Genomic DNA, 455,057 nt, shown 5'->3' on the forward strand with positions numbered 1-455,057 from the left:
CGGCCGCATCTCCCTGATGACTGCCGAGCCGATCGCCGCCGACGACTACCAGGTGAATCGCGAGTCGGGCAGCTTCCTGATCATCGACCCGCAGGGCGGCAACACGCTCGGTGCGGGCCTGATCGGCGACGCACTCGCCCCGCTGCATCTGTCGCAGGCCGCGGCGGTCTGATGACGACGCCGATGTGTGACGGGGACGGCACTGTTGTACTCGTCGCGCACGGCAGTCGTGACGTTCGCTTCGCAGACACCGCTCGACGGGTGCGCGACGCAGTGGCGGCCGCACTGCCCGGGAGTCGGGTGGAGTTGTCGTTCCTCGATCTGAACGCACCGCTCGTCGACGACGTCCTGACGGGACTGTCCGGCGACGTGACCGTGGTGCCACTGTTGTTCGGCGACGGCTATCACTCCAAGATCGATCTGCCCGCGACGATCAACGCCGCCCGCCGCACGCACCCGGGATTGCGGGCCGTCCAGACTCCGGTGATCGGATCCCACTCCCCAGTCCCGGCCCTCTGCGACCGCCTCCGCGAGGCGGGTGTCCGACGCGGCTCGGGCGTTCTGCTCTACGCCGTCGGCTCCAGCGACGCCGGATCCGACGAATCCATCCGTGCCCGCGGCAGTGAACTGTCGTCTGCATTGCGGATGCCTGTCGAAACCGTGTTCGCGACGCGGCTCGGACCCGACGGCCGGCCAGTCGCCGACGCCGTGCAGGCACTCCGAGCTGCGGGCGCCACGTCGATCGCCGCGTCTCCGCTGTTCCTGTCTGCCGGTCTGCTGACCGAGCGTGTTGAACGATGGCTCGACGTGTACGCCCCCGGATCCGTGGTGGCCGGGCCGATCGGCGCCCATCCGGCGATCGTCGACGCCGTCACCGCGCTTCACGGCGCAGCCCTCGTCGGCGTCTGATCGATCCTTTCCGTCAGTCGGTGAACACTCCGTCGAGGAATTCTCCGATGTCGTTGATCGCAGTGGTCCCGAGACCCGTGACAGCAGCCAGATTGGCGACGAACCCGTGGATCTGGCCGTCGTACCGTCGTGCTTGAACGTCGACGCCCGCGTCGGCGAGCCGGTGTGCGTACACCTCCCCCTGATCACGCAACGGGTCGAACTCGGCGGTGACGACAAACGCCGGGGGCAGTCCGGACAGGTCTTCGACAAGCATCGGTGATGCCCGCCAATCAAGCGGATCCGCCTTGTAGCCCTCCCCGAACCACCGCAGCACGTCGACGGTGATGAAGAAGCCGCGACCGTTCTCACGGAGTGACGGGTAGGGCTTGGAGACGTCCGTCGCCGGGTAGATCAGGACTTGAGCCGACAGCGCCGGGCCACCGTTGTCGCGGGCGTCGATCGCTACGACAGTGGCGAGATTTCCACCCGCACTGTCGCCGGCCACCGCGATGCGAGACGAGTCACCTCCGAGTTCGGCGGCATGATCCCCGACCCACCGGGTCACCGCGATCGCGTCGTCGACGGCAGCGGGGAACGGGTCCTCCGGCCCCTTGCGGTAGTCGACGGACACGACGACCGCGCCGACCTGCTTGCAGAGCACCGACACCGGTCCGTGCACGGTCGACGGATTGCCGACGACGAACCCTCCCCCGGGGAAGAAGATCACGACGGGGAACGGTCCCTCGCCTTCCGGCGTGTAGACACGGACCGCGATGTCGCCTGCCTGCCCCGGGATCATGCGCTCGGCGACGTCGGCGACCTCGTCGGGTGCGATCCCCGATCGGACGCTGAGCTTGTCGAACGCCGCCCTGGCCTGATCCAGCGGCATCTCATGCAGCCCACGGCCGTTCTGGGTCGCGGTCAGGAATGCTTGCGTCTTCGGGTCCACTGGCACTGAGGGTCTCCGCTCGTCTCGACGTATCGTCTGATGACGTCAGTCTGCCCCATTGATGTCAGCAGCGATCGAGCCGTCTCAGTTCCGAGTTCGACATCACCGGGGTCGTCGATCCGGCCTTGCGTTCGGCGACACGCTGTCGATCAGACGACCGACGCCTTCTCGACTTTCTGAGAAGAGTCTGAGTATTCTTCCAGCTATGAAACTTCGCCAGTTGCTCGCAGCGTTCGCAATCGTCGGAACGCTCGCGACCTCCGCCACCTTCGTTCCGGGCACCACCCCGGAGGCCGATGCAGCCCGCAGTGGCTACTGGGGAGCAATCTCCTGGGCCTACAACGGGGCGACCGGCTACGCGGTCAACTACCCGACGCAGAAGTCTGCGATCCGAGCCGCCAAGGGCCGATGCGGTTCACGATGCGGGTATTTCACCTTCTACCGCTCGTGCGGCGCCGTCGCGTACAAGTTCACGTCCTACCGCACCTATGTCGGCACCGCCCGCGGCTACCGCACGCGCGCAGGCGCGGAGCGCGCCGCACGGAGCCAGGCCGGGTACGGCTCGCACGTCCGCGGCTGGGCCTGCACCTCGGGCCGCTGACCCCTCGAACAGACGAACCTGGCGTTCGGTGTCATCTGATGACACCGAACGCCAGGTTTGTTTTGTCAGTCGTTCGAGAGCTGCGGAACCTTCGTCGCACGCGCGAAGATCGACTCGCCCGATTGGAGGTTCAAAGCATTCTGGTCACCACGCGTGATCTGTGCGATGAACTCCTCGCCGGTCGTGGCGGCCTTGAGCTCCACGCGAGTCTCGAAGCCGAGGTTGACGACACGTTCGACCGACGCCTTCACCACTCCGGTGTCCAGCGACGAATCTGGTCCGGGGAACACCATCTCCGGGGTACGTCCGAGGCGGATGTCGTGCGGACGGACGAGTTCACCGTTGAGGCGTGACACCGAACCGAGGAACGACGCGACGAACACGTTGTCCGGACGGTCGTAGAGATCGTCCGGGGCCCCGACCTGCTCGATACGTCCCTTGTTGAGCACGGCGATCCGGTCGGAGACGTCTAGTGCCTCCTGCTGATCGTGCGTCACCAGGACGGTCGTCACGTTGACCTCGTCGTGAAGCTTGCGAAGCCACTTGCGCAGATCCTCGCGGACCTTCGCGTCGAGTGCACCGAACGGCTCGTCGAGCAGCAGCACCTGCGGGTCCACCGCGAGCGCCCGAGCCAGCGCCATGCGCTGACGCTGGCCGCCCGACAACTGCGCAGGGTAACGCTTCTGGAAGACGGTGAGCCCGACGATGTCGAGCAGTTCGTCGACCTTCTTCTTGATCTCGTCCTTGGGACGTTTCCGGATCTTGAGGCCGAACGCGATGTTCTCACGCACCGTGAGGTGCTTGAACGCGGCGTAGTGCTGGAAGACGAATCCGATGTCGCGCTGCTGCGGCGACGCGGAGGACACATCGCGCCCGTTGATCTTGACCGTTCCCGAGTCGAGCCGGTCGAGTCCCGCGATGGCGCGGAGCAGAGTGGACTTGCCCGACCCCGACGGTCCGAGAAGGGACGTGAGCGACCCCTCCGGGATGTCGATCGACACGTCGTCGAGGGCAGCGAATTCGCCGTAGCGCTTGTTCGCGCCGATCACCGAGATGGACATGTCAGATCTTCTCCTGCGCTGTTGTGGAGGGGACGGAACCGCTGGTTGGGGAATCGACGACCGAGGCACTGGCGTCGGCGACACGTCCTTGGACACGTCGCTCGATCACGGTCATGAAGACGAGGACAACAATCGCGACCAGCATCAGCAGCGTCGCGGCGGCATAAGCGCCGTACTCGTTGTAGTCGTCGGTGTACCTCGAGTGGACAAGGAGGGTCAGTGTCTGCGAGACGCCGGGGAAGTTCGACGAGACCATGGTGACCGCACCGTACTCGCCCAGTGCCCGGGCGACAGTCAGCACCACCCCGTACGTGAGGCCCCAGCGTATGGCCGGGAGGGTGATCCGCCAGAACGTCTGCCAGCCGGTGGCGCCCAGTGTAGACGCCGCCTCTTCCTGTTCGGTGCCGATCTCACGGAGCACCGGTTCCACTTCGCGGACGACAAACGGCAGGGTGACGAAGATGGTCGCCAGCACCATGCCGGGCAGTCCGAAGATGATGCGGAAACCGAGTGATTCGACTCCGCCGAACCAGCCGTCGACGCCCCAGAGAGCGATCAGAGCAACACCGACGACGACCGGCGACACAGCGAACGGCAGGTCGACGATCGCCTGCAGAACGCCCTTCCCGCGGAACCGTCCGCGAGCGAGGGCGATCGCCATGACGATGCCGAACACGACGTTCAGCGGGACCACGATCACCACGATCAGCAATGACAGTTGCAGGGCGGAGATGGCGGCGGGGGTGGTGATCCAGTCCCAGAACTGGCCGAAGCCGTGCTCGAACGACCGCCAGAAGATCAGGCCGACGGGCACCAGGAGCAGGACGAACAGGTAGACGAGGGCGACGCTGCGCAGACTCAGGCGCGTCCATTTCGACACGATCATGCTTCCGAGCCCTCCCGTGAGGTCTGGATGCGCGAGATGACGCGCAGGATGAACAGGACGAGGAATGCGATGACAAGCAGGGCGACCGAGACTGCTGCCGCGTTGACGGGTTCGTCGACCTCGATCTGCTGCTGGATGTACTGCGATGCGACCTGTGTCTCGCCGGGGATGTTGCCACCGATGAGGACGACCGATCCGAATTCGCCGATCGCGCGGGTGAAGGCCAGGCCGGCGCCGGTGAGGATCGACGGCAGCAGCGCGGGCAGCACGATCTTGACCCAGATGGTCCGGTTGCTGGCTCCCAGGACCGCGGCGGCCTCCTCAACACTCGTGTCGAGTTCCATGAGGACCGGCTGCACCTGACGGACCACAAACGGCAGTGTCACGAACGTCAGCGCGATGATCACGGCGGGTTGGGTGGCCGACAGGTGCACGCCGATCGGGCTGTTGGGCCCGTACAGCGAAAGCAGGACCAGGCTGGCGACGATGGTGGGGAGTGCAAACGGCAGATCGATGATCGCGTTGACGAACGCCTTGCCCGGGAAGTCGTCGCGGACGAGGACCCACGCGATGATCGTCCCGAAGACCACGTTCACCAGTGCGACCACCAGCGACACGACAACAGTGATGCCCAGCGTGTCGAGGGCAGCCGGATCGGTGATGCCGTCCCAGAAGCCGCTCGGGCCGTCGTCGAACGACTGCGCCGCGATCGCGGCGAGCGGAAGCAGGACGATGATGCTCAGCCACAGGCCGGCGACGCCGACGGTGATGCCGGTGGTCGATCTGCGGCCCACGCTCGCCGGCGGGTCCTGCAGGTCGGTAGCGGTGTCGGTGCTCAACTGCCCGCCTCCTTCTTGTAGATCGCGGTGATCTCACCGTCGGATCCGAACAGTTTCTTGTCGGTGGCCTTCCAGCCCCCGAGATCGTCTATCGTCCACAGCCGCGAGATGTCGCCGGGGAACAGGTGAGCGGTCTCCGCCTTCACCGCCGCGTCGACGGGACGGAAGCCCGCGCTGGCCCAGAGACGCTGGGCCTCCGGGGTGAACAGATACGCCACGAAGTCGCGGGCGGCGGCGATGTCGTCACCGGTGTCGACCACTGCGACCGGGTTGTCGATGCGGAATGTCTCCGACGGCACGACATAGTCGATCCGCTCGGACTGCGACACGTCCGGGTTCTTCCGCTTGAGCATGATCGCCTCGTTCTCGTAGCTGATCAGGACGTCGCCCTGCCCCTTCTCGAACGCGGTGGTCGCCTCACGACCCGACTTGGGAAGCACCTTGACGTGATCGCGGACCAGTTCGCTGACGTACGCCAGACCGGATTCCGGGTCCTTCCCGCCGGAGCTCTTGGCCGCGTACGGCGCGAGCAGGTTCCACTTGGCCGAGCCGGAGCTTCCGGGATTCGGAGTCACGACTTCGATGCCGGGTCGAAGCAGGTCGTCCCACGACCGGATGTTCTTGGGGTTCCCCTGACGGACGACGAGCGCGACGACCGAGCCGAAGGGCACCGACTTGTTCGGCGCCTGCTTCTCCCAATCCTCGGCGACGAGACCGGCTTTGACCAGGCGAGTCACGTCCGGCGCTACGGAGAAGTTGACGACGTCGGTCGGCAGTCCACGCGCGACCTTGCGCGACTGGTCACCCGACGCTCCGTACGACTGCGAGAATCCGATGTCGCTTCCGACACTCGTGGCGCGGAAGGCCGGAATCACCTTGTCGAACCCGGTCTTGGGCGTCGCATAGGCGACAAGATTGATGTGGCGAGATCCCGACGAGATGTCGACGCCGCCTGGCTTGTCCGTGGATCCGCCGCCGCACGCGGCGACCGATACGACGAGTGCTGCGGTCATCATGAGGCAGCCGATGATCCGGCGCGGACGCCGCACGCGCCGATAGGTCTTCTCCGAGTTCACGCGATGACACTAACGAGGGATCGGTGTTGTCCTCAACGCTTGCGATCGACCTGGGCAGAAGATCGTGACCAGCGGCGATCGGTGTGCTTACCGCGCCAGTTGGACGTGAACTGCGGTTATCGCGGCGGCGCGTCCCGTCGCGAAGCGTTCATGGTTTTTGATTCACGCTGATTGAAAGTCGTGCCGTCGGCGCCGACGCTGCATCAACGGGTGAGGAACCAGGCCAGGATCACCAGAAGAATGAGTGCGACCAGTGCGAGCGTCACCTTGGAACGGAACATTACTCAGATACCCAATCCGTGATCGTCACCGACGTCTCGCCTGCTGAGCAGCATGACGAGTCGTCTGACGAGGAAGTTGACTGCGAGTGCGATGACCGTCGCGAGCGGGATGACGACGATGAGAGTCACCACCAGCTGCGGGACGAACGGCAGTCCGGTGAGCCACTCCTCCACCGAGTCCCACCACGACAACACACTGTCCACGCGCCGGTCACCTCGTCTCACCGCTGCTGAATCGTCCCCGTCACCGCAGGAGCACAGCAACGCCTCGGAGCGTTGAAGACGCTCTACTGGTGAACTCTACTCGTCGACCCCGGCCAGACCTCGGCGAGTCAGGAGCGGTGTGATCTGCGCTGCACGTCCGAGCATCGTGGCGTGCGCCCGGACGGGATCCTCGCTGTCGCCCTTCGACAACACGGCGTCGGCGAACCGCTGACCGAGTTCGCGGTCCAGTCCCCCACCCTTGAGGAACCACTGCTCGGTCTCGGCGTCGAGCACCTCCGACCAGATGTACGAGTAGTACGCCGACGAGTAGCCTCCGCCGAACACGTGGTTGAAGTATGCGGTCCGGTAGCGCGGCGGTATCAACTCCGATGACAGGCCGGCCTCGGCGAGAGCCCGCGATTCGAAGGCGAGCACGTCGATTGGCACGTCGTCCGGTCCGAGCCGGTGCCAGGCGAGGTCGAGTGCGGCGGCCGCAAGGTACTCGACGGTCGAGTGCGCGGTCTCGGTGGCCGTCGAGGCCCGGACCGCGTCGAGCAGTGCTGCCGGTGCGGGTTCACCCGTGCGGTGGTGCCTCGCGTAGCCGACGACCACATCGGGATGCAGCGCCCACATCTCGTTGACCTGCGACGGGAACTCGACGAAGTCCCGCGGCACCGACGTGCCCGACTGCGAGACGTAGTCGACGTCGGAGAGCAGTCCGTGAATCGCATGGCCGAACTCGTGGAACACGGTGATCAGCTGGTCGAACGTCAGCAGGCACTTCTCGCCCGCTTCCGGCTTGGTCAGATTGGAGACGTTGACGATGATCGGCGACGTCCCGAGTGTCCGCGACTGATCGACGATGTTGTTCATCCACGCGCCGCCTCGTTTGGACGGACGTGCGAAGAAGTCCCCGAGGAACAGACCGATCCCGCGGTCGTCGCGTGAGACCTCCCATACTCGGACGTCGGGGTGGTATCCCCGCAGGTCGGAGCGCTCGGTGAGAGTCAGCCCGTACAGCGCGCGCGCTGCCGCGAACACACCGTCTGTGAGCACTGCCTCGAGTTCGCAGTACTGCTCGAACTCGTCGACACCGGGTGCGTCGTCGACGCCGCCGTTCTGGGCGAGCGCGAACGTGACGTCGGCGGGGCCGAACGGCCCGTCGAACCGCTCTCGAAGTCCGGCCAGTTCGCTCTCCGCCGCTGCCATGGCGGCGGTGCCGAGGCTCGAGAGCAGGTCGGCGACGGTCTGCGAGTCGGGCGCGGTCTCCTCGGCGATCACATATTCGGCGTGTGTCGCGTAGCCGAGCAGACGGGCACGACGAGCACGCAGGTCGACGATCTCGCGGACCATGTCGCGGGTGTCGTGGGCACCGCCGCGTGAGCAACGGTTGACCGAGGCGTCGTACACACGCCGACGAGACTCCGGCGCGGTCAGCTTCGCGACACTCCCCTGGCTGGTCGGAAGTTCAAGGGTCACCAGCCAGCCTGCGTCGTGCCCGGCGTCCGCGGCGGCCCGCCGTGCCGCCGCGATCTCCCCGTCGGACAGCCCGTCGAGTTCGGCGACACTCTCGAACAGGACGGCGGAGGCGTTCGTGTCGTCGAGGAGACGCTGACCGAAGTCTGTGGTCAGAGCCGCCAGCCGCGACGACCATTCGCGCATCCGGGCCTGCCCGGCGTCGTCGAGTGCCGCACCCGCCCGCACAACGGCGCGGTACCGCTGCTCGGTCAGCCTGCGCTGCGGGCCGGTGAGCCCGGACGTCTCCCTCGCACTGTGGACCGCGTCGATCCGCGCGAACAGCGCCGAGTTCATCGCGATGGTGTTGCTGTGTTCGGTGAGCCGCACCGCGAGAGTCTGTGCGATCTGCGCTCGCTGCGGATTGCTGTCCGGGCCTTCGAGATTGAAGAAGATCCCGTTGGCCCGGGCCAACGCGCGGCCCGAGTTCTCCAGCGCCTCGATCGTGTTCGCGAAACTCGCCGGTTCCGGGTTCGACGCGATCGCGTCCACCTCGGCGAGGTGTTCGGCGAGGGCGATGTCATACGCCGGCAGGAAGTCGTCGTCCGAGATGGCGGCGAAGTCGGGCAACCCGTACGGGAGGTGAGACTCCGCGAGCACCGGGTTCGTCGAATGGAGAGCCATGCGACCAGCGTGCCACAGGCCGACCTGCTACTTGCCCTTCGCCTTGTCGCCGGCCTCATCGGTCGAGAGCGCGGCGACGAACGCCTCCTGGGGCACTTCCACGCGACCGATGGTCTTCATGCGCTTCTTGCCCTCCTTCTGCTTCTCGAGGAGCTTGCGCTTACGGCTGATGTCACCGCCGTAGCACTTGGCGAGGACATCCTTGCGGATCGCGCGGATGTTCTCGCGGGCGATGACCTTCGAGCCGATGGCCGCCTGGATCGGCACCTCGAACTGCTGCCTCGGAATCAGTTCCTTCAGTTTGTTGGTCATCTTGTTGCCGTAGCCGTACGCCGAGTCCTTGTGGACGATCGCACTGAACGCGTCAACGGCCTCACCCTGCAGCAGGATGTCGACCTTGACCAAGTCGGCCTCCTGCTCGCCCGCCTCTTCATAGTCGAGGCTGGCGTAGCCGCGAGTGCGCGACTTGAGGGCGTCGAAGAAGTCGAAGATGATCTCCGCCATCGGGAGGGTGTAACGCATCTCGACACGAGTCTCGGACAGGTAGTCCATGCCGCCGAGCTCACCGCGACGCGACTGGCACAGTTCCATGATCGAGCCGATGAACTCACTCGGCGCGATCACCGTCGTCTTGACCACGGGCTCGAAGATGCTGCGGGTCTTGCCCTGCGGCCAGTCGGACGGATTTGTGACGACCTGCTCGCTGCCGTCGTCCATCACCACCCGGTAGACCACGTTCGGGGCCGTCGAGATCAGGTTCAGGCCGAACTCGCGCTCGAGCCGCTCACGCGTGATCTCCATGTGCAGAAGGCCGAGGAAGCCGCAGCGGAAACCGAAGCCGAGAGCGACTGACGTCTCCGGCTCGAAGGTGAGCGCCGCATCGTTGAGCTGCAACTTCTCGAGTGCCTCGCGGAGCACCGGGTAGTCCGAGCCGTCTACTGGGTACAGGCCCGAGTAGACCATCGGACGAGGTTCGCGGTAGCCGGTGAGCGCTTCGGTCGCACCCTTGCGGGCACTCGTGACGGTGTCGCCGACCTTCGACTGGCGGACGTCCTTCACGCCGGTGATCAGGTAACCGACCTCACCGACACCGAGCCCCTTGGTGGCCTTCGGTTCGGGCGAGACGATGCCGACCTCGAGCAGTTCGTGCTGCGCGCCCGTCGACATCATGGCGATCTTCTCGCGAGGCGCGATCTTGCCGTCCACCACGCGGACGTAGGTGACCACACCACGGTAGGTGTCGTAGACCGAGTCGAAGATCATCGCGCGCGCCGGGGCATCCGCGTCGCCGACCGGTGCGGGCACCTGGCGGATCACTTCGTCGATGAGCGCGCCGACGCCTTCACCGGTCTTGCCCGAGACACGGAGCACCTCATCGGGTTCACAACCGATGATGTGGGCGATCTCCGCCGCGTAGCGGTCGGGGTCGGCGGCGGGAAGGTCGATCTTGTTCAGGACGGGGATGATCGTCAGATCGTTGTCCATCGCGAGGTACAGGTTCGCGAGAGTCTGCGCCTCGATGCCCTGCGCGGCGTCGACGAGCAGCACAGCTCCTTCGCAGGCCTCCAGGGCACGCGACACCTCGTAGGTGAAGTCGACGTGGCCCGGCGTGTCGATGAGATGAAGGACGTAGTCCTCGTTGTCCTTCTTCCACGGCAGACGGACGTTCTGCGCTTTGATCGTGATGCCGCGCTCACGCTCGATGTCCATGCGGTCGAGGTACTGGGCGCGCATGGCACGCTCCTCGACGACTCCCGTGAGCTGCAGCATCCGGTCGGCGAGCGTCGACTTGCCGTGGTCGATGTGCGCGATGATGCAGAAATTGCGGATCTTCGCGGGATCGGTGAACGTCGTATCAGCGAACGTGGAAATCTCTACTGCTCCTTGGCGTCATCATCGGCAGACTACGACCGACGATAGGGGTTCGCTCCAGTCTCCCACGTCGGCGGCGCTGTCAGCGATTCGGCGTGGTCCGGTCATCGCACCGCGACGACGTATGCCGTGCGGTCGGACGCGTCGACGAACACCGTGATCGGCGCGCCGTCGGGTGGGGTGACCGCGGGCACCCCGCCGTAGGCGTGAACAAAGCGGTGAACCTCGCCAGTCGCCGGATCGTCATACCGCGCGACAAGGGTCCAGACGGTGGTGGTCGAACCATCGCTGTCTGTGGTCACTCCAGACCGCACGGACTCCACCGTCGCCGTGAGGCGGAGGCCGGTCTCGATGAGCGTGACGGCGCGGTCGCGTGTGCGTCTCCACCAGACGGCGAACCCGACTCCGATGCCGCCGAAGATCAGCCCGAGAAGCGTCAGGACACCCGGCCCGACCCATTCGACGATTCCTGCCGTGCCGCCCAGCCGAGCGTCGGACGGATCATCCGACCGATAGTGGACGGTCACCGCGTCCCCGACGGCAGGCGCCGGACTCTGCGAGCCCAGCGGTGTGTACCGGTACTCACGTCCGTCCACCGTGTAGCGGACGGTGATCTGGTAGCTGCGGTTGCTCGATTCGCCGACTCCGACGTCGGAGTTGTACGCGGTGCGACCGACGACGGTTCCCTGCACGGTGTCCGACCCGATGAGGGTCGAGGCGATGATGCCTCCCCACACCAGACCGGCGATCAGCATCGGCACGCCGATCACGGTGAAGACGATCCCGACGACTCCCTGCGCGCCGAGCCTTCGCGCCTGACGAAGCGCAGCCTCTCGATCATGGTCGGCCATCGGATCGTCGGGAGAGTAGTCCACGGCGCATGCCTCGTTTCCGCTATAGGCTCTTCCCGCATGGGGAACATCGCGTTCACGGCGTCAGAGATCGATGCCGACGGCGTTCGAGCAGACATCATCGCACCAGCGGAGCCTCGCGGAACAGTGATACTGGCTCACGGCGCGGGTAGCAACCGCTCGTCGGTACTGCTCAGAGCACTCAGCGAGGCACTTGTCGCCCGCGGCCTGGTGGTGGCGCGAATCGATCTCCCGTACCGGCAGCAGCGTCCCAAGGGCCCACCCTCGCCGGCGCGGTCGGGAACCGACCGCGAGGGGATCCGCGCTGCCGTGGACATGCTGCGGGAGACGACCTCCGGTCCGCTGATCATCGGCGGGCAGTCGTACGGAGGGCGGCAGGCATCCATGGTGGCCGCCGACGACCCGCGGATCTGCGACGGCCTCCTCCTCACCTCATACCCACTGCATCCGCCGGGCAAGCCGGAGAAGGCCCGCACCGAGCATCTTCCCCAGATCGTCGCACCGACCCTGATCGTCCACGGACGCACCGACGCGTTCGGGACCTCGGACGAATTCGCCGACGCGATCACCTTGTTCGGCGGTCCGGTCCGACTCCTGGAGATAGAGAAGGCCGATCACAGCCTCAAACCGGATCGGAGCGGCGTGGGCCCGGCGACGGCCGCGGCCGCCGAGGAATGGCTGCTCCCTGCCGCGATCACGTTCGGCGCCGGACGATGAGCGGACATGGCCGCCCGACCTCCGAGTTCGCACGGACGATCGCGTATGCCCCAGATCTCGACGGGGCCGCGGATCCGGGAGAGATCGTGTGGACGTGGGTGCCGTTCGAGGAGGACCCTCAGCAAGGGAAGGACCGGCCGGTCCTGGTCGTCGGACGAGACGGCGACCACCTGCTCGGGCTCATGCTGTCGAGCAAGGACTACCACCGCGGCGACAGCGACTGGCAGTCGATCGGCACCGGGTCCTGGGACGCCGACAGGCGTGAGAGCTTCGTTCGCCTCGACCGCGTGCTCACGGTCGACGAGAACGGAATTCGCCGCGAGGGTGCAGTCTGCGAACCGGGCCGTTTCGACACCGTCGCCGACAGGCTCCGAACCGGGTTCGGCTGGACGTAGAACGCGTCCGCAGCGCCTGCGCCTAGCTCCGACGGGCGTGGACGCGGCGACGTGCCGCACGCACCAGGTTTCCCACCCGCGTCTTGAGGCGGACGGGCGGCTCCACGATCACCGAGGCCTTCACCCATTGGGCGATCGCATCGAGAGCCGCGTCGAACGCCTCGTCCCGACTCACCGGAGCGACCGCGTCGCCGCCGACCGCCACACGAAGGTCGTCCAGGTCGCCGTACACCGGGTAACCCGCGTCGAGGATCTGCTGGACCATCTCGTCCGATTTCGCAGCGGCCCACTCCTGCTGACGGGACGTGAGGCCGATAGGTGCGCCACCGTCGACCGCGAACATCACCTCACCGATCAGCACGTTTTTGACCAGGCGTTCGTACCTGTGCCATTCGACGTCGTCCGGCTGCAACCGCGTGTTGAGGTTCCGCAGGAACTCCGTCTGGGCAGCCGACAGCGAACTGTTGTCACTCGCGGCCTTCTCCGGCAGCGACGCGGGGTCGACCGACAGGACCGCCAGGAAGCGCTCCCACAACCCGTCGCCCGGCGTGGACGACCCTTTGGCGGGAACCGTGACGATGTGGACCCTGTCCGGGCCGACGACAGCCGACCAGTCGGCAGCGATCCGCACATGGTCCTGAAACTCCCAGAACGGCTCGTCGCCGTCGGGCCGGCCGATCGATTGGACGAACTCGTCCAGTGTCGCGCGCCGCTGATTCTTGACGTTCTCCTGCCAGACTGACGGAATCTGGCGGGCGAGGTCGCGCACGGTGAGGATCACATGAACGTCGGCGAACGGCAGATCGTCGACGAGACGCTTGATGTGTGCCGGTCCCGCGTTCGCGAACAGTTCGTGTGACACGACGCTTCGCCCACTCCACGATCGCATCTGGGCGATCATCGCGGGCCACTTGTCCGCGTGCTCCGGAGCGGCCCAGTCGAGGTATCGCTCCGGCTGGAGGTGAGTCGCCGCATGGAAGTGATCGTCGATCCACTTCCCGGGGTAGAGGAGCCCCTGGGCCATAGCGTGGTCGCGGTTACGCCACAGGCGACCCTGGAGATACGTTGTGCCGGTCTTCGGCAGTCCGACGTGAATGAAGACTGTAGACATGATGACCACGACCGTACTGGGCACGCCCGCGTGCACTCACGATTTGGGTGCGTCCCGCCGCGCTGGTAAAGTCGTCTGCTGTTGCGCTTGAAGCCGATCGCCGTGCGGTCGCTGAGCGCTGCCCGAACCCAAGAAACGCACGACCGACCCCGGTCGCGGAGTTACGACGAGAAGGATAATCGCGTGGCAAACATCAAGTCGCAGATCAAGCGGAACAAGACCAACGAGGCGCGCCGTCAGCGCAACCAGTCGATCAAGTCGGCTCTGCGCACCGCCCTGCGCAACTTCCGCGAGACCGTCGCCTCGGGCGACAAGGACAAGTCGGCCGAGCTGCTCGTCAGCACCAGCCAGCAGCTCGACAAGGCTGTCACCAAGGGTGTCATCCACAAGAACCAGGCGGCCAACAAGAAGTCGGCCATGGCTCTCGCGGTCAACAAGATCTGACGCGCCGCGGGCTCACGCCCGCCTCGCGGACACCGTCCGCACCATATCTGAACAGCTGCGCAAGAACCCCGGTGGTGTCCACGCGACCACCGGGGTTTTTGTGTGTCAGCGACGGCGAGGACGGAGCCGAGCGACGGTGGAGACCGCGTGTTCGAGGGCGTAGTCCATGTCGGCCGCTTGACCTTTGACGTCACCGTTGAGCTGCGCGACGACGAGCATCGCCTTCCCGATCGACTCCGAGTCCCACGCGCGGGCCTGACCCTGCAGCTTGCCGACGCGCCCCGGCGGCATACCCAGTTCTGATGCGACAGAGAATTTGTCGGCGCCACCCATCGATCGAACGCGGGCGATGCCGAATACCGCTTCGGCGAGTGCGTCGGCGAGCAGGACCCGAGCGGTGCCCCGGTGCTGCGCCCAGGCGAGCGATTCCATGGCACCGGCGAGGTCGCCCGTGACGGCCTTGTCGGCGACCTCAAAACCGGTCACCTCGGCGCGACCGGTGTAGTAGGTGCGGACTGCGTTCGCATCCACCTTTCCGCCCGTGTCTGCCGCCAACTGGTGACAGGCCGCCGACAATTCACGGAGGTCTGAACCCACCATGTCGGTCACGAGTTCGACCACTTCCGGACTCACCCGCACACCGATCTCCCGGAATTCCGAGCGCACGAAGTCGACCCGCTCGTTCGGCCACTTGGGCGCGACGCATGCGAACTCCTGGGCGCCCGCCTTCTGCAGCAGACCGACCATCGACTTCTGACGACCACCACCGGAGTGAATGATCACCATGGTGATCCCTTCGGGCACGGAGGTCGCGGTCGCCGCGATCAATCCCGCGGGCTCCTTACCGGCGGCGTCGGCCGCCTCGACGACCACCACGCGTTCGTCCGCGAACAGGGACGGACTGAGGAGTTCGGCGAGCTCCGGTGCGGTCACCTCTCCCGCACGAACCCGGGTCACCGGCACGTCAACACCGGCGTCACGGCGGCGCTCGGCGGTGATGCGCGAGATCACGCGACCGGTCAGGAAGTCGTCGTCTCCGAGGAGGAGGAACAGGCGGTCGCTCACGGGTCCATCCTTCCAGACGTCCGACGACACCAGTCAGCCCCCTTGCGCAATACCCTCAAGGGGTATAGGTTCTCCATTGTGAGTGATACCTACAGGGGGTATCAGTGAGCGAAGGGCGAAGACGATGACCGCACATGAGTACCAGGTGACCGGGATGACCTGCGGACACTGCGAGATGTCCGTCCGCGAAGAGGTCGGTGAGATCTCGGGCGTCACCGACATCCAGGTGAGCGCGCAGACCGGACTCCTCGTGGTCACTGCATCGGGCGACGTCGACGACGCAGCCGTCATCGCCGCGGTCGAGGAGGCCGGCTATTCAGCGGTGCCGGCCCGATGAAGGCGGGCACCCGACTCGCGTTGTACGGAGCGGGGTTGGCGGTGGCGTTCGCATTGGCTTTCGGCATCTCCGGCGTCGTCGTCCCGGACAGCGTCGTGACGGCGTGGACGGACCGGTCGACCAGCGATTCCCACGGCGGGGAGCACGGCGGGGAGCAGGTCGACACACACCAGCCTGCCGGACTGTCGGGCAGTGCCGCGGGCCTGGTCCTGTCCCCCGTCGAGGCCCCGTCGACCGTCGGAGCGGCGGGAACTCTTCGATTCGCGATCCTCGACGATCACGGAAAGCCGGTGACCATGTACACCAGAACACATGACAAGGACCTGCACCTGATCGTGGTGCGGAGCGACGGAGCGAACTACGCACACGTTCACCCGGTCCTGGACCCCTCGACCGGGACGTGGTCGGTACCGTGGACTCCTGACGCCGCGGGGTCGTACCGGGTGTACGCGGACTTCACCCCTGCCGGCGACACCGCGGAAGGCGTCACCTTGACCCGCACCGTGCAGGTGGCAGGCGATTTCGTTCCGATCACCCCCGATGTCCGCACCACCGCGCAGGTCGACGGATACACCGTCGCCCTCGACGGCGACCTGGCCGCGGGCTCGTCGAGCGATCTTCGGCTCACCGTCTCCCGCGACGGTGTGCCCGTCACGACTCTCGAGCCCTACCTCGGAGCGTTCGGGCACCTCGTCGCGCTTCGCGACGGCGATCTGGCGTTCCTTCACGTCCATCCCGACGGCCCCGAACCGGCTCCGGGCTCACGCGGGGGACCCGAGATCCGGTTCGGAGCCGAAACACCCACCGCCGGACGCTATCTCCTCTACCTGGACTTCCAGGTGGACGGCACAGTCCGCACCGCAGAGTTCGTCCTCGACGCGACCGGATGATCAGAGCAGAAAGGAAGCACGATGAGCAGTCGAACGACAACCGTCGTCGGCCCCGACATCGAACTCGAGATCGGCGGCATGACGTGTGCGTCCTGCGCGAACCGCATCGAGCGGAAACTGAACAAGCTGGACGGCGTGTCGGCGACGGTGAACTACGCCACCGAGAAGGCCAAGGTGACCGTGCCCGAGGGGTACGACCCGGCCCTTTTGGTGGCCGAGGTGGAGAAGACCGGCTACTCGGCGGCGCTGCCGAAGCCCCCGCAGTCGTCTGACGACCCGGCGCCTGAGGACGACGACGCCGACCCGGAACTGACCTCATTGCGGCAGCGGCTGATCGGGTCGATTGTGCTGACCGTCCCGGTGATCGCGATGGCGATGGTTCCGGCGTTCCAGTTCGAGTACTGGCAATGGGCCTCGCTCACGCTGGCGGCGCCGGTGATCGTGTGGGCGGCATGGCCGTTCCACAAGGCTGCATGGGCCAACCTCACACACGGCACGGCGACGATGGACACCCTCATCTCGATGGGAACCTCTGCCGCCTTCCTATGGTCGTTGTACGCGCTGTTCTTCGGGACCGCCGGGACACCCGGCATGACTCACCCGTTTGAGCTGACGGTCGCCCCGTCCGACGGTGCGGCGAACATCTACCTCGAAGCAGCCGCCGGTGTGACGATGTTCATTCTCGCCGGCCGCTACTTCGAGAAGCGCTCGAAGCGGCAAGCCGGCGCGGCTCTGCGGGCGCTTCTTGAACTCGGCGCGAAAGAGGTCGCGGTGCTCCGTGACGGCGCCGAGGTGATGATCGCCGTCGACGACCTCCGCGTGGGCGATGAGTTCGTCGTCCGACCGGGTGAGAAGATCGCGACCGACGGTGTCGTCGTGTCCGGTTCGTCCGCGGTGGACGCGTCGATGCTCACCGGCGAATCGGTGCCCGTCGAGGTCACGACAAGTGACGCCGTCACCGGCGCGACGGTCAACGCGGGCGGACGCCTCGTCATTCGTGCAACACGAATCGGCTCGGACACCCAGCTCGCCCAGATGGCGCGCCTCGTCGAGGACGCACAGACTGGGAAGGCGAAGGTCCAACGTCTCGCGGACCGCATCTCCGGTGTGTTCGTCCCGATCGTGATCGCCATCGCGGTCGTCACGCTCGGCGCGTGGCTTGGCGCCGGGTTCCCGATCTCGGCCGCGTTCACCGCCGCGGTGGCGGTCCTGGTGATCGCATGCCCGTGTGCACTCGGACTCGCGACTCCAACAGCTCTGCTCGTCGGAACTGGGCGTGGCGCCCAGATGGGTGTCCTCATCAAGGGCCCCGAGGTGCTCGAATCCACGCGCGCCGTCGATACCGTGGTCTTGGACAAGACCGGTACCGTCACGACGGGAAAGATGGAGCTCGTCGACGTCGTAGTCGAGCCGGGCGTCGCCCGCGCCGACGTCCTGCGTCTCGCGGGTGCCGTGGAGAACGCGTCGGAGCATCCGATCGCGCAGGCCGTCGCGGCGGGTGCCGCCGACGAAGTCGGTGCGCTCGACGTTCCCGAGGACTTCGCCAACATCGAAGGCAAGGGCGTGCAGGGTGTCGTCGACGGCCGAGCGGTGATCGTCGGTCGAGAATCGTTGCTGGCCGACTGGTCCCAGCATCTCTCCGTCGACGTCGCTGCCGCGAAGGCAATCGCGGAGGGCGAGGGCAAGACCGTCGTCGCCGTCGGGTGGGACGGGCAGGCTCGAGCGATCCTGATCGTGGCGGACACCGTCAAGGAGACGAGCGCCGAAGCCGTCGCCGGCCTGAAGGCTCTCGGCCTGACACCCGTCCTGCTCACCGGCGACAACAAGGCCGTCGCCGAGCGAATCGCCGCCGAGGTCGGGATCCACGAGGTCATCGCCGAGGTGCTCCCGAAGGACAAGGTCGACGTCGTCACGCGTCTGCAGCGTGAAGGCAGGGTCGTCGCCATGGTCGGGGACGGAGTGAACGACGCTCCGGCGCTCGCTCAGGCGGATCTCGGGCTGGCGATGGGGACCGGCACCGACGTCGCGATCGAAGCATCCGACATCACCCTGGTCCGGGGAGACCTCCGGAGCGCGGTCGACGCGATCCGGTTGTCTCGCAAGACGCTCCGGACTATCAAGAGCAACCTGTTCTGGGCCTTCGCCTACAACGTCGCGGCCATCCCGGTCGCGGCACTCGGCATGCTCAACCCGATGCTCGCAGGAGCGGCGATGGCGTTCTCCAGCGTCTTCGTCGTCGGCAACAGCCTCCGTCTGCGAGGCTTCACCAGCGTCACCGACAGCTGACACCGACCTCACCGTAGTACTCACGAAAGGCACCACCATGACCGACGACCACACCCCTGCTGCGGGCTGCTGCAGTTCAACCCCGGCATCTCAGTCCGCACCCGCGGCTGCCAGTTGCTGCAGCACCGTGCCGACCGACACAGTCGCCGACAACGGGCGCGACAACCTGCTCGCGCACAAGTAGAGACACGGCGGTCGCGGCCCAGCAACGCTGGGCCGCGACTGTTGTTCTCGGCGTCTCAGCAGTTGAACGATCGCCTCGTCCGGGCTTTCCGCAGGCCCGAGCAGACACACAGCCCTCCGCCGCCCACCACCAGGATCGACGCCGCCAACAGCCCCGGAACCTCCGGCCAGACCCAGCCCGGTCCGCCGAGACGATCGGCGACGGCCAGCAGCCATCGGACCGGTGGCCCCGTCGCCCGGACCAACAACTCGGCAGGCACCTGGGCCGGACCGAAACGCGGTCCCGTCGCGCCGATCGCAGCAGCCGCGGTGCCCGCGATGCCGATCAGCGGGACCGCCGGAGCGACAAGGACGTTCGCGACCACGGCGAACACGCTCACCCTGCCGGTCAGTGCGATGACCATCGGCGTGGTCAGTATCTGAGCGGCGAGCGTCATCGCGATCAACGACGCCAACCAATCCGGGACGCCGCGGTCAAGCAATGCGAAGCGGATCGGCGCGGACCACACCACCAATCCGACAGTCGCCGCGACTGACAGCGCGAAGCCGGGTGCCAGTGCCATCTCCGGCCACCACAGAATCACCACGATCACTGCGGCGCCCAGCGCGGGCAACGCCTGTGACCGCCGGGAGGTCAGTCCTGCGACGAGTCCGACGGTCCCCATGATCGCTGCCCGCAGCACACTGTCGGTGGGCCGAACCAAGACCACAAAACCGAGCACCGCGATCGCGCCGACGATGAACACCGTCCGAGTCGACGCCCCGCACGCCCGTATACACAGCACCACTGCGCCCACGGTGAGCACAAGATTGGAACCGGAGACGGCAAGCAGGTGCGACAGCCCAGCCGCTTTGAACGTGTCGCGCGTCTGCTGATCAAGCCCTCCGGTGTCACCGAGGACCAGCCCCGGCAGCAGGCCGCCCGCACGTCCCCCGAGCGCCCTCGCAGCGAGTTCACGCAGGCGGAGTCGGACGACGCCCGCCGCACGCTGCCACCACGGCGCGTCGCCGATCCGCCGGACCTCACCCGCGGCGCTCAGCTCCGCCGCGATGAGCCGGTCACGGCCAGAAACCGCGGCCGGTCTGACCCGCACCCGGACTTCGAGTCGCTCACCCGGCAGCAGGTCGCCGACACTCGCATCAACGTGGAGCCGCGCCGCGATCGGTCTCATCGAACGTCCGGACATACGCTCCATCCGGACCGGGACTGTGACCCGCCTACCGCCCGCCTGGCCCATCGGATCGCCTGCCACAGTGACCTCCACGACAGGTTTGCCCTCCGCAATGACAACCGGTGACGAGTCGACCGCAACGACGCGCAGAATCACGATCACACCCGCTGCCGCCGACAGCGCGCACGATGCGGCCACCGTCGGCGCGATGGTCGACCACCGCCGAACCCGGCACATCGCCGTAGCGGCCGCGACCAGAATCAGCACCACAGTCACCGACACCGAGAGCGGCGCCACGAGGGCTGCGGCTGTTGTCGCCCAGCAGCCGGCTGCCGGTGCGAGGAGGCGTAGATCGGCCATCAGCCGACGGTCACCAGTGGCCGCAGCTTGGCCAGCCTGCTCGGGCCGATACCGTCCACTTCGGCGAGTTGATCAACAGACGAGAACCGACCATGATCCGAGCGCCACGCGATGATCGCCTGAGCCGTCACCGGTCCGACCCCCGGCAGCTCGTCCAGCTGCGCCTCGGTGGCCGAGTTGAGGTCCACCTGCCGGCCTCCGCCGGTCGGCAGCGACCCGCCCGGTTCAGTCGTCGGCCTGTCCCCCGACGTGACCACCGCACTCCGCACCTGATCACCACCGCTGCGCCCGACGAGGATCTGGTCTCCGTCGTGGACAACCTGCGCGAGGTTCAACGAGAGCAGGTCGGCTCCCGCACCGGCCCCACCTGCTCCATCGAGAGCGTCCGCCACGCGCGCACCGGCACGCAGACGGACCAGCCCAGGCCGGGACACCATTCCGACTACGCTCACGACTATCTCGGTCGGCGGCGGCGGCGATGGCGGCCCTGCAGACGGCGTCCCCGTTGGCTCGACTGATTGCTCGAACGCGACGAGCGGCGCGACCGGTTCGTTCTCTCGCAGCAAGGTGTACCCGGCGAACGCACACCCGATCAGGCCCACCGCGACCAGACCGATCGCTGCCCTGGGCAGCATCGTCCACCGGTTCTTCCGCTCGTCCCATTCATCGTCCTCGTCATCGTCGACCGGACGTCGGGACGACTCGACGACGTGGTCGAGGTCGTCGTCGAGGATCTCGAACGAGGCCGACTGCCGCTCCGACCATCGACGTCGGCCCGCACCGGACTCGAGCCAGTCGGGCATCGCCGTCGCGCCCCATCGTTCCACCGCGGCGTCGACGTCCGGCGTCTCGTCCACCCCGTCTGGCGGCCTCGTCCTGTCGGGCGCACGCATCAGACGTGACAGCCGATCCGGCCCCGGCTCGCGGCCCTTGCCCGCCCGCAGATCCATCCCCATGGACGCACCGTAGGCGCACGATCGGCCCGCAAACCGTCCTCTCAGCAGCCTGTGGAGGGATTCGCCGAGATTCGCAGGTTGTGCACAGCGTCTCGAGCAGGTGCGAGATGAGGCCTGTCAGAAGGTGATGGGATCCAACCCGTGAGCCAGTGCAACGCCCACAGCGCCTGGGCCCACGTGGGTGCCGAGTACCTGACCGAGGTCGACTGTGAGAGTCGACGGGACCTCGTCCAGGCGGCTGACGACGGAGTCGAGAACCTCCGACGCCAACGCCGGGTTCTGGCAATGCTGTACACCGACCGTGACGGGCTCGCCATCGGCCAACTCCACGATCGTGTCGACCATCTTGCTGATCGCTTTGGTCATCGTGCGGTGACGCTCCCGAAGTGCGAGGACACCGTCTGCCATGTGGAGGATCGGCTTGATCGACAGCGCGGATCCGAGGATGTGACCGGTCGCACTGAGACGACCACTGTGGCGCAGATTGTCGAGGTTCTGGACGCACAGGAGCGATTCGGCGGTCGCCCCCGCGCGAACGGCGGCTTCGTACACGTCATCGCGCGCGCCACCTGCCTGTGCCGCCTGTACTGCGGCCATCGTCGTCAGCCCGAGCGAGACTCCGACGGAACGGGAGTCGACGACACGGACTTCACCGTCAAGGGCGTCGGACGCCAGGCGCGCTGCGCTCCACGTGCCCGACAGTCGACGCGACATGTGGACGGCCACCACGCCGTCGCCGTCGCTGAGTTCGAGTGCCCGCTCGTACGCGCTCCGCAAGTCGGCGAGACTCGCACCGGAGGTCGTCACATTCGGAGTCGACACGACATCCGCGGGGATGTCGTCGACACCCTCCAGGTACTCGGTGCCGTCATCGAGGGTCACGTGCAGCGGGACCTGCAGAATCCCGAACTTGCTCATCAGTGACGCGGGCAACCGCGATGATGAGTCGGTGACGATGACGACAGGCACCCACATAGATTAGCGGGTGTCGATGAAGCGAGATCACACCAGGCGCGCGCCGATCCCGTCGAGAAAGCGTTCGATCCCCGACTCGACGAGCACGTCGACGTCGTACGGATACCCGACGTCCATGATCGCCGCCATCGTCGGGAACCGGTCCGGCGGAGCGATTCGTCGGAGTTCCGCGGCCCGGGTGTCCATCCATTCGTCGTTGGTGACGCCCGTCTCAGCGCGATCGGACAGTTCGGGCTCGAGGGTCGATCCGAGCCCGCGGATCAGGTTGAGGAGGCAGAGGTAGTCGGTGAACGCCTGGACCGGGTCGAGTCCGGCACCGCACAGACTTCCGAGCATCCGTTCGGCGACCGGCATCGCGTTCGGCATCGACGCCGGCCTTGTCATCGACAGGGCCCCGGCGAACCACGGATGCCGAGTCATCGTCTGCCACATCACCCGACACGCCCCTTGCAGGTCGATCCGCCAGTCGCCGGCCACGGGAGGCAGGTCCATCTCTCCCATCACCTGGTCGAGCATCAGGAACTCGAGGTCGTCACGGCTTGGCACATACCGGTAGACCGACATCGTCGGAATCTCGAGGAACGCGGCCAAACGCCGCATCGACACGGCAGCGAGTCCTTCCGCATCGGCGATCGAGACGGCTGCCTCCACCACACCGTCTCGCGTGAGGGCAGCCCGTACCGGACCGTCCGACGAACGGACCTCGCTGCCTCTGCCCGGAATCGAGGTGATCAGCCCGTCATCCTGAAGCACGGCGAGAACACGACTGGCTGTCGCCATAGCCACATTGTGATCTCGCATGATCGCCCTGGTCGACGGGATCGCGTCACCCGGCATCAACTGACCGGTGACGATGCGCTCCCGCAGTGCGTCGGCTATCTCCTCCGCGCGGTTCATCTGAGTTCACCATCCGTTACGGGCGCACTAGTGCACTTTCGCAAAAAGACCACGTGAACACCGTATCGAATCTCACTAGATACGGCGTACGTTCGCACTATGAACAGAACTTTGAACGTCCTCGTCAGCGGTGCATCGATCGCCGGACCCGCGACCGCGCTCCTTCTCGCCCGCCAGGGGCACGCGGTCACCGTCGTCGAGCGTGCGCCGTCACTGCGCCCCGGCGGGCAGACCGTCGACCTCCGCGGAGCCGGCCGGACCGTCATCGACCGAATGGGCCTTACGACCGTCACCGACGCCAAGCTCCTCCAACAACGCGGTATCGCGACCGTCGGCGCCGACGGCAGACATTTCAGCGAGCTTCCAGTCGAGGCTTTCGACGGAAACGGCATCGTCTCGACTCACGAGATTCTCCGCGGCGACCTCGCCGAGAGCATCGTCGACGCCGTGCCATCCACCGTCGAATGGATCTGGGACGACACCGTCACCGCCATCACCAGGGGCTGCGATCACGCCGTCGTGGCGTTCGAGAAGGCCCCGGATCGCCGGTTCGATCTCGTAGTCGGCGCAGACGGACTCAGCTCGGCGGTCCGTCGCGCCGCATTCGGACCCGACGAGAAGTACCTCGACCCGATCGGCCTGCGGTACGCCTGGTTCACCGCGACCATCGATCAGCCTCTCGACGGCTGGTACCTCATGCACGCGGAGGTCGGTGGACGAGTGGTCTCGTGCCGACCGTCTCGCGTCGACGGCACGGTGAAGGCGTCTCTCGCGATCCGCGGCAGCGATCCGGTCCCCCTCCGCGACCGCGCTGCGCAGTGGGACATGCTCGAAGCCGCATTCAGGGACGTCGGCTGGGTGGCACCACAACTCGTCGCGCAGATGCGTGACACGAACGACTGGGCGTACGCCGACCTCGCTCAGGTCAAGATGACGTCCTTCGCCCGCGACCGGGTGGCTCTCGTCGGCGACGCCGGATACTGCCCGACCCCGTTGACCGGCCTCGGCACCACCCTCGCGCTCGTCGGGGCGTACGTGCTGGCAGGCGAGATCTCCAGATCCGACGACGTCGACGACGCTCTCGACGCCTATCAACAGGTGATGCGTCCGTTCATCACCCGCACACAGCAACTCCCCCCAGGCGGAGCGTCGGGATACGCACCGTCGAGCCGGATCGCCGTGATCCTCAGCCGTTGGACGTACTGGTCGATGAATCGGTGGCCGATGCGGAGCATCCTCGCATCGCAGTTCGCGAAGGCGGACGGGATCGACCTGCCGGACTACTCGCTCACGTGAAGGACGCTTCCGATCACCGGTGCGACGGCGTCGGCGATCTGCGCGTGGGCTTCGATGCTCCAGTGGATGCCGTCGGGGTTCATGACGAAGTCCGGGTCGTCGTACGCCGCGGATGTGACGTCGTAGAAGCCGGTGACCGTGGGGATCGAGTGTTCGTCCGCCCATCGTGTGAGGGCGACCGTCAGCGGCACGCGGCCAGGATGGGCGTGACCGTAGTACGGACTGTCGTGGGTGGACGGCAGGCAGACCACGATCGGGAGGTCGGGACGCAGATGGGCGACAGCGCCTCGGATCTTCTCGAAGTACTCGACGGTGACCCGTGGCGGCAGCGCCATCGGCCACCCGAGCGGTGAGAGCCGCGGCTGCAGCCACGCGTATCCGTCGCGGACCACCTGGCGCAGGCGGGCGGGCCGCAAGTAGCGGATCTGTTCGCGCAGCGCGGTCGGCATCGGGGACGGCAGCGAGTCCATTCCGCCGAACGCAAGGACGAGCACGTCGGCTTTCGGCAGTGCGGCCCAGATCCGCGGATCCTGGGTGATGGCCCACCACACATCACGGCTGGTCCAGCCGATGCGTGCGAACAACTCAACTGGACGGTCGACCTGAGCGCCGACCAGGTTCGGCCAGATCCTCCGGTCGTCGGAGGGCAGGCCGCCCGTCTCGTCGTAGTACGACAGCGAGTCGCCCAGCACCATGATCGAACCCACGGATGAGACCTTTCCTACTGAACGCCGAGATCAGCCGATTCGGCTGTCGCGTTCCATACGTCGAGACGCCACACGGGCGCGTCGTCTGCAGTCGTGCAATGACCGGAGAGTTGCACCCAGCTGGTGTTGGCGAGTCCGCCGAACACCGGCCAGTTGGCGACCGGGAGTGCCAGCAGTCCGGCGGTCAGCGCGGCGATGCAGCCGCCGTGCGCAACAAGGACAACCGGTGCGTCCGGGGTCTCCCCCGTGCCCCAGTCGTCCAACCCCGCGACGAGTTCGTCGACGAGCGGCAGCATGCGCTCGGCCACTTGCACTCGACTCTCACCGTTCGGCGGAGTCCACGTCGAGTCGTCACGCCACAGTCGGCGCGCGCCGGGCATCGCCTCGTCGACCTCGTGGTGGGTCATGCCCTGCCAGTCGCCCAGATGGGTCTCGCGCAGTCGGGAGTCGGTGGTGACGTCCTGACCGGTCACCGCACCGATGGCCTGTGCCGTCTCGTGTGCACGACGCAGATCGGACGACAGGATCACCAGTGGCGATCGTGTCGCGATCGCACGACCCGCCACGCGTGCCTGTTCCACCCCGACGTCCGAGAGGTCGGTGTCGAGCTGGCCCTGCATGCGCTGGGACGCGTTGTAGAGAGTCTCACCGTGCCGAAGAAGGATCAGCCTCCGAACGACCGGCGTCAACCGTTCGACACTGGAATCCCCAGGATCCGGTTCGCCCCTCATTCCGCGGGCAGGACGGCGTCGTCGTCCTTGCCCGGCTCCGGACGCGTCGCGGGCTCCACGCCCTCGAGCTCGAGGAGCGGGCAGTCCTTCCACAGGCGTTCGAGGCCGTAGAAGTCGCGTTCGTCGTCGTGCTGGACGTGAACGACGATGTCGCCGTAGTCCAGCAATGCCCAGCGCCCTTCGCGAGTGCCCTCACGACGCAGCGGCTGATGCCCCGCCTCGCGGAGCTTGTCCTCGATCTCTTCGACGATCGAGTTGACCTGGCGTTCGTTGTCTGCGGAGCAGATCAGGAACACGTCGGTGATCACGAGGTGCTCGGAGACGTCGATCGCGGCGACGTTGGTCGCGAGCCGCTCAACGGCTGCGTGCGCGGCGATCGTGGTCATCTCGAGGGATTCGGCGGACACACTCACGTGGGTTCCTTTCGGTACAGACCGTGCTTGTTGATGTACTGGACCACTCCGTCGGGTACGAGGTACCAGACGGGGCGATCGGCGACGGCCCGTGCCCGACAGTCCGTCGACGAGATCGCCAGGGCGGGGATCTCGATCAGCTGGAGCGCGTTCGCGGGCTTGGACGCCAGGTGCTCGGTCAGATGGGTGGCATTCAGTTCGTATCCGGGCCTCGACACTCCGATGAAGTGGGCGAGCTCGAACAAGTCCTCCCAATCATGCCAGTTCAGGATCGTTTCGAGGGCATCGGCACCGGTGATGAAGTACAGCTCGTCGCCGGGGAACGCACGCCGCAGGTCACGCAGGGTGTCGACCGTGTACGTCACACCGTCGCGCTCGATGTCGACCCGACTCACCGTGAACTGCGGATTCGACGCCGTCGCGATGACGGTCATCAGGTATCGGTGTTCCGCCGGACTGACGTGCCGGGAGGGATCCGCGGCGCGAGCGCCTTCCTTCTGCCACGGTCGGCCCGTCGGGACGAAGACCACTTCGTCGAGCTTGAACCGGTGAGCCACTTCGCTCGCCGCCACGAGGTGTCCGTTGTGGATGGGATCGAAGGTCCCGCCCATCACGCCGATGCGGCGCGGCGCTGCGCAGTCCGGTGACATGTGTTGTGACATTACGCGGTGACGACCGGCGTCTCACACGGGTAGTAGGTCGGCGATCACACGGCCGAGCTGATCGACGTTGCGGCACTCGAACATGTCGATCGCGTCGCCGTAGGCCGACGCGGCCGAATCCCCTGAATCCCAGTGCTCTTTCCGTTCCGGGTTCAGCCAGTAGGCGTTGCGGACCTTGTCACGGATCTTCGCCAAGGCGTCGACGTGCGTCGGCCGGAAGTTGTTGCGGGCGTCGCCGAGGATCAGCAGCGCGCTGCGGTGCGTCAGAGTGTCGAGGTAGTGATCGGCGAAACCCTTGAGCATGTGGCCGTAGTCGGAGTGGCCGTCACGCAGACTGATCTGCGCCTGCGTCAGCATCGTCGTCATGCGTTCGCCGAACTGCGAGTCGTCGTTGCCCCGGGCGAAGAAGTCGGTCACCTCGTCGACTGTGTCGACGAACGCGAACACCCGCACATTCGAGAACTGTTGCCGCAGCGCGTACACGAGTTGCAGGGTGAACTGACTGAAACCGGACACCGACCCGGACACGTCGCAGATAATGATCAGCTCCGGCTTGCCTGGACGGGGCTTGCGACGACGCAGGTCGATCGGCACACCACCGGTCGACATCGACGCACGCAGAGTCGCCCGCACGTCGACGGCGGCGTGCTTGTTGCGTCGACGTCGGAACTCCAGCTTCGCGGCCAGCAACCGGGCGATCGGGTCGATCGTCCGACGCATCTTGAGCATGTCCTGCGGGTTCGCCGAGAAGAAGTCGATGTTCTCGGGCAGCTTGGGCACCGCGTACTGCGAGACGGCGTCACGTCCGCGGACCTCGGCCATCCGGCGCTGCGTCTCGGTCTCCACCGCCTGACGGAGACGCGTCGTGGCGTCGCGGGCAGCCTGCCTGTTGAGCGGATCGGTGCCGGCCCGCTCACCGTCACGCCCCTGCCCGCCTGCCATCGCCGCGGCGATCCTCGCGATCAAGGTCTGCGGCGAGATCACCGACATCGCCTGGTACACCGAGTACGACTCGCCCTGCGCCGACTCGTACTGCCCCATTTCGGTGACGATCAACGCCACCAACTGGTCGAATCTGCCGTCAGCCATCGCCTCCGGGTCGGCCAGCGTCTCCGTGACCAGTTCCCGGACCGCGTCGACGTCGACCTTCCCGTCCGCGTCCCGTTTCACCACGGTGCTCGCGATGCGCGCGGCGTTGCCCAGGGGGAACCACAACTCGAAGCATCGGTCGAAGGTGTCGCGGTGCAGCGGATCGGACAAGATCGTCGCCGCGAGCCCTTCGCGGAGCGATTCGCGATCGAGCAGGTCGAGGACCGTCATCGCCTGACCCGCGTCAATCAAGTTCGACGGCCCGACCGTGATCCCCCGGCCCCGCAGATCCTCGACGAAGCCGGTGAGGGTGTCGACGATCCTCTCGACTCCGCTCGAGGAGCCGGAAGCCTCGCTCGAGGAGCTGGGAGCCCCGGTCGAGACCACCACGTCAGCCGAGTTTCAGTTCGCGGATCGCCGTCGTCACGTCGGGACGGTGTTTGAGGACCACGCCGAGGGTCTTCGCGATCAGCGACTCGTCGAGTCGCCCTCCCTTGATCGCCGACATGATCGAATCCCCGTCGCTCCGCTCGCCCAGACCGGTTGTCATCGCGAGGAGTGTGTTGCCCCAGTCGATGGTCTCGGCGACCGACGGCTTCTTCTTGATGTCGAGCCCACGAAGCACTCCGACCACCCTGACGAGTTCGGCCGCGACCTTCGCCGGAAGCTCGGGGACACGCGACGAGAGGATCTCACGTTCGAGCGCGGCGTCGGGGAAGTCGATGTACAGGTACAGGCATCGACGCTTGAGCGCTTCGGACAGCTCGCGGTTCGCATTCGACGTGAGCAGGACGATCGGTCGACGCTGCGCGGCGACTGTGCCCATCTCCGGGATCGTGATCGCGAAATCGCTGAGGACCTCAAGCAGCAGGCCCTCGATGTCGACGTCGGCCTTGTCGATCTCATCGATCAGCAGGACGGTCGGCTCGGTCCGGCTGATCGCGGTCAGGAGCGGCCTGGCCAGCAGGAACTCTTCAGAGAAGATGTCGTTCTTGGTGGCGTCCCAGTCCCTGCTGCCTGCCGCCTGGATCGCCAGGATCTGCTTGGCGTGATTCCACTCGTACAGAGCGCGAGCCTCGTCGATGCCCTCGTAGCACTGCAGGCGGATCAGGTCCGCGCCGGTGGCCTGCGCGATGGCGCGTGCCAGTTCGGTCTTGCCGACGCCCGCCGGGCCCTCCACGAGCAGCGGCTTGCCGAGACGGTCGGCGAGGAAGGTCGTCGTGGACGTTGCGGCGTCCGCCAGATATCCGGTCTCCCGCAGACGCGCGGTGACGTCCGCGGTGTCGGCGAACACCGGCGTCACGTTGTCGGCGGTCATGCCGGACGCACCTGTCCGTCGCCCCACACCAGCCACTTGGTGGAAGTCAGCTCGGTGAGCCCCATCGGCCCGCGTGCGTGCAGCTTCTGCGTGGAGATGCCGATCTCGGCGCCGAAGCCGAACTGCTCGCCATCGGTGAACGCGGTGGACGCGTTCACCATCACCGCTGCCGCGTCGACCCGCGCGGTGAACTCGTTCGCGGCCGAGAGAGAACTCGTGATGATCGCCTCGGTGTGCCCCGTGCCGTAGGTGGCGATGTGATCGATCGCGGCGTCGAGACCGTCGATCACCTTGAGGGCGATGTCCAGCGACAGGTATTCGCGGTGCCAGTCGTCCTCCGTGGCGGCTTCGAACCCCGGCTCGTCACTGTGGATCACCACACCCTGCGCCTGAAGCGCGGTCACGATCGGAGTGAGCGCCGTGTCGGCGACTCCCGCGTCGATGAGCACCGTCTCCACGGTGTTGCACACACTGGGGCGACGAGTCTTCGCGTTCAGGATGATGCGGGTGGCGATGTCGACGTCGGCGTCAGCGTGTACGTAGATGTGGCAGTTGCCGGTCCCGGTCTCGATCGTCGGCACGGTCGCGTCGCGGACGACCGCCGAGATCAGGCCCGCACCGCCGCGGGGAATCACGACGTCGACAAGGCCGCGCGCTCGAATCAGCGCGGTGACGCTGTCTCTGGTCTCACTGGGCAGCAGCGCAACGGCGTCGGGGCTCACCTTGTGTGCGGTGAGCACCTCGCGCAGGACCGCCACGAGTGCGGCGTTCGAGTCGGCGGCCGACGACGATCCGCGCAGCAGCACTGCGTTGCCCGCTTTGAACGAGATCCCGAACCCGTCAACGGTCACATTGGGGCGGGCTTCGTAGACGAAGCCGACCACACCGAGCGGGACCCGAACCTGTCGTAGTTCGAGGCCGTTCGGAAGAGTCTTGCCCGCGGTGACCTGCCCGATCGGGTCCGGTAGGGCCGCAACCTGGCGAAGACCGCCGGTGATGCCCGCGATCCGTTCCTGCGTGAGCCGAAGGCGATCGACGAGCGACGCCTCCGTGCCTGCGGCTTCGGCGCGCGCGACGTCGGAGGCGTTGGCCTCCAGGACGGTGTCGGCGGCCGCGTCGATCGCATCGGCGGCAGCCAGGAGCACGGCGTCCTTCTGGGCGGTGGTCAGGGTGGCGAGGCTCCGCGACGCCTGCTTCGCGGCGGTCGCGAGGTCGGTGACGACGGCAGTGACGTCCTCGATGGTGGGTGCACTCATGCGTCCAGGTTAGCGCTGCCCTCTGACGGTCCCGCCGTGGGCAGCGTCACCGTGAACACAGCTCCCGTTCCCCGGCCGGCGCTCGCCGCCGACACCGTGCCGCCGTGCGCCTGAACCAACGCGGAGGCGATGGTCAGGCCGATTCCACTCCCTCCGTCTCGGCTGGAGCGAGCGCTATCGGCGCGGTAGAAGCGATCGAAGACGTGTGGGAGGTGTTCGGGATCGATCCCGTCGCCGCTGTCGGAGACGGTGACCACGACGCCGTCGGCTGCACGAACTGTGCGGAGAGTGACCGAACCACCTCTGGGCGTGTGTCGGCGTGCATTGTCGAGGAGGTTCCCGAAGACTTGGCCTATGCGCGCCGGATCCACCGCCAGCCCGATGTCCCGACCCCTTGAGTCCGCACCCCAGTCGACCCGCAGGTCGACGCCCGAGTCCCGGTAGGCCACCGACGCAGCAGCCACTGCGGCAGTGACGAGTGCGCCGGTCGTCGTGCGCTCCGGGCGAATCGGATCGAGTCCCTCCTGCACTCGAGACACCGAGTTGATGTCCTCCGCCAGGCGGGCCAATCGCTGGGATCCGGCCCGCAACACCCGGATCGTGTCGGCGTCGGCCGCCCGGACTCCGTCTTCGAGCGCTTCGAGGTGGGAGTTGATGGTCGCGATCGGCGTGCGCATCTCGTGGCCGAGGTCGGCGAGCATCCGACGGCGGGTCGACTCGGTCTCGCCGAGGCGCCGGGCGAGTTCGTTCACCGCGTCCGCGAGGTCGGCGAACTCGCGTCCGAGACCAGCGTCGTCGACCCTGGTGTCGTATCGTCCGCGGGCGATGTCGCCTGCCGATTCGGCGAGCGCTCCGACCGAGCGGTCCACCCGACGGGCTAGCCACCAGCTCACCGCGAGAGCGATCAGCACCGCGACCAGCGCGGCGATCCCCCAGGCGGGAACGAGTGTGCCGCGGAACGCCATTTCGATGTGGGCGGCAAGCCCGGAATCCTCTTCGATTCCCGCCTGTCGGAGGTGCTCGTGGAACAGCCCCGGCGCGATGAGCACCGACACCACCGCGGCCGTCGCGACGCATCCGATCACCACCAACGACGATGCGAGGAACAGCCGAGTACCGAATCCGGCGCGGTTCACCCGCGGTCCCCCTGACCCATCCGGTACCCGACTCCGCGCACGGTGATCACGAACCTCGGGTCGGACGCGTCGTCGCCCAGCTTGCGCCGCAAGTGACCGATGTGGACGTCGACGAGATGATCGGCGCCATTCCATCCGGTCCGCCAGACCGCGTCGATCAATGCGGCGCGGGTGACGACCACCCCGGGATCGGCCGACAACACCGCCAGCACGTCGAACTCGGTGCGGGTGAGATGCACCGCCTCGTCGGCGACACTCACCTCACGGGCAGCCACGTCGATCGTCAGATCGCCGAACACCCTCGCCTCGCGCGGCACGGCCCGGGTCGCCGGGCCGCCGAGCCCGGCCCGTGGCCTGCGAATCCGCGCCTGGACGCGTGCGGACAGTTCACGTGGGCTGAACGGTTTTGTCATGTAGTCGTCGGCGCCGACCGACAGACCGATGAGGGTGTCGATCTCGTCGGTGCGAGCGGTGAGCATCACGACGTAGGCGTCGGAGAACCCGCGCACCCGCCGACACACCTCCACTCCGTCGAGCCCGGGGAGCCCCAGGTCGAGGACGAGGACGTCGGGGTCCACCCTCCGCGCCGTTTCTACGGCCTCGGCGCCGTCGCCGACCACGGTGACCTCGAATCCATCCCGTTCCAGATACGACGCGACGAGCCGGGCGAGGTCCGGCTCGTCGTCGACGACCATCGCCCTCAGCGCGGTCCGTGCGGGTTCACTCATGCCGTCCATCATGGCCGCAGGCGTCACGAGCACCCACTCCTTGAGGAGATCTTGAGGTGACCTTCAGCCGAAACAGTGTGCGCGGAGGCGACACTCGATAACGAGTACCCAGTCTGCCTGAGTGAAAGGTCTATGAATGAACGCCCGCCTGATCGCCGCCTCCGTCACAGCTGTCGCCGCCGTCGCCGTCCTCGGCGCCTGCTCGTCGTCGGACGACTCGACGCCGGCCCACAACGGTCACGACATGTCGGCGTCCACGTCGGTCACCTCGTCATCGAACAGCACCAACAACGCAGCGGACGTCATGTTCGCGCAGATGATGCTTCCGCACCATGAGCAGGCGCTGGAGATGAGCGACGTCCTGCTCGCCAAGGCCGGTGTGCCCGCCGACGTCCGCGAACTCGCGACAACCATCAAGGCCGCACAGGGGCCGGAGATCACTCAGCTGAACTCCTGGCTCACCGCGTGGGGCGCACCGAAGACCGCCGACATGTCGGGACACTCCATGGACGGCATGGTCTCGCCCGAGGACATCACCAAACTCAAGAACGCGCCCGGGCCGGAGGCCGCCAAGCTGTACCTGACGCAGATGATCGCGCACCACGAAGGCGCCGTCGCGATGGCGAAGACGCAGATCGACGACGGGCAGAATCCCGATGCCGTCGCAATGGCTCGCAGCATCGTCGAGTCCCAGAACGCTGAGATCGAACAGATGAAGGGCATGCTCGGGAACTGAATCTCGCATGACGCGAGGCGGGCGTCGGGATTCAGGCCTGATCGTCCATGAGGTCGAGCGCGTTCCACGCCTGCTCGATGGCGCCCACCACTCCCCGGTGCGCCGGATCAGCCAATTCGGTGAGCTCGGCGAGGATCGCGTGAACCACGGCGACCATCGCCGTGAGCGACGGCGATGCGCCGACTCCCTCGATCGGGGTGATCACGGTGTGATCCGCGTCGGCGTTCAGCGGCGACGAGTGCAGATCAGTGAGCACGACCACCGTGGCGCCCTGTTCGCGGGCGATCCGGGTCAGCCCGCGGATCGCCCGAGTCAGACGCCAGACGTTGATGACCACGACGCAGTCACCAGGACCGAGCTGCGCGATCTGTACCGCCTGGGTGGTCGGCGGGCCGGTCGCAGCCTGGACGTCATGTCCTCCGAACGACGCGAGGTACGCGAGGATCTGAGCCGGCCCCGCGCCGCTGCCGGTCGCGATCACGACCGTCCGTCGTGCACTGCCGATCGCCCGGGCCGCCGACCGCAGGGCCGCGACGTTCTCCGGCGTCGCGACTGCAGCGAGATTCGCCGCGTCCTGGTGCAGCATCAGCGCAGCCGCATCGCGGGTCGTCGGCGCCGGTCGCTCGCCGGCCGAGGACGACGCGAGGTAGGCGGCGCGAAGGGAGGTCCGCAGATCAGGCCACCCGTCGAAGCCGATCTGTTGTGCGGTGCGCACCACGGTGGACACGTTGACCCCCGCGCGTTCAGCGACCTCGCGAGCCGACGAATACGACGCCATCTGCGGTGACCGTGCGAGAGTCTGAATCACCCGGTCGGCCTGTGCGCCGAGCGTGACGTCGACGGTCTGGTCACGGAGCCACGCCTCGACCGACACCCGACTCCTCCTTGCGGCTCGCAGCCGTGTCTCGTGTGATTCCTCAGCAGGAATGGACGACGCGCAGATCGCCGACGACCGCCTCGATCCGTCCTCCCGCCGCGTCGGCGATGCCCTGCGACATCGATGCCCGCCGCGGGTCCCGCTGCCACCGAGCATATCCGTCGTCGTCGGTCCAGAGCGCGAAGCACACGATCTTCCCCGGTACCGCGTCATCGACCACGAGCTGGGCCGATTCCGCGCCCGACACCTCCATGACCCGTGCGTCGCGGTAGTAGCCCACCACGGCGTCGACCCGATCGACTGGGACTTGCAGCGTCAACACACTCACTCGACTCATGCAACAACCATTGCATATCGAAGCGAATGCATCTACTGTTTGCATGCATTGGCTCACATCTGAGGAGAGACGATGCACCAGTCACACCCCGCGACGGCCCACGCCGACCCCGATCTGCTCGCCCGGCTGGACAGGCTGAAACCGGGACGACCCCACCGCAAACTGATGGTCATGGGTGGCCTCGGCTACACCTTCGACTCGTTCGACGGAGCGCTGATGGGCTACGCACTCTCAGCCTTGATCGTGATCTGGCAGATACCCAAAGGCACCGCGGGATGGCTGCTGTCGTCGATCTTCTTCGGATACCTGGTCGGCGCACTGATCGCCGGCGTGCTCGCCGACAAGTTCGGGCGTCGACGCCTGATGCTCACCTCACTCCTGGTGTTCTGCGCGTGCAGCCTGCTCATGGGCACGTCCAGCTCGGTGTGGGAACTGTTCGTCTGGCGGGTTCTCGCCGGAGTCGGCATCGGCGCCGAGACCGCACTGATCGCGCCGTACGTCGCCGAGTTCCTTCCGGCGAAGGTCCGCGGCAAGTTCGTCGCCCGCACCGTCGGCTTCCTGTCGCTCGGCTACATCCTGGCGGGAGTCATCGCACCACTGGTGATCTCACCGCATCCGGAGACTGGTTGGCGGATCGCCGCCGTCATCTGCGCGCTTCCCGTGCTGTTGCTTCTCTGGTGGCGCCGCGACATGCCCGAATCTCCGCGATACCTCGTCGCGCAGGGGCGGACCGAGGAGGCGTCCGCCGTCGTCGAGCGATTCGAACGCGACTGCGAGATCGACCCGTCCACGTCCGTCACGCCCAGCCAGACGCAGTCGGCCGCCGCGTCGACACAGGCGGACGCACTGTCTTCGTTCGATCGACTCACGCTGCTCCTGAGACGTCCCATGCTGCGGGTGACTCTGGTGATCTGGACGCTGTGGTTCGTGCTGACCGGCGTGAACTACGGATTCACCACGTGGCTGCCCACGCTCCTGGTCACGGAGAAGGGATTCACCATCACCGCGTCGTTCCTGTTCGCCCTCGTCACTGCGATCGCCCAGGTTCCGGGCTACTACATCGCGAGCCAGCTCATCGACCGCATGGAGCGCAAGTGGCTCATCGCCGCCTACGCGGGCGGCGCAACCGTGTCCGCGCTGATCATCGCGATCTCGACCAACGGTCCGATGCTGCTGATCGGAGCGTCGTTGCTGGCCGCGTTCGTGAACGGCGCCGCCGCCGTCTACTACACGTACACCTCCGAGCTGTATCCCACGGTCGTGCGCACGACGGGCATGGGCGCGGCGTCGGCGGTCGGTCGCGCAGGCGCGATTCTCGCGCCGATCACCATCGGATACCTGGGCAGCGCAGGCATGAGCTTCTCAGCGATCTTCCTGTTCCTCGTCGGGCTGCTCGCGATCGGGATCGCCGTCGTCGTGGCTTTCGGCCCGAAGACCGCCGGCCGTTCCCTTGCCGACGCCGCCTGACACCACCCGATCGACGTCTCGAAAGAAGACATTCATGCGCACTCGCATCATCAACGCCACGACCCTGGAACCGCTCACCGGCGAGCAGCTCGGAGGAAGATGGCTCGACATCGCGGACGGCCGGATCGCCGACGTCGGCACCGGTGCTCCGGCAGCTCTCCCGGACGACGTCCGGGTGATCGACGCCGGCGGGGGCACCGTGATGCCCGGGCTCGTCGATGCACACGTCCACATCCTGCTGAATTCGATCGACCGAAACGAGGTCGGCGATTGGACGCCCGGGTACGCGACGGTCCGCGCACTCACCGAGGCCGGCGCCATGCTCCGACGAGGATTCACGACGGTCAGGGACGTCGGCGGCGCCGACTACGGGATGGCCCGCGCACTCGACGAAGAGCTGTTCACCGGCCCTCGCCTCATCTTCGGCGGTCGTGCGATCTCGCAGACGGGAGGTCACGGCGACTTGAGGCAGAGAGGCGACGACTCACAGCTGTGCTGCCAGTCGGACTCCGGCTTCTCCCGAATCGCAGACGGCGTCGATGCCGTACGCACCGCCGCGCGGGACGAGTTCCGCAAGGGCGCCCATCACCTCAAGCTGATGGTCTCCGGAGGAGTGGCCTCTCCAACCGATGAGATCTCAGCGGTCCAGTACACCGAGGACGAGATCCGCGCCGCCGTGGTCGAAGCCGAGAACCACAACCGCTACGTCACCGTGCACGCGTACCACCCGCGTGCGGTGAATCAGGCCCTCCGCGCGGGCGTCCGCTGCGTGGAGCACGGAAATCTCATCGATGAGGAGACGATCCGGTTGATGGTGGAGAACGACACGTTCCTCGTCCCGACGATCATCACTTACGAGGCGATGTACCAGGCCGGCGCTGCATCTGGACTGAATGCGGTCTCGTTGGCGAAGCTTGGGCAGGTCCTCGACGGTGCCGTCGACGCCCTCGATCGCGCGCACCGCGCAGGCGTGAACATCGTGTACGGAAGCGATCTGCTCGGCGGTCTGCAGGTCCGGCAACTCGACGAGTTCCTGATCCGTGCACGAGTCCAACCCACTATCGACGTCATCCGATCGGCCACGAGTACCGCGGCTCGACTCCTGAACATGGAGGGTCAGATCGGGACTCTCACGCCGGGTGCAATGGCCGACCTCCTGGTGCTCGACGGCGACCCCGTCTCCGACATCACAGTCCTGACCACCCCGACCAAGAGTCTCAAGCACGTCATCCATCGAGGCGACGTCACCGACGTCGCACGAGTCTGAGACTCAACACGAGTCGAGTGCCCGGGAGAGCACGTCCCGCGACGGTGCGTCGACGGGCAGGCGGTACTTCGCGAGGACCAGAACGAACTGGACGGCGTACTGGCAGTGGAATGAGCGAAGCGGCGGCATCCAGCGGCCCGGTTCGGCGTCGGACTTCCGCTGGTTGCTGCCGCCGTCGACCGCGACGAGGTTCGACGGGTCGTTGGCGAAAGCCGTCCGGCGTTCCGGCTGCCACTGCGCCGCGCCCATGTCCCACGCGTACGCCAGCGGGACGATGTGGTCGATCTGCACCGCGCTCGACGTCCTGCCGCGCTCGAACACCACCGGCCGCCCGGTGTACGGGCTTGTCAGCACCCCCGCCGCGACCGCCGTCGGGCAGGAGGTCGTCGTGGCCGTGCCGGACACCACGACGTCCCGGGCGAGGATGTCGTTGCGGGTGTCGCATCCGTTCTGAGATCCCGGAGCATCGGAGTCGTCAGTCCACGACGTGCCGAACGCCTCCCGCTGGTATCCGACGTCGTGGGGCGGCCTTGCGACGATCACGACCAGACCCGCGAATGCCTTCCGGGCACCCGCGACCTGAGCCGCGGGCACCGGCTGCCGCTCCTGAACAGGACCGACTCCCACCGCCACACTCACCGACGTCAGAGCGAACGCCGTCAACCCGATCCACTGCCGAGTAGAGAGGCGGACCCGGCCCGAGCGTCGACGAACATGTCGATCCGCCCATCGCATCGTGCCTCCCCCGCCGAGATCCGCCCCTCACAAGGTCAGACGCACAAGACCCCGCGGCGGTTCCCCGACACGCGCAGAAACCGTCAGGACTTCTCCAGATACTGCGCGCGGGATGGGAGAAGCACAGCGTCTACGAGGTCGGCGAGGGCCGGGTGGTCAGCCAACGCACGGTCGGCGGCGACGATCGCCTCCGACAGCGCGCGAGCATCCGCGATCACCTCCACGTCGTCGATCAGCGAGAGGAAGCTGAGCGACGATTTGCCGCCGGACTGCAGTGAGCCGAGGACATCACCTTCTCGGCGTTGCCGCAGGTCGACGAGCGCGAGTTCAAATCCGTCGTTCGACTTCTCAACGGCCCGCAGACGCTCCATCGACTGCGACACCTCGTGAGCCGCCGTCATCAGCAAGCACAACCCGGCATGCCCGCCACGCCCGACTCGTCCGCGGAGCTGGTGCAGTTGGCTGACGCCGAACCGTTCGGCGTTGACGATCGCCATCATGGTCGCGTTGGGGACGTCGACGCCCACTTCGATCACCGTGGTCGCGACCAAGACGTCGATCTCGCCGCGCGTGAAGGCGTCCATCACGTCGTTCTTGTCGTCGGCGTGCATCCGGCCGTGCAGGACGCCTATCCGCCTCCCCGGAAGCCACCGCGTCTCAAGCATCTCGGCCTGCTCAAGCACCGAGACGGTGTCGTCCTCCTTCTCCGCCGACTCACCGGATTTAGACGATTTCTTCTTCGGCTTCGACTCCTCGTCGCCGATCCGGGTGCACACCACGTACACCTGCCGGCCTGCGTCGATCTCTTCGCCCGCCCGGGCCCACGCGCGGTCGACCCATTTGGCGTTTGTCATCGGAACGACGCTCGTGGTGATCGGCTGCCTGCCTCGTGGAAGCTCCGTCATCACCGAGGTCTCAAGGTCGCCGAACGTGGTCATGGCGACGGTTCGCGGGATCGGCGTCGCGGTCATCACCAGGAAGTGCGGACGCTTGTCGTCCCTGCCCTTCGAGCGCAGGATGTCGCGCTGCTCAACTCCGAAGCGGTGCTGTTCGTCGACGACCACGAGACCGAGGTCGAAGAACTCGACGTTCTCCTCCAGCAGTGCGTGAGTGCCGATGACGATGCCCGCGTCGCCGGTGACGGCGTCGAGCAGGGTTCGACGCTTGGCCGCGGTGTTCAACGATCCGGTCAGCAGACCGACGCGGGTCGCGCCGTCGGCCGCACCGAGTTCCCCACCCCGCGCGAGGTCGCCGAGCATCGTCATGACCGTCCGGTAGTGCTGGGCGGCGAGGACTTCCGTCGGCGCGAGGATCGCGCACTGATGACCCGAATCGACCACCCGCAGCATGGCGAGCAGGGACACGAGGGTCTTGCCGGAGCCGACTTCGCCCTGCAGGAGACGGTTCATCGGATGCTCCACGGCGAGGTCGTCGCCGATCTCCCCGAGCACGGTCTTCTGTCCGTCGGTCAACTCGAACGGCAGCCGCGCCAACAACTGGTCTTCGAGACCACCGGGCACGTGGACGGCCGCCATCGAACGTTCCGCGCCGAGATCGGCGCGCTTCTGGGCGAGAGCGGTCTGAACTGCCAGTGCCTCGTCGAACTTGAGGCGTTCACGCGCCGCTTCGATGGACTCCATCGTCTCCGGGAGATGAACATGACGGAGGGCTTCGTCGCTGGTGATGAGCCCACGCTCAGTGCGTTGCTGCTCGGAGAGCGGGTCGGCCGACGGCACCGTGTCGGCGAGTACCTGGCGGACCGCTCGCCAGATCTCCCATGTCTGGATCTCACGTGTGGCCGGGTACATCGGAATGATCGAACGGCCGAAGCTCTCCACGTCGTCTGCGGTCCCCGTGGAGATCTCAGCGTCGTCGGTCGAGTCCGAGTCGGTGTCCGACGGTCGGCCGGCGTCGAGCAGTTCCTCCATCATCCCGGTCCCGCGGACGTCGACTCCGTCGTCGGGCAGCACGAGCCAGTCCGGGTGCGACAGCTGGATCTGGTTGTTGAAGTACTTGACCTTGCCTGCGAGCGCGACGCGAACTCCCGCTCGCAGCACACGCTGGATGTACCGGGCGTTGAAGAAGCTCGCCTCGTACCGACGGTTCCCGTCGTCGACGACGATCTTCAGGAACTTGCCGTACCGCCTCTTCATCGTGATCATCTGCGCGCGTTCGACGCGACCGATCACGGTGATCCACTCGTCGGGCTCGGGCAGTTCGGTGGTCGAGACCTGCCCCTGCCGTATGTATCGCCGCGGCACGTACCGCAGCAGTTCTCCGACAGTCGTCAGTTCCAGACCTTCGAGCTTGCCGACGAGCTTCGCGTCAAGCGTCGTCTCGGAGAGCAGCGAGGTGTGGGTCAGCATCATTCGACGCCTACCTGCAGAAGATTGGAGGTCTGCCCCGTCTGATGCACCTCTAGCTCAATGCCGCTGTAGTGCTTGCGCACGTGCTCGTTGATCGCATCGAGCGTCGTGCCGTCGAGGCCTCCACCTGCCAGTACGCTGACCATCTCACCACCGGTCGCGAGCATCAGGTCGAGTAGTGCGGTGGCGGCGTCAGCGGGCTGCTTGCCGATCACGAGGACATCCGACCCGATGAGCCCGAGCGTGTCGCCGACCTCGCATGTCCCGGCGAGTGTGGTCAGCTTCCCGGACGAGATCATCAACGATCCCCACCGAGTCCCGGCCGCGGCCTCGGCCATCGCGAAGGCGTCCACGTCGGGTTCCTCACCCGGATCGTGCACGGCCAGCGCCGAGAGGCACTGCACCATAGACAACGTCGGAAGGAACACCACCGAACGCTGGGTGGACCGCGCTTCGGCACCGACGGTCACCAGGTCTTGCGACGACATCATCCCGTTGCCCATCACCACGACGTGAGCGCTGTCTGTGGACCGAATCGCTTCGGCGAGCGTCGCCGCGTGCACGCCATTGTCTGCGCGGACCACCGACGCTCCGGCGGCCGCGAACAACTCCTCCGCCCCGTCTCCGCTCACCAGTGCAACAACCGCGCGCCGGAAACGGGGCGGAGGCTCGTTCGCACCCGGTGTCGCGTTCAATGCGTCGAGGACGAAACAGCTGATCCGGATGTCGCGTATCTCGCCGAGCGCCAAACCCGCCTCGACGGCCGCACCGGGCTCGTCGGTGTGCACGTGCACCGAGAACCGCTCCGCGACGTCGGAACTGTCGCCGACGATGACAATCGAGTCGCCCAACTCACCGAGCCGGTCACGCAGGCCTGCGATCTGCTTCGCGTCGGCGCCCTCCAACAGGTACATCACCTCAAAAGCAGTGTCGCCGTCTGCGGAGCAGGCGTGGTCGACGAGACCACCCGGCCCGGCTGTGGAACCGCGGTAGGCCCGTCGCTTGTTCGCAACTCCCGTCACCACTGCGACCATCGCGTCGGCGATCACCAGGAAACCCCGGGCGCCTGCGTCCACGACGCCTGCATTCGCGAGCTCCGGCATCTGTTCGGTCGTGCGGTCGAGCGCTTCCGCCGAGTCTTCGGCGACGGCACGTACGAGGTCTGCGGGCGCGTCACTCACATGTGCCGACGCGGTGGCCGCCGCGACCTTGAGGAGAGTGAGGACCGTGCCCTCACGCGGTTCGCTCACCGCACGACGGGCCGAGAGCGACGCCAGCCGCAGTCCGTTGGTGCACAGTTTGTTGAAGCCGATGTCGTCCTCGGCGATCCCCAAGTCGGCCGCATCCGCGAGCCCGACGAAGAGCTGGGCGAGTATCACGCCCGAGTTGCCTCGTGCATTCGCGACACATCCGTCGGCGAGCACCCTGGTGACCGTCGACAGGTCGGCGTCGGCCGGGACCTCGTCAAGCGCCGCGACGGCGCCTGCCATCGTGTTCGCCATGTTGCTACCGGTGTCCGAATCCGGAATCGGGAACACGTTGAGGTCGTTGATCTCGCCCCGCAAGGCGGCGAGACCGTCCGCACACGCGTGCGCCCAGTCTCGGATCAGCTGCGGATTGACCGCGTTCCCACTCTTCGTCATTCGTCCACCCGCACTCTCTCGCACACCCGACATGTCCGCCACCGGCGCCCATGGCCGACGTGAGTTGTGTCTGACGTTACCGTCGACCTCCGACAGCGCTCTCGATCGCGCGCCGGAAGGCAATCCGACGACGGCCCGATTTGGCCATGGCCTCCCGATGCGGTTATTGTTGTCGGGTTGCCTGTCGACCGCGTGGACTCCTGTGCCCACTGCACCCGACGGGCCGAATACCACGACCATTGTTTCTACCAAGGGAGTTCGCCATGGCTGCCGTTTGTGACGTTTGCGCCAAGAGCCCCGGCTTCGGCAAGTCGGTTTCGCACTCGCACCGCCGCACCAACCGTCGCTGGAACCCGAACATCCAGTCGATCCGTGTCGCCGGAGCCTCGGGCAACAAGGTGCGCAAGAACGTGTGCACCTCATGCCTGAAGGCCGGCAAGGTCACTGCCTGAGTCGCAGCGCCTTCACGCTAGACCTGATCGCCGTCCGGTTCGCCGGGCGGCGATTCTGTCGTCTGGGCTCCCTCGAGCAGAGGTGTCCGACAGGCATCGTAGACTCCGGTGATGACCTCCCCCTCCTCTGAGATGATCACCCTCGACGCCGATGGCGTTCTGACATTGCCGATCTCGACTGCCGACAACGGCACCGCACTCGACCATGACCTCGTCCTCGCGGGCACCGACGCCCTTCTCGACGTGACACGCGGAGTGCGTGACGCAGGCGCGATTCTCTTGACCGGCGCGGGCAAGAACTTCTGCGCGGGTGGCAACGTCGCGAAGTTCGCGGAGGCCGACGATCGCGCGGAGTACCTCCGGGGCCTCGCGGACGACCTGCACCGCTTCATCAAGGTGCTCTACGAGACCCGCCTGCCTGTCGTGGCGGCGGTGAGCGGCTGGGCCGCAGGGGCGGGAATGAGTCTGGTGCTCCACGCCGACGTCGCTGTCGGCGGGACACGCACCCGACTCCGCCCCGCCTACCCCGGCATCGGTCTGTCCCCAGACGGCGGCATGTCGTGGGCCCTCCCCCGCACTGTCGGTGCGGCACGCGCACGGCACATCATCATGACCGACCAGATCATCGACGCCGCGCGTGCACTCGACCTCGGCATCCTCGCCGACGTCGTCGAAGACGACGCCGTGGCCGACACCGCCCACGCGACTGCGGCGAAGCTCGCTGCGGGACCTCGTGGCTCGTTCGCCGCCATCCGTGACCTGGTGCACGCGTCCGCGTCGCGCACACTCACCGATCAGATGGACGCCGAGGCGGCCTCGATCTCGTCTCTGTCGACCACCGGCGAGGGTGTCGAAGGCGTCGACGCCTTTCTCGCGAAACGAGCGCCCGACTTCCGCGGCGCCCGCTAACCGCCGCCACAGTCTTACGCGGCCGGCCTCACGGAAGACGCCAGTCGACGGGCTCCGCGCCGAGGTCGAGGAGTTCCTCGTTCGCCCGACTGAACGGTTTCGAGCCGAAGAACCCGCGTGAAGCCGACAGCGGCGACGGGTGCACCGACTCGATTGTCGGGACGTCGGGAAGCCATTCGGCGAGATTCCGTGCATCGTTGCCCCACAGGATTGCGACGAGCGGCTCGTCACGAGAGGCGAGTGCCTTGATCGCGCACTCGGTGACGACCTCCCACCCCTTCCTGCGGTGCGAACCGGCGTCGCCGGGGGCGACGGTCAGCACCCTGTTCAGCAGGAGAACACCCGCCTGCGACCACGGGGTGAGATCGCCGTTCGACGGCTGCGGATAACCCAGGTCGTCGCAGTACTCGGTGTAGATGTTCTGCAGCGACCGCGGGATCGGACGGACGTCCGGCGCAACGGAGAAGCTGAGCCCGACAGCGTGGCCCGGAGTCGGATACGGGTCCTGCCCGACGATGAGAACACGGACGTCGTCGAACGGCTGTGTGAAGGCGCGGAGCACGTTCTTGCCTGCGGGCAGGTAGCGCCGACCTTCCGCGTTCTCGGCCCGAAGGAAGTCGCCCATCGCGGCGATCTGCTCCTCGACTGGGGCCAGCGCCCGCGCCCATCCCGGATCGAGCAGTTCGATCAGCGGTGTGCGGGTCATCCGTCGATCCTCCGCAGGTTGGCGCGGTAGAACTGCGCGTTCTGGAAGTAGAGTTCAGTGTTTCCCTCGACGTGTCCCTCCGGGACGACGTGCCCCTCGCGAATCTTCGCGGGCACACCGAGGGCCATCGAGCGCTCCGGCATGGTGAATCCGTAGGGCACCACCGCGCCGGCGCCGACAACACTGCCCGCACCGATCGTCGAACCGTTGAGGACAACTGATCCCGACGCGATCAGACAGTTGTCGCCGATGTCCGCGCCCTCGATGTGGGCATTGTGCCCGACGACGCAGCCCGCACCGATCACGGTGGCGTCGACGAACGTGCAGTGGATGACCGTGCCGTCCTGAATGTTGGTGCGTGCGCCGACGGTGATGGTCCCGTAGTCGCCGCGCAGCACGGCGCCCGGCCATACCGACACGCCGTCGCCGAGCGTGACGGCGCCGATCACGGTCGCGTCGGGGTGGATGAAGACGTCTTTTCCGAGGGTCGGCTCACGATCGCCGAGTGCGTACACAGCCATGGGTCGATCTAAGCATCTGATCAGTTCTCGGTGAACGACTGCCAACCACGAACTGCCCCGACCACGTCGCCGTCGATGTGGGCTCCATCGCCGTCGGAGACTCGTCCGATGACGGTCCATCCTGCTGGGACGTCGGCGGGGAACGCGGCGAGCAGAACGTGGTCCTCGCCGCCGCCGAGCGCCCATCGGACCGGGTCGACCCCGAGCGCCCCGCTGACATCGTCGAGCCATGCGGCCCGCGGAACTCGTTCGGAATCGACGTCGAGGCGTACACCCGACGACGCCGACACGGTGACGAGTTCCTCGACGAGGCCGTCGGAGACGTCGGTCATCGCCGTCGCCCCGGCCTTCGCCGCCGCGGGTCCAGCCGCCAGGTCCGGTTGGGGCAGGCGGTAGGCCGACACCGCTTCGGCGTGCGTGTCGACGAGGGCCGGTTCGGCGCCGTGTTCCACTGCCGACAGCACGGCGAGCCCACCCGCCGCTCCCCCGAGCGGGCCGCTCACTGCGAGGACGTCGCCGGGACGCGCTCCGGACAGCGTCGTCGGTGCGACGTCGTCGAGGACGCCGATCGAGGTGACCGTGATGACAACGGTCGGCGACGAGACGAGATCACCGCCGAGGACTCGAGCACCGTAGGCGTGGGTCTGCTCGACGATGCCGGCGTTGAGCGCGAGGAGACGCTCGACAACGGTCTCCGGTGGACACGCGATGGACACCGTCACTCCAGTCAGTCGTCCGCCCATGGCCGCGATGTCGGCTGCGCTCTGCACCACTGCGCGGGCGCCGATCTGTTCCGGGGTGGACCAGTCGAACCGGAAGTGTCTGCCCACGACGGCGGTGTCGGTACTCACCACCACGGGCCCATGGGAGACGAAGACCGCGGCGTCGTCGCCGGAGCCGATCACCACGTCGCCCGGCAGCGTTCCTGAGCTCCGTCCGACCGCCGCCTCGGTGAACCGCGCGATCAGTTCACGCTCCCCGATCTCGCCGACAGTCGTCACGGCCTGAATCCTACGGGTCCCGACCACCGGACCCACTTCGTCGGGGACCTACCCTTGACTCATGGCGACTACCCCTGACGACGAGACCGGCCGCGAGGACGCACGACTGAGCCCGGCGTTGATCGCGACGCTGGTCGCCGTACCCGTCGCGGTGATCGCGCTGTTCATCACATTCGCCGCCGTCAAGTCCTCCAACCGTCCGGACACTGATCCGATCCCGGTTGAGAGCTATTCCCTCGCTCAGGGCGAAGGCGCTGATCAGTGCCCGGCGTTCGTCAAAGCGCTACCCGACACGCTCGGCGACTTCACCGACAAGTCGGTCGACGGCACCACGGTCCGATGGACCCAGACCGACTCCGAGCCGATCGTGCTGCGCTGCGGCGTGACCCGCCCGGCCGAGCTGGCTCCGACGAGTTCGCTCCAGGTGATCGATCCCGTCCAGTGGTTCATGACCGACACGATCGAAGATCGTGGGCAGGTGTACGTGTGCGTCGACCACCGTCCGTACATCGCGATGTGGATTCCCGTGGGCGCAGGAAACGCACCGCTGACGGACGTGTCGAACCTGATCGCGCGAACCCTCACCCGTGCTCCCCTCGACTTCGGCAAGTAGGGAACCTTCGGTATGCCCCAGTCGCTCACCCGCGGACAGAACGCCTCCCTCTCGTCCGGCGCGACCCGCCTGACGATCGATGTCAGCGGCGCGTCCGTGGACATCCTCGCCTTCCAGCTCGACGCGAATCGCAAGGTCCGGTCCGACACCGACTTCGTGTTCTTCAATCAGCCCCGATCGCCCGAAGGCGCCGTCACGCTCGACGGGCCGACGCGGCTGTCGGTTCATCTGCCGTCGGTTCCCGCCGATGTCTCCCGCATCGCTATCGCCGTCGCCGCGGACACCGCGTTGTCGTCCACCGAGTTGACCACCACGATCCGGAGCGACGACGGGGCGGTTGTGACCGCCCCCGCCGAGGGACTGACCACTGAGCAGGCCGCGATCCTCGTCGAGGTCTACCGGCGCGGAGGCGCGTGGAAGGTCCGCAGCGAATCCGCGGGGTGGACCGCCGGTTTCGCAGCACTCGTCCGTGAACTCGGAGTGACTGTCGACGAAGAGCCCGCGCCCGCACCGACGATTCGCATGGTCAAGGGCGAGGAGACGCTGTCCCTCGAGAAGCGGCAGACGCTGAACCTCCGCAAGGAGGCCGTGCACAAGGTGCTGCTCACCAAGGGCGCGGCGGGCGCGACCGCCCGCGTGATCATGGTGATCGACAAGACGGGCTCGATGTCGTCGCTGTATCGGCGAGGCACGGTTCGCCGTGCGGTCGAGCGCATGGTTCCGGTGGCGACGCAGCTCGACAGCGACGGTGACCTCGAGGCCTACCTGTACGCGAAGTCGTATGTGAAGCTGCCGAACGTGACCGTCGCGACGGCCGATCTGTGGATCGACACGTTCGTCCACCTCAGCGGCACCCACGGCGCACCGATCACCACGCCGATCGACTACAAGCGGATCGGCGCGGTCAACGAGGAACTGCCGATCATGCAGGGGATCCTCGACGATCTGCCCGACCGCCAGCCCGTGTTGGTCCTCTTCTTCACCGACGGCGGCTTCTATTCGAAGATTCCGCTCATCCGGAACCTCATCGGCGGCGCGGCCACCCGACCGGTGTTCTGGCAGTTCATCGGGCTCGGGAAGAACAACTTCGGTGTCCTGACGGAACTGGACACTCTCGCTGGACGCGTCGTGGACAACGCCGGGTTCTTCCAGATCGACGACCTCGACCGCATCAGCGATGCCGACCTATACGACCGCCTGCTCGGCGAGTTCCCCGACTGGCTGCGCGCCGCGGGAGCTGCCGGAATCATCGACTGACTCGGGCCCCGAGCAACGGTCGTCCATTCGATCGACGCCCCGCCGGTCCGCCTAGTCTCTTCTCGGCGTTCCCGCGAATCGTGGGGAACGCCCGTTCCATCCGCGAACCTATGAGACGCACGTGACCAATCCGTTCCAGAATCCCTTCGCACCGCCGAGGCCGCCCGGAAACGCACCACCGTGCCTCACCGCGGCGGCGGAGGTTGCAGGCGCAGCCGATGGTGCTGATTGAGGTCCGGGCCGCACGCTGAATTACGCACTGAGCATTGCTTCCCGCTCACGGATTATCCGTGAGCGGGAAGCAAAACGGTAAGCGGGAATGACGTGCGACGGCGTCAGGCGTGACCGCCGTACACCTCGGGTTTGGGGCTGCGACCGAGGAGCGCGACGGCCATCTCCTGAACGGTCATGCCCTCGTTGCAGACGGCGTACACGGCTTCGGTGAGGGGCATGTCGACACCGTGCTGCTGCCCGAGGGCGCGGACCGATCGGCATGACTTGACGCCCTCGGCCACTTGGCCGTTGGTGGCCGCCTGCGCCTCGTCGAGCGTCGCGCCCTCGCCGAGGCGCGCCCCGAAGGTGCGGTTGCGCGACAGTGGCGATGAGCAGGTCGCCACGAGGTCGCCGATGCCGGCCAGTCCGGCGAGCGTGGTGATGTCCGCTCCGAGGGCCGCGCCGAGTCGGATGGTCTCGGCGAGGCCGCGGGTGATGATCGTCGCGATCGTGTTCTGGCCGTAGCCCATGCCCGCCGCGATGCCGCACGCGAGGGCGATGACGTTCTTCGCCGCTCCCCCGATCTCACACCCGACGACGTCGGTGTTCGTGTAGGGGCGGAAGTAGCCGGTGCCGAACGCCGCCTGCACACGCTGCGCCTGAGACTCGTCCACACAGGCGATCACTGTCGCTGCGGGCTGTTCCAGCGCGACTTCTTTCGCCAGATTCGGGCCCGACAGCACCGCGATCTGACGCGCAGGGAAACCGCTGACCTCCGCTATCACCTCGCTCATGCGCTTGCCCGAACTGACTTCGACGCCCTTCGCCAACGACAGCAGGATCGCGTCGGGCGAGATGTAATCGAGCCACTGAGCGAGATTGTCGCGCAACGACTGGGACGGAACGGCGCACACGACCAGTTCGCGACCGACGAGGGCCTCCGCAGGCGAGCTGACTGCGGTCAGATTGTCGGGCAGGGTGATCCCCGGAAGGTAGTCGCCGTTCTCATGTCCGGTCGTGATCTGCTCGGCGAGCTCGGGTCGGCGCGCCCACATGACCACGTCGTTTCCCGCGTCCGCGAGTACCTTCGCCACCGCTGTTCCCCACGATCCGGAACCCATCACCACAGCACGCACACGAACTCCTCATCCGATCCTCGACGCAAGTGCGTCCAGACTAGTGCCATGCACCGGCCGGCTTCGGCGAAACCGCACCGGCCGGGGGCAGGCCGTTGAAGCAGCACGCGGATGGAGCACCATGGTCGGCATGGGAGTTCGACCTTCTGCAGCACGCGAAAGCACCGTTGTACTCGCGGTCAAGGCTCTCGGCGACGCGAAGAGCCGCCTCCGACCGCTCCCACCCGCGCACGACGACCGCCCGGCCTTGGTGATCGCGATGTTGACCGATACGTTGAGCGCTGTCACCGCCGCGCGCCCGCGGCGGGTCGTCGTGGTGAGCCCGGACGCCCGCGTCCACACGATCGCTTCCGATTTCGGCGCGGTCACCGTCGACGAGCCGACCGCCAGACTCGAAGGCTGGACCGCGTTGAACGCGGCGCTCGCACACGGCGCCTCCGAGTTCGACGGACCGATCGCGTACCTTCAGGCCGATCTCCCCGCGATGCGGCCGGAGTCGCTGCAGGAAGCTCTCGACGAGGCGTCGGACGAGCTGGTCCACGCTCCCGCTGCATTCGTCTCCGATCGGGCCGGCACCGGAACCGCTCTGCTCGTCGCCGGACCGTCGTTCCGACCTCTTTTCGGCGTCGATTCGGCTGCGGCTCATCGGACCGCGGCGGCGGTGGAACTGGATCCCGGCCGCACACGCTGGCCGGATCTGCGCACAGACATCGACACCCCCGAGGACCTCGCCGTCGCTAGGGCCATCGGTCTCGGCGCCGCCACTTCGGAGTTGCTGCTGGGCTGATGCCCGTCAGCAGGACAACCTGCGAACACATGCTGCACAATGAACCGGTGAGCCCTGCCGACGACATCGACGAGAAGTCACTCGCCGACGACCTTCCTGCCGCCCTTCCCGCCGAAACGGTGATCCCCGACCTGGACGCGGATCTACCGGAGAACCGCTACCTGAACCGGGAACTCAGCTGGCTCGACTTCAATTCGCGTGTCCTGGCGCTGGCCGAGGACGTGTCGATGCCGCTTCTGGAGCGGGCCAAGTTCCTCGCGATCTTCGCGTCGAACCTCGACGAGTTCTTCATGGTGCGTGTCGCGGGACTCAAGCGTCGCGACGAGACCGGTCTCTCGGTCCGCTCCGCGGACGGCCGTTCGCCGCGCGAGCAGCTGCAGATGATCGCTGCGCGCGCACAGAAGATCGCCGCTCGGCACGCGGGTGTGTTCTTGAACTCGGTGATCCCCGCCCTGACCGCGGAGAACATCCGCATCGTCGAGTGGGCCGATCTCAGCGAAGCGCAGCACAAGCGACTCCACGAACACTTCCACAACGAACTGTTCCCCGTCCTGACGCCTCTCGCCGTCGACCCCGCGCACCCGTTCCCGTACATCTCGGGCCTGAGCCTCAACCTGGCAGTCAGCGTCCGGGAGGGTTCCGAGGGGAGCGAGCATTTCGCTCGTGTCAAGGTCCCCGACAATGTGAGCCGCTTCATCCGGGTCGATCCGCTGACCAGCGCCACCGACGAGACCGCACCGGCGCCCGCGCTGTTCCTCCCCCTCGAGAAGCTGATCTCGGCGAACCTCTCCGAGCTGTTCCCCGGTATGCAGATCGTCGACCATCACGTCTTCCGCGTCACCCGCAACGCCGACTTCGAGGTCGACGAAGACCGTGACGAGGACCTGTTGCAGGCACTCGAACGAGAGCTCGCACGCCGACGGTTCGGGTCGCCCGTCCGCCTCGAGGTGGGCGAGGACATGAGCGAGCACATGCTCGAGATGCTCTTGCGCGAACTCGATGTGGACCCGGCCGACGTCATGACGCTGCCCGGCCTGCTCGACCTGACGTGTCTCTGGCAGATCTACGGCATCGACCGCCCGAACCTGAAGGAGCGTCCGTTCGTCCCGAAGACGCATCCGGCGTTCGGTGAGCGGGAGACGCCGAAGAGCATCTTCTCCACGCTGCGTGACGGCGACGTCCTGGTGCACCACCCGTACGACTCGTTCTCGACGAGCGTTCAGCGCTTCATCGAGCAGGCCGCCGCCGACCCGCAGGTACTGGCCATCAAGCAGACTCTGTACCGCACGTCGGGCGACTCCCCGATCGTGAACGCCTTGATCGACGCCGCCGCCGCAGGCAAGCAGGTTGTTGCGCTCGTCGAGCTCAAGGCGCGCTTCGACGAGCAGGCCAACATCAAGTGGGCCCGCAAACTTGAGCAGGCGGGTGTCCACGTGGTCTACGGTCTCGTCGGATTGAAGACGCACTGCAAGACCTGCCTCGTCGTACGCCGTGAGGGCTCGACTCTGCGTCGCTACTGCCACATCGGAACCGGCAACTACAATCCAAAGACGGCGCGCCTCTACGAAGACGTAGGCCTGTTCACCGCCGCGCCAGAGGTCGGAGCGGACCTCACCGACCTGTTCAACACGTTGACCGGGTACTCACGCAAGCAGGACTACCGCAACCTGCTGGTGGCGCCTGCGGGCATCCGCAAAGGCATCGTCGAGCGGATCCACGGCGAGATCGCCGCGCTGCAGGCGGGCGACACCCGCGCGCGGGTGCAGCTCAAGGCGAACGCGCTCGTCGACGAAAAGGTCATCGATGCGCTGTACCGCGCGTCGCAGGCAGGTGTGCCAGTCGACGTCATGGTTCGCGGCATATGCGCTCTCAAGCCGGGTGTGCCGGGGATCAGCGACAACATCGTCGTTCGCTCCGTGCTCGGCCAATTCCTGGAGCACTCACGAATCCTGCACTTCGGTGCACAGGACGAGTATTGGATCGGCAGCGCCGACATGATGCACCGCAACCTCGACCGGCGTGTTGAAGTGATGGTGCAGGTGCGCGACCAGCGTCTGGTGGCCGATCTGCAAGACATCTTCGACTCGGCGATGGACCCGCGCACACGCTGTTGGGAACTCCGCGCCGAAGGCGCATGGGAGGCGCTCCCCGCCGCAGGCGAGGAAGTCCGCGACCATCAGCGTCGGATGGCCCAGCGCACGCGTCACCACATGGAGCAGAACTCAGCGGGATGAGTTCTCCGCGGAGAGTCGTCTGGGCCGCCGGAGGTGTTCTCTGGCGGCACGCCGAAGTAGGTGTCGAAGTGGCGATCGTGCATCGCCCCCGGTACGACGACTGGTCTCTGCCGAAAGGCAAGGCCGAGTCTGGTGAGCTCTTGGTGACGACCGCGGCTCGCGAGATCGTCGAGGAGACGGGCTACGAGATCCGCATGGGTCGCCGACTGTGCACAGTCGAGTACCGTCTGCACTCCGGTGCCCAGAAGAAGGTCGGTTACTGGGCGGTCGCGGCGACCGGTGGCGAGTTCGTGCCGAACCAAGAGTGCGACGAGCTTCGCTGGGTCGGCGTCGAGCAGGCGACGGCCCTCGTCAGTTACTCAGCGGATCGTCGGGTGCTGCATGAGTTCGCGTCGCAGGACGTCGTCGGCCTTCGGACGTTCGTGTTGGTCCGACATGCCAAGGCCGGCAAGCGGTCGGAGTTCAACGGCGACGACCGGCAGCGTCCACTCGAACCGGAAGGACGCCGTCAGGCGGCGGCCCTGGTCGACCTGTTGGGGTTGTTCGGTGCGCATCGCCTCCACGCCGCCGACCGATTGCGCTGCATCCAGACGTTCGAGCCGCTGGCCGATGCGTTGCGCACCGACATCGTGAGCGAGCCGTTGCTGTCGGAGGAGGCCTACACCGCGGATCCGGACGCCGCATTCGGCCGACTGCGCAAGATCGCGTCTCACGGCGGTGCGGTGCACGCGGTGTGCAGTCAGGGCGGTGTGATCCCGCCGGTCCTGCAGCGGTGGGCCGAGCAGGACGGGGTGGAGGTCCCGGCGTCACGCAACCGCAAGGGAAGCGTATGGATTCTGACGCTGCGCGGCGACACTCTCGTGTCCCTCGACCACATTCCGAGCCCGATCGCCTGAGCTCGGGCGCCGTCGTCAGTTCTTCTTCGCTGCGGCCTTCTTCGCGGGTGTCTTCTTAGCGGCGGCCTTCTTCGCCGGAGCCTTCTTGGCAGCAGTCTTCTTCACCGCGGCTCTCTTGGCGGGCGACTTCGGCTCGGCTTCGGGGGCGGCACGTTTCACTGCAGGCTGGTCGTCGGTGATGGGCTGTTCGCCTGCGACGATCGCTTTGAACTGCGCGCCCGGCCGGAACGACGGGACTTGCGTCGCCTCGACCCTGACCGTCTCCCCGGTTCGAGGATTACGTGCGACTCGCGCCGCGCGGGCGCGCTTCTCGAAGACGCCGAAGCCGGTGATCGTGACGCTCTCGCCCTTGTGGACTGCGCGCACGATGGTGTCGATCAGCTGCTCGACAGCGGCTGTCGCGGTCTTTCGATCGGCGTCGAGGCGCTTGGTGAGTTCCTCGACGAGTTCTGCCTTGTTCATCCAAGCCTCCGCGGATCACGCCGACCGGTCGTGTCAGCCCGTTGGTATTAGCTACGTCACACCGTAGGAGGTCATCTGTTGCGTCACAGCGACTTCGGGAAATTTCGTTTGCTCTGTTCACAGCAGAACACCCGCCGCGACGTGTTGACGGACGTCGAGGCGGGTGTTCAGCAGGAGTTCGGCTACTACAGGGTGACCGGTTTGAACGACGGGCGTTGCGCCTCGTACGCGTCGATCGCGTCGGTCTGACGCAGAGTCAGACCGATGTCGTCGAGTCCCTCCATCAGGCGCCAACGGGTGTAGTCGTCCACCTGGATCGGGACGACGAGGTCGCCCGCGGCGGCAGTCATGTCCTCGAGGCTGACGGTGATCTCCAGACCGGGTTCGGCGTCGAGTCGCTTCCACAGCAGTTCGACATCCGACTGCTCCGCCTGCGCGGCGACGAGGCCGGCCTTACCGGAGTTGCCGCGGAAGATGTCGGCGAAGCGTGACGAGATCACAACGCGGAATCCGAAGTCCATGAGCGCCCAGACCGCGTGCTCGCGGGACGATCCGGTACCGAAGTCCGGCCCGGCGACGAGCACCGACCCGTTCGACCATGGTTCATTGTTCAGAATGAAGCCCGGGTCGGCACGCCAGCCGGCGAACAGTCCGTCTTCGAAGCCGGTGCGGGTGACCCGCTTGAGGTAGACCGCCGGGATGATCTGGTCGGTGTCGACGTTGCTGCGCTGCAGCGGGACGCCGACGCCGGTGTGGGTGATGAACGCTTCCATGTCAGTTCCTCCTGCTCAGACCAGATCGGCCGGTGCGGCCAGGTACCCGCGCACGGCGGTTGCGGCGGCGACGGCCGGTGACACGAGGTGTGTCCGACCGCCCTTCCCCTGACGGCCTTCGAAGTTGCGGTTCGACGTCGACGCGCATCGCTCGCCCGCCGAGATCTGGTCGGGGTTCATGCCGAGGCACATCGAGCAGCCCGCCATGCGCCACTCGGCGCCCGCAGCGGTGAAGATCTCGCCGAGGCCCTCCTCGTCGGCCTGAGCACGGACCTTCATCGAGCCGGGGACCACCAGCATTCGCATGCCGTCGGCGATCGTCCGGCCGTTCAGGACCTCGGCCACGGCCCGCAGGTCCTCGATGCGGCCGTTGGTGCACGAACCGACGAAGACGGTGTCGACCTTGACCTCGCGCAGTGGTGTCCCGGGCGTCAGGCCCATGTACTCGATGGCGCGCGACGCGGCCAGCGACTCGGTCTCGTCGACGATGTCGGCGGGGTCCGGGATGCTGGCGCCAAGCGGCAGACCCTGCCCGGGATTGGTCCCCCAGGTGACGAACGGGGTGAGCTCGGAGGCGTTGATGTGGACCTCGCGATCGAACACGGCGTCGTCGTCGGTGCGCAGGCTGCGCCAGTACTCGACCGCGGCGTCCCAGTCGTCTCCCTGCGGGGCATGCGGGCGGCCCTTGAGGTACTCGAAGGTGATGTCGTCGGGGGCGATCATGCCGGCGCGGGCACCGGCCTCGATGGACATGTTGCACATGGTCATGCGCGCCTCCATCGACAGTTTCTCCACTGCGGGACCGCGGTACTCGAGGACGTGGCCCTGTCCGCCACCGGTGCCGATCTCGGCGATGACCGCCAGGATCAGGTCCTTGCTGGTGACGCCGTCGGGCAGTTCGCCGTCGACCGTGATGGCCATGGTCTTGAACGGGCGCAGCGACAGGGTCTGAGTGGCCATGACGTGCTCCACCTCGGAGGTGCCGATGCCCATCGCGAGCGCACCGAACGCTCCATGCGTCGAGGTGTGGCTGTCGCCGCACACCACCGTCATACCGGGCTGCGTGAGCCCCAGCTGCGGGCCGACGACGTGCACGATGCCCTGCTCGGCATCGCCCATCGGGTGCAGGCGGACACCGAACTCCTCGCAGTTGCGGCGCAGCGTCTCGACCTGCAGTGCGGACACCTGGTCGGCGATCGGGCTGAAGATGTCGACGGTGGGGACGTTGTGGTCCTCTGTCGCGATGGTGAGGTCGGGGCGGCGGAGCTTGCGCCCGGCCACACGCAGGCCGTCGAAGGCCTGCGGACTCGTCACCTCGTGCACCAGATGGAGATCGATGTAGATCAGGTCCGGATTCGTGTTGCCACTCGCGTCGACCTCGCCCGGAACGACGACGTGGTCGTCCCACACCTTTTCGGCCAGGGTCCGCGGCTTGGCAGTCGTGTCATTCATGCGCCACTTGCCTCTTCCACTTCGACCGGGGCTGCCGGTCGGCGTTTGATCCCAGGATGTGTTTGTTCCCAGTATTTGGACAGCTAGTATCGTCCTATGGGAAAGGATAGCGGAATCGGCGTGCTGGACAAATCCGTGGCGGTCCTGGAGACCGTCGCGGTCAAGCCACGCAACCTCAACGAGCTGTGCGACGCCACCGGCCTGCCGCGCGCCACCGCACACCGGCTCGCCGTCGGACTCGAAGTCCACGAGTTCCTCACCCGCGACGACAGCGGCCGCTGGACGCCCGGACCGGCCCTGGCGCGCCTAGCCGCGACGGCTCGAGACGACGTCCGCGAAGCCGCGCTCCTGGTCCTCCCGCGACTGCAGGAAGCGACCGGAGAGTCAGTTCAACTCTATCGCCGCGAGGGATCCGAACGCGTCTGCATCGCAGCGTCCGAGCCCCCGACCGGCCTCCGCGACACGGTTCCCGTCGGCACCCGATACACCATGTCCGCGGGATCCGCGGCCAAAGTCCTCGCCGCCTGGGCCGCCCCCGACATCCGCGACGCCCTGATCCCTGAATCGGTGTACACGGAACGATCACTCGCCGACATCCGACGCCGCGGATGGGCCCAGAGTGCCGCCGAGCGGATCGACGGCGTCGCGAGCGCCTCGGCGCCCGTGCGCGACGCCTCCGGAACTGTCGTCGCGGCCGTCTCCATCTCCGGCCCCATCGGTCGACTGGGACGTCGGCCGGGTGAACGTTTCGCCGCCGAACTCATCCGTGCGGCCGACGCCATCGGTGCACGACTGCAGTGACTTCGCTAACGTTCGATCATGGGAACGAAGCAACGCTCGCAGATCGTGATGTCCGACGACGAGATCACTGAATTCATCAATCAGCACCGCACCGGCACCTGGGCCACCCAGGGGAAGGACGGGATCCACCTCATCGCCATGTGGTACGCCGTCATCGACGGTGAGATCTGGATCGAGACCAAGGCGAAGTCACAGAAGGTCGTCAACCTGCGGCGTGACCCACGCGCCACGATCCTCATCGAAGACGGACTCACCTACAACGCCCTGCGCGGCGTCAGCATCGAAGGCACGACGGAGATCCACGACGATCCCGCCACCTGCCTCGCCGTCGGAATCAGCATCTGGGAACGCTACAACGGGCCCTACACAGACGACCTCAAGCCGGCCGTCGAAGCCATGATGAACAAGCGCGTCGCGGTCCGCCTCGTCCCGACTCGCGTCCGCTCGTGGGACCACGGCAAGCTCGGACTGCCCGACATGCCACTCACCGGTTCCACCGCCGAGTTCTACACCTGACATCGAGTAGCCCCGACGGGACTCCGTCGCTGCGCTCCTCCTCGAATCACAGCGCTGAATCACAAAAACGATGATGGCCCTCGGTCGCTTACGCGACCGAGGGCCATCATCGTCTTGTAGCCCCGACGGGATTCGAACCCGCGCTACCGCCTTGAGAGGGCGGCGTCCTAGGCCGCTAGACGACGGGGCCCTAGAACACTTGTTCAGTTATGATACACACGCTTTTACCCGTGTACATCGCTGGGGTACCAGGACTCGAACCTAGAATGGCGGTACCAGAAACCGCTGTGTTGCCAATTACACCATACCCCAAGGGTTTGATCCGATCGTCACCGGGCGAGACCGCCTGGCTCCTCTCGGGCCGTGGAGTACATTACCAACAACTCCACCCCAAACCACAAATCGGCAGGTCAGGATGCCTTTTCGGCGACCTGACGCGCAAGAGCCAGGCGCGCGAGGGTCTTGTCACGACCCAGCAGCTCCATCGACTCGTACAGCGGCGGGCTCACAGCGGCGCCGGTGACACCCACACGGACCGGACCGAAGGCCTTGCGCGGCTTCAGCTCGAGCCCGTCGATGAGAGCCGACTTGAGCCCCTCCTCCAACGACGCGGTGTCCCAGGCCTCGACCGCCTCGCACACGGCGATCGCGGCGTCGAGAATCGGCACGGCGTCCGCGCCGAGGTTCTTGGCGGCAGCCTTCTCGTCGTACGCGAAATCGGCGTCGTCGACGTACAGGAACTTGATGAGGTCCCACGCATCGCCGAGCACCTGGATGCGGGTCTGCACCAAATCTGCGACGACCGCGAACTGCTCCTCGTCCACCGCCTCGCTCAGACGGCCGGAAGCAGTCAGGAACACGCGCAGGCGCGACGCGAAATCGGCGGGATCCAGCCGACGGATGTGCTCGGCGTTGATCGAGTCGGCCTTCTTCTGGTCGAAGCGCGCCGGGTTCGAGTTGACGTTGCGCACATCGAAGGCGCCGATCATCTCGTCAAGAGTGAAGATGTCCTCGTCGCTCGAGAATCCCCAACCGAGCAGCGCGAGGTAATTGAGCAGCCCTTCCGGGATGAATCCACGATCGCGATGGTGGAAGAGGTTCGATTCGGGATCGCGCTTGGACAGCTTCTTGTTTCCCTCACCCATCACAAACGGGAGGTGAGCGAATTCCGGCACCGCGTCGGCGACGCCGATCCGGATGAGGGCCTGGTACAGCGCGATCTGCCGAGGCGTCGACGAGAGCAGATCCTCGCCGCGCAGGACGTGCGTGATCTTCATCAGTGCGTCGTCCACCGGATTCACCAGGGTGTACAGCGGGTCGCCGTTGGCGCGAGTGAGCGCGAAGTCGGGCACCGTGCCCGCTTTGATCGTGGTGGTGCCGCGCACCAGGTCGTCCCACGTGAGGTCTGCATCAGGCATCCGCAGACGCACAACCGGACTGCGACCCTCCGCACGAAAAGCTTCACGCTGCTCATCGGTCAGGTCGCGGTCGAAGTTGTCGTACCCGAGCTTGGGGTTGCGCCCCGCCGCGAGGTGACGCGCCTCGACCTCCTCGGGTGTCGAGAACGCCTCGTACGCCTCTCCCTCGGCGAGAAGCTGAGCGACGACGTCGAGATGCAACTGCTTGCGTTCGGACTGCCGATACGGCGCGTACGGGCCGCCGACCTCGGGGCCCTCATCCCACTCCAGGCCGAGCCAGCGGAGTGCGTCGAGGATCGCGTCGTACGACTCCTGGCTGTCGCGCGCCGCGTCGGTGTCCTCGATGCGGAACACGAACGTGCCGCCCGTGTGGCGGGCTTGCGCGAAGTTGAACAGGGCCGTCCGAGCGAGCCCGACGTGCGGGGTTCCGGTGGGTGACGGACAGAATCGGACGCGAACGTTTTCACCGGTAGTCATGCAGGTCAGCCTATGTCATCAGCGTCGTCTACTCGCGTCCGGCGTCAACGCTGGGAGTCGAGGTATCCGACCACGAGGTCGTTGACGGCCCCCGGTCGTTCCAGGTACCCGAAGTGCCCGGCGTCGGCCACTTCCTCGTACCGCGATCCCGGAATCGCATCGGCCACTTCGCGGGCCAGATGCACAGGAAGGGTCCGATCGTCGGCGAACCCCACCACCAGCGCAGGTCGAGTGATGGACCGGTACGCGGCAAGACGGTTCTCATCGCGTTCAGGCAGGTTGAGCTGCGCGCGGACGCCCGCCGTGGACGACTGGCCGCCGAACCCGATGATGTCGAGCCAGTCACGCGCGGAACGATCGTCCGCCAACGTCGTCGGCGACAGATTCATGTGCGCTGTGATCGCGGCGAAGAAGGGTGCGGGCAGCTCACGCCCGGCGTCGAGCAACGCCAGCTCGCCCTCGTTGTACGCGGTGAGCAGCGGAGTGGTGCGGCCATAAGTGCCGAGCATCACCGCGGCCCGAACCAGTTCGGGCCTCGCAAGCGCCAGCTCCTGAGCGATCCGTGCGCCGAGTGACGTCCCCACGACGAACGCGGGCGCGCCGAAGTGCTCGATCACGGCGGCGGTGTCGGCCACCATGTCGGCCAAGGTGAAACCGTTCGCGCACTCGCTCGACGGCGCGATACCGCGGTTGTCGAAGGTCACGACTCGGTAGCCCGCTTTGACCAAGGCGGGCTGTTGGTTCGCGTGCCACACTCGCCCGGGGCTTCCGGTGCCCATCACCATCACAACGAGGGGGCCGTCGCCCACCGCTGTGCACGACAGCACCACGTCGCCGTTGCGCACCTGGACGGGAGCGACGCGGCCGGGTCGGGTCACTTGTCGATCACCGGATTGCTGAGCGTGCCGATACCCTCGACGGTCACCGAGACCGTCTGGCCCGCGACCATCGGGCCGATCCCCTCGGGCGTTCCGGTCAGGATCACGTCGCCGGGAAGCAGCGTCATCACCCGCGACACCCATTCGACGATCTCGCCGATCGAGTGCAGCATCAACGACGTGCGGCTCGACTGCTTGACCTCGCCGTCGAGTTCGGTGCGAATCGCGACGTCGGACGGATCGAAGTCGGTGACGATCCACGGGCCGAGCGGGCAGAACGTGTCGTATCCCTTCGCCCGAGTCCACTGGCCGTCGTACGCCTGCTGATCTCGCGCGGTCACATCGTTGGCGACGGTGTATCCGAGGATGACGTCGTTCGCCTTCGCCGCGGGAACGTCCTTGCACGGGCGGCCGATCACGATCGCCAGCTCACCCTCGAAGTCCACACGCTCGGACGACGGCGGCCGGACGATCGCCGCTCCAGGACCGACGATCGACGTGTTCGGCTTGGAGAAGATCACCGGATCGGCTGGAGCCTCCGAACCCATCTCAGCTGCGTGTGCGGCGTAGTTCTTGCCGATCGCGATGATCTTGGTCGCCAGAATCGGCGCCAGCGGACGGGTGTTGGCCAGCTTCCAGGTTCGGCCGGTGAACGTCGGATCACCGAACGGATGCTCCGCGATCTCACGGGCGATCTCCTGGCCCTCTTCACCTTCGACGGAGACGAATGCGACACCGTCCGGACTTGCGACACGACCCAGTTTCATACCCCGAAGATTAACGTACGTCCGATCCTGTTCTAGAATATGAAATGATTGTTCCACTATTTGAGATACTTGCGAGGTGTGCAGATGACCCATGCGATGTCAGCGACCCGACGGTGGACGATGCTCGTCTGCTCCCTCATCGCCGCCATGACCACCACATGCGCCACGGCCGGTGTCGCGTACGTGATCCCAGTGCTTCACCGCGACCACGGAATCTCCTTGACCGATGCCGCCACCCTGGCCGCAGTCCCCACCATCGGGCTGACATTGACGATCATCGCGTGGGGCGCCGCACTCGACCGTTTCGGAGAGCGGCGCGTGCTCCTGGTGTCCCTGACGGTCACCCTGGTCGGCACCCTCGCGGCGTTCATCGTCGCCCAGACCGGCGGAGGGTTCGTCGCATTGGTGATCCCGTTGCTGATCGGCGGACTGGGATCCGGCGCCGCGAACGGCGCAAGCGGTCGGATCGTGGTCGGGTGGTTCCCTGCCGACCAGCGCGGCACAGCGATGGGCGTCCGACAGATGGCGCAGCCCCTCGGAATCGGTGTGTGCGCATTGACGATGCCGGTGCTCGCCGATCGATGGGGGCTGGCCGCGGCCCTGACTGTGCCCGCTGCTGTCACCGTGATCGGACTGATCGCGGTCGCCGCCGCGGTCGTCGACCCGCCCGCACCGTCGGCGGAAACATCAGTCCCGACGGGCAACCCGTATCGCGGCTCCCGCTTCCTGCAGCGTGTCCACGCGGTGAGCGTGTTGCTGGTGATTCCGCAGTCGATGCTGTGGACCTTTGTGCCCGCTTGGCTGATCGTCGGGCACGGCTGGTCGGCGTTCGGAGCGGGAGCCTTGGTCACCGCGACCCAGGTGACGGGAGCCTTCGGGCGGATCGCCGCGGGCAGACTGTCCGACGTGATGGGCTCGCGAATGCGTCCGGTCCGCTACATCGCCGTCGCCGCCGGCGCGTCGACCGCGCTGCTGGCACTGACCGACTGGATCGGCAGCCCCGTCGCGGCCGCCGTGATGGTGCTCGCCTCGATCAGCACCGTCGCCGACAACGGGCTCGCATTCACCGCGATCGCCGAGTTCGCAGGCCCGGCGTGGAGCGGCCGCAGCCTCGGCGTACAGAACACCGCCCAGTACGTGACGACCGCCGCGACCACTCCCTTGTTCGGCGGTGTCATCGAGGCGGCCGGGTACCCCGCCGCCTTCGCCGTCGCCGCGGCCGCTCCGCTCGTGGCCATCGGACTGGTGCCGCGCGACGCCGTACGTGGCCGCGAGGAGCCTGTTGGCGTCGAGGAGACTTAGGTCGGGCTGCGACTCGGGTTCAAAGACGCTCGGACAGCAGGAGCGACTCGACCTGCGCCGTGCCCTTCCGTCTCGCTGAGTGGACTCCCCTGCAGTCGACTGTGTTCGTGCCTCAACGTAGAAAACGTGCCGAAGCTGAGGCACGAGATCCAACGCATGAGGCAGCGAAACCGAGTTTCACGATCCCCGTCCCCAGCATCTTTGATGCCGAAGCACGCACGACCAAAGGACCGCACCGACATCAAGCCGGTGCGGTCCTTTCGGTAGTGCAGATCAGACGAGCGCGAGGATGCGGTCGCCCACCTCGGTGGTGGAACCGCGGTTCTCGCCGCGCGAGGCGACGTCGGACGCGACGGCCTTCTCGACGCGGGCAGCGCCCTCGTCGTCGCCGAGGTGACGCAGGAGCAGCGCAACCGAGAGGATCGCCGCTGTCGGGTCGGCGATGTTCTGGCCCGCGATGTCGGGGGCACTGCCGTGGACCGGCTCGAACATCGACGGACTGGTGCGCGTCGCGTCGATGTTGCCCGACGCGGCGAGACCGATGCCGCCGGACACTGCAGCCGCGAGGTCGGTGATGATGTCGCCGAACAGGTTGTCGGTGACGATCACGTCGAAGCGGCCCGGATCGGTGACCATGAAGATGGTCGCCGCGTCGATGTGCAGGTAGTCGGTGACGACGTCGGGGAACTCCTTGCCGATCTCCTCCACCGCGCGGGTCCACATGCCGCCGGCGAACTGCAGCACGTTGTTCTTGTGCACCAACGTGAGCTTCTTGCTGCGCGCCTGAGCCCGGACGTACGCGTCACGAATGACACGCTCGATGCCGAACCGCGTGTTGACGCTGACCTCGGTGGCGACCTCGTGCGGTGTGCCGACGCGGATCGCGCCCCCGTTGCCCGTGTACGGGCCCTCGGTGCCTTCGCGGACGACGATGAAGTCGATCTTCGGGTCGCCGGCCAGCGGGGACTTCACACCGTCGAAGAGGTACGACGGGCGCAGGTTCACGTGGTGATCCAGGATGAAACGCAGCTTCAGCAGGAATCCGCGCTCAAGGACGCCGGACGGCACCGACGGGTCGCCAATGGCGCCGAGGAGGATCGCGTCGTGCTCACGGAGCGACGCGACGTCCTCGTCGGTCAGGAGCTCGCCGGTCGCGTGGTAGCGGCGAGCACCGAAGTCGTACTCGGTGGTCTCGACGTCGGGGTGCAGCTTGCGCAGCACCTTCAGCGCCTGCGCGGTGACCTCGGGTCCGATTCCGTCGCCGCCGATGACTGCGAGTTTCACGAGAGGTCCACCTGCTTGATGAGGGTCGCGGAGACGGCGTCGCCGATCGAGGCGAGGAGCGCCTCGTCGAGCTCGCGGTCCACGCGGAGGAGCATGGTGGCGCCTTCGCCGTCGGCGTCCTGCGCGAGTGCCGCGGCGACGATGTCGACGCCGCCGTCACCCAGGAGCGAACCGATCTTGCCGAGTGTGCCCGGCTGGTCGGCGTAGCTGACCAGCAGGTTGCGGCCTTCGGCACGGAGGTCGAGGTTGCGGCCGTTGACATTGACGATCTTCTGCACCTGGCGCGGACCGGTCAGGGTGCCCGCGACGTTGACGGTGCTGCCGTCCGCGAACACAGCCTTGACGTCGACCTGGCTGCGGTGGTTCGGGCTCTCCGACTCCGTGACGACCTCGTGGCTCACGCCGCGCTCACTGGCGACTGCCGGGGCGTTCACGAAGGTGACCGGCTCGTCGACCACGGCCGAGAAGAGGCCGCGGACGGCCGAGAGGCCGAGCACGTCGACGGGGCTGGCGGCGAGTTCACCACGGACCTCGACGGTCAGGTTGGTGGGCATGCCGCCCGCGACGACGCCCGCGAGGACGCCGAGCTTGCGGGACAGTTCGAGCCACGGTGCGACCTCGTCGTCGACCGGGCCGCCGGTGATGTTGACGGCGTCGGGGACGAAGTGGCCTGCGAGGGCGAGCTGAACACTCTTGGCGACGTCGGTGCCCGCACGGTCCTGCGCTTCGGCGGTTGATGCACCGAGGTGCGGAGTGACGACGACCTGAGGCAGCTCGAACAGCGGCGAGTCGGTGCAGGGCTCGGTGTCGAAGACGTCGAGGCCGGCGCCGCGGACGCGGCCCTCGGTGATGGCGTCTGCGAGCGCCTGCTCGTCGATCAGGCCGCCACGGGCGGCGTTGACGATGATGACGTCCTTCTTCACCTTCGCGAGCTGCTCTGCGCCGATGAGACCTGCGGTCTCCTTGGTCTTGGGCAGGTGGATGGTGATGAAGTCAGCGCGCTCGAGGAGTTCGTCGAGGGTGACCAGTTCGATGCCGAGCTGTGCGGCGCGGGCCGCCGAGACGTAGGGGTCGTACGCGATGATGTGCGTCTCGAACGCGGCGAGGCGAGCCGCAGCCAGCTGGCCGATGCGGCCGAGGCCGACAACGCCGACGGTCTTGTCGAAGAGTTCGACGCCGGAGAACGACGAGCGCTTCCACGTGTGCTCTCGCAGGGTCGCGTCAGCGGCGGGCACCTGACGTGCGGCCGACATGAGGAGCGCGACGGCGTGCTCGGCTGCCGAGTGGATGTTGGAGGTCGGAGCGTTGACGACCATGACACCGCGTGCGGTGGCAGCCGGGACGTCGACGTTGTCGAGTCCCACGCCTGCGCGGGCGATGATCTTCAGCTTCTTGCCCGCGTCGAGCACCTCGGCGTCGACGGTCGTCGCCGAACGGACGAGGATGGCGTCGGCGTCGACCACAGCTTCGAGAAGCTTGGGGCGGTCCGGGCCGTCGACCCAGCGGACCTCGACGTCGCCGCCGAGTGCTTCCACGGTCGAGGGGGCGAGCTTGTCGGCGATCAGGACGACTGGGCGGCCGGCATCGGTCACAGTGTTCTCCAGATTCTCAGGTTGCGGACACCGTCGAGAAGATGTCGCGGGTCGATTCAGCACTGCCGATTCTAGTGCCCTGCGACCGTGGGCTCGTACCCGCCCATCTGCGATTGTGGTGGCCGACACGCAGCACCGGTACATTGCAGACCGCGTATCGATTGAGTCACGACCGGCTCCTGAGGCACGTGGGCCCTGGGGTTCGGGGCACCGATGCGCATAAAGTGGGATGGTCTGCGGCGCGTCCGTGGGGGTCTTTGAACAGAACGCGAGTGGAGTGAATATGAAGAAGCTGATGGTGGTCCTCGCCGTCGTGGCGGCAATGGTGTCGTCTCTCATCGGTGTCGGCAGCGCCGATGCCGCACCGCGAGTCCCGCTCGGCGGCGGCTCGGGAATCCTCGTCCTCAAGGGCGGGAACACTGCCGCAGCCTGCACCGTGACCACTGTCGGTCGTCCCGCGTCGGGCTCGCACAAGGGTGAGCTGATCGCCGTCACCGCAGGTCACTGCGGCCGCCCCGGCCAGCGCGTCTTCTCCGAGCGCTACCAGCAGCGCGGCCAGATCGGCACGATCGTGTACAGCGCGTCGGACGTCGACATGGCGATCATCCGCCTCGATGCTGCGAAGGTCGCACCGGTCCGCACTGTCGGAGGCGTGACGATCCGCTCGATCGACACCCGCCCGATCTCGTTCCCGACGGTGGTCTGCAAGACAGGCCGCACCACGGGCAAGACCTGCGGTGTCACGTGGTTCTCGGACAACCAGAGCCACTTCAGCCAGATGTGTGTCATCGAGGGCGATTCCGGCAGCCCGGTCGTCGTCGGCAACCGCCTGGTCGGCATGGTCAACGCCTACTACTTCCTGTCCTGCGCCGGACCGGAGACGGGCACGAGCTCCAAGACGATCCTGAACCGTCTTGCACGCCAGGGCTACGGCAACTTCCGTCTGGCCTGACCAGAACAGCACAGCGAAAAGAGCGGCGGCCCCGAGGGGCCGCCGCTCTTTTCGTCATTTCACACCTACCAGAATTGGCAGCTCGAGGCTTCACCTACAGCGAAGGCATGGGGCGGATGGTCGCCGAGGAGCCCTCCGCAGCGAGCGAGCCGCTAGGCGAGCCCGCGAGGACTGCCGACGAGGTGACCGTCCGCCCCATGCCGCCCACGTAGAGCAGGCACCCTAAGACGAAGAAGGAACACCTTCAACCGCAGCACGAAGCGCCGATTCCGTCTGCTTCACCGCCTGTCCGACCACGGGCTCGATGATCGCGCCCAGGACTCGTCCTGCGATTCCGCCGGGGAGCTCGTAGTCGAAGTTGACGTCGACCACTGTCGTTCCGTCGTCGCCGTCGGCGAATCGCCAGCCGGTCTGGACGTCGAAGCCTGCGATGGAGGTGAGGACGAGTACACGGCCCTCTTCCCATTCGGTCACGCGCAGGGTCGAGTCTAGGTTCTTCGGGCCGATCTTCATCGTCGCCTGATACGTGGCGCCGAGTCCGCAGGTCTGGTCGGTGACGGGCGTGAAGCGGGTGACGCCGAACATCCAGTCGGGCACGTTGCGGTAGTCGTCGACGTACGCGAACACCTGCTCGCGTGGACTGTGTGTGGTCACCGTCTGGCGCACGCCCGGCATGATTTCTCCCTGTCATCTGCGATCCGACCATCAGGCACACGGCTGTGCCTGATGTTGCGTAGACCACAATGCCATGGACCGATGGCACGGTCTACGTTGGGCTCGTGTCGTACCGCGATCCTCCGGCAAATCCGTATCCGTACGGTGCCGCTGCACCGACCGCGAGGATCCAGCGGGAGACGACAACGTCAAACGCGGTATTCAATGACAAACGAGGCATGCATGCATGCCTCGTTTGTCGTCGAGTGCCGCGGGTGCCCTACACGGGCGCAGATCACGCCTCGACAGCCGTCCTGATCTTGGATTCGATGTGCTTGATCGCCTGGTCGGCGAACGGGCCGATGAGGCCGCCGAGCACCTTGCCTGCGAGGCCGCCGGGGAGCGTGAAGTCGAAGACGACGCTCAACACTGTCGTGCCGGGCTCGTCGCCGTCCCGGAACGCCCACTCCGTGTTGGCCCCGAAGCCCTTCACCGATTCCAGCTTGATCAGCTCGTTCTCGACCCACTCGGTGCATTCGACGGTCGACTTGAGCTCCTTAGGCCCCACCTTCAACGCGGCGGCGAACACTGAGCCCTTGCCCTGGACGATGTCGGTGGTCGGCTCGAAGCTGGTGATGCCGAGCATGTACTCGGGGACGTTCTTGTAGTCGTCGACGTAGGCGAACAGTTTCTCGCGCGGTGCGGTGGTGACTGCTTCGTGCCGGACTTCGCTCATAACACTTCCCTCGTGGAGTAGGTGACGAGTCATCGTAGCGTCGTCCTTCGAGTTCTTTGACGATGCCCCGAACAGCAGACGGCCCCGCATCCACGAAGGATGCGGGGCCGTGCTGGACGATCAGACTCAGGCGGTCTCGGTGATCGGGCGGTCGACCCAGCTCATCAAATCGCGGAGCTTCTTGCCGGTGACCTCGATCGGGTGCTCGGCGTTCGCCTTGCGCAGACCCTCGAGCTCGGTGTTGCCGTTCTCGACGTTGGCGACGAGACGACGGGTGAACTCACCCGACTGGATGTCGGCCAGGATCGCCTTCATGCGCTCCTTGGTGTCGGCGTCGATGACACGCGGGCCCGACAGGTAGCCGCCGAACTCAGCGGTGTCCGACACCGAGTAGTTCATGCGGGCGATGCCGCCCTCGTACATGAGGTCGACGATGAGCTTGAGCTCGTGCAGGACCTCGAAGTAGGCCATCTCCGGTGCGTAACCGGCCTCGACCATGACCTCGAAACCGGTCTTGACCAGTTCCTCGGTGCCACCGCAGAGGACGGCCTGCTCGCCGAAGAGGTCGGTCTCGGTCTCTTCCTTGAACGTGGTCTTGATGATGCCCGCGCGGCCGCCGCCGATGGCGGAGGCGTAGCTGAGTGCGAGGGCCTGGCCTTCGCCGGTCGGGTCCTGGTCGACGGCGATCAGGCAGGGCACGCCCTTGCCGTCGACGAACTGGCGACGGACCAGGTGACCCGGGCCCTTCGGCGCGACCATGGCGACGGTCACGTCGGCCTGCGGCTTGATCAGGTCGAAGTGGATGTTCAGGCCGTGGCCGAAGAACAGCGCGTCGCCGGCCTTGAGGTTCGGCTCGATGTCGTTGGTGAAGATCGACGCCTGGCTGGTGTCGGGTGCGAGGACCATGATGACGTCGGCCCAGGCGGATGCCTCGGCGGCGGTGAGGACCTTCAGGCCCTGCTCCTCTGCCTTGGCGCGCGAGGCGGAGCCCTCACGGAGGCCGAGGACGACGTCGACGCCCGAGTCGCGGAGCGACAGCGAGTGGGCGTGGCCCTGGCTGCCGTAGCCGATGACGGCGACCTTGCGGCCCTGGATGATCGACAGATCTGCGTCGTCGTCGTAGAACATCTCGACTGCCACAGTGATTCCCTTCAAAGATGGTTATTAGGAGGTGTTGCTTGCAATTGTCGCGCTAGCGGTTCGCGGACATGCTCTTGGGTCCACGTCCGAGTGTCACGCCGCCCGACTGCGCGATCTCGCGGATGCCGTACGGGTCCAGCATCCTCAGGAGCGCTTCGAGCTTCTCGGACGTTCCGGTGGCCTCGACGGTGACCGATTCCGGTGACACGTCGATGACCTTGGCGCGGAACAGATTGACCACGTCGATGATCTCACCTCGGTTGGTGGCATCGGTGCGGACCTTGATCATCATCAGTTCGCGGGAGACCGAGTTCGTCGGTTCCTGCTCGACGATCTTGATGACGTTGATCAGCTTGTTGAGCTGCTTCGTCACTTGTTCGAGGGGGAAGTCGTCGACGGTGACCATGATGGTCATGCGCGAGATGCCCTTGAGTTCGGTCGGGCCGACGGCCAGCGACTCGATGTTGAAGCCGCGACGCGAGAAGAGACCGGAGACGCGTGCGAGCACGCCCGGACGGTCCTCGACCAGAACGCTCAGCGTATGGGTGGTGCTCACAGCGAATCCTTCCCGTTCATGACTTCGTGGATCTCGACGGGGCCTGCGGCCGACTCGTCGTCGTCGAACAGCGGGCGGATGTCCCGGGCCGCCATGATCTCGTCGTTGCCGGTGCCTGCAGCGACCATCGGCCAGACCTGTGCGTCCTTACCGACGATGAAGTCGATGACGACGGGACGGTCGTTGATCTCGCGTGCCTTGGCGATCGCCGGTGCGACGTCCTCTTCACGCTCGACGCGGATCGCGACACAACCGAGCGCTTCGCCGAGCTTGACGAAGTCGGGGATCATCCGCGAATGCGTCGCCAGGTCGGTGTTCGAGTACCGCTGGTCGTAGAACAGCGTCTGCCACTGGCGGACCATGCCGAGGTTGCCGTTGTTGATCAGGGCGACCTTGATCGGGATGCCTTCGATGGCGCAGGTCGCAAGCTCCTGGTTGGTCATCTGGAAGCAGCCGTCACCGTCGATGGCCCAGACTTCCTTCTCCGGTGCGGCGGCCTTGGCGCCCATCGCGGCCGGGACGGAGTAGCCCATGGTGCCGAGTCCACCCGAGTTGAGCCAGGTGCGCGGCTTCTCGTACTTGACGAACTGCGCGGCCCACATCTGGTGCTGGCCGACACCCGCGACGTACACGGCGTCGGGTCCTGCCGCCTTGCCGAGTTCGGAGATGACGAACTCGGGAGACAGAGAGCCGTCGGACTGACCGTCGTAGCTGAGCGGGAAACGCGCCCGGATGTCGTCCAGGTACGCCCACCACGCGGTCAGGTCGGGGCTGGTTCCACCGGTGGCGCGCTCGGCGCGAAGCGCCTCGATCAGGTCGACGATGACAGCCTGCGCGTCACCGACGATCGGCACGTCGACGTCGCGGTTCTTGCCGATCTCCGCCGGGTCGATGTCGGCGTGGATGACCTTCGCGTCGGGTGCGAACGAGTCGAGCTGGCCGGTCACGCGGTCGTCGAAGCGGGCGCCGAGCGTGATCAGCAGGTCGCTGCGCTGCAGAGCCGCGACGGCGCCGACGGTGCCGTGCATGCCGGGCATGCCCATGTGCTGGGTGTGGCTGTCCGGGAACGCGCCGCGCGCCATCAGCGTGGTGACGACGGGGATTCCCGTCAGTTCGGCGAGCTCCATCAGCTCGGCCGACGCCTCTGCCTTGATGACACCGCCACCGACGTAGAGGACCGGCTTGGACGACTGCTGGATGAGACGGGCGGCCTCCCGAATCTGCTTGCCGTGCGGACGCGTGACCGGACGGTAGCCGGGCAGGTCGAACTGCGGCGGCCACGAGAAGGTGGTCTGCGCCTGCAGGATGTCCTTCGGGATGTCGACGAGGACGGCGCCCGGGCGACCGCTCTCGGCGATGTAGAACGCCTCGGCGATCGTGCGGGGGATGTCTGCTGCCGAGCTCACCAGGAAGTTGTGCTTGGTGATCGGCATGGTGATCCCGGAGATGTCGGCTTCCTGGAAGCCGTCGGTGCCGATGAGTGCACGACCGACCTGGCCGGTGATCGCGACAACCGGAACCGAGTCCATCTGCGCGTCGGCGAGCGGGGTGACGAGGTTCGTCGCACCCGGGCCCGACGTCGCCATCATGACGCCGGCCTTGCCCGCGACCTGGGCGTACCCGGTCGCGGCGTGGCCTGCGCCCTGCTCGTGGCGAACCAGGACGTGACGGACCTTGGTCGAGTCGAGGAGCGGGTCGTACACCGGAAGGACTGCACCGCCCGGAATGCCGAAGACCACTTCGACGCCGAGCTCTTCGAGCGTGCGGACCACCGACTGTGCGCCGGTGACACGCTCGGGTGCGACGCTCGCGCCGCCCGATCGCATGGATTCTGTCGACGGCGACTGCGGCCGCGGCGAACCGTGTGCTGTTGAATTACTCACTGCACGTTCCTCATCCTCGTGTGCCAGTAATGTGTCCGACACTCTCGCCCAGGTCGGCGACGCGATGGTCACCGGGTCCTGACAAGAAAAAACCCCCGACAGCGGGTGCTGGTCGAGGGGCGCGTCGTTGGTGTTTCGGAAGGGTCTACGAAGTGACCGATCAGGCGTTGACGCGCCGACCGAGTACTACTACGAGAATCTTCTGATCCATCACACGAACAACGTAGAGCAGTGCCGCAGATGTAGTCAAATCCGCCCGCGACCGGCTCCGGTCCGCTATTGGGCGACGTGGAACAATGGTCGCCGTGACCGACTCGTCCTTCGACTTCAAGATCTCGCGACTCGCGTACGCGGTCGTCCCCGTCGCCGTCTTCGTGGTGGTGATCCTGATCGGCGGATCCGTGTGGTTCGCATTCGGGGCCGTGATCCCGTTCGCCCTCGCATGGTGGATCCACCACCTGCGCACTCACGTCGACTCCGACGGCATCGTCGCCGTCGGCACGTTCGGGACCACGACGCTCTCCTGGGAGGACGTGGCGGGCCTCCGATTCCCGAAATGGGGATCGGTGCGGGCGGTGACCACAGACGGGCGCGAGGTGCGACTCCCCGCTGTCGGATTCGCCGACATGCCCGTCCTGTCCGCGGCCAGCGACGGCCGGGTCCCCGATCCGTTCGCCGCCGAGCGGGACGCCCGACGAGCAGCCTCCGACCAATCCTGACCCGGGCGTCGCGCCCGCACTCCACCAACCGAAGCGAGGTCTGCCATGTCCGTGACCACCCGCGACATCGAAGATCTCGTGGACGCCGGCCGTCTCACCGACGCCGCCCACGAACTCGCGCAGATGGCTCCGCAGGAAGCGGCGTCCGTCCTCGACGGTCTCGACACTCGACGCGGCACCATCGCCTTCCGACTGCTCCCGAAGGACGATGCAGTGGCGGTGTTCGACGACATGTCGTCGAACACGCAGGCCCGACTCATCGAGACCCTCGGAACGTCGGAAGTAGCCGAGGCGTTCGACAATCTCGACCCCGACGACCGCGCGGAACTCCTCGACGAGCTGCCCGCGACGGTGGCGAAACGTCTGATCCGAACCTTGTCGGACGCCGAGCGCGAATCGACTGCGGTTGTCCTCGGCTACGGTCGGAACTCGGTCGGTCGGCGGATGAGTCCTGAGTTCGTCCATGTCTACGGCGACGACTCGGTGCAGGTCGCGCTGGCGCGCGTCATCGATCGCGGTCATGACGCCGAGACCATCTACACGATCCCGGTGGTCGATCACGAGCGCCGCCTGCTCGGCGTCGTGAGTCTCCGAGATCTTCTTCTCAGCGACCCCACGGGTACCGTCGAGAACCACCGACGGCCCCCTGTGTACAGCGTCGCGACGGCGTCCGCCGAAGTCGCCGCACGACGCTGCGTCGACCTCAGCCTCCCCGCGATGCCCGTGGTCGACAGCGAGGACCGGCTGGTCGGAATGCTGACCCTGGACGACGCCGCGGATGTCGTGGCCGCCGCCAGGGACGAGGACGCTGCCCGTGCCGGTGCCCACGAGATGTTGAAGACCCCCTACCTGCAGTCGTCGGTCTTCACGATCACCCGCGCTCGGGTGGTATGGCTGTTCGTCCTCGCGGTCTCGGCGATCCTGACCGTCAATGTCCTGGAGGTCTTCGAGGGGACGTTGGAGCAGAAGGTCGCGCTCGCTCTGTTCATTCCGTTGCTCACGGGCATCGGCGGCAACACCGGATCGCAGGCAGCCACCACGGTGACCAGGGCTCTGGCCATGGACGAGGTCCGAGCACGAGATGTCGCGCGCGTGGCCGCCAAGGAGGCACGAGTCGGCGTGACGATGGGCGCGGCGCTCGGACTCGTCGGCTTCGCCGTGGCGTCGATCGCCTACGACACCGAGATCGGCGTGGTGATCGGTACGACGATCGTGTCGATCTGTGTCGTCGCGGCGACCGTCGGCGGCATCATGCCGCTGGTGGCCAAGACCATCCGAGTCGATCCGGCAGTGTTCTCGACACCGTTCATCTCGACGTTCTGCGACGCCACCGGTCTGCTGATCTACTTCACGATCGCGAAGACTGTTCTCGGGATCTGACTCGGGGCGGTCCTCCCGTCAGCTGAGTGCGTCGGCGAGCACGTCGCCACCGGCTCGGGGTGGCGCGTTGCCCCTGGTCCCACTGCCTCTTCGCGAAGAGATGAGCTGCTGCTGCGGTCGGGGATTCAGCACCGACCATGCGTATCGATACATTGATACAAAGTGCTCAACACTCATCCGATTGTGTCAAGCACTTGACACAAGCTCCCCGTGTAGAACACGGCAGGAATAACCAGCAGGCCACGCGCGTAAAGTAGAAGGACAGTCCTCGGCCGTCAGCCCGGCCGGGGTATGGACAACTATTCAGCGATTTGTAGCGAGGAACTCATGCCAGCCCTTCGGTCTCGGACCACCACGGTCGGCCGCGAAGCAGCCGGAGCACGCGCGCTGTGGCGCGCCACCGGAATGACCGACGACGACTTCGGTAAGCCGATCGTCGCCATCGCCAACTCGTACACGCAGTTCGTGCCGGGCCACGTGCACCTCAAGAACGTCGGCGAGATCGTCGCCGAGGCCATCGTCGGCGCGGGCGGCGTGGCGAAGGAGTTCCACACGATCGCCGTCGACGACGGCATCGCGATGGGACACGGCGGCATGCTGTACTCACTCCCGAGCCGCGAGATCATCGCCGACTCCGTCGAGTACATGGTCAACGCGCACACTGCCGACGCCCTCGTCTGCATCTCGAACTGCGACAAGATCACACCCGGCATGCTCAACGCCGCGATGCGCCTGAACATCCCGACGGTGTTCGTCTCCGGCGGTCCGATGGAAGCCGGAACGTCGGTCGTCATCAACGGCGTGGTCCGCCCCGGCACCGACCTGATCGACGCGATCGTCGCGTCCGCCGACAGCAACGTCAACGATCAGGAGCTCCTCGAGGTTGAGCGATCGGCATGCCCGACCTGTGGATCCTGTTCGGGCATGTTCACCGCCAACTCGATGAACTGCCTCACCGAAGCCCTGGGCCTCTCGCTGCCCGGCAACGGGTCGACGCTGGCCACCCAGACCGCACGTCGTGACCTGTTCACGCGTGCAGGTGAGCTGATCGTCGACATCGCCACGAAGTACTACCAGGACGACGACGAGTCGGTCCTCCCCCGCTCGGTCGCCACCCGTGAGGCGTTCGAGAACGCCATGGCGCTCGACGTCGCGATGGGCGGATCGACCAACACCGTCCTGCACATCCTGGCGGCCGCACAGGAGGGTGAGGTCTCGTTCGACCTGCACGACATCGACCGCATCTCACGCAACGTCCCGTGTCTGGCGAAGGTCGCACCGAACTCGCCCAACTACTACATGGAGCACGTTCACCGAGCGGGCGGAATCCCCGCGATCCTCGGTGAGCTCAACCGAGCGGGCCTGCTGAACAGGAACGTCCGTCCGGTCCATGCACCGTCGCTCGAGGCGTACCTCGCCGACTGGGACATCCGCAGCGGCACCGCCACCGACACCGCCATCGAACTGTTCCACGCCGCGCCCGGCGGAGTCCGCACGACCGAGCCGTTCTCGACGTCCAACCGCTGGGAATCGCTCGACACGGACGCCGCCGACGGCTGCATCCGGGATAAGGAGCACGCCTACACCGTCGAGGGCGGCCTCGCAGTGCTCCACGGCAACATCGCGCAGGACGGCGCCATCCTCAAGACAGCGGGCGTCGACGAGGCGCTGTGGCACTTCCAGGGCCCGGCGCGTGTCGTCGAAAGCCAGGAGGACGCGGTCCACGCGATCCTGTCGAAGGAACTGCAGGCGGGCGAAGTCCTCGTGATCCGCTACGAGGGGCCCGCCGGCGGACCCGGCATGCAGGAGATGCTGCACCCGACTGCCTTCATGAAGGGCACCGGCATGGGGAAGAAGTGCGGCCTGGTCACCGACGGCCGCTTCTCCGGCGGCTCGTCCGGCCTGGTCATCGGCCACGCGTCCCCCGAGGCTGCCGCAGGCGGCGACATCGGATTGGTCGAGAACGGCGACGAGATCCTCATCGACGTCAAGACACGCACGCTCAAGGTGCTCCTCGACGACGAGACGCTCGCCGAGCGTCGCGCCAAGATGGAGGCCTCCGAGCGCCCGTGGCAGCCGAAGGACCGCCAACGCCCGGTCACCCAGGCCCTGCGCGCCTACGCCAAGCTTGCGACGTCGGCCGACAAGGGAGCCGTCCGCGTCGTCGACTGACACCTGATTCTCGATGATTGAGGCCCTCCAGCGATTCCTGGAGGGCCTCAGTCGTCAGTTCTTGACCAGCGGGTTCGTTCCGTTGAAGACGATCCAGACGGCGATAGCGGCACCGATGCCGATCACCAGCCAGGCCGCCGATCCCCACGCGGGACGTCGAGCCCAACCCCATCGACGATCAAACGCGTACAGGCCCGGCCCGGTGAGGATCAGGGCCGCGGCCGCCGCGGCGAGCATGATCTCGAATTCGAGCCCACTGCCGCCTCCGTCACCTGCGAAGAACCACACGCCTCCCGCGAGTGTCGCCTTGTAGGTCATGGCGACCAGGATGCTGCCGAGCACCGCCGACCCGGCTATCGGAGTCAGCAGGCCGAGGATCAGCAGGATCCCGCCGGCCGTCTCACTGACTCCTCCGACGAGAGCGAGCCACTTGGTGACATCGGGGTCGAAGCCGATGCTCGGGTCCGGAACGTTCTGCAGGAAGGTCGAGAACCCGTCGGGCCCGGGTCCGTTCATCCAGCCCGTCAGCTTCTGCAGTCCGTGGACGGTGAAGATGCCGCCGACGGCGAGGCGAAGGATCAACAGTCCGAGGTCGAGCGTGCCTCGACGCGCCGGAACGGGCTCCGCGGCGACCACAACCGGCGTTGCACCGGCTTCGGGCTCGGGTTCGAACGGCTCGGTCTGATACTCCGGCACCTCGATGGGAGTGGTCGGCATCGGTTCGATGTACGGCAGCGGATCCTGCGTCAGGTGCTCGGCGGTGTGCCGTTCGGAACGAGGCCGAACATCGTCGTCGACGTCGACGAACGGTTCGGTCCGGACCGGTTCGTCCGAGGAGGTCACTGCCACGTCGCTGATCGGAAGACGGGTGGTGGCGTCGGTGGGCTCGTCCACGTCGTCGGTCACCTTCTCGATGACGGAAGTGTCGGTGTCGTCGGCCGGCGACGCCGCCTTCTCGACGGCACTCGTGTCGGCTGCGTCATTGACGGGTGAGCCGTCGGGTGCGTCAATGACGCTCGGAGCCTCCACTGCGCCGTCGTCGAGGGGCTGCGGTTCCGGTGCCGGTCGCCTGCCGTGCTGTTCGAAGAAGTTGTCACGGTCTGGCTGCGGTCGACGTGGGCGGCGCGGCGACGGGCCACCGCTCGTCGAATCGCTGTCGTTGGAACTCATCACACATCCGAGGGTATGCGCAGGTGGTTGAGTACCGGCTGAGCGGCACCCGACGATTTGGTAACGATCGTTTAGGGTGGACGGCATGTCGCTGCCCTCTCCCCTCTCGCGGCGCACCGCAGCCGTGGCCGTCGCACTCGTCGTCGCGACGGCGGCGTCCGGATGCGCAAGCTTCTCCGATCAGGAGACGACGGCCGACGAAGGGACGTTCAGTTCGGTGCCGACCGGGGTGTATCGACCCGACGCACCTCCTGCTCCGAGCAGGCCGACCGACGAGGGACCGCCGCCGACCGGTCCGTGCATCGACCCGAATCCCTCGGTGATCGCCACGTGTCTCGCATCGACGTCCGGGCTCAGACCTGCCGACGCACAAGGTCAGACCACATATGTCGCCGAGCGCACCACCGGAAAGGTCATCCTGTCCAAGCGGTATGGCCCGCAGCGAGCCGTGGCCACGGTCGACGTCGACGCATCAGGCGACGGCGGTCTGATCGATTTCGAGATGTCCCCGACGTGGATGCAAGACCAGATGATCTACGCGTTGATCACCACGGCGTCGGACAACCGAGTGGTCCGGATCGCGCCGACCGGTTCGGTCAAGCCGATCCTCACCGGGATCCCGAAGGGTGCGACCGGCAATCTCGGGTCGATCACGTTCACCTCACCCACTGAATTGACAATCGCGACCGGTGACGCGGGAAGCCCGTCCGACGCGAAGAACCCGTCGTCGCTGGCCGGAAAGATCCTGACCATCGATCCGAACAGGCCGGGTGCCCGCCCGGAAATCGAGGCGTCTGGGCTGGGGTCCAACGTCGCGTTGTGCCGTGACGCTTCCGACGGTCGGCTGTTCGTCGCAGACAGCGGCGCAGCGGGTGACCGATTGTCGCTCGTGAGCCAGAAGTCGTTGAAGACGCTGTGGACGTGGGCGGACCGCCCCGGCGTGACCGGCTGCGCGACCGGCACCACCTGGATCGCCGTGTCCGTCGCATCCAAGAAGCGCATCGACGTGTTCACCAAGCCGTCGAGCGCAACTCCGACGGTCGCCGAACCGTCGACGGAAGACATGTCGAAGACGTACGGAGCCGTTGGACGTCTCACCACGTTCGGTGGAGCGTTCCAGTTGGCGACGATCAACAAGACCGTGCCCGGGTCCAAGCCGGTCGGCACCGACGACCGGGTGGCCATCAACATGCCGAAGGCCGGCGGCGAGGACCGCACCTAGCTGCTGTCGCGTGTGCCTGTGTGACACGCCGCTCCAGGTTTGACGGCGATCTGGACTCTAGGGGGACGCTTCGGTCAGGCGCCGCAGGCGGCGAGGACGAGTTCCTTGACGCGAGCCGGGTCGGCCTGACCGCGGGTCGCCTTCATGACGTCTCCGACGATCTTGCCCGCGGCTTGGACCTTGCCGCTTCGGATCTTGTCAGCGATGTCGGGGTTGGCGACGAGCGCCTCATCGACGGCCTTCTGCAGTGCCGAGTCGTCCCGGACCACTTCGAGGCCTCGATCAGCCACGATCTGTTTGGGCTCGCCTTCGCCGTCGAGGACCGCGGTGACGACCTGCTGAGCCAGCTTGTTCGTGAGCTTGCCCTCGTCGACGAGACCGATGACCTCGGCGACCTGCGTCGGGGTGATCGACAAGTCGGAGAGCTCGGTGTTCCGAGTGTTCGCCTGCTGTGCGAGGAACGACACCCACCAGCTGCGCGCGGCGTCGGACGACGCACCGGCCTCAGTGGTCGCGATGATCAAGTCGACTGCGCCGACGTTGACCAGGTCACGCATCACCTCGTCCGAGACTCCCCACTCCTCCTGAATGCGGGCGCGGCGGATCCACGGCAGTTCCGGCAGCGTCGCGCGGATCGACTCGACCCATTCCGGGTCGGCGATCACCGGCGGCAGGTCGGGCTCGGGGAAGTACCGGTAGTCCTCGGCGGTCTCCTTGCGACGACCTGCGGACGTGGTTCCGTCGGCCTCGTGGAAGTGTCGCGTCTCCTGGATCACCTCACCACCGTTCGTGAGGACAACGGCTTGGCGCTGCATCTCGAAGCGCACGGCGGTCTCGACGCTCTTGAGCGAGTTGACGTTCTTCGTCTCGGTACGAGTGCCGAACTCCGTCGCGCCCTTCGCCATCAGCGACAAGTTGACGTCGCACCGCATCGACCCCTGGTCCATGCGGACATCGGACACGTCGAGCGAGGACAGCAGGTCGCGCAGCGCGGTCACATATGCGCGGGCGACTTCCGGTGCACGTTCTCCGGCGCCTTCGATCGGACGCGTGACGATCTCGACGAGCGGCACACCTGCACGGTTGTAGTCGAGCAGCGAGTGACTCGCGCCGTGGATGCGTCCGGTGCTGCCGCCGATGTGCAGCGATTTCCCGGTGTCCTCCTCCATGTGCGCGCGTTCGATCTCCACACGCCAGGTGGTGCCGTCGGTCAGGACGACGTCGAGGTGACCGTCGTAGGCGATCGGCTCGTCGTACTGGCTGATCTGGTAGTTCTTCGGCTGGTCCGGGTAGAAGTAGTTCTTTCGCGCGAAGACGCTCGATTCGCGGATCGAACAGTTCAGAGCCAGACCTATCTTGACCGCCGACGCGATCGCCGTCGCGTTCGCGACCGGAAGTGCACCCGGCAGCGCGAGACACGACGGGCAGACCTGCGCGTTGGGGTCGCCGCCGAACGTCGTCGGGCAGCCGCAGAACATCTTGGTCGCGGTGCCGAGCTCGACGTGCACCTCCATGCCCATGACCGGGTCGAACGCCGCGATGACGTCGTCGTAGTCCATCAGTTCGTGGGTAGCCGCACTCATGCCGTCCATCGTATCTGGGGGTCGATCTCGGGGATTGTCCCGATGCCCGTATTCCGCCGCGACCCTAGCGTGGAGGCATGGATCGGGGCATTCACTCCGCCGCGACCGAAGCCACCCACGAGAGGATTCGCAATGACCGACCAGACTCCGCCCTTCGATCCCGGACCTGCGGCGCCGGCCGCACCGAAACGACTGCGCCGGTCGCGGACCGACAAGTGGATGGGCGGGGTCGCGGGCGGCATCGCCGAGTACTTCGGTGTCGACTCGACGTGGGTGCGCGTCGCGTTCGTCGCGTCGATCATCCTCCCCGGCCCACAGGTGCTGCTCTACCTCCTGCTGTGGCTGATCATCCCGCAGGATTGATCGGCGCATCCGTGCGCTCGGGTGCATTTCTGACCACGCGCACGAGGCAGAAGGCGAAGCATGGGACGAGGATCAGGTCCATGATCACGTGCACCACACTGAACGGGTTGGGCTGCGCGTGCACGAATCGGAGCACTCCGAGAACGCCGCCGATCGTCGGCGCGACCACGCAGACCCAAGTGAGCCCGGCGGCAAGAGGTCGCGCGAACTGCGCCACCGCCAACGCGAAGTACAAGACGCCGAATGCTGCGGCGCCGAATGCGACTCCGCTGTAGAACGCGAGTTGGACGACGTGGGTCACGCCGGAGACGGCGAGCAGAGCCGTGCCCACCATCCACGGAAGTCGCACGTCGCCCGCGGGCAGTCGGGTCGTCGCCATAAGCCGAGTCCAATCAGTCAGGTTGCCTGTCGAAATGAATCGTAAGGTTACCTGACTAACATTGCAAAGATGAAGGAGATCACCGACACTGCGACTTCGATAGCCGACAGCGGCGTCGGTCCGACGTCGCGCATCGGCGCACTCAGCCGTCGGCTGGCCGCACTGGTCAGCGATCGTGTGTTGACCGAACTCGCCGCGTCGGGACACCCCGACGTGCGGGCGGTCCATCTCCGCGTGTTCGCAGCGATCGCCGATTCACCGCTCAGCGTGACGGACACGGCTCGCAGGCTAGGAACGACCAAGCAGACAGTGGGGCCGATCGTCCGCGAACTCGAGTCGATGGGTCTCGTCAGTCTCACCCGCGACCCGGCAGACGCCCGCGCCTACCTCGTGTCGTTCACCGAGCGAGGCAGAACCGCGGCTCTACGGGCACAAGAGATAGCCGACCGGCTCGACGACCGCTTCGCCGATGTCATCGGCGCAGACCGACTCGCCGACTGCCGAGCCGCGCTGTGGGAGCTGATCGATCAGACTTCGTGGGAGGCGCCGCCCGGAGACCTCGCAGAGTCCTCACTGTGAAGCAGGCGAGGCCGCTGTAGTCCCCTGCCCCTTGAGCGAGCGGAGCGAGTCGAAAGGCCTGGACGTGAGACCTTCGACTCGCAAGCTCGCTCAAGGAGCAGGGGCGAGGTCGCGCAAGGAACAGAGAACGAGGCATGAACTCGGAATTCACCCGAAGATCGCGCGGGCGCCCCGGTACTGGTCGAGAGGGACGTTCTTGGTATGGCCGACCGCTTCGGAGAACGGGACCCGTTCGATGTCCATGCCGCGCAGCGCAACCATCTGGCCCCAGGCCTGATCGGCCACCATGTCGCTGACTGCCTGACCGAAACGGGTGCCGAGAACACGGTCCCACGCGGACGGCACGCCACCGCGCTGGATGTGCCCGAGCACGGTCGCCCGGGTCTCGATGCCGGTCTTCTCCTCGATGAGCGGTGCGAGGATCTCACCGATCCCGCCGAGTCGCGGACGGTTGAAGCCGTCCATCCCCTTGTGCGAGTGCGCCTCGTCCATATCCGGCAGGGTGAAGCCTTCGGCGACGACCACCATCGGAGACCGTCCACGCAGTCGAACGCTCTGCACCCACTCGCAGATCTGATCGAGGTTCTCCGGCTGTTCCGGAATCAGGATCGCGTGCGCGCCGCCCGCAGTACCGGCGTACATCGCGATCCATCCGGCGTGCCGACCCATCACTTCGAGGACCATGCAGCGCTTGTGAGAGTTGCCGGTGGTCCGCAGCCGATCGACGGCTTCGGTCGCGATCTCGACGGCGGTGTTGAAACCGAAGGTGTAGTCCGTGGCCTCGAGATCGTTGTCGATGGTCTTCGGCACGCCGACGACGGGGATCCCGTCCTCATACAAGCGATTCGCGGCGGCCATCGTGCCGTCTCCGCCGATCGCGATCAGACCGTCGACGCCGAGCCTGCGCATGTGGGCCTTGATGTTGTCCGGAGTTCCGTCGGGTTCGGTGTAGGGACCGAATCGACTGGTCCCCAGAATCGTTCCGCCCTGTGACGAGATACCGCGGACCACGGAGCGATCGAGCGGCATGACATCGCCGTAGACGAGACCTCGGTAGCCGCGCAGATACCCGACGAACTCCTGATCGTGCAGCGTCTCTCCCTGAAGAACCGTTCCGCGGATCACCGCGTTGAGTCCTGGGCAGTCGCCGCCGGAGGTCAGGATGCCGAAACGCCCCATGCCGGGAGTCCTCTCGTGTCGCGGCGGCGCGTGGACCGCACCGCTGATGAGTTCAATGACAACACTTTTCGCGGCGCAGAGTCGGGCGGACGGCCTACTTGAGTCCGTTCTCGTACGCGAAGACCACCGCTTGGGCTCGATCCCGCAGGCCGAGTTTGGCGAGCACATTGCTCACGTGGGTCTTCACCGTCTGTTCGGAGACGAACAGGTCGACGGCGATCTCCGCATTCGACTTGCCGTCGGCGACCGTCTCGAGCACCTCCCGCTCGCGCGGAGTGAGCACGTCGACGGCAGTCGTCACCGGCTTCGCCGCCCGAGAGGTGACCTCGGCGATGAGGCGCCGCGTGACCGACGGCGCGAGCAGGGCGTCGCCCGCCGCGACTACGCGGACCGCACGGACCAGCTCGTCGGCCGGTGCGTCCTTGAGCATGAATCCGGAGGCCCCGATCCGCAGCGCGGAGTACACGTAGTCGTCGATGTCAAACGTGGTCAGCATCAACACCTTGGTCGACGATCCGCTCGCGATGATCTGCTCCGCGGCCCACAGACCGTCGCGGCGCGGCATTCGGACGTCCATCAGCACAATGTCGGGCTGGAGGCGTTTGCAGATCTCAACGGCCGCGATCCCGTCTTCGGCGTCCCCGAGCACTGAGATGTCGGGGGCGGCGTTCAAGAGCGCGGCGAAACCGGCACGGACCATCGCCTGATCGTCGGCGATCACCACAGTCACTGACACTCGATAGACCCTATCGAGTCGACAGCGGGATACGAGCGGTGACGGCGAATCCACCGTCTGGGGTGGGACCTGAGGACAACCCGCCACCGACGGCCGACGCCCGTTCGTTCATCCCGATCAGCCCCTGACCGCCACCCGGACGGATCGTGTGATCGGGGTCGGCGCTCGGCCCGTTGACCGTCGAGACCACGACGGAGTCGCCGTCCCGGTCGAGTCGGACGACGATGGCCGCGCCGGGCGCATGACGAGCGGCGTTCGTCAGCGACTCCTGCACGATGCGGTAGACGGCGGCGCCCGCGGCCCCCGGGTCGTTCCATTCGTCGAGGCGGTCGGCGAAGTCGACAGTCACGCCTGCCGCTCGAACAGAGTCGATCAGGTCGGGCAGGTCGCCCACGCCCTGCATCGGACTCAGGTCGGCAGAACCCGTGCCGCCGTCCGCATCGGTATCAGAAGGCCGGAGAACACCGAGCAACTGACGGACCTCGTCGAGCGACTGACGCGCCGCCTCGGCGATCGCGGTGAACTCGGCGTCGGCGCCGGGGCCGATCGTCTCCGCCGGGTCGGCGGCCGCCAGCCGGTACTTCGCGGTCTGCGACATCACGACGACCATCGACATCCGGTGTGCGACCACGTCGTGCAGCTCGCGGGCGATCCGGGTCCGCTCGGCGAGCACCGCCTCCCTCGCCTGTGCGTGCTCGGTGGCACTGACCTGCTCCGAGATCACCTTCTGCGACGTCACTCGATACCTCACGAACGACGTCCCGATGGCGACGACGAACAAAGCGAAGATCCATCCGATGCGCATGTCGGGGCCCAGTCCGACGAAGAACGCACCCGCTGTGATCACGGTGAGGACCGGGATCCGGTCGAGGTTCTGTGTCAGCAATGCTGCGAACGTCATCGCGAGCAATACCAGGAACATCGACACCGGCATCGGAATGACGTCGGCGGAACGCGGAATCAGGCTCGTCGCAGCGGCCGTCACCGTCACCATCGCCCAACCGGTCCGCACTGCTTTCGGGCCGGCGAACATCAACGCCAGCGGCGCACACGCCGCGATCGCGAACGCGGGAAGCAAGTACGCCGCTATCTGATGAGTCTGGGCGACGGTCGGCCAGGTGATCGACGTCATGATCACGGCGAGCAGCATGCCCAACCAGTTCCACCGGTTGTTCAGGTAGTGCCGGACCGCGGGATCGGGCACGGCGTCGAACGACACGCGGTTCAACGCGGATCGGGTACGGGTCAGACGTTTCACCCGTCAACCGTAGATCGGCGAACACGTCGGACACCTCCCCCACGAGAGGGAGATCCGACTCCGCCCGCAGGGTGAGAGATCACCGTGCCCTGCCCGAAACGTAGGGCCCCACAATCGCTTTCGCGGGCGATCCGGCCTGGTGCCCGGGCCCGAGAACGTTGACGTCATGACCGAGAACCTCACTCTCCGCGCTGTTGCCCGTCGTGTCGTCGCCGCATCCACGATCGCCGTGTTCGCCACCCTGGTCCTCGGCACGACAGCTGCGGCGGCCGCCGCATCGGGCGCGCCGACCACGATCGGGCCGATCACGAACCCAGCCGAGAAGACGATCGCTGCGCTGGTCGGTGATCACCCGGAGCAGGCACTGACTGCACTCCCCTCCGACTTCCCCGCAGTAATGGGCTACCGACCGGGCGTCGAGGACGGCAGACCGGTCAACACCACGGGCGACTGTTCGTCGCCCGTCCCGATGCCTGACCGATTCGAGCCGCTGTGTCGAAGTCACGACTTCGGATACGACCTGCTCCGCTACGGCGATCGGACGGGGAGACCTGCCGCACCGTGGGCGCGGCTCGCGCTCGACGAGATGCTCGTCGACGCCATGCACCGGTCATGCAGCAACCCGATGTGCGATGCCGCCGCGAGTCTCGCCGGAGTCGGACTCGATGCGAACTCGTGGAGACAACACTGGTCGGCCCCGGTTCCGGAGTCCGCGGGCGACATGGCCGCGTCGGCGGCCCTGCGTGTCACCGAATCACTGGCGGGTCGACGATGAGCGCGCCGCGAATCTCGTCCGCCGCCCTACTCGGCGGTCTGATCGGTTGGGCGCTCTCGCTCGCACCCGGCCAGCTGCCCCGTGCGGCGATGGTGTCGGCGGTGGTCGGCACCGTCTTGATGCTGCTCGGGATGGGCCTCGGAGCCGTCGGGGCCCGCCTGGGCAGGCGCCGGGTCGCATCGTCCGAACTCGTGTCGGCGGTGACCGTGGCGGCGGCCGCGGCGATCGTCGGTGCGCTGTGGTGGCAGACCCGTGTCGCCGACAGCGTCGGTGTCCCGACGCCCGGTCCCGTGTGGGTCGCCGCAACAGCGGGCGTGCCGCTGACCGTCGGTCTGGCGCTCGTATCGCTACCCGGTCGGGTGTGGGCGGTCGGCGCTCTGCTGACCGCGCTCGTCGCCGGCCCCGCAGCCCAGGCGCGCGCCGCCGCCCCCGATGTTCCGGCTGATCCCGCGTTGAGCTACTCCGTGCTCGACTCGACGTCCGATGTCGACGCCAGAGCGCGGGCGCTCGTCGATGAGTGGGCGCAGAAGCCGCGCACCGACGCGGTCGTGGTGATCGTCCCGACCGGGTCGGGGTGGGTCGACGCCAGCGCGGTCGAAGGCTTCCGCCGTCATTTCGACGACGACGTCGCATTCCTGGCGATGCAATACTCCGACGTCCCGTCGTGGCAGGCCTACGTTCGGTCGCCTGCCGCCGCGAGCGACAGTGCGATCGCCGTCGTGCGTGCACTCGATCGCCGGATCAGCACCTCGCCGGACCGACCCGACGTCTACCTGTTCGGCCAAAGTCTCGGCGCGGTCGGCGCAGACGCCGCGCGGGCGTGGGCCGAGGACCATGCGGTCGCGATCGACGGGACGGTTCTGTCCGGTCCGCCTGCGGGGACGATCGAGTCTCTCCCCGCATGTGAGCCGAGGGTGGTGCTGGTGAATGCCACCGACCCGGTCGCCGACTTCGACACGTCACTGACGTGGCACGCCCCCCGACAACGCCGACGGAACGACGACGGTCGGGGCGCCACGACAGCAGCTGCCCTGGGTTCCCGGGCTGTCCCTCATCGGGACCGCTCTCGATCTGGCCGTCTCACTCGACGGCCCGGTCGGCACCGGACACCATTACGGGATCGAGCAGGGTCTCGCCGTCGGCGAGCTCCCGCGCGGATGTCAGACGATCGGACCTCGTGCGGCTTCGTAGGCCGCACCGACACGGTACAGCCGGTCGTCGGCCAGCGCGGGCGCCATGATCTGCAGGCCCACCGGAAGCACTGCGCCACCGTCGGAGGCCGTGCCCGACGGCACCGACATGGCGGCGGTCCCCGCCAGGTTGACCGGCAGGGTGCACAAGTCGAACAGGTACATCGCGAGCGGGTCGTCGACCTTCTCCCCAAGTTTGAACGCTGTGGTGGGTGTGGTCGGGGAGATCAGGACGTCGACGTCGGCGTAGGCCTTGGCGAAGTCCTGCGCGATGAGGGTGCGGACCTTCTGAGCCTGGCCGTAGTAGGCGTCGTAGTACCCCGAGCTCAGCGCATATGTGCCGATCATGATGCGGCGCTTCACCTCGGGACCGAAGCCCGCCGCGCGCGTGAGCGCCATGACCTCGTCGGCGCTGTGTGTGCCGTCGTCGCCGACCCGCAGGCCGTACCGCATCGCGTCGAAACGCGCGAGGTTGCTCGAGACCTCCGACGGCAGGATCAGGTAGTAGGCGCCGAGCGCGTAGGAGAAGTTCGGGCAGTCCACCTCGACGATGGTCGCGCCGAGCGAGGTCAGCGTGGCACACGCCTGCTGGAACGACTCGAGGACACCCGCCTGGTAGCCCTCCCCCTGCAACTGCTTGACGACGCCGATACGGACGCCGTTCAGATCTCCGGCCGCGCCGGCCCGAGCCGCGCCGACCACGTCGGGCACCGGGACGTCGATCGACGTGGAGTCACGCGGGTCGTGTCCGGCGATCACCTCGTGCAGCATGGCCGTGTCGAGCACGGTGCGGCCACACGGTCCACCCTGGTCGAGCGACGACGCGCATGCCACGAGACCGTAGCGCGACACCGTGCCGTAGGTCGGCTTCACACCGACGGTCGCCGTGACCGCGGCGGGTTGCCGGATGGAGCCGCCGGTGTCGGTGCCGATCGCCAGCGGCGCCTGGAACGACGCGAGCGCCGCCGCGCTGCCGCCGCCGGAACCGCCGGGGATCCGGTCGACGTCCCACGGGTTGCGCGTCACCTGGTAAGCGGAGTTCTCGGTGGACGATCCCATCGCGAACTCGTCCATGTTGGTCTTGCCGAGGATCGGGATGCCCGCAGCGCGCAGTCGTTGGGTGAGCGTCGCGTCGTACGGCGAAACCCATCCCTCGAGGATCTTCGAACCGCAGGTGGTCGGGGCGTCGACGGTGGTGAACACGTCCTTGAGCGCGATCGGGACGCCTGCGAGCGCACTGGGCGCCTCGCCCGCGGCGATCGCGGCGTCGGCAGCCTTCGCAGCGTCGAGCGCCTCTGCGGCGCCGACGTGCAGGAACGCGCCGAGCTCCCCATCGATCTCGGCGATGCGATCCAGGTGCGCCTGTGTCACCTCGACGGACGACAGTTCACGTGCGGCGATCTTGCCTGCGAGCTCCGCGGCGGTCAGCCCGGTGATCTCGCCTGCTGTTCGGGTGGTGGTCTCGGTCACTGTTCCTCCCCGAGGATCTGCGGGACGGCGAAACGATCCTGTTCGACGGCGGGTGCTCCCGACAGCGCCTGCTCGGGCGTGAGCGACGGCGAGACGACGTCGGGGCGGAGCACATTCTGCAGGTCGGCGGGATGCGCCGTAGGCGGAACGTCGTCGGCGGCGACTTCGGCTACCTGTGCGACGTGCGTGAGGATCGAGTTCAGCTGCCCGGCGTACTGGTCGAGCTCGGCGTCGGTGAGCGCCAAGCGCGACAGACGCGCCAGGTGCGCGACCTCGTCGCGGCTGATTGCGGACTCAGGTTCGGATGACATCGCCGGACCTTTCTCGCCTACGGCCCAGATGGGTGGACGCAGGGGGGTAGACGCAGATGGATGGATGCAGTCAAGGATATGGGACCGCCGTCGTCACTCCGCAGTCGCCTCCATCCCCAACTGGCATGTCCTACATTCAGACGAACGATTGTGCGCCCTCCACTGGCCGACACTCGCCGAGCGACGTAGCCTGTGGCCATGATCATCGTCACGACCAACGAGCTGCCCGGCTACCGGATCGAGCATGTCTTCGGCGAGTGCTTCGGCCTCACCGTGCGCTCGCGTCACATCGGCTCCAACATCGGAGCGGGGTTGAAGTCGCTGGCAGGCGGTGAGCTCAAGGGCATCACGCAGCTGCTGCACGAATGCCGCCAGGAGGCCCTCAGTCGCCTCGCCACCGAGGCTCAGGGGCGCGGCGCGAACGCCGTGGTCGCCTTCCGCTTCGAGACCACCGAGTACGCAGGCGGCGGCGGTGTTGAAGTGTGCGCCTACGGCACCGCGGTCGGTGTGCGCTCCGTCGACGGCCAGGCGCCGCCGCAGCAGCAGTTTGCACCCCAGGGCCACCAGGTCGCTCCCGGCCAGCCTGCTCCGCAGCAGTAATCGCGTTGTCGTACCTGCTGCGCCTGCGCCTCTCCGACCGCCCAGGCAGTCTCGGCATGCTTGCGGTTGAGCTCGGTGCGGTCGGCGCCGACATCCAATCACTCGAGGTGATCGAGCGAGGGGACGGATACGCGGTCGACGACATCGTCGTCGAACTGCCCGTCACCGCCCTGCCCGACACTCTGATCACCGCCGCCGAGAACGTCCACGACGTGCACGTGGAATCGCTCCGACCATTCTCCGACGTCCTCGACACACATCAGGAGTTGGAACTGATCGACGTCGTCGCGACAGCCGAGACGGACCGTTTCCAGGTGCTCGTCGACCTCGCGCCGCGGGTGCTGCGCGCTTCGTGGGCGATGATCGTCGCGCGCCCTGGCGTCGACGTCCTCACCTTGTTCGGCAGTTCCGGCGCCCCCGAGACTCCGCTCGAACAGGCCGACTGGCTTCCTCTTCAGGCCGCGACCAGCTTCGCTGGCGACCTCGACTGGGTTCCCCAGATCTGGCGCGACATGGACACCACACTCGCCGCCGCTCCCCTGGGCGACGGCGCGAAGGCGCTGGTCCTCGGCCGCACCGGCGGGCCCGACTTCCGGCCGTCCGAGGTCGCGCGCCTGGGTTACCTCACCGGGATCCTCAGCACCGTCATCGATCACGGACGCTGACCACTCGACGGGCCGAGCTCACTCGATGAGCGGGGTTCACTCGATGGGCGGGGCACCCGTCTCGAGCAGCACTTTGAACCCGTCTTCATCGAGGATCGGCACGCCGAGATCTTCGGCCTTCGCCGCTTTGCTGCCCGGGGCGTCGCCGATGATCACGTAGTCGGTCTTCTTCGACACCGATCCCGATGCCTTGCCGCCGCGCGCGATGATCGCCTCCTTCGCACCGTCACGCGTGAAGTCGACGAGCGAACCGGTGACGACGAGCGTCTTGCCTTCGAGGGTCCGCACGACCGTCTCGTCGACCTCGTCCTCCATGGACACGCCCGCGGCACGCCACTTGGCGACGATGTCGCGATGCCAGTCGACGGCGAACCAGTCGTGGACACTGGCCGCACGGGTAGGTCCAAGACCGTCCACCTGTGCGAGCTCCTCGACCGACGCGTTCTCGATGGCCTCGAGCGACCCGAACGCCGTCGCGAGGGCACGGGACGGCGTGGGGCCGCAGTGACGGATCGAGAGTGCAACAAGCACCCGCCAGAGCGGGACGTTCTTGGCCTTGTCGAGATTGTCGAGGAGGCGCCGCCCGTTGGCCGAGAGCGCACCGTCTTTGGTCGTGTAGATGTCGGTTCGGAGCAGGTCGTCCTCGGTCAGCGAGAACAGATCACCCTCGTCGACGAGCACGCCGCTGGACAGAAGCGCCTGAGCACCCTCGTATCCAAGTGCTTCGACGTCGAACGCGCCGCGTCCCGCGAGGTAGAACAATCGTTCCCGCAACTGGCCGGGGCACGTCCGCTGATTGGGGCAACGGATGTCTTTGTCGCCTTCCTTGGCGGGAGCGAGCGTGGTTCCGCACTCCGGGCATTCGACGGGCATCACGAACTCGCGTTCGGTGCCGTCGCGCAGTTCGACAACAGGCCCGAGGACTTCGGGGATCACGTCGCCCGCTTTGCGAATCGTGATGGTGTCGCCGATCAGCACACCTTTGCGTTGCACTTCGAAACCGTTGTGCAGGGTCGCGCGGGCGACCGTCGACCCGGCGACGGTGACCGGCTCCATCAACGCCCACGGGGTGACGCGCCCGGTGCGCCCGACGCCGACCATGATGTCGAGGAGTTTGGTGGTGACCTCCTCCGGTGGGTACTTGTAGGCGATCGCCCACCGCGGCGCGCGGGAGGTGGCTCCGAGCCTTCGCTGCAGCGTCACATCGTCGACCTTGACGACAAGACCGTCGATCTCGTGATCGAGTTCAGGCGAATGACGGTTCTCGCCCCAGTATGCGACCGCTTCGAGAACTGTGTCGGCACCGACCACCTTGCGGGTGTGGGTCGACACCGGCAGCCCCCACTCGGCCAGCGCGACGTACGCGTCGTGCAGCGAATCCGGCCGCCACCCGTCGATCCGGCCGATTCCGTGGCAGATCATCCGTAGGTTGCGCCGGGCCGTGACCTGGGGGTTCTTCTGGCGCAACGAGCCCGCCGCCGAGTTGCGGGGATTTGCAAACGGCGCCTTCCCGTCGGCGACGAGCGACGCGTTGAGAGTCGCGAAGTCCTCCAACCGGAAGTACACCTCGCCGCGCACCTCGAGGAGTTCCGGGACCGGACGCACGTCCGACGACAACTGGTGGGGCACTCCGACGATGGTGCGCGCGTTGAGTGTCACGTCCTCGCCCGTGCGGCCGTCGCCGCGCGTGACGCCCCGGACGAGTGTCCCGTTCTCGTAGACCAGAGCGAGCGCGACTCCGTCGATCTTCAGTTCGCACAAGAAATCGATCCCGGCGCCCGCATCCGCCTCCGTCCGCGACACCCAGCCGCGCATCTCGTCGGAATCGAAGACGTTGTCGAGAGACATCATCCGCTCGAGGTGGTCGACGGACGCGAAGTCGGTGGAGAATCCGCCTCCGACGAGCTTTGTCGGCGAGTCGGCGACCGCAAGCTCCGGGTGCTCCTCCTCAAGCGCCGTCAGCCGCTTGAGCAGGGCGTCGAACTCGCCGTCACTGATCGTCGGCGCATCCTGGACGTAGTAGCGGAACTGATGTCCGCGCACCTCGTCGGCGAGCTCGGCCCATTCGCGGGCAGCGGCGTCGGAGGGCGTGGGCGTCTGGGCGTCGGTCACCGGTTCAGATTAACGCAGCCCTCCGACAGGTCCCGGAGGCGATTACGCTGGCCACATGCCGCACCCGATCATGTTCGACGACGCCGACCCGATCCTCGCGCTCCTGCGTGAACGTGCACTCGCCCTACCCGAGGCCACGGAGAAGACTGCACACGGTCGTCCGACATTCCGCTGCGGGAAGATGTTCGCGATGTACGGCGGCTCCCGCAAAGGCGAGACGAAGGTCCCCCACGACAACGCGCTGCTGTTCGTTCCCGATCCGCTGGAACGCGACGCCCTTGAACAGGATGAACGCTTCTTCGTTCCCGCATACGTCGGCGCATTCGGCTGGCTGGCGATCGACCTCGCGCTCGACTGCGACTGGGACGAGGTGTCTGAGCTCCTCGACGCCGCATTCCGACAGATCGCACCCAAACGTGCGATCGCGCTGCTGGACGGATAGTCCGCCGGGGACGACCGGGCGGCGGGCGAACGGCCGGCTCAGAGGGCAGCTGGGTCTGATGCGAGGAGTTCGGCGGTCTGCGAGGCGACGCGCAGGGCGGTCGCGGCCCACGACGGCTCAGCGTCGGCCAGGCCGCTGTGCGGTGTGACGACGACGTTGTCGCGCAGGACGGTGCGATTCATGCCGATCTCGTCCATGAGACGAGCGAGGCCCTGAGCGATCTCGTCGGGCCGCGGCTCTGCCGCCGGACGCGTGGTCGGGACGACGCCCGCGAGCATCACGCCACCCGCATCGAGAAACTCGGCCATCCGGTCCTTGCCGACGTCCGTCGTCGGGGTCGACAGATCCACTGTCACCGCGTACGAGGGCAGCATGCGGACAAGAGCGGACTGCGGAGTGCTCGCGCCGTGCAGGACCATCGGCGTGCCGATCGCCGCGGCCATCTCCTCGAAGCGCTGAACGATCAGCGACATCGGCACCGGCGGGATGGCGTCGAGCCTCGTGAGCGGCTGCACACTGCCGTTCAGCACGGCATCGATCTGCTGTTCGTCGAGTTGCACGACGATCTCCGCGCCAAGCCTGCGCCGCAGCTCCTTCACATGCTCGACGAGACCGTCGGTCATCGACGCGACGACGTCCAGTCGGGCGCCACGGTCGCGAACCACCTTGTGCCCGTTCCGGAGTTCAACCTGCGCCGAATAGGTGAACGGCCCGCAGAGCTGGACTTTCAGAAGCTTCCCGGTGTCGATCAGACCGTTCGAGTCCCAGTGCTCCTCGAGTGCGTCGAGATCCCTCGCCAGCAGATCGCGTGCTCGCCTCGTCACCGACCCGGGACGGGACGTGAGGCGGTAGGTGTCGTGGACCATCTCGAACGGCATGTCGATGAGGACCGCGCCTGCACGCCCGACGGGATCGGCTCCGACACCCCTAGCGGGCAGTTCCGGAACAAAGGCGAAGTCGGTCTCCCCCGATACGACGGCGACCGCTTCCACGGGGTCGACACCCGGCATCGGTCCGAGCCCGGTGCCGAGTCCCGTCGGCACCCGAGATCCGGCGAATGTCACCGAGTGGCCTCGACGGTGTCCGCGATGCGGCTGCATCCGAGGACCAGGTCGCCGTTCGTATCATCTGCGGCGTAGAGCACTGCCGCCTGGCCCCGCGCGACACCGCGCAACGGGGACCGCAGGTCGATGCGAACGCCCGGCTCCCCGTCGATCTGGATCGGGGTGGCGACGGCAGGCGCGAGACCACCGTGTGCGCGCACCTGGACGGTGCATTCGACGGGCCCGTCCGGCGTCACACCCGACGTCCAGACAGCACGGGCCGCGACGATCGACGAGACGTCGAGGTCGGCGGCCGACCCGACGGTGACCGTGCCCGACTCCGGGTCGATGCCGGTCACGTAGCGCGGGGTTCCGTCCGGGCCGGGACCCTCGATGCCCAACCCCTTGCGCTGCCCGATGGTGAATCCGTGAACACCGTCGTGGTCGGCGAGCTTCTCCCCCGTCGACTTCTCGATCACCGCACCGGGGCGGACGCCGATCCGCGCTCCGAGGAACGCACGGGTGTCGCCCGTCGGAATGAAGCAGATGTCGTGAGAGTCGGGCTTGTTCGCCACCGACAGTCCTCGGCGTTCCGCCTCTTCGCGGATCTGCGGCTTCGGGGTGTCGCCGATGGGGAACATCGCCCGCGACAACTGCTCGTGGTCGAGCACGGCGAGCACATACGACTGATCCTTGTCGGCGTCGACGGCCCGTCGCAGCTCCCCGTTCGCCAATCGCGCGTAGTGGCCGGTCGCGAGGGCGTCGAAGCCGAGCGCCTCGGCCCGCTCGGCGAGCGCCGAGAACTTGATCTTCTCGTTGCACGACAGGCACGGGTTGGGCGTCTCACCGGCGGCGTACGACGCGACGAACTCGTCGATCACGTCTTCCTTGAACCGGTCGGCGAAGTCCCACACGTAGAACGGGATGCCGAGCACGTCGGCGGCGCGGCGGGCGTCGTCGGCGTCTTCGCGCGAGCAGCAGCCGCGCGATCCGGTGCGCAGTGCGCCCGGCGCTGTCGACAGTGCGAGGTGGACGCCGACGACGTCGTGTCCGGCTTCGACGGCTCGGGCAGCGGCGACCGCCGAGTCGACTCCACCGCTCATCGCTGCAAGTACACGCATCAGCGTCTCCCTCCTGTTCGAGATCCCGCACTGAGCAGGCCTGCTGCCCGAGCCCGGTCGACCACGTCGCCGATCACGTCGGCGACCGCGGTCACATCGTCGTTGTTGTTGTCGTGGGCCAGCGAGAAGCGCAACGAACCGCGCGCCGTGCCCATGTCCAGCCCCATCGCCAACAGCACATGACTCGCGGCCGCCACTCCCGCGGTGCACGCGGAACCCGTGGAGCACTCGACCCCCTTGGCGTCGAGGAGCATGAGCAGCGAGTCGCCTTCGCAGCCCTCGAATGACACGTGGACGATGCCCGGCAGCGCATCGGCCGCGTCGGGCCGTCCGACCGCGCCGTTCACTCGGACGCCGCCGACCGCGACCAACACGTCTCGCAGGCGATCGCGAAGCGCGACGACGTGAACGTTGTGTTCGTCTCGACGGGTGACGGCCGCGCGCAGCGCCGCCGCCATCCCCGCGGCCGCAGGCACGTCCTGGGTGCCGGACCGAATGTCACGTTCATGGCCTCCGCCGTGGAGCAGCGGGGTGCACGCGACGTCGCGCTGCAACAGCAGTGCGCCCGAGCCCTGTGGCCCGCCGAACTTGTGACCTGCGATGCTCAGCGCGGACAGCCCGCTCTCCGCGAAATCGATGGGCAGGTGCCCCGCCGCGGCGATGGCGTCCGAGTGCACGGGCACGCCGTACTCCGCGCCGAGCCGAGCTACCTCGGCGATCGGCTGGACCGTGCCGACCTCGTTGTTCGCCCACATCACCGAGATGACCGCCACCGACTCGGCGTCGGACGCGAGCAGTTCACGCAACGCGGCGACGCTGACCACCCCGGCCTCGTCGACGGGCAGCACTGCGAGGTCCGCGCCCGCCTCGTCGGCCAGCCACTGGGCCGGATCAAGGATCGCATGATGCTCGACCGCCGATACCACGACGGTGCGACGACGGTCGTCCTCGCGTCGTCGGGCGGCGTAGATGCCTTTGAGGGCGAGGTTGTCCGACTCGGTGCCGCCGCTGGTGAAGATCACTTCGGAGGGCCTGGCCCCCAGATCGCGCGCGATCGACTCGCGCGACTCCTCGAGGATGCGACGTGCGCGTCGTCCCGAGCCGTGCAGAGAGGATGAGTTCCCCGGACGTGCCCAGGCCGACTCCATCGCCGCACGAGCCTCCGCGACGAGGGCGGTGGACGCTGCGTTGTCGAGGTAAGCAGGGTGCTGGGGCGTGGACATGACCCCACCACGATAGCCGCGTCCGGTGAAGGGTAAAAAATCATCGGACCACTTGGCCGACTGCGAGGACGCCCGCCGGGTCGTACTGCCCGGCGAGTGCGATGAGCCACGCACGCGTGTCGTCGTCGTAACAGCGGCCGATCACCGATGGATCGGAGGCCGCCGTGAAGTTCGGCAACCGCGAGCCGTCGCTGAACGACGCCAGCGCCTGCAGCAGAGACCCGACTGCCTCGGGAACGAGATCGGCGATCGGCGGAACGAGTACACCCACGATCTGAAGGTTGGCGGCGGCGGCGCGATGACAGAGTGCGCTGGGGTGTTCGGAGGGGCGGCTCAGCGCGCCGCCGAGGAGTCGCATCTCGACCATGAGCAGCGGGCAGTGCGCTGCGGGGCCGGCCTGTTCGAGCAGCGCTGCGATCGTGTTCGGCGTCACCTCGCCGAGCAGTACCGAATCCTCGAACACGGGCATGGGATCCGCCGGATCGGCGTGGACTGCGCCGATCGCCGCGTACGGCAGCGGAGAGACGGCGTCGAGCAGCGGCACCGCGACGTCACGCATCGGTGCGAGTATCGACGCCGCTGTCGCCGGGTCGGCGAGACTGACGAACCGCACGGCGACCGTGAGTCGTCCGGCAAGCATCGGCGGGACCCCCGGCATATCGGGAAGGCGAAGAAGCGCGACGGACGTGTCCGCGTCGTCTGGCAGCGTGTCGATCCACGCGTTCCAGGCATGCAGTACCGCGTCTGCGTGATCACCGTCGAAGTACAGCGCACCTCCGTAGAACCCGCGTATCGGGAGCAGATCGATCAGCGCGTCCACCACGATTCCGAGCGTTCCTTTGCCGCCCCGGAGACCCCAGTACAGTTCGGCGTTCTCGTCCGGCGCCGCTCGGCGAATGCTCGCATCGCCGGTGACGACGGTGAACTCACGCACGTAGTCGGCGGAACTGCCGAGCGCCCGCACCATCGGGCCGATTCCGGCGCCGGTGAGCAGTCCGACGACGCCGACCGACGGCGCGGAGCCGCACACCGGTGCGAGGCCGAGCGGAGCGGCGGCGTCGATGACGGCCTGCCAACGCAGTCCGGCCCCGACGCGTGCGGTGCGCGCGGACGCGTCGACGTGCAGCCCGGCGAGTCCGCCGGTGCGTACGAGCAGCGTGTCTCCGCCGATCGGAGTGGCGCCGTGACCGGTGGCGTGGACGGCGACAGTCATTCCGTTGTCGGCCGCGAACGCGACGACAGCTGCCACGTCGTCGGCGTCGACGACGTCGATCACCGCCCACGGGTGACGAGACACGGTCGCGTTGAACGAGATCGTCTCGTACGCGGGATCCGCCGGCCGGTGCACGTCGCCGCGGACGGCTGCGCGCAACGAGGCGATGTCGGCACGATCAATGCTGCGGGTCGATTCGGTGGTCACGTCGAACTCCTCATCCTCGGCCACGGCCGAGTGCCGTGGGCGGTGAGGTCAGAGTGGCTCCGACTCGTTGTCGGTCTCTTGGAGCCTGCTTGGACGGTCGGTTCGTCGTGGACCGAGTCACCCGTGCGACGAACCCGAATCCGCGAGGAATGCGAGCGCGCTCGCCTCGACTCGTGGGAGCCCGAGCCGGCGAGCCCGCTCGACGATCGACTCGAGAGCCGCAGTGCGGTCGGGTCCGTGCGGGGCGCGTGAGATCTCGACGAGACGACAGCGGAGCGAGCCCGACGGGCTGTCAGCAGACGTGCAGAGCACTTGCGCCCGTTCCAACGCTGCGTCGCCCTCCGCCTGCTGGTCGAGCAGATAGTGCAGGCGGGCCACGGCGAGGTCAACGGGCCCCACACACCCGACTTGCCCCACCGTCGCGATGCAGCCGCTGAACGGCGTGAGGTAGTTCAGAAACCTCGGCGCGTGGTCGACGAGCTGCAACTCGGCGACGAGGTCGGCCAGGACGGTCGCCTGAGCGAGCGACGTCCAGAACATCGGATGATCGTCTGTGGACCACACATCGACCATGTCGCGCACGGTCGCCACGTCGCCCTGCGTCCACGCGACGGTCGCGACACCGGCGGCCATCAACCGGGACACCTGATTCTCCGGCGCTTCTGCGACCACGGCCGCGGCCCAGTCCATGCGGCCTGCTTCGTCGGTGCCGAGCACTTCGTCGATCAACTCACCGACGCCCTGCTGCCCGGCGAGTGCCATCAGAGCCAGCATTCCCGAGCCTGCAACGTACAGCTCTGTCTGCTGGTGGACGGCCATCGCGACGCGGAAATGATCCCGCGCCAGATCAAAGTCGGCATGCCACACCGCCAATGCCATCTCCATCCAGCGGAGTTGAGCGCGCAGCACAGGCAGGCGCATGCGTTCGCTGCCCGCGATGGCCCGCTCGAGGTGAGCCACCGTGGTCTGCAGGTCTCCGACAGTGAGCGCGGCCATCGTGATGACCGAGTCGGTGATCACCGAGTCGACGTCGGCGTCGGGGTGCGGGTGGGCAGCTATCCGCCGCGCGAGGTCCATCTGCTGGTGAGCGTGGGATGCCACACCGGAGTAGGTGATCAGTCGGGCGAGTGCGGCGTCGGCGGCGGCGGCCGGATCACCGAGCTGAGCGGCCGCGGCGTCTGCACGTTTCAGCAGCCCTGCGACGACCGAGCCGTCGTGGTGATAGCAGTGCCCGATCGCGAGGGCCCCGAGGATTCCGACGAGCGCGTCCGGCCGGTCTGCGAACGTGTCCACGGCGTGCTCGAGCACGGCGTGAAGCGGTCCGGGTTCTTCAGCGGGCGACATCCACGGCCACCCGCCGCCCGCCCTCAACAAAGTCCTCGCCACACGGCCGGCGGTGTCGGCAGCGCCGTCGTTCACGGCGTCCCGGAGACGGTTCTCGACGGTGTCGAGCACCGACTGAACCCGCCCTGCTCTGGCATAGGCGTCGAGCATCGCGACGAGGAGTTCGTCCCGGTGCGCGACGTCGGCCTCGCCCCCCACCAGCGACTCATACGTCGTGAGGGCGCAGCCGTACCAGTACGCGGCGTTCTCGGAGTCCCAGCGGACGGTGGCGTCCTTCGCCGCTTCCCGGCAGGCGGCGACGACAGTGTCGACATCCGCGACCGGAAGCGCGTCGAGGAGGTGCGCCGCCCGTGCTTGGGACGCTCCCGGACCGTTGAAGTCGTCGAGGACGTCGGCGATTCTCATGTGCATGCGACATCGTCGCAGTGGCGCCAACGACGACGACGCCTGTTCACGCAGCAATGCATGCGCGAAGGAAGGCTGACCACCGGACGATCCCCAGACGACGATCCGCTCGTCTGCGGCCTCATCGAGGCAATCGGCGACGTCGGTCGGCGGTCTGTCCATCACACGTGCGAGGAACGGGACGTCTATGTCCTCACCGAGCAACGCGGCGTAGCCGATCACTTCACGCACCGGCGGGTCGAGGGTGTCGAGTCTGCGTCCCAACACCGAGCGCACGGCTTCGGGCATCGTCTCGGCGCGCTGCCCGGCAGACAAGCGCGCGTACTCGGTGACGAACAACGGGTTGCCTCCGGTGCGTTCCGCGATCTCAGCGGCGTCCTCCGACGACACTCCCCCGTCCGTGACGGTTCGCACGAGGGCGACGCCCTCGTCGAGTGTCAGGCGTGGAACCACCACGACGTCGCCGCCCGCCCGTATCAACGCGCTCCGGAGTCGCACGGTGGCCGGTCCCGTCTCCTCCTCGCGAATGGTCATCACCACGGTGAGGTGTGCTCGCGTCGTCACGGACGCCAGGTAGCCGAGGAGGCCCGACGTCATCGGGTCCGCCCAGTGAACGTCATCGACGACAACGGTGACGGGGGTTCCCGCGCTCGCAGTCTCCAGCAACTCCTGGACACGCTCGTACACGGCGAATCGAGCAGTGTCGGCGTCCACTCCTGCGGGGATCGACAATACTTCGTCGGGGTCTGCACCGAGCGCACGGCACAGTTGCCGTAGCGGCCACCACGCCGGAATCCCCTCGGTGTCGGGGCACCTCATCCAGACCGTCCGCTCACCGTTCTCGTCGGCGAGGCGGGACGCCTCCTGAGCGAGCCTCGTCTTGCCGATTCCGGCCGGGCCGACGAGCGCGAACCATCGGGTGCCCGAGCGTGTCGGCGAGTACAACGCGCGGATGCTCTGGACGAGCGCCTCCCGGCCGACGAGTGGAGCCGGGTGGGCACGCGCGGGCCCGTCGACGACCGCGGATTGGCGACCGGCCGCCGGTTCACGCGCAGTCTCGGCACCGGACCAGTGTGGGGGACGCGGCCACGCGGCGATCTCCGGGTCTCGACGCAGAATCGCGGCCTGCAGTTCTGCCAGCTCGACCCCCGGGTCGAGGCCGAGTTCGTCCGCGATCACACGAGCGTGGTCGGTGAACACTGCGAGAGCCTCGCCCGCGCGACCCGCACGGTACAAGGCGATCATGTGCAGCCAGACTCCACGTTCTCGGAGCGAATCAGCGGACCGGAGTGCCGCGATCTCGCCGAGCGCCCCACTGACCTCACCACGCGCGAGCGTCGCGGTCACGTGGATCTCGGCCACGCCGAGCCGAACCTCGTGCAGAGCCGCCGCCGTCACCGACACCCAGTCGCGATCTCCGAACTCGTCGAGCAGGCCGCCGTTCCAGAGGGCGGCGGCTCGAACGGATGTGTCCTCGGCGTCCTCCCAGCGCTGCTCCCGGCGCGCGTCTTGAGCAGAGCGAGCGAACCGTTCGAACTCGGCGAGGTCGAGAGTGTCATCGCCCACCACGAGCCGGTAGCCGGGACTGACCCGCTGAATCGGCGACGCCTCACCGTCGGTGTCGCGCAGGAGTCGTCGCAGGTTGGACACGTACGCCTGCAGGCTCGTGTCCGCCGCGGCGGGCGGGTCATCGCCCCACACCGCGTCGATCAGCCGATCACGTGACACCACTGCGCCCCGATGAAGCAGGAGCACAGCGAGGACAGCACGCTGTTTCGGTGAACCCAGGTCCACTGGGGTGCCGTCTCTCACGACGGCGAGCGGTCCGAGCACCCGATACTCACGCATCGACTCGCCCATTCACCCAGTCATTCTACGGCTCGAAGGTCCGCGACCGTGCCGATGTGCGAGGTTGGTCCGCCGAGGTCGTCCATACGATCCACAGTTTCCGGCTCCGCCTGCTCCGCACGTGCTCCGCCCAGGGTCACGGCGGCGACCACGGCGCCCACGAGTGCGACCGCACAGCTGATCCACAAGGCGCTGACGAGGGCCGCGGTGAACTCGTCAGCGGCGTCAGGCACAAAGGCCGACCGGGACGGGAACACCGCCCCGAGTGCGGCCACACCGAGTGCGATGCCGGATTGGCGGAACACGTCGTTCACCCCGGTGGCCAGACCGACATCGTCCGTACCGCTCTCGGACAGGACGATCGCCGACAGCACGGGGTTGAACACGCCCGCTCCGACGCACGCCAAGAGAAAGCCGGGAACCAGATTCCACCCGTTGCCGTCGACGGTCGCAATGGTCATCCACGCCATCCCTCCCGCGACTCCCGTCAGCGCGAGCGTTATCAGAATCCGCGGAGGGACCACGCCCATCAACTTGTCGGTCGCACCGGCCACCAGCAGCATCACCATGGTGCCCGGAAGGTAGACGAGCCCGGCATGGATCGGCGACATGCCGAGCACTCCCTGCAGGTAGAGGGTCACATAGACGAACACCGCGAACATGGACGCCGAGATCGCGAAAGTCGCGAGTTGAGCTCCGACGAATGCCCTGGTGGCGAACAGCCACAGCGGAAGCATCGGTTCGTCGACGACTGCCTCTATACCGATGAACATCACGAACGCGGAACCCGCGACGCCGAACATGATCATCGTGCGCGATCCCGTCCAGCCGCTCTCCGCGGCTTGGAAGAAGGCGTCGGTGAGGGCTGCGAGCGCAACGATCGCGGTCACCTGTCCGGCCCAGTCGCCGCGCCGTGGCGCAGCGCTCCGCGACTCGTCGATCCAGCGAACTCCGATGAGCATGGCGAACCCGACCGGCACATTGATCAGGAAGATCGCCCGCCAGTCGAGCCATTCGGTCAGCACTCCGCCGAGCAGCGGACCGACCGCGAACGCTGCACCGATCGTCGCCCCGTAGGCGGCGAGTGCCGTCGTCCGCCCTCGGCCCGCGGGAAACGCGTGCGCCAGCAACGCCAGCGACGTAGCGAACAGCAGCGATGCGCCGAGGCCCTGCACCACTCTGGCCACGTTCAGGAACAAGATCCCGTCGGCGACGGCGCACAGCGCGGACGCCACGGTGAACACGACGGCGCCGATCACGAACACTCGGCGTCGTCCCGACCTGTCGGCCCACGCACCGGCGCTCAGCACCGTCGCCGCCAGCGCCAGGGTGTAGCCGTCGATGACCCATTTGAGGGCACCGAGGTCGGCGGCCAAGTCGAGCGACACCGCCCCGAGTGCGGTGTTGACCACCGCGATGTCGAGCATCAGCATCGCGGTGGCGGTGCACACGACCGCGAGTGTGACGCGGCGGCGAATGTCCCATCGGGGATTCGGATCAGTCATGAGAGTCCTCTCGAGTAGTTCGACGAGGACAGCGTGATCGTGGCCGCTTGGAACGGTCTTGCCGTCGACTTGGCGCACGAAGCGCGGCGTGGCGCGTCAGGCCATCGAGGACTCGGCCGGTGCCACTCGTGTGACGTCCACCGTCACCATGCGATCGGCCAGATCGGTGGCCGGGTTGATGAGACCCTGTGCCGCCCGAGCCAGCTCGCGCCGGTCCGGGACGGGAAGTTGCAGGTCGAACACGGTCAGTGTGACGGTGAGGTCGCGTGCCGAGACGATCCGCATGAACGTCGAGCCGATGGTGTCGTCCCCGATGAATCCGGCGAGTGCGGTCGGGCGACCGGCTTCGCTGTACGAGAGACGCATCGGCAGGACCGGGACGCCGGCGTCGACGGCCGCTTGGAAGAACGCGGGGCGGAAGCGTCCCGACGCCGCGCCGCACCATGTGGTGCCTTCCGGGAAGACCGCGACCGCGCGGCCGCGGTCGAGGATTCCAGTGACCTTCTCGACGATCGGAACCAGCAGTCGGAGGTCACCGCGCACGTGTGACAGCACTCCGAACGATCTGGCGATGATACCGAATCCCGCCATCTGGGCCACTTCGCGCTTGGCGACGAACCGCGCAGGCGCCACCGAGGCCATCGCCACGATGTCGAGGAACGAGACGTGGTTGGCGACGATCAGCGCGCCGCGCACCACTCGAGCGTTGTCGGGTCGGTGATCTTCGACGGTCAGGCGGACGCCCATCGACCGGAGGCACAATCGTGCGCTCGATCGCCAGTAGCGGTGACGAGCGCGTCGCGGTACCAGCATCGTCATCGTCCCGACGATCAGGAGCGCGGTCGAGATGACGCAGAACCCGGTCAGTCGTGCCGCGGAACGGGCTCGTGAGGCGCGGTCGACGTCGGGCACGCATGCCGTTCCGCAGGGGCTCAGCGGCACCCACGGGTTGACGGTCGTGTTCGTCATGGTGTCGCTGCCCGGCCCCTACTGGTCCGCGCTCTTCATCCGGGCCATCGCGCCGCGGAGTCGTTCGACGTAGCGTGACTCGCCCTGGTGGCGGTCGAGGACGGTCAGGAAGTCGCCGACGTCGAACACCTCGTCGAATGCAGGTTCGCCGCACACCCTGGCGCCGAGTCTCGTGTAACCCTTCAACAGGGCGGGGAGACGGAGAGTCTCCGGCGGCTCCAACTCGTCGAGTGACTTGCCGTCCACCTCGACCCGGATGTGCGGGAACGCCTGCCATGCACCGCGGTACTTGTCGCGGGAGAGGTCGCGAATGCCGCGGAGCTCACGTCCGCGGCCCAGCGGCGATTCGAGTGGCACGGACACGCAGCCCATCATGTAGCGGTAGGCGCCCTCCTCGAGGTAGCCGAGCAGCGCGGCCCAGAGCATCGCCGTCACCGATCCACTGCGGTGTTCGGGGTCGACCACGGCACGGCCCATCTCAACGGTCTCCCCGCGGATCGGGTCGAGCTCGTCGAGATCGAACTCGCTCGCCGAGTACCAGCCGCCCGCCGCGATGGCGCGCGGCGGCGGGAGGACACGGGCGCAGCCGACGAGTTTGTCGGTCGGGAGGTGACGCACCAGGAGATGCTCGCAGAAGTCGTCGAACCGGTCGGCGTCGCGACCCGATGCGGCGTCGCCGATCGAATCGGAGTATCCGGGTTCGTTGTTGAAGACGTCGAAACGCAGACGCTGTGCCGCGTCGACGTCGGTCGCGTCCTCGGTGATCGTCACTTCGTAGTCGCCACCCGCCAGGAGGACGCGGCGAGTACGTGCGCTGTTCGCTGCAACCTGAATCACTGTCATGACTGCAGTCAAGGCGATCCGAGCGGCCTCGCGGTCACGCCGACGTGTCGTGTTCGCACACGGCCCGTGAACTCCTCGACGCGTCGTTTCCCGCCCCGCAACCCGGACGTTTCACCGATGTTCTGTTGGTCCCAGACGCGGGACACCCCGCCGCACCGGGTGCGACGGGGTGTCCCGTGGATGACTCACCGGAGGGTGATCACAGCGCTCACTTGCGCTTGTTGATCTCCTCGGTCAGCTGCGGTGCGACATTGAAGAGGTCGCCGACGATGCCGAAGTCGCTGATCTCGAAGATCGGTGCTTCTTCGTCCTTGTTGACGGCGACGATGGTCTTCGAGGTCTGCATGCCCGCGCGGTGCTGGATGGCGCCCGAGATGCCCAGGGCGATGTACAGCTGAGGCGAGACGGTCTTACCCGTCTGACCAACCTGGAACTGTCCCGGGTAGTAGCCCGAGTCGACAGCGGCACGCGATGCGCCGACGGCTGCACCGAGCGAATCGGCGAGCGCCTCGACGACGGCGAACTGGTCGGCCGAACCGACACCGCGGCCACCGGAGACGACGATCGACGCCTCAGTGAGCTCGGGGCGGTCGCCACCGACGATGGCCTCGACGCCAGTGATCTTGACGGCGTTCTCGGCTTGCGCCGGAACCTCGACGTTGACGACCTCGCCTGCGGCGGCAGCCGGTGCGGCCTCGACGCCACCCGGACGAACCGAGATCACCGGGGTGTCTCCGCCGGCCTGTGCGTCGACGACGAATGCGCCGCCGAAGATCGAATGAACGCCGACACCGCCTTCACGGACCTCGATGACGTCGGTCAGCAGACCCGAGCCGAGACGCACTGCCAGGCGGCCCGCGACTTCCTTGCCTTCCGCAGTCGCGGCGACGATCACGCCTGCGGCGCCGACCTGCTCGGCGAGGGTCGACAGGACGTCGACCTTCGGTGAGACGAGGTATGCGGCGGCGTCGTCAGACTCGGCGACGTAGATCTTCTCGGCGCCAGCCTCGGCGAGGCTGCCGGTGATGTCTGCAGACGTGCCGGGCTTGCCGACGACGACGGCCGCGGGACTGCCCAGTGCACGGGCGGCGGTGATGAGTTCGCTGGTGACCTTCTTCAGCCCACCCTCGGCATCCTGCTCAACGAGCACGAGTACTTCAGCCATGAATTTTCTCCTGAATGTCTTTGGTAATCGCCGGAACGAGTGGGATCAGATGAGCTTCTGGCCGACCAGGTACTCAGCGACCTTGGTGCCGCCGTCGCCTTCGTCGGTGACGCGCTCGCCTGCGGTCTTCTCGGCCTTCGGGGTGACGCCGGTGACGGTGCTGCCCGCGTTGGCCAGGCCGACCACCTCGGGCTCGATGCCCAGGTCGGCGAGGGTCAGGACGAGGACTTCCTTCTTCTTCGCGGCCATGATGCCCTTGAAGGACGGGAAGCGGGGCTCGTTGATCTTCTCGTTGACCGAGACGATCGCCGGGAGGGACGCCTCGACGTGGAAGATGCCCTCGTCGGTCTCACGCTCACCCTTGAGGGTCTCGCCGTCGACCTCCAGCTTGCGCAGGTGCGTCAGGTGCGGGAGCTCCAGGTATTCGGCGATCATCGCGGGGACGGCGCCCGAGCGACCATCGGTCGCCTCGTTGCCTGCGATGACCAGCTCGACGCCCTCAACGGTGCCCAGCGCGGTGGCGATCACGTATGCGGTCTGAACTGCATCGCTGCCGTGAATCTGCGCATCGTTGATGTGGATCGCCTTGTCGGCGCCCATCGAGAGCGCCTTGCGGATGGCGTCGGTGGCGCGATCGGGGCCGGCGCACAGCACGGTCACTTCGCCGCCGTCGCGCTCCTTGATCTGCAGCGCTTCTTCGACTGCGCGCTCGTTGATCTCATCGAGAACGGCGTCAGCAGCTTCACGGTCCAGCGTGTAGTCGCCATCGGCGAGCTTCCGCTCGGACCAGGTATCGGGAACCTGCTTGATCAGAACGACAGTATTCGTCATGGGTCTTCGTCGACCTCCTGCATCGGGTTCGGCAACTTACCAGCCGGTAAGGCCCAGGGTCTCTCTCACTCTAGCGGCTTGATCACGTTGCGAGAACGTGGCGTCACTCATATCTCCCGCGGCCGCGGTTCGGATTGCGCGAACGTGTTCCACTAGTGTCGTGGAAATGACCGAACCGCAGGCTGGATCACCCGCCGATCAGCTCGCCCTGACCGGCGAACGCACCGTCCCGGGAATCCCCGCCGAGAACTACTGGTTCCGCCGTCACGAAGTCGCCTACGACTACATCCTCCGACGCTGCGCAGGTCGAGACGTTCTCGAAGCAGGCTCCGGCGAGGGCTATGGCGCGTCGATGCTCGCACGTGACGCGCGGTCGGTGACATGCGTCGACTACGACCAGCAGGCAGTCGAGCACACACGCCGCGTGTACCCGGAACTGACTGTGCACCAGGGCAATCTGATCGATCTGCCGCTGGACGACGCCTCTGTCGACATGATCGTCAACTTCCAGGTGATCGAGCACCTGTGGGACCAGAGCGAATTCGTCCGCGAGTGCTTCCGCGTGCTGCGCGGCGGCGGCGAACTGCTCATGAGCACGCCTAATCGCATCACCTTCTCGCCCGGTCGCGACACCCCGCTCAACCCGTTCCACACGCGGGAGCTCTCGGCCACCGAACTGACCGAACTGCTGTCGGACGACGGCTTCGATGTCGTCGACATGCTCGGCGTCTATCACGGTGCGCGGCTCGTGGAACTCGACCAGAAGTGGGGCGGATCCATCATCGACGCGCAGATCGACCGCGCTCTGGCCGGTGAGCCGTGGCCCGACGATCTCGTCGCCGACGTCGCGGGGATCACGATCGCCGACTTCGACATCCGTCGCGCATCCGAGGCCGACATCGACTCCAGCCTCGACCTGCTGGCCGTCGCCGCACGTTTCTAGGACACACGTCAGCGATGACCGACCGTGTTCCCGGGCAGTTCACCCTCGTCCTGCACTCTCACCTCCCCTGGCTGCCCAACCACGGCCGCTGGCCGGTCGGCGAGGAGTGGCTGTATCAGTCGTGGGCCGACTGTTACCTACCGATGTTCTCGATGCTGCGGAGACTGGCCGACGACGGCCTGACCGATCAGCTCTCCCTCGGCGTCACTCCGATCCTGGCCGCACAGCTCGACGACCCGTACGCGGGCGCCTCGATGTACGAGTGGCTCGCCGATTGGCAGTTACGGGCCATGGAGGCTGCGCTGTCGCGCGACGCGGTCCGCGCCGACGCGGGAACACGCGAGTTCCGTTCCGCGGCAGCTGCTCTCGCCGATTTCGAGACGCAGTGGAGGCACGGCGGCAGCCCTCAGATCCGACCTCTCGTCGATTCCGGAGTCATCGAGCTGCTCGGCGGTCCGCTCGCTCATCCCTTCCAGCCTCTGCTCGACCAACGGCTTCGCCGACTCTCCCTCATCGAAGGTCTCGCCGACGCCGAACAACGCTGGGGCACAAGGCCGTCGGGCATCTGGGCGCCGGAATGCGCGTATACACCCGGCATGGAGAACGAGTACGCCGCCGCAGGAGTGAAGCACTTCATGGTGGACGGCCCGACCCTGCACGGCGACACCGCCCTGGGCCGACCGGTCGGCGATTCCGGCGTTGTCGCCTTCGGTCGTGATCTGACGGTCAGCTACCGCGTGTGGTCGCCGAAGTCCGGCTATCCGGGGCACGCCGACTACCGCGACTTCCACACCTACGACCACGAGACCGGGTTCAAGTCCGTGCGGGTGACCGGCAAAACCGTGCCCGCGCACGAGAAGAAGCCGTATGACCCGTCCCGCGTCGACGCGGCGATCGACGCCCACGTCGACGACTTCATCGGCTGCATACGCGACCGATTGATCTCCGAGTCCGAGCGCATCGGACGGCCCGCGCTCGTCGTCGCGGCCTTCGACACCGAGTTGTACGGCCACTGGTGGCACGAGGGTCCGATCTGGCTGGAACGTCTGCTGCGTCGCCTCCCCGAGGCGGGCGTCACCGTGGGCACGCTCGACACGGCCCGGCGCAACGGTTTTGTCGGCGAGCCGGTCGACCTCGCCGACTCGTCGTGGGGTTCGGGCAAGGACTGGCGCGTCTGGGAGGGCCCGCAGGTTCAGCACCTGGTGCAGCTGAACTCCGAAGTGACCGCGACCGCCCTCGATTCGCTCGACAAGCGTCTCGCGACGACTGCGCATGCGAGAGACGAGGTCGCCGACCAGATCCTGCGCGAAACGCTGATGACCGTGCAGTCGGACTGGCCGTTCATGGTCTCCAAAGACACCGCCGCCGGGTACGCCCAGGACCGCGCGTACAAGCATGCACACGCGACACGCGAGATCTGCGCTGCGTCCGACGCCGGTCGAGTCGAGGCGGCGACACGACTCGCCGGTGGGTGGCGCAACGCCGACAACATGTTCGGCGCGCTCGACGCCCGCCGCCTGCCCAGCCGTGACGGAGATGACCGATGACCGCCGCACTCGAACAGACCCGGCCGGTGAAGGTCCTGATGGTTTCGTGGGAGTACCCACCGGTGGTCGTCGGGGGCCTCGGACGCCATGTCCACCACCTGGCCGAAGCCCTCGCGGATCTCGGCGTGGACGTCACGGTCCTCACCCGCCGGCCGTCGGGCACCGACGAGTTCACGCACCCGACCATCGACACCGTGGTGAACGGGGTTCGCGTGATCGCCGTGGCAGAGGACCAGCCGGAGTTCGACTTCGGTCTCGACATGATGGCGTGGACCCTCGCGATGGGACACAGTTTCATCCGCGCCGGACTGCGACTTCTCGGCCACGGGGCGCTGGGCCACGGGTGGACCCCCGACGTGGTGCACGCCCACGACTGGTTGGTCGCACATCCGTCGATCGCGCTCGCCGACCACTTCGACGTCCCATTGGTCGCGACGTTGCACGCGACCGAGGCGGGCCGCCACAGCGGCTGGGTGGCCGGGCACGTGAATCGACAGGTCCATTCGGTGGAGTCGTGGCTCGCGAATCGAGCGGACGCCCTCATCACCTGCTCCGCGTCGATGCGCGACGAAGTGACCGAACTGTTCGGTCCGGCGCTCGCCCCGATCAGCGTTATCCACAACGGCATCGACGTGAGCGCGTGGACGTTTGCGGCGCGCACTCCTCGGCGTCGTGCCCCGGAGCTCTTGTTCGCCGGTCGCCTCGAGTACGAGAAAGGTGTGCAGGACCTGATCGCCGCCCTGCCCGCGATTCGCGCGCAGCATCCCGGAACCCGACTCACGATCGCGGGCGAGGGAACGCAGACCGACTGGCTGCACGAGCTCGTCCGCACCCACGACGTGATCGATGCCGTCGCCTTCGCCGGTCGACAGGATCACGACGGCCTGATCGGGCTCATGCATCGTTGCGACCTGATCGTCCTGCCGAGCCGCTACGAACCGTTCGGGATCGTTGCACTCGAGGCAGCGGCTACCGGCATCCCACTGGTCACCTCGACCGCAGGCGGGCTCGGCGAAGCCGTGACGGACGGAGAGACCGGCTGGACCTTTCCCCCGTTCGACCCCGTCGCCGTCGCGAAGGCCGTGTGCGACGCCCTCGACGACCCCTCCGTCGCCTCCACGCGGGCACGGCGGGCCGCGGAACGACTCACCGAGGAGTTCACCTGGCGGGTCGTCGCCGAGCGGACCGCAGCCGTGTACGGGGCGGCACAACACCGCGACACGCCGGTTCGGCCTCGCCCACAGATTCCGGTACGCCCGATGCCGGACCGCGATCCGGGCAACTGACCGTTATCGGTCTAGCATTTGGCCACATCCATCTGTTCAGCGGACAGGGCCGATTTCCCCAAAACGTGGAACTGAGGCCGACTTTGGGTTGATCCTTATTGTGTGATGTCCACCACTTTCGGTGGCGGACGGCCCCCACCACAAAGAGGTACCCATGAACCGCAAGACCAAAGGCGCGCTCGCTATCGGCGCGGGAGTCATCATTCTGCTCGGCGGCGCCGGATCGCTGGCGCTGTGGGGCGACGAGGCGCCCGTCGGAGGCAGCGACGTCACCACAGGCGATCTCGACCTCACCTGCGGCGCCTCGGGGGCCTGGACGGACATCTCCACTGACATCCCGGGTAACCCGAGCGCTGTTCCGGCCGGCGCCCTGATGGTCCCCGGGGACGTCTGGGAGTACAAGAACGACTGCACCGTCGTCGCGAAGGGCAAGAACATGCATGCCCAACTCACCGTCGACAACTCGTCGGTCCCCGGCTCGACGATCACGGACCCGGCGTGCGGAGGCTCCTGCGTGACCTTCGCCAACACCGTGGCGATCGGTACCGGCGGCGCGGTGACCACTCCTCCACCGATCACGGTGAACGACGGCAACACACTCCACGTCAGCGTCAAGGTCACGTTCAACGCGGCGACGCCGAACCGAGTGGGTGTCAACACGGCTCTCAACGTGAGCGGGATGCTCATCAAACTCGACCAGGTCCGCCCCTGATGAACTGACGACCGCGAAAGGAAGTCCGTGACCAAGCGGAACATCCTGCTCGCCGCGCTGGGCATGCTCGTGGTGTCCCTGCTGTTCGGGTCGCTGTCGACGACGTTTGCACTGTGGTCCGACCAGCAGTCCAGCGACGCCACCGACGTCGCGACCGGAACCATCGAGTTGTCGCCGGGCGACGGGACCGGACCGGCATTCGCGTTTCCCGCGTTGAGCGGGACGAACGTGCCGGTCGGCGGCGTGTCACAGGCCAACCTGACCATCAAGAACACCGGCACGACGTCCCTCCGGTTCCGTCTGCGCACGGCAGGTCCCACGGTGAGCACGTCGGGGGCGACGGTCGGGGTCACTCTCGACGGTTCGGTGGGCGCGTGTCCGGGCGGGCCGGCCGCCTTCACATCGCAGACGGTGACGTCACCGACCGTGTTCACTGCGCCGTGGACCGGCATCGCGCGCGGGGGCCAGACCGTCTGGTGCATCCGTGCGACCCTGGCGGCGGCGACCGGCACGCTCCCCGCCACCTACACGATCTCGTTCGCCTTCGACGCGGAGCAGACTCGCCCATGACCGGCCCCGTCACCGCCACCGACAAGCCGCGTTCTCGGATGCATCATGTGTGGCAGGTCGTGTCCTGGCTGCTGCTCGCCGCCGCTTTCGCGACTCTGTGCGCGACGATCCTCGTGCCCAAGGTCGCCGGAGGTCGCCCGTACACCGTGCTCACCGGTTCGATGCGGCCCGACTACCCGCCGGGCACGCTGATCGTGGTGAAGCCGAAACCGGTCGATCTCGTCGAAGTCGGAGACGTGATCACCTACCAGGTGAGATCAGGCCAGTCCGACGTCATCACGCACCGCGTCGTCGAGATAACGCACGCCCCGAACGGCGAGCTGAGATTCATCACGCGAGGCGATGCGAACGGGCGCAACGACGATCCCGTACGGCCCGTGCAGGTTCGCGGCGTGCTCTGGTACTCGATCCCCTACCTCGGATTCGCCAACAGCTGGTTCACCGGGCACAGACGGACGATCACCGTCTTCGTCCTCGCCGGACTGTTGTTCGCATACGGCGCCTGGGAGTTCTATCGAGACTGGCGGGAGGGCGGCGACCCCGACGACGATGCGGACGACCCACCGGCCGACGAGACACCGACCGCCCTGATTCGTGCAGCCGACACGGCAGGAGGTCGAGAATCGTCATGACATCCGACGCCTCCTCCGTCTCCAGGCGTGTCCGCGCACTGTTGGCGTGCGGCGTTCTGCTCGGGTCGGGTGCGATGGGCACCGCGGCCCTGTGGTCGACATCGGCGCAGACGGTGTCGGGCACGTTCACCACCGCCTATCTGAAGATCCAGACGAACGGGTCCACGCCGTACTCCTTCACCTTCCCCGGCTCTCTGCTTCCCGGGTCGTCGACGGCGTTCCTGATTCAAGTGCAGAACATCGGATCCACACCGTTCACATACGTCGGGTCCGTCCAGAGCGCGTCCGCGCTCGGCCAGGCGACGACGCTCACCTCACGGGTCGGCGGCACGGTGACCGGACCTACGTGCACCGGCGGCAGCGGCGTGACCGGGCAGGCCATCACCGGTGCGAAGGCCACCTTCCGGTCGACCAGCGGAGTCCTTCCGGCCACGACGGGGGCCGAGAACGTGTGCGTGCAGCTGACTCTGCCTCTGGGTGCGGTCGGGACGCTGGCGGGTTCCACCGGAACCGTCCTGTTCACCTTCGACGCGACGGGGGTCTGAGATGACCGACGTCACGAAACACCGACTCGACCTGGCGCTGACCCTCGCAGCGACCATCGGAACTCTGTGTGTCATCGCGGCTGCGCTGTGTCTGGCCTTCGGAGTCCGACCGGTGATCTTCGAGACCGGATCCATGGCTCCCGCCGTCCCCACCGGATCGATCGGCTTCGCCCGGACCGTTCCCGCGGCCGACGTCCGTCCAGGCGACATCGTCACCGTGACCCGCGATGACGGTGTCCGGGTCACCCACCGGGTGGTGACCGTGACCCCCGCAGCGGGGACAGCCGCGATTCTGACATTGCGTGGAGACGCCAACGCGTCCCCCGACCCGCAGCCTTACATCGTGAGCACCGTGTACCGATCTACGACCACGATCCCCGTCGTCGGCTACCTCGCGTCGTGGTTGAGTGCACCGCACACGCTCGTGCTGCAAGCACTCGCGGCCGCCGGACTGCTCGCGATCGCCTTCGCACCCCACGGCGGATGGCGTCGGACGACAACCGGCCGCCGAGTCATCGCGGGGACGGCGGTCGCGACGTCACTCGCTCTCGGCGCCACCGCTGTGCACGGGGTCGGCGACGCCGCTGCCGCGCCCCTGACTGGCACGGCCACCGCGACCGGAACCGTCACCGCCGGACGCCCCGAGAACCCGACCTCACTCCGCTGCGACAACGCAAGTGGCGGCATCATCGGAATCGGCAGCTCCGTGACGCTGACGTTCCCGAATCCGACGTCTCACTCCGCGTACACGTACCGGATCGTGACGACCGGCTCGGGAGGTCCCCAGACCTCCAACTTCGCCGCCTCTTCATTGCCGACACCGACCGCCACCGTGGATGCGGGAAGTCTCGGCCTGGTCAGCTGGCTCATCTCATTGATTCCGGCCCTACTCGGAGGCAGTGTCACGTTGACCATGACCCTCACCAACTACGTCGGCAACTTCGCGTCGTCCGGGTCGCTATCGCAACAGGTGGTTGTCAAAGGCGGCGGATTGACGGGATTGGTCCCCCAGCTGAGCTGCAAGACTCCAGGCGCGGGCGGCACCGTGACCGGCCCCGCCGCGCGAAGGGCAGCGCCGAACTCGACACAGTCGTCCACCGCAGCCGTATCGAGCGCGTCCTCGGAGACATCCGGTCCGTCCTCGTCGGCTGTGGCAACACCGCCAGGGAGCGCGTCGTCGTCGACGATCTCGGAGTCCACGTCGTCGACGACCACGAGTGTGGAGCCGCCGACGTCGCAGACTCCCGAACTCCCACCGGGCGGCACCCCGAGTCCGAGTGGGGGCCACGCGTTCTTCCGTGACGGTGCGACCCTGACGATCCGGGACGCGACGACGACGGCCGTCGAGTACACCGGCGACCACTCCCCCGGCAGCACGGTTCGGTGGCGCCCAGGCGCCGACGTGCTCGAGATCATCGATCTCGATGGCACCGTCACGACAATGACGTGGACGGGCAGTCGCTGGGACGAAGCCGTGACCCGGCCGCAGACCACGGAAGCGCCGACCGCCGAACCGGCAGCGCCGACCACCCGATCTGCTGACACTCCAGTTCCCGAAGTCGGCTCGGCGACTGATCACGCGGTTACCGAGAGCGGCTGAACCCCGTCGAGACGCGGTGGGCTAGTCCGACTTCTGCTTCGCCTCGGCCTGGGCCTTCTTGCGTTCGATGTCGGCGAGCGCACGCTCGATCTCGGCGCGCTGCTCGGCGCCTTCCTCCCACATCTCGACACGATTCTTCACCGCACGGGCCGGAGCGCCGACGGCGATCGAGTAATCCGGGATCTCACCGCGGACCACAGCGTGCGCGCCGAGAACCGATCCGCGTCCGACGATCGTGTTGCGCAGGACGGTCACCTTGGCGGCCACCCACGTGTCGGCGCCGATGCGGACCGGGCCCTTCACGATGCCCTGATCCTTGATCGGGACGTCGATGTTGTCGGTGACGTGGTCGAAGTCGCAGATGTAGCACCAGTCGGCGACCAGCGTCGACCCGCCGACTTCGATGTCGAGGTAGGCGTTGACGACGTTGTTGCAGCCGAAGACGGCCTTGTCGCCGATCCGAAGACTGCCCTCATGGCAACGGATCGAGTTGCCGTCTCCGATGTGCACCCATCGGCCGATCTCCATGCGCGCCAGCTGCGGCGTCGAATGGATCTCGACGTCCTTGCCGAGGAACACCATGCCGCGCAGCACGATGTGCGGGTTCGCGAGCCGGAACCGAGCGAGCCGGTAGTAACGCACCAGGTACCAGGGAGTCCACGCCTTGTTCCGCTTGACCCATCGCAGGGAGTCGAGCGTCAAGAAACGAGCCTGTTCGGGGTCGCGGTTCCGGCCGGCGCGCCAGCGCGAGCGGTAGGACGCGTTCCACATGGTGGTCATGAGGTCAAACCCTAATCCAGGCATGCCCGGCCTGCGGAATCAGGCAGACCCTTTCGCGATAGAGTCGTGCGCGAAGCTTCCACGCCCGACGGCAACGAGTCGACGGGCCGACGTCAGGAGTCGCATGACCGGCGCAGCCCGCCTACGACGCAGTTCACGTCTGCTCGTCGTAGCAGCTCTTGCGGCGGTCGTCGCGCTGATCGGCACGGCGTGCTCGGACGGTCACCACGACGTCCGGCAGAACGCCCCGTACGGCTGGCCGATGTACGGCGGCAACGCTGCCAATGCGAACTTCACGTACTCGCAGGTCCCGGACGACCTCCAGCTGATCTGGAACCGCGACGTCGGAGGCGCGATCACCGCTCCACTCGCCATCAACGGCAGCGGCGACGTCGCAGGCGTCGCGAAGACCGCGTCGGGCTGCAACCTCAACGTCTTCGACCAGCGGGCCGGCCGCAAGAACTACTGCAAGCGGCTCGGCGACGGTTCGCCGCTCAGCACACCGCTCTTCGACCAGATCGGACAGCCGTATGTCGGCGAGGCGGGCATGTTCTTCGCCTTCAACGGCGGCGGTGCGATCCGGTGGCGGTACCCCACGTACGGCGTGCCGCTGTCCGCGAAGTTCGCCGCACCCGGCCGTGTCCTGGTCGCGACGACACAGGGGCAGGTTCTGCTGCTGAACGCACAGACCGGTGATCTCGCGGCGCCGGAAGCCCTCCTCCGGCCGGACACGAACGTCGACCCCACCGTGGGGCTGGCCGACTGCACGGTCGGCGGACCGGCATGCGCAATCGCCGCGCCACCTGCACTCGACCTCGGCGCCGGACGCGCGTTCCTCACCGTCTTCCCCAAGGGTGCACGCTCCTCGCAGGTCAAGGCGATGACCTACACCGACGGCGCGATCACCGACCTGTGGTCCGCCGACATCGGCGGCGGTGTGATGGGTCCCCCGACTCTGTCGGCAGACGGTAAGACCGTGTACTCGTTCGGGCGAGACGGCAAGCTGTACGCGCTCGACGCCGCGACCGGCACCGTCCGTTGGTCGCACGACGTCGGCGGCCACGGTTTCGCGACGCTGTCCGTATCGCCGGACGGGATCCTCGTGCCCGCTGGTGCGCTCGGCGGCCCGCTGACGATCCTGCGAGACAAGGGATCAAGTGTCGAGGTCGTCGCTCAACGCGACGATGTGCAGACCGCCGGGCTCGGCACACAGACGTCGGCGGGGACCGTGTGGGCGGTGGCGCGCGACGGCGAGTCCCTCGCGCTCACCGAGTTCAGCACCGCGGACGGCGCCACCAAGCGCACGCTGCCGCTGCCGGGCGCGAAGGGCTTCTCCACCGGTGTGGCGGTCTCTGCGTGGGGCTCCATCGCGGTCGGCACGTCCAACGGCACCGTGTTCTTCTTCTACCGCCCGTTCTGAGTCGATGGCGTTCGCGTTCACCCTGGACGACGTCGCGTTCTTGACGTCACGGTACGGAGAGAAGGCGTTGGCGACGGCGTCTGAGATGCCGTTGACGGACGCGTCTCTGCTCAAAGACCTCCCCGAACTGCGGAGTCGGTACAGCCCGCACGAGGCGGCGCTGGTCGAGACTGTCCGGACCCGTCGGCGCGCCGTCGGCAAACTCGACGATGCAGACCGCCTGCTCCTGAGCGACACCGCACTGCAGCAGGCGACACCGACCGCGGTGGCGGCACACCGCGCCGGCGACATCGCGAGCCGCCATCCGGGCGCGGTAGTCCACGACGTCACGTGCTCGATCGGCGCCGAACTGTCGTCCCTGTCTGCGCGCACCGAACTCGGCGGGGTGCTCGGAAGTGACCTCGACGAGGTTCGACTCGCCATGGCGGCGCACAATCTCGGTGACCGCCGTGGCGTTCAGCTGATGCGCGCAGACGCACTCGCGCCCGCCTCCAACGCCGACGTCGTGATCGCCGATCCCGCCCGACGCAGCGCCCGCGGGCGGACGTTTCGACTCGACGAGTTGGACCCGCCCCTGCTGGAGCTCCTCGCCGTGTACGCCGGTCGCCCCCTGGTCGTGAAGTGCTCCCCCGGCGTGGACTATCGGATGCTCCGCGACCGGTTCGGCATCGAATGCCACGTCCAGGTCACCTCGCTCGACGGCGGCGTCCGCGAGGCTTGCTTGTGGACGGAGTCCGACGATCTCCCCGACCGCCGTGCGACGGTCCTGCGCACCGTGGACGGGGTCGTCCGCGCCACGGAGCTCACCTCCGACGATCCCGACGACATCGTCTCCCCCGGTGTTGACGAGTGGATCGTCGACCCCGACGGCGCCGTAGTTCGGGCGGGCTTGGTACAGCATTACGCGCACCGCCACGGTCTCCGACAGCTCGATCCGCAGATCGCGTACCTCACCGGGTCGACGGTCCCCGCGGGTGAGCGCGGTTTCCGGGTGATCGACGAGGTCGGGGTCACCGAGAAGGCTCTGCGTGGCGCACTGTCGTCTCACGATTGCGGAAGCCTGGAGATCCTGGTCCGCGGTCTCGACATCGATCCGGACAGACTGCGCCGAAAGCTGAAGCTCAAGGGTTCGAAGCCGTTCGCGTTGATTCTCACCCGGGTCGGCCGCAACGGCGTCGGGTTTCTCTGCGAACCTGGCGTCCGCACACCGCACAGGTGATCAGACGAGCAACGGCCCGCCTCCCAGCGGGAGACGGGCCGTTCCTGATGTCGGATCAGGCCTCCGGCTTCACACCGGTGATCAGGACGTTGTAGAAGAACTGTGGCGGAACGATCTTGCGGAGCACGTTCTCGTCGAGCCACGTCATGCGCTTCCATCCGCCGTAGGCGAATCCCGCCCAGCCCCAGCCGAGCTTCTCTTGCGGGACGGCCGCCTCGAAGGTGCGGACGGGCCAGCCGAGCATCGCCGCGGCGAGTTCTTCGGCCTCCGAGCGGACCTCGACGGCCCCTGCGGCCTTCGCGAGACGCTCGAGGTCCTCGGGTGCAAACGTGTGGATGTCGACGACTGCTTCGAGTGCGGCGGCGCGCGAGCTCTCGTCGAGCTCGGCCTGCGGGCGACGCCACTGTTTGAGCGGTCCGAACTTGGTCACGTTGGTCGTGGCCCACCACGTGGCCCGGCTCATCCAGCGTGCATAGAAGTCGCCGTAGGTCGACGGCTCACCGGCGAAGACGAAACGACCGCCGGGCTTCAGGACGCGCAGCACTTCGCGCAGCGACTTCTCGACGTCCGGGATGTGGTGCAGCACAGCATGGCCGACGACGAGGTCGAAGGTGTTGTCCTCGTACGGAATGCTCTCGGCGTCAGCGACGCGACCGTCTACGTCCAGGCCGAGGTTCTCCGCGTTGCGGAGCGCGACCTTGACCATGCCCGGCGACAGATCGGTGACCGATCCCTTGTCGGCGACACCCGACTGCATGAGGTTGAGCAGGAAGAACCCGGTGCCGCAGCCCAACTCCATGGCCCGACCGTAGGGCAGGTCGGCGTCGGGGACGATGCGGTCGAAGCGTCCACGTGCGAAGTCGATCAGTCGCTGGTCGAACGAGATGGACCACTTCTCGTCGTACGTCTCGGCCTCCCAGTCGTGGTACAGCACCTGGGCGAGCTTGGTGTCTTTGAGCGCCGCCTCGACCTGCTCTGCGGTGGCGTGCGGGTTCGGCGCCGGATCGACGGTGTCGTCCGCGTCGTTCTTGTCGATGGTCGTCATGAAGGTGAGGTCCTACTTTCCGGTGAACTTCGCTTTGCCGGGACCGTTGGCGACGAACGACTCCATGCCGATCGTGCGATCCTCGGTGGCGAACAGTGAAGCGAACAGCTGGGCCTCGATCTTCAGGCCCGTCGTGAGGTCGGTGTCGAGACCTGCGTCGATGGCGGTCTTCGCGGCGGCGAGCGCGACTGATGCGGCGCCCGCGAACTGACCCGCCCACTTGAGAGCGGCGTCGTACACGTCGTCAGGGGCGACGACCTCGTCGACGAGGCCGATCGCGAGCGCCTCTTCCGCGCCGACGAAACGACCGGTGAAGACCATGTCCTTCGCACGTGACGGACCGATCAGACGTGCGAGGCGCTGCGTGCCGCCGCCGCCCGGGATCACACCGAGGAGCACCTCGGGGACACCGAGCTTCGCGTTGTCGCCAGCGATGCGGCGATCTGCGCCGAGTGCGACTTCGAGCCCGCCGCCGAGCGCGTACCCGGTGACCGCCGCGACCGTCGGCTTCGGGATCGAGGCGATCGCGCCGAGGCCGTCCTGCAGCCTGCCCGCGACCTTCGACATGTCGGCGAACGACATGTCGTTCATCTCTTTGATGTCAGCGCCTGCGGCGAGGACCTTGGGGCCGCCGTAGACGACGACGGACTTGATGTCGTCGCGCACGCTCGCCTCTTCGGCGGCAGCCACCAGTTCGGCCTGGACCTGGCGGTTCAGAGCGTTCATCGGCGGGCGGTTCAGCCGGATGGTGCCGACGCCGGGATGCTCGGGCGATGTCTCAAGAGTCACGAACTCAGCAGTCATAAGGGCAGGCTACCGGGTGACACCTGTTCTAGACGAACCCGGTACGGGGCGCATGTGACTACTGTTGTCACATGGGCGCAGATGCTGTCGAGTTGCACGTTCCCGGACCTGACGGGGTGACGCGGACTGTACGTCTGAGCAGCCCGGATCGCGTCTACTTCCCCGAGGCAGGACTCACCAAACTCGACCTCGCGCGCTACTACGAATCCGTCGCCGACGGCATCACCCGCGCTCTCGACCGTCGACCGTGCATGCTGCACCGATTCCCCAAAGGCACCACGGAGAAGAAGGTGCATCAGAAGAAGCTTCCAGCCGGTGCGCCCGACTGGGTGGAGACCGTCGACGTCTTCTTCCCCCGCTACAAGCGGATCGTGGGTGAACTGTGTGTCACCGAACCCGCGGCGGTGCTGTGGGCCGTTCAAATGGCGACCGTCGAGTTCCATCCCTGGAACTCCCGACGCGGGCACATCGAAGAGCCCGACGAGTGGCGCATCGATCTCGATCCGATGCCCGATTGCGACTTCGCGAAGGTGCGTCGTGTCGCCTCGATCGCGCACGAGGTGCTCGACGAACTGGGCATCGTCGGATACCCGAAGACTTCAGGCGGACACGGCCTGCACATTTACGTACGGATCGCGCCGGAGTGGGGCTTCGCCGACGTTCGCCGCGCCGCCCACGCATTCGGAGCCGAGGTGGCCCGGCGTGCAGCAGGTGAGGCGACGGTCACCTGGTGGCGCAAGGACAGGGACCCCACCGCGGTCTTCGTCGACTTCAACCAGAACGCGCGCGACCACACGATCGCCGCCGCGTACTCCGTCCGCGCCACCCCGCGCGCCACGGTCTCGGCACCGATCACCTGGGACGAGATGCCCGACGTCGAACCGGACGACTTCACCGTCGCAACGATGCCTGCACGATTTGCGCGTCTGGGCGATCTGCATGCTCCGATCGACGACGTCGCCCACCGCCTCGACACTCTCCTGGAGTGGGCGGACCGAGACGACGCCGAGATACCGCCCGTAGCGGATGACGACTGAGTCAGGCGTTCGTGTTCTTGAGCCGCTCCATGCGGCCGTCGCCGAGTGCCGTGAGGTACTCGCCCGAGTCGGCGAACGTGAGCCCGGCGAGGCCGGATGACGAGATCGACGGTTCGATCGGTGTGATGGTGCGCGGCGCGGCTTGAAGTTCGGCAACCGTGCCGTATTGCGCGATGTGCCTCAGCTGGGTCCACGTCGGCGGCAGCAGGAAGTGGTCTCCGCGGTCCCAGTCGGCGAGTGCGTCCGCAGCCGTCTGCCATCGAGTCTCGGCGGCCTCGCTGGTCTCCCCGTCAGCCTCCTGACCGTCGGGCATCGCGGCGAGGAAGAACCGGGTGTCGTAGCGTCGACTCTCATTCTTCGGCGTGATCCAGTGTGCGAGCGGTGCCAGCAGATCTGCGCGCAGCGTGAGACCTTCGTCGTTGAGGAACTGTGCGAACGACAGCTCTTTCGCAACGAGTCGAGCGCGCGCGCCGAACAACGACGACGGGTCCGGATGCATGTCGTCGGCGGTGCCGGCGAGGAGCACACCGCACTCCTCGAAGGTCTCTCGGACCGCAGCACAGACAAGAGCTCGGGCCGATGACTCGTCCGTGGCGAACTGCTCCGCCCAGTAGTCGACGTCTGGGCCCGTCCAGGCGATCTGCGCCTCCCGGTCGCGAGGATCAACACCGCCACCTGGGAACACCGTCATCCCGCCTGCGAACGCCATCTGCTGGACGCGGCGCTGCAGGAACACCTCGACGCCCGCAACGGAGTCACGGACGAGGACCACCGTCGACGCGTCGCGCAGGGGAACAGGTGCTGACATGTGGACTCCTTCGACCATGCTGGACCGAGCAGACGCTCGGTTTCTCATCGTCGCACACGCCCCCGCACCAATCGAGAGGAGGACAGAACGGCCTACCCGGCGACGCCCGATTGTCCACACTGGCAATCGCGACGCCACGGAGGAAGTCACGAGAATGGTTCGGCAGAAGACCGCCTCGACCTACAAGGAGCCCCATGCCTGCCGCATTCGACGACCTGATCGCCACCGTCCCGTTGGGCGCCTGGATCAACGGGCAGTCGCGGCCCGCATCGTCTGGAGAGACATTCGACGTCCACAACCCGGCAACCGGTGAGGTCCTGGCGTCCGTCGCCGATGCGACCGTCGACGATGTCGCGGACGCTGTCGCAGCGTCGAACGCGGTCGCAGACGAGTGGGCGGCCACTCCGCCCCGCGTCCGCGCCGACATCCTGCGCCGCGCGTTCGACCTCGTCATCGAACGGCGAGATCAGTTCGCGCTCCTGATCACCCTCGAGATGGGCAAGCCGGTCGCCGAAAGCGTCGGCGAGGTCAACTACGGTGCCGAGTTCCTGCGATGGTTCTCCGAGGAAGCCGTCCGGATCAACGGGCGCGTCACCACCGCGCCCTCGGGCAACGGCCAGATCGTCGTCACCAAGGAGCCGGTCGGCCTGTGCCTTGCGGTCACCCCGTGGAATTTCCCGCTCGCGATGGGCACCCGCAAGATCGGCCCCGCGCTGGCCGCCGGCTGCACCATGATCGTGAAACCGTCCGAGGACACCCCCCTGACAATGCTGTTGCTGGCGAAGACGCTCGCCGAGGCCGGACTGCCCGCAGGCGTCCTCTCGGTACTGCCTACGATGAACTCGATCGACGTCGTCGCCGCGCTTCTCCACGATCCCGCGATGGCGAAGGTCTCGTTCACCGGGTCGACGCAGGTCGGCAAGATTCTCCTCGCTCAGGCAGCCGACCAGGTGCTCCGCACGTCGATGGAGTTGGGCGGCAACGCACCGTTCCTCGTCTTCGACGACGCCGATCTCGACGGCGCTGTTGAAGGCGCGGTGGCCGCGAAAATGCGCAACGGCGGTGAAGCGTGCACGGCCGCGAACCGGATCCTTGTACAGAACAGTGTCCGTGAAGAGTTCACCGCGCGGCTCGCCGCCCGCATCGGCGCCATGAACGTCGGCCCCGGCTGGGAGGACGGCTCGGCCGTCGGGCCCATCGTCAACGACCGGCAGCGCTCCCGGATCGCCGCCCTCGTCGACGAGGCTGCAGCGGGCGGCGCCAACGTCCGCACGGGTGGCAGGTCCCTTGACGGCCCCGGCTCCTTCTATGCGCCCACGGTTGTCGACAACATTCCTGCGGGTAGCGCAATTCTGACCGAGGAGATCTTCGGCCCGGTTGCGGCGATCGTCGGCTTCGAGAGCGAAGAGGACGGCATCACCCTCGCCAACAGCACCGACTACGGGCTCGCATCGTACTTCTATGCGACCGACATCGCCCGCATCCAGCGGGTCGCGCGCCGCCTTCGGGCGGGAATGGTCGGCGTCAACCGTGGGGTGATCTCCGATCCGGCAGCACCATTCGGCGGCATCAAACAATCCGGCCTCGGCTCAGAAGGCGGCTCCGAAGGCATCAGCGAGTACCTCGACACCAAGTACGTGGCATTGCCCCCGTCGATCTGACAGGTCAGCGAACCGCAAACGACCCGACGCCCTCGCAGGGCCAGCCGTTCTACCCCTAGCTGTACACGTCGGCGAGGTTGACGATCTTGAGCGCGGCCGCCCGGCGCGGGACCTCAGACGGATCGCCTGCCACCGGCTCGGTCGCGAGGAGTCGCCTGGCCGCCGCCACCGAGTCGGAATCCGGGGTGAACGCCGAGTTCACGTCGACGGTCTGTTCGGGGCGTAGGCACAGGCGCCCGGACATGCCGACGGTGATCGCGTCTGAGGTCTGAGCGATGAGCACATCACGCTCGACCGCACGGGTGGGGCCGTCGACGGGGCCGGGAAGGCGTGCCGCGCGGCTGGCGATCGTCAGCCGGGTGCGGGGGTAGGCGAGACCGATCGGGTCATCGGCGATGTCGGTATCGCGGCGGAAGTCGCCACTACCGAACGCGAGCCGCGATGTCGCGAACCGTCGAGCGATCGATGTGGCGGCCTCGATACCAACAGCCGATTCGATGAGCGCGACGATGGGGGCGTGGGCGGGCAGTCGCGCGGATGTCGCATCGACGTGGTCACCGTCCTCGACTTTGGCAAGCATGATGCCCGCCAAGCCCGGGAGTCCGCCCAGGGCCGCGACATCATTGGCCCACGCAAGCGTCGTCGCGTCGTTGATCCGCACCCACGCCTTGACATCGCCCGACGTCAGCAGGTCGACAACCGCATCGCGGGCCGACGACTTCGCGTCGAGCGCGACCGCGTCTTCGAGGTCGATGACGACCACGTCGGCGTGCGACTCGAACGCGGCGGAGATCCGCTCCGGACGGTCAGCAGGCACCAGAAGCCAGCTCCGTGCATGTTCAAACGGGACCGTCCGCGTGCGGACGCTGACTGCGGTGAGATCTAGCGACGTCATGCAGCCATTCTTCGCCCGCACAGGGTCTCCCGAAATCGCCACTTCGTACAACCAGCAGCGCCTAATTCACCTAACTGAGCACCTCGTCATGTTGGACAAGTCGCAAATTCCGATTGTCCCGGCCGCGCAGTTCACGTGCTCGCGACTCAGGTCACAGTGAATTCGATCTCCCCGTCCCCGATTTGACGAAAGCACGGTTGCACGATGACTCCGCTCCGCTCCTCCATCCTGATGAATCACCCGGCATACACCGTCTGGCAGGTGATCCGCGATGTGCCGAACATCAGCCGCTGGTTCCCCGGCATGGTGTCGTCGACGGGCGACATGAAGGAGCGCACCGTCGTGTTGACTGATGGCAGCAAGATCATTGAGGAGATCGTGACTCTCGACGACAAGCTACGCCGGATGCAGTATCGCGCCATCGACGGCGACCTGCCGATCACCCAGCACCTCGGCACCGTCGACGTGTTCGACATCGACGCCGACCGTTCGCTCGTCGCCTACAGCACTGAGATCGAGCCTCCGGAACTCGCCGAGGCGTTCCATACCGCAATCGAAGAGGCGGTACAGAATCTGCCGACATATATCGACTGAAACCGCCTCGCGCCCAGGCGCCCGGCCGTCCCCGCATACGTGCGACTCGGACGCCGGGCGCTCTGCGTTAGCGGACTCACACAAGTTCATCAACATGATGGACACAACAGTCCGTGAACTTGTACACAACGGCGCATTACGCGGCGACGCCGATCGCGTCATCCTTTTGTTCACTCCCCTGGCGAACCTCGCCGGCCTCACGGAAGGACCCCGCAATGTCGAACACCGAGATGCAGAATCAGGAGGCCGCCGAACCTATCGGCAAGTGGTCCTTGTCGATGGCGTGGTGGTCGCTGTTCAGTGCCATGTTCTGGCTGTACCTGTCCGCCGCATCAGCGGCAGCCTACGGACCGAAGGCGACCGTCAGCGGTCTGGTCCTCACGATCGTCTCGTACGGCGTCGTCAACGCCTTGTTGGCGACCTACTCACTCCGGACAGGCAACACTGTCCAGTCTGTGTCGCAGCTCCTCTTCGGCAAGGTCGGCGCCACCATCGCGTCGCTCCTCATCGCGGTCACCGCGCTCTACTACGGCGTCTTTGAAGGGTCGGTCATCGCACACACCCTTGAAGTGCAGTTCGGCGGCAACATCAAGGTGTGGTACGCAATCTGCGTCGCCTACGCAGTACCACTGGCGTTCGGCGGCGTCCGCGATTGGCTCGATCGTCTCAACGGATTCCTCCTTCCGTTCTACGTGGTCGGCCTCGTCGCCCTTGTTGTGTTCGCGACTGTCAAGCAGGGCTACCCGACCGGATGGCTCACCGCACCCGCCCTTGGGTCGTCCGTCCCCGGATGGCTCGGCTCATACGCCATCTTCATGGGCGTCTGGGTGATGATGATGTTCACGATGGACTTCGCGTCGATGGGCCGTTCGGAAGACGCAGACTTCCACCGTCGCGCTACGTTCGGCCCGCTGTTCTACGCGTGCACCTTCGGCATCAACGGCTTGATCGGCATCTACGTCGTCACGGCGTTCGGTTCCGGCGGCACCGAAGGTGGCGTCGTCGAAGCAGTGCTCGGCTCACTCGGCATCTTCGGTGTCATCTTGATCGTCATCTCACAGACCCGCATCAACACCGCGAACTACTATCTCGCGTCGAGCAACTTCGAAAACGTCGTGAAGTCCGTATTCGGCGTTGATCTGCCCCGCATCATCTGGGTCGTGATCTGTGGTGTCGCCGCCTTCTCACTGATGCTGACCGACGTCCTCAGCTACCTGCTCACCGCAATGGCCTGGCAGGCCGTCCTCATCGTCGCGTGGGCTTCAGTCGTCATCGTCCGTGTTGCACTTCGCCGGGATTGGCAGGGCGACCTCGCCTCCGATTCCGACCCGGCGCTGCGCCCACTCGCCGCGGCGTGGTTCATCGCGTCTGTCGTCGGCGTGACACTCCACCAGCAGACGTCGTTTCCTGCCCTGTCGGCTGTCGCCCCGATCATCACGTTCGCCGTCGGCGCGGGCCTTGGCTGGCTGCTGCTGAGCTTCGACCGCACTCGGACCGCAGTCGAGGGTGCGCCGACTCCACGTCCGCTCGCCGCCGCCTGATCGTCCGACGATCGAACGTCGGCCCGGCGGCTCCTTGTGAGCGCCGGGCCGGCTCGTGCCAGTCGACCGTTCAGTCGCCGCCGAAGCCGTAGTCGGTCCACCGACGCAGGACCGCATCTTGGACCTCGCGCGGGAACGACGTCGTGAACTGAGCAGGCACTCCGTGTGTCACACCCGTGGCCAGTTGCTCGGGCTGGAGCAGACTCATCACCGACTTACCGCCTCGACCGGCGGCCACATCGTCGCCGGTGAGGTACGGAACGAGAGGGATGCCTGGGGCGTCGTCGAACACATACTCGCTGCCCGGTCGATACCGGGTGGCAAACGCCCACGTGAGCGCGGCGCTGTCGGTGATATCGATATCGTCGCCGACGAGGAGCACCTTCGGCACCAGCCAGCCGACATGCGACGCGAACAGGATATCGGCGATCTGTCGGACAAGGTCGGCTTCGGTGATGGGGTGTGCAGCGAATTCGTGCAACCGCACCGACACTGCGAGATGGCAGACCGCGGCCTCGAACGGGCACCATGCCAGGTCGACGGGCAGTCCCGCACCGCGCAGCAGATTGACAGCAGAAGCCGCGATCATCGTCCCCCAGATCGTGTGATTCTCCTCAGGCGGCATCCCAGCGACGCAGAACGGCAGAATCGGCCGCTCCCGATGGGTGATCGTCTCCACATGGAACAGCGGCTTCGGTGAACCCTCGTCGAACTGGTAGCCGTGATATTCGCCCATCGGTCCTTCCATCCCGGTCTGCTCGGGATCGATCCACCCTTCAACGACGATCTCAGCGGTCGCCGGAACCATGAGCCCCGCATGCAGTTCACTCGGCACTACCTCGACACCCGTACCGACGAGTGCACCGACGTATCCGTCCTCGCTCACGTTCTCCGGAAGGGGCATGCCCGCCGCGGCGATCGCGGCGGGCGGAGCCCCGAGGACGAACGCCCACGGAGTGCGCTCTCCGCGCGACTTCCACTGTTCGTGGATCATGCCGATGTGCTGCATCGGCATGGCGGGGCCGACGAGCGTCCGAGAATCCTGGACCATCAACCTGCTGATCGACCAGCTGGTCCACTCGCCGTCGGGCGTCCGCACCACGTGCATGCCGTATGTGCCGAAGTACCGGCCGCCGTCCTGCATGTGCAGCAGCGGGCTGCCGAAACGCTCGAGGTCGACGTCGTCACCGGTCAGGACCACGTCCTTCACGGGGCCGGTCGCCACCTCGTGCGGCGGGATCGGTCCGGCGGACATCGCCTCCACCAGTCGTTCGACGATGTCGCGGGCGGTCGCCGACCTGTCCAGCCCCACGTGCGCGGCGATGCGGCCGAATCCGCTGCCGACCGATGACATGCCCGCGGGTGCACCGAGCAGGCGGTACCCCGGCGCGGCTCCGACGACCGACTCGAACAGCGGCGCGGGACCGCTCGTCTCGTACACGCGGCGGGTGATCGCGGCGGCTTCGAGGTCGCTGTCGACGGGCGTCCCGATCGCGACGGCGTCACCGATCGCCAGGAGTTCGTCGACGAAGTCTCGGAAGTTGAGTGACCCGCCTCGTTGCATTGGGTCTCCTTCTCTCATGCGAGGGTCCGGTCGGCAGTCTCGCGCGAGGCCATGCCCGTCCACCGACGCGCTCCGGTCCAGTCGAGTCGGAGCTGGTCGAGGATGCGCGCGACGAGGTGGTCGACGAGGTCGGCCACGGTGTGCGGGTCGTTGTAGAACGCCGGGACGGGCGGGAACACGGTGGCACCCGCCTTGGTCACCTCGAGCATGTTCTCGAGGTGGATCGTCGACAGCGGCGTCTCGCGGGCGACGAGGATCAGCGGCCTGCGTTCCTTGAGCGTCACATCGGCGGCCCGGCTGATCAGGGACTCCCCGAACCCGATCCGGACCGCGGCCAGGGTCTTCATGCTGCACGGCACGATGACCATGCCGTCGACCGGAAACGATCCGCTGGATATCGCGGCGCCCTGGTCGTCCGGCTTGTAGACGTGAGCTGCCAGCGCGGACAGTTCGGCGACCGACATCCCCGTCTCGTCGGTGAGCGTCGCACGCGCCCACCGGCTGACTACCAGATGCACCTCGACGTCCATCTCGCCGAGCACCTGCAGTAGCCGGACGGCGATCGGCGCACCCGTCGCTCCCGTCACTCCGACGACAATCCTCATGTCATCCTCCCAGCATATAGTTTGCGTACGTCCTACTTAGTTCGTGTACGTACTATACACTCGGCCGAGTGACCTCTCGTCCCCGCTCCGATGTACTCGACGGCATCGCGCCTCTCGCCCGACGCCTGCATCAACGTCACACCCGCCTGTGGCGCGATGCTGTCGGCTCCGACCTCACCGGGCCCCAGTACACGGTTCTCGCGCTCCTCGCCGGAACCGACGAGCTCGATCACGCGAGTCTCGGTCAGGCCGCCCACCTCGATAAATCGACTCTCACTCCGCTCTTGAACCGACTCGGCACACGCGGCCTGATCACCGAACGGCGCGACGAGTCGGACCGTCGACGCCGATTGATCGCGATCAGCGAAGCCGGACGCGACGAACTGACGAGTGCGACCCCGGCCGCCGTCGCCGCGGGCGACGAACTCGTCGAACGTCTCACCGCGGACGAGCGGGCGCAGCTCTCAGCCCTCCTCCGCCGCGCGTTGGGATCGAGCGAGGACGACCGGTGACGAGTTCGGCGATTTACACGACTTCGGTCACGACGAGATCCCGTGGTGGTTCTGATTTGACGCTCCCTCCCGAGCACGCCGACAACCGAGCCGTTCACCGGAAGGGTCAGTAGTGACCGGTCATCTGGAAGGCGAGCCACAGTTCCGCACGAACGGTCGGGTCGTCGAGCTCGCGGTGAATCGTCTCCTCGATCCGGTTGATCCGGTAGCGCAGAGTGTGTCGATGGATGCCGAGTTGCTTGGCCGACGCGTCGGCCTGGCCGTTGTTCGAGAGGTACGCGACGAGTGTCTTCACGAAATCGACCCGCGACCCCTCCCCCAGTGCGACGATCGGCGCGATCGCCGACTGCGACCAGGCGACGACGTCGTCACCGGTCAGATGTCGCAGTAGGCCCGCCTCCACCACATCTCGAGCCACCACCAGATGCCGGGTTCGGCCGGACGACGCGTGGAACACGTCCTGCACGCGCTCCCACGCTCCGGGCAAGTCGGCGAGCGGAACCACCTCGCTCGCGGAACCGCGGCAATGGGGAACTCGACGTAGGACCGCCTCCAACGTGCGCAGATCGCCCTCGGCGGTCGGCAGTACGACGCCGACCCGCCCGACGGTCAGCTCCGCGCACAGCGTGTCGATGCGCCGCAGCGCACGATCAGACTCTGCGGCCTCGAGGAGATCCGCCGCATGTTCGGGAAGGGTCACGAGCATTGCGGCGCGCACGTCCCCGTCGGGGACGGTGACACCGAGGACCTCGGCCGTTGATCTCGCCAACTGATCATGGCCCGCCAACAGGAGATTCAGCACGGCGAGTCGGCTGCTCCGCGCCACCTGATGCAGGGCGTCGGTGCGACGGATGTCCTCGGCGAGCAGGTGAGTCGCGGTCTCGACTAGCAGACTCTCGTCCGGCGTCAACGCAGTCGCACGCCCCACCGCGAGATGCCCCCTCACCTTCCCCGACACGATCACCGATCGGATCGACACCGACTCGACCGGGAGCGAGATCGCGACGGCCGTCGGTCCACCCGGACCACGGTCGGGCATCTCGGCGAGGACCCGTGCGAGGTAGGCGCGCGCACTCTCGGGAACCGCGGCACGTGGGGACCCGTCGGCGTCGATCAACAGAAGCCAGCCCCCGAGTGCGGCGGCGAGCCGTTCGGCGATCGATCGGGCTCCTGCCGAGTTGACGGCGGACCGCACCAGGTCGCGCTGCACACGCGCGAATGCTCCCGGTGTCGTCTCGACCATTTCACTACTCCCGACTCGGGTGGGGACACATACTTGGCATGATCAATATACGCAGCGGGCAACGCCGACGTACTATGAAGTGACACCGTCGCACTCGGCTCGGTGCCATACTCGTTGATTAACGTGGAGAGAAGTGCCCACCAATCCCGCGATTCTGAGCGGACTGCAACCGTCCCCGCAGAGACCGGCCGTCGCGATACGCCAGGCGGGCGACCGGCAACTGCTCGTCGAATACGGTCCGATGAAGGCCGATCTGCACCTGAACTTCCGCGTTCAGGCACTCTGGCAGATACTGAAGGACTCCCCTATTGACGGCGTCGTCGACTCGGCCCCCGGCTTCCGATCGCTGCTGATCACATTCGACCCGGCGCGCACGTCCAGATCCCGGGTGATCGCCGAGATCGCGGCCCGCGAGCAGTCGGCGCCGGACATCATCCACCTGACCCTTCCGAGCCGAGAAGTGTTACTGCCCATTGCTTTTGATGATTCGCGCACCCGTGAGGCCGTCTCCCGGTACCGGGCCGACACACGCGACGACGCCCCCAACGTGTCCGATGGCGACAACATCGACTACATCGTCCGATACAACGGCTTCGACGACCGTGAAGAATTCATCTCGACATTTCTCGGAACAACCTGGTGGAACGGCCTGATGGGCTACTTTCCCGGCCTTCCGTCATTGTTCTCAATGGACCCTCGAACACAATTGACAGTGCCGAAATACAATCCGGCAAGAATGTGGACTCCGGAAGGATCAGTCGCCCTCGGAGGTCCCTGCGTCGTTTTGTACCCGATGGAGGCTCCAGGCAGTTATCAACTGTTCGGAAGATCCATTCCGATGCGCGCCACATTCGATTCGCCCAGAGCGGGAGAAAGCGCCGAAGAGCGTAATCTGTTGCGCGTCGGCGACCGCGTGCGATTCCGCCGGGTCACCGAGGAGGAACTGATCGAATTACGACTCGAAGTGTTCGAGAATCGCTATCGGTACGACATCGTCGACTCGGAATTCGCCGTCGCCGAATATGCCGCCGACGTGAATCGGCATCGGAGCGAAACCGAGACCGTGGCCCGTCGACGGGCCGACGCCGCAGCACTCGTGGAGGTGCCGTGAACACCGTCCCCGTGTTCGAGGTCCTCGCTCCCGGACTCGAGACCACCGTCCAGTCGTATCCAGGCAGAGTCGGCCTGACCGCACTCGGCTACTCGCCGGGCGGGCCGATGGACTCGCGATCGTTCCGAACGGCGAACGGCCTCGTCGGCAATCCACTGTCGGCCGCAGCTCTCGAGATCCCGAAGATCGCGATCACCATCGTCGCCCTTCACGACACCCAGATCGCGGTGTGCGCACCTGACGGCGTCACCGTCCACATCGACGACCGACCGGCCCCGACGTGGCAGACGCTCGACGTGAAGGCCGGCAACCAGGCTCGGGTCGGCGGATCTGTGGCTGCCGGATATCGCGCCTACCTCGCGGTCCGCGGCGGAATCGATGTCCCGGCCGTCTACGGATCGACGGCAACGTCGCTGATTGCGGGCATCGGCGGTATCGAGGGACGTGCATTGCTGCGCGGCGACGTGCTGTCGGCGCCGAACGTGCGGCCAGTCGCCCGCCGGAGCGTTCCCGAGTCCATCCGACCGCGCTTCACCACCGAGTGGGAGATCGAGATCATCCCCGGCCCGCATTGTCACCCGGATTTCCTCACCGCCTCCGACTGGTCCGACCTCCTCGACACCGGCTGGCGCGTCGACCTCAACTCCGACCGTGTCGCGACTCGCGTGCAACCGCACAGGTTCGCGTGGACGGCCGGACTGTCGAACGACCCCGCGGCCGGAGGCCATCCGTCCAACGTCCTCGACCAGGCGTACCCGGAGGGGGCCGTCATCGCGACCGGTGATGTGCTGACGATCTCCGGTCCCGAGGCCAACACCTCGGGCGGTTTCGCCGTCGTCGCCACCGTCGCACGATGCGCACGATGGAAACTCGGACAGATCCGGCCCGGCCGCGATGTCATACGTTTTCGGGAGATCTCGCACGCCGAGGCCCTCGCGCTCGACGAACGCCTCGAGTTCACCGTCGACCCGCGGCGCGCGACTCCCGTCCGCTGACTGCACGCCAGACCAACGACCGCGCTCGCTCGCCCCGTTCCCCTTCGACGGGGCTGGGACGAGCGAGCGTGACGAGGGGGTCAGACCGTCAGGCGAGGCCTTCGGCGAGTGCGGCGAGACGAGCGCCCCGGTCGCGGCGGGCCTGCACGGCCTCGTCCAACGTCACCGTCGTCAGCGTGGTGACCGTCGCCGGAGCGGACTGCCCGACGATGTCCATATCGGTGCTGATGACAGTGCCGACCATCGCGTAGCCTCCGCCCGACACCGCGTCGCGGTGCAGGATGATCGGCTCGGAACCGGACGGGACCTGGATGGATCCGATCGGATACCCCGCGTCCACGATGTTCGACGGGTCCGATCCCGCACCGAACGGCTGGGTGCGGGGGACGAAGTCGAGCTGTGCACCCGCGTATCGGAAGCCTGTGCGATCGGCGACCGGGGTCAATTGCCACGGGGTGCCGAGCAGCGTCGACAGGCCCGACTCGGACAGGCGGTAGTCGTACAGGCCGAGGACGATCCTCAGCTCGACCTCCCGCGCCAGCACCGGGCGGTCGGCATCGTCGATGCGCCGAGCGACGAACCGCGTCGCCGCCCCGATCGGCACCACGTCACCCTTGGCGAGGGCGCGACCACCGAAACCACCGAGTGCGCCGAGCGTGTACGTCGACCGCGAACCGAGGACCTCGGGGACGTCGAAACCACCCGCGACCGCAACATACAACCGTGCGCCGGCCTCGATGAAGCCGAACGACAAGACGTCGCCGTCCGCCACCTCGAGCGATTCCCACTGGTCGCGTTCCTCGCCGTTGATCAAGACCTTCGCGCGGCCGCCCGTGACGGCCACCGCACCGCGGCCGCGGAACGCCAGCTTCGGGCCCATGTAGGGGGCCTCGAGGACGGCCGCGCCCGCTGGATTGCCGACAAGGAGGTTCGCAAGGACGGCGGACGACTGGTCGAGCGCGCCCGACGGCGGGATGCCGACGTTGTACGCGCCGCTGCGTCCGCGGTCCTGAATTGTCGTCGCGAGGCCGGGTTCGACGACCTCGACAGCTGCGTCAGTCATGGAGCGCTCCCAGAAGATTCGTGTTGTACGCGACCGGGTCGGCGAGGAACTCGTCGAGCTCGAAGTCGACAGGAACGATGCGGTACACGTCCTCGCCGCGTTCGGCCGCTGCCTCGAGTTCGCGGTACTCCGCTTCGTCCACGGGCCGGAATTTGACGATGTCGCCGGGACGGAACAACACCATCGAGTCGGCGAACACCTCGTGACCCTGTGACGGGTCGAAGATCGGCAGCGGCGTGACGCCGAACATCTGATAGCCGCCCGCGCCCTTCACCGAGTAGATACAGGCGAAGCAGCCGCCGTGGCCGACTGTCAGCTTCGGAGTCTCTGTCCGCGGACGCAGATACTTGGGCAGTTCGAACGCGTAGTCGGCCTGATCGACCATTTGGAACATGAACGGCAGACCAGCGACGAAACCGACCATCGACACCATCCACGGCGTGGAACTGTGCTTCTCGATGAACTCGTCCACCGACGAGAGTCCGAGCTCGACCATGCCGTACTCGAGGTCGGTGCCCTCCGGTCGTTGATGGCGGTCACGGAACTTTGCTCCGACCTCGCGAGTGTACGGGTCGTCGTACCACACGGGGATCTCCACGATGCGGGTGGAGATGCTCGGGCGTTCCTGTCGTGCGACGTCGGCCTCGATCTCGCGGACGGCGGCCTCGAGATCGGCCGGCGCCAGCACTTCGGGGTCGAACCGGATCAACAGCGACGCGTTGGCCGGGCAGATGTCCAGGACACCGTCGATGGCTCGTTCGGCGAGCCGCGAGCTGATCGCGCCCGCCCGGAAGAACGCCGAGAGCGACATGTCCTCGGCGATCTGCACAACGAGGTGTTCGTCCGCGCCCCACGAGTAGCGGGCCTGCGCGGGCAGTTCCGTCGTGGTCACGCGGCACCAGCCTCGGCTCGATCGGCCATCCATTTCTCCAGCCAGGTGGTGTGGAATGCGCCAGACGCGAAGTCGGGCGACCGCAGGATCGTCTCGACAAACGGAGCCGTTGTCACGATCCCTTGCACGTCGAGCTCCCCGAGTGCACGGAGCATGCGGGCCACGGCGAGGTCGCGGGTCGCGCCCCACACGATGATCTTCGCGAGCATCGAATCGTAATAGGGGCTGATCACCGAGCCTGTGACGACCCCGCTGTCCAGGCGCACGAACGGGCCGCCCGGCAGGGCGAACTTCTCGAGCGTGCCCGGGCTCGGCAAGAAGTTCATGTCGGCGTTCTCGGCGTTGAGACGGATCTCGATCGCGTGACCGCGCGGCACCAAACTCTCCTGGACGAACGACAGCGGCTGACCGGCGGCGACACGCAACTGCTCGGCGACAAGATCCTCACCGAAGACCATCTCGGTGACCGGATGCTCCACCTGGATGCGCGTGTTCATCTCGAGGAAGTAGTAGTCGTTGCGCTGCTCGTCGTACAGGAACTCGACGGTGCCCGCGCCCTGATACTGGACGGCTTCGGCGAGACGCACGGCGGCGTCGCACATCCGCTGACCCACCTCCGGCGTCACGAACAGCTGGCCGGCCTCCTCGACGACCTTCTGTCTGCGACGCTGCACCGAGCAGTCGCGCATGCCGAGATGGACGGCGCGCACTCCGTCGCCGAACACCTGGACTTCGATGTGGCGAGCCCGCGGGATGAACCGCTCGATGTAGACGGCGTCGTTTCCGAACGCCGCACGCGCTTCGGCCTTCGCCGTCTTGATGGCCCCGATGAGGTCGCTCTCCTGCTCGACGATGCGGATGCCTCGGCCTCCGCCGCCCGCGGACGCCTTGATGGCGAGGGGGAAGCCGATGTCGGCGGCCACCGCCACCGCCTCGTCTGGGTCGGTGAGCTCACCGGCTGATCCGGGGACGGTGTTCACATCGGCGGCCTTGGCCGACCGGCGGGCCGACACCTTGTCGCCCATGTCGCGGATGGCCTGTGCCGCCGGGCCCACCCACACGGCTCCGGCGTCGACGACGGCTTGCGCGAAGTCGGCGTTCTCAGACATGAAGCCGTATCCGGGGTGCACCGCGTCAGCACCACTCGACTCGATCGCCGCGAGCACGTTGGAAATGTTCAGGTAACTCGCGGTGGCCTGCGCCGGCCCCACGCACACCGCCTCGTCCGCAAGGCGCACGTGCTCGGCATGCTCGTCGGCCTCGCTGTAGATCGCGACCGTCGTGATGTCGAGTTCTCGCGCGGCCCGGATGATCCGCACCGCGATCTCGCCGCGATTGGCAATCAATAGTTTCTGCATCGGTCCGGTCCTATTCGGTGTCGACGGTCGCGACGACGTCGCCGGGAGCGAGGGTTGCGCCGTCGTCGACGGCGAACGAGGCAAGCGTTCCACTCGCGCCCGCCTTGACCTCGCTGAACTGCTTCATGATCTCGACGAGACCGATGGTGGTGTCCGCGGTGACCGGATCGCCCTCATTGAGGAAGGCGGGCTCGCCGGGGGCCGGGGAACGGTAGAAGACACCGGGGAGCGGTGAAGCGACGTTGTGCTGCGCCATGATGAACGCCTTTCGAGAAATGGAGAGTGGGGGCTGTGGCGACCAGACCGTCAAGCGGCCAGTTTCAACTCTGTCAGGACCTCGCGGACCGTGGTCGCGATCTCGACGGCGTTCGGAGTGTCCGAGTGGACGCAGACCGAATCGACGCGGATCGGGAACTCCGTGCCGTCGTCGGCGATGGCGACGCCGTCGCGGAGTGCACGGACTGCGCGCTCGCGCGCCTCGTCCACCGGAGTGGCGTGCGGGCGGCGGGCGACGATCAGCGAGCCGTCGTTGCGGTACTTGAGGTCGACGTAGAACTCAGCGACAAACGGCACGCCGAGCTTGTCCGCTGCCTTCTCGTGCTCTGAATTCGGGATGCCGAAGATCGGGACGCCGTAGTCCGCGGCGACCACCGCGATCGCCTCTGCCATCTCCGGATCTCGCGACGACATTCCGTACAGCGAGCCGTGCGGCTTGATGTGATCCAGTTCTGCGCCTTCCGCCTTGAGGAATGCGACGAGGGCACCAGTCTGGTATCGCACGATGTCAGCGGCCTCGTCCGGGAACAGCTTCATCTCACGACGGCCGAACCCGACAAGGTCCGGGAGGCCCGGATGCGACCCGATCGTCACGCCTCCGGTCAGGACGTTGACGACCGTCTCGTGCATACCGACCGGATCTCCGGCGTGGAACCCACAGGCGATGTTGACGGTGTCGACAAGTGGGATGAGCGCATCGTCGTTGCCGAACGAGTGAATGCCGAAGTTCTCACCCATGTCGGAGTTGAGAGAGACCATGATTTCCTGCCTTTGCGTGTGTGAATCGTTGGTTGAACGGCGGCGCCGTACCCGGCGCCCGGCCCGACTACTCCGGGTCGTTCTCGTATTCGTAGAAGTCGGTGAAGAGCTTTCCGTTGCGCCCCCAGTCCTCGCGGGCCACGTCGGTGAAGATGAACTGAATCGTCTCGGTCTTGCACTTGGCGATGCGAGCGATCTCGGGAGTCAGGACCTCGACCATCTCGCGCTTCTGCTCGAGGGTGCGGCCGGGGAACCAGTCGATGCGGACGAACGGCACAATTGCCTCCTGTTGTCGGGGATGTTCTGCAGGTGGGGACGTCACGAGTGAGCGACCTTGGGGTCGTCGCCCGTCGGGTCGACGTAGATCTCTTCGCCGCGAACCTCGACCGGGAATTTCGCGAGCTCGGCATGAGTGGGATTGAGGCCCTTGCACGTTGTGAGGTCGAACTGCCAGAGGTGCAGCCTGCAGGTCAGTTTCTCGCCGTCGAGTTCACCTTCGACCAGCTCCACCTGCTGGTGCGGACAGATCGCCTGGGTGGCGACCACCTCGCCGCCGTCGAGGACGACGATCAGGATCTCCTTGCCGCCGACGGTGAACGACTCCATGTCGCCCTCCCACAGGTCGTCGAGCGTGGTGACGAGTTCGAATGCCATTGGTCTTGTTCCTAAAAGAATCGGTCGTAGTGAATGTTGTCGGTGGAGAGTCCGAGGTCGAGGACGAGCTTGCGGACCACCGCGTCGGTCATCATCGGAGGGCCGGCGACGTAGACGTCTCGCTCTGCGAGATCGTCGACCGACTCGGCGTCGATGAGCGAATGGATGAAACCGCGTGCACCCGTCCAGTCGTCGTCGAGTTCCATGGAGACTGCTTCGACCAGCTCGATGTCGGCGACACGTTCGCGGACCTCGTCGACGAATTCGATGGCACACATGTCTGCTGCGGTTCGTCCGCCGTAGTAGAACGAGACTCGTCGGCCTGCCGCGTCCGCACGTTCAGCGAGACCGCGCACCACCGAGACAATCGGCGCCAGTCCGGATCCGCCGGCGACGACGAGGATGTCTCGCCCGGTGTCCTTCAGGTACGCGTGGCCGTATGGCCCGTCGATCACGACTTCGTCACCGACCTTCAGTTCGTCGACGACGAGCGGCGACACCGCGCCTCCCGGCACTCGCTTGATCTGGAACTGCCATCGACCTTCGCTGTTCGGAAGGTTCGACATCGAGTAGGCGCGTTCAAGGGTGCGTGGCGAGCCTTCACGCGATCCGTGGTGGATGGGTGCACCGGCGACGGACAACATCGCGAACTGACCGGGGAGGAAATCGGCTGGACCGGAGGCGGTCAACGTCACCTCACGCAGGTCGTGCGTGAGGTGACGGACCTCGGCCACCGTTCCGACCCGGAGGTCGGGAGTGGACTGCTTCTCGAACCACGCTTCGCCGGACTGCAGTGAGATCGTGCAGTCCGTGAGCGGAATCGACTGGCAGGCGAGCATCTTGCCCTTGCGCTTGTCGCGAGGCGAGAGCCCACCCGCGTCCGGATCCAGCTGGTGCACCTCGCCCTCGGCGAGGGTGAACTTGCATGTTCCGCAGCCGCCGCTGTTGCACTCGTACGTGGCGGCGACGCCGGCCCGGAGGGCGGCGCGGAGCAGCGTGTCGTCGTCGCGGCAGACGAACCTCCGACCGTCGTCAGTGGTTACGTCGTGGGTCGATAGCGTCGTGGCGCCTCCTTCCGGACCGGTCATGTCAGCTCCCCAGTGGGAGCTGTGCGCGGAACGCGGCCGCGGCGGCGATGGCGCGCGCGGAGGCGTCCGGGTTGTCCGGCAGCTCCGAGCAGAACGCGTCGATCGCGGCGTCGCCGAGCGGCACCCAACGATCGAGCCAGCCCTTGATGACGGGTACGTTGCTCGGGTTCTGCGCCATGTGGCCGATCAGCTCGGTGGTCCAACGCCTCGAACGGTCGCTGTCACGCAGTCCCGCCTCGGCGACGAGCGCGAACAGTGTGTCGTTCTGGCGGCGGGCGCTGACGGCCTGCGCCCGGAAGAACGCCTCGTCGATCGCTGGCTTGGCGACGACATTGAGGGCGACGAACGCCTCGGCCCAGTCCCGGGTGGCGAGGATGCACTCCATGAGCTCGCGGAAACGCTGCCACGCGGGATCCTCCTCCCAGATCTGCCGCTCGTTCTCGCCGAGGCCGACCGACGGATGGCTCTTGGCCATTTCCGCGGTGCGGTATGCGATGTGAGAGAGCAGGCGCAGTTGGTCTGCGGACTGGAACGCCGCGCAGTTGGCGATGGTCGACGCCTGCGCCATGTGGACGAGGTAGGCCGAGGCCATTTGCACCGTGTGCAGCAGATAGCGACCGGGTGCGTACAGCCGGGCCAGCGACGCGACCCATTCGCCGCCGAGGCCCTCGTCGTGGCCCTCCAGGTTGTGCTGGTCGAACAAGCCCTCGACGTAGGTCTCCTGACCGTCCTGGAGGATGTTGTAGGTGCGATAGACCAGCTCGTCGGGGTCCCGGAAGGCGTCCCAGTCCTCGTGAGTGATCGGCGAGCCGTTCCGGTACTTGCGGTACCAGTCGGCCATGAAGCCCTCGTGGTCGACGTCCCACGGCTGCTCCTGGTCACGGGTGTGCCAGAGAAGCTTGGTCGAGACGATCTCGTACTCGGAGGGGCGGCGCCGGCGCTTCGCGAGGTGATCCCAGGTCTTCTGGGGGCGGAGTGCGTTAGGTGTGCTCATGGGTGGATTCCTCAGGTCTGGCTCACGCGCGGTGAGCGAGGTAGAAGCGGATCTGCTCGGTGCCGGTCTCGATGCGTCCGACGAAGGAGGGCATGCTCACTTCGAGTTCACGCATGAGGAAGGGGCGACCGAGCTCCTCCTCGATGGTCTGGCGGCGGAGAATGCACTCTCCTCCGTCGACCTCGACCCGGACGTAGGAGCCGCGGTTGCGGATGTCGACGCGCTGGCCGTCGTTGTCGATCACCGCCGCCGATGCGACGGCGTCGGCGATCTCGCCGGCCTGGACGACGGGTCCGACGGGGTCGGTGATGGTCCCGGTTGTGTCGGTCATGTGCTCATGCCTCGCTGTAGTAGAACTCGACGGTGTCGGTGGGCTCGAGGCCGGTGTCGGCGAGGATCATCGTCCGCGGGAAGGGCTCGCTCGCTCCCTGCTTTCGGGCTCGAATCACCTTGCCGGGCTGGTCAGGGACGTGGACGCCGACGGAGTGCTCGGCTGCCGCGATCGCGACCTCGTCCATCGTGTTCTCCGTGTCGACCGGGACCAGTTTGAGGACGAAATCGCCGTGAAAGTGCGAAGAGATCGGGAAGAGTGCCATATCGAATGCTCCTTGTCTGGTCGCGGCTCAGCCGGCGAGTTCGATCTTGCGGTAGGCGTCGAGCCACGCGTAGTTGTGAACGTCGTCGCCGCCGGGGCCGATCACACCGAGACCCATGTACTCGAGGACGCCGTCGAGATTGGCCGGCTGGATGTCGCCACCGAGGAACCTGTCGATGAGGTTCTTGTGGTGGCGGTACCGCTCGGGGTTCTGTTGGAAGATCCACTTGTCTACCTCGGAGGCGAAGTGGTACTTGCGGTCACCGTGCACGATGCTGATGTCCTTGAGCGTCTTGCCCGGAGTGCCGACGATCGGGAGCTGCGACAGGTTGCAGACCATCGGCAGGGTTCCGGGGACGGTCTTGTCCATCCGGCCGTTGACCATGTTGTCGATGATCACGTCCCACACCTTGCCGAAGGTGTCGTTCCATCCGGGGTACTTCTCCTCGAGCCAGTCGCGCTCCTCCGGGCTCACGCCCGCGGCCGGGTCCCACCACAGCGTCGGACGCCACGAGTAGGTGCCGAGGTGCTGGCCGTGATGGTGCTCGTCGAGATCCGCCATGAAGATGTCCCAGTACCAGGGCTTCTCCAGGCCGAGGTCCTCGATCGACTTGATGAACTGGGTGACGATCCACTCCTCCATGAACTCCTTGAATGAGCTCTCACGGACGTCGAGCGGGACGTAGTAGTCCATGGGGATGCCGGAGAGGATGGTGAACAGTCGATACGACCGCCAGAACGAGACGTCGATGTGGTTCTGCGCCTTGTCCTTCTGTCCGTTCTCGATCAGCATCTGGAGCAACGGGGTGCCGAGCTGGGCGTGACGGGCCTCGTCGGACTGGATGGACTGGATCAGCTTCGAGAAGGTGAAGTCGCCTGCATTGGCGGCGTCACCGGACAGACCGATGAACTGCAGGTTGGTGAATCCGGTTTCGAAAGCGAAGTTGGCATAAATCGACGTCTCGACGGAGTCCCGAGTCATCATGATGTCGTCGAAATAGTGACGGGCGCCGAGTGCGACCCAGTTGTTCGACCACATCGTCTGATGCGACCACTCGAACTGGCGGTCCTTGTTGATGTACTCATGGGGGAAGTAGAGCTGGATCTGGCCGTGGCGCATCTCGTCGAGCATCCCGAAGGTCGCCATGTTGCGCATGCCGGGTGCCTTGTTCCACCTCGCGAACCGGGACTCCTGCAAGGCGGCGCCGTACTCGACCAACGCCACTGCCGCGTAGTGCTCTTTGAGAATCGAGATCCAGCCCGGGTCGGCCTTGTTGTAGAGGTCGGACCGTTCGAGGGCCGCCTTCACCGAGTAGGCGCCCTCATCCTTCTGCCGCTGGACGTCGACGTACTCGCGGAACGAGACCTTGTAGGGCTCGTCGTAGGCGGCCCACACGTCGTCGGGGAGGCCTACGCCGCCGCTGTGCTCCGGCGGGAAGAGCTCGTCCATCGTTATGTACGTGGGCGTCCATTCGGTCGCGCGTGCGAGGTCGTACCACTCGCTGCGTTCGAGCAGTGCCATCTGAAATCGCCTTTCATTGCAGGGCTGAAGCGCGGCGGGACACCGGCTCCGGTTGGGTGATCGTGTGTGAGAGGGGGTCAGCTGCCGTGGAACGACCCGAGCGGGCCTTCGCCGCCGGGATAGCAGAAGGTGATGTCCGGCGAGTAGAAGCCGAACGTCACGTCGAGGGGATCGGCGGGGCGGAGCGCGTAGACGTCGTGATCGGGGTCGAGGAACTCGAGGGATTCGACGACGAAGCCGCCTCGACTGTCCATCACGAAGGGGTAGCGCCCGCTCACGAACTCGGAGGTCTTCGGGTCACGGGTGATGTAGCGGAGCTGACCGGTGCCGCGGACGAGTGGCGAGTCGTCGACGCGGGCGACTGTCCGGATGATGGGCTTGCCGTCGACGCTCGTCGTGGCGATCACCTTGTTGTCGGCGGTCACCTCGATCGCAGTGCTGCCGCCGACGGTCGCCGGGACGCCGCGCTCTGCTGCGTACCGGACCATGGGCTCGGAACTGTTGAAGTAGTGCGTCCACCAGCGCGCCGGTGTGCCGGCTTCGGTGTCGAGACCGGCGAGGTCGACGCCGAGGTAGGTGAGCGAATACGCTCCGAACCCGTCAACGACCTCGGCTCCGTTCGACGTCTGGTTCGCCGTCGGAACCAGGTACTGGTTCATGTAGACCGCGAAGTCCGCGCGAGGCGACAGTCCGTCGGGAACGAGTGCCGCAACTGCGTCGGTGTCCTCCGGGATCCACACCAGGTACAGCATCTCGCTGTTCGCGATCAGCTGCGGTGCGTGCAGTGCGCTCGTTGCTGTCATTGATCACTCCATCTCGTGAGTCACATCTCTTGAGGACTAATGATGTGAGTCATGACACGAGAATGGAGTGCGCATGTTGGCGAGAATCACGAGACGAGTTGTACAACTCGGCGAAGCCACTGGTGAAGTGGTTCCCCGCGCACCACACGAGGCCGGAAAGTGGCCTTCGTTGCGCTTCTGTCAGGCGCGGCGATGCCCGCCGGCTCGCCTGCTGCGGCGTGCGAAGTAGCGTCCGTCGTCGTACGACAGCGAGATGTTCTGCCGGAAAGTCGTCGACAGGTTCTCCGCGGTCAGGGTGTCCTCAATGGCGCCCTGTGCGACGACACCTCCCTCGGAGAGCATCAGCACATTGGTGAAGCCCGGGGGGATCTCTTCGACGTGGTGGGTGATCAGCACCATGGCGGGCGAGTCGGGGTCGGCAGCGAGCGTTCCCAGCCGGTCGACGAGCTCCTCGCGCCCGCCGAGGTCGAGGCCCGCCGCAGGCTCGTCGAGAAGTAGCAGTTCGGGGTCGGTCATCAGACCACGCGCGATGAGGACACGTTTGCGCTCGCCTTCGCTCAGCGTCCCGAAGGTGCGGTCGGCGAGATGCTCGGCGCCCATGGACTCCAGGATGTCCGCGGCCTGCGCGCGATCCATCGGGTCGTACTCCTCACGCCATCGCCCCAGGACGGCGTATCCGGCGGAGATCACCAGGTCCGACACCTTCTCGTCTGCCGGGACGCGGCCGGCGAACGCCGAACTGACGAGTCCGATCCGGGTGCTGAGCTCCCGGATGTCGGTGCGGCCCAGTTTCTCGCCGACCACGAACGCATCACCGGTGGTCGGGTGGTCGAGCGCTGCGGCCATCCGCAGCAGGGACGTCTTACCGGCGCCGTTCGGCCCGATGATCACCCACCGCTCGTCCAATTCCACTCGCCAGTCGACGGGGCCCACGAGAGTCTTCCCGCTCCGCACCATCGACACGTCGTGGAACTCGATGAGCAGGTCGGGATCAGCGATGCGTTCAGTCACGCCTCCATGGTGCACGATCGACGTCGCCCGTCCGGCGACGGGGAATATTTCAGTTGTCGGTGTCGCTGCAACCAAGCGTGACCGACTCCCCCGCACTCACCGTTCCGCTGTCCCTCCTCGACCTCGCACAGGTGGGGCCGGGTGAGACCGTCGCCGAGTCCCTCGCCCATTCGCTGAACCTCGCCCAGTACGCTGACCAGCACGGATACTCCCGCCTCTGGTACGCGGAGCACCACAACATGCCGGCCATCGCATCCGCCGCTCCGGCGGTTCTCATCGCCCACATGGCAGCCCACACGTCCCGCATCAGGCTCGGCGCGGGAGGAGTCATGCTTCCGAATCACTCGCCTCTGGCGATCGCCGAACAGTACGGCACCCTCGCCGAGCTGCACCCCGGCCGGATCGACCTGGGCCTCGGGCGTGCGCCTGGCGGCGACCAGGCCGTCTTCCATGCCCTTCGCCGCAGTCCGGCCGCGTCCGAGCACTTCCCCGGCGACGTGGTCGAACTCCTCCGGTACTTCTCGGGCGTCGGTGTCGACGGAGTACGCGCCACGCCGGGCAGCAACACGAACGTTCCGCTGTACATTCTCGGTTCGTCGCTGTTCGGCGCCCAGCTCGCGGCAGCCGTCGGGCTTCCGTTCGCGTTCGCGTCCCATTTCGCACCGCAAGCGCTCGAACGCGCCGTCGACATCTACCTGCGCGACTTCCGACCCGCCGAACTCCCCGACGGTGGACAGTCCGAACCGTACGTGATGGCCGCCGCGACGGTCATCGCAGACGACGACCCCGACCGGGCTTCCGCCCAACTTCACAACGCGAAGGTCCAGCGCGTCCGGCTGCTGTTCAACCGCGGACGCAATCTGACGAACGCCGAAGCCGAGATGCTCCTCGACGGCCCGCAGGGCGCTCAGGTCGACGAGATGCTCCGCTACGCCGCCGTCGGCACCCCGGGACAGGTTCGTGAGCAGTTGGCGGCGTTCGCCGCTCACGCGCGCGCCGACGAGCTGATCCTCGCCCCGCTGGCAAGCGACCGCGACGTCTGGCTCGGCACGGTCAAGCACCTCGCCCCTATCCCGTGAGACCGCGGGCAGAGGGAGGGTCAGTCGATCCTGGCTCGTTCGGCGATGACGGTCATCGAACCGGGCTCCACTTCGGTGAACCCGGCGTCGCGGACCGCGGCGACAGCGCCGCGTTCGGCTGCGGCGACAAGTGCTGCCCAGCGTTCGGCCGACGCGAGTCGCACGTCCAGCGGACATCCGGCGGTGTACCAGGTCTGCGCTTCGTCGAGCGAGAACAGCGCGACACCGAGCATCGATGCGTGCCCCACCTGCGCCGCGGCCTTCCCGACCGTCATGTCCAGGCCGGGGTTGATCCACAGGCAGAGTCCTTCGCCGCCGCCTGACGGATCACCGGACAACAGCTCTCCGTCGACGTCGGTCCCGCCGATCTGCAACTTCTTCACCCGGGGATCAACGTCGCCGACGCGTCCCGGAACAAATGCCCTCGCCTCACACCCGTCGTGTTCCGCTGTGACGCCCCAGAGTCCTTGAACATCGGACCACTGCTTGCCGCGGGCTCGCCGAGCGATCTTTCGGATGCGCGCATCGCACCAGGCGTCGAGGCCCGGCGCCCACAGGCCGTCCGCCTCGGCGCGCTCGTCGAGGCAGAGGAGGACCACCGCCCGGGCAGCGGCGACGAGCAGGCCGTGACGATTCGGCGGGTCGGACTTCTCGATGCGCAGCACCATGCCCATCGCGAGGACGTCGGCCGGATCCTCCGGATCGGTGCCGCCGCCGCCGACGTAGCCGACGAGGCGGTCGTAGACGTCGGAGAACACCGACTACGACTCCAGCGGCACGCGACGCAGCGTGCCGTCTTCGATGTCGGCGGCTTCGATCTCGTCGCGCGTCACCCCCAGCATGAACAGGACCGCATCCAGGAACGGGTGATCGAGCGTCGTGTCGGCGACCTCCCGCAGCGCAGGCTTGGCATTGAAGGCTATGCCGAGACCCGCGGCAGCGAGCATGTCGATGTCGTTCGCACCGTCGCCGACGGCGATCGTCTGCTCCATCGGCACACCCACCTGGTCGGCGAACGCGCGCAACGCGCGTGCCTTCCCGGGCCGGTCCACGACCTCGTCGATGACCCGACCGGTCAACACGCCGTCGACGATCTCCAGGGTGTTGGCGCGGACGAAGTCGAGCTCGAGATCTCGCGCAAGCGGTTCGATCACCTGACGGAAGCCGCCGGAGACCACACCGCAGTGGTACCCGAGGCGATGCAGGGTACGAATCGTCGTGCGGGCGCCCGGGGTCAGCTCCAGCGCCGCCGCGACACGGTCGATGACCTCGGCGTCGAGACCTTCCAGTGCCTTGACCCGTTCATGCAGGGACTCGGCGAAGTCGAGTTCACCGCGCATCGCGGCCTCGGTCACCGCCGCGACCTCGGCTTCGCGGCCCGCCTCGGCTGCCAGCATCTCGATCACCTCACCCTGGATCAGAGTGGAGTCGACGTCGAACACGATGACCCGCTTGGCGCGACGCGCCAGCCCGCCACGTTCAACCGCGATGTCGATGGGGAACCGCGTCGCGACGGTCACCAGCCCCGCCCGCAACGCGGTATCGGCGGCTTCGTCCTCCCCGACGGTCACCATCAGTTCCAGGCCGGTCAGCGGGTAGTCCGCGATGCCCCGAATGGAGTCGATGTTGCCGCCGCAGCCAGCTACCTCGGCGGCGACGGCCTGGAACGACTCCGCCGACACCGGCTGGCCGAGGATCACGATCGCGTGTGTCGACGGGCGATGCCCGTTCGACGTGGCGTCCACGGCGAGTTCAACAGACATCCCGCGTGAGTGCATGGGCAGATCCACGGCGTCGAGGACAGCGGCCGCAGAGCCGGTTGTCGAAACCAGAACACCGAGGGTCAGGTGGTTGTGGATGACCACCTGTTCGACGTCCAACAGGTCGACGCCGACACCGGCGAGCGCACCCATCAACGACGACGTCACGCCCGGCCGATCCGGCCCGCTGACGGTGAGGAGGATGGTCCGCTTGGTCTGCACAGTGTCCACGCAAGAATTATGAAGGCTCGTCTCCCGACATGCCGCATCGGGCCGCCTACTCGGGTGCCGGGCTTGATCTCGCGGCACCTCCAGCCCGACCGACCTCCTACGGAGCCTGAGACACCGCAAGGCCCGTCCGAGGATCTCGGACGGGCCTTGCGGTCAGATCTGGTGCGTCAGTGCGCGTCGTGCTTGTCGCTGCCCCAACCCACATGGGCTTCGGCGCGCATGCGCTCCACCATGTGCGGGTAGTGCAGTTCGAATGCCGGGCGCTCCGAGCGGATGCGCGGCAGTTCGGTGAAGTTGTGGCGCGGCGGCGGGCAGCTGGTGGCCCACTCGAGCGAGTTGCCGAAGCCCCACGGGTCGTCGACGGTCACGACCTCGCCGTAGCGGTAGCTCTTGAAGACGTTCCACAAGAACGGCAGCGTCGACAGGCCGAGGACCAGGGCGCCCGCGGTGGACACCATGTTCAGCTCGGTGAATCCGTCCGACGGCAGGTAGTCGGCGTAACGACGCGGCATGCCCTCGTTGCCCAACCAGTGCTGCACGAGGAAGGTCAGGTGGAAGCCGATGAACGTCAGCCAGAAGTGCCACTTGCCGAGCGTCTCGTCGAGCAGACGGCCCGTCATCTTCGGGAACCAGAAGTAGATGCCGGCGTAGGTGGCGAACACGATGGTGCCGAAGAGCACGTAGTGGAAGTGCGCGACCACGAAGTACGAGTCGGACACGTGGAAGTCGATCGGCGGTGCTGCGAGCAGGACACCCGTGAGGCCACCGAAGAGGAACGTCACGATGAAGCCGATCGAGAACAGCATCGGCGTCTCGAACGTTATGCGGCCCTTCCACATCGTTCCGATCCAGTTGAAGAACTTCACACCGGTCGGGACCGCGATGAGGAACGTCATGAACGAGAAGAACGGCAGCAGGACCGAGCCGGTCACGTACATGTGGTGAGCCCACACCGCGACGGACAGAGCGGCGATGGCGAGCGTCGCGTAGACCAGGCCCGAGTAGCCGAACAGCGGCTTCCGCGAGAAGACCGGGAACACCTCGGACACGATGCCGAAGAACGGCAGTGCGATGACGTACACCTCGGGGTGACCGAAGAACCAGAACAGGTGCTGCCACAGGATGACGCCGCCGTTGGCCGGGTCGTACAGGTGCGCGCCGAACTGGCGGTCCACCTCGAGGCCCATGAGCGCTGCGGTGAGCAGCGGGAAGATCAGCAGGATCAGGACGCTGGTGACCAAGATGTTCCAGGTGAAGATCGGCATGCGGAACATGGTCATGCCCGGTGCGCGAAGGCACACGACGGTGGTGATCATGTTGACGGCGCCGAGGATGGTGCCCAGACCTGCCACACCGAGGCCCATGATCCAGAGGTCGGCGCCGACGCCGGGCGAGTGGACCATGTCGGTCAGCGGCGTGTACGCCGTCCAACCGAAGTCCGCTGCGCCACCCGGGGTAAGGAAGCCGCCGAGTGCGATCAGGTTGCCGAACAGGAACAGCCAGTAGCCCAGCGAGTTCAGGCGCGGGAATGCGACGTCGGGCGAGCCGATCTGAAGCGGGAGGACGAAGTTGGCGAAGCCGATGACGATCGGCGTCGCGTACATCAGCAGCATCACGGTGCCGTGCATCGTGAAGAGCTGGTTGAACTGCTCATTCGACAGGAACTGAAGTCCCGGATGAGCAAGCTCGGCACGCATCAGAAGCGCCATCAGCCCGCCGACGAGGAAGAAGGCGAAACAGGTGACTATGTACATCTGACCGATCAGCTTGTGATCGGTGGTGGTGATGAGCTTGTAGAAGAAAGAGCCCTTGGGCTGGTAACGCTCCGGGTAGGGGCGCTGGGCCTCCACCTGAGTCGTCGGCTGATCTACCGCGGTCACAGATTCCTCCTCGTGAGCACCATCGTCCTAGGTTCCCCGTCTGGGGTTTCCCGGTCGGCTGGCACTGGACCTTCGTCCGTCCTAACTGCTGTGGCGCCGACCGAAGACAGCGCGCTGCACAACTGATCGTAGACCAGACTCCGCCCCAATTCCGACTGGGTCCTACGAACTGTCGTAATGCGGTCCTACGAACTGTCGTATTACCTCAGTCTCAGTGCGCGCCATGCCTGGTCGTCCGGGCGGCGGGTCGACGCAGCGGTGCTAGCGTAGGCGCGTGCGTACAGACCTTCGACGACTCTTCTCCGGCCGCCGCGCCGTCGCCGTCGCGTGTGCCGTCGCCCTTGTCGCGGGCACGGCGGCGTGCAGTTCCGACGACGACCTTCTGCGCACCCCCGACGGCTCAGTCATCTCGACGACGACCACCCGTTTCGCGGAGGTCAACATCGTCAACCCGGGCCGCGACTACTCACGCACCTGCCTCGCTCCCACACCGGTCGACGCGGGCAAACCCGACGCCAAGCGCATCGTGGTCACCGATCCCACTCTCCTCGACGCACTCTGCGCTCTCGGACTCGCGCCGCAGGTGCGTGCGATCGCCGGGCAGGCGGGCTCGGTCCCGGAGTACCTCGGCCCCGCGCTCGCCGCCGTCCCGACGATCGGCGACACTCCGACGGCAGATCAGGTGACTGCGGCCAAGCCCGACCTCGTCCTCTCCACCCCGGAGACCGCGGCACGCGCCGACGTCATGCGGTCGACCGGCGCACTCGGAAAGGCACGTGTCGTATCCGTCGACACCGATGCCGATTGGCGGACGTCGTTCCTCGCCGTCGCCGCGGCCACCGGGCGCTCGGCGGCAGGCAAGACCCGAATCGACGAATTCGTCGCCGAGGCCACCCGAGTGGGCCGTGTCATGGACGCCGCGCACTCACAGGTGTCACTCGTCCGATTCACCCCCGACGACACTCTGATCGAGGGAACGTCGTCATTCGGCGCCCAGATCATGGCGATCGTCGGCGTCGGCCGCCCCGCCGCACAACGCACACCCGAGACCGTCGCCGCGACGGACGCCAACTTCACCGACGCCGACGCCGACCTGATCCTGGTGAGCTACCAGGGCGACGGCGGACGGGACCGCGGAGAGGACGTTCTGTTGTCGGACCAATGGCTCGACATGGGTGCGCCCACGTGGAAGCGCGTGAAGTCGGTCGACGACGGCATCTGGCACACCGATCCCGGCCTCGCCTCGGCATGGCTGGTCCTCAACGACCTCAAGGATTGCTTGAACAGCAGTTCCGCCGAGAACTGATTGTCGTACCCGGCGGGTAGAACTGTGTCCGTGAACGTCCCGCCTCTCCGAGTCCTGTGGCGACCGGGGCTCGGCCTGGCGGTATGGCCATGGCGACCCGACGCCGATCCCACCGGCTCTGCCGAGCCACCGTCGCCCGGTTCCGTGTTCGACGACGAGGTCGACCTCCCGTCGTCGCTGGCCGATCTCCTCGGTGGAAGGGTCCTGCGCCACACCATCGAACTGCGGTCGCCGGGCGGTGCCCGTACGTTCACATCCACCACTGCCGTGGGGGTGCCGACGGCAGTGCAGCTCCTCGACCGCTTCGATCACCTGCCCACCGGTGGTGACACGGCGTTCTACCGATACGTTCTCGCGGGTGTTCGGGCCGTCGTCGACGCAGGCGCCGTCGCCCCCGGTGTCGTGGACGTCGCCGGACAACCCGAGGTGAGGTGGCTTCCACTTCCCACCACTGCGTGGCGAGCGTGGCTCAACGTCGTTCACGGCAGCGCGCCGCCTGCGATCACCGAGAACGGCGGCAGTGCCGCGATCACCGACTTCGCCGCCGAGATCCTCGACTTCGAGGTCCGGAATCGGATCACCCATCGCGTGACGTCGCACGTGGACCTGATCGCCGGTCTCGCCGCTCCGTCGCCGGTGCCGGTGGCCGCGCCGCCCGGCGCGCGTGGCGCGTGGAACGACTGGCTGTCGACAGTCGGTCCGGAGACTGCGACTCTTGTCCTGCGCCTCAACGAACCGCCGGATGATCCTGATTCTCTGCACAGGGACGACCGGAGCTCGGAGAGTGCGAGTGCCAGGTGGCGGCTCGAGGTGTGCCGACACGATGCCACGGGCGATGTGGTGCCGGTGATCCCGCACCGCATCGATCCGCACGATCTCGAGGCGATCACCGGCGACCTGGCGTCGACTGTCCGAGCGTTCGGCGAGCTGGCGCGTGCCGAGACCGACCCGCACAGCCTCGACTTCCTCCTCGACACGGCGACAGTCGAGGAACTGTTCGCGCACGGCGCCACCGCGATCGCCGACGAGGGAGTCACCGTGCTGCTGCCGCGGACCATCGCGACGGTCTCCCCCAGTCTGTCCCTCGGCGCCGGGGCCGCGCCAGACGGTGGAAGCAGGCCGGGATTCGTCGGCCTCGACGAGATCTCGGACTTCGAATGGCGACTCGCTCTGGGCGACACCCCGGACTCCCCCGCGCTCACCCAGTCCGATCTGGACGAACTCGCGCAGCAGCACGGCAACCTGGTTAAGGTCCGTGGCCGGTGGCTGCGCGCGGAGGGCGCCGCCCTGACCCGGGCTGCGGCGTTTGTGGCCGCACAGAAGGCACTGTCATCCGCCGACGGGGACCCTTTGACGATGGCCGACCTGCTGAGGCTGGTCGCCGACCCCACCGACCGGGTCCCGGTCCCGGTGTCGAGCGTGAACGGACTCGGCTGGCTCGACGACGTCGCGCGCGGCGGCACCATAGTCCCGGAACCCGTGACGCCGCCGCCCACGCTTCACGCCTCCCTCCGCCCGTACCAACAGCTCGGGCTCGACTGGATGGTGTCGCTCGGCCGAATCGGCGCGGGCGCAGTCCTTGCCGACGACATGGGTCTCGGCAAAACCGTGCAGGTGATCGCCCTGCTCACGACCATGCGGGCCGACGAACCCGGGCGTCAACCTGCTCTGGTCGTGTGCCCGATGTCCGTGATCGGCAACTGGCAGCGCGAGCTCGCGACGTTCGCGCCGGGCCTCCGCGTGATCGTCCACCACGGAACCGGCCGGTCGGTCGACGTGATCTCCACCGGCGACATCGACGTTGTGCTGACCACCTTCGCCACGCTGGCTCGCGACCGCGCCGGTCTCGCCGGGCTGCAGTGGAGCGAACTCGTCGTCGACGAAGCTCAGCACGTGAAGAACGTTCACACTGCCGCGGCGAGAGCACTGCGTGCGATCCCGGCCCGGCTCCGAATCGCGCTCACAGGCACTCCTGTCGAGAACCGGTTGGAGGACCTCCGAGCCGTCATCGATCTGGTGAACCCGGGGATGCTGGGGTCGGCGTCGGTGTTCCGGGCACGCTTCGCCGAACCCATCGAACGCGATCGGGATGCCGACGCGCTGCGCAGACTCACGGCTCTGACCGCGCCCTTCATCCTTCGGCGCACCAAGACGGATCCCGCTGTCGCACCAGACCTTCCGGAGAAGACGGAACTGACGGTCCGTACCAATCTGACAACCGAGCAGGCCGGCCTGTACCAGGCCGTCCTGAACGATCTGCACGAGGCGCTCGGCGACCCGAATCACAAGGGCGAGTTCCGGCGCCGCAGTGTCCTCGCGGCCCTGACCAGGCTCAAGCAGATCTGCAATCACCCGGCGCATTACCTCGCCGACGGGTCTGCACTGCTACGCAGGCGCAGACACCGGTCGGGCAAAGTGGAGCTGCTGATCGACATCCTGACCACGTTGATCGCCGAAGGCGACCGTGCGCTGGTGTTCACCCAGTTCGCGGCGTTCGCCGAGCTCCTCAACGAGTGGCTGACGCCGATCCTCGGCGTCGACGTGCCGGTACTGCATGGGGGACGATCTCGCCGTGACCGCGACACGATGGTCTCCGACTTCCAGTCGGCTGACGGGCCTCCGGTCCTGATCGCCACGCTCAAGGCCGGCGGCACCGGACTCAACCTCGTCGGCGCGAACCACGTGATCCATGCCGACAGGTGGTGGAATCCAGCTGTCGAGGACCAAGCGACCGACCGTGCATACCGAATCGGGCAGACGAAGAACGTGCAGGTCAGGAAGTTCGTGTGCGTTGGAACTCTGGAGGAGCGCATCGATGAGATGGTCACAGCGAAGCGCGAGCTTTCCCAGTTGACGGTCTCCACCGGCGAGAACTGGCTGAGCGACCTCGACGACGACGCTCTGTTCGACCTGCTCGCCCTGCGCGACGAGGCGGTCGGCGAATGACCGGGCGGGCGCGCCGCGCGCCGGTCCGCGGGTACGGCATCAGCCGGTGGGGCCGGGCGTTTGTCGACGCTGTCGAGGCCGGGACGGACCATCGCCATGTGACCGGTGCGCGTCGCTACTTCCGAGATCGCCACGTCGACGGCATGCGGATCGTCCCCGGCCGGGTCACATCGTCGGTGCGCGGCAGTCAGCTCGACCCGTTCGACGTGATACTGACATGTCGAACTGTCGACGCCGACACCGTCGTCGCCCTGCTCCGGGCACAAGGGGCGGTCGACGATCTCCTCGCGCTGGCGCGAGGCGAGCAACCACCGGGGCTCGGCGGTCTGATCGCGCCGACCGAGTCGGCCGACGTCGAATCGAGTTGTACGTGCCCTGATGAGGCGCCCCGCTGCATTCACGTACTGGCGACCGTGTTCGAGGTGGCCGCGGAGATCGACCGACGTCCCACTGCTCTGCTGCAGGTGATGGGCACCGACCTGCCCGAGCTACTCGCGTGTGCGGGTGACGAGGGCGGGCCGTCGTCCACGACCGAGCTCGCCGACGACCGCGACATGCTGCCGGAGGACTTCTACGGAGACCGGATCGTCCTGCCGCCCCCACCTCCAGTCCCTGCGGTCGACGCGCTGGCCGACCTCGATGCGGCCGTGCTCCGGAGCGCGCTGCGCGCGTCGGGTGTTCCCGCCACTCAGTTGGCCGAGGCCGTCGATGACCTCGACACCTTTTACCGTGAGCTCCGTCGACGTTCGTGACGTCCGACGTGACACGATGATCGGCGTGCCCGACGATTCAGCGCTGCACCGACTCCGGGTGCGTCTCGACCGTTCCGACGATGCGTACGCGCACGCGCTGTGGGTCGGCGGGCAGCGATCCGAACCATGGGCTGCTGCCGTCTCCGAGGCGAAGGCCGATCTCGCCGAACCCGGAGACCTGTTGGACACGGATCCCGTCGCGCTGATCTCTGCTCGTGCGCAACGCGCGATCTCCGAAACCGTTCTGGCCCAGCAGGACGCGATGCCGAGTACACCACTGCGCAGCCGTGCCGGGCATGGTGACATTCTGCTGGTGATGCGCGACGCCCTCAAAGCAACCGCAGCACTGCCGGGGCTCGTCCGTGACGAAGTCGCGCACATCTTCGCCGACCGTCCACGTGCAGTGTTGATCCGACTCGCGATCACCATCGCGATGGCGCTCGGATTTGTGGTTACGTACGAGCTGATCGGGTGGTCGAGCTACGACATGAAGTCACTGTCGATCTATCTCTTCTCGGCCGTCGCAGGCAGCGTCGTCTGTACGAATGCCCTGTGTTTCGATGCGCAGCGCGTCCGGGAGTCGTTGGCGTCGCAGCAGCCGCTATGGCGTGTCCTCGTGGTGAAAAACATCGCGATCGCGCTGATGATCGGCGTTGCGGCGATTCCCGTCGTCATCCTCATCTCGACAGGCACCGATCACCCGAACGCGGTCGTCATCATCGATCAGCTGATCGCAATGCTGTTCATCTGGCTCGGCGTCGCGAATGTGCTGTCGGTGATCTCGCCGTTGCGACGCGAACCGTTCACCGCCAGGCTAGGCGACGGTACGTGGCTGCCGTTCCTGCTGTCGTTCGGCATCTCGTACGGTGTCGGACTCACCGTGAACCTGATGATTTACTGGCGGATGTGGGCCCGCCACGCCGCGTCGAATGAGATCGTGGGGGGCGCGTGGTCGGCGTTCTTCCTGGTCCTTCTCTCATCGGTGGTGGTCTGGGTGCTGCTGACCGTTCTCGCTGTTACTTCTGCACACCATCCGATCGTCCGGCGAGTGCTCATCCGCGAGATGCGCTGACTGAGCTCCTGACATCGGTCCGATGACAAAGGTCCGCCGGCATCATGCCGACGGACCCTTGGGAGTAGACCGATCTTCAGGGGCTCAGAAGTCCCAGTCGTCGTCTTCGGTGTTGACTGCCTTGCCGATGACGTACGAGCTTCCCGAGCCTGAGAAGAAGTCGTGGTTCTCGTCGGCGTTCGGCGAGAGCGCCGACAGGATCGCCGGGTTCACGTCGGCCTCGTCCTTCGGGAACATCGCCTCGTAGCCGAGGTTCATCAACGCCTTGTTCGCGTTGTAGCGCAGGAACTTCTTGACGTCCTCGGAGAGTCCGACTTCGTCGTAGAGCGCCTCGGTGTAGTCGGTCTCGTTGTCGTACAGCTCGAAGAGCAGCTCGAACGTGTAGTCCTTGAGCTCCTGGCGACGCTCCGGTGTCTGCGTCTCGAGTCCACGCTGGTACTTGTATCCGATGTAGTAGCCGTGGACGGCCTCGTCGCGGATGATGAGGCGGATCATGTCGGCGGTGTTCGTGAGCTTGGCGCGCGAGCTCCAGTACATCGGCAGGTAGAAGCCCGAGTAGAAGAGGAACGACTCCAGGAGGGTCGACGCGATCTTCCGCTTGAGCGGATCGTCGCCTCGGTAGTAGTCCATGATGATCTGCGCCTTGCGCTGCAGATGCTCGTTCTCCTCCGACCAGCGGAACGCCTCGTCGATCTCTTTGGTGGAGCAGAGGGTGGAGAAGATCGAGCTGTAGCTCTTGGCGTGCACCGACTCCATGAACGCGATGTTCGTCATCACCGCTTCCTCGTGAGGGGTGAGGGCGTCCGGGATCAGGGAGATCGCGCCGACCGTGCCCTGGATGGTGTCGAGCAGCGTCAGACCGGTGAAGACCCGCATCGTGAGCGTCTTCTCGTAGTCGGTCAGGGTGCCCCACGAGGGGATGTCGTTCGACACCGGAACCTTCTCCGGCAGCCAGAAGTTACCGGTCAGACGGTCCCAGACCTCGGCGTCTTTGTCGTCGGTGACCCGGTTCCAGTTGATGGCCGACACGCGGCTCACCAGCTTCACGGGAGCTCCGTCGGCAGGACTGTGGGCGGACTCAGACATGGCACCTCGCGTCGTGAGAAATGTTTGGCAGGAGAACGAGGCTAACCCTACCGCTTGGGGCTGACACTCCCCGTGAACACAAGATCGTGTGTCTTCGCGTGTTCGGCGTGTCGTGCCGCGTGTCCGCCGTCAGGCACGGTCATCCTGTGACAGACGACTCGGAGAACCGTGGGATCACAGTCCACAGCGAGCATGCCGTCAGGCGACCGGATTCCTCTTGACGAGTTGCTTGACGATCACATTCTTCTGAATCTCGTTGGTCCCCTCACCGACGATCATCAGCGGCGCGTCGCGGAAGTACCGCTCCACGTCAAACTCGGTGGAGTAACCGTATCCACCGTGGATGCGGACGGCTTTGAGTGCGATCTCCATTCCCGCCTCCGATGCGAAGAGTTTCGCCATGCCCGCCTCCATGTCGCAGCGGTCACCGCTGTCGTACTTTCGGGCGGCGAACAGGGTGAGCTGCCGGGCAGCCTCGAGGGAGGTCGCCATCTCGGCGAGATAGTTGCCGACCGACTGGTGCTGCCAGATCGGCTCGCCGAACGACTCCCGTTCCTGCGCGTACTTCACCGAGTCCTCGAGTGCGGCGCGACCGACGCCTAGTGCGCGGCTCGCGACCTGGAGGCGGCCGATCTCCAGGCCGCGCATCATCTGCGCGAAGCCCTTTCCCTCTACACCGCCGAGGACCGCGGTCGCGGGCACCGCCATGTCGTCGAAGACGAGTTCGCAGCTCTCCACGCCCTTGTATCCGAGTTTCGGCAGGTCACGTGACACGGTGAGCCCCGGACCCTGCTCGACGAGCAGGATCGAGACCCCACGATGCTTGGGGTCGGCTGCTGGATCGGTTTTGCACAGAAGCGCGATCAGTCCTGATTTGCGAGCATTGGAGATCCACGTCTTCGAACCGTTCACCATGTAGCCGTCCCCGGTGGGACGAGCGACAGTCCGCATCGCCTGGAGGTCGGAACCGCCGCCGGGCTCGGTGAGAGCCATCGTCGCGCGGAGCTCTCCGGTCGCCATGCGCGGAAGGTACACGTCCTTCTGCTCCTGCGTTCCGAAGTCCTGGATCAGTTTGGCGACGACGGTGTGCCCGCCCATGGCGCCGGCGAGACTCATCCAGCCGCGGGCCAGTTCTTCGGTGACGCCGACGTAACATTCGGCGCTCACCTTCCCAAATCCCCAAGGTTCGGGGATCGCCAGCCCGTAGATCCCGATCTCCTTCATCTCGTCGATGAGGGCCTCAGGGTAGGTGTTGGTCTTCTCCAGGTCGTGGACCACCGGCTTCACCCGGTTGTCGACGAAGTCGCGGACCAGTCGGATCATCTGCTGCTCTTCGGGTGCAAGCATGTGCGGCGCCTTTCGTCGGTCAACACACCTCATAAACGTTCTTACACGCCCGGATCGAGACGCCCATCACGTGCACCGGCGAGAAGCGCCGACCGATAGACTCAGATCCTCATCAACGTGTGCGACGCGGAGGTCACCGGGGACATGGACGACAAGCTCGCGCCGTCGGCACGCGGTGCCGAGATCGTCCGCTCCCGCGTACGGAACTACTACACGCTCGTCGCGCTCATCGTGGTGATGTTCGCGGCGGAGTCCACGATGCATTTCACGCATTTCACCTGGTCACGATGGATCGTCACAGGGACGGCCGTCGCCGCCACCGCGCTCGCCCTGGGAGCCGGCCTGCGGCCGGTCGACCTGGGGCTCGCCCCGTCGACGATGGCTCGCGGCGGCCGGTGGGCCGCGGCGATCATCATCGTCGTGGTCGCTGCGATCGCCGTGGCGATGGTCATTCCGCCGCTGCGCGAGCTGTTCCGGAACGACGCATATCGGGACCTGCCGTGGGCGATCCTGTCCGCATTCGTCTTGATTCCACTGCAGACCGTGATCCCCGAGGAATTGCTGTTCCGAGGTGTTGTCCTGGGCAGCCTGCTGCGGAGGCACTCGACCGGCGTCGCCATCGGCCTCCAGGCGGTGCTGTTCGGCCTGTGGCACGTGGTGTCGTCACTCGGCCTCACCGCCGGAAACGAAGGCTTCAGCGACGCCGTCGGTTCGGGTGCGGTCGGCGTGATCCTCGGCATCGTCGGCGCCGTCGTGTTCACCGGCGTCACCGGCGTGGTCTTCGGGTGGCTTCGAGTCAAGACCGGAAGCATCCTGCCGTGCCTCGCCCTCCACTGGGCGGCGAACGGCGCAGGCGCGGTCGCCGCCGCTCTCGCGTGGCAATTCTCCTGACCGGGGAGACGCCGACCTACGGCGAGACTACGCGACTCGAGGGGTCGATGAGGATCTTGGCGTGGACCTCCGGATCGCCGAGCGCCGTGAATGCCGCATCGACGCCGTCGAGGCCGACGGTCCCGGTGATCAGCGGCTTCACGTCCACCTTTCCGTCGGCGATCATGTGCAGCGTGTCGCGGAACTCGCCGGGGTCGTAGCCGAAGACGAACCGCAGGTCGACCTCCTTGGTCCCCGCCATCGACGGGGTGAACGTGTCGGGCTCCATGCACACACCGACAACCACAACGCGTGATCTCAGCGGCGCCGTGTTGATGATCTGGTCGATCATGCCCGGTACGCCGACGCACTCGAAGACCACCGGACCGGCCGGGACCTCGCCGATGCGTTCGGCGACGCGGAACGCGTGCCACCACGGGATCGGTCCGGGCAGCATGCGGAGCTTGCGCATGGTGTCGATGCCGATGCCGACCAGGTCGGTGACAGAGCGGATCTCGTTGCGTCCGGGACGGTAGGCGTCGAACGGGTCGGTCTCTCGTGGGTCGACGACGACGTGTGCGCCCATGTCGGCGGCGAGTGCTCGACGGCGGGGTGACAGGTCGCTGGCGATGATCTTCTTCGCGCCTGATGCCTTGAGCATCGCGATCACCGCGAGTCCGATCGGTCCGCATCCGATCACGACGGCGGCCTGGCCCCGTCCGACCTCGGCGCGGCGGACGGCATGCCAGGCAACGGCCATCGGCTCGGTCAGCGCTGCTTCGTCATCGGAGACGCCCGCCGGAACCTCGATGACCATCGCCTCTTGAACGACAACCTGCTCCGCGTAAGCGCCCGGCGCCTGCTCGGAGAGCCCCAGGAGGTGAGGTCCGGAATCGCCCTCGATCATCGGCAGTGCGACTACCCGCGTCCCCTTCTTCCAACGCTTGTGGCATCCGGGGCCGTACTCTACGACCGTCCCGGTGAACTCATGGCCCATCACGATCGGCTGGTTCATCCGCATCAGATGTGGATAGCCGGCCCTGTCGGCCACGTCGGCCACAAGATCGGCGTGATGGCGTCCGTGCAGGTCGGAACCGCAGATGCCGGTGCGTGTCACGTTCAACACCACCTGCCCCTTGCCCGGCGTCGGGTCGGGAAGGTCCTGGACGGTCAGTTCACCCTGCTCGCACACCACAGCTCTCATGCCGTCGAGCGTAGTGGTCCGGGACGGAGCGCGGGGACGTGACGGCGGCCCGCCCAAATCCTCCTTCATTTTGGAGCACCGCTCTGTTACGTTCGACGGAACCGCCCCTGCGCACGATGCGCCGGGGTCAGCACCCGAAGGAGCCTCCATGGCGACGATATCCACGGACGGACCGATCTGGACCCTCGACCTCGGGACCGACGAGAACCGCTTCTCGCCCGACTGGCTCGCATCAGTGCAGGCCGCTCTCGACGAGTTGGAGGCGTCTGATGATCCTGCCGCGTTGGTCACGATCGGCAGCGGCAAGTTCTTCTCGAACGGTCTTGATCTGGACTGGCTGATGGGTCATTCCGACCAACATCAGGCGTATGTGGACAGCGTGCAAGCCCTGTTCGTGCGGGTCCTGACGCTCCCGGTGCCCACTGTCGCGGCAGTCAACGGGCACGCGTTCGGCGCGGGCGCGATGTTGGCGATGGCACACGACTACCGGGTCATGCGATCCGATCGGGGCTTCTTCTGCTTCCCCGAAGTCGACATCCGCATCCCGTTCACGCCCGGGATGAACGACCTGATCACGGCCAAACTCACACCGCAGACCGCTCTGCGCTCCATGACGAGCGGACACCGCTACGGCGGTGCCGAGGCGGAAGGCGCGGGCATCGTGGACACCACGACAACGCTTGACGATCTGCACAACACCGCCGCGGGCATCGTGCGTGGTCTCGCGGGCAAGGACCGCACCACCCTGGGCGCCATCAAAGCACGCCTCTTCGAGGACGTCGTCGCCTCCCTCACCGGCGACACCGACGGATCGAAGTAACACAGTCATGGGCCGGCCTCGCCGTCACGACCGAGACGAACTGCTCGGGCACGCCAGAGCGCTGTGGCTGTCGGGTGGAATCTCGTCGGTCACGATCCGGGCGTTGAGTGCCGCATCTGGTGCGTCCAACGGCGCCGTCTATCACGCGTTCGGGTCGCGAGACGGACTGCTCGCACGCGTGTGGGCGTCCGAAGCCGAGGGCTTTCTGCAGTTGCAGCGCGAACAGGTCGCCCAGGCGTTGGCCGACGGCGACCCGGTCGCCGCGTTCGTGGCGGCCGCGGTCGCTCCGGCAACCCACGCCGAGAGCGACGCAGACGGTGCGCGGGTGCTCCTCGCGGCCGATCTGGACGACTTCCTGACGTCGGACCTCAACGACGGCGCGCGCGAACTGCTGCACGGGCTGCGCGTTGATCTCGGCCGACTCCTCATCCAACTCGCCGAAGCCCTGTGGAACCGGCGAGACAGGGCGGCCGTCACCGCGATTCGATACGGGGTGGTGAATCTGCCCGGCGCACTCCTCTTGAACGGCGACGACGTGGCCGACCCTGTCGCCATGCACGTGCTCGAACAAGCCGCGCGCGGCATCGCCGCCGAGCCGCCGCCCGAAAGCCACAGAAAAGACAGACCTGCCGTCTAGTGTCACGCGGTGACACCAAACGGCAGGTCAGAACTAGCTGCGACTGCGCGTCACACTCACAGCATGCAACTGACGCAGCCGTCCACTTCAGTGCCCTCCAGCGCCATCTGACGGAGGCGGATGTAGTACAGCGTCTTGATGCCCTTGCGCCACGCGTAGATCTGCGCCTTGTTGACGTCGCGGGTGCTCGCGGTGTCCTTGAAGAACAGCGTGAGGCTCAGGCCCTGATCAACGTGCTGAGTAGCGGCGGCGTAGGTGTCGATGACCTTCTCGTAACCGATCTCGTACGCATCCTGGTAGTACTCCAGGTTGTCGTTGGTCAGATACGGCGCCGGGTAGTAGGCGCGGCCGATCTTGCCTTCCTTGCGGATCTCGATCTTCGACGCGACCGGGTGGATCGAGCTGGTCGAGTGGTTGATGTAGCTGATCGAACCGGTCGGCGGGACGGCCTGCAGGTTCTGGTTGTAGATGCCGTGCTTCTGCACGAGCGCCTTCAGCTCACGCCAGTCGTCCTGCGTCGGGATGTGGATTCCGGCGTCGGCAAAGATTCCGCGCACCTTGTCGGTGGCGGGCTCCCACACCTGATCGGTGTACTTGTCGAAGTACTCACCCGAGGCGTACTTGCTGTCGGCGAAGCCGGCGAACGCGCTGCCGCGCTCCTGGGCGATCTTGTTCGACGCGCGGATCGCGTGGAAGACGACCGTGTAGAAGTAGATGTTCGTGAAGTCGATGCCCTCCTCGCTGCCGTAGAAGATCCGTTCGCGGGCGAGGTACCCGTGCAGGTTCATCTGGCCGAGACCGATGGCGTGACCGTCGTCGTTGGCACGCTTGATCGACGGGACCGAGTCGATCGACGTCTGGTCTGCGACGGCCGTGAGGCCGCGGATCGCGGTCTCGATGGTCTGCGCGATGTCGGGCGAGTCCATCGTCTTCGCGATGTTCAACGACCCGAGGTTGCACGAGATGTCGCGGCCGATGTGCGAATACGAGAGATCATCGTTGAACGTCGACGGCGTCGACACCTGCAGGATCTCCGAGCACAGGTTGGAGTGGGTGATCTTGCCCGCGACCGGGTTGGCGCGGTTCACGGTGTCCTCGAACATGATGTACGGGTAGCCCGACTCGAACTGCAGCTCGGCGAGGGTCTGGAAGAACTCGCGGGCCTTGATCTTGGTCTTGCGGATCCGCTTGTCCTCGACCATCTCGTGGTACGTGTCCGAGACGTTGACATCGGCGAACGGCTTGCCGTAGACGCGCTCCACGTCGTACGGGCTGAACAGGTACATGTCGTCGTTGTTCTTGGCCAACTGGAACGTGATGTCCGGGATCACGACACCGAGCGACAGTGTCTTGATGCGGATCTTCTCGTCGGCGTTCTCACGCTTGGTGTCGAGGAACCGGTAGATGTCGGGGTGATGCGCGTGCAGGTACACCGCGCCCGCACCCTGACGTGCGCCGAGCTGGTTGGCGTAGCTGAACGAGTCCTCGAGCAGTTTCATGATCGGGATGACGCCGGAGCTCTGGTTCTCGATCTTCTTGATCGGTGCACCGTGCTCACGAACGTTCGACAGCAGCAGAGCGACGCCGCCACCGCGCTTGGACAGCTGCAGTGCCGAGTTGATCGAGCGGCCGATGGACTCCATGTTGTCCTCGATGCGGAGCAGGAAGCACGACACTGGTTCACCGCGCTGCTTCTTGCCCGAATTGAGGAACGTCGGGGTGGCCGGCTGGAAACGGCCGTCCATGATCTCGTCGACGAGGCCGCGCGCGAGAGAGGTGTCGCCCGCGGCGAGGGTCAGTGCGACCATGCAGACGCGGTCTTCGAAACGCTCGAGGTAACGCTTGCCGTCGAACGTCTTGAGCGTGTAGCTCGTGTAGTACTTGAACGCGCCGAGGAACGTCGGGAAGCGGAACTTCTTGCTGTAGGCGTGGCCGAACAGCAGCTTCACGAACTCACGATCGTACTGATCGAGCACCTCGGGCTCGTAGTAGTTCTCCTTGACGAGGTAGTCGAGCTTCTCGTCGAGGTCGTGGAAGAACACGGTGTTCTGGTTCACGTGCTGCAGGAAGTACTGGCGCGCGGCTTCGCGATCCTTGTCGAACTGGATGTTGCCGTCGGCGTCGTACAGGTTGAGCATCGCGTTGAGCGCATGGAAGTCGAGCTCACCCGGCTCGTGGCCGGACGGGCTCGAATGCACCCCCGACACGCTGGCCGAGACGGTGGAATCTGTGGCGGTGACGGTGGGTGACACTTCTGGCTCCATTTCAAAGCGCATTCGCGCGGTGTGCTCTGGCGAACTCGGCGAGGCCGACCTGACAGGCGAGGACGTCGTCGACGGTCCCCATCAATTCGAAGCGATACAGGTACGGGACCTGACACTTGCTCGCGACGATCTCGCCTGCCATGGCGAACTCCGCACCGAAGTTCGTGTTGCCTGCGGCGATCACTCCGCGAATCAATGAACGGTTGTGTTCGACGTTGAGAAATCTGATGACTTGTTTGGGGACGTAGCCGCCACCCGCGTGGGCGGTGACCTTCCCCGCGTCGCTGACCTTCCCGCCCCCATATGTCGGGAGGATCAACACATACGGTTCGTGGACCCGGAACGCGCCCTCCCGATCGATCAGCGGGATCCGCTGCGATCGGGCACCCAACTTCTGAACGAAGCGGTGAGTGTTCTCCGAGACCGACGAGAAGTACACGATCAGCGGCAGGTCCGAGGCCTCGACGTGGTCGGCGGGCTCAGACACGACGAACCGATCAGGCTACGCGGGCGGCGAGCGCCTTGATGCGGTCCGGGCGGAAACCCGACCAGTGGTCGTCACCGTCGACGACGACGGGAGCCTGCAGGTAACCGAGCGCCATGACGTAATCGCGGGCTTCGTCGTCCTGGCTGATGTCCACCACGTCGTAGGAGAGACCGAGCTTGTCGAGCGCCTTGTAGGTGGCGTTGCACTGGACGCAAGCGGGCTTGGTGTAGACGGTGATTGCCATCGGTGTGATCCCCTCAGTTGGCGGCGCGAGCCGCTCAGTTCGACTGGTTGAACGTTGTCGGTGTTCGGGAGGCCTTCCCTGCGAATGACGTCGATGAGATTCGATCGCCGTACGTCCGCCCCCCGGACACTCCAAACACTACACCTAGTGGGTGGCTTTTCAACTGACCACAAGAACTTGTGAATAACATTCGTGAAAGTCCCAGGTCGCGCACTGATCATCCACAGGGCTTCCGGCGTGTCAGGGGCCGCCCGGCGTGTCGTGCACACCACTGTGCATCGACCGTCAACAACTGTGGATGAGCCCATGAGACGAGTGAACCCCATGGGTACGACAACAGTCGTTCCATGGGGTTCACTCACGGTCGCCGGGATCGCCGGCGGGCCGGGGTCAGTCGCGCCTCTCGTCCGTGTCAGACGGAGACGGCGACCGAGTCTGCGAGTGCACGGACCGCGTCGACGACCTGCTCGGTGATCGCGTCGGTGCGGACACCGGCTTCGTCGAGCTTGCCGGTCGCGACACCGATCTCGACGTCTTCGATCACACGGGCGCCTGCGATGCCGACCGACTTGCGCGTGTCCTGACGCGACCACACGCCGCCGTACTGGCCCAGCGCGGCGCCGATGACACCGACCGGCTTGCCGACGAGCGCACCCGCGCCGTACGGACGGGACAGCCAGTCGATGGCGTTCTTGAGGACCGCGGGAAGAGTGCCGTTGTACTCGGGAGTGACGAGCAGGACGGCGTCCGCATCGGCGACTGCGCCGCGGACCTCGGCGACACCGGCGGGCAGGGTCTCCGGGGTGTCGATGTCCTCGTTGTAGAAGGCGAGCTCGCCCAATCCCTCGACGATCGTCGCCTCGACCCCGGCCGGCAGATTCTCGAGGGCGATCTCAGCAAGCTGGCGGTTAATCGATCCGGTGCGCAGACTGCCGACGAGTACCGCGATCTTCACTGTGTTGTCCGACATCGTGTTCACTCCTGAAGTAGCTGATCCGACGACGGCTCCGTCGTCCCTGTCATGAGCGTAAACGGACCACGGTCCGGAATACTTCCCGGGGATACCGTGACCTCCGTCACCCGACCGGGACGGGCCAGGTGAGAGCACTGATCGGATACCCTCTCCTCCATGACCTCCCCCGATCGAGCACCCGTCGGCCTGCCGGTCGTCGGCCTGCCCGTCGTCGGCGGGCCGCCGCTGTCCACCGAACGCGCCGACGCCGCACGCAACAGGCGGCTGCTACTCGCCGCCGCACAGTCACTGATCGACGACCAGGGCGCCGCGGCGGTCACGATGGATGCCGTCGCGCGCGCCGCAGGCGTCGGCAAGGGCACGGTCTTCCGGAGGTTCGGCAATCGGACCGGCCTCATGCACGCTCTCCTCGATCACTCCGAGTCCGACCTGCAGCAGGCGATGCTGTCCGGACCGGTCCCACTCGGGCCGGGCGCCCATCCCCTCGACCGACTCGTGGCCTACGGTCGCGCACGTCTGAAGATGACCGTCGACCACCTCGACATCCTGCTCGAGGCCGGCGCCGACGATCCCGACCGCCTGTCGCATCCGGTCTGGGCGATGTCGACGCAGCACGTCAAGATCCTGCTCCGCGAGTTGGGCTTCACCGGCCGCCTCGACGTGCTCGCGCACACAGTGCAGGCCCCCCTCGACGCGATCACCGTGCGGCACCTGCTCGACGTCGTCGGGCTCACTCGCCACGAGATCGCCGACGATTGGGAAGCCGCCATCCGCACCCTGGTCGCGGGCGCAAAGCTCTAGTCGCGGGCGGTGAGCGCGGCGGCCCGGCTGAGCTCGGGCCCCGCGGGGAGCCGAGACAGGATCGACCACGGCATACGCGGAGGGTCGTCGCCGAGGCCGAGACTGGGTCCCGCGTCTTCACCCGCGAGACGGTATCGGACACCGGTGTCGGCGATCACGAACCGCTGGCCTGCCAGGGCGCTGCCGGACGGAGCACCGGTGACCGCGACGTGCTCGGCGGTCCCAGGCGGCAGGAGCACCAGATCGACACGTGAACCCGGCCCGTCGGCCGATGCGAGCCGCACCGGCGCCGTCGACACGGGCAACACATCCACCGACAGCATCGATTCGTGGGCCGAACGCTCGTCACGGGCCCGCGACCACGTCCGACACAGCACCGTCGAGTCGACGATGCGCGGCGCGGACTCGGGAAACTGATCAAGCGGAAGTCGTGTCACGTGGGGAACGGACGTCAGCTCCCCCGGGGCCACCTCTCGGACCTCGGCACCGCCCGTTCGATCGGCGGCACGCAGCATGTCGGCCGCCGTCGCCGGAATCTCCTGAACACCGTCGCGCAGCACCACCCGGTAGACGACTGAACCGTCGACGGCAGCGGTTCGCATCACCGAACCGACAGGCAGACCGAGCGGTCCCGGTGTTCCACGATCCGCGATATCGGGCACCGTGAGCTCGGGCCGCTCCGGGAAGGAGTCGAGCAGCGCCGCCGACGCCGACCGGGCTTCGGCGTCCTCCAGCCCGAGCGCGCGCACAACCTCCACGCGGGACGTGTCGACTCGCGCACGGACCGGGACCGGACCGTCGTCGAACAGCAGCCAGACGTGACCGCCGTACGACACGACGGCGCCGGCGCCCCGAGGCGACGGCGACACCGACAGCGACCCTGCGACGACAGCCGTGCCGTCGGGCCCGTCGCACACCGTCCACGTGGACGAACCGTCGTCCGCGGGTCCTGGCAACGACCCGGGTGCACCTGCGATACCGAGAGTCGGGCCGCGCGGGTACTCCCGCAACGACCGCGCGCTCACCGACTTCACCGGCGCGGGCCCGCCGACCACGAGTCGTGCCGATGCCAGGTTCAGGACGGGATGCATCACCCCGTCGACCAGCACGAACAGCCCTCCTCCCGAGTCCGCGACGATTCGGGCGTCGCCCACCGTCGGCGCGGGGCGGATGAGGCCGTACACACCGCCGCCCGCCAGGATCAGGACCGCGACGACACCTCCCGTGACGAGTGCACGAACCTGCGATCGCATCGGGTCGTGCACCATCCGCACGTCGCGGCGGACAAGCGCGTGCTCGGCTCGCGCAAGCCCGAACCGGTAGCCGCTGACTTGAGCGCGCGTGGTTGTCCGTCGCGACATTGATCTTCCCCCGAAGTCGATGACCGTTTCCCCTTCCGGCGACGGTAGTCCCGTTGTACGGTGACGCCACACGATTCGGGGGAATCGATGTTTTCAGGGGGAATGCCAGATGCGTCGCATCATCAGACCCACGCGCGGCGACCCGTGCATGAATGAGCCGTTCGACGTCCCGGACGGCGACGGGTACACAGGACTGCACCGGGACGGGCCACGACTCGTCTGCGTCTTGGCACTCGTTCCGGGGCCGCCCGCACCGGTGCCGCTCCCGAACGGTCCACGCACCCGCGTCCCGGTGGAGACCATGGCGGCGTGTATGGCGCGGTCCGACGCACGGCCGCTCCGCGTGGACGTCGTCACCCGGACTCTCGTGTGGTGGGGCGATGGTCCCGCCACACGCGCGTACCGAGGGCTTCTCGGACCGCTGGCCCCCGCATCGCACCGCAGTGTCGCCCTTGTCGTCCACGTAGATCCGGCACAGCACCCGCAGGCCGTCGCACTGAGGGGAGGCGGCAACATCGGCGCACTGCGCACTGTGCTCTGGTGTGTTCGCAGGGTTCGTGCGGCTTGCGCTTCCGCAGGCGTGCAGACCCGCCCGCTGACCGCGGCGGACCTGTCCACGGACGGCGCCTGGACCGTCGCGGACGCTACGGACGCGGTGGCACGAATCCTCCCGAGCGGAGTCGAAGGGGTCGCTCCCCCGCTCGGCGGCGACGGTCAACTCATCGGCGCCGCCGACGACGGTACGCCGATCGCGCTACGGGTCGCGGGCCCCTTCATTCCGAGAGTGACCGTCGACGCCGATCTCCCCACCGTTCGGCAGACCGTCGTCCGGGCCCTCGCTCTGGGCGTGCGAGCACATGTCGTCTCCGATCGCCCCGACCAGTGGACCCCACTCGTCGACATGATCGGCGACCCGTTGCTGCTCTCGTACGGTCCGACCGTTCCGCCCACGTCCCAGGTCGTCGTCGACGACACTCCCGAGCAGACCGTCCGGCACACCGGCCTCACCGTGATCGACGTCGGTGACCACGGCGCCGCGGACGGCTACCTGCTCAGACAGGAGCCCGACGACTCATCGGTGCTGCATCTGATCGGCCCAGGCGGCAGCCGTCGCACCGTCCGCACCGTCACCACACCCGCAGAACGCGCGCTGACGGGCTAGAGTCGCCTTCGCTCAGGGGACGAGCGCACGAACGAAGACCGTGTCCGACGACGCTGCGTGCACGACCACGGCGGGATCGGACGCGGCGAGCCAGACTGCGTCGCAGGCGGATGCCGTCAGCGTCGCGCCGTCGGCTCCGACGATGGTCACTCGCCCGGACAAGACGGCGAGGATCTGCGGGCCCGGCAGGTCGAAGCTGATCGACGACGGTCCGCGCAGTCCCGTCCCGTCGAGTTCGATGCGCGAGAGCTGGAACTCGGGTGCAGGCGTCAGGTACACACGCTCGGCGCCGACTGTCTTCGACGTCGGCATCAGATCGTCGAGGTCGACCGGAGTGAAGTCGAGGACACGGAGCAGTTCGGGGACGTCGATGTGCTTGGGTGTGAGACCGCCCCGCAGCACGTTGTCGGAGTTGGCCATCAACTCGACCGCCGTCCCGTGCAGGTAGGCATGCAGATTTCCCGCCGACAGGTAGAGCGCTTCGCCGGGCCGCAGACTCAGCCGGTTGAGGAGCATCGACGCCAGCACTCCGGGGTCGCCGGGGTAGGCCTCGCCGAGTTCCAGCAGCGAGCGCAGTTCCGCGACGAATCGCTCCTCACCGCGCGCGAGGGCCCGCACCGCACCGTCGAGGACGGCCGGCACGAGGCCGCCGATCACCGAATCGGGCAGGGTGAGCCATGTGGTGAACACGGCACGCAGACCGGTCTGATCCGGTTCCGCGGCGAGCATGCCGAGATACGGGTCGAGTTCGGGGACGTCGAGGCCGCGCAGCAGCTCGACGGTGACGGTCGGATCGCGGAAACCCGCGAGGGCGTCGAAATCGGTCAGCGCGATGACCAGTTCCGGCTTGTGCCAGCCGTCTCGGTAGTTGCGCTCCGGTGCGTCGAAGCGGAGCCCGGCGGCATTCTCTCTCGCGAACCCCTCCTGCGCCTGCTCCGAGCTCGGATGAGCCTGCAACGACAACGGTTCCTGAGCCGCCAGGACTTTCAACAGGTACGGCAGCCGAGGGCCGAAGGTCTCGATGACCGACGCACCCAACTGACCGACCGGATCGGCTTCGATCAGCCCGAGGAGTGTCTCGCCCGGACCGTCGGAGACGACTGTCGCCGGCGACGCCGGATGCGCTCCGAACCACAGTTCGGCCTCGGGGTGAGCCGACGGAGACGGCGCACCACGCATCTGCGCGAGGGCTGTTCGCGATCCCCACGCGTACGGCCGGATGACTCCGGCGAGCAGCTTCATCAGGCGGTCTCTCCCGCCAGTTCGAGGTACGCCGACGCCATGTCGGCGCGGACCGCGACAGTCAGATACGCCGACAGGTCGGCGGGCACGTCGGAGAACTCCGGCTCACGGCGCGGCTGCTCGGCGAGTCCCGCTGGGCTGTCCGGGGTGTCGCTCTGCTCGGTGACGACATCGATGTCGCCGAGTGCGCCCACTCTCTGCTGGACGCCCCATCCCCGGTTCGCGGTGCTCACGAGGATCACGCGGGGTTGTTCGGTCGGCGGCGCGTCGTCGAAGTCAGGGTCGTAGAAGATCGCGTCGGCGGCGCCTGCGCCGCTGTGTGCGGACACCCGGACTCGCGCGAGTGCACTCTGCTCGTCATCGGATGCAGATGCGATCCCGGCGACCGCGAACACCGTTGACGCGATGTGTGCGGCGAGAACCGTCGACGCCGGCGTGTCGCCTGCCCACACGACGGGTCGTCCGGCCACCCGCAGGGCGAGGAGCTTGGCCTGATTGTGAAAGCTCTCGTGCGACGGGTGATCGGCGGCCGCTTCGGCGTCGAGCAGATCGGCGACGTCGGCGAGAGAGGTAGGCGCAGGGTGCAGCCGAACGGCGTCGAACGCCGTGCAGACGGCCACGAACACGGCGACCAGACGCGCGAACGCGAACCGGTCGTCCACACGCAGTCGCGGCGACAGGTCGGCCACCGGATCGGAACCGATCGCGTCGGCGACGGGTCCCTCGACGGGGACTGCCGTCACGAGTTCGGCACGCCGGCGGAGTGCTCGCTGTGCTGCGTCCGCGTACGCCCGGTCACCCGGATCGTCGCCTGCGACGACAACAACGTCGAGCGGCCCGATCCAGCCGGGCAGCGACGGTGTCACGACGAGGGGCGCGTCGAAGCGGGAGGCGAGGAGCGCGACGACGAACCGTGCGGCTCGGTCTGCGGCTGCCGAACGGCCCGTCACGAGGACCACTGCGCGCGGACGGAGGTCGGTGAGACGGTCCAACGCTCCCTCGGCGACCGCGTGCGCCACGGCGCGCACGTGTGCACCCGACATCGCCGCCGAACGCAGCAGGCCGTCACGATCGGCGGCGACGAGACCATCGGTGTCGTCGAGATCGCGGAAATGGGCAGACATGAGGCTAAGACTAGTCAGCGCGACGCGCCCGGGTGCTCGAGACTGCGCTCAATCGACTGGATCGGGCAGTACCCGCAGGTGCCCGCGTCGGCCGGGGCGCGGAGCCGGAGCGCGTGACGGGGCGTCCGCGGCGCGGTGGCGGCCTCGCGGTGCGTCGTCGAACTCCGGCATGGTGCGGAACGACGGACGAGCGACGGCAGTCGCCGAGCCGACCTCACGAACCGAGTCGGCCAAGGCCGTCAGATCCTGGTCCTCGGTCGCCTGTGTGAAACCGCTGCCACTGCGCAGCATCTCCCAGCCGCGCGGCACGGTGATGCGGTCGGCGTGTTCGGCACACAGGTCCCACGAATGGGGCTCGTCGGAGCCGGCGAGCGGACCAACGACAGCCGTCGATTCGGCGTAGACGAAGGTCAGCGTGGCGACGGCGAGTCGCGAGCAGCCGGGCCTGCAGCACTGACGGGGATGACTCACATCGCCAGCCTATAGGGCTCGCCCGAAAGAACCACGATCGACACGCGGACCTACACTGTGACCATGGGTTTCATCCTCGCGCCGCTCACCTCGGGCGTCCGTCTGCTCAACCCGCCGCCGCGGCGCACACGCGATCGCCACGGACGCGGTCTGCGTGGACCGTTTCTGGCGCCGGGGATCCCAGCTCGCAAGACCAGGTCGGACGAGTTCGATCGGGCCGCCGTCGATGCGTTCGCCGAACTCGACGCGAAGTGGCACGACGCACTGAAGGGCCTCGACGTCGCCGTCGACGACATTCCCCGCATGCTGCCGCGCGGCAACGACCCGGAGGAATGGGAGTCGGTTCAGTGGCCCGATGAGGTGACCGCGGACGGCCCGGTGCCGCTGGCACGCCTGATGCGGGCGGGCACGGACACCCAGGGTCGACCGACCCGCGCCCAGATCATCTTGTTCCGTCGACCGCTCGAACTGCGCGCCCTGGACGACGATCTCTCTGAGCTCTTGCGTGAAGTGCTGATCCAGCAGGTCGCGACGTTCCTCGGAATCGACGAGGAGACCGTCGAGGACGGTCCGGAAGCCTGACGTACACAGAAAGCACCGGGCCGCCCTGATCTCTCAGGACGGCCCGGTGCGTTCGTATGGTCGACGCGCGAGTTCAGATGATGCCGCGCTTGAGGCGACGGCGTTCGCGTTCGGACATTCCACCCCAGATGCCGAATCGTTCATCGTTGTGCAACGCGTACTCCAGGCAGTCCGCTTTCACCTCGCAACCCGAACAGATGCGCTTGGCTTCACGTGTGGAGCCGCCCTTCTCGGGGAAGAACGCTTCTGGATCGGTCTGCGAGCACAGTGCCCGGTCTTGCCACTCGTCTTCGACAGCGTCGAACAGAGCCTCGAAATCGCTTGGCAGCGCGGTGAGTTGCCCAAAACCGTTCGCTGTCGTGCGACTGGTCGGCTCAGCTCCCTCGCCGTGATCAATAGTCATAGTCGGCGCCCTCCCTGCTCCGCTCCACCCGTAATGACACTGATGTGATTACACACGTCGGGAGCGGTCTCGGTCAAGCCGAAGAGCAAGATTCATTTTTATCATCGGGGTCTGACAAAACCGTTTCCACACACATTCACCCACGCCCGTCGGCGTGTCGCACGGTGCTGACTACAGTGGATCGCTGTGAAGGTGACCGTACTCGTCGGGGGCGTCGGCGGCGCTCGTTTCCTACAAGGTGTGCGAGAGCTGTTCGGCGTCACGCCGTTCCCCGAGGGGACGGCGCAGCAGGGTGAACACTCCGTGACCGCGATCGTCAACGTCGGCGACGACGCGTGGATGCACGGCGTCCGCATCTGTCCCGACCTCGACACCTGCATGTACACACTCGGTGGCGGAATCGACACCGAGCGCGGATGGGGTCGCACCGACGAGACCTGGAACGCGAAGGACGAACTCGCCGCGTACGGCGCGGATCCCGACTGGTTCGGACTCGGCGACCGCGATCTCGCGACACACCTCATACGCACTCAGATGCTCGACGCCGGTTTTGCGCTCAGCGACATCACCGCGGCGCTGAACAAGCGCTGGCTTCCCGGTGTTCGACTGCTTCCGGCGACAGACGACCGCCACGAGACGCACGTCGTCATCGACCGCCCCGAGGGCGAACCCGGCGAGAAGGTCGCGATCCACTTCCAGGAATGGTGGGTCCGTCACCGCGCACAGGTGCCCACCCACGGCTTCGCGCAGGTCGGCTCCGACGACGCCAAGCCCGCTCCCGGCGTCGTCGATGCGATCACCGACGCCGACATCGTGCTCTTCGCACCGTCGAACCCGGTGGTCAGCATCGGTGCGATCACCAGCGTCCCCGGTCTGCGGGCCGCGCTGCGCACCACAAAGGCCCCCGTCGTCGGAGTAAGCCCGGTGATCGACAACAAGCCGCTGCGCGGCATGGCCGACGAGTGCCTGTCGGTGATCGGCGTCGAGACGTCCGCCGAGGCAATCGCCGCACACTACGGCCCCCGCTCGGGGAACGGGCTGCTCGACGGATGGCTCATCGCCGACGGAGATCACGCGAGCGTCGAGGGCATCGCCGTCGGCGCAGCTCCCCTGCTGATGACCGACCCCGCCGCCACCGCCGACATGGTCCGCGCCGCATGCGCTCTCGTCGGAGTGCGTACGCCGTGACCGACAATCGGGCGCACGATCACCGAGCGACGGACGGGCTCCAGATCCTTCCGGTGACCGGGCTGGGCGAGTTCGGTCCAGACAGTGACGTCGCCGCCGAGATCACCGCGGCCGCGCCGTGGCTCGTCGACGGTGACGTGCTCGTGGTGACGAGCAAGATCTTCTCCAAGACCGAAGGCCGCATGGTCGACGCGCCGACCGATCCGGAGGAGCGCGACGCGTTCCGGCGGCGACTGATCGACACCGAGACCGTCCGCATCGTCGCACGGCGCAATCGCACGCTGATCACCGCGAACCGCAACGGCCTCGTCCAGGCGGCTGCCGGCGTGGACGGTTCGAACGTCCGGACCGACCAGATCGCGCTGCTCCCCCTTGATCCCGATGCGAGCGCCGCTCGGCTTCGAGCGGTCCTCGCCGCCGACCATGGTCTCGACGTCGCCGTGATCGTCACCGACACGATGGGTCGCGCCTGGCGCACCGGACAGACCGACGTGGCGATCGGGGCCGCTGGGATCGCCGTCAGCCACGCGTACGACGGCATCGACGACGCCTACGGCAACACGTTGATCGTCACCGACATCGCCGTGGCCGACGAGCTCGCCGCCGCCGCCGACCTGGTGAAGGGCAAGCTCGACGCCGTGCCTGTCGCCGTCGTCCGCGGGTACACGCCGGTCGACGACGGGTCGACGGCCGCCGACCTCGTCCGCGACCTCGACGACGACATGTTCCGCCTCGGCGTCGAGGAGGCGATCGATCAGGGCCGCCGCGAGGCATTGCTGACCAGACGCTCGGTGCGGTCGTTCACGGACGGTCCGATCTCCGACGACGTGATGAACGCGGCCTTCGCGGAGGCTCTCACCGCGCCTGCTCCGCACCACACGCATCCGATCCGGTTCCTGTGGATCCGCGACGCCGACCGTCGACGCTCGCTGCTCGACGCCATGGGCGACGCGTGGCGGACTGATCTGTCCGCGGACTCGAAGACAGTCGAATCGATCGACAAACGCGTCGCACGCGGCCAGATCCTCTACGACGCACCCGAACTCGTGATCCCCGTGCTCACCGGCGACGGAATGCACACGTACCCCGACTCCCGCCGAAACGCCTGCGAGAACACCATGTTCACCGTCGCGGGAGGAGCGGCTGTCAGCGGTCTGCTCGTCGCGCTGTCGGTCCGCGGCGTCGGGAGCTGCTGGGTCGGGTCCACGATCTTCGCCGCCGACACCGTGCGGACGCACCTCGACCTGCCCGAGGACTGGCAGCCGCTCGGCGCAGTGGCGATCGGCTACCCGGCCGCTCCGACGGGTCTGCGAGAATCTGCGTCGACCGACGGACTGGTGATCGAACTGTGAGCATCACCGACACCACGCGCGCGATCCTCGCCGAGTGGACGCCGCCCGACGCCGAGCAGGACTCCCTGCGCCACACGTTTCTGGCATTCGTCGACTCGGCTCCGAACCCGTGCGAACGTGCCTGTGTCCCAGGGCATCTCACCGGTTCGGTGATCGTCTTCAACGCCGAACTCACTCATGTCCTGCTGACTCTGCACCCACGTGTCGGCAAATGGATCCAGCTCGGCGGGCACTGCGAACCCGGCGACGTCAGTGTCGCCGCAACCGCGCTGCGGGAGGGCCTGGAGGAGTCCGGGCTGGCGTCACTGCAGCTCACCGGCGGCCCCGTACACCTCCACACCCATCCGATCACGTGCTCGCTCGGACAGGCCACGCGTCACCTGGACGTCAGGTTCGCGGCCGTCGCCGACCCGGCGTCGGACGGCGGGCTCCCCGAGATCGTGCGCAGTGACGAGTCCGTCGACCTCGCGTGGTGGCCGATCGACGCCCTCCCCGCGAACATCGACGCCGACACCGTCCCGCTCCTGGTCAGCCTCGGTTCTTCCGCCCTGCGGCCCTGACCCGGCGAGACCGGGCTCGGGCTGTTTCTGCAGCGTCGAACGTCAGATCGTCTGGACCGTACCGGTAGTCGTCGACGCGCCGCATGGAACGAACGCCGAAGACGACCAGAACGATGAACCAGATCAAGACGACGGCGACGCACGCGGCGATCACAACGGAGTCGGCGCCGTCGGACACGGTCATCGTCGCGGTGATCAGAAACGGGAACAGCAGAAGCAGGACAGCGGTGATCTTGCGGTTCGTCTGAACGGACATGTTCGGAATGTACCCAGCGGTCGACGCCTCCGTCATTCGCTTAGACCACAACTCAGCTGGGAGGCTCGGCTCGGACTCCGGTCACTCCACGCGAAGGTTCTTACCGACGGACACGATTCCCCCCGTGCTGACCTGGAACCGCTCGCGATCGTGATCGAGGTCGACGCCGAGCTGACCGTCGTCGACGACGACGACGTTCTTGTCGAGAATCGCGTTGCGCACCACGGCGTTCCGGCCGATGCGGACGCCGGGCATCAAGACGCTGCCCTGGACTACCGAGCCCTCGCCGATCGACACGTCGTTCGACAGGACCGAGTTCCGGACCGTCGCGCCGGCGACGATGCACCCGGCGCCGACCATCGAGTCGCTCGCCGATCCGCCGCCGATGAACTTCGCGGGCGGCAGGTGACTCGTCGCACCTCGGATCGGCCACCGCTGGTTGTACAGGTTGAATCGCGGATTCGGCGATATCAGGTCCATGTGGGCGTCGTAGAACGCGTCGATGGTTCCGACGTCGCGCCAGTACCCCTTGTCGCGTTCGGTCTCCCCGGGGATGACGTTGGAGTTGAAGTCGTACACGTACGCCTCACCGCGTTCGACGAAGGCGGGGATGATGTCGCCGCCCATGTCGTGGTCGGAGTCCCCGTCGGCGGCGTCACGCTTGAGCATCTCGACGAGTGCGTCGGTGCTGAACACGTAGTTGCCCATCGACGCGTACGTCACGTCGGGGTCGTCGGGAGTACCCGGCGGGTCGCTCGGCTTCTCGACGAACGCGGTGATCCGGTCGTCGTCGCCGGACTCGATGCAGCCGAACGCGAACGCCTCCGACCGAGGAACGCGGATACCTGCGACCGTGGCGGCCGCGCCGCTGGCGACGTGCGCCTCGACCATCTGCGACGGGTCCATCCGGTACACGTGATCGGCGCCGAGAACCACGATGTAGTCGGGCTTCTCGTCGTCGATCAGGTTCATCGACTGGAAGATCGCGTCGGCGCTTCCGGTGTACCACCGCGGACCGAGACGCTGCTGGGCGGGGACCGGGGTGATGTACTCGCCGTGGAAACCGGACGTCCACCAGTTCTGCGAGATGTGCCGATCCAGGGAATGCGACTTGTACTGGGTGAGCACGCAGACGCGTTCGTAGCCGCCGTTGACGAGATTCGACAGGACGAAGTCGATCAGTCGGTACGATCCGCCGAACGGCACCGCGGGCTTGGCCCGATCACTCGTCATCGGGTAGAGCCGACGGCCCTCTCCGCCAGCCAGGACTATTCCGAGGACGTGCGGTTGTGATCTCACTGCTCCAACATATCGGCCCCGCCGCGAGCCGACCACCCGACGGGCGAGTCCGTCACCCCGCGAGGCGCGCCACGGTGACCGTGACGTCGACGGTGGCCGACGTCGTCGTATCGCCCGCGAGGGCGTGAGCAGCGGCGTCGAGCTCCACACGGATCCGGTGGAAGGCCGCGGGCCCCATCCCGGCGATGTCGGCCAGAGCTCCGGCCGTCAGCTCGAGGTGTGCGGTCACACGCTCCTGCGAACAGATCTCGAACGCGGCGACCAGATCCGCCGCGATCCGCTCGGTCTTGCCGTCTCCGACACGGAGCATGCCCATCGGTTCGACGATCTCCTCGAGGTGGCCGCGGTTGGGTGTGACGATCACCCATCGGCCACCGGTGCGGAGCACCCGGGCGGTCTCCGCGGCGTTCCGCGGCGCGAACACCGACAGGACGGCGTCGGCGGATCGGTCGGCGACGGGGATCTGCGCCCACAGGTCGGCGACGACGGACACGACGCGTGGATGGGATCGGACGGCAGCCCGTGCACACGACTTGGACAGGTCGATCGCAACGCCGACACGGTGGTCGGCGGATGCCGTCAGGGCCGCCGCCAAGTAGGCTCCGGTTCCGGCGGCGGCGTCGACGACGGTCCCCTCGCCGTCGGGAACGGCTGCGGCGACGGCGGACGTGATCGGGTCGTAGAGACCGGCGTCGAACACGGCGGCGCGAGACGCGACCATCTCCGGGGTGTCGGAGCGGTGGGACGTCCCCTTCCCGCTCAACAGCGACACGTATCCTTGTTTTGCGAGGTCGAAGCGATGACCATTCGGGCAGCCCAGTGACCGCCCCATCAACTCGAGATGTCCCGAGCAGACCGGACAGACGAGGCAGGCAGCCTCGAACAGGTCAGTGTCTGGCGTCAGGCGGTTACCTCGCGCAGCGCCTCACCGAGTGCGCTGGCCTCGGCGTCGTTCAGCTCGACGACCAGTCGGCCGCCTCCATCGATCGGGATGCGCACGATGATTCCGCGCCCTTCCTTGACCGCTTCCATCGCACCGTCACCCATACGTGGCTTCATCGCCGCCATTGTCCGTGCTCCCTCCAACGATTCACTGGACCGTTCAATGATACGTGTGCCGCACGACACGCTTTCGCGCGCATCCGGTGATCGATCGATCGATCACGGTTCGATCGGGGGCACCTGAACGGTTGGGAGAGACCCGGTGTCGGCGACATCGCGACCCGATAGCTCTGACACGACGTCCCGGAGTTCGTCGATCTCGCGGGCGAGTTTCTCCAGTGCCCAGTCGACTTCGGCGGTGTTGTACCCGCGGATGTTCTGGGCGAAGACAAGCCTGCGGACGTCGTCACCGCTGATGCCCGCACGAGGAAGTCGTGTGAGCGTGGTGCCACGGTCCACCGGCGGCAGATCTTCACCGCGACCGAACGCGAACCACACCACGGCGAACAGCAGCGCGACCAGCACGGCCACGCCGATCACATACAGTCCGATGATCACCACCCGACCAGCGTAGCGCTGCGGTCAGAACAGGCGGGGATCCAGTCCGGCGATCGGTGGGCGTTCGTCGCTGCGGAGTTCGGTGGTGTGCGGCGAGAACGCACCCGAATCGTCCGGCACGAACTGAGTGAGCCCGACACCCGAGTCGTCGATGCCACACCGCTCCAGCAGCGTCGCGACGATCTGACGGCTCATCACTGCGAGATCGCGGAGGGGACGGTTGCGGTGCTGCCTGACCCCGAGATTCACCTGTCCGATGCCGGGGAGACCGTACCGGTCGTATGTGTCGATCAGCAGCCCGATCTCCACCCCGTAGCCAGGCGCGAAACGCACCGAGGTCAGCAGTTCCCTCGTGCCCGCGTACTCGCCGCCGAGCGGCTGCAGCACCTCCCCGAGTTCGGGTTTGAGTGCGGTGAGGAGTGGTCGGGCGAGCAGTTCGGTGACACGACCGCCGCCGGACGACTCCCGTCGCGATCCGGTGAGGAGCGGACGGCGGTAATACCCTTTGACGAGGTGGATGCCGGGATCGGCGAGCAGCGGACCGAGCATCTTCGGCAGGAACATCGGGTCGGGGTCGATGAGGTCGGCGTCGACGAAGGCGACCAGATCGCCCGTCGTCGCCGCGAGAGAGCGCCACAACGCCTCGCCCTTCCCGGGCATCGGTTCAAGGCCGGGGATCGCCTCCTCGCGTGAGACGACGCGCGCCCCCGCGGCGCGAGCGCGCTCTGCCGTGCTGTCGGTGCAGCCGGAGTCGAGGACGATGAGCTCGTCGACGAGTGTTCCGACGAGCGGCCTGATCGACTCGATGACACCGGCGACGGTGTCCTCCTCGTTCAACGCGGGCAACACGACGGAGACTGTTCGGCCTGCTTTCGCGGCGACCAGATCGTCGACGCTCCATTCGGGGTGGTCCCAAGTGTGAGTGTGCGACCAGCGAGCTTCGCCTTCGCCGCGGTCAGTCCAGGCAGGGTTCACGCGAGACCCCGCACCGTGCGTGCAGGCGCCCGGGTTCCACGGATCGACGCGACCATGTCGACGGCGCGACGAGTATCGGCCACCTCGTGAACTCGGAACACCCGCGCTCCCGCCGCTGCGGCCAACGCGGTCGCCGCCAGAGTCCCGGCGACCCGGTCGGTCAGATCGGCGTTCAACGTCTCCCCGATGAAGTCCTTGTTCGACAGCGCCATCAGGACCGGCCATCCGGTGTCGACGAGTCGGTCGAGTTCACGGAGCAACGCCAGCCCGTGGTGCGTGTTCTTACCGAAGTCGTGAGTCGGATCGATGAGGATCCCGTCCTCGCGCACTCCGGCCTCCCTGGCACGGGTCGCCGCGGCGCCCAGCTCGGTGACGACGTCGGCCACGACGTCGTCGTATGCGACCCGGTGCGGCCGGGTACGGACCACGGCGCCGCCGGTGTGCGAGCAGACGATGCCGGCTCCGGCTTGCGCTGCGACGTCGAGGATGCGGGGATCAGCGCCCGCCCACGTGTCGTTGACGATGTCCGCGCCCGCTTCGCAGGCCGATGCGGCGACCTCACTGCGCCAGGTGTCGACGCTGATCAGCAGGTCGGGATGCTGCGCACGGATCCACGCGATCAGGGGCACCACCCGCTGCGCTTCGGCGGCGGCGTCGACCTCCTCGCCGGGACCGGCTTTCACACCGCCGATGTCGACGATGTCCGCGCCCTGTTCCACGACGAGGTCGACACGCGCTTTCGCGGCGTCGTCGGAGAACGTGGCTCCCCGGTCGTAGAACGAGTCGGGAGTCCGATTGACGATCGCCATGACGAGCGCTCGGTCGACGGCGACGGGACGACCGCAGAGGGTCGGGGCGGGAGTCGTCCCCGACGGGCTCGACCCGGCCGAAGGGGCAGAGATCACGATGTCACCCTACGGCGCGAGCGAGGCGTCGATCAGCGCGGGGCCTTGGCCGCCGCGACGTCTGCCGGGTAGTCGTCATAGAACGGCACATAGCCGTCGGCGCGGCCCTTGAGCACCCACACCTCGTCGTCGCCGACGTCGTTGAAGCCCTGGTCGCGCAGCTCCACCTTGCGGTTCTTGAACGTGGACGTCACTTCGAGTTCGTCGACGAACCGCACGAACAGCGGCACCGCGTACGCGGGCAGCGATGCGTACAGCTGGTCGGCCAGCTTCTTCGGGTCCGGCCGCTGATCACCCGTGAGCGTGATCGAGACCATGCCGGCCTTACCGTCGCAACCGGGGACCTCGACGCCGTACGCGACCGCGCCGTCGATCGTGTGGTCCTCGCCCGCCGCGCCCTCCACCTCGGTGGTCGCGACGTTCTCCCCCTTCCAACGGAAGGTGTCGCCGAGTCGGTCGACGAAGGTGATGTGCGAGAACCCGATGTCGCGAACCAGGTCACCCGAGTTGAAATACGCGTCGCCCTTCTTGAAGGCGTCGCGGACGATCTTCTTCTCGGTCTCTCGCGAATCGGTGTAGCCGTCGACCGGGACACGCTCGCTGATCTCGGCGATCAACAGACCGGGCTCGCCCTTCGGAACTGCGACGAGGCGGCCCTTGGCGTCGCGCTTGGGCTGGCCGTCCGCGTCGTACTCGACGAGCTTGAACGGGAGCGGACAGAATCCGACGGTCCGCTTGACCCCGAAGACGTTGACAAACGCCAGGTTGAGCTCGCTGGCGCCGTAGAACTCGACGACACGGTCGATCCCGAAACGGTCGACGAACTCGTCCCAGATCTCGGGGCGGAGTCCGTTGCCGACGATGAGGCGCACCGCATGCGCGCGGTCGGTCGGCTTCTCCGGTTGGGCCAGCAGGTAGCGGCACAGTTCACCGATGTACGAGAACGCGGTCGCCCGGTTCTCGATCACGTCGTCCCAGAAACGGGACGCGGAGAACTGCTTGCCCAGGGCCATGCACGCGCCGCTTGCGAGGACTGCGCCGAGGGACACCGACACCGCGTTGTTGTGGTACAGCGGGAGGGCCACATACATGGTGTCCGACGGGCGCAGACGCACGGCGAGACCGCCGATGCCCGTGTAGTTCGCCAGCCAGCGGTTGTGGCTCATCACGCTGGCCTTGGGCAGGCCGGTGGTGCCGGAGGTGAAGATGTAGAACGCGAGCGTCGATGCCGGAAGCGTCGCGGTGACCACCGGGTTCGCCTCCGACTTCCCCGCTGCCGCCTCCTCGAGCGCCGCGAAGTCGAGGATGTGCTCGGGGTGGCGTTCGGGACTCATCGAGTCGAACGCCTCGTCGCATTCGGGGTCGCGGATCAAGATGTTCGCGTCGAGCAGCGACATGCTGTGATCGATGACGTCGCCGCGCTGGTTGTAGTTGAGCATGCCCGCGACCGCGCCCAGTTTGAGTACCGCGAGAATCACCAGCAGGTCGGTCGGATTGTTCTTCGACAGGATCCCGACGACATCGCCGACTTTGACTCCGCGTTCGGTCAGCACCGCGGCGTATCGATTGACTGTGCGATTGCACTCGCCGTACGACGACGACTCGCCGTGCCATCGGACGAAGGGCCGGTCCGGGTGGTCGGCGGCGAGCTGCGCGAAGATCTGGCCGATGCTGTTCTTCTTGTCCGGGGACCGGAAGATCATGTTCGGCGCATGACGAGCCATTCCGGGCAGGTCGGGGGCCATCTTGACGACACCCTTGAGAATGTCGGTGAACCCTACCTTGGTGGGCACTGTGTTCATGGGTTGCTTCACTCCTCACGCCGGACGGTGAACGCCGTCACCTTACCGTAGAGTCAGTTCATTCATGGCGGCGGACACCGAGTCGACCACCACGAGCCGGTCCATCGCCCGGTCGGAGACGAATCCGCGAGCGCGCAGATCGTCGAGCCAGGCGAGCATCGGATCGTAGAACCCGCCGTGGTTGACCATCACGACGGGCTTGTCGTGAACCCCGAGGTAGGCACCGGTCCACGTCTCGAACAGCTCCTCGAACGTGCCGACCCCACCGGGCAGTGTGATGAAGCCGTCGGACATCTCATCCATCAGCCGCTTCCGCTCGCGCATCGTGTCGGTGACGATCAACTCGTCAGAGTCCAGATCGGCCACTTCCAACGCCATCAAATGCTCGGGAATGATGCCGATCGTCTTTCCGCCGGCTCCGCGCGCGGCGCGGGCGACGCTGCCCATCATGGAGATGTTGCCGCCCCCTGACACGAGCGTGGCCCCGGCCGCGGCGATCGCCTTGCCGGTGTCGGCGGCAAGACGCAGGTACTCCTCGTCGACCGGGCCCGACGCGCAGTACACGCAGATCGCGAGCGCATCGCGAGTCACGGACGGATCGCCTTCTCGCAGACCGCCTGAACCGCTTCTTCAGGCGTGTCGACAAGCGTGATCAGATCGAGGTCCTCGGGTGAGATCTTGCCGTCGGCCACGAGCGTGTTCTTCATCCAGTCGACCAGCGGCCCCCAGAAGGCCCGGCCGACCAACACGATCGGGAAGCGCAGCACCTTGCGGGTCTGCACGAGTGTCAGAGCTTCGAAGAGCTCGTCGAGAGTGCCGATGCCGCCCGGCAGGCACACGAACGCCTGCGAGTACTTGACGAACATCGTCTTGCGGACGAAGAAGTACCGGAAGTTGATCGCCAGCGTGACGTACGGGTTGATGTGCTGCTCGAACGGCAGCTCGATGTTGAGGCCGATGGACTGGGCGCCGGCTTCGAAGGCGCCCCTGTTCGTGGCCTCCATGGCGCCGGGTCCACCGCCGGTGATCACGGCGAAGCCCGCCTCACCGAGCCTGCGACCGACCTCGACGCCTAGGTTGTACTCGTCGCTGCCCGGTTCCACCCGGGCCGAGCCGAACACGGTGACGGCCTCGGCGACACCGCTGAGCGCGTCGAAACCGGCGACGAATTCGGATTGGATGCGCAGTACGCGCCAGGAGTCGTGGATGCGGCGATGATCAGCGAGCTGCGGGTCGCGCGGGTCGACCCATTCGAGCAGCGTCCGGTCGGTGGTGATCCGTTCCGCGTCTCCGGACACTCTGACCTGCGCGGCTCCGATGTGCCGCAGCGGCACCGCTTCGAAGGTCGCTTCGTCGTCGTCTGTGGGCTGCGCGTTCGCGCCGGGTTCGCCATCGGCCATGGAAGGAGACGCTACCAACCAGCGGGGCGTCTCACCGTGTCAGACGCGCACCTCGAACACCGGGAAGCCCTCCGCGACAGCAAGGATCTCGTCGTCCGACGAGGCGGCCGTGAGGCCGCAGACAAAGTCGGAAACCTGCCAGCCCCACTTGGTGAGGTAGTCACGGATGATCTCAGGCTTGGCGGCGTCATCGAGTTCCGCGAGGGTGACGGCGGCAGTGCGGCGGCCGCGGCGTAGCCCGACCGCTCCCCCAGCCCGAACGTTGCGCACCCATTGTGTGTTGCCGCGCGGCGAGAACAGGAACCTGCGTCCACCGACGTCGAGCACATTGACGGGCGTCCGACGGACCTCGCCGGTGCGCCGTCCCACCGTCCGCAACTCATGGACGCCTTTCGGCGCGGCTCCGATCCTCGCGAGTCCGCCGACGAGCCGATTCGATGCGGTGAACATCGTCCCGCTCGGCGCCTCGTACCTGGTGTCGTTCATGACAATCTCCTTCGTTCAGAAGTCTCGGTAGGGCGGCATCACGGCCGCCGTGTTGACCACGAGCGAGAACACGGCGAACGCCCACACGGTCGGCAATCGAGCGCCCGCCGCCGCGAGCAGTGCCGTCGCCGCCACGTACAAGCCGATCTTGACCGCGTACTTCGCGACGGTCACGTCCATGACGGGCCGCGGGGACGCGAACAGCGCCCACAGGGCCACCGCGGCAGCGACTGCTGCGAGTCCGGCGAGCACCCCCGGCCATCCGCGGCCGACCACCGCCCACACCCCGCCGCCGAGGACGCCGAGCATCAGGACCTCGCTCACGAAGAGCAGTCCGGCCAGTGACCAGAGATACGCGGTGACCATCTCAATCTCCCATGAATCGTGAACAGTGTTCTCGTTTCACGACGATACAACTCCACCTTCAATAAATCAAGAACGGTGTTCTCGTTTATTGGATCGGGCCCGACGGACATGCGACGATGTGAGGTGATGAGCATCCCCGCCGAACCCGGAGTCCGAGCCCGCAATCGTGCCGCGCTTGAGTCACAGTTGCGCGACGTCGGACGCCGCCACCTCGCCGAACACGGCGCGGCGGCCCTCTCGCTGCGTGCCGTGGCGCGGGACATGGGGCGCACCCCGTCGTCGCTGTATCGATACGTCCGCGACCGCGACGACCTGCTGACCGTGCTCATCGTCGACGCGTACGACGATCTCGGCGACGCACTCGACACCGCCGTGGCCGGTCATGAGCCCGACAAGCCGAGGTTCGAGGCGTTCGCGCACGCGCTGCGCGCGTGGGCCTGCGCGCACCCGAGCGAGTACGCCCTGCTCTACGGCTCACCGGTGCCGGGTTACCACGCACCCGCCGATGCGACCGCGCGTGCAGGCAACCGCCCGATTCTGGCTCTAGCCCGGATCGTCGCCGGTCTGGCCGGTGTGCCCGACGTCCCGGGCACCGACGCGACCCGACAGCGACGAGCCGTCGACGCCCTCCGGGCGGCGACTCGGGAAGACGGCGTAGTTGAACTCGGCCTGACCGCCGAGGTGCTGACCAGGACCGTCGCGGCGTGGAATCTGCTGCTCGGTGCGATCACGAGTGAGCTTTTCGAGCAGTTGGGGCCCATCACCGATCGGCCGGACGACATCTGGGCCGGGATCGTCGACCTCGCCGGAGCACTCGTGTTTCCCACCGGATCGTAGAAATGCGCTGCATACGGCACGTTCACCCATATAGGCCAAAAGATGCCGTATACCGCGCGCTTTTACGACAAAAGGTAGGTGCGCAGTATCTGGGTCACCTGAGTGATCTGCTCGACGGGCACCCGCTCGTCGACTCGGTGCGCCAGGCTCGGGTCGCCGGGCCCCAGGTTCACGGCCGGGATGCCGAGCGCGGAGAACCGGGAGACGTCGGTCCAGCCGTACTTCGCGCGGAACTTGCCGTCGGCCGCGGCGACGAGCGCAGCCGCCGCGGGATGCGCGAGACCTGGCAGCGCGCCGGCCGCGGAGTCGGTGACCACGGCGGTCACTGCGCCGGACGCAAGCTCCGCGGCGAACACCTCACGCACGTGCTCAAAAGCCTGAGCCTCACTGCGGTCCGGGGCGAAGCGGAAGTTCACGTCCACGTACACCTCGTCCGGGATGACGTTTCCGGCCACGCCGCCGTGGACGCCGACGGCCGAGAGCCCTTCGCGGTACTCGCACCCGTCGATGTCGACTCGGCGTGGTTCGTACGCTGCGAGGGTGGTCAGAAGGCCGCCGAGTTTGTGGATCGCGTTGTCGCCCATCCACGCACGTGCCGAGTGAGCGCGAGTGCCGGTCGCGGTGAACCGGACGCGCAGAGTGCCCTGGCAACCCGCCTCGATCAGGCCCGCGGTCGGCTCACCGAGGATCGCGACGTCACCGGAGAGCCAGTCGGGAAGGTCGCGTTCGATCGTGCCGAGTCCGTTGAACTCCGCGGCGATCTCCTCGCAGTCGTAGAAGATGAGCGTCAGGTCGTGGGCCGGTTCGTCCAGCGTCGCGGCCAGATGCAAGAAGACGGCGTCCCCCGACTTCATGTCGACGGTTCCGCACCCGTGCAGGACGTCGCCCTCCTCGTCGGTGACCGTCCGGCGTGACGGAACGTTGTCGACGATCGGCACCGTGTCGAGGTGTCCGGCGAGAATCACCCTGGTCGGCAGCCCACGGTTCGTCCTGGCGAGCACACAGTTCCCGTGTCGGACGACCTCGAATCCGGTCAGCTGGTCACGCAGGGCCGACTCCACCACATCGGCGATCAATGATTCGTCGCGGCTGACACTCGCGATGTCGACGAGCGCAGCCGTCAGATCGATCGGGTCTGCGGACAGGTTCAGCTCAGGGGTGCTCACGACAATCCATCGTAGGCGCGTCGGACTGCCCCGTTAGACTCGTGCCGTGACTACTCAAGGTGCTGTTGCCATTGGAATCGCCACCGTGTGGGAGAACGACGGTCAGACCACCGTCCTCGACACGTGGTACCCGACCCCTGAACTCGACGCGGCGCCCGGCGTCACCGGATCGACCGAGTTGACGGGCGACGACGTCCCGGCCGACCTGCGTCCGCTTGTCGGCGCCGACGAGGCCCGCGGCGTCCGCACGATCGCAGTCAAGACCGTGATCGCCGACCTGTCGGTCGCACCAGTCGACGCGCACGACGTCTACCTGCGCCTGCACCTGCTCTCACACCGTTTGGTGCAGCCGCACGGCGCCAACCTCGACGGCCAATTCGGGCTGCTCGCCAACGTGGTGTGGACCAACTTCGGCCCGTGCGCCGTCGACGGCTTCGAGCAGACTCGCGTCCGCCTGCGTGCCCGCGGCCACGTGACCGTCACGTCGATCGACAAGTTCCCGCGCATGGTCGACTACGTGTCGCCGTCGGGTGTCCGCATCGGCGATGCCGACCGCGTGCGTCTCGGCGCTCATCTGGCTGCTGGAACCACCGTCATGCACGAGGGCTTCGTGAACTTCAACGCCGGCACTCTCGGCACCTCGATGGTCGAGGGCCGCATCTCGGCGGGTGTGGTGATCGGCGACGGCTCCGACATCGGCGGCGGCGCGTCCACCATGGGCACCCTGTCGGGCGGCGGCAAGGAGATCATCACCATCGGCAAGCGATGCCTCCTCGGCGCCAACGCCGGCTGCGGCATCCCGCTCGGCGACGACTGTGTCGTCGAAGCCGGCCTGTACATCACCGCGGGCACCAAGGTGACCGGCCCCGACGGTTCGGTCGTCAAGGCCCGCGACCTCGCAGGCCGGTCGAACCTACTCTTCCGCCGCAACAGCGTCACCGGCGCCGTTGAGGTGACCGCCAAGGAGGGCGACGGCATCGAGCTCAACGAGGCTCTGCACGCCCACAACTGATCCAGCTGCTGAAAAAGACCCGCTCATCGCCTCACGAGGGCAATATGCCCTCGTGAGGCAATGAACGGGTCTTTTTCAGCAGAAGATTCTGTCCTTCAGTTGAATGAACAACTGCGCCAACCGGCACATTCGGACTCATTCGAACACAGCATGTTGTTCATACCCCACCGAAGCGACGCAACGAGCCAGCCTCGACGAGGCTTTCGAGTGGACAGCGATAGGGCGATAGTTCAACCTCAACGCCCGTCGCGTCGCGAAACCGGTTCGGTCCATGTCTGGTTGAGTGCGATTCTCGTGAGTGTGCTCGTGGTCGGCGGGGCTCGCCTCTGAACGGTTCTGTGCCGACCTCAACACCTGGCAATCCGGCAACTCGACTGCCGGACCGTACGAGGACGGAGAAGCGATCGCTCGCATCACCGCCGATTCGCTGTCGCACCACGGAATCGAAGATCCAGAAGCTGGTGGTCCGGGATCATTGACGGCCTCCTTGTTCGCGGGTGCCGCCACACCTGCTACTGCGAGGACATGTGGGACGTCGTGGGGAACGCCTATCTTCCGTGAGCGATCAGCGGCGAGTTCAGCCTAGGCGAGCGACGGCGGCGGCGATGCGTTCGTCGGTGGCGGTCATCGCCATCCGGATGTGCCGGGCGCCGGCAGGGCCGTAGAAGTCGCCGGGAGCGACGAGGATGCCGCGGTCGGCGAACCAGTCGAGAGTGGCGCGCGAATCCTCTCCTCGGGTTGCCCACAGGTAGAGGCCTGCCTCGGAGTCGTCGACTGTGAAGCCGGCACGCAGCACCGCAGCGCGCAGCTGATCGCGACGCGCGCGGTAGCGCTCGCGCTGGGCGTCGACGTGGGCGTCGTCGTTCAGCGCCGCGACGGTGGCGCCCTGGATCGGGAACGGCACGATCATGCCCGCGTGCTTGCGAACAGCGAGCAGTTCGGCGATCAACGCTCGGTCACCGGCGAGGAATCCCGCCCGGTACGACGCGAGGTTCGACACCTTCGACAGCGAGTGCATCGCGATGAGGCCGGTGTGATCGCCACCGCTGACATCGGGGTGCAGCACTGACAGCGCCTCCCCCTCCCAGGTGAGCCCCAGGTAGCACTCGTCGGACACGATGACGGACCCGTGCTCCCGCGCCCAGTCGACGACCCCACGAAGGTGCTCGACGGACAGCACACGCCCGGTCGGGTTCGACGGACTGTTCAGGAAGATCAGAGCGGGGACGTCGTCGCCGTAGTCCTCGACACGATCGGCGCGGACCGGGTTCGCACCGGCGAGCAGCGCACCCACCTCATACGTCGGGTAGGCCACCTCGGGGATCACCACGGTCGCATCCGCGGGCACGCCCAACTGCGACGGCAGTCCCGCAACGGCCTCCTTTGTTCCCACCACCGGCAGGATCGACGACACGTCCAGACCCGTGACACCGAAGCGTCGCGAAAGCGCTCCGACGGCCGCCTCACGCAGTTCGACAACACCGACGGTCACCGGGTAACCGGGGAACTCCGACGACGCCGCCAGCGCCTCCCGGATCAGCGGATCGACGGGATCGACGGGTGTGCCGACCGACAGGTCGACGATCCCGTCGACATGCTCCGCGGCCCGCGCCTTCGCGCCTGCGATCGTGTCCCACGGGAAGTCGGGCAGTCCGGCGCTGACCGGTCGAAGCCGGTTCACGGGGCGAGTCACGTCGAGATCAGTCCTCTTCGCCCATCGGGGGCAGGCCCTTGATGAACGGCGGGTCGTACTCGGTCTTGCCGACCTTGCTGGCGCCGCCCGGAGAGCCGAGCTTGTCGAAGAAGTCGACGTTGGCCGACACGTAGGGCTCCCAATCGTCCGGCACATCATCTTCGTAGAAGATCGCCTCGACCGGGCACACCGGCTCACACGCACCGCAGTCCACACACTCATCGGGCTGGATGTACAGCATCCGGCCACCCTCGTAGATGCAGTCGACCGGGCACTCTTCGACGCACGCACGGTCCAAGACGTCGACACACGGCTCGGCGATGATGTAAGTCACGTCGGTTCTCCTTCTTGTTCATTCCTGCTCGGCGCGAGGGCTGATCGCATCGAACACCACAACATCGCGGCCTTCGCAGACCGCACCGTACAAGACTATCCGTGCAGGTCCTGTCGACGGGAATCAGTGCACCCTGACCTGCAGAGATTTTTGCTCATGCCGTCAGAGGAGCGAAACGGCACTCGACGCATCGACGGTCCGGTACTCGGTGGTCCGCTGCCGCGGCGTGCGCCCGATACCGGTGACGATCTCGTGAAGCTCGGCGACGGTCTTCTCCGATCCGTGCTGGCTGCCGGCCATCCGGGAGATGGTCTCCTCCATCAGCGTGCCTCCGAGGTCGTTCGCGCCGCCGCGCAACATGGCACGAGTTCCGTCGACGCCGAGCTTGACCCAGCTGGTCTGCACGTTGTCGATGCGGCCGTGCAGCATGATCCGGGCCAGAGCGTGGACCGCGCGGTTGTCGCGCTGCGTCGGCCCGGGCCGTGAGGCTCCTGCCAAATACAGCGGTGACGACTGGTGCACAAACGGGAGCGGGACGAACTCGGTGAAACCACCGGTCCGGTCCTGGATGCCACGCAGCACGTTGAGGTGACCCACCCAGTGGTGCGGCGCGTCGACGTGCCCGTACATCATCGTGGAGCTCGACCGCAGGCCCACCTCGTGGGCCGTGGTGATCACGTCGATCCAGGCCGACGCGGGGAGCTTTCCCTTGGTGAGAATCCACCGGACCTCGTCGTCGAGGATCTCCGCGGCCGTGCCGGGAATCGTGTCGAGGCCTGCCTCGCGGAGAGCGGTGAGCCACTCGCGTACCGACTGCCCGCCGCGTGACGCGCCGTTGACGATCTCCATCGGGCTGAAGGCGTGGACGTGCATCGACGGCACCCTGGCCTTGACCGCCCGGACGAGATCCGCATACCCGGTGACCGGCAGTTCGGGGTCGATGCCTCCTTGCATGCAGACCTCGGTGGCCCCGGCGACGTGCGCTTCCCACGCGCGGTCTCCGACCTCTGCCGCCGAGAGCGTGAACGCGTCCTCGTCTCCCTTGCGCTGAGCGAACGCGCAGAACCGGCAGCCGGTGTAGCAGATGTTGGTGAAATTGATGTTCCGGTTGACGACGTACGTGACGTCGTCACCGACCACATCTGCGCGAATCGAGTCCGCGAGGGCCGCGAGAGCTTCCAGTCCGGGACCGTCGGCGGTGGCCAGGGCGAGGTATTCGTCGTCCGACAGACCTGCCGGGTTGTTCTCCGCGCGCCGCAGCGCGGAAGCGACATCGGACCCGAGACGCTCGGGTGCACTGCTGGAGGCGAGTTCGAGGACCTGCTCGCGGATGGTGTCCCAGTCGCCGAACGCGTTGTCGATGTCGCTGCGGGTGTCGGTGTTGCGACCGTCGGAGTCGATCTCGGTGTTCAGGTCGACACGCCCGGACGACGCCCACTCCTCGTCCGGCTCCTGCCACGGCAGACCCTCCGGTCGGACGTCGCGAGCCAGGCCGGTCTCCGGATCGGTGAGTGCGGCGACGTGGCGGCTGATGCGCGGGTCGATCCACGGCGATCCGGCCAGCACGAACTTCGGCTGGGCCGCCGACCGTTCGGTGAGTGTGAACCCGGCTGACGCCGTGATCTCGGCGAGCGTGTCCAGGTTGGGCCACGGGCGTTCGGGGTTGACGTGGTCGGGTGTCAACGGCGACACGCCACCCCAGTCGTCGACGCCCGCAGCGACGAGCGCGCGGCACTCGTCCGCCGACACGAGATTCGGCGGGGCCTGAATCCGCATGCCCGGACCGAGCACGATCCGCGCCACCGCGACGGCGGCGACGAACTCGTCCATGTCGGCGTCGGGGGCCGAGCCCATGGCGGTGTCCGGCTTGGCGCGGAAGTTCTGGACGATCACCTCTTGAATGTGTCCGAAGGCCTTCTGCGACTTGCGGATCGCGAACAGCGATTCGGCCCGTTCGGTGAGGTTCTCGCCGATGCCGACGAGGATGCCCGTCGTGAACGGGACCGAGAGTCGACCAGCGTCGGTCAGGACGCGCATCCGGACGTCGGGATCCTTGTCGGGGCTTCCGTAGTGGCACTCCCCCTTGTCGGTGAACAGCCGACGAGCCGTCGTCTCGAGCATCATGCCCATACTGGGCGCGACCGGCTTGAGTCGATTGATCTCCTCCCAGCTCATGACGCCGGGATTCAGATGCGGGAGCAGCCCGGTCTCCTCGAGCACTCTGATCGACGCCGCACGCACGTAGTCGAGCGTCGAATCGTAGCCTCGCTCGTCGAGCCACTGAGCCGCCTCCGGCCACCGGTCCTCCGGTCGGTCGCCGAGGGTGAACAGTGCTTCTTTGCATCCGAGCGCCGCACCGTTGCGGGCGATGGCCACGACCTCGTCGAGTTCGAGGAACATGCCGTGACCGTCGCGCTTGAGCTTGCCCGGCACCGTCACGAACGTGCAGTAGTGGCAGCGGTCGCGGCACAGCCGGGTGAGCGGGATGAACACCTTGCGCGAGTACGTGACCTGCCCGGACCTGCCTTCGGCGTCGAGCCCGGCGTCGCGGACGCGACCCGCGGCCTCCGTCAGGGCGGCGAGGTCCTCGCCACGGGCGGCCAGCAAGACGGCCGCCTCGTCGACGTTGAGCGGTGTCGCGTCGGCAGCACGGCGCAGAGCGCGTCGCATCGCCGACCGAGCCGGAGCCTGTGCTCCGCTGACAGAATCGGAAGACGTCACTCTATCGATGGTAGACACGGATCGATGACGGGCGGCGTCCGCCGTCGGCTCAGAGGCGATTCAACCGGTTCATCGATTGGGCCAGTGCGGGCAGGCCGACGCCGCAGAACAGCAGCAGGAGTGCGCGCCAGTCGTAGATCAGCGCACCGTTGCCGTTGACGCCCGGAAGCAGAGCGACCAGCGCGACGAGCATCCAGGAGATCATCGGCGCGTATCGCCAGGGCGAGTCGGTGATCTGCGCGGCGAGCTGCAGCAGAACGACATTGCCCACGGCTGCGGCCAGCGCACTGACCGGCAGGGGCATCGTGCCCACGAGGACGTTCAAATAGAAGACGGTGACCACACCGAGGACAAATCCGCAGACCGTGAGGACGGCGATCTCCACACGGTCGCCCGCGCTCATCGGAGCCCCTCGAACAGGTCGGTCTCGAACTCGGGCGAGTCGACGTCGGTGCGGATGAAGTGCTCCACGGTCCCGATGGGTTGCGCGATCAGATTCGACAACGCGTACTCGGTGCGCGACGGCGCGACGATCACCTGAGTTGCATGCGCGGCGAGTCCGCGGACCTTGCGGTCGAGCACGGCCGACACGTCGACGGCCGCAGTGATCTCCTCGTCGGGGTAGCTCGGAAGCTCTCCCGGTTCCGGCATCCGCCAGCCCGAAGGGACCGTCGTGATCGCGGCGAGACCCTCCTCCAGCGATGAACGCCCGGTCACCGACTCGTACACCTTGTGCGGGTAGCCGGTGGCGGCCCGCGAGGCCGCGATCGCGTCGACGGACACCTCGTGCACACGCTTGTGGTCCGGATGCCCGTACGTTCCGGCAGCGTCGTACGTGACGATCACGTGCGGTGCGAACCCGTCGATCTCGCCTCGTAGCGCGGCGACGAGATCGTCCTGCGTGGCCTGGAACAGAGCTCGCGGGTTCTCCGCGGAGGGTGTCCCTGCCATGCCGGAGTCGCGCCATCGACCCGCGCCGCCGAGGAATGCCGGACGCGGCGCGTCGACGCCCGTCGGCGTCAGCTCGGACAGTGCGGCGGTGAGTTCCCCGATGCGGAAACCACCCAACTGGTCCGCTCCACCGTCGGCGACCAGCATCGCCCACTCCTGACCGATCACCTCCCCCTCTTCACCGAGGGTGAAGGTGACGACGCGGACATCCACCCCTTCGTCGAGGTAACGGGCGATGGTTCCGCCCGTCATGATCGTCTCGTCGTCGGGATGCGCGTGGAGGAGCATCAGACGCAACGGCGCCCCGGTCACTGGAGACCCCAGCGGACCGCGTCCCCGAAGACGCCGACCTGCGGCGGTCCGTCGAGCGACACTCCGACCACCTTGTCCGTCGACGCCCCGAGCACCGTGTCCTGATAGACCGGCAGATACACCGCCTGCGCCGCGAGGAGTTCTTCGGCCTGGGAGAGCTGCTGGTCGGGTTCCTCGGAACTCATCGCCTGGATCGCCAGGTCCATCAGCTCTTGATCGCACAGGCCGGAGATGTTGCCGGTGTACGTGTCATCGCTAGATCCCGCAGCGGGAGTGGTGGAGGTCGGTGCGCCGCTCGGTGTCGGCAGCACACTCTCGTCGGCGGCCGGATCCTGATCGTCGTCGGCTTTGTGAGCGCCCGCCTCGGTGCCGGCTTTCGGCGCGGCGCATCCCACCTGCGAGGCCAGTGACGTCGCCGGATCGGCTCCGAGTCCGGTCCACCCGACCACGAGGTCCACGCGCGCGTTGCGCAGCGCGGCACCGTACAGCTCGGTGTTGGACATGCCCTGCACGCTGGCGCGGACGCCTGCGGCGCGGAGCTGATCGGCCATCGTCTCCGCAGCCGACATCACCGACTCGTCGGAGTTCACCGCGCCGATCCGGACCACGAGGTCCTGGCCGTCCTTTGTGTACGGCGCGACCCCGTACGGAAGACCGGGTACATCACCCGGCACCAGGGTCGGCGACGTCGACGGGACCGGGCTCGACGACGAGGCGCCGGGTGTCGTCGGTACGGGACGCTGCACGATCTGCCCGGGATGGAAGCCCGCGGAGGCGAGCAGTTCACGGATCTGATCAACGCCCGGCCGCGGGTGGCGGACGTCGGTGTATCCGGAGTTCGACGGCGCGAAGACCGTGTTCGCGAATGGCGTCACCACGGTGTCGCCCGCTGCAGCGGCACGGATGAGCCCGGTGTCGAGCACCCCGAACACCGCTTTGCGGACTGCGAGCGACGACATCGTCGCCGACCGGGTGTTCGCGTTCACGGTGAGGCCGCGGACCGCGGGTCTGCGGGCGGCCTTCACTCCGGGGATCGCTCCGACCTCGGCGGCCGATGCCGGTCCGGCGGTCAGCGAGACCATCGTCGAATCACCGTTGCGGATGGTCTGCGCCATCTGCGGCGCAGTGCCCGCACGACGCAGCACAACCTGATCGATCTCGGGCGGCTTGCGCCAGTAGCGGTCGTTGCGGATGAGCCGAACCTCGTCGCGGGAACGGTCGATCGAATAGATCGCGAACGGCCCCGCGGTCACCGGTTTGCCTTCGTCCATGCCGGACTGGAAACCGTTCTGCTTCGACTTGAGCGTGTGACTGGGCAGAAGTGATGTGAACAGCTCGCGCCACGCGCGATACGGCGCGTCGAATGTGACGGTGACCTGCTTGCCACCACCGCTGGTCTTCACATCGGTGATCGCACGATAACCGGCCGGTGCGACGACGTTCGGCTGCCTCGACATCTGCTGCCACAAGTATGCGAAGTCGTCGCCCGTGACGGGTAGTCCGTCAGACCACTGCGCGTCGTCGACGATGTGGTAGTCAACCGTGAACGGCGCCTCCGACGTGACCTCGGCCGACACAAGCAGGGCGTCGTTGAGTCGCCATTGCACCCCTTCCGGCGTCTGCATCGGGGCGAAGGCGCTCGGCAGGGTGAGTGCCGCGACAGCGGTGGTCACCGAACCGAGGTCCGAACCGACGTGCGGGTTGAATCCCGCGCCGATCGAGTCGGTCGCGACGTAGACGGTCCGCTCGTCCGGGTACTCGTTGGGAGTTGTCGTCGGGAGTGTCTCCCTGACCGGTGGCGGAGGGTCGGCCATACATGCCGTGGCCGTCATTCCGACCGTCCCTGCGAGCGCAAGCGCGAGCACGCTCCTGCGCAGCGAACCGACCCTCATCCACCAGACCTCTCGTTATGCGTTCGCGTCACGCGCCTTGGCCCGCGAACGCTCGCGGGCGCGGGTCGACGCATCGAGATTGACCTTACGCACACGGCACACCTCGGGCGTCACCTCGACGCACTCGTCGGCGGCACAGAACTCCATGGCGGCCTCGAGGTCGAGTTCCATCGGCTTCGCGAGAGTCTCCATGACGTCGGCAGACGACTGACGCATGTTGGTCAGCTTCTTCTCACGAGTGACGTTGATGTCGAGGTCCTCCTGGCGGGGGTTGATGCCCACCACGTGGCCCTCGTAGCTGTCGTCGCCCGGGTTCACGAAGAACGTGCCACGGTCCGCGAGCTGAATCATGGCGAACGGGGTGACGCTGCCCGCGCGGTCGGACACCAGCGAACCGGTGTGGCGTGCGCGGATCTCGCCCGCCCACGGTCCGTACTCGGCGAAGACGGCGTTGGCGATGCCGGTGCCGCGGGTTTCGGTCATGAAGTCGGTGCGGAAGCCGATGAGGCCGCGTGAGGGCACCTCGAACTCCATGCGGACCCAGCCGCTGCCGTGGTTGTTCATCTGGTCCATGCGACCCTTGCGCGCGGCGAGGAGCTGCGTCACGGCGCCGAGGTACTCCTCGGGGACGTCGACGGTCAGGTTCTCGAACGGCTCGTAGGTCTTGCCGTCGACCTTGCGCGTGACGACCTGAGGCTTGCCGACGGTCAGCTCGAAGCCTTCACGACGCATCTGCTCGACGAGGATGGCGAGCGCCAGCTCACCACGCCCCTGAACCTCCCAGGCGTCGGGGCGACCGATGTCTTCGACCTTGAGCGACACGTTGCCGATGAGCTCGCTGTCGAGACGGTCCTTGAGCATGCGTGCGGTCAGCTTGTGGCCCTTGACGCGGCCGGCGAGCGGCGACGTGTTGGTGCCGATGATGACCGAGATGGCCGGCTGGTCGACGGTGATGCGCGGCAGAGCGACCGGGTTCTCCGGGTCGGCGAGGGTGTCGCCGATCATGATCTCGGACATGCCTGCGACGGCCACGATGTCGCCCGCGACGGCGACATCGGCGGGAGCACGGTCGACACCGAGGGTGACGAGCAGCTCGGTGATCTTGGCCTTCTCGATGACGGATTCGCCGTCGACCTCGCGGCACCAGGACACCTGCTGCCCCTTGCGGAGCGTGCCGTTGTGGATGCGGACCAGGCCGAGGCGACCGAGGAACGGCGACGCGTCGAGGTTCGTGACGTGCGCCTGCAGCGGAGCGTCGACATCGCCCTTGGGCGCGGGGATGCTGTTGATCAGCACGTCGAACAGCGGATCCAGGTTCTCGCCGTCGGGCACGGAGCCGTCGGCGGGCTGCTCGGTGCTGGCGACGCCCGCACGGCCGGAGGCGAAGAGCACCGGCAGCTCGAGTGCGAGCTCGGCTGCTTCGGCGGCCTCGTCGTCGAGATCGGATGCGAGGTCCAGGAGCAGATCCTGGGCCTCGGTGACGATCTCGCCGATGCGAGCGTCGGGACGGTCGGTCTTGTTGACCACGAGGATCACCGGCAGGGACGCGGCGAGCGCCTTGCGGAGCACGAAGCGGGTCTGCGGCAGCGGGCCCTCGGACGAGTCGACGAGCAGGACGACGCCGTCGACCATCGACAGCGCACGCTCGACCTCGCCACCGAAGTCGGCGTGGCCGGGAGTGTCGATGACGTTGATGACGTACTCGGTGCCGTCGGGCTGACGGCGGTGCACGGCGGTGTTCTTCGCGAGAATGGTGATGCCCTTCTCGCGTTCGAGGTCGCCGGAGTCCATGACGCGGTCGACGAGTTCGGCGCGCTCGCCGAACACACCGGACTGACGCAGCATCGCGTCGACCAGAGTGGTCTTACCGTGGTCGACGTGCGCCACGATCGCGACGTTGCGGAAGTTGGGGACTGCGCTCACTAAGGTCTCTTTCATCACGTTGACGCCCACGCGCCGTCAGGCGCGTTTGCGCCGGGGCGTGGTTTGAACCCTGTAAGGGTAGCGGCACTGCCCCGGTCTGCGCGATTTCATCGATGCTTGTTTTTGGTTAGCCTGCGCTAAACTGTGGTCATGGGTAAGAAGGATCCCGCCCGGATCGCGGACATGAAACCGAAGAAGAAGTGCTGTCGGAAATCGACGCGCTGCCTTCGGTGCCCCGTGGTGATCCACCGCATGGGCAAGCTCGACTGCCACAAGATGTCGAAGAAACAGGCGAGCAAAGCGCTGAAGAAGGCCCGGGCGGCCTGACGTCCCTACTGCTGTTCAATCAGCAGGTCAGAGACCAGTTCCGGAATCCACACACGATCGTTCGGCACCACCGCACCCGCTTCGTCGAGCTCGATCAGTTCGTCCGCGTCGACCCATCGCAAGGCCCGATGCTCCACCGCCACAGGCTCCCCCGAGACGATTCGAGCGCGAATCGCGACCAGTTCGAGTCCGACACGCGGCCGAACGACCGCGTCCAGCTCCTCCCCCACGGAGACGGCGACGTTTAATTCCTCACACAATTCTCGGACGAGGGCACCGGCGCGCGTTTCGCCCGACTCGACCTTTCCGCCGGGCAGTTCCCACAGGCCCGCTAGCTCCGGCGGATACGACCGCTGCGCGAGCAGAAGCCGCCCGTTCGCGAATACCGCGCCCGCCACCACGAGTACTGCGCTCATGGTCCGATCACACCGATCCGCTCGGCCATCGGCGTCGTCGACACCCGCTGCCCCACGTCGATCTGTTGATGCGCAACGGCTTCGGCGCTCGATCCGTTCGGTAGGCGAACCCGCACGTGCCACGAACCGACCATCGGACGCACCCGAACCGCCTCGGGCTTCGCCGTCGCATCGGGTTCGACGACGACGGAATCGGGCCGCAGCGCGACCCGACAGGGACCTGCGGTCAGGTCTGCGAGATCACCGGCGAGAGCGATGTCCCCGACCGGAGTGTGCAGCAGCGCATCGCTCACCGTCCCGTCGACAATGTCGGTGGCGCCGAGGAATCGGGCGACCCACTCATCGGCCGGCCTGCGCCAGAGTCGTTGCGGCGAGGCGGTGTCGACGATCTCGCCGTTGTTCATCACCGACACCACATCCGCCATGAGGGCGGCCTCCCCATGGTCGTGGGTCACGACGACGGTCGGCGTTCCGGACGCCTTGACGATCTCGGTGATGGCCACGGCGAGATCGTCTCGTAGCCGTCGGTCGAGGGCAGCGAGCGGTTCGTCGAGCAGCATGAGCCGTGGATGCGGCGCGAGCGCCCTGGCGAGCGCGATGCGCTGCGCCTGGCCACCGGACAGTTCGGTCACACGCCGGTTCGCGGTTCCGGGCAGTTGTACGAGGTCGAGCAGTTCATCGACTCTCGCCGCGGCCTCGGCGCGGCCGACGCCTCGGCGCGCGAGGCCGTACGCGATGTTCTGGCCGACCGTCCGACCGGGGAACAACTGACCGTCCTGGAACACGACGCCGAAGTCCCTGCGGTGCACCGGCGTGCGGGCCAGGTCGACCCCGTCGAACAGGACGGTGCCACCGGCTACCGGCTCGAGTCCGGCTATCGCCCGCAGAAGCGTCGACTTCCCACATCCCGACGGTCCGAGCAGTGCTGTGACCAGGGCGTCCCCGCCCACTGCCCAGTCGACGCGGTGAACCACCTCGCGGTCGCCGTACCTGATCGACACGTCATGCAGCGTCAGCACGTGCTCTCCCTGTTCTCCTGCGCTTGTCTCCCCAGCCCTTTTCTCCCCAGCCCTTTTCTCCCCAGCGCTCGTCTCCCCGGCGCGGACGACACCGTCTCGACGACGGCGACGACTGCGGCGCTGACCGCCACGAGCACCACGGAGGCCGCCATGGCCGCCGCGAAGTTGTCGGCGCCCGGCCTTCCCATCAGCGAGCCGATCAGCACTGGGAGCGTTGTCGTGTCGGCGCGCGCCAGGAACGTCGTCGCACCGAACTCGCCGACGGCCATCACAAACGCGAAACCGGCGGCCGCGGCGAGAGATCGTGCGGTCAGGCGCAGGTCGACGGTGACGAACACACGAAGCGGGCCGGCGCCGAGCACGGCCGCCGCATCGCGCAGACGATCCGGCACCTGCTCCAGTGCAGGCACCATCACGCCGACCACGACCGGAATCGCGATGAGCGCCTGCACACACGGCACCACCAGCGGCGACGCGGCGATCTCGTAAGGCACCGTCGCGAGCGCGAGGACGTAGCCGAAGCCGAGAGTGACCGCGCTGACACCGAGCGGCAGCACGGACAGGGTGCCTGCGACCTTGGCGATGACACCTCCGGTCCGGGTCAGAGCCGTCGCAGTCAGCAGCCCGACCACCATCGCGATCGCGGCGGCGAGCAGTCCGCTGCTGATCGAGTAGGTGAGAGAGGAGTATGCGGAGGGCCCGTAGGTGGTGTCCGCGAGCGCCCGGTACCCGGCGAGGCCCCAGTGCCCTCCCGGCCGGAGAGAACGGATCAGGAGGGTCACGATCGGCAGGATCAGCCAGATGCCGATCCACGCGAGGACCCCGACGACCACCAGCCGCTCGCCCCCGCGCGGCGAGCGCAGATGTGCGCCCGCTCCGCTCGGCGGAACTCGTGTGGGACCCACGATCCGCGCGACACCGAGGGCGGCGAGCACCAGCACGATCTGCATCATCGACAGAGCCACGGCGTCCGGCAGCTTCGCATAGCCGACTCCCTGCAGGTAGATCTCCGTCTCGAGGGTCGACGCGTCGCCGCCTCCGAGGATCTGAATCACGCCGAAGCTCGTCGAACAGAACAGGAGGACAAGGGCGAATGCCGACGCGATCGCGGGCAGCAGTCTCGGGAGCACAATGTCGAGAAACGCTCGAGCCGACGATGCTCCAAGGGTCCGTGCCGCGGCGATCTCCCGTGGATCGATCCGCTGCCATGCCGCAGTGACCACCCGGACCACAACGGCTACGTTGAGAAAGGTGTGGGCGACGATGATCGCCGTCCACCCCTGACCTATCTCGAGGAACGCGAGCGGGCCGTCGAAGAGCGCCCGGAATGCAACGCCGACCACCACGGTCGGCAGCACGAACGGAACCGTCACGACTGCACGCAGCAGGCCGGATCCCGGGAGCCTCACCGTCGACAGAAGCCACACGATCGGCGCGGCGACGACGAGTGCCGCCACCGCCGAACCCGCCGCCTGCCCGACGGTGACCGCAAGCAGTCGCCAGGCATGGGTGCGGTCCCAGAGCTCAGCGAGGGTTGCACCGTCGCTGTCGTCGAAGGCACGGGCCACGAGAACGCCGAGCGGCCACACGAACACCGCGGTCGCGAAGACCAGCGGCACGAGCGAGATCAACGGAAGGGCGATCCCGCCACGAACAGAGCGGGCTGCGGTCAGGGCTTCACGGTGGCGCGCCACTGGGTGAGCCACTCCTCGCGATTCTTGTTGATCCAGTTCGGGTCCATGCGGACCGTCCAGCCGGGGGCCGGTGCGCGCTGACGCCAGTCGGCGGGCATCGGGGTGTTCTTCTGGACCGGGTAGACGTACATCGCCGTCGGCAGAGCCGCCTGCACCGCGGGGCTCAGCATGAAGTCGACGAGCTTGCGGGCGCCGTCGGAGTTCCTGGCGCCCTTGAGAATGCCGATGTACTCGATCTGCGCAAAACAACTGTCGAGGATCGCACTCGTACCAGGGGTGGCGGCGGGGCTGGACGCGTACGAGACGACAATCGGCTTGGATCCGTGGCCCTCGCCTGCACTGAACAACTGGTTGTACGCCTGCTCCCAACCCGACACCACCTGGACGCCGTTGCCCGACAGCCCACGCCAGTAGTCGAACGCCTTCGACTTGAATCGGCCGATCGTCGACAGCAGGAAACCCATGCCGGGTGACGACGTCGCGGGGTCCATCACCACGGTGAGATCACGATAGGTCGGCTGGGTCAGATCGTCGATGCTGGTCGGCGGTTCCACGCCCTTGTCCTCGAACCACGCGTCGTCCACGTTGAGGCACACGTCGCCGCGGTCGACGGCCGTGAGTTGATCCTCGTGGCCGGTCACTGCGAACTCTGCGGCGCCTTTCGCCGCCAGCGGCGAGGTGTACGGCTCGAGCGCGGCGGCCTCGATCGGCCGTGCCGCGAAGGTGTTGTCGATCCCGAACACCGCGTCGGCCTTGGGCGAACCCGGAGTCAACGACACGACCGACGAGAGTTGACCGGCGTCACCTGACTTCTGGATGTTCAACTTCAAGCCGGTCTCGCGCTGGAAGTCGTCGACCAGGTTCTGCGGAAGGGCGAACGAGTCATGGGTGAGGAGGTTGACCTCGGATGCGCTGTCGGACGAGGACGCGCATGAAGCCGTTCCGGCAGCGGTGGCCGCGACGAGGCCGACGGCGATCACTCGACGAAGCACGGTGGCACGAATCTTCACGACAGTCTCCTGAAATAGGTCGACGCGGTCGACGGGCTCGGGCCCGATCGTTCTGCGTGAATCTAACCAGGTGGCCGCGTCGCGCGCGCACGGAGGAAGGCTGGTGATTTCAAACGCACCACCCCCTGATTTCACACTGGTAACAATTGTCACACCAGCCTCAGTAGTTTCACGGGGTTCGGGTTAGACTCTCGTCACTGTCCGAGCCGTCTATCGATAGGACCCCGTCGTGCGATTTGCGCGCACCAGCCGCACCGCCACCGTCGTCGCAGCCTTCGCTGTGACCGGCGCGCTCGTCTCCCCCGCGCTCGCTCACGCCGAACCCGCCGCCCCGGCGCCGTCGGCCGAGCAGACCATCCCAGTGCCCGAGACCGCACCGGACGTCGATCCCGCCGTCCTCAACTCACTCGGCGCATTCGCCCCCGCTCTGATCGGCTCGATCGCGACTCGCGACGACAACGGTCAGGTGAACGACAACCTCCTGGAGCAGGCACGCGCACTCGCGAACAATCCGGCCCTGCCCGCGCAGGCGGCCGCCACGTGGCGCCAGCTCATCGACTTCCTCGGCGAGCCCGGCAAGGCCAAGGCAGTCGAGGCCGGCGCGATTCCGGCGGCCGAGCAGAACGTCGCGAAGAAGAAGAGCGACTCGCCGAACATCCCGACTGGCCCGAAGAAGCCCCGCATCCAGCAGTTCCTCTACCCGACCATCGGCCTCGGCTGCATGGCGGGCGGCGGCAACTCGGTCGGCATGGCTCTTGTCACCGCCGGACCGCAGCAGGCGCCGGCCCCCGGCCCGAAGCGCGGCCAGGCCGGCTTCGTCTACACGAGCCTCGGCACCGGCCCGGCGAAGTCCTCGCCCCGCCGCCTGTACGTGACGTGGCTGAATCTCGAGAACGGCCGCAGCGGACGTACCGCGCTCAAGCCGAACCCGAAGATCAACGCCACGAAGGGTCCGGGCACGTTCACCGGGATCGCCAACACCGGCCGCGGACGCATCGTCTCGACGATCTACGGCGACGTGACGACCACCCAGAAGGGCCGCACCGTCTCGTGCACCATCGCGCCGACGATCGGCACCGCGATCATCTGACACGAGTATCGCGACGAAACACCCTCCGGCAGCGCCGGAGGGTGTTTTTTCTCATCCCGGCCTGCGATTCGGGTCACTCGACCAGGCCCGAATGTCGCGCTGACGTCACAACTCGGACTCGCTCCTTGAAATTCGCCCCCTCGACACACCACCATTAACTTCAACACCATTTGCCACACCCGTCACACGAACTCGTCGATGGGCGACAGACCGTGGTGAATTCGCAAGTTTGTGGAGGAGACGACGTGAGTGCAGTCGTGAAAAGTTCGATCCGTGCCGGAATCGTCGGAGCCGCAGCGGCATTGGCCGTGTCGATGAGTGGTGTCGCGGCCGCCGATCCTGCCGCGCCGTCCACCGCCCCTCCGGCGACCACGCCTCCCACGACCGCCGCACCCGGCGCCCCGGCGGGTGAGGCGCCCAGCCTGTCCGGCATCCCCGGCGACGCCGAACTCGCCGACCTGCTCCGGACGTTGAAGTCGTCCGGGGGCAGCGAGCAGGCGATCGCCGCACTGTCGTCGATCCTCGGCTCGTCCGGCCAGCTCGATCCGAGCACGCTCCTGTCGACGTTCGGAATCAACCCCGGTGCCCTCGACTCGATTCTTCCCTCGGCGACCACACCGCCCGCCACGACACCGCCTGCACCCGGCGCTCCCCCAGCGCCCGTCGAACCGAACCAGGTGGACGCTGCCGTCCGCCCCACCAACGTCGACGCCCTCACGACTCTGCAGAAGTTGACCGGCACCCAGATGCTCAGCCCGGCGATCGCACCGTTCTGCGCTGCTCCGACTGACGACAATCCGCTCGGCCTCGTGACAGCCCCCACTGTCGCCATTCCCGGGCCCTGGCCGATCGGCGACTCGACGATCGTCGGCAGTCTGGTCAAGGGCATCGGCGGTGACAGTCTCCTCAAACTGCTCGACCCCGCCGCGACAGCACCACTGCAGGAGATCAAGGACGGTCAGACCGCTTACGCGCTCGTCCCGCCGACCGCTCCCGGGTCGACGAACCTGAACGTCGCATGGTTCAACACCTCCACCATGAAGGGCGGCCTCGAACCGCTCAAGCCGCTGGCCGACGACAAGACTGCGGGCCCGATGCTCAAGGCGCTCGCAGCGACGCCCGGGTTCAGCGGCGTCCGCCTGGCCCGCGCATCCACCGGCGAAGGTTCCGTCCTGTCCGCAGTGTTCGGTACCACGACCACCGCCGGGCGCACTTGCTACTTCCTCCCCGCGCTGGGCGTCGTCAAGAACTGACGCCGTCCGCACCGCCACAACCGAATTCACGCTCGAAGACTGAGGTACTTCCCATGAATGCGCAGCCCCGCCGCATCGATCCCGCACTCGCCGCCCCCACCGAACGGACGGGTCGACGTTCCCGCACCGCCATCCGAGTCGGTGCCGTGCTCGTTGCAGCCGGAGTCGTTGTCGGCGGCGTGACGGCCACCCGCGCCATCGCCACGCCGCAGGACTCCGCTCCCACCGCACCGGGCGGGCAGACCGCAGGCACGGTGTTCGCCAACCGGGCGGTGTCCGACGCCGACCTTCCCGCCTCGGCGGCCGTCGGACAGCAGTTCAGCTACTGGACCCTCGGGGCCGACGAACGAACCCACCTCACCACCGCGACGGTGCTTCAACCCAAGGGCACCGCCCCTGCGGGTGGTTGGCCGGTTGTCGTCTACGCCCACCGTCCAGACGGACTGTCGCTCGGATGCGCCCCCTCCAAGCGTCGCGCATCACGCGACACGGCGGCCGTCTCCGGACTGTTGCGCAGTGACTACGCCGTGGTGATCCCCGACTACACGACCGTCGGAGTCACCGGCTCCCCGCAGTACGTCGATTTCGGCGTGTCCGCGCACACCGTCGTCGACGCGGTGAAGGCACTCACCGACATCGAGCCGAGTGTGTCGCCGCGATGGGCGGCTGTCGGAGACTCGCTCGGTGCAGGCACTGCCGTTGAGCTCGCCCGCAGTGCCACCACCTGGCAGAAGGGATCCATGGACTTCCGCGGCGCTGCAGCGACCACCCTGCCCGTCGGGTACGACGACGTGCTCGCAGGTCTGAGCCCCGCGTCGAGCCCCGTGTCACCGGACACCGTCGCCGACGTCGTGTATGCACTCGCCTCGCTCGACGCCGACGATGTGACCCCGTTGCTGACACCCCGCGGCAAGGAACTCGTCACCAAGGCTCGCACGATGTGTGCGCCCGCCCTCACCAAGGCCATCGGATCGACCAACCTGTCCGCGCTGGTGACCGCCCCGTTGGCGGCCAACTCGGCCCTCGACACCGCACTGCGCGAAGGTCTGCAACTCCGCACTCGAGGATTCAGCAGGCCGATCCTCCTCAGCCAGAAGCTGGTCGATGACGAGACCGCGGTTCCCGCCAACCTGCGGTACCTGACAACGGCTCAGCTGTCGAGCAACAAGGTGCTCGCCAAGACGTACCTCACCGGAAGCCCGACCGATGCGTCACGTCAAGAACAGGCCGCGGTCGCCGCATTCCTCAAGGGCCTGTTCTGACAGGACCTGCGGGCTCGGGCGTCACCACGCGTTGATCGTCGTTCCGCACCTGCTGAATTGTGGGTTCACCATCGGGTTCCACGCCATCGCTCCGATCTTCTGACGAATCGACAGCTTGACCGGGCCGGCGCCGGGATGAACCACCGTTTGCCAGGTCACCCGATGCGCACGAGTGGGTGTGACGACCGCTCCGCGGCGACCCGTGCGTAGGTTGTGCCAGGTGACACGCGTGGAGATCGTGTACTCGGTGATGTTGAGCCACGGATCACCCGTGATCGGCTGGTTGGCCCGCAGTTCGATCGCCGGTCCGGGCAGACTGTCGGACGGGAACCGGATGCCGGTGTAGATGTCCACGGGCAGCCGGATGCGCGGTTTGGGCCACGGGTTGGCACTGTCGCACCGGATCGTCTTCACGTAGTGCGGTTCGGCAGACGGCACCGCATTCGCCTGTGGCGGCGCGACGATCGCCCCCGCCGTTCCCACCGCGACGAGCAACGACGCCGCGATTCTCGCATTCCGTGACCGAGTCCCCACCAGTGTCCGCATGGCGACAGTGTGCCAGCACTACCATGGCCCCATGGCGAGAATTCAGATTGCTCAGGACCCGGTCGCCGACGAGCTGCTCTCGACGGACCCGTTTGCACTTCTTGCGGGCATGTTGCTCGACCAGCAGTTTCCGATGGAGCGTGCGTTCGCCGGCCCCGCCAAGATCAAGGACCGTTTCGGCACCCTCGATCCGGCGGCGATAGCTGCCGCTGAGCCCGAAGCGTTCGCCGATCTGTGTGCCACTCCCCCGGCCGTTCATCGCTACGGCCGCTCGATGGCCGGAAGGATCCAGGAGCTGGCACGCGTCGTCGTCGACGAGTACAACGGCGACACCGCATCGATCTGGACGACGGCACGCAGCGGCGAGGAACTGTTCGGCCGAATCCGAGCCCTGCCCGGATTCGGTGAGCAGAAGGCCAAGATCTTCACCGCGTTGCTCGCGAAGCAGCTCGATGTGAAGCCCGCGGGTTGGACCAAGGTGACTGGTGATTACGGCCGCAAGGGTTTCCGTTCGGTCGCCGACGTGGTCGACGCCGACTCGTTGATCAAGGTCCGCGAATTCAAGAAGGCCGCCAAAGCGGCCGCGAAGAAGTAGTAGGGCGTACGTGGTACCGCCGGGTACACTTCGCGCATGAGCAAGGCACCCATCGACGCACGCGAGGTCATTAGCCTGCCGTTCCGCGTCGGATTCGCCACCGCCGGCATCGTGCTCGGCACTGCCGAATCGATGATCAACGTCGCACGCATCACTGCAGGCAGCATCGAGACAGAGGTCAACGACGTGCTGGGCGTGCAGACGTCCGCCGACATCGCCTCCGTCCGAGCGCCGCTGACGATTCTCGCGCAGGTCGCCGATCTGCTGAGCGCCGATCGCCCATTCGGCCGAATCCTCGCGACAGGCGGCCCGCTCGACCGACTGATCCAGCCCAACGGCGTGATCGATCGACTGACAGCGCCCAACGGACTGTTGGAGAAGCTGACTGAAAAGGGCGGCATCCTCGATCAGATGACCGATGAGAAGGGAATCCTGATGCGGCTCGCCGCGAAGGACGGCCCACTCGACCGACTGACCCGTGACGGCGGCGTCGTCGACCAGTTCACCGAGAACGAAGGCATCCTCGAACGCCTCACGTCCGAGGGTGGCATCGTCGACAAGCTCACCGCGCCCGACGGCATCCTCGAGAAACTGTCGCGGCAGGACGGTCTGCTCGACCGCGCCGCCAGCGATGAGGGATTGCTCGACCAGCTCCTCGGCGAAGGCGGCGCCATCGACCGGCTCATCGAGCCTGGTGGTCCGCTCGACAAGTTCACCGAGTTGGCAGAGACCCTGGCATCGCTTCCCCCGAATCTCGCGGCGATGCAGGAGACCGTCGATCATCTCAACGAGGTCGTCGAACTGCTCAACGCCTCGGTCGCCCCGATCGGCGGCATGGTCGAGAGACTCCCCAAGCGGCTCACCCGAGGCCCTGCTGGCAACGGCCGCAACGGCTACGAGCCGCCCGCACTCTGACCAGACCCGCATAGATTCACGCCCTCGGCCGCACCGGTCCTCACCGGTGCGGCCGGTGCGTTTCGCCGCTTCTACTGCTCGTTGAGCGCCTTTCGCCTCGCAGGCTCGCTCAAGATCCGCGAAGCGAGTCGAAGCGTCCGCACACCCAACCGCCGTTCTGGTCGAACTGACAGACTAGTCTATTGTGTTCTGCAACACACATGGCTATAGTGGAGATATCAAGCAACCCGGACATCGCGACACATCAGAAGGAGGCGGACACCATGACCAGTACCTTTGATCTCCCCGATTCGCCTCTTGAACTCGCTCACCTGCAGGACGCGGTGGCCGTGAAGCTGTCGTCTGTGTCGCTGACCCCGATGACCGACGACGACGTGCTGCAGATGTCTGGCATTCTCGAACAGTCGCATCGCCGATCGGACGGCGTCGACGCCCGCGTCTTCGCCGAAGTCTCCACTCGTGGTGCGTACCGCAAGGCCGGCGCCCAGACGCCGGGCAAGTACCTCACCTCCGCGCTGCGCCTCGGTGCCGGCGCGAGCAAGCGCCGCCTGACTGCGGCGTTGGCGATCAGCCCGATGTACAACTACTCCGGCGACCAGCTCGACCCGGCCCTGCCGGCCACCGCAGCCGCGGTCGCCGATGGCGACCTCTCGGTTGACCACGTCAACGAGATCGTCGCCGTGATCGAGGAGATCCCCGCCGCCATCCCGGCAGAGGACAAGGCCCGCGCCGAGGCCGAGCTCGCCGAACTGTCCCGCGACCTGACCCCGGAGGGCACCCGCGAAGTCGGACGCCGCATCCTGGCTCACCTCGACCCCGATGGATCGCTGACTGACGACGCCGACCGCGCACGAACCCGAGGATTTGCGATCCAGCCGCAGGACAAGCGCCTGATGTCCAAGATCCGGGCACAACTGTCGCCGGCGCTTCGAGCCAAGCTCGAAGCCATCCTCACCCTGTGGGCCGAGCCCGGGATGAACAACCCCGACGACCCCGAGTCACCCCGCGGCGCGGCCTACGGCGCCGACGCCGAGGCACTCTCCGCCGCCCGCGAACGGGATGTCCGGTCGCAGTCCCAGCGCAACCACGACGCACTCGAAGCAATGCTCGACCACCTCCTCTCCAACGGCGCCCTCGGCGACTCCGTCGCCCTCCCCTCGCATTTGGTGGTCACCGCATCGCTCGAAGACCTCGAAAACCGGGCAGGTGTTGCGGTCACCGCCACCGGCACGCGTCTTCCGGTCGCTGATCTTGTGGACATCGCAGCCGATGCCACCCCATGGCTCGAAGTGTTCGAGGGCCAGTCCTCGCAGATCCTGTATTTCGGGCGTGGCCGCCGCCTGGCGTCACTGGCTCAACGGTTGGCATTGTTCGGAAGGGACCGCGGGTGCACCGCACCCGGCTGCACCACCCCGTGGTCACGGACCCAGGCCCATCACATGCCCGACTGGCACGACGGCGGCCCCACCGACATCAATCATCTGGGCGGGGCCTGCGGCAGGCATAACCGCAGCGTCTCCACCACGCCCGACGGATGGGAGACCACCATCCTCACCACCGGTCCCTTCAAAGGCCGGGTCGGATGGCGACCCACCGGCTCCAACCAGCCGTGGAAAGTCAACCACTCGCTCCAGCCGGAGAAGTTGCTCCCGGCACTGCGTGCCACCAAGTCCGGATCAGCGGTCGAGAAATGGCTCTCCTGCAGGATCCCTGCCCCACCACCCGGACCGCCGGCCCCACCAGGGATCGACGTGGTCCGGAACCCCGCCTGAGCTGGTCAGGCGGGGACACCGCCATGCCCTGCTCCACGTAGATCGTCGCCTGCTTTCGACTCGCAAAGCTCACTCAAGGAGCAGGAGGGCAATTCCGCTCAAGGAGCAGGGAAGTTCTGCGAGTCGAAAGGCAGGACAACATCTATTTGGCGACGCGGCGGAGCTTCACGTTGGCGAACTCACCGAGACCCCACTGGCCGAGCTCGCGCCCGTAACCCGACTGCTTCACACCACCGAACGGGAGGCCCGGCAGCGACGTGCCATGCTCGTTGACCATCGCGTTGCCGACATCCAGGCGCTCGGCGATGTCCTTGCCGCGCTCGACGTCGGACGTCCAGACCGAACCGGTGAGGCCGTACTCGACGTCGTTGGCCAGGGCGACTGCCTCTTCGTCGTCCGACACCGAGTACACGACGGCGACCGGACCGAAGATCTCTTCGCTGTACAGGTTCATGTCGGGGGTGACACCGGTGATCACGCCGGGCGACATGAACGCTCCTGGACCATCAAGCGCTGCACCGCCAGTGTGCAGAGTCGCGCCCTGGCTCACTGCCTCCTCGACCTGACGGACCACCTCGTCCCGGGCGGTGACGGACGACAGCGGCCCGACAAACGTCGACGCATCTGAGGGGTCACCCACAGCCAACGCATTCACACCATCGATGAGACCCGCGACAAAATCGTCGTACAGGTCGTCCTTGACGATGAAGCGCTTCGGCGAGTTGCAGGCCTGGCCCGCGTTCATCATGCGCATGCCCGCGGCCTGCGCGCCCGCTGCGCGCGCATCCGGGCTGTCGAGGACGATGAACGCGTCCGACCCGCCCAACTCGAGCACCGACTTCTTCAGATTGCTCGCTGCGATCTGTGCGACGGCGGCACCCGCGCGACTGCTGCCAGTCAGCGAGACGCCCTGGATACGGCGGTCTGCGATCATCGTCGCCGCCTGCTCGTTGGTGGCGTAAACGTTGATGTACGCGTCAGTCGGTGTGCCCGCAGCATGCGCGATTTGCTCCATCAGCGCAGACGACTCTGCGCAGATCGGTGCGTGCTTGAGCACAATGACGTTGCCCAGCAACAGGTTCGGGGCAACAAAACGCGCCACCTGGTAATACGGGAAGTTCCACGGCATGATGCCGAGGATCGAACCGACCGGGACACTCGTCACCGACGACTCCGCGGCGCCCTGTGGGTCGAGCTGCTTCGTCTCGAGGAGCGCCGGGCCGTTCTCGGCGTACCAGTCGTAGATCATGGCGGTCAGGGCGAGTTCACCACCGGCCTGCGGCAAGGGCTTGCCCATCTCCTTCGAGATCACGGCACCGAGTTCGGCGGAGCGGTCACGGTAGGCCTGAGCAGTCGCTCGCAGCACCGCCACGCGCTCGTCGATCGATGTGGCTCGCCACGACTGATAAGCGGCGGCGGAACGTTCGAGGATCGGGTCGATCTGGTCGTCCGAGAGCGTCTCGAACTCTTTCTCGACGATGCCGGTGGACGGGTTCGCGGTCACATAAGACGTCATGCGCCCGACCATACGCCGACTTATGGCCCGTCGGTCGGGATCTGTGCGAGCTCATCGAAGACACTGGCCAACGACGCGATGTAGTCGTCGACTCCATCAGTGATCGGGCCGCCGGCATTGACCGAGAGCGTGACTGTGTCACCGATCCGGTGCACTCCGTGAGTGAGGCTGTGAGCGCTCGACAGAGCGGGGAATCCGGCGGTGAACTTGACCGATCCTCCGCCGAGCGTCAGGTCGGCCGCCCCTCTGTGCACCGCCGAGACCACCGCCCAACCTGCCACCGACACGGGTGGCGGCCCATCCGCACCGAGCCGCGCCGCCGTGGCTGCGAGGACGGCGGGCGCAGAATCTGCGGCTCGGCGCGAGGCGGCCCGAACAGCCGACGACACCCGAACACGAGCGGCGCGGATCTCGTCTGCGATCAGCCTCGCGCGACGGTCACGGTCTCGGACGTCGGCATGGAGACCGATGCCCACGGTCTGGAAGTTGTTGCGTGCCGGTGGATCTCTGTCGTCGTTGAACGCGACAGTCAGCTCCACCGACGCGTCGCGGCGAGGCGCATTCAAGAAATGCGGAAGCACCTCGGCTATGCCGACCAGCACCCCGACCGTCGTGGATCGCCCAGCCACCCGCAGGGAGGCTGCATCGAGCGTGAGTGTCCGCAGCTCCCGTATTCCTCCCGGTCGGACGTTCGCTCGTGTCGGCGAAACGTCGGCGCGTCCCCTGCCGGGTTCGTCGGCCGCCGCCCAGACCGCAATGCCCCGGACCGTAGCACTCAGCAGATGCGCCCCGATCAACGCCCCGGAGCGCAGGGCCGCCAGTCGAGTGTCCTCGACCGAGACGGACTCGTCCCGTAGAAACGGTGCGGGCTCGCCGCCGAACAGCGCCCGAGCGATCGACGACACGCGCCGCCCGTCGCCCACCGCGTGTGAGATCTGCAGCACGGCAACACGCCCCGGCCCATCGACCCGTGGAACACCCGCGACAGAGTCGAACACGTGCACCCGCCACAGCGCTGACGATTCGTGCAGTGGACGGAGTCCTGTTATGGCGGCCAGGCAAGCAGGCCAATCGTCACCGGACATGACGACGATCGCGTCATCTCGGATCGGTGCAGGCACCCAGCGTGGAAAGTCGAGATCACCGGGCACAGTGCGGACGTCCAGGTGCAGATCGGCGATCGCTGCGGCTCGACGCCGGAGCTCCGTGACCATGTCCGACTCTCCACTGCGATCGAATGCGAAGAGCAGGAACTGGTCGTTCGCGGTGCCCCGTCCCGACCAGTACATCGCGGCGTCTGCTGGCGCCATGGAGAACATCGGGATCCCTTCCACCACTACCTGAATGCCATCAGCCAATGGCAACGTGGGAACGTAGCGTCATGGCAATCACGACCGCCGGCGACATCGATCCGGCCACACCCGTCATCGTAGGCGTCGGTCAGGCGTCCGAACGTCTCGGCGATGCCGACTACCGAGGACTCGGCGAGGCCGATCTCGCGGCCGACGCCGTCCGTGCCGCGTTCGCCGACACCGGGATCAACACCGCGCAGGTCGCGGCACTGATCGACGTCGCAGCCGCTGTGCGGTCGTTCGAGAAGTCGAGTCCGGCGTCGTCGTCTCCGCTGGGTCGGCCGAACAACATGCCACGTGCCGTCGCGGCCCGCATCGGGATGACGCCCCGCCGGGCCGTCGAAGAGGTCACCGGCGGCCAGAGTCCGCAGCATCTGGTCACCGAGTTCGCCACGGAGATCAGCGCGGGCCGCACCGATGCCGTGCTGCTGTTCGGAGCGGAGGTCATGTCGACGGTCCGCGCGGCCCTCAAACAGGAGGAACGTCCCGACTTCACGGAGAGTCTCGAGGGACAGCTCGAGGACCGCGGCTACCAGATCGCCGGCCTCACTTCCATCGACGAGGTGAAGCACGGGGTGGTGATCCCCATCGCGCAGTACTCGCTGCTGGAGAACGCTCGCCGCCACCGGCTGGGCATGTCGCAGGTCGAGTACGCCACCCACATGAGCGAGCTGTTCGCGCCGATGACACGAGTCGCCGAGGCGAATCCCCATTCGGCGAGCACACATGTCCATTCGGCCGACGATCTCGCGACCCCGACCGACGAGAACCGGCGCGTCTCCGTCCCCTACACGCGACGCCTCGTCTCCCGCGACCAGGTCAATCAGGCCGCCGCAGTGGTCCTCATGTCGGTGGGAGCCGCGACAGAAGCCGGCATCGACCCGTCGCGGTGGGTATTCCTGCACGGCTACTCCGACCTGCGCGAACCGCCGCTGCTCGAACGTCCCGACCTGTCCCGGTCCCCCGCTGCGGCAGCCGCGCTCGATGCGGCGTTGGAGATGGCGGGCATCGGCGTTGACGACGTCAGCGCTCTGGACTTGTACAGTTGCTTCCCCATCGCAGTCTCGAACGCCGCCGACTCTCTCGGCCTGGCGGCCGACGATCCGCGCGGCCTGACAGTCACCGGCGGTCTCCCCTACTTCGGCGGCCCGGGCAACAACTACTCGATGCACGCGATCGTCGAGATCGTCGACCGATCCCGGCGTGCACCCGGCTCTTTCGGGCTGGTCGCCGCGAACGGCGGGGTGATGAGCAAGTACTCGGTCGGCGTCTACTCGACGACGCCTCGAGGTCTCGGGCCCTCCACCTCGGATGCCGTGCAGGCCGAACTCGACGTGGCGCCACGGGTGGAGATCAGCCGGTACGCCGACGGGCGCGCGACGATCGAGACGTTCACCGTCCTCAATCCCGACCGTGACGACCGTGCGGGAACCGTGATCGGACGGCTGTACGACGGAACACGATTCATCGCCACCGCCGACGGCGACGCTCTGCTCGACCTGTTGACCGGACCGGGCGATCCGATCGGGCAGACCGTGCACGCGCGATCGTCGGCATCCCGGAACATCGTGACGGCGACCCGTGCCGAGCTGGACGACCGCCATCCTCGGCCCGCGATCGGGTTCTCCGACGAGTACCAGGACCTGATCGTCCGACGCGACGGGCATGTTCTCGAAGTGGTGATCAACCGTCCCGACTCCCGCAACGCGATCAGCCCGGCGACCAACGCCGAACTCGACGCAGTCTTCGACGCCTACTTCGCCGACCCCGACCTCTGGGTCGCGATCCTCACCGGCGCAGGCGACAAGGCGTTCTCCTCGGGCAACGACCTCGCCGCCAGCGCGGGCGGAAGCGGCTTGTCGATGCCGGAGAACGGCTTCGCGGGTCTCACCGCCCGCGCTCACCTGCCCAAGCCGATCATCGCGGCAGTCAACGGCCTCGCCCTCGGCGGAGGCCTGGAGATCGCGCTGGCCTGCCATGTGATCGTCGCCGACGAGAAGGCCACGTTCGGGTTGCCCGAGGTGAAGGTCGGCCTGGTCGCCGCCGCAGGCGGCCTCGTCCGTCTTCCTCGGGTCATCCCACCCGCACTCGCCCGCGACATGATCCTCACCGGTCGCCGAATCGACGCTGCGGACGCGCTCGCCCACGGCCTGATCTCCCGTGTCGCTCCGCACGGGGAGGTGCTCGAACTCGCGCGGACCGTCGCAGAGGAGATTCTCGCTGCGTCGCCCGTTGCGGTCCGCTCGTCGATCGGCACGATCGCTCGGGCCGACGCCGAACCCGACACAGTGACCGCGGTCCGGGAGAGCCTCGACGTCCTCAACACCGTCCTGGTCAGCGAAGACACCCGCGAAGGCATCATGGCGTTTGTGCAGAAGCGCCCGCCGAACTGGTCGGGCAGGTAGCCGGGAGGCTTCAGCCGGCGAACGCGGCCTCGAACCAGTTGGAGAACTCGCAGGCGAGATGCCACCGGTGCCCGGCGATCACGGTCTGCAGCATCGGGAGCGGAAACTCGACGAGCAGTCGCGCATGGACGCCGTTGTCGGTGTCGCGAAACTGGTGACGGACGCCGCCGATCGGGCGGCCCGTCGAACTGAGCGCAACACCGTCGAGCCGGACCGGAGACCGCGCGTCGATCGGCGTGACCAGGCTCGACACGTCGTCATAGTCGATGTCGAAGAGAGCCGCGAACGGGCTGCCCCCGTTCGTCTCGAGAACCTGCTGTCGACCATCTGTCATGCGGAGCACGAAGTGGTCCGGGCAGGCACGCTCCATCGCGTCCTGGTTCGAGGAGAACGTGATCTCGGTGAACCAGTCGGCGAACTGCTGTGCCGTGCCGCCCGGCACCTCGAGTTCGGTGACGCAGATGCGCCGACGCCGACTGAGGGATGCCTGCGCGCGTCCGACGACGTCGGCGATCCGGGCGTCGCGCGCGAGTCGGCGGAGTATCTCGTCGTCACCGAGAGTCCGCTTGGTCTGCAGCCAGGCCTCACGACGTTCACCGACCGGCATCGGTTCCGGCACCGGAACGCCGAGCTTCTTCGCCGCGGCGTCGATTCGCTTGTCCTCCCAGGCGAGGACGTCGGCGCGAGACACCTGCCGACCGTTGATCGTTGCGGTGATCTCGAGACGCGGCTGATCCATTTCATCCCTAACGCTAGATTAACTATCGTTAAGCAACGCTAGGCGCGTCATTTCACGGCGTCAACCCCCGATCCCGCAAGAATGGAACTCGTGTCCGACACCAAACAACCCACCCGACGCACCGGTGGGCGTTCCGCGCGAGTGCAGGAGGCCGTCGAAACCGCCGCCCTGAAACTCCTACTGAGCGGCGGACGCACCGGGCTGACGATGCGCGCCGTCGCACAGGAGGCAGGGGTCGCCGAGACGACCGTGTACCGAAGGTGGCCGTCGACCGATCACCTGACCGCCGCCGCACTGCTCAGACTCGCCGACACGGATAACCCGATCCCCGACACCGGCTCGCTCGTAGGCGATCTGAGTGCCCTGCTGACACAAGTCGTCGACCTCTTGAGTAGGCCGGAAGTGATCCGAGTGGTCCGGAGCGCGGCCGCACTCGACGACGAGGCAACAGTCAGCCAGGCTCGTACGGCGTTCTTCAGCGGCCGATTCGCAGCGTCGTCGGTGATCGTGGAACGGGCCGTCCTCCGCCGAGAACTACCCTCGACCGCCGACCCGTATCGCGTCATCGAAACCCTCGTCGCCCCCGCCTACATGCGCGCACTCCTGGGCAATCGGACGTTCGACGATCAGTTCGTCGCCAATTCGGTCGCCTACACGCTCGCCGGAGCGAGGGCATTCGGCACGGAACCGCCCCGACGATAGGTTCGTCCGAGAAGGATGTATCCATGCACTGGTTCAACTGGTGGTGGAGCCACGAAGTGATCCACGGCGGCAAGGGCCCTCTCCTGCTCGCCTTGATCGCGTTCGTGGCCACATTCCTGATCACCCGAATCGTCACTCGGCTGATTCGGGCCGGCGTCGGCCCCTTCGGAAACATCAACATCGACGGCGTCCATCTGCACCACTCCACACCCGGCGTGGTGATGGTGATAGGCGGTGGGCTCACCGCGGTCGGCGCGCCGACACTGTCCGTCTGGGCGTACCTCGCCGCGTTCGCCGTCGGAAGCGGCTCGGCACTTGTCCTCGACGAGTTCGCGATGATCTTTCGCCTGCGAGACGTGTACTGGAGCGAAGAGGGCCAGATGTCCATCGGCGCGGCGACATTGGCGGCCGCGTGTCTCTGCCTCGCGGTGGTGGGCCTGTCTCCCGCGAGCGTGCCCGGCCTCTCGGGAACCGTCGTGTGGATCCGGTACGCACTCATGGTGTACCTGGCCGTCAATCTGATCTCTGTGGCGATCGCCGCACTGAAAGGCAAGTACCCGACGGCAGTGGTCGGCGTGTTCGTCGCGCCAGTCGCATGGATCGCCGCGATCAGGCTGGCCAGGCCGGGATCACTGTGGGCCCGCATCCGCTACGACGAACCCCGGAGAGACCAGGCCCGCCGCCGATTGGACCGGTTCGACCACAGGTGGGGCCCCCTTCAGCGCTGGTGGGCCGACTTGATCGGCGGCAGGCCGACACGACCGGATCACTCACTGGAGAGAAACTAGGACGTCCAACCTATTGCATTACTTGGACATCCAAGTTTATGGTGATCGTGACCACCTGGAGAGATGTACGAGAGGCTGTTTCACATGGGCGATCTGCGCACCATCGACCACTACATCGACGGCGCACGCGTCGCGGGCACCGGCGCGACCGCCGACGTCTACGACCCCAGCACCGGCGCCGTGCAGGCGCAGGTCCCGCTCGCGTCGACTGCCGACGTCGACGCCGCTGTCGCCTCGGCCGCCGTCGCGCAGCGCGAATGGGCATCGTGGAACCCGCAGCGCCGAGCCCGCGTCATGATGCGCTTCGTTGACCTGGTCAACCAGAACATCGACGAGCTGGCCGAGCTGCTGTCGTCCGAGCATGGGAAGACGATCGCCGACGCCAAGGGCGACGTGCAGCGCGGGATCGAGGTCATCGAGTTCTCGATCGGCATCCCCCATCTGCTCAAGGGCGAATACACCGAGGGCGCGGGCACCGGCATCGACGTCTACTCGATGCGTCAACCCCTCGGCGTCGTCGCGGGCATCACTCCGTTCAACTTCCCCGCGATGATCCCGCTCTGGAAGGCAGGCCCCGCGCTCGCCTGCGGCAACGCGTTCGTCCTGAAGCCGTCCGAGCGCGACCCCTCCGTCCCGGTCCGCCTCGCGGAACTGTTCACCGAGGCCGGACTCCCGGACGGCGTGTTCCAGGTGGTGCACGGCGACAAGACCGCCGTCGACGCACTCCTGAACAATCCGACCGTTCAAGCCGTCGGATTCGTCGGCAGCTCCGACATCGCGCAGTACATCTACTCGACGTGCGCCGCGAACGGAAAGCGCAGCCAGGCGTTCGGCGGCGCCAAGAACCACATGATCGTCCTCCCGGACGCCGACCTCGATCAGGCGGTCGACGCCCTCATCGGTGCAGGCTACGGCTCCGCGGGTGAACGCTGCATGGCGATCTCGGTCGCCGTGCCGGTCGGTGAGGAAACCGCCGAAGCACTGCGCGCGAAGCTCGTCGAACGCATCGCGGCCTTGCGCGTGGGCCACAGCCACGACCCCGCCGCCGACTACGGTCCGCTCGTCAGTGCGGCCGCACTCGAGCGCGTGAAGAACTACATCGGCCAGGGCGTCGAGGAGGGCGCGGAGCTCGTCGTCGACGGTCGGACCCGTGGCAGCGACGACGCGCAGTTCAACGGCGTCGACATCTCCGGCGGCTACTACCTCGGCCCCACCCTCTTCGACCGCGTCACCAAGGACATGTCGATCTGGACCGACGAGATCTTCGGCCCCGTCGTGACCATCGTCCGCGCCGCGGATTACGAAGAGGCCCTGGCCCTGCCGACGGAGCACGAGTACGGCAACGGTGTCGCGATCTTCACCCGAGACGGCGATGCGGCTCGCGACTTCACCTCGCGCGTCCAGGTCGGCATGGTCGGGGTCAACGTCCCGATTCCGGTGCCCGTCGCGTACCACACGTTCGGCGGCTGGAAGCGGTCCGGTTTCGGCGATCTGAATCAGCACGGACCTGCGTCGATCATGTTCTACACGAAGACCAAGACAGTCACGTCACGGTGGCCGTCGGGCATCAAGGACGGCGCCGAGTTCTCCATCCCGACGATGAACTGAGCGCCGCGCAATGCCTTACCCGGTTCTGAACGACGACGACCGCATCGTCGTCGAGACGGCGCGCGACTTCGCGCGCAAACGCCTGGCACCGCACTCCCTTGAGTGGGACGCGACCAAACACTTCCCCGTCGAGGAGATGGCCGAGGCCGCATCGCTCGGCATGGCGGCCATCTACACCCGCGAGGACGTGGGAGGCTCCGGACTGCGCCGTATCGACGGCGTCCGCATCTTCGAGGAGCTCGCCAAAGCCGATCCGGTGACAGCGGCGTACTTGTCGATCCACAACATGTGCACCTGGATGGTCGACACCTACGGCACCGATGAACAGCGCAAACGCTTCGTTCCGAAGATGGCGTCGATGGAGTTCATGGCGAGCTACTGCCTCACCGAGCCGGGCGCGGGCTCGGACGCCGCAGCGCTGTCGACATCGGCCAGGCGTGACGAAGACGAGTGGGTGCTGCGCGGATCCAAGCAGTTCATCTCCGGCGGCGGAGTGTCGGACGTGTACGTGGTCATGGCCCGCACCGGCGATGCGGGCGCCCGCGGCATCTCGACGTTTGTGGTCGAGCGCAATGCGCCCGGACTGTCGTTCGGGCCTGCGGAGGCCAAGATGGGCTGGCACAACCAACCGACCGCCCAAGTGATCTTCGACGACGTTCGAGTCCCGGCCGACGCCGTGCTCGGCGGCGTCGACGGCGAGGGCACCGGCTTCTCGATCGCCATGAACGGGCTCAACGGCGGCCGATTGAACATCGCCGCATGCTCGTTGGGCGGCGCACAGTCGGCGTACGACGCGGCCCTCAAATATGTCGCCGATCGACAGGCGTTCGGGGCACCGCTGATCGACGAACCGACGATTCGCGCGACGATCGCGGAGATGGCGATGAACCTGGAAGCGTCACGACTGATGCTGTGGCGTGCCGCGGAGGCCGTCGACGTCGACGACCCGGACAAGGTGGAGCTGTGTGCGATGGCGAAGCGGTTCGTCACCGAGCATTGCTTCACCATCGCCGACCAGGCCCTGCAGTTGCACGGCGGATACGGCTACCTGCATGAGACGGGTGTGGAGAAGATCGTCCGCGATCTGCGTGTGAACCGCATCCTGGAAGGCACCAACGAGATCATGCGGATGGTGATCGGCCGCGCCGAGGCCGCCCGCGTCACCAAGGAGAAGACCAGATGAACGGGACGAGTGAAACGAGAGGGCAGACAATGCGAGTCGCATTCCTGGGCCTCGGCAACATGGGCGGGCCCATGGCCGCGAACTTGATCGCCGCGGGGCACTCAGTTGTCGGATTCGATCTGTCGGAGGCCGCTCTCGCGCACGCGGCCGAGCACGGGGTCGAGCCCGTCGACTCGGCGCGGGCGGCCGTCGACGGTGCGGACGCGGTCATCACGATGCTGCCGAGCGGCACGATCGTCAAGGCCGTCTACAGCGACGTCCTTCCTGTCGCAGCTGCAGGCACGGTGTTCATCGACTCATCGACGATCTCCGTCGAGGACGCACGCCACGTGAACGAGCAGGCACTCGCGGCGGGCATGCGCCAGGTGGACGCCCCGGTGTCGGGCGGCGTGAAGGGCGCCACCGCGGGCACGTTGGCGTTCATGGTCGGCGGAGACGACGTGTCGGTGGCTGCGGCCGAGCCGGTGCTCGAACCGATGGCCGGAAAGGTTGTGCCGTGCGGCGGTTCCGGCAATGGCCAGGCCGCCAAACTGTGCAACAACATGATTCTCGCCGTCCAGCAGATCGCCGTCGGTGAGGCGTTCGTGTTGGCGGAGAAACTGGGTTTGGCCGATCAAGCGCTGTACGACGTCGTGACGGGTGCAACGGGCAACTGCTGGGCGTTGCACACGAACTGTCCCGTCCCCGGCCCGGTGCCCACTGCGCCTTCGGAGAACGACTTCAAGCCCGGTTTCGCGACAGCCCTCATGAACAAGGATCTCGGGCTTGCGATGGACGCTGTCACAGCGACCGGATCGACGGCGCCGCTCGGCTCGCATGCGGCAGACCTGTACTCCGCATACGCCACCGAGCACGGACATCTCGACTTCAGTGCGATAATCGACACCTTGCGTTGACCGAGACTCGGTGAGCGATCAGACCCGAGGAGGACCTGTGCGGGACGACCGTGATCCGATCGCTCGGGCCCGACGAAACTGGGAGGACGCAGGCTGGGGCGGTGAGATCGCCGACGGCATGGAGGCGGTCACGTCCGTCATGCGTGCGCACCAGATCATGCTGGCGCGTGTCGAGCAGGAGCTGAAGCCGTTCGGCCTGACGTTCGCCCGGTTCGAGCTTCTGCGTCTGCTTGCATTCACTCGGCACGGCGAACTGCCGATCTCGAAGGCGTCGGACCGCCTACAAGTGCACGTGTCCTCGACGACGAGTGCGATCGCGCGGCTCGTCGACGCGGGACTCGTCGAGCGCCGCCCCCACCCGACCGATGGCCGGACGACGCTCGTCGCGATCACCGACACCGGCCGCGATCGTGTGGAACTCGCCACTGCCGCGCTGAACACTGTGTTCGCCGACATAGGGATGCCCTCTGCGCAATCACGCGCCCTGGTGACTGCTATCCGCTCTCTTCGTGCAGCTCACGGCGATTTCTGACGAAGTCACCTCCAGCATGGCGATGAACCCACGGCGATTCTGACCGCTGCGAGACCTGACGTCCTTCGGTAGCGTCGGCAGTGTCGTCCAATCGGACGACCGCCCCGTGGAGGGGTTGAGCGCTCGATCGAAGGAGATTCACGTCATGGGACTCGCAGACGACGCACAGAACAAGGCCGACGATCTGAAGGGCCGCGCCAAGGAGGCCACCGGCGCAGCGATCGGCGACGACGACCTCAAGAACGAGGGTCAAGCCGACCAGGGACTCGCGGCAGTACGCGAGAAGGCCACCGAAGTGGCCGACAAGGTGAAGGACGGCATCGACTCGGTGAAGGACAAGCTCACCGGGCACTGAGCAGACGACACAGCGGGCGGCCGAATTCGATTCGGCCGCCCGCTGTTCTATGTCAGGACGCGAGCTTCAGGCCCACGACTCCGCCGACGATCGCAATGATGCACATGATTCGGACTATGCTGACGGCTTCGTCACCGGAGACCATCGCGTAGACGACGGTGACGGTGGCGCCGATGCCGACCCAGATCGCATAGGCGGTACCGATCGGCAGATCGCGCATCGCGATCGCCAGTCCCGCCATACTGGCTACCAGTGCCACGGCGAAGACGACTGACGGATAGAGCCGGCTGAAGCCCTCCGACTTTCCGAGGGCGGTGGCCCACACTGCTTCAAGCAGCCCGGACACGACAAGAATGATCCACGACATGACGAGCACCTTTCGAACAAACACCGTCTTGTCGCAGGCCGGGTACGGTGAGCTCGTCCGGGGGCCGAGATCCGGCCACTCCCCTGACCATACCCAGCCTCGACGTGCAGGCCAATGCCCTTTCTGGTGCGATCAGTCACCACCAGGAACCATTGCCGCCGAATACCGATCGTCCTACGGTCAGAACATGAACGCACCGACTGACTTCATCCGTGATCCGCGCCTGTACCAACTCGCGGCGGTCGGCCAAGCCGCCGACGCAGCCGCCTGCATCGGTCCGATTCCCTACATCACCCGGTGCCTCGACACCGTCGAGTACCCGCAGACCAATCGCTGGATCTTTCCTGTGGTGAAGGGTGCGTCCGCGATCGGTCTTGCATCCGTCACGCGATCACCGGCGCTGGCGCGTCTGACTGCGATCATGCTGACGATCTACTTCATGCTCGCCGTCGGCTCCCATGTCCGCGTCCGCGACTTCGGACTCAACGCCGCAGCGTCGACGTCGTTCCTGCTCTTCTACGGTGCACTCGCCGCGACGGGACCGGCCGGGAACTAGACCACACCGGCCGCAGCGGCTATCACCGCCGCTTGGACGCGCGACGGCGCATCCAGCTTCGTCAGAACTCGCGAGACGTGCGTCTTCACCGTCGACTCCCCGATCCCCAGGCTCCGCGCGATCTGCGCATTCGACAGCCCTGCGCCCACACCACCGAGCACGTCGCGTTCACGGTCGGTCAATGCCGAGAGGTCGGGAACCGCGGGTGCGGGCCGGGTGCGCATGGCGTCGACGACTGCCCTGGTGACACCCGCGTCGAGGACGGCGTCCCCCTCGGCCACCCGCAGCGTCCCGTCGACGAGTTCTGCTCCGGAAGCCGTTTTCAGCAGGAAGCCCGACGCACCTGCAGACAGGGCGCCGACGACGTACTCATCGAGGCCGAACGTCGTGAGCACCAGCACCCGCGCATCGGTCGCGGCAGTGACTGCGGCCGTGGCCGCCAGACCGTCGACGCCGGGCATCCGGACGTCCATCAGGATCACGTCGGGTTTCAGCTCGGCGGACAGGCGGATCGCGGCGGCGCCGTCGGCCGCCTCGCCGATCACGGTGATCCTCCCCGAGGCCTCGAGCACCATGCGGAGTCCTTCACGCACGGCCGCGTGATCGTCGGCGAGCACCACCCGGACTCGGCTCGTCGCGCTGCTCATCGGGGAAGCTCCGCGGTCACGATCCACTCCTGTCCCACCTTCCCGGCGTCGAGGCGCCCGCCGATGCTCTCCGCCCTGATCTGCATGTTAGGCAGCCCCCGTCCCTTCGTCGACAGTTCTGCCCGTGCCCACCCGTTCCGTACCGTCAGGTGCACGACGTCGGCAGTGCCGGCCAGATCAACGGTCACCGGATGTCCGGGTGCGTGTTTGGTTGCGTTTGCGAGCGCCTCACCGACGATCCGAGTGACAACGGCTTCCAGTCGACGGGCCATCCCGGTCACGTCGCCGTTCACGGTGACTGTCGAACCGACAGCGTCGGCGGCGTTGATCAGCGGATCGAGCGACGACCATCCGGCAGTCGTGATGTCGTCCCCGTCCGTGGCCAGGAGGTCGATCATCGCCCGCAGCTCCCGCAATGCCGCGAGTGAGTTCCCGCGGATCGATTCGACGACGGATCCGGGATCGTCGGCGTCGCGCGCCGCTTCGGACAGGATCGCGATCGCGGACACGTGCCCGGCAACCGTGTCGTGAAGTTCCCGAGACAGCCTCCGACGTTCGTCTGCGAGTGCTGCCGACCGCTCGGCCTGCGCCTGCGCGACCGCAGCCGACTTCTCCGCGTCGGCTGCCCGCCGGGTCGCGACAACCGACAGACCGTAGCCGATCGGGGACAGCAGGAGAGCAACGCCGATCAGCCCGGTCAGCACACCGGCTCGTGCGCCCCCAGCGATCACTCCGGCGACCGCCCCGGCGACGGTGGCGACGACACCGAGCACGATCACAACACGTCGGAGGCGATCCGACCCGCGGACCACACCGATGTACATCACGTCCGACAGTGCGATCCACAACGGAAGAGACGGCCCCGCATACGCGTCGAACGCCAGCAGAAGACCCATGACACCAAGAGCGAGTGCGGGTCTGCGCTGGGCGGACAGTTGGACGACGAACGCCGCCGAGAGCACGCCGAGCTTGCCGTACCAGGGATATCGGTCGACGTCGGTGAAGAACACGAACGATCCGGCCGCCCACATGAGCAGACCGACGGCAAGGGTGCCGACGGCCATCAGGTTCGCCCCGGTCAGCAGTCTGTCTCGGCGGAATCGGATCGTCATCGTCTCCAACTACAGCACACCCGGCACTTCGGAGAGTCCCCCGAAAGTACGACCCCTGCGACGACGATCGGAGGATGTGCCACATGGTGTGCGCAGGGCACGGTGAATCCATGAACCCCGTTTTGATCACCATCGGCGCCTGCGAGGTCGGCTTCTGGGCGTTTGTCGCCGGAGGACTGGCCCTTCGCTATCTGGCTCGACTCACACGTGCGTCGACGATCGTCCTCGCCTGTGTTCCGCTGATCGACCTCGTTCTGCTGGTGGCGGTGACCGTCGACCTCGCTAGGGGCGGCGAAGTCGAGTTCGCACATCGACTCGCACCTATCTACCTCGGCGGCACCCTGATGTTCGGGCACCGGATGATCGCGTGGGCCGATGTGCGTTTTGCGCACCGCTTCGCCGACGGGCCCGCGCCGGTGCCGATCCCGTCGACCGGTCCGGTGCGGGCCCGTCATGAGTGGTCCGACTTCGGGCGATGGCTGGGCGCCGTCGCCATCGCCGCAGTGATCACCGCAGCCCTCGGTTACACCGTTGCCGATTCCACTCAGCGGGAGGCCTTGTTCGGGAGCTTCGGAATGCTCGGCACGATCACCGTCATCTGGCTGCTCACCGGCCCCGTCTGGTACTCGTTCAAAGATCAGGCAGCGTAAACGCCAAGCCGCCGAGGCTCGTCGATGCTCGAGTAGTGCGACGCGTCGCCGGAGATGATTCGGCTCGACTCCCCGTCGACGCTCACCGGAACATCACCGGCGAGTGTGATGCGGTGCAGCCTGCGCTCCTGCTGGCCGAAGTCGGCGATGCCGTAGTGCTGCGTCGCCCGGTTGTCCCAGATGGCGACGTCGCCGAGGCTCCAGTTCCACCGGAAGGTGTTCTCGAGGCGGGTGATTCGATTCTGGAACACCTGGTAGAGCGCTGCGAACTCACCGGGCTTCAGCTCGTGGAACTCTTTGACGAAATGCCCGAGCAGCAGGCTCCGCTCACCGGTCTCCGGGTGGACGCGGACCACAGGGTGCAGGGTCTGGTATTCGGAACTCGTGAACTCCTTGTAGTGCTCGGTCCGGCGCGCGGTCTCCTGGTCGCCGCCACCGTGCTCCGACGTTACGTAGTCGTAGAGGTTGGAGTGCTTCGCCCACAGGGTGTCCGCGAACGCACGCAACGACGCAGGCAGCTGGTCGTAGGCGGCGACCGTGGACGCCCAGGTGGTGGCCCCTCCCCACGCGGGAAGCGTGACAGCTCGCAGGATCGACGCCTTCGGGATCCGGTCGACGAACGACACGTCGGTGTGCCAGCTGTTGGCGGCGCCTTCGATCGTCAGGAGCTGGCTGCCCCGAGAGGTGACGGTGGGGTGCGGCAGTGTCGGCTCTCCGAGGCGTTGTGCGAACGCGTACTGCCCGTCGTCGTCGAGGTGTTCTTGCCCGCTGAACACGACCACCTTGTTGACGGCGAGCGCGAGTCGAATCGCCTCCGCCTGATCGTCACTGATCTCGCCGCCCAGACGCACCCCGCTGATTCGGGCGCCGATGTACTCTCCGAGCTTGTCCACCGTGATCCCGGCGTCGGCATAAATGCCTTCTGCCGCAGCAGCGCGCTCGGTGTGATTCTCAATTGAAGTGATTGTCATGGCTGAATTCCTTTCACCGTTGAAGGCGAGGACAAATGTGGGGGAATTGATGATCGACGCGAATGCGTGACACTCATGAAATCGGACTCGGGCCGTGAACACCACACATCGAATCATCGTGATTGCAAGTGGGTGTCAATCGGCGACATCGGCCGCCTGTTGATCGATGCTGCGCCGAATCGGTTCCGGTACGCGGACCTGCCCCGGCCGGTAGGTGACGGCGACGAGCGACTCCGGAGCTCGGAACACACCGCGTCGTGCGCGCAGGTCGGTGTCGACAGCGCCTCGCGCGTCGAGTCCCACGGAGATGCCGGTCCACGGCGCCATCCCCACCAGCTGCACCACTCGTTCGAGTTCAGCGACCCGCGATTCGACGCCGGCGGCGGTCACGTCCACCGTGAAATCCCACCGGACGTCGTCGGATGCCCGAGCCCGCAGTGTCACGGCCTCCGGCCGCTCCGGCAGAGGTCCGGACACCCGGTGGAGCCGTCCGTAGGCGTTGTAGACGAAGCTCAGCACTCCGTTCTCGACGACGAGCAGGTAGCCGCCCTGGACGTCTCCGTGTGCAACGAGGACGCCCTCGTCCGACGGCGTCCAATCGCGGAGTTCCACGGTGACCTCGAAGTCGCGGTAGGCGACCAGTCTGCTGGACCGGTACCGCTCGAGCGTCGGTGTGCCGCGGAGGAGCCGGACGTCCGATGCGAACCGCTCGGCTTCGGCCGGGCGGCGTCTCACCTGGTCACTGACCGTGTCGAACAGGGGGAACACCGTGTTGCGCCACGCGGCCTCGTCCCATGCGGCGGCCAGCTCGGCGACGACGTCCGGGTGATCGGCGGCGACGTCGACGGTCTCGGCGGGGTCGGAGCGCACGTCGTACAGCTCCCATCGAGGACGGTCGACGTCGGCCGGATCACCGGCGTGCAGTGACAACAGCTTCCATCCATCGCGGTAGAAGCCCCGGTGGCCGCCGAACTCCGCGTACTGCTCAGTCCTCGGCGACGCCGTGTCGGGTTCACGCAGGAACTCGGCGATGCTCACGCCGTCCCGCTCGATCACGTCGACTCCGTGTCTAGTCCGTGGTGTGCCGACTCCGGCGAGGTCGAGCAGGGTCGGCGCGAGGTCGGTGACGTAGGCGAACTGCCGCCGTACCCCGTTGTCGTCGGCCGCTCTCGCGAGACCGCCCGGCCAGGACAGGACGAACGGAACCCGGACGCCGCCGGCGAACGTCTGCCCCTTGTAGAACCGGAACGGGGTGTTGGAGGCCTGGCCCCAGCCCCGCGGATAGTGGACTCCGAGTTCAGGTGAACCGATGAGAGACTCGTCGTGGGGCACGTCGCGCTCCCAGTCCGGTGGCACCGGCCCATGGACGAACTGGCTGAAGTACGAACGAGTGCCCTCCGCTCCGCCCTCGGCCGTGCCGCCGTTGTCGGAGGTGAAGACGATGATCGTGTCGTCGAGTTCGCCGAGGTCGTCGAGAAGGTCGACGATCCGCCCGACGCTCTGATCAACACTGTCGACCAGAGCCGCGTACACCTCCTGGTAGCGCTGGTAGCGGTTCTTCTCCTCGTCCGACAGGTCGTCCCACGGCGGCGCGTCGTATCCGGGTTCGGTGTTTCGCTCCCGGATCGGGGTGCCGGGTTCGAAGAGCCCGTCGCCAACCTGTTTCGCGAAGCGTCTGCGCCTCACCTCGTCCCACCCCTGGGCGTATCGGCCACGATGTCGGTCGAGGTCGGCGGCCTTCACCTGGTGGGGACCGTGCATCGCGATGTGTGCGAAGTACAGGAAGAACGGCTTGTCCGCGTCGTGGGCCCGCAACGCTTTGACCTGCCCGATCGCTCGGTCAGTGAGGTCGTCGGTGACGTAGTAGCCCTCCGGGTACTCGTCGACGTCCACCACCGAGTTGTCGGCGATCAGCTGATTCGGATGGAAGAACGAGTTGAGTCCTTCGAGCGAACCGTAGTAGCTGTCGAAACCACGCTGCAGGGGCCACGACTTCCTGGATCGTCCCGGACTCATGTCGGCGTCCCTGACGAGGTGCCATTTGCCGACGGCGAACGTCGCGTACCCCGACTCGCGGAGGATCTCCGGCAGCGTCAAGACGTCGTCGGCCAGCTCCAGGCGCAGCCCCGGGAACCCTGGGTCGGAGTTGGCGACGCTGCCGTACCCCGCGCGGTGCGGATTGACGCCGGTCAGCAACGCCGCTCGGGCGGGCGAGCAGACCGGAGTCGTGTGGTAGTTGCTCAGCCGATACCCGGTGTCCGCGATCCGGTCGATGTTGGGTGTCGGGATCTCGGCGCCGAAGGGACCGATGTCGGAGTAGCCGAGATCGTCGATGAGCACCACGACGATGTTGGGCCGCCGACCGCCTTCCGTTTCGGCCGGCCACCACGGCGTCGACGCAGATGTGGTTCGTCCCACCGTCCCCCCGAAGTCGTCGTATCCGCGGGCGTAGTCGGGAATTCCACTCGTCACTTCGTGGCCTTTCATGCAGTGTCCGAACGTGTCGTCGGCGCCGCAGGCACCGATTCGAGCACCATTCCCGATATTCCAGCGCACCGTCAAAACTTTGAATCGGCGTGATTGGAAGTGCTCCTTTCGGCGATGCTCTGCTGAATCATTCATTGCCAACCGCATCCTCCGACAGCGGTGCGAGAAGAATTCAACGAGAAAGCAGACCCCGACATGTTCCGACATCAGTTCGCCCGCACTCTGTGGGCACTGCTCCTAGCCCTGATCGCTGTGGTCGGGCTCAGCAGTTGCCGCAGTGCGGTCGACGCACAGCAGGGACCGGTCACCGGCTCCGGTCCCGTGGTGCGCGGCGGTGAACTCCGTGTCGGCGTGCTCGGCGACCTATCCCCCGCCAAGTTCTTGCAGATCGGCACCGGCGGTCTCAACGGGCACATCGTTGCCAACGTGTACGACACCCTCATCACCCTCGACCACGCCTCACTGACCCCTCGCCCCTCGCTCGCGACCGGGTGGACCCTGGCGCCCGACGGTCTGTCCCTCGCGTTGAACCTCCGCCGAGATGTCACGTTCCACGACGGCCGCGAGTTCACCTCGTCCGACGTGCAGCAGTCGCTCCTCGCCTATCTCGCCGGTCCGTGGAAGCCGCAGTTCAAGCGGACTGCGGCCGCGATCACACGCTACGACGTCACCGATCCCCACCGAGTGGTTCTGTCGTTCGCACATCCGGTCGGCAACATCTTCGATCTCCTCGATTCAGCGCCGATCATCGATGCCAAGACGCTCGACGGGTTGAAGGCCGGCCGAACGTTCAACGGGACCGGGCCCTTCGAGTTCGCGTCCTGGACACCTAACGCCCGCGTCACGCTTGTCCGGAACAACAACTACTGGGGCGGCTCGCCCGCCCTCGACAAGGTCACCTTCGTGGAGGGCAACGACCCGAAGTCGCTGTACACGCGGCTGCGGACCGGGCAACTCGACGTCGTCGACCCGATCGGCCTGACGTCACACGATCAGAAACTCGCCACCAGCAGGTACGGGTTCCGCGACATCGAGTTCACGGGCGCGGAGAGCGAAGTGTACGTCGGCGTCAACGTTGCGAACTCCGCGCTGGCCGACCGCCGCGTCCGCCAGGCGATCGCGTTCGCGGTCGACCGGGAACGGATCATGACCGACGTCTACCAGGGCGCCGGTTATCCGGTGAACCTGCCGTGGCCCAAGACGTCGCCCGCCTACGACGCGTCCGCGAACCACACGTTCACCCGCGACGTGTCGAAGGCGAAGGCCATTCTCGCCGGTCTGCCGCCCGTGCCACCCATCGACTTGGACTATTCGTCGCAGGGCGGCACCTCGCGCATCGTCGCGGAGATAGTGCAGAGCAACCTCAAGGACGTCGGAATCACCGTCGATCTGGTGCCCAACGACCCGACAGTGCACTCGTCGAAGCTGATCGGCGGAGAGTTCTCCGGGCTGTGGATCCTCGAGCACGCGTTTGCGCAGTTCACACCGTCGACCCTCGCCGTGTCGGCGTACCCGTTCAACGCGGCGAAGAACGCCTCGAACTTCGTCGACGCCGACTACGCGGCGGCGGCGGATGCCGCGTGGAAGACAGCCGATCCGTCGTCGCCCGAGGCGATCGCGGCGTACCGCCGACTCGACGCGGTGTGGCTGAAGGAACTGTTCCTCGTTGAGATCGGCGTAGTCGTCCAGCACGCGACCGCATCGCCGAATGTCCGGGACGTGGGCTGGGATCGTCGAGTCCAATTCCATTTCGCCGGCACGAGCCTCACCAACCCCGATCGGAGGTCATGACATGACCGGCTACCTGTTCCGGCGGATCCCGACAGCAGTGATCGTCCTGTTCGCTGCGTCGCTGCTCATCTTCGCCGTCCTTCGACTCATCCCCGGCGGTCCGGAAGCGGCACTCGCGGGCTCGGACGCGACCCCGGAAGACCTCGCGGCGATCCGTCACGACCTCGGCCTCGATCGAGGGTTCTTCGTGCAGTACGCCGCGTGGATCGGCTCCGTCCTCACCCTCGACTTCGGAACGAGTTACCAGGTGGGCGGCAGTATCGGCGACCTGGTCTCGTTCGGCCTGACCAACACGCTGGTGCTGACGTCTGCGGCAGCGGTCTTCGCGGTGGCCCTCGGACTCGCACTCAGCCTGGCGGCGACGATACGACCGTCCACCTGGCTGAACACGCTGCTGACCGGTGTCAATGCGGTCGCCATCGCACTCCCGACATTTGTCGTCGGAATCGTGTTGATCTTCCTGTTCGGCGTCCGTTGGCGGCTGCTTCCGGCGGGCGGCACGCCGCCGAACGGTCTCACCGATGATCTGTGGATAACCGCGCAGTACCTGGCGCTGCCCGCGTTCACCCTCGGGCTGCCCGCCGGAGCGATGCTCGCCAGATTCCTCACCGAGGCGTTGCAGTCCGAGCTCACACAACCGTATGCGGTCACCGCGATCGCGACCGGCGCATCCCGCCGCGACGTTGTCCTCAAACACGCGCTGCGCAATGCACTTCCGTCGACGATCACCGCATTCGGCCTCATCGTCGGTGCGCTGCTCGGCGGCGCGGTACTCGTCGAATCCATCTTCGGCTGGCCCGGGCTCGGACTGCTGACCGAGGAGGGCATCTCGGCCCGCGACTATCCGCTCGTCCAAGTCCTGGTGCTGCTGTCGGTGACAGTTTTTGTCCTTATCCAGCTCGCCGCCGACATCGTCCACGCATGGCTCGACCCCCGAATCCGATTGGCAGGTGCCGCATGACCACCACTGTCCCGGTCGTCGACGGCTCTGCCGTCGACCTCGACCCCGGCCTCATCCCGGAGACTCCCACCGACCGAGACGCCCGCCCGGCGCGGGTGCCTTTGTGGCGCAGCCTCGTCCACGGGTCCGGGCTCCTCGGCACAGTCCTCGTGCTCGCGGTGATTCTCGCGGGCCTTTTCGGACCGCTGTTCGTCTCCTACGCTCCTGACCAGCAGATCGACGGCGCCTATCTCCTGTCACCGAGCGCCGAGCACTGGTTCGGAACCGACGACGTCAACCGCGACGTCGCCTCACGCATTCTGTCCGGGATCCGCGTCGATCTTCTGATCATCGCGATCGCCGTCCCGATCGGCGCCGCCGTCGGCACTCTGATCGGCCTGCTCGGCGTGTCGTTCCGGCGAGCCGACGGTGTGGTCCAGCGTGTCTTCGACGTCATCCTCGCTTTCCCCGCACTGATCCTCGGGATCGCGCTCGTCGCGATCCTCGAGCCCGGTGCGGTGACCGTCGGCGTCGTCATCGCCATCGCCGAGATCCCTGTCTTCGGTCGACTGGTCCGCACGTCCGTCCTGCGGATCAGGGAGCAGCCGTACGTCGAAGCGGCTCGGGTAAGCGGTGCAGGCACAGGCCGGATCCTGTTCCGTCACGTGCTGCCGAACTCCGTCGAGGCACTCGGTGTGCAGTTCGCGCTGTCACTGTCGCTGGGCGTGTTCATCGGCGGCGCACTCAGCTACCTCGGCATCGGCGTCGTCCCGCCGACACCGTCGCTAGGCGGCCTGCTCGCCGCGGGCAACGGCTACCTGGAGACCAATCCCTGGATCTCGATCGGACCGCTGATCGTCGTCTCCGCCCTGGTCCTGGGCCTCTACTTGATCGCGCAGTCGATCTCTTCCGATCGAAGGAGTCTGTAAGACCATGTCACGCGTACTCGACGTCACCGACCTCCACGTGAGGTTCGACTATCCCCGTCCCGCAGTCGCGGGCATCAGCCTCCACGTCGACGCGGGCGAGATCGTCGCCCTCGTCGGGGAGTCCGGCTCCGGCAAGACGATGACGGCACGAGCCGCCATCGGACTGCTGCCCGAGAACGCCGTCTCCACCGGTTCGGTGAAGGTCGACGGAGTCGAAGTCCTCGACCTGGACGAACGTGGGTGGACTGCTGTGCGCGGAAGCCGCGTCGCCATGGTGTTCCAAGAACCGCAGACCGCGCTCAATCCCGTCCAGACCGTCGGCTGGCAGCTCCGACAGGCGTTGACCCGGCACGCGGCGCTCTCCCGTTCCGAAGCCAAGCGGCGCGCGGTCGAACTGCTGGAGGTCGTGGAGATTCCGGACCCGCAGACACGAGTCGGCTACTACCCGCACCAGCTCTCCGGCGGCCAGAAGCAACGAGTGGTCATCGCCCTCGCGTTGGCAGGCGATCCGGCTCTGCTCCTCGCCGACGAACCGACCACCGCCCTCGACGTGTCCGTGCAGCGAGACATCCTCGACCTTCTCGTCAGATTGAGAGACCGCACGGGTGCGGGCATCCTGCTGATCACGCACAATCTCGGGGTGGTCGCCGAGATCGCCGATCGCGTGGTCGTGGTCCAGCTCGGCGAGACGATCGAGACCGCCGACGTCCGCTCCCTGTTCGCGGCGCCCCGCGAGCCCTACACCCGGCAACTGCTGGCAGCGGTGCCCCGCCTGCACGTCGGCCCGGCCGACGAAGTCGACCCGCAGCCGGCAGAGATCGACGCCCCGGTGCTTGAGATCAACGCCGTCACCGTCCGTCATCCGGGACGCTTCGGGGCGGCGCCGCACACTGCATTGTCCGAGGTGACGCTCGACGTGGCACCCGGTGAGGTGCTCGGCGTGGTCGGCGAATCCGGTTCGGGCAAAACGACACTCGGTCGCGCGATCGGCGGGCTGCTGCCCATCGCCGAAGGCCGGATCTTCATCGACGGCGAGGACGTCTCGACACTCTCCGGCGCGGCGCTGCGTGCGGTGCGTCGTCGGATCGCGTTTGTCCCGCAGGACCCGACAGCGTCCTTGAACCCGCGGTTCACGGTGGCCGAGTCGATCCGCGAACCGCTGGACATCGGGCGGATCGGCGACCGTCCGTCACGTGCTCGGCGCGTCGCCGAATTGTTGGACGCGGTTCAACTGCCGACGTCATTCGCCAGTCGACTGCCTCATGAGCTGTCCGGAGGCCAGCGGCAACGTGTGGCGTTGGCCCGTGCGCTGTCGGCGAATCCCGAGCTGTTGATCGCCGATGAACCGACAAGCGCCCTCGACGTGTCCGTGCAGGCTCGGGTGTTGGAGTTGTTCGCCGATCTTCAGTCGGAGTTCGGTTTCGCCGCGCTGTTCATCAGTCACGACCTCGCTGTGGTCCGGCAGGTGGCCGACCGAGTGGCCGTTCTCAAGGCCGGACGGCTCGTGGAGACGGGGTGGGCCGACGAACTGTTCAACGCTCCGGTCACCGACTACACCCGGGCGCTGGTCGCCGCGGTGCCCGTTCCCGACCCCGACCGTGCGCGAGCCGGACGTCCGGTTGTTCCGGCCTAGGGAGCGAATTCGAGCGTGAGCAGCGGGTACGGGCGCCCGTCGCCGTCGAGCTCTGACCGACCTGTCTGGGTGAAGCCGCGGGCGAGGTAGAACCCGACGGCCTGTGGGTTCTGTTCGTTGACGTCGAGTTCAGTGGCGCCGAGCCTGACGACCGCGTCGTTGAGCAGCAGCGTCCCTACTCCCGTCCCGCGGACGTCGTCGTGCACGAACAGCATTTCGAGCCGTCCTTCTGCGACACCCGAGAAACCGACGATCCGATCCGCGTCGTCGGCGACGGTCAGCGTCACGTTCGGGAGATAATCTCCGGGCAGGGCGCGTTCGATCTCGGCGAAATGCTCCGCGGCGAGGAAGTCGTGCGTCGCGGCGACGGCGCTGCGCCAGACGTCGACGATCGCCGGGTACTCCTCCGGCCCCGCTGGTTCGCGGAGGATCATCCGAGTGCTTTGAGTGCACGGTCGGCGTGAACGCTCATGTTGACCTCCGACGCGATGACGTCGGCGATCACTCCGTCTCGCCCGATGGCGAACGTGGTGCGCTTGGTCGGCATGCCGACCGCGCCGAACAGTCCACTGCGGCGGACTCCGTATGCGTCGGCGACCGCCCCGTCGACGTCGGCGAGCAGCGGGTAATCGAGCCCGTGCTTGGCCGTCCAGTCGCTCTGCTTCGCGACGTCGTCGCGGCTGATCCCGATGCGCTGCACTCCGGCGGCCGCGAACTCGGCGGCGAGATCGCGGAAATGGCAGGCCTCTTTGGTGCAGCCCGGCGTGAACGCGGCAGGGTAGAAGAAGAGCGCTACCGGCCCCTCTGCCAGGAGGTCCGACAGTCGTCGTTCGTCGCCGTTCTGGTCGGGCAATGCGAAGTCGGGTGCGGTGTCGCCGGGTTTCATAGGTCCAGCCTAGCGAGTTCAGGGGAATCGGCGTGCCGCGGGAACCGCACATCCAGCCGCTGCGTCTGACCTTGTATGAGGGATTCAGGTGTCTACCCCGCGGCTGAGCTCATAGCACTCGGATTCGATCGCGAGACGATTCGTCGCGCTGTTCTGTCCGGCGACCTGGCACAACTGCGGTGGGGATGGTTCGCGGCAGCGAATCACGATGCCCGTACGGCATCTGCGGTTCGGGACGGCGGCGTGTTGACCTGTGTCGACGCGCTCAGGTTCCACGAGCTGTGGACTCCTCCCGGCCACAACGGGCTGCATCTGCGCCGCAGTCGTAACTTGAGCGGGAAGAATCCAGCGTGCCGTCCGCCGACCGGATGTGTTCGGTCCGCTCGCGAACCCGTCGACCCGCTGCCGGTCGCCCTTCTCTATGCCGTGGGATGCCTCCCGCTGGACGAGTGGGTCGCAGTCTGCGACTCCTACCTGAACTCGACCGGAACCGACGTCTCCGATCTTCTCGCTGCGATGGGCAGGCCCGGGCCGGAGGTGCTCCGCCGCCTACGTTGGGTGGACCGCCGCTCGCAGTCCGGGACCGAGAGCATCGTGCGAGTCCGCCTGCGGTCTGCGGGTTTCGACGTTGTGGTCCAACCGCCGGTCGAGGGCGTGGGTCACGCCGACCTCCGCGTCGGTCGCCTGCTGGTCGAATGCGACAGTGTCCTGCACCACGCGAGCCGCGCAGACTACGAACGCGATCATCACCGCGATCGCCGAGCAGTCGTCGACGGGTGGCTGGTCCTTCGACTCACCTACGACGACATCCTCTACGACTGGGACGGTGTGCTCGCCGACATCCTGTCGATCACCAGGCCGGACAGGCACCGCGCTCGCACACCGCAGGCGATCGAGATGATTCAAAAGTCAGTACTGCAATCACAACTCGAGGGCAATATTCCCTCCGTGTTCGATCTCAGTACTGAGTTTTGACGAACCCTCGCGTTCAGCTGATCAGGCCAGGCCTGCGTCGTGCAGCAAAATCGCCACCTGAACGCGGTTGGCCGCACCGAGCTTGGCGAAGATGTGAGAAATGTGCGCTTTCACGGTCGGGACGCTCATGTACAGCTCGGCGCCGATCTCGGCGTTGGACGCGCCCTTCGCGAGGCAGATCGCGACGTCGCGCTCGCGTTCAGTGAGATTCCCGATCGCCTTCTCGGCGCGGCCCGCTCTGTCGTCGCCGCGACCGTCGACGACCTGTTTGATGAGGGCAGCGGTCACCGACGGACTCAGTGCGGGCTGCCCCGACAAGACGTTGTTGATCGCAGTGACTATGTCCCGGGGCGGTGTGTCCTTCAACAGGAACCCGTCGGCGCCGACAGCCAGCGCCCTCACGACGTAATCGTCTGCGTCGAAAGTTGTCAGGACGATCACGGCCGGCGGGTCGAGCAGTTTCTTGAACTCCGACGTCGCTGCTATCCCGTCCAGGACGGGCATCCGCAAGTCCATGAGGACCAGATCGACGGGGTGGGCCGTGTGGAGCTCCAGCGCTTCACGTCCGTCACCCGCTTCGGCGACGATCTCGAAGTCCGATCCACCGAGCATCAACCGCAGACCCGACCGGACGAGCGGATCGTCGTCGACGAGCATGATCCGGCTGGCGGCCTCTGCGGCATCGGCGTCTCTCACCCCTGCCACGGTAGCCACACCCTCAGTTCGAATGCTCGCTCGACCGTCCGTGTCGACTGCGTTCCACCGTGCAGTGCGACTCGCTCGGCCAGGCCGACCAACCCGAATCCCGACTCCGGCACGGCGACAGCGGCCAGCGACAGCGGGTTCACCACCCGCAAGTCGATGCCGTCGCCGACACCTCCCGAGATCGCGATGCGCACACGGCTGGCCGGTGCATGTTTACGGGCGTTGGTCAGCGCCTCCTGCACGCATCGGTAGAGCGTTCGCCCGAGAGCCGACGGCACACCGGCCAGGTCGGCGTCGCAGTCGACGTCGATCCGCATTCCGGAGCGCCGGTTCTCCTCGATCAGTTCTTGCAGGTCGGGAACGGTGGCCTGTGGCGGTTCCGGATCGGCGTCGCCCGGGCCGTCGCGCAGGACGCCGAGCACTTCGCGCAGCTCAGTGAGCGCAAGGTGCGACATCTCCTGAATGGTCTGCGCCGTCTCTCGGACCTGCTCGGCTGACAGGTCGTCGCGGAACGCGAGGGCTCCGGCGTGCATGCTCACCGTGGAGATCCGGTGCGCGAGGACGTCGTGCATCTCGCGCGCGATCCTGGCCCGCTCCCCAACCTGGGCCTCACGCACTCTCGAGTGCTGCTCAGCCTCGGCCAGCGTTGCACGCAGCCGCAGGCTGGCGAGGAGTTCTCGGCGCGAACCGACGTACATTCCCCACGCGATCACCAACCCGATCGCCACACTGATGAATCCGATGTCGACCAGAGTGGTCGGCGGCTCGTCGGGGGTCTTCAGCAGGTACTCCGAAGCGGCAGCACTCGCGACGGTCAAAAGGAGCTGCGGGACGATCTCCCGCCACCTGCGTCGGGTGGCGAGCGACACGAGCGCGAGCGCGGCCGGCCCGGAGGCCGTCGACGACACGATCCCCGCCAGGTTCGTGAACGTGGCGACCGCGACCGGATGCGAGCGGCGCGCACCGAAGGTCGCGGCGAACGCCACCGCACCGATCAGGATGTCGGCGGCGAAAGCCCACCGGCGGTTCTCCCAGAGGTACTCCATGCGCGGCGCCCATGTCACTCCCGAGATGATCAGGACCAGGAGCACACGCCACGTATGACTCCACCAGTTCAACGTCGGTTGATAGTCCTCTGGGCGCACGACTGCCAGGCTATCCCCGCCCGTCGACCTCGCGCGCCGTGCGGCGGTCGAGAAGCGCCTCATACTTTCGGATGAGACGACTCGATCCTGTAGGCGGATGTGGCGACGCATCCGGCCGACAAGTATTGAAGCCATGATCGAAGTGAAGAACCTCTCGAAGCGCTACGGTGATTTCGTCGCCGTCGACGATGTGTCGTTCACCTGCAAGCCGGGCCGTGTGACTGGCTTCCTCGGACCGAATGGCGCAGGCAAGTCGACGACGATGCGCATCATCACCGGCCTCACGCCCGCGGGCGCCGGAACGGCCACCATCAACGGTGTCGCCTACCACGACATCCCGAACCCGTCGACGCACGTCGGCGTCCTGCTTGACGCATCGGCTCAGCACGCGGGGCGCACCGGAGCGGAGATCCTCCGACTGTCGGCCATGACCATCGGCGCCCCGATGTCACGTGTCGACGAAGCACTCGCCATGGTGAGCCTCACCCAGGAGGAGGCGAGCCGGCGCGTCCGCAACTACTCGCTCGGCATGCGTCAGCGCCTCGGCATCGCGAATGCGCTGATCGGCGATCCGCAGGTCCTCATCCTCGATGAGCCAGCCAACGGCCTCGACCCGGCAGGCATCCACTGGATGCGCACCCTGCTCCGCGAGTACGCGGACCGTGGTGGCGCCGTGCTGCTGTCGTCGCATCTGCTGCACGAGATCGAGATCATCGCCGACGACCTGGTCGTCATCGGCCACGGCCGAATCGTCGCGCAGGGCACCAAGGAGGAACTCCTCGCGGGTACCGGCGCCGTGGTCCGCGGCGCGGACCGCAATCACCTCGGCACCGCTCTTCAGGCGTCGGGAGTCGCGTTCCATGACCGCCAGGACGGCGGATTCGCCGTCGAGCAGACGCCCGAGGTGGTCGGCAAGATCGCCCTCGACGCCGGCGTCCATCTTGTTGAACTGCGCGGCGGCGACGGTGCGCGCCTGGAGGAGATGTTCCTCCAGCTCACCCAGCAGACCCAGCGCGAACAGCCCAGCACACAGGGAGTCCAGTGATGTCCGTTGCCGCAGCCCCCGCCCCCGTCACCGGCGGCTCGGGGATCCCCCTGTCCCGACTCGTCAAGGTTGAGCTCCGCAAGCTCGTCGACACCCGCGCCAGCTTCTGGCTGTCGATCTCGATCGCGGTGATCGCGGCGATCATCGCCGTGGTCGTGCTCATCGTCGGAAGCAGTCACCCCGAAGACGTGACGTTCGACAATCTCTTCAACCTCATGACGGCGCCGATGGCGTTTCTGCTGCCCGTCATGGCGATCCTCCTGGTGACCAGTGAGTGGAGTCAGCGAAATGCGCTGACGACGTTCACGATGGAACCTCGGCGCGAACGGATCGTCGCAGCCAAGTTCGTCGCTGTGATGATCGCGGCCGTCGCCGCTGTCGTCGTCGCACTTGTGCTCGGCGCCGTCGCCAACCTCATCGGGGGCCTCATCTACTCCGATCCCGCCGGTTCGTGGGAGATCACCGGAGTCTCGTTGTTCGCAGGCATCCTCGGCATGCTGATCGGCGTTCTGATGGGCTTCGCCTTCGCCGCGCTGTTCCTGAACACGCCTGCAGCGATCGTCGTCTACTTCATCGTTCCGACTGTCCTGCAGATCATCGGCGGAGTCATCCCGTGGGTTCGGGAGAACCTCCTCGACTGGATCGACGTGAACCAGGCTCAGATGCCCCTGCTCGAGGGCAACTGGCCGACCGGTTCGGAGTGGATGCACATCGTCGTCGCGTTCATCATCTGGATCGCTCTACCCCTGGCTTTCGGTGTGAACCGAATCATGCGTTCAGAGATCAAATGACTGTGGGGGTCATCTGATCTGAAAGACGAACGCGCAGACGAGCGGCGCACCCTGATCTCCCGGGGTGCGCCGCTCGTCTGTCTTGTCAGTGTGCGACGTCGTAGTGGTCGACGTCGAACGTCTTCGTGGCCTTTCGGTACGCGAAGGTGAAACCGGGCCAGTTCTGAGTGTTCTTACCGTCGGCCGTCGTGTACCAGCCGTGACAGCCGTCGGCCCACACCGACTTGGCCAGACGATTCTGCAGTGAGTCGTTGAACTCGGACTGGACCTCTCGACGGACGCTCATCGATCGCGCCCCACTGCGGGCGAGGGCGTCGACGGCCCCACTCACGTATGAGAACTGCGACTCGAGCATGTACACGATCGAGTTGTGCGACAGATTTGTGTTCGGCCCGTACAGCATGAAGAAGTTCGGGAAGCCCGTCACGCTGAGCCCGAGGTAGGCGTGCGCCCCGTCGCGCCACTCGTCGTTGAGGTCGACGCCACCCGAACCGGTGATCGTCATCGGTGCGAGGAACTCGGTGGCCGCGAATCCGGTGCCGAGGATGATCGCGTCCACCTCGTGCAGTTCGCCGTCGGCGGTGACAACACCGTTGCGTTCGATCCGTTCGATTGACTCGGTGACGACGTCCACGTTCGGCCGGGTCAGCGCTGGGTAATAGTCGTTGGACATGAGGATCCGCTTGCAGCCCATCGGATCGGTCGGCGTCAGTTTGGCCCTCAGTTCCGGGTCGACGACCTGGCGGTTCATCATTCGTTCGTACCGCTTCTCATACGGCTTGATCAGCCTGTTGAAGCCCATGAACGCCAACGCGCGCGGCTCGAGGGTCGCATACGTCGCCCATCTGGACGCCCGCAGCAATCCTGGAACAGTGCGGAACGCGTGCACCGCACCGCGCGCGTACGGGTAGTCGGGCTTGGGCAGGACGTGTGGCGCACTGCGCTGAAACAACTCCACTCTTGCGGCCTTCTCGGCGACGTGCGGCACGAACTGGACAGCCGATGCGCCGGTTCCGATGACCGCCACCCGTTTGCCATTCAGGTCGTAGGCGTGGTCCCACGTGGCCGAATGGAACATCTCTCCTGCGAAGTCGTCGAGGCCGTCGATCCGCGGATAGGCCGGGCGACTGAGTTGGCCCGTCGCCGCGATCAGGATGTCTGTCCGATGCTGTCGGCCATCGGAGAGTTCGAGAACCCACTGCCCTGAGTCGTCGTCGAAAGCGGCTGACAGGACTTCGGTGTGGAAGCGGATGTGTCGACGAACATCGAGTCGGTCGGCGCAGTCCTCGAGGTATCCGAGGATCTCCTGCTGGCCTGCGAATCGCCTCGTCCAGTCGGGTTTCATCGCGAACGAGAACGAGTAGAGGTGCGACGGGACGTCGCATTCGGCGCCCGGGTATTCGTTCTCGCGCCACACTCCACCGACACCGTCGGCCTTCTCGAATACGACGATGTCGTCGTGGCCGTCGGCTTTGAGAGTGGCGGCCATGCCGATGCCGCCGAATCCGGTGCCGATGATCGCGATCGACGGCGACGTTCCGTGTGCCACGTTTCTGTCCTCCCGAAGTGGTGTGTGCACCATCACGCTATAGCGGTGCGGCTGCCGGACGGGAGGTGCCCGACGGCACCTTTGTTACTCGTTTCGGCAATCAGGTCCGCTGCCGACGGAACTCGGCGGGTCCGACGCCGGTCCACCGACGGAATGCCTGCGAGAAGCTCGACACCTCGACGTATCCCAGCCGCTGTGCCGTCTCCCCCACCGTCAGCCGACCCGACAGCAGCATCTCCTCGGCCAGCCGGCGCCTCATCTCCTGCAACAGATCGCGGTACGACGTCCCTTCGGCGGCGAGTCGGTGCCGTAATGTGCGCGGACTCATCGCAAGGGCGCGTGCCGCGTCGTCCGCCGTGGGCGGATGTGCGGGATCGCCCGACAGCAGGTCCAACACTCGTCCGGCCAGACCCGACCGCGTGGACCTCGAGCGCAGGATCTCTCGGCACTGCGCCTGAGCGAGTGCTGCAGCGTGCGTGTCCGCGCGCGGCAGCGGCACGTCGAGCTGTTCGTCCGACATCGCGATCACGGTCTCGGGCGCACCGAAGTCGGGCAGCGCGCCGAACGCCGCCCGGTAGGCCGCGCTGTCGGCCGGTTCGTCGAATCCGATCCGCACGGCGGGCGCGGGGCCGCCGGTGAGATCGCGGTGGATGGCGCAAACTGCTGCGGCGTCGCGTTCGACCACGAATCGCCGCAACCGTTCAGGGACGTCGGGTGCGTCGAGGAGCAGTTCGACACCGTCGGACGTCTCAACCGGCCGGATGCGGGAGAACACAAACGTCAGGTCCAGGAACCGGAGCCCCACGTCGATCGCACTGCGCAGCGTGGGGCTGCTGAGCAGCGCGAACCCGAACATGCCATACGTCGTCAACTGATAGCGCATACCCGCCGTGACGCCGAGTCCGGTCGGGTCGTCAACCGCGTCGACGAGGTTGGTTATCACCGTGAGTTCCTGCCGGGGCGACACCTCGGCGTCCGCCCGGCGCAACTCGGCGGCGTCCAGCCCGGTGCCTGCGAGGCAGGCGGTCGGTTCGACGCCGGATGCCTCCGCAAGCCCGAGGAGAAGGACGACTCCCGCCGCCGACCTCGGAATGCTCCAGTCCATGCCGATCAGTGCAGAGTCTTGTCGACCGCGTCGTGCGCCGTTCCGGTGCGCGACCAGACGGCGTATCCGATCCCGACAAGCGCGAACCACACGGCGCCGACCAGAAGTGCGATGCGCCCGTCCTCATCGAAGAACAGCAGGACCACGACGAGTGCCAAGAACACGAGCGTCCCCCACGTCGTGTACGGGGCGAACGGGACCTTGTAGTCCGATTCCGGGAGGAGCCCGGCGGCCACTTTCCGGCGGAACATCATCTGGCAGATGATGATCGTCGCCCACACCACGATGATGCCGACGGTCGACACCGCGGTGATGTACGCGAACGCGTGCTCCGGGTCGATCACGTTCACGACCACACCGAGTGCCATGACGACGGCGCTGAGCACGATGCCCGCCAGCGGGACCTGTCGGCTCGACAGCTTCTGGAGACCGGTCGGGGCGTCGCCGCGCTGAGCCAACGAGCGGACCATTCGACCGGTCGAGTAGATGCCGGAGTTGCACGACGACAGCGCCGCGGTCAGGAGGATGAAGTTGACGATGCCGGCCGCGCCGGGGATGCCGATGTACTGGAAGACGGCGACGAACGGGCTCTCACCGGCATGGAAGTCTTTCCAGCTGCGGACCGACAGGATCACGATCAGTGAGCCGACGTAGAAGATGCCGATACGGAAGGGCACGGAGTTGATGGCCTTGCGCAGGGTGACGCGGGGATTCTCGGCTTCACCCGCGGTGACGCCGACGAGCTCAACGCCGACGTACGCGAACATGACGATCTGCAGGCTGAGCAGTGCGTTGGTGAACCCTGTTGCGAAGAACCCGCCGCTGTTCCACAGGTTCGTGACCGAAGGCCCCACGTCGGGACCGAGACCGGCGATGGGCAGGAGCACTCCGATGCCGATGATGATCATGCCGAGGATGGCCGTCACCTTGATTGCGGAGAACCAGAACTCGGCCCGACCGAACAGCCCGACGGAGATCAGGTTGGCCCCGAACAGGACGATCAACGCGACGAGCGCCGTCACCCAAACTGGAATCGCAGGCCACCAGTAGTTGACGTACTTGCCCGCGACGGTGATCTCGGCCATGCACGTGGTGGTCCAGACCGCCCAGTAGGTCCATCCCTGACTGAAGCCCGCAAACCGTCCGAGGAACTCGTCCGCGTATTCGCTGATGCCGCCCGACACGGGTCGGTAGATGATCAGTTCGCCGAGCGCTCGCATCACGATGAAGACCGCAAGACCCGCGACGGCGTACGCGAGGATCAGCGCGGGACCCGCCTTCTCGATGGCGCCGCCCGCCCCGTAGAACAGGCCGGTTCCGATGGCGCCGCCGATGGCGATCATCTGGACGGTACGAGAGGTCAGTCCCCGCTGGTAACCCTCGTCGACTGTGGAGTCGTCGTACTTGGTCGTGGTCATCGATGTCCTTCCGCGCAGGCTCAGCGTGCAGCGCGAGTGAATCTACTCGCAGACGGTGTTGCGCCCGTCACTCCCCATGCCGAGCGACCGTTTCGTCTAGCCTCGGCTGTAGTTGTAGTCCAGACATATGACGGGGGTGTTTCATGACGACAGAAGCATGGCGGGGGACGGTGGCGGCCAAACGACGAGCGCTGCTCGACGGCTCGGCGCTGTACCGACGGCTGATCGTCGACCTCGACGGCGGAGGACGCCTCAAAGTGCGAGTTCCGCGAGAATTGTGGGACTCCCTCGAGGTGGGAGATGTGGTCGTGAAGTCCGCGGGTCACGACCCGGCCAAGGGCTGATCACCGGAACGGGATCGGCGGACGGTCTCGACGAACTCGTCGACGTCGCGCCGCGTGCGCAGACGATGGAAATCGAGATGCGCGTGCGCCGGGTCGGATATCGCCGCCGCATATCGCGCGCGGGTGCGCGAGTACGAGTCCCACGCCCACCGGACGATCGACTCGTCTCCACGCCAGAAAGCCAGACCGCTCCACCCTTCGCGGTTGCCGTTCCACAGCTCTTGCCGCGTCGCAGCCCGCCGCACCGTCCGGCTGACCGACTGCCAAATTACCCGCCATCGAGGCGGGTCGATCCACACGATGGTGTCGGCGCGTTCCCACACGAGGCGTCCGACCACACTCTGGTAGTTCCCGTCGACGACCCAGGCGTCCGGGGCGATCGCCCGTCGCACGCCGTCCTGGAAGACTTCTGGGTCGGCCTGGGTCCACTCCGGTCCCCAGAACACCGCGTCCAACTCGATGTAGGGAACTTCCAGAGCCTTCGCGAGCCGCCGCGCGGCGGTCGACTTCCCGGACCCAGATGCTCCGACAACCGACACTCTCCTCACCAGAAGACCGTATCGCTGCCACATCACCACTCGAGCTTGAGGCCGACGTGGTCGGACCGGAAGCCCGCCCTCGCGTAAAAGGCTCGCGCCCGGTCGCGTGCCTCGTCGGTGGTCACCTGCACGAGGCGGGCGCCGTGGGCGCTTCCATGTGCGCGAGCCCAGTCGAGCATCGCCGAGCCGAGACCTTGGGACCGCTCGGCCTGAGCGACTCTCAGACCCTCGATCTGCAGCCGGGTGGTGCCGCCTCGAGACAATCCGGGAATCACCGTGAGCTGCATCGTCGCGACGATGCGCTCGTCGTCTCGCACCACCGCCAGGTAGTGGGCACTGTCGCGGGCGACGACGTCGAACGCCGCCTCGTAGCGCTCGACCTCGGCGCCTTCTCGTGTCCGGCCGATCTCATCGTCCGCCAACAACGCGACGATCGCGGGAACGTCGGCGCGGACGGCTCGCTGGACGCGGAACGTCCTGTCCCCGAGGTGCAGCACGTCTCCCGCGGAGGAGTGAGCGCTGTCCCGTAGTCGCGCGACGAGCGCGTCGAGCCAGCCGCCGACACCGGCTCTGGCCTCGTCGGTGTCGGGGTACCGGCAACGCAGGTGGAGACCGGAGTCGTCGAGGATGAACCAGAGCATCACTCCGTCGGTCGCGATGACCGCGCCCACGTATTGGGCGTCGATGCTCGTCGAGTCGATCCGGACGGGAAGCCGTCGCAGGTCGAGCCACGAGATCGCGAACATCCCGGGGGCCTCCGGCATGTCCCCTCCCCACGGTTCGAGGACGTCTTTCAGCGGCCATGACCCGAGCCGGACGGCTTCACGGACCGCCGCTGCCGCGGCAGTCGGATCTGGATCGTCGGACGAGATCACGGAGTTGGTGATGAACCAGCCGACCGACTCGTGCCACGAGGAGTCGTATCGGCTGTGCACCGGGAACACCGCGCGCAACGGAGTGCCTGCGAGGGTCTGCGTCACCTCGGTCATCGCCGACACAGCGAGGGAGAGAGTCGACACTCCGTCGGTGCGCGCCTGTGCCGAGAATGCGGCGCTCTCGTCGACGTCGAACACGTCGCGCACTTCCACCCGCTCGGAATGCATGACCGGTGACCCGAGCGGCAGCGGGAACCGCGGCATCGTCCCGCCGCTGTCGGACAGGATCTGCGCCCAGCGCTCACGAACGTCGTCCGGTGCCGTCGGGCGGTCCATCAACGCGCGAGTGTGGTCGACGAACGCCGGTGCGACGTCGCGCGGGTGGCCGCCGAGTGACGCGAGCAGGTCGCGGACGATCACCAGCATGGACCACATGTCGACGTGAGAGTGGTCCGCGGCGACGACAACCGTCGGCCCGGTCGCGGTCTCGAGCACACACATCCGGTGTGACGGGCGGGAGTAGGGCGTGCAGTATTCGTCGAACACCGCGCGGAGCACTTCGTTGACGGCTTGGCCCGCGCCTATCCGGTGCTCCACCCAGCTCCCGGCCCCGACCTCGACCTCGTGCAGGTGCGGCCCGTCGGGTCCCGGAACGAACACCGACCGCAGCGTGCCGTGACGTGCGATCACATCGAGCCACGCAGCGGCGAGTTCATCTCGAGGCACAAGGCTCGACAGCCGGAACGACAACGCCATCCACGAACCGGGGCGGTCGCCCGCCCCGACGTGGCGGCGTTGGTCGAACGAGACCTGCAGCTCGGCCCCCGGGTCGGACACGACGACGTCGTATCCGAACAGTCGCCCGAACGGTAGCCGGAGGTGCCCGATGTTCGTGAGCCTCATGGCGCTACGCTACCCATCATCTCCAGGCCCGCAACTCGAGGAGGATCCCATGCCGACGTTCCCTGTGCCGGGCGCAGACCTCGACGTTTCGTTCAGTGACGAGCACGGCAGGCCCGTCGTCCAACTGCACGGGCTCACGTCGAGTCGGGCACGAGACCGCAGCCTCGGCCTGGATCTGGGGCGAGGGCTGAGCGGCACGCGCCTGCTGCGATACGACGCGCGTGCTCACGGCCGGTCCACCGGGCGCGCGGTTCCCGACGACTACCGCTGGCCTGCCCTGGCATCGGATCTGCTGCGCCTGCTCGACGAGTGGTTCCCGGGCGAACGTGTGCACGGCGTGGGTCCGTCGATGGGCACGGGGACATTGCTTCATGCCGCCGCGATTGATCCCGAAAGATTCTCCGGCCTGACGTTGATGATTCCGCCGACCGCATGGGACACCCGGTCCGTGATCGCCGACGACTACCGCGCGGCGGCCGACCGGATCGAAGCCGACGGAATCGGCGCGTTCATCGACGCCGGACGTGCCGTCCCCCAACCGCCGGCACTGACAGGGGTCGACGAGACTGTTCCCGACGTCCGCGCGGACCTGCTTCCGGCCGTGTTCCGGGGCGCGGCGCTGAGCGACCTCCCCGCTCCGGACACCATCGCAGGGATTTCGGTCCCGACGTCGATCCTGGCGTGGATCGACGATCCGGGGCACCCGCTGTCGACGGCGCATGCACTCGCCGACCTGCTTCCGTCAGCGACGTTGAGCGTCGCGCACACGCCGTCCGATCTTGCGCAGTGGCCCGTCAGACTCCACGACCAGGTGACTCGCTAGGCCGCGATCGTGGCGAAGCCGGGCGTCATCACGCCGCCCGCGGAACCGAGAGTCAGGACGACCTGACCGCGGCCGGTCACGAGGCGCGCCTGCGGCACGTGGCCGTTGAGTCCTGCGGAGAGCCTCGCCGACCCGGTCCGCCCGGTCGACAGGTTGATCCACGAGACGGACGCCCGCGGGATGCAGCCCCAGCGATCGCGCCTCGTCCCGGTGACGGTGACGACTCCGACGCTGTCCCGGACCAGACCACAACGGATCGGCGGTACATCGAGGCTGCCGTTCGGATTGCCGAACGGCGCCGGCTGGATCTGAAACGGCACCACGGGCGCCGCCTGAGCAGGCGCTGGCGCCAAGGCTACGGCGCCCAAAGCGACCGCGCCGACGGTGATTCCTCGAATGATTCTGTTCACGACCGTGTCCCCTCGATGTCGGTCCCGACCTGACCTCACCCTACGACGATTCACTGCCCGATGTCGCCCTTTCGTCCTATAGGACCTTCTTGACGACACTCGACTTGAGCTGCATCTTCCCGAACCCGGGGACCGTAGCGTCGATGTCGTGGTCGCCGACGCCGTCGGTGATCAAACGGATTCCACGCACTTTGGTGCCGACTTTGATGACACCGCCACCGCCGCCCTTGACCTTCATGGTCTTGACGATGGTCACCGTGTCGCCGTCGACGAGAACGTTGCCTACAGCGTCGGTGACCTCTGCCGTCGTCTCTCCGTCACCGTCTGCAATGGCATCGGCGGAATACTCGTGGCCACACATTCCACACACGAGAAGCGCGCCCTGCTCATAACTGAACGCTTCACCGCATGCGGGACACGGAAGCAGTTCGTCGGACATCTTCCTCGCTCCTTCTCTGTGCTGTCACCCATCGGACATGCACCCAGGGAGAATACTGTCTTCCGGCCGATAGGCTGTCTTCCATGCCGTTCACCGGATTCCCCGAAGCCGCGCTCGACTTCTACGACGATCTCGAACTCGACAATTCGAAGACGTACTGGGAAGCGCATCGCGAGACCTACCGAACCGCGGTTGCGGAACCGATGGCGGCACTCACCGAGGAGCTCGCGGACGAATTCGGCGCGGCGAAGATCTTCCGCCCGAACCGGGACGTGCGCTTCTCAAAAGACAAGTCGCCGTACAAAACTCACCAAGGCGCGTACGTCGCGGTGGCGCCGTCGACCGGCTACTACGTACAGATCGGCGCGCCGGGACTGCGCGTTGGAGCAGGCTTCTACGAGGCCTCGCCGACGCGGCTGACCGCGATCCGCAAGTCGATCGACCACGACCGGCACGGGCACGAGTTGGAGAAGATCGTCACGAGACTTCAGAAGAGCGGATGGGAGTTCGGCGGCGACACTCTCAAAACAGCTCCGCGCGGGTGGGACAAAGACCACCCCCGAATCCACCTGCTCCGTCACAAGACGATGAGCGTGATGCGCGACTACGGGTTCGACGAGGTGATCCACACGCCGGAACTCGTCGAGAATATCCGCGTCCACTGGCGGGAGACGAAGCCCCTCCTCGACTGGCTCGTCTCACATGGCGACGATTAACCAAGGGCGTCACCCGGAGACGTGTCGGACCCTCTGACCGATGGATGCGGATACACCGCCGAACGGCCTTGGAACGACAGGATGTTCGGATTCTGCACGTGACCACGGCGGATCTCGATCGCCCGGTTGATCGTTTCGTTGCCGTTCCAGGCGTCCGGACCCGCCATCACGGTGTCGACGAACGGCAGTAAGGCTTCGCTGTTCTCCCACGTCGCGGAGTTCCACAGGTACGACGGACTGTGGTCGACCGCGTAGTAGTCGATGCCGTGCCCGACCTGAAACATCGGCGCGTCGAACGTGGTGGGACGCGCCCACTCGAACCCCATCCCCTCGTCGCACGAGACGTCGACGATCAGAGTGCCGCGACGGAATGCGTGCAGGTCGTCGGACATCACGTAGACCAGCGGATGCTCGGTGTCCTGCAGCGTGCAGTTGACGATGACGTCACGCTCGGCGAGGAACGGCGCGAGAGGGGTCCGGCCGCGGTCGGTCACGACGTGGCTGAGGTATGGCGCCTGCCGGTCGTGATCGAACCTCGTGATCGCCGCGGAGTGGATAGGCGACCCGACAGCGGCGACGTCCCGGTTGGTCAGCACATGGACGTCGTGGATGCCGTGCGCGTTCAGAGCAGTGACCGCACCGCGAGCTGTCGCGCCGAATCCGATCACCACCGCTCGCAGGCGACGACCGTAGTCTCCGGTCGATCCGGTCAACGCGAGAGCGTGCAGCACTGAGCTGTAGCCTGCGAGCTCGTTGTTCTTGTGGAAGACGTGAACCCCGACGGAGCCGTCGAGCGTCCAGTGGTTCATCGCCTCGAACGCGATCAGCGTGAGCCGCCGATCGATCGCGATCTGTGTGACCACGACGTCCTGCACACAGTGCGGCCAGCCCCAAAGGACCGCTCCCTCGCGCATCCGTTCCACATCCGAGTGTTGCGGTTTGGGAAGAACGACCACATCCGATTCGGCGATGACGTCTGATCGGTCCGCGATCGCGCCGACCAAGCCGACGAGATCGTCGTCGACGTAGCCGAAGCGCTGTCCGTAGCCGCGTTCCAGGGTCATCCGCTTCCGGATGGATGGCGCGATCCGCGCCAGATGCGCAGGGTGCACCGGAAGGCGAAACTCGTTCTCCTTGGCCGACGTACCGACGATTCCTATCGTCGACGTCGCCGTCACTTCTTCGTCTCGAGCTTGTCGTGGATCGACTTCGCAGCAGCCTTCGCGTGCTTGTCCGCACGCTTCTCTTTGATCGACTTGCCGGAGGTTTTGGACATCTTCTGCCGTGGCGACTTGTCGCTCATCGTTATGTGTCCCTCAATTTCGGAAGCCGAAATGGCTCCGTCGGCCCCACGGTACACCTGCGACCCGAAAGGTGACCTATGTCGGCTGACGCATGACGCCGATGTGTCGGACGTGCCCCGACAGTCCCGGCAGCTCCTTCACCGGTGACCAGGTTGCGAGTCCGTCGCGACTGTCGGAGTAGAGGTACTTGCCCGTGGTGTACGCGTCGAGGTAGAGACGCCATCGGCCGTCCGGCAGTTTCGCGACAGCAGGCCCTTCAACGAAGGCCCCCCAGTTCCCCGGGGTTACGAAACGATAGGGACCCGTCAGAGAAGGCGCGACCGCGTGCTGCACGAACTTCTTGGTCTCGTTCTTGGTGAACGCGTGATAGGTCGACCCGACCTTCACAACCGTGGTGTCTATGTGGTCCGCGCCGATGCCCGCCAGCGGAACCGGAGGGCTCCAGAGGCGGAACGACGAGTCGATCGCGGTCATCACATACGGAACGAACCCGCCGCCGGTCGAGAGAGACACGATGACGCTCACACGACCACCGTCGACGAACCACTCCGGTGCCCACGCCTTGGTCGTGAACGGCGACAGCGACGGAACACTCTTCAACAGGTCGCCAGTGCTTCCCAAGCCCGGGACCGAAGCGTGACCGTCGCCGGTCCCCGGCAGGAGGAAGCAGCAGAACGGTACCGGGTAGTCGGCGATCTTCGTCCAGTGGACACGGTCGCTGCTACGTGCGAATCCGATGTTCGCGCGGTTCGCCGTCGTGTACGTGATGTAGTAGTCGCCCGCCGCGTTCCGGAAGATGCTCGGATCGCGGACCCGGCCGGTCGGCGGGCGGTAGGCCGACTTCCGCAGTGGCGTGAAGTCGGTTCCGTCGCTGGATTGGTAGACGTCCATCGCCCGGTCGGATGTGTTGCTGAACGCAACCATCGTGTACGTCCAGCCTGCCGCATGACTTGCCGCAGGCAGCGCCGCCAGCAGGCTGAACGCGATCAGCAGCGACGAAGCGAGGGCAGTCAGGTTCCGAACGAGTCGCGTCATCCGTCGAAGTATCCGCGATCGGACGCGATTGGACCAGGCCCGAATCGTTACCGACTGCGGGTGAGGTCTTCGGCGAGCATCACGATGATGCCGCTCGGCCCGCGCAGATAGGTGAGTTTGTAGACGTCTTGGTAGTTCGCGACGCCCCGGAGCGGGTGACACCCGTGCCGTGCCGCTATCGTCAGCGCATCGTCGATGTCGTCGACGGAGAACGCCACCCGGTGCATGCCGATCTCGTTCGGCAGAGTCGGCGCAGTCGGGATCGCGTCGGGATGGATGTACTCGAACAATTCGAGTCGCCCGTGCCCGTCGGGTGTCTGCAGCATGGCGATCCGCGCATGGTTGCCGTCGAGCCCGACGGCGGTGTCGGCCCATTCGCCGCTCACTTCGTCGCGACCCAGGAGCGTCAGGCCGAGGTCGGTGAAGAAGGCTACGGCGGCGTCGATGTCGTCCACGGCGATTCCGACGTTCTCGAACTTGATCGGCATGCCGACCACGGTACCGCCGAACTGCCGTCGGCTACCCTGCGATCATGGATGAGGTGCTGGACGAGGGACCGTTCTTCCACGGCACCAAGGCCGATCTGCCGGTGGGCGCCGCTCTGACGGCAGGGCGACGTTCGAATTATCGTCCCGAGATCGTCATGAATCACATCTACTTCACCGCGCTCGTCGACGGTGCAGGCCTGGCCGCCGAGTTGGCCGCCGGCGACGGCGAACCCCGCGTCTACCTGGTCGAACCGACGGGCGACTTCGAGAACGACCCGAACGTCACGGACAAGAAGTTCCCCGGAAATCCGACCCGCTCGTACCGCAGCACCGAACCGCTGATCGTGGTCGACGAGGTGACCGACTGGACACGGCTGTCACCCGAAGCATTGCAGGCATGGCGCGAGCGGCTCGCCGAAGGGATTGCCGACGGGACGGCCCAGATCATCAACTAGGCGGTCAGCGATCACTCGGCGGATTCGCAGAATCTCAGCTCATTGCCGGACGGGTCGGTGACCTGAATCGTGGGGCCGCCGGGAGCGTCACGCTCGATTCCCGGGCGTAGTCGCCGATGCGTCCGCGTGCCGAGATCAGCGTGGAAAGCATCGGCGTCGACGATCGGGATCCAGACGACGGATCCGGGCGTTCCGTCTCCGTGATGCTCGGACAAGTCGAGGACTGCCGAGCCTCGCCGGATGCGCATGTACAGCGGCAGATCCGGATCGAACCGGTGCTCCAACTGGACGTCGAATCGCAGATAGTCGACGTAGAACTCACGGGCCGACGCCTCGTCGAACATCCGGAGGACGGGCACCGGAGCACCGACACCCAGCGGATTCCGCCCCGAGACGACCGGTTGGCACTCTGAGATGACGTAGTCGCGCGTGATTCCGGCCGTCGCTCCGGCCCAGGTGCTGCCGGCCGCTCGCTCCCGGTGGGCGTCGAATGCGGCGCTGTCGACGAATCGCTCCGACACCGACCACACCAGCGGATTGTCGGTCGGTTCGACGTCGAATGCCAGGCAGCCGCGCTCGGCGAGTGTCAGCGCCACGTGTTCGGGCAGATGTCGCCGGACACGCTCGGCCTCGTCAGCTGTGGTGCAGACCAGCCGGCCGGTCAGGACGACGTGGTCGAGCGCGTGATCATCTGTGCGGTACTTGTCCAACAGTTCCCGTGGCAGATGGCACGAGTCGTCGGGGCAGCGCGCGAGGCGATCCTGATGCTCGTCGGCGCTGCGCACATAGTTCGTGAGCGGCAGCACTTCGACTGCGATGAGGGCGGCGTCGTCGCGACCGGCGATGAAAGCCCGCGCGAGATCGAGATGCTCGGGATTCTCCGAGTACAGACCTGTTCGATACTTCTCCCCCACGTCCGGCCCCTGCCTGTTGACGCTGTGCGGATCGATGATCTCGAACAGGTACGTCATCAGCCGGTCGACGCTCAACACAGCGGGGTCGATGCGGATCCGCACGCATTCGGCGTATCCGTCGTAGTCGCCGTCGAGCGAGTCGCTCGTGCCGTTGGCGCGACCCGCCTCGGTGAACATCACTCCCGGCAGCGTCTCGACGAACGACTGCACACCCCAGAGACACCCTCCCGCGACATAGAGCTCTTCAGTCGTGCGGTTGTCGGTCATGTCCCGATGGTACGGCGGTCGCCCCGGCCGTCCCGCGGCCTGCAGTCGCCTAGGATCGGTCGCTGTGACGGACCCTCGAATCTCGACTCTGCATGTGCTCGGCCGACCTTCCATTGAGCATGTCGATGTCGACGTGCTGAACGGCTTCCGGTTCCCAGACGGGGACGGATTCCCTCCCTCTTACCGCGACTTCGTCCGGCACGCCGGGTGGGGACGCACGTTCGGCCTGTGGCTGATCTATCCACCCGTCCGGTCCGGGTACGCTGACGGGCTCTTGGGCCGCGGTGGTGTCCTCACCGAACGTCTCCGCCTCGCATACGTAGATGGGCAGTCCGAGGAGTTCGATTGGATGGTTGAACCTGACGGGAACTGGGACCTGCCGCCGAGCCTGCAGGTGTTCGGGTGGAGCGAGAACGGTGACGCCCTCCTCTGGGACACCTCCGCCCGCCACGCTGACGGCGAGTTCGGCGTCTGGGAGTCGGTTGGCATGAACTCACTGCATCGGCGCGGAGCCGACCTCGCCGAGGCCCTCTCCGCAGTCCGAGAACGAACTGCCTCGCTGACCGATGCGTCAGGCTTCGACGTAGATCCCCTCGAACCGACACTGCTGTGATCGGTTCGAGGGGTTCCTGACGCCGAGCGGATCAGCCGACCACCGACCGGACGATCTCGGTGATCCGCCGTTCGGTGTCTGCGTCCACGGTTTCGAAGAACCACGCCGCAGGCATCAGCAACCCGTCGGTGCCACCCGCAGGCTGAAAGCGCGCCTTCTCGGTGATCGCGAGATTCAGCCGATCATCGTTCCTGAGGGTGACGAGTGCCGGTGTACTGGCCGACGCAGCGTACGCGGGCATTCCGTACCAGATCCTCGGCTTGAGTTCCGGTGCTGCCGCCATGACGACGGTGTGCACTCGCTGGACGATCGAGCGCCGGGGCTCGTCCATCTTCGCGATCTTGTCGATGACCTGAGTGAGGTTCTTCTCGTCCTTCGACGACATGGCATGTCCTCTCGTGTGGCCGGTGCGAAACATCGGCACGCTGAAGTCGGCGCTGATTGGTGCGCCGCACTCCATCCGGACATGTCCTGAGCGGCTCAAGTCTCTCCGAGATGATTCACGTGGTCGACACGTGGAAGTGCTGGTCGACGGCTCGAAGCCGTCCAGTCCAGAATAGCCGACACCTCGGACGTTTAAGCGAGACTCCACCTGACGAGACGCCCGGTGTCACTCCGACATCCGCTCGTCGGTCTTGGAGACCGCCTCACCGGTGCAGCAGCCGTCGGGGCACTCGCCGGATCCGCGCTCGCCGGCGAGCACCACGACCGGCACCGCGCAGCAGGTGTCGCCATTCCATGCCTCGACACCTTCACGGACCGCGAAGACAGCGATGACTAGGGCGGCGACCGAGTCGGCCCATGCCCAGCCGAGCAGACTGTTGACCAGCAGCCCGACCAGCAGCGCCGCCGACAGGTAGGTGCAGATCAGCGTCTGCTTGGAGTCGGCGACCGCGGAAACCGAGCCAAGCTCGCGGCCGGTGCGCCGCTCGAACCAGGACAGGAACGGCATGACGGCCAGACTCAGCGCGGCGATGGTGATGCCGACCGGGGAGTGCTCCGCCTCCCGGACCCCGAGCAGCGAGAGCACCGCGTCCACCGCGACATAAGCAGCAAGGCCGAAGAACGACACCGCGATCACGCGCAGCGCAACCTTCTCCCGCTTGTCGGGGTCGGGTGCGGCGAACTGCCAGGCGACGGCTGCGGCGGACAGGACTTCAACGACGGAGTCTAGGCCGAAGCCGACGAGGGCAGCCGACGAGGCAGCCCGACCGGCGAGCAGGGCGACGACGGCCTCGACGATGTTCCAGGTGATGGTGATCGCGACGACGATCCTGATCCGCCGCCGCAGAACCTCGGCTCGACCAGTCGCGCGAACCGGCATCGTCACCGATCACCCTCAGCGTCGCAGCAGCCTGACACCTCGCAACCTGGATCGACGCAGGGCATGCTCTCGTCGACCGCCAACGTCACGTCGACCAGCGTCGTGAGTGCGGCAGCGATGTGCGGGTCGGCGATCTCGTAGCGAGTCTGTCGCCCCTCCGGTTCGGCGACGACGATCCCGCAGCCGCGCAGACACGAGAGGTGGTTCGAAACGTTGGTGCGCGTCAGACACAGCTCACGGGCGAGCCCAGCTGGGTAACCCGGAGCGTCGAGGAGGGACAGCAGGATGCGTGAACGGGTCGGGTCCGCCATGGCGCGGCCGAGCCGATTCATCACATCAACTCGCGAAGAAATGGTCAGCATGTGCTGACCATACAGCAATCGCTGACCAACCAGGTGTAACGCCCACGTGGCATCGGTCGGACCGCCGATCGTTGCCCATCCCCGACACGCGTGTGTGGCCGACGACATCGCCCTACTCGTCGCCGAGAGGACGGAATCAGGCGCACATCATCGGCGATTCCTATGGGACGGCGCGCACTCCTGCGGAGGCCACGAGCGAGAATCGTCTGCGGGTTCGCCGAGCTAGACGTTGAAGCGGAACTCCACCACGTCGCCGTCGGCCATGATGTAGTCCTTGCCTTCCATACGGACCTTGCCTGCAGCCTTGGCGTCGTTCATCGTGCCGTAGGTGTCGAGGTCGTCGAAGGAGACGATCTCCGCCTTGATGAAGCCCTTCTCGAAGTCCGTGTGGATGACGCCGGCGGCCTTCGGAGCGGTGTCGCCCTGGCGGATCGTCCAGGCGCGAGCCTCCTTGGGGCCAGCCGTCAGGTAGGTCTGCAGGCCGAGGGTGTGGAAGCCGGCGCGTGCGAGCTGATGCAGGCCCGCCTCGTCCTGGCCGATCGACTCCAGAAGCTCCTTGGCGTCGTCCTCGTCGAGTTCGAGCAGCTCGCTCTCGACCTTCGCGTCGAGGAACACGGCGTCGGCTGGAGCGACAGCCGCGCGGAGCTCGTCCTTGCGCGCGTCGTCGGTGAGCACACCTTCGTCCGCGTTGAAGACGTACAGGAACGGCTTGGCCGTCAGCAGGTGCAGCTCGCGGACCGAGGAGAGGTCGAACTCGCCCTTCACCGAGAACAGCGTCTTACCGTCGTTGAGGTAGGCCTCGGCCTTCTTCGCGGCATCGAGCAGGACAGCGAGATCCTTGTTCTTGCGTGCATCCTTCTCCAGACGCGGCAGCGCCTTCTCGAGGGTCTGCATGTCGGCGAGGATCAGCTCGGTCTCGATCACCTCGATGTCGGCGAACGGGTCCACCCGGCCGTCGACGTGCACGACGTCGTCGTCGGAGAACACTCGGACCACCTGGCAGATCGCGTCGGCCTCGCGGATGTTGGCGAGGAACTGATTGCCCATGCCCTCACCGACCGAGGCGCCCTTCACGATGCCCGCGATGTCGACGAACGACACCGTCGCAGGCAGGATCCGCTCGCTGCCGAAGATCTCCGACAGTCGAGTCAGGCGGGCATCAGGCAGTTCGACCACACCGACGTTGGGTTCGATGGTCGCGAAAGGGTAGTTCGCAGCCAACACATCGTTGCGGGTCAGCGCATTGAACAGGGTCGACTTTCCGACGTTGGGCAGGCCGACGATTCCGAGGGTAAGACTCACGGGAGGTCAGTCTATCTGGCGCTCGGCGGCCTTCGCCGCCGCCTCGGCGTCTTCCTCCGCTATCTGCTCACCCGCGGCCTTCCCCACCTGTTCCAGGATGTACCGCAAAGCGACTGCGAGGCACGACGCAGCGGGCACCGCAAGGAACGCTCCGGTGATGCCGTACAGCGATCCACCGAGAGTCACCGCGAGCAGCACGATCACCGCGTGGAGGTCCATCGACTTCGCCTGCAGCCACGGCTGCAGGACGTTGCCCTCCAACTGCTGCACCACGAGGATGATCGCCAACACGATCAACGCCTTCGTCAGACCGACCGAGACGAGCGCGATGAGCACGGCGAGCGCGCCTGCGACGAACGCACCGACGATCGGGATGAAGCCGCCGATGAAGGTGATGACGATCAACACGCCGGCCAAGGGAACATTCAGCACCAGTAGTCCGATGCCGATCAACGCCGCGTCGACGAAGCTCACGATCGCCTGTGTGCGAATGAAGCCGCCGAGGGTGTTCCACATGCGCATCAGCACTTCACCGACGTGGGAGGCCCCGTGCTTGACACCCATGGTCCGGTTGAGCCACGGAATGAAGCGGGGTCCGTCTTTGAGAAAGAAGAACACGAGCACAGCGGTCGTGAAGAGCGTGACAAGGGCGGACGTCGCCACCCCGACGCCGTTGAAGACGCCCGTCGCGATCGTCGCCGCACTCTTCTGCAGTTTGTCGGTGATCTCGTCGACAATCGACGAGATCTGTTCATCCCCGACGTTCAGCGGCGGCCCCTGCGCCCACTCCTGAACCTTCTGCACACCGTCGACGGCGGAGTTCGCGAGTTCCGGAGCCTGATCGACGATCGACGGGACGATGAGTCCGATCACGCCCGCGACCACACCGAGCCCGAGCAGGACGATAAGAATGGTCGCCGCTGCCGCCGGCACACCTTTAGCGCGCAACCAGCGAACCGGAGGCCACAGGACGGTCGACACGACGATCGCGAGTATCACCGGCAGCAGGACAACCCAGAACTTCGCGAGCAAGATCATCAGCGCGTACAGGAACGCCAGCACCAGCAGCATCTGCAGGCAGACGGTCGCCGTAGACCTCAGTCCGGCGAGGAAAACCCGGCCGCGAGTCGGATGGCGGCCCTCGCTCAGATCGTCGGCCGCAGGGGTTCCGGCCTGGTCAGCTGGCTCATTCTGCTCGGTCACGCCCACATCGTCACACAGACCCCCGACAAAAGTCCGGCGGCGCACCGTCATGTCTGATTTCCGCTAGACACAGTCCTCGTCGCACCGGCATCGTGGAGTGGTGACCAGCACAGCACCCCCACAGCATCGGCTCGATTTCGACCGGTGTTACCGCGCACTCGCCGCGCGTGACACCCGGTTCGACGGCCAGTTCGTGACCGTTGTGCACACCACCGGCATCTACTGCCGACCGTCGTGCCCGGCACGAACGCCGAAGCCCGAGAACGTCGACTTCGTCCTGACGGCGGCAGCCGCCGCCGTCCGCGGGTTCCGCGCGTGCCGACGCTGCCTGCCTGACGCGACTCCTGGGTCACCACTGTGGAACACCGACGCCGACCTCGCCGCCCGGGCGATGCGACTGATCGCCGACGGCGTGGTCGACCGCGACGGCGTCCGCGGGCTCGCCGCGGCGCTCGGCTACACCGAACGCCACCTCAGCCGGGTCTTGACCGCCGAACTGGGCGCCGGCACCGCGGCGCTCGCCCGCACGCATCGAGCGACGTCCGCACGCATCCTCCTCACCGGTACCGACATGGCGATCACCGACGTCGCATTCGCTGCGGGGTTCTCGAGTGTTCGGCAGTTCAACGACACGATCCGCGAGATGTATGCAGCCACACCGACAACTCTGCGGGCGGCGGGCAAGAACGGATCGATCCGTCGGTCGGCGGCAGGCGGCGGGATCTCGCTGAAACTGCCGTTCCGCAAGCCGTACGACGCGGCCTGGACCCAGTACGGGCTCGCGTCGCACGCCGTGCCCGGACTTGAGCACTGGGACGGGACGACGTACCGGCGCAGCCTCTCGCTTCCACACGGTCCGGCCGCCGCACAGCTCACGTTCCACGATGACCACTTCGCGGTCCGCTTCGACCATCTCGACATGCGCGACCTCGGAGCGGCGGTCAACCGGATCCGCAGGCTTTGTGATCTCGACGCCGACCCCGTCGCGGTCGACCGCATGCTCGGCGCCGATCCGGTGCTCAGTCCGCTCGTCGCTGCGAATCCGGGCATCCGGATTCCCGGCAGCGTCGACGGAACGGAGACGTTGATCCGCGTGATGATGGGCCAGCAGGTGAGCGTCAAGGCGGCACGCACCCGGATCGGCGCCCTTGTCGCTGCCCTCGGCGACCCACTGCCGTGGGACGACGAACGCCTGACGCATCTGTTCCCCACTGCCGAAGCGATCGCCGCAGGCGGCCCGCGAGTTCTGACCGGGCCTGCCCGCTCGATCGCGGCGATCACCGCCGCTGCGAACGCCTGTGGACAGCACCTGGAACTGCATGCCGGGGCCGATGCGTCCAACTTACGAGCGGACCTGCTGCGCCTGAGCGGCGTCGGCGACTGGACTGCCGACCAGGTGATCATGCGGGTGACGGGCGATCCGGACGTCCTCACCCGATCCGACCTGGTGATCGACCGGGCTCTCGCCGATCTGGGCGCGGACCCCGACATCACCGGGGCGTGGCGACCCTGGCGGTCGTACGCGTCGATGCACCTGTGGCGCAGACAGCTCTCTCACCTGATCGACCAACCGCAAGGAGAACTCTCATGACAACCACTTCTCGGACGCTCGGCTGGGCCGGCGTCGGCACCCCGGACGGGCGCTTCACGGCGATCTTCGACGACGACGGCGTGGTGTACGCGTCTGGGTGGACCGACGACCCGGCATACCTGCACAACCTCGTCGCGCCGTCGCTGCGCGCAGAGGCACTCGAGGAGCGAGACGGAGGCGCCGTGCTCGCCGCAGTCGAGGCGTACTACGCAGGAGACCTCGACGCACCGTCGCGCATCACGGTCCGGCAGACGTCCGGCCCTTTCCTGACTGCTGCGTGGGCGGCGCTTCGGCGGGTTCCCGCCGGTCCACCGGTCACTTACACCGAACTCGCCGAGCTCGCAGGCAACCCCGCCGCGATCCGCGGCGCGGCATCGTGCTGCGCCCGCAACGCCGCGGCTCTGTTCGTGCCGTGCCATCGGGTGGTCCGAATCGGAGGCGCACTCGGCGGGTTCCGCTACGGGCTCGACGTGAAGCGGTCGCTGATCGATCGCGAGACCACCGCCGCAGCAGCCTGACCAGCAACGGACCAGAATTGTCAGAGGTCGGGTCCATGATTGCCGCATGACTACGACAGCAGCCGTCATCGGGCCCGTCTGCCTCGTCATCGGTGCGTTCCTCGGGTGGTGGGCACGAGGCGCGACAGCCCCTCGCGATGCGGGCGCGCCACCGATTGACATGGTCGCGCCGCTTCGCGACACCCTCGGCCAGCTGTCCGACGAACTGCGCCGGTCCGAACACAATCGGGTGCACGCGTTCGCCGGTCTGAGCGAGCAGGTCCGCGGAATGCAGCTCACTTCACATCGCCTGCACGAGCAGACGGCCCGACTTGCAGGTGCTCTGCAGGCTCCGCAGATCCGCGGCAGGTGGGGTGAGATCCAGCTCGAACGGGTCGTCGAGCTGTCCGGGATGTCACGGCACTGCGACTTCTCAACGCAGGTCCACGGCCAGACCGCCGACCGAGTGGTGCGACCGGACATGGTCGTTCACCTCGCGGGCGGACGGACCATCGTCGTCGACGCCAAGGTTCCCCTGCAGGCGTTTCTCGACTCGACGGCAGCGGGGATCACCCCGGAAGCCGCGCGTGACAAGGCCGCACGCCACGCCCAAGCCGTCCGCGCACACGTCAACTCGTTGTCTGCGAAGGCGTACTGGTCCGCGCAGGCCAGCTCACCCGAATTCGTCGTCCTGTTTCTGCCGGGCGACGGCGTTCTGGACGCGGCGATGCAGCACGATCCCGAACTGCTCGACTACGCCTTCGCCCGCGACATCGTTCTCGCCACCCCAGGCACACTCATCGCTCTGCTGCGGACCGTCGCCCTCGGCTGGCGGCAGCACGCGATGGCCGAAGACGCCGAGCAGATCCAAGCGCTCGGCCGGGAGCTGTACCGGCGGATCGACCAGGTCCTCGGCCACCTCGACAAGGTTGGATCGGCTCTCCGACGATCCGTCGAGAGTTACAATTCGGCGATCGGCGCGGTGGATACCCGCCTGGGCGTCACCGCCCGGAAGTTGTCGGAATTGGAGGCACTCGCCGTGTCCACCGGACAGACGACGTCTGACCGGACTCGGCTGAAACCAGTGGACTCGACAGTGAGATCCGTGTCACCGCGCGCATAGTTTTCAGGAAACTCACGGGCTCGGATGAGGTGGCCGAGCATGCATAACCGGTAACGTCTAGGTGTGTTTCCCCGATCGCTCGCAGGCTCGGCCCTGCCCGCAGACCAGCAGTCCGTCATTCCGTCGGTCCGCGGTCTGCCCTGGTGGGGTGCCGTCCTCCTCGCAACGAGCTTCACCGTGGTCGGAGCCGTCATCAGCGCGGACTCCACACCTCCGCTGGGTCGTGTCTTCAAGGCCTTCCTAGTCGTGGGTGTTGTGCTTGCCGCGCTCGCCGTCCGGCGACGCGCACTGTTCACCGCCGCCGTCCAGCCCCCGCTGATCGCGTTCGTCGTCGGCATAGTGACGCTGTTCAGCCAGCATGAGGGCGGCACCGACAAGAAGACGATCATTCTCAAGGTGGTCCTCCCGATCGCGACCGCGTTCCCGTGGATGGTCATCGCGTTCGTCGCTGCTCTCCTCGTAGTCCTCGGCCGACTGTTCTTCACGGGCCCAGAGAGCAAGCGACCGTTCGGCGGCATGGAGGGTGTCAAGAAGCGACTCGCAGGTGAAGAGTCGGCCAGGCCCGCCGCCAGGCGGAAGCCCCGGACCGGGCGCACCAGCACCGCCAAGACGAGGGAGGACTCCCGCCCTCAGAAGCGCGGCTCGGGCGCCCAGAAGACCGCTCAGAAACCAGAGCGCGCGCCCCGCCCGAAAGCGCCCGCCGCGAAGGTCCCCCCGAAGCCACCGCGTCGCCCCGCGCCCAAGCCCGCGCCTGCAGAGCGTGTTCGGGCCACTCCGCAGAAGATCCCCGCATCGCAGCGTCGGACAGCCGGGCAGCAGTTGCGCGAGCGAGGCCAGATCGAAGACCTCACCGCTGGACTCGACGACTGAGCATCGCGGTTCAGAGGTTCGATTCGAGCCATTGCGCGAGGTCCCGCGCGGCCGCATCGACCACCTTCGGCCAGTCCATGGCCGTGTCGTCCGCCTGATCGCTGACGACCTTCACCAGGGTCAGCGGAATGTCGTAGGCGTCGCAGACGTGTGCGAGCGCGGCGCCTTCCATGTCGACCAGATCGGCTCGTGCCGCCAGCACCGACCGGTGAGACGTATCGGTGACAAACGTGTCCCCGGTCGCGAGAACCGTTCCGTCCCCTCCGCTGATCTCCCAGCGGTCCGTCGTTGGATAGCCGATGGCGGTGAGCTCGGCGGAGCTGATGTCGTGTTCGACGACGGCCGACGGCAGAAACAGGCCGGCATGGTGATCGTGGAGGGCGCCCGCGGTCCCGATGTTGACGACCCCGGCGTGGTCGCCGCGTTCGAGAGCTCGCGTCAGCGCGATCGCGGCACGGACCTTCCCGATGCCGGTGATCAGCACGTTCATACCCGCCGGGACGTGCGCGGCCTCCGCCTTCGTCGCCGCGACGACGAGCAGCGACACGTCAGTCGGCCTGTCCGAGACCGGACAGGCGAGAGAGGTGATCGAATCGGTTGTTCGCGATCCGCATCGCCACCTCGTACGGCAGCGCGAACTTGCGCGCCCACCAGTATCCGAACCGGACGTCGAACGACGTGTACACGAGGTACTTGTTCTTGGTGACTCCGCGGATGATCGCCGCCGCGGCCTTCTCCGGGGTCACCGCGATCTTGTGGAACCCGTCAACCTGCTTGGCGACTCGGGGATCGCTGCGATCGAGACCGACGATCTCGACGGTGCCGACGAGAGGTGTGGCGACGCCGCCCGGGCAGACGAGCGAGACGCCGATTCCATGCCTGCGCAGGTCGTATCGAAGGACTTCGGAGACGCCGCGGATACCGAATTTGCTGGCGCTGTACGCGCTGTGCCAGGGCAGAGCCAGCAGGCCCGCCGCCGACGACACATTGACGAGTTGCCCGCCTCTTCCTCCCCGCACCATCTGAGGGACGAAGCACTCGATCACGTGGATCGGTCCCATCAAGTTGACGTCGACGATCTTGCGCCAGTGGCGGTGCTGCAGGTTCTCCACAGTCCCCCACGCCGAGATGCCCGCGACATTCATGACGACGTCCATCACTCCGACCTCGGCGTCGACCGCGCGGGCGAACTCCACCACCCACTCGTAGTCGGAGACGTCTCCTGCCGAGTGGTACGCGACGGTACCCTCCTGGCCTGCGACCTCGGCGACTACTTCGTCGAGCGCGTCGGCCTGAAGATCAGTGAGCACGAGTCGAGCCCCCTCACGAGCGGCCGCGACCGCGGTCGCCCGTCCGATTCCGCTCGCGGCGCCCGTGATGAGAACCGTTCGGTCTCGCAGCGACGGCACGGGCGTGCGAACCCAGAACAGTTCGCGGACAGTGGTCAGTCGTCGACCCAGGTTGAGACCCATGCCACTGAGCCTACCCACGGACCGGTGCCGTCAGATCGGGAGCTTGCCGCCGAACACCGCGTAGACGACGGAGAGGATCGCCTTGAGGACGTCGGCCGTCACGTCCTGGCCCTGTGTCATCAGGATGCGCTGCGCCTCCTGCGGACTCTTGGCCTTCGTGATCTGGTCGATCAACGGCCCGATCGCGGCGAGACCTGCGAGGTCGACGCCGGATGCGGCGTCGTCGGCCGGAGCCTTCTGATCGGTCGGCGTGACGCCGGTGTTCGAGTTGTCGGTGCCGGGTGCGGGCACCGGCGCGGTCGGGTTGGCCGCCGCGCCCTTGCCCCCGACGTAGGAGGTGATGCCGTTGGTGATGGCGACCGCGTAGCGTGCCGCGCCTTGCGGCGAAGCGAGTGCCGCCGCTTCCACCGGGTCGGACAGGTTGCCCATCTCGACGAACACTGCGGGTACACGAGTGAGGTTGACCGCAGCGATGTCCGCGCGGGTCTGGATACCGTCGACGGCACCCGCGTAGTTCGCCGGACTGAAACCTGCACTCTTGAATGCGTCACGCATGGTGTTCGACGCCTTGCGCCCCTCACCCGACTGCACCGAGTCGACGGCCTTGTCGGGGATCGGGAGCGTCGGCACGATCATGTGGAAGCCGGTCTTGCCGGCGTCTGCTCCGGTGCTGGTGGAGTCGGCGTGCAGGCTGACCGCGACGTCGGCGCCCGACCTGCTCGCCGCCTCGGCGCGCTCGTCGACGCATCCGCCCCACCCGGTGTCGTCGTTGCGGCTGAGGACCACACGCGCCCCCTTGCTCTCGAGCGCCGCCTTCACCAACTGGGTGACATCCCAGTTGATGGTGTGCTCGGCTTTGCCGGTGACCGACGTGGCACCGGTGGTCTGGCATTCCTTCATTCCGCCGCGACCGTCCGGAACCTTCTTGCCGAGGTCGTGGCCCGCAGCCGAGCCCTGATGTCCGGGATCGAGGAATACAGTCTTGCCGGTCAGCGCCTTGGCGGCCGGAGCCTTCGGCGCGGCATCGGAGTTCGGTGCGACAACACCGAGCACGAGGGTCGTCGAGGCGACGAGCGAGGCGGCCACGATTGCTCCGCGGCGAACACGTACAGCGTTCATCGGCGCTGGTTCCTTCCATACGACACATCAGTAGTCACACTGATCACTTGCGTAACAGTGAACCAGTAGTCGAGGGTCGCTGTCGAACGGGAACTCTTCCGGACCGGAAATCGTTAACGTGCCGTGACCAGACCACTCGATTCATCCGAGAAGCGTGAGAAGGCCGGCATCTTCTCGCGCCTCGGAGCCAGGTACCAGCACCTTCGGCACAATCACCGTTACGGTTTTGTCCTCCGATACGTGACGATCACGGTCGGAATCCTCGTCACCGCGGCCGGAGTGGTGGCGATCCCCTACCCCGGCCCCGGCTGGGCGATCGTGTTCCTCGGGCTGCTGATCCTGTCGCAGGAATTCGAGTGGGCCGCCCGTCTGCGCCACTGGATCATGTCCAGGCTGACCGCGTTCTATCGCCGTTTCATCGACGGCAACCGAGTCGCACAAGTGCTCCTCGGGATCGCGACATGCGCGATCGTCCTCGCTACCCTGTGGGTGACCAACGCGCTCGACCTCGCAGCCGGCTGGGTCGGAGTGGAAGCCGCCTGGCTTCAGTCGCCGATCTTCTGACCCCGCGCTACACGAGATGCCGCGTGAGATGCAGAATGCCGTGCTCGTCGTCGGCATCCGGGCCGAGCACCTCTTTCAGGGCCGTCTCGGCAGTCGCGACGTCGAGGCCTGATCCGATCACCACGAGCGAGGTCGCGGGCCCGTTGGCGTCCCACGGCTGCCGAGACACCCTGACCACGCCACCGACGGCTTGGATCACATAGGCCTGGTCGGCGTGACCGGGAAGGTCGACCAGGACGGTCCCCTTGATCCGGTACGCCCCAGCCGGCGGACGTTCGAGGAATCGTGCAAGACGCCGTGGGTCGACCGGCCCGGCCCGGTCGAGCGACACCGACTCGAACTCGGCGTGCAGATGCGAGTGGTCGTGGCTGTCGTCGTGCAGCAATTCGTCGAGAGAGAGTTGCCGAGGGCTCTCGTCCACCGGACGCTCCGGCGCGTCCTCGAAGAGCAGCTTCGGATCGACGAGCGCATCGCTGACGCTGAGCATCGACGCCGTCGGATTGACCTCGCGGACGGCGTCGCGGACGCGCGCCCGTTCGCTGTCGTCGACGAGGTCGGACTTGTTCAGAACAACCAGATCGGCGACGGCGACATGCCCGCCGATCATGGGATGCGCGGCCACCGTCGTCAGGAACTCGGCGGAGTCGACGACGTACACCAGCCCGCCGTACGACGCCGTGGCCGACCGGGCAGCCAACACCAGTCGGATGAGTGCGGGCGGCTCGGCGATTCCGCTGGCCTCGACGAGGATCGCGTCGAGCTCCGCCTCCGCGCCGGAGAGCGCTGCGATCGCATCCCCGAGTCCCTCGGCGTCGGTCGTGCAGCACATGCATCCGCCCGGCAGACTGACGGTCCCACCCGATGCGCCCGACACCAGCAGCGAGTCGATGTCGACCGAGCCGAAATCATTGACGAGGACGCCTATTCGCCGGCCGTTCGCATTCCGGAGCACATGATTGAGCAGTGTCGTTTTACCCGCGCCGAGAAATCCGGCGAGGACAACGACTGGAATGTGCCGATCGGTGGATTCGGTCACTTGGCACAGTCGACGCACAGGACCGCTAGGTCCCGGCCGTCGCGATCGGGATGATTCACCACGTTCGATGTCGGTTCACCGCATTCGACACACTTCCCGATCACCGCGGGTGAACCGAAATCGACCGTCATTCTCTTGTCGAAGACATAAAGCGAGCCTTCCCAGAGCCCAGAATCGGCGAACCGCTCACCGTATCGGACTATTCCGCCGTCGAGTTGGTACACCTGAGAGAATCCCCTGTTGACCATCAAGGCGCTGAGCACCTCGCAGCGGACCCCGCCGGTGCAGTACGTGACCACGGGCCTGTTCTTCAAGTGGTCCAGCGCTCCGCTCTCGAGAAGCGGAATGAAATCTCGAGTGGTGTCGATGTCGGGAACGATCGCGTCTCGGAATCGTCCGACCTGAGCTTCGATCGTGTTTCGACCGTCGAGGAATGCCACATCGTCTCCGAGCTCGGCGACGAGCTGATGCAGTTCGTCTGGGGACAGATGTTTGCCTCCTCCGACCACACCGTCTGGATCAACCTCGATTTCGTCCGCGGCGCCGAATGTGACGATCTCCGGGCGCGTCTTGACCGAGAGCCGCGGGAAGTCGTCGCCGACGCCGTCTGACCACTTGATGTCGGCGTACTTGAACGCCGGGTACCCGCGGGTGGCTTTCACGTAGCGTTTGACGTCGCGGATGTCGCCACCGACTGTTGCGTTGATGCCGTGAGATGACACGATGATCCTGCCGCGCAGGCCGAGCGAGGAGCACACGGAGTGCTGCCACAGGCTGATGGCCTCCGGGTCGGGCAGCGGCGTGAACACATAGAACAACACGATTTTGGGAGTCGCCACAGTGCAAGGGTACGGATCCCGCGGCGCGATCGTCAGCGTCGCCCTCTTCGGAGCGCTCAGCGTCACACTCTCCGGCTGCGGCCTGCTCAGCGAGAACGCCGGGCCCAACCGGATCGTCATCCCGAGCACCGATGAGCTGTCGACGGAGACCAAGCCTGCGTCGATCTCGGCGACGGCCGCGTCTCGGTCGAACGACAACACCGTGCCGTCCGAGTGGAGTTATGAGCGGGTCATCAAAGGCGCTCCGCGAGTGAGCAATTCAGATTTCCATGAAGGTGCGACAACTGAGGACGGCGAACGGGAGGATGTATCCGGTTATCACTTCTCCTCATCCGACCGCAGCATCCGATGCTCCACGGGCAACAACGGCGCCGAAGCGCTGGTCTGTTTCTCCGATGACGTCGAAGGCCCGCGCCAAGCCCCTGCCGATGAGGATGCGGGTTGCAAATGGGACAGGCGTCTCGTCGTGCTGTCCGGCGACGGCGTCAGCGAAGGCGGATGCTCGAATCGTTATCCTGTTCTGTTTCGCACCCCGACCATCGCGCCGGGGTCGGCGATCACCGTCGATCGTTTCGCCTGCCTGTCCGATGCCGAAGGGCTCTACTGCGTCGAATCGAGTTCGGGCGACGGGTTCTCAGTGACGTCAAAGGGATTCACCGCGATTCGCGCCGCAGATAGAGCACCGGAATCACTCACGGGAATTACCGACCAATCATCGGAATCAACATCGGCTCCCACTTCGACGGTCGTCCCGACGCGCTGAACGTGTGTAGAGTAGGCGCTGAATGGCAGCATGAATTCGCGGTGAGAGGAAACCAATGGCGAAGAAGACCGTTATCAAGATCGTCGACGACATCGACGGCGCGGAACTGGACGACAACGAGTATGAGACCGTCCGTTGGAGCATCGACGGCAAGAACTACGAATTCGACACCTCGCCTGCACACGCCGAGGAGTTCCGCGATCACGTCGCGACGTACGTCGCAGCCTCCCGCGCGGTGAGCCGTGGACCCCAGCGCCGCAGCTCCGCCGCCGCACGACCCGCCGCGAACACCCGAGTCATCCGAGAGTGGGCGAATGCGAACGGTTTCACCGTGAGCGACCGCGGACGGATCCCCGCCGACGTCCTCGCCGCCTACGAAGCCGCGAACTGACGCCTCACCTCTTCACACAAGAACGCCTCGAATCGCCAGTGGATCCGAGGCGTTCTTCTGTTCATCCGCCCGCATTCTTCCACTGCGGTCGGCGGCGGCCGATCAATCCATTTCGGCGAGTAACCTGTGCAGCCATTCGACGAAGAGTGACGTCTCGGCCTTTCCGAGCATCGACGGATCCGTCGACGCGAGGCGAGCGACTCGGAGCACCGCGTCCCGGTCGTCGGTCGACGCCGACCCGGCCCCGGTGATGCCCGCGAGGACCGCGTCACGAACCGCCGCCGACAGCTCCGCATCAGGCCTTCCTTGAATGATCTGCCGCAACGTGACGCCGATATTCGTGGCCAACACGTGCGCCGCAGCCTGCTCGGGAGAGACGACGAGCAGCCCCTGCGCCGATGCCCGCTCGGTGAGTCCACGCAGCAGTTCGGTCGGCCGCGCCTGAGCCGCGGGCGCATATCCGGGCCGCACTTTTCCGTACATCAGCGTGTAGAAGCCGGGGTTGGCCAGGCCGAACCTCACGTGCGCGTCCCATCCGTCACGCAGATCGACGATCGGGTCCCCGCTCGGCTCGGCAGCTCCCTTCTCCGCCAGGTACAGGTCAAAACCCCTCTCCACCACGGCGTCCACAAGCCCCTGTTTGTTGCCGAAGAAGTGATAGAGCGTCGGCATTCGCACCCCCACCCGATCGCACACCTCCCGCAGCGAGAAGTCCTCACCGGGCGACGACGCGATGAGGTCGGCTGCCGCGTCCAGCAGCCGTTCCCGTGTATCGCCTCGCGAATTCTCTGTCATGCCGCTACAGTAGCCCTGTATCGACGATATGTTGATACATACCAACGCTATAGGGAGGCTGCCATGCAGAAGCGAACACTCGAGGGACAGGCCGTACTGGTATCCGGTGGAGGAAAGAACCTCGGAGGCCTGATCAGTCGGCAGGCCGCCGCGGCCGGAGCCGACGTGGCGATCCACTACAACAGCGAGTCGTCGCGGGCCGAGGCCGAAGCGACGCTGGCCGCCGTCGAAGCGTCCGGACGCACCGGCGTGCTGCTGACCGGCGATCTCACCGATCCGAGTGCGGTGACCCGACTGTTCGACGACGCCAAAGCGGCCCTCGGTCGAATCGACGTCGCCGTGAACACCGTGGGCAAGGTCCTCCGCAAGCCGATCGCCGATACATCCGAGTCCGAGTACGACGAGATGTTCGACGTGAACTCGAAGGCCGCCTACTTCTTCATCAAGGAGGCCGGCCGGACACTGAACGACGGCGGAAGGATCATCACCATCGTCACGTCACTGCTCGCCGCCTTCACCGACGGATACTCGACATACGCAGGCGGAAAGAGTCCGGTGGAGCACTTCACGCGTGCCGCCGCGAAGGAGTTCGGCACTCGCGGAATCTCGGTCACGGCCGTCGGTCCCGGGCCGATGGACACTCCGTTCTTCTACGGTCAGGAGACGCCCGAACGTGTCGCCTTCCACAAGTCCCAGGCGATGAACGGCGAGTTGACGAAGATCGAGGACATCGCACCGATCGTGGAGTTCCTCGCAACCGACGGCTGGTGGATCACCGGCCAGACCATCTTCGCCAACGGCGGCTACACCACCCGCTGACACCTCAGACGTTAGGAGACACCATGACGACCGCCATCCCCGCCACCGTCACCGCGTTCATCGACGCGGTGAACCGACACGACGAGACAGCGGTGCTCGACGCCTTCACAAACAACGGTTTTGTCGACGACTGGGGACGGATCTTCCCCGACCGCGCGTCGATCAAGGCCTGGAGCGATGTCGAGTTCATCGGCGCGAACGGCACCATGACCGTCACCAGGACCGAGGTCGACAAGAACACGGTGACAGTCATCGCCGATTGGCGCAGTTCTCACGCCAACGGCCTGTCGTCGTTCGTGTTCCACCTCGCGGGCGACAAGATCGCGTCCATGACGATCCGCGAAGGGTGATCTGAAACCCAGGGTTTCGCCTCACCCTGACTTTAAGTCGTCGGGCCGGACGACAGGACCGCTATTCTGACGAACCATGACTGTCCTTTCCTCGGCCCGACGACGCCTGTCGTCGTCGCCGTCTCGACGCCTGTGGTTGCCACTGCTGATCGTGGTGATCCTGATCGGCGCACTCACCGCCTGCGGTTCCTCGTCCGACTCGAACGACGGCGACGACGCCGGCCTGTGTGCGCCTCCCGGCGTGAACAGCGCGTCCGCGGCACCGACGAACCTCGCGAAGAGCGCTCAGGCGCCCGACAAGTTCACGACGGCGAACGTCACCCCGCTCGATCAGATCAACACGTCCGATCTCGGGCTGATCAACGACGGAAAGATCATCGTCGGCACCCTGGGTGACGCACCCCCGAGCATCTGCGTCAACAACAACAAGCAGTACACGGGCATGGACAACGAGATGCTCCGTGCGATGGCCGGCAAGCTCGGCCTGCAGGTCGAGTTCGTCGGCACCGAGTTCTCCGGCCTCCTCGCACAGGTCGCAGGCAAGCGGTTCGACGTCGGCTCGTCGTCGATCACCACCACCGACGAGCGTCGAAACACGGTGGCCTTCACCAACGGCTACGACTTCGGGTACTTCTCGCTGGCAGCCAAGGTAGGCGGCCCGATCAAGGGCTTCGGTGATCTCAGCGCTTCGACACGCATCGGCGTGGTGCAGGGCACCGTCCAGGACGACTACGTCGTCAACACACTGCATCTCAACCCCGTCAAGTTCCCCGACTACGCGACCGCGTACGCAAACTTGAAGTCCGGGCAGATCGACGCTTGGGTCGCACCGAGCCAGCAGGCCGAGGGCACCGTTCAGCCTGCCGACGGAATCGGCATCCTCGAGAACACGTTCAGCATCAACAACTTCACCGCGTGGGCAGTCAACAAGGGCAACCCGAAGCTGGTGGAGGCGCTGAACAGCGCACTCGACTCGATCATCGCCGACGGCACGTGGGCGAAGCTGTACCAGGACTGGGCCCCGCGAACGCTCCCCGCCGGTTGGAAGCCCGGGTCCAAGGCCGCGCCCGCGCCGAAGCTGCCCGATTTCGAGGCCATCGCGAAGGCCAACGCCGGCAACAAGGAACAAGCTCAGGAAGTCGCCCCGAAGGGCACCCTCGAGCAGTTGGGCGAGACGTTCTTCAACGGCGAAGCCTTCCGCAAGGCGATTCCCGATCTGTTCACAACCGGCCTCCCCAACACGCTGAAGATCGCGTTGACATCCGGCATCATCGGCACCGTGCTCGGCATGCTGCTCGCCGTCGCGGGGATCTCTCGAACTCGCTGGTTGCGCTGGCCCGCCCGGGTCTACACCGACGTCTTCCGCGGTCTGCCCGCCGTCGTCGTGATTCTCATGGTGGGCCTCGGATTCGGCCCGGTGGTGCAGAATCTCACGGGTGGCAACCCGTTCTGGCTCGGTTCGATCGCGCTCGGACTGCTCGCGGCCGCGTACATCGGTGAGATCTTCCGGTCCGGTATCCAGAGCGTCGAGGCCGGGCAGATGGAGGCCTCACGCGCACTCGGCTTCTCCTACAGCTCGTCGATGAAGCTTGTGATCATCCCGCAGGGTGTCCGACGGGTGCTTCCGGCCCTGATGAACCAGTTCATCGTGCTGATCAAGGACTCGTCACTGATCTACTTCCTCGGACTCACCGTGCTGCAGCGCGACTTGTTCGCGGTCGGCAAGGACTTCAACGCAGGCAGCGGCAACCTGACACCGCTGCTCGCCGCGGGCTTGCTGTACCTGATCCTGACTGTTCCGTTGACGCACCTTGTCAACTACATCGACAAGCGCCTGCGCGTCGGAAAGGCCTGATTCCTCGTGAGCACATCCACCACTCCGCTCGCGGCCACCGACGCTGCGGTGTCCCTGACCGGCAAGGACCTTCACCTCGCATTCGGCGACAACAAGGTTCTGCAGGGTGTCGACATCCAGGTCGACGCCGGTACGACGACAACCGTGATCGGCCCGTCCGGGTCGGGCAAGTCGACCCTCCTTCGGGTCCTGAACCGACTCCACGAACCACAGCAGGGCGACATCCTCATCGACGGCCGATCGGTCCTCGGCGACAACCCCGATGAACTGCGTCGCCGCATCGGCATGGTGTTCCAGCAGTTCAATCTGTTCCCCCACAAGACGGTGGCGCAGAACGTGGCCCTTGCACCTCAAAAGCTGCGGGGGCTCGGAAAAGACGAGGCGTACGCGCTCGCCCTCGAACAGTTGGACGCCGTCGGTCTCAAGCACAAGGCGGACGTCCGTCCGTCCACCCTGTCCGGTGGTCAGCAGCAGCGCGTCGCGATCGCCCGTGCGCTCGCGATGGGGCCGCAGATCATGTTCTTCGACGAGGCCACCAGCGCCCTGGACCCCGAATTGGTGAAGGGCGTCCTGTCGTTGATGGCGGAACTGTCGAAGGAGGGGATGACGATGGTCGTCGTCACGCACGAGATGGGTTACGCCCGCGACGTCTCCGACAACGTGTTGTTCATGGACGAGGGCAGGGTCGTCGAGACCGGGACGCCGGAGAAGTTGTTCGAGGCCGCCGAAAGCGAGCGCCTTCAGACGTTCCTGTCGCAGGTTCTCTGACGTCGGGCGTTCACCGCACAGCCGCGGTGAACGCCTCCGAACTGTAGAACGGTGCGAGTCTGCGTCGAAGGGCCGCTTCGATGAATCCACGCCTGTCGATCTGCGCGATCACGTGCGGACCGAAGCGAAGCGCCTCTTCGACCAGGTCGTCGTAGCCGACCCCCAGTTCGGCGAGCAACTCGTCGAGTGGGGTGTCGCCATACGCCTCGAACACCTCGTCGACGCCTTCGGACAGCAGCGCCGCGAAGTAGTCGGATTCACGGAACGTCCGCCAGAACTCGAAGATCAGGACGACGACGTCTTCGACATCGCCCGGTTCGACGAGGGTGCTCATCTCTCCGATGCTCTGGTCGGCATTCGCCGCCCAGAGGTCGCGGATCGTGTCGACGACGAGTTCGTCGGAGTCCGCCTTGTTGGCCTGCAACACGAATCGAGCGCCGCGGCGGGTCACGTTCTCGACGGTCCCGTCGACGAACCGTCCGAGTTTCTCGGGCAGTCGTGACGAATCGACGGCACGGTGCATCACGTCGACGGCGGCATCGACTGTCGCGGGGCTGTCCAGGACTCGTTCGACGAGACGCCGGGTGATGCCGAGGCCCGCGACACCGGTCGCGAGGTCGTCGAAGTGCTTGCGGTCGATGACGGCCGAGAGTCGGAGGTCGTCGTTCCGCGAATGCATGTACAGGCGAGCCGCTACCTGCCCGACGAGTTCCGGGATGGCGCCTTCGACGGGGAACGCGATCGCATACTTGTGCGCGACAGCTTTGATCATGTCGCGCGACACCGCTTCCGACAGCGTCAGGTGGGATGCATCGGCGAGGAACGACGTGATCTCTTCGCGCGCGAGGACGGTGAACGACTGAGGATCGGTCAGCTGGCCGCGCAGGTACTCGACCTGGGCCTCCAGCAATCGGGCTGCCAGGTCGTCGGTCATGCCTGAACTCTACCCAGCAATCCCGTGAGGACGGTGACGACGCCGTGCTCGACGTTGGACGGTGCGCGATGGCGGGCGGCCGCGACGATCGTCGGATGCGCGTTGGCCATCGCATACGAATGTGCCGCTTCGTCGAGCATCTCGAGGTCATTGAGATAGTCGCCGAACACGACTGTCTCGTCCGCGCTGACCCCGAGTTCACCCTGAAGACTGCGAACACCGACGGCTTTGTTGACTCCTTGCGCCGTGATGTCGATCCAGTGCTCCCCCGACACCACGAGACTGTGCTGTTCGCCGAGCGGTGCGAGGACGTCGCGTGCCGTGGCCGCGGCGTTCCCGAAGTCGTAGATCGCGATCTTCACAACGCCCGCTGTGTGCGCGGCCAGATCGTCGACGAGCGCGAGCTCCGCGCAGTAGTCGGCGGCGTGAACGGCGAATGCCGGATCATCGGACTCGACGATCGCCCCGGCCACGCGACACAGGATCGCGCGGATGCCCCGGCCCGCGGCGTTGGCCTCACGGATGGTGTGGACGACACGTGCGACGAAGTCCGGTTCCATCGTCGTCGAATGCAGGAGCTCACCGCGGTGCATCGTGACCCCGCCGTTCTCGGCGACGTACGACAGTGTGTGCTGCACTCGCTCGAAGAGCCTGGCAAGGCTCTGGTACTGCCGTCCACTGGCCGGGACGAAGGCGATGCCGCGGGCCGTCATCTCGTCGAGCAGCGGCCAGAATCCGTCTGGGACGGTCCCGTTCTCGTCGAGGAGAGTGCCGTCCATGTCGCATACGACGAGCCGCACTCCGAGCGACGAGGTGCCTTCATCCGCTGCGCTGTCATTCACGTCCTCGATCCTATCGACGCCGCGGTGCGGACCATCGTCTGATCGGCGTACCCCCGACGAGGTGCTCGTCGACGAGTTCGTCCACCCGGTCGGGCGTGATCCCCGAATACCATGTGCCGTCGGGATAGACGACCGCGACGGGAGCCTGGTTGCACGGGAACAGGCATCCGGTCTGTGTCACGAGGACGTCGTCGTCGCCGAGTCCTCGGGCGTCGAGCGCGTCCGAGATCGCCTGCTGCGTCTCACCGCTCCCCTGCGCTGAACACCGCGGTCCTCGGCAGAGCAGCAGGTGCCTGTTGAACGCCGGAACATCCTGCCACGCCGGTGAGGTCAACGGCGCCGTCGTGGCGCGAGCGGGTTCCCCACCGTGATCGATCGCCTCGATGAGAAGTGCGGCATAGCCTGAACCTTCCGACAGCGGCCGGCCGATACTCACGTCGGGCGGGCATGTTCTCGTCCGCAGCCAGTGCCCGATCACCCGCCGGAACCATGCATCGGTCTTGCGGTCGAGCACCGTCTGGCCGCTGACGACGAGCACGGTGGCCGCACCTGCGGCGGCTGCATCGTCGAGAGCTTCGACGACGGTGGACTGTCCTCCCAAGACCGCGGTCTGCACCGTCGTTCCGGGGAATCGACGCCGGGCGTGCTCGAGAGCGTCGGCGACCTCGTCTGCGGGATCACCGCCCCGGTCGGTCGGCGCTGTGACGATCACCCATTCCGCCGTCATCGTTTCCGCCGCTCGACGGTCCCGCAGGTGATGATCAGCGGCCTGCCGCTGCGCGGATGTGTGGCGACCTCTGCGTCGAGGCCGTACACCTCGGCGAGGAGATCACTGGTCAGAACCTCACGCGGCGCACCTGCGGCGACTAGCCCGCCACGGTCGAGAATCACCAGTCGGTCGCAGAACTCCGCCGCGAGCGACAGGTCGTGAAGCGCGACGAGTGCAGTGCGCCCACTGCTTCGGACGCCGGTGAGCAACTCGTACGCCGCCGCCGGATCGAGATGGTTGGTCGGTTCGTCGAGCACAAGCACCTCGGGACGCTGAGCGAGGGCCCGTGCGACCTGAGTCCGTTGCCGTTCCCCTCCGGACAGAGTCTGCCAGGTGCGGGACCGCAGATGGCTGATGCGCATCGCGGCAAGGTGCTCGTCGACGTCGGCGAAGCCCGAGGGCGCCGCCCAGCCCGTCCGGTGCGGGATGGCGCCCAGCCCGACCACCTGCTCCACCGTGAGGTCCAGTTCGGTCGCCACGTGCTGCTCGACGACCGCGACCCTCCGTGCGTACTCCCGACGACCGAACTCCTCCACCGGACGACCGCCGATACAGACCGTCCCCGACGACGGCCTGCGCCATCGTGCGACCAACGAGAGCAGCGTCGTCTTGCCCGACCCGTTCGGCCCGATCAGACCGGTCACCGCCCCGGCGGGAGCAGTGCACGAGACGCCGTCGACCAGAACCTTCGACTTCACATGGACGCTCGCATCGATCACACGGATATCCGGCGGCGGCCCGTTCACGCGGAGCCTCCTCTGCGCCGGAGCAGCCACACGAATACCGGCACGCCGATCACGGCGGTGACCAGGCCCACCGGGATCTCCTGGTGCGCGACCACCGTTCTGGCCAATACGTCCGCCCACACCAGGAGCAGAGCACCCACCAGCAGAACCACGGGGAGCAGTCGCGCGTGCAGAGGTCCGACGATCATCCTCGCCGCGTGCGGCACGACGAGGCCGACGAATCCGATGATCCCGCTGTGCGCGACCATCACCGCGGTGCAGACCGACACGATCGTGTAGAGCAGCCACCGCGTGGCGGTGACGTTGACCCCGAGCGACATGGCGCTGCGCTCCCCGAAAGCGAACGCGTCGAGGGTCCTCGACGACACGACGATCACCACCGCGGCGATCAGGACCATCGCCAGGAGCAACGGCATCGTCGACCACCGCGCGCCGGCCAGCGATCCGAGTGTCCAGCGCATGACCCTGTCGGCGGCTCCGACATCCGCTCGCAGGATCATGATCGCGGTGAGTGCCGCACCCGCTTGCGCGACGGCGACTCCCGCCAGGATCAGCCGGCCTGGCAGCAATGCGCCGGTCCTCGTGGTCGCGATCGCAAAGACTGCGAACAACGCCAGGAGCGCTCCGACGAACGCCGCAATCGCCACTGCTGGACCACCGGTCAGCCCGACGACGGTGATTCCGAGCGTGAGGACAGCCGTGGCGCCGACCGAGGCCCCGGACGCCAGGCCGAGGATGTAGGGATCGGCAAGGACATTTCCCGTCAGCGACTGCAGGACGGCCCCGCACAGTGCCAACCCCGCGCCCACCACTGCGCCCTCCACCACCCGGGGAAGACGCAGGTCGACGACGATGTAGGCAGTGTTGGCGTCAACGCCCGACCCGAGCCCGAACTGTCCGGCGACGGCGCGGTACACCTCGCCGAGTCCGATGTCGACCGAGCCCGCGAGCACGCCGACTCCCATGCTCAGCACCAGCAGGACTGACAGAATAACGATCCACCCCGCGTACACCGAGGCCGATCGCGCGACGGTCAGTGCTTCGCCAGTTGGTCGGACACGGTGGACGCCCCGTCGATCAGGCGGGGCCCCGGAGTGCTCGCCGAGAACGGCAGAACCACAAACGCCCCTGCCTTGACGGCCTTCAGGTTCTTCAGCACCGGATCGTTCTCCAGGTAGGTCCGCTTCGCCTGTGCGGTGTCCCACGAGGCGTCGGCGAGAACGATCACGTCAGGGTCGGCCCGGACGACACTCTCCCAGTCGCCGTCGGCCCAGTTCCCGTCGATGCCCGCGAACACGTTCCGCGCGCCGACCGCGTCGATGATCAACTGCGGTCCGCCCTTCCCGCCGCCGACATACGGCGTGGTGGTTCCGCTGTCATACCAGAAGATCCGCTTCCCACGGCCGGCCGCCGACGCCTCGACGCGCGCGAGCACGTCACGCATCCGCTTGTTCACCGCGTCCGCCTCTTCGGTGCGGCCGAACAGCACTCCGTTGTCTGAGGTCTCGCCTGCGATCGCATCCCACGACGACTCGGCGCGTTTGCTCTTGTCGTTGCACGCGAACGGTGACACGTACGAGGCGATGCCGAGCGCGTCGAGCTCTTCCTGACTGCCGAGCGCCTTCTCGTCGAACGCCGTGCCGTACGACGCAAGAAGCAGATCCGGCTTCCGCGTGATCACGGTCTCGCGGTCCGGGAACTCCTTCGCGAGGACGGGAATCTTGTTGTAGGCCGCGGCCCACTGCGGGGCGATCGTGTCGTCGAGGTACGCGGTGCCGATCATCTGCTCCCCCGCACCGATCGACAGCGCGGTCTCCGTCGCGCCCTGGTTCAGGGTGATCGCGGCCTTCGCCGGGGCGGTCAGCGACACGGTGCGGCCGCAATTCTGCAGACTGATGGCGCCGGACTCCGTCTCGTCACCGCCGTTCGTGCTTGTGCATCCGGCCAACAACAACGACATCGCGGCGATCGAGGCGCCGACTGTGAAACGGGTACGCAAAGTACGCCCGCCTTCCATGACTCGTGGAAAACCTACTTCGGGGGGTCGGTCACGGCCGGTCTCCTGGCTTCGCAGGGTCTACCGGCGGAACGACCTTCCCGGGCGCTGCCCAGTGGCTGAAGACGTCAACTTCACGGTCCCGCCGGACCTGCTCACAGTGGCGAGTACCGCGCCGGATCTTCACCGGACTTCCCGAACACCGTGACGTCGGTGCGATAGTACCCGAGTTACACCGTTCGACGGCTTGCGGCGGTCTGCGCCACCGGGTTGGATGTGCGGGTGCGATCGGTACGAATCGGCCTCTGTGCCGTGTTGGTGACTGCTGTTCTGGCCGTCGGAGGCAGTGGTGCTCCACTGATGCTGCAGTCCGCCGACAGTGCGGCCTTCGCCGCCGACGGGACTCCCGTCGCGCGGCAGCGGAACGGTCCGAGCACGACGACCATCACGATCAGTTGGGTCGGCGACAACATCCTCGGCACCGACAGCGACTTCGGCGGCGGGACCCTTCCGGAGCTGTGGGCGCGTGCGGGCAGGTCCCCGAACTACTTCTTCCAGAACGTGAAACGGTACTTCACCGCGGACGATCTGACCGTGGCGAACTTCGAGGTCGCACTGACCGACGAGCGCCGCGAACGGTACAAGGGCGACGGCGAGACCTACCATTTCTACGGCGACCCTGCGGTCGCCGAATCCCTGCCCGCCGCCGGCATCGACGTCGTCACCTTGGCCAACAACCACACGTTCGATTACGGCCAGGCCGGCTTCGACGACACCATACGCACGTTGGACGCCGTCGGCGTCGACTACGTCGGAACCGGACACGGGTCTGAGGGTTCGGCGTATGACTTCCGGGTCATCCGCGATGTCAAGGGCGTCCGGGTCGGACTGGTCGGATATCAAGCGTGGGCCGACACGGCGTCATTCCGTGCCAAAGTCCGCACCGACTTCTCGACGCTGCGCGCGGAGGGCGCACAGGTGGTGATCCCGTTCTTCCACTGGGGAATCGAGGCGGAGAACAGGCCGTACGAGGTGCAGACCTCGCTCGCCGAGTTCGCTGTCGACCAGGGCGCCGACGCCGTCATCGGCACACACCCGCACGTGCTTCAGTCGATGTCGACGTACAAGGGCAGGTTGATCGCCTACTCACTCGGCAACTTCTCCTTCGGAGGCAACACCAACCCATCGGACAAACGGACCATGATCCTGCAGACTCGGCTCACCGTCACAGGCGAACGCGTGTCGAGATCGGAGTTCCGGGTGATCCCCACTCGTCTGTCGCGCGACGCCGAATTCAACGACTACGTGCCGACGCCTTACCGCGGCGCCGAGAAGGCGGAGACGTTGGAGTTCATCAACGAGATCTCGCCAGACCTCAACGGCCGAATCAGCACACGTTTCCGAACTGTCGAGTGAACCGACCTCGTGTTTCGGTGATGCGCCCGGAGGGCACTCGAACTTCGATGGCGAGACCGTGGTCCGCGAGGCGACGTGCATCAGGCGCTGGCATCAACGTCGGCTCATGTTCGACGACTACGGGAGCTGACCGGCGCGGTTCGTGCCCATCAACGATTCGCCTGACTCCCACACAGCGGTGAACGCCGCGTCGAGCCGGTCCTCCACCACCTGCAACGCTCGGATCCCGAACAAGACGTCGTCGTGCAGCGACGGCTCGTCCGCGAGCAGGGAGGCGACCACCTCGTCTCTCATGACGAGTTCGTGGACAGCGTCGGCTTCGACATGCTCTCGGTAGAACAGTCGTGCGGGTTCCGGGGCGTCGATGCGATCGAGCCCGGCCAGCAGCCACCCCGATCCCACCGGCGACGTCATTTCGGTGGCCGCGAAGTGTCCGACTGTCGCTCCCCGTCGGGATCGACGAAGGCCGAAGCACGACATCAAGTTGACCGGTGCGAGAACCGCCGCCGGCGCCGCATCGAGATACGCCAAGTACCCGTCATCGAGTTTCATCGACGACAGCAACTCGGCGAACAGCGCCTGGTGCACCCGGTCGGCTCGGCCCGCTCCGTACTCGTCGTACTCGACTGCGACGAACAACGCCTTCGCCGCAGGCCGAAGACGTGGGATCGCCCACGCGTGCGGGTCAGCCTCCTTGAGGTGATAGATGGACCGGGCAGCGAAGTAGTCGTTGAACTCGTCCTCGGTGCCGTGCCTCTTCAAGTGCGCGGTCACACCCGAGGGCACAACACGGGCCAGCGCACCCAGTTGTGCATCCGCAGATCCCTCGCCGGGCAGACTGTCAGCCTCCGCGCCGACAGCGGCGAGAAAGAGGTCTTCCAATCGGATGCGCGCCGCGATGAGTGCCGGATCCCACTCGCAGTCCCGGCCGGCGTCGGACCAGCCTCGATAGTGGAGTTCATGGCATACGAGGAGCCCGAGATGAACGTCGTCGCCCCACGGGTCGAGATCCTCCGGGAGATCGATCCGCGTCGGAGCGTCGACGGGAGCTGCACGGATCGCTTCGATGATCCGCTGGGACACCGGGCCGCGAGAGCCGGGCAGCGGACGGTGAGCGAAGTGTGTCGGATTCCTGATCTGTCGAGTCACGAGTAACGGATACCCGGCTCCGTGAGCCGTCAAACGCCCGGTGTCCGGGTGGTATTCGCCCTCAAACCTATGAAGCTCCAGGTCGGCCGCGGTTCGCGCGTCTGCGGCGCGGCGGAGGATTGACTCCCGCCTGATCGGGGTATCCCGGTCTGACGAACATCACCGTAGGAGGGATCCATGAGAGACACCATCGCGGGCCTGACGTCGACAGCCACACCCGGCGCGTTGCTTCACCGCTCCGGCCTCGTTGTACGCGGAGACGCGGTTTCCGAGTCCGACCACCTTCCGATCCGATCGGGGCCGGTCACGGTGCGTCTGTCCAAGGCACTCGGGTCGCCCGGACCCATGCCCGACGTGGTCGGGGTCGCCGTGCGATTCCCTCCGTCGACTGTGCTCGTCGGCGCCGACAGCGGCCGCTGGGACTTGATGCTGTCGGGGCCCGAGCATCGTATTGCAGGCCTGCCCGTGATGCGGCCGGCATTTCGCTGGAACGCGGTCCCGCTGACGGCACACGGACAGTTCCAGTACCGCGAGCGAACGTGGCGGGTGTTCGGTGAACTGCTCACACCGACAAACGGCTCCGGCCTCGATCTCGAAGACCTCAGTCGTGGGCTCTCCCGTGCCCCGGGAGGCCTGACGTTGACCGCAGAACTCGACGGACAGCCGAGTGTGCCGTTGGCGACGATCGAGTTCGGAGGCGATCCGATAGCGGAGGACTTCGCCGGGTTCGATCCGATGTCGGTCCCGGACGACGTGCGACCGGTCCGAGGCTGGTGGGACGACCTGCGGCATGCGGCATATCGCGGACGGAACGGCTGATATGACATTCCCACTGACCTCGCCGGACGCGCCAGTCGTACCGAACGACCTCCACGGTGTGTACCGACCGCAGGAGGACACCTGCCTCCTCATTGACGCGCTGTCATCCGTCGACTTCGTCGGCGCCAAGATGCTCGACCTGTGCACCGGTTCGGGGGCGGTGGCGATCGCAGGCGCGCTACGAGGTGCCGATGTGACGGCTGTGGACTCGTGCCCTCACGCGGTCGACGCCACCCGTCTCGCGGCCGTCCAGGCCGGCGTGGCCCTCACTGTCAGCCGGTCTGATGTGGCAGCGGTGGAGCAGACCGGATTCGACCTCGTCACCTGCAACCCTCCCTATGTGCCGACACCGCCGGGAACAGAGGCGTCCGCCGTCGGACCGAGCCACGCCTGGAACGCCGGGCCCAACGGTCGAGCCGTGCTCGATGTCGTCTGCGCGGTGCTGCCCCGGCTGTTGGCGGAGGACGGGACCGCACTCGTCGTCCAGTCCGAACTCGCCGACGTCGACGCGACCGTGGCGGCGCTGCGAGGGGCGGGACTCCGGGCGAAAGTCGTTCGTGAACGTCTGATCCCGTTCGGCCCGGTCGTCGAGTCGCGAAGAGAACTCCTGGTCCGCAAGGGATTCCTGGACCCGACAAGCGAAAAGGAATCGATAGTCGTGATTCGCGCCCAACGAGCTGGCCGATCCCCGAGAGAGGCGACATGACAAACCGCGACGACCGAGCTCGTCGGGTGCGGGTCGTTCCGAAGGGACCGATCCTAGTCGACGGACCAGTCGAGGTGGAATGTCCCGATGGTTCCGTCGTCCGCTGCGACCGCTTCAAAGTCGCGATCTGTGCGTGTGGACTCAGCGCCACCGCACCGCTGTGCGACGCGAGCCACCGTCGGCGGCTCACACCGGCCGGGGCCAGGAGAGAAAGAGAACACCACTGACGACAGGAGACAACAATGACCGACGACGACCCGATTCACAAAGGCTCCGCGCCGAAGACGCCTCCGGCCGGACGGCCGCTCGATGGGGCGGTGGTGGCCATTCTCGCAGCCGATGGTGTTGAGGAGGTCGAGTTGACGGCACCACGAGAAGCCGTGGAGCGGGCAGGCGCGCGCACAGTGCTCGTGTCCCTTCACGACGGCGAGATCCAAGCCTTCCACAACGATGTCGAGCCCGCGGCTCGGTTCGCCGTCGACAAGGTGATCACGGACGTGTCTGTGGCCGACTTCGACGCGCTGATCCTGCCAGGCGGAACGACGAATCCCGACAAGTTGCGACAGGACGTGCACGCCGTCGACTTTGTTCGAGGGTGTATGCATGCGGACAGGCCGACGGGGGTGATCTGCCACGGTGGCTGGACTCTCGTCGAAGCGAATGTGGTCGCAGGCCGTACGCTCACCAGCTACCCGAGCATCCGTACTGACATCCGGAACGCCGGGGGCACTGTCGTCGACGGCGAGGTAGTCGTCGACGGTGCTCTGGTGTCTAGTAGAAACCCAGACGATCTCCCCGCATTCTGCGCCAAGATCGTCGATGTGTTCGCCCGTCAGCGGTAGTACGGCGAGCCGCCTGACCGACGTCCTTGTTTGAACCGACGCCGTTCCGGGTACCCCGTGAGCCCAACCATCAAGGAGGTACTGCCATGTCCGAGATTCAACTCGCGACCGTCGACGTTCTCGCGAAGTCGTCGACGTTCACGTCTGTCGGCTGGATCGGCTACATCATCATCGGAGGCCTCGCCGGCTGGCTGGCGAGCAAGGTGATGGGCACCGACGCGCAGATGGGGCTGTTGGCCAACATCGTCGTCGGTGTGATCGGCGCCCTGCTCGGCGGGTTCTTGCTGAGCTTCTTCCTCGACACAGCCAGCGGCGGAATGTGGTTCACGTTCTTCACTGCGCTGGCCGGATCGATCATCCTGCTCGCGATTCTGCGCGCCTTCTCGGGGAGACGAGCGGGCTAACGCCGCGGCCGGTCGGGCACGAAGCCGTGCTGTGCTCCCCACAGCACGGCTTGTGCCCGAGTGGTCACCCCGATACGCCGGTAACACGTTCGGATGTAGGTCTTCACGGAGTTGATCGACAGTCCAGTCCGATCCGTGATGTCGGCGTTGCTCAGGCCCTGGGTGATGAGGGCCAACACCTCGGCCTCACGTTGAGTGAGGCCTTCTTCACGTCCTGGCCAGTCCCCCGCACTGGACACTGCCGTCTCCGTTCGGCCCGGGAACACCCGGGGCGCGCCGTCGGCTTCGTGAATCCTCTCCAGCGCGTCCACCAGTTCAGCGGCCGGCAGCTTCTTGGACAGGAACGCTGCGGCGCCGTTCTCCAGAGCTGCCGCCGCTATGGGCTCGGAGACCTCCCACGAATACATGACGACCTGCCCCACCTTGCTGTCGGTCAGCAGGGAGTCGATCGTCTGCTTGTCGGCGGGCGGGTTCGCGAACGAGTCGTACAGGGCGATGTCCACCGGCTCGGAGACGTCACCCGAGGTGGACAACGCCTGGACGCTCACCCGGTGTGAGTAGAGCCTGAGCATTGTCGCAAGCCCCCTCACAACAACGTCGTAGTCGTCGATGATCGCCACCGTGATCGGTCCCATAACCAAACCGTACCCACCTTCGGTACACCCTTAAGGGTGAGCCGACTAACCCCTTGCGCCTCCTATGGTCGGATGGGCGGCACGTGCCGCCCACGAACGAAGGGGACATCGCCTCGTGCAAGGACAACTCGACCATCCCGCCGCCGATCGCCCGGCGTTTCGGTACGGCCGATTCTGGTATTACCGGGACGATGATCGCTGGGAGTGGTCCGACCAGCTCGCCCGATTGCACGGCTATGAGTCGGCGGAGTCGGTCGCCCCCACCATCGACCTGCTCCTCGCCCACAAGCACCCGGACGACAGGGAGCGCGTGGCGGAACTGATCGAACGGGTCCGACGCGCGGGAGCGCCGTTCAGCAGTGAACACCGCATCATCGACCGGCGCGGGTCGATCATCCCGGTGATCGTCATCGGCGACCTCATGCATGATCCCGGGGGACGTCGGCGCGGTACTTTCGGCTTCTACGTCGCGTCGTCAACCGGCGGCGAGGTCCCTGACAGCGCCAATTCGCGCGGCCGCATGGACATCGACGAGATGGTCCGCAGGCGCGCGACGATCGAGCGAGTGAAGGGCGCCGTGATGCTCGCATATCGACTCAACGCCCAGCAGGCGTTCGATCTGCTCGTCTGGCGGTCCCAGGAGTCGAATGTGAAGCTCTATGAGCTTGCCGCAGCGATCGACGCCAGACTCGCCGATGTCGACCTGCCGTCGCGGGCGCGATCCAGCTTCGACCGCATCGTCCTCAGCGCGCACGAAGACGTGTCGCCGTGAACGCTCCTCACGCTGTCGCGGCCTCGGCCGCGAGCCTCGACAGCGTGTCCTGAAGATCTCGTTCCGAGACGAGCGGAAAGCCGACCTTCTCCAGGAGGCTCTTGTCCGTCACCTTCGACCAGTCGTAGGTGTGGCGAACGAGAGTCTCGTCGGGACCCTGCGACTCCAGTTCCCACACCCACTCCCAACCGGGCGGCTCGGTTCCCGCCGGGGCCGTCTTCCATGCCAGAAGCTTGTCCTTGGCGTACCCGGTCACGTGGTTGTCGGTCTGGTACTCCCCGCCCATGTGAGAGCCTTCCATGTTCATGGTGAAGACGTCGCCGACGTGCTGGATTCGGTCGGCGTGGTCGACGCCCCTGATGAAACCGGAGCCGTCCAGCGACTGGTGCCGCTCGGGGTTGCTCAGCACGTCGAAGACTCGATCGACCGGTGCGTCGATGACTCGCTCCACTGTCACACTCGTTTGATCGCTCATGACTCCACCGTGCCGGAACTCGGCCGACTCGGCAACCGGGATCGGTTCGCCGAGCGGGCTGTTTTGAGCTCCGACCTGGAGGGGAACCCGATACGCCGTTCAGGCGACAGAACGGTCGACCCCGTGGCAGCGTCACCGACGATCATGTTTGGTCACGAAAGCCTCGGGTACTCGGACTGTGCGGATGCGACCGCACCGCTGTAGAGGGAAGGACTAGTCATGGTCACTTGCGACCTATGCGGAAACGCGTTGTACACCACGCTTCTCGTCACGATCGAAGGCCGAGGCGGCCACCGGTGCGCGCCCGGGATCCCCTCATGACCGCCGACCGCACGCCGGGGCTCGGCGACGACGGAATTGACGACCCGGTCCAGGCGCATGCTCCTGCGGCCAGGGTTCGGCCGCTCAAAGCGATGGGACTCGCCGGATACGGGTTGCTGCTGCTTGCATTGGCGCTCTTGGCGGTCGCCCTCGTGGCCGCAGCTTTCGACTGGGCGTTGACCCCTTGGGTGGTGGCGACGGCCGTCTGCGGCGTCGCCGGGCTGGGATTCCTCGCAGCTGTACGCGTCACGCTCGCACGGCACCCCGCCCACGATCGACCCCAACACGACCCGCTGATCCCCGAGGTGACCGAGGAGGAAGCGATCGACTACGAACGCCACCACCACGGGCGCCCCCGTTGAACGCCGGGCGGTCGATGGCCGGTCACGCCGGGGTCAACTCCTGTCGCAGGTCGGCGATCGACTGCCTCAGCAGTCTGGACACGTGCATCTGCGACAGTCCGGTACGTTCGGCGATCGCACTCTGCGACAAGTCCTCGAAATACCTCAGACCGATGATTCGACGTTCGCGATCCCGAAGCCGGGCGAGGGCCGGCCGAAGCGAGTGTGTGTCGTCGACGACGGCGTACCGATGATCGACATGGCCGAGCCGCTCAACCGTGGGACGGTCGTCCTGGTCGCCGCTCACCGGCCGGTCCAACGACACAGTCGACGAAGCAGCTGCGGCCAGACGGGCTTCATCGATGTCCGCGACGTCGACCTCCAGGTCGGCGGCGAGTTCGGCCTTGGTCGGCGACCTCAGCAGCCGGTGCGTCAGGCGCGACTCCGCATCGCTCATCCGCAACGCGAGTTCCTTGATCCGGCGGGGCGTCCTGAGCATGGCGGTCTTGTCCCTGAAATGACGCCGAACCTCGCCCATCACAGTCGGCACGGCAAACGACAGGAAGTCCGCACCGCGCGACGGCTGGAACCTGTCGACGGCCTGGACGAGACCGAGCCGCGCGACCTGCACCAGGTCATCGTGGCTCTCCCCGCGCCCGCCGAACCTCTGTGCGATGTGCTGAGCGAGCGGAAGGCTCTCCACCACGGCTCTGTCGCGAAGAGTGACACGTCGCGGATCGTTCTCATGGAGATTCTCACGTTCAGCGAGGAGATCGCTCACGTGGTCGTACTCGTGGTCCTTCATCCCTGAGCTCCTTCTGACGTCGACCGCAGAAAGGCTGGACGCACATGGCGTCGCCTGCTGTGCGGTGATGTGATTGCCCGGACGCGCGGCGTCTCGAGGGCACGGAACTCGGCTGTTGGTTGAACCGAGTGCTCTCAACGCTACCTTCTTCAGGCCTGTCTAGAAAGGAGTTCGGCGCAATCAGGACCGTTTCGACCGGCGTGACGCCTTCCGATTCGCACGTTCGATCGCGTCGACGAGTTCGGCTTTGCGCATCGTCGACCGCCCGCGGATGTCCAGGTCGCAGGCCACCTGCAAGAGGTGCTTCTTGGACGCGTCCGACCCGCCGCTGCGATCACGCTCATCGGATGGGCCCCGCTTCGTCTTCGCGACCCATCGATCGCCGACTCTCTCGTACGAGTGTTTCAGCGCGCTGTAGGCGACGCGGTGCGCGGACTCCTCCGAGCCGTACTCTTCGAGCGCACTGTCGTGCGCTTCGGCGAACGTGCGCTGCGCCTTCTTCGACGACCGGGCCACGGTGTCGGGCAGTTCACTCTTGCGGGGGCGGCCCTTCTCATCTGTCTTCGGCATCTGACGTCATCCTCCTCATTCTCGTGGGTGAGTGCCAGCGACGCGTACTCCGTCAGCCGGGGTGGGTCTCTCCGCCGATCGGCGCCAGCACTTCGCCCGTGTAGTACGAGGACAGCTGAGGCGCAGCGAAGAACACGTACGACGGGGCGATCTCATCCGGCTGCGCGGAACGCCCCATCGGTGCCTGTTCGCCGAATGTCTCGACCTGGTCGGCGCGCAAGGTCGCCGGGATCAGCGGTGTCCAGACAGGTCCTGGCGCGACGCAGTTGACCCGGATCTGCCGGTCCATCAGCGCCTGAGCCAGCGACATGGTGAACGCGTGGACGGCCCCCTTGGTGGCCGAGTAGTCGATGAGAGTCTTGTTGCCGCGCAGCCCGTTGACTGACCCGGTGTTTGATGATCGCTCCGCCCGGTGTCAGGTGATCGAGCGCGGCCCGAGTGGTGTGAAAGAAGCTGTCGATGTTCACTGCGAATGTGCGCGACCACTGTTCGTCGGTCAGCTCCGACAGGTCGTCCACCGGCGCCTGGTACGCCACGTTGTTGACCAGTATCTCGAGTCCGCCGAGATCCTCAACGGTCCGTTGGACCACGTCGGTGCACACGTTCCGGTCGGCGAGATCACCGCGATACGCGACGCTGCGCCGCCCTTCCGCCTCGACGAGCTCCACCGTTCGGCGGGCGTCGTCGCCTTCGGAGAGGTAGGCAATGGCGACGTCTGCACCCTCTTTTGCGAACGCGACAGCCACCGCTCGTCCAATGCCGGAGTCACCCCCGGTGATGAGGGCTCGGCGACCTTTCAGCAGCCCTCTCCCGACGTAGTCTCTCATCGAGTCTCTGGGCTGCTCGCTCATCGCATGGGTGTGGCCGGGGTACGGAATGGTCTGTTCGTCGTCACGATTCGACATGTGTGACGGGTTCCCCGCGTGCGGACCCGGAAAACATCAGGCGATGTCGGCGCACACCCCGGTAGCCTGTCCGGCGACCACGTTGCCTGCACCCGTGGCCCGATCGACGGCGTCGCAGTCCAACGCCCCGCGGACGTTGGTGCGGATGAGATTCGCGGTCCGCGCCGACGAGATCTCCAGCGTGCCGCGAACCGTCGTCGCTCGCACGGTCACGGTGCTCTCGGACCGGATCTCCAGGGTGCCGCCGACCGTAGACCCGACGACCGTCACCGGGCCCGAAGCGATGATCCTTACCGAACCCGTCACCGCGACATTGACGAGTTTCACGACTCGACGTCCGTCGAAGACGACGTCCTGGTCGATGGTTTCGCCCGTGAGCACACACGCCTGCGCGCCTTCCGCCAGCCCACGGGTCTTGCAGAGGGTGTCCGCGCGTGCGTTCGGGGTCTCCTGACGAGCCGTCGGCGCGGCGGTCTCGGTCACCGTGAGGGTGTCGGTTTCCTTGACTTGACCTGCGATGTCGTCTCGTCCGCACGCGGCGGTCCCCAGGATCACGGTCATCAGGGCCACCGCTCCGACCAGGCGTCGCATCTCGTTCCTCCCGAACGGTCCCCCGCGCCGCCCGCCGGCGCAGTCTCGGTCCAGACGTTACCTGTGACCGTCCGTGTCGGTGCACTCCTACGGGTCGGACCGACGACGAACGTTGTCCGCTGCTCGACAGCCCTTCTCAATACGCTCCAGTTCGAGGGCGGTGTCACCGCCCGCCGATTCAGACCGACAGGTAGGAAAACCCCTATGCGGAACCCGCGCATCGCCGTCGCCGTCGCGGCAATCGTCGCACTCATGTCAACGCTGGTGGGATGTGCCACGTCGAATGACAGCACCACAGGCGGCCCCCACGTCTTCGCCGAACCGGAAGCCGGAGCCTACCCGGTCACGTTGCAGCACGCGTACGGATCGACGACGATCGACGCCCAGCCGAAACGGGTCGTGGTCATCGGATGGTCGGGGGCTGACATCGCCGTCGACCTCGGAACTGTGCCTGTCGCGCAGGGCACCGCCGCCAGCAGCGCGGGTGGCGCCTACTACCCCTGGTTCAAGGACGCCGTGGACAGGCTCGGCGCTCCTTTGCCCGCGGTCGACGAATCGCTGGAACGAGGCGAAGTCGATTTGGAGTACGTTCTGTCCCGGCAGCCCGACCTGATCCTGGCCGTCAATTCGGGAATCACCGAAAAGGAGTACAACCGGTTGAGCGAGATCGCTCCGACCGTCGCCTTCCCCGGTGAAGCATGGTCGGCGTCGGCGGAGGAACACATCGAGATCATCGGCAAGGCTCTCGGCCGACCAGCAAGAGCCGCAGCGATCCGCCGGGAGCTGACCGCAACCCTGGCACGGACAGGCGCCGACCATCCTGAGCTCAGCGGAAAGACGTTCATCAGCGGGTTCGCCCCCGGCGACGACGGGCAGTCGATCATCTTCTCGACCACGGACGCACGCGTGCAGACGCTCGTAGAACTCGGCATGCGCCTGCTCCCGGCGGCCGTCGACCTTCAGCACGCCGCGGGAGACCCGAGCAGCTTCAATGTGAGCCTCGAGCAGCTGCTGCCGCTCGCACCGGATCTGTTCCTCACCGTGTCGACCCGCGCGGAACTCGACGAGGTGGGTCGGACCCACACCGCGTTCACGCGATGGGCGCCGATCGCCGACAACCGCGTCGCCCTCATCGAGGACAAGAACGTCGGCCTCGCGTTCTCCACCGCGACACCGCTGGGCCTCCGATGGGGGCTCCCCCAGATCGTGTCCGCGCTTTCGGCTGCAGCGAAAACTCCGGCACGCCCCTGACCTGAGGTTTCTCGTGCGAGCAAAAAGCTCAAAACGAGACTTACGAGCACAAGAGTGACTGTGATCGGCATTACTTCCAGACTCGTCCTCGAGCCCGCATCACTCCCGATGCGGAACGGATGAATCGAGACGACGATGCTGGTAGCCCTCGGCCTGGGGATGGTGGCCGTGTTCATGTTCCTCATCATGACCAAACGTGCGACACCGGTCGTCGCACTGATTCTGGTCCCGACCGCTTTCGGCCTGTTCGCCGGAGCGGGCTTGGGCATCAGCGACATGATCTCGGACGGCATCAAGGACCTCGCCCCCACTGCCGCGATGCTGTTCTTCGCAATCATCTTCTTCGGCATCATGATCGATGTCGGCCTGTTCGACCCGATCGTTCGCGCGGTTGTCCGCCTCGTCCGGAATGATCCCGCACGGCTGGTCGTCGGCACCGCTGTCCTCGCGGCCGTCGTATCCCTCGACGGCGACGGCTCGACGACATTCATCATTGTCACGTCGGCGTTGCTGCCGTTGTACATGAAACTCGGGGTGAGCCCCGTGGTCCTCACTGTCGTCGCGGGACTGGCGAACGGGACGATGAACATCCTCCCGTGGGGCGGACCGACAGCGCGCGCAGCATCAGCGTTGAAGATCGATGCCGCGGACGTGTTCGTGCCGATGATCCCCGCGTTGGTGGCGGGAATGCTTGTGGTGCTCGCGTTCTCGTACCACCTCGGGGTGATGGAGCGTCGTCGCGTCGGCCGCCTCGAAATCCGTGAATCCGTGCTCGTCGGCCACGCGGTCAGCGGCTCGTCGACACCCCCGACCGGAGGCTCCGGAACAGTCGGGACCGGCGGACCGTCCGACGGCGGCAGTGCGTTCTCCGGCGTCCTCGACCCGAACCGTTCGACCCTGCGACCGCGCCTGCTCTGGGTCAACGCGGGGCTCACCGTCGCACTGCTCGCGGTACTCGGCGCCGACATCATCTCGATTCCAGTGCTCTTCATGATCGCGTCGGGACTAGCCCTGGTCATCAACTTCCCGCACGTCAAGGATCAGCAGGAGGCCATCACACGCCATTCGTCGTCGATCGTGTCCGTTGTCGCGATGGTCCTCGCCGCCGCCGTCTTGACAGGTGTGTTCACCGGAACCGGCATGGTCGACGCTCTCGCCCATTGGCTCACCGGTGCGATCCCCGACTGGATGGGCCCGCACCTGGCGATCGTCACCGGACTGTTGTCGATACCCTTGACCTTCTTGATGAGCAATGACGCGTTTTACTTCGGCGTGCTGCCGGTGCTGTCGGAGACCGCATCGAAGTACGGCATCGAACCCGCGGAGATGGCACGTGCGTCGATCACCGGCCAGCCGGTTCACATGCAGAGCCCCTTGGTCCCCGCGATTCTGCTGCTGGTCGCTCTCGCCGCAGTCCCCCTCGCCGACCATCACAAGAAGGTGCTCTGGCGCGCGGCCGTGGTGTCCGTGACGATGCTGGTCGTCGGTGCTGTGGTCGGCGTGATTCCGTTCTGATGATCGCTCGTACCGCCTACCCTGACAGTCATGGCTGACGACAACCGCCCGGTCCGCAGGATCAGGCGGTTGTCGTTGGTCACGCAGATCCTGCTGCTGCAGATCGCGGTGCTCGCGGTGAGCCTTGCCGTCGGGTTCGGCTGGCACATCAGCACCGTCGACGACGACCTCCGCGAGGAGTACGCCGAGAGAGCGCTCGCCGTGTCACACACGGTGGCAGGCGATCCCGACGTTCAGCGCCTCCTGTCGGGTCTCCAGGGCGCCGATCTGGACGCACCCGCGCTACGACGCGGCGTGCTTGCGAAAGAGGCCAGCGATGTCGTATCCCGGACCGGCGTGCTGTTCGTCGTCATCGCCAACCGCGACGGTTACCGAGTAGCCCACCCTGATCCCGCCGAGATCGGCAGGCATGTCTCGACCGATCCGACATCAGTGCTCGACGGGCGGGACGTCCTCGACACAGACAGAGGCACGCTCGGCGAATCTGTGCGCGGAAAGACTGCGGTGTACAACGAGCACGGCCAGGTGATCGGCTTCGTGTCGACCGGCATCTCCACGCAGCGCGTCGCCGACGCCACTCGCCGCGACATCCGGATCGTCGTCGGCCTGGCGGGCACGGCACTCGCCGTCGGAATCGTGGGGTCGGCGCTGCTGGCCCGCCGGTGGCGGAGGCTGACTCTCGGTCTGCAACCCGACGAACTCGTCGATTTGGTTCGCGATCAGCGTGCAGTCCTCCACGCGCTCGCGGACGGGGTGGTCGCCGTCGACTCCGGCGGGCGACTGCGCATGATCAACCCACAGGCCAGAGACCTTCTCGGCATCGTCGCACCACTCGGCGCCGATCGCGACGCGCTCGGACTGTCCGAACGCGTCCGCGAATTGCTCGACCGAGAACAGCCGGCACCGCTGCCCGCTACCGTCGGCGACCGCATCGTCCTCGTGACCTCGCATCGAGTGGAAGCCGACGGCCGCGATCTCGGCATGGTGCTGTCGGTCGTGGACCGGACCGACGTCGAGAACCTGACACGAGAGCTCGATGCGATCCGCTCGATGAGCGAGGCGCTGCGAGCGCAACGCCACGAGACCGCCAATCGGTTCCACGTCCTCGCAGGTCTCCTCCGCCAAGGCGATATCGACGAAGCGTCCGAGTATCTGTCAGAAGTGACCGGAACCCGCGGGCGGGCGGGACTCGACGGGCTCTCCAACGTGGAGGAGCCACACTTGCACGCGTTCGTCGACGCCAAGGCGGCGGCAGCACGCGAACGAGGAGTCGGAATGACTCTCGGCCCCCAGACGTGGGTCGAGGGCGCTCTGCGTGATCCGGCCGCCGTCGTAACCGTCGTCGGCAATCTTGTCGACAACGCGATCGAGGCGGCGGCGCCCGGCGGCAGCGTCGAAGTGGAACTCCTCACCTCAGCCGGCACGCTGTGGGTGACTGTGGCCGACAGCGGAGCGGGCATAGGCTTCGAGCAGCCTGAGGACGTCTTCACCGAGGGAGTGTCCTCGAAGGATGGGGAGTCGGTGCCGGGCGGCCGCGGCATGGGTCTCGCCCTGGCCCGACAGATCTCTCGACGAGACGGCGGCGACCTCCGGGTGGTCGATGCGGGTGGTGCAGGATCGGAGCTGGGCGGCGCGGTGTTCGTCGCGGAACTGAGGGATGCGGTGATCGACGATGACTGACGGGCTGGGCGTGCTGATCGTCGACGACGACTTCCGGGTGGCGCGACTTCATGCCTCGATCGTCGAGGCCTTGCGCGGCTTTCACGTGGTCGCACAGGTCGGGACGGTCACCGCGGCTCGCGAGGCGGTCGCAGACCACCAGGTGGACCTCGCTCTGCTCGACGTCCATCTGCCGGACGGGTCCGGCATCGATCTGGCCGCTGAACTGGCGTGCGACTCTTTCATCGTCGGTGCGGAGTCGGACAGTGCTGCGGTTCGGCGCGCGACGCGTTCGGGCGCGCTGACGTATCTGATCAAACCGTTCGATGACACCGAGTTGGCTCGTCGGCTCGCCGGTTACGCTCAATACCGTCGACTCCTCGCAGCAGGACGCGTGGACCAGCGCCGAGTCGACGAAGCGCTGTCAGCCGTTCGGTTCGGAAACGTCGGGCGGGAAAGGGACGCACACAAGTCGCCGACCGAGAGCATCGTCCTCGCGTTGTTCGACAGCCGTGACACCGTGTTGTTCGCCGACGACGTGGCCGACAGAGTCGGCATAGCGCCGCCGACTGCCCGACGGCACCTCGCACACCTCGTCGCGGCGGGGCGGCTGCGCATGACGCTGCAGTACGGTGGCGCCGGCAGACCCAAACAGGAGTATCGACTGCCCTGACCCGGAGGACCGTCGGTGTCAGACGGCGAGCGCTCGCCGGACCAACTCCTCAACGACCGCATCGACCTCTGACGTCCTGAGCAGGTCGGGCAGCGTGAGTCGCTCGAGAATCAGCCAGTTGAGCGCGAGATACAGGATCAGGACCGACTGCTCGTCCCCCGGCAGCCCCGACGCGATGTGGTTGGCCTGGTTCTCGTCGATGTCACGACGGATTCGCGCCGTCAGCACCCGCTGCAGTTCTGGTCGGCGAGTCGACTCGAGGCGCAGTTCGAGCAGGGCGAGTTGGCCCGAGCCGAATGCGGTCACCCTGTCCACCAAATCGCGCATGATCTCGGTGTAGCGCTCCGGGGTGCGCGGGCCCTCGAGCGTGCCCGCTACGGTCGCCTCGTCGGGCAGCAGCCGGTCGTAGACGCGGCCTCCGATCTGCGTGAACAGGTCGTCACGGCTTGTGAAGTAGTTGGACGCGGTGCCGTTCGGCACGCCGGCCTCGGCGTCGACCGCGCGAAAGGTGAGCCCTCTGGCACCCGCGGAGGCGAGCACCTCGATCGCGGCGTCCACCAACGCCGTTCGGCGTGCATCGTTTTTCCTCATTGACACCACTCCAGACGTAGTACTACGTTCAAACCACTTCATCCATAGTAGTTCTGGGAGGTTCCATGCGAAAGCTCATCTACTACGTCGGCGCATCACTCGACGGATACATCGCCGGGCCCGAGGGCGAGATCGACTTCCTGCCCGTCAGCGACGAGTTCCTCGGGTGGATCACAGACCGCTACCCGGAGACTCTCCCGACCCACGTGAGACGTGCGATCGGCGCCGACGACCGTCCGAACAACGCGTTCGACACAGTGGTGATGGGTCGAGCGACATTCGAGCCCGCTCTGACGATCCCGACTACACGCCCGTACGGCCACCTCCGCGAGTACGTCGTCTCGACGACGATCGCCATCGACGACCCGGACGTCGAAGTGGTGCGTGACGGCCCGACCGCCCTGATCCGGTCGTTGAAGTCCGAACCCTCCGATTCGCACATCTGGCTCGCCGGCGGCGGCCGGCTCGCAGCTTCGCTGTTGCCCGAGATCGACGGCCTGGTGATCAAGTCGTACCCGGTGATCGCAGGAGGCGGGATTCCGATGTTCGCGGGCGGATTCGATCCGAGTGCCTTCGCCGTGACCGATCGCGAGCACTTCGCGAACGGCACGAGCGTTTCGTGGTTCGATCGTCGATGAACATCGACGAGAGGGACACATGACGCGCGAACTGGTCTACACGGGATTCATGTCGATCGACGGTGTCGTCGATTCGCCCGGCGGCGAGGCGGAGGGGCACAGCGCGGGCGGCTGGGTGCCGCGCACACCGTTCGTGCCCGAAGCGTTCGCCCTCAAGGGCGACGAACTCGCCGAGACGTCGGCACTGATGTTCGGCCGCCGCAGCTACGAGGCGTTCGCGCCGATCTGGTCGACGTCCGAGGACCACGCCGCCTATCGGGACCTGCCCAAATACGTCGTGTCGTCGACGCTGGACAGCGCTTCGCTGATCGACGGGTGGGGCGACATCACGGTGCTCCGCACCGTCGACGACGTCGCAGCGCTGAAAGCGGGTGACGGCGGTGCGATCTTCATTCACGGCAGCGCCGAGCTGGCTCGCGGCTTGTCGGAGGCCGGCCTGATCGACCGGTACAACCTGCTCGTCTTCCCGGTCCTTCTCGGCGAGGGCAAGAGCATCTTCAGCCGTGTCGCCCAGACCGGGCAGGCCCTACGGCTGCGGGAGTCGGAGGCCTACTCGAACGGAGTGCTCAAAGTGGTTTACGACGTGGAGCGTTGATCGGACAGTTCGGCTTCCACGCGACTGACCTTGCCGTCGATCTCCCCGGTGTGGCCGGGGCGCACGTCCGCCTTGAGGACCAGCGAGACTCGCGAGCCGTAGCGTCCGGCTTCCTCGGTGGCACGCTTGACGACGTCCATCACCTCGTCCCAGTCGCCTTCGATCTCGGTGAACATGCTCGAGGTCCGGTTGGGCAAGCCCGATTCACGGACCACGCGAACGGCCGCTGCGACAGCGTCGTGCACACCACCCGAGTCGGTGTCGGCCGACCGGGAGACGGTCGGATCGGACGGCTCACCGGACGGTGCGACGGAGAAGGCGACGATCATGACTCAAGCCTCCGACACCGACCGCCGCCCGCGCAAGCGCGGCAGCGGAATACGGTCACGCGCCACGAGCCACTTGCTCACCGGCGTCCGGAGGAGCAGGTCGACGAGCGCCAGCGACAGCCCGAGCGTGACGACGATCAGCAGAATCGATCGGATCGTCGCCGAGTTCGGGAACCAGGTGAACAATGCGTCGAAGTACCCGATGCGGGCGAGGAGATCGAGTATCAGCGGGTGCACGGCGAACACGCCGAATGCCCGCAGGGTCGCAGCAGACACGGCACGGGCGCCCACTCGGCGTCCAGACTGCCGCAGCCCGTCCCACCACATCGCGCCCATCCAGAGCAGGACCAGACCACTCACCAGCCACGGCAGGAACACCGGGTTCCACGGTGTGGTGGCGCCGTCGGGGAGGCGACCAGGTCCCGAGGTCGCCAGAAACCACCCGATGCTGAACGACGCTCCGACCACCGAGGCCAGGACGACCCCGACGGCGTGTTCGCGAAGCCACTCTTCGAGCGCGGCACGGTTGTGGGCCGCGACCGCGCCGATCGCGACGAACAATGCGTACATCGGGAGCGTTTTCCACAGGTGCTGGTAGACGACCTCCCACACGGGACCGGAGGGGCGCGGAAGATACTGGTAGATCACGAACATCGCGGCCTGAACCACGGCCCCGACCCCCAGGATCGACCACGGGCGGTGCGCGGCACGGTCCAGGACGGCGCCGATGAGCGGGAAGAACAGGTAGATCTGCATCGAGATCAGCAGGAAGTACAGCTGGTACTTGGCCTCGCCTGTGATCACCGACCGGCCGAGGTCGTCGGCGAACTGCCCGACGCCCGGGAACGGGTTGTCAGTGCCGAGGAGATGATCGGTGACGGAGTAGATCAACGTCCACGCGAGGTACGGCCAGACCACGAGCCCGAAGCGGCGACGCCAGAACTGCGTAGGCGTCATCGACTTGCCCTGCATCGACAGAACCAGCACGAACAGTGTCACGGCGACGAATCCGTAGCGCGTCAGATGCAGGAGCACACCGATGAGACCTGCGGCACGCAGCGTGTCGGGGCCGTTGTTGATTCCGTTCACACTGTGCGCCACCACGACGCCGGTGAACAGGAGCACCCGGACGAAGTCTGCGGTCTGCGCGCGTGGTGGGCGTCCCGAGCGTGATCTGGCAGGCGGGCGGTCGGCGACGGCTACAGCCGACTCGCCACTCCTCGTCGCCTGAGCTGTCTCATCGACGGCCTGCTCCACTGCCGGCACCTCCGGAAAGTCGTCCTGCCCGCCCCCGCGATCGAAAACCCCCGTCGCCGGAGTGTACAAACCGTTCCTGGCAATCGTTCACAGGAACGCGGGCGGGCGCGGCGACTCGTTCGCTCGTTCAGCGGGATGTGCGCGCGCCGACTCCGACCGCCGCGAACCGGTCGACCGCCCACGCCGCGACGACGATCGCGCCGAGGTGTCCGAAGACGTCGAGCATCCGGTCGGAGTCGGCCGCCGCGTCGAGGACCCGACCCGTGCCGGCCCCGATGAGGTATCCGATCCAGGCTCCGACCACGCCCAACAGCACCACCCACGCCGCCGCACGACGGTGGACTGCGGCTGCGACCGCCGCGAAGAGAAGGCCGATGGCGGTGACGGTGATCGTCGGAAGAAGCATGTCTTCATGCTCGTCCGGCCGGCGCACCTCGACATCCGGGCGATCCCCGAGGGAGCCCCTGATTTGTGCTAACCGGCGACGTGACTCGGCAGGACGCACACCTCATCGAGTCCGAGCACACGATTGAGCCGACCGAACGACAGCCAGGAGCCGAGGCACATGGAGAGTTCGACGATCTCGGTGTCGGAGTACTGCGCTCGCATCCGGTCCCAGAACTCGTCGTCGAGGCCGTGATGGTCGGTGGCGAATCGTTCGGCGTACTCGGCGGCGAGGCGTGCGCGGTCGTCGAACGCGTCGGTCGTGCGCCAGTTCTCCACGGCGGTGTCGAAATCCGCTTCGACTTTCACACCGTCGCGATCGGTTCGGAAGTCCTGACAGAACAGACAGCCGTTGATCTGTGCGATCCGCAGCCTGGCGGCCTCGAACTCGCGCAGGCCGAGCGTCGTGTGCTCGTAGACGCTGGTGGCCAGGCGTGCCGCCGCCTGCCCGATGCCGGGGACCATCTCGCCCCACACGTAGCCGATCGGGTCTTTGCCTTGAGGGATGTCGATGAACATGCTCACTTCTCTCGTCGTGGGTGCAGGTAGGTACTGGGAGTCAGGGGGACGTCGAGTCCGTCGTAGAGATCGGGGTCGGCGTCGCGTAGCCACGGGATCGCGTTGACAAGACGGTTTGCGGCGGTCGCGTTTCCGCCTGCCGACCGATTGCCGCCTTCGTCGGTGGCCTCGACGTTGATCTCGATCCTCGGTCGACCTTCGACGATCACCCGATGGGCGCCGTCACCGCCGTCGGCCGGCATCGGCCAGTCGTGCGCCACGTCGCCGGTGATTCGTGTGACGTGCTCGACGACGATCAGCGGTTCGCCGTCGACGATCCCCTGGACCTCAAATCGCAGGGCGCCTTGCGTACCGTCGGCGAATTCGCCGAGCGCGGTTGTGACGGTCGCAGTGAGCGGCCGGCGGTCGACGACTTCCCGGAGTTCGTCGATCTCCACGCCGAGCGCTCGCGCGATGAGACGGATCTGGCCGCCCCACACCATGGAGGGGACGCCCGGCATCACCATCGGAGGGTCGTAGTCCATCGGCTGGCCCATGCCGACGATGTACCGGACGGAGTCCTCGGCGTCGTATGTCGAATAGTCGAAGATCTCCTGGCACCGGATCTGATCGATCTCCGATCCGAGTCCGCTGACGAGGGCGGGCAGCAAGTCGTTGCCCCACCCGGGGTCGATGCCGCTGACGAACAACGACGCCCGGCCGTCTCGGCATGCCTTCGCCACCGGGTCACGCACTTCCGGCGGCGCGTTGCGGTGATCGTAGAGCGCGTACACGGACGAGCTCACGACAACGGCTCCCGCTGTGAGCGCGCGGATGATGTCGGCGACGGCGTCATCGGGTCGAAGCTCACCGTTCGCGGCATACACCACGGCACCCGCGCCGTCGAGTGTTGCGAGGGCGGCGTCGACGTCACGAGTGGCAGTGACGTCGAGGTCACGTCCGGCGCCCGCGAGCTCACCCGCGTCGCGGCCGTCCTTCGCTTCCGATGACACGATCACCGCGGTCAGTTCGAGTCCGGGGTGAGCGGCGACGGCCCGAATCGCGGCCCGCCCGACGTTGCCCGTCCCCCACACGACAACCGGGATCGGAGAATAGAACACGTTACTGTTCGCCATGTGTATGGAGCATAGGCTCTCACCTGCGTCGCCGTCGCCCGTTTGGTCGGCCTGGCGCACGATCACGCTAGGGTGAGGCTCATGGGCACCGAAGACGACGACGTCCGCGTCGGAAACCCCGAACGAGAGCGAGTGATCAGCCTCCTCAACGACGCGTTCTCAACCGGATACCTCGACATCACAGAGTTCGAGGAACGCACCGGCGTCGTCTATTCGGCACGGACGCGTGGAGAGCTCAAACCACTCGTCGCCGACCTGCCGAACGGGTCCGCCCTGTTCCACGGTTCAGCGATCGCCGGATCCGCGATCAGCGCCTCTGGTCCGCTTGTCGGCGGTGGGCAACCGCTCGAGCTGAACATCGACTGGGACACGGTCCGAAAGAAGGGTTCGTGGCAGGTACCGCCGCGACTGTCGGCGACAGGCTCGATGGGCAACCTCCACATGGACGTCCGCAGGGCGACGTTCACAACAGCGGTCGTCGAACTCGAACTCCAGGTCTCGGCGAGCACAGTCAAGCTGCGCCTCGGCCCCGACCACGAGGTCCGCTATGACGAACTGTCCACATCGGGATGGTCGGACGTCAAAGACAAGGCGGGACCCCCGGCTCGACCGGGCGGGCGGGTGATCATCGTCCGCGGCTCCTTGTCCGCGGCGTCGGCGTTGACGATCCGCCGCTGAGATCGACGGCCCGGACGTCAGAGCTCGGCGACGAGCCCGTTCTCGACGTGCCAGCGCCGGTCGACGTTCACGTTCGCCAGCATCCGGCGGTCGTGTGTCACGAGCAGGAGCGCACCGTCGTAGGACGCGAGGGCCGATTCGAGCTGTTCGATGGCGGCGAGGTCGAGGTGGTTGGTCGGCTCGTCGAGGACAAGCACATTCGTTCCCCGTGCCTGCAGCAGTGCGAGTGCCGCTCGCGTCCGTTCCCCAGGCGACAGATCGTCCACCGGGCGGTCGACGTGATCGGCTTTGAGACCGAACTTGGCGAGCAGAGTCCGCACATCGGCAGTCGTGTAGTCGGGCACGAAGCCCTCGAACCGCGCGGCCAGCGGTTCGTCGCCGGTGAAGAGGCCACGAGCCTGATCTATCTCGCCGATCGCGACGTTGGCGCCGAGCGCCGCCGAGCCCTCGTCGGGTTGTGAGCGCCCGAGAATCAGGCGCAACAGCGTCGACTTCCCGGCGCCGTTCGGCCCGGTGATGCCGATGCGCTCACCTGCGTTGACCTGAACCGACACCGGGCCCAGAGTGAAGTCGCCCTGCCGCATCACGGCCTCGTTGAGGGTGGACACAACCGAACTCGAACGCGGGGCCGCGCCGATACTGAACTCCAGGACCCATTCCTTACGCGGTTCGACGACCTCTTCGAGCCGCGCGATCCGACTCTCCATCTGTCGAACTTTCTGCGCCTGCTTCTCACTCGACTCGGTCGCCGCCTTGCGCCGATTCTTGTCGTTGTCCGGCGCCTTCTTCATCGCGTTTCGGACCCCCTGGCTCGACCACTCACGCTGGGTTCGTGCACGTCCGACGAGATCGGCCTTCTTGTCGGCGTACTCCTCGTACTCCTCGCGCCGGTGTCTGCGGGCCACTTCACGTTCTTCGAGATAACTCTCGTACCCGCCGCCGTACACGGTGTTGGTGTGCTGCGCGAGATCGATTTCGAGCACCCGGGTGACACTGCGCGCCAGGAACTCGCGATCGTGGCTCACCAGGACCACGCCGCCCCGCATTCCGCGCACCACGTCTTCGAGACGTTCGAGGCCATCGAGGTCGAGGTCGTTGGTCGGCTCGTCGAGCAGGACTATGTCGAATCGGGAGCACAACAGAGCGGCGAGTCCGACACGTGCGACCTGCCCACCGGACAGGCCCGTCATCAGCGCAGATTCCGGGGCCACGTCGCCGGTGTCGAGGCCGAGGTCGGCCAGCACAGCGGGCAGCCGTTCGTCCAGATCGGCGGCACCGGTCGCGAGCCAGTGATCGAGGGCTGCGGCGTACACGTCCGCCGCATCGGCGGGAGCGTTCTCGTCGCCGAGGACGGCGGCCGCAGTGTCCATCGCACGGGCCGCGGCGGCGCATCCCGTACGACGGGCCACATACTGACCGACGGTCTCGTCGACTACCCGCTCGTGTTCCTGTGGAAGCCAACCGATGAATGCATCGCTCGGTGCGCGCGAGACCGTTCCGGACAGTGGAGCCAACTCCCCCGCGAGAATCCGCAGCAGCGTCGACTTGCCCGCACCGTTGCTTCCGACGACACCGACCACGTCGCCCGGCGCGACGGTGAGATCAAGCCCCTCGAACAAGATGCGGTGCGCGTAGCCTCCGGCGAGATCCTTGGCGACGAGGGTTGCAGTCATGGGACTCATCGTGCCATCGGACGGCTGCAACCCCGAACAGGCCGGCAGCCCCACCGACCGACATCAAGACGACGCCGTCCGCCGTCGAAGCGCCGCCCCACCCTAATCCGGCAGCGATGGTCACACCCACTGCGACCATTCCGGCGCCCGCTCGCCGTGCGCTCATCCGTCGAACGGCCTCCGATGCTCGGGATCCGCCCGATCCGATCCCGAGCACCGCCGAGTAGAAGCCGACACCGCACACCGCCATATAGAGCGCCACGGCGACGTGAGCGGCGACAGATCCACCGAGCACCGCCATGAGCGGTGTGAGCAACATCAGCGCCATCGACAGGACGTATTCGACAACGGCCCACCCGACCGACCGGTGGCCGTGCAGCCTTCGAAGCATGAGCACCACGCGGCGGGCTCGACGTCGATCATCCGGTGAGCATGAACGTAGGATCAGCCGGAGCGGGCGGGCCAGCACGAGGAACGCCGGGGCGACCATCATCCCGACGACGTGGCCGACCATCACTGCGGGACCGTAGGCGACGGCGAGCGTCGACCACGCGACGCCGATCGTGCCCACAGCGAAGAACCAGAACCTACGCACCGGCCACCGGACGCCGCCGGCTTGAGACGCGATGACGCCGTACGCCAAGATCGCGGCGAGACTCACGAGAACGGTCAGCGCAAGCACCGGAGACGCCCCGTCTGGCACTCCACCGAACGGATCGGTGACCCGATGCTGACCGTGCGCGTTCACCTGATCAGCAGATCACCTCCGTCTGCCTTCCGCAGCAGTTATGGACGATCGCCGGTCAGTGCTCGTCGACGGTCTTCGCATCCGTGAGTGTCAGGGCGCCCCAGGTGGCGATCACTCCGACCACGACCGCGAGGACCGCATAGGTGAGGCGTTCACCGTCGAAGAATGACTGGACGAGTTCACCGCTCCACTCGCCGACGGGCAGGTTGGCGGTGACCAGCGCGGCGATCATGGTGCCGATGAGCGCGGTTCCGACACTCGTGCCGACTTCTTGTGCCGTGTCGTTGAGCGCTGCACCGATCGACGTGCGGTTCTCCGGCATGGCGTCGACGAGTGCCACCGCACAGATCGTCATCACGGTGCGCAGTCCGATGGTCATCAGAACCATGCTGATCGCGATGACGACGTAGCCGTGATGGACTCCCCATGCCATCGCGGCGAGTGCGACGGTGAGGAAGCCTGCGCCGACCAGGCACGCGATGCGATGCCCAAACCGCTTGGCGAGGTATTCGGAGAACGGGGTCGCGACGATCATGGTGACGATCATCGGCAGGTTTGCCAGGCCTGCGCGCACCGGGCTCCAGCCGTAGGCGTATTGGAAGTGCAGAATCAGGCCGAACATGACACCCGCCATCGCGATCGAGGTGCCGACCTGAGCGATCGCTGCACCCCGCACCGTTCCGCTGGAGAAGAGCCTCAGGTCTAGCATCGGCTCAGCAGCGCGCCGTTCGTGTCGCACGAATCCGATGCCTGCCGCGACCGCCGCGACCGCGCAACCCCATGTCCACGGTGACGCCCATCCGTGCTCGACGCCCGCGGTGAGCGTGTAGCAGCCGAGACCGATGGCCAGGATGCTCAAGGCGGCGCCGGGCAGGTCGAGCCGATCCGAGGTGAGATCTTCGGGCCGGTCCGCGGGCACCCCGAGCCGCACGCCGATCCACGCGACCAATGCAATCGGCGCGTTGACCAGGAGCAACCACTCCCAGCCGACGTGAGCGAGTGCTGTGCCACCGAGCAACGGTCCGAGGATGAATCCGCTCATGCCGACGACGATCATCAGTGTCATGGCTCGCATGCGGAGGGCCTGGTCGTCGAACAGCCGGAAGACGAGCGAGTTGGTGATGGGCGCCATCGCCGCAGCCGCGAGACCTAGCAGCGCACGCAGCGCGATCAGCTCGCCGGTTGAGGTGACGGCGACCACCCCGACGCTGATGATGCCGAAGGCCGCGAGTCCGATGAGCAGAACTCGGCGTCGGCCGAGGCGGTCGGCCATCGACCCGGCTGTCAGCAGGAGCCCGCCGAACGTCAACGAGTAGGCGCCGGAGACCCACTGCAGCGCGGTGGTGCCACCGCCCAGATCTCGACCGATGGTCGGCAAGGCGATCGTGAGGAGCGTGTTGTCGACCATCTCGACGAAGAACGCGAGACAGAGCGCGAACAGCGGAATCCATGCCGCACGAAGCGACGTGTAGGTACGTGGGGACTCGGTGGTGGTGGCCATCGTCGATCCCTCCCTTCTTATCGAACAGCGTTCGGTTATCGAACGACGTTCCATAGAATAGAACAGCGTTCGATACCATGCAAGGGAGGAGGTTCTGATGACTGCCGCACAAGGCGCACCTGCGCAGAAGACGACACGGCGACGCCGCGCATCCCACTCGATGGAGACGGTGATCGGCGAGGCCGTCGCCATCCTGGACGAAGCCGGAGAACCGGCGTTGACGTTCCGCGCGCTTGCCGCACGGCTCGGCGGAGGGGTGGCCAGCATCTACTGGTACGTCCAGAACAAGGACGAGTTGCTCGACCGTGCGACCGACCACGTGCTCGGCGAAGTACTCGCGGTGACCGACGAGTTCATCGACACCGACGACCCGATCGCCGACGTCCGGCGAGTGGGCGTCGCGCTGTTCGACACCGTCGCCGACCGCCCATGGCTCGGCGGGTATCTGATGCGCGACACCGGCGTTCAGCCGAACGGACTAGCCCTCTACGAGACGATCGGCCGTCACGTGATGCGCCTGGAGCTGAATCCTCGCGACACGTTCCACGCCGTGTCCGCCATCCTCGGGTTTGTCATCGGCACGGCGACCGACCTCGGGCAGCAGATCCCGAAAGAGGTTCTCGATGGCACCGTGACCGGCGCGGAGTACCTCAAACGGTTCGCCGATCAATGGCGAGCGCTCGACCCGCAGGAACACCCGTACGTCCACTACATCGTGGACGAGTTCGACGGCCACGACGACCGCGACCAGTTCACCGCCGGTCTCGACCTGCTTCTCGACGGCTTACGGCTCAAAGCACAGCGCTGAGACGGCGCACCCCTTCATCGATCTGTGCCGGCGTGGCAGCTCCGAAGGAGAATCGAAGGAACGACGCGGGCGGCTCGTCGACGAAGAAGTGCCGGCCATCGCCGACGAGCACCCCCGCTGTGTCCGCCGCGGCGCACACGGCAGTCGAATCCACTCCGTCGGGCAGGCGCGCCCAGAGGTGAAGACCGCCCCTGGGAACAATCGGAATCCTCAGCTCAGGCAGTGCCGCGCGAAGAGACGATACGAGGGCGTCACGCCGCGCGGTCAGCTCCGGTCGTATGCGTTTCAGGTGCCTCGGCCACGCATTCGACGTCAGCAGACTCACCGCCACCTCCTGCATGAGAGGCGCGACGCAGAGGTCGTCAGCGGTCCTCGAGGCACGGAGCCTACGACCGGCAGGCCCCCTGGCGATCACCGCACCGACCCGCATCCCGGGCGACACGGGCTTCGACAATGTCACAATCGTCACGATGTGGCCGTCAGGGTCGAGCGCAGACAGTGGAGCCGGCGTCACCCCCTCAAGGCACAGGTGCCGTGACCAGTCGTCCTCGACGAGGAACGCGCCGTGTCGACGGGCGAGTTCGACAACCTCCAACCTGCGCTCGGCCGTCAAGACCGCACCTGACGGATTCGCGAAGTTCGGCTGCAGGTAGGCAACCCGCGCTCGCGTCCGCTCCAACGCGTCGCCGAGAGCATCGACCCGAACTCCGCCGCCGTCTGAGGGCACCGACGCCAGTCGCAGACCAGCACTCTGCGCCGCGATGATCGCGCCGGGATAGGTTGGGCTCTCGGTCAACACCGTGGCCCCAGGTTCGGCCAGAGTCCGCAGCACAGAGACGAGCGCTTGCTGGCCGCCGGACACCACAAGCACATCGTCGGGATCGGCACGGAAGTCCGCGGCGATCACTCGCCGGAGCTCCGGGAGGCCGGCGGAATCCGTCATCGCCCATGCATGCGAAGACTTCGCGGCACGCGCAGCGATCCGACGGATGTCGTCATTTGGTTGCAACTCAGACGCGAGATAGCCCCACGAGAGAGGGATCCTTCCGGCACCCCCGTAACCGCCGAGCCGCGAAGCACGTCCTTCGTCGACGCGCTTCGGCCCCAGCGCCTGAGACTGCCAGGCGAAGTCTGGATCAACATTCGGCCCGACTTCGGCGACGAACGTGCCCCTCCCCGGCTCTGAGCGCACCAGCCCGTGCGCGGCGAGCTCAGCCAAAGCAGCAGAGACGGTACCCGCGCTGGCGTGAAGCGTCGACGACAGCGTGCGCACTCCCGGAAGCTTGTCGCCAGCGTTCATCGTCTTGATCCGCCCCCTGAGCAGGTCGGCAATTTCAGACGACCTGTTACTCTCAATCATGAGACCAGTAGATAACGTTACTGCGAAATTCACAAGTCCGTTACCTCGCCTTCGCGGCCCGCCGATTGTCGTTCGCCCACTTCATTCACCTGACGCGCGATTCCGCGCCGAATCTTCACAAGGAGCCCTCATGGCGAACACTTCAACAATCACCATTCGACCCCTGCTCGTCTCGGACGAGGCTCGTTGGCGCGATCTGTTTCGCGCATACCGCGAGTTCTACCTACTACCCGAGTCGGAGGCCGTCGTGTCGACGGCATGGGGCTGGATGATGGACCCTCGGCACGAGTGCAACGGACTGGTCGCGGAGTCCAACGAGACAGTCGTCGGTTTTGCACATCACCGGCGATATTCGTCGCCGTACACCGCGACCACCGGGATCTTCCTCGACGATCTGTTCACTGTCCCAGCGGCACGAGGACAGGGCGTCGGGCGCGCGCTGATCAACCGGCTCACGGACATGGCGGCTTCCGAGGGGCGAGCCGCGGTCCAGTGGGTGACGGCTGAGGACAACCTCCAGGCCCAGGCGCTCTACGGCACCTTGGCAAGCCGCACGAAGTGGGTGACGTACGAGGTCCAACTCACGAGTCAGTGACGTGACTGTCGGTCGGCTGCGCACATCGGGTTTGCCGCAGCCGACCGCAGATCGCTGCCGGGAAGGCTTCTCGGAGGAACCTAGAGCGCGTCGAGGCGATTCCCGAGTTCGGTGTATTCGGGAAGCCACCCGCTGCTCGCCGCGATCTCGCACAACGGCCCGGTCGGGAGAAACCAGAACCTCACGTCGGCCAAGGACGCGACGTCGCCCGACCGCACCGCTGCGGCCCGCTGGTCGAGGATTCCGACGAGCTCGTCGCTGGTGTCGAAAGTCGACTGCCACGACAGGTCGTGCGACCGACTTCGAACGATGTCGGCGGTCTCCTCGACGACGTCCGCGACGGCCCTCAGATCGGTCACGCTACGAGCCACCTGCCAAGCCGATCAACCCGAGCGCCACGAGACCGACCGCGACGGTCGAGACAACGACTCGGGTTCGACGCCGACGCGCACGGACGAACGTCACTCCCCAGATCGCGGCGAGAATCAGCAGAGCCACGGTCCACATCAACCATTCAACCGACAGAGCGAACGAATTGCTGGCATCAAGCGATCCGCCCGGCGTTCGCTTCGCGCTCCACCTCATCAAGACGACGCCTCCGGTCGACGCGCCGATCACTGTGGATCCACCGACCGCCACCGCAGTCGAGACTCTGCCTGCGAGGTCGCGTGCGGGTTCCATGGCGGTCGAGTCTATGTCTTCCCCCTCCCGACCGGCCGCTTGGGGAAGCTGTTCGACCGGCACGTCGCCGGTCGCGGGCCTTGGTCACGATGGCTGCGTGATGGGCGCCGAGCAGGGCGGCCATCCATGGATGGCCGTCTGCGCTCGGCCTTCGCCCACACGGTCGTCGCGGTGGTGACCGCGCGGGCGGTCGTCCTGAGCGGCGCGGCTACCGTCGAACAATGCCACCTCGCCCCCGCGCCGCCAGATACGCTCGCCGCCGGAAGCTGCGGATGGCGCAGAAGGATCACGATCTCACCGCAGAACAGTGGGCATCACTGCAGGACGAGTGGGGCGGGTGCGCATATTGCGGCGCGGCAGGGCCCGGGCTGCAGAAGGACTGCATGCTGCCCATCTCGCGCGGTGGCCGATACACGCTCGACAACGTCGTCCCGAGCTGCCGTTCGTGCAATTCCAGCAAGTGCAACGCCGAACTCACCACGTGGATGCGTCGCAAGAAGCTCGACGAACGGCTGTTCCTCGAGCGGCACTACCTCATCCGCCAACGCCTGGCGGAGTAGAGCTTCTCGACTGCGCTCGAAGAACCGAGGAGACGACCGAAGAACCGCGAGGAAGACAGCACGACGCCCGCACCGGAATCCGGTGCGGGCGTCGCGGCGAGTCGGGCGCTACGCGCTGTAGTCGTAGAACCCGCGGCCGGTCTTGCGGCCGAGGCGTCCGGCGTCGACCATGCGACGAAGGAGTGCCGGGGGCGCGTAGTGCGGCTCGGCGAACTCGGCGTACAGCGATTCGGCGGCCGCCAGGCAGATGTCGAGTCCGACGGTGTCGCAGAGGGTCAGCGGACCCATCGGATAGCCGCAGCCGCCCTTCATCGCGGCGTCGATGTCCTCGGCGCTGGCGTAACCCGAGTCGTACATGCGGATCGCCTGGCACAGGTACGGGATGAGCAGGGCGTTCACGATGAAGCCCGAGCGGTCGCCGGCCTGGACCGTGGTCTTGCCGAGGACGTTCTTCGCGTACTCGGTCACCGACGCTGCGGTCTCCGGAGCCGTGGTGAGTGCCGAGATGATCTCGACCAGCGGCATCACCGGAACCGGGTTGAAGAAGTGGACACCGACCACGCGCTCGGGATGAGCGGTCGCAGCAGCGATCTTGATGACCGGGATCGACGAGGTGTTGGTCGCGAGGATCGCATTCTCGCTCACGACGGCGTCGAGCTTGGCGAAGATGTCGTGCTTGATGGCCTCGACTTCGGGCGCGGCCTCGATCACGAGCTCGCGGTCGGCGAACAGGTTCACGTCGAGGGTCACGGTGACGCGCGCGATGGCGGCGTCGGCGTCCTCCTGCGAGATCTTGCCCTTGGCGACGCCACGGCTGATGGACTTCGAGATGCGCGCCGCTGCCGCGTCGGCGAACTCCTGCTTGGTCTCCAGCACGAGGACGTTGCTGCCGGCCTTCGCACACACCTCGGCAATGCCTGCACCCATGGTGCCGCCGCCGATAACGCCGATGAGATTCACATTGACTCCAAACCGTCACGGGCCGCCGTCGGACGACCGGGATTCTTGCTTCTCGCCTGACAACAGTAGTGCCCGCATCCCGACTGCTTCAGTTCGGAGGGCTTGATCAATACCCCCCTGGGGTATATGTTGATCTCAGTGTCCACCCGGACACGCCACCGAAGGAGAAGGCAATGAGCACAGGTCACGACCACAATGCGCACGCAGCACACTCGACCACTCCGGGCGGCGTCCTCGTCGCCGACGCCGGACTCCGCCTGGTCCTCGGCACCACGATCGCGAGTGCAGGCCGACATTCACTCGAGTTCACCGTCGTCGACGGCGACGGCACCCCGGTCACGGACTACGTCGAGCAGCACGACAAGGACCTGCATCTGATCGCCGTCCGACGCGACCTCGCAGGCTTCCAGCACGTTCACCCCGTCCGCGACGCCGCAGGCGTGTGGCGTACCGACGTGGACCTCACCGCGGGCGTGTGGCGGATCCTCGCCGACTTCACCGCGGCCTCGATCGGTCGCGGAGTCACGTTGGGCGCCGACCTGTTCGTAGCCGGAGAGTTCACGCCGGAGCCGCTGCCCGCCGTCTCCTCCGCAGTCACGGCGGACGGCTACACGGTGATCCTCGACGGCGGACTGACACCGCAGGAGGGCCGGACGTTGACGTTCCGCGTGGAGCGCGACGGAGCCCCCGTCACCGATCTCGAGCCGTACCTCGCCGCCTACGGGCATCTGGTGGCACTGCGTTCAGGGGACCTCGCGTACCTGCACGTACACCCCGACGGTGCACCCGGCGACGGCGTGACCGAGCCGGGACCCGCAATCACCTTCCACGCGACCGCGCCATCGGCAGGCGACTACCGGTTGTTCCTCGACTTCAAGCACAACGGCACGGTTCGGACCGCTGAGTTCACGGTCTCGGCCGAGACTCCCCCTCACCACGGTCACCATCACCACCACTGACCCTCCGTCCCCAGCACAAGAGACTCGAAAGGCCCACGTCATGGCACTGTTCGCGATTCGCGACTACCGGCGGCTGTTCGGCGCGCAAGTGATCGCGCTGTTCGGCACCGGGCTCGCGACCGTCGCCCTCGGGCTCCTGGCGTACGACCTCGCGGGGTCCGATGCAGCGGCTGTTCTGGCCACTGCGCTGACCATCAAGATGGTCCTGTACGTCGTGATCGCGCCGATCGCCGCGGCCTACGTGGACCGCCTCCCCCGCCGCGCCTTCCTCGTCACGCTCGACGTGATCCGGATGGCGGTCGTCGTGGCCTTGCCGTTCGTCACCCAGGTGTGGCAGGTGTATGTGCTGGTGGCGCTCCTGCAGGCGGCGTCGGCTGCGTTCACTCCGACGTTCCAAGCGGTGATCCCCGACGTCGTCACCGACGAGGCCGACTTCACCCGCGCGCTCTCGGCGTCCCAGGTCGCCTACACGATGGAGAGTCTGCTCAGCCCGGTCCTCGCAGCCGTCGCCCTCACGTTCATGTCGTTCAACACCCTGTTCGTGGGCACCGCCGTCGGGTTCGGTGTCTCTGCGCTGCTCGTCCGGGCCGCGACCGTGCCGAACGCACGACCCACCGCGTCGTCTGGCGCCCTCGAGAAGATCGTCGCCGGTGTTCGCACGTTCATACGCACCCGTGAGCTCCGCGGTGTGATGGCGTTGAACCTGGTGGTCGCGTCGGCAGGCTCGATCGTGGTCGTGAACACCGTGAACCTCGTTCGCGACCGACTCGGCGGCGACCAGGCCGGCGTTGCGTGGATGCTCGCTGCGTCAGGATTGGGCACACTCACGGTCGCACTCGTCCTGCCGAGGATCCTCGATCGGCTCGACTCCGAACGCCCGGTGATGATGACCGGTGCCGCCGTGCTCGTCGTCGCCACCGCGGTTGCGGCAGCCGCGGCAGTGTCCGGCACGGCGTCCACCCCGCTCATCGCCATTCTCTGGTCGGCGATCGGCGCAGGCATGGCGGCGATCGTCACTCCCACCGGTCGGGTGATCCGCCGCGTGGTCGATGCCGACGACATCCCCACCGGGTTCGCCGCACAGTTCTCCCTGTCGCATGCGGCGTGGTTGCTCGCGTACCCGATCGCCGGGTGGATCGGCGTGTCGGCAGGCCTCGAGATCGCCTGGCCGATCCTCGCCGCTTTCGCCGCGATCGGGGCCGTCGCCGCGGTGATCGTCTGGCCGACCGGCCGGCCGCGCCCGGTCCGGACAACGACCCCCGTGGTCGACGCGGAACTGGTGGGTGCAGCCTGCGCCTGTTGCCGCGCGGTTTGAGCGCATACGCTGAGCAGATGACATCTCCGCAACCGTTCCCCGACGTCCGATGGGGCGCCGAGAGCAGTGTCCTGCGAGCTCCGATGGTGAAGTTCGCGTCAACGGCCGCCGGGTCGGCGACGATCAAGGCGCTGGCCCCGCTCGACCGTTGGGTGCTCGGCAAGACCCGAGGCCGGTTCACCGCACTCGGGCCCATCGGCGCACCGACTCTGCTGCTGGCGACGACGGGCGCGAAGTCCGGTGCGCGGCGGGTCCAGCCGCTCCTCTACTACCGCGAGGATCCGGACATCTTCGTCATCGGGTCGAACTTCGGCGGCGACCGGCATCCCGCATGGACGTACAACCTCCTCGCGGGTGGACCGGCGTCGGTGATCATCGGCGACGAGATCCCGGTGACGGCGACCCTCATCGATGGTGCGGACCGCGAGCGGGTCCTGGCGGGTTTCATCGAATCGATGGCGGTCTACCAGACGTACCTCGGGCGCACGGACCGTGAACTCCGCATCTTCCGATTGACCGCGGCGTGAGCATCGAATTCGGACTCGACACGTTCGGCGGGGTGACGATCGACGACGACGGCCGACCCGTCGATCACCCCACCGTGATCCGCGACCTCGTCGAGGACGGTGTTGTCGCTGATCAGGCAGGCCTCGACTTCTTCGGGGTCGGCGAGCACCACCGCCCCGATTTCGCGGTGTCGAGCCCCGAGATGGTCCTGGCCGCGATCGCGGCGCGCACCTCGCGCATCAGGTTGGGATCGGCGGTCACCGTACTCAGCTCCGACGACCCGGTCCGCGTGTTCGAGCGTTTCGCGACGTTGGACGCCGTCTCGAACGGTCGTGCCGAGATCGTCGCCGGACGCGGGTCGTTCATCGAGTCGTTCCCGCTGTTCGGCTACGACCTCGCCGACTACGACGTCCTGTTCGACGAGAAGCTCGATCTGCTGTCGCGCCTTCTGCGGGAGAAGCCCGTCACCTGGGAGGGCACCACGCGGACGGCCCTGACCGACCAGCGCGTGTACCCGACGACCGCGAACGGCATCCCGACCTGGGTCGGCGTCGGCGGGACTCCAGAGTCGGTGGTGCGGACCGCGCAGTACGGGTTCAACCTGTTCCTGGCGATCATCGGCGGACCTCCCGATCGCTTCGCCGCCTACATCGATCTGTTCGACCGCGCGCAGGACCAGTACGGCACGCCGCGGGCAAAGGTCGCCGTGCACTCGCCGGGTCTGGTCGCCGACACCGACGATCAGGCTCGCGAGCTCGCTTACGACGGCTGGTTCGCGATGCGCACCACGATGGGACGCGAGCGCGGTTGGCCCCCGCCGACGCCGTCGGACTTCGAGAACGAGATCGTCGACGGCTCGTTGTACCTCGGCTCCCCGGAGACCGTCGCGACGAAGATCGCCCGCACATTGTCGGTGTTGAAGGTCGATCGATTTGATCTCAAGTACGACCAGCCGGTCCCGCACAGCGTCCAGCGTCGTTCCATCGAGTTGTACGGCGACCAGGTGATCCCGCTGGTCAAGGACATGCTGGGCTGATTCACGCTCGCAAGTCGGCGACCGCCTTGGCGATGAGAGCGGCCCGACGATCGGGGGTCCGTGCCTTCAGGATCTGAAGGATGATCGCGTAGCGGTCCGACCGACCGAGCCGGTCGAACGCGGCGAGCGCGTGCGAGTCCGCGGCAAGCGCAGCAACAAGATCCACGGGTGCCTCGGCAGTCCGCTGGGATTGATAGGCGGCGTCCCATCGACCGTCGGCCTTCGCTCTGGCCGCCTCCGCGTATCCCGCGGGCCGTACTCGGCCTGCGGCGGCGAGTGCGTCGAACTTGTCGACGTTGATCTTCGACTACGAACTGGTCGGCCGTCTCGGCGAGTAGCGCTGCAGGAACGCGTCGTCGTCGTGCGACTTGCGCTGACCGTCGATCCAACCGAAGCAGAGGGCTCCGTCGAGCGCGTCGGCGATCGTGATGCCGGGGAGCGTCGAGCGGGCCTTCCTGATCCGCAGCCAGGCGTCGGGCGCCGTGCTGTGGTTCTCGTCGAGCCAGGCCTCCCACTCGTCGCCCGACGTGAACTCGAACATGTCAGCGGCTGGTCTCGATGGCGTTCCGGCGCACCAACAGGAGCACCGCCAGAACTGGATAAGCGAGTATCGGCGCGAACGTCCCGACGTACGCTGTGCTAGCCAGACTGCCACTGAGCAGGGCGAAGTCGAAGAGTCCATGCAGGACCGAGTTCACCGCGTTGCTGCCCGAGACCCGTCGGGTCAGGTAGAAGAAGTAGCCTGCGAGGCCGACGATGATCGCCTGCGGAATCGCCGATGCCCCGTGGCCGACGATGTTGCTCAGGTGGACGACTCCGAAGATCAGGCTCGACCAGAGTGCGACGCGGCCTTCCGTGAGTCCGTGCCGACGTAAGACTGTGACTCCGATGCCTCGGAACATGCCTTCCTCGCCCCAGCCGACGAACTGCGTCGCGATCAGCAGCACCAGCGTGAACACCAGCCCCTTGTCGGCCAGAGCACCGTAGTCGATGCCGAGGAGGATCGCGATCCCGAGTATCACCGGAACCGCCCACACCCATCGATTCACAGGTTTGTCGTCGACGAATACCGAGCGAGTCCATCCCAGGCCGGCGATGACTCCATAGGTGAAGACGAGCGCCAGGCCGATCGGGATCAGTGTTGTGAACACCACTCCGCGAGTGGTGTCCATCGAGTCCTCGCCTGCGGCATTGCCGATGAGCAGGCCACCCGCTTGCAGGAGCAGTAGATAGACCACCACGATCGCCGCGAAACCGAGGTAGGTGAGATTCCGTCCGGGATACGGCCGATCGCCGCCTGTCGTCATCGGGCAAGAATAAGTCGGGCAGCCGTCACATGCCCGACGTTCGGCAGTTCTTGGCGGCACCGCGCAGTTCCTGAGCCTCGGCCGGTCCGAAATCCCACGGCAGGGCCATCTCGAGCGCCGCGAGCACGTCCGTATGCGACGGTGACTCGTCTGCCGAAGCGTCGGCAAGGGCTCGGTGGTATCCCTCTATCGCCACCACTGCCGTGGCGGGGTCCGTGCGCCACAACCACGCGAGAATCACGCCGGCGGGGTCACCGGCGTTGAAGAAGCCCGCGCGTGCGAACTCGCCGAGCGGATCACCCGCCGCCTGTAACGGCGATCGCGCCCGGAACCTCGAACGACGGACAGATGTCTCGGCCTCCCACAACCAGAACGTCGCCAGCAGCAGGTCCAGGACTTCCTCCGGCACCGCGACGTCGCGACTCACATGGCCCTCCCACGTGTCTTTGACTTGTATCGCCGGCCCGGACACTACGCACCCGGGTCACACCGGCCATCACAAAACTGATGCCTGCCTGACAAGACTTCTAGAGCCGATGACTGTGACATCCTTGGCCGATGCTCGACTCGACGACACTGTGGGCCGCGATTGCGGCGGCCGCCGTCGTGATCGGCGTCCTGCAGGTGCTGCAGTATCTGCTGCAGCGGGATGAGGTGTCGATGCTGCTGTGGGGCTCGGCCAAGCTCATCGGAGCGGTGGGCGCCGGCCTGATGGCTGCGCGGGGGTCGATTCCGGACTTCGTGTCGGTCGTGATCGCCAACGCGCTCATCGTTCTGGCCGTCACCTCGAACGCCGCGGGAATGATCAGCTTCGACGGTCGGCGACTCCCGCGGTGGGCCATCGCCGCACCACCCTCAGTCATGACGATCGGGTATCTGGCAACACCGGACATCTACACCGACATCGCAGCTCAGACTCATCTCAACGGAGTGTGCGTGATCGTGACGCTGAGCGCCGCGGCCCTCCACGCACACCGCGCGAATCGGATCGACCGCCTCGTGTGGCGGGCCGGTCTGGCCGTCGCGCTGTGGCTGTGGGTCGCGACGATGGCGGCTCGAATGACGGCGTCGGTATGGACACCAGCCGCCACAGACCCGCAGGGCAGCAGCGGCGTCCAGTCCGTGACCGCGCTGATGTTGATGATTCTGGTTGTGATGACAGGTGTCCTCGAAATGCTCGCCTCCCGCGAACGTGTTGATCATCGCCTCGCTGACGCGGCCGTCCACGACGCCCATACCGGCACCCTCAACCGTGCGGGTCTTCAGCGCCGACTAGCCGAGTTCACGGGAACAGGCGCGGACGCGGCGGTCATGTTGATGGACTTGGACGACTTCAAGGCGGTGAACGACGCTTTCGGGCATCCGGTCGGCGACGATGTCCTGGAGGCTTTCGTGACCATCGTCCGGCGTCGGCTGCGGCCCGGCGACGTCCTGGCCCGATACGGGGGCGACGAGTTCTGTGCGTTGCTCCCCGGTGCTGCCACTGCGGAGGTCACCGGAATCGCCGAGGCGATCCGCGCTGAGTTCACGCGCACCCACGACGGTGTCTCGACAGCTGTCCGGTGCTCGGTCAGCATCGGCGCCGCAACAGACGTGCCGATCGGCCAGGTGCCGTTCGACGACGCTGTCGCCGTGGCCGACGCATCGCTCTACGCCGCTAAGAAGTCCGGACGCGAAGAGATCCGCACCTTCATCGCTTCACCTCATGCGCAAGCATCTGTGCCAACATCGCCACCCGCGGACGCGCCGCGATCAGTGCGCTCGACGCTGCAAGAAAGATCGTGTTGATCGGCGGTTCTGCCACTTCGTCGATCCGCACCAATCGGCCCGCGCTCACGTCATCGGCGACGAGGTAGCTCGGGAGGACGGTGATCCCGAGGCCCGCCACGGCCGCGGCCCGGATCGACGTCAAATCGGGAATGGTCATGACGGGGTCGAATCGTGGTTCCGACTCGAAGACGGTGTTCCAGTAGCGCCGGACGATCGCCAGCTCTCGGTTGTAGGCGATGAGCGGTGCAGCGTCGATCCGCGAGAACGGAGCTCCGGCTAGTCCGAACTCGGGGGCGCCCACCAGCCAGAACTCCTCGTCGGCCAACGGCCATGAGGTGATGTCGGCGCCCCTCGGACGGACGGTTGTGATCACGAGGTCGAGCTCACCGCCCTCCAGCCTCGACATGAGATCCGCCGACTCACCGAGTGCGACGTCTATCCGGGGCAGTCCGACTCGAACCCTCGACAATGCAGGCAAGACGTGAAGCGAAACGTACTCGCGAGGTCCGCCGAGCGTCACAGGCCGACCCGACAGATCGCTCGCCCCGGAGCCGCGAATCACTCGCTCGACGCTGTCGATGTGATGCACGGTCTGCACAACGATCTCGTGCCCGGTCGGCGTCGGCGACACTCCGGCCGCCGTTCGCACGAACAACGGTTGCCCGAAGTGCTCCTCGACCAACCGTATGTGGTTGGTGACGGTCGGCTGGGAGATGCACAGCCGACGCGATGCCGCACTGAACGATCCGGTCCGGTACACCGCGACCACTGTGCGGAGGTAGTCGAGCGGCAACCGTCGGTCGGGGCTCGATCCAGTACCCGATGTCACGGCTCGGCCTGTTCCGCGCCGACGAAGTACGCCCGAGGATCGATTCCCCTGCGCTTGGCCGCCGACATCCGACGGAATCCCTCGATGGCACGCTCGCACACGTCGTCGACGATCAGTGGGGTCGAAGCCACGGACTGACCGAAGCGGACCATTCCCGGCCGGAGCGCGGCCGACAGCCAGCGGAAATCGCAGTATCTGTCCTGGTCGTCGCAGATCGCGATTCGACGGGCCGCCGACACGTCGCCGAGATCAACGCGGGACCAGTCGAGGTCCCATCCCACCTGGCGCAGGTACAGCTGGATGAACGCTCGCTCCACGCGGCGATCGCCTCCGACGGCGGCGCTCGCGTAGGCGAGGTTCGCCCAATGTTCGGCCGCGAGATCGCAGACCGCGTCGGAAGAGGGCAGCGCAGGGCGTTCATGGGCCATGTGGTCGAGGACCGATCGCAGCAGGTCGAGCGACGACGCGTCCGCAGTGCTCAGAAGGTCTGTCCGCTGAGGGCAGTCGAGGAACACCTGACGATGCACTCGCTCCAGATGTGCAAGATCGAACGGCCCCGCGTACACCCACGGATCGCGTTCGATCTCGCTGATCCGCAGCGCGGCGGTGCGGCGTTTGTACGCGTGCCCGTGGACGTCACGAACGGCGCGTGCAATCTCCTCGGTGACTGCCGACTCCCCTGACGCCACCCGCCTGACCGCCATCTCGTCGTCGGCGGTCAGCGGCGTGGCCGCGAGACAATGGCCGGCCGCAACGTTGACCGTGATCACATCGGCGACAGAGGCTGCGTACGTCATCTTCAGTACCCCGATCCTGGCCGACCCTGTGTCGGCACCTCTGTGGGTAGCCGAGCAGCTCAGCGCGCTCCAAACGGAGCTATCAGAATTCTGATAGCTGCTATTCGAAACCCGATCGTCCGGACCTAGTCCTGCGTTCCGCGCGGAAGGAGATCCTCTCGGCGTCCGACGACGGTCACGCGACCGCCGTCTCCCGGGTCTGGATCTGGAAGAACTCGGTCGGGGTCGATCAGATACACGTCGTGGCCGTCCATGGTGAGACGCCGTACGGCTTCGAGAAGCATGCGCCTCCCCACGTCACCGACGGTGCTGACGCGAACCAGGCTGATCGCGATTCGTTTCTGCGTCGGTGGCTCGTCTTCGAACTCGCGGAGAATTCGTTCGGCGCCGGCGAAGCGGATGTCGCCCTGCAGCGACACCACGACGACGGCATGTGAACCCTTGCCGAACACACGTCGTCCACGGACCACCGACGGGCCTGCGGGAGGAACCTCCATGAGGTGCATGCCCATGTCCGAGGTGAACCGCCGGAACAGTTCGACGCCGCGCACGCTGTTCCCGTGCCGGTCCAGTCTCGGCGAGAAGGTCGCGATGCCGGCCTGCCCCGGGAGTGCGCCGATGAGCCCACCTGCGACTCCGCTCTTCGCGGGGATCCCGACCCGTGTCATCCAATCGCCGGCCGCGTCGTACATTCCACAGGTCGCCATCACACTGAGCGTCTGGCGCACTACCGCAGGCGGCACCACCGGCGCCCCGGTTACCGGATTCACGCCTCGATTGGCGAGTGTCGCCGCCATCAGCGCGAGGTCGTCGACGGTGACCGCGAGCGAGCACTGTCGGGTGTATCCCGTCACCGCCACCAGCGGGTCCTCCGCGATGATTCCGTTCGCGCGGAGCATGTTCGCCAACGCACGATTGCGGTACGCAGTGCCGATCTCCGACGCGAAAACGGCCTCGTCCACGTCGAGCCTGCGACCGGCGAACGCGCTCAGACCGTCGACGATCCGATCGATCCTGTCGTGTGGTGCGACGCCTGCCGGTCCGGCGAGAGTGTGGGCCGCGATCGCGCCCGCGTTGATCATCGGGTTGAGAGGCCTGCCGCTCCCCGGCTCCAGAGAGATCTCGTTGAACGCGTCGCCGCTGGGTTCCACACCGATCGAGTCGAGGACCTCGTCGAAACCGCGATCGGCGAGGGCCAACGCGTAGACGAAGGGTTTGGAGATCGACTGGATGCTGAACGAGACGTCGCAGTCTCCCTGCGAGTACCGCCGACCGTCTTCGGTGCAGAACGCGACCGCGAGCCGGTCCGGATCGGCGTTCGCCAGCTCCGGGATGTAGTCGGCCGTGGCGCCCGACTGGTCGGCCTCCACGGATCGGAGGGCTTCGGCGAGGTAGTCCGGGATCGGCGAGCGCACGATCGCAGGTTACGTCGAAGTCGACATTCGCGCGACGTCGAGGATCAACAGCGCCGCATGCAGTGACGCCCTCGATTCGCCGTCGTCGAGATCCACCCCGAGCCGCTCTCGAAGTTCGGCGATGCGCGCGTACAACGTCGGGCGCGAGAGGTGGAGCCGTCGTGCGATCTCCGTCTTGTTTCCGGCCGCCTCCAGGAATGTCCGCAGCAGGTCGATCATCTCGGCGGCATCCGGAGCGGCGAGAAGCGGCCGCAGTTCGGCGCGCGCGAACGCGCTCGCCCGTGGATCGTCGGCCAGCATCGCGGCGAGTCCGCGCAGGCGGGTGTCCGCGACGCGATACACGCGAGGTGCGCCGGACGACATCGCGGCGACGACCGCCGACACGTGTTCGGCCTCGGTGAGGCCCGCGACAGCATCAACGATGCGCCCCGCGACCGGTCCGGCACCGACGTGGACCGCCCGCACACCACGCACTCGTCCCACTTCGGCGATCACGAGCCGACCCGCCTTGTCGATGGCCGCGTTCGGGTCGGAACCTGTGCACGCGATCACAGCATTGAGTCCGGTGCCGGTGACCGTGCTGATCGCCGTCAGTCTCGCCAAACCGAGGGCATGACGGAAGCCGTCGTGCACCTGCACTTTTCGACGGCGGGTGCTGATCTCGTCACTGCCGACCTCGATGTCGACGCCGACGCTCACCGGAACGTAGTAGCGGGCGACACGAAGACCGAGAGTCCGGGCCCGGGCCGACGCCCCCGCTTCGTCGGGGACGCGAGCAGAACGCAGGTCGTCAAGCAGTCCGTGCTGGGCCTGCTGTTCCAAGGCTGCCCGGTCGCGCTCGATCATCTCCCGCAACGCAAGGGCTTGCGCGGCCCGCTCGAGGACTGTCGACACCCGCGCAGAGGGCTCGGCGAGCGGCGCGACGATGCGCGCGAAAACAACACCGTCGGCTCCCACGGCCAGCCCCACCCCGTCCGTCCGCGCACGTCCGGCCCACCCCGTCAGGAGTTCGGCGGCGGTGTGCCCGTGTTCGGCGAGAGCGAGCACGTGATGGGCGGAATCCTCCAAAACGACCGGCGTGCTGAGCAGTTCGGCAGCACTGCCGACGATCTCCTCTGCGTCGGCGCGACGCATCGACAGTTCAGTGAACACCTGGTGGGCGTGCCGCGCGAACTCGACCTCGTGGAACTGTTCGGAGACGATCACACGGTGCACGTGCTCGGTGAGCGCGACGAAGCGGACCTCGCGATGGAGAGCGACCAGGGGGAATCCGACCTCGGCCGCCACCCTGATCGCGGGCTCGGGTATCTGCGGCAGGCCGGGGCCGAGTTCCACGATCAGCCCGGACACTCCGGACGTGGCGAGGGCCGTGCAGAAACGGTGAGGATCCGTCGTCAGCGGGCCGCCGGTTGTGAGGATCAGTTCGCCGCCGGTCAAGAGTTCGGCGACGGCGGGCGACTCTCCCACGTGCACCCAGCGAACCACCCGGTCGAGCCCGGCGTCGACGAGCAACTCCGGATCGCCCGCACGCACCACGGGAAGCGCGAGGATGTCGGCCACAGTCAACGCCATGGACGAAGTGTAAGTCTGGATGCCGAAATGTTGACGGTATGTTGGACGAATCGGGTCGATCTCGTCGCCACAGTGGAGACATGACCCTCACTGACATCACCACCCAGACCATCGATCACTGGATCGCCGGCACTACGTACGTCGGAGCGTCCGGCGCCTACGCCCCGGTCACCAACCCGGCGACCGGCGCCGTGACCGGGCAGGTCGCTCTCGCCGATGTCGCCGACACGCAGGCGGGCATCAACGCGGCGCGAGAGGCCTTCCCCTCATGGCGCGACACGTCCCTCGCGAAGCGCACCGGTGTCATGTTCGCGTTCCGCGAGATCTTGAACGCCCGCAAGGACGAGCTCGCCGCGATCCTGACCGCGGAACACGGCAAGGTGCACTCCGATGCTCTCGGCGAGATCGCGCGTGGCCAGGAAGTGGTCGAGTTCGCCTGCGGGATGAATCACCTGCTGAAGGGCGAGGCCAGTGAGAACGTCTCCAGCATGGTCGACGTCTCGTCGATCCGGCAGCCGCTCGGCCCGGTGGCGGTGATCTCCCCGTTCAACTTCCCGGCGATGGTCCCGATGTGGTTCTTTCCGATCGCCATCATGGCCGGCAACACCGTGGTTCTGAAGCCGAGTGAGAAGGACCCGTCGTCCGCACTCTGGATCGCGAGAGCACTCGCCGAGGCCGGCCTGCCCGACGGCGTCTTCAACGTCGTCAACGGTGACAAGACCGCCGTCGACGAACTGCTGTCGAACCCGGCGATCAAGGCGGTGTCGTTCGTCGGCTCGACCCCGATCGCGGAGTACGTCTTCCGGACCGGCACGGCCAACGGCAAGCGAGTCCAAGCACTCGGAGGCGCCAAGAACCACGCGATCGTGCTTCCCGACGCCGACCTCGACATCACCGCAGACGCGATGGTGAACGCCGGATTCGGATCGGCTGGTGAACGCTGCATGGCGGTGTCCGCTCTCGTTGCAGTCGGCGACATCGCCGACGAGTTGGTCGCGAAGATCGCCGAACGAACCCGCACACTCGTCACCGGCGACGGCACCGGCGGCGCCGACATGGGCCCCCTCATCACCCGCGCCCACCGGGACAAGGTCGCGGGCTACATCGAGGCCGGAGAGTCGGCCGGTGCGACGGTGGTCGTCGACGGCCGCTACGTGACCGCGACCGAGGGTTCGAGCGGCGACGTTACCGACGGCTTCTGGGTCGGCCCCACCCTGCTCGACCACGTGACACCCGACATGAGCGTGTACACCGACGAGATCTTCGGACCGGTGCTCTCGGTGATCCGCGTCGACACCTACGAAGAAGGCCTCGAACTGATCTCGAACTGCCAGTACGGCAACGGCACCGCGATCTTCACACAGGACGGCGGAGCCGCCCGCCGATTCCAGAACGAGGTCGAGGTCGGCATGGTGGGCGTCAACGTGCCCATCCCCGTTCCGAGCGCGCACTTCTCGTTCGGCGGATGGAAGGCCTCACTCTTCGGCGACACCCACGCCTACGGCCCCGAAGGCGTTCACTTCTTCACCCGAGGCAAGGTCGTGACCACTCGCTGGCAGGACCCGGCCAACCGCGGTATCAATCTCGGCTTCCCACAGAACATCTGAGAGGACCACTCATGACTGCACTTCCGGGCGGTGTCGATCTCGAGGTCGCCGTCGCAGAAGGCGCGCGGGCGTACGAGCTCGATCGCGCACACGTGTTCCATTCCTGGTCCGCACAGGGGTCCCTCGCCCCGATGACGGTGATCGCCGCCGAAGGATCACACGTCTGGGACGGCGAAGGAACCAAGCTCCTCGATTTCTCGTCCCAGCTGGTCAACACCAACATCGGCCATCAACATCCCCGGGTCGTCGCCGCGATCTCGGAACAGGCTGCGAAGCTGTGCACAATCGCGCCGCAGCACGTCAACGCCGCCCGCAGCGAAGCCGCTCGACTCATCGCCGAGCGCACACCCGGCGACTTGAATCGCATCTTCTTCACCAACGGCGGCGCCGACGCCGTCGAGCACGCGGTTCGCATGGCTCGCCTGCACACCGGCAAGCACAAGGTCCTGGCACGGTACCGCGGCTACCACGGCGGAACCGAGTTGGCCGTCAATCTGACGGGCGACCCTCGTCGGTTCCCGAGCGACCGGGGCGCGCACGGTGTGGTCCATTTCAACGGCCCGTTTCTGTACCGATCCGTGTTCCATTCCGACTCGGAGGAGCAGGAGTGCGACCGTGCACTGGAAGAGTTGCGCAGGGTGATCGAGCTCGAAGGCCCGAGCACCATCGCAGCGATCATTCTGGAATCGATTCCCGGTACCGCAGGGATCATGATCCCGCCGCCGGGGTACCTCGCCGGGGTTCGTGACCTCTGCACGGAATTCGGCATCGTCATGATCGCCGACGAGGTGATGGCCGGGTTCGGGCGCAGCGGGAAGTGGTTCTCGATCGAGCACGGCACCACCGCGGCGGGACCCGTCGTTCCCGATCTGATGACGTTCGCGAAGGGGGTCAACTCCGGATACGTTCCGGTCGGCGGTGTCGCGATCAACGACAAGATCGCCGCGACGTTCTCTGACCGTGTGTACCCGGGTGGCCTCACCTACTCGGGCCATCCGCTCGCGACCGCATCAATCGTCGCCACCATCAACGCGATGGAGGACGAAGACATGGTCGGCAATGCGGCCCGCATCGGCGCCGATGTCATCGGACCGACCCTCGCGCGGATGCAGGCCACGCACCCCTCGATCGGCGAGATCCGCGGTGCCGGAGTGTTCTGGGCGATCGAACTGGTGAGGGATCACGAGACCCGCGAACCGCTCGCACCGTACGGCGGCTCGAGTCCCGCGATGGCGGAGACTGTCGCCGCGTGCCGCAAGGGCGGGCTCCTGCCGTTCGCCAACTTCAATCGCATCCATGTGGTTCCGCCGTGCAACATCAGCGTCGCCGACGCCCGGGAGGGATTGCGAATCCTGAACGATGCACTGTTCGTGGCCGACGCGCACACCGCGTAGTTCACGACCTCCTGAGCGGCCCCACCGCGCAGACGCCACCGCGTCGGCCGGGGGGTCGTTCTCGTCTCAGTCCCGTCGCGACGCGACCACCTCGACGAATCTCGAGACAACGGTCGACTGCGGGTCCTCCTCCGGGTGCCATTGGACTCCCACTGCGTACGCTCCGCCGGCCGTCACCGCTTCCACGGCTTCCACGATGCCGTCCGGGGCACGCCCGGTGACGCGCAGGCCCACACCCAGTCGGCCCACCGCTTGATGGTGGTGCGAGTCGACGACGATGTCCTCGGCTCCGGCGAGCGCGGCAGCCCGCGATCCCCCGTCGAGGTGCACCGGGTGCCTTTCGAACACTCCGGAGGTCGCCAAGTGAGTCGACGTGCCGGTCACATCGGGGACGTGCTGGATCAGGTCGCCGCCGCAGGCGACGTTGAGCACTTCCAGCCCTCGGCAGATGCCGAGCAGCGGTACACCGGTCTCGATGCAGGCACGAGCCACCGCGATCTCCACCTCATCACGAAGTGGGTCCGTCGGTCCGGTCCGACCGTCGTCGGCGCCGACGTAACAGGCCGGGTCCAGGTCCCCGCCGCCGACGAGAACAACACCGTCGACCATCTCGATCACACGCGAGACCGCGTCGAGCAGCACACCGCTCGGGGTGAAGAGCATGGCGAGCCCGCCCGCTGATGTGACAGCGCGGAGGTAGGTGTCCGGCACCATGACGACCCCTCGGTCCCACACGCCTCCCCACCGGCATCGAGTCGGGACACCGACGATTCCGATGACTGGAGAATGACGTTCAGACATGCCTTCAACGATGCCCGTCTCGAAGCCTCCTCAATGGTTTACGACACGTAAAAGGAGGACGATCTTTCGTTACGTTCCGTCGGATTTCAAAACCCCGTATTCGAGGGACCCTTTACCCGTACTGTTTGTGATCTCCATCACTACTGGATGCGGCACATCGCCTGACGTCCACCTACCAGGAGGTATCAGGTTGAGCGGGACTCCCGAACTCAAGAAGGCGTTGTCGGAACGACAACTCCGCATGATCGCGATCGGCGGCGTCATCGGCGCCGGACTGTTCGTCGGTTCCGGTGTTGTCATCAAGGCGACCGGACCGGCGTCGTTCATCACGTACGCCCTCGCGGGCGTGCTCGTCATCATGGTCATGCGCATGCTCGCGGAGATGGCCGTGGCGAACCCCTCGACCGGCTCGTTCTCCGACTACGCACGCAACGCGATGGGCAACTGGGCCGGATTCTCCGTCGGCTGGCTGTACTGGTACTTCTGGGTGGTCGTGGTGGGATTCGAGGCGATCGCGGGTGCGAAGATCATCCAGTTCTGGATACCGTCGGCGCCTATCTGGTTGACATCCATGCTGCTGCTCGCGGCGATGACCGCGACCAACCTGTTCTCGGTGGCCTCTTTCGGAGAGTTCGAGTTCTGGTTCGCGGGCATCAAGGTCGCCGCCATCACCCTGTTCATCGTCCTCGGGTTCTGCTTCGTCTTCGGCCTCTGGCCGAACCGAGAGATGGACTTCTCGAACCTGACCTCGCACGGCGGGTTCTTTCCGCTCGGCGTGGGCGCGGTGACCGTGGGCGTGGTCTTGACAATCTTCTCCATGGTGGGCGCGGAGATCGCGACCATCGCCGCCGCCGAGTCGGAGAACCCCGAGCGAGCAGTCGCCAAGGCCGCCAATTCGGTGATCGTGCGAATCGCGATCTTCTTCGTCGGCTCGGTCTTCCTGCTCACCGCGATCCTGCCTTGGAACAGCGACGATCTCGCCGCCTCGCCGTTCGTGTCGGCGATCGAGCAGATGGGAATCCCGGCTGCCGAACACATCATGAACGCGGTTGTCCTCACCGCCGTCCTGTCGTGCTTGAACTCCGGAATGTACACGGCGTCGCGCATGCTGTTCGTTCTCGCCGCCCGCCGGGAGGCGCCCGCACAGTTGGTGCAGGTGACCAAGCGCGGCGTTCCGATGTACGCGATCATCGGTTCGTCGATCATCGGCTTCGTCTGCGTCATCGCCGCCGCGTTCTGGGAGGAGACGATTTTCGCGTTCCTGCTGAACTCGTCCGGCGCGATCATCCTGTTCGTGTATCTCCTGATCGCCGTCTCGCAGACTGTCCTCCGACTCCGGAACGGAGGCGAGAATCTCAAAGTCAAGATGTGGCTTTTCCCAGTCCTGTCGATCCTCACGATCGTCGCCATTCTCGCCATTCTCGTCCAGATGTACATCGATGAGGCCGTTCGCTCCCAGCTCGTCCTTAGCCTGCTCGCGTTCGGCGTGGTGATCGTGCTGTTCTTCGCCAATCGATATTTCGTTCAGTCACGTCCGGCCACTCCTGACACCGCGGTTCAAGGCCATCGGCCGACGAGCATCGTCGTCCTGGCGAATCAGACGGTCGGGTCGGACGAGCTGTTGTCGGAGCTCCGTTCGATCGGCGCAGATCGGGGAACAATGTTCCACGTCGTCGTCCCGGCGAGCCCGATCGAGACCAGGGCAGCCGACGTCCACGGCCCCCTCGACGTCTGGGAGGCGACGACACGAATCGCGAACGAACGGCTCGAGGAGACCCTCGCAACCCTGAGGACGGAAGGATTCGCCGCGGAGGGCGGCCTCGGCGATTACCGACCACTTCGCGCGCTCGCCGCCGCCGTCGAAGAGCACCGGCCCGACCGGATCGTCATCTCGACCCTGCCGCCCGAGGAGTCGGTGTGGGAGCGATTCGACGTCATCGACCGAGCACGCGCTGAACACCACCTGCCGGTGACGCATGTCGTCGCACGGATGACTTCGTCAGGCTCGGTCCAGTGACGATCCTCGCCGGCTTCAGCGCCAGCAGCAAAGGTTCCGCACCGGTTGCGTTGGCGAGCCAGATCGCCCGCACCACCGGCGACGACTTGGTCGCCGCCGCGGTCGTCGAGCGTCGCAGACCCGCCACGGTGGACCCGGTCGAGGACGAATACATCGATTACGTCGCGGTGCAGGCCGAACGCGCTCTGCACGGTGCTGTCGACGACGTGCGCGCCGGCCCGAGTGTGAGTGTCGAAGTGGTTCAGGCGACCTCGATCCGCGACGGGCTCTCCGCGGCCGCCGTCGAACACTCGGCGAGCCTGGTGACCGTCGGGTCGTCCTCCTCGGGAGTGCTCGGGCGAATCGCGTTAGGCAGTGTCACCGAGCAGTTGGTCCATACCGCTGAGGTGCCAGTCGCGATCGCACCGCGCGGGTATCAGCCGGGAGCCGTCCCGATCACGCGGCTGACCGCCGCGTTCGGCGGAAGAGCCGACGTCAACGGACTCATCAGATCGGCCGCGTCATTGGCCACATCATGGGACGTGCCCCTCCGCGTCGCATCGTTCACCGTGCGCGACGTCAGCGGAATCATGGGGACGACCGATCCCGCCGCCGCCGAGAACCTCGTTCTCCAGAAGTGGTGGACGAGGACTCGCGACGACATCGATCGCGAGCTCGACGAGGCACGTCACGCCCTCGCTTCGGCGAAGCCACAGATCGCAGTCGGAGTGGGACGGGACTGGCAGTCGGCGGTTCACGACATCGACTGGCGACCGGGCGACCTCCTGCTTCTCGGGTCGGGGGCTGCAGCACAGATGCAGCACGTGTTCCTCGGGACAGCGGCTGCACGGATCGTCCGCGCGTCGTCCGTACCCGTGATGATCCTGCCCCGCGACAAGGAGTGAACAAGAGACCCACATCACTTTAGTGTCAGTTTCTGCCATTAAGGCTTAGGGTCGGATCATGGCCCGTCCACCGCTGAGCACAGCTGAACTGTTGGTGATCTCGCAGCGCTGCGCCGACGTCTTCGTGGCGGCGGGCGGAAGTCGCGCGACGGTGTCCGACCTCGCAGCCGCCGCCAGGATGTCGGAGCGGACGTTCTACCGCTATTTCCCGACAAAAGAGGACAGCCTCCGGCCACTCTTCGACGACGGTTTGAGCCGCTACGTCACCGCGCTCGCAGCTCAGCCGACACCGGGCGACGCTCCCACTGCGATCATGCGCGCGATCGAGCAGACGTTCGCCGACGACGACGAGGTCCACACGCGTGCACTGATGGGAGCGGTCATCGATGATCCGGCACTGCGTCGCATCTGGCTCGAAGCCTCGTACGAAGCTGCGCAAAGGCTGCGTCCACACATCGCCGCACTCATCGAAGCGGACGACGTCACCACATCGGTCATGGCCGGCCAAGCGGCGTTACTGGTGGTAGTCGCCATCGAGCAGCTCATCCGCACCGGCACCCCGATGTCCGCCGCGGCTTGTGCCGCTGCGCGCGCGATGTTCGGACCGCTCACAGAACCTCCCAAGAAACCCAGAGGATAGGAACAGTCATGGATCTTCAGAACAAGGCAGTGATCGTCACCGGCGGTGCCCGCGGTCTCGGCGAGGCGTTCGCGCGCGCCATCGTCGCCGCAGGCGGATCGGTGATGATCGGCGATCTGCTGACCGACGAGGCGGCGGCGGTCGCCGCAGACCTCGGCGACGCCGCCAGGTCGATGCACCTGGACGTCACCGATCCGGAGTCGTGGAGTGCCGTCGTCACCGCTGCTGAGACCGCTTTCGGACGAGTCGACGGGCTGGTCAACAACGCGGGCACGGTCGCCACCGGCGTGAAGATCGTCGACGAACCCCTCGACGTGTTCCAGCGTGTTGTGCAGATCAACTTGGTCGGCGTGTTCCTGGGCATGAAGACTGTGACGCCCGCACTCCGTCGCGCAGGCGGTGGCTCAATTGTGAACATCTCGTCGGCAGCCGGGCTGACAGGCTTGGCGCTCACCGGTTCGTACGGCGCCACCAAGTGGGGAGTCCGCGGGATGAGCAAGGTCGCGGCGGTCGAGATGGCGGCTGAACGGATCCGGGTGAACTCCGTCCACCCGGGCATGGTCCTCACGCCGATGACGGCTCCCATCGGGATCAGTCTCGACGACGGCGGATTCCCCGACGCGCCCATCGGCCGCGTGGGCCGGCCGGACGAGCTGGCGGGGGCGGTCGTCTACCTCCTCAGCGACGCTGCCAGCTACACGACCGGCGCTGAGCTCGCCGTCGACGGCGGCTGGACCACCGGCCCCGTCGTGACTGACCGCACGGGCGGCTGATCCTGCTTCAAGGAATCGCGGGATACACCGTGATCGTCGATGGCCGGTCTGACACTGCGTACGGCCGCCCCGACGCGAAGCCGGTGGCGTCCGGCAGCACACGAGACCTGGCGGATGCGCTGAGCGGAAGCAGAGTGATCCCGGCCGACCCGGCCAGCGCGAACGCCAAGTGTCGATCAGAAAAGCCGACACACGTCGCACCCGCCGCGACCACGTGATCTGGGTCGGGTTGCGCACCAACGCCGACCGGCCGTCCGTCACCTCGAGCGACGACGACCCGGGCCGCGGCGTCCAACGTGACGGTGTACGGACCACACGGCGGATCGATCGGCTTGCCTTCGACGGTCGTGCCGACGATGGCACCGGTGTCTGAGACGACGAACGTCTCTTGTGCCGGCCTGCGCACGCTCGACTTTCCGACCTGTGTCACTCCGTCGGCGCCGACCGTCCACTGGCTGTCGGTGGCGGAGTATCGAACCCGGGTGATCTCGGTTCGTTCATTCGACGCGCCCGGCGAAGGAAAGGTGAACGTCAGACGGGTGGTGAAGTCCGGCTCCCCGGCCCGTTGTGGAATCGACGGGGCGGCGGGTTCGGTCGGCGAGTAGACGACCACCGCGCGCGCTCCACCGCTGGTGTTCGAGACGGTGTTGACGAGCATTCCGTCGACAAGATCGAGCAGTCCGTTCTTCGGACGCCAATTCCGCTCATCGGATGCGAGCACAACGTCGGGCATGGCGACCCAGTCGTCGCCGGACCCGAGGCAGTCGTAGGCGCTCTGGGCCACCGCTGAAAGCCGTGCACCGGATCTGATCGACACTGCACCGGTCGGCGCCAACAACCAGTCTCCGCACAACCGGGGAGGCCCGTTGGTCGATTCACCCTCCCAGACGACACGGCCGGCGTCCGTGCGGACACGGAAGTGAGAGGGCCCGGCATCGACCTGCCCGGAGGGTTCCGCGTACAACGTCTCCTGACCGCCGCCGATCACTCGGACTCCGGCGCCGAGCGTCTCCACAGTGCTGCCGTCTGCGGCGTGAACGGTCGTGACCCCCGCGGACCGCTCCGTCGCGAACCCGTCGGCGAGCAGTGTGACGGCGCATTCGCAGTCCGCGAGCACCTCGCCGGAATCGGCATTGCGAACCCGCCGATGATTCGTCGCCGGGAGATATGTGACAACGAGTGGAGCCACCTTCTCCCGAGGACTGGTCAGGTCGTCGACGACGTTCTCACCTGCGGGGACGCGCCATCTCGCATCTCCGCTCGCGGAGATGACACGTTGGTCGCCGTACTGCCCGACGATCCAGCCGTCGGCGAGCGCCGTCGGCCCGATGCCGCCAGGAGACTCGGGCACAGCTGCCAGGCGGACTCGAGTTTCCGTCTCCAGGTCGACTGTGTAGAACCCTCCCCCGATCTGGCATCCGAGCACACCGGACCGCGTGCGGGCGCACGCGTCGAAGCCTGCGTCGAAATCAGCGCCGACGGTGCGCCCGGTCGAGTCTCTGATGGAGTACCGGTACACGGTCCCGGAGCCGGCCGCGAGCATCCACCGCGAGTCGGACGCAGCGACGAGCCGTCCGGGAGCGGCGAACAACTCCGCGGGCGGACGGGTCCAGTCCCCCGTGCGCTCCGACGTAACGGCTCGACTCGGCTCCGGTCGGCCATCGAGCACCACGGCGGCGATCAGCACGCCGATGATCGCCGACGCAGCCGCCACGAACGAACGATGTCGTCTCCCCCACGAGATGGCCCCCATGCCTGGACTATCGATGCATCGACTGCGGACGCTACGCGGGTCGCCTTCAGCGGGTAGCGTCAGATACGGTCCGCCATATCCGCGACGTCGACGAGACAGAGCAGTCATGAAGCCGTTCGCACCGTTGATTCCACCGGTGACTCCCGCGATCGCACTCTCGCGCATCGCGTGGCTGCTCGAGCGCGACCGGCAGAAGACGTACCGGGTAGAGGCCTTCCGTCGAGCGTCGATCGCAGTGTCCGGTCACGACCCCGGAGACCTCGCCGAACGCTGTCGCGCCGGGACCCTCACCGCTATTCCCGGCATCGGCAAGGTGACCGCGACGGTCGTGACCGAAGCCCTCGACGGTGAGCTGCCGAGCTACCTCGACAAGCTCCAGCAGGCACCGTCGCCGATGCCCGACGCCGAGCCGCTGGCGGCGTTGCTCCGTGGTGACCTTCATGCGCACACCGACTGGAGCGACGGTGGCGCACCGTTGCCGGAAATGGCCGACGCCGCCGTCGCGTTGGGCTACGAGTGGCTGGCGATCACCGATCATTCGCCGCGACTGACGGTCGCCCACGGGCTCAGCGCGGAGCGCCTGAGCGACCAGCTCGACGTCATCGATGCCTGGAACCGCGATCACTGCGACGGGTTTCGTCTCTTGTCCGGAATCGAGGTGGACATCCTCGACGACGGCTCTTTGGATCAGTCGCCGGAGATGCTCGGCCGTCTCGACGTGGTGACGGCCTCGCTGCATTCGAAGCTGCGGATGGAGCATGACCCGATGACTTCCCGGCTGGTGTCAGCCGTGAGCAACCCGCGCGTGCAGGTCCTCGGACACTGCACCGGACGTCTGATCACCGGCCGTGGGCGCCCGCCGTCGACCTTCGACGCCAATGCGGTCTTCACCGCATGCGCTGCGCACGGAACCGCGGTCGAGATCAATTCGCGTCCCGAACGTGTGGATCCGCCTGACGAACTGATCGCGCTCGCGCTCCGGCTCGGCTGCCTGTTCGCCATCGATTCGGACGCCCACGCACCGGGTCAGCTCGAATTCAGCAGGCTGGGTGCCGAACGGGCCTTGCACCACGGCATCGAGGCGGACCGGATCGTGAACACCTGGCCGCTGGAGCGCCTGATGGCGTGGACCGGCCGCTGATTGCCTGAACTAGGACCCGAATGGAGACCAGATGAGCGAGACCAATGGCGCGGCCGAAGCCTTCGATGCAGTAGTCGCGGTCGACCGCCCGCTGTACGTCATCACTACTCGCTTCGGCGACGAGCTGTCCGGCTGCCTGGTCGGTTTCGCCACCCAGACCAGCATCGACCCGGAACGATTCCTCGTGGCGATCTCACGTGCCAACCACACCCACGGCGTGGCTGCGAAGGCCGAACACATCGCGGTCCATCTGATCGCTCGGGAGCACGAGGAGCTGGCGCACCTGTTCGGCGGGGAGACTGGAGACTCGATGGACAAGTTCGCCGCATGCAATTGGGAGGAAGGGCCACACGGTGTGCCAATACTGGCCGATGCCGGTGTGTGGCTGGTCGGCAGCGTGATCGAGAGAATCGACCTAGGCGATCACACGGGCCACCTGCTCGCTCCGGTCGACGGCGGCGTACTCCACCAGGACTCCGACCTATCGGCGTGGGTGAGTTTGTCGATCGGCGAATCGATAGACCCGGGCCATTCGGCCTGACCTGCGCCTACCTGTGGATTGGGTCAAAAACCAGCGGGCGGTTCGCTCGGCTCGCCTGCGAGGTAGAGCGAATAGCTCGAGCGCGTCTGCGAGCGAGTCTGTCTGCGGCGATCCCGGTGGGTCACTGTTCGGATGAGCGAGTATCCGAACTGCGGCGACCTACCTCCCGAGATCGATCCGTCCCTATTTGGGGGCGGGGTCCCATTCGGCGAGTTACCCCGAACTGACGTGCCTCGTGGGCCGGGCGTCTACTTGGGAGTTCGGCCCACCGGGGCACCGCCGCAGTTCCTCGACATATCACCCGCAGGCCACTTCGAAGGCGTTGACCGCACCGAGCCGGTCGCGGACCTTCGAGATCGGTGGGTGCCTGAGAGCCCTGTGCTCTACATCGGCAAGGCCAACCCTGGAAAGACCGGACGGCGCGGACTCCATGCGCGCCTGAATGAGTACCGCCGTTACGGAGCCGTGCCGCCCTTCGCTAACGGGCGACCGTGAGGGGCCCGCTGTTCGCCCGATAGGGCCCGAGGCGAACAAACAGGAGGGAACGAGAATACCCCTCCGACGCAGGTCGGAGGGGTTCCAATTGTGGAGCTAAGGGGACTCGAACCCCTGACCCCCACACTGCCAGTGTGGTGCGCTACCAGCTGCGCCATAGCCCCGTGTTCACTTGTAGGCACCCAGGCCGTTGCCTTTCTGAGTGCGCTAGCTAAGTTACCGTACCGCCTTCGCGGCGACCAAATCCCCTGGACCGAGGCTCGACTCCACCTCGAGCGGGCATCCAACTCCATCTCCAGGCATATCGCAACCCTGTTCGATAAAACTATTGCTTCTGTCGCAAATCGGACGTAACATAGAACATACATTCGATCAAGCGGAGGGGGCCGGCACGATGAACGCCACAACGCCTGCTGATCGGATCGACCTGAACACGCTCGGCACCGAGTCGACGGGGAACGACTTCGACGACATGGGTTCTTACCGCACGCTGTGGGCCGCCGAGTCGAATCTCATGTGGCGTCGGCTTCAACTCGTGATCGCGGTCCTCAGCCGTCGGACTGCCGGCATCGTGGGAGACGACTCCGAGTCGGATCGCCTGCTGCTCGACGCCGAGACCGTGCTCGGCGCCGAGGTGGCGGCACTCATGTCCATGTCGGACGGCGCGGGTCGCACCGTCGTCGACAACGCGTTGGAGGCGCGCGACCGCCTCGTGCGCGTCGCGAACCTGCTTCGCGACGGCCTGATCTCCGTCGCGTCGTTCCGCGAGATCATCCTGCAGTGCAAGGCCATCGTCGACGCCGACGTCATGGCTGTCGTCGACGCGGAGATCGCCACCGAGATCCGGGAAGGCGGCTCCGTCTCGAAGAGTGATGCGGCGTCGATCGCGCGCCGCCACGTCGCCGAGACCGATCCCGACGCCGTGCGCGACGCCCGGCAGGCGCGGGGCAAGGGCGTCACGGTTTCGCACGACGGCGACGAGTCCGTACTGACGATCGCCGCCGACGCGGAGCAGGTCCTACTCGCCAAGAAGGCCGTCGACGCGTCGGCCGCCGAACTGACGTGCACAGACGACTCCCGTTCGGTCGGTGCCCGCCGCGCCGACCTCGCGATCGCCCGCCTCACCGGCGGCGAGTTCACGTGCAACTGCGGCAACCCCGAATGCCCAGCCGCCGCGTCCGACGCCGAGGCGGCAGAGCGCTTCGCACGGGTCGTCGTCCACGTCGTCGCCGATGCATCGACGCTGAACGGCGAGTCGGACAAGGCCGGATGGATGGACGGATACGGCGTGATCGACGCCAACCACGTACGGGAAGCCGCAGCACGGCCCGACGCCACCGTCCGACCGCTCGACATGTCGGCGATCGCCGACAACCCCGCCCAGGCAGGCAACCCGTACCGCCCGACAGCGGCGACGGACACCGCCGTCCGCGCCGTTCACGGCACATGCTCCGTGCCAGGCTGCACCCGGGCCGCGTGGTCGTGCGACCTAGACCACGTCACCGAGTACAACCATGCCGACCCCGCGACCGGCGGCGCCACGTGCCCGTGCAACCTGGCGCCGAAGTGCCGTTTTCACCATCTGGTGAAGACATTCGTGGACGGATGGCTCGACGACCTCGTGATCGATGCGAACGGAGTCATCTGGGTGGAGACCGTCACCCCGTCCGGGCAGTCCGTCCGGACACGTGCCGCGAATCAATGGCTCGTCCCCGGGCTCGGGCTGCTCCCCTGCAGGCACGGCGCACCCGTCCAGCCCGGAACGCCCGACCGATCGGAGCCACCACAACGGTCCGCGACCCGGGCGGCGACCAAACACGCCTACCGCATGCGACTCCGGTCGCAGCGTCGCTTCGCACGCGCCTGCGCTGAAGCCGAAGCGAAAGTCCTCGCCGGAATGGAGTTCAACAGCGCAGGCGAACCGCCGTTCTGATCAAGACTTCGGCGGGTTCGCGATCAGCTCGTCGAGCCACGCCGGCCCGTCGGTGATGCCGTCGACCACCGTGCCCGCCGACAGCACAGTCGGCGTCACGATGTCGCCCTTCGTCGAATTCTCCAACTGACCGCTCGAAGCATCAGCCATTCCGCGGGCCTCATCGACAAGAGCACCATCGGCGATGCAGGTCTGCGAGGCCTGCGAAGCGCCCGCCGCAGCCGCCAGCTTCGCGATGTCCGCATTCGACGGGTCGTCGCCGGCCTTCGCGAACAACTGCGAGTGCAACTTCCAGAAGACGTCGCGATTGTCGTTGCGGGCCACGCACAACACCGCGCCTGCACCGCGCGACGAGAAGTCACCCGAGCCCGACTCCTTGTCCAAGAAATTCAGCATGTGGTAGCGAACACGAACCTGACCTGCAACGACCTTGGCTTGGATCGCCGCGCCCGACTTCTCCTCGAACGCCTTGCAATGCGGGCAGTTGAAGTCCTCGAAGACGTCGATCGTCTCGGGCGCGGTGCGCTCCCCGACGATGAACGACGCGTTCTCGGCCAGCACCTTGTCGTCGACCGGCGGGTAGTCCTTGTTCATCTGCCAGAGAACACCACCCACCACCAACGCCACCACCACGGCGGCCGCCGCAATCAACACATACGACGTCCTACTCGACGTCGACTTCGGCTCGTACTTCGCGTTCTCGCGGCTCGTGCTCACGTAGTCGACTCTAGCGACCTCTCAAGCAACAGCGAGAAGGCTCAGTCCGCGAGAACCGAGTCGACGAGGGCCTGGGCCTGTTCCTGGACCTGCGCGAGGTGGTCGGGGCCGTGGAAGCTCTCGGCGTAGATCTTGTAGACGTCCTCGGTGCCGGACGGCCGAGCGGCGAACCAGGCGTTGTCGGTGGTCACCTTGAGCCCAGCGATGGCGCGACCGTTGCCGGGAGCCTCAGTGAGGATCGCCGTGATCTTTTCGCCCGCCAGCTCCGTCGCCGACACCTGGCTCGACGACAGCGCCCCGAGCTTCGCCTTCTGCTCCCGCCCTGCGGGTGCGTCGATTCGCGCGTACGCCGATTCGCCGTACTGCTCGGCGAGCTCGACGTACCGCTCCGACGGAGTCTTCCCGGTGACGGCGAGGATCTCGGAGGCGAGCAGGTTCATGATGATGCCGTCCTTGTCCGTGGACCAGGGGCGGCCGTCGACAGTCAGGAACGACGCCCCTGCACTCTCCTCACCGCCGAAGCCGACAGTGCCGTCGAGCAGTCCGTCGACGAAGAACTTGAACCCGACCGGAACCTCGAGCAGTCGCCTTCCGAGACCTCCGACCACCCGATCGATCAACGACGACGAGACGAGCGTCTTTCCGACAGCCGCGTTCTCCAGCCAGCCGTCGCGATGCGAGAACAGGTAGTCGATGGCGACGGCGAGGTAGTGATTCGGGTTCATCAGACCGGCGTCACCGGTGACGATGCCGTGACGGTCTGCGTCGGCGTCGTTGCCGGTCGCGATGTCGAACTCGTCGCAACGCGAGATCAGCGACGCCATCGCGTTCGGCGACGAGCAGTCCATCCGGATCTTGCCGTCGGTGTCGAGTGTCATGAACCCGAAGGCCGGATCCACCCGCGGATTGACGACGGTGAGACCGTCGAGACCGTAGAAGTCCTTGATCTCCGACCAGTAGTTCACCGAGGCACCGCCGAGCGGGTCGGCGCCGATCTCAACACCCGCCGCAGCGATCGCGCCGAGATTGACGACCTCACCGAGAGCGGTCACGTACTCCCCCGAGAACGGGTAGTCGATCACCAGTTCCGAGTCGCGGGCCCGCTCGAACGGGATCCGCTGCACATCACGCAGCCCGTTCTCCAGGATCTGATTCGCGCGCTCGGCGATCGGGTTCGTGATCGGCGTGTCCGCCGGTCCACCGTTCGGCGGGTTGTATTTGAACCCGCCGTCGGCCGGCGGATTGTGCGATGGAGTGACGACGATGCCGTCGGCCTGCACGCCCGGGTTCTCGGTGTTGAACCGAAGGATCGCGCGGCTCACCGCCGGAGTCGGCGTGTAATCGTCGTCGACGGCCGTGAACGTCGTGACACCGTTGCCTGCCAGCACCTCGATCGCCGACCGCCACGCCGGCTTCGACAGCAGGTGGGTGTCGAAGCCGATGAACACGGGTCCGTCGATCCCGGCACGCTCGCGATGATCGACGATCGCCTGCGTCATCGCCAGCACGTGTGCCTCGTTGAACGACCCGTTCACGCTGGTGCCGCGATGTCCGGACGTGCCGAACGCAACACGTTGGCCCGGATCTGACGGGTCTGGTTTCACGTTGTAGTACGCCTGCTCGACGGCGGCGACGTCGATCAAGTCCTCGTCGCGGGCGGGGGTTCCAGCTCTCGGGTGCGCCATGAGGACGATTCTGCCATCGGCGAGTCGCTATTGTCGGAGCAGAAGGGCCAAGCGAACTGGGGGCAAATGTTCACGCGATTCCAAGGTCGATCACCCGACCTCAACGTTCTCGTCCTGCCCGGAGGCACGGACTTCAGCTACCGACCGTTCTCGCCGTGGCAGGGTTCCGCTGTGCGGATGTACCCGTTCACCGCGTCGATCCGCGCGACCTTCGGCAGCCGCGTTCGCGTGCACCAGGCGCGGTACCGCGTCTACGGGTGGAACGGCGGCCAAGCGAGCCCCATGCCGTATGCGCGCCACGCCCTCGAGATCCTGACCCGTGAGAATCCGGATATCCCGGTCGCCGTCATCGGGCATTCGATGGGCGGACGGATAGCCGCTCAGCTCGGCGGAGACGAGCGCGTGACCGACATCCTCGCGCTCGCGCCGTGGTGGCAGTACGCCGACTGGCGGCAGATCCACGACGGTGCGCGTGTCGTTGCGGTGCACGGCGAGGCCGACACCGTCACCTACCCCGCGCGGACCGCAAAGGGCATCGCCGAGCTCGCCGACCGCGGCCTCGACGCCACCTACATCGGGGTCCCCGGAGGCGGCCACCCGATGCTCGACAACGTCGGGCTGTGGCACTCGGAGACGCTTGCGTTCGTCCGTCACTCGCTCCAACGGGCGCGTGTTCTCGACCAGGTGACCGCATGACTGCACAACACGACTGGACCTCCACCGTTCCGGCGCTCACCGGACTCGGACTGGCCCGATCATTCGGCGGACACCAGGCCGTCGCTCACGCCGACATCGCCCTCTACTCCGGCCGGATCATCGGCCTCGTCGGGCCGAACGGCGCGGGAAAGACGACGCTTCTCCTGATGCTCGCCGGCCTGCTCGCCCCGGACCGCGGCGAGCTCCTCCTCGCCGGCGCACCGGCCGACCCGAAGACTCTCCGCGCTCGCATCGGATGGATGCCCGACGTGTTCGGCACCTGGGAGTCGTTGACGCCCCGCGAGATCCTCACCGCCTTCGGCCGCCTGCACGGCGCCGACAAGACCGCCGCCGACCAGCGTGCACTGGAACTCCTCCACCAGGTCCACCTCGTCGAGTTCACCGACCATCCCGCATCCGGCCTGTCCCGCGGTCAGAAACAGCGACTCGGACTGGCGCGTGCACTGGTCAACCGGCCACAGATCATCCTGCTCGACGAGCCCGCATCGGGAATGGACCCACGGTCCCGCATCGAACTTCGCTCTCAACTTCGTGCGCTGGCCGACGCCGGAGCCGCCGTTGTCGTCTCATCGCACATCCTGAGTGAGCTCGAGGAGATGGTCGACGACGTCGTGATGATGACCGGCGGCGTGACCCGCGGAACGCCCGCCGTCTCCGCACCACGATGGCGTATCCGTATGGTCGGCCAACCCGTAGATCAGGCGTCGTACGTCGACCTTCCCGACGACGAGGCAGCGGCGAAACACCTCGCCGCCCTCGTCGCCCAGGGAGCGCCGATCGCCGATTTCAGTCGTGTCACCAGCGGGCTCGAACAGGCCTACCTCAATCTCGACGCCGACAGGACCTGACTCATGAACCTGCAGGCAGTTCGCACCCTCGCCGGACTCGAAGTCCGTCAACGCATCCGCTCCACTCGCTGGCAGATCACCGCCGGGATCCTCTTTCTGCTCGTCAGCATGTTCATCCTCGGCTCGCTGTATCTCGTGGTCGGCATCGCTGGCGTCACCTATCGCGACTGGGCGAGGAACCTCCTCGACATCACGCTCGGCATCGTGCTGTTCCTCGGCGTCGCCGCGGCGCCGACCTTGAGCGCGACGTCGATCAACGGCGACCGCCGGGACGCGACACTCGCCCTGGTCCAGGCCACCCCGATCTCCTCGTGGGACATCGCGATCGGCAAGCTCGTCGGTTCGTGGCTGGCTTCGCTCGCGCTGATCGGCGTGGCTCTCCCCTACCTGCTGTGGGGCATCGCGACGAGCCGCGCGTCGCTCGTGTTCGGTGTCCTCTCCGTGATCGTGACCGCGCTGATCATGCTCGGCTACTGCGCCATCGGGCTCGGCTTCTCCTCACTGACCAACCGTCCGGCGGCGTCGGCCATGCTGACCCAGGCCACTGTGCTGTTCCTGCTCATCGGCCTGCCGATCGGCTTCGGGTTCACCTACCCGCTCGTCGCACAGGACCATCGGGTGGCCGTCACGCACTACGACTACACCTCATCGTCGCCGACCGAGTGCACCCTCGTGATGAAGGACAAGGAGTTCAACCACACCGAGTACACGTGGTGGATGCTTGCACCGAACCCATTGCTCATCGTGAGTGACACCGTTGCGGGCGGCATCAGCGACTTCGACGACGGATCGGACGGGGGCGGGTCCGGGTTCTTCTCGTACCTGCTGTCCGCCGCGAGGACCGGGCCCGAGGTGGCCGACGAGAAGTGCAGCGACCGTCAGACCTATTCCTCCGGTCCACTGGACGACGAGGACTGGTCGGCTCAGAACGTCGGCCGCAGCTGGTACATCGGACTGGTCATGACGCTGGCCATCGGCGGATTCGGCCTGTGGGTGGCAGCCCGCCGCCTCCGCGTACCGGCGGGGAAGCTCGCGCGAGGGGTGCGTGTCGCATGAGTGTGACCGTCGCTCGCGTCTACGACTCTCCGACTGCCGACCGAGTGTTCGTCGATCGACTCTGGCCGCGCGGAATCCGCAAGGACGACCCTCGCATCGGCCGATGGTGCAAGGACGTCGCACCGTCGAACGAACTGCGCAATTGGTACCACGCCAACCGCGACCAGTACGAGTTGTTCACCGCGCGCTACCTGGAGGAGTTGGCTGACGGCGCTGCCGCCGCGGGTCTGGCCGAACTACGAGGTCTCGCCACCTCGGGCGACGTCGAGATCGCCACCGCGGCGAAAGACGTCGAGCACAGTCACGTGCCGGTGATCATCGCCGCGCTCGGACGTTCATGAGCTCCCACCCCGAGTAGCGCGCCACACGCCTGTCCCACTTTGACCGCGTCCGGCTCCTCGCCGGTGATGACGTTCGCGTAGACGAACGTCTCTGTGATCCGGACGAGGATCAGCGCGAGATCGGGAGTCGGAAGCGGAGGCGTGAGGTGTCCGGCGGCCACCTCGTCGTCGATCACCTCTGTGATCCGCTCCACGATCCGCGGCTGAACTCCCCCGGCCTGCGTCGTCATGACGCGTAGAGCACGTTCGGGTTCACGACTGAAGAACAGTCGGATGTGATCGGCGGTGTTCGCCAGTGTCGCGAACTCGACCATCAAGGACGTGATCCGTGCCGCGCCCTTGCCGCGCGACCGTCGGATCGCAGCCTCCATCGTGCGAGACGTCAGACCCCAGAGCACCTCTCCCAGCAGGCCGTCGCGGCCGTGAAAGCGCCGGTAGACGGTGCTGCGGTTGACCCCTGCCTCCGTCGCGAGCTCGCCGACCTCGATGCGCTCACCTGCGATGAATGCCCGCGTGGCAAGCGCCACCACATCGTTGGACGTCACCCGGTCGGCCTCACATTCCATCGTCTGCACCATTTCTCAGGAATGGTGCGCGGTTTCTGGTCTAATGTTGCAAACTAGCCGATGGAGAAGTGAAGCCGCTCACTTTCCGGCGAACCTATGGTCCGGTCCATCCGGACGGCGCGAATGAAGGAGACTCTCTTGATCCAGACCACGATGCAACGCGGAGCACTGACGATTCCGAGCCTCGTCGAGTACAGCCGCCGCATGTTCCCGGAAGCGTCGATCCAGACGTGGACCGGCGAGTCGCTGCGCTCCCAGTCGTTCGCCGAGATCGCCGACACCGGCGCTCAGATCGCACACGCCCTGACCAAGCTCGGAGTGGAGCGCGGCGACCGCGTGGCCACGTTCATGTGGAACAACAACGAACACCAGGCGATCTACGCGGGTGTCCCGTCGATGGGTGCGGTCCTGCACACCCTGAACCTGCGCCTCTCCCCCGAGCAGGCCGTCTTCATCATCAATCACGCCGACGACAAGGTGATCTTCGTCGACGCCACCGTCGCACCGATGCTCGCCGCGTACCTGCAGGGCACCCCGAAGGTGCAGCACGTTGTGGTCGTCAACGGCCCCGCCGATGCCATCACCGCACCCGAGGGCATCACCGTTCACCAGTTCGACGACTTGATCGCAGGCGAACCGACCACCTTCGAATGGCCGGACATCGACGAGAACGACGCCGCCGTCATGTGTTACACCTCGGGCACCACCGGCGACCCGAAGGGCGTCGTCTACTCGCACCGCAGCATCTACCTGCACTCGCTGATCGTCACCACCACCATGGGCATGCGACTGTCGAACGCCGACAAGATGTTGGCGATCGTCCCGATGTTCCATGTGATGTCGTGGGGCCTGCCCTACGCAGCCATGATGTGCGGCGCGACGCTGATCATGCCCGACCGCTTCCTGCAGCCCGAGCCGCTGCTGCAGATCATGGACACCGCGAAGCCGACTCTGGCCGCCGCCGTCCCGACCATCTGGGCCGGCGTCTCGGCGATGCTCGACGCGAAGCCCCAGGACATCAGCCACCTCCGCGAGGTCGTCGTCGGCGGCGCGACCGTCCCGCCGTCGATGATCAAGAAGTTCGACAGCTACGGCGTCACCATCATCCACGCGTGGGGAATGACCGAGACGTCGCCGCTCGGCTCCGTCGCCCGCCCGCCGTCGAGCGCCACCGAGGAGAACGAGTTCGCGTACCGCGTGACGCAGGGCCGCTTCCCGTCGCCCGTCGCAGCACGCCTCATCGGCGACGACGGCACCGAGCAGCCGTGGGACGGCGAGTCCGCGGGCGAACTCGAGGTCTCCGGCCCGTGGATCACCGGCGCGTACTACGACCCGGCGGGCAACGTCACCGACGAGTCGAAGTTCAACAACGGCTGGCTGCGCACCGGTGACGTCGCGACCGTCACTCCCGACGGCTTCATGACGATCGTCGACCGCGCGAAGGACATGATCAAGACCGGCGGCGAGTGGATCTCGTCGGTTGAGCTCGAGAGCATCATCGCGTCGAACCCGACGATCGTCGAGGCCACCGTCGTTGGTGTTCCCGACGCGAAGTGGGACGAGCGCCCGTTCGTCCTTGCGGTCGTCCGCTCCGAGGAGGACGCCGACATCGACGCGCAGCGCAAGTACCTCGAGGACCTGGTCCCGAAGTGGCAGATCCCCGAGCGTTGGTCGTTCGTCACCGAGGTCCCGAAGACCTCGGTCGGCAAGTTCGACAAGAAGCGTGTCCGCAAGGAATACGCCGAAGGCGACTACACCGTGCTGGGCGAGCCCGACAACAGCTGAGACCGGTCCTCAGGTTGGCGTTGTAACCTGAATCTTGCGGTACAACGCTCAACCGAGAGGAGAACCTCATGTTCGATCAGGCTCTGTGGGATGCGATCAACAGCCACGACGGGCTGCTCGGCGTCCTGACGCTGATCTTCTCCGGCGTCAAGTAGCGCCCCGAATCACTGCTCCCCGGGAGTTGGACTGGCCTTCAGTTCACTCTCGGGGAGTTGTCGTATGTGCACGAGCTGCGTCACTCGACCGCGGTGTTCCGTTCGTCTGTAGTTCAACCAGACGAAACCGCCGCGTGAACGGGCCTGCCTAACGTCACCGGAGTATCCGCCAGCCCATAGCGGACCCAGCACTCTGAAGTGAAGGCATCTTCATGCGTATCCCGTTGCAGTTGTTCACCGTCGGCGGAGCGGACGTCGGCCGTTCGGCCCGGTCCCGCACCACCTGTAAGTACAAGTGCGGCGAGGCGTGCTGGCATGAGCCCGGCAACAAGAGCGACAACCCCTACTTCCGAGACGTCGCCCGCACCGCACTGTCGCGTCGCACTGTGCTGCGTGGCACCGTGGGCGCCGTTGTCGCGGTCGGCGCCACGTCGATGCTCGCCGCCTGCGGCGACGACTCCGGCAGCACGGCGTCGAGCGGTCCCCTCGAGGGCATGCGCTTCGACCCCGTCAAGCCGAACACCGACGACGCCCTCCGCATCCCGAAGGGGTACCAGCAGAAGGTCGTCATCCGGTGGGGCGACCCCGTGCTGCCCGGAGCCCCCGCGTTCAACTTCGACGAGCAGACTCCCGAGGCTCAGGCCAAACAGTTCGGCTTCAACAACGACTTCGCCGGCCTCATCCCCATCGCCGGGGAGAAGGACAAGTACTACCTGGTGGTCAACCAGGAGTACACAACCGAGCAGTTCATGTTCCGCGGCTACAAGGAGAAGGAGCCGACCGAACAGCAGGCTCGGATCTCAATGGCCGCCCACGGCATCACGGTCCTCGAAGTCGCCGGCTCGTCGAAGGACGGCTCCCTGACTCCTGTCATCGGGCCCCGCAACCGACGCATCACCGCCAGCACCCCGTTCAGACTCACCGGCCCGGCGGCAGGCACGGACTTGGTCAAGTCCAAAGCCGACACCGCGGGCACGACGATCCTCGGCACCATCGCCAACTGCTCGGGCGGCATCACGCCGTGGGGCACCATGCTGTCCGGCGAAGAGAACTTCCCCGACTACTTCTCGGGCTTCGGAAAGATCACCGACAAGACGGCTTCCGAACGCCTCGACCGGTACGGCTTCGAAGACGACGCCGACTACCACCAGTGGAGCCGATACGAGTCGCGCTTCGACCTGACGAAAGACCCCAACGAGGCTAATCGCTTCGGGTACGTCGTCGAGGTCGACCCGACCGACCCGAACTCGACTCCGCTCAAGCATTCCGCGCTCGGTCGCCTCAAGCACGAGTCGGCGAACATCCACGTCACCGCAGACGGCACCGTCGTCGCCTACACCGGAGACGACGAGCGCTTCGAGTACATCTACAAGTTCGTGTCCAGCCGCAAGATCAAGGACGGCGACCTCCGCCACAACATGGGCATCCTCACCGAAGGCACCCTGTACGTGGCCGAGTTCAGCAGCGACAAGCCCGTCACCGTCGACGACGCGGCAGGCTCCGGTCGCTGGCACAAGCTGATGACCGTCGACGCCGACGGCTCGGCGACCTCTCACATCAAGGGCATGACGGCCGCCGAGGTCGCCGTGTTCACCCGCCTGGCCGCCGACAAGGCGGGCGCCACCAAGATGGACCGCCCCGAGGACATCGAGCCGCACCCGACCAACGGCAAGGTGTACTGCGCCCTCACCAACAACACCAAGCGCGGAGTCGACGGCAAGCCCGGCCCCGATGCAGTGAATCCGCGCAACGAGAACAAGAACGGTCAGATCCTCGAGCTGACCGACGATCACGCCGGTGAGACCTTCACCTGGGACCTGCTCCTCGTCTGCGGCGATCCGAACGAGGCCGACACATACTACGGCGGATTCGACAAGACCAAGGTCAGCCCGATCTCCTGCCCGGACAATATCGCGTTCGATCCGCACGGCAACCTGTGGATCTCCACCGACGGCAACGCCCTCGACAGCAACGACGGCCTGTTCGCAGTCGCGCTCGACGGCGACCGTCGCGGCGAGACCAAACAGTTCCTCACCGTGCCACGCGCCGCCGAGACATGCGGTCCGATCATCGGCGACAAGCGTGTCATCGTCTGTGTCCAACATCCCGGCGAGGAAGACGATCACTCGGCGGACAAGCCGTTCTCGCACTGGCCTGACGGCGGCGACTCACAGCCGCGTCCGGCCGTCGTCGCGGTGTGGCGTGACGACTACGGTCTGATCGGCGGCTGACCAGGGGTCTGATGCGCCCGAGTCCGCAGACTAAGCTCACACTGTGAGCCGCAGGAAGAAACTGACGCTGGCGGCGATCGGCACCGTCTTGGCGCTGGTCCTCAGTGTCACCGTGTGGGTGCTCGTGGCGAACGATTTCAAGTTCCACGAGGAACGCGTCACCATTCAGGGTCCGCGGGGTGAGCTGCACGGTGTCCTCGCCCGCCCCGCGGCGTCCAGCGCTCCCTACGGTCTGGTGGTGTTCGTGCACGGCGACGGCCCCGCCGATGCGAGTCGTGACGACGCGTACAAGCCGTTGTGGGACGCGTTCGCGAAGGCAGGTTTCGCCAGCCTCTCGTGGGACAAGCCGGGCGTCGACGGTGCTCCCGGCGACTGGCTCGATCAGTCGATGCACGATCGAGCCGCAGAGGTCGACGCGGCGATCGCCTGGGCGCACACCCGCGACGACATCGACACCACGCGCATCGGCGCATGGGGAGTCAGTCAGGCGGGCTGGGTGCTCCCAGAGGTGGCCCGAGCACGGCCCGATCTACGGTTCATGATTCTCGTGGGCCCCGCGATCAACTGGCTGCGTCAGGGTGAGTTCAACCTGCGCGCCGACCTCGCCGCGGCGGGAGCGCCCCCCGACCGCGTCGCATCCGAGATGGGGCGTCGTGCGCGCCAGATCCAGCTCCTGAAGGCGGGGGCCGACTACAAGACGTACCTCGCCTCCGAGGTGGATCCCGATCCGATGACCGCCGAACGCTGGGCCTTCGTCTCCCGGAACTTCCGTTCGGATGCCACCGCCGACATCACGCACGTCTCGATCCCGACCCTGCTGATTCTCGGAGGTCGCGACCGGAACGTCGACGTCGCCGAAACCGAACGCGTGTACCGGGCGACGATGCCGCCGAACACGTTGACCGTCAAGAACTTTCCCGACGGAACGCACAGCATGACGCGCAACGACATCGAGTACAACCCGGACAATCTACGAGCCGTCGGACGCACGATCTTCGCCCCGAGGTCTATTTACGTGCCGGGTTACCTGGACGCACTCCGAGTGTTCGCCAAGCGGCAGGCCGGATGACACCGACGTGATTTACTGTGTCATCCGAATGATTCACCCAGACTAGGCAAAGAGGTCTTCATGTTCGATCAGTGGCTGTGGAACACCATCCAGGACAACCCCCACGTCCTCGCGGCTCTTGCGCACGTCTTCTCCGGCGTGCAGTAACTCGAAGCCGATTCCGCGGAACGCCCTCCGACCTCCCCGGGTCGAGGGCGTTTTGTCGTTCCCGGGGCCGGTGGACGGTACGCATCGAGGGCCACGAGATCGGCACAGGTAGCCGGACACGCGATCTCACCATCCTCCACGCGGCACTTCGCCCGACCGGGGAGCCATCGGAAGCCCGGCACCTGTCTGGGTTCCGGGCTTCTGTCGTCCATCCAGATCAGTCGGCCCCGTCACGTCCCTCAGCCATCGGCGGACTGAGGTGCTACCCGTGCGACGATGGCGGCTGTGGACGACGCTAAGAAGCTGATCGAGTCGTATGGGGTGATCGAGCCCGGTGAATACGACTGCGACTGGACGATCAACGGAACAACTATGCGAGGCGAGGTTGAGCTCCTGAGCGGTCACAGTCCTGGCGGGTCCGCAAGAGGTCGACTCCACGACGGACATGCTCCCGGACGCCCTGCCGCGCGTGAGTGGAGGTACCCGCACCACCAGGACGAACCACTAATCCGGGGATACATCGCCAGCCGCGACCTGCACGTAACACTGCTCGACGCGACCGTCACTGCGGTGTTCACCGACCAGTTGCTCATCGCAAGTGCGATTGCGTTGGTATCGAGGCATGAAATGCCCGACAGCGCACTGTTCACGTCGATGTCCGTCCAGATGACGCGTCTCGACCACTTCGTGGGACTGGCCCCGCTCGACACGCAGGTGATCCCGAAGGAGGGGCCGCCCTACGACTTCGGAGCCACGACGACCACGATGAAGCAGGTATGGACCGCGGCCGGCATGACCGCAGAGTTCTGGTACGGGTACCGATCGGCAATCAACCCGTATCAGCTGTCGGTCCGGTTCACGCCTTGGATCAGCTTTACGTCAGCGACCCCCTTGTCTGCCGAGACGTGGCTAAGAAGCTGGTGCCTCCCACTGCGTGCTCTGATCTCAGTATCAACAGGCGAGACCGAGCAGGTAACCCTCGCTACGTTGACTGCTGAGGGTGTTGATGCAGCCAAAGCTCACCTGTTCATGAACCTCAGCACGCATCAGCCCTACTACAGCTCCCAGCGGCCTTCCGAGCGACTCGCGTTTACCGCAGAGAAGAGCAACCTTTCCCTTGTCGACGCGTTGATTCGCAGGAACGAACTGCACGCCGCTGGACACCCCTTGATCGCTGGGTACAACACCGCCGCAATCGGTCGAGACCAACATCCGCAGGCGCGTCTACTGCTACTCCTCCAATGGATGGAAGCGAGCTTCGGCTTCGGTCAGAGGGACAAGATCGCGGTGCAGCAAGCGAAACACGACGCGACCGTCACATCGCTGCTAGAGAAGGTCGCTGAGCTGAAAACCGAAGGGCGACTTACCCGCAGGGAAGCGAAGCTCGCTAAGCGCGTCCCGCGACGTGCCCTGCCCACCTTGGGGGAAGCCCTTAGCCACTACCTCAGTCGTCATGCCGACCTCGACACCGAGCAGATGCTGGGTCGCACGGTGCTCATCGCTGAGCTGATCGAGTCCGATTGCGAGTCGGTGATCGACGCGTTGCGGACCATCCGCAACGGCCTGTCACACGGAACCGAGAGCTACGAGCCGCGACGACTGGACGAACTGGTCAGAGTCCTCCATCCCCTGGTCCGGGCCGAGTATCTGGCTCTGCTGGGCGGGTCATTCGATGCGGCGTCGCCGACGTAACTGGTGCATCCGTCTCACGGGGAGGTTCCCCTCGGACCTGTCGCCATCGGCCTCGACGCGAGCGTAGTTTAAGCCGATCCTGCGCTCATCCCAAGTCTGACCGCGACCCTCGAAGACTGCCGTGCTGCGGCAGCCGAGGCAGGCGGTACCGCGAGATAGTGCTCCTGCTGGCATACTCCGGCCTCCGGTGGGGCGAGATGGCCGCGCTCCGCCCGATGGACATCAGCGTCGAGACCGGGCGCATCGAAATCGTCCGGTCCGCGAGCAAGCGGGACGGCGGCTATGACTACGTGGCCCTGATCCCCACCACCGACTTCCCGGTCATCTCACCGCACATGCTCCGACACACGGCGGCGAGCCTCGTGACCGCCTCCGGGGCCGTGGTCAACGTCCAGAGGCCGCTCGGCACAAGAGCACCGCGATGACACTCGACCACTACGGGCACCTCTACGAGACCGACCTGGACGATGTGGCCGAACGTCTCGCAAGGTTTACTGTGCCCAAACCGTGCCCACGGAGCCCGATGCGCCCACGATCAGACAATAAAAAAAGCCCCTCACCTGCGTAAACAGGCAAGGGGCCTTCCGTGGAGCCGCCGGGAATTGAACCCGGGTCCTCCGTCACGTCAATGGGGCTTCTCCGTGTGCAGTCCGCTATGTCTCTACTTGGATCTCCCGGTCTCACGAACAAGCCGGGATGACGATCCCAGTCGCTGTTTGTTGTCCTGTCGCCGTCCGCGACCGGCGACGACAGTGAGTTCCCTAGCTGATGCCGGCATCCGGTTCCGGGAACTTAGAACCGGGCCGACAGACTAGCCTCGTTGATCAAGCAGCGAGTGCGTAGTCGCGCTGATTGGAATCGGCGCTTAATTGGTTGCTGCGACGCTTACGGTGGTCTCTAGCCTGCACCGACACGCTTCCCCCACCTCGATGCACGTAGTCGAAACCGATCGGCCCCTAGGTGGTGTCCCCCGTTTCCGGCGGACATCTAATGATAACCAACCTGCCGCGAAGAATCATCCCGTTATTCTCCGGACGTGGTGTCACAGTCGCTTCCCGCTGAGATCTGAGTAACGTCAGGCGAGTGACGAGTACCAGATCACTCTGTATCCGTACACTCAGTGCGCTCGCCGTCGTTGCGATCAGCACGACGGTGTGGCCGGCATCGGCGCATGCGCGTCCCGAGGCGGTCGACGTCCAGACGCTCCATTTCGACGCGGGCGGCGGGTGCGACATCGTCGGCGACCTGTACACACCGTCCTCAGCGACTGGTTCGACGCCGGCGCCGGCGATCCTGACGACCAACGGATTCGCCGGATCGAAGGACGACCTGAAAGGCTCTGCGCTGATGTACGCCGAGCGCGGCTATGTGGTCCTGGCCTACTCCGGACTGGGATTCGGGGGATCCGGATGCCGCGTCACGCTCGACACCCCGTCGATCGACGGTAGAGCCGCGTCGAAGCTCATCAGCTATCTCGGCGGGTCGAGTGGAATCGCCTACCGCGACCGATCTCATCTGATTCCGGCCACTCCCGTCAGGAACGTCCGCCTCGACGACCGCGGTTCGGACGGTCGGCACCACGCGCACGATCCACGGGTCGGGATGATCGGCGGATCGTACGGTGGACAGATCCAGTTCGCGACCGCCTCGGTCGATCCGCGCCTGGACACGATCGTCCCGATGGCGACGTGGAACGACTTGTCGTACTCCGTCTTCCCGAACAGCGTCGGTCAGAGCCGAGGCGTCACGACCGCGACTCCCGGCGCCGCGAAGATCAACTGGGGCATGACCTTCGCCGCAGGCGGCATCGTCTCCGGCGTGACCGACCCCGGTGTCACTCCCGACCGGCTGACCGGTTGTCCGAACTTCCCACGCGAAGTGTGCGACGGGGTGGTTCAGGGGATCACATCCGGTGTCCCCGAACCGCGAGTTGTCGCGAGGCTCCGGGCCGGATCGGTTGCGCGATACCTCGATCGGGTCCGCATCCCGACTCTCCTCATCCAAGGACAGAAGGACACACTCTTCAACCTGAACGAATCACTCGCGACGTACCGCGGCCTGAGTGACAACGGGGTGCCGACCGGCCTCATCTGGTATTCCGGTGGTCATTCCGGTCCGGCCGCCCCCGGTGACTTCGACGAGAAACACCCCGATCCCGGCAGCCAATACGTCGCGCGGCGTCAACTCGACTGGATGGCCCACTATCTTGCGGGCACACCCGCGTCGACCGGACCGACGTTCGCATACTTCCGCGACTGGGTGCCGTATCGGGGCGACGCGGCTCCGGCGTACGCGGCATCGGCCGGAGTCGACCTCGATTCCGTCGTCACCTACCCGTTCGTCAACCGGGCGGCGCATTTCACCACGCCGCCTTTCGGGCTGCCGACCAGCGGCGACTCTCCCGACGGTCTCAAGTTGATCACCGCGCCCGGTCAGGACGTCCCGGGCACGTTCGTGCACTGGGACTCGGCTCCCCTTCGTGGATCCACCGATGTCGTCGGCTCGCCGACCGTCAAGCTCCGGCTGCGGACCAACGTCCGGCCGTTCGCGCCCGTGACAGACCGGCTGGTCGTCTTCGTGCGCATCCAGGACGTCGCACCGTCGGGGCGGGTGACAACCGTCGGCGACCAGGTCGCGCCGGCGAGGATCGCAGACCCCACCCGCCCGGTGACGATCACCGTTCCAGCCTTCGTCCACCGATTCGACCGTGGACACCGCATTCGAGTCCTGGTGTCCGGGGGGTCGACGAATTACCGTGGCGGCTCCGTTCCGGCGCCGGTGACGATCACCCCCGGAGGACAGCAGACGGTGACCCTGCCCATCCGTTGACGACTTCCGCGCCGGAAGTCGTCCTCACATGCCCTTCACGCGGCGGCCGATGGTCCGCTCGACTTCACGCTTGGCGGTCCGCTCGGCGATGTCGCGACGCTTGTCGTGCGCCTGCTTACCGCGCGCGAGCGCGAGTTCGAGCTTGGCGTGACCGTCGGAGAAGTACATCTGCAGCGGGACCAGCGTCAGGTTGCCGTCGCGGATCTTGCCGATCAGGTTGTCGATCTCCTGGCGGTGGAGCAGCAGCTTCCGCTTGCGGCGCGGTGCGTGGTTGGTCCACGTGCCGCTGCCGTACTCGGCGATGTGCAGACCGTTGATCCACACCTCACCGTCGTCGATGGTCGCGAACGCGTCGACGAGGGATGCCTTGCCCTCGCGCAGCGCCTTCACCTCGGTGCCCTGCAGCACCATGCCGGCCTCGTACGTGTCCAGGATGGTGTACAAGTGCCGAGCTTTGCGGTTGGTCGCCACCACCGCTTTGCCCTTCTCTCTAGGCACGATTCACCTCCTGATCCCTCGTGTTCATTCTCGGACGTAGACGCGCAGCGTGCCGTAGGCGGTCAGACCCGCCAGCAGGATGCCGGACAGGACGAGCCACGGAGAGACGAACCAGACGTCGGCCGTCGTGATGCGCGCCAAGATGTTCACACCGTAGAGGTCTTCGAGCGCTTTGTCGAAGAAGAATATCTTCGCGAGGAACAGACCACCGATCGCGAGAACCGCGCCGACCACCGCGGCGACAACCGCTTCCAGCAGGAAGGGCAGCTGCGTGTACCAACGGGTGGCACCGACGAGCCGCATGATCGACACTTCCGTCTTGCGCGTGTACGCCGCTATCTGAACCGTGTTGACGATCAGCAGTATCGCGGCGACGGCGAGGACCGCGGCGATCGCGAACGCCGCATTCCGCGCGCCGTCGAGCACGCTGAAGATGCGTTTCACGAGATCACGTTGATCGAGGACGCCGTCGACGCCCTCGGCTCGCGAGAACTTGTCGAGGACGTCGCCGAACCGGCTCGGATCGTCCATTCGCACACGGAGCGCACCCTGGTACGCGTCCTTCCGGATGAAGTCCGCGAGCTCGGGCGAATCCTTCTCCCACGCGGCCTTCGCGGTGCGGAACGCCTGATCCTGGCTGATGAACGTCACCGAACCGACACCCGGCTCGGCCTCCAGGTCCGTCCGGAGGGTTGTGCACGGCGCGGACAGGCAGTTCGGGTCGGCCTTGGTGACGGCGTCGTTGATGAAGAACTGCATCTCCACCCGGTCGAGGAAGATCTTCTGGCTCTTGTCGGCCATCTGGATCACCAGCATTCCGCCGCCGAGCATGCCGAGGGTGATCGCCGTGGTCAGAACCATGGCGACGGTCATGGTGATGTTCCGGCGAAGTCCGTTGAGGACCTCGCGGATGATGAAGTTCACGCGCATGAGGTGCTTGTCTCTCCTGTCTACGGCCCGGCTCAGCCGATGCCGTACACGCCGTAGTCGTCGTTGCGGACAAGGGAACCGTTGTTGAACTCGACGACGCGACGGCGCATCGAGTCGACGATGTGCCGGTCGTGCGTGGCCATCACCACTGTTGTGCCGCCCCTGTTCACCCGATCCAGGACGTCGACGATCTCCTCACTGGTCTCGGGGTCCAAGTTGCCGGTCGGCTCGTCGGCCAACAGCAACGCCGGACGGTTGACGATGGCGCGGGCGATCGCCACCCGCTGCATCTCGCCTCCGGAGAGCTCCTGCGGCATGCGGTTCGCCTTGCCCGCGAGCCCCACGTACTCGAGCGTCTCCGGCACCGCCTCGCGGATCGTCGACGCCGGTTTGCCGATCACTTCGAGCGCAAACGCGACGTTGTCGGCAACGGTCTTCTGCTGGAGGAGACGGAAGTCCTGGAACACGCATCCGATCGACTGGCGCAGTTTGGGAACCTGACGTCCCTTGAGCTTGTTGACGTGGAAGTCGCCGACCCAGGTGTCGCCTGACGTCTGCCGGTCCTCTTTGAGGAGCAGGCGGAAGAACGTCGACTTGCCCGAGCCGGACGGGCCGATCAGAAACGCGAACTCGCCCTTGTCGATCTCGAGCGTCAAGTCCGAGAGCGCGGGCCGGGTCGACTTCGCGTATTGCATCGTCACATTCGACAGCTTGATCACGCTGACCAAGTGTACTGATGATGCTCCGGTCAGCGGCCGGTGCTGGTCTCCGGCGTCGCCGTGTCGGTATCGCGGTCGGTTGTCGGAGTGGTGCTGAGGCGGGTCTCGGCGGGCGCCGAGCGGCGAGGGTTCGCGGGCTCGTCCGTCGTCGACGTGTCGGTCGGCTCCATGGAGTCCTCGGTGGTCGTCGGCGTCGACTCCTCCGTCGACGTCGGAACCTCGGTCCGCGTGGGCTCGGGGGTCTGCGTCTGTTCGGTCTGCGTGACCGGAGCGGTCTTGTCCTCGGGCGGGAAGTAATGCCCGGACGAGAACCCGTAGAAGGCGAGCAGCCCGAGCCACACGACGCACAGCACAAGGGTGGTCGTCCGCACCCGCGTGTGATAGACGTGCCGCATCCGATACGCGAGCTGCTGCAGGCGAGTCTGCGGCTCGACGGGAAGCGGGTTGCGCCCGCTCGGTGTCGGGTCGATCATTCTGCGCTCCCCTCGGTCAGGTCGTTCGATGCCGTGGCCTCGGCGGACGTGGCGTCGACGCCGTGCTGCCAGAGCCCGAACACGATCTCCGACCGCAATGCTCGACCGACACCGAACTGCTGCCCCGGCAACGTGCGGGCGACGATGCGGACGGTCAGGGAGTCGAGTTCGAGATTGATCACGCCGAGCGGTGTGGGTTCGTCCAGCAGCAGGCGATGCCATTTCGGGTCGGCGTAGAACCGTCGGCCGACCTCGCGGAGAGTGTCGTTGACAACGTTGATGTCGGTGTCGGCGGGCACGGGGACGTCGACGACGGCTCGCGCCCAGTCCTTCGACAGGTTCGTCGATTTGATCATCTGGCCGTTGGGGACGGTGATCAGCTCACCGTCCGAACTGCGCAGCCGAGTTGCGCGGAGGGTCACGTCTTCGACGGTGCCTTCGGCTTCGCTGCCGGACACCGACAGTTTCACGACGTCGCCGTACCCGTACTGGTGCTCGGCGATGATGAAGAATCCCGCCAACACGTCCTGGACAATGCGCTGCGCGCCGAAACCCAGTGCCGCGCCGAGCACGGCGCTCAACCCGACGAGGCTCGAGGTGGTGACCCACGACGAGAGCAGCCGCAGTCCCACCACCACGACGACGATCGCGATGAGAGTCCACGCCACGACGTCGACGAGAGCACGGCGATGCTTCATGTCCTCGGACTGGACGATGTCGTCGCTGTTCTCGAAACGCGTCACCGTGCGTTGGGAGTACTTGTCGGCGGCCCAGCGGATGCAGCGGACCACCAGCATCGCTCCGACGATCCACAGCAGGATGCTGACGAAGTCGACGGCCAGCCACCGTTCCCAGTCACGCATCCACGACGGGAGCCCGATGGTGTCGACGAGATATGAGACCTGCGGCGTCATGGGCGACCCCTACGCGTTCTCGTCCATCCGCCAGCGGATGCCCGCTTCGATGAAGCGGTCCAGGTCACCGTCGAGGATGGCGCTCGGGTTGTTGCTCTCCACGTTGGTCCGCAGATCCTTGACCATCTGGTACGGCTGCAGGACGTACGAGCGCATCTGGTTACCCCAGCTGGCGCCGGTGTCGCTCTTGAGCGCGTCCATCTGGGCGCGTTCTTCGAGTCGCTTGCGTTCGAGGAGCTTGGCCTGCAGAACGCGCATCGCAGCGGCCTTGTTCTGCAGCTGGCTCTTCTCGTTCTGACAGGTCACGACGATGCCCGTCGGCACGTGAGTCAGGCGCACCGCCGAGTCTGTCGTGTTGACCGACTGCCCGCCGGGGCCCGACGAGCGGTAGACGTCGACGCGCAGATCGTTCTCGTCGATGTCGATATGGTCTGTGGTCTCGACGACCGGCAGCACCTCGACCTCGGCGAACGACGTCTGGCGTCGGCCCTGGTTGTCGAAGGGGCTGATGCGGACCAGACGGTGGGTGCCCTGCTCGACCGAGAGGGTTCCGTACATGTACGGCGCCTTGATCGCGAAGGTCGCCGACTTGAGCCCGGCTTCTTCGGCGTACGACGTGTCGTACACCTCGACCGAGTGGCCGTGCTGCTCGGCCCAACGGATGTACATGCGCATGAGCATCTGCGCCCAGTCGGCGGCGTCGACGCCGCCCGCACCGGACCGGATGTTGACGAGCGCCTCGCGCGGGTCGTACTCCCCGGCGAGCATGGTCTTCACTTCCATCGCCGCGATGTCGCGACGCAGGTCTGCGCGCTCGGCGTCGGCGTCGGCGATCGCGGCGGCCTGGTCGTCGCCCTCTTCGGCTTCGGCGAGCTCATACAGGACCGGCAGATCGTCGAGTCGTGAGCGGAGTTCGGTGACGCGCCGCAACTCGCTCTGAGCGTGCGACAACTCGCTGGTCACCTTCTGCGCGTGATCCTGGTTGTTCCACAGGTCCGGATCGGACGCCTGCATCTCCAACTCGTCGATACGGCGGCGGAGTTCGTCGAGATCCACCACTTTCTCGACCGTGGTCAAGGTGGCGTCAAGCGATTCGAGGTCGGCAGAGGCTTCGGGATGCACCCGGTCAGCCTACCGAGTCGGAGAGGGTCCCGAAACGCCAGGTGGATTCCTCTTTACCCGGCTTGTAGACGACGGGCCGATCTTCACCCGGCCTCGGCTCGACCGCTCCGGACGGCAGGACCACGCGCCCGTACACTTCGACCCCCGGCGCGTCCGGCCCGATGATCGTGCCGGCGATGGTGCAGGTTCGGGCGCCGTTCCGATCCATTGCGCCGCTGGCGGAGCTTGTGATCGTCATCGTGCCGTCGACGTATCCGCGGCCTGCCGACGCCATGCCGAATCCACCCGCCGGACCGTTTCCACGTGACACTTTCAGCAGGATCACACTCACGATCAACAGCGCGGTGAACAGGACGAGTATCCACGACGGCATGCGCTCAACCCTACCGTCGCGACACGCATCGTTTGTCGGTAGCGTGACCGCGTGGCCATTGACTCCGCCGGTTCCGAACACGCGTCCGATCTCGCGCTCGCCCTCGAGCTGGCGACGGCCGCGGACGCGCTCACCTCTGCCCGTTTCGGTGCACTCGACCTCCAGGTCGATTCGAAGCCGGACCTGACGCCGGTGTCCGACGCCGACCTCGCCTGTGAACGACTACTCCGCGACCGCCTCCAGCAGGCCCGCCCCGACGACGCCGTACTCGGAGAGGAGTTCGGCGGCGACCAGGTCCTGACAGGTCGCCAGTGGGTGATCGACCCGATCGACGGCACCAAGAACTTCGTACGCGGAGTCCCGGTGTGGTCGACGCTGATCGCGCTGCTCGTCGACGGCGTTCCCGTTGTGGGTGTGGTCAGCGCGCCCGCACTGAACCGCCGCTGGTGGGCGTCGGACGGTGCGGGTGCGTTCACCTCCCACGACGGGGTCGAGCGCTCGATCAGCGTCTCGAAGGTCGGCGACCTCGCGTCGTCGTCGCTGGCGTTCTCGAGTCTCTCCGGCTGGAAGGACCTCGGAATCCGAGATGAGTTCATCGACCTCACCGACCGCGTGTGGCGGGTTCGCGGGTATGGCGACTTCTTCAACTACTGCCTCGTCGCCGAGGGTTCAGTGGACGTGACCGCCGAACCCGAGGTGTCCCTGTGGGACCTCGCTCCCCTCGACATCCTCGTCCGCGAGGCCGGCGGTCGGTTCACCGCCCTCGACGGCAGCGCCGGACCGGCGGGCGGCAGTGCCGTCGCGTCGAACGGACTGCTGCACGACGACGTCGTCTCCGCCCTGCGCTGAGCTCAGAGGTCGACGGCCTCTCCGACAGGGAGGATCCGGTATTCCGTGCCGTCGGGCGCCATCTCGGCGAGCCGCGCGTTGTGTACGGCACGACCGGCGTCGGACTGAACGGCCTGGTGGATGCCGAAAGCGATGCGGGGATGCACCGCCCGCAGGTAGTCGATCGGCTCGCTGATCTTGAGCCACGGCGCAGCGGCGGGCAACGCGAGGACGTCGATGCGCTCGAACGGGATGTACAGGCTGTCACCGGGATGGCAGAACGCGCCAGGCCGACCGTCGACGTCGAGAACGTACGAGATGTTGTCGATCACGGGCAGCTCCGGATGGATCACGGCGTGCCGCCCTCCCGTGCCCCGCACGGTGAACGCTCCGACACTGAGGAGTTCACCGGGCGCGATGACCGACCACTGACCCGCGTCGCCGCGAGCGTTGAGCTGGGCCGCCGTCTGCGGGTCCGCGTACCGGACGGCGTCGGGGTTGGCCTCGACGAGTGCGGGCAAGCGCGCCGGATCGGCATGATCAGGATGCTGGTGGGTCACGAGAATCGCATCCAGCCCGGTCAGCGACTCGAAGCCGGTGGAGAAGTTCCCCGGGTCGAAGAGGACTCGCGTCCCGTTGTGCTCAACGAGGACACAGGAGTGTTCGAGGTGAGTGAACAGCATGTTCTCGACGCTACTCGCCGTCGCCTGAGACGACTTCGCCATTGACGCGTGACAACTTTCTTACCGCAGAGTAAGGTCAGTTCTTACTACGGAGTAAGAACTCCGCCGGTCCGTTCACTCGACACATCTGGTGAGGATATGACAACCAACACCGAGCCCCGCGACACGTCGTCCGTCGGCAACGCACCCCACAAGCGCAGCGCCATCGGAGCCGCGATGCGCGTCTTGACCGCCATCACAGGATCCGACCTGGCCGAGAAGTACGGCCTGCGCGAACCGATCAACCGCGTGGCCTACGAGGCCACCAAGACCGGTTTCAAGACCCTCGGTGCCGCGAACCGCGCGTTCACGCAGGTCGCAGGTGGTGGCAAGCCGCAGCGCCCGGCCACCTCGTCCAAGGGATTCTTCAACCTGAACCCTGACGACGAGCAGGCGATGATCGCCGAGACCGTCAAGGATTTCTCCACCGAGATCCTGCGTCCGGCCGCGTACGACGCCGACAACGCCGCCACCGCTCCCGAGGACATCCTCAAGCGCTCGGCCGAACTCGGCATCACGATGATCAACGTGCCCGAAGAACTCGACGGCGCAGCCACCGATCGCAACGTCGTAACCAACGCCCTCGTCGCCGAGGCCATGGCGTACGGCGACATGGGCCTCGCCGTGCCGCTGCTCGCACCGAGCGGTGTCGCGACCACCCTGACCAACTTCGGCAGCGACGGCCAGCAGCGCACGTACCTCCCCGACTACGCGGGCGAGAACGTCCCGACGTCGGCCGTCGTCATCGCCGAGCCGCGTCCGCTGTTCGACGCCTTCGCGCTTCAGACCAAGGCCACCCGCGCACCGAGCGGCTACCGCCTCAACGGCGTGAAGAGCTTCGTGCCCGCCGCCGGCAGCTCCGAGCTGTTCATCGTCGGCGCACAGCTCGACGGTCGTCCGGCGCTGTTCATCGTCGAATCCGACACCAAGGGCCTCTCCGTCGAGGCCGACCCGGGCATGGGTCTGCGCGCCGCGGGCATGGGTCGCCTGATCCTCGACGACGTGTCGGTGCCGGCCACCGCTCTGCTCGGTGAGGTCGAGGGTGACGAGGCAGCCGCCGCGTACCGCGACGTGGTACGCCTGTCTCGCCTCGGCTGGTCGGCGCTCGCAGTCGGCACCGCGACCGCGATGCTCGACTACGTGGTCCCCTACGTCAACGAGCGCGAGGCCTTCGGCGAGCCGATCTCCAACCGCCAGGCCGTGGCGTTCATGGTCGCGAACATGGCCACCGAGATCGACGGTCTGCGTCTGGTGACGCTCCGCGGCGCATCGCGCGCCGAGCAGGGCCTCTCGTTCGCTCGCGAGGCCGCGCTCGCGCGCAAGCTGACCATCGACAAGGGCCTGCAGATCGGCCTCGACGGCGTGCAGTTGCTCGGCGGCCACGGCTTCACCAAGGAGCACCCGGTGGAGCGCTGGTACCGCGATCTGCGCGGCGCGGGCATCGGCGAGGGCGTCATCGTCCTCTGACGGACGACGACCTGAGAAGGAGCAGCCTCACATGGCAATCAATCTTGAACTCCCGAAGAAGCTCGAGCCGACGATCGACCAGGCCCGCCAGGCGGCCCTGCAGATCTTCCGCCCGATCAGCCGCAAGTACGACCTCGCCGAGCACGAGTACCCGGTAGAGCTCGACACCCTCGCCAACCTGTACAACGGCCTCGCCGCCGCTGGCCAGGCCGGCGCAGGCGCCGCGGGCGGCCGCGGTGACGCGAACAAGGAACGTCCCGAGGGCTACAACGCCAACGGCGGCAACATGCAGTCGGTGCTCAACGCCCTGTGGGCGTCGTACGGCGACGTCGGCCTGATGCTGTCGATCCCTTACCAGGGCCTCGGCAACGCAGCCATCGCCGCCGTCGCCACCGACGAGCAGATCGAGGAGATGGGCGGCGAGGTGTGGGCCTCGATGGCCATCACCGAGCCGAGCTTCGGATCCGACTCGGCGGCGGTCACCACGACCGCCGTTCGAGATGGCGACGAGTACGTGCTCAACGGTGAGAAGATCTTCGTCACCGCGGGTTCGCGCGCATCGCACATCGTGGTGTGGGCGTCCGTGGACCGAAGCCTCGGACGCGCCGCGATCAAGAGCTTCGTGGTCCCCCGCAAGCATCCCGGTGTGACGATCGCGCGGCTCGAGCACAAGCTCGGCATCCGTGCGTCCGACACCGCCGTGATCCGCTTCGAGGACTGCCGCATCCCCGCCACGTTCTTGCTCGGCTCGCCGGAGGTGGACGTCAAGAAGGGCTTCGGCGGGGTCATGCAGACCTTCGACAACACCCGGCCGATGGTGGCGGCGATGGCCGTCGGCGTCGGACGGGCCGCACTCGAGGAGCTACGCAAGCTGCTCGAGGACGCCGGCATCGAGATCGACTACGACCGCCCGGCGGCCGATCAACCCGCCGCCGCGGCGGAGTTCATTCGCCTGGAGTCCGACTGGGAGGCCGCATACCTTCTGTCGCTCCGTGCGGCGTGGATGGCCGACAACAAGATGCCGAACTCTCTCGAGGCGTCGATGAGTAAGGCCAAGGCGGGTCGCACCGGCACCGATGTGACCAACAAGGCCGTCGAGCTCGCGTCGACCCTCGGCTACTCGCAGCGCACGCTCCTGGAGAAGTGGGCTCGCGACTCGAAGATCCTCGACATCTTCGAGGGCACGCAGCAGATCCAGCAGCTGATCATCGCTCGCCGTGTGCTCGGGAAGAGCAGTTCTGAGCTGAAGTAGCAGTATCTGTTTGTAAAAGAATCACCGATCCACGAGAAAACAGCCGATCTCGGCCGCACCTCATCGGATCGGTGATTCTTTTACGAGGTTCCCTTGAGGACCTTCATCGTCATCCTGGAGTCGAGCCGGGCGATCGCCGGGTCGCCCATGAGGTCGGCCGTCACCCATCGCTCGTATTCGGCGGTGTCACGCACCCGGACGCGGATCAGATAGTCGGGCAGCCCGAACATCCGCCGTAGTTCGACCACGCTGTCCATGGCCGCCACCCGACTCTCGAAGTCGCGGACCGTCTCCCAGTCCTTCGCCACAAGCTCGGCATTGACGATCACCTCCAATCCGAGTCCCATCGCGTTGTGATCGACCACCGCGGAGTAGCCGCGGATCACCCCGTCAGCTTCGAGGCGTCGGACGCGACGCAGACACGGAGCCGCCGTCAGGCCCACCCGTGAAGCCAGTTCCTGATTCGTCACGCGACCGTCTCGCTGCAACTCTCTGATTATGGCTCGATCCAAAGCATCCACGGTTCAATTATTGCGCAATGACACGGCTCTACGCCAGAACACGACAGCACATTGCGAGTGATAATTCCTAGAATTGCTGCATGAAGAACGTTCGTCTCCCCGAAGGTCTGACGCCGGCCGCGAAGGCCGCGGGTGTGGTCTGGCTCGGCCTGTTCGCCCTCGGCCTCGGTTTCGGAGTCCTCACGCGCACAACGGGATTCGACTGGTGGGTGGCGCCGATCATGTCGGCGGTGATTTTCGCCGGGTCGGCAGAGTTCATCCTCGTGGGATTGTTCGCAGTCGCCACTCCCCTGGCGGTGATCGCCGCGACCGCGGCCCTGGTGAACTCCCGGCATCTCTTCTACGGGCTGTCGTTCCCGGTCCACAAGCTTCGCGGGCGTGGCGCCAAGACGTACGGCGTGTACGCACTCGTCGACGAGGCGTACGTGATGGCGACATCACCCGCGGGCGCCGCATGGTCTGGACGTCAGCTCGTGTGGACCCAGGCGGGTCTGCACGTGTCGTGGGTGCTCGGCGCACTCACCGGGTCACTCGCCGGACCAACACTGCTCAGCGGCCTGTCCGGGCTCGACTTCGTCCTGACCGCGCTGTTCCTGATTCTCGCCGTCGACGCAGTGGACGCCTCGCGCGACGCGGCGACCGCGACGATCGCCGTCGTGGCGGGCGTCGTCGCCCATCTGATCGCGCCCGAGGCGATGCTGATCGTCGCCATCTCCCTGTTCACCGTTGGAATCCTGGTTCGCTACGGAGCGAGGGAACACGTCGCAGCCAAGGAAGGAACGCGCTCGAATGCCTAGCACCGCCTACTTGATCTCGGCGATCGCCGTCACGGCTGCGATCACGTTCGCGCTGCGTGCCGCACCGTTCGCACTGCCGCAGAGCATGCGCGACACTCCGGCGGTCAGGTTCCTGCGCACCGCGATGCCCGCGGGCGCAGTGCTCATCCTCGCGTTGTACTGCCTCCTCAAGGTCGACCTCGGGTCCCCGCGACACGGCCTCCCGGAGGCGATCGGCGCCGCGGTGACGATCGGCGTCCATCTGTGGCGCCGAAATCTGCTGCTCTCGCTGGTTCTCGGCACTGCGACATGCGTGGTGCTGAGCTCCGTCACCTTCTGAGCCTCTTGTGCGCTGAAGCACACCGGCGTATTCTCCTCTCAATTCTGAAATGTTTATGTTTCACAATGAAGGGGAGAATGTCATGCGCGTGAAGAAGGCGATCGCATGCCTGGTGGCGGCCACCGCTGGAGTGTCGCTCATCGCGGCGCCGGCGGCGGCCGCGCCGTCGTCCGTCCGGGTGGCTCCGGCACCACTGGTGCCGCTGCCGCAGGAACTGGACTCGAGTTTCTATCGGCCCGCCCAGTCGCGGGTCGCAGCAGCTGCGCCAGGCGAGATCCTCGGAGCCCGACGGATCAATGCGGCGAACTTCGGCGTCGCGCCGCTCAACGTCGACGCCTGGCAGTTGTCGTTCCGGTCCACCGACACCAGTGGTCGGCCCATTCCCGCCGTCACCACGATCCTGAAGCCGCGCGGCGCGACGAAGGGTCCGCGCAAGGTGATCTCGATGCAGATCGCCGAGGACTCGACCGCGGGCTACTGCTCGACGTCGTACGCGGTTCAGCACCTCAACGCGAGTCCCCTGCTGGGGCAGGTGGTGGCGCCGGCGGAACTGTTGGTCGGACAAGGCTTTCTCGCACAGGGCTACGCGCTCGTCCTGCCGGACCATGAAGGGCCGAACCACGCGTACGCCGCAGGCCCGCTCGGTGCGCGGATCACACTGGACAGCCTGCGTGCCGCGAAGCAGTTCGCGCCGTCGACCATCACCGACGCGTCTCCGATCGGCCTGTACGGATACTCCGGGGGCGCCATCGTCACCGGCCATACCGCCGAACTGAAGCAGTCGTATGCACCCGAGCTGAACATCGTGGGCGCTGCGGAAGGCGGCGTGCCCGCCGACCTCGGTTCACTGTTGCGCACCGCGCAGAACGGCGCCACCAGCGGTCTGGTGCTCGGTGCCGTTTTTGGCCTGGCCCGCGAGTACAAGTACTTCGACACGTTCCTCGACCGTCGACTGAATCCGCTCGGCAAAGGGCTGCGCGACCTGAAGGGGCCACTCTGCGTGCAGTATCAGGCCGCGACGTTCCCGTTCCTCAACAACATCGGGCTCATCGACTGGCCGGGCGGCGCGCTCAACGCGCCGAGCGTCAAGCGGCTGCTGGTCGACACCAGGATGGGGCGCGCCCGCCCGGACGTCCCGATGTACATCTGGAACTCGCAGCTCGACGAGATCGTCCCGGTCGGCCAGGTGAACACACTGGTGAAGAAGTACTGCGCCGCACCGGGCCCGTCGATCACGTATACCCGGGATCACCTGTCCGAGCACATCATCGGCGAGGTCGCCGGTGCGCCCATGGCGTTCCTGTGGCTGAAGGACCGTCTCGACGGAAAGCCTGCGGTGCCCGGCTGCACCACACGCGACGAACTGTCGATGACCACCGACGCCAAGTGGTGGCCCACGTTCTCCCGAACCATCGGGACCGACCTCGCGGCACTGTTCGGCGCGGCGATCGGGCGCGGCAAGTAGTTTGGACGCGTGACCGAGTCCAGGAGTTATCGAGGACAGTCCGTCGACGACCGCCGACGACTGCGCCGCGCCAGGTTCCTGGACTCGGGCCTGCAACTCTTCGGGACGCAGGGGTACACGGGGACGTCCATCCCCGCCGTCTGCAAACACGCCGCCCTGTCGTCGCGGCAGTTCTACGAGGTGTTCGCCGACAGGGAGGACCTCCTCAAGGCTCTGTACGACGAGACACAGGACGCCGCTATGGCGGCGGTCTCCGACGCCATAGCCGCGGAACTCGAGAAACAGTCCACCCTCGAAGAGATGTTCAGCGCGGGCATCACGGCGTTTGTCATGTACTACGCCGACAGCCCACAACGCATTCGCGTGAGCTTCATCGAGGTGGTCGGTGTGAGCCCGGCATTCGAGGCGCACCGTCGCGAACGCAGGCTCCGGTGGGCCTCGTTGCTGGCTGCTGTGTCCGAGCGTGGAGCCCAGCAGGGCATGGACGTGACCGCGACGGACCCACTCGCCTGGGCCGCCTATCTGGGCGCGGTCAACGCCGCCATCGTCGAGCACTCGGAGGTCCCGTCGACCACCGTTGACGACGTGATGCGTGTGATGCGTCGAATGCTCAGGCCCGGCGTACTCGGCTGACCGCCCGCCCTATCCTCTAGGGATGACTCGCCACCAGGCCATCAACGGACTCGTCGGCGTCGCCGCCGTCGCGATCGGCGTGGTCTTCGCGCTGCGACCATTCGGATCGGTTCCGATCCTCGCGGCCGCGATCGCCGGCGGGCTGATCGTCGCGGGCATCGGCGAGGCGACACGGGCGGCGGACGGCGCGTTACCTCTCCGCTACGCCGGGGCCGCCGCACTGTTCACCACCGGCGTGGTCCTCCTCGCCTGGCAGGGGCTGTCGATCGTGTCGGTCGCGCTGGTCTCCGGAGTCGGCCTCGTCGCCTGGGGCGCCACCAGAATCGTCGGAGCGATACGCGGCGACGACGTTGCCACGCGGGTCGCGGACGCTCTGCTCGGCATCGCCGCCATCGCGCTCGCCGTCACCGCGTTCGCGTGGCCCGGGGTCACGATCTTCGCCGCGACATTCGTCGCAGGCATCGCACTGGTCTGGTTCGGCCTCACCCGCCTGTATCGCATCGTTCGAGGGCCCTCGGAGACCGCAGGCAGACCGCACCGGGTGCTGCGCCTTGCCACGGCAGTCATCGCTGTCGTCATCGCCGTGCCATTGGCGGTCGTCTCAATCGGCGTGCATCGCTCGTCGCCGACGCCGGACGACTTCTACTCCGCCCCCCTAGATCCCGCAGCAAAGCCCGGAACACTCCTGCGCACCGAAGACTTCCACCGCGACGTCCCCGACGAAGCGCGGGCATGGCGAATCCTGTACACGACCACCCGAGACGACGGAGCCGCCGCGCTGGCGAGCGCCATCGTCGTCGCTCCGAAGAGCCCGCCGCCAGGCCCTCGCCCGGTGATCGCCTGGGCACACGGCACCACCGGAGCCGCACCCGGTTGCGCGCCGTCCGTGCTCGACCACCCGTTCACCGCGGGCGCCACCCCCGCGCTCCCCGAGGTGATCGCGTCGGGCTCGGTGATGGTCGCGACCGACTACACGGGACTCGGCACCGAAGGTCCGACGCCGTACCTCATCGGCCAGGGTGAAGCGCGCTCCGTCCTCGACTCGGTGCGCGCAGCCAGAGGCATGTCGCAACTACAGTTGTCACCGCGCACTGTGGTGTGGGGCCACTCGCAGGGCGGTCACGCCGCGCTGTGGACCGGCATCGTCGCCCCGACGTACGCGCCGGACGTCGAAGTCTCGGGCGTCGCCGCGATGGCGCCCGCGTCTGATCTGCTCGGACTGGCGGACAAGCTGATGGGGATGACCGGCGGAGCTGTCTTCGGTTCGTACGTCCTCGACGCGTACAGCCGCACGTACGGCGACATCGACTTCGACGACTACGTCGAACCGCAGGCCCGCCTGCCACTCCATACGATGGCGACCCGCTGTCTGAGCGAACCCGCAGTCGTCGCATCGGTCATCGAGGCGTTCCTCGTCGGCACCGACCCGTACGGAGGAAGTCTGGACGACGGCCCGTTGAAGCAGCGCCTCATCGAGAACACGCCGTCGGCGAAACTGACCATGCCGTTGTTTCTCGCTCAGGGCGACGCCGACGACCTGATCAGTCCGGCAGGCCAACAGTCGTTCGCGGCTCGTCAGCGCTCGGTCGGCACCGACGTCGACTTCCGGACGTATCCGGGATTGGGACACGTGCCGCTCGTCGAGGCGGGCTCCCCCGCCGTCGACGACTTGCTCGCATGGACCAGGTCGGTGATCGACGAGGGCCAGCGGCAGTTCAACTAGGACTGCGTCAACTGCTCCACCAGCGCGTCCAGAACCGACGCGTCTTCGATCGTCGACGGGACCGTGTACTCCTCGCCGTCGACGATCTGCCGCATCGTCTTGCGGAGGATCTTGCCCGAGCGGGTCTTCGGCAGCGACGCCACGACGGTGACGTCGCGGAACGTCGCTACCGCGCCGATCTCGTCGCGAACGCGCTGTACGAGTTCGGACCGCAGAGTGTCGTCGTTGACGTCGACCCCCGCCTTGAGGACGACGTAACCGCTCGGACGCTGGCCTTTCAGATCGTCGCGAATGCCGATGACGGCACACTCTGCGACCGCGGGGTGCGCGGCCACGACGGCCTCGATGCTGCCGGTGGACAGCCGGTGACCGGCGACGTTGATGACGTCGTCAGACCGCCCGAGCACCACGACGTAGCCGTCGGCGTCGATGTACCCGGAGTCGCCGGTGAGGTAGAAGCCGTCGAATGTGTTGAGATACGACGCGCGGAGCCGGTCCTCGTCACGCCACAGTCCGGCGAGAGTCCCCGGTGGGAGCGGCAGTCGGATCACGATGTTGCCCTCCCCGCCTGCGGGCACCGGTCCCCCGGTCGCGTCGACGACCTCGACGGCGTACCCCGGTACCGGCACAGTCGGCGATCCCGCCTTGATCGGCATCGGTTCGAGGCCTCGAAGGTTCGCGGCGATCGCCCAGCCGGTCTCGGTCTGCCACCAGTGATCGACCACCGGCACCCCGAGCACCTCCGACGCCCAGGTGTAGGTGTCGGGGTCGAGCCGCTCCCCCGCCGCGAACAGGGTCCGCAGCGTGGACGTGTTGTACTTGGCGAGTTCGGTCGCGTCGGGATCGGCCTTGCGGATCGCGCGGATCGCGGTCGGCGCGGTGAACAGCGCGGCCACTTTGTGCTGGTCGATCACCCGCCAGAACGCACCCGCGTCGGGCGTCCCGACCGGCTTTCCCTCGTACATGACAGTCGTCGCACCGACGAGGAGTGGCCCGTAGACGATGTAGCTGTGGCCGACCACCCAGCCGACATCGGACGCCGTCCACCAGACGTCGCCGGGCGAGATGTCGTAGACGTTGTGCATCGACCAGGTCAGGGCGACGGCGTGGCCGCCGTTGTCACGCACCACGCCCTTCGGCTTCCCCGTTGTTCCCGAGGTGTAGAGGATGTACAGCGGGTCTGTGGCTGCCACCTCGACGGGAGCGGCGGGTGACGCGGCTGCTAGCTCGGCGTCCCAGTCGAGCCAGCCGTCGTAGTCGGAGGCTGAACCGGGGACTTCCGCGCGGTCTTTCACGATCACAGTGCTCGGCGTGGAGGCAGCCAGTTCGATGGCGGACTTCACCAGCGGGAGGTACTCGACGACGCGGCCGGGCTCGAGACCACCCGACGCGGTGATCACCGCGACGGGCTCGGCGTCGTCGATGCGCGTGGCGAGTTCGGGTGCCGCGAAGCCGCCGAAGACCACTGAGTGGACTGCTCCGATGCGGGCGCAGGCGAGCATGGCGATCGCCGCCTCCGGGATCATCGGCAGGTAGATCACCACGCGGTCGCCCTTGGTGACTCCTTGCGCCGCGAGCACTCCCGCGAACGCCGCGACCTCGTCGAGCAACTGCGCGTAGGTGTACGTGCGGACGGTGGACGTCATCGCAGAGTCCCAGATCAAGGCGATCTGATCACCCCGGCCCGACGCGACGTGGCGGTCGAGCGCGTTCGTCGACGTGTTCAGGGAGCCGTCGGGGAACCACCGGTAGATCGGCGGGTTCGAATCATCGAGCGCTCGAGTAGGCGGCGTGATCCAGTCGACCCCCGCCGCAGCGTCGAGCCAGAAGTCGTCGGGGTGATCGATGCTGCGAGCGAAGGCGTCTGCGTAGGATCCCATTCCGCAACCGTAGTGAACGCTCGGTGACGGCGGTCACGCAGGCGGCGATCAGCCGCCCACTTGTTCAACGATGAACCCCAGCAGAATGACGGCCGTGCCGCCGATCTCTCCGACTATGAGGGCGACCATCGACGCGGTCATCATCGGCGACTTCGGGTGCAGTTGGTTCTCCGTGTCGCGGAGAGCGCCGTGGAGGCAGTACGACGCTATCGCGGTGACGAAGAAGAAGACGACCACCAGCAGGGCGGTGAGATTCACGGCTGTGTTCCACGCACTGAACTGCACGAACACACCCAGCATCGCCGTCGCGAACGAGTACATGAGCGCGGCACGGTGCGCGATGTCGACGTAGATGTGTGCCGCGCCGTCCGGGCTGCGCATGATCTGCGCGAATTTCCAGACGCCGAGGATCAACGCCCACAGGAAGATCACGCCGGCTGCGATCAGCGCGACCTGCGTCGCGAGAGTCAGAGTCATGCCTCCCACTCTTTCACGGCAACCCAGTCGATCACCCCATACGCGGTTCTGCGCCGGCGTCGACATCCACCGGCTCATGATGCGCGGCGCAGTACCGCACGGTCGAGGCTCTGACCAACCCCGACCAATCATTTGAATGTTGAAATGAGCTGACGTATGATCATTTCAAGTTTGAAATATCTACTCGGCATACAGAGGCTCCCGATGACAATCACACCCAGCACCACGGCACTGGCCGACGCGACGATCCGCGCCGACCACCCGTTCGCACAGCACCTCGTCCACGCCGCAGCCGTCTCCGCTGCGACACCCCACCGCGCCTGGACTCCGGACGACGGACCCCTCCCCGCGCTGTACCTGTCCCACGGAGCCCCTCCCACCTTCGAGGACGCCGAGTGGATGCGCCAACTGCATGACTGGTCGCAGGCTCTGCCGAGGCCACGCGCGATCCTCATCGTGAGCGCACACTGGGAATCGGACGAGCTCGGAATCACCAGCACCGTGCCGACTGAACTCGTCTACGATTTCGGCGGCTTCGACCCGATGTACTACCGCATGCGATACGACACCCCCGACAACACCGGTCTCGCACAGCGCCTGCTCGACGTCCTACCGGACACGCAACGCGTGTACGAGCACCGAAATCGCGGCCTCGACCACGGCGCGTGGCTGCCCCTCAAGGTCATGTACCCCGAGGCCGACATCCCGGTTCTGCAGCTGTCGATGCCGACGCACGACCCACAGGCGCTGTTCGCCATCGGGCAGCGCCTGCAGACACTCCGAGCCGAGGGAGTCCTGGTGATCGGGTCCGGTTTCATGACCCACGGGCTGCCCTACTTGGACTGGTCTCGCCCCGACATCGTTCCGACGTGGTCGACAGAGTTCGACGAGTGGGCGGCCGACGCCCTGTCACGAGGCGACGTCGACTCCCTCGAACGATTCCGCAGCCTCGCTCCCGGACTGCCGTTCGCTCACCCGACGGTTGAGCATTTCACGCCGATCTTCGTCACCCTCGGCGCGGCGACCGATGCGACAGCACCGGTCACCACCGCGATCGAGGGCTTCGCGATGGGCCTCGCCAAGCGGTCGTTCCAGGCTGCCTGATGTCCGACGAACCGCGCTGGCTCACCGCCGCGGAGATGGATGCGTGGCTGCCGCTTCTCGCCGTCATCAATCTGCTGCCTCAGGCTCTCGACCAACAGCTCCGGACTGACGCGGGGATCAGCCACGTCTACTACTCGATGCTCGCGCTGCTCTCGAACGCACCCGACCGCACGATGACGATGGGCGAGCTCGCCCGCGACAGCTTCACGAGCCCGTCCCGCCTCACGCATGCAGTCGCGAGCATGGAGAAGCGCGGTTGGGTCGCTCGATGTGCCGACCCGGAGAACAGGCGGATCCAGAACGTCTCCCTGACCGACAACGGCGTGGAGCTGCTCGTGCGTATCGCACCCGGCCACGTCGACGAGGTCCGTCGCCGAGTGTTCGACCGACTGTCGCCGGCTCAGGTCGACCAGTTGCGCGACATCGCGTCAACGCTCGCCGAGCAGGGCTAGTCGTCGAACTGCGGAGGAACGGTGTCGAGCAGCCGGGAGTCCGGCTCGTCGCCCGACATCGCCAGAAGTCCGACCACCGCTCGCCCGATCGTCAGCAGATCCCGGGGGTCACGTTTGTCGAGACCGCCGATGAGCTGCTTGAGAATCGTGAGCTGGTCGAAGTAGATCCGTTCGACGATCAGGTTCTCGTTGTCGTCGAAGATGAAGTATGCGGTCATGCGCGTACGGTGCGACGATCCAGTCGGCGGGATCTTGCCGAGCGGACCGAGATGCGTGCCGAGCAGCCAGAACTCGACGACCACTGCGTCGACGGTGTGTCGGAACGCGATGATCTCGTGATTCTGGTCGGGAAACGCGACCCGCGTGTCGTGGTAGTAGTCGCGGACTTCACGGGCCCCGTCGTGGACGGCCATCTGCGCAATCAACTCGTAGTGGGGATGAGGGAAGGTCGAGAGCGTCGCGTCCCAGTCCTGCGCGACCTCGTCGTGGAAGTGGTCCAGGACAAGCTTCTCGCGGGCACGGAGCACATGCTCGGGCGGGAGTTCAAAACGGGTCATGGCGGCCTCCTAACATCTGCTCCCGTCAACATATACCCACAGCGTGGATTAACTCAAGGGATGCGGCACAATGAGCCGGTGGACCTTTCACCGCGCCGCGGGCGACCACCCAAGGGCGAAGCCAGACTCTCCCGGGAAGCGATCGTCGACGCGGCGCTGCAGCTGATCGACGACGAGGGCATCAATGCGCTCAGCATGCGATCGGTCGCACGCCACCTCTCCTCCGACCCGAAGAGCCTGTACAACCATGTCGGCGGCATCGACGATCTGCTCGACGCCGTCGCCGAACGCCTGCTCGGGTCGATCACCGCACCCGAGCTGTCGGGCGACTTGCGCACCGACCTGCGCGCGATCGCCCTCGCTTTTCGCGCGGGCACCCTGAGTCACCGCGCAGCCGCACCGCTCATCCTGACTCGGCAACTGACGTCGATGGCATCCCTTGCTCCGGTGAACACCGCACTCGCCGCCATGCACAACGCCGGATTCTCCACCGACGACGCCGTCCATCTAATGCGAGCGACCCTCGCCGCACTCGTCGGCACACTGCTGCGCGAGGTCAACGCCGCTCCGACGTTCGGGACCGCCGACACGGAGGCGATCGCCAAACGCGAGTCCGACCTCGCCGGAAGCGAGTTGTCCGCAGTCGCCGAGGTGGCACCACAGCTGGCCAGGTTCGATGCCGAGGCCGAGTTCCACTACACCGTCGAATTCCTGATAGACGGTGTGCTCGCGCGCAAACCCTCGGCAGTCAACGACTAGGCAGCACCCCACCGTCGGGAGCGCCCGGACCGTGCTGAAGTTCGAGGTCGCGCGCACGTAGATGCTCGCCGCATTCCGAGCAGTGCAATTCCGCAGTGACAACCGAGCCGCAGGAGTGAGCCACTTCCACCGGCGCACCGTCGGGCGCATACCAGCGATCACCCCACTGACGGAGCATCATCAACACCCGCCAGAGGTCGCGCCCCTTCGGCGTCAGCACGTACTCGTGGCGGACAGGCCGGTCCTGATACTGGACGGTTGTGAAGATCCCGTGTTCCACGAGGCCGTCGAGTCGTTGACTGAGCACGTTCCGGGCTATTCCGAGCCGTGACTGGAACTCGTCGAATCGCGTGACGCCCATCAGGGCGTCACGCAGGATCAACGGCGTCCACCACTCCCCGATCACCTCGAGACTCTGGGCGATGGAGCAGTTCATGTCGACAAAGCTGGCGCGGCGCATGTACTCATCATAGTCAGTTGCTTCATAGAACGCACCTCGTCTACAGTCCGTTTCATGACACAACTAACTAGTCGGGCGTCGACGTCGACGCCGAGTCGGGCTGTGATTCCGATCGTCGCCACAACCGTCCTGCTCTCCGGATTCGACCTGTTCGTGGTCAACGTGGTCCTCACTCAGATAGCCGACGACCTGCACGTCGCCGACCTGTCAGACCTCTCGTGGATCCTGAACGCGTACACGATCGCGTTCGCCGCTCTCTTGATTCCGGCAGGCAGGCTGAGCGACCGGATCGGTAGTCATCGTGCGCTCGTCGCGGGCCTCGCCCTCTTCGCGATCACGTCGGCCGGATGTGCGTTCAGCACGTCGCTGACCACGCTGATCGTGATGCGGGCACTTCAAGGTGCGAGCGCAGCGCTCATGACACCGTCATCGCTCGGGGTCGTCTTGGAGGGGACGGCGCCCGAGAAGCGCGCGGGCGCCGTCCGACTCTGGGCCGCGCTCGGCGGACTCGGTGCCGCACTCGGACCGGTAGTCGGCGGTGGCCTCGCAGAATTCGGCTGGAGATGGGTGTTCCTGATCAACATTCCGATCGCAGGCGCCGCGGCACTCGCGACGTGGTTCCTCGTCGCGCGCTCGACTCCGCGCCGCGAGCATCACCTCGGCCTGATGCAATCGGCTGTTCTCGCGGGCTCGATCGCCGCGCTGGTCGCGGCGCTCGTCAACGGCGGCGAGTGGGGATGGTCGTCTGCCCAGACTGCAATCCTTGCCGTGATCGCGCTCGTCGGCTTCTCCTCTACCGGACTGACCAGCGCGTTTGGACGACGCCCGATCCTCGAACCGCAGCTCTTGCGGGTTCCGCGCATCATTCCGGCCGCCGCGGTCCTCCTCGTCTTCCACGTGGCGTTCGGAGCGATGTTGTTGACGGTCATCCTGTGGATGGAAGGGGTTTGGGGCTGGTCCCCACTGCGCGCCGGTCTCGGCATCGCGCCCGGCCCGGCGATCGTTCCGATCGTGGCGATTCTCGCCGGCCGTGTCGCCGACCGAATCGCGCCGCGGGTGCTTGCCGGCCTCGGCGGAGCTGTCTTCGCTGTGGGCGTCGCCAGTTGGGCGCTGGTCACCCAGGCCGACTCGACCTACGCCGCGGCAATCCTGCCGGGAGCCCTCTTGACCGGCGTCGGCGTCGGGCTGATCACGCCGACCGCCATGGCGATCGGAACGTCGGCCCTCCCGGCACAGTGGTTCGCTACCGGGTCCGGCGTGCTCAGCATGGCCCGCCAGGTCGGTATCGCAGTCGGTGTCGCGGTGGCCGTCGCGTGCCTCGGGTCTGCGTCCGACGTCTCCGATTTCCACCTCACGTGGTGGGTCACCGCCGCAGTCTCACTGATCGCAGGCGCGCCCCTGTTCGCCGCCACCAAGGAGACCCGAGAATGACCGACCAGTTCACCACCCTGCACCGTCTGCTCGACGGCCGCACCGTCGACTCTGAACGCCTGCGCACCGTGTACGGGTTCGGCGGACTCCACGGTGGGATCCTTTCGGCGATGCTGCTCGGCCACATGCGCCGCGCAGTCGACGCATCGTTCCGACCGGTCGAGTTGACCACCCAGTTCATCGCACCGACGCGCGATCTGCCGAGCGTCGAGGTGCGGGTGTTGCGCCAGGGACGACGCAACGCTCAGGTGACGGCCACCGCGACCGCGCCTGACGGTTCGATCGTCGCCACGGCCGATGCCGTGTTCACCGCACGAGCGGCAGCGCCGATCACGCACCGACTGTCCCCCGAGGCGCCCTCCGGTGTCACCCCGCTCGAGTCGGCGTCGCCGATCGTCATCGACCCGCAGTTCATGCCGCTGGCGACGGCGTTCGAGATCCGTCCCGCCACGTCGATCCTGCCGTACACCGGGGCCGACGACGCCGAACTGTACGCGTGGATCCGTCTCGCCGGCCCCTCCCCCGACCCGCAGTCGCGGTTGCTGATCCTGGCCGACGCACTGGCGCCGTCGTACGCCGCGACACTCAACGTCCTGGCGCCCATCCCGACGGTGCGAATGGCTGTTCACTTCGCGCCCACCACAAAGAGCAGCGACGACGATTGGGTGTTGCTACACGCTCGGACCCCGCACGCCGACGATGACGGCTGGCTCAGCGAGTCTCTGGACCTGTGGACGCCAGACGGAGTTCACCTCGCGTCGTCGACACAACTGCGTATCGTCCGACACTGATGAAAAAGAAAGCCCGGACCGATTGGTCCGGGCTTTCTCATCTAGTAGCGGGGACAGGATTTGAACCTGCGACCTCTGGGTTATGAGCCCAGCGAGCTACCGAGCTGCTCCACCCCGCGATGCATGTACTACGATACAGCACTCTCGCACCCGCTCCGAACCGGGGCCCGGAGGCCGGAATGCAAGAAGACCCGGACCGATTGGTCCGGGTCTTCTCATCTAGTAGCGGGGACAGGATTTGAACCTGCGACCTCTGGGTTATGAGCCCAGCGAGCTACCGAGCTGCTCCACCCCGCGTTGCATCGACTACGTTACACAGCGGTGAACGACAGAGGCAAATCGATTACCCGGCAACGTGATCGAGGGCACGAACCCGCCGATCAACGGGCCCGGACACCCATCAGGCCTGCCAATTGGTTGGCGAGCGGGTTGAGGTTCAGCTTGTCGGGATCACGCTTGGGCTTGTTGTCCCAGGGCTGCACGAAGTCAGGGTTCGACAAGTCGGCGTTGTTCGCGCCGCGCACCGCTGTCGGACTGCCGGTGGGCACCGAGCAGGCAGCCTTGGTGTTGAACGGGAAGTCGTCGTAGTTGATGTCGAAGTCGGGGTTGCGCGCCTTGATCTGGTCGATCATCCGCTGCGTGCTCTCGTAGCCGCGTGTACAGCTCGGCGGGTTCTCCGTCTCGAGGACGATGCCGAACCGGATTGTCCCTTCCGGCGACGACGTGGTCATGCTGCTCGCGGACAGGGACGACAGCATCGCGAAGGTCATGCCGGTCACGAACGACGCCGGTTCGATCGTGTCGACCGTCGTACCCAGTTGGTGGATGAGTTTCGTGGCGTCTGCGCCGTTGTCGTCGAGGAACCTCGACAGCGTCGTCGCCGCACGGGGCCCGTCGGTGAGGATCCGGCGGATCGCCGGGTCGGACGACGCGAGCGTCGCCGCGACCACGTTGAGGTTCTTCGACCACGACAGGATCTCATCCGACTGCTCAGCCTGTGTCGCCAGGACCGGACGCGAGTTCTTGATCAACTGGATCGTGTCGTCCAGGTTCTCGACGCCAGTCTGCGACAGCTTGTCCAGGGAGTCGACGAGCCGAGTCAGGTTGTCACCCTGACCGTCGAAGGCCTTGCCGAGTTCAGTGACGGCGATCCGCAGATCGTCGACGGGGACCGTCTTCGTCAGGTCGATCGCCGACTGCGTGACTTCCTGCAGCTTCGGCGGGAACCGCACCTGCGACGCCGCGATACGTGATCCTTCATGGAGGAACGGTCCGTCAGCCGACGTCGGCTGGAAGTCGAGGAACTGCTCGCCGATCGCGGACCGGTTCGCCACGACAGCGAGGGCGGACGCCGGAATCTGTTCACCACTGGACTCGAGGACCAGGTCGACGTCAACACCGTCTGCAGTCATCCGCAGATCACGTACACGTCCGGCGGCGACACCTCGATAGGTGACCTGAGCCTCCGAGAACAGGCCTCCCGCGTCGGGCATCTCCACCGTCACCCGGTACACGCCGACGCCCACCGCCTGGTCCATTCGGGCGTACCGAATGCCGCCGTACACCGACGCCACCAGCCCCAACAGGACAACAACGATGAGCTGGATCTTCACTAGACGACTGAGCGGTGGCATACCGACCCTTCCCGGAAACAGTGCGGGCCCCGACTACCCCACTGTGCGCAGTGTAAACGTTGTTTACATGAGGAAACGAGCCCCGGCACTCCATTCGTGATCAAGGATCTCCAATGTGACGTCATGTGATGGTGCTCACTTCCGGAGTAGGGTGAGACTCACCAGTCCGGCCCGCCAGGACCGACCGAATCCAGGAGGCGACATGGCAGACCCAAACATCCATCACGAGAACCACGGCAATCATCCGATGAGCCTGCTCGCGTTCGTATTGCTACTGGCCGGAGGCGCTCTGTCGGCGCTCTGGATCGTCACTCTCGCCGACCTTCCGGCAGGGCGGACGATGAACATCACCTACGGTGTGCTCGCCCTCGGGTGCCTGGTGTCGTCGGCGCTGATCTTCCGTCACCTCACCACTCACCTGCATCACTCACCGGTGATGCCGGACAACACCCAGTCCGAGATCGACCGCTACCTCGGCAAGGTGCGCTGAGACACACCTGACCGACAACAAAACCGCCGAGCCCCTGTGCAGGGACTCGGCGGTTTCGTTTGGCCCGATCAGTTTCCGGACGGATAGTCTGCGAGCGCGGCCTTCAGCTTCTTGAGCGCGTCGCCGATAGCAGCGAAGTCACCGCTCTTCTGCGCAGCATCCATCTGAGCGACGGCGGCATCCAACGCGTCGACCTGCGCCTGTGTCGGCTCGGACTTGTTCGGCACGGACGGAGTGGTCGGCTTCTCGTCAGGTGCCTTCGGTTCCGACCCGTCCGAATCAGGCTCAGTCGCCGCCCCGGGGTCGATACCGACCTGCTTCAACGCGTCACCGATCGTCGGTGCCGCACCGATGCGGACCTGACCATCGACGGGTGACTTGTAGTAGGTCAGCATGCGGAAGACCTTCGGCATGGCCGAGTCACCCGCCTTCGATTCGGTGTACAACGGCTGAACGTACAGGACCCCGTTGCCGCCGACGGGCAGAGTCAGCAGGTTACCGAAAGTGATGTTCACCGATCCCTGGACGAGAGTGGTCTCCCTCGCGACGGCGTTCTTCATCGCTTCCTGTGCCTGCCGCGGGCCGACAGTCTGCGAATCAGTCGGAGTCGTCTTCACCGTCAACTTCCCGTAGCCCTCCGGATCAGCGCCGACGGTGATGTAAGCGGCCAGGTTCTGTCGATTGAGCGGAGTCGTGACGGAAGTCAGCTGGAACTGCGACTTGCCCGGAGTGTTAGGCGCAGCTGCCGTGAAGTAGTACGGAGGCTGCGGCAACTGGGTGTTGTCCCCAGTCGGATCGTTGGGGACGGACCAGAAGTTATTGGCGCGGTAGAAGTCAGCCGGATTGTCGACGTGGTACCGGGTGAGCAGCTGCCTCTGAAGCTTGAACAGATCCTCGGGGTACCGCATGTGGCTGAGCAGATCCTTGTTCTTATCCAGTTCCGATCGCGGCTTCACCGTGCCCGGGAATGCCTTCATCCAGGTCTTCAGAACGGCATCGCTCGTGTCGAACTGGTACAGGGTCACTTCTCCCGTGTACGCGTCGACGGTCGCCTTGACCGAGTTCCGGACGTACGACACCTCTTCGTCTGCCTGCTGGCGCGCCGTCTGGCCTGCGGACTCAACCCGCGAATCGGTTGTAGCCGCAGACAGCGACATCCGCTGCGCGTACGGGTAGTTCTTGAGCGTCGTGTATCCATCGACGATCCACTTGACCGAGCCGTCTGCCATGACCGCCGGGTACGTCTTCGAATCAGTGGTGAGCCACGGAGCGACCTTCGACACGCGGTCTCGAGGATCACGGTTGTACAGGATCTTCGAGTTGTCGTTGATCGCATCCGACAGCAGCAGATTTCGCTCGCCGTACTTGATCGCGTACAGCAGACGAGTTCCCACATTGCTCAATGCGACTCCCGAATCCGCGGTGTAGGTGTACGTCGACGCATCGGTGTCGTACTCACGGTCCTTGCCATCTGCCGAACCCACGATGGCGTAGTCGGGATCGACGTTGGCGATCATCTCGCCGAAGTACACACGCGGCTGCTTCACCTGGATTGGCTGGTTCTTGTAGCCGGGCTGGCGGATCGACTCGATGTCGGAGACCAGGAACTTAGGCAGTCCACCACCGTCGGTGCCCGACGCCGCGTCAGTAGCCGGAGAATCAACGGTGTTCGCGAATGCTGCGATGAAGCCGTTGCCGTGGGTGAAGACCGTGTGCTTATTGATCCAGCTCTGCTGGTTGTCGTTGTACTTCCGGGGATCGAGTTCGCGCGCAGACACGATGAAGTCGCGCGACTGCTTCGCGCCGTCCTCCTGCACCGGATAGCGGTCGACTGCGAGCTGATCGGGGAACCCGTAGAAGTTCTTGAGTGACTGTCGCTGCACGAACGACTTCGCGACAACGGCGGGATCGAGCACGCGGATATTCGACAGAGTCGCCACGTCAGCGTTGACCTTCGCCGGATCCGCGGGCGCACTGGTCCATCGGTCCTCGTACTTCACGTCGACGCCTTCTCGGATCCGATAGGCGTCTGAGGTGGCCGCAATGTTTCGACTGATGTACTCCGCTTCCTTCGAGTCGGCGCTCGGCTTGACGGAGAACTGCTCCATCGCGGCGGGCCAGATGACGCCGATGGCGAGGGCCGACAGCAGCATGAGCACCGTCGCCATGGCGGGGATTCGCAGATCACGGAGCGCCACCGCTGCGAAGAACGCGATGGCACACACGATGGCGATGGCCATCAGGATGAGCTTGGAGGGCAACACGACGTTGATGTCGGTGTACGTACCACCGGTGAAGATGTCGCCGCGGCGGTCGCTGCTCAGGAGGTCGTACCGGTCGAGCCAGTATCCGACCGCCTTGAGGAGGATGAACACACCGATGATGACGGCGAGCTGCACACGTGCGGGACCCGACAGTCCACCACGTCGTCCGCCACCGCCGAGGCGCAGACCACCGAACACGTAGTGGGTGATCAGGTTGCCGACGAACGCGACGCCGACCGCGATGAACGCCAGATCGAGAATCAGTCGGATGAACGGCAGCGTGAACGCGTAGAAGCCGATGTCCATCCCGAACTGCGGATCCTTCTCACCGAACGACTCCGCGTGGATGAACGTCTGAATCGTGGCCCAGGACGCCTGCGCGATCAGACCTGCGACCAGACCGATCAACACGGCGGGAATCACCCCGGCGATCCAGGGACGCCGACCGATCACTGCGCGGTAGCGATCCAACGGGTCGCCGGGACCGCTCACCGGAGGGAAGTCCGGCCGTCCACGGTAAGCGGCGAAGAGTCCGCCGAAGACGATTCCGCCGACCACAATCGCCGCCACGAGGAACGCGACGATCCGCGTCGTGATCATCGTCGACATCACTTCGGAGTAGCCGAGATCGGAGAACCACATCCAGTCGGTGATGATCGACACCACCCGCGGTCCGATCAGCAGGATCAGCAGCAGCGCCACACCTATGCCGATCAGTATCTTCGACCTGCGGGACAGCGTCGGTCGACCAATCGGACCACGCACTCCAACCACGTTATTTTCTCCTGTTTCGTGAATAATCGCCGGAGCAGGCACCGGCTACCTCACCCACAGTACTGATCGCAGCGACGGCCACTGACTTCTCCACGGACCTCACGACCTGTGACAATGGGGCGGTGACCTTCCCGCAGCAGCAGCAGAACTTCTCGCAAGCCGACCTCGGCAACGCTCTCGCACAATGCGCCGGGTACGCGGCAGCGGCGCCCTGGGGATCACCGGCGACGCTGTTCGCGCTGGTCCCCACATCGTTTCTGGCATTGCAGGCACCCGATCTGATCGATCCGGACGACGATTCGCCACTGAGCCCTGTCGTTCAGGAGACCTCCGACGGCGACCTCGAAAAACTGTTGACCACCGTCACATGGCCTGAGGCCGTCGTCGGATGCGCGGTCGTCACCGAGATCACCGTCCTGCCCCCGGATGCCGAATCGGCGCTGGATGAAGCCTTCGAGCCTCTCTTGGCCGACCCCGACGCGGCGGATGCGGCAGCCCGCGACGCCGCACAGCGCCACCCCGAACGCCGCGAGGCGCGACTGATCGCCGGCGTGCTCCGGACCGGTCAGCGGCTGGCACTGCTGTCGCTGCGGGCGACCGACGACGAACCGCACTCCGAATCAGACTTGCGGACCCATCCGACACTCGCGCCGAACGTCCTGGACGCCCTCGCCTCGACGTTCTGACCCGACGATTCGGGACAGATTTCCCGAAGTGTCTTCCGGCGCCCCACTTCTATCGATAGCGTCTGCTCCATTTACTTGATCGAACGATCAACTGGGAGTGGACGTGACATTCGAAGATCCGGCGACACAAGAGCCCGCGCCGAGCAGACCGTGGCATGACAGCCGCATTCGACGAGCATTGCTGGCGATCGTCGTGACGGTGCCGCTGGTGTTCGCAGCCGTCTTCATGTGGGCGATGTGGGATCCGACCGACACTCTCGAAGACATGCCGGTCGCCCTGGTCAACAACGACATCCCCGCCGGAGCAGGCGCCGACCGCCTCGCGGCCGGCGACGAAGTGGCCAAGACTCTGCTCGACTCGGGCGCGCTCAAGTTCGACGCAGTCGACTCCGCCACCGCCAATGCCGGGCTCGCCGCAGGGGACTACTACTTCGTCGTCTCGATCCCGAGCAACTTCAGCACCACCCTGTCCGGCATCGGCGGTAAGACCACCGCACCCGCGCTCATCTCGGTCACCTACAACGACAACAACACACTCCTCGCGTCGAGCATCGGCGACAGTGTGATGACCGCGATCCGGGCCGAAGTCGTCAAAGGGACCGCAGGAAGCAGCGTCAAGACCGTCGTCGCAGGTCTCGACGAGTTGAGCTCGGGGATCCGGGAGGCCGCGACCGGTTCCGGACAGTTGCACGACGGAACGAGCGAACTGTCCGCAGGTGCCTCTGAACTGGCGAAGGGCCTGCAGAACGAACTCGTCCCCGGCACCGCCGAAGCCGCCGACGGTGGACGCCAATTGGCCGACGGCACGGGCCAGTTGTCCTCCGGGCTCACCGAGCTGCAGGCCGGCACCGATGAACTCGGCGCCGGAGCAACCGAACTGGCCGACGGAATCGAATCCATCGTCGGCGGCGTGGACGCGAAAGGAATCGCCGCACAACTCGCTGCGCTCAAACGTGCACTCCCAAACGATCCGTCCCTGCGCGGCCTGATCGACGAACTCACCGGCGTCGTTGACGGTCTGGCGCAACTCTCCTCGGGCAGCCGCGAGATCGCGAACCAGCTCACCGATCCCAACGCCGACTACCGGTCGGGCGTCAACCAGCTCGTGGCCGGCTCGGCCGAACTCAACAGCGGCGCGAACGAACTGAGCGCCGGACTCGGCGAACTCAACGCGGGTGCGCAGGAGGCGGCGACCGGTGCCGCGCAACTCGCCGACGGCGCGAATCAGCTCGACGCGGGCGCAGGCGAGCTGTCGGCAGGCCTGTCCGACGGTGCCCGACAGGCGCCCGAACTGGGCGACGACGTCGCGCAACAGTCACTGGCCGATCTGCTCGCAACCCCGGTGGACACCAAGGCGTCGAACCTCGCCGCAGCCCAATTCAACGGACCCGGAGCAGCACCGCTGTTGCTGGTCCTGCTGACTGCGCTCGTCCCGCTGATCGTTTTCATGTGCTGCAAGCCACTTCGCGCCTCCGCGAGCCAGCCCCGCCGCATGAACCTGCACACCTGGCTCCGCCGAGTCGCATTCGTGGGTGGAGTCAGCCTTCTCGCGAGTGCCGCGTGCACGGCGGCGGTGTGGGTGGCCCTCAGCCCGTCACCTGATCCCGCCGAGTTGGGCAAGACACTGCTGATGGTGGCCGCCGCAACCCTCATGCACACAGCGGTCATCGCCGTCATGTTCGCGATCGGCGGCTACGTCGTCGGAGCGGTGACCGCGCTGGCCGGGATCATGCTGCAGATGTTCACCTTCGGCGGCGTCTGGATGATCGAGACCGTTCCGGGACTGCTGAAATGGCTTAACCCGGTCATGCCGATGACCTACGTCCGAGACGGATTCATCAGCTCGTTCAACGGTTCCCCCGGCTTCTGGACCGCGCTCGTGATCGTGGTCTGCATCGGGCTCGTCGCGACCGGCGTCCACCTGCTGCTGGTCCGTGAACGTGCACCGCGGGCGAGTTCACAGCCAGCCTAGGCTCGCTCAGCAGTGTGGGCGGGGCTTGTCCGTGCCCACGGTGCCGAGCGCGTCGAGCGCACCGGACAGCGTGTCGACCTTCACCAGTTCGACACCGTCCGGCGCGTCGGCCGCCGCCAGCGAGCAGTTGGCGGCCGGAACGAGGAACATCGTCGCGCCCGCGTCCTTCGCGGCACGGATCTTGTGGTCGATACCGCCGATCTCGCCCACCTTGCCCGACGGATCAATCGTCCCGGTGCCCGCGATGAACTCGCCGTGCGACAGGTCGCCCGGAGTCATCTGATCGATGATCGACAGCGTCATCATCAGACCCGCAGACGGACCGCCGATACTGCCGACATCGAACTTGATCTCCTTCGACGGATCCGCGGGAACCGACCGCATGGTGACACCGAGAAACGGACGATCCTTGTCGTCCGGCCGCGGCGCCAGGGTCACCGCCGAGGTCTGCTGCTTCCCGTCACGCACGAACACCACGTCGACGACGTCGCCGGGCTTGTGCCTCCCGAGAACTGCCGACATCTGCTCCATCGTCGCCACGGGTGCACCGCCCACCGACAGAATGCGGTCGTCGTCCTTCAAGACTCCTTTCGCCGGAGACTTGTCCGACACCGAGGTGACCCCGACGGCCGTCGGGAGCTTCAGGTGATTCCAAGCGGCGAGCACCGCGTTGTCCTCGGAACCCGACATCTGCGCCTGATTCTGCTGACGTACCTCATCGTCGCTCTGGTCCGGCGGGAAGTACGACTCTCGCGGCTGCACTTCGTACGACGGCGACAGCCACTTCCCGAGCGCCTCGAACAGCGTGAGACCGTCGTACAGGGAGACGGTCGTCAGGTTGAGATTGCCCTTCGGCGCCGGGTCCACTCCACCGACCACCTGCACCACGCGCACCTGTTTGCCCGACTCCTCGGACTGATGCATGCCCAGGGTGTTGACGGTCGGGCCGGGTCCGAGCGCGACGTACGGCACCCTGACCATCAGGCCGAGACAGATGAAGACGGCCAGCAACGCCACTGCGACATAGATCGTGATCACGCGGCGGCGGGTGAGGTTGCTCGTCATCTGGATCAGGGTAGTCGGCGTTGCGAGTCATGACCCGCCGGGAGGTGCACACATCCCGGTACCGTGGAGCACATGAACGATCTCCCCTTCGGATTCTCGGCGTCCGGCAACGACGACGGTCGTGACGACAACGGTCAGAACCCCGGCGTGCCCGGCGGGTTCGACCCGAACATGCTCGGCCAGCTGTTCAACCAGCTCGGCTCCATGTTCAGCGGAATGGGCTCGGGGATGACCCCCGGCGGCAACGGTTCCGGTCCGGTCAACTACGAGGTCGCCGCCAACCTGGCACGGCAGCAGATCGGCAACTTCACCCCGATGCTCGCCAAGGAGGAGTCGGCGGTGGCCGACGCCGTCCGGCTCGCCGAAGTGTGGCTCGACGAACAGACGACGCTGCCCGCCGGAATCACGACGACGGCGGCGTGGACGCCCGTCGACTGGCTCGAGAACACGATGCCGACATGGCGCACGCTGTGCGACCCGGTCGCCGAGCAGATGGCCCGCAGCATGACCGACGGCCTACCTGACGAAGCGAAGTCGATGGCGGGGCCGATGATCGGCATCCTCGGCCAGATGAGCGGCAGCATGTACGGCAGCCAACTCGGTCAAGGCCTGGGAACTCTCGCAAAGGATGTCCTGACATCCACCGACATCGGATTGCCACTCGCGCCGACGACCACCGGTGTGCTGCTCCCCGAGGCGATCGCACGCTTCTCCGAAGGCCTCGACCTGCCCGCCCAGGAGATCGTCGTGTTCCTCGCCGCCCGCGAGGCCGCACACGTCCGCCTCTTCACACACGTCCCGTGGCTCAAGCAGCGTCTCCTCGCCACTGTCGAGGAGTACGCGCGCGGGATCCGGATCGACTTCAGCGGCATGCAGAACCTCGCCGAAGGCATCGACCCGCAACAGTTGTTCAGCGACCCGTCCAAGATGGAAGAGCTGATGGGATCGGCTGCGGCGTTCGAACCGCAGACCACACCCGAGCAGCAAGCAGCCCTCGCTCGCCTGGAAACTCTCCTCGCACTCATCGAGGGATGGGTCGAGACCGTCGTCAGCAACGCGCTGTCGGACCGCATCCCGAGCACGGCGGCGCTCACCGAGACGATGCGCCGTCGTCGAGCGACCGGAGGGCCGGCCGAGCAGACGTTCGCCACCCTCATCGGCCTCGATCTACGTCCCCGTAAGCTCCGGGAAGCCGCAGACCTGTGGCGAAAGCTCACCGACGCATCCGACGTGACGGTCCGCGACGGTGTCTGGGGCCACCCCGACCTCCTGCCCGACGGCGAGGACATCGACTCCCCCGCCGCGTTCATCGACCGAGTGATCGGCGGCGACTCGTCCCTCGACGACGCGATCGCCGAACTGGAACGCAGCCTGGCACAGGACGATGAGAACCCCGACGACAAGGGCGACGACACATCCCGCTGAGCATAGACACGCTCGTGTACCTCAAAACTCAGGACTGAGGTCGAAACTCGAGGGAATACTGCCCTCGAGTGCCCGTATCGATACTGAGTTTGGGGGCGCGTCCGAGTCGGTGAACCAGCGGGTTCGTGCCTGTGGAATTCGTGGTCGACGAAATCGGACAAGGGTGACATCGTGACGGCATGACGGCCACCGTGAACGCCCCCGACCTACCGGTTCTCCTGCCGGGGGTACCAGTTCTCGCGCGACGAGACTCGTGTGTGCAGGTCGGGTGCGATCCAGGCAGCGCGATCCTGATCGACGTCGACCGCGACGTCGACACCCGGACCGTCGCGACACTGCTTCAATCCCTGCGCCAGCCCACGGACTATCGATCGATTGCGCGCACCGTACGGGCGATCGGCCTCGACGCCCGGACGTTCCGCTCCATACTCGACCGTCTGGTCGCAGCCGGGCAGGCCGCTCGACCCGACGGGCCACCCACGCTGACAGTGCCGGTCCACATCCTGGGGCGCGGCGACGTCGCCCGCGAACTCACCAAGTCTCTGACCGACGCTGACATGACAGTCGACGAGGTACCGACGACCGGCCTCATCGTGATCGCAGATCAACCCGTGCCCGATCCACGACTCACCCGACTGCTCATGGCGGCACGCCTGCCGCACCTCCCCGTCCACCTGCGCGACGGCATCGGCGTGGTGGGACCGCTCGTCCTGCCCGGAACGTCGAGTTGCCTGCGGTGCGCCGACCTCCACCGGACCGACTTCGATCCACAGTGGCCGATCGTCGCCGCAAGCCTGCTCGACCTCATCGGGCACGCTGCTCCGGCAGTCCTGCGCGCCACCGTCGCCATCGCCCACGGTCAGATCGACGAGATCACCACGATGCTTACCTCGTCGTCGCGTGCCCGACCGAGCCTCGTCGAACGAAGCCTCGAGTACAGCAGCGGTCCCTCGCGGCTCGAGGCTCACTCACGACCCGTTCACCCTCGCTGCGGTTGCGGTGCCGACCCGATCACACAGGTGTAGGTCAGAGCCGTCCACTATCCTCGACAGAGGGGAAAGGACACCATGAGCGAGATCACCCGCGGCCAAGGCCGACGCAACGCGAAACTGGCTGCACTGCCGCTCGGCATGGCAGGCCGCGCCGTCGGCGGATTCGGCAAACGCATGACCGGCAAGAGCAAAGACGAAGTGAACGCCGAGCTCATGAACAAGACCGCCGAGCAACTGTTCGCAGTCCTCGGCGAGCTCAAGGGCGGAGCCATGAAAGTTGGGCAGGCCCTCTCCATCATGGAGGCCGCCATTCCCGACGAGTTCGGCGAGCCGTTCCGCGAAGCGCTCACCAAACTGCAGGCCGAAGCGCCGCCGATGCCGGCGAAGACCGTGCACAAAGTCCTCGACCAACAGCTCGGGACCCGCTGGCGCGAACGCTTCCAAGAGTTCAACGACCAACCCGCCGCGTCCGCCAGCATCGGCCAGGTCCACAAAGGCGTGTGGAAAGACGGCCGCACCGTCGCCGTCAAAGTCCAGTACCCGGGTGCCGATCACGCCCTCAAAGCCGACCTCAAGACACTCAGTCGCATGTCCGGCCTCATTCAGAAACTCTCACCCGGCACCGACGTCAAAGGCATGTTCGACGAGCTGATCGATCGGACCGAAGACGAGCTCGACTACATCGGCGAAGCCGACAACCAGCGAGCATTCGCGAAGGCGTTCGACGGCGACCCCGACTTCGTGATCCCCAAGGTGATCGCCAGCGCGCCCAAGGTGATCGTCTCCGAATGGGTGGAAGGCCGACGCCTCTCACAAATAATCACCGACGGCACCCAAGAAGAACGCAACGCCGCCGCGACCAAGATGACCACGTTCGAAGTCAGTTCCCCGTCCCGCGTCGGTCTGCTCCACGGCGACCCGCACCCGGGCAACTTCTTCGTTCTCGACGACGGCCGTTTCGGCGTCCTCGACTTCGGCGCAATCGGCCACTACCCCGACGGACTGCCGGCCAAAACCGGCCCGATCCTCGCCCTGGCACGGGACAAGAAGTACGACGAACTCCGCGACCTCATGGTCGAAGCGGACTTCATCCGCGCGTCACACGCCGACCGAGTCACACCGGACGACCTCGCCAAGTATCTCCAGCCCTACGTCGACCCGCTGTACAACGACACATTCCACTTCACTCGCAAGTGGTTGCAGCGGGCCGCGGGCAAGGCGACAGACCTGTCCGGCGACGTCTACAAGACGTCCCGCAACCTCAACGTCCCCCGCGAATACGTGATGGTGTTCCGAGTCCTCATCGGCTGTGTCGGCATCGCCGCACAGCTCAACGCCGAAGCGCCGTATCGGGAGATCATGGCGGAGTGGGTTCCCGGTATCGCCTGACCTTCTCTGGCGTTCCGCTGAACGCATAGTGCGGTGGGGCGGGTGGTATCGGTTTGTTCAGCAGTCCTCGCGGGCTCGCCTATCGGCTCGCGCGCTGCGGAGGGCTCTCAAACCGATACCACCCGCCCCACCGCGCTTCGCAGCTCGTCTCCGTTGCGATCAGTCGCCATTCGGTCATGCGCGAGAAAGAACGTGCGCTCGGCCGAACGACGAAGACTGGGGTGGGCATCGCGGGCCAACTCAGGCGACCGCGTTCTTGCGCGGACGGCCACGGGGACGTTTGCGTGCGATCACGACTCCCCCGTCGAAGATCTCGCCTCCCCAGACGCCCCACGGCTCGGCGCGCTCGAGAGCGAGTTCGAGGCACTGAGCCCGGAGCGGGCAGGACGTGCAGAGAGCCTTCGCCTCTTCGAGGAGGTTCGGCTGGTCAGCGAACCAGAGATCGGCGTCGCCGCTCTGGCAGGGGAGCTCAACAGCTCTTCGCCTGGTGGTGTCGATGGTGGGCGGAAGGGTGGAGATACTCATGAAGTCGGGCTTTCTCATCGGAAGATGAACGGGTGTTTCGAATGAACCCCGGCCGACTCGACCTCAATTGTCGAGAAAGGCCACGGTTCGCGTTTCGCGATTCGCCGTGGCCTCGAGAATTCCGAGCTAGTAGTCGAACTAGCCTTGTCGGAACGGCTGTCGACAGCCTGGACGGGTCACGGGGAATCGCCGGCGCGCTCGCGCCACTGCTCCTGCTGGCGCTGCTGCTTCTGCCAAACGCCAATGCACTGCAATCACGTTGATCGACTCCCTTCCGTTCCAGGTCTCCACCACACGCCGAGATGGGCGTGTCACTTACTCGCACTACTCTAGGTGCGCGTACCGATACGCACAACTTATTTTCTACCTGCGGTTATGCACCGCCGAGCCCTCTGTCGACAGCGTCGAGAACCTCCTGCCCGATGACGTCGACCCGCTCGGAGCCAAAACCGCGGATGGCGAGGAGTTCGGACATGTCAACGGGCAGCTCGGTCGCGATGGTCCGGAGCATCGCCTCGCTGAGGACGTTGGCAGGCATGATGTCGTTGCGATCGGCGAAGTCTTTCCGCCAAGCACGGAGACTGCGGAACACGTCCTTGTCGGGCTCCTGCCGCGGCTCATCGCGCATGTCGACAGGCACGGGCAGGACTCCGTCGAGGAAGCGTGAACGCTTGCGGGTGGCACGCCGACCGTCGCCCCGCGACAGGCTCCACGACAAATGCAGATGCTCGCGGGCTCGGGTCACACCGACGTAGAAGAGCCTGCGCTCCTCCTCCACCTCGTCCTGCGTACCGGTAGCGCGGCCCAGCGGAACCGACCCCTCGTGGAGCCCGGTGAGGAACACCGCGTCCCATTCGAGGCCCTTGGCCGCGTGCATCGACGACAGGGTGACGCCGTCGATTGTCGGTGCGTGCCGGTTCTTCGATCTCGTGTCGAGTTCCCGGACGACAGAGGCGAAGTCGGCGCCCGGCTTTTCCGCGACGACGGTCTCCGCGAGTTCAACGAGTCGCAGCAATTGCTGCCAGCGGGCCTTCGCGTTGGCGCCCGCGGGCTCGGCGTCGGTGAGCCCGACCGCGGCGAGCGCACGCCGCACCGCGTCGATCACCGGCATCGGCGGCGGCGCGCCCTCGGCGAGAGCCACGAGCCGGCGCATGCCCGCGGCGATCTCCGGTCGCGAGAAGAAGCCCTGGTCGCCGCGGACCTGGTAGTCGATGCCCGCCGCAGACAGTTCTTCCTCATATTGCTCCGACTGCGCGTTCACGCGGTACAGGATGGCGATCTCGGTGGCAGGCACTCCGGCCCGCAGCAGCTTCTTCACCTCACCGACGACGGTCCCGACCTCGGTCGCCTCGTCCTCGTTCTCGGAGAACACCGGTGCCGGTCCCGAATCGCGTTGCCCCACGAGTCGGAGCCTTGTCCCGGCGATACGACCGCTGGCCTTGCCGATCACGTTGTTGGCGAGTTCGACGACCTCGGGCGTCGACCGGTAGTCCCGCTGCAGGCGAACGAGAGTGGCGTCGGGGAACCGCCGGGTGAAGTTCAACAGGTGATCGGGGGTGGCGCCGGTGAAACTGTAGATGGTCTGATTCGCGTCACCGACGACTGTCAGGTCGTCCCGGTCGCCGAGCCACGCGTCGAGCAGGTTCTGTTGGATCGGGGTGACGTCTTGGTATTCGTCGACGACAAAACTCCGGTACCGAGAGCGGAACTCGTCGGCGATCGCCGGCTCGGACTGCAGAATCGCGGTGGTGAAGATGATCAGATCCTCGAAGTCGAGGAGGCGGACGCCGTCGTACGATGCCTTCGTGTCCTCGTATGCCGCGAATATCTGCGCAACGGTCCGCGCGTCGGTCGGGAGGTCGCGGTGGCCGGTCTTGGCGGCCTCGACGTAGGCCGCAGGACCGATGTCCGACGATTTGGCCCACTCGATCTCCGACGCCAGATCTCGCATCAGGTCGCGGTCTGCGGAGTCGAGTCCAGCATCGCGGGCGACGCGAGCCACCAGCCGGAACTTGTGGTCGAGCAGTTCCCACTGCGTCGATCCCATGACGTTGGGCCAGAAGTACCTCAGTTGTCGCAGAGCCGCCGCGTGGAATGTCTGGGCGACGACGGTGCCCCCCGGCCCCGAGACTCCTAGTCCGGCGAGTCGTTCACGCATCTCGGCCGCGGCTCGTGCGGTGAAGGTCACGGCGAGCACCTGGCTCGGATTGACCTGTCCGGATTCGATGAGGTGCGCGATTCGACGCGTGATGGTCCGAGTCTTGCCTGTGCCCGCACCTGCGAGCACACACACCGGCCCACGCGGGGCCGTCACCGCCTCCAACTGCTCGGGGTCGAGGCCCGCGAGCGCACCCGTCTCAAACGTCGTCATCACCACGCAGACACGATCTCACGAGGGTCTGACAGATTGGACGACCCGCCGATCATCGAGCAGGAAGGCGCGTCAGAGCAGTCCGAGCTTGGACATGACCTCGCCGACAGCGGGATTGGTGGCGGTGGAGCCGTCACCGTAGAGAGCCGTCGGGACGACGTGGTTGCCGTTGTTGACGCTCCCGACGAATTCGGCGGCGTCGGGATTCGCCTCGATGTCGATCTCGGTGTACTCGACGTTGTTCCGGTCCAGGCCCGCCTTCAGCCTGTTGCAGAACGGGCACCAGGTGGTCGTGTACAGCGTGAGAGCGGGGTTCGCGACGTCGGTCATGGTGACGAATCTACCGTGGCGCGTGAGCCCAGGCCTCGATGAGGCTCCGCGCTATCGAGATCGACGCGGGCAGCATGAGCCGGACGCCGGGATCGTCCACGCCCCAGTCGGCGCGACGTTCGAGCGCGGCGAGCACGTCGTCGCGATGGAACCACTGTGCGTCGGCGAGCTCGCCGTCGTGGAACACCAGCGGTTCGGACGGATCGGCGACTGCTTCGAAGCCCAGCATCAACGAGCGCGGGAAGGGCCACGGTTGCGACCCCAGATACCGAGGAGCAGTGACGGTGATGCCCGCTTCTTCGGCGACTTCGCGTTGCACACACTGCTCGAGCGATTCACCCGGTTCGACGAACCCGGCAAGCGTTGAGAACCACTTGTCCGGCCACACCGCCTGGCGGCCGAGCAGCACCCTGTCGGCACCGTCGTGGATCACCATGATGACGGCGGGATCGGTGCGCGGGAACTCGTCGCCCGCATCGGTCCGCAGGATCCAGCCGCCGTTCGCGGTGGTCACCGGCTTCCCGTCCACTGGGGAGAAGCGGGCCGCGCGATGCCAGTTGAGCATGCCGACCGCAGTCGCGAGCATGCCGGCCTCGTCGTGCGACAGCAGGTGAGCACCGGTCCGAGCATCAGCGGAGTCGCCCGTCACCTCCTCGACGCGGATCGCCCACCGATGACTGCCGACGACACCGACGAACACGGCGTCCGGCGGCGGCTCGGCTCCGGTGGCCGACGTCCACGCGAGGGCGCTGTCGCCCGTCACGGGATAGCGACCCTTGTGGTCGATGTGTAGGACCTGCGCGTTCGCCCATCCGGAAACGAGCGCCTCGGGATTCTTGCGGATCTCGTCGCCTCGATCGAACTCACCGCGGGAGAGCATCGGCGGTTCGATGAACTCGAACGAGGCCATCAGGCCGGTCCACCCTGGCGGACGTACAGCAGGCGGTCGCCCGCTTCGATCTCCTCCACCTCGGGCTCACCGACCCGGTACAGCTTGCCTTCCCGCACCACGCCGAGCACCAGGTCCTTCGTGTGCGCAGGCGAGCCTCCGGTCTCCGACGGCTCCACTTCACGCTCGGCGATCGCGTATCCCTCCTCCGGGCTGAGGAGGTCTTCGACCACTTCCACGACCGACGGGGTGATCGTCGCGATGCCCAGGAGCCGGCCCGCGGTCTCCGACGACACGACGACGGAATTCGCGCCGGACTGCCGCATCAGGTGTGTGTTCTCCGCTTCGCGAATGGACGCGACGATCTTGGCGCGAGGATTGATCTCACGCGCGGTGAGCGTCGCGAGGACGGCGGTGTCGTCACGGTTGGCGGCGATGACGATCGCCGACGCGTACTGGACTCCGGCGAGGCGTAGGACGTCGGACTTCGTGGCGTCACCGCGGACGGTGACCAGACCGTGCGCGCCGGCGGCTTCGAGGGCGGCGGGATCGTTGTCGACGACCACGATGTCGGCGGGCTTGCCGCCGTCGGCGATGACCGCGTCGACGGCCGTACGGCCCTTGGTGCCGTAGCCGACGACGATGGTGTGGTTACGCACGCGGTTTCTCCAGTTCTGGATCTTGATGGCCTGCCGCGACCGCTCGGTCAGCACCTCGAGGGTGGTACCGATCAGGACGATCAGGAAGAGCACGCGCAGCGGCGTGATGAAGACGACGTTGATCAGTCGTGCCGACTCGGTGACCGGCGTGACGTCGCCGTATCCCGTGGTCGACAGGGTGACGGCCGAATAGTAGAGGGCGTCGAGATAACTGAGCGGCGACTCCTTGACGTCGCGGTAGCCGTCTCGGTCCAGGTAGACGACGATCGAGCAGACGAACAGCGCGATCAGCGCCCAGAGGACTCGCCGCCCGATCGCACGCGCCGGGCTCTTCTCGATCTCGGGGATCCGGACGACGCCGACGAGCGCGTAGTCGGGCTCGTCCACGAGGCCGCCTTTCCGGCGGCGCAGTCGTTTACGCACAGGCGTCAGGCTACTACTGACTGGTCCCCGGCGTGCGCAGCATGTCCGCGAGTCCCTCGGCGTCCGGGAGGTCGTCCGGTTCGAGAGTCACATCGTGACGCACGTAGTGGAACGCCGCGCGTACGCGGTCGATCTCCACATCCATGAGCTGCGCCCACGCGACTCGATAGGCGGCGAGCTGAACGAACAGCGATCCACGTTTGGCGGGTTCGGGGACCGACCCGGTCTTCCAGTCGACCACCAGCCAGTCGTCACCCTCGCGGAACACCGCGTCCATCCGCCCGCGGACGACAGTCTCACCGATGACGGTCTCGAAGCCCACCTCGACCTCGACTGGGGTGCGGTCGGCCCACGAGGACGCGAGGAAGGCGGCGCGCAGGACGGCGAGTTCGTCGTCGGTCACATCGCCGGTCGCCGCGTCCGAGGCGCCGGGCAGTTCGTCCATGTCGAGCAGACGGGTGGCACCGAAGCGCCGTTCCACCCACGCGTGGAATGCGGTGCCGCGGCGTGCGAGCGGATTGGGCCGGAACGGCACGGGACGCCGGAGCCTGGCGGCGAACGCCTGTTCATCGGTGTCGAGTTCCACGAGTTGGCTCACCGACAGGTGACCCGGCAGTTCGATGTCGACGACCGGGTCGCGATCCCGTGAGTGCTCGTCGAGAAGGACGTCCACCTCGGCGCGCCACGCGAGGACGTCGGGGTCATCTGTGTCGGTGTCGTCGACGGTGAACAATCCCTGTGCTGCGCGGGCCGCGGCGACCAGGTCGGCCGCCGCGGCCATCGGCGCACGCCGTTCCCCGAGGCGGTCGACCGGCCAGCTCACCGAGACCTGCTGCGCGGTCAGCGGATTCTTGACGTCGGGGTCGGGTGCGGGTGCGTCGACGTCGATGCTGAACGCGGCAGCGTCCACTCCCTCGACCTCGCCCGCTGCGGCTCTGGCGACGAGTTCTGCGAGTTCAACGAAGAACGGCGATCCGCCGCGCGGTTTGTCTCCGGTCTCCGACCAGTGATGCGCCGACACAAGCAACGTGTGTTTCGCCCTGGTCAACGCGACATAAAGCAGTCGACGGTCCTCGTCGAGCCTGCGGTCGGCGACGGCTTCCTTGTGTTCGTCGATGGCCGCTTCGAGTTCTTTCCGGTCGGCCAGACCTGCGAGGTCGATCGGCGGGTAGCCCTCCCCTCCGATCCGGTCGGCGAGGTCGCCCCGCAACTGGGCGGGGAGCTCACGGGCCGAACCGAGCCAGGTGGTCTCGGCTTTTCCGCTCGGCCAGATCCGATCGGCGACGTGCGGCATCGCCACGACGTCCCACTCCAGCCCTTTCGCCGCGTGCACCGTGAGGATCTGAACGCGTTCCTCGGCCACCTCGACCCGGCCGGCTTCCAGACCCTTCTCGACGACCTCCGCCGTGTCGAGGAACGCGAGCAGCCCGGGAAGAGTCGCGCCGGAACGCTCGGAGTAGTGCGTGACGTAGTCGGCGAACGCGTCGAGATGTTCGCGACCCGTCACACGTCCACGCATACGTCGCGCCCGGATCTGGGCTTCGACGGCCACCCCGGTTGTCTGTTCGACGTCGGCGACGAGTTCGGGCAACGGTTGTCCTATGCGGCGGCGGAGGCCTTCGAGCATCTTGCCGAATGTGGCGATCCGCTCGTAGCCCGCCGCGCTGTAACGCCCTTCGGGCCCGGGATCGGCGAGCGCGTCACACAGGCCCGCCGAATCGACGTTCTCACCCGGAAGCGCCGCATCGAGGGCGTCCCCCAGCGCGTCCGCGGACGTCACGGCGCCTGTCGTCGGTGCTCCCGTGCCTGCGGCGAGTTCCCTGGCGCGTCGCCACAGTGCGGCGAGGTCCGCCGCTCCGAGCTGCCAGCGGGCACCGGTCAGCAGCCGCATGGCCGCGGTGCCCGCCATCGGATCGGCCATCAAGCGGAGTGTCGCGACGATGTCGGTGATCTCCGGGACGTGCAGCAGCCCACCGATGCCGACCACTTCGGCCGGGATCCCACGGCGTTCGAGTTCTGCGGCCAACGGCGCCGAGTCCTCATTCCGTCGGACCAGGATCGCGGTGGTCGGCGGCGCCACCTCGTCCCGTTCCGCAGACCGGTAGTAGTCCTCGACACGATCGGCGATCCACACGCGTTCGTCGACGACGGTGTCGGTGAGTGCGAGTCGGACCGTCCCCCCGGGTGCGTCCGGACGGGCACGCAGGGTGCTCACCGGAACACCCCTGCGCCGGAGTTCGTCTGACGTTCTGTTCGCCAAGTACAGCGCGGCGTCGCAGTTGCGCCAGCTGGTCAGCAGTTCCCGACGGTGCGCTCCCGTGCCGTCGTTGCGGGGGAAATCGAGTGCGAACCGCGGCAGGTTGGCCGCCGACGCACCGCGCCACCCGTAGATCGATTGAATAGGGTCGCCGACGGCGGTCACGGCGATCGACGGTGTTCCCGTCGGCTGCACGCCGCCGAACAATTTGGACAGCAGAATCCGCTGTGAGTGGCCGGTGTCCTGGTACTCGTCGAGCAGCACGGCGCGGATGCCCGAGCGCTCCGCAGCGACGACCTCGGGATGAGTCGCCACGAGCCGAGCGGCGAGCGACATCTGACTGCCGAAGTCCAGTGCCCCCTGCGCCGTCATCGACTCGCGCAACGCGATCACCAACGGGATCAGTTCCCGCCGTTCATCGATGACCGCCTGGTAGCCGCGCAGCTTTTGACTCGGCTCGGCCCGTTGACCGGGCCCTTTGGGGAGAGTGTCGATCAGGTCGTACAGGTGTTGTCCCGACACTTGCAGATCGGTGATGTCTACGAGGTGTTCGGCGATCTCCGAGTACAGCCGCAGGACTGCCTCGGTCACCGATGACGGCACCTTCGACGTGGTCAGCTCGCCCGGCCACGACGCGACGACCGAGAAGGCCAGCTGCCACAGTTCGGTCTCACTGAGCAGCGTCGACGTCGGTTCGACTGGGAGCAGGAGTCCATAATCGGCGATCAGCCTGCCCGCGTATGCGTGATAGGTGCTGACCTCGGTGTCAGCACTGCGCAGGCGCGCGGCGAGCACACCGCTGGGATCCCACTCGAGAAGCGCCGGACTGCCGGCGAGCATCGACAGCCTGCGGCGGATGCGGGCAGCCAGCTCGCTCGCCGCTTTGCGTGTGAACGTGAGGCCGAGAATCTCATCCGGCCCGACGAGCTGGTTCGCGACGAGCCACACCACGCGTGACGCCATCGTCTCGGTCTTGCCCGCGCCCGCGCCCGCGACGACCAGCATCGGCTCCATCGGAGCCTCGATCACCTCCACCTGTTCATCGGTGGGCGGTGGCAGACCGAGCGCCGCGGCGAGCGACCGCGCCCCGATCGTCCTCGAGTCAGTCATCGATCACCGCCTTCCCACGGAGTTTCGCCGGGCAGGCCGCCGTCAGTGAGCAGTGCCCGCACCCGGGGTTCGGAGTCGCCGTGAAAACCGGGCCGACGCTTGATGTAGCGGCGTCACGGACCACGTCGAGCCATTCGGTCACCTGCTCCGGTGTCAGCGGCTCCTGCAGTCGTTCCGCTGCACCCGTCTTCTTATTCGCAGAGTTCACGTAAACCAGTCGCCCGCCGCCCGGCTGCGTCGCGGGCACACCGTCGACACCGCCCAACAGCAGCGCCAACTGGTACGCGGCGAGCTGCGGATGCTGACCCGCGTCGGCCACACTGATCACCGTCTTGCCTGTCTTCACGTCGACGATCACCGGACGTCCCGCGTCGTCGGTTTCAAGACGGTCGATGCGGCCGACGAGTCGGACCGGCATCGCGTCCGGCGAGTCCTGCGGCAAGTCGGCGCTCAACTCCACTTCCACGCCCGCCTCAGTGAGTTCACCGCGTGAGATCCGGAGCCAGTCCCGGAAATGCGTCAGCATCGCCTCGGCGCGTTCGAGCTCCCGTGCGGAGTACCACTCGGCAGGTGAACTGACACGACCCCACACGTCGTGAAGCGCCGCGGTCACCTCGGCTGGGTCCATCCGGCCCGCAACAGCCTGGACCAGGGTGTGGACGAGGGTTCCGGTGACGGCCTGTTCGGCGTCGCCGTCACGACCTCCGTGGCGCTCCATCATCCAGCGGAGTGAGCACCTGCTGAGCGCTTCCACGTTCGACGGCGACAGCGATCGCGCGCCGCGGTCCGGGGTCCACAGCGGCTCATCGGTACTCGGCCCGACAAGTCCGAACCATTCGGCCGGGTCGGCGCCCGGCACTCCGGCTTGGGCCAGTCGGGCGATCAGTGTCGCTGCCGCAGACGTCCGCTCATCGGGTCCGTCGGCGACGCCTGCGAGCACCTGCTCGGCTCCCGCGACGACGGCCGCGCGCAAGTCGGCCACCAGGGACGGAAGCGACAGGACGCGAGAGACGCCTGGATCGAGCGGCACCTCGTCCGGCGCGCCCTCGTCGGTCGACTCCTCCCCGTATCCGCCGAGGGCGTCGGCGATCTCCGGGACGAACCGGGAGGGCGACGCGTCGCCTGTTCCGTCTTCGACGGCCGTCACCAGCAGTCGGGTCCGGGCACGCGAACATGCGACAAGCAGGAGTCTGCGTTCGTCGGCGAGCATCACCGAACCGCGTGAGATGGAGTCGAGGGCCTCCGCGTCCACACCGTCGAGCAGATCGAGCAGCGCAGGCGTGTGCAGAATGCTGCCGCGACTGCGCAGGGACGGCCACAGACCGTCGAGGACGCCGGGGACTGCGACGACTTCCCACTCACGACCGGACGCCGCGTGCGCTGACAGCACCGCGACCGTGTCGGATGCCGCCACCGCGACCCGCGATTCCCGCGGGATCTGCAGTTGAGCGAGATAGTCGACGAACTCGGTGAGCGATGCCGACGGCAGGTTGTCGGTGAACGCGCCTGCCGCCTCGAACATCGACAGCATGGCGTCGAGATCGCGGTCGGCCTGATCACCGGTGCGCCCGCCGCGCAGAGACCGTGCCCTCCACCGCCGTTCGAGCCCACTGGCCTGCCATGCGCGCCACAGGGTCTCTTCGACTCCGACGCCCGCCGCAACTGCCCGCCGGGCGGCGCCCACCACCTTGATGACCTGCTTCAACGCCATGGACTCGAAATCTGACATGCCGTCGAGGTAGTCGTCGGCCGCGCCGTCGACGCCCAGAGCGAACGCGAGAGACGTCAACGAGTCTCGATCGATCCCGGCCTTGTCGTCGACCCGGCGGACTCCGCGCCGCAGTCGACGCAGTTGGGCCGGGTCGGCCGATCCGACCGGCCCGGTCAGCAGCGCGATCACTTCATCGGGCTCGATCGTCCCTCCGGACGCCAAGCGGAGCGCAAGAGTGAACGCTTCGACGGCCCGCTGCCGGTGGATCGGCACGTCGCTCGTCGGCGTCGCCATCGGGACACCCGCCGACGAGAAGGCACGGCGCAATGCGGGCAGCGCACGAGGCACGGATCGGACGATGACCGCCATGTCGGACCACGCCACTCCGTCGAACAGATGCGCTCGGCGCAGCGCATCGGCGACCGCTGTCGCCTCTTTCGCGGTGGACGAGAAAACCCGTACGCTCGCATGCCCCGAACCTCGAGCTGCTTCTGGTGCTGGGAACGGATGCGGACGCGCTCCGGGCAGCCTGGACGCCAGCGCGCGGCTGACGGCGTTGACCTGCGGACTGCTCCGGTGGTTGACGTCGAGCATCACGTCGCGGACACCGTCGCCTGCGAGGTCGTCCGCGAATCGTGGGCTGGCGCCACGGAACCCGAACACCGACTGGTCCGTGTCGGCGGCCACGACTGTCGAGTCAGAACCCGTGCCGACCGCCTCGACGAGCCGTGCCGCCTGCGGATCGAGGTGTTGGGCGTCGTCGACGAGGAGGTGGCGGATCCGCTGCCGTTGTGCAGCGAGCAACCCGTCGTCCGTCGCGAACGCCGACAGCGCCGAACCGATGAGCTCGGCGGCGTCGACGGCAGTCGCACTAGCGAGGGGCGCGTCGAGCCCGACTGCACCGCGTAGCAGCATCCCCTCCTCGTACTGGCGATACGCGTAGCCCGCGGCGACCCACTCCGGACGGTTGTACCGATGTCCTAGCTCAGCGAGATCTTCAGGTCCGAGGCCACGTTCAGCCGCGCGCATCAGCAGGTCACGCAGCGCCTGCGCAAATCCGTCCGTCGTCAGTGCAGGACGCAACGGTGCAGGCCAGTAGTGCGCGCCGTCCTCGACATCGCCCGCAAGCAGCTCGCGCAGCACCACGTCCTGCTCCGAACCGGTCACCAGCCGAGGCGGCGGATTTCCGTGGGCCTGCGCCTGCAGACGCAGCACTGCGAAGGCGTATGAGTGCACGGTGCGTACCAGCGGCTCCCGCAGTGCACCGCCGAGCCGTCCGCCGGCCGACAGGACCCGCCTGGTGATCTCGTCCCGGAGTGCGGTGGCCGCACGCCGATTCGCCGCCAGCACCAACACCGACTCCGGGTCGATAGAACGGTCCATCAACCGAGCCACCGCGGCGTCGACGATGAGCGCCGTCTTTCCGGTACCCGGCCCCCCGTGGACGCGGTAGGGGTGCCACGGCCTCGCCGGGTCGGCGACGTGCGGCCCGTGCAGCACCGGCGCCGCATGCTCAGGCCAGGTTCGTGACTCCACGTTCGTCGACGCGGGTGCGACGATCAGTCGAGTCTCGGAGCGGGCCATGCACACATGGAACCACGGCCCTCTGACAGTTCTGCGCGGGGTTCACGTCCGTAGAGTAGCTCCCATGGTCGACGCTTCCGCCGGACATCACACGATGCACACCCACCTGATCGGTTCGGACGAACCGGACGCGCCGATCGTCGTCGCACTGCATGGACTCACCGGGCACGGGAAGCGCTGGGAGTTCCTCGCGAACGACGATCTGCACGGCGTTCGGATGATCGCTCCCGACCTGATCGGGCACGGTTTCAGCTCGTGGGAACCGCCGTGGGCGATCTCCGACCAGGTGGCGGCGTTGTCGGCAATGCTCGATGAGCATGTCCCCGCAGGTCGGCGTGCTGTTGTCGTGGCGCACTCGTACGGCGGTGCGGTGGCGATCCGGCTCGCCCACGCCCGTCCGGATGTGGTGGCCGGCCTGGTACTTCTCGATCCCGCTCAGGGGCTTGATCCCGGAACGGCCCGCGAGTACGCCGAGTCGTCCCTCGCACACTGGGGCTATCCCGACGCCGAAGCGGCCGCCGCGGCGAAACGGATGGAGGGATGGGAGAACGTCCCGCCGCACATCCTGGACGCCGAGATCGCCGAGCACCTCGTGCCGACCGCGTCCGGGATGGTCTGGCGCGTGTCCGCGCCCGGTGCCGCGGTCGCGTGGAGCGAGATGGCGCGGCCGTACATGCTTCCCCCGGCCGGTCTGCCCACTCATGTGGTCGTCGCCGATCGCGTTCAGCCCGCGTTCGTGCGATCGGACTTCTTAGCGGCGTGTGCATCGGAAAGGGGCGATTCGGTGACGGTCCACCACGTCGACACCGAGCACATGGTCCCGTTCCTCGCGCCCGACCTGGCCGCTCGACTCGTCCGTGATCTGATCGTGCGAATCTGACTATGGCCCCAGTCACCGAGGATCAAGTCGAGGCGGTTCGAGCCCTGGTCGCCGCCATCCCGCCCGGCCGCGTCCGGACATATGGCGACCTGTCGTCGGAGGTCGGACTGGCCAGCCCGCGGATCGTCGGTTGGATCATGCGGACCGATTCAGCGGACCTGCCGTGGCATCGGGTGGTCCCCGCATCCGGCCGTCCCGCCGCCGGCCTCCGGGCCCGCCAACTCGAGAGACTCCGCGCCGAAGGCGTCCCGATCGTCGACGATCGGATCGTGATGAAGTCGGCCCGCCTGTAGCCGACTGCGGGAACGCGGAACTAGACCATCATCCGCACGAGGTCGACAACGCGCAGCAGCCCGGGCAGAGCGCCGGAGGTCGATCGCGGGTGCATCGCGTGGACGGCGAGGCGGAACATCGTGGCCCTCAGCATCATCTGCGACCACTCGCGGTTGTCCGACCAACGCTCGACGAGTTCGTCCTCCGCTCCGCCCCAGGCGAGTGCGTCGACGACGATCACCGCAGACGCCCAGGACGCCGGACGCCAGTACGGGACTATGTCGGTGATGGCGGGCGCCGCTGCTCCCGCGAACAGAACTGTGCCGAACAAGTCGCCGTGCACCAACTGGGAGGGCAGGTCGACGGGGCGACGGAAGCCCGCAAGCGTCTTCAGTTCGGACAGGCTTCGACGACCGTCCTCCGACTCCGGCTCCGGCATCCCCGCGGCTCTCGCCGAACGCAGCGGAGTGTCCTCCCACGCGGCGCGGTCGGCGGCGGTGAACACATCGACGTCGGTGAACGGCGGCGCGGGCGGCTGCAGCAGGAAACGCGGCCGTTCGAGCTTGGCGGTCGCTGCATGAAGGCGATCTGCGACGGCCAGCACTTCGTCGTGTCTCGGCTCCGGAGAACCCGCGACGTACGTGTCCGCACGCCACCCCGACACCACGTATCGGCCGTCGGACGCACGCATCGGACGAGCGATGCGCATGCCCTCCACGTACAGATTCTCGCGGGCCGTCGCGGACCAGGCCGCACGCGCGCGGTCGGGAACCAACGTCAAGACCACTTCGCCGACCCGCCAGCCGACACCTTCCATCGCGATCGGCGGGTGCGCGGTCAGTCCGAACGTGGTCAGAACCTGCGCGGGCGGTTCGACGATGGTGGTCACGTCGCCAGACTACCCACGCGAGGAGTGGTTATCGTGCAGCGACACCGTGAAACGCGTCGACGTCAGCTCGCTTGTGTCGCATACCTCTTGGCGGCGCGCTCGCGAGCCTTGGCCGCCTCGACGTCACGGTCTTTCGGCGGCGCGGCCGTCGTCAGCTCGTCCATGAGTCGTTGCGTGATCTCGGCGATCTCGTCGACGGCCCGCTCGAACGCCTCCGCGTTGGCCTGACTCGGAGCGTTGTAGCCAGACACCTTGCGTACGAATTGCAGGCTCGCGGCCCGCACCTCGTCGTCGGTGACGGTCGGCTCGAAGTTGAACAGCGGCTTGATGTTGCGGCACATGATCGAATCCCTTCGTCTACCTCCATCGTGCCCCGCGCACCGCCTCGCGGCCAGTGCTTCGAGGCGGGGCAGATCAGTAGACGGCCATGCTCGGGTCGACGGTGGCCGCCCACGACGCTATTCCGCCACCGAGGTGGACTGCGTCGGCGAAGCCCTCACGATGAAGTGCGGCGAGCGCTTGCGCCGACCGGACGCCGGTTTTGCAGTACAGGACGATTCGGCGGTCATGTGGGAGATCGCCCAGTGCTCGGCCGGACAGAACGTCGTCCAGCGGGATCAGCGTCGCGCCGTCGATCCTGTTGATCTCGAACTCGACGGGCTCACGGACGTCGATGACGGCGGGCGCCGTCGGCCCGTCCAGGGCTTCGCGCAGTTCACGAGCCGTACAGGTGGCGCCGACTGCAGCGGCGGCAGCATCGTCCGACAGCACACCGCAGAAGTCGTCGTAGTCGATGAGCTCGGTGATCTGCGCACCGGCCGGGTCGCGCTCCAGCCGGACCGTCCGGTACGTCATCGCCAGGGCGTCGTAGACCATGAGCCTGCCGAGCAGGCTGTCGCCGAGTCCGCAGATCAACTTGACCGTCTCGGTCGCCATGATCGAACCGATCGACGCGCACAGGACACCGAGCACTCCGCCTTCGGCGCACGACGGGACCGAGCCCGGTGGCGGCGCCTGCGGATACAGATCCCGCAGATTGAGGCCACGCCCGTCGGGCGCGTTCTGCCAGAAGACCGACGCCTGCCCGTCGAATCGGAAGATCGATCCCCACACGACCGGTTTCCCAGCCAGGACTGCGGCGTCATTGCACAGATACCGGGTGGCGAAGTTGTCGGCGCCGTCGACGATCACGTCGTAGCCCGCGAACAACTCCACCGCTCCTGCTGCTTCCAGACGCTGATCGTGGACGACGACGTCGACGAGCGGGTTCACCACCGCGATCGAATCGCGCGCACTGTGAGTCTTGGACCGCCCGAGGTCGGCGACCCCGTGAATCACCTGACGCTGCAGATTCGACTCGTCGACGGTGTCGAAATCGATGATCCCGATCGTTCCGACCCCGGCGGCGGCGAGGTAGAGCAACGTCGGCGAGCCGAGGCCGCCTGCGCCGAGCACAAGGACGCGAGCATTCTTCAGTCGACGCTGCCCGGTGACGCCGACATCGGGGATGATCAGGTGCCTGCTGTAGCGGGCGACCTCGTCGCGGGAGAGTTCAGCGCCCGGCTCGACGAGCGGAGGAAGACTCATTCCCCGTTGGTGGGGAACGGCCACGGGTTCGGCCGGCAGACCAGGGACCGGTCCGCTTTCATGTCCGGGTCGAGCGCCATGATGTCGCTGTTCGCCGTGCCGAACGTCTGCTGCATCATGATCGGCGCGAGGTCCCCGTTCTTAGGGCACGGCTTGTGGTGCTCGTATCCGATGCCGTGGCCGACCTCGTGGTTGACGAGGTATTGGCGGTACGCGATGTCGTCGCCCGCAAATGCTGTGGCTCCGCGCACCCAGCGTGCTTCGTTCAGTACGACGCGGTTGTCCGGCGGGTAGTAGCAGGACGTCGGGAGCTTGATCTGGTAGCCGCACAATTCGCGTGCCGTGCCGGCCGACGAGAGTGAGATCCGCAGATCCGGCTCACCGGTCTTGACCCGCTGGAACGACACCTTGCCGTCGCCGATCCAGCTGCGCTGGTTGGCGAGCGTCGCATCGACGATCTTCGCGAACGACGCGTCACCGCTGTACTGGGTCGGATCGATGCCCTTCTCGACCTCCACGGAGTAGGTGTACACCTGTCCCCCGGTTCCCAATCGTGGGCCGGTTCCGCGGACGAGGCGGAACTCGGTGGTGCCCTTCGCTGTGAACGGTGCGCCGTCGGGCAGCGCACCGGCCGGGAGCGCGTCTGCCTGGATGTCACCGGTCGGCGCGCCGATCGCGTGAGTCTCCTCGCTGACCTTTGTGTTGCGGGCGTCCGGGTCCGGTTCCGCGGTGCCGTCGCCCTTCGAGTCGCCGCCGCGGATCGTCACCACGAGCAGTGCGATCGTCAAGACGGCCAGAACCGGGATCGCGTACGCGCGCCACCCGTAGGCACGCACGAACCGGGCGAACGGGTTGGCCGACTCGACGTCGTCCGTCGAGTCGTCGTCGGCGGTCGGGTCCCAGCGCGCACGCAGCGGCTGATCAGGCCGCGGGCGTCGGGGGCGCGACACCCCAGGGTCTCCTCTACCGGTCACGCCTCAACTTTCTCACAGGTACCGCCCACTCCCCGATATCCACCCCCGCGAGGTGTCGCCCCGGTCGCTGCGGCGACCGGACGAGCACCGAGTACTCTTCAGTAATGTCGACAGCCAAACCACCCGTCGCCGCAGCAGCCTCTGCCGCGCCGACCCGCGGAGGCACCCGCCTCCCGCGCAGTGCCCGTCGTCGCCAGTTGATGGACGCCGCGAGCGAGATCTTCGTCGAGCGCGGATACCACTCGGCGGGCATGGACGAGATCGCCGTCCACGCAGGCGTCAGCAAGCCTGTCCTCTACCAGCACTTCCCGTCGAAGCTCGACATGTACATCGCGGTCGTCGATTCGCACGCGGAGAAGCTCGTCGCCGACGTCAACAGCGCACTGCTGACGACCACCGACAACCGCCAGCGTGTGCAGGCGGCGGTCAACGCGTTCTTCGACTTCATCGACGACGACAACTCGGGCTACCGCTTGATCTTCGCCTCGGACGCGATGGACCCGGCCGTGATCCGTCGCGTCGAGGGCGCGACAGACGCATGCGTCGACGCCGTCTACGGCCTCGTCATGCAGGATTCCGGCCTCGACCCGCACCGCTCTCGAATGCTCGCCGCGGGGCTGGTCGGTGCAAGCCAGGTGAACGCCCGCTACTGGGTCGAGGCGAATCGCCCCATCGACAAGTCGGCCGCCGTGGAGACCACCGTCGCTCTTCTGTGGAGCGGGCTGTCGGGCGTTCCGATGCAGGAGATGGGCCGCGGCTGACTCCGGTCAGGCGCCGAAGCCGACCCGGCGCGTCTCGGCGCTGCCGATCTCGACGTAGGCGATCTTCGACGAAGGAATCAGGACCTGCGAGCCCTTCTCGTCGACGAGTTCCAGAACTGCGTCTGTGCCGTCGAGTGCCGCGGCAACCTTGGCCTGCACGTCGTCGATGGCCGCGGTGGCGTTCACAGCCAGCTCACGGGGGTTGTTTTCGATGCCGATCTTCACCTCAACGCTCATGGCGACCGACTCTACGCGAGATTCAGATCGGCCATCCGCTGCCCGTGCCGTTCGGCGATCGCATCGAAGAACGTGGCCGCGGTAGCGAGGGTGGCGTCGCTGGCGAAGAGAAGATCCATCATCTCGTCTTCTTCGGCGAGGACCCATTGCATGTGAGTGATCGCCTCACCGAGCAGACGCCGTGCCCACAGGGTCAACGGCGACCGCAGAGCGGGATCGGCGGCGATCGCCGCACGCACCTGAGCGACCGCGAACGCCGACGAACCGGTGCTCTCCATCACGGCCTTCATCACGGTCTGCGTCTCGGCGGGCATCGCGTGAGCGAGCTCGGCGTAGAAGTCCGCAGCGAGACCGTCGCCGATGTACACCTTGACCAAGGCTTCCAGCCACGAGCTCGGCATGGTGACTCGGTGGTATTCGTCGAAGACCTTGGCGTGTCGTGACACCGCGTCGTCGGGATCGCCGCCCGCTTTGACCAGCTCGGCCGACAGCTCCTCGAAGTGACCCATCTCGGCCGCGATCATTCGTGCGATCGCGACTCGGTCGGAGGTCGTCGGTGCCATCGCCGACTCGTCGATCAGCCGGTAACACGCGGCGAACTCGCCCGCGAGGAGAACTTCGTAGAGCTTGACGATGGCGTTCGACGTGTTCGACATGGGAGCAACAGTATGCAAGGCGGTACACTCGGGCCAGACGTGGGGAGAATCCCGCCGCTTTGGCGCCGAGTTCAATAGGCGCCGCCGGGCCAGACGACCGCGTCACACCTTGAGCGCGCACCGCAGATGCCACGCCGAGGGCCTGCCCCGCAGGACCCCGCGAAGCCGATGTGTGCGTGCACAGCACACGAGAGGCATACAACCGCACATGACAACCGACACCACCGTGGACGAATCGATCCAGACGACGATCGTCGACGAGGATCACCAGGCCCCGACTTTCACTGAACTGGGTGTGGACGACGCGATCGTCGCCGCACTCGCCGCAGACGGCAAGGAACGAACCTTCGCCATCCAGGAGCTCACGCTCCCCCTCGCCATCGCAGGCTCCGACCTCATCGGCCAGGCCCGCACCGGCATGGGAAAGACCTTCGGATTCGGCGTCCCCCTTCTGCATCGCCTGGTGACCGCGGAGGCGTCCGGACTGCGAGCGCTCGACACCACCCCGCGCGCGCTGATCATCGTCCCGACCCGCGAACTGTGCGTTCAGGTGACCGAGGACCTCGTCACGGCCTCCAAGGGCGTCGACGTGACCCTCGCCGACGGCACGGTTCGCCCGTTGAAGATCACGTCCATCTACGGCGGCCGCCCGTACGAGCAGCAGATCGCTGAACTTCAGGGCGGCGTCGACGTCGTCGTCGGCACCCCGGGCCGTCTCCTCGACCTCGCGCAGCAGGGCCACCTGGTCCTCGGCAAGGTCGCGATCCTGGTGCTCGACGAAGCCGACGAGATGCTCGACCTCGGCTTCCTTCCGGACATCGAACGCATCATGGGCGCGCTGCCCGACGATCGGCAGACGATGCTGTTCTCGGCCACCATGCCGGGCCCGATCGTCACCTTGGCTCGCACGTTCCTGAACCGCCCGACGCACATCCGCGCCGAGCAGGCCAACGACTCCGCCGTCCACGAGCGCACCACCCAGTACGTGTACCGCGCCCACGCTCTCGACAAGGCCGAGTTGGTCGCCCGGATCCTGCAGGCCGACGGCCGCGGGGCCACGATGATCTTCACCCGTACCAAGCGGACCGCGCAGAAGGTCGCCGACGATCTCGCCGAACGCGGCTTCAAGGTCGGCGCCGTGCACGGCGACCTCGGTCAGGTGGCCCGTGAGAAGTCGCTGGGCAAGTTCCGCGACGGAACCGTCGACGTGCTCGTCGCCACGGACGTCGCCGCCCGCGGCATCGACATCGACGACGTGACCCACGTGATCAACTACCAGTGCCCAGAGGACGACAAGACGTACGTGCACCGCATCGGACGCACCGGTCGCGCCGGTCGGACCGGCATCGCGGTGACCCTCGTCGACTGGGACGAGATCCACCGCTGGGAGCTGATCAACAAGGCCCTCGGACTCGGCATGCCCGAACCCGTCGAGACGTACTCGACGTCCGATCACCTTCGCGAAGAGATGTCGATCCCGGAAAACGCCGACGGCCGCGTGGAAGGCGCGCGTCAGACGTCCGAGGAGCGCCGCGAGGCACGCGCAGACCGACCGAAGCGCGAGCGCACCCGCACCCGTCGACGCACCCGTGGCGGCGAGTCCGCAGGCTCGTCGGAGTCGACGACCGATACGCAGGCACCCGACGAGTCCGGCGACGCCGCACCGGCGCAGGAGTCCGCCACCGACGACAAGCCGCGCCGCCCGCGCCGCCGTCGTCGCCGCTCGGGCGGCAAGCCTGCAGGCGACGCCGCAGCGTCCGACAGCGCGTCGGACTGAGGCGTTCCGTACTGTCTCCAGCATGGGGAACTCGATCGCACCGGAGCGCCGCACACGCGTAGATCTGATCGTGACGGCAGTGATCGTCATCCTCGTCGTCGTGGGCGCCCTGGTGGTGTGGGCGATGAGCGACGCCCGCCAGACCGACCTGCAGACCGCCGAGTCGGCACCGCCCACTCCGGCCGCAGCCGAGGAGAGTCCCCGCGCCCTGACGCCCGCATGGACGGCGCCGTCTGCCGCGACGAGGATTCCTCAGTTGACGGCTGCGTCCGTGATCACCGCTGACGGTGGGACGGTCACCGCGCACGATCCCGCCACCGGCGCATCGCGCTGGGCGTACAGCCGTGCCGACGATCTGTGCGCGGCCCTCGCGGCGTGGCCGGGCGGCGCGGACAAGGTCCTCGCCGTCTATCGGAACAGTCGCGGATGCAGCGAGGTCACCGGACTGCGCGGTGACACCGGTCTTCGGTCCGGCAGCCGCACCAGCGACGCGGACGACGCCGTCGCGCTCTCCTACGACGGCGACTACGTCGTCGCGGCGGGCGGCACCCGTCTCGAGACGTGGGGGACCAATCTTGTCCGCGGCATAGAGTACGGCCGGTCGGCGCTCGTGAACCCGGGCAAGACGCCCGGCCGGACCAACTGCCACATCTACTCTGCGGTGCCCGGCGGCAGTCGTGTCGGCATCGTCGAACGCTGCGACGGCGACCTCGGCTACCGATTGACCGTCATCGGCACCGATCAGGACTCCGACGAGCGGATCATCCAGTGGGGCACCACGATGCTGACGTCCACGGCGCACGGTCCGGCGCCCGCGATCATCGGCGGCAGCAATCAGGCCTTCGCCGTGTACGACGGCGGCGTCGACGACACCGGGGAGCCCGCACGCGCGACCGGTCCCCGAATCCGGGTCTACTCACCGCAGGCCGAACCGGTGTCGGCGCACTCCGTCGCAGGCGACGTCGCATTGCCCACGACGACGGCGCCTGTCGTGGACTCCGGAGTGATCACCGTCTGGACGGGAACCGGAACCGTCGTCCTCGACGGCACGTCGACGGTCCCGATGTACCAGATCCCAGGCACGGTCGGCCCGGGATCGGTGATGGCGGGCGAACTGCTGCTCCCCATGCCCGGACGGATCAGCGTCCGTCAACTGTCGGACGGCCGCGAAGTGCGGACGATCAGGGTCGACCGCGGCGGCTACGACTCCGACGGCAGGCATCCCGTCGCGCTCCGAGTGCTCGGACGCTGGGTCATCGAGCAACGCGGACCGGTCATCGCCGCACTGAAGTAGCCGTCACTCGCCAGTAGCCGTCACTCGCTGATCTCGTACGTGGCGATCTCCGCGCCGTTCCAGTAGGCGCGCAGGTTGTCGGCGAGCTCACGGTATGCGGTGGCGCCCTTGTTCTTGCGTCCGCGCATCACCGATGCGCCGGAGGCCGAAGCCTCCGCGAAACGCACAGTGCGCGGAATCGGCGGGTTCAGCACCGGCATGTCGTAGCGGTCGGACACGTCGGCCAGGACGTCACGACTGTGGGTGGTGCGCGCGTCGAAGAGGGTCGCCACAGTCCCGAGCATCTTCAGATTCGGGTTGGTGATCTGCTGCACCTCGGTGACGGTGCGCAGGAGCTGTCCCACTCCGCGGTGCGCGAGGGTTTCGCACTGCAGGGGCACCACGACCTCGTCGGCTGCGGTGAGGCCGTTCAGGGTCAAGACGCCGAGCGACGGCGGGCAGTCCACGAGGATCACGTCGTAGTCCTGCGCCACTTCGGCGAGTGCACGCTTGAGCGCGTACTCACGACCCGGACGCATCAGTAGCAGCGCTTCCGCGCCTGCCAGGTCGATCGTCGCCGGCAACAGGGTGACACCGTCGTCGGTGTCGAGCAGGACGTCGGCGATGTCCTCGGCGCCGATCAGGACGTCGTGCACCGACTTCGTGATCTGATCCGGATCATGTCCGAGGGAGAAGGTGAGGCAGCCTTGGGGGTCGAGATCGACGACGAGGACCGAGACGTCCTGGTCGGCGAGCGCCGCCCCGACCGACGCTGTGGTCGTGGTCTTCGCCACGCCGCCCTTCTGATTCGCGATGGCGAGAGTGCGCGTCATGGCCCCAACCATACGTTCACCCGGTTACACAAGGGGCATCGCGTGGCGCGGCCCACATTCGGGCGCTATTCTTCGGCGTCGGGGGGCAGCGATTCGGCGTTGAGCCACTGCAACGAGGGCGGCGAGAACAAGAGCCCGAGCACACCGAGCGCGACGATTCCGACAGGTGCCCCGATCGACGGCAGATTACTGCTGGTCAGCAGGGCGTATGCGACGGGAAGCAGGAGGATCTGCGCCATCACGCCGATCGCCCGACCCCACCGCTTGCCGAGGCTCAAACCGATGCCGCCCGCCATCACGGCGCCGCCGATCACCGTGAACCACACCGCAGTGCCGTACCCGCTGATCGCCTCCTCGTGGTGGCCGGTGGCCTCGCGGACCACATAGACGACGGCGACGATCAGGCCGAGCAGTCCCTCCGCCGCGATGGCCCACCCGGCCCAGCGCAGCGTCGACGGGACGACGGCGGTCTCGGGCGTGGGATCGGTACTGCTCACGTACTCAAGAGTAGGTCGGACTGTCGTCGATTGGGACACCGGCCCCGCACCCGATATCGTGTGGAGCCGTGCGTGTCATGCTGATCACCAACCCGTATGCGACCTTCACCACCGCTGAGGGCCGCGATGCGCTGGCGAACACGCTCGACTCCCGATTCAGCGTCGACGTCGAACGCACCACTCACCGCGGCCATGCGGGCGAACTCGGCGCGATGGCCGTCCGCGAGGGCTACGACGCAGTCGTAGTGCACGGTGGAGACGGTTCGGTCAACGAGGTCGCCAACGGCATTCTCGGAGCGCCGGACACAGACACTCCCGATTCCGGGTCGCTGCCCGCACTCGGCGTGGTCCCGGGCGGTAGCGCGAACGTCTTCGCGCGCGCCCTGGGCGTCAGTCGCGATCCGCTTGCTGCGACCGCACAGTTGATGACGCTCCTCGACTCCGGCGCCCGCCGCCCGATCAGTCTCGGACACACACTGAATCGCTGGTTCCTGTTCAACGCGGGCATGGGGATGGACGCGATCGTCGTGCGCCGCATGGAGGAGCTGCGACACAAGGGGCGGCGCGCGACCGCAGGCAGGTACCTGCGGACTACTGTCGGGTCCTTCTTCCGTCCGTCGGTGACCCCGCCGTCGTTCACAGTCGAGGTCCCCGACCATGCACCCGTCGAAGGTGTGCGCTTCGGTTTTGTCAGCAACACCGGGCCGTGGACGTACCTCGGCACCCGCGCGATCCGGACCAACCCCGGCACCGACTTCGAACACGGTCTGGGCATCTTCGCAGCAACATCGGTGTCGGTCCCCCGCAACGTCGTCCTCGGCTCCAAACTGCTCCGCGGTGTGGAACCGACCGCCAAACACGTGTTCCGCGACGACGACGTCGAGTGGGTCCGGTTCCGCAGCGAAAAGCCTGCCGATGTGCAGATGGACGGCGACTACCTGGGCGAATACACCTCGCTCGACTTCGGTCACCGTCGACATGTGCTCGATGTGGTGGCCCCGCCACTGGGGTCGTAACCCCCTAGTTACCCGCCGGTAGACATACGTTGGCCACGATGCCAACCCGTTGTGACGTATCCGGCATTCGCTGGCGACCTATAGCCAAACGTCGGTGCACAGTAGTACAACAGATAGTGACCGCAACGACCGGCCCCCAGTTCTGCGCGCCGCCCCGCTCAGACATCGAGGAGGATCCCTCGTTGCAGCCCACACAATACGAACTGACGTGATTTCGTGTGCCCTGCGCACTGCGATGCATTTTTGAAGGAGTTTTGTCATGGATTGGCGCCATAAGGCCATCTGTCGCGATGAGGATCCCGAGCTGTTCTTCCCGGTCGGCACCAGCGGACCGGCGATCGCTCAGGTTGCGGACGCGAAGCTCGTCTGCCAGCGCTGCCCGGTGACCGCCGACTGCCTCTCCTGGGCACTCGAGACCGGCCAGGACGCAGGCGTCTGGGGCGGCATGAGCGAAGACGAGCGTCGCGCGCTCAAGCGTCGCAACGCGCGCACCCGCGCCCGCAGCGTCGTCTGACCTGCAGCACATCGACAAGACCCCGACCGGATTCCGGTCGGGGTCTTTTTCGGCCACAGGTCGTTCAGTGCAGGGGGATGTTCAGGTCGACACGTGTGCCCGAGCCGTCCGGCGACGGGCCGATTCGGATCCGTCCGCCGAGGTCGTTCGAGACAAGAGTCCGCACGATCTGGAGTCCCAACCGGTCCGACTTCTCGAGGTCGAATCCGTCCGGAAGCCCTTGACCGTTGTCGGTGATGTGCACGGCCAACGACCGGACGTCGCGCTCCGCATCGATCACGATCCGCGCGCCCGTCTGTCCCGTGGCGAAGCCGTGTTCGATCGAGTTCTGCAGCACCTCGGTGAGTACCATGACCAGCGGCATCGCCAGATCTGCAGGCAGCACGCCCAGTCGGCTCACTCGCGTCACCATGACGCGTGACCCGCCGCCGTCCGGGAGCGAGACGTCGACGATCGACGTGCCGACCCTGTCGACGATGGCGTCGACGTCCACCTCCTCGTCGACGCTGCCCGACAGCATCTCGTGCACCAGGGCGATCGAACCGACCCGGCGAACGGCTTCCTCGAGAGCTTTGGACGTCTCCGGGTTGCTTGATCGACGTGCCTGCAGCCGCAACAGCGCCGACACCGACTGGAGGTTGTTCTTGACACGATGATGGATCTCGCGGATCGTCGCGTCCTTGCTGATCAACGCCAGGTCACGGCGTTTCACCTCGGTGACGTCTCGGATCAGCAGCACCGCGCCCTGCGAACGGCCGCGTGATCGCAGCGGGACGGCCCGAACGAGGACCGTGGCTCGCCGTGCGTCGAACTCCATGCGGAGCCCACGAACAGGGACGTCGGAGTCGTCCGCAGCACCGGCAGCCATCGCGAGCATCGCCGCCGCGTCGGTCGACTCGAACGGATCGTTGAGAAGCCGTCGGAACAGATCCGCCAGGACAACTCCGGACAGGTCCGTCGTCCACCCCATTCGATGAACCGCCGACAGAGCGTTCGGGCTCGCGTACTCGACGACACCGGCCGGGCCGAGCCGTACGAAGCCGTCTCCGGCGCGTGGTGTGGACAGGCCCATGGTGTTGGCCTCGTCGAGCGGGAACGTTCCCTCCACCACCATCTCGCACAATGCCTGCGCAGCGTCGCGGTAGGCCGCCTCCAGGGGCGACGGCGGGCGCGTCTCCGATGCTTCGACCGCCCTGCCGAGGACCGCGATGACTCTGCCCTCGAATGTCACCGGGATCGCGACGCGGGTGACGAGAAGATTCCCGTACCGGGTGGCGAGGCCCTCCTGCATTATCCGTCCGGTCGCGAACGCCGGATGGATCAGCGGATTGGCGCCCTGCGGGCTCTCCGCCTCATCAACCCGATGCCCCACCTCGTCGTGCTGAAACACCGTCGAGGCCGTGTTGGGGCGCACCTGGGCTACGTATACGAACTCGCCTTCGTCACTGCGGACCGCCAGCAGGTAGTCGGCGAAGGAGAGGTCGGCGAGCAACTGCCACTCGGCGACCAGTCGCTGCAGATGTGCGGCAGCGTCGTCGGAGAGCGTCGTGTGCTCGGCGAGCAGTTCGGTGAGAGTCGCCACGGGGACGGATCAGTCGCGGTACGACGCGATGACGTCGCCGGCCTGGATCACGTCACCGACCTTGACCTGCACCGAGTCGATGGTCCCCGGGTCCTCGGCGACAACCGGGATCTCCATCTTCATCGATTCGAGAAGCACCAGGGTGTCGCCGGTTGCGACTTCGGTTCCCGCGTCCACGGAGACCTCGAGCACGGTGGCGACGATTTCAGCGACGACGTCTTCAGGCATGGTCCGATCCTACGTCGCGGGCGCGCACGATTAACACACCGGGCTGTGGACGTGAAACAATGGCCGACGCACGTGAATCAGGAGAAGGAGGTCCGTCATGGGTAAGCGCGGACGTAAGAAGCGCAGCCGCAAGAAGAACGCAGCCAACCACGGCAAGCGTCCCAACGCCTGAGCGATTTCAGCTCACGCGTCACCACGCGGAAACGGCCCGGGCCTCATCGAGGACCGGGCCGTTCGCTGTCTGGACAGTGTTCGTCAGGGAGTTTGACGGATGGTCACCGACGTGCGGATCTCCATCCGGAGGCGTTCCCGGAGACCTTCGGGAGCGGAGTCACCGCCGCACTTTCGATTGACGAGCGCCTTCAGTTGACGCTGCACGCCGAAATGCTCGAAGCACGACGGGCACCCGTCCAGATGCCCCTGCAGTCGCTCCCGCGCGCCTGCGTCGCACTCGTTGTCCAACAGCAGCCAGATGTCTGCGACGACGGCGGAGCAATCGAGGTTCTCGAACTGCTCGTCACGGTCGGGAATGCCTGCGTTCATCGGACTACCTCGTCGGTGCGGCCGATGCCACGCTCGTGCGCGACGTCGGCGAGGAGGTCGCGCAGTTGGCGACGGCCACGGTGGAGTCGGGACATCACAGTTCCGATGGGAGTGTCCATGATCTCGGCGATCTCCTTGTAGGGCAGGCCCTCCACGTCCGCGTAGTACACGGCCATCCGGAAGTCCTCGGGCAGTTGAGCCAGGGCGTCTTTGATCTCCTGGTCCGGGAGGGCGTCGAGCGCCTCGATCTCCGCGGAGCGAAGTCCCGTCGACGTGTGCTCGGCCGTGGCGGCGAGCTGCCAGTCGGTGATCTCATCGGTCGGATACTGGGCGGGCTGCCGCTGCTTCTTCCGATACGAGTTGATGTACGTGTTGGTGAGGATGCGGTACATCCACGCCTTCAAGTTCGTGCCCTCGCGGAACGACGAGAATGCGGAGAACGCCTTCACGAATGTCTCCTGCACAAGATCTTCGGCATCGGCGGGGTTGCGGGTCATCCGCAGGGCGCCGCCGTACAACTGATCGAGCAGCGGAAGCGCGTCACGTTCGAACCGCTCGGTGAGCTCGGCCTGCGTCTCCTCACGTTCGCTCTCTTCAGCCACGGGGTTCCCTTCACTCGACGCTTGTTCGGACGAGTCTACCGGCCACGTGATCAACATCTTCGGTTCCAGGGCTGTCGCGGTCGCTGTCGTCACCGGGTCCCTCACCTCCTGGTCTTCTCCGTCGTGGTTTCGACGGCTGCGGGATGTGCAACGCCTCGCGACCGCTGCTTGTTCCGTGCCAGCATGGACGACATGTGCGGACGCTATGCGGTGACCACCGATCCGGCGAAGTTGGCGGCGGAACTCGACGCGCGGAACGAGGTGGTCCCTGAATCCTTCTCCCCCGAGTCCTTCTCCCCCGTCAACTACAACGTCGCACCGACGACCACGGTGATGACCGTCGTCGACCGTCACGACCACGGATGTCCCGACGACGATCCGGCTCGGCGCGTCCGGGCGATGCGGTGGGGCCTGGTGCCGTCGTGGACGAAGGAGTTGGGCAAGGGTCCACTGTTGTTCAACGCGCGCGCCGAGTCGCTCTCGCAGAAGCCCGCGTTCCGCAACTCGCTCAAAGGGAAACGCTGCCTTGTGCCGATGGACGGCTGGTACGAGTGGAAGCCGGGGCCGACCGGCGCCAACGGTAAGCCGACGAAGATCCCTTACTTCATGTCGCCAGACGACAACACACGGCTGTTCATGGGTGGCTTGTGGGCGGCGTGGCGGCCCGCCGAGGCGAGGGCCGCCGGAGACGACTCCGCGTGGGTCTCCAGTACCACGATCATCACGACGGACGCCGTGGGCCCGTTGACCGAGGTGCACCATCGGATGCCGCTGATCATGCCGTTCGAGTATTGGGACGCGTGGCTCGACCCCGACTCCCCGGCCGACCCGGGACTGCTGGCGCCGCCCGCGCTGGAGCTCGTTGAGCGGATCGCGATACGGCAGGTGTCACCGCTGGTCAACCGGGTGTCGAACAACGGTCCCGAGTTGTTGGACGACGTTCGCGACATGGGATGATTCCCCTATGAGCGCGACGCATCCGGGACTGCTGCAGAAGATCGGTTACCTGCTGGGACGCCCGCTGCCCGCCTCGATGCGCGAATGGGTGCGCAACGATCTCACCGGACCCGGTCACGTGCGCCGGTACATCGTCCGCGGGTTGATCCCCCTGGTTCCACTGCTCGTCGGATTCTGGTTCATCCCCGGTCCGCTCCTGCTTCGCGGCGGAATGATGCTCTTGATCCTGATCCCTTTCGTGTACTTCCAGATCGCGCTGATCCGGGTATACCGCCGTCATCTTCTCATCAACAACGGATTGGACGCCGCGCTTGTCGACGCGGTCCAGATCCAGCGCGCGGATGCCGTCGCTGACGACTATCGCCAGCGATTCGGTCGCTGAACCCAGTCAGGCGTACGTGTAGTCGTCGAGTGGGAAGTTCTCCATCTCACGCAGGGTCGACAATGTCGCCTGGGGGCGGAGCAGGGTCGCTTCACCGTGCTGATTGAAGTAGTAGCTCCGCGACGATGCACAGTCCCCGGCGTAGAACACCGAGTCGCCGAGCCTCTCGGTCGACTTGTCGAGGTAGTCGGAGTTGGCCTGCTCAGTGACCTCGAAACGATCGGCGCCGCGCCTCCGCAGCTCGCCGAACAGCCGGGCGATGTGTCGCATCTGCCCCTCGATGGTCGTGAAGTACGACAGGCCGCTGTAGGAGTACGGACTGTTCAGGGTGAGGAAGTTCGGGAACTTCGGGACGGCGACACCCTCGTACGCCTGGAACCGGCCGTCGCGCCACCACTTCCCCAGGTCCCGACCTTCGCGCCCGATCACCTGGAAGGCGGGGAAGTTGACATCCCACAGGTTGAAGCCCGTCGCCAGCACCAGGGTGTCCACCGGGATCTTCTTCTCCCCCTCCACGACGATCCCGTCGGCCTCCACTCGGACGATCGACGACGTCTCGAGGTCGACGTCCGGCTGATTGAACACCGGAAAGTAGGTGTTGCTGAACGTCGGGCGTTTGCAGCCGAAGTCGTACGTCGGGGTGAGCTGGCGACGAGTGTTCGGGTCGCGCACCTGCGCGCGCATGTGCGCCTTGGCGAGCAGCGCGGCGAGTCGATTTCCGGGCTTGGCCTGGCGGTAGTGGAGCACACCGACGACCATCAGCATCTCGAGCATGGACGTGTTGATCGCTCGGGCGATCTTCTGAGTCGCCGGCACTGCGCCGAAGAGTCGACGGACCGGAGCCGGTATCGGGAAGTCGACTTTCGGCACCACCCAGATCGGGGTTCGCTGGAACACCGTCAGGTGGCGAGCGGATTTCGCGATCTCTGGGATCAACTGGACCGCGGTGGCGCCGGTCCCGATTACCGCGGCGCGTCTGCCTGCGAAGTCGTAGCCGTCCTGCCACGCAGTGGTGTGGATTATGTCGCCGGCGAAGGTCTTGATGCCGGGGAAGTCGGGCGTGTACGGCTGCGACAGGAATCCGGTGGCCGTCACGAGGAACTGTGCTGTTCGGCTGGTGCCGTCGGTCGTGTGAACGGTCCAGAACCCGGAGTCGTCCCATTCGGCGCGTTCGACGGTGACGCCGAACTCCATGTGCCTGCGGAGGTCGTAGACGTCGGCGACGTGCTCGGCGTACTTCTTCAGTTCGGCGCCGGGCGCGAAGAGCCGCGACCAGTTCGGATTCGGTTCGAACGAGTACGAGTAGGTGACAGATGCGATGTCGACGGCCAGTCCCGGATAGTGATTCACGTGCCAGGTTCCACCGAGCTCGTCTTCGCGCTCGAGGATCGCCAGATCGGTGATCCCCTGCCGCTTCAGCTCGATCCCGGCCCCGATACCGCCGAATCCGGCGCCGACGATGATCGCTTGGTGATCGAGTGCCAGGTCGTTCATGACTGTCTCCCCAGTTGTCCGTAACCCGTCGTCACAGGTTACCTGGATTCATCGAAGATCACACCGGGGTTCATCAGTTGTCCCGGATCGAGTGCACTCTTGATCGCGCGCATGGCCGCGACGTCGACGGCGTCACGGCCGAGACTGATCGAGGCCGCTTTGGCACGACCGATTCCGTGTTCGGCACTGATGCTGCCACCGAGCGCAACGACGATCCCGAGTACGCCGTCGGCGGCGGTCTGACGTTTCTCAGCGGGGACGTCGAGCAGATTGACGTGGATGTTGCCGTCACCGATGTGCCCGAACTGGACCGCCCGGACTCCCGAGCGGCCCGCGAACTCCTCGACTCTGGTGATGAGCTGATGCACATCCCCCATCGGCACCGAGACGTCGAGCTTCACCGGAGGCGTGGTCGACGAACGCGCGATGGTCTCGGTGTGCGATTCGCGCACTCGCCACAGTTCGCGTGCCGGTCCGGCGTCGACGACGGCGTCGAGCACGTCGTCGCCCGCCCGTGCGAGCGATTCGGACAGTTCCTCGACCCCACCGACGATCTCGACCAGCAGCGTCGCGCCGGCGTCGATCTGCGTCCGGACGCCGGTTTGAGCTACGAGATCGACTCCGGTTCTGGTCATGATCTCGGCGGCTTCGATCGTGTGACCGGACCGTTGCACGGCGAACAGCACTCGCCGCGCCGCGTCGACGTCCGCCGCGCCGACAAGCGCGACCCCAGTCCGGTACGTGCGCTGGACCAGTCTCAGGAGCACACGGGTGACCACGGCGAGAGTGCCCTCACTGCCTGTGATCAGGCCGGGCAGGTGATAACCGACGTTGTCTTTGCGCAGGGGCCGCCACCGTGAGAAGACCTCGCCGGACGGCAGCACCGCCTCGAGACCGAGAACCTGGGAGCGCATGTCGCCGTACCGGATCATTCGGATGCCGCCCGCGTTCGTGGCGACCATGCCGCCGATCGTCGCCGAATCGCGCGCCGCGAGGTCGACCCCGAACATCAGGCCGAGTTCGGGGACCGCGGTGGCGGCGGTGTGCACCTTCGTCAAGGTCGCACCCGCACCTGCCCGAATGCACATCCCGCTTCCGTCGGGCAGCCCGACGGTGTCGAGCCTGCGCAGCGACAGCAGCACCCACGGTCGTGAGTCGTTCGGCGGTGGTGTGGACCCGCCGACGAGCCCGGTGTTGCCTCCCTGGGGCGTCACTTTGACCTCATGCGCGGTGCACAGTCGGAGCACAGCCGCCACTTCCGCGGTGTCGCCGGGACGGACCACCGCCGCGTCGCCGTGCCACTCGCCTGTCCAGTCGGTCAGATACGGAGCTGCGACGTCGGACTCGGTGACGACGTGGGTGTCGCCGACGATCGCGCGCAGCGCACGCACGACCTGGGCGTTCGGAACGGCCACGGACTACGGGTGCAGAATGTACTTGCCGCGGGGATGCCTGCCGGCGAGCGCGTCGAAGGAGTCGGCCGCGTCGTCGAGTGTGGACGTCCCCGCGATCTCGAGCACGATCCGACCGTCGGCGGCAGCGGCGAGCAACGGTTGGACTGCGTCGCGGCGATGTCGCTTGCTCGCGTCGGTGGAGCCGTTGAGGATCGTGATGCCGTCACCGGAACGGCCCCAGGCGGCGATGCTCGCGACCCTCGCCGGTTCGACGAGTTCCAGCGAGGCGTTGATCGCGTCGTCGACTCCCACCGTGTCGATCACTGCGGTGACAGGGGACGCCGCGGCTGATCGGACGGCGTCGAGCAGCGCGGAGTGATGGTCGACAGGCGTCGCTCCGAGCGCACGGACCGCTTCGTGATTGGCCGGGGACGCCGTCGCGATGACGGTGGCCCCGCGGCCCACTGCGAGTACAACGGCGATCGACCCGACCGCGCCGGCGCCGCCGTGCACAAGAACCGTGTCCTTCTCGGAGATGCCGAGGGTCTCGACCAGGTCGTAGGCCGTCACCCCCGCGAGGAGCAACCCTGCAGCCTGGTCGAAGTCGAGGGTGTCGGGCAGTTTGTGCACCGACGCCGTTGGGGCGACGACGGTCTCGGCGAACGCTCCCGACGCCGGGTAGACGACCACTCGATCGCCGGACGCGAGTCCGCTGCCGGCCGGAGCTTCGCGGACCACCCCGGAGCATTCGTTCCCGATCTGCAACGGCAGTTTCGACGGGTCTTCCCCCATGACGCCCTGGACGCTCTTCACGTCGAACGGGTTGAGTCCGGCGGCGCGGACGTCGACTGTCACCGTGTCGCCAGACGCGGTCGGCAGTTCAACGTCTACGACGGTCAAGACTTCACGGGGCGCGCCGAATGCTGTCGCAACGAGTTTCCGAGTCATGCGGCCCATCGTAGGCCGCGAGTCAGCCCTTCGACTTGAACAACGAGTAGGCGCCGACGGCCGCGAGCGCGAACAGTCCGATCCAGAACGCCGCGTGAAGAATCGGCCCGATCAGGGACACTGCGACGATGATCGCGATGACGATGGCGACGATCTTCCAGATCGATACGCCGGTGGACGCTGTGTTCTCAGTGAATGTGCTCATGACTTCACGGTGCCACCGCGTACGACGGAAAGCATCAGTCCCGAGCGGAACCCAGGGAGAAGATCCGGGTGTTCCCCCATCCGGGAATACTCGGACGCCGGGACCGCATTGAACATGTCATGGCAGACAACACCATTCCGTCCATCACACTCAACAACGGCGTCGACATCCCTCAGCTCGGATTCGGCACCTATCAGATTCCGCCGCGCGAGACGAAGGACGCGGTCCTGACTGCCCTGGAAGCGGGCTACCGCCATATCGACACGGCGCAGATGTACGGCAACGAGCGTGAGGTCGGAGAGGCGGTCCGCGAGTCGGGTCTGTCGCGCTCGGATGTGTTTGTGACCAGCAAGCTGAACAACAACGCCCACGACCCCGCGGTCGCTGTGGACGCTGTCGCCCGCTCTACCGACGAACTCGGACTCGGCCCGATCGACCTGTACCTCGTCCACTGGCCACTTCCCGAGGTCGGCGACTTCGTCGACACATGGCGCGCCCTCGAAGGCCAATACCGGTCCGGGGCGCTGCGCACGATCGGTGTCTCGAACTTTCAGCGAGGTCACCTCGAGCGCCTGCTCGCAAACACCGAGGTGGTCCCCGCGGTGAACCAGATCGAGGTGCATCCGTACTTCCAGCAGGCCCCGCTGCGCGCGTTCAACCGCGAGCACGGCATCGTCACCGAAGCGTGGGCGCCGATCGGACAGGGTGCGGTCCTCGACGATCCGGTCCTCGCCGAGATCGCGGCGCAGGTGGAGCGCACCGTCGCACAGGTAACGCTGCGGTGGCACATCCAGCGTGGCGACGTGATCTTCCCGAAGTCGTCGTCGCCTGCCCGGGCCGCTGAGAACAGTGCGCTGTTCGATTTTGAGCTGTCGGACGAGCAGGCTGCCCGAATCGACGCGCTCGACGCGGACCGCAGGCTCGGTCCGGATCCCGACACCTTCAACTGGGTTCCGGCTTGATCGTCGCTCCCCGTATGCGGTGCATACGATGACCGCATGCGCTTCTCCCGCCGAGCCGAGGCAGTCACGCCGTTCTACGCCATGGAGTTCGGCAAGCATGCCGCCGAGTTGGAGGCCACCGGCGTCCACGTCGTGAAGCTGAACATCGGCGAGCCGGACTTCGGTGCGCCACCAGCGTTCTTGGAAGCGGTTCGTGGCCTCACCGACGGCCGTCCGCTTGCCTACACCGGTGCGCTCGGCCTTCCGGAACTGCGTGAACGCATCGCGCAGTTCAGTGGGTCGCAGTTCGGCGCTCCGATCGACGCCCGTCGTGTAGTCGTCACGACGGGCGCGTCGGCGGCGCTGCTGCTGTCGTGCGCGGCGCTCATCGACCCTGGCGACGAAGTCCTGGTCGGCGACCCGTCGTATCCGTGTAACCGGCGTTTCGCGGAGAGCTTCGGCGCTGACGTGCGCTTGCTCGAGACCGGCCCCGAGGGCCGTTTCCAGCTCACGCCGGGCGACGTCGCAGCAGCGTGGTCGGAACGCACACGCGGCGTGATGGTCGCATCGCCGTCCAACCCGACGGGCACATCGCTCGCGTACGAGGATCTGCTCGACCTGTGCCGCGTGACCGAGGGTCGGGGCGGATGGCGGATCGTCGACGAGATCTACCTCGGTCTCGCCGACGGCGACCGCCGCAGCATCGCCGCCGACGACCCCGGCGCGATCGTCATCAACAGCTTCTCGAAGTACTTCGGGATGACGGGCTGGCGGCTCGGCTGGGCGGTGGTCCCCGAGGAGATGATCCCGGTCGCCGAACGGCTCGCGCAGAACTACTACATCTGTCCTCCGACACCGTCACAGATCGCCGCGTTGACCTGCTTCGATCCGGAGACCGTCGCCGTGGCGGAGGCACGCCGCGACACCTTGCACGACCGACGGAACCTGGTCCTCGACGGCCTGCAGCGCATCGGCTTGGACGTTCCGGTTCCTCCGGACGGCGCGTTCTACGTGTACGTCGACGTCAGTCGGACGGGTTTGACGGCTTCGGATTTCTGCGAGCGGGCGCTCGCCTCGGCTCACGTCGCGCTGACGCCCGGCAAAGACTTCGGCGACATCGGTGCGGAACAGTACGTTCGCCTCTCCTATGCGACCGCCGAATCGGATCTCCGGATCGGCCTCGATCGTCTCGGGGAGTTCGTGACTGGGCTCCCCGGGACCGAGTGACCCGGCGGAAGTCGCGTGGAAACGCCGCGCCCCTCGCTGGACACCAACGGCGACCCCAGACTCATCCAGGGGCCGAAATAGCCGAATCGCCCCAGGAGTGCGGCATGCCCGGATACGAATGGGATATGAGGCTGTCGACGCGAATCGGATCCATCGGCCTCGTAGCGGTCCTGATCGGAACCAGCGCATGCTCCGCTTCACCACCCGACCTGCCCGTGCTGCCACCGACCGCGATCGGCGACCGTCTGTTCTGGCTCGACTCGATGCACAAGGCCTGGTCGGTCCCGATGCTTCCGTGGCTGCCGAGCGTCATCGAAGACGATGTCCGGGTTCTCGGCGCAAACCGCGATCCCGAGACCTGCCAAGCCGTGACGCCACGCCAGCAGTCTGGCCTGAAGACTTCGAATATCAGCCTCGACGATTCTCGATCAGCCTGTCGACGAACTCCGATTGTGCGGCGTTGAGCTTCACGCGCGCCTCCGCCGCCGAGAACCATCCCGCCCGATCCACCTCCGGAAACATCTGTGTGCGGCCCGATTTCGGCGGCCATGCCATCTCGAAGACGTTGCTCACGATCGTGTCCGCGTCCAGGTCGCCTTCGACCGCAAAACCGTGAACGCGCTTGCCGCTGCGAAGCCGGACGACGCCGAGTTCGATGGCATCCCCTCCGGGCACGAGATGACCGGTCTCCTCGAAGAACTCGCGACGAGCGGTGCCGAGCAAGTCCTCACCGGACTCCACCAGGCCCTTCGGTATCGACCACGCACCGTCGTCCTTGCGAGCGAAGAACGGCCCGCCGGGGTGCACAAGCAACACCTCCACCTCGTCCTCACCAGCGCGAAACAACAGGATTCCGGCACTCACCTCAGGCATCGTCGCTCTCCCTCTCCAGCACCCGAAGCACGGTCTCGCTCCAGGTGATGTTCTCCTGCTCGAACGACAGTCCACGCAGCAACGTCAGGTACGGCCCCGCGACGTGCTCGTCCGCATACAGTTCGGCATCGGCACGTCCAGCCCGATACTTCGCTTCGAGGCGTTCATAATGCGCCAGCTTTCGCCGGGACGCGTTCATCCGATCACGAACGGCGCGGCATACGGCGGATCTGTCGCCCGCAGCGACGCTCTGCACCATCACCATCATCTCGTCACGGATTGCGACCGGCTTGGCGACGTCGCGGGAGTTGGACTCCAGTTCAGCGAGGCCGGAGCCGGTGATCGTGAGCATCCGCTTGTCGGGCCTGCGCTCCTGGACGACAACACGCGCCGAGACCAGCCCAGCCGCCTCCATCCCATCGAGCTCTCGGTAGATCTGCTGCGGCGAAGCCACCCAGAATGTCGCGCGCTCTGGAGTGAATTCCTTCGCGAGGTCGTAGCCCGACGACTCCCCCACTGTCAGAAGAGTCGCGAGCAGCGCGTGCCGAAGTGCCATGCAGTCAGATTAGTCAACAAATTGACTGCCGAACCCTGGACAGGCCGACAGGTGCAGGCAATACTCGAACGAGCACGGTAATCAATTTTTTGACTAAGGAGCGCACATGCGCGAGTTCCGCGACGCCGTCGATGCCCGCGACCACGAGACGATCGACCGACTCCTCGCCGACGACGTGGTCTTCACCAGCCCGGTCGCCTTCAAGCCGTACCAAGGGCGACACATCACCGCCGCCATCCTGCGCGGCGTGATCCGGGTGATGGGCGACGGCTTCCATTACGTCCGCGAGTACCGCAGTGCGGACGGCCGCGATCACGCCCTGATGTTCGAGACGACGATCGACGGCAAGGCCCTGACCGGCACCGACTTCATACACGTGAACGACGACGGCAAGATCGACGACTTCATGGTCATGGTGCGTCCCCTCTCCGCCGCGCAGGCCCTGTCCGAGGCGATGGGCGACCAGTTCGAACGCATCGGCCAGGAAGCGGCCGAGGCGGCTTCTCGCGCGTCTACCGTGGACACATGGAGGTCTTGACGAGCCGCATTCTGCTGACTTCACCGGATCCTGCAGTCCTCACTGCCTTCTACCGCGACCGACTCGGACTCGCAATCGCCCGCGAATACCCTGGCGGCGTCGTGTTCCACGCCGGCACGAGCCACATCGAGATCCCCGCGCACATGCCGGCCGAGCGGCCCGGCGGCGACACTTTGTGGCTGCAGGTCCGCGACATCCGGTCCGAGCGCGACCGCCTCTCGGCCGACGGCGTGCCGATCGCCTCCGAGCCGGAGACCAAACCCTGGGGGCTGGTGGAGATGTCAGTCTCCGACCCGGATGGGCGGACGATCATCATCGTCCAGATCCCCGCCGATCATCCGTTGCGCCGCGACCAGAGGCCTCCCGCGAAGACGTGAAAGACTGGACCTCATGAGCAACTGGCTGTCGCCTTATGTCACAGGATCGGTCGACGCGGTCGTCGACCTGCCCGGATCGAAGTCGATCACCAACCGCGCTCTGATCCTGGCGGCACTCGCCGACGGCCCGTCGCGCGTCACGGGCACGCTTCGCAGCCGCGACACCGACCTGATGCTCGCCGGCCTGGCGGCCCTCGGCACCGTGATCACTGCCGCCCCTGCGGACCCGACCAGCATCGAGGTGACACCCGCACCGCTGCACGGAGGCTCGGTCGACTGCGGCCTCGCAGGGACAGTGATGCGATTCCTGCCTGTCGCGGCAGCTCTCGCCACCGGCGACGCCGCGTTCGACGGCGACGAGCAGGCGCGGACCCGCCCCCTGCACACGGTTCTCGACGCCCTTCGCGACCTGGGAGTGTCGATAGACGGAGACTCGCTGCCGTTCACCGTCCACGGGACGGGTGCGGTGGCAGGCGGTCCGGTCACGATCGATGCGTCGGCGTCGTCGCAGTTCGTGTCGGCCCTGCTGCTGTCCGCCGCACGCTTCACCCATGGAGTGCAGATCACGCACTCTGGCGCACCGGTGCCGTCCATGCCGCACATCGACATGACAGTCGACATGCTGCGCACTGCGGGCGTCCAGGTCGACGCCGCCACCGACAACACGTCGTGGACGGTCCGCCCCGGACCGATCTCCGCCGTCGACTGGACGATCGAACCCGACCTCTCCAACGCCGCCGCATTCCTCGCCGCCGCGGCGGCCACCGGTGGCCGTGTGAGCGTGCCGCGCTGGCCCGCCGCCACCACCCAGCCGGGTGCGGAGATCGTCGACATCCTCGAGCGAATGGGCGCCGTCGCCTCGCGCAGCGACGACGGTCTGCTCACTGTGACCGGCCCCGACGTCCTGTCGCCGATCGACGCGGACCTGCGCGATGTCGGCGAGCTGACACCGACGATCGCGGCACTCACCGCACTGGCGCACGGCACGTCGACGCTCCGCGGCATCGCGCATCTGCGCGGACACGAGACCGACCGACTCGCAGCCCTCACCACCGAGATCAACCGGCTCGGAGGCGACTGCCGGGAGACCGACGACGGTCTCGTGATCACGGGCGTCCCACTCCACGAGGGTGTGTGGCAGACCTACGCGGACCACCGGATGGCGACGGCGGGATCGTTGCTTGGACTGCGGGTTCGGGGAGTCGAGGTCAACAACGTCGGCACCACCGCAAAAACCCTTCCCGACTTCGTGTCGATGTGGGAGACGATGGCCGGGTCGGCCTCTTGAGCCGCGGGGCAAAGAACAAAAGCGCCCAGGCGTACGACGAGTCGGATGTCCGCATCCGGCCCGGTAAAGGCACTCGTCCACGCACCAAGACCCGCCCCGCACACGCCGATGCCCAGACCGCGATGGTCGTGTCTGTCGACCGTGGACGGTGGGGTTGTGTGCTCGACGACGATCCGGACCGCCGGATAGTCACCATGCGCGCCAGGGAACTCGGCCGGACGCCGATCGTCGTCGGCGACCGGGTCGGCGTGGTCGGCGACCTGTCCGGCAGGCCCGACACTCTCGCCCGGATCGTCCGCGTCGAAGACCGGCGAACGGTCCTTCGGCGCACCGCGGACGACACCGACCCGTACGAACGAATCGTCGTCGGCAACGCCGACCAGCTGCTGATCGTCACGGCGCTCGCCGATCCGCCCCCGCGGACCGGCTTCGTCGAACGCGCACTGGCCGCAGCGTACGCAGGCGGACTCTCGCCGGTCCTGTGCCTGACGAAGTCCGACCTCGCCACGCCGACCGAGTTCGCGGCACATTTCGCCGACCTCGACCTTCCCGTCATCGTCGCAGGACGCGACGACCCGCTCGACGAGCTGTGGGCGACGCTCGACCACAAGCTGACCGCCCTGATCGGGCATTCGGGCGTCGGCAAGTCGACACTGGTCAACCGCCTCGTGCCGGATGCCGACCGTGCGACCGGCGTCGTCTCCGGAGTCGGAAAGGGCCGGCACACGTCGACTCAGTCGGTGGCGCTCGCGCTTCCCGACGGTCGTGGATGGGTGGTCGACACCCCCGGGATCCGCTCTTTCGGCCTCGCGCACGTCACGCCGGATCAGATCGTCGAGGCCTTCGACGATCTCCGCGATGCGACGGACGACTGTCCCCGAGGATGCACACATCTCGGCCCGCCCGCCGACCCGGAGTGTGCGCTGGACGCCCTTGAAGGCGCGTCGCATCGCCGTGCCATGGCGGTACGCGAACTCCTCGCCTCGGTCAGCGCGACAGGCCCGGCCGACGAGCCACCAGTCGACGCGGCTCCCTGATCAATCGGTCGACCGTCGCCGACCTCGGTCGACGACCATGGCTCACGCGGGACCCCGCTGCCCAATCCTCAGGCCTTAGCGGCGCGACGACGTTCCTTGAGCGTGGCGATCGCGGTACGCAGGCCACGAGCCCGCGGCTGAATCGAGTCGAAGCGACGCTCGGACGCCGTCTCGGGCGCATCGTCCGTTGTCGCCGTGAGCATCCAGTCCGGAAGCGCGAGCTTGTTGATGGTCCGCAGTGTGCGCAGGTACTGCATTGCGAACGATCCGGTGTTGTACGGCAAGTCGTACTTGTCGCAGAGTTCACGAATCCGTACGGAGATCTCCGCGTACCGATTACTGGGCAGATCCGGGTAGACGTGGTGCTCGATCTGGTAGCAGAGGTTGCCACTGAGGAAAGCCAGCGTCGGTCCGGCGTCGAAGTTCGCGGTACCGAGCATCTGCCGCAGGTACCACTGGCCCTGAGTCTCGTCCTCGAGCGTCGCCGTCGTGAACTTCTCGGCACCGTCGGGGAAGTGACCGCAGAAGATCACCACGTACGCCCAGAGGTTGCGGATGAAGTTCGCAGTCAGGTTCGCAGTGAGCGTGTGCCTGAAGTTCGGCCCGGACAGCATCGGGAACAGGACGTAGTCCTTGCCCATCTGCCTGGCCGCCTTGTAGACGAACCGCTGGATCTCCGGACGCGCCTCCTCGATCGGGCGACGACCGGCGACCACTTCCTTCAGGTCGAGGTCATGAAGGGCGATGCCCCACTCGAACGTGGCAGCGAGAAACAGGTTGGAGAACGGCTGGAGCAGCCGCCTCGGTTCCCACGGATCGTCTCTGGTCACACGTAGGAGCTTGTAGCCCACGTCGTGATCCATGCCGAGAACGTTCGTGTACTTGTGGTGAATGTAGTTGTGCGAGTGCTTCCAATGGGGTGCCGCGCACACCATGTCCCACTCCCACGTCGTGGAGTGGACCTCGGGATCGTTCATCCAGTCCCACTGGCCGTGCATCACGTTGTGGCCGAGTTCCATGTTCTCGATGATCTTGGCCGCAGACAACGCACCGGTGCCGAGCCACCACAGCGACCGGCGATGGCTGCCGAGAAGCGCCACCCGCCCGAGGAACTCCAGCCCCCGCTGCGCCTGAATGGTTCGCCGAAGGTAGCGGGCGTCCCGTTCGCCGAGACTCGACTCCACCTCCCGGCGCAGAGCGTCCAGTTCGGCACCGAGCGCTTCGACATCCGCGTCGGTCAGGTGTGCATACTCATTGATATCCGAGATCGCCATTAGGTCCCATTATGCGCTTGCGCGCTGCTTCCGTCGCGTCCGGTTGTCCACGATCGCAGTCTTGAGTCCACGCCGTCGGCCGGTCGTCTCATCGATAGACGATTTGAGGCGTGGCTGACCGTCTGCACGGAACCGTCGCTCCGACGCAGTCTCCGGCGCATCGTCACTGGTCGCGCTCAAATACTTGTTCGGGAGCGACAGTTTGGCGATGGTCCGCCACGACTTCGCGTACTGCACCAGGAAGGACCCCGTCGTGTACGGGAGGTCGTAGTCCGCGCAGATCTTCTGCACACGAACCGAGATCTCTGCGAGCCGATTGCTCGGCAGATCCGGGAACAGGTGATGCTCGATCTGGTACGACAGGTTTCCGCTCATGAACGCCAGAACCGGGCCGGACCGGAAGTTCGCACTGCCGAGCATCTGCCGCAGGTACCACTGGCCCTGCGTCTCGTTGTCCATGTCGGCCTTGGTGAACTTCTCCGCACCGTCCGGGAAGTGACCGCAGAAGATGACCGCGTTGGTCCAGACATTGCGAATGACGTTGGCCAGCAGGTTCGCCGTCGCGGTCTTGCGGGCGGCCTCGGGTGAGCGCGTCACGGCGCCGACGAGTGCCGGGAACAGCAGGTAGTCCTTGCCCGCCTGCCGCCCGATCTTGCGTCCAACATCGCGCAGGTCCCGCTGGAGTTCCGCCTTCGCCTCCGGCGTCTTGCGCTTCTTGCCTAGCTCGAGGTGCTGGGCCGCCACACCGTATTCGAAGAGCAGCGCCAATGCAGTGTTGTAGACGAGATTACCCAGGTAGAACGGACGCCACCGCTGATCGCGGGTCACGCGGAGCAGACCGTAGCCCACGTCGTCGTCCATGCCGAGAACGTTCGTGTACTTGTGGTGCACGTAGTTGTGGGTGTGCTTCCAGTGTGCGCTCGGGCCGGTGTTGTCCCACTCCCACGATGTCGAGTGGACTTCCGGATCGTTCATCCAGTCCCACTGGCCGTGCATCACGTTGTGGCCGAGTTCCATGTTCTCGACGATCTTTGCGACGCCGAGCGTCGCGGCGCCCGCCCACCACAGTGGACGCTTGCGTGCACCGACGGTGAGGAGACGTCCGGTGAACTCGAGGCCGCGCTGAAAGCGAATCGTGTTGCGCAAGTACCGCGCATCACGTTCGCCGCGGTCGGCTTCGATGTCGGCGCGAATGGCGTCTAGTTCGACCCGCAGCGCCTCCACGTCGGCGTCGGTCAGGTGCGCGTACTCGGGTACGTCGGCGATGGCCACGGCCACTCCTCTCCTGGAAAGAACTAACTTACGCAATCGTAGGTTACGCGTCCGTAAGTTGTCTAGTGACGTGTCACACGTCGAGCGTGCAGTCACCCGCCGCGGCGCTGACGCAGGTCTGAATCCGCTCACCCTCAACGTGTTCGACTCCAGTCCGGAGGTCACGCACACAGCCCTTGTCGAGCATCACGACACAGCTCTGACAGATGCCCATTCGGCAGCCGAACGGCATAAGCACACCGGCCTGCTCACCCGCCTCGAGCAGAGTCGCGGCGCCGTCGACCTCGGCCTGCTTGCCGCCGCGACCGAACGTGACCGTGCCCCCCTGCGCACCCGCGGCACCGCGTTCCAACGCGAAGCGTTCAACATGCAGCCGATCCTCACGACCGCCGGCGCGGAAGAGCCCGGTCAGCATGTCGACAAAACCGCCCGGTCCGCACGCCCAGGCCTGCCGCTCGGCCCAGTCCGGCACCAGATCGTCGAACGTGGTGGCGCTCACTCGCCCGTCCCTCCGGGTCAGTCGAAGCTTCAGGTCGATGAGTCCGGCGTCTGCGTAACCGCGGAGTTCGTCACCGAACAAGACGTCCGACTCCTCCGGCGCCGAATGCACAAGCACCGCGTCCACCCGCTGGCCGCGGCGAGCCATGGTTCGCAGCATCGAGATGATCGGCGTGATGCCGCTGCCGGCCGTCGCGAAGAGCAGCTTCTCCGGGAGCGGGTCGGGCAGAACGAACTCTCCGGCCGGAGCGGCCAGTCGGACGACCGTACCCGGCGTCAGGCCGCTCACCAGGTGCGAGGACAGGAATCCTTCGGGCATGGCCTTGACGGTGATCGCGACCGTGCGCTCGGCCACCGAACTGTCCGGCTCCGAGGTGAGCGAGTACGACCGCCACACCCAGCGGCCACCCTGCTGCACACCGATCCCGATGTACTGCCCCGGGTGATAGTCGAAGGAGAATCCCCAACCGGGCGCGATCACGATCGTCGCGCTGTCCGAGGTCACCGGCGTCACCGAGATCACGCGGCCGCGCAGCTCACGGGCCGACCACAGGGGATTCACCAGGTGGAGATAGTCGTCCGGTAGCAACGGCGTGGTCACGCGCGCAACAGCAGCACGTACCCAGTTCCCGCCTTGTCCGCCCGCGACTCCTGCGACCGGTGCCTCGAAACGTTCCCGCCAGCCCATGTTCGTCTCCTCTGCCGGTTCCGGTCCCCCGGAACTACTAACTTACGCTTCCGTAGGTTAGCGGTTCGAAGCCGCCAGGGCGAACGGGGACGTCACGACAGCAACGTTCCGGGCGCCGCGTGGAAAGGTGCGAAGAAGTCGTTCGCCGGAGCGCCGGCCAGAGACAGCACCAGACCCGGCACCGCCTGGCCGTCGATCTGCTCGCGGATGATGTCCGCGTGACCGGCGTGGCGTGCGTACTCCTCGACCTGGTGAGCCAAGTAGTACCGCACCTTGATCGGACGAGCGTCGAAGACTCCGTCCCACGGCGCAGGCGGCTCGACCGAGTCGGCGTCGGGGTCGACACTGCGGACCACGTCGAGGAACTCGACTCGAGTCGCGTCGAAGCGGGCGATCACATCGGATGCCGACTCACCGCCCGTCGCGGCGAAGCTCCCCAGGTAGGCGGCGAATCCAGCCTCGTCGAGGGCGTAGTCGCTCGGACCGGAGGTGAGTCGGTTCACCCCGCCTCGCATGCCGTACTCGGCGTGCTTGATGATGCCCGCAACCGAGAGAGCGCTCCGGCACGGCGTGGCCCAGGCCTGCTCTTCGGTGAGACCGAACGCCGCGGCGCGGATGGCGTCGAGCTGCTGATCGATGTAACTGGCCAGGCCGGTGATCTCGTTGTCCTGTGCGGGTGTGTACACGTCGTCCTCCTGAGTTGCGATGACCCCGGTTGAGGTTCTCACTGAAGTGTGACGGCCTATGCGGTCAGTTTTTGTCCGCTTCTATCAGAGGAGTTCGAGGAGGAAGGGAAGCTCCTGCGTCGCATACCAACCGAGATCTTGGTCCTCGACGTCGCCGATCGTGAGTTCGGCATCCTCGTCGCCCAGATCGGCTGCGTCGACAGCGGCCACCGCTGCGATCACCGCGGGCTCCGCCGCAGCGCCGTCGATGTGCACCGCGACGATGTCGCCCACTGCGACAGGCGCCGACAGCCGGACAACCGCGTCGTCGAGGTCTGGCCGTACGGTCGCCTCCGCATCGGCCACGACCACAACACGACGTGACGGCAACGACGCGTCACCACCTTCCTCCGCCGACAAAAGTCGCAACGACGCGCGAGCGGCTTCACGGAGCGCCACCTCGCCGAGTTCTTCGTCGTCACCCGACGTGTAGGCCTCCCGCAGCGTCGGCGTCACCGCGAATCCAGTGCCACCTACCGGTGTGAACCCATCGTCACCCGCAGTCAGGTCCGCGATCATGGCCAGCGTCGCCGGCAGATACACCCGCATCGGTACTCCTCATCGATCCTGGGGAAGGCCGCTGGTCAGCAGCTCGTCGAGCGATTCGGCGATGTACCCGGCCATCGCCGGAAGATCGGACACCACCGCGCGGTCGGCGACGAAGCCGAACTGCACGGCCCCACCGTACTCATTGACACTGATCGCCATCGCACGCTGCGCCGCGAGCGTCGGGATCGTGTAGATCTCTTCCACCGCGTGGCCGGCGAGGTAACGCTGAGACACCGAATCGCTCATGGAGATCGGCACGTTGTAGGTCCGCTGGAACAGCTGCGAGAACGCGCGCGTCGAGAAGTCGGCGAACGGCACCATCCCCAATTCGGGGAGCAGAGGCTTCATCTCCGGTGCGAGTCGGCGCGTCGAACCGGAGTAGCGGTCGGCGAGGCCGGCCACCTGCATGAGCCGGACCGCCGGAGAATCCTCGCCGATCGGCAGATCGGTGACGAACTCCGGCTCGTACTCGGGGACCCAGTGCCCCGGGCCGGAGACGGCGGCATCCGCTTCTCGGGCGCGGAGCGGAACGATCACGCGGATCGTCTCGCCGTGGGTGACTGTGTCTTTCGTTGACAGCGTCCACCTGCGCAGGACGCCGGCGAGCACCGCCAGCACGACGTCGTTGAAGGTGCAGTCGAAGCGGGTCGCGATCTTCATGCAGTCTCGGCGTGAGACCTGCGCACAGGCGAACAGCCGCGACGACGTCGTCACCGAGTTCAACGGACTGTCGGGTGCGGTGTTGACGACCTGTTGAACGGTGGACGCCACGAATCGAGCAGATTTGTCGGCCACCGACCAGATGTCGGCGACGGGACCGTTTCCGCGAAGAAGGGAGTCGACGAGCTCTCCTGGGCGTGCCATCGCGTCGGTGAGGGCGCCGACTGTCATGGACGCCTGACCGGGCGGCGAGCCGGGCATCCAGAGATCTTCGGCCAGTTCCGGCGGCACGACACCCGTGTCGCACACAACCTCGCCGATCTCCCGATTCGTTTCCCCGGCGACCAGACAGCGATGCGACTTCGTGAGCACCGCGACGCGCCCCCCGGACAATCCCTCGATCAGGTACATCTCCCACAACGGCCGTTCCCGGCCGAGCGGACGCGACATGATTCGGGCGATGAGCTCCTGAAGCTGCCCCATCGAACCCGGATGCGGCAGCGCGGAGAGTCGGACGTGAAAGTTCACGTCGAAGTCCGGGTCGTCCACCCACAGCGGACGCCCCAGCCCGAGCGTGACCTCTTTGACGACCTGGCGGTAACGCGGCATCAGCTGGAGTCTGCGCTCCACAAGCGAGACCAGGGAGTGGTAATCGAGCCGCGACCCATCGCCTGCCGCCGACGGGTCGATCACCAGCAGCGAGCCCATGTGCGCGCTGGTCCCAGACCCGTCGAGGAAGTAGTACATCGCGTCTTCCGCCGACAGTCGTTTCACCATGATGCGATTGAGTGTAGCTAGGGTGTGCACACGGCCTGGTCTCAGATCAGACCGAACTCGGTCAGCACCCAATGTACTTCGGGGCTACGCATCCGTCCTGGCAGCAGCAGTGGCCGCAGCTCGACTCGTCCGGCGACGGCGTGCATCCGACCGGCGCGTTCCACTGTCCCGAAGAACTCGGCGGCCCGTGCGGACCGCATCTGCAGGTGCACTCGCCGGAGCCGAACGGCCACGCCGCGGACTGGGGCCCGCGCGGTGGACGCCTCCCGCTTCTTGAGCGCGACCGCGACCTGCCCGAACACCTCCGCGGAAACGGTTGCGGAGACGTGCTCACACGGCCGTCGGCCGTCCAGCACCTCGAGTATGCGCTGGACTGCGCCGATCACTGCCGTGCGGGCGGACTGTGCGACCTGGGAGGGCGTCGCCGCGGCACACGGCCCCGACGACTCCGGTGCCGGCCGCAACTCGATGGTGTTCATACAAGGTTGGACGCACGACACACCGTGGTCGGTTCCGGGACGCGCCGTGGAATGCCGGTCAGTGGGCGGTGCGGCGCCACGGCCACGGGATGCCGTGCACAACGGCGACCACCAGGCCGCCCCAGACGACGCCGAAGATCGCCGACGATGCGGTGTTCGCGATCCACCCGATCACACTCCCGATCGCCGGAATCAGGTCGTGGAACCAGACTTCGATGTGGTGAACGATGCCGTACGGCGAGGTCCAGCCGAGTTCATCGGCGCCGACCAGGACGATGTGCCCACCGACCCAGCACATGGCGACGATGCCGACCGCACTCAACGTCGACAGCACAACGGGCATCGCGCGCACGAGGCCGCGTCCGGTGGCGGCGACTGCCGTGGTCTCGCGCTTGGCGAGAGCCAGGCCGACGTCGTCCATCTTCACGATGACACCGACGACGCCGTAGACGAGCAGCGTGATCAGGACTGCGACAACCGCGAGAACCACCGTGCGCATCACGAACGGCTCATCGGACACCTCGTTGAGGGCGATGACCATGATCTCCGCCGACAGGATGAAGTCGGTGCGGATGGCGCCACTGACGACGGTCTTCTCCTGATCGGCTCCGACTTCGTCGGTGGTCGACTCGGCCTTGCCGTGGCCGGAGACGAGTTCCCAGATCTTCTCGGCGCCCTCGTAGCAGAGATAGGTTCCGCCCAGCATCAGGATCGGGGTGAGCAGCCACGGCACGAACTGGCTGAGAATCAGCGCGACGGGCAGGATGATCAGCAGTTTGTTGCGGAGCGATCCCTTGGCGATCTTGCCGATGATCGGCAGTTCTCGCGACGGCCGGACCCCGTGCACGTATCGCGGTGTGACCGCCGTGTCGTCGACGACGACACCGACTGCCTTTGCGCTCGCCTTGCCGGTGGCCGCCGCGACATCGTCCACCGACGCTGCCGCCATCTTCGCCAACACTGCGATGTCGTCCAGCAGTGCCGCCAGTCCTCCACTCATGCACTAGACAGTAATGCCCGGCAACGGATAGTTCCGCTACCGGGCATCAACCGACATTCGCTACTTGCGGCGACGACCGCGTCGCTCAGCCTCACGACGCTCGCGTCGGCTGCCCGCGGCGGGGGCCGCCGGGGCCGCCGGGGCCGGAGCGGCGCCCGCGAGTTCCTGCGCCTGCGACAGGATCTCGGCGGCACCGTCTTCGCCCGGACCGCTGAAAGTGCGAGCCTCCTCGTCGTCGGCGTCGTCTCCTCCTCCGAATCCGGACAGCATGTCGCTGACCGACGTGCCGAGGGCCGGAGCGGGCGCCTGCAGTTCCACACGCGCGTTGAAGAGGATCGAGACGGTCTCCTCCTTCATCGCATCGAGCATCGCGGTGAACATGTCGTAGCCTTCGCGCTGGTACTCGACCACCGGGTCGCGCTGTGCCATCGAACGCAAGTGGATGCCCTCGCGGAGGTAGTCCATCTCGTAGAGGTGATCGCGCCACTTGCGGTCGAGAACCGACAGCAGCACCGAACGCTCGAGATCGGCCATGCCGGAGTCGCCTGCGACGGCCACGATCTCCTCGACGCGCTTGTCGTATGCGGCGAGCGCGTCGCCGACGAGCTTCTCGCGCAGTTCGTCGCGCGAGATGTCGTCGCGGTCGCCTTCATCGGTCTCGCCGACGACGTCCTTGTAATCGAGCGTGATCGGGTACAGCTCTTTGAGCGCCGTCCACAGGGTCTCGAGATCCCAGTCCTCGGCGTACCCTTCGGCAGTCGCGCCGTCGGCGTACGCGCCGACGACGTCGCCGACCATCGCGCGGATCTGTTCGCGGTGCTCCTCGCCCTCGAGGATCTCGCGGCGCTCACCGTAGATCACCTTGCGCTGCGAGTTCATGACCTCGTCGTACTTGAGGACGTTCTTGCGGATCTCGAAGTTCTGCTCCTCGACCTGCGTCTGCGCGCTGCGGATGGCGCGGGTGACCATCTTCGCCTCGATCGGCACGTCTTCGGGCAGGTTGACGCGGTTCATGATCGTCTCGAGCGCGGCTCCGTTGAAGCGGCGCATGAGCTCGTCGCCGAGCGACAGGTAGAAACGTGATTCGCCCGGGTCGCCCTGGCGACCGGAACGGCCGCGCAGCTGGTTGTCGATTCGGCGCGACTCGTGGCGCTCGGTGCCGAGCACGTACAGGCCACCGGCCTCACGCACCTCGTCGGCCTCCGACGCCGCGGCCTTGCGGGCGATGTCGATCGCCTCGTCCCACGCCGCCTCGTACTCCTCGGGGGTGTTGACCGGATCGAGTCCGGCCTTGCGCAGGCGCGTGTCGGCGATGACGTCCGGGTTGCCGCCGAGCACGACGTCAGTGCCTCGACCCGCCATGTTCGTGGCGACCGTGACTGCGTTCAGGCGGCCCGCCTCGGCGACGATCTGCGCTTCCTGCTCGTGGAACTTGGCGTTGAGGACCGAATGGTCGACACCTGCTTCGGCGAGTTTGCGCGACAGGTACTCGGACCGCTCGACGCTCGTCGTGCCGATCAGCACGGGCTGGCCCTCGCGGTGGCGTTCGACGACGTCGTCGACGACGGCGTCGAACTTGGCCTCCTCGGTCTTGTAGATGAGGTCGGCGCGGTCCTTACGGGCCATCGGTCGGTTCGTCGGGATCGTCACGACTCCCAGCTTGTAGATCTGCTGGAACTCGGCGGCCTCGGTCTCGGCGGTACCGGTCATGCCGGACAGGGTGTCGTACAGGCGGAAGTAGTTCTGCAGGGTGATCGTGGCGAGGGTCTGGTTCTCGGCTTTGATCTCCACGCCCTCCTTCGCCTCGATCGCCTGGTGGAGACCCTCGTTGAAGCGGCGCCCGTCGAGGACACGCCCGGTGAACTCGTCGACGATCATCACGTCGCCGTTGCGGACGATGTAGTCCTTGTCGCGGTGGAAGAGTTCCTTCACCTTGATCGCGTTGTTCAGGTAGCCGACGAGTTGCGAGTTCTCGGGTTCATAGAGGTTGTCGATGCCGAGGCGGTCTTCGACGAACGCGACACCCGCCTCGTGGACGCCGACGGTCTTCTTCTTGATGTCCACCTCGTAGTGGACGTCCTTCTCCAGCAGGGGTGCGATGCGTGCGAACTCGCCGTACCACTTGCTCGACGAGTCGGCTGGGCCGGAGATGATGAGCGGCGTACGGGCCTCGTCGACGAGGATCGAGTCGACCTCGTCGACGACGGCGAAACTGTGCCCGCGTTGCACGAGGTCGTCGAGCGAGTGCGCCATGTTGTCACGCAGGTAGTCGAAGCCGAATTCGTTGTTCGTGCCGTAAGTGATGTCGGCGGCGTAGGCGACACGACGCTGATCGGGTGACATCCCGGTCAGGATGACGGCCGTCTCGAGACCGAGGAAACGGTGCACGCGGCCCATCCACTCGGCGTCGCGCTTGGCGAGGTAGTCGTTGACGGTGACCACGTGGACGCCCTTGCCTGACAGTGCGTTCAGGTAGGCCGGCAGCACACAGGTGAGGGTCTTGCCCTCACCCGTCTTCATCTCGGCGATGTTGCCGAAGTGCAGCGCCGCACCGCCCATGATCTGTACGTGGAAGTGCTTCTGGTCCAGGACCCGCCAGGCCGCCTCGCGGGCCACTGCGAACGCTTCGAGGAGAAGATCGTCAAGCGTCTCACCCTTCTCGAGCCGTCCGCGGAACTCCTCGGTCTTGCCGCGCAGTTCCTCATCGCTGAGGGCTTCCATCTCGTCGGAGAGCGCTTCCACGCTCGTCGCGTACGAATCCAGTCGCTTGACCAGACGGCCTTCGCCGAGTCGGAGCAGCTTGTTGAGCAACGGTAATCCTCTTGATAGGCGGTCGAGTTCTCCGTCGGTCCCACCCGCCGTCAGACGGTGGACCGGACAGACCTGGTCCCATGATACGCAGCGGACACCCGAAGGCATGGCACACGTCACCGGAACAGCACTCTGCCGCCCCCACCGATCGGCGGGGGCGGCAGAGTGGGCGCGCGGTTTACGCGAGTCGGATGAGGCCGTAGTCGAAGGCGTGACGACGGTAGACGACTGACGCCTTGTCGGTCTCGGAATCGTGGAACAGGAAGAAATCGTGTCCGACGAGTTCCATCTCGTACAACGCGTCGTCCACACTCATGGGGACGGCCGGGTGGTCCTTGACGCGAACCACCTGTCCCGGCTGGTGACCGTCGAGTCCGTCGTCCCACGGATCGACGCCGTTCACCTTCGTCACCTCGGGCAACGGCGGCAATGCGTCTGCGGTGGCCTCGGCGACCGAGGTGGCGCGACGCTGTCCGTCCTTGCGGACCTGCTTGCGCCGCTTGGAGCGGCGCAGTCGCTTGTGGAGCTTGTCGAAGGCCAGTTCGGTCGCGGCGTAGAAGTTCTCGCCACTGCCCTGCGCGCGGACGATCGGTCCGCGTCCGATGCCTGTGACTTCCACGACCTGACTCTGCTTGGCCTGGCGCCGGTTCGGTTCGTGGAAGAGGACGACGTCGAACCGGTAGATCGAGTCGTCGAAATGTTCGAGGCGGGAGAGTTTGTCGCCGAGGTAACTGCGGAAGTGATCCGGAATCTCCACGTTCCTTCCGTTCCAAGAGACGTCGGCTCGAGGCTCGGCGAGTTCGCCTGCGTCGGTGGAGTTCGCCGGCGGCGTGAACGCGGCCGCCAGTTCTTCTCGACTCTGAGGTTCCGGGCCCTTGGGCTCGCGCTGACCTTTGCGGTGAACAACCGTCATATCGTGTTCCTCCTCAGATAGCTCCCATCGGACCAGCGCCCGAGATGGGATACCAATTCGCTTGGCGCACTGCAGGATTCGCTGTGTGAAACCCGTGCGCGCGGCAGTGTCGCTGTTACGTCAGCGAGTGTTCACCTCCCGGCATCTCACGTTCATCACTGCCACTTCCGAAGGTATCCGCAAACTCCCCGCCCGGCCACGTTTTAGCGGAACGTCGACTCTTATGCATTCGCCAAGACGACAACAGCCGCCACCTCGACTCCCGCACCCCGCAGCACTCTGACCGAGGCAGCGGCCGTCGCTCCGGTCGTGAGGACGTCGTCGACGAGCACGGTGACCGCTCTGGAATCCCGCATGGCCCGCGCCGGTCGGCCCGCCAGGGTCACCGCACCGGCGAGGTTGGACGACCGCGCGCCCGCACTCAGCCCCGCGGAGTCTCGCGTGAAGTGGCCGCTGGCAAGTAGCGGAGCCACGTGTACCCGCTCACCCAACCGACCCGCTGCACTCGCGGCGGTGAGGGTCACCGGGTCACCGCCGCGCCGCCGGGCCGACGCGGCGCGAGTCGGCGCCGGCACCAGCACGAGCGCGCCACTTCCCGGAACCTCACCCCAGTCGGCGAGCACAACCAACGCCGACGCGAGGGCATCACCCAGGATCGGCACGAGATCACGCCGACCGTGTTCTTTGAGCGCCAGGATCGCGGCGCGGAGCGGACCGTCGTACCGGCCGACCGACCAGGCCGGGACGCCGAGCTCAAGACGTGGACGCACCGCCCGCGGCGCGTCGACGAGGGCGGCCGCGCATCGTGGACACCATCCGGTGTCGGGCCTGCCGCAGCCACCGCAGATCAGCGGCACGGCGAGATCGCCGACCGCCGCCGCGATCTGCCTCATCCGGCTCGCAGACCAACCCATCACCGCATCATGACCGACCGGACCTGAAGTGTCAGGCCCACTGTCCACAGGAGGTCAGCCGGCCGGGACCACCGGGACGGTGCCCGCCGGGATCGACGTGCCGACGCTCGTCCAGTACTGGTCCGGTCGCGACGAGTCGGTGCCGAGTTGCAGCACACCTCGCGAGTCCGTGACGAAGACGCTGCGCGACGACGCTGCGATCGCGCTCAGCGGCGGCTTCAGGTTGCCGCCGACGAGACCGGACGACGCGCCGCCCGCGATCGAGATCCGCATCACCGGAGTGTCGTCGCCGCTGCGGATCACGTACAACACACTCGACGTGGCCCAGGTGATGTCCAGGACGGCAGTGTCGATGTCGATGGCCGCAGGCCGGACACCGGTCAACGACGGCACGCCTCGTTCGTTGGTGGACACCACGGCCAGCAGCGGTCTCCCACCGACGACAAGAGCCACGCGCACACCGTCGGGGGCCACGTTCATCGACGTGATCTCCCCCGGCGCGGCGTCCGAGACCGCACTGACATCGATGACACCCGACCTGGCGACACCGCCGGCGTCGCGAGACCATTGGACGGGGCGGCCGTCGACGATCGCATAGCCGGTGGCGCCGCCCGCACCGAACGACGGCGACGTGATCGTCCGGCCCGACGTCACATCTGCGGGCACCGCCCCGTATGGGCCTTCCACCAGAAACTGCCGGTCACCGCGCTGTACAACCGCTGTCGTTCTGCTCAGATCACCGGTGATCGCGGCGAGACGAACGTCGCGCGTGGCGCCGAGCGGCCCCGGGACGGGGACGTACCGCTGGCCCGTCGACCGCACCAGGGCGCCGTTTCGGATGAGATGCAGCACCGGTTGAGTCGTCTGTTCGGCGTCGGGTTCGAAGGACCGGACGTCGGCTGTCCGCCAGCCGCCGTCCTGATCGGCCACCAGAGGCGCACCGTCGGCGTTGATGTTGTACGTGCCGCTGACCCCGGCCGCGTCGAGGGTCCAGACGATCTGTGCGGCGAGGACCGTCCGGTTCCCGGTATCCGTGTCCGTGACGTTGCCGAGGTCGACGGTCACCGACTCCGAGTCGGTGGCGACCGGCGCGGCCAGCGTCGCCCCCTTGTCCGCGCCGGTCCCGACGGCTCCGGTCAGATCGGGCGACGGGCCGCGCATCAACAGCGTCACCAGGTCGCTCGCCTGAGGCGTCGGCCCGAAGGTCCAGCGGGGATCGGTGACGAGCCGCTTCATCGTGCGGTCGGGGAAGTAGAGGTCTGCCCGGCGGTACGCGGTGAGGAACTGGGCGTTGTCGGTGATGACCCCTCGCGGGAGGTCGCCGTCGATCCGCCAACCCGACGCCGTCCTGGACATCGACAGCGGGATCACCATGGTCCCCGACGCCGGCAGGAGCTGACCCGAGGGACTGAGGGTTCCTACTTGATCTGCGGTGATGCGGAGCCTGACGGCGCTCTCCGTGCGTTCGTCGACCACCACGCTGATGTTGTCGACGATCGTCATGTCGCCCTGGTCGTCCCACTTCGCCGAGGCGGCGGCGGTCAGGTACTTTCGCGCGGCCTTGTGCCCTGCGGTCGGATCGGCCATCGCGCGCACGAAATTGCGGGCCAACGTCTCTGGATCGTCCGATCGACGTGGCGCGGGCGCCGCGTTCAGCGGATCCTTGCGGCTGAACGCCTCGATGGGTTGGGGCGCGGAATCGTCGGGGATGGCCACGCAGCCCGTCAGCAGCGTCGTCAAGACGAGCAGCAGCGCGAGGATCCTCCGGTGGCCGGCGGTCATCGCTGCACCTCCGAGGATGGTTTCAGCGGCAGCGGACTGCCGAGCAGTTTGTGCCCACGCACGAGGGGAAGGGTCAGCCGGAAGCACGAGCCGACCCCCGGCTCGCCCCACGCTTCGAGTCTGCCCGCGTGGAGCCTGGCGTCTTCGATGCTGATCGCCAATCCCAGGCCGGTGCCACCGGATCGGCGGACCCGCGACGGATCGGATCGCCAGAACCGGTTGAACACGAGTTTCTCCTCACCGGGCCGCAGACCGATGCCCTGATCGCGGACGGTGACGGCGACCGCGTCGCCGTCGGACCGCATCGTGAGAGTGATCGGCTTATGTTCGCCGTGGTCGATGGCGTTGGCCAGCAGGTTGCGCAGGACTCGTTCCACGCGGCGCGGGTCGATCTCGGCGAACACCGGTTCGGACGGCAGGTTGATGACGAGCTCGGTGCCCGACTCCTTCGCGAGGTGCGTGACGGTGGAGACTGCGCCGTCGATCGGGATCGCCATGTCCATCCGTTCGGCTGCGAGATCGGCCATGCCCGCGTCGTGCCGAGAGATCTCGAGGAGTTCGGTGAGGAGCATCTCGAAACGTTCGAGCTCTTTCGACATCAGCTCGACGGAACGCCGCTGCATCGGTTCGAAGTCGTCCCGGCTTTCGTAGAGGATGTCGGCGGCCATCTGCACGGTGGTCAGCGGTGTGCGCAGCTCGTGGCTGACATCGCTGGTGAACTGCCGCTGCAGCCCGCCGAACTCCTCGAGGTGAGTGATCTGCTTCGACAGGCTCTCGGCCATGTCGTTGAAGCTGACCGCGAGTCGCGCGAACTCGTCATCGCCGTGCACCGGCATGCGTTCGGTGAGACGTCCGTCCGCGAACCGCACGGCGATCCGCGACGCCGCGCGCAGCGGCGCGATGACCTGCCTCGACACCAGCCAGGCGATCGCGGCGAGCAGGCCGAGGAGGACGACTCCACCCGCGAAGAGCGTGCCGCGGACGAGGTTGACGGTGTTCTGCTCGCCGGACAGTGGAAAGACTAGATACAACTCGAGTCCCTGCATCGGAGTCTCGACGGGTGTGCCGACGACCAACGCTGGAACGGTGTCGCCGTTCCGTTCGACGGAGGTGTACTGATACGCGACCTGCCCGCCGCCGACCATCGACTGCAGCCCCTTCGGCACTTCGCGGACCGGGCCGACCGACAGTTCGTCGCTCGCCGCCCCTTTCTTGCTGACGGTGAGCACACTGTCGAATGTGCCGATCCCCGAGGCGCCGGATCCCGACTCGGCATCGCTGTCGGAGAGCAGCGACCGCGCCCTGGCCATAGCGTTCTGCTGGGACGAGTTGGTGTCGCTCGACGACAGGACCCGCTCGACGATGCCACGCGCCCGGTCGACCTCTTCGGTCGCCGCGGCCTGCTTCGCGTCGAGGAGGCGGCCGGTGATCTGGCTGATCAGCAGGAAGCCGAGGATCAACAGCACCACAAACGACAACGCGAGCGTCGACACGACGACCCTCAGTTGGAGCGAACGGGACCAGAGGGAACCGAACGCGCGGCCGATCGAGCCGGCCGCGCGTTGGGTGCTGATAACAAGCCGGTTCAACCGGCGACGACCGCTCATGGCGGGCCGGCCTTGTAGCCGACTCCTCTCACCGTGAGCACGATCTCAGGCTTCTCGGGGTCGATCTCCACCTTCGCGCGGAGACGCTGCACGTGAACGTTCACGAGCCGGGTGTCGGCCGGATGCCGGTAGCCCCACACCTGTTCGAGCAGCACGTCGCGGGTGAACACCTGGCGCGGCTTGCGGGCCAGAGCGACGAGAAGGTCGAACTCGAGCGGTGTCAGAGAGATCAACGTGCCGTCGCGGGTCACCTTGTGCGCAGGGACGTCGATCTCGACGGGGCCGATCGAGAGGAGTTCGGCGGGCTCATCCTCGGTGCGCCGGAGCCGAGCCCTGATGCGAGCGACGAGTTCCTTCGGCTTGAACGGCTTCACCATGTAGTCGTCGGCACCGGACTCGAGGCCGAGGACGACGTCGACGGTGTCCGACTTCGCGGTCAGCATGACGATGGGGACGCCGGAATCGGCACGGAGGACCCGGCAGACGTCGATTCCGTTCATGCCGGGCAGCATGAGGTCGAGCAGGACCAGATCGGGGCGTACTTCGCGCACCGCGGTCAGCGCCTGCGTGCCGTCGCCCACCACAAACGGTTCGAACCCCTCGTTGCGAAGCACGATGGTCAGCATCTCGGCGAGGGCGGCGTCGTCGTCGACGACCAGGACGCGTGGCTTCATGAGGATCAATGGTGTCACCTCCCGCCCCGCCGATGGTGTTCCGACACGCACCGGCCCACCCCGGTAGTCGCCTCCGCCACGGGCCGCCGATCGGGTCGTACACTGTGCCGCGTGGGCATTCTGGTGGCGATCGAAGGCTTGGACGGAGCGGGCAAGCAGACGATTGTCGGGCGCATTCACGCAGCCGCACAGGAGCAGGGCGCGCGAACCACGACCTTCACCTTTCCTCGCTACGGTGAATCGATCACGGCCGATCTCGCGTCTGAGGCCCTGCACGGCGAGCACGGCGACCTCAGGGACAGCGTCTACGCGATGGCGTTGCTGTTCGCCCTCGACCGCGCGGCGGCCGGTGCCGCGTTGAAGGCCTCGTGCCGTGAGCACGACCTCGTCATCTGCGATCGGTACGTCGCGTCGAACGCCGCCTACAGTGCGGCCAGGCTCGGCGAAGAGGTCGAGTCGTCGGCCGTTGTCGGCTGGGTCTCCGACCTCGAGTTCGGTCGATTCCGCGTCCCCGTCCCCGACCATCAGCTGTTGCTCGGCGTCCCTCCCGAGGTCGCGATGGCACGCGCCTCCGGCCGGGCCGCATCCGACGCCGACCGCCCCGTCGACCATTACGAACGCGACGGCGACCTGCAGACCGCCGTGTACCGCGCCTACACCGGTCTCGCTCGGACGAACTGGATGTCGGACTGGTCGCATGCGGCCGACGACGACGCCGTCGCGGCCGTCATGTCGCTGCTCGACTAGGACGTGCCCGAGGCTCCAGACGCAGAACGCCCCGCCCGGAAGCGAGTCCAGGCGGGGCGTTCTGCGCTGACTGTCAGTAGCGGTAGTGCTCCGGCTTGTACGGTCCTTCGACGTCGACGCCGATGTACTCCGCCTGCTCCTTGGTGAGTTTGGTGAGCGTGCCTCCGAGGGCTTCGACGTGGATGCGCGCGACCTTCTCATCGAGGTGCTTGGGGAGGCGGTACACCTCGTTGTCGTACTCGTCGTTCTTGGTCCACAGCTCGATCTGAGCGATGACCTGGTTCGAGAAGCTGTTGCTCATCACGAACGACGGGTGACCGGTGGCGTTGCCGAGGTTCAGGAGGCGACCCTCGGACAGCACGATGATCGACTTGCCGTCGGGGAACACCCACTGGTCCACCTGCGGCTTGATGTTGATACGCGTGAGGCCCTCGGCGGACTCGAGCCCCGCCATGTCGATCTCATTGTCGAAGTGGCCGATGTTGCCCAGGATGGCCTGGTTCTTCATCTGCTTCATGTGGTCGAACGTGATGATGCCGAGGTTGCCGGTCGAAGTGATGACGATGTCGGCGTTCGAGATCGCGTCTTCGACAGTCACGACGTCGAAGCCGTCCATGAGCGCCTGCAGCGCGTTGATCGGATCGACCTCGGTCACCTGGACGCGCGCGCCCTGCCCGGCGAGCGACTCGGCGCAGCCCTTGCCCACGTCGCCGTAGCCGCAGATCAGCACCTTCTTGCCGCCGATGAGGACGTCGGTGCCGCGGTTGATGCCGTCGATCAGCGAGTGCCGGGTGCCGTACTTGTTGTCGAACTTGCTCTTGGTGACCGAGTCGTTGACGTTGATCGCCGGGAAGCTCAGGTCGCCTGCGGCGGCGAACTGGTACAGGCGCAGGACACCGGTGGTGGTCTCCTCGGTGACGCCCTGCACCGACTCCGACACGGCCGTCCACTTGCCTGCGTCCTCGGCGAGCGACTTGCGCAGCAGTTCCAGGAACACCTTGTACTCGGCCGGGTGGCTGTCGTCGATCGGCGGGACGACGCCCGCCTTCTCGAACTCGGCGCCGCGCAGCACCAGCATGGTGGCGTCGCCGCCGTCGTCGAGGATCATGTTGGCCGGCTCGCCGTCCCAGGTGAGCATGCGCTCAGCGGCCCACCAGTACTCCTCGAGGGTCTCGCCCTTCCACGCGAACACCGGGACGCCCTTGGGCTCGTCCGGGGTGCCGTGCGGGCCGACTACGATGGCTGCGGCCGCGTGGTCCTGGGTGGAGAAGATGTTGCACGACGCCCAGCGGACCTCGGCGCCGAGCGCGGTGAGGGTCTCGATGAGGACGGCGGTCTGCACGGTCATGTGCAACGAACCGGAGATCCGGGCGCCCTTGAGCGGTGCGACGTCGGCGTACTCGCGGCGCAGTTCCATCAGGCCGGGCATCTCGTGCTCGGCGAGGCGGATCTCCTTGCGGCCGTACTCGTGGAGCGACAGGTCGGCGACCTTGAACTCGATCCCGTTGATGGTCTCGCTGGTCAAAGCGTCCGAAGGCGCGGTCATCTGATCCCTCTCGATCGTGAAGTCTTTACGTCTCGAACGACGGTACCGGTCGCCCACCTCGGGCGACCGGTACGGTCGTTGTTTCTCTCGACGAGGCTACGTCAGGAGTCGTCGCCTGACGACTTCGTCGGGTCCGGGCTCGGCGAATCCGCGGCGCCGGCTCCCGGAGCGCCAACCGGTGCGTATCCGGGCAGTTCCATCCGTTCGCGCATGCCGAGGACCGAGTGCCGTGCGCCGTAGGCCAGGTAGACGACCACGCCGATCACCATCCAGATCAGGAACCGGATCCAGGTGAAGGCACTCAGGTTGATCATCAGCCAGGCGCAGGCGAGGACCGCGAGGATGGGGACCACCGGGACGAACGGGACACGGAACCCGCGCTTGAGGTCCGGACGAGTGCGTCGCAGGACGACCACACCGACGCAGACCAGCACGAAGGCGAAGAGGGTGCCGATGTTGACCATCTCTTCGAGTTCGCCGATCGGCAGGAAGCCCGCGAGGAACGCCGAGACGCCTCCGACGATGAGGGTGATGCGGACCGGGGTGCCGCGACTGCCGGTCTTGGCGAGGCCACGCGGGAACAGTCCGTCGCGTGCCATCGCGAACCCGACGCGCGTCTGCCCCAGGAGCATGACCATCACAACGGTCGTGAGGCCGGAGAGCGCGCCGATGACGATCAGCCACTGCGCCCAGGTGATGCCGTGCTCGCCGAATGCCGTGGCGAGCGTGGCGTTCTCACCCGCCAGCTTGGTGTACTTGACCATGCCGGTGAGGACGAGTGTGACGCCGACGTAGAGGACGGTGACGATCGCGAGCGATCCGAGGATGCCTCGAGGCAGCGAACGCTGCGGGTCCTTGGTCTCCTCCGCCGTGGTGGCGACGACGTCGAAGCCGATGAACGCGAAGAACACGAGCGACGCCGCAGCGAGCAGGCCGTACCAGCCGAAGTTGGAGCCTTCGCCGCCGGTCATCATGGAGAACAACGTCTGGTGGAGGCCGGATGCGCCGCCCTCGCCCTTGGGCTCTGACGGCGGAATGTACGGGGAGTAGTTGTCCTTGGAGATGTAGAACGAGCCGACGATGATCACCAGCAGCACCACGGACACCTTGATCGCGGTGAAGATGAGCGACACCACAGACGAGATCTTGGTGCCGAGCACCAGCAGCGTGGTCAGGGCCGCGATCAGCACCACCGCACCCCAGTCGAAGCTCTCGAACGCGCCGGTGCCGTCACCGTTGCCGAACTTCAGGACGGTGAACGAATACGTCATGGGGTCGCGGTCCGCGATCAGACAGAGGAATTCGTTCAGATAATGAGACCAGCCCTTCGCGACGACGGACGCCGCCAGCGCGAACTCGAGGATCAGGTCCCAGCCGATGATCCAGGCGATGAACTCGCCGAACGTGGCATAGGAGAAGGTGTACGCCGAACCTGCCACCGGAACTGTCGACGCGAACTCGGCATAACAAAGGGCGGCGAGGGCACACGCGATAGCGGCGAGGACAAACGCCAACGAGACGGCGGGTCCCGCGACGTTGCCCGCAGTGCGAGCGGTCAGCGTGAAGATGCCGGCGCCGACGACGACGGCGACGCCGAACACGGTGAGGTCCCAGGACGTCAGATCTTTCTTGAGCTTTGTGTCGGGCTCGTCGGTGTCGGCCATCGATTGCTCGACCGACTTCACCCGGAACATCGGGTTGCTCACTGTGTTTTCCTCGTTTCACTGGTACGGAAAGCTGTTGCAGACCGGACGTGAGACGGGGCCGTCGAATCGACGGCGATGGTGCGTCGTCGTTCGGCAGTCGACGTCGATTTCGCCATGACTGTGACCCCTCTCATACTTCTCGGTGATGGAGAACCTATCGCATCGACCCGCCACGGCAGGCCACATCGCGAACTCTGATGTCTGACAACAGTATTCGAGCGCAGACGCGGCGCAAGAGAAACCCTTCGGAATTAAACGGACCACGGTCCGGTTACCATGGTCGAGACCGGCGCGACAGGCGGCGGAACGTGAGAGAGCGAGAAGTCCCATGCAGTTCGGCATCTTCAGCGTCGGCGACGTGACCGCCGACCCCACAACCGGCGTCACGGTCAGCGAGCACGAGCGCATCAAGGCGATGACGGCGATCGCGCTGAAGGCCGAAGAGGTGGGCCTCGACGTGTTCGCGACCGGTGAGCACCACAACCCGCCGTTCGTCCCGAGTTCCCCGACGACGATGCTCGGCTGGATCGCCGCACGCACCGAGCGCCTCCAGCTCTCTACCGCGACGACCCTGATCACCACGAACGACCCGGTGAAGATCGCCGAGGACTTCGCGATGCTGCAGCATTTGGCCGACGGCCGCGTCGATCTGACGCTGGGCCGCGGCAACACCGGCCCCGTGTACCCGTGGTTCGGCAAAGACATCCGCAAGGGCATCCCGCTCGCCATCGAGAACTACCACCTGCTCCGTCGCCTGTGGCGCGAGAAGGTCGTCGACTGGGAGGGTGAATTCCGCACTCCCCTGCAGGGCTACACGTCGACGCCCGCTCCATTGGACGGCACCCCGCCGTTCGTCTGGCACGGGTCGATCCGCTCACCGGAGATCGCCGAGCAGGCCGCGTTCTACGGTGACGGGTTCTTCCACAACAACATCTTCTGGAACAAGGAGCACACCGAGCAGATGGTGAATCTGTACCGGCAGCGATTCGAGCACTACGGCCACGGATCGGCAGACCAGGCGATCGTCGGACTCGGCGGCCAGGTGTTCATGGCGGAGACCGAAGCCGAGGCCAAGCGACGGTTCCGCCCATACTTCGACAACGCTCCGGTCTACGGGCACGGCCCCTCGATGGAGGACTTCACGGATATGACGCCGTTGACCGTCGGCACTCCGGAGATGGTGATCGAGAAGACACTGAGTTTCGCCGACTACGCGGGTGACTACCAGCGACAGCTGTTCCTGCTCGATCATGCGGGTCTGCCGCTGGAGCAGGTCCTCGAGCAGATCGAGATGCTCGGGCGAGAGGTGGTCCCGACGCTGCGGGCCGAGTTCGAGAGTCGTCGTCCGGCCCATGTGCCGTCCGATCCGCCGAGCCACGCCGCGCTCGTCGAGGCAGGCCCGGACAGCCCGTTCCACAAGGTGATCCCGTCGCAGAACCTCACCGCGGGAGCACAGGCATGAGTCGGCGGGTTGTCGTCGTCAACGCGGGTGTGTCCGCTGCGTCGTCGACGCGTCTGCTCGCCGAGCAGCTGGCAGGTGCGGTGACGGCCGCGGTGTCCGCACGCGGCGAGAACGTTGAGATCGACTACATCGACGTCGCGTCCCTCGCGGGCGATCTGGCGACCGCCGTCACCTCCGGCGTGATGACGCCCAAGGTGCGCGCGGCGCAAGACCTCATCGCCGAGGCCGACGGCCTCATCGTGGCGACCCCCGTGTTCGCGGCGTCGTACAGCGGCATCTTCAAGATGTTCTTCGACGTCCTTGATCCGGACGCCCTGACCGGCGTCCCGGTGTTGGCCGCAGCGACCGCGGGCACCGCGAGGCACTCACTCGTGATCGATCACGCCATCCGCCCGCTGCTCGCGTACCTGCGTGCCGACGTCCTGCCGACCGGCACTTTCGCCGCAACGGGAGATTTCGGGTCACCGGAGTTGGGCGGCCGGATCAGCCGCGCAGGAGCCGAACTCGCCGCGCGACTGGTCGCAAGCGGCTCCGTGGCAGGCTTCGGCGGGCCGACGGATGTCGGCGCTGCGCCGCGGCGCAGTGGAAGCACAACCGACCTCGGACCAGTCACCGACTTCGCGACGCTCCTGCAGGGCCACACCGGCGACTGACCCCGTATCGCGATCGCCGATCATCCCCGACACGCTGCGGTGCACGTACCCCTCGTCCGCACACCGCAGCGTCTCGGTCATGCGCTGAACGAACGACCTACGCGGACGTCGGTGTCACGCATGTGCGACGCCGCCTTCGACACTCCGACGCCGAGCCCGTCGAGCTGCGCCCTGGCGTCGGCGAACAGCCGGTCCCACTGGACCTGGGCCTGCTGGTACGACGCGGCTCCGCCTGAGTCCCAGTGGCTCGCCAACGCGGTCACCTGCCGCTTGAGCTGCCCCGACAGCTCTTCAAGACGCTGAAACTGCCCACGCAGATCCCCCGACAGCGTGTCCAGTCCGGCGAAGTCGTAGCGGATCACTCCCCCTGTGCTCATTCTTCTTCCTCCCCTTGTCGTGTTGGCTGTTGTCAGATGCTGATCGTGGAGCCGGTCGACCCGCCGACGAAGGCGGCCGCGGACGCGTCCTGATCGTCGTACCCGCGGAAGCCGCTCGTCAGTTTGGTCTCGATCTCGTCGAGCGCCTGCTGCAGTCTGGTTGCGGTCCCGTGCCAATCGGTGTGCGAGCCTTCGAAAGAGGTCGACGCTCGCCCGCTCCAGGTGCTTACGCCGTTACCCGCCGACGACTGAATCCGGCTGATGATCCCCTGCATCTCGGCGACGATCCCCTTGATGGACGTCGCAGACGCCTGAGAGGCGCCGACGTCGACGTTGAGTCCGGTGGTCATGTGTGTTCCTTTCCTGTGCGCCGGATCAGACGGATTCGGCGAAGTCTGTGTCCCCGGCGACGAGCCGGAGGTCGACGTCGGCGCCGAACGGCTGCGCGAGAAGCGCGGCCAGATCGGCGTCAGACGTGGAGATGGGCGGTTCCGCGTTGATCGTGTGGACCTGCCGCATCGTCGGCGAGTCGACCGGGCGTGCCGTGCCCGCCGCGGTCAACGGAGTCATCGGGACACCGCCGGTGTCAGTCGACGACACCGTGGACACCGTCGACTGCGGCACGGCAGGTTCGGTCGACATGGTCGCGTTGCTGGTCGTCGGACAGTCGGCGAGCCGTATCGGTTGGTCCGGCACGCTCACCGACGGCGTCGAGCCGGACGGGACGGCGGGGGCAGAGCCGAGCGATGCCGGTTTGACCGTCCCCGGCTGGGTCGTCGACGGCGTTGTTGTCGACTGCGGTGATAGCGGCTGCGGTGATGGCGGCTGTGTCCCCGTCGACGGCGTGCACGACGAGCAGCACGCGGCCTTGGTCTCGGTGGCCGGCGGCCCAGTAGGGGCCGTTCCCGGCGTCCCGCCGAGCATCGAGCCGACGACCGACAGCCCCGCGGAGATGAGCGGTCCGGCTTTTCCGAGCAACCCGGAGAGTGCGTCCCCCGACGGCACACCTCCGGGTGTCGGGACCTTCCCCACCGGCACCGGTTTCCCGGTCGCGGCGAGCTTTGCGGTCGGCGCCGCCAGTTGCGCGCGGGTCGCTGCCACGATCGCGAGCCCTTGAGCGAGTCCGTCCGCGGCGATCCCCAATGCGGCCAGCTGACCGGGCGGCGTCGCCAAGGTCGGCGCGGTCGCGACGAGCAGGCCCACGGTCTTCGCGACCACTCCTTGCAGCGCGGTCATCCCCGCCCCGACGATCCCGGCTGCGACGGTGACGTCGCCCGCCATCGACGTCCCCTGCGTCGCGATGAGACCCGACTCGGCGGCGGTGCTCGCGGCCTTTCCGATCGCCGCGGTCGCAGCCGTGCCCAACCAGTGGCCGTCCACCGCGGAGATCGCCTTCATCAGGGCCGCCGCACCGCCCTCCAGCATCCCGGAAAGGCTGGTCAGCGACTCGACTGGGTTTCCGGGCCCGGCGAGTCTGCCGGTTCCGAAGGTCGCGAGCAGGTCGATGATCGGTTTGACCAGTGCAGCGGGGTCGAGTCCCGGGATGATCGGCAATGCAGGCAGCTCGATCCCCGGCAAGTCGGGAAATCGAACCTGCAGCGGTGCCGGCGTCGGGTTCAGGCCGAGGTCGTCGAGCACGTCGGTCACCGGACGATCGAGAAGCGCGGTGATCCCTGACGGTGCGAGCACGTCCCCGACAGTGAACGCTCTGTCGGACTGCTCGTCGCAGATCATCGGGGCGCCAATCCGGCACCGGCGGCGCCATCCGTCGCGGTGAAGTTCGCCAGGCCGGCCGCCGCAGCCGCTGCGGTCGCGGAGTGGACGGCAGCGACCTGGCCGACGGCCAGCAGGTGGTTCGCTTCGGCGACGGCGTACGCCGCGAGGAACTCCTGGCCGATCAGCCCGAACGCGGCTGTCATCGCGGCGGCCTGTGCTACCTCGGCGGCTGCCGCGCCCGCTGTCGTCGCGCCGAGCGCAGCCGAGGTCGATCCGAAAGCCTCGAGTGCCGCCGGCACCACGTGCACCTGTCCGTTCATGCTCGCTCCTCCGACTTGGGTTCTTGCAAGGTTGGACGCACGGAATCGCCGTCCGGTTCCATCGACACGCCCAGTGCGTCCGTCCCGGTGAGTTCGGCGAAGTCCGCGACGAAGTCGGTCATGATGTCGGCTCGTTCGGTGAACACCTTGGTGGCCGCCCGTACGGCGGTGCGCACGATGAGATCGGCCAAGGCCGCCGGTTGGCTGTTCCCGGCCCCGGGAAGCAGCGTCAGACCGGTCATCGCGCCGGTCACGTCGACGTCGACCGTGACACGGCCGTCGTCGCTCGTCTCGGTGATGGTGAGCGCGTTCAGGCGAGCGTGCACTCCTTCAAGTGCCTGAAGCTGTCTTTCGGCCCTCTGCTGGACCTCGTCCATCGTGATCACCGTTGTGTTCCTCCGGCGTCGAGTCGTTCTTCGGATGCGACGAGGTCGGCGCGCGAGGGCAGTCCGAGCAGCGCCAGCGTCTCGTCGGGGACACCTTGCTCAGTGAGCGCAGCGCGCCTGCGGACGCCCGCGGTGAGGCCCGCGAACCGGCACAAGGCGAGGATGTCGGCCGCCAATGCGTCCGGCTCTCGTCTGCACTGCGCGGGTTCGAGCTTGATCGCGACGGGCAGCCCGGTCGAGGTGCACGTGACGCCGATGCCGCCGCCGCGCGACCTGACCGTCGTCAAGCCGTCGGCACCCTCGCTGTTGTCGTTTCTGGTCCCCATGAAAGGTCAGACGCACGAAACGCGATTTCGGTTCCATTTCGTTTTCTACGGGCATGTCGTGTTTGCGCGGGTGTACCGTTCCGGCACTGCCCGCGTTCACGCACCCAGGGGGATCGATGACTACCGACCAGAGCCCGCCGACAGGCTACGACCCGCAGACCCCGCCCTGGCTCCAGCCTGCGACATCACATCCGACACGCACGGTCGACCACGGATTCGCGCCCGGCGAGATCGATCTGTCCGGGATCATTCCCCCACCGGCGACTCCGGTCCCGCTCGTCGCGCCGCCCATCCCGCCGCCGGTACGTCCCGTCCCCCGGCCCGTCTCGCCCTCGCCGGTGCAACGCGGCCCCATGGGGCCGACTCTCGACGAAGTCGGGCTGATTCGAAAGGCTCGTCGTGCACCCGGACACGGCTGGCGGCGTGCGGTCCACACACTCACCGCAGGCGCAGTCAACCCCGGCGAGTCGCCTGCCGATCTCGAGTACCGCGACCTGCTGGAACGCGTCCGGCAACCCGTCCGCGGCGATTACCGCATCGCTGTCCTGTCACTCAAGGGCGGCGTCGGCAAGACCACCACGACGGTGGGACTGGGATCGACGTTCGCGTCACTTCGCGGTGACCGGGTGATCGCCGTCGACGCCAATCCCGATCTCGGAACGCTCGCGCAGCGCGTCCCGACGCAAACGGCGTCGACGGTCCGCGACCTGCTCGCCGATCCGGTGGTCGCCCGCTACTCGGACGTCCGAGCCCACACGTCTCAGGCGCCCAGCCGCCTCGAGGTACTCGCCTCCGAACGAGATCCCGCCGCCGCAGAGGCCTTCAACGACGTCGAGTACCCCGGTGTGATGGCGATCCTCCAGCGGTTCTACAACATCATTCTGACCGACTGCGGTACCGGAATGTTTCATCGTGAACAGTCATGTTCTCACGCAAGGCCACCTAGAACGGGCAGCCCGAACCGCCCGAAGGCGCCTGATCAGGTCTGAAGTCCGACAATCGTGTTGATTCCAACACCTCCGTCAGTCGCCGAGCCCGGAAGCTGTGATAAGCGAGAGGGTGCATCGTGAGACGACGCGGAAGCCGATAAAGCAGGGGCAGGATGCGTCGAGCTCGCTGGAAGTCTCGTTCGTTAGCAGCCGACCAATCAACGGCCGACAAGTTGCGCACTCGACCATCGGTGACACCGAAGGAGCAAGCGACGACGACGCGGGAGATCAGCGGACGAGCAATCGTCCAACCGGGGCGGAGAACTCTGGGCAGTCCAGGAGGTGCAGGAGGAGCAATTAGCCGCCTCGATTCGCGCTCCAACGTGACGGTGGCAATCGCACGCGTAGCGAGGGTGTGCGCATAGTCGTCAGTGAACTCCTCGACGGTGCGCGGGAACCGGTCCCGCTGCGCCGGAAGCATGAGGTCGTCGACCTTGTAGAGCAAGTACTGGTACAGCTGTTCAGCGCGGTTCGCGGTGAGTGGATCACCAGTGATGACCGGGTAAGCGTGCAAATACAGGTGGAGCGCACTCTTGATGATCCAGTTCCACGCGTCCGGACGGAGGGCACTGAAGCGCACACCATCGTGGGTTCCGTGGACGTCTTCGTGCGCCCGGCGGAGCCATTCTCCGGTCCGAGATCGAGCTTCCGCATCTCCGCCGAAGTACACAAGGTCCACAGCCCCTGTCCTCAGCGCTCGCCCATACGGGTCTAGGCGGAACCGCCCGCTCCACTCGACGCCTGCGCTCACATCGTCGAGTACAACCTGGTCAAGGAATGCCCCTCCAAACGGGGCTAGGAGCATCGTTCCAAGGTAACGCTCGAAGTCTTCGTCGATCGGCACTGTGCGTTTGCGATCGATAGTCGGGCCAGCCATAACGCCTCCTGTTATAAAGTTGCCCGAACCGTAACACGGTAACATCGGGTTATGGAAGAAGTTTCGGCAGAGGCGACACGCTCGCACGTCATGGACGCGGCACTAGCGGCACTGATCGCGTTCGGCTCACGACACGCTTCAGTAGCAGCGATCGCGCGCCGGGCTGGGGTGTCGCACATGACCATCTACCGCCTGTGGCCGAAGAAGGACCAGCTAATTAGCTCCACTCTCGATCGCGAGGCACGGGCAGTATTCGACCGGGTCGACGCGACCGTCGCCAACATCGACGACGTGACCCACTGCCTACTTGAAGGGTTCACCGAGATCTTTTGGGCGTTCTACGCACACCCGCTACTCATGGCCGAGTTCGACCGAAACCCGGACGTTGTGCTGCGCTCCCTGACAATCTCAGCGGAACCCACGTTTGAGCTCTCAGTCACCTACCTAGCCGGACACGTCGAACGACGAACTGAACTTGAGCCGGACGAAGCACGGACACTGGCCGACGCGATGGTACGAGTAACCCACTCCCTCCTCCTCACCAGCCTCAGCACACGGCCATTCGCCGAAAGAACCGACGTCCAAGATTGGGCGAACCGGGAATTGAGAATGATCCTGCGCGTCCTGGAGGGGTCCGAGCCAGGCCCGATCCCGAAGTCGGAAACTCGAACCTTGTGAAAGTCAGGAAGGTTCGCGCTCGAAGACGAGGCGTCCGTCATTCTCTCGGCCGAGCCGCCGGTAGACGTCATAGGTGATGTCGGGCATCGTCTCGTCGGCGTGACGGTTGACGGCGGGGATGCGGAGGACGGCATCGCTAGCGAGGGCAGTGTGGTGACGTCCGTCGTGGGGCCCTCTGTCGAGCTCGACGTCGATCATGTTCCCGAGCCTACGGCGACTCAGCACATGCGTCCAAATGTCCGAAATGGGCCGCCCTGAGAGAAACGGACCACAGTCCGTGTCCGGACCGGACAAATGGAAACAATAGCTGAGCTGGACGTTTGCGGAGACTTCCGGACAAGAGTTTGCTTAGCGATTACCAAACAGGTGAAATCACGTACGGAAGCACAGTGCTTCCACCGCACACCAGATCTGCAATGAGTATCGCCGATTTGGGAGCGGTTGTTACACAGGCCGATTGGCCTGTTCTGACTTTGGGGGTCACCTATGTTGCGTCGTATCGCGACACCACTCGTCCTTGCTGTCATCGCCGCGTTCGCGTTGGCCTCAAGTTTGCTCGCCGGACCTGCCGACGCCCGGACGCATCACACACGTGAAGGCGTCGACATCACCCTCACCGCATCCAAGCTCCGAGCGAAGAAGATCCCCGCCCTGGACTCCTCACCGTTCTCCGGCGAAGCACTGCTCTCCTCGGACGTGCACGCGGCGGTTCGCAACATCGACGGCAAGACCGTTCGGGCAACAGTCGAGGTCGGCTACCAGATCGGCTACCCCGTCTCCGTCGCGCCCAACGGCGTGAAAGTCACCGCCCACACCCCCGAGCTGAAGCTGACCGGCGGAGTGAACGCCAAGATCGCACCCGAGGTCACCATCTCGGGTTCCGGTGGTGGCGGCAAGATCGGCGAGATCGGCGCCGAGCTCGGTGCTGAAGCGACCGTCATCCCGTCCGCGGATCTCGAGTTCGAGGTCGGCGCCGGCAAGATCACCACCGTCACCCTCGCCGAGATCGCCCTGACCCAGCCGACCGCCGACATCGTCCTGTCCGGCATCGAACTCAACATCACCAACGCCCTCGGACCCATCAGCGTCCGCCCCTACGCCAAAATCAGCGTCACCACCGACACCGGCGTCTACGTCTACTACGACCACGGCCCCACCAGCCGCATCTAACCGCGGAGGACGAATACATGAACGGCAATGACGACTACCGACCGAAGCTCACTCGGAAAAGAACCAAAAGTCGCCTGACCTGGCTAATCGCATTTGCAGCGCTAGCGACAGCAGTAATCCTCGCCGTGCAGCTTGCACCAGCATCGGCCGAGACTCCAGCGCAACGGTGCAAACGTGAGACATCCGCGTACAATAACGCATGGAAGGCGATCGGACAGAAACCACCCACTCCATATAAATGCGGCGAGAGCAACAATCAGGCACCGCCCGCACCATCGCAAAGTCCGACACCCAATTCCGATGAATCCGGGGCACCCGAAAGCAACGAACCCGATCGAGATGCCCCCAACAAGGGCACCGACGGACCCAAACTTAACCCCCCGACAAGTCTCAATGACCACGAAAACTCTGTCGACCCGAACCAGCCGACAATCTCGCAGAAGCCGGGACAGAATAAGATGGACACGCTCATCGGGAAACCGATGAGGTACATCTTTGCGAACTCACTAGCGGAGGCACGGCAGTTCTTCAAGGACATCGAAAACCACGTGGCAAATGGTGCGATTGAGTACGGCCCCTGCGTTCTTAGTCCCCAGAATGTCCATATTCGCACCAAGACACGGATTGATGGCGACCCTCGGCTGCTCGGATTCAAGTCTCTTACCGAGTGCTCGTATCCCATGGAGAGGATTGAGCATACGAGTAGACTCTACTACAGCTACTACACGATGTGGCTAAATGTAAATCTCCTGAGCGGCAACCCTACCCCCGACGACGCAACAAACTCGAATAGACTATATCAGCAGAACGTAATCTTCAGATGCAACGGAGTCGTGGGGACAAGCTTCAAAGGCGAGACAATTGGGATGATCAAGATTCCTGGCCGAGCCAAACCTATGTATGCGAAGGTCATAACAAACGAATCCAAGTTTGACTGCGAGGTATAGATGACAAAAGACTATATCGACCCTCGAATTCGAGTGATTTTCGCGCGAAACTCGAGGAACTTCGAAGAAGTACTCGCCGGTTTGGCGGCCGATGTCGACGATGCGACTCGAATTGCCGCGGCAGTTGAGCATGACGACATAGAATGCTGGACGGAATTTATCGATGTCGTACGGACACCGCCAGAATCTCCACTCGTGCGAGGGCAAGTCATCCACCTGGTTCTCGGTGATGGCCCTACGCAGGACCTTGAGGTCCCAGGTTGGGGCCCACACTATGCGCCGGAGCTACTAGGTGCCTTCGATAACCTTGACGCGGCGTCGCGTTGCGTCACCGAGCTCGATGATCTACGGAAGCTCCGTCCTGGACGACTGACCGTGTGGAGCGTGCCGATTGGCTGGTACGACGAGAGACTAAAGGCGCCAGGACAAGCGGGCGTAGAAGGTTAAATCGGTCCGGGCGACGGGCAAGCCCCCGCCTTCAAAAGGGCGGGGGCGCACCAAATTCACGTGGTGAGGATCAGCTGTACCTCGTGCGCGGCGCGAAATCGACACCCATCGCGCCGGTGCCGTTGCACGATTCGCGCATGCCAGATTCACGGTGCAAAGCATGTGTCGTCCAATGCTGCCCGATTCCATCGTTTATACGATTCGCGATGGAATCGGTAACTCTGCGCCGCTTCGCGGCGATCCTCCGGATATGACCGCACCTCAGCCCAATCCGTACCAGCAGCAACCGCAGGGCTACGCACCCCAGCCCGGTTACGTTCCGCCGCAGCAGGGCTACCAGCAGCCCTACCCGTCGCAGGGCTACGCCCAGTCCGTCTACCAGCAGCCCGTCCAGCAGGCCGCCAGCGGTGCCCAGTACGTCCGCCAGCAACAGGGCCATTCCCTCATCAAGCACATCCTGCTCGGCTGGGTCACGATGTACATCTACACGATCTACCTCGCGGTCAGCCCGAACCACTACTTCCACGCTTAGTCAGAGGTCACTTGTATGTGGGAGATCGGCCCAGGTCTAGCTGCGGTACTTGGCGGCCTCGTAGGTGGCGGCGCATCGTTCGGAGGAACGTGGCTCGACGGCAAGATCCGTAGGGACGCGGAGGCCGCTCTACGGATAGAGGCGGATGCGCGCGCAGTCGCAGAAGCGCGTGACCGCGCCAACGCGGACCTGGTGTCCTCCGCAGGAGAGGTAGCCGCGGCGGCTTCGCGAACAACGCGATCCGGCGAGAGTGGATTCACTGAATCGTACGCAAGACTGTATGACTCAGCATCCCGCGCAATGATGACGGGGCCGTCTGCCGAGACTGCGCAGGACGTTCTACTCGCTGCCGAGTACGTCTCCGAGGTAGTGCTCGCTATCAACACAGGAGGCGAGTGGACCAAGGATGACCTTTCAAATGCCTGCGACGCGCTTCTCCGCTACGCACGCTCCCATCTGGCCGCGTGCGTGGCACCTCGCGACGCTAACTGACGAACTCTGAACGCAGAAGAGCGCCCCAACCTCCGAAGAGGTTGGGGCGCTTTTCAGTTCACGACAGCGGCGAGACGCTACTGATCCTCCGGGTGATGCTTCGCCGCGATCGCGTCCTGACGATCCAGACGGACTGCGAGCTCGTCGAGCCGACCCGCGAGAGCTTGATCCCCCGCACGCCGCGCCACACGATCCTCACGGACCTCCGCACCGATCGTCTCAACGAGCGCCTTAACCTCGCCGACGGCGTCGGACACGTCGTCGAGGTCGTACCGCATCGGCCGCTGGTGCGAGTTGACCGTCGACTCTCGGATCTCCCGGATCGTCTTCGCCTGCTCCTCGACTTGCTTCGCCGTCTCTTCGTGCCGGACCCCGCCCTTTCGGGCGATCACGATCGCGGTGACGCCAGTGACTGCCGCCGCAATCAGTGCGGCGCCGTTGTCGATGAGTCGAGCAACGAGGTCAAAGACGCTGTCAGCCTGGGCCTGCTCCGCAACCCACACCGACCACGCGCCGATCACTCGCGGTCCTTGCTCAGGGTCGGTGTGTGCCACGCGGCCATCGTCGAACCGCCCGACCCGAGGAGCGCTGCAGCGACGGCGAGCCACAACGATGCCTGCGTGTCGGCAATCAGCCCGTAGGCGACCGCGAGCGGGACGAGCGCAGTCAGCAGAACGTAGATCCGGGCGCGTCTGGCGGGAGTCAGTCGAGGAACCTTCACTTCTTCACGACCTTCGACACACCGGACGGATCCCACACGAGGTCGGCCTTCTCGAACTCCTGGATGCGTCCGCCGGTCCCATTGTCGCGCTCATCCGACGTAGGCCAACCGAGCACGGGCTCGTAGCCATCACGGGCGAAACGCTTGAAGATCTCGCCGCCCACCGGATGCCCGACCTCGCCGTCCTTCCGGTAGATGACGGCGCGCTCGAATGCCTGAATGACGCCACCGTTAATCGTGGTCGCGACGTTCACCGGGTAGCCGTAGACCTTCTCCCAGCCGTGCTCGCCCCACGTCTCGAAGATCGCGTTCGGGATCGCGAATGCGCCTGTCACCGCGGTCCAGTAGACGTATCCGCCGGCAAACTTGGCGTATCGGCCGCGACCATCAGGCGTCGACTTCTCGCCAACCGTCTCGCGGACTCCGAGCCACGCGTTCTTCGCCGCGCACTCGTCGATGCGGTTCACCACCGGCGCTGGTGGGGCGGGTGCGAGGTAGCTGCGCAGATCGGCTTCGAAGACGTCCCACGGGAAATTCGGGCCGACATCTGTGTGGTTGCCGATCCCGAGAACCGTGGTGACGAAGTTGTGGTCGCTGATACACGCGACGTCACCCTTGCGATACGGGCGCGACTGGACGACGGCCCGCAGGTAGGGGTACTTCTTGGCGTCCTGCGCGAACGTCCACGCCGCAATGCGGATCGCGTTACGGAACTTCGACAGCCACACCTCGCGAGACTGCGCAGCCCGAGACCCGGCGAAGCACAGGTTGATTGACCGGTTGTTGGCATCGAGGACCGACCACGAGCCGTAGTCGGTGTCAACCATCGCGACTAGCGTCCTGTCGTCCGCGATGTAGTGGTACGAGAACGCACCCGAACTGTTGCCGCTGCGGACAAGGCTCTCCGCTGTCGCCGATCCCTCCTCGGTGTGGAGCAAGAAGTACGGCACTCGAGCACCGTTGCGCGACTGGCGGTTCGGCCCGAGCAACTCGAGGTACCTGAAGGTTGGCTTGCTCATGATTTCCTCCTGAAACGCGAAAGCCCCCGCGGTCTGCGAGGGCAAGTTGTGACGGCTGTTGGCTGTACTGAGACGTCAA

General features: G+C 66.5%; 457 protein-coding genes, 5 tRNA genes, 1 other RNA gene, 5 pseudogenes and 2 riboswitches (1 of these 470 cut by a window edge). Of the genes and pseudogenes, 192 read left to right on the forward strand and 276 right to left on the reverse strand.

Translation table 11 applies throughout. The features are described from left to right. Positions 1-172, forward strand: partial view of a GTP-binding protein gene (locus tag JVX90_RS11340; protein WP_205328885.1) — the final stretch only. 1,181 nt of this gene lie to the left of the window's left edge; 172 of the gene's 1,353 nt are visible here — the last part of the coding sequence; its start codon lies beyond the left edge, outside the window; it ends in the stop codon at positions 170-172. Next, positions 172-909, forward strand: a complete 738-nt coding sequence (locus JVX90_RS11345; protein WP_205328886.1) for a sirohydrochlorin chelatase — start codon at positions 172-174, stop codon at positions 907-909. Before JVX90_RS11340 ends, JVX90_RS11345 begins: the two co-directional genes overlap by 1 nt. Before the next feature lie 13 nt (positions 910-922). On the opposite strand, the gene JVX90_RS11350 is transcribed toward JVX90_RS11345, so the two are convergent. Next, on the reverse strand, positions 923-1,840 hold the full coding sequence (locus tag JVX90_RS11350; protein WP_240193866.1) for an alpha/beta hydrolase: 918 nt from the start codon (positions 1,838-1,840) through the stop codon (positions 923-925). 205 nt (positions 1,841-2,045) lie between these two features. Between JVX90_RS11350 and JVX90_RS11355 the strand changes: the two genes are divergently transcribed. Further along, positions 2,046-2,441 (forward strand): DUF4189 domain-containing protein, encoded by a 396-nt coding sequence (locus tag JVX90_RS11355; RefSeq protein WP_205328888.1) that lies wholly within the window; start codon positions 2,046-2,048, stop codon positions 2,439-2,441. Between the two features lie 65 nt (positions 2,442-2,506). Here the strand turns inward: JVX90_RS11355 and cysA are convergent, their stop codons facing one another. The 8 genes from cysA to JVX90_RS11395 form a co-directional block, all read right to left on the reverse strand. Continuing rightward, on the reverse strand, positions 2,507-3,502 hold the full coding sequence (gene cysA / locus JVX90_RS11360) for a sulfate ABC transporter ATP-binding protein (RefSeq protein ID WP_205328889.1): 996 nt from the start codon (positions 3,500-3,502) through the stop codon (positions 2,507-2,509). 1 nt (position 3,503) lies between these two features. Continuing rightward, positions 3,504-4,388, reverse strand: coding sequence for a sulfate ABC transporter permease subunit CysW (cysW, locus tag JVX90_RS11365; RefSeq protein ID WP_205328890.1), 885 nt, complete (start codon positions 4,386-4,388; stop codon positions 3,504-3,506). Next, positions 4,385-5,227, reverse strand: coding sequence for a sulfate ABC transporter permease subunit CysT (gene cysT, locus JVX90_RS11370; protein WP_205328891.1), 843 nt, complete (start codon positions 5,225-5,227; stop codon positions 4,385-4,387). Before cysT ends, cysW begins: the two co-directional genes overlap by 4 nt. Next, positions 5,224-6,243: a sulfate ABC transporter substrate-binding protein gene (locus tag JVX90_RS11375; RefSeq protein ID WP_205332390.1), complete on the reverse strand. Its 1,020-nt coding sequence runs from the start codon at positions 6,241-6,243 to the stop codon at positions 5,224-5,226. Before JVX90_RS11375 ends, cysT begins: the two co-directional genes overlap by 4 nt. Before the next feature lie 344 nt (positions 6,244-6,587). After that, a complete protein-coding gene (locus JVX90_RS11380; protein ID WP_205328892.1) occupies positions 6,588-6,788 on the reverse strand; it encodes a hypothetical protein in 201 nt (66 codons plus the stop codon). A gap of 96 nt (positions 6,789-6,884) precedes the next feature. Further along, positions 6,885-8,927 carry a M3 family metallopeptidase gene (locus JVX90_RS11385; protein WP_205328893.1) on the reverse strand — a complete coding sequence of 681 codons (2,043 nt, stop codon included), beginning with the start codon at positions 8,925-8,927 and terminating at the stop codon, positions 6,885-6,887. A gap of 27 nt (positions 8,928-8,954) precedes the next feature. Further along, complete coding sequence (lepA, locus tag JVX90_RS11390; RefSeq protein WP_205332391.1) at positions 8,955-10,799, reverse strand: translation elongation factor 4; 1,845 nt, start codon at positions 10,797-10,799, stop codon at positions 8,955-8,957. Between the two features lie 104 nt (positions 10,800-10,903). Then, positions 10,904-11,674 carry a DUF3592 domain-containing protein gene (locus JVX90_RS11395; RefSeq protein ID WP_205328894.1) on the reverse strand — a complete coding sequence of 257 codons (771 nt, stop codon included), beginning with the start codon at positions 11,672-11,674 and terminating at the stop codon, positions 10,904-10,906. A gap of 36 nt (positions 11,675-11,710) precedes the next feature. On the opposite strand from JVX90_RS11395, the gene JVX90_RS11400 reads away from it, so the two are divergent. Together JVX90_RS11400 and JVX90_RS11405 are read left to right on the forward strand one after the other, a co-directional pair. Continuing rightward, positions 11,711-12,388: an alpha/beta fold hydrolase gene (locus tag JVX90_RS11400; protein WP_205328895.1), complete on the forward strand. Its 678-nt coding sequence runs from the start codon at positions 11,711-11,713 to the stop codon at positions 12,386-12,388. After that, positions 12,385-12,783 carry a type II toxin-antitoxin system PemK/MazF family toxin gene (locus JVX90_RS11405; protein ID WP_205328896.1) on the forward strand — a complete coding sequence of 133 codons (399 nt, stop codon included), beginning with the start codon at positions 12,385-12,387 and terminating at the stop codon, positions 12,781-12,783. The genes JVX90_RS11400 and JVX90_RS11405 overlap by 4 nt, the downstream gene beginning before the upstream one ends. Positions 12,784-12,805: 22 nt before the next feature. On the opposite strand, the gene JVX90_RS11410 is transcribed toward JVX90_RS11405, so the two are convergent. Then, a complete protein-coding gene (locus tag JVX90_RS11410; protein ID WP_205328897.1) occupies positions 12,806-13,894 on the reverse strand; it encodes a sulfotransferase family protein in 1,089 nt (362 codons plus the stop codon). 183 nt (positions 13,895-14,077) lie between these two features. Here JVX90_RS11410 and rpsT point away from each other — a divergent pair, with 183 nt between their 5' ends. Continuing rightward, positions 14,078-14,338 (forward strand): 30S ribosomal protein S20, encoded by a 261-nt coding sequence (gene rpsT / locus JVX90_RS11415; protein ID WP_008381072.1) that lies wholly within the window; start codon positions 14,078-14,080, stop codon positions 14,336-14,338. Positions 14,339-14,443: 105 nt separating this feature from the next. Here rpsT and holA read toward each other — a convergent pair whose 3' ends face one another. Further along, entirely contained in the window at positions 14,444-15,403 is a 960-nt protein-coding gene (gene holA, locus JVX90_RS11420) for a DNA polymerase III subunit delta (protein WP_205328898.1), read from the reverse strand. Positions 15,404-15,527: 124 nt separating this feature from the next. Between holA and JVX90_RS11425 the strand changes: the two genes are divergently transcribed. From JVX90_RS11425 to JVX90_RS11440, 4 genes are read left to right on the forward strand one after another with little or no spacing between them, the layout of a single operon-like run. Further along, entirely contained in the window at positions 15,528-15,740 is a 213-nt protein-coding gene (locus JVX90_RS11425) for a heavy-metal-associated domain-containing protein (protein WP_205328899.1), read from the forward strand. Next, complete coding sequence (locus JVX90_RS11430; protein ID WP_205328900.1) at positions 15,737-16,630, forward strand: heavy-metal-associated domain-containing protein; 894 nt, start codon at positions 15,737-15,739, stop codon at positions 16,628-16,630. The genes JVX90_RS11425 and JVX90_RS11430 overlap by 4 nt, the downstream gene beginning before the upstream one ends. Before the next feature lie 21 nt (positions 16,631-16,651). Beyond that, positions 16,652-18,916, forward strand: a complete 2,265-nt coding sequence (locus JVX90_RS11435; RefSeq protein ID WP_205328901.1) for a heavy metal translocating P-type ATPase — start codon at positions 16,652-16,654, stop codon at positions 18,914-18,916. Positions 18,917-18,953: 37 nt separating this feature from the next. Beyond that, positions 18,954-19,100, forward strand: coding sequence for a hypothetical protein (locus JVX90_RS11440; protein WP_205328902.1), 147 nt, complete (start codon positions 18,954-18,956; stop codon positions 19,098-19,100). Between the two features lie 55 nt (positions 19,101-19,155). Here JVX90_RS11440 and JVX90_RS11445 read toward each other — a convergent pair whose 3' ends face one another. The 4 genes from JVX90_RS11445 to JVX90_RS11460 all read right to left on the reverse strand — a co-directional run bounded on the left by JVX90_RS11445 (position 19,156) and on the right by JVX90_RS11460 (position 23,459). Continuing rightward, entirely contained in the window at positions 19,156-20,631 is a 1,476-nt protein-coding gene (locus tag JVX90_RS11445; protein ID WP_205328903.1) for a ComEC/Rec2 family competence protein, read from the reverse strand. Then, complete coding sequence (locus tag JVX90_RS11450; RefSeq protein ID WP_205328904.1) at positions 20,631-21,587, reverse strand: helix-hairpin-helix domain-containing protein; 957 nt, start codon at positions 21,585-21,587, stop codon at positions 20,631-20,633. Before JVX90_RS11450 ends, JVX90_RS11445 begins: the two co-directional genes overlap by 1 nt. Positions 21,588-21,704: 117 nt before the next feature. Then, a complete protein-coding gene (locus JVX90_RS11455; RefSeq protein WP_205328905.1) occupies positions 21,705-22,556 on the reverse strand; it encodes a DegV family protein in 852 nt (283 codons plus the stop codon). A 33-nt stretch (positions 22,557-22,589) separates the two neighbouring features. Further along, positions 22,590-23,459 (reverse strand): GntR family transcriptional regulator, encoded by an 870-nt coding sequence (locus JVX90_RS11460; protein ID WP_205328906.1) that lies wholly within the window; start codon positions 23,457-23,459, stop codon positions 22,590-22,592. A gap of 99 nt (positions 23,460-23,558) precedes the next feature. Here JVX90_RS11460 and JVX90_RS11465 point away from each other — a divergent pair, with 99 nt between their 5' ends. Beyond that, complete coding sequence (locus JVX90_RS11465; protein ID WP_205328907.1) at positions 23,559-24,755, forward strand: FAD-dependent monooxygenase; 1,197 nt, start codon at positions 23,559-23,561, stop codon at positions 24,753-24,755. Here JVX90_RS11465 and octT read toward each other — a convergent pair. The 9 genes from octT to JVX90_RS11510 all read right to left on the reverse strand — a co-directional run bounded on the left by octT (position 24,740) and on the right by JVX90_RS11510 (position 32,762). Then, positions 24,740-25,462, reverse strand: coding sequence for a diglucosylglycerate octanoyltransferase (octT, locus tag JVX90_RS11470; RefSeq protein ID WP_240193867.1), 723 nt, complete (start codon positions 25,460-25,462; stop codon positions 24,740-24,742). The genes JVX90_RS11465 and octT overlap by 16 nt on opposite strands. 14 nt (positions 25,463-25,476) lie before the next feature. Then, positions 25,477-26,193: a histidine phosphatase family protein gene (locus JVX90_RS11475; protein ID WP_205328908.1), complete on the reverse strand. Its 717-nt coding sequence runs from the start codon at positions 26,191-26,193 to the stop codon at positions 25,477-25,479. Continuing rightward, positions 26,190-26,606 (reverse strand): ribosome silencing factor, encoded by a 417-nt coding sequence (rsfS, locus tag JVX90_RS11480; RefSeq protein WP_205328909.1) that lies wholly within the window; start codon positions 26,604-26,606, stop codon positions 26,190-26,192. Before rsfS ends, JVX90_RS11475 begins: the two co-directional genes overlap by 4 nt. After that, complete coding sequence (gene nadD, locus JVX90_RS11485; protein WP_205328910.1) at positions 26,603-27,256, reverse strand: nicotinate-nucleotide adenylyltransferase; 654 nt, start codon at positions 27,254-27,256, stop codon at positions 26,603-26,605. Before nadD ends, rsfS begins: the two co-directional genes overlap by 4 nt. 33 nt (positions 27,257-27,289) lie before the next feature. Beyond that, a complete protein-coding gene (locus JVX90_RS11490; RefSeq protein ID WP_205332393.1) occupies positions 27,290-28,678 on the reverse strand; it encodes a VWA domain-containing protein in 1,389 nt (462 codons plus the stop codon). Between the two features lie 70 nt (positions 28,679-28,748). Next, positions 28,749-29,675: a MoxR family ATPase gene (locus tag JVX90_RS11495; protein ID WP_205328911.1), complete on the reverse strand. Its 927-nt coding sequence runs from the start codon at positions 29,673-29,675 to the stop codon at positions 28,749-28,751. Continuing rightward, entirely contained in the window at positions 29,672-30,931 is a 1,260-nt protein-coding gene (locus JVX90_RS11500; protein ID WP_205328912.1) for a glutamate-5-semialdehyde dehydrogenase, read from the reverse strand. The genes JVX90_RS11495 and JVX90_RS11500 overlap by 4 nt, the downstream gene beginning before the upstream one ends. Beyond that, on the reverse strand, positions 30,928-32,067 hold the full coding sequence (locus tag JVX90_RS11505) for a HAMP domain-containing sensor histidine kinase (RefSeq protein WP_205328913.1): 1,140 nt from the start codon (positions 32,065-32,067) through the stop codon (positions 30,928-30,930). Before JVX90_RS11505 ends, JVX90_RS11500 begins: the two co-directional genes overlap by 4 nt. Continuing rightward, positions 32,064-32,762 carry a response regulator transcription factor gene (locus tag JVX90_RS11510; protein WP_205332394.1) on the reverse strand — a complete coding sequence of 233 codons (699 nt, stop codon included), beginning with the start codon at positions 32,760-32,762 and terminating at the stop codon, positions 32,064-32,066. Before JVX90_RS11510 ends, JVX90_RS11505 begins: the two co-directional genes overlap by 4 nt. A 169-nt stretch (positions 32,763-32,931) precedes the next feature. Here JVX90_RS11510 and JVX90_RS11515 point away from each other — a divergent pair, with 169 nt between their 5' ends. Next, positions 32,932-33,531: a DUF305 domain-containing protein gene (locus JVX90_RS11515; protein WP_205328914.1), complete on the forward strand. Its 600-nt coding sequence runs from the start codon at positions 32,932-32,934 to the stop codon at positions 33,529-33,531. A gap of 31 nt (positions 33,532-33,562) precedes the next feature. Here JVX90_RS11515 and JVX90_RS11520 read toward each other — a convergent pair whose 3' ends face one another. Both JVX90_RS11520 and JVX90_RS11525 read right to left on the reverse strand, forming a co-directional pair. Then, positions 33,563-34,405 carry a MurR/RpiR family transcriptional regulator gene (locus JVX90_RS11520; RefSeq protein ID WP_240193869.1) on the reverse strand — a complete coding sequence of 281 codons (843 nt, stop codon included), beginning with the start codon at positions 34,403-34,405 and terminating at the stop codon, positions 33,563-33,565. Positions 34,406-34,448: 43 nt separating this feature from the next. Continuing rightward, positions 34,449-34,745 carry a hypothetical protein gene (locus JVX90_RS11525; RefSeq protein ID WP_205328916.1) on the reverse strand — a complete coding sequence of 99 codons (297 nt, stop codon included), beginning with the start codon at positions 34,743-34,745 and terminating at the stop codon, positions 34,449-34,451. Positions 34,746-34,817: 72 nt separating this feature from the next. On the opposite strand from JVX90_RS11525, the gene JVX90_RS11530 reads away from it, so the two are divergent. Further along, positions 34,818-36,212 carry an MFS transporter gene (locus JVX90_RS11530; protein ID WP_205328917.1) on the forward strand — a complete coding sequence of 465 codons (1,395 nt, stop codon included), beginning with the start codon at positions 34,818-34,820 and terminating at the stop codon, positions 36,210-36,212. Between the two features lie 34 nt (positions 36,213-36,246). Further along, complete coding sequence (locus tag JVX90_RS11535; RefSeq protein WP_205328918.1) at positions 36,247-37,479, forward strand: amidohydrolase family protein; 1,233 nt, start codon at positions 36,247-36,249, stop codon at positions 37,477-37,479. Between the two features lie 3 nt (positions 37,480-37,482). Here JVX90_RS11535 and JVX90_RS11540 read toward each other — a convergent pair whose 3' ends face one another. From JVX90_RS11540 to JVX90_RS11550, 3 genes are all read right to left on the reverse strand, one after another. After that, complete coding sequence (locus tag JVX90_RS11540) at positions 37,483-38,142, reverse strand: HNH endonuclease family protein (RefSeq protein WP_240193870.1); 660 nt, start codon at positions 38,140-38,142, stop codon at positions 37,483-37,485. Positions 38,143-38,297: 155 nt separating this feature from the next. Then, positions 38,298-40,580 (reverse strand): ATP-dependent DNA helicase RecG, encoded by a 2,283-nt coding sequence (recG, locus tag JVX90_RS11545; RefSeq protein WP_205332395.1) that lies wholly within the window; start codon positions 40,578-40,580, stop codon positions 38,298-38,300. Beyond that, complete coding sequence (locus JVX90_RS11550; RefSeq protein WP_205328920.1) at positions 40,580-42,223, reverse strand: DAK2 domain-containing protein; 1,644 nt, start codon at positions 42,221-42,223, stop codon at positions 40,580-40,582. The genes recG and JVX90_RS11550 overlap by 1 nt, the downstream gene beginning before the upstream one ends. A 263-nt stretch (positions 42,224-42,486) precedes the next feature. Here JVX90_RS11550 and rpmB point away from each other — a divergent pair, with 263 nt between their 5' ends. Continuing rightward, entirely contained in the window at positions 42,487-42,675 is a 189-nt protein-coding gene (gene rpmB, locus JVX90_RS11555; protein ID WP_205328921.1) for a 50S ribosomal protein L28, read from the forward strand. Between the two features lie 111 nt (positions 42,676-42,786). Next, the gene (locus JVX90_RS11560; RefSeq protein WP_205328922.1) at positions 42,787-43,584 is read left to right on the forward strand and encodes an enoyl-CoA hydratase-related protein; all 798 of its coding nucleotides are present in this window, start codon (positions 42,787-42,789) and stop codon (positions 43,582-43,584) included. Positions 43,585-43,612: 28 nt separating this feature from the next. On the opposite strand, the gene JVX90_RS11565 is transcribed toward JVX90_RS11560, so the two are convergent. The 3 genes from JVX90_RS11565 to thiL are packed head-to-tail and all read right to left on the reverse strand — an operon-like array spanning position 43,613 to position 45,812. Then, positions 43,613-44,290 carry a uracil-DNA glycosylase gene (locus JVX90_RS11565; RefSeq protein ID WP_205328923.1) on the reverse strand — a complete coding sequence of 226 codons (678 nt, stop codon included), beginning with the start codon at positions 44,288-44,290 and terminating at the stop codon, positions 43,613-43,615. After that, positions 44,287-44,811, reverse strand: coding sequence for a gamma carbonic anhydrase family protein (locus tag JVX90_RS11570; RefSeq protein ID WP_205328924.1), 525 nt, complete (start codon positions 44,809-44,811; stop codon positions 44,287-44,289). Before JVX90_RS11570 ends, JVX90_RS11565 begins: the two co-directional genes overlap by 4 nt. A gap of 20 nt (positions 44,812-44,831) precedes the next feature. Continuing rightward, a complete protein-coding gene (thiL, locus tag JVX90_RS11575; protein WP_205328925.1) occupies positions 44,832-45,812 on the reverse strand; it encodes a thiamine-phosphate kinase in 981 nt (326 codons plus the stop codon). A gap of 61 nt (positions 45,813-45,873) precedes the next feature. On the opposite strand from thiL, the gene JVX90_RS11580 reads away from it, so the two are divergent. Both JVX90_RS11580 and JVX90_RS11585 read left to right on the forward strand, forming a co-directional pair. Beyond that, a complete protein-coding gene (locus JVX90_RS11580) occupies positions 45,874-46,425 on the forward strand; it encodes a DUF3515 domain-containing protein (RefSeq protein ID WP_205328926.1) in 552 nt (183 codons plus the stop codon). Positions 46,426-46,437: 12 nt separating this feature from the next. Beyond that, positions 46,438-47,682: a VWA domain-containing protein gene (locus tag JVX90_RS11585; RefSeq protein WP_205328927.1), complete on the forward strand. Its 1,245-nt coding sequence runs from the start codon at positions 46,438-46,440 to the stop codon at positions 47,680-47,682. Between the two features lie 335 nt (positions 47,683-48,017). On the opposite strand, the gene JVX90_RS11590 is transcribed toward JVX90_RS11585, so the two are convergent. After that, complete coding sequence (locus JVX90_RS11590) at positions 48,018-49,031, reverse strand: NAD(P)H-dependent glycerol-3-phosphate dehydrogenase (protein ID WP_205328928.1); 1,014 nt, start codon at positions 49,029-49,031, stop codon at positions 48,018-48,020. A gap of 130 nt (positions 49,032-49,161) precedes the next feature. On the opposite strand from JVX90_RS11590, the gene cofC reads away from it, so the two are divergent. The 3 genes from cofC to JVX90_RS11605 are packed head-to-tail and all read left to right on the forward strand — an operon-like array spanning position 49,162 to position 52,948. Then, positions 49,162-49,818, forward strand: a complete 657-nt coding sequence (gene cofC, locus JVX90_RS11595) for a 2-phospho-L-lactate guanylyltransferase (protein ID WP_240193871.1) — start codon at positions 49,162-49,164, stop codon at positions 49,816-49,818. A 29-nt stretch (positions 49,819-49,847) separates the two neighbouring features. Continuing rightward, complete coding sequence (locus JVX90_RS11600; protein ID WP_240193872.1) at positions 49,848-52,052, forward strand: RNA degradosome polyphosphate kinase; 2,205 nt, start codon at positions 49,848-49,850, stop codon at positions 52,050-52,052. After that, positions 52,049-52,948, forward strand: coding sequence for an NUDIX hydrolase (locus JVX90_RS11605; protein WP_205328931.1), 900 nt, complete (start codon positions 52,049-52,051; stop codon positions 52,946-52,948). The genes JVX90_RS11600 and JVX90_RS11605 overlap by 4 nt, the downstream gene beginning before the upstream one ends. Before the next feature lie 21 nt (positions 52,949-52,969). Here JVX90_RS11605 and JVX90_RS11610 read toward each other — a convergent pair. From JVX90_RS11610 to leuC, 3 genes and pseudogenes are all read right to left on the reverse strand, one after another. Beyond that, positions 52,970-53,410, reverse strand: a pseudogene (locus tag JVX90_RS11610) (HU family DNA-binding protein); the annotation flags it as partial. A 185-nt stretch (positions 53,411-53,595) separates the two neighbouring features. Next, positions 53,596-54,183, reverse strand: a complete 588-nt coding sequence (gene leuD / locus JVX90_RS11615) for a 3-isopropylmalate dehydratase small subunit (protein ID WP_205328933.1) — start codon at positions 54,181-54,183, stop codon at positions 53,596-53,598. Positions 54,184-54,198: 15 nt separating this feature from the next. Then, a complete protein-coding gene (leuC, locus tag JVX90_RS11620) occupies positions 54,199-55,635 on the reverse strand; it encodes a 3-isopropylmalate dehydratase large subunit (RefSeq protein WP_008381135.1) in 1,437 nt (478 codons plus the stop codon). A gap of 96 nt (positions 55,636-55,731) precedes the next feature. Between leuC and JVX90_RS11625 the strand changes: the two genes are divergently transcribed. Together JVX90_RS11625 and JVX90_RS11630 are read left to right on the forward strand one after the other, a co-directional pair. Beyond that, positions 55,732-56,436 carry an IclR family transcriptional regulator gene (locus tag JVX90_RS11625; protein ID WP_205328934.1) on the forward strand — a complete coding sequence of 235 codons (705 nt, stop codon included), beginning with the start codon at positions 55,732-55,734 and terminating at the stop codon, positions 56,434-56,436. A gap of 18 nt (positions 56,437-56,454) precedes the next feature. Continuing rightward, positions 56,455-56,952 carry a PPOX class F420-dependent oxidoreductase gene (locus tag JVX90_RS11630; RefSeq protein WP_205328935.1) on the forward strand — a complete coding sequence of 166 codons (498 nt, stop codon included), beginning with the start codon at positions 56,455-56,457 and terminating at the stop codon, positions 56,950-56,952. Between the two features lie 117 nt (positions 56,953-57,069). Here the strand turns inward: JVX90_RS11630 and JVX90_RS11635 are convergent. From JVX90_RS11635 to JVX90_RS11655, 5 genes are all read right to left on the reverse strand, one after another. Beyond that, positions 57,070-57,142: transfer RNA gene (locus JVX90_RS11635), tRNA-Glu, on the reverse strand. A 50-nt stretch (positions 57,143-57,192) separates the two neighbouring features. Further along, positions 57,193-57,264, reverse strand: a tRNA-Gln gene (locus JVX90_RS11640). 98 nt (positions 57,265-57,362) lie between these two features. Then, the gene (gene gltX / locus JVX90_RS11645; protein WP_205328936.1) at positions 57,363-58,847 is read right to left on the reverse strand and encodes a glutamate--tRNA ligase; all 1,485 of its coding nucleotides are present in this window, start codon (positions 58,845-58,847) and stop codon (positions 57,363-57,365) included. A 44-nt stretch (positions 58,848-58,891) separates the two neighbouring features. Beyond that, positions 58,892-59,692, reverse strand: a complete 801-nt coding sequence (locus JVX90_RS11650) for an alpha/beta hydrolase (protein ID WP_205332396.1) — start codon at positions 59,690-59,692, stop codon at positions 58,892-58,894. 29 nt (positions 59,693-59,721) lie between these two features. After that, complete coding sequence (locus tag JVX90_RS11655; RefSeq protein WP_205328937.1) at positions 59,722-60,492, reverse strand: fumarylacetoacetate hydrolase family protein; 771 nt, start codon at positions 60,490-60,492, stop codon at positions 59,722-59,724. An 84-nt stretch (positions 60,493-60,576) separates the two neighbouring features. On the opposite strand from JVX90_RS11655, the gene JVX90_RS11660 reads away from it, so the two are divergent. Beyond that, positions 60,577-61,794, forward strand: coding sequence for an MFS transporter (locus JVX90_RS11660; RefSeq protein ID WP_205328938.1), 1,218 nt, complete (start codon positions 60,577-60,579; stop codon positions 61,792-61,794). Positions 61,795-62,067: 273 nt separating this feature from the next. Here the strand turns inward: JVX90_RS11660 and JVX90_RS11665 are convergent, their stop codons facing one another. Continuing rightward, a complete protein-coding gene (locus tag JVX90_RS11665; protein ID WP_205328939.1) occupies positions 62,068-63,078 on the reverse strand; it encodes a 3-isopropylmalate dehydrogenase in 1,011 nt (336 codons plus the stop codon). Next, the gene (serA, locus tag JVX90_RS11670; protein WP_205328940.1) at positions 63,075-64,670 is read right to left on the reverse strand and encodes a phosphoglycerate dehydrogenase; all 1,596 of its coding nucleotides are present in this window, start codon (positions 64,668-64,670) and stop codon (positions 63,075-63,077) included. The genes JVX90_RS11665 and serA overlap by 4 nt, the downstream gene beginning before the upstream one ends. A gap of 283 nt (positions 64,671-64,953) precedes the next feature. Between serA and JVX90_RS11675 the strand changes: the two genes are divergently transcribed. Then, a complete protein-coding gene (locus JVX90_RS11675; RefSeq protein WP_205328941.1) occupies positions 64,954-65,622 on the forward strand; it encodes a trypsin-like serine protease in 669 nt (222 codons plus the stop codon). A 222-nt stretch (positions 65,623-65,844) separates the two neighbouring features. Here JVX90_RS11675 and JVX90_RS11680 read toward each other — a convergent pair whose 3' ends face one another. From JVX90_RS11680 to JVX90_RS11700, 5 genes are all read right to left on the reverse strand, one after another. After that, positions 65,845-66,297 carry an SRPBCC family protein gene (locus JVX90_RS11680; protein WP_205328942.1) on the reverse strand — a complete coding sequence of 151 codons (453 nt, stop codon included), beginning with the start codon at positions 66,295-66,297 and terminating at the stop codon, positions 65,845-65,847. A gap of 274 nt (positions 66,298-66,571) precedes the next feature. Then, positions 66,572-67,012 (reverse strand): SRPBCC family protein, encoded by a 441-nt coding sequence (locus JVX90_RS11685; protein ID WP_205328943.1) that lies wholly within the window; start codon positions 67,010-67,012, stop codon positions 66,572-66,574. 126 nt (positions 67,013-67,138) lie between these two features. Continuing rightward, positions 67,139-68,140, reverse strand: coding sequence for a ketol-acid reductoisomerase (ilvC, locus tag JVX90_RS11690; protein WP_205332397.1), 1,002 nt, complete (start codon positions 68,138-68,140; stop codon positions 67,139-67,141). A gap of 64 nt (positions 68,141-68,204) precedes the next feature. Next, entirely contained in the window at positions 68,205-68,708 is a 504-nt protein-coding gene (gene ilvN / locus JVX90_RS11695) for an acetolactate synthase small subunit (protein WP_008378105.1), read from the reverse strand. Continuing rightward, positions 68,705-70,591, reverse strand: coding sequence for an acetolactate synthase large subunit (locus JVX90_RS11700; protein ID WP_205328944.1), 1,887 nt, complete (start codon positions 70,589-70,591; stop codon positions 68,705-68,707). Before JVX90_RS11700 ends, ilvN begins: the two co-directional genes overlap by 4 nt. Before the next feature lie 296 nt (positions 70,592-70,887). On the opposite strand from JVX90_RS11700, the gene JVX90_RS11705 reads away from it, so the two are divergent. From JVX90_RS11705 to ilvD, 3 genes are all read left to right on the forward strand, one after another. Further along, positions 70,888-71,310: a PH domain-containing protein gene (locus JVX90_RS11705; RefSeq protein ID WP_205328945.1), complete on the forward strand. Its 423-nt coding sequence runs from the start codon at positions 70,888-70,890 to the stop codon at positions 71,308-71,310. A gap of 45 nt (positions 71,311-71,355) precedes the next feature. Beyond that, positions 71,356-72,690, forward strand: a complete 1,335-nt coding sequence (gene mgtE / locus JVX90_RS11710) for a magnesium transporter (RefSeq protein WP_205328946.1) — start codon at positions 71,356-71,358, stop codon at positions 72,688-72,690. A gap of 327 nt (positions 72,691-73,017) precedes the next feature. Then, on the forward strand, positions 73,018-74,862 hold the full coding sequence (gene ilvD / locus JVX90_RS11715) for a dihydroxy-acid dehydratase (RefSeq protein WP_205328947.1): 1,845 nt from the start codon (positions 73,018-73,020) through the stop codon (positions 74,860-74,862). 54 nt (positions 74,863-74,916) lie between these two features. Here the strand turns inward: ilvD and JVX90_RS11720 are convergent, their stop codons facing one another. Beyond that, the gene (locus JVX90_RS11720; RefSeq protein WP_205328948.1) at positions 74,917-76,032 is read right to left on the reverse strand and encodes a DoxX family protein; all 1,116 of its coding nucleotides are present in this window, start codon (positions 76,030-76,032) and stop codon (positions 74,917-74,919) included. An 85-nt stretch (positions 76,033-76,117) separates the two neighbouring features. On the opposite strand from JVX90_RS11720, the gene JVX90_RS11725 reads away from it, so the two are divergent. Continuing rightward, a complete protein-coding gene (locus JVX90_RS11725; RefSeq protein WP_205328949.1) occupies positions 76,118-77,254 on the forward strand; it encodes a PQQ-dependent sugar dehydrogenase in 1,137 nt (378 codons plus the stop codon). Between the two features lie 74 nt (positions 77,255-77,328). Here JVX90_RS11725 and gatB read toward each other — a convergent pair whose 3' ends face one another. Continuing rightward, complete coding sequence (gene gatB, locus JVX90_RS11730) at positions 77,329-78,837, reverse strand: Asp-tRNA(Asn)/Glu-tRNA(Gln) amidotransferase subunit GatB (protein WP_205328950.1); 1,509 nt, start codon at positions 78,835-78,837, stop codon at positions 77,329-77,331. Between the two features lie 132 nt (positions 78,838-78,969). Here gatB and JVX90_RS11735 point away from each other — a divergent pair, with 132 nt between their 5' ends. Then, positions 78,970-79,200: a PspC domain-containing protein gene (locus JVX90_RS11735; RefSeq protein ID WP_205328951.1), complete on the forward strand. Its 231-nt coding sequence runs from the start codon at positions 78,970-78,972 to the stop codon at positions 79,198-79,200. On the opposite strand, the gene JVX90_RS11740 is transcribed toward JVX90_RS11735, so the two are convergent. Further along, positions 79,184-79,579, reverse strand: a complete 396-nt coding sequence (locus JVX90_RS11740) for a hypothetical protein (RefSeq protein ID WP_205328952.1) — start codon at positions 79,577-79,579, stop codon at positions 79,184-79,186. The two genes, JVX90_RS11735 and JVX90_RS11740, sit on opposite strands and share 17 nt — an antisense overlap. Before the next feature lie 69 nt (positions 79,580-79,648). Between JVX90_RS11740 and JVX90_RS11745 the strand changes: the two genes are divergently transcribed. Next, complete coding sequence (locus tag JVX90_RS11745) at positions 79,649-80,158, forward strand: MarR family transcriptional regulator (RefSeq protein WP_205328953.1); 510 nt, start codon at positions 79,649-79,651, stop codon at positions 80,156-80,158. Between the two features lie 147 nt (positions 80,159-80,305). Here JVX90_RS11745 and JVX90_RS11750 read toward each other — a convergent pair whose 3' ends face one another. The 3 genes from JVX90_RS11750 to JVX90_RS11760 form a co-directional block, all read right to left on the reverse strand. After that, a complete protein-coding gene (locus tag JVX90_RS11750) occupies positions 80,306-81,337 on the reverse strand; it encodes a 6-phosphofructokinase (RefSeq protein WP_205328954.1) in 1,032 nt (343 codons plus the stop codon). A gap of 94 nt (positions 81,338-81,431) precedes the next feature. Then, complete coding sequence (locus JVX90_RS11755) at positions 81,432-82,073, reverse strand: response regulator transcription factor (RefSeq protein WP_205328955.1); 642 nt, start codon at positions 82,071-82,073, stop codon at positions 81,432-81,434. A 10-nt stretch (positions 82,074-82,083) separates the two neighbouring features. Further along, complete coding sequence (locus JVX90_RS11760) at positions 82,084-83,331, reverse strand: sensor histidine kinase (RefSeq protein WP_205328956.1); 1,248 nt, start codon at positions 83,329-83,331, stop codon at positions 82,084-82,086. Between the two features lie 166 nt (positions 83,332-83,497). Here JVX90_RS11760 and JVX90_RS11765 point away from each other — a divergent pair, with 166 nt between their 5' ends. Next, the gene (locus tag JVX90_RS11765) at positions 83,498-84,106 is read left to right on the forward strand and encodes a hypothetical protein (protein ID WP_205328957.1); all 609 of its coding nucleotides are present in this window, start codon (positions 83,498-83,500) and stop codon (positions 84,104-84,106) included. A gap of 347 nt (positions 84,107-84,453) precedes the next feature. On the opposite strand, the gene JVX90_RS20575 is transcribed toward JVX90_RS11765, so the two are convergent. From JVX90_RS20575 to gatC, 3 genes are all read right to left on the reverse strand, one after another. Continuing rightward, the gene (locus JVX90_RS20575; protein WP_240193873.1) at positions 84,454-84,942 is read right to left on the reverse strand and encodes a hypothetical protein; all 489 of its coding nucleotides are present in this window, start codon (positions 84,940-84,942) and stop codon (positions 84,454-84,456) included. A gap of 324 nt (positions 84,943-85,266) precedes the next feature. Continuing rightward, positions 85,267-86,766 (reverse strand): Asp-tRNA(Asn)/Glu-tRNA(Gln) amidotransferase subunit GatA, encoded by a 1,500-nt coding sequence (gene gatA / locus JVX90_RS11775; RefSeq protein WP_205328958.1) that lies wholly within the window; start codon positions 86,764-86,766, stop codon positions 85,267-85,269. After that, positions 86,763-87,077 (reverse strand): Asp-tRNA(Asn)/Glu-tRNA(Gln) amidotransferase subunit GatC, encoded by a 315-nt coding sequence (gene gatC, locus JVX90_RS11780; RefSeq protein ID WP_205328959.1) that lies wholly within the window; start codon positions 87,075-87,077, stop codon positions 86,763-86,765. The genes gatA and gatC overlap by 4 nt, the downstream gene beginning before the upstream one ends. A 198-nt stretch (positions 87,078-87,275) precedes the next feature. Between gatC and JVX90_RS11785 the strand changes: the two are divergent. Both JVX90_RS11785 and JVX90_RS11790 read left to right on the forward strand, forming a co-directional pair. Further along, a pseudogene (locus tag JVX90_RS11785) lies at positions 87,276-87,596 on the forward strand (YbjQ family protein); the annotation flags it as partial. Between the two features lie 86 nt (positions 87,597-87,682). After that, positions 87,683-88,342, forward strand: coding sequence for an amino acid-binding protein (locus tag JVX90_RS11790; RefSeq protein ID WP_205328961.1), 660 nt, complete (start codon positions 87,683-87,685; stop codon positions 88,340-88,342). A gap of 36 nt (positions 88,343-88,378) precedes the next feature. Here the strand turns inward: JVX90_RS11790 and ligA are convergent, their stop codons facing one another. Continuing rightward, positions 88,379-90,454: an NAD-dependent DNA ligase LigA gene (gene ligA / locus JVX90_RS11795; RefSeq protein ID WP_205328962.1), complete on the reverse strand. Its 2,076-nt coding sequence runs from the start codon at positions 90,452-90,454 to the stop codon at positions 88,379-88,381. Positions 90,455-90,509: 55 nt separating this feature from the next. On the opposite strand from ligA, the gene JVX90_RS11800 reads away from it, so the two are divergent. Beyond that, a complete protein-coding gene (locus tag JVX90_RS11800; protein WP_205328963.1) occupies positions 90,510-90,896 on the forward strand; it encodes an MmcQ/YjbR family DNA-binding protein in 387 nt (128 codons plus the stop codon). Positions 90,897-90,934: 38 nt separating this feature from the next. Here the strand turns inward: JVX90_RS11800 and JVX90_RS11805 are convergent, their stop codons facing one another. The 10 genes from JVX90_RS11805 to JVX90_RS11850 all read right to left on the reverse strand — a co-directional run bounded on the left by JVX90_RS11805 (position 90,935) and on the right by JVX90_RS11850 (position 104,613). Then, positions 90,935-91,960, reverse strand: coding sequence for a vitamin-B12 independent methionine synthase (locus JVX90_RS11805; protein WP_205328964.1), 1,026 nt, complete (start codon positions 91,958-91,960; stop codon positions 90,935-90,937). Beyond that, on the reverse strand, positions 91,957-93,060 hold the full coding sequence (mnmA, locus tag JVX90_RS11810) for a tRNA 2-thiouridine(34) synthase MnmA (protein WP_205328965.1): 1,104 nt from the start codon (positions 93,058-93,060) through the stop codon (positions 91,957-91,959). The genes JVX90_RS11805 and mnmA overlap by 4 nt, the downstream gene beginning before the upstream one ends. Further along, positions 93,060-94,283, reverse strand: a complete 1,224-nt coding sequence (locus JVX90_RS11815; RefSeq protein WP_205328966.1) for a cysteine desulfurase family protein — start codon at positions 94,281-94,283, stop codon at positions 93,060-93,062. Before JVX90_RS11815 ends, mnmA begins: the two co-directional genes overlap by 1 nt. A 40-nt stretch (positions 94,284-94,323) precedes the next feature. After that, positions 94,324-95,703 (reverse strand): FAD-binding protein, encoded by a 1,380-nt coding sequence (locus JVX90_RS11820; RefSeq protein WP_205328967.1) that lies wholly within the window; start codon positions 95,701-95,703, stop codon positions 94,324-94,326. A 117-nt stretch (positions 95,704-95,820) separates the two neighbouring features. Continuing rightward, positions 95,821-99,312, reverse strand: coding sequence for a BTAD domain-containing putative transcriptional regulator (locus JVX90_RS11825; protein ID WP_205328968.1), 3,492 nt, complete (start codon positions 99,310-99,312; stop codon positions 95,821-95,823). A gap of 8 nt (positions 99,313-99,320) precedes the next feature. Then, positions 99,321-100,805: an MFS transporter gene (locus JVX90_RS11830; protein WP_205328969.1), complete on the reverse strand. Its 1,485-nt coding sequence runs from the start codon at positions 100,803-100,805 to the stop codon at positions 99,321-99,323. Positions 100,806-100,901: 96 nt separating this feature from the next. Continuing rightward, positions 100,902-101,774 (reverse strand): lysophospholipid acyltransferase family protein, encoded by an 873-nt coding sequence (locus JVX90_RS11835; RefSeq protein ID WP_205328970.1) that lies wholly within the window; start codon positions 101,772-101,774, stop codon positions 100,902-100,904. A gap of 18 nt (positions 101,775-101,792) precedes the next feature. Beyond that, positions 101,793-102,617, reverse strand: a complete 825-nt coding sequence (locus tag JVX90_RS11840; protein ID WP_205328971.1) for a GNAT family N-acyltransferase — start codon at positions 102,615-102,617, stop codon at positions 101,793-101,795. A gap of 208 nt (positions 102,618-102,825) precedes the next feature. Continuing rightward, positions 102,826-103,782 carry an electron transfer flavoprotein subunit alpha/FixB family protein gene (locus JVX90_RS11845; protein WP_205328972.1) on the reverse strand — a complete coding sequence of 319 codons (957 nt, stop codon included), beginning with the start codon at positions 103,780-103,782 and terminating at the stop codon, positions 102,826-102,828. Between the two features lie 45 nt (positions 103,783-103,827). Beyond that, the gene (locus JVX90_RS11850; protein WP_205328973.1) at positions 103,828-104,613 is read right to left on the reverse strand and encodes an electron transfer flavoprotein subunit beta/FixA family protein; all 786 of its coding nucleotides are present in this window, start codon (positions 104,611-104,613) and stop codon (positions 103,828-103,830) included. 166 nt (positions 104,614-104,779) lie between these two features. Between JVX90_RS11850 and JVX90_RS11855 the strand changes: the two genes are divergently transcribed. The 8 genes from JVX90_RS11855 to JVX90_RS11890 all read left to right on the forward strand — a co-directional run bounded on the left by JVX90_RS11855 (position 104,780) and on the right by JVX90_RS11890 (position 112,448). After that, the gene (locus tag JVX90_RS11855; RefSeq protein ID WP_205328974.1) at positions 104,780-105,556 is read left to right on the forward strand and encodes a methyltransferase domain-containing protein; all 777 of its coding nucleotides are present in this window, start codon (positions 104,780-104,782) and stop codon (positions 105,554-105,556) included. Between the two features lie 14 nt (positions 105,557-105,570). Further along, positions 105,571-107,103, forward strand: a complete 1,533-nt coding sequence (locus JVX90_RS11860; RefSeq protein ID WP_205328975.1) for a glycoside hydrolase family 57 protein — start codon at positions 105,571-105,573, stop codon at positions 107,101-107,103. Positions 107,104-107,129: 26 nt separating this feature from the next. Beyond that, the gene (locus JVX90_RS11865; protein WP_205332398.1) at positions 107,130-108,389 is read left to right on the forward strand and encodes a glycosyltransferase family 4 protein; all 1,260 of its coding nucleotides are present in this window, start codon (positions 107,130-107,132) and stop codon (positions 108,387-108,389) included. A 154-nt stretch (positions 108,390-108,543) separates the two neighbouring features. After that, positions 108,544-109,101, forward strand: a complete 558-nt coding sequence (locus tag JVX90_RS11870; protein WP_205328976.1) for an alternate-type signal peptide domain-containing protein — start codon at positions 108,544-108,546, stop codon at positions 109,099-109,101. Between the two features lie 27 nt (positions 109,102-109,128). Next, a complete protein-coding gene (locus tag JVX90_RS11875) occupies positions 109,129-109,671 on the forward strand; it encodes a hypothetical protein (protein WP_240193874.1) in 543 nt (180 codons plus the stop codon). Next, a complete protein-coding gene (locus JVX90_RS11880) occupies positions 109,668-110,303 on the forward strand; it encodes a signal peptidase I (protein WP_205328977.1) in 636 nt (211 codons plus the stop codon). The genes JVX90_RS11875 and JVX90_RS11880 overlap by 4 nt, the downstream gene beginning before the upstream one ends. Beyond that, positions 110,300-110,848, forward strand: a complete 549-nt coding sequence (locus tag JVX90_RS11885) for a hypothetical protein (protein ID WP_205328978.1) — start codon at positions 110,300-110,302, stop codon at positions 110,846-110,848. The genes JVX90_RS11880 and JVX90_RS11885 overlap by 4 nt, the downstream gene beginning before the upstream one ends. Before the next feature lies 1 nt (position 110,849). Further along, positions 110,850-112,448: a signal peptidase I gene (locus JVX90_RS11890; RefSeq protein WP_205328979.1), complete on the forward strand. Its 1,599-nt coding sequence runs from the start codon at positions 110,850-110,852 to the stop codon at positions 112,446-112,448. A 21-nt stretch (positions 112,449-112,469) separates the two neighbouring features. Here JVX90_RS11890 and JVX90_RS11895 read toward each other — a convergent pair whose 3' ends face one another. After that, on the reverse strand, positions 112,470-113,228 hold the full coding sequence (locus JVX90_RS11895) for an acyltransferase (protein WP_205328980.1): 759 nt from the start codon (positions 113,226-113,228) through the stop codon (positions 112,470-112,472). 124 nt (positions 113,229-113,352) lie between these two features. Here JVX90_RS11895 and JVX90_RS11900 point away from each other — a divergent pair, with 124 nt between their 5' ends. Further along, positions 113,353-114,648 (forward strand): PQQ-binding-like beta-propeller repeat protein, encoded by a 1,296-nt coding sequence (locus JVX90_RS11900; RefSeq protein WP_205328981.1) that lies wholly within the window; start codon positions 113,353-113,355, stop codon positions 114,646-114,648. 4 nt (positions 114,649-114,652) lie between these two features. Next, entirely contained in the window at positions 114,653-115,867 is a 1,215-nt protein-coding gene (locus tag JVX90_RS11905) for a class I SAM-dependent methyltransferase (RefSeq protein WP_205328982.1), read from the forward strand. 55 nt (positions 115,868-115,922) lie between these two features. Here the strand turns inward: JVX90_RS11905 and JVX90_RS11910 are convergent, their stop codons facing one another. Together JVX90_RS11910 and JVX90_RS11915 are read right to left on the reverse strand one after the other, a co-directional pair. Continuing rightward, positions 115,923-116,912 carry a class I SAM-dependent methyltransferase gene (locus JVX90_RS11910; RefSeq protein ID WP_205328983.1) on the reverse strand — a complete coding sequence of 330 codons (990 nt, stop codon included), beginning with the start codon at positions 116,910-116,912 and terminating at the stop codon, positions 115,923-115,925. Between the two features lie 12 nt (positions 116,913-116,924). After that, positions 116,925-117,716, reverse strand: a complete 792-nt coding sequence (locus JVX90_RS11915) for an enoyl-CoA hydratase-related protein (RefSeq protein ID WP_205328984.1) — start codon at positions 117,714-117,716, stop codon at positions 116,925-116,927. Between the two features lie 71 nt (positions 117,717-117,787). On the opposite strand from JVX90_RS11915, the gene ligD reads away from it, so the two are divergent. Then, a complete protein-coding gene (ligD, locus tag JVX90_RS11920) occupies positions 117,788-118,753 on the forward strand; it encodes a non-homologous end-joining DNA ligase (RefSeq protein ID WP_205328985.1) in 966 nt (321 codons plus the stop codon). 1 nt (position 118,754) lies between these two features. Here the strand turns inward: ligD and JVX90_RS11925 are convergent, their stop codons facing one another. Further along, positions 118,755-119,561, reverse strand: a complete 807-nt coding sequence (locus tag JVX90_RS11925) for an NUDIX domain-containing protein (protein ID WP_205328986.1) — start codon at positions 119,559-119,561, stop codon at positions 118,755-118,757. A 194-nt stretch (positions 119,562-119,755) separates the two neighbouring features. On the opposite strand from JVX90_RS11925, the gene JVX90_RS11930 reads away from it, so the two are divergent. Then, positions 119,756-121,222: an NAD-dependent succinate-semialdehyde dehydrogenase gene (locus tag JVX90_RS11930; protein ID WP_205328987.1), complete on the forward strand. Its 1,467-nt coding sequence runs from the start codon at positions 119,756-119,758 to the stop codon at positions 121,220-121,222. A 55-nt stretch (positions 121,223-121,277) separates the two neighbouring features. Here the strand turns inward: JVX90_RS11930 and JVX90_RS11935 are convergent, their stop codons facing one another. Continuing rightward, complete coding sequence (locus tag JVX90_RS11935) at positions 121,278-122,117, reverse strand: aldolase/citrate lyase family protein (RefSeq protein ID WP_205328988.1); 840 nt, start codon at positions 122,115-122,117, stop codon at positions 121,278-121,280. A gap of 204 nt (positions 122,118-122,321) precedes the next feature. On the opposite strand from JVX90_RS11935, the gene JVX90_RS11940 reads away from it, so the two are divergent. Both JVX90_RS11940 and JVX90_RS11945 read left to right on the forward strand, forming a co-directional pair. Beyond that, positions 122,322-122,711: an SRPBCC family protein gene (locus JVX90_RS11940; protein ID WP_205328989.1), complete on the forward strand. Its 390-nt coding sequence runs from the start codon at positions 122,322-122,324 to the stop codon at positions 122,709-122,711. A gap of 215 nt (positions 122,712-122,926) precedes the next feature. Further along, entirely contained in the window at positions 122,927-124,252 is a 1,326-nt protein-coding gene (locus JVX90_RS11945; protein ID WP_205328990.1) for a permease, read from the forward strand. Positions 124,253-124,322: 70 nt separating this feature from the next. On the opposite strand, the gene JVX90_RS11950 is transcribed toward JVX90_RS11945, so the two are convergent. Both JVX90_RS11950 and JVX90_RS11955 read right to left on the reverse strand, forming a co-directional pair. Further along, on the reverse strand, positions 124,323-125,816 hold the full coding sequence (locus JVX90_RS11950; protein ID WP_205328991.1) for a UbiD family decarboxylase: 1,494 nt from the start codon (positions 125,814-125,816) through the stop codon (positions 124,323-124,325). Positions 125,817-125,830: 14 nt separating this feature from the next. Continuing rightward, positions 125,831-126,421, reverse strand: coding sequence for a UbiX family flavin prenyltransferase (locus JVX90_RS11955; protein WP_205328992.1), 591 nt, complete (start codon positions 126,419-126,421; stop codon positions 125,831-125,833). 68 nt (positions 126,422-126,489) lie between these two features. Here JVX90_RS11955 and JVX90_RS11960 point away from each other — a divergent pair, with 68 nt between their 5' ends. Next, positions 126,490-126,933, forward strand: coding sequence for a MarR family winged helix-turn-helix transcriptional regulator (locus JVX90_RS11960; protein WP_205328993.1), 444 nt, complete (start codon positions 126,490-126,492; stop codon positions 126,931-126,933). A 106-nt stretch (positions 126,934-127,039) separates the two neighbouring features. Here the strand turns inward: JVX90_RS11960 and JVX90_RS11965 are convergent, their stop codons facing one another. After that, on the reverse strand, positions 127,040-128,176 hold the full coding sequence (locus JVX90_RS11965; protein WP_205328994.1) for a helix-turn-helix domain-containing protein: 1,137 nt from the start codon (positions 128,174-128,176) through the stop codon (positions 127,040-127,042). A gap of 133 nt (positions 128,177-128,309) precedes the next feature. Here JVX90_RS11965 and JVX90_RS11970 point away from each other — a divergent pair, with 133 nt between their 5' ends. Continuing rightward, positions 128,310-129,287, forward strand: coding sequence for a carboxyltransferase domain-containing protein (locus JVX90_RS11970; RefSeq protein ID WP_240193875.1), 978 nt, complete (start codon positions 128,310-128,312; stop codon positions 129,285-129,287). Continuing rightward, complete coding sequence (locus JVX90_RS11975; RefSeq protein WP_205328995.1) at positions 129,284-130,282, forward strand: biotin-dependent carboxyltransferase family protein; 999 nt, start codon at positions 129,284-129,286, stop codon at positions 130,280-130,282. Before JVX90_RS11970 ends, JVX90_RS11975 begins: the two co-directional genes overlap by 4 nt. An 88-nt stretch (positions 130,283-130,370) precedes the next feature. Here the strand turns inward: JVX90_RS11975 and JVX90_RS11980 are convergent, their stop codons facing one another. The 14 genes from JVX90_RS11980 to JVX90_RS12045 all read right to left on the reverse strand — a co-directional run bounded on the left by JVX90_RS11980 (position 130,371) and on the right by JVX90_RS12045 (position 141,297). Next, positions 130,371-131,345 carry a biotin-dependent carboxyltransferase family protein gene (locus tag JVX90_RS11980; RefSeq protein ID WP_205328996.1) on the reverse strand — a complete coding sequence of 325 codons (975 nt, stop codon included), beginning with the start codon at positions 131,343-131,345 and terminating at the stop codon, positions 130,371-130,373. Beyond that, entirely contained in the window at positions 131,338-132,237 is a 900-nt protein-coding gene (locus JVX90_RS11985; protein WP_240193876.1) for a carboxyltransferase domain-containing protein, read from the reverse strand. Before JVX90_RS11985 ends, JVX90_RS11980 begins: the two co-directional genes overlap by 8 nt. After that, complete coding sequence (locus JVX90_RS11990) at positions 132,234-133,595, reverse strand: acetyl-CoA carboxylase biotin carboxylase subunit (protein ID WP_205328998.1); 1,362 nt, start codon at positions 133,593-133,595, stop codon at positions 132,234-132,236. The genes JVX90_RS11985 and JVX90_RS11990 overlap by 4 nt, the downstream gene beginning before the upstream one ends. Positions 133,596-133,605: 10 nt before the next feature. Further along, positions 133,606-133,851, reverse strand: a complete 246-nt coding sequence (locus JVX90_RS11995; protein ID WP_205328999.1) for an acetyl-CoA carboxylase — start codon at positions 133,849-133,851, stop codon at positions 133,606-133,608. A gap of 50 nt (positions 133,852-133,901) precedes the next feature. Beyond that, positions 133,902-134,630, reverse strand: a complete 729-nt coding sequence (locus JVX90_RS12000; RefSeq protein WP_240193877.1) for a 5-oxoprolinase subunit PxpA — start codon at positions 134,628-134,630, stop codon at positions 133,902-133,904. A gap of 67 nt (positions 134,631-134,697) precedes the next feature. Continuing rightward, positions 134,698-134,907 carry a tautomerase family protein gene (locus tag JVX90_RS12005; RefSeq protein ID WP_205329000.1) on the reverse strand — a complete coding sequence of 70 codons (210 nt, stop codon included), beginning with the start codon at positions 134,905-134,907 and terminating at the stop codon, positions 134,698-134,700. Between the two features lie 41 nt (positions 134,908-134,948). After that, positions 134,949-135,284 (reverse strand): Rieske 2Fe-2S domain-containing protein, encoded by a 336-nt coding sequence (locus JVX90_RS12010; protein WP_205329001.1) that lies wholly within the window; start codon positions 135,282-135,284, stop codon positions 134,949-134,951. Positions 135,285-135,295: 11 nt separating this feature from the next. Further along, on the reverse strand, positions 135,296-136,372 hold the full coding sequence (locus tag JVX90_RS12015; protein WP_205329002.1) for a 2Fe-2S iron-sulfur cluster-binding protein: 1,077 nt from the start codon (positions 136,370-136,372) through the stop codon (positions 135,296-135,298). A 1-nt stretch (position 136,373) separates the two neighbouring features. After that, the gene (locus JVX90_RS12020; RefSeq protein WP_205329003.1) at positions 136,374-137,366 is read right to left on the reverse strand and encodes an aromatic/alkene monooxygenase hydroxylase subunit beta; all 993 of its coding nucleotides are present in this window, start codon (positions 137,364-137,366) and stop codon (positions 136,374-136,376) included. A gap of 22 nt (positions 137,367-137,388) precedes the next feature. Further along, positions 137,389-137,697: an MmoB/DmpM family protein gene (locus JVX90_RS12025; protein ID WP_205329004.1), complete on the reverse strand. Its 309-nt coding sequence runs from the start codon at positions 137,695-137,697 to the stop codon at positions 137,389-137,391. A 4-nt stretch (positions 137,698-137,701) separates the two neighbouring features. Further along, positions 137,702-137,962, reverse strand: a complete 261-nt coding sequence (locus tag JVX90_RS12030) for a toluene-4-monooxygenase system B family protein (protein ID WP_205329005.1) — start codon at positions 137,960-137,962, stop codon at positions 137,702-137,704. Positions 137,963-137,989: 27 nt separating this feature from the next. Beyond that, positions 137,990-139,483, reverse strand: coding sequence for a YHS domain-containing protein (locus JVX90_RS12035; protein WP_205329006.1), 1,494 nt, complete (start codon positions 139,481-139,483; stop codon positions 137,990-137,992). A 77-nt stretch (positions 139,484-139,560) separates the two neighbouring features. Beyond that, positions 139,561-140,286 carry a hypothetical protein gene (locus JVX90_RS12040; RefSeq protein WP_205329007.1) on the reverse strand — a complete coding sequence of 242 codons (726 nt, stop codon included), beginning with the start codon at positions 140,284-140,286 and terminating at the stop codon, positions 139,561-139,563. Between the two features lie 180 nt (positions 140,287-140,466). Continuing rightward, the gene (locus JVX90_RS12045; protein WP_008378165.1) at positions 140,467-141,297 is read right to left on the reverse strand and encodes an ABC transporter ATP-binding protein; all 831 of its coding nucleotides are present in this window, start codon (positions 141,295-141,297) and stop codon (positions 140,467-140,469) included. A 77-nt stretch (positions 141,298-141,374) separates the two neighbouring features. Between JVX90_RS12045 and JVX90_RS12050 the strand changes: the two genes are divergently transcribed. Then, positions 141,375-142,376, forward strand: coding sequence for an LLM class flavin-dependent oxidoreductase (locus JVX90_RS12050; protein ID WP_240193878.1), 1,002 nt, complete (start codon positions 141,375-141,377; stop codon positions 142,374-142,376). 20 nt (positions 142,377-142,396) lie between these two features. On the opposite strand, the gene JVX90_RS12055 is transcribed toward JVX90_RS12050, so the two are convergent. From JVX90_RS12055 to ctaD, 3 genes are all read right to left on the reverse strand, one after another. Then, entirely contained in the window at positions 142,397-143,134 is a 738-nt protein-coding gene (locus JVX90_RS12055; protein ID WP_205329009.1) for a peptidyl-tRNA hydrolase, read from the reverse strand. Positions 143,135-143,137: 3 nt separating this feature from the next. Continuing rightward, a complete protein-coding gene (serB, locus tag JVX90_RS12060; protein ID WP_205329010.1) occupies positions 143,138-144,367 on the reverse strand; it encodes a phosphoserine phosphatase SerB in 1,230 nt (409 codons plus the stop codon). Between the two features lie 167 nt (positions 144,368-144,534). Beyond that, the gene (ctaD, locus tag JVX90_RS12065; RefSeq protein ID WP_008378173.1) at positions 144,535-146,247 is read right to left on the reverse strand and encodes a cytochrome c oxidase subunit I; all 1,713 of its coding nucleotides are present in this window, start codon (positions 146,245-146,247) and stop codon (positions 144,535-144,537) included. Positions 146,248-146,521: 274 nt separating this feature from the next. On the opposite strand from ctaD, the gene JVX90_RS12070 reads away from it, so the two are divergent. Genes JVX90_RS12070 through JVX90_RS12085 form a run of 4 tightly spaced genes read left to right on the forward strand, consistent with a single transcriptional unit; the run spans position 146,522 to position 152,323 of the window. Beyond that, the gene (locus tag JVX90_RS12070) at positions 146,522-147,553 is read left to right on the forward strand and encodes an ABC transporter substrate-binding protein (protein ID WP_205329011.1); all 1,032 of its coding nucleotides are present in this window, start codon (positions 146,522-146,524) and stop codon (positions 147,551-147,553) included. A 30-nt stretch (positions 147,554-147,583) separates the two neighbouring features. Further along, a complete protein-coding gene (locus tag JVX90_RS12075) occupies positions 147,584-150,499 on the forward strand; it encodes a DEAD/DEAH box helicase (RefSeq protein ID WP_205329012.1) in 2,916 nt (971 codons plus the stop codon). After that, positions 150,496-151,251 (forward strand): SWIM zinc finger family protein, encoded by a 756-nt coding sequence (locus tag JVX90_RS12080; protein ID WP_205329013.1) that lies wholly within the window; start codon positions 150,496-150,498, stop codon positions 151,249-151,251. The genes JVX90_RS12075 and JVX90_RS12080 overlap by 4 nt, the downstream gene beginning before the upstream one ends. Before the next feature lie 16 nt (positions 151,252-151,267). Beyond that, a complete protein-coding gene (locus JVX90_RS12085; RefSeq protein ID WP_205332402.1) occupies positions 151,268-152,323 on the forward strand; it encodes a hypothetical protein in 1,056 nt (351 codons plus the stop codon). Positions 152,324-152,407: 84 nt separating this feature from the next. Here the strand turns inward: JVX90_RS12085 and nrdF are convergent, their stop codons facing one another. Then, complete coding sequence (nrdF, locus tag JVX90_RS12090; RefSeq protein WP_205329014.1) at positions 152,408-153,409, reverse strand: class 1b ribonucleoside-diphosphate reductase subunit beta; 1,002 nt, start codon at positions 153,407-153,409, stop codon at positions 152,408-152,410. A gap of 198 nt (positions 153,410-153,607) precedes the next feature. Then, on the reverse strand, positions 153,608-154,756 hold the full coding sequence (locus JVX90_RS12095; protein WP_205329015.1) for an acyl-CoA dehydrogenase family protein: 1,149 nt from the start codon (positions 154,754-154,756) through the stop codon (positions 153,608-153,610). Between the two features lie 144 nt (positions 154,757-154,900). On the opposite strand from JVX90_RS12095, the gene JVX90_RS12100 reads away from it, so the two are divergent. Beyond that, complete coding sequence (locus JVX90_RS12100) at positions 154,901-155,647, forward strand: CPBP family intramembrane glutamic endopeptidase (protein WP_240193879.1); 747 nt, start codon at positions 154,901-154,903, stop codon at positions 155,645-155,647. Between the two features lie 16 nt (positions 155,648-155,663). Here the strand turns inward: JVX90_RS12100 and JVX90_RS12105 are convergent, their stop codons facing one another. Continuing rightward, positions 155,664-156,830 (reverse strand): zinc-binding dehydrogenase, encoded by a 1,167-nt coding sequence (locus JVX90_RS12105; RefSeq protein WP_205329017.1) that lies wholly within the window; start codon positions 156,828-156,830, stop codon positions 155,664-155,666. A gap of 148 nt (positions 156,831-156,978) precedes the next feature. Between JVX90_RS12105 and JVX90_RS12110 the strand changes: the two genes are divergently transcribed. After that, the gene (locus JVX90_RS12110; protein ID WP_205329018.1) at positions 156,979-157,650 is read left to right on the forward strand and encodes an enoyl-CoA hydratase-related protein; all 672 of its coding nucleotides are present in this window, start codon (positions 156,979-156,981) and stop codon (positions 157,648-157,650) included. Between the two features lie 7 nt (positions 157,651-157,657). Continuing rightward, complete coding sequence (locus JVX90_RS12115) at positions 157,658-158,287, forward strand: TetR/AcrR family transcriptional regulator (RefSeq protein ID WP_205329019.1); 630 nt, start codon at positions 157,658-157,660, stop codon at positions 158,285-158,287. 56 nt (positions 158,288-158,343) lie between these two features. Here JVX90_RS12115 and nrdE read toward each other — a convergent pair whose 3' ends face one another. The 4 genes from nrdE to JVX90_RS12135 all read right to left on the reverse strand — a co-directional run bounded on the left by nrdE (position 158,344) and on the right by JVX90_RS12135 (position 162,252). Continuing rightward, a complete protein-coding gene (nrdE, locus tag JVX90_RS12120; protein ID WP_205329020.1) occupies positions 158,344-160,539 on the reverse strand; it encodes a class 1b ribonucleoside-diphosphate reductase subunit alpha in 2,196 nt (731 codons plus the stop codon). Positions 160,540-160,552: 13 nt separating this feature from the next. Next, the gene (nrdI, locus tag JVX90_RS12125) at positions 160,553-161,038 is read right to left on the reverse strand and encodes a class Ib ribonucleoside-diphosphate reductase assembly flavoprotein NrdI (RefSeq protein WP_205329021.1); all 486 of its coding nucleotides are present in this window, start codon (positions 161,036-161,038) and stop codon (positions 160,553-160,555) included. A gap of 10 nt (positions 161,039-161,048) precedes the next feature. After that, a complete protein-coding gene (gene nrdH / locus JVX90_RS12130) occupies positions 161,049-161,282 on the reverse strand; it encodes a glutaredoxin-like protein NrdH (RefSeq protein WP_205329022.1) in 234 nt (77 codons plus the stop codon). Positions 161,283-161,694: 412 nt separating this feature from the next. Beyond that, a complete protein-coding gene (locus tag JVX90_RS12135) occupies positions 161,695-162,252 on the reverse strand; it encodes an NAD(P)H-dependent oxidoreductase (RefSeq protein ID WP_205329023.1) in 558 nt (185 codons plus the stop codon). Between the two features lie 159 nt (positions 162,253-162,411). Here JVX90_RS12135 and JVX90_RS12140 point away from each other — a divergent pair, with 159 nt between their 5' ends. After that, on the forward strand, positions 162,412-163,056 hold the full coding sequence (locus JVX90_RS12140; RefSeq protein WP_240193880.1) for a TetR/AcrR family transcriptional regulator: 645 nt from the start codon (positions 162,412-162,414) through the stop codon (positions 163,054-163,056). On the opposite strand, the gene eccB is transcribed toward JVX90_RS12140, so the two are convergent. Beyond that, entirely contained in the window at positions 163,053-164,417 is a 1,365-nt protein-coding gene (eccB, locus tag JVX90_RS12145; protein WP_205329024.1) for a type VII secretion protein EccB, read from the reverse strand. The two genes, JVX90_RS12140 and eccB, sit on opposite strands and share 4 nt — an antisense overlap. 109 nt (positions 164,418-164,526) lie before the next feature. Between eccB and JVX90_RS12150 the strand changes: the two genes are divergently transcribed. Then, entirely contained in the window at positions 164,527-165,579 is a 1,053-nt protein-coding gene (locus JVX90_RS12150; RefSeq protein ID WP_205329025.1) for a type VII secretion protein EccE, read from the forward strand. Between the two features lie 12 nt (positions 165,580-165,591). Here the strand turns inward: JVX90_RS12150 and manA are convergent, their stop codons facing one another. The 3 genes from manA to JVX90_RS12165 are packed head-to-tail and all read right to left on the reverse strand — an operon-like array spanning position 165,592 to position 168,416. Next, positions 165,592-166,821 carry a mannose-6-phosphate isomerase, class I gene (gene manA / locus JVX90_RS12155; RefSeq protein ID WP_205329026.1) on the reverse strand — a complete coding sequence of 410 codons (1,230 nt, stop codon included), beginning with the start codon at positions 166,819-166,821 and terminating at the stop codon, positions 165,592-165,594. Then, a complete protein-coding gene (locus tag JVX90_RS12160; RefSeq protein ID WP_205329027.1) occupies positions 166,821-167,945 on the reverse strand; it encodes a hypothetical protein in 1,125 nt (374 codons plus the stop codon). Before JVX90_RS12160 ends, manA begins: the two co-directional genes overlap by 1 nt. Positions 167,946-167,993: 48 nt before the next feature. Then, positions 167,994-168,416, reverse strand: coding sequence for a DUF3499 domain-containing protein (locus tag JVX90_RS12165; protein WP_205329028.1), 423 nt, complete (start codon positions 168,414-168,416; stop codon positions 167,994-167,996). Between the two features lie 63 nt (positions 168,417-168,479). Here JVX90_RS12165 and JVX90_RS12170 point away from each other — a divergent pair, with 63 nt between their 5' ends. After that, a complete protein-coding gene (locus tag JVX90_RS12170; protein ID WP_205329029.1) occupies positions 168,480-168,998 on the forward strand; it encodes a metallopeptidase family protein in 519 nt (172 codons plus the stop codon). Between the two features lie 73 nt (positions 168,999-169,071). Here the strand turns inward: JVX90_RS12170 and JVX90_RS12175 are convergent, their stop codons facing one another. Continuing rightward, positions 169,072-169,401: a WhiB family transcriptional regulator gene (locus JVX90_RS12175; protein WP_008378212.1), complete on the reverse strand. Its 330-nt coding sequence runs from the start codon at positions 169,399-169,401 to the stop codon at positions 169,072-169,074. Between the two features lie 186 nt (positions 169,402-169,587). Here JVX90_RS12175 and cofD point away from each other — a divergent pair, with 186 nt between their 5' ends. From cofD to JVX90_RS12190, 3 genes are read left to right on the forward strand one after another with little or no spacing between them, the layout of a single operon-like run. Further along, positions 169,588-170,589 carry a 2-phospho-L-lactate transferase gene (gene cofD, locus JVX90_RS12180; protein WP_205329030.1) on the forward strand — a complete coding sequence of 334 codons (1,002 nt, stop codon included), beginning with the start codon at positions 169,588-169,590 and terminating at the stop codon, positions 170,587-170,589. Further along, the gene (locus JVX90_RS12185; protein ID WP_336819169.1) at positions 170,586-171,941 is read left to right on the forward strand and encodes a coenzyme F420-0:L-glutamate ligase; all 1,356 of its coding nucleotides are present in this window, start codon (positions 170,586-170,588) and stop codon (positions 171,939-171,941) included. The genes cofD and JVX90_RS12185 overlap by 4 nt, the downstream gene beginning before the upstream one ends. After that, positions 171,938-172,501: an NUDIX domain-containing protein gene (locus JVX90_RS12190; RefSeq protein ID WP_205329032.1), complete on the forward strand. Its 564-nt coding sequence runs from the start codon at positions 171,938-171,940 to the stop codon at positions 172,499-172,501. Before JVX90_RS12185 ends, JVX90_RS12190 begins: the two co-directional genes overlap by 4 nt. Here JVX90_RS12190 and JVX90_RS12195 read toward each other — a convergent pair. The 12 genes from JVX90_RS12195 to JVX90_RS12250 form a co-directional block, all read right to left on the reverse strand. Then, positions 172,470-172,757: a hypothetical protein gene (locus tag JVX90_RS12195; protein ID WP_205329033.1), complete on the reverse strand. Its 288-nt coding sequence runs from the start codon at positions 172,755-172,757 to the stop codon at positions 172,470-172,472. The genes JVX90_RS12190 and JVX90_RS12195 overlap by 32 nt on opposite strands. An 81-nt stretch (positions 172,758-172,838) precedes the next feature. Continuing rightward, positions 172,839-174,056: a glucose-1-phosphate adenylyltransferase gene (gene glgC, locus JVX90_RS12200; RefSeq protein ID WP_205329034.1), complete on the reverse strand. Its 1,218-nt coding sequence runs from the start codon at positions 174,054-174,056 to the stop codon at positions 172,839-172,841. Between the two features lie 52 nt (positions 174,057-174,108). Further along, a complete protein-coding gene (locus tag JVX90_RS12205; RefSeq protein ID WP_345891091.1) occupies positions 174,109-174,960 on the reverse strand; it encodes a putative RNA methyltransferase in 852 nt (283 codons plus the stop codon). Further along, positions 174,957-175,124 (reverse strand): DUF3117 domain-containing protein, encoded by a 168-nt coding sequence (locus JVX90_RS12210; protein WP_008378218.1) that lies wholly within the window; start codon positions 175,122-175,124, stop codon positions 174,957-174,959. The genes JVX90_RS12205 and JVX90_RS12210 overlap by 4 nt, the downstream gene beginning before the upstream one ends. 93 nt (positions 175,125-175,217) lie before the next feature. Next, positions 175,218-175,559 carry a DivIVA domain-containing protein gene (locus JVX90_RS12215; RefSeq protein ID WP_205329036.1) on the reverse strand — a complete coding sequence of 114 codons (342 nt, stop codon included), beginning with the start codon at positions 175,557-175,559 and terminating at the stop codon, positions 175,218-175,220. Between the two features lie 21 nt (positions 175,560-175,580). Beyond that, positions 175,581-176,531 carry a glucosyl-3-phosphoglycerate synthase gene (locus tag JVX90_RS12220; protein WP_205329037.1) on the reverse strand — a complete coding sequence of 317 codons (951 nt, stop codon included), beginning with the start codon at positions 176,529-176,531 and terminating at the stop codon, positions 175,581-175,583. Further along, positions 176,528-177,340: a dihydropteroate synthase gene (gene folP, locus JVX90_RS12225; protein ID WP_205332404.1), complete on the reverse strand. Its 813-nt coding sequence runs from the start codon at positions 177,338-177,340 to the stop codon at positions 176,528-176,530. Before folP ends, JVX90_RS12220 begins: the two co-directional genes overlap by 4 nt. Before the next feature lie 128 nt (positions 177,341-177,468). Further along, positions 177,469-179,238, reverse strand: coding sequence for a long-chain-acyl-CoA synthetase (locus JVX90_RS12230; protein ID WP_205329038.1), 1,770 nt, complete (start codon positions 179,236-179,238; stop codon positions 177,469-177,471). A 42-nt stretch (positions 179,239-179,280) separates the two neighbouring features. Next, on the reverse strand, positions 179,281-179,829 hold the full coding sequence (locus JVX90_RS12235; RefSeq protein ID WP_205329039.1) for a TIGR00730 family Rossman fold protein: 549 nt from the start codon (positions 179,827-179,829) through the stop codon (positions 179,281-179,283). After that, complete coding sequence (locus JVX90_RS12240; RefSeq protein WP_205329040.1) at positions 179,826-180,638, reverse strand: TIGR00730 family Rossman fold protein; 813 nt, start codon at positions 180,636-180,638, stop codon at positions 179,826-179,828. The genes JVX90_RS12235 and JVX90_RS12240 overlap by 4 nt, the downstream gene beginning before the upstream one ends. A gap of 39 nt (positions 180,639-180,677) precedes the next feature. Next, the gene (locus JVX90_RS12245; protein WP_205329041.1) at positions 180,678-181,124 is read right to left on the reverse strand and encodes a nitroreductase family deazaflavin-dependent oxidoreductase; all 447 of its coding nucleotides are present in this window, start codon (positions 181,122-181,124) and stop codon (positions 180,678-180,680) included. A 15-nt stretch (positions 181,125-181,139) separates the two neighbouring features. Further along, a complete protein-coding gene (locus JVX90_RS12250) occupies positions 181,140-181,490 on the reverse strand; it encodes a DUF2568 domain-containing protein (protein WP_205329042.1) in 351 nt (116 codons plus the stop codon). Between the two features lie 126 nt (positions 181,491-181,616). Between JVX90_RS12250 and JVX90_RS12255 the strand changes: the two genes are divergently transcribed. Beyond that, entirely contained in the window at positions 181,617-182,327 is a 711-nt protein-coding gene (locus JVX90_RS12255; RefSeq protein WP_205329043.1) for a TetR/AcrR family transcriptional regulator, read from the forward strand. Positions 182,328-182,389: 62 nt separating this feature from the next. Here the strand turns inward: JVX90_RS12255 and dapE are convergent, their stop codons facing one another. Beyond that, positions 182,390-183,493, reverse strand: coding sequence for a succinyl-diaminopimelate desuccinylase (gene dapE, locus JVX90_RS12260; protein ID WP_205329044.1), 1,104 nt, complete (start codon positions 183,491-183,493; stop codon positions 182,390-182,392). Positions 183,494-183,539: 46 nt separating this feature from the next. On the opposite strand from dapE, the gene dapD reads away from it, so the two are divergent. Beyond that, a complete protein-coding gene (gene dapD / locus JVX90_RS12265; protein WP_205329045.1) occupies positions 183,540-184,505 on the forward strand; it encodes a 2,3,4,5-tetrahydropyridine-2,6-dicarboxylate N-succinyltransferase in 966 nt (321 codons plus the stop codon). A 577-nt stretch (positions 184,506-185,082) separates the two neighbouring features. Here dapD and dapC read toward each other — a convergent pair. From dapC to typA, 7 genes are all read right to left on the reverse strand, one after another. After that, positions 185,083-186,198, reverse strand: a complete 1,116-nt coding sequence (dapC, locus tag JVX90_RS12270) for a succinyldiaminopimelate transaminase (protein WP_205329046.1) — start codon at positions 186,196-186,198, stop codon at positions 185,083-185,085. A gap of 7 nt (positions 186,199-186,205) precedes the next feature. After that, positions 186,206-186,532, reverse strand: coding sequence for a ferredoxin (gene fdxA / locus JVX90_RS12275; RefSeq protein WP_008378248.1), 327 nt, complete (start codon positions 186,530-186,532; stop codon positions 186,206-186,208). Positions 186,533-186,694: 162 nt separating this feature from the next. Next, a complete protein-coding gene (locus JVX90_RS12280) occupies positions 186,695-189,253 on the reverse strand; it encodes a bifunctional FO biosynthesis protein CofGH (RefSeq protein WP_275889926.1) in 2,559 nt (852 codons plus the stop codon). A gap of 49 nt (positions 189,254-189,302) precedes the next feature. Next, positions 189,303-189,656: a hypothetical protein gene (locus JVX90_RS12285; RefSeq protein WP_205329048.1), complete on the reverse strand. Its 354-nt coding sequence runs from the start codon at positions 189,654-189,656 to the stop codon at positions 189,303-189,305. Further along, on the reverse strand, positions 189,653-190,516 hold the full coding sequence (mshB, locus tag JVX90_RS12290) for an N-acetyl-1-D-myo-inositol-2-amino-2-deoxy-alpha-D-glucopyranoside deacetylase (RefSeq protein WP_240193882.1): 864 nt from the start codon (positions 190,514-190,516) through the stop codon (positions 189,653-189,655). The genes JVX90_RS12285 and mshB overlap by 4 nt, the downstream gene beginning before the upstream one ends. Next, entirely contained in the window at positions 190,513-192,408 is a 1,896-nt protein-coding gene (locus tag JVX90_RS12295; protein ID WP_205329049.1) for an ABC transporter family substrate-binding protein, read from the reverse strand. Before JVX90_RS12295 ends, mshB begins: the two co-directional genes overlap by 4 nt. A 15-nt stretch (positions 192,409-192,423) precedes the next feature. Continuing rightward, positions 192,424-194,331 (reverse strand): translational GTPase TypA, encoded by a 1,908-nt coding sequence (gene typA, locus JVX90_RS12300; RefSeq protein ID WP_205329050.1) that lies wholly within the window; start codon positions 194,329-194,331, stop codon positions 192,424-192,426. Between the two features lie 150 nt (positions 194,332-194,481). Here typA and JVX90_RS12305 point away from each other — a divergent pair, with 150 nt between their 5' ends. Continuing rightward, entirely contained in the window at positions 194,482-194,658 is a 177-nt protein-coding gene (locus JVX90_RS12305; protein WP_205329051.1) for a hypothetical protein, read from the forward strand. A 5-nt stretch (positions 194,659-194,663) separates the two neighbouring features. Here JVX90_RS12305 and JVX90_RS12310 read toward each other — a convergent pair whose 3' ends face one another. Genes JVX90_RS12310 through JVX90_RS12325 form a run of 4 tightly spaced genes read right to left on the reverse strand, consistent with a single transcriptional unit; the run spans position 194,664 to position 198,767 of the window. Then, positions 194,664-195,074: a (deoxy)nucleoside triphosphate pyrophosphohydrolase gene (locus tag JVX90_RS12310; RefSeq protein WP_205329052.1), complete on the reverse strand. Its 411-nt coding sequence runs from the start codon at positions 195,072-195,074 to the stop codon at positions 194,664-194,666. Further along, positions 195,071-196,093, reverse strand: coding sequence for an ABC transporter ATP-binding protein (locus JVX90_RS12315; RefSeq protein ID WP_205329053.1), 1,023 nt, complete (start codon positions 196,091-196,093; stop codon positions 195,071-195,073). Before JVX90_RS12315 ends, JVX90_RS12310 begins: the two co-directional genes overlap by 4 nt. Next, a complete protein-coding gene (locus JVX90_RS12320; RefSeq protein ID WP_240193883.1) occupies positions 196,087-197,799 on the reverse strand; it encodes an iron ABC transporter permease in 1,713 nt (570 codons plus the stop codon). Before JVX90_RS12320 ends, JVX90_RS12315 begins: the two co-directional genes overlap by 7 nt. Then, the gene (locus JVX90_RS12325) at positions 197,763-198,767 is read right to left on the reverse strand and encodes a thiamine ABC transporter substrate-binding protein (protein ID WP_240194175.1); all 1,005 of its coding nucleotides are present in this window, start codon (positions 198,765-198,767) and stop codon (positions 197,763-197,765) included. The genes JVX90_RS12320 and JVX90_RS12325 overlap by 37 nt, the downstream gene beginning before the upstream one ends. A 259-nt stretch (positions 198,768-199,026) precedes the next feature. Here JVX90_RS12325 and JVX90_RS12330 point away from each other — a divergent pair, with 259 nt between their 5' ends. The 3 genes from JVX90_RS12330 (at position 199,027) to JVX90_RS12340 (ending at position 202,402) form a co-directional block, all read left to right on the forward strand. Next, the gene (locus tag JVX90_RS12330; protein WP_205329055.1) at positions 199,027-199,887 is read left to right on the forward strand and encodes a hypothetical protein; all 861 of its coding nucleotides are present in this window, start codon (positions 199,027-199,029) and stop codon (positions 199,885-199,887) included. A gap of 257 nt (positions 199,888-200,144) precedes the next feature. Then, a complete protein-coding gene (locus tag JVX90_RS12335) occupies positions 200,145-201,140 on the forward strand; it encodes a hypothetical protein (protein ID WP_240193884.1) in 996 nt (331 codons plus the stop codon). A 53-nt stretch (positions 201,141-201,193) separates the two neighbouring features. Next, on the forward strand, positions 201,194-202,402 hold the full coding sequence (locus tag JVX90_RS12340) for an alpha/beta hydrolase (RefSeq protein WP_205329056.1): 1,209 nt from the start codon (positions 201,194-201,196) through the stop codon (positions 202,400-202,402). A gap of 21 nt (positions 202,403-202,423) precedes the next feature. Here JVX90_RS12340 and JVX90_RS12345 read toward each other — a convergent pair whose 3' ends face one another. Then, on the reverse strand, positions 202,424-202,948 hold the full coding sequence (locus tag JVX90_RS12345) for a hypothetical protein (protein ID WP_240193885.1): 525 nt from the start codon (positions 202,946-202,948) through the stop codon (positions 202,424-202,426). 31 nt (positions 202,949-202,979) lie between these two features. On the opposite strand from JVX90_RS12345, the gene JVX90_RS12350 reads away from it, so the two are divergent. From JVX90_RS12350 to JVX90_RS12360, 3 genes are all read left to right on the forward strand, one after another. Then, complete coding sequence (locus tag JVX90_RS12350; RefSeq protein WP_205329057.1) at positions 202,980-203,543, forward strand: HhH-GPD-type base excision DNA repair protein; 564 nt, start codon at positions 202,980-202,982, stop codon at positions 203,541-203,543. A 36-nt stretch (positions 203,544-203,579) separates the two neighbouring features. Continuing rightward, positions 203,580-204,458, forward strand: a complete 879-nt coding sequence (locus tag JVX90_RS12355; RefSeq protein WP_205329058.1) for a hypothetical protein — start codon at positions 203,580-203,582, stop codon at positions 204,456-204,458. A 263-nt stretch (positions 204,459-204,721) separates the two neighbouring features. Next, complete coding sequence (locus JVX90_RS12360) at positions 204,722-206,230, forward strand: HNH endonuclease signature motif containing protein (RefSeq protein ID WP_205329059.1); 1,509 nt, start codon at positions 204,722-204,724, stop codon at positions 206,228-206,230. Between the two features lie 142 nt (positions 206,231-206,372). On the opposite strand, the gene JVX90_RS12365 is transcribed toward JVX90_RS12360, so the two are convergent. Then, positions 206,373-207,746 (reverse strand): NAD-dependent succinate-semialdehyde dehydrogenase, encoded by a 1,374-nt coding sequence (locus tag JVX90_RS12365; protein WP_205329060.1) that lies wholly within the window; start codon positions 207,744-207,746, stop codon positions 206,373-206,375. A 20-nt stretch (positions 207,747-207,766) separates the two neighbouring features. Beyond that, the gene (locus JVX90_RS12370; protein WP_205329061.1) at positions 207,767-209,065 is read right to left on the reverse strand and encodes a hypothetical protein; all 1,299 of its coding nucleotides are present in this window, start codon (positions 209,063-209,065) and stop codon (positions 207,767-207,769) included. A 62-nt stretch (positions 209,066-209,127) separates the two neighbouring features. Here JVX90_RS12370 and JVX90_RS12375 point away from each other — a divergent pair, with 62 nt between their 5' ends. Then, a complete protein-coding gene (locus tag JVX90_RS12375) occupies positions 209,128-211,503 on the forward strand; it encodes an acetyl-CoA acetyltransferase (protein ID WP_205329062.1) in 2,376 nt (791 codons plus the stop codon). Positions 211,504-211,513: 10 nt separating this feature from the next. On the opposite strand, the gene JVX90_RS12380 is transcribed toward JVX90_RS12375, so the two are convergent. Next, the gene (locus JVX90_RS12380) at positions 211,514-212,242 is read right to left on the reverse strand and encodes a hypothetical protein (RefSeq protein WP_205329063.1); all 729 of its coding nucleotides are present in this window, start codon (positions 212,240-212,242) and stop codon (positions 211,514-211,516) included. 90 nt (positions 212,243-212,332) lie between these two features. Between JVX90_RS12380 and JVX90_RS12385 the strand changes: the two genes are divergently transcribed. The 7 genes from JVX90_RS12385 (at position 212,333) to JVX90_RS12415 (ending at position 218,306) form a co-directional block, all read left to right on the forward strand. Next, positions 212,333-212,944, forward strand: coding sequence for a TetR/AcrR family transcriptional regulator (locus JVX90_RS12385; protein ID WP_205329064.1), 612 nt, complete (start codon positions 212,333-212,335; stop codon positions 212,942-212,944). A gap of 23 nt (positions 212,945-212,967) precedes the next feature. Next, positions 212,968-213,732 (forward strand): hypothetical protein, encoded by a 765-nt coding sequence (locus tag JVX90_RS12390; RefSeq protein WP_205329065.1) that lies wholly within the window; start codon positions 212,968-212,970, stop codon positions 213,730-213,732. 84 nt (positions 213,733-213,816) lie between these two features. Beyond that, positions 213,817-215,340 carry a CoA-acylating methylmalonate-semialdehyde dehydrogenase gene (locus JVX90_RS12395; protein ID WP_275889927.1) on the forward strand — a complete coding sequence of 508 codons (1,524 nt, stop codon included), beginning with the start codon at positions 213,817-213,819 and terminating at the stop codon, positions 215,338-215,340. 10 nt (positions 215,341-215,350) lie between these two features. Beyond that, complete coding sequence (locus JVX90_RS12400) at positions 215,351-216,523, forward strand: acyl-CoA dehydrogenase family protein (protein WP_205329066.1); 1,173 nt, start codon at positions 215,351-215,353, stop codon at positions 216,521-216,523. Positions 216,524-216,552: 29 nt separating this feature from the next. After that, complete coding sequence (mmsB, locus tag JVX90_RS12405) at positions 216,553-217,419, forward strand: 3-hydroxyisobutyrate dehydrogenase (RefSeq protein ID WP_240193886.1); 867 nt, start codon at positions 216,553-216,555, stop codon at positions 217,417-217,419. Positions 217,420-217,456: 37 nt separating this feature from the next. Next, positions 217,457-217,951 (forward strand): MarR family transcriptional regulator, encoded by a 495-nt coding sequence (locus JVX90_RS12410; protein ID WP_205329068.1) that lies wholly within the window; start codon positions 217,457-217,459, stop codon positions 217,949-217,951. A gap of 145 nt (positions 217,952-218,096) precedes the next feature. Beyond that, positions 218,097-218,306: a CsbD family protein gene (locus JVX90_RS12415; RefSeq protein WP_205329069.1), complete on the forward strand. Its 210-nt coding sequence runs from the start codon at positions 218,097-218,099 to the stop codon at positions 218,304-218,306. 52 nt (positions 218,307-218,358) lie between these two features. Here the strand turns inward: JVX90_RS12415 and JVX90_RS12420 are convergent, their stop codons facing one another. After that, positions 218,359-218,673, reverse strand: a complete 315-nt coding sequence (locus tag JVX90_RS12420; RefSeq protein ID WP_205329070.1) for an SMR family transporter — start codon at positions 218,671-218,673, stop codon at positions 218,359-218,361. A 17-nt stretch (positions 218,674-218,690) separates the two neighbouring features. After that, positions 218,691-218,755, reverse strand: a riboswitch (guanidine-III (ykkC-III) riboswitch). Positions 218,756-218,860: 105 nt separating this feature from the next. On the opposite strand from JVX90_RS12420, the gene JVX90_RS12425 reads away from it, so the two are divergent. Next, positions 218,861-219,229 (forward strand): DoxX family protein, encoded by a 369-nt coding sequence (locus tag JVX90_RS12425; RefSeq protein WP_205329071.1) that lies wholly within the window; start codon positions 218,861-218,863, stop codon positions 219,227-219,229. Here the strand turns inward: JVX90_RS12425 and JVX90_RS12430 are convergent. Together JVX90_RS12430 and JVX90_RS12435 are read right to left on the reverse strand one after the other, a co-directional pair. Next, on the reverse strand, positions 219,226-219,876 hold the full coding sequence (locus tag JVX90_RS12430; protein ID WP_205329072.1) for a response regulator transcription factor: 651 nt from the start codon (positions 219,874-219,876) through the stop codon (positions 219,226-219,228). The two genes, JVX90_RS12425 and JVX90_RS12430, sit on opposite strands and share 4 nt — an antisense overlap. Further along, on the reverse strand, positions 219,873-220,988 hold the full coding sequence (locus tag JVX90_RS12435; protein WP_240193887.1) for a histidine kinase: 1,116 nt from the start codon (positions 220,986-220,988) through the stop codon (positions 219,873-219,875). Before JVX90_RS12435 ends, JVX90_RS12430 begins: the two co-directional genes overlap by 4 nt. 110 nt (positions 220,989-221,098) lie before the next feature. Between JVX90_RS12435 and JVX90_RS12440 the strand changes: the two genes are divergently transcribed. Beyond that, on the forward strand, positions 221,099-221,638 hold the full coding sequence (locus JVX90_RS12440; protein ID WP_240193888.1) for a hypothetical protein: 540 nt from the start codon (positions 221,099-221,101) through the stop codon (positions 221,636-221,638). Here JVX90_RS12440 and JVX90_RS12445 read toward each other — a convergent pair. Together JVX90_RS12445 and JVX90_RS12450 are read right to left on the reverse strand one after the other, a co-directional pair. After that, the gene (locus JVX90_RS12445) at positions 221,626-222,609 is read right to left on the reverse strand and encodes a TauD/TfdA family dioxygenase (RefSeq protein ID WP_205329074.1); all 984 of its coding nucleotides are present in this window, start codon (positions 222,607-222,609) and stop codon (positions 221,626-221,628) included. The genes JVX90_RS12440 and JVX90_RS12445 overlap by 13 nt on opposite strands. Before the next feature lie 135 nt (positions 222,610-222,744). Beyond that, complete coding sequence (locus JVX90_RS12450; protein ID WP_205329075.1) at positions 222,745-225,096, reverse strand: arylsulfatase; 2,352 nt, start codon at positions 225,094-225,096, stop codon at positions 222,745-222,747. Between the two features lie 195 nt (positions 225,097-225,291). Here JVX90_RS12450 and JVX90_RS12455 point away from each other — a divergent pair, with 195 nt between their 5' ends. The 4 genes from JVX90_RS12455 to JVX90_RS12470 are packed head-to-tail and all read left to right on the forward strand — an operon-like array spanning position 225,292 to position 230,389. Beyond that, positions 225,292-226,887: an ABC transporter substrate-binding protein gene (locus JVX90_RS12455; protein WP_205329076.1), complete on the forward strand. Its 1,596-nt coding sequence runs from the start codon at positions 225,292-225,294 to the stop codon at positions 226,885-226,887. Between the two features lies 1 nt (position 226,888). Next, on the forward strand, positions 226,889-227,848 hold the full coding sequence (locus tag JVX90_RS12460; protein ID WP_205329077.1) for an ABC transporter permease: 960 nt from the start codon (positions 226,889-226,891) through the stop codon (positions 227,846-227,848). Then, a complete protein-coding gene (locus JVX90_RS12465) occupies positions 227,845-228,756 on the forward strand; it encodes an ABC transporter permease (RefSeq protein ID WP_205329078.1) in 912 nt (303 codons plus the stop codon). The genes JVX90_RS12460 and JVX90_RS12465 overlap by 4 nt, the downstream gene beginning before the upstream one ends. 4 nt (positions 228,757-228,760) lie before the next feature. Then, positions 228,761-230,389: an ABC transporter ATP-binding protein gene (locus JVX90_RS12470; protein ID WP_205329079.1), complete on the forward strand. Its 1,629-nt coding sequence runs from the start codon at positions 228,761-228,763 to the stop codon at positions 230,387-230,389. On the opposite strand, the gene JVX90_RS12475 is transcribed toward JVX90_RS12470, so the two are convergent. Next, positions 230,386-230,823, reverse strand: coding sequence for an acetyltransferase (locus tag JVX90_RS12475; protein WP_205329080.1), 438 nt, complete (start codon positions 230,821-230,823; stop codon positions 230,386-230,388). The two genes, JVX90_RS12470 and JVX90_RS12475, sit on opposite strands and share 4 nt — an antisense overlap. Beyond that, entirely contained in the window at positions 230,820-231,275 is a 456-nt protein-coding gene (locus tag JVX90_RS12480; protein ID WP_205329081.1) for a peroxiredoxin, read from the reverse strand. The genes JVX90_RS12475 and JVX90_RS12480 overlap by 4 nt, the downstream gene beginning before the upstream one ends. A 75-nt stretch (positions 231,276-231,350) precedes the next feature. Between JVX90_RS12480 and JVX90_RS12485 the strand changes: the two genes are divergently transcribed. After that, positions 231,351-232,250: a DUF559 domain-containing protein gene (locus JVX90_RS12485; protein WP_205329082.1), complete on the forward strand. Its 900-nt coding sequence runs from the start codon at positions 231,351-231,353 to the stop codon at positions 232,248-232,250. A gap of 21 nt (positions 232,251-232,271) precedes the next feature. Here JVX90_RS12485 and JVX90_RS12490 read toward each other — a convergent pair whose 3' ends face one another. Next, the gene (locus JVX90_RS12490) at positions 232,272-232,907 is read right to left on the reverse strand and encodes a response regulator transcription factor (protein ID WP_205332410.1); all 636 of its coding nucleotides are present in this window, start codon (positions 232,905-232,907) and stop codon (positions 232,272-232,274) included. A gap of 35 nt (positions 232,908-232,942) precedes the next feature. Then, complete coding sequence (locus JVX90_RS12495; protein ID WP_205329083.1) at positions 232,943-234,100, reverse strand: histidine kinase; 1,158 nt, start codon at positions 234,098-234,100, stop codon at positions 232,943-232,945. Positions 234,101-234,233: 133 nt separating this feature from the next. On the opposite strand from JVX90_RS12495, the gene JVX90_RS12500 reads away from it, so the two are divergent. Together JVX90_RS12500 and JVX90_RS12505 are read left to right on the forward strand one after the other, a co-directional pair. Further along, positions 234,234-235,145: an ATP-binding cassette domain-containing protein gene (locus JVX90_RS12500; protein ID WP_205329084.1), complete on the forward strand. Its 912-nt coding sequence runs from the start codon at positions 234,234-234,236 to the stop codon at positions 235,143-235,145. Next, positions 235,145-235,936, forward strand: a complete 792-nt coding sequence (locus JVX90_RS12505; protein WP_205329085.1) for an ABC transporter permease — start codon at positions 235,145-235,147, stop codon at positions 235,934-235,936. Before JVX90_RS12500 ends, JVX90_RS12505 begins: the two co-directional genes overlap by 1 nt. Positions 235,937-236,021: 85 nt before the next feature. Here JVX90_RS12505 and JVX90_RS12510 read toward each other — a convergent pair whose 3' ends face one another. The 3 genes from JVX90_RS12510 to JVX90_RS12520 form a co-directional block, all read right to left on the reverse strand. After that, positions 236,022-237,485, reverse strand: coding sequence for an NAD(P)/FAD-dependent oxidoreductase (locus JVX90_RS12510; protein WP_205329086.1), 1,464 nt, complete (start codon positions 237,483-237,485; stop codon positions 236,022-236,024). Between the two features lie 100 nt (positions 237,486-237,585). Beyond that, entirely contained in the window at positions 237,586-238,590 is a 1,005-nt protein-coding gene (locus JVX90_RS12515) for an AraC family transcriptional regulator (RefSeq protein ID WP_205329087.1), read from the reverse strand. Positions 238,591-238,595: 5 nt separating this feature from the next. Then, complete coding sequence (locus JVX90_RS12520) at positions 238,596-240,008, reverse strand: amino acid permease (protein WP_205329088.1); 1,413 nt, start codon at positions 240,006-240,008, stop codon at positions 238,596-238,598. Positions 240,009-240,151: 143 nt separating this feature from the next. Between JVX90_RS12520 and JVX90_RS12525 the strand changes: the two genes are divergently transcribed. Continuing rightward, positions 240,152-240,352, forward strand: coding sequence for a hypothetical protein (locus JVX90_RS12525; protein WP_205329089.1), 201 nt, complete (start codon positions 240,152-240,154; stop codon positions 240,350-240,352). Here JVX90_RS12525 and JVX90_RS12530 read toward each other — a convergent pair. Continuing rightward, the gene (locus JVX90_RS12530) at positions 240,331-240,900 is read right to left on the reverse strand and encodes a hypothetical protein (protein WP_205329090.1); all 570 of its coding nucleotides are present in this window, start codon (positions 240,898-240,900) and stop codon (positions 240,331-240,333) included. The genes JVX90_RS12525 and JVX90_RS12530 overlap by 22 nt on opposite strands. 23 nt (positions 240,901-240,923) lie before the next feature. After that, positions 240,924-242,669 carry a GNAT family N-acetyltransferase gene (locus JVX90_RS12535; RefSeq protein ID WP_205329091.1) on the reverse strand — a complete coding sequence of 582 codons (1,746 nt, stop codon included), beginning with the start codon at positions 242,667-242,669 and terminating at the stop codon, positions 240,924-240,926. Between the two features lie 49 nt (positions 242,670-242,718). On the opposite strand from JVX90_RS12535, the gene JVX90_RS12540 reads away from it, so the two are divergent. Next, the gene (locus JVX90_RS12540; protein WP_205329092.1) at positions 242,719-243,492 is read left to right on the forward strand and encodes an alpha/beta fold hydrolase; all 774 of its coding nucleotides are present in this window, start codon (positions 242,719-242,721) and stop codon (positions 243,490-243,492) included. Here the strand turns inward: JVX90_RS12540 and JVX90_RS12545 are convergent. After that, positions 243,489-243,902: a hypothetical protein gene (locus JVX90_RS12545; protein ID WP_205329093.1), complete on the reverse strand. Its 414-nt coding sequence runs from the start codon at positions 243,900-243,902 to the stop codon at positions 243,489-243,491. The genes JVX90_RS12540 and JVX90_RS12545 overlap by 4 nt on opposite strands. A gap of 76 nt (positions 243,903-243,978) precedes the next feature. Beyond that, positions 243,979-244,341 carry a zinc ribbon domain-containing protein YjdM gene (locus tag JVX90_RS12550; protein ID WP_205329094.1) on the reverse strand — a complete coding sequence of 121 codons (363 nt, stop codon included), beginning with the start codon at positions 244,339-244,341 and terminating at the stop codon, positions 243,979-243,981. Between the two features lie 83 nt (positions 244,342-244,424). Here JVX90_RS12550 and JVX90_RS12555 point away from each other — a divergent pair, with 83 nt between their 5' ends. Next, positions 244,425-245,057: a DUF2461 domain-containing protein gene (locus JVX90_RS12555; protein ID WP_205329095.1), complete on the forward strand. Its 633-nt coding sequence runs from the start codon at positions 244,425-244,427 to the stop codon at positions 245,055-245,057. Here JVX90_RS12555 and JVX90_RS12560 read toward each other — a convergent pair. The 4 genes from JVX90_RS12560 to JVX90_RS12570 form a co-directional block, all read right to left on the reverse strand. Further along, positions 245,054-246,235 carry a N(5)-(carboxyethyl)ornithine synthase gene (locus tag JVX90_RS12560; RefSeq protein WP_205329096.1) on the reverse strand — a complete coding sequence of 394 codons (1,182 nt, stop codon included), beginning with the start codon at positions 246,233-246,235 and terminating at the stop codon, positions 245,054-245,056. The two genes, JVX90_RS12555 and JVX90_RS12560, sit on opposite strands and share 4 nt — an antisense overlap. Continuing rightward, the gene (locus JVX90_RS20690; protein WP_275889928.1) at positions 246,232-246,360 is read right to left on the reverse strand and encodes a hypothetical protein; all 129 of its coding nucleotides are present in this window, start codon (positions 246,358-246,360) and stop codon (positions 246,232-246,234) included. Before JVX90_RS20690 ends, JVX90_RS12560 begins: the two co-directional genes overlap by 4 nt. A gap of 76 nt (positions 246,361-246,436) precedes the next feature. Continuing rightward, positions 246,437-247,396: a glycoside hydrolase family 43 protein gene (locus tag JVX90_RS12565; RefSeq protein WP_205329097.1), complete on the reverse strand. Its 960-nt coding sequence runs from the start codon at positions 247,394-247,396 to the stop codon at positions 246,437-246,439. A gap of 47 nt (positions 247,397-247,443) precedes the next feature. Then, positions 247,444-247,884 (reverse strand): VOC family protein, encoded by a 441-nt coding sequence (locus JVX90_RS12570; RefSeq protein WP_205329098.1) that lies wholly within the window; start codon positions 247,882-247,884, stop codon positions 247,444-247,446. Positions 247,885-247,928: 44 nt separating this feature from the next. Between JVX90_RS12570 and arr the strand changes: the two genes are divergently transcribed. Beyond that, positions 247,929-248,339: an NAD(+)--rifampin ADP-ribosyltransferase gene (gene arr, locus JVX90_RS12575; protein WP_205329099.1), complete on the forward strand. Its 411-nt coding sequence runs from the start codon at positions 247,929-247,931 to the stop codon at positions 248,337-248,339. Between the two features lie 11 nt (positions 248,340-248,350). Here the strand turns inward: arr and JVX90_RS20720 are convergent, their stop codons facing one another. After that, positions 248,351-249,049 (reverse strand): glyoxalase superfamily protein, encoded by a 699-nt coding sequence (locus JVX90_RS20720; protein WP_336819375.1) that lies wholly within the window; start codon positions 249,047-249,049, stop codon positions 248,351-248,353. Further along, a pseudogene (locus JVX90_RS12590) lies at positions 249,032-249,520 on the reverse strand (peptide-methionine (S)-S-oxide reductase); the annotation flags it as partial. The pseudogene JVX90_RS12590 and the gene JVX90_RS20720, both read right to left, overlap by 18 nt. A gap of 64 nt (positions 249,521-249,584) precedes the next feature. On the opposite strand from JVX90_RS12590, the gene JVX90_RS12595 reads away from it, so the two are divergent. Further along, on the forward strand, positions 249,585-250,133 hold the full coding sequence (locus tag JVX90_RS12595) for a hypothetical protein (RefSeq protein ID WP_240193889.1): 549 nt from the start codon (positions 249,585-249,587) through the stop codon (positions 250,131-250,133). 31 nt (positions 250,134-250,164) lie between these two features. Here JVX90_RS12595 and JVX90_RS12600 read toward each other — a convergent pair whose 3' ends face one another. From JVX90_RS12600 to JVX90_RS12620, 5 genes are all read right to left on the reverse strand, one after another. Further along, a complete protein-coding gene (locus tag JVX90_RS12600; protein WP_205329100.1) occupies positions 250,165-250,518 on the reverse strand; it encodes a DUF1801 domain-containing protein in 354 nt (117 codons plus the stop codon). Between the two features lie 225 nt (positions 250,519-250,743). Then, positions 250,744-251,457, reverse strand: a complete 714-nt coding sequence (locus JVX90_RS12605; protein ID WP_205332413.1) for a cation transporter — start codon at positions 251,455-251,457, stop codon at positions 250,744-250,746. 2 nt (positions 251,458-251,459) lie between these two features. Continuing rightward, complete coding sequence (locus JVX90_RS12610; RefSeq protein ID WP_205329101.1) at positions 251,460-251,819, reverse strand: metalloregulator ArsR/SmtB family transcription factor; 360 nt, start codon at positions 251,817-251,819, stop codon at positions 251,460-251,462. Between the two features lie 222 nt (positions 251,820-252,041). Then, positions 252,042-253,121, reverse strand: coding sequence for a redox-regulated ATPase YchF (ychF, locus tag JVX90_RS12615; protein WP_205329102.1), 1,080 nt, complete (start codon positions 253,119-253,121; stop codon positions 252,042-252,044). A gap of 6 nt (positions 253,122-253,127) precedes the next feature. Then, entirely contained in the window at positions 253,128-254,375 is a 1,248-nt protein-coding gene (locus JVX90_RS12620; protein ID WP_205329103.1) for an AI-2E family transporter, read from the reverse strand. Positions 254,376-254,421: 46 nt separating this feature from the next. Here JVX90_RS12620 and JVX90_RS12625 point away from each other — a divergent pair, with 46 nt between their 5' ends. The 4 genes from JVX90_RS12625 (at position 254,422) to JVX90_RS12640 (ending at position 258,405) form a co-directional block, all read left to right on the forward strand. Then, positions 254,422-255,915 (forward strand): AlkA N-terminal domain-containing protein, encoded by a 1,494-nt coding sequence (locus JVX90_RS12625; protein WP_240193890.1) that lies wholly within the window; start codon positions 254,422-254,424, stop codon positions 255,913-255,915. After that, complete coding sequence (locus JVX90_RS12630; RefSeq protein WP_205329105.1) at positions 255,912-256,433, forward strand: methylated-DNA--[protein]-cysteine S-methyltransferase; 522 nt, start codon at positions 255,912-255,914, stop codon at positions 256,431-256,433. Before JVX90_RS12625 ends, JVX90_RS12630 begins: the two co-directional genes overlap by 4 nt. A gap of 46 nt (positions 256,434-256,479) precedes the next feature. Next, positions 256,480-257,535, forward strand: coding sequence for a DNA recombination protein RmuC (locus JVX90_RS12635; protein WP_205329106.1), 1,056 nt, complete (start codon positions 256,480-256,482; stop codon positions 257,533-257,535). A gap of 63 nt (positions 257,536-257,598) precedes the next feature. Beyond that, positions 257,599-258,405 carry a DUF6542 domain-containing protein gene (locus JVX90_RS12640; RefSeq protein ID WP_205329107.1) on the forward strand — a complete coding sequence of 269 codons (807 nt, stop codon included), beginning with the start codon at positions 257,599-257,601 and terminating at the stop codon, positions 258,403-258,405. 10 nt (positions 258,406-258,415) lie between these two features. Here the strand turns inward: JVX90_RS12640 and JVX90_RS12645 are convergent, their stop codons facing one another. Genes JVX90_RS12645 through JVX90_RS12655 form a run of 3 tightly spaced genes read right to left on the reverse strand, consistent with a single transcriptional unit; the run spans position 258,416 to position 260,996 of the window. Beyond that, the gene (locus tag JVX90_RS12645) at positions 258,416-258,952 is read right to left on the reverse strand and encodes a nucleosidase (protein ID WP_205329108.1); all 537 of its coding nucleotides are present in this window, start codon (positions 258,950-258,952) and stop codon (positions 258,416-258,418) included. 1 nt (position 258,953) lies between these two features. Beyond that, entirely contained in the window at positions 258,954-259,877 is a 924-nt protein-coding gene (locus JVX90_RS12650; protein WP_205329109.1) for an SDR family oxidoreductase, read from the reverse strand. A 30-nt stretch (positions 259,878-259,907) separates the two neighbouring features. After that, on the reverse strand, positions 259,908-260,996 hold the full coding sequence (locus JVX90_RS12655; RefSeq protein WP_205329110.1) for an N-acetylmuramoyl-L-alanine amidase: 1,089 nt from the start codon (positions 260,994-260,996) through the stop codon (positions 259,908-259,910). A gap of 123 nt (positions 260,997-261,119) precedes the next feature. On the opposite strand from JVX90_RS12655, the gene JVX90_RS12660 reads away from it, so the two are divergent. Continuing rightward, on the forward strand, positions 261,120-261,560 hold the full coding sequence (locus JVX90_RS12660; protein WP_205329111.1) for a TIGR02611 family protein: 441 nt from the start codon (positions 261,120-261,122) through the stop codon (positions 261,558-261,560). 7 nt (positions 261,561-261,567) lie between these two features. Here the strand turns inward: JVX90_RS12660 and JVX90_RS12665 are convergent, their stop codons facing one another. Continuing rightward, positions 261,568-262,596, reverse strand: a complete 1,029-nt coding sequence (locus JVX90_RS12665; RefSeq protein WP_240193891.1) for a GTP-binding protein — start codon at positions 262,594-262,596, stop codon at positions 261,568-261,570. Next, positions 262,593-263,435: a rhodanese-related sulfurtransferase gene (locus tag JVX90_RS12670; protein ID WP_205329112.1), complete on the reverse strand. Its 843-nt coding sequence runs from the start codon at positions 263,433-263,435 to the stop codon at positions 262,593-262,595. The genes JVX90_RS12665 and JVX90_RS12670 overlap by 4 nt, the downstream gene beginning before the upstream one ends. A gap of 1 nt (position 263,436) precedes the next feature. Between JVX90_RS12670 and JVX90_RS12675 the strand changes: the two genes are divergently transcribed. Further along, a complete protein-coding gene (locus JVX90_RS12675) occupies positions 263,437-264,198 on the forward strand; it encodes a hypothetical protein (protein ID WP_205329113.1) in 762 nt (253 codons plus the stop codon). Positions 264,199-264,253: 55 nt separating this feature from the next. Then, positions 264,254-264,589, forward strand: coding sequence for an Lsr2 family protein (locus tag JVX90_RS12680; RefSeq protein ID WP_205329114.1), 336 nt, complete (start codon positions 264,254-264,256; stop codon positions 264,587-264,589). A 102-nt stretch (positions 264,590-264,691) separates the two neighbouring features. On the opposite strand, the gene JVX90_RS12685 is transcribed toward JVX90_RS12680, so the two are convergent. Then, a complete protein-coding gene (locus tag JVX90_RS12685; protein ID WP_205329115.1) occupies positions 264,692-265,384 on the reverse strand; it encodes a TetR/AcrR family transcriptional regulator in 693 nt (230 codons plus the stop codon). Positions 265,385-265,447: 63 nt separating this feature from the next. On the opposite strand from JVX90_RS12685, the gene JVX90_RS12690 reads away from it, so the two are divergent. The 4 genes from JVX90_RS12690 to JVX90_RS12705 all read left to right on the forward strand — a co-directional run bounded on the left by JVX90_RS12690 (position 265,448) and on the right by JVX90_RS12705 (position 269,176). Next, on the forward strand, positions 265,448-266,203 hold the full coding sequence (locus tag JVX90_RS12690) for an SDR family oxidoreductase (RefSeq protein ID WP_205329116.1): 756 nt from the start codon (positions 265,448-265,450) through the stop codon (positions 266,201-266,203). 23 nt (positions 266,204-266,226) lie between these two features. After that, positions 266,227-266,553, forward strand: coding sequence for a nuclear transport factor 2 family protein (locus tag JVX90_RS12695; protein ID WP_205329117.1), 327 nt, complete (start codon positions 266,227-266,229; stop codon positions 266,551-266,553). A gap of 76 nt (positions 266,554-266,629) precedes the next feature. Beyond that, positions 266,630-268,408 (forward strand): ABC transporter substrate-binding protein/permease, encoded by a 1,779-nt coding sequence (locus tag JVX90_RS12700; RefSeq protein ID WP_205329118.1) that lies wholly within the window; start codon positions 266,630-266,632, stop codon positions 268,406-268,408. A gap of 6 nt (positions 268,409-268,414) precedes the next feature. Further along, positions 268,415-269,176 (forward strand): amino acid ABC transporter ATP-binding protein, encoded by a 762-nt coding sequence (locus JVX90_RS12705; RefSeq protein ID WP_275889929.1) that lies wholly within the window; start codon positions 268,415-268,417, stop codon positions 269,174-269,176. Between the two features lie 10 nt (positions 269,177-269,186). On the opposite strand, the gene JVX90_RS12710 is transcribed toward JVX90_RS12705, so the two are convergent. Genes JVX90_RS12710 through JVX90_RS12735 form a run of 6 tightly spaced genes read right to left on the reverse strand, consistent with a single transcriptional unit; the run spans position 269,187 to position 274,466 of the window. Continuing rightward, positions 269,187-270,110: a hypothetical protein gene (locus JVX90_RS12710; RefSeq protein WP_205329119.1), complete on the reverse strand. Its 924-nt coding sequence runs from the start codon at positions 270,108-270,110 to the stop codon at positions 269,187-269,189. Further along, the gene (locus JVX90_RS12715) at positions 270,107-270,952 is read right to left on the reverse strand and encodes a Cof-type HAD-IIB family hydrolase (protein WP_205329120.1); all 846 of its coding nucleotides are present in this window, start codon (positions 270,950-270,952) and stop codon (positions 270,107-270,109) included. Before JVX90_RS12715 ends, JVX90_RS12710 begins: the two co-directional genes overlap by 4 nt. A 10-nt stretch (positions 270,953-270,962) precedes the next feature. Then, positions 270,963-271,679 carry a (2Fe-2S) ferredoxin domain-containing protein gene (locus JVX90_RS12720; RefSeq protein ID WP_205329121.1) on the reverse strand — a complete coding sequence of 239 codons (717 nt, stop codon included), beginning with the start codon at positions 271,677-271,679 and terminating at the stop codon, positions 270,963-270,965. Beyond that, positions 271,676-272,467: an ABC transporter ATP-binding protein gene (locus JVX90_RS12725; RefSeq protein ID WP_205329122.1), complete on the reverse strand. Its 792-nt coding sequence runs from the start codon at positions 272,465-272,467 to the stop codon at positions 271,676-271,678. The genes JVX90_RS12720 and JVX90_RS12725 overlap by 4 nt, the downstream gene beginning before the upstream one ends. Beyond that, positions 272,464-273,441, reverse strand: coding sequence for an iron chelate uptake ABC transporter family permease subunit (locus tag JVX90_RS12730; protein ID WP_275889930.1), 978 nt, complete (start codon positions 273,439-273,441; stop codon positions 272,464-272,466). Before JVX90_RS12730 ends, JVX90_RS12725 begins: the two co-directional genes overlap by 4 nt. A 59-nt stretch (positions 273,442-273,500) precedes the next feature. Then, on the reverse strand, positions 273,501-274,466 hold the full coding sequence (locus JVX90_RS12735) for an ABC transporter substrate-binding protein (RefSeq protein ID WP_336819112.1): 966 nt from the start codon (positions 274,464-274,466) through the stop codon (positions 273,501-273,503). A gap of 35 nt (positions 274,467-274,501) precedes the next feature. Continuing rightward, positions 274,502-274,685: riboswitch (cobalamin riboswitch) on the reverse strand. A 60-nt stretch (positions 274,686-274,745) separates the two neighbouring features. On the opposite strand from JVX90_RS12735, the gene JVX90_RS12740 reads away from it, so the two are divergent. Beyond that, positions 274,746-275,879 carry a CapA family protein gene (locus JVX90_RS12740; RefSeq protein ID WP_240193892.1) on the forward strand — a complete coding sequence of 378 codons (1,134 nt, stop codon included), beginning with the start codon at positions 274,746-274,748 and terminating at the stop codon, positions 275,877-275,879. A gap of 117 nt (positions 275,880-275,996) precedes the next feature. Here JVX90_RS12740 and JVX90_RS12745 read toward each other — a convergent pair whose 3' ends face one another. Beyond that, positions 275,997-277,028, reverse strand: coding sequence for an iron-containing redox enzyme family protein (locus tag JVX90_RS12745; RefSeq protein ID WP_240193893.1), 1,032 nt, complete (start codon positions 277,026-277,028; stop codon positions 275,997-275,999). A 177-nt stretch (positions 277,029-277,205) separates the two neighbouring features. Between JVX90_RS12745 and JVX90_RS12750 the strand changes: the two genes are divergently transcribed. From JVX90_RS12750 to JVX90_RS12770, 5 genes are all read left to right on the forward strand, one after another. Beyond that, on the forward strand, positions 277,206-277,847 hold the full coding sequence (locus JVX90_RS12750) for a hypothetical protein (protein WP_205329125.1): 642 nt from the start codon (positions 277,206-277,208) through the stop codon (positions 277,845-277,847). A gap of 1 nt (position 277,848) precedes the next feature. After that, positions 277,849-278,553 (forward strand): HemK2/MTQ2 family protein methyltransferase, encoded by a 705-nt coding sequence (locus JVX90_RS12755; protein ID WP_205329126.1) that lies wholly within the window; start codon positions 277,849-277,851, stop codon positions 278,551-278,553. Continuing rightward, entirely contained in the window at positions 278,550-278,780 is a 231-nt protein-coding gene (locus JVX90_RS12760; protein WP_205329127.1) for a CDGSH iron-sulfur domain-containing protein, read from the forward strand. The genes JVX90_RS12755 and JVX90_RS12760 overlap by 4 nt, the downstream gene beginning before the upstream one ends. A 15-nt stretch (positions 278,781-278,795) precedes the next feature. Next, complete coding sequence (locus JVX90_RS12765) at positions 278,796-279,395, forward strand: DJ-1/PfpI/YhbO family deglycase/protease (protein WP_205329128.1); 600 nt, start codon at positions 278,796-278,798, stop codon at positions 279,393-279,395. 86 nt (positions 279,396-279,481) lie between these two features. Continuing rightward, entirely contained in the window at positions 279,482-279,799 is a 318-nt protein-coding gene (locus JVX90_RS12770; RefSeq protein WP_205329129.1) for a GlsB/YeaQ/YmgE family stress response membrane protein, read from the forward strand. Here the strand turns inward: JVX90_RS12770 and JVX90_RS12775 are convergent. Then, positions 279,796-280,434: a response regulator transcription factor gene (locus JVX90_RS12775; RefSeq protein ID WP_205329130.1), complete on the reverse strand. Its 639-nt coding sequence runs from the start codon at positions 280,432-280,434 to the stop codon at positions 279,796-279,798. The genes JVX90_RS12770 and JVX90_RS12775 overlap by 4 nt on opposite strands. 115 nt (positions 280,435-280,549) lie before the next feature. Between JVX90_RS12775 and JVX90_RS12780 the strand changes: the two genes are divergently transcribed. Then, positions 280,550-281,206, forward strand: a complete 657-nt coding sequence (locus JVX90_RS12780; RefSeq protein WP_240193894.1) for a PAS and ANTAR domain-containing protein — start codon at positions 280,550-280,552, stop codon at positions 281,204-281,206. A gap of 7 nt (positions 281,207-281,213) precedes the next feature. Here JVX90_RS12780 and JVX90_RS12785 read toward each other — a convergent pair whose 3' ends face one another. Then, positions 281,214-281,681: an SRPBCC family protein gene (locus tag JVX90_RS12785; RefSeq protein WP_205329132.1), complete on the reverse strand. Its 468-nt coding sequence runs from the start codon at positions 281,679-281,681 to the stop codon at positions 281,214-281,216. Between the two features lie 317 nt (positions 281,682-281,998). Between JVX90_RS12785 and JVX90_RS12790 the strand changes: the two genes are divergently transcribed. Beyond that, positions 281,999-282,364 (forward strand): hypothetical protein, encoded by a 366-nt coding sequence (locus JVX90_RS12790; protein ID WP_240193895.1) that lies wholly within the window; start codon positions 281,999-282,001, stop codon positions 282,362-282,364. A gap of 22 nt (positions 282,365-282,386) precedes the next feature. Here JVX90_RS12790 and JVX90_RS12795 read toward each other — a convergent pair whose 3' ends face one another. From JVX90_RS12795 to JVX90_RS12810, 4 genes and pseudogenes are all read right to left on the reverse strand, one after another. Then, a complete protein-coding gene (locus JVX90_RS12795) occupies positions 282,387-283,148 on the reverse strand; it encodes a SigB/SigF/SigG family RNA polymerase sigma factor (RefSeq protein WP_205329133.1) in 762 nt (253 codons plus the stop codon). A 180-nt stretch (positions 283,149-283,328) separates the two neighbouring features. After that, positions 283,329-283,718, reverse strand: a complete 390-nt coding sequence (locus tag JVX90_RS12800; RefSeq protein ID WP_205329134.1) for a ChaB family protein — start codon at positions 283,716-283,718, stop codon at positions 283,329-283,331. Positions 283,719-283,770: 52 nt separating this feature from the next. Beyond that, positions 283,771-284,623, reverse strand: a pseudogene (locus tag JVX90_RS12805) (SDR family oxidoreductase). 36 nt (positions 284,624-284,659) lie between these two features. After that, a complete protein-coding gene (locus tag JVX90_RS12810) occupies positions 284,660-285,214 on the reverse strand; it encodes a hypothetical protein (RefSeq protein ID WP_205329135.1) in 555 nt (184 codons plus the stop codon). Positions 285,215-285,418: 204 nt separating this feature from the next. On the opposite strand from JVX90_RS12810, the gene JVX90_RS12815 reads away from it, so the two are divergent. The 4 genes from JVX90_RS12815 to JVX90_RS12830 all read left to right on the forward strand — a co-directional run bounded on the left by JVX90_RS12815 (position 285,419) and on the right by JVX90_RS12830 (position 290,312). Then, positions 285,419-286,465 carry an ABC transporter substrate-binding protein gene (locus tag JVX90_RS12815; RefSeq protein ID WP_205329136.1) on the forward strand — a complete coding sequence of 349 codons (1,047 nt, stop codon included), beginning with the start codon at positions 285,419-285,421 and terminating at the stop codon, positions 286,463-286,465. Between the two features lie 135 nt (positions 286,466-286,600). Then, positions 286,601-287,980 carry a citrate:proton symporter gene (locus tag JVX90_RS12820; RefSeq protein ID WP_205329137.1) on the forward strand — a complete coding sequence of 460 codons (1,380 nt, stop codon included), beginning with the start codon at positions 286,601-286,603 and terminating at the stop codon, positions 287,978-287,980. 30 nt (positions 287,981-288,010) lie between these two features. Then, on the forward strand, positions 288,011-289,660 hold the full coding sequence (locus tag JVX90_RS12825; RefSeq protein ID WP_205329138.1) for a sensor histidine kinase: 1,650 nt from the start codon (positions 288,011-288,013) through the stop codon (positions 289,658-289,660). Then, complete coding sequence (locus JVX90_RS12830; protein WP_205329139.1) at positions 289,653-290,312, forward strand: response regulator; 660 nt, start codon at positions 289,653-289,655, stop codon at positions 290,310-290,312. The genes JVX90_RS12825 and JVX90_RS12830 overlap by 8 nt, the downstream gene beginning before the upstream one ends. An 18-nt stretch (positions 290,313-290,330) precedes the next feature. Here the strand turns inward: JVX90_RS12830 and JVX90_RS12835 are convergent, their stop codons facing one another. Then, positions 290,331-290,903, reverse strand: a complete 573-nt coding sequence (locus tag JVX90_RS12835; RefSeq protein WP_205329140.1) for a TetR family transcriptional regulator — start codon at positions 290,901-290,903, stop codon at positions 290,331-290,333. A gap of 65 nt (positions 290,904-290,968) precedes the next feature. Here JVX90_RS12835 and JVX90_RS12840 point away from each other — a divergent pair, with 65 nt between their 5' ends. Together JVX90_RS12840 and JVX90_RS12845 are read left to right on the forward strand one after the other, a co-directional pair. Continuing rightward, entirely contained in the window at positions 290,969-291,541 is a 573-nt protein-coding gene (locus tag JVX90_RS12840; RefSeq protein ID WP_205329141.1) for a dihydrofolate reductase, read from the forward strand. Between the two features lie 19 nt (positions 291,542-291,560). Beyond that, a complete protein-coding gene (locus JVX90_RS12845) occupies positions 291,561-292,136 on the forward strand; it encodes a dihydrofolate reductase family protein (protein ID WP_205329142.1) in 576 nt (191 codons plus the stop codon). Here the strand turns inward: JVX90_RS12845 and JVX90_RS12850 are convergent. The 5 genes from JVX90_RS12850 to JVX90_RS12870 form a co-directional block, all read right to left on the reverse strand. Continuing rightward, a complete protein-coding gene (locus JVX90_RS12850; protein ID WP_205329143.1) occupies positions 292,118-292,465 on the reverse strand; it encodes a thiamine-binding protein in 348 nt (115 codons plus the stop codon). The genes JVX90_RS12845 and JVX90_RS12850 overlap by 19 nt on opposite strands. Before the next feature lie 3 nt (positions 292,466-292,468). Then, a complete protein-coding gene (locus JVX90_RS12855; protein WP_240193896.1) occupies positions 292,469-293,722 on the reverse strand; it encodes an acyltransferase in 1,254 nt (417 codons plus the stop codon). 127 nt (positions 293,723-293,849) lie between these two features. Further along, positions 293,850-294,128, reverse strand: a complete 279-nt coding sequence (locus JVX90_RS12860; RefSeq protein ID WP_205329144.1) for a hypothetical protein — start codon at positions 294,126-294,128, stop codon at positions 293,850-293,852. Positions 294,129-294,196: 68 nt separating this feature from the next. After that, positions 294,197-294,685, reverse strand: coding sequence for a carboxymuconolactone decarboxylase family protein (locus JVX90_RS12865; protein ID WP_205329145.1), 489 nt, complete (start codon positions 294,683-294,685; stop codon positions 294,197-294,199). Positions 294,686-294,687: 2 nt separating this feature from the next. Beyond that, positions 294,688-295,800 (reverse strand): dihydrodipicolinate reductase, encoded by a 1,113-nt coding sequence (locus tag JVX90_RS12870; RefSeq protein WP_205329146.1) that lies wholly within the window; start codon positions 295,798-295,800, stop codon positions 294,688-294,690. A gap of 81 nt (positions 295,801-295,881) precedes the next feature. On the opposite strand from JVX90_RS12870, the gene JVX90_RS12875 reads away from it, so the two are divergent. Continuing rightward, the gene (locus JVX90_RS12875; RefSeq protein ID WP_205329147.1) at positions 295,882-296,478 is read left to right on the forward strand and encodes a DUF1707 domain-containing protein; all 597 of its coding nucleotides are present in this window, start codon (positions 295,882-295,884) and stop codon (positions 296,476-296,478) included. A 17-nt stretch (positions 296,479-296,495) separates the two neighbouring features. On the opposite strand, the gene JVX90_RS12880 is transcribed toward JVX90_RS12875, so the two are convergent. Genes JVX90_RS12880 through JVX90_RS12890 form a run of 3 tightly spaced genes read right to left on the reverse strand, consistent with a single transcriptional unit; the run spans position 296,496 to position 300,400 of the window. Beyond that, complete coding sequence (locus JVX90_RS12880; protein ID WP_205329148.1) at positions 296,496-298,151, reverse strand: ABC-F family ATP-binding cassette domain-containing protein; 1,656 nt, start codon at positions 298,149-298,151, stop codon at positions 296,496-296,498. Beyond that, a complete protein-coding gene (locus tag JVX90_RS12885) occupies positions 298,081-298,899 on the reverse strand; it encodes a cytochrome c oxidase assembly protein (protein WP_205329149.1) in 819 nt (272 codons plus the stop codon). Before JVX90_RS12885 ends, JVX90_RS12880 begins: the two co-directional genes overlap by 71 nt. Before the next feature lie 55 nt (positions 298,900-298,954). After that, a complete protein-coding gene (locus tag JVX90_RS12890; RefSeq protein ID WP_205329150.1) occupies positions 298,955-300,400 on the reverse strand; it encodes an MFS transporter in 1,446 nt (481 codons plus the stop codon). Between the two features lie 97 nt (positions 300,401-300,497). On the opposite strand from JVX90_RS12890, the gene JVX90_RS12895 reads away from it, so the two are divergent. Beyond that, positions 300,498-301,208, forward strand: coding sequence for a TetR/AcrR family transcriptional regulator (locus tag JVX90_RS12895; protein WP_205329151.1), 711 nt, complete (start codon positions 300,498-300,500; stop codon positions 301,206-301,208). Here the strand turns inward: JVX90_RS12895 and JVX90_RS12900 are convergent. Then, complete coding sequence (locus JVX90_RS12900; protein WP_205329152.1) at positions 301,192-302,568, reverse strand: PLP-dependent aminotransferase family protein; 1,377 nt, start codon at positions 302,566-302,568, stop codon at positions 301,192-301,194. The genes JVX90_RS12895 and JVX90_RS12900 overlap by 17 nt on opposite strands. 130 nt (positions 302,569-302,698) lie before the next feature. On the opposite strand from JVX90_RS12900, the gene JVX90_RS12905 reads away from it, so the two are divergent. Continuing rightward, positions 302,699-303,163, forward strand: a complete 465-nt coding sequence (locus JVX90_RS12905) for a GNAT family N-acetyltransferase (RefSeq protein ID WP_205329153.1) — start codon at positions 302,699-302,701, stop codon at positions 303,161-303,163. Positions 303,164-303,243: 80 nt separating this feature from the next. On the opposite strand, the gene JVX90_RS12910 is transcribed toward JVX90_RS12905, so the two are convergent. Both JVX90_RS12910 and JVX90_RS12915 read right to left on the reverse strand, forming a co-directional pair. Then, positions 303,244-303,522 carry a hypothetical protein gene (locus JVX90_RS12910; RefSeq protein ID WP_205329154.1) on the reverse strand — a complete coding sequence of 93 codons (279 nt, stop codon included), beginning with the start codon at positions 303,520-303,522 and terminating at the stop codon, positions 303,244-303,246. Between the two features lies 1 nt (position 303,523). After that, positions 303,524-303,844, reverse strand: coding sequence for a hypothetical protein (locus JVX90_RS12915; protein WP_205329155.1), 321 nt, complete (start codon positions 303,842-303,844; stop codon positions 303,524-303,526). A gap of 221 nt (positions 303,845-304,065) precedes the next feature. On the opposite strand from JVX90_RS12915, the gene JVX90_RS12920 reads away from it, so the two are divergent. Next, the gene (locus JVX90_RS12920) at positions 304,066-304,404 is read left to right on the forward strand and encodes an HNH endonuclease (protein WP_040519158.1); all 339 of its coding nucleotides are present in this window, start codon (positions 304,066-304,068) and stop codon (positions 304,402-304,404) included. 108 nt (positions 304,405-304,512) lie between these two features. Here the strand turns inward: JVX90_RS12920 and JVX90_RS12925 are convergent, their stop codons facing one another. Next, a complete protein-coding gene (locus JVX90_RS12925) occupies positions 304,513-305,364 on the reverse strand; it encodes a 3-hydroxybutyryl-CoA dehydrogenase (protein ID WP_008375748.1) in 852 nt (283 codons plus the stop codon). Between the two features lie 173 nt (positions 305,365-305,537). Between JVX90_RS12925 and JVX90_RS12930 the strand changes: the two genes are divergently transcribed. Genes JVX90_RS12930 through JVX90_RS12945 form a run of 4 tightly spaced genes read left to right on the forward strand, consistent with a single transcriptional unit; the run spans position 305,538 to position 309,181 of the window. Continuing rightward, entirely contained in the window at positions 305,538-306,323 is a 786-nt protein-coding gene (locus tag JVX90_RS12930; protein ID WP_008375749.1) for a hypothetical protein, read from the forward strand. A 40-nt stretch (positions 306,324-306,363) separates the two neighbouring features. Further along, positions 306,364-307,638 (forward strand): MFS transporter, encoded by a 1,275-nt coding sequence (locus JVX90_RS12935; RefSeq protein WP_205329156.1) that lies wholly within the window; start codon positions 306,364-306,366, stop codon positions 307,636-307,638. A 17-nt stretch (positions 307,639-307,655) separates the two neighbouring features. Further along, complete coding sequence (locus tag JVX90_RS12940; protein ID WP_008375751.1) at positions 307,656-308,165, forward strand: nitroreductase family deazaflavin-dependent oxidoreductase; 510 nt, start codon at positions 307,656-307,658, stop codon at positions 308,163-308,165. Then, positions 308,162-309,181 carry an LLM class flavin-dependent oxidoreductase gene (locus JVX90_RS12945; RefSeq protein ID WP_205329157.1) on the forward strand — a complete coding sequence of 340 codons (1,020 nt, stop codon included), beginning with the start codon at positions 308,162-308,164 and terminating at the stop codon, positions 309,179-309,181. The genes JVX90_RS12940 and JVX90_RS12945 overlap by 4 nt, the downstream gene beginning before the upstream one ends. A 1-nt stretch (position 309,182) precedes the next feature. Here JVX90_RS12945 and JVX90_RS20585 read toward each other — a convergent pair whose 3' ends face one another. The 4 genes from JVX90_RS20585 to JVX90_RS12960 form a co-directional block, all read right to left on the reverse strand. Then, a complete protein-coding gene (locus JVX90_RS20585) occupies positions 309,183-309,347 on the reverse strand; it encodes a YdeI/OmpD-associated family protein (protein WP_240193898.1) in 165 nt (54 codons plus the stop codon). A 141-nt stretch (positions 309,348-309,488) separates the two neighbouring features. Beyond that, positions 309,489-309,722 carry a hypothetical protein gene (locus JVX90_RS20590; RefSeq protein WP_240193899.1) on the reverse strand — a complete coding sequence of 78 codons (234 nt, stop codon included), beginning with the start codon at positions 309,720-309,722 and terminating at the stop codon, positions 309,489-309,491. Position 309,723: 1 nt separating this feature from the next. Further along, the gene (locus JVX90_RS12955; RefSeq protein ID WP_205329158.1) at positions 309,724-310,488 is read right to left on the reverse strand and encodes a CPBP family intramembrane glutamic endopeptidase; all 765 of its coding nucleotides are present in this window, start codon (positions 310,486-310,488) and stop codon (positions 309,724-309,726) included. A gap of 25 nt (positions 310,489-310,513) precedes the next feature. Then, the gene (locus JVX90_RS12960; protein WP_205329159.1) at positions 310,514-310,915 is read right to left on the reverse strand and encodes a hypothetical protein; all 402 of its coding nucleotides are present in this window, start codon (positions 310,913-310,915) and stop codon (positions 310,514-310,516) included. A 131-nt stretch (positions 310,916-311,046) separates the two neighbouring features. Between JVX90_RS12960 and JVX90_RS12965 the strand changes: the two genes are divergently transcribed. Further along, entirely contained in the window at positions 311,047-312,276 is a 1,230-nt protein-coding gene (locus JVX90_RS12965) for a GGDEF domain-containing protein (protein WP_205329160.1), read from the forward strand. On the opposite strand, the gene JVX90_RS12970 is transcribed toward JVX90_RS12965, so the two are convergent. The 4 genes from JVX90_RS12970 to JVX90_RS12985 all read right to left on the reverse strand — a co-directional run bounded on the left by JVX90_RS12970 (position 312,179) and on the right by JVX90_RS12985 (position 316,871). Then, positions 312,179-313,087, reverse strand: coding sequence for a LysR family transcriptional regulator (locus JVX90_RS12970; RefSeq protein ID WP_205329161.1), 909 nt, complete (start codon positions 313,085-313,087; stop codon positions 312,179-312,181). The two genes, JVX90_RS12965 and JVX90_RS12970, sit on opposite strands and share 98 nt — an antisense overlap. Then, entirely contained in the window at positions 313,084-313,884 is an 801-nt protein-coding gene (locus JVX90_RS12975) for a hypothetical protein (protein WP_205329162.1), read from the reverse strand. The genes JVX90_RS12970 and JVX90_RS12975 overlap by 4 nt, the downstream gene beginning before the upstream one ends. A gap of 125 nt (positions 313,885-314,009) precedes the next feature. Beyond that, positions 314,010-315,299, reverse strand: coding sequence for a glutaminase (locus JVX90_RS12980; RefSeq protein WP_205329163.1), 1,290 nt, complete (start codon positions 315,297-315,299; stop codon positions 314,010-314,012). A gap of 9 nt (positions 315,300-315,308) precedes the next feature. After that, positions 315,309-316,871: a PucR family transcriptional regulator gene (locus JVX90_RS12985; protein ID WP_205329164.1), complete on the reverse strand. Its 1,563-nt coding sequence runs from the start codon at positions 316,869-316,871 to the stop codon at positions 315,309-315,311. 80 nt (positions 316,872-316,951) lie between these two features. On the opposite strand from JVX90_RS12985, the gene JVX90_RS12990 reads away from it, so the two are divergent. Together JVX90_RS12990 and JVX90_RS12995 are read left to right on the forward strand one after the other, a co-directional pair. After that, on the forward strand, positions 316,952-318,478 hold the full coding sequence (locus tag JVX90_RS12990; protein ID WP_205329165.1) for a CoA-acylating methylmalonate-semialdehyde dehydrogenase: 1,527 nt from the start codon (positions 316,952-316,954) through the stop codon (positions 318,476-318,478). An 11-nt stretch (positions 318,479-318,489) separates the two neighbouring features. Next, positions 318,490-319,872, forward strand: a complete 1,383-nt coding sequence (locus JVX90_RS12995) for an aspartate aminotransferase family protein (RefSeq protein WP_205329166.1) — start codon at positions 318,490-318,492, stop codon at positions 319,870-319,872. 66 nt (positions 319,873-319,938) lie between these two features. Here JVX90_RS12995 and JVX90_RS13000 read toward each other — a convergent pair whose 3' ends face one another. Continuing rightward, complete coding sequence (locus JVX90_RS13000) at positions 319,939-320,673, reverse strand: gamma-glutamyl-gamma-aminobutyrate hydrolase family protein (RefSeq protein WP_205329167.1); 735 nt, start codon at positions 320,671-320,673, stop codon at positions 319,939-319,941. Between the two features lie 190 nt (positions 320,674-320,863). Here JVX90_RS13000 and JVX90_RS13005 point away from each other — a divergent pair, with 190 nt between their 5' ends. From JVX90_RS13005 to JVX90_RS13020, 4 genes are read left to right on the forward strand one after another with little or no spacing between them, the layout of a single operon-like run. After that, positions 320,864-322,690 carry an amino acid permease gene (locus JVX90_RS13005; protein ID WP_205329168.1) on the forward strand — a complete coding sequence of 609 codons (1,827 nt, stop codon included), beginning with the start codon at positions 320,864-320,866 and terminating at the stop codon, positions 322,688-322,690. Beyond that, the gene (locus tag JVX90_RS13010) at positions 322,687-323,574 is read left to right on the forward strand and encodes a universal stress protein (protein ID WP_205329169.1); all 888 of its coding nucleotides are present in this window, start codon (positions 322,687-322,689) and stop codon (positions 323,572-323,574) included. Before JVX90_RS13005 ends, JVX90_RS13010 begins: the two co-directional genes overlap by 4 nt. A gap of 58 nt (positions 323,575-323,632) precedes the next feature. Beyond that, complete coding sequence (locus JVX90_RS13015) at positions 323,633-324,214, forward strand: TetR family transcriptional regulator (RefSeq protein WP_205329170.1); 582 nt, start codon at positions 323,633-323,635, stop codon at positions 324,212-324,214. 8 nt (positions 324,215-324,222) lie between these two features. After that, positions 324,223-324,987 (forward strand): glucose 1-dehydrogenase, encoded by a 765-nt coding sequence (locus JVX90_RS13020; RefSeq protein WP_205329171.1) that lies wholly within the window; start codon positions 324,223-324,225, stop codon positions 324,985-324,987. 7 nt (positions 324,988-324,994) lie between these two features. On the opposite strand, the gene JVX90_RS13025 is transcribed toward JVX90_RS13020, so the two are convergent. Next, positions 324,995-326,740 (reverse strand): hypothetical protein, encoded by a 1,746-nt coding sequence (locus tag JVX90_RS13025; protein ID WP_205329172.1) that lies wholly within the window; start codon positions 326,738-326,740, stop codon positions 324,995-324,997. 106 nt (positions 326,741-326,846) lie between these two features. Here JVX90_RS13025 and JVX90_RS13030 point away from each other — a divergent pair, with 106 nt between their 5' ends. Both JVX90_RS13030 and JVX90_RS13035 read left to right on the forward strand, forming a co-directional pair. Beyond that, a complete protein-coding gene (locus JVX90_RS13030; RefSeq protein WP_205329173.1) occupies positions 326,847-327,881 on the forward strand; it encodes a PHP domain-containing protein in 1,035 nt (344 codons plus the stop codon). A gap of 31 nt (positions 327,882-327,912) precedes the next feature. Continuing rightward, positions 327,913-328,422, forward strand: a complete 510-nt coding sequence (locus JVX90_RS13035) for a flavin reductase family protein (protein ID WP_205329174.1) — start codon at positions 327,913-327,915, stop codon at positions 328,420-328,422. Between the two features lie 586 nt (positions 328,423-329,008). Here JVX90_RS13035 and JVX90_RS13040 read toward each other — a convergent pair. Beyond that, positions 329,009-329,081 (reverse strand) — tRNA-Ala (locus JVX90_RS13040). Positions 329,082-329,311: 230 nt separating this feature from the next. On the opposite strand from JVX90_RS13040, the gene JVX90_RS13045 reads away from it, so the two are divergent. Next, positions 329,312-330,850 (forward strand): HNH endonuclease signature motif containing protein, encoded by a 1,539-nt coding sequence (locus JVX90_RS13045; RefSeq protein ID WP_205329175.1) that lies wholly within the window; start codon positions 329,312-329,314, stop codon positions 330,848-330,850. Here the strand turns inward: JVX90_RS13045 and JVX90_RS13050 are convergent, their stop codons facing one another. Continuing rightward, positions 330,851-331,567 carry a thioredoxin domain-containing protein gene (locus JVX90_RS13050; protein ID WP_205329176.1) on the reverse strand — a complete coding sequence of 239 codons (717 nt, stop codon included), beginning with the start codon at positions 331,565-331,567 and terminating at the stop codon, positions 330,851-330,853. 41 nt (positions 331,568-331,608) lie between these two features. After that, positions 331,609-333,252 carry a phosphoglucomutase (alpha-D-glucose-1,6-bisphosphate-dependent) gene (gene pgm, locus JVX90_RS13055; protein WP_205329177.1) on the reverse strand — a complete coding sequence of 548 codons (1,644 nt, stop codon included), beginning with the start codon at positions 333,250-333,252 and terminating at the stop codon, positions 331,609-331,611. A 66-nt stretch (positions 333,253-333,318) separates the two neighbouring features. On the opposite strand from pgm, the gene JVX90_RS13060 reads away from it, so the two are divergent. The 4 genes from JVX90_RS13060 to JVX90_RS13075 are packed head-to-tail and all read left to right on the forward strand — an operon-like array spanning position 333,319 to position 336,214. Beyond that, positions 333,319-333,948, forward strand: coding sequence for an alpha/beta hydrolase (locus JVX90_RS13060; protein ID WP_205329178.1), 630 nt, complete (start codon positions 333,319-333,321; stop codon positions 333,946-333,948). Then, positions 333,945-334,817, forward strand: a complete 873-nt coding sequence (locus tag JVX90_RS13065; protein ID WP_205329179.1) for an ABC transporter ATP-binding protein — start codon at positions 333,945-333,947, stop codon at positions 334,815-334,817. Before JVX90_RS13060 ends, JVX90_RS13065 begins: the two co-directional genes overlap by 4 nt. Positions 334,818-334,820: 3 nt before the next feature. Next, positions 334,821-335,873, forward strand: coding sequence for an ABC transporter permease subunit (locus JVX90_RS13070; RefSeq protein WP_205329180.1), 1,053 nt, complete (start codon positions 334,821-334,823; stop codon positions 335,871-335,873). After that, positions 335,870-336,214 carry a DUF488 family protein gene (locus JVX90_RS13075; protein ID WP_205329181.1) on the forward strand — a complete coding sequence of 115 codons (345 nt, stop codon included), beginning with the start codon at positions 335,870-335,872 and terminating at the stop codon, positions 336,212-336,214. Before JVX90_RS13070 ends, JVX90_RS13075 begins: the two co-directional genes overlap by 4 nt. Here JVX90_RS13075 and JVX90_RS13080 read toward each other — a convergent pair. Next, positions 336,175-336,759 carry a QsdR family transcriptional regulator gene (locus tag JVX90_RS13080; RefSeq protein WP_240193900.1) on the reverse strand — a complete coding sequence of 195 codons (585 nt, stop codon included), beginning with the start codon at positions 336,757-336,759 and terminating at the stop codon, positions 336,175-336,177. The genes JVX90_RS13075 and JVX90_RS13080 overlap by 40 nt on opposite strands. 144 nt (positions 336,760-336,903) lie before the next feature. Between JVX90_RS13080 and JVX90_RS13085 the strand changes: the two genes are divergently transcribed. The 5 genes from JVX90_RS13085 (at position 336,904) to JVX90_RS13105 (ending at position 344,284) form a co-directional block, all read left to right on the forward strand. Next, complete coding sequence (locus JVX90_RS13085; protein WP_205329182.1) at positions 336,904-338,565, forward strand: long-chain fatty acid--CoA ligase; 1,662 nt, start codon at positions 336,904-336,906, stop codon at positions 338,563-338,565. Positions 338,566-338,932: 367 nt separating this feature from the next. Further along, positions 338,933-340,951 carry a PhoX family phosphatase gene (locus tag JVX90_RS13090; protein ID WP_205329183.1) on the forward strand — a complete coding sequence of 673 codons (2,019 nt, stop codon included), beginning with the start codon at positions 338,933-338,935 and terminating at the stop codon, positions 340,949-340,951. Between the two features lie 43 nt (positions 340,952-340,994). Then, entirely contained in the window at positions 340,995-342,020 is a 1,026-nt protein-coding gene (locus JVX90_RS13095; RefSeq protein ID WP_205329184.1) for an alpha/beta hydrolase, read from the forward strand. A gap of 519 nt (positions 342,021-342,539) precedes the next feature. After that, positions 342,540-343,859 (forward strand): hypothetical protein, encoded by a 1,320-nt coding sequence (locus JVX90_RS13100; protein WP_345891092.1) that lies wholly within the window; start codon positions 342,540-342,542, stop codon positions 343,857-343,859. A gap of 158 nt (positions 343,860-344,017) precedes the next feature. Next, positions 344,018-344,284 carry a hypothetical protein gene (locus tag JVX90_RS13105; RefSeq protein ID WP_205329186.1) on the forward strand — a complete coding sequence of 89 codons (267 nt, stop codon included), beginning with the start codon at positions 344,018-344,020 and terminating at the stop codon, positions 344,282-344,284. Positions 344,285-344,443: 159 nt separating this feature from the next. On the opposite strand, the gene ssrA is transcribed toward JVX90_RS13105, so the two are convergent. After that, positions 344,444-344,816: a transfer-messenger RNA gene (ssrA, locus tag JVX90_RS13110) on the reverse strand. 126 nt (positions 344,817-344,942) lie between these two features. Between ssrA and JVX90_RS13115 the strand changes: the two genes are divergently transcribed. Next, a complete protein-coding gene (locus JVX90_RS13115; protein WP_205329187.1) occupies positions 344,943-346,688 on the forward strand; it encodes a CocE/NonD family hydrolase in 1,746 nt (581 codons plus the stop codon). 24 nt (positions 346,689-346,712) lie between these two features. Here JVX90_RS13115 and smpB read toward each other — a convergent pair whose 3' ends face one another. From smpB to JVX90_RS13150, 7 genes are read right to left on the reverse strand one after another with little or no spacing between them, the layout of a single operon-like run. Continuing rightward, complete coding sequence (gene smpB / locus JVX90_RS13120) at positions 346,713-347,186, reverse strand: SsrA-binding protein SmpB (protein ID WP_205329188.1); 474 nt, start codon at positions 347,184-347,186, stop codon at positions 346,713-346,715. A gap of 24 nt (positions 347,187-347,210) precedes the next feature. Continuing rightward, the gene (ftsX, locus tag JVX90_RS13125) at positions 347,211-348,116 is read right to left on the reverse strand and encodes a permease-like cell division protein FtsX (RefSeq protein WP_205329189.1); all 906 of its coding nucleotides are present in this window, start codon (positions 348,114-348,116) and stop codon (positions 347,211-347,213) included. Positions 348,117-348,148: 32 nt separating this feature from the next. Continuing rightward, positions 348,149-348,835 carry a cell division ATP-binding protein FtsE gene (gene ftsE / locus JVX90_RS13130; protein WP_008375786.1) on the reverse strand — a complete coding sequence of 229 codons (687 nt, stop codon included), beginning with the start codon at positions 348,833-348,835 and terminating at the stop codon, positions 348,149-348,151. A 29-nt stretch (positions 348,836-348,864) separates the two neighbouring features. Then, on the reverse strand, positions 348,865-349,308 hold the full coding sequence (locus JVX90_RS13135; protein WP_205329190.1) for a hypothetical protein: 444 nt from the start codon (positions 349,306-349,308) through the stop codon (positions 348,865-348,867). Then, positions 349,305-350,222: a mechanosensitive ion channel family protein gene (locus JVX90_RS13140; RefSeq protein ID WP_205329191.1), complete on the reverse strand. Its 918-nt coding sequence runs from the start codon at positions 350,220-350,222 to the stop codon at positions 349,305-349,307. Before JVX90_RS13140 ends, JVX90_RS13135 begins: the two co-directional genes overlap by 4 nt. 9 nt (positions 350,223-350,231) lie before the next feature. Further along, on the reverse strand, positions 350,232-351,344 hold the full coding sequence (prfB, locus tag JVX90_RS13145) for a peptide chain release factor 2 (RefSeq protein ID WP_205329192.1): 1,113 nt from the start codon (positions 351,342-351,344) through the stop codon (positions 350,232-350,234). A 4-nt stretch (positions 351,345-351,348) separates the two neighbouring features. Beyond that, a complete protein-coding gene (locus JVX90_RS13150) occupies positions 351,349-351,717 on the reverse strand; it encodes a hypothetical protein (protein ID WP_205329193.1) in 369 nt (122 codons plus the stop codon). Positions 351,718-351,768: 51 nt separating this feature from the next. Between JVX90_RS13150 and hisN the strand changes: the two genes are divergently transcribed. After that, positions 351,769-352,566: a histidinol-phosphatase gene (hisN, locus tag JVX90_RS13155; RefSeq protein ID WP_205329194.1), complete on the forward strand. Its 798-nt coding sequence runs from the start codon at positions 351,769-351,771 to the stop codon at positions 352,564-352,566. Between the two features lie 2 nt (positions 352,567-352,568). Here the strand turns inward: hisN and JVX90_RS13160 are convergent, their stop codons facing one another. Then, entirely contained in the window at positions 352,569-353,228 is a 660-nt protein-coding gene (locus tag JVX90_RS13160; RefSeq protein ID WP_205329195.1) for an MBL fold metallo-hydrolase, read from the reverse strand. A 138-nt stretch (positions 353,229-353,366) separates the two neighbouring features. Here JVX90_RS13160 and JVX90_RS13165 point away from each other — a divergent pair, with 138 nt between their 5' ends. Next, the gene (locus JVX90_RS13165) at positions 353,367-354,734 is read left to right on the forward strand and encodes an acyl-CoA dehydrogenase family protein (RefSeq protein WP_205329196.1); all 1,368 of its coding nucleotides are present in this window, start codon (positions 353,367-353,369) and stop codon (positions 354,732-354,734) included. Between the two features lie 31 nt (positions 354,735-354,765). After that, positions 354,766-355,986, forward strand: a complete 1,221-nt coding sequence (locus tag JVX90_RS13170) for an acyl-CoA dehydrogenase family protein (RefSeq protein WP_205329197.1) — start codon at positions 354,766-354,768, stop codon at positions 355,984-355,986. Between the two features lie 80 nt (positions 355,987-356,066). Here the strand turns inward: JVX90_RS13170 and JVX90_RS13175 are convergent, their stop codons facing one another. Beyond that, positions 356,067-356,507 carry an Lrp/AsnC family transcriptional regulator gene (locus JVX90_RS13175; RefSeq protein WP_205329198.1) on the reverse strand — a complete coding sequence of 147 codons (441 nt, stop codon included), beginning with the start codon at positions 356,505-356,507 and terminating at the stop codon, positions 356,067-356,069. Between the two features lie 80 nt (positions 356,508-356,587). On the opposite strand from JVX90_RS13175, the gene JVX90_RS13180 reads away from it, so the two are divergent. The 5 genes from JVX90_RS13180 (at position 356,588) to JVX90_RS13200 (ending at position 361,444) form a co-directional block, all read left to right on the forward strand. Further along, entirely contained in the window at positions 356,588-357,304 is a 717-nt protein-coding gene (locus tag JVX90_RS13180; protein WP_205329199.1) for an AzlC family ABC transporter permease, read from the forward strand. Further along, on the forward strand, positions 357,297-357,623 hold the full coding sequence (locus tag JVX90_RS13185) for an AzlD domain-containing protein (RefSeq protein ID WP_205329200.1): 327 nt from the start codon (positions 357,297-357,299) through the stop codon (positions 357,621-357,623). Before JVX90_RS13180 ends, JVX90_RS13185 begins: the two co-directional genes overlap by 8 nt. 82 nt (positions 357,624-357,705) lie before the next feature. Continuing rightward, the gene (locus JVX90_RS13190) at positions 357,706-359,088 is read left to right on the forward strand and encodes a lipase family protein (RefSeq protein ID WP_205329201.1); all 1,383 of its coding nucleotides are present in this window, start codon (positions 357,706-357,708) and stop codon (positions 359,086-359,088) included. A gap of 9 nt (positions 359,089-359,097) precedes the next feature. Further along, positions 359,098-359,721 carry a TetR/AcrR family transcriptional regulator gene (locus tag JVX90_RS13195; protein WP_205329202.1) on the forward strand — a complete coding sequence of 208 codons (624 nt, stop codon included), beginning with the start codon at positions 359,098-359,100 and terminating at the stop codon, positions 359,719-359,721. Positions 359,722-359,743: 22 nt separating this feature from the next. Beyond that, a complete protein-coding gene (locus tag JVX90_RS13200) occupies positions 359,744-361,444 on the forward strand; it encodes a lipase family protein (protein WP_205329203.1) in 1,701 nt (566 codons plus the stop codon). Here JVX90_RS13200 and JVX90_RS13205 read toward each other — a convergent pair. Both JVX90_RS13205 and JVX90_RS13210 read right to left on the reverse strand, forming a co-directional pair. Next, positions 361,441-363,324, reverse strand: coding sequence for a propionyl-CoA synthetase (locus JVX90_RS13205; RefSeq protein WP_205329204.1), 1,884 nt, complete (start codon positions 363,322-363,324; stop codon positions 361,441-361,443). The genes JVX90_RS13200 and JVX90_RS13205 overlap by 4 nt on opposite strands. 48 nt (positions 363,325-363,372) lie before the next feature. Beyond that, positions 363,373-363,801: a hypothetical protein gene (locus tag JVX90_RS13210; RefSeq protein WP_205329205.1), complete on the reverse strand. Its 429-nt coding sequence runs from the start codon at positions 363,799-363,801 to the stop codon at positions 363,373-363,375. Between the two features lie 204 nt (positions 363,802-364,005). On the opposite strand from JVX90_RS13210, the gene JVX90_RS13215 reads away from it, so the two are divergent. Together JVX90_RS13215 and JVX90_RS13220 are read left to right on the forward strand one after the other, a co-directional pair. Next, complete coding sequence (locus JVX90_RS13215) at positions 364,006-364,905, forward strand: class III extradiol ring-cleavage dioxygenase (RefSeq protein WP_240193901.1); 900 nt, start codon at positions 364,006-364,008, stop codon at positions 364,903-364,905. Further along, complete coding sequence (locus tag JVX90_RS13220; protein ID WP_205329206.1) at positions 364,905-365,357, forward strand: MarR family transcriptional regulator; 453 nt, start codon at positions 364,905-364,907, stop codon at positions 365,355-365,357. The genes JVX90_RS13215 and JVX90_RS13220 overlap by 1 nt, the downstream gene beginning before the upstream one ends. Here the strand turns inward: JVX90_RS13220 and JVX90_RS13225 are convergent. Beyond that, positions 365,354-365,914, reverse strand: coding sequence for an ester cyclase (locus JVX90_RS13225; RefSeq protein WP_205329207.1), 561 nt, complete (start codon positions 365,912-365,914; stop codon positions 365,354-365,356). The genes JVX90_RS13220 and JVX90_RS13225 overlap by 4 nt on opposite strands. 78 nt (positions 365,915-365,992) lie before the next feature. Between JVX90_RS13225 and JVX90_RS13230 the strand changes: the two genes are divergently transcribed. After that, complete coding sequence (locus tag JVX90_RS13230; protein WP_240193902.1) at positions 365,993-366,673, forward strand: TetR/AcrR family transcriptional regulator C-terminal domain-containing protein; 681 nt, start codon at positions 365,993-365,995, stop codon at positions 366,671-366,673. Here JVX90_RS13230 and JVX90_RS13235 read toward each other — a convergent pair. Beyond that, positions 366,663-367,133 carry a helix-turn-helix domain-containing protein gene (locus tag JVX90_RS13235; protein ID WP_205329209.1) on the reverse strand — a complete coding sequence of 157 codons (471 nt, stop codon included), beginning with the start codon at positions 367,131-367,133 and terminating at the stop codon, positions 366,663-366,665. The genes JVX90_RS13230 and JVX90_RS13235 overlap by 11 nt on opposite strands. A gap of 54 nt (positions 367,134-367,187) precedes the next feature. Here JVX90_RS13235 and JVX90_RS13240 point away from each other — a divergent pair, with 54 nt between their 5' ends. Together JVX90_RS13240 and JVX90_RS13245 are read left to right on the forward strand one after the other, a co-directional pair. Next, positions 367,188-368,564: an MFS transporter gene (locus JVX90_RS13240; protein ID WP_205329210.1), complete on the forward strand. Its 1,377-nt coding sequence runs from the start codon at positions 367,188-367,190 to the stop codon at positions 368,562-368,564. Further along, the gene (locus JVX90_RS13245; RefSeq protein WP_205329211.1) at positions 368,561-369,355 is read left to right on the forward strand and encodes a thioesterase family protein; all 795 of its coding nucleotides are present in this window, start codon (positions 368,561-368,563) and stop codon (positions 369,353-369,355) included. Before JVX90_RS13240 ends, JVX90_RS13245 begins: the two co-directional genes overlap by 4 nt. 45 nt (positions 369,356-369,400) lie before the next feature. Here JVX90_RS13245 and JVX90_RS13250 read toward each other — a convergent pair. The 3 genes from JVX90_RS13250 to JVX90_RS13260 all read right to left on the reverse strand — a co-directional run bounded on the left by JVX90_RS13250 (position 369,401) and on the right by JVX90_RS13260 (position 370,989). After that, positions 369,401-369,474: transfer RNA gene (locus JVX90_RS13250), tRNA-Met, on the reverse strand. A 104-nt stretch (positions 369,475-369,578) separates the two neighbouring features. Beyond that, positions 369,579-369,652, reverse strand: a tRNA-Met gene (locus JVX90_RS13255). An 83-nt stretch (positions 369,653-369,735) separates the two neighbouring features. Further along, complete coding sequence (locus JVX90_RS13260) at positions 369,736-370,989, reverse strand: MCE family protein (protein ID WP_205329212.1); 1,254 nt, start codon at positions 370,987-370,989, stop codon at positions 369,736-369,738. A 202-nt stretch (positions 370,990-371,191) separates the two neighbouring features. Between JVX90_RS13260 and JVX90_RS13265 the strand changes: the two genes are divergently transcribed. Beyond that, positions 371,192-371,479, forward strand: a complete 288-nt coding sequence (locus JVX90_RS13265) for a hypothetical protein (RefSeq protein ID WP_205329213.1) — start codon at positions 371,192-371,194, stop codon at positions 371,477-371,479. Between the two features lie 68 nt (positions 371,480-371,547). Here the strand turns inward: JVX90_RS13265 and JVX90_RS13270 are convergent, their stop codons facing one another. Continuing rightward, positions 371,548-374,517, reverse strand: coding sequence for a UPF0182 family protein (locus JVX90_RS13270; protein ID WP_205329214.1), 2,970 nt, complete (start codon positions 374,515-374,517; stop codon positions 371,548-371,550). A 122-nt stretch (positions 374,518-374,639) separates the two neighbouring features. Here JVX90_RS13270 and JVX90_RS13275 point away from each other — a divergent pair, with 122 nt between their 5' ends. Together JVX90_RS13275 and JVX90_RS13280 are read left to right on the forward strand one after the other, a co-directional pair. Further along, positions 374,640-375,203: a PPA1309 family protein gene (locus JVX90_RS13275; RefSeq protein ID WP_205329215.1), complete on the forward strand. Its 564-nt coding sequence runs from the start codon at positions 374,640-374,642 to the stop codon at positions 375,201-375,203. 103 nt (positions 375,204-375,306) lie between these two features. Next, complete coding sequence (locus tag JVX90_RS13280; protein WP_205329216.1) at positions 375,307-377,175, forward strand: YhgE/Pip family protein; 1,869 nt, start codon at positions 375,307-375,309, stop codon at positions 377,173-377,175. Positions 377,176-377,181: 6 nt separating this feature from the next. Here JVX90_RS13280 and JVX90_RS13285 read toward each other — a convergent pair whose 3' ends face one another. Then, complete coding sequence (locus JVX90_RS13285; protein ID WP_205329217.1) at positions 377,182-378,240, reverse strand: PDZ domain-containing protein; 1,059 nt, start codon at positions 378,238-378,240, stop codon at positions 377,182-377,184. A gap of 72 nt (positions 378,241-378,312) precedes the next feature. Here JVX90_RS13285 and JVX90_RS13290 point away from each other — a divergent pair, with 72 nt between their 5' ends. The 3 genes from JVX90_RS13290 to JVX90_RS13300 all read left to right on the forward strand — a co-directional run bounded on the left by JVX90_RS13290 (position 378,313) and on the right by JVX90_RS13300 (position 382,046). Next, positions 378,313-379,665: a zinc-dependent metalloprotease gene (locus tag JVX90_RS13290; protein ID WP_205329218.1), complete on the forward strand. Its 1,353-nt coding sequence runs from the start codon at positions 378,313-378,315 to the stop codon at positions 379,663-379,665. Between the two features lie 179 nt (positions 379,666-379,844). Further along, positions 379,845-380,690 (forward strand): hypothetical protein, encoded by an 846-nt coding sequence (locus JVX90_RS13295; RefSeq protein ID WP_205329219.1) that lies wholly within the window; start codon positions 379,845-379,847, stop codon positions 380,688-380,690. A gap of 42 nt (positions 380,691-380,732) precedes the next feature. After that, on the forward strand, positions 380,733-382,046 hold the full coding sequence (locus JVX90_RS13300) for an AarF/UbiB family protein (protein WP_205329220.1): 1,314 nt from the start codon (positions 380,733-380,735) through the stop codon (positions 382,044-382,046). 240 nt (positions 382,047-382,286) lie between these two features. On the opposite strand, the gene JVX90_RS13305 is transcribed toward JVX90_RS13300, so the two are convergent. The 7 genes from JVX90_RS13305 to JVX90_RS13335 all read right to left on the reverse strand — a co-directional run bounded on the left by JVX90_RS13305 (position 382,287) and on the right by JVX90_RS13335 (position 393,905). Beyond that, entirely contained in the window at positions 382,287-382,571 is a 285-nt protein-coding gene (locus tag JVX90_RS13305; RefSeq protein ID WP_205329221.1) for a WhiB family transcriptional regulator, read from the reverse strand. Positions 382,572-382,944: 373 nt separating this feature from the next. Continuing rightward, entirely contained in the window at positions 382,945-384,942 is a 1,998-nt protein-coding gene (locus JVX90_RS13310) for an ATP-dependent DNA helicase UvrD2 (RefSeq protein ID WP_205332421.1), read from the reverse strand. Between the two features lie 72 nt (positions 384,943-385,014). Then, on the reverse strand, positions 385,015-385,272 hold the full coding sequence (locus JVX90_RS13315) for a mycoredoxin (RefSeq protein ID WP_205329222.1): 258 nt from the start codon (positions 385,270-385,272) through the stop codon (positions 385,015-385,017). A 10-nt stretch (positions 385,273-385,282) separates the two neighbouring features. Further along, positions 385,283-386,182, reverse strand: coding sequence for an NAD(+) diphosphatase (nudC, locus tag JVX90_RS13320; RefSeq protein WP_205329223.1), 900 nt, complete (start codon positions 386,180-386,182; stop codon positions 385,283-385,285). Next, entirely contained in the window at positions 386,182-387,243 is a 1,062-nt protein-coding gene (locus tag JVX90_RS13325) for a potassium channel family protein (protein WP_205329224.1), read from the reverse strand. The genes nudC and JVX90_RS13325 overlap by 1 nt, the downstream gene beginning before the upstream one ends. A 13-nt stretch (positions 387,244-387,256) precedes the next feature. Beyond that, positions 387,257-390,610: a UvrD-helicase domain-containing protein gene (locus JVX90_RS13330; protein WP_205329225.1), complete on the reverse strand. Its 3,354-nt coding sequence runs from the start codon at positions 390,608-390,610 to the stop codon at positions 387,257-387,259. Then, the gene (locus JVX90_RS13335; RefSeq protein WP_205329226.1) at positions 390,603-393,905 is read right to left on the reverse strand and encodes an ATP-dependent DNA helicase; all 3,303 of its coding nucleotides are present in this window, start codon (positions 393,903-393,905) and stop codon (positions 390,603-390,605) included. Before JVX90_RS13335 ends, JVX90_RS13330 begins: the two co-directional genes overlap by 8 nt. 64 nt (positions 393,906-393,969) lie before the next feature. Here JVX90_RS13335 and JVX90_RS13340 point away from each other — a divergent pair, with 64 nt between their 5' ends. Next, positions 393,970-394,785, forward strand: a complete 816-nt coding sequence (locus tag JVX90_RS13340) for an alpha/beta hydrolase (protein ID WP_205329227.1) — start codon at positions 393,970-393,972, stop codon at positions 394,783-394,785. A gap of 2 nt (positions 394,786-394,787) precedes the next feature. Then, positions 394,788-395,078 carry an MGMT family protein gene (locus JVX90_RS13345; protein WP_205329228.1) on the forward strand — a complete coding sequence of 97 codons (291 nt, stop codon included), beginning with the start codon at positions 394,788-394,790 and terminating at the stop codon, positions 395,076-395,078. 20 nt (positions 395,079-395,098) lie between these two features. Here the strand turns inward: JVX90_RS13345 and JVX90_RS13350 are convergent, their stop codons facing one another. From JVX90_RS13350 to JVX90_RS13365, 4 genes are all read right to left on the reverse strand, one after another. Further along, positions 395,099-395,947: a TIGR02569 family protein gene (locus JVX90_RS13350; protein ID WP_205329229.1), complete on the reverse strand. Its 849-nt coding sequence runs from the start codon at positions 395,945-395,947 to the stop codon at positions 395,099-395,101. Positions 395,948-396,009: 62 nt separating this feature from the next. Continuing rightward, the gene (locus JVX90_RS13355) at positions 396,010-396,288 is read right to left on the reverse strand and encodes a DUF2277 domain-containing protein (RefSeq protein WP_205329230.1); all 279 of its coding nucleotides are present in this window, start codon (positions 396,286-396,288) and stop codon (positions 396,010-396,012) included. Between the two features lie 73 nt (positions 396,289-396,361). After that, the gene (gene moeZ, locus JVX90_RS13360) at positions 396,362-397,534 is read right to left on the reverse strand and encodes an adenylyltransferase/sulfurtransferase MoeZ (RefSeq protein WP_205329231.1); all 1,173 of its coding nucleotides are present in this window, start codon (positions 397,532-397,534) and stop codon (positions 396,362-396,364) included. Continuing rightward, complete coding sequence (locus tag JVX90_RS13365) at positions 397,531-398,484, reverse strand: DUF3152 domain-containing protein (RefSeq protein ID WP_205329232.1); 954 nt, start codon at positions 398,482-398,484, stop codon at positions 397,531-397,533. The genes moeZ and JVX90_RS13365 overlap by 4 nt, the downstream gene beginning before the upstream one ends. 128 nt (positions 398,485-398,612) lie before the next feature. Between JVX90_RS13365 and JVX90_RS13370 the strand changes: the two genes are divergently transcribed. Continuing rightward, entirely contained in the window at positions 398,613-399,269 is a 657-nt protein-coding gene (locus JVX90_RS13370; RefSeq protein WP_205329233.1) for a TetR/AcrR family transcriptional regulator, read from the forward strand. Between the two features lie 6 nt (positions 399,270-399,275). Here the strand turns inward: JVX90_RS13370 and JVX90_RS13375 are convergent, their stop codons facing one another. Together JVX90_RS13375 and JVX90_RS13380 are read right to left on the reverse strand one after the other, a co-directional pair. Continuing rightward, on the reverse strand, positions 399,276-399,506 hold the full coding sequence (locus tag JVX90_RS13375; protein WP_205329234.1) for a DUF3107 domain-containing protein: 231 nt from the start codon (positions 399,504-399,506) through the stop codon (positions 399,276-399,278). 11 nt (positions 399,507-399,517) lie between these two features. Further along, positions 399,518-400,162 (reverse strand): ferritin-like fold-containing protein, encoded by a 645-nt coding sequence (locus JVX90_RS13380; protein ID WP_205329235.1) that lies wholly within the window; start codon positions 400,160-400,162, stop codon positions 399,518-399,520. Positions 400,163-400,370: 208 nt separating this feature from the next. On the opposite strand from JVX90_RS13380, the gene JVX90_RS13385 reads away from it, so the two are divergent. Together JVX90_RS13385 and JVX90_RS13390 are read left to right on the forward strand one after the other, a co-directional pair. Further along, positions 400,371-401,939: a DEAD/DEAH box helicase gene (locus JVX90_RS13385; RefSeq protein ID WP_205329236.1), complete on the forward strand. Its 1,569-nt coding sequence runs from the start codon at positions 400,371-400,373 to the stop codon at positions 401,937-401,939. A 22-nt stretch (positions 401,940-401,961) separates the two neighbouring features. Further along, complete coding sequence (locus tag JVX90_RS13390; RefSeq protein ID WP_205329237.1) at positions 401,962-403,233, forward strand: hypothetical protein; 1,272 nt, start codon at positions 401,962-401,964, stop codon at positions 403,231-403,233. A gap of 20 nt (positions 403,234-403,253) precedes the next feature. Here the strand turns inward: JVX90_RS13390 and JVX90_RS13395 are convergent, their stop codons facing one another. Both JVX90_RS13395 and JVX90_RS13400 read right to left on the reverse strand, forming a co-directional pair. Then, entirely contained in the window at positions 403,254-404,045 is a 792-nt protein-coding gene (locus tag JVX90_RS13395; RefSeq protein ID WP_205329238.1) for an AAA family ATPase, read from the reverse strand. Between the two features lie 65 nt (positions 404,046-404,110). Continuing rightward, on the reverse strand, positions 404,111-404,542 hold the full coding sequence (locus tag JVX90_RS13400) for a hypothetical protein (RefSeq protein WP_205329239.1): 432 nt from the start codon (positions 404,540-404,542) through the stop codon (positions 404,111-404,113). Positions 404,543-404,610: 68 nt separating this feature from the next. On the opposite strand from JVX90_RS13400, the gene JVX90_RS13405 reads away from it, so the two are divergent. Together JVX90_RS13405 and JVX90_RS13410 are read left to right on the forward strand one after the other, a co-directional pair. After that, on the forward strand, positions 404,611-405,558 hold the full coding sequence (locus tag JVX90_RS13405; protein ID WP_205329240.1) for a diacylglycerol kinase family protein: 948 nt from the start codon (positions 404,611-404,613) through the stop codon (positions 405,556-405,558). 259 nt (positions 405,559-405,817) lie between these two features. Continuing rightward, a complete protein-coding gene (locus tag JVX90_RS13410) occupies positions 405,818-406,072 on the forward strand; it encodes a WhiB family transcriptional regulator (protein ID WP_205329241.1) in 255 nt (84 codons plus the stop codon). A gap of 64 nt (positions 406,073-406,136) precedes the next feature. Here the strand turns inward: JVX90_RS13410 and JVX90_RS13415 are convergent, their stop codons facing one another. The 4 genes from JVX90_RS13415 to JVX90_RS13430 form a co-directional block, all read right to left on the reverse strand. Further along, a complete protein-coding gene (locus tag JVX90_RS13415; protein WP_205329242.1) occupies positions 406,137-407,654 on the reverse strand; it encodes a PAS domain-containing sensor histidine kinase in 1,518 nt (505 codons plus the stop codon). 9 nt (positions 407,655-407,663) lie between these two features. Continuing rightward, positions 407,664-407,882 carry a biotin/lipoyl-binding carrier protein gene (locus JVX90_RS13420; protein ID WP_205329243.1) on the reverse strand — a complete coding sequence of 73 codons (219 nt, stop codon included), beginning with the start codon at positions 407,880-407,882 and terminating at the stop codon, positions 407,664-407,666. A 255-nt stretch (positions 407,883-408,137) separates the two neighbouring features. Next, positions 408,138-408,425, reverse strand: a complete 288-nt coding sequence (gene rsrA, locus JVX90_RS13425) for a mycothiol system anti-sigma-R factor (protein ID WP_205329244.1) — start codon at positions 408,423-408,425, stop codon at positions 408,138-408,140. Continuing rightward, positions 408,422-409,084, reverse strand: a complete 663-nt coding sequence (locus JVX90_RS13430) for a sigma-70 family RNA polymerase sigma factor (RefSeq protein WP_240194179.1) — start codon at positions 409,082-409,084, stop codon at positions 408,422-408,424. The genes rsrA and JVX90_RS13430 overlap by 4 nt, the downstream gene beginning before the upstream one ends. 135 nt (positions 409,085-409,219) lie before the next feature. Between JVX90_RS13430 and JVX90_RS13435 the strand changes: the two genes are divergently transcribed. Together JVX90_RS13435 and JVX90_RS13440 are read left to right on the forward strand one after the other, a co-directional pair. Further along, a complete protein-coding gene (locus JVX90_RS13435) occupies positions 409,220-409,984 on the forward strand; it encodes an SOS response-associated peptidase (protein WP_205332422.1) in 765 nt (254 codons plus the stop codon). Positions 409,985-409,991: 7 nt separating this feature from the next. Beyond that, positions 409,992-410,366 (forward strand): DUF5313 family protein, encoded by a 375-nt coding sequence (locus JVX90_RS13440; RefSeq protein ID WP_205329246.1) that lies wholly within the window; start codon positions 409,992-409,994, stop codon positions 410,364-410,366. Positions 410,367-410,372: 6 nt separating this feature from the next. On the opposite strand, the gene JVX90_RS13445 is transcribed toward JVX90_RS13440, so the two are convergent. From JVX90_RS13445 to JVX90_RS13460, 4 genes are read right to left on the reverse strand one after another with little or no spacing between them, the layout of a single operon-like run. After that, positions 410,373-411,860, reverse strand: coding sequence for an NAD(P)/FAD-dependent oxidoreductase (locus JVX90_RS13445; RefSeq protein ID WP_205329247.1), 1,488 nt, complete (start codon positions 411,858-411,860; stop codon positions 410,373-410,375). Positions 411,861-411,898: 38 nt separating this feature from the next. After that, entirely contained in the window at positions 411,899-413,275 is a 1,377-nt protein-coding gene (locus JVX90_RS13450; RefSeq protein WP_205329248.1) for an FAD-binding oxidoreductase, read from the reverse strand. Positions 413,276-413,278: 3 nt separating this feature from the next. After that, positions 413,279-414,202 (reverse strand): NADP-dependent oxidoreductase, encoded by a 924-nt coding sequence (locus JVX90_RS13455; protein ID WP_336819058.1) that lies wholly within the window; start codon positions 414,200-414,202, stop codon positions 413,279-413,281. Between the two features lie 22 nt (positions 414,203-414,224). Next, positions 414,225-414,407: a hypothetical protein gene (locus JVX90_RS13460; RefSeq protein ID WP_205329250.1), complete on the reverse strand. Its 183-nt coding sequence runs from the start codon at positions 414,405-414,407 to the stop codon at positions 414,225-414,227. A 119-nt stretch (positions 414,408-414,526) separates the two neighbouring features. Between JVX90_RS13460 and JVX90_RS13465 the strand changes: the two genes are divergently transcribed. Beyond that, positions 414,527-415,369: an aldo/keto reductase gene (locus JVX90_RS13465; protein ID WP_205329251.1), complete on the forward strand. Its 843-nt coding sequence runs from the start codon at positions 414,527-414,529 to the stop codon at positions 415,367-415,369. Positions 415,370-415,405: 36 nt separating this feature from the next. Next, the gene (locus JVX90_RS13470) at positions 415,406-416,575 is read left to right on the forward strand and encodes an aminotransferase class I/II-fold pyridoxal phosphate-dependent enzyme (RefSeq protein WP_205329252.1); all 1,170 of its coding nucleotides are present in this window, start codon (positions 415,406-415,408) and stop codon (positions 416,573-416,575) included. A 408-nt stretch (positions 416,576-416,983) separates the two neighbouring features. Here the strand turns inward: JVX90_RS13470 and JVX90_RS13475 are convergent, their stop codons facing one another. Together JVX90_RS13475 and JVX90_RS13480 are read right to left on the reverse strand one after the other, a co-directional pair. After that, a complete protein-coding gene (locus JVX90_RS13475) occupies positions 416,984-417,448 on the reverse strand; it encodes an NUDIX domain-containing protein (protein WP_205329253.1) in 465 nt (154 codons plus the stop codon). Further along, entirely contained in the window at positions 417,441-418,004 is a 564-nt protein-coding gene (locus JVX90_RS13480; protein ID WP_205329254.1) for a PadR family transcriptional regulator, read from the reverse strand. Before JVX90_RS13480 ends, JVX90_RS13475 begins: the two co-directional genes overlap by 8 nt. A 106-nt stretch (positions 418,005-418,110) precedes the next feature. Here JVX90_RS13480 and JVX90_RS13485 point away from each other — a divergent pair, with 106 nt between their 5' ends. From JVX90_RS13485 to rsgA, 4 genes are read left to right on the forward strand one after another with little or no spacing between them, the layout of a single operon-like run. Then, positions 418,111-418,542, forward strand: coding sequence for a nuclear transport factor 2 family protein (locus tag JVX90_RS13485; RefSeq protein WP_205329255.1), 432 nt, complete (start codon positions 418,111-418,113; stop codon positions 418,540-418,542). Beyond that, entirely contained in the window at positions 418,530-418,919 is a 390-nt protein-coding gene (locus JVX90_RS13490) for a VOC family protein (RefSeq protein WP_205329256.1), read from the forward strand. The genes JVX90_RS13485 and JVX90_RS13490 overlap by 13 nt, the downstream gene beginning before the upstream one ends. Before the next feature lie 13 nt (positions 418,920-418,932). After that, complete coding sequence (gene aroA / locus JVX90_RS13495; protein WP_205329257.1) at positions 418,933-420,207, forward strand: 3-phosphoshikimate 1-carboxyvinyltransferase; 1,275 nt, start codon at positions 418,933-418,935, stop codon at positions 420,205-420,207. Further along, complete coding sequence (gene rsgA, locus JVX90_RS13500; protein WP_205329258.1) at positions 420,204-421,244, forward strand: ribosome small subunit-dependent GTPase A; 1,041 nt, start codon at positions 420,204-420,206, stop codon at positions 421,242-421,244. The genes aroA and rsgA overlap by 4 nt, the downstream gene beginning before the upstream one ends. A 68-nt stretch (positions 421,245-421,312) precedes the next feature. Here the strand turns inward: rsgA and JVX90_RS13505 are convergent, their stop codons facing one another. The 14 genes from JVX90_RS13505 to mtrA all read right to left on the reverse strand — a co-directional run bounded on the left by JVX90_RS13505 (position 421,313) and on the right by mtrA (position 437,876). After that, on the reverse strand, positions 421,313-422,518 hold the full coding sequence (locus JVX90_RS13505) for a fatty acid desaturase (RefSeq protein ID WP_205329259.1): 1,206 nt from the start codon (positions 422,516-422,518) through the stop codon (positions 421,313-421,315). Positions 422,519-422,527: 9 nt separating this feature from the next. After that, on the reverse strand, positions 422,528-423,790 hold the full coding sequence (locus JVX90_RS13510) for a fatty acid desaturase (protein WP_205329260.1): 1,263 nt from the start codon (positions 423,788-423,790) through the stop codon (positions 422,528-422,530). 73 nt (positions 423,791-423,863) lie between these two features. Next, the gene (locus tag JVX90_RS13515; RefSeq protein ID WP_205329261.1) at positions 423,864-424,976 is read right to left on the reverse strand and encodes a ferredoxin reductase; all 1,113 of its coding nucleotides are present in this window, start codon (positions 424,974-424,976) and stop codon (positions 423,864-423,866) included. 92 nt (positions 424,977-425,068) lie between these two features. Then, positions 425,069-425,662 carry a DUF664 domain-containing protein gene (locus JVX90_RS13520; RefSeq protein ID WP_205329262.1) on the reverse strand — a complete coding sequence of 198 codons (594 nt, stop codon included), beginning with the start codon at positions 425,660-425,662 and terminating at the stop codon, positions 425,069-425,071. An 84-nt stretch (positions 425,663-425,746) separates the two neighbouring features. Beyond that, positions 425,747-426,250, reverse strand: a complete 504-nt coding sequence (locus JVX90_RS13525) for a hypothetical protein (protein ID WP_205329263.1) — start codon at positions 426,248-426,250, stop codon at positions 425,747-425,749. Between the two features lie 9 nt (positions 426,251-426,259). Then, positions 426,260-427,687 carry a wax ester/triacylglycerol synthase family O-acyltransferase gene (locus JVX90_RS13530; protein WP_205329264.1) on the reverse strand — a complete coding sequence of 476 codons (1,428 nt, stop codon included), beginning with the start codon at positions 427,685-427,687 and terminating at the stop codon, positions 426,260-426,262. Between the two features lie 41 nt (positions 427,688-427,728). After that, positions 427,729-428,166, reverse strand: a complete 438-nt coding sequence (locus JVX90_RS13535) for an Rv3235 family protein (protein WP_240193903.1) — start codon at positions 428,164-428,166, stop codon at positions 427,729-427,731. Positions 428,167-428,224: 58 nt separating this feature from the next. Then, on the reverse strand, positions 428,225-429,166 hold the full coding sequence (locus tag JVX90_RS13540; RefSeq protein WP_205329265.1) for a DUF808 domain-containing protein: 942 nt from the start codon (positions 429,164-429,166) through the stop codon (positions 428,225-428,227). Positions 429,167-429,226: 60 nt separating this feature from the next. Further along, positions 429,227-431,977, reverse strand: coding sequence for a preprotein translocase subunit SecA (gene secA / locus JVX90_RS13545; RefSeq protein ID WP_205329266.1), 2,751 nt, complete (start codon positions 431,975-431,977; stop codon positions 429,227-429,229). A gap of 178 nt (positions 431,978-432,155) precedes the next feature. Next, positions 432,156-432,890, reverse strand: coding sequence for a ribosome-associated translation inhibitor RaiA (raiA, locus tag JVX90_RS13550; RefSeq protein ID WP_205329267.1), 735 nt, complete (start codon positions 432,888-432,890; stop codon positions 432,156-432,158). Between the two features lie 221 nt (positions 432,891-433,111). Further along, entirely contained in the window at positions 433,112-433,804 is a 693-nt protein-coding gene (locus tag JVX90_RS13555) for a ComF family protein (protein WP_205329268.1), read from the reverse strand. Positions 433,805-433,858: 54 nt separating this feature from the next. Further along, positions 433,859-435,586: an LpqB family beta-propeller domain-containing protein gene (locus JVX90_RS13560; RefSeq protein ID WP_205329269.1), complete on the reverse strand. Its 1,728-nt coding sequence runs from the start codon at positions 435,584-435,586 to the stop codon at positions 433,859-433,861. Next, entirely contained in the window at positions 435,583-437,193 is a 1,611-nt protein-coding gene (mtrB, locus tag JVX90_RS13565) for an MtrAB system histidine kinase MtrB (protein ID WP_205329270.1), read from the reverse strand. Before mtrB ends, JVX90_RS13560 begins: the two co-directional genes overlap by 4 nt. After that, positions 437,190-437,876 carry an MtrAB system response regulator MtrA gene (mtrA, locus tag JVX90_RS13570; protein ID WP_205329271.1) on the reverse strand — a complete coding sequence of 229 codons (687 nt, stop codon included), beginning with the start codon at positions 437,874-437,876 and terminating at the stop codon, positions 437,190-437,192. Before mtrA ends, mtrB begins: the two co-directional genes overlap by 4 nt. A gap of 102 nt (positions 437,877-437,978) precedes the next feature. On the opposite strand from mtrA, the gene JVX90_RS13575 reads away from it, so the two are divergent. After that, positions 437,979-438,614 carry a dTMP kinase gene (locus tag JVX90_RS13575; RefSeq protein ID WP_205329272.1) on the forward strand — a complete coding sequence of 212 codons (636 nt, stop codon included), beginning with the start codon at positions 437,979-437,981 and terminating at the stop codon, positions 438,612-438,614. A 73-nt stretch (positions 438,615-438,687) separates the two neighbouring features. Here JVX90_RS13575 and ahcY read toward each other — a convergent pair whose 3' ends face one another. Beyond that, entirely contained in the window at positions 438,688-440,160 is a 1,473-nt protein-coding gene (gene ahcY / locus JVX90_RS13580) for an adenosylhomocysteinase (protein WP_205329273.1), read from the reverse strand. A 101-nt stretch (positions 440,161-440,261) separates the two neighbouring features. Continuing rightward, positions 440,262-441,866 carry an amino acid permease gene (locus JVX90_RS13585; protein WP_205329274.1) on the reverse strand — a complete coding sequence of 535 codons (1,605 nt, stop codon included), beginning with the start codon at positions 441,864-441,866 and terminating at the stop codon, positions 440,262-440,264. A 328-nt stretch (positions 441,867-442,194) separates the two neighbouring features. Here JVX90_RS13585 and JVX90_RS13590 point away from each other — a divergent pair, with 328 nt between their 5' ends. Next, a complete protein-coding gene (locus JVX90_RS13590) occupies positions 442,195-443,328 on the forward strand; it encodes an LLM class flavin-dependent oxidoreductase (RefSeq protein WP_205329275.1) in 1,134 nt (377 codons plus the stop codon). Continuing rightward, positions 443,325-443,981: a CE1759 family FMN reductase gene (locus JVX90_RS13595; RefSeq protein WP_205329276.1), complete on the forward strand. Its 657-nt coding sequence runs from the start codon at positions 443,325-443,327 to the stop codon at positions 443,979-443,981. The genes JVX90_RS13590 and JVX90_RS13595 overlap by 4 nt, the downstream gene beginning before the upstream one ends. Positions 443,982-444,058: 77 nt before the next feature. Here the strand turns inward: JVX90_RS13595 and JVX90_RS13600 are convergent, their stop codons facing one another. The 6 genes from JVX90_RS13600 to JVX90_RS13625 are packed head-to-tail and all read right to left on the reverse strand — an operon-like array spanning position 444,059 to position 447,106. After that, on the reverse strand, positions 444,059-444,358 hold the full coding sequence (locus tag JVX90_RS13600; protein WP_008375905.1) for a WXG100 family type VII secretion target: 300 nt from the start codon (positions 444,356-444,358) through the stop codon (positions 444,059-444,061). Between the two features lie 32 nt (positions 444,359-444,390). Next, complete coding sequence (locus tag JVX90_RS13605) at positions 444,391-444,708, reverse strand: WXG100 family type VII secretion target (protein WP_205329277.1); 318 nt, start codon at positions 444,706-444,708, stop codon at positions 444,391-444,393. A 25-nt stretch (positions 444,709-444,733) separates the two neighbouring features. Further along, positions 444,734-446,047, reverse strand: coding sequence for a hypothetical protein (locus JVX90_RS13610; RefSeq protein ID WP_205329278.1), 1,314 nt, complete (start codon positions 446,045-446,047; stop codon positions 444,734-444,736). A gap of 41 nt (positions 446,048-446,088) precedes the next feature. Further along, complete coding sequence (locus JVX90_RS13615) at positions 446,089-446,394, reverse strand: type VII secretion target (protein ID WP_205329279.1); 306 nt, start codon at positions 446,392-446,394, stop codon at positions 446,089-446,091. Next, positions 446,391-446,771: a YbaB/EbfC family nucleoid-associated protein gene (locus tag JVX90_RS13620; RefSeq protein ID WP_205332424.1), complete on the reverse strand. Its 381-nt coding sequence runs from the start codon at positions 446,769-446,771 to the stop codon at positions 446,391-446,393. Before JVX90_RS13620 ends, JVX90_RS13615 begins: the two co-directional genes overlap by 4 nt. A gap of 5 nt (positions 446,772-446,776) precedes the next feature. After that, complete coding sequence (locus JVX90_RS13625) at positions 446,777-447,106, reverse strand: hypothetical protein (RefSeq protein ID WP_240193904.1); 330 nt, start codon at positions 447,104-447,106, stop codon at positions 446,777-446,779. Positions 447,107-447,222: 116 nt separating this feature from the next. On the opposite strand from JVX90_RS13625, the pseudogene JVX90_RS13630 reads away from it, so the two are divergent. Both JVX90_RS13630 and JVX90_RS13640 read left to right on the forward strand, forming a co-directional pair. Then, a pseudogene (locus JVX90_RS13630) lies at positions 447,223-448,011 on the forward strand (AAA family ATPase); the annotation flags it as partial. A 1,051-nt stretch (positions 448,012-449,062) separates the two neighbouring features. Further along, complete coding sequence (locus tag JVX90_RS13640; RefSeq protein ID WP_275889951.1) at positions 449,063-449,650, forward strand: TetR/AcrR family transcriptional regulator; 588 nt, start codon at positions 449,063-449,065, stop codon at positions 449,648-449,650. Between the two features lie 3 nt (positions 449,651-449,653). Here the strand turns inward: JVX90_RS13640 and JVX90_RS13645 are convergent, their stop codons facing one another. Then, positions 449,654-449,848: a hypothetical protein gene (locus tag JVX90_RS13645; RefSeq protein ID WP_205329282.1), complete on the reverse strand. Its 195-nt coding sequence runs from the start codon at positions 449,846-449,848 to the stop codon at positions 449,654-449,656. Positions 449,849-450,136: 288 nt separating this feature from the next. Between JVX90_RS13645 and JVX90_RS13650 the strand changes: the two genes are divergently transcribed. The 3 genes from JVX90_RS13650 to JVX90_RS13660 all read left to right on the forward strand — a co-directional run bounded on the left by JVX90_RS13650 (position 450,137) and on the right by JVX90_RS13660 (position 452,746). Further along, positions 450,137-450,820 carry an MspA family porin gene (locus JVX90_RS13650; RefSeq protein ID WP_240193905.1) on the forward strand — a complete coding sequence of 228 codons (684 nt, stop codon included), beginning with the start codon at positions 450,137-450,139 and terminating at the stop codon, positions 450,818-450,820. A 17-nt stretch (positions 450,821-450,837) separates the two neighbouring features. Continuing rightward, positions 450,838-451,767, forward strand: coding sequence for a hypothetical protein (locus tag JVX90_RS13655; RefSeq protein WP_205329283.1), 930 nt, complete (start codon positions 450,838-450,840; stop codon positions 451,765-451,767). Positions 451,768-452,464: 697 nt separating this feature from the next. Further along, entirely contained in the window at positions 452,465-452,746 is a 282-nt protein-coding gene (locus tag JVX90_RS13660; protein WP_205329284.1) for a hypothetical protein, read from the forward strand. 569 nt (positions 452,747-453,315) lie between these two features. Here JVX90_RS13660 and JVX90_RS13665 read toward each other — a convergent pair. Genes JVX90_RS13665 through JVX90_RS13675 form a run of 3 tightly spaced genes read right to left on the reverse strand, consistent with a single transcriptional unit; the run spans position 453,316 to position 454,978 of the window. Next, a complete protein-coding gene (locus JVX90_RS13665; protein ID WP_205329285.1) occupies positions 453,316-453,792 on the reverse strand; it encodes a hypothetical protein in 477 nt (158 codons plus the stop codon). After that, the gene (locus JVX90_RS13670) at positions 453,756-453,959 is read right to left on the reverse strand and encodes a hypothetical protein (protein WP_205329286.1); all 204 of its coding nucleotides are present in this window, start codon (positions 453,957-453,959) and stop codon (positions 453,756-453,758) included. The genes JVX90_RS13665 and JVX90_RS13670 overlap by 37 nt, the downstream gene beginning before the upstream one ends. Continuing rightward, positions 453,956-454,978, reverse strand: a complete 1,023-nt coding sequence (locus JVX90_RS13675) for an N-acetylmuramoyl-L-alanine amidase (RefSeq protein WP_205329287.1) — start codon at positions 454,976-454,978, stop codon at positions 453,956-453,958. Before JVX90_RS13675 ends, JVX90_RS13670 begins: the two co-directional genes overlap by 4 nt. Between the last annotated feature and the right edge of the window lie 79 nt (positions 454,979-455,057).

The sequence above is a fragment of the Gordonia sp. PDNC005 genome (genome assembly GCF_016919385.1).
Classification (GTDB): Bacteria; Actinomycetota; Actinomycetes; order Mycobacteriales; family Mycobacteriaceae; genus Gordonia.

Coding starts and splice junctions, on each gene's coding strand:
- JVX90_RS11345 (WP_205328886.1), top strand. CDS start 172: ATGACGACGCCGATGTGTGACGGGGACGGCACTGTTGTACTCGTCGCG.
- JVX90_RS11355 (WP_205328888.1), top strand. CDS start 2,046: ATGAAACTTCGCCAGTTGCTCGCAGCGTTCGCAATCGTCGGAACGCTC.
- cysA (WP_205328889.1), bottom strand. CDS start 3,502: ATGTCCATCTCGGTGATCGGCGCGAACAAGCGCTACGGCGAATTCGCT.
- cysW (WP_205328890.1), bottom strand. CDS start 4,388: ATGATCGTGTCGAAATGGACGCGCCTGAGTCTGCGCAGCGTCGCCCTC.
- JVX90_RS11375 (WP_205332390.1), bottom strand. CDS start 6,243: ATGATGACCGCAGCACTCGTCGTATCGGTCGCCGCGTGCGGCGGCGGA.
- JVX90_RS11385 (WP_205328893.1), bottom strand. CDS start 8,927: ATGGCTCTCCATTCGACGAACCCGGTGCTCGCGGAGTCTCACCTCCCG.
- JVX90_RS11400 (WP_205328895.1), top strand. CDS start 11,711: ATGGGGAACATCGCGTTCACGGCGTCAGAGATCGATGCCGACGGCGTT.
- JVX90_RS11405 (WP_205328896.1), top strand. CDS start 12,385: ATGAGCGGACATGGCCGCCCGACCTCCGAGTTCGCACGGACGATCGCG.
- JVX90_RS11410 (WP_205328897.1), bottom strand. CDS start 13,894: ATGTCTACAGTCTTCATTCACGTCGGACTGCCGAAGACCGGCACAACG.
- JVX90_RS11425 (WP_205328899.1), top strand. CDS start 15,528: ATGACCGCACATGAGTACCAGGTGACCGGGATGACCTGCGGACACTGC.
- JVX90_RS11430 (WP_205328900.1), top strand. CDS start 15,737: ATGAAGGCGGGCACCCGACTCGCGTTGTACGGAGCGGGGTTGGCGGTG.
- JVX90_RS11435 (WP_205328901.1), top strand. CDS start 16,652: ATGAGCAGTCGAACGACAACCGTCGTCGGCCCCGACATCGAACTCGAG.
- JVX90_RS11440 (WP_205328902.1), top strand. CDS start 18,954: ATGACCGACGACCACACCCCTGCTGCGGGCTGCTGCAGTTCAACCCCG.
- JVX90_RS11445 (WP_205328903.1), bottom strand. CDS start 20,631: ATGGCCGATCTACGCCTCCTCGCACCGGCAGCCGGCTGCTGGGCGACA.
- JVX90_RS11450 (WP_205328904.1), bottom strand. CDS start 21,587: ATGGGGATGGATCTGCGGGCGGGCAAGGGCCGCGAGCCGGGGCCGGAT.
- JVX90_RS11460 (WP_205328906.1), bottom strand. CDS start 23,459: ATGAACCGCGCGGAGGAGATAGCCGACGCACTGCGGGAGCGCATCGTC.
- JVX90_RS11465 (WP_205328907.1), top strand. CDS start 23,559: ATGAACAGAACTTTGAACGTCCTCGTCAGCGGTGCATCGATCGCCGGA.
- JVX90_RS11475 (WP_205328908.1), bottom strand. CDS start 26,193: ATGAGGGGCGAACCGGATCCTGGGGATTCCAGTGTCGAACGGTTGACG.
- nadD (WP_205328910.1), bottom strand. CDS start 27,256: ATGTCACCGGACTGCGCAGCGCCGCGCCGCATCGGCGTGATGGGCGGG.
- JVX90_RS11495 (WP_205328911.1), bottom strand. CDS start 29,675: ATGACCGCCGACAACGTGACGCCGGTGTTCGCCGACACCGCGGACGTC.
- JVX90_RS11500 (WP_205328912.1), bottom strand. CDS start 30,931: ATGAGTGCACCCACCATCGAGGACGTCACTGCCGTCGTCACCGACCTC.
- JVX90_RS11510 (WP_205332394.1), bottom strand. CDS start 32,762: ATGGTCGTCGACGACGAGCCGGACCTCGCCCGGCTCGTCGCGTCGTAT.
- JVX90_RS11515 (WP_205328914.1), top strand. CDS start 32,932: ATGAACGCCCGCCTGATCGCCGCCTCCGTCACAGCTGTCGCCGCCGTC.
- JVX90_RS11525 (WP_205328916.1), bottom strand. CDS start 34,745: ATGAGTCGAGTGAGTGTGTTGACGCTGCAAGTCCCAGTCGATCGGGTC.
- JVX90_RS11530 (WP_205328917.1), top strand. CDS start 34,818: ATGCACCAGTCACACCCCGCGACGGCCCACGCCGACCCCGATCTGCTC.
- JVX90_RS11535 (WP_205328918.1), top strand. CDS start 36,247: ATGCGCACTCGCATCATCAACGCCACGACCCTGGAACCGCTCACCGGC.
- recG (WP_205332395.1), bottom strand. CDS start 40,580: ATGCTGACCCACACCTCGCTGCTCTCCGAGACGACGCTTGACGCGAAG.
- JVX90_RS11550 (WP_205328920.1), bottom strand. CDS start 42,223: ATGACGAAGAGTGGGAACGCGGTCAATCCGCAGCTGATCCGAGACTGG.
- rpmB (WP_205328921.1), top strand. CDS start 42,487: ATGGCTGCCGTTTGTGACGTTTGCGCCAAGAGCCCCGGCTTCGGCAAG.
- JVX90_RS11560 (WP_205328922.1), top strand. CDS start 42,787: ATGACCTCCCCCTCCTCTGAGATGATCACCCTCGACGCCGATGGCGTT.
- JVX90_RS11565 (WP_205328923.1), bottom strand. CDS start 44,290: ATGACCCGCACACCGCTGATCGAACTGCTCGATCCGGGATGGGCGCGG.
- JVX90_RS11570 (WP_205328924.1), bottom strand. CDS start 44,811: ATGGCTGTGTACGCACTCGGCGATCGTGAGCCGACCCTCGGAAAAGAC.
- JVX90_RS11580 (WP_205328926.1), top strand. CDS start 45,874: ATGGCGACTACCCCTGACGACGAGACCGGCCGCGAGGACGCACGACTG.
- JVX90_RS11585 (WP_205328927.1), top strand. CDS start 46,438: ATGCCCCAGTCGCTCACCCGCGGACAGAACGCCTCCCTCTCGTCCGGC.
- cofC (WP_240193871.1), top strand. CDS start 49,162: ATGGGAGTTCGACCTTCTGCAGCACGCGAAAGCACCGTTGTACTCGCG.
- JVX90_RS11600 (WP_240193872.1), top strand. CDS start 49,848: ATGCTGCACAATGAACCGGTGAGCCCTGCCGACGACATCGACGAGAAG.
- JVX90_RS11605 (WP_205328931.1), top strand. CDS start 52,049: ATGAGTTCTCCGCGGAGAGTCGTCTGGGCCGCCGGAGGTGTTCTCTGG.
- leuD (WP_205328933.1), bottom strand. CDS start 54,183: ATGGAAGCGTTCATCACCCACACCGGCGTCGGCGTCCCGCTGCAGCGC.
- leuC (WP_008381135.1), bottom strand. CDS start 55,635: ATGAATGACACGACTGCCAAGCCGCGGACCCTGGCCGAAAAGGTGTGG.
- JVX90_RS11625 (WP_205328934.1), top strand. CDS start 55,732: ATGGGAAAGGATAGCGGAATCGGCGTGCTGGACAAATCCGTGGCGGTC.
- JVX90_RS11630 (WP_205328935.1), top strand. CDS start 56,455: ATGGGAACGAAGCAACGCTCGCAGATCGTGATGTCCGACGACGAGATC.
- gltX (WP_205328936.1), bottom strand. CDS start 58,847: ATGACTACCGGTGAAAACGTTCGCGTCCGATTCTGTCCGTCACCCACC.
- JVX90_RS11655 (WP_205328937.1), bottom strand. CDS start 60,492: ATGAAACTGGGTCGTGTCGCAAGTCCGGACGGTGTCGCATTCGTCTCC.
- JVX90_RS11660 (WP_205328938.1), top strand. CDS start 60,577: ATGACCCATGCGATGTCAGCGACCCGACGGTGGACGATGCTCGTCTGC.
- JVX90_RS11675 (WP_205328941.1), top strand. CDS start 64,954: ATGAAGAAGCTGATGGTGGTCCTCGCCGTCGTGGCGGCAATGGTGTCG.
- JVX90_RS11680 (WP_205328942.1), bottom strand. CDS start 66,297: ATGCCGGGCGTGCGCCAGACGGTGACCACACACAGTCCACGCGAGCAG.
- JVX90_RS11685 (WP_205328943.1), bottom strand. CDS start 67,012: ATGAGCGAAGTCCGGCACGAAGCAGTCACCACCGCACCGCGCGAGAAA.
- ilvC (WP_205332397.1), bottom strand. CDS start 68,140: ATGTTCTACGACGACGACGCAGATCTGTCGATCATCCAGGGCCGCAAG.
- JVX90_RS11705 (WP_205328945.1), top strand. CDS start 70,888: ATGGTCGCCGTGACCGACTCGTCCTTCGACTTCAAGATCTCGCGACTC.
- mgtE (WP_205328946.1), top strand. CDS start 71,356: ATGTCCGTGACCACCCGCGACATCGAAGATCTCGTGGACGCCGGCCGT.
- ilvD (WP_205328947.1), top strand. CDS start 73,018: ATGCCAGCCCTTCGGTCTCGGACCACCACGGTCGGCCGCGAAGCAGCC.
- JVX90_RS11720 (WP_205328948.1), bottom strand. CDS start 76,032: ATGAGTTCCAACGACAGCGATTCGACGAGCGGTGGCCCGTCGCCGCGC.
- JVX90_RS11725 (WP_205328949.1), top strand. CDS start 76,118: ATGTCGCTGCCCTCTCCCCTCTCGCGGCGCACCGCAGCCGTGGCCGTC.
- gatB (WP_205328950.1), bottom strand. CDS start 78,837: ATGAGTGCGGCTACCCACGAACTGATGGACTACGACGACGTCATCGCG.
- JVX90_RS11735 (WP_205328951.1), top strand. CDS start 78,970: ATGACCGACCAGACTCCGCCCTTCGATCCCGGACCTGCGGCGCCGGCC.
- JVX90_RS11740 (WP_205328952.1), bottom strand. CDS start 79,579: ATGGCGACGACCCGACTGCCCGCGGGCGACGTGCGACTTCCGTGGATG.
- JVX90_RS11745 (WP_205328953.1), top strand. CDS start 79,649: ATGAAGGAGATCACCGACACTGCGACTTCGATAGCCGACAGCGGCGTC.
- JVX90_RS11750 (WP_205328954.1), bottom strand. CDS start 81,337: ATGGGGCGTTTCGGCATCCTGACCTCCGGCGGCGACTGCCCAGGACTC.
- JVX90_RS11765 (WP_205328957.1), top strand. CDS start 83,498: ATGACCGAGAACCTCACTCTCCGCGCTGTTGCCCGTCGTGTCGTCGCC.
- JVX90_RS20575 (WP_240193873.1), bottom strand. CDS start 84,942: ATGGTCCTCGGCCCACGCCCGCGCGGCGTCTGCGCCGACCGCGCCGAG.
- gatC (WP_205328959.1), bottom strand. CDS start 87,077: ATGTCATCCGAACCTGAGTCCGCAATCAGCCGCGACGAGGTCGCGCAC.
- JVX90_RS11800 (WP_205328963.1), top strand. CDS start 90,510: ATGCCGCACCCGATCATGTTCGACGACGCCGACCCGATCCTCGCGCTC.
- mnmA (WP_205328965.1), bottom strand. CDS start 93,060: ATGCGTGTACTTGCAGCGATGAGCGGTGGAGTCGACTCGGCGGTCGCC.
- JVX90_RS11815 (WP_205328966.1), bottom strand. CDS start 94,283: ATGTCCACGCCCCAGCACCCTGCTTACCTCGACAACGCAGCGTCCACC.
- JVX90_RS11825 (WP_205328968.1), bottom strand. CDS start 99,312: ATGGGCGAGTCGATGCGTGAGTATCGGGTGCTCGGACCGCTCGCCGTC.
- JVX90_RS11830 (WP_205328969.1), bottom strand. CDS start 100,805: ATGACTGATCCGAATCCCCGATGGGACATTCGCCGCCGCGTCACACTC.
- JVX90_RS11835 (WP_205328970.1), bottom strand. CDS start 101,774: ATGACGAACACGACCGTCAACCCGTGGGTGCCGCTGAGCCCCTGCGGA.
- JVX90_RS11840 (WP_205328971.1), bottom strand. CDS start 102,617: ATGACAGTGATTCAGGTTGCAGCGAACAGCGCACGTACTCGCCGCGTC.
- JVX90_RS11845 (WP_205328972.1), bottom strand. CDS start 103,782: ATGGCTGAAGTACTCGTGCTCGTTGAGCAGGATGCCGAGGGTGGGCTG.
- JVX90_RS11850 (WP_205328973.1), bottom strand. CDS start 104,613: ATGACGAATACTGTCGTTCTGATCAAGCAGGTTCCCGATACCTGGTCC.
- JVX90_RS11855 (WP_205328974.1), top strand. CDS start 104,780: ATGACCGAACCGCAGGCTGGATCACCCGCCGATCAGCTCGCCCTGACC.
- JVX90_RS11860 (WP_205328975.1), top strand. CDS start 105,571: ATGACCGACCGTGTTCCCGGGCAGTTCACCCTCGTCCTGCACTCTCAC.
- JVX90_RS11870 (WP_205328976.1), top strand. CDS start 108,544: ATGAACCGCAAGACCAAAGGCGCGCTCGCTATCGGCGCGGGAGTCATC.
- JVX90_RS11880 (WP_205328977.1), top strand. CDS start 109,668: ATGACCGGCCCCGTCACCGCCACCGACAAGCCGCGTTCTCGGATGCAT.
- JVX90_RS11885 (WP_205328978.1), top strand. CDS start 110,300: ATGACATCCGACGCCTCCTCCGTCTCCAGGCGTGTCCGCGCACTGTTG.
- JVX90_RS11890 (WP_205328979.1), top strand. CDS start 110,850: ATGACCGACGTCACGAAACACCGACTCGACCTGGCGCTGACCCTCGCA.
- JVX90_RS11895 (WP_205328980.1), bottom strand. CDS start 113,228: ATGACCACCATGTGGAACGCGTCCTACCGCTCGCGCTGGCGCGCCGGC.
- JVX90_RS11900 (WP_205328981.1), top strand. CDS start 113,353: ATGACCGGCGCAGCCCGCCTACGACGCAGTTCACGTCTGCTCGTCGTA.
- JVX90_RS11905 (WP_205328982.1), top strand. CDS start 114,653: ATGGCGTTCGCGTTCACCCTGGACGACGTCGCGTTCTTGACGTCACGG.
- JVX90_RS11910 (WP_205328983.1), bottom strand. CDS start 116,912: ATGACGACCATCGACAAGAACGACGCGGACGACACCGTCGATCCGGCG.
- JVX90_RS11915 (WP_205328984.1), bottom strand. CDS start 117,716: ATGACTGCTGAGTTCGTGACTCTTGAGACATCGCCCGAGCATCCCGGC.
- ligD (WP_205328985.1), top strand. CDS start 117,788: ATGGGCGCAGATGCTGTCGAGTTGCACGTTCCCGGACCTGACGGGGTG.
- JVX90_RS11925 (WP_205328986.1), bottom strand. CDS start 119,561: ATGTCAGCACCTGTTCCCCTGCGCGACGCGTCGACGGTGGTCCTCGTC.
- JVX90_RS11930 (WP_205328987.1), top strand. CDS start 119,756: ATGCCTGCCGCATTCGACGACCTGATCGCCACCGTCCCGTTGGGCGCC.
- JVX90_RS11935 (WP_205328988.1), bottom strand. CDS start 122,117: ATGACGTCGCTAGATCTCACCGCAGTCAGCGTCCGCACGCGGACGGTC.
- JVX90_RS11940 (WP_205328989.1), top strand. CDS start 122,322: ATGACTCCGCTCCGCTCCTCCATCCTGATGAATCACCCGGCATACACC.
- JVX90_RS11945 (WP_205328990.1), top strand. CDS start 122,927: ATGTCGAACACCGAGATGCAGAATCAGGAGGCCGCCGAACCTATCGGC.
- JVX90_RS11950 (WP_205328991.1), bottom strand. CDS start 125,816: ATGCAACGAGGCGGGTCACTCAACTTCCGAGACTTCGTCGACGAACTC.
- JVX90_RS11955 (WP_205328992.1), bottom strand. CDS start 126,421: ATGAGGATTGTCGTCGGAGTGACGGGAGCGACGGGTGCGCCGATCGCC.
- JVX90_RS11965 (WP_205328994.1), bottom strand. CDS start 128,176: ATGGTCGAGACGACACCGGGAGCATTCGCGCGTGTGCAGCGCGACCTG.
- JVX90_RS11980 (WP_205328996.1), bottom strand. CDS start 131,345: ATGACTGACGCAGCTGTCGAGGTCGTCGAACCCGGCCTCGCGACGACA.
- JVX90_RS11990 (WP_205328998.1), bottom strand. CDS start 133,595: ATGCAGAAACTATTGATTGCCAATCGCGGCGAGATCGCGGTGCGGATC.
- JVX90_RS11995 (WP_205328999.1), bottom strand. CDS start 133,851: ATGGCGCAGCACAACGTCGCTTCACCGCTCCCCGGTGTCTTCTACCGT.
- JVX90_RS12000 (WP_240193877.1), bottom strand. CDS start 134,630: ATGGTCTCTCTCAACTCCGACATGGGTGAGAACTTCGGCATTCACTCG.
- JVX90_RS12010 (WP_205329001.1), bottom strand. CDS start 135,284: ATGGCATTCGAACTCGTCACCACGCTCGACGACCTGTGGGAGGGCGAC.
- JVX90_RS12015 (WP_205329002.1), bottom strand. CDS start 136,372: ATGACCGGTCCGGAAGGAGGCGCCACGACGCTATCGACCCACGACGTA.
- JVX90_RS12020 (WP_205329003.1), bottom strand. CDS start 137,366: ATGAGCACACCTAACGCACTCCGCCCCCAGAAGACCTGGGATCACCTC.
- JVX90_RS12025 (WP_205329004.1), bottom strand. CDS start 137,697: ATGACCGACACAACCGGGACCATCACCGACCCCGTCGGACCCGTCGTC.
- JVX90_RS12030 (WP_205329005.1), bottom strand. CDS start 137,962: ATGGCACTCTTCCCGATCTCTTCGCACTTTCACGGCGATTTCGTCCTC.
- JVX90_RS12035 (WP_205329006.1), bottom strand. CDS start 139,483: ATGGCACTGCTCGAACGCAGCGAGTGGTACGACCTCGCACGCGCGACC.
- JVX90_RS12040 (WP_205329007.1), bottom strand. CDS start 140,286: ATGACAGCAACGAGCGCACTGCACGCACCGCAGCTGATCGCGAACAGC.
- JVX90_RS12080 (WP_205329013.1), top strand. CDS start 150,496: ATGACCGGGCGGGCGCGCCGCGCGCCGGTCCGCGGGTACGGCATCAGC.
- JVX90_RS12085 (WP_205332402.1), top strand. CDS start 151,268: ATGATCGGCGTGCCCGACGATTCAGCGCTGCACCGACTCCGGGTGCGT.
- nrdF (WP_205329014.1), bottom strand. CDS start 153,409: ATGTCTGAGTCCGCCCACAGTCCTGCCGACGGAGCTCCCGTGAAGCTG.
- JVX90_RS12095 (WP_205329015.1), bottom strand. CDS start 154,756: ATGCTTGCACCCGAAGAGCAGCAGATGATCCGACTGGTCCGCGACTTC.
- JVX90_RS12100 (WP_240193879.1), top strand. CDS start 154,901: ATGGACGACAAGCTCGCGCCGTCGGCACGCGGTGCCGAGATCGTCCGC.
- JVX90_RS12105 (WP_205329017.1), bottom strand. CDS start 156,830: ATGAGAGCTGTGGTGTGCGAGCAGGGTGAACTGACCGTCCAGGACCTT.
- JVX90_RS12110 (WP_205329018.1), top strand. CDS start 156,979: ATGGCGACGATATCCACGGACGGACCGATCTGGACCCTCGACCTCGGG.
- JVX90_RS12115 (WP_205329019.1), top strand. CDS start 157,658: ATGGGCCGGCCTCGCCGTCACGACCGAGACGAACTGCTCGGGCACGCC.
- nrdH (WP_205329022.1), bottom strand. CDS start 161,282: ATGGCAATCACCGTCTACACCAAGCCCGCTTGCGTCCAGTGCAACGCC.
- JVX90_RS12135 (WP_205329023.1), bottom strand. CDS start 162,252: ATGTCGGACAACACAGTGAAGATCGCGGTACTCGTCGGCAGTCTGCGC.
- JVX90_RS12140 (WP_240193880.1), top strand. CDS start 162,412: ATGACCTCCCCCGATCGAGCACCCGTCGGCCTGCCGGTCGTCGGCCTG.
- eccB (WP_205329024.1), bottom strand. CDS start 164,417: ATGTCGCGACGGACAACCACGCGCGCTCAAGTCAGCGGCTACCGGTTC.
- JVX90_RS12150 (WP_205329025.1), top strand. CDS start 164,527: ATGCGTCGCATCATCAGACCCACGCGCGGCGACCCGTGCATGAATGAG.
- manA (WP_205329026.1), bottom strand. CDS start 166,821: ATGAAGCTGCTCGCCGGAGTCATCCGGCCGTACGCGTGGGGATCGCGA.
- JVX90_RS12160 (WP_205329027.1), bottom strand. CDS start 167,945: ATGTCTGCCCATTTCCGCGATCTCGACGACACCGATGGTCTCGTCGCC.
- JVX90_RS12170 (WP_205329029.1), top strand. CDS start 168,480: ATGGGTTTCATCCTCGCGCCGCTCACCTCGGGCGTCCGTCTGCTCAAC.
- JVX90_RS12175 (WP_008378212.1), bottom strand. CDS start 169,401: ATGACTATTGATCACGGCGAGGGAGCTGAGCCGACCAGTCGCACGACA.
- JVX90_RS12195 (WP_205329033.1), bottom strand. CDS start 172,757: ATGTCCGTTCAGACGAACCGCAAGATCACCGCTGTCCTGCTTCTGCTG.
- JVX90_RS12210 (WP_008378218.1), bottom strand. CDS start 175,124: ATGGCGGCGATGAAGCCACGTATGGGTGACGGTGCGATGGAAGCGGTC.
- folP (WP_205332404.1), bottom strand. CDS start 177,340: ATGGCGATCGTCAATCGGACTCCCGACTCGTTCTACGACCGGGGAGCC.
- JVX90_RS12230 (WP_205329038.1), bottom strand. CDS start 179,238: ATGAACACAGTGCCCACCAAGGTAGGGTTCACCGACATTCTCAAGGGT.
- JVX90_RS12240 (WP_205329040.1), bottom strand. CDS start 180,638: ATGGCCGATGGCGAACCCGGCGCGAACGCGCAGCCCACAGACGACGAC.
- JVX90_RS12245 (WP_205329041.1), bottom strand. CDS start 181,124: ATGAACGACACCAGGTACGAGGCGCCGAGCGGGACGATGTTCACCGCA.
- JVX90_RS12250 (WP_205329042.1), bottom strand. CDS start 181,490: ATGGTCACCGCGTATCTCTGGTCACTGGCCGGACTGCTCTTCGTGAGC.
- JVX90_RS12255 (WP_205329043.1), top strand. CDS start 181,617: ATGAGCATCCCCGCCGAACCCGGAGTCCGAGCCCGCAATCGTGCCGCG.
- JVX90_RS12285 (WP_205329048.1), bottom strand. CDS start 189,656: ATGAGCGCGGGCGACCGTGTGGAGATCGCCGTCCTCACGGTCTGCGGA.
- JVX90_RS12295 (WP_205329049.1), bottom strand. CDS start 192,408: ATGAGGGTCGGTTCGCTGCGCAGGAGCGTGCTCGCGCTTGCGCTCGCA.
- JVX90_RS12305 (WP_205329051.1), top strand. CDS start 194,482: ATGGGTAAGAAGGATCCCGCCCGGATCGCGGACATGAAACCGAAGAAG.
- JVX90_RS12310 (WP_205329052.1), bottom strand. CDS start 195,074: ATGAGCGCAGTACTCGTGGTGGCGGGCGCGGTATTCGCGAACGGGCGG.
- JVX90_RS12340 (WP_205329056.1), top strand. CDS start 201,194: ATGAATGCGCAGCCCCGCCGCATCGATCCCGCACTCGCCGCCCCCACC.
- JVX90_RS12345 (WP_240193885.1), bottom strand. CDS start 202,948: ATGCGGACACTGGTGGGGACTCGGTCACGGAATGCGAGAATCGCGGCG.
- JVX90_RS12350 (WP_205329057.1), top strand. CDS start 202,980: ATGGCGAGAATTCAGATTGCTCAGGACCCGGTCGCCGACGAGCTGCTC.
- JVX90_RS12355 (WP_205329058.1), top strand. CDS start 203,580: ATGAGCAAGGCACCCATCGACGCACGCGAGGTCATTAGCCTGCCGTTC.
- JVX90_RS12360 (WP_205329059.1), top strand. CDS start 204,722: ATGACCAGTACCTTTGATCTCCCCGATTCGCCTCTTGAACTCGCTCAC.
- JVX90_RS12365 (WP_205329060.1), bottom strand. CDS start 207,746: ATGACGTCTTATGTGACCGCGAACCCGTCCACCGGCATCGTCGAGAAA.
- JVX90_RS12370 (WP_205329061.1), bottom strand. CDS start 209,065: ATGTTCTCCATGGCGCCAGCAGACGCCGCGATGTACTGGTCGGGACGG.
- JVX90_RS12375 (WP_205329062.1), top strand. CDS start 209,128: ATGGCAATCACGACCGCCGGCGACATCGATCCGGCCACACCCGTCATC.
- JVX90_RS12380 (WP_205329063.1), bottom strand. CDS start 212,242: ATGGATCAGCCGCGTCTCGAGATCACCGCAACGATCAACGGTCGGCAG.
- JVX90_RS12390 (WP_205329065.1), top strand. CDS start 212,968: ATGCACTGGTTCAACTGGTGGTGGAGCCACGAAGTGATCCACGGCGGC.
- JVX90_RS12395 (WP_275889927.1), top strand. CDS start 213,817: ATGGGCGATCTGCGCACCATCGACCACTACATCGACGGCGCACGCGTC.
- JVX90_RS12400 (WP_205329066.1), top strand. CDS start 215,351: ATGCCTTACCCGGTTCTGAACGACGACGACCGCATCGTCGTCGAGACG.
- mmsB (WP_240193886.1), top strand. CDS start 216,553: ATGCGAGTCGCATTCCTGGGCCTCGGCAACATGGGCGGGCCCATGGCC.
- JVX90_RS12415 (WP_205329069.1), top strand. CDS start 218,097: ATGGGACTCGCAGACGACGCACAGAACAAGGCCGACGATCTGAAGGGC.
- JVX90_RS12420 (WP_205329070.1), bottom strand. CDS start 218,673: ATGTCGTGGATCATTCTTGTCGTGTCCGGGCTGCTTGAAGCAGTGTGG.
- JVX90_RS12425 (WP_205329071.1), top strand. CDS start 218,861: ATGAACGCACCGACTGACTTCATCCGTGATCCGCGCCTGTACCAACTC.
- JVX90_RS12430 (WP_205329072.1), bottom strand. CDS start 219,876: ATGAGCAGCGCGACGAGCCGAGTCCGGGTGGTGCTCGCCGACGATCAC.
- JVX90_RS12435 (WP_240193887.1), bottom strand. CDS start 220,988: ATGACGATCCGATTCCGCCGAGACAGACTGCTGACCGGGGCGAACCTG.
- JVX90_RS12440 (WP_240193888.1), top strand. CDS start 221,099: ATGAACCCCGTTTTGATCACCATCGGCGCCTGCGAGGTCGGCTTCTGG.
- JVX90_RS12445 (WP_205329074.1), bottom strand. CDS start 222,609: ATGACAATCACTTCAATTGAGAATCACACCGAGCGCGCTGCTGCGGCA.
- JVX90_RS12450 (WP_205329075.1), bottom strand. CDS start 225,096: ATGAAAGGCCACGAAGTGACGAGTGGAATTCCCGACTACGCCCGCGGA.
- JVX90_RS12455 (WP_205329076.1), top strand. CDS start 225,292: ATGTTCCGACATCAGTTCGCCCGCACTCTGTGGGCACTGCTCCTAGCC.
- JVX90_RS12460 (WP_205329077.1), top strand. CDS start 226,889: ATGACCGGCTACCTGTTCCGGCGGATCCCGACAGCAGTGATCGTCCTG.
- JVX90_RS12465 (WP_205329078.1), top strand. CDS start 227,845: ATGACCACCACTGTCCCGGTCGTCGACGGCTCTGCCGTCGACCTCGAC.
- JVX90_RS12470 (WP_205329079.1), top strand. CDS start 228,761: ATGTCACGCGTACTCGACGTCACCGACCTCCACGTGAGGTTCGACTAT.
- JVX90_RS12475 (WP_205329080.1), bottom strand. CDS start 230,823: ATGATCCTCCGCGAACCAGCGGGGCCGGAGGAGTACCCGGCGATCGTC.
- JVX90_RS12480 (WP_205329081.1), bottom strand. CDS start 231,275: ATGAAACCCGGCGACACCGCACCCGACTTCGCATTGCCCGACCAGAAC.
- JVX90_RS12485 (WP_205329082.1), top strand. CDS start 231,351: ATGAGGGATTCAGGTGTCTACCCCGCGGCTGAGCTCATAGCACTCGGA.
- JVX90_RS12490 (WP_205332410.1), bottom strand. CDS start 232,907: ATGCTCGTCGACGACGATCCGCTCGTCCGGTCGGGTCTGCGGTTGATG.
- JVX90_RS12500 (WP_205329084.1), top strand. CDS start 234,234: ATGATCGAAGTGAAGAACCTCTCGAAGCGCTACGGTGATTTCGTCGCC.
- JVX90_RS12505 (WP_205329085.1), top strand. CDS start 235,145: ATGTCCGTTGCCGCAGCCCCCGCCCCCGTCACCGGCGGCTCGGGGATC.
- JVX90_RS12515 (WP_205329087.1), bottom strand. CDS start 238,590: ATGGACTGGAGCATTCCGAGGTCGGCGGCGGGAGTCGTCCTTCTCCTC.
- JVX90_RS12520 (WP_205329088.1), bottom strand. CDS start 240,008: ATGACCACGACCAAGTACGACGACTCCACAGTCGACGAGGGTTACCAG.
- JVX90_RS12525 (WP_205329089.1), top strand. CDS start 240,152: ATGACGACAGAAGCATGGCGGGGGACGGTGGCGGCCAAACGACGAGCG.
- JVX90_RS12535 (WP_205329091.1), bottom strand. CDS start 242,669: ATGAGGCTCACGAACATCGGGCACCTCCGGCTACCGTTCGGGCGACTG.
- JVX90_RS12540 (WP_205329092.1), top strand. CDS start 242,719: ATGCCGACGTTCCCTGTGCCGGGCGCAGACCTCGACGTTTCGTTCAGT.
- JVX90_RS12550 (WP_205329094.1), bottom strand. CDS start 244,341: ATGTCCGACGAACTGCTTCCGTGTCCCGCATGCGGTGAAGCGTTCAGT.
- JVX90_RS12555 (WP_205329095.1), top strand. CDS start 244,425: ATGCCGTTCACCGGATTCCCCGAAGCCGCGCTCGACTTCTACGACGAT.
- JVX90_RS20690 (WP_275889928.1), bottom strand. CDS start 246,360: ATGAGCGACAAGTCGCCACGGCAGAAGATGTCCAAAACCTCCGGCAAG.
- JVX90_RS12565 (WP_205329097.1), bottom strand. CDS start 247,396: ATGACGCGACTCGTTCGGAACCTGACTGCCCTCGCTTCGTCGCTGCTG.
- JVX90_RS12570 (WP_205329098.1), bottom strand. CDS start 247,884: ATGCCGATCAAGTTCGAGAACGTCGGAATCGCCGTGGACGACATCGAC.
- arr (WP_205329099.1), top strand. CDS start 247,929: ATGGATGAGGTGCTGGACGAGGGACCGTTCTTCCACGGCACCAAGGCC.
- JVX90_RS12600 (WP_205329100.1), bottom strand. CDS start 250,518: ATGTCGTCGAAGGACGAGAAGAACCTCACTCAGGTCATCGACAAGATC.
- JVX90_RS12605 (WP_205332413.1), bottom strand. CDS start 251,457: ATGCCGGTTCGCGCGACTGGTCGAGCCGAGGTTCTGCGGCGGCGGATC.
- JVX90_RS12610 (WP_205329101.1), bottom strand. CDS start 251,819: ATGCTGACCATTTCTTCGCGAGTTGATGTGATGAATCGGCTCGGCCGC.
- JVX90_RS12620 (WP_205329103.1), bottom strand. CDS start 254,375: ATGACGGTGCGCCGCCGGACTTTTGTCGGGGGTCTGTGTGACGATGTG.
- JVX90_RS12630 (WP_205329105.1), top strand. CDS start 255,912: ATGACAACCACTTCTCGGACGCTCGGCTGGGCCGGCGTCGGCACCCCG.
- JVX90_RS12635 (WP_205329106.1), top strand. CDS start 256,480: ATGACTACGACAGCAGCCGTCATCGGGCCCGTCTGCCTCGTCATCGGT.
- JVX90_RS12650 (WP_205329109.1), bottom strand. CDS start 259,877: ATGGGTCTCAACCTGGGTCGACGACTGACCACTGTCCGCGAACTGTTC.
- JVX90_RS12655 (WP_205329110.1), bottom strand. CDS start 260,996: ATGAACGCTGTACGTGTTCGCCGCGGAGCAATCGTGGCCGCCTCGCTC.
- JVX90_RS12680 (WP_205329114.1), top strand. CDS start 264,254: ATGGCGAAGAAGACCGTTATCAAGATCGTCGACGACATCGACGGCGCG.
- JVX90_RS12685 (WP_205329115.1), bottom strand. CDS start 265,384: ATGACAGAGAATTCGCGAGGCGATACACGGGAACGGCTGCTGGACGCG.
- JVX90_RS12690 (WP_205329116.1), top strand. CDS start 265,448: ATGCAGAAGCGAACACTCGAGGGACAGGCCGTACTGGTATCCGGTGGA.
- JVX90_RS12695 (WP_205329117.1), top strand. CDS start 266,227: ATGACGACCGCCATCCCCGCCACCGTCACCGCGTTCATCGACGCGGTG.
- JVX90_RS12700 (WP_205329118.1), top strand. CDS start 266,630: ATGACTGTCCTTTCCTCGGCCCGACGACGCCTGTCGTCGTCGCCGTCT.
- JVX90_RS12710 (WP_205329119.1), bottom strand. CDS start 270,110: ATGACCGACGACCTGGCAGCCCGATTGCTGGAGGCCCAGGTCGAGTAC.
- JVX90_RS12720 (WP_205329121.1), bottom strand. CDS start 271,679: ATGACGGCGGAATGGGTGATCGTCACAGCGCCGACCGACCGGGGCGGT.
- JVX90_RS12750 (WP_205329125.1), top strand. CDS start 277,206: ATGAGAGACACCATCGCGGGCCTGACGTCGACAGCCACACCCGGCGCG.
- JVX90_RS12755 (WP_205329126.1), top strand. CDS start 277,849: ATGACATTCCCACTGACCTCGCCGGACGCGCCAGTCGTACCGAACGAC.
- JVX90_RS12760 (WP_205329127.1), top strand. CDS start 278,550: ATGACAAACCGCGACGACCGAGCTCGTCGGGTGCGGGTCGTTCCGAAG.
- JVX90_RS12765 (WP_205329128.1), top strand. CDS start 278,796: ATGACCGACGACGACCCGATTCACAAAGGCTCCGCGCCGAAGACGCCT.
- JVX90_RS12770 (WP_205329129.1), top strand. CDS start 279,482: ATGTCCGAGATTCAACTCGCGACCGTCGACGTTCTCGCGAAGTCGTCG.
- JVX90_RS12775 (WP_205329130.1), bottom strand. CDS start 280,434: ATGGGACCGATCACGGTGGCGATCATCGACGACTACGACGTTGTTGTG.
- JVX90_RS12785 (WP_205329132.1), bottom strand. CDS start 281,681: ATGAGCGATCAAACGAGTGTGACAGTGGAGCGAGTCATCGACGCACCG.
- JVX90_RS12790 (WP_240193895.1), top strand. CDS start 281,999: ATGACCGCCGACCGCACGCCGGGGCTCGGCGACGACGGAATTGACGAC.
- JVX90_RS12795 (WP_205329133.1), bottom strand. CDS start 283,148: ATGAAGGACCACGAGTACGACCACGTGAGCGATCTCCTCGCTGAACGT.
- JVX90_RS12800 (WP_205329134.1), bottom strand. CDS start 283,718: ATGCCGAAGACAGATGAGAAGGGCCGCCCCCGCAAGAGTGAACTGCCC.
- JVX90_RS12810 (WP_205329135.1), bottom strand. CDS start 285,214: ATGCGACGCCTGGTCGGAGCGGTGGCCCTGATGACCGTGATCCTGGGG.
- JVX90_RS12815 (WP_205329136.1), top strand. CDS start 285,419: ATGCGGAACCCGCGCATCGCCGTCGCCGTCGCGGCAATCGTCGCACTC.
- JVX90_RS12820 (WP_205329137.1), top strand. CDS start 286,601: ATGCTGGTAGCCCTCGGCCTGGGGATGGTGGCCGTGTTCATGTTCCTC.
- JVX90_RS12825 (WP_205329138.1), top strand. CDS start 288,011: ATGGCTGACGACAACCGCCCGGTCCGCAGGATCAGGCGGTTGTCGTTG.
- JVX90_RS12830 (WP_205329139.1), top strand. CDS start 289,653: ATGACTGACGGGCTGGGCGTGCTGATCGTCGACGACGACTTCCGGGTG.
- JVX90_RS12835 (WP_205329140.1), bottom strand. CDS start 290,903: ATGAGGAAAAACGATGCACGCCGAACGGCGTTGGTGGACGCCGCGATC.
- JVX90_RS12840 (WP_205329141.1), top strand. CDS start 290,969: ATGCGAAAGCTCATCTACTACGTCGGCGCATCACTCGACGGATACATC.
- JVX90_RS12845 (WP_205329142.1), top strand. CDS start 291,561: ATGACGCGCGAACTGGTCTACACGGGATTCATGTCGATCGACGGTGTC.
- JVX90_RS12850 (WP_205329143.1), bottom strand. CDS start 292,465: ATGATCGTCGCCTTCTCCGTCGCACCGTCCGGTGAGCCGTCCGATCCG.
- JVX90_RS12860 (WP_205329144.1), bottom strand. CDS start 294,128: ATGCTTCTTCCGACGATCACCGTCACCGCCATCGGCCTTCTCTTCGCG.
- JVX90_RS12865 (WP_205329145.1), bottom strand. CDS start 294,685: ATGTTCATCGACATCCCTCAAGGCAAAGACCCGATCGGCTACGTGTGG.
- JVX90_RS12870 (WP_205329146.1), bottom strand. CDS start 295,800: ATGGCGAACAGTAACGTGTTCTATTCTCCGATCCCGGTTGTCGTGTGG.
- JVX90_RS12875 (WP_205329147.1), top strand. CDS start 295,882: ATGGGCACCGAAGACGACGACGTCCGCGTCGGAAACCCCGAACGAGAG.
- JVX90_RS12880 (WP_205329148.1), bottom strand. CDS start 298,151: ATGACTGCAACCCTCGTCGCCAAGGATCTCGCCGGAGGCTACGCGCAC.
- JVX90_RS12890 (WP_205329150.1), bottom strand. CDS start 300,400: ATGGCCACCACCACCGAGTCCCCACGTACCTACACGTCGCTTCGTGCG.
- JVX90_RS12895 (WP_205329151.1), top strand. CDS start 300,498: ATGACTGCCGCACAAGGCGCACCTGCGCAGAAGACGACACGGCGACGC.
- JVX90_RS12900 (WP_205329152.1), bottom strand. CDS start 302,568: ATGATTGAGAGTAACAGGTCGTCTGAAATTGCCGACCTGCTCAGGGGG.
- JVX90_RS12905 (WP_205329153.1), top strand. CDS start 302,699: ATGGCGAACACTTCAACAATCACCATTCGACCCCTGCTCGTCTCGGAC.
- JVX90_RS12915 (WP_205329155.1), bottom strand. CDS start 303,844: ATGGAACCCGCACGCGACCTCGCAGGCAGAGTCTCGACTGCGGTGGCG.
- JVX90_RS12920 (WP_040519158.1), top strand. CDS start 304,066: ATGCCACCTCGCCCCCGCGCCGCCAGATACGCTCGCCGCCGGAAGCTG.
- JVX90_RS12930 (WP_008375749.1), top strand. CDS start 305,538: ATGAGCACAGGTCACGACCACAATGCGCACGCAGCACACTCGACCACT.
- JVX90_RS12935 (WP_205329156.1), top strand. CDS start 306,364: ATGGCACTGTTCGCGATTCGCGACTACCGGCGGCTGTTCGGCGCGCAA.
- JVX90_RS12940 (WP_008375751.1), top strand. CDS start 307,656: ATGACATCTCCGCAACCGTTCCCCGACGTCCGATGGGGCGCCGAGAGC.
- JVX90_RS20590 (WP_240193899.1), bottom strand. CDS start 309,722: ATGTTCGAGTTCACGTCGGGCGACGAGTGGGAGGCCTGGCTCGACGAG.
- JVX90_RS12955 (WP_205329158.1), bottom strand. CDS start 310,488: ATGACGACAGGCGGCGATCGGCCGTATCCCGGACGGAATCTCACCTAC.
- JVX90_RS12965 (WP_205329160.1), top strand. CDS start 311,047: ATGCTCGACTCGACGACACTGTGGGCCGCGATTGCGGCGGCCGCCGTC.
- JVX90_RS12975 (WP_205329162.1), bottom strand. CDS start 313,884: ATGACGTACGCAGCCTCTGTCGCCGATGTGATCACGGTCAACGTTGCG.
- JVX90_RS12985 (WP_205329164.1), bottom strand. CDS start 316,871: ATGGCGTTGACTGTGGCCGACATCCTCGCGCTTCCCGTGGTGCGTGCG.
- JVX90_RS12990 (WP_205329165.1), top strand. CDS start 316,952: ATGACCCTCACTGACATCACCACCCAGACCATCGATCACTGGATCGCC.
- JVX90_RS12995 (WP_205329166.1), top strand. CDS start 318,490: ATGACTGCACTTCCGGGCGGTGTCGATCTCGAGGTCGCCGTCGCAGAA.
- JVX90_RS13000 (WP_205329167.1), bottom strand. CDS start 320,673: ATGTCTGAACGTCATTCTCCAGTCATCGGAATCGTCGGTGTCCCGACT.
- JVX90_RS13015 (WP_205329170.1), top strand. CDS start 323,633: ATGGCCCGTCCACCGCTGAGCACAGCTGAACTGTTGGTGATCTCGCAG.
- JVX90_RS13020 (WP_205329171.1), top strand. CDS start 324,223: ATGGATCTTCAGAACAAGGCAGTGATCGTCACCGGCGGTGCCCGCGGT.
- JVX90_RS13025 (WP_205329172.1), bottom strand. CDS start 326,740: ATGGGGGCCATCTCGTGGGGGAGACGACATCGTTCGTTCGTGGCGGCT.
- JVX90_RS13030 (WP_205329173.1), top strand. CDS start 326,847: ATGAAGCCGTTCGCACCGTTGATTCCACCGGTGACTCCCGCGATCGCA.
- JVX90_RS13035 (WP_205329174.1), top strand. CDS start 327,913: ATGAGCGAGACCAATGGCGCGGCCGAAGCCTTCGATGCAGTAGTCGCG.
- JVX90_RS13045 (WP_205329175.1), top strand. CDS start 329,312: ATGAACGCCACAACGCCTGCTGATCGGATCGACCTGAACACGCTCGGC.
- pgm (WP_205329177.1), bottom strand. CDS start 333,252: ATGGCGCACCCGAGAGCTGGAACCCCCGCCCGCGACGAGGACTTGATC.
- JVX90_RS13060 (WP_205329178.1), top strand. CDS start 333,319: ATGTTCACGCGATTCCAAGGTCGATCACCCGACCTCAACGTTCTCGTC.
- JVX90_RS13065 (WP_205329179.1), top strand. CDS start 333,945: ATGACTGCACAACACGACTGGACCTCCACCGTTCCGGCGCTCACCGGA.
- JVX90_RS13070 (WP_205329180.1), top strand. CDS start 334,821: ATGAACCTGCAGGCAGTTCGCACCCTCGCCGGACTCGAAGTCCGTCAA.
- JVX90_RS13075 (WP_205329181.1), top strand. CDS start 335,870: ATGAGTGTGACCGTCGCTCGCGTCTACGACTCTCCGACTGCCGACCGA.
- JVX90_RS13085 (WP_205329182.1), top strand. CDS start 336,904: ATGAAGGAGACTCTCTTGATCCAGACCACGATGCAACGCGGAGCACTG.
- JVX90_RS13090 (WP_205329183.1), top strand. CDS start 338,933: ATGCGTATCCCGTTGCAGTTGTTCACCGTCGGCGGAGCGGACGTCGGC.
- JVX90_RS13100 (WP_345891092.1), top strand. CDS start 342,540: ATGCGAGGCGAGGTTGAGCTCCTGAGCGGTCACAGTCCTGGCGGGTCC.
- ftsX (WP_205329189.1), bottom strand. CDS start 348,116: ATGCGCGTGAACTTCATCATCCGCGAGGTCCTCAACGGACTTCGCCGG.
- JVX90_RS13135 (WP_205329190.1), bottom strand. CDS start 349,308: ATGATCGACCCGACACCGAGCGGGCGCAACCCGCTTCCCGTCGAGCCG.
- JVX90_RS13140 (WP_205329191.1), bottom strand. CDS start 350,222: ATGACGCCGCAGGTCTCATATCTCGTCGACACCATCGGGCTCCCGTCG.
- JVX90_RS13150 (WP_205329193.1), bottom strand. CDS start 351,717: ATGCCGTCGTGGATACTCGTCCTGTTCACCGCGCTGTTGATCGTGAGT.
- JVX90_RS13160 (WP_205329195.1), bottom strand. CDS start 353,228: ATGCTGTTCACTCACCTCGAACACTCCTGTGTCCTCGTTGAGCACAAC.
- JVX90_RS13165 (WP_205329196.1), top strand. CDS start 353,367: ATGACAACCAACACCGAGCCCCGCGACACGTCGTCCGTCGGCAACGCA.
- JVX90_RS13170 (WP_205329197.1), top strand. CDS start 354,766: ATGGCAATCAATCTTGAACTCCCGAAGAAGCTCGAGCCGACGATCGAC.
- JVX90_RS13180 (WP_205329199.1), top strand. CDS start 356,588: ATGAAGAACGTTCGTCTCCCCGAAGGTCTGACGCCGGCCGCGAAGGCC.
- JVX90_RS13185 (WP_205329200.1), top strand. CDS start 357,297: ATGCCTAGCACCGCCTACTTGATCTCGGCGATCGCCGTCACGGCTGCG.
- JVX90_RS13190 (WP_205329201.1), top strand. CDS start 357,706: ATGCGCGTGAAGAAGGCGATCGCATGCCTGGTGGCGGCCACCGCTGGA.
- JVX90_RS13200 (WP_205329203.1), top strand. CDS start 359,744: ATGACTCGCCACCAGGCCATCAACGGACTCGTCGGCGTCGCCGCCGTC.
- JVX90_RS13205 (WP_205329204.1), bottom strand. CDS start 363,324: ATGGGATCCTACGCAGACGCCTTCGCTCGCAGCATCGATCACCCCGAC.
- JVX90_RS13210 (WP_205329205.1), bottom strand. CDS start 363,801: ATGACTCTGACTCTCGCGACGCAGGTCGCGCTGATCGCAGCCGGCGTG.
- JVX90_RS13215 (WP_240193901.1), top strand. CDS start 364,006: ATGACAATCACACCCAGCACCACGGCACTGGCCGACGCGACGATCCGC.
- JVX90_RS13220 (WP_205329206.1), top strand. CDS start 364,905: ATGTCCGACGAACCGCGCTGGCTCACCGCCGCGGAGATGGATGCGTGG.
- JVX90_RS13225 (WP_205329207.1), bottom strand. CDS start 365,914: ATGACCCGTTTTGAACTCCCGCCCGAGCATGTGCTCCGTGCCCGCGAG.
- JVX90_RS13235 (WP_205329209.1), bottom strand. CDS start 367,133: ATGCGCCGCGCCAGCTTTGTCGACATGAACTGCTCCATCGCCCAGAGT.
- JVX90_RS13240 (WP_205329210.1), top strand. CDS start 367,188: ATGACACAACTAACTAGTCGGGCGTCGACGTCGACGCCGAGTCGGGCT.
- JVX90_RS13245 (WP_205329211.1), top strand. CDS start 368,561: ATGACCGACCAGTTCACCACCCTGCACCGTCTGCTCGACGGCCGCACC.
- JVX90_RS13260 (WP_205329212.1), bottom strand. CDS start 370,989: ATGCCACCGCTCAGTCGTCTAGTGAAGATCCAGCTCATCGTTGTTGTC.
- JVX90_RS13265 (WP_205329213.1), top strand. CDS start 371,192: ATGGCAGACCCAAACATCCATCACGAGAACCACGGCAATCATCCGATG.
- JVX90_RS13285 (WP_205329217.1), bottom strand. CDS start 378,240: ATGACGAGCAACCTCACCCGCCGCCGCGTGATCACGATCTATGTCGCA.
- JVX90_RS13290 (WP_205329218.1), top strand. CDS start 378,313: ATGAACGATCTCCCCTTCGGATTCTCGGCGTCCGGCAACGACGACGGT.
- JVX90_RS13295 (WP_205329219.1), top strand. CDS start 379,845: ATGACGGCCACCGTGAACGCCCCCGACCTACCGGTTCTCCTGCCGGGG.
- JVX90_RS13300 (WP_205329220.1), top strand. CDS start 380,733: ATGAGCGAGATCACCCGCGGCCAAGGCCGACGCAACGCGAAACTGGCT.
- JVX90_RS13305 (WP_205329221.1), bottom strand. CDS start 382,571: ATGAGTATCTCCACCCTTCCGCCCACCATCGACACCACCAGGCGAAGA.
- JVX90_RS13310 (WP_205332421.1), bottom strand. CDS start 384,942: ATGACGACGTTTGAGACGGGTGCGCTCGCGGGCCTCGACCCCGAGCAG.
- JVX90_RS13315 (WP_205329222.1), bottom strand. CDS start 385,272: ATGACCGACGTCGCGAACCCCGCTCTCACGCTGTACACGACCACCTGG.
- nudC (WP_205329223.1), bottom strand. CDS start 386,182: ATGGCCTCGTTCGAGTTCATCGAACCGCCGATGCTCTCCCGCGGTGAG.
- JVX90_RS13330 (WP_205329225.1), bottom strand. CDS start 390,610: ATGACTGACTCGAGGACGATCGGGGCGCGGTCGCTCGCCGCGGCGCTC.
- JVX90_RS13335 (WP_205329226.1), bottom strand. CDS start 393,905: ATGGCCCGCTCCGAGACTCGACTGATCGTCGCACCCGCGTCGACGAAC.
- JVX90_RS13340 (WP_205329227.1), top strand. CDS start 393,970: ATGGTCGACGCTTCCGCCGGACATCACACGATGCACACCCACCTGATC.
- JVX90_RS13345 (WP_205329228.1), top strand. CDS start 394,788: ATGGCCCCAGTCACCGAGGATCAAGTCGAGGCGGTTCGAGCCCTGGTC.
- JVX90_RS13355 (WP_205329230.1), bottom strand. CDS start 396,288: ATGTGCCGCAACATCAAGCCGCTGTTCAACTTCGAGCCGACCGTCACC.
- moeZ (WP_205329231.1), bottom strand. CDS start 397,534: ATGAGTCTTCCTCCGCTCGTCGAGCCGGGCGCTGAACTCTCCCGCGAC.
- JVX90_RS13370 (WP_205329233.1), top strand. CDS start 398,613: ATGTCGACAGCCAAACCACCCGTCGCCGCAGCAGCCTCTGCCGCGCCG.
- JVX90_RS13375 (WP_205329234.1), bottom strand. CDS start 399,506: ATGAGCGTTGAGGTGAAGATCGGCATCGAAAACAACCCCCGTGAGCTG.
- JVX90_RS13380 (WP_205329235.1), bottom strand. CDS start 400,162: ATGTCGAACACGTCGAACGCCATCGTCAAGCTCTACGAAGTTCTCCTC.
- JVX90_RS13385 (WP_205329236.1), top strand. CDS start 400,371: ATGACAACCGACACCACCGTGGACGAATCGATCCAGACGACGATCGTC.
- JVX90_RS13390 (WP_205329237.1), top strand. CDS start 401,962: ATGGGGAACTCGATCGCACCGGAGCGCCGCACACGCGTAGATCTGATC.
- JVX90_RS13395 (WP_205329238.1), bottom strand. CDS start 404,045: ATGACGCGCACTCTCGCCATCGCGAATCAGAAGGGCGGCGTGGCGAAG.
- JVX90_RS13410 (WP_205329241.1), top strand. CDS start 405,818: ATGGATTGGCGCCATAAGGCCATCTGTCGCGATGAGGATCCCGAGCTG.
- JVX90_RS13420 (WP_205329243.1), bottom strand. CDS start 407,882: ATGCCTGAAGACGTCGTCGCTGAAATCGTCGCCACCGTGCTCGAGGTC.
- rsrA (WP_205329244.1), bottom strand. CDS start 408,425: ATGAACGCAGGCATTCCCGACCGTGACGAGCAGTTCGAGAACCTCGAT.
- JVX90_RS13430 (WP_240194179.1), bottom strand. CDS start 409,084: ATGTTGATCACGTGGCCGGTAGACTCGTCCGAACAAGCGTCGAGTGAA.
- JVX90_RS13435 (WP_205332422.1), top strand. CDS start 409,220: ATGTGCGGACGCTATGCGGTGACCACCGATCCGGCGAAGTTGGCGGCG.
- JVX90_RS13440 (WP_205329246.1), top strand. CDS start 409,992: ATGAGCGCGACGCATCCGGGACTGCTGCAGAAGATCGGTTACCTGCTG.
- JVX90_RS13445 (WP_205329247.1), bottom strand. CDS start 411,860: ATGAACGACCTGGCACTCGATCACCAAGCGATCATCGTCGGCGCCGGA.
- JVX90_RS13455 (WP_336819058.1), bottom strand. CDS start 414,202: ATGACTCGGAAACTCGTTGCGACAGCATTCGGCGCGCCCCGTGAAGTC.
- JVX90_RS13460 (WP_205329250.1), bottom strand. CDS start 414,407: ATGAGCACATTCACTGAGAACACAGCGTCCACCGGCGTATCGATCTGG.
- JVX90_RS13465 (WP_205329251.1), top strand. CDS start 414,527: ATGGCAGACAACACCATTCCGTCCATCACACTCAACAACGGCGTCGAC.
- JVX90_RS13470 (WP_205329252.1), top strand. CDS start 415,406: ATGCGCTTCTCCCGCCGAGCCGAGGCAGTCACGCCGTTCTACGCCATG.
- JVX90_RS13475 (WP_205329253.1), bottom strand. CDS start 417,448: ATGCCTGAGGTGAGTGCCGGAATCCTGTTGTTTCGCGCTGGTGAGGAC.
- JVX90_RS13480 (WP_205329254.1), bottom strand. CDS start 418,004: ATGGCACTTCGGCACGCGCTGCTCGCGACTCTTCTGACAGTGGGGGAG.
- JVX90_RS13485 (WP_205329255.1), top strand. CDS start 418,111: ATGCGCGAGTTCCGCGACGCCGTCGATGCCCGCGACCACGAGACGATC.
- JVX90_RS13490 (WP_205329256.1), top strand. CDS start 418,530: ATGGAGGTCTTGACGAGCCGCATTCTGCTGACTTCACCGGATCCTGCA.
- aroA (WP_205329257.1), top strand. CDS start 418,933: ATGAGCAACTGGCTGTCGCCTTATGTCACAGGATCGGTCGACGCGGTC.
- JVX90_RS13505 (WP_205329259.1), bottom strand. CDS start 422,518: ATGGCGATCTCGGATATCAATGAGTATGCACACCTGACCGACGCGGAT.
- JVX90_RS13515 (WP_205329261.1), bottom strand. CDS start 424,976: ATGGGCTGGCGGGAACGTTTCGAGGCACCGGTCGCAGGAGTCGCGGGC.
- JVX90_RS13525 (WP_205329263.1), bottom strand. CDS start 426,250: ATGCGGGTGTATCTGCCGGCGACGCTGGCCATGATCGCGGACCTGACT.
- JVX90_RS13530 (WP_205329264.1), bottom strand. CDS start 427,687: ATGGTGAAACGACTGTCGGCGGAAGACGCGATGTACTACTTCCTCGAC.
- JVX90_RS13535 (WP_240193903.1), bottom strand. CDS start 428,166: ATGAACACCATCGAGTTGCGGCCGGCACCGGAGTCGTCGGGGCCGTGT.
- JVX90_RS13540 (WP_205329265.1), bottom strand. CDS start 429,166: ATGAGTGGAGGACTGGCGGCACTGCTGGACGACATCGCAGTGTTGGCG.
- raiA (WP_205329267.1), bottom strand. CDS start 432,890: ATGACGGTTGTTCACCGCAAAGGTCAGCGCGAGCCCAAGGGCCCGGAA.
- JVX90_RS13555 (WP_205329268.1), bottom strand. CDS start 433,804: ATGGGTTGGTCTGCGAGCCGGATGAGGCAGATCGCGGCGGCGGTCGGC.
- JVX90_RS13560 (WP_205329269.1), bottom strand. CDS start 435,586: ATGACCGCCGGCCACCGGAGGATCCTCGCGCTGCTGCTCGTCTTGACG.
- mtrB (WP_205329270.1), bottom strand. CDS start 437,193: ATGAGCGGTCGTCGCCGGTTGAACCGGCTTGTTATCAGCACCCAACGC.
- ahcY (WP_205329273.1), bottom strand. CDS start 440,160: ATGACCGCGCCTTCGGACGCTTTGACCAGCGAGACCATCAACGGGATC.
- JVX90_RS13590 (WP_205329275.1), top strand. CDS start 442,195: ATGCAGTTCGGCATCTTCAGCGTCGGCGACGTGACCGCCGACCCCACA.
- JVX90_RS13595 (WP_205329276.1), top strand. CDS start 443,325: ATGAGTCGGCGGGTTGTCGTCGTCAACGCGGGTGTGTCCGCTGCGTCG.
- JVX90_RS13600 (WP_008375905.1), bottom strand. CDS start 444,358: ATGAGCACAGGGGGAGTGATCCGCTACGACTTCGCCGGACTGGACACG.
- JVX90_RS13605 (WP_205329277.1), bottom strand. CDS start 444,708: ATGACCACCGGACTCAACGTCGACGTCGGCGCCTCTCAGGCGTCTGCG.
- JVX90_RS13615 (WP_205329279.1), bottom strand. CDS start 446,394: ATGAACGGACAGGTGCACGTGGTGCCGGCGGCACTCGAGGCTTTCGGA.
- JVX90_RS13620 (WP_205332424.1), bottom strand. CDS start 446,771: ATGGACGAGGTCCAGCAGAGGGCCGAAAGACAGCTTCAGGCACTTGAA.
- JVX90_RS13625 (WP_240193904.1), bottom strand. CDS start 447,106: ATGGGGACCAGAAACGACAACAGCGAGGGTGCCGACGGCTTGACGACG.
- JVX90_RS13640 (WP_275889951.1), top strand. CDS start 449,063: ATGGACGCGGCACTAGCGGCACTGATCGCGTTCGGCTCACGACACGCT.
- JVX90_RS13645 (WP_205329282.1), bottom strand. CDS start 449,848: ATGATCGACGTCGAGCTCGACAGAGGGCCCCACGACGGACGTCACCAC.
- JVX90_RS13650 (WP_240193905.1), top strand. CDS start 450,137: ATGTTGCGTCGTATCGCGACACCACTCGTCCTTGCTGTCATCGCCGCG.
- JVX90_RS13655 (WP_205329283.1), top strand. CDS start 450,838: ATGAACGGCAATGACGACTACCGACCGAAGCTCACTCGGAAAAGAACC.
- JVX90_RS13660 (WP_205329284.1), top strand. CDS start 452,465: ATGACCGCACCTCAGCCCAATCCGTACCAGCAGCAACCGCAGGGCTAC.
- JVX90_RS13675 (WP_205329287.1), bottom strand. CDS start 454,978: ATGAGCAAGCCAACCTTCAGGTACCTCGAGTTGCTCGGGCCGAACCGC.